We start from the raw sequence: 461,373 nt of genomic DNA, 5'->3' as shown, positions 1-461,373 counted from the left end.
TAATCGCAGCTCGCTACGCGACATCGCCGACCTGATGCAGGACAGCCCGGCACTGGCCTTGAGCATCATCCGTGAGGCGAATCGTCACACCCACGGCACCATGGCCGCTGCAGCGGAAAATCTCGAGGTGGCGATCAACCGTCTCGGCCTGGCGCGGACCGAAGAATTGCTCGCGCGCATGCCCGCCGAGCCGCAGATGCAAATTCCCAAAGCACTGCGCCAGTTGCAGATGATCAGCCAGCACGCCACGCAACAGGCCAACGGTTTTTTCGCCAGTCGCCTGGCGCGGCTGTGGCAGGACATTCATTGGGGCAGCCTGCTGTTTCTGTCGCCGCTGTGGCCACTGGCGCTGACGTATCCGCAATTGCTCGAAGAATGGGAGCTGCGGGTTATCCACAAGGGTGAGTCGGCGCGGGTGGTCGAGAAGCAATTGTTCGGCGTACGCCTGCTGAAAATCGCAGAAGCACTGGTGCAAGCCTGGCATCTGCCGATCTGGGTGCAGCAGGGTTATAAATTGCTGCTCAGTGAACAGCGCGAACTGGTGAAAGTGCTGCGTATCGCCCGCGACAGCGAGCATCCGCTGCGCCAGCAGAATCGCCTCGACGATGACCCGACGCTGCGCCGCTGGCTCAATCAGCCGGCCAACACCGTACTGCTGGCCAACGGTCTGGCGCTGTCGGCGCAACAGGCCTGGGACAGTCCGCACAGCGAACGCTGGCAGTACCTGACCAGCCTTTATCTGCAAATCTCGATGGACGAAGTGCAGCAACAGTTGCACCAACAAGCCGCCAACAGCGCCCGTCAACACGCGATGCCGGATCTGTGGCACCCGGCCGTTTCGCTGCTGTGGCCGTGGGGCACCCGTCGTTTACCCGCCGGAATGTTGCCAGCCGCCGCGCCCTCCGCTGAAGACCTGGGCCAATGGCGCAAGCAATGCGCCGAATTGCTGGCAGAACCGAGTCGCTTCACCAATGCCATGAGCCTGACCGTCGCCGCTCGCGACGCATTGGTCGCCAGCGGCATGCGCCGTGTCATGATCCTGATGGCCGACCGCACGCAGTCCAATCTGCGCGTGAATCAAACTGCCGGCCTGCCGAAAGAAGCGGCGGCGCTGAATTTTGTCGTCGGTCAGAGCAAGGTCCTGCAACGGCTGCTTGCGCAACAGGCGCAGGTACGCATCACTCCAGAGAACGATGCGCAATTCTCCGCCCTGCTGCCAGCGAGCCTGCGCACGCTGTTTCGCGGCGAACATCTGTTCCTGCGTTCCCTGATCAATAACGGTCGGGTCATCATGATTGTGGTGGCCGATCAGGGCGGCGGACCGTTCGCCGACATCACCGTACAAGCCTTTGGCAAAACCGCGCAGTGCATCGAAAAAGCCCTGCACAGCTTTAGCAGCCGTGGCCGATGAGGCTGCGCTACAATCCTCCCCTTTGTGCTCTGGAGACCTCACATGTCTGACTTCTCTGGCTTGCCGCTCGTCATCGAACCGAGCGACTTGCTCCCGCGTATCGAGTCGGGCGAACTGATTCTGGTGGACCTGACCAGCCCTGCCCGTTACAACGAGGGCCATATCCCCGGCGCACGCTTTGTCGACCCGAAACGCACCCAGCTCGGCCAGCCGCCGGCGCCAGGCCTGCTGCCGGCCAAAGCCGATCTGGAAGCCCTGTTCGGTGAACTGGGCCACCGCAAAGACGCGGTCTACGTGGTGTATGACGACGAAGGCGGCGGCTGGGCCGGGCGCTTCATCTGGCTGCTCGACGTGATCGGTCACGACAAATACCACTATATAGACGGTGGTCTGCCGGCTTGGCTGGCAGATGGCATGCCGATGTCGATCCAGGTGCCAGCAGCCGTCGGTGGCCCGCTGCCGTTGACCTTGCACGACGAGCCGACTGCCACGCGCGAATATCTGCAAAGCCGTCTCGGTGCTGCCGATCTTGCGATCTGGGATGCACGCGGGCCGCTGGAGTATTCCGGCGAGAAAGTCCTGGCCGCCAAGGGCGGACATATTCCCGGCGCCGTCAATTTCGAATGGACGGCGGGCATGGACAAGGCCCGTCAGCTGCGTATTCGCACCGACATGCCGCAGATCCTCGAAGACCTCGGGATCACCAAGGACAAAGAAATCATTACCCACTGCCAGACCCATCACCGGTCGGGCTTCACTTATCTGGTGGCCAAGTCCCTCGGTTATCCGCGGGTCAAGGGCTACGCCGGTTCCTGGGGCGAATGGGGCAACCACCCTGACACGCCCGTCGAGATTTAAGGTTTTTAAGGACAACTAATGAAAGAGCGTCTGTTTATCCTCAGTCAGTACCTGCTGCCTCATCACCTGCTGTCGCGCCTGGCCGGCTGCGTTGCCGAGTGCCGCGTGCGCTGGTTCAAGAATGCTTTCACCCAGTGGTTCGCCAAGCGCTATCAGGTGGACATGTCGCAAGCGCTGGTCGAAGACCTGACCGCTTATGAGCACTTCAACGCCTTCTTCACCCGCGCCCTGAAAGACGGCGCGCGTCCGCTGGACGAAACCCCGGGCGCGATCCTCAGCCCGGCCGACGGTGCGGTCAGCCAGCTCGGCCCGATCGAGCACGGTCGCGTGTTCCAGGCCAAGGGCCACAGCTTCAGCGTGCTGGAACTGCTCGGCGGTGATGCGGCCAATGCGGCGCCGTTCATGGGCGGCGACTTCGCCACCATTTACCTGTCGCCGAAAGACTACCACCGCGTGCACATGCCGCTGGCCGGCACCCTGCGCGAAATGGTCTACATTCCGGGCCGCATCTTCTCGGTCAACCAGACCACGGCCGAAAACGTGCCGGAGCTGTTCGCCCGTAACGAGCGTGTGGCGTGTATCTTCGACACCGAACGCGGGCCGATGGCCGTGGTGCTGGTTGGCGCGATGATCGTCGCTTCGATCGAAACCGTCTGGGCCGGCCTGGTCACCCCACCGAAGCGTGAACTGAAAACCTTCCGCTACGACGAAGCTGCGCGTGCGCCGATCCATCTGGAAAAAGGCGCGGAACTTGGTCGCTTCAAGCTGGGTTCGACCGCGATCGTGCTGTTCGGGCCGGATCAGGTGAAATGGGCTGAAGAGCTGGCGGCAGGTTCGCCAGTGCAGATGGGCCAAGGCCTGGCACTGCCAAAAGCCTGATTCTCGAAACACACGATCTTTGTAGGAGCTGCCGAAGGCTGCGATCTTTTGATCCAGGTTTTAAATCAAAATCAAAAGATCGCAGCCTGCGGCAGCTCCTACAGATTTCGTCATACCGACGAATCGCGAATTTTGCTGCTATGGTTTTTGGCATGAGCCAGACCATCTCCCCCCCACAACTGCGCGCGCCGACTCCGACTCAGTCGCGCCTGTCGCTCTGCGAAGCCACCCCGCGCGACCTCAAGCGCTGGATTGCCGACCTGCCCAAGGCCAACATCGGCGAAACCGCCCGCCAGTTGTATCAAGGGCTGGGCGAACTCAACCAATTGCTCACTCCCAGCGACAATCGCCTGCAATTGCTCGAATTGCTGCGACCCGAGGTGTATTTCGTCTGCCAGCATCTGGAGCGAAACTTCCTGCATCAGGCGATCATGCTCGACGATCGCTCGCGCAAGATCAGCAATCTTTGTCAGGCGCTGCAAAGTCACTTGGCGATCGGTTACAAACAGATCGTGCTGCGGATTGCGCCGAAGTACAGCAAGGATCGCGCAGCGCTGGTCAGCACGGCCCTGCAACGGGCGGCGCATGCGTTGAAGGGGCAACTGGTTCGCGCCACCCAGCTGTACAGTTCGCCGCCGGAGCATCTGTGGTTTGAATTGCATCAGCTCTATCGCACAGCGTGTGAGTTGCAGCTGCAACAGCGCCGCGTGCATGACGATCTGGCCAGCCTGACCACGGAGCTGAGCCTCGAACAGATCTACATCGCCGCCCTGCTCCTCGGCAGCGCCCGCTGCAATCAACTGCGCCAGAACCAGATCGCCCGGCTCGCCGAAGTGCTTGAACCGTGGAGCGCCCTGCTCAAATTGCACCCCGGCAGTCTCGACAACGGCTTGTTTGCGATCAGCGCCGAACTTGATGTCGGGCCGCGCTACCGCAGCATGTTTCGCAGCGAGCAGCGCGCCGGTTTGCTTGGCTTCGATCCGCAACCACTGGTAAACACCCTCGAAGCGCACTTGCTGCATCAGGACACCTCCAAGCCTCTGCCCGTCCCGACCGGCCTGAGTTTCGACACGCTGCAACATTTACACGCGACGTGGGGCGAAGCGGCCGAACGCAGTTTTCAGCGCACCGTCGGCCAGGGCAATCTGACCGTGTGCGTGGGCATGAGCGCCCTGCACTTCTACCTCGGCGGCGAACGCAGCTTCAGCGACATGCTCAAACATCCCGGCGCCCGCGCAGCGAATTTCAGCACCGCCGTGGCCAAAGGTGAAAAGGACAGCTGGAGTCAGGCCTTCGACGCGGCACCGCAAAACAATGAGCAGTTTCTGCCCTACGAAGAAATCCAGTACGACCACCTCGTCGAAGACGAAAGCAGCGCCGACGCTGCGCCGCACTATCCGACTTACGTGTTGCCAGTGGTCAACCACAGCCCTGGCGGTTACTGCCTGGGCTGGCCAAAGGAAGTGCCCGCCGAATTGCAGGCCGGAGAAATGCTCGGGATTCAAGACAGCGCCAGTCTGGGCTGGAGCATCGCAGTGATTCGCTGGATTCGTCAGCTAGGCGGTGGTGGCACACAAATGGGCATTGAACTGGTGGCGCCGCACGCCCAGCCTTGCGGCCTGCAACTGGTGCGCTCGCGGGACGATCACAGTCAGTATTTGCGCGGATTACTGTTGCCGGAGATCAGCGCGATCGATGTGCCCGCGACGCTACTGGCGCCACGTCTGCCGTTTCAGGAGGGCAGCAAGGTACTGATCAATACCCAGGGCGAAGAACACCGCGCCGGGCTGGATCGGCGGGTGGCGAGTACGCACAGCTTCAATCAGTTTGCCTATCGCTCGCTGGAGGCCGAGCAAAATGGCGGGAGCGAGGAGGACTTTGATTCGTTGTGGAAATCGCTTTAAGTGCCCGCCGATGGATCGGCGGCGCTACCTTCGCGAGCAGGCTCGCTCCCACATTGGAATGCATTTCAACTGTGGGAGCGAGCCTGCTCGCGAAGAGGCCAAGTCAGGCGATAGAGATCTCAGAGCTGCCCGTCGCGATCGCGGAAGCCCAGCAGATACAGAACGCCATCCAGACCCAACGTCGAAATCGCCTGCTTCGCCGACTGCTTGACCAGCGGCTTGGCGCGGAACGCCACGCCCAGTCCGGCAATCGCCAGCATCGGCAGGTCATTGGCGCCATCGCCAACCGCGATGGTCTGCTCCAGACGCAAACCTTCCTTGTGCGCCAGCTCTTTCAACAGATCGGCCTTGCGCTGCGCATCGACAATCGGCTCGATCGCCACGCCGGTGCATTTGCCATCGACCACTTCCAGTTCGTTGGCAAACACATAGTCGATGCCAAGCTTGGCCTGCAATTGCTTGGCGAAATAGGTGAAACCGCCGGACAGGATTGCGGTCTTGTAGCCCAGACGCTTGAGTTCGGCGAACAGCGTCTCGGCGCCCTCGGTCAGACGCAGCGAAGCGCCGATCGAGTCCAGCACGCTGACATCCAGGCCTTTGAGCAAGGCCAGACGCTCTTTGAAGCTGGCGCGGAAATCAAGTTCGCCGGCCATCGCCCGCTCAGTGATTTCCGACACTTGCTCACCAACGCCGGCAGCCTTGGCCAATTCGTCGATGACCTCGGCTTCGATCAGTGTCGAGTCCATGTCGAACACCGCCAGACGACGGTTGCGACGGAACAGCGAATCTTCCTGGAAGGCGATGTCGACGTTCAGCTCCTGAGCCACGCTGAGAAATTCGGCACGCAGCGCCTGCGGATCGGCCGCTTCGCCACGCACGGAAAACTCGATGCAGCCCTTGCCTTTGTCGGCCGGCGTGTCCAGCGGCATACGACCCGACAGACGGTCGATGTGATCGATGTTCAAGCCATATTTGGCGGTGATCGAGCTGACCGCCTGCAATTGGCCGGCGGTCACTTTGCGGGTCAGCAGGGTGACGATGTGGCGCTTTTTGCCCTGATTGCCCACCCATTGCTGGTAATCCTCTTCGGACACCGGGGTGAAGCGCACCTGCTGATCGAGCTCGTAGCCCTTGAACAGGATGTCCTTGAGCACGGATTTACCCTGCTCGGAATCGGGGATCTCAACCAGGATGCCGAACGACAGAGTGTCGTGGATCACCGCCTGACCAATGTCGAGAATGTTCACACCACCTTGTGCCAGAACGCCGGTAATGGCCGCAGTCAGACCCGGACGGTCGACTCCTGTGATGTTAATCAGGACGATTTCGCGCAACGCGCACCCCCGCAACTGGAAAAAAACCGCATTCTACCCACTTTCAGTGACCATCGGGCACCGCGAGCGCTTTGCCGGTCTAGGGCCTGTCGCTATACTGCGCGTCAACTTCACGGACAAAAGAGCCGAGCTCAGTGAACCGGCCCACGCCAGTTAAAACCGATAACTTCTTCCTGCTGATCTTCCGTGCACTGCGCCACCGCCGTGTACCGATTGCATTGCGCATTGCCAGCCATAACGTGATCCTGGTCGCTCTGGCCCTGGTGATCTATGCCGGCGTGATGGGTTTGCAATTCAAGCAGGCCATGCACCAGCAGGCCGATGCGCTGGGCGAAAGCCTGACCACGCAGACCGCGACCTCTGCTACGGAGCTGTTGGTGTCCAACGACATCCTCAGCCTCAACGTGCTGCTCAACAACCTGACCAAGAACAAACTGGTGGCCCATGCGGCGATCTACAGCGTGGATAACCGCATCCTCGCCGAGTCCGGTCAGCGGCCCAAGCACAGCCTGCTGGGCGAAGCCGAAGGCATGTACGAGAGCAAGATCACTTTCCAGGACGTGACTGCCGGGCAACTGCGCATCAGCCTGGACATGGATCAGTTCCAGCAGCCGATGACCATCAGCCTGCAAAGCATGGGCATTCTCAGCGGGATCCTGTTGGCGCTGTCGCTGGCCCTGAGCCTGCGTATGGGCCGCTACCTGTCGACGCCGCTGCTGCAATTGCGCGTCTGGCTGCGCCGCATCGACGAACACACGCCAGGCATTGATCGTCAGGATGAAATCGGCGACCTGGCGCGTCAGCTGCACGCCAATTACGCGCCGGAGCCTGCACCTGAGCCGGAACCTGAGTTCGAGGACGAAGAAGACGAGCCGGAATTCGAGGTGCGCAACTTGCGTGATCCGAGTTTCGACGAAACCCGTCCGATGGCCGCGCAGAAGCCGGCGCCGCGACATCTGGTCAGCACCGTCGAAGACGATGATGACGATGACGCATTCGCCGACCTGCGCGACGAATCGCTCAATGGCGCGCCACAACCCGTCGTCCGCCAACCGTCGCCAAGCGTGCCGCAGCACACTGCCGTGCTGGCCGTGCAACTGGGCTCGCAGGAACAACTGCGTCGCTTGCCCCGGGCACGTCTGGAAGAATTGCAGGAACGTTATCGCGACTGTCTCGATCAGGCCGCTTCGCTGTATCAGGGCGAAATCGAAACCCTGAACGATGGCAGCACGCTGATGCTGTTCCACACCGAAGACAGCGGTGATGATTACCTGACCAACGCCATTTGCTGTGGCGAGTTGCTGCGGGCGCTGGGCCACCAGTTGCAGATTGAGGTCGCGGACAGCGGCATCACCCTGCAATTGCAGCTGGGCCTGACCCTGGGGGATGAGCTGTTCGGGTTGAGCCAGATTGATTTGCTGCTGACTGATTCGGCGCAGGATGCCTTGGCCTTGTCGCAGCACAGCCGTAATCTGCTGCTGGTTGAGCGCAAGATCAGTGACGATGCACTGATCCGTCAGCGTGCGCGGATCCGCCCGATTGCCAGCCCTGAGGGGGCTTGCTGCGTGGAGCGGTTGATGGAGCCTTATCCGTCGATGCTGGAACGGCAACTGGCGCGGATGCATGAGCGTCGGGCGTAAGCTCCAGGCCTGAAACACAGAAGCCCGCAGACAAGCGATTGTCTGCGGGCTTCTTTGTGGTCGGCGTTATCGAGATTGCAAGCACACTGAAAAGCCCCTCACCCTAGCCCTCTCCCACAGGGAGAGGGAACCGATCCGGGAATATTGAAGACCTACAGCGACTTGAACGCCCAGCTGTGAATCCATAACCGCCACGCGCTTGCAGGTCGATGTATAGCGCCAGACACCTCGGTCAGTCCCCTTTCCTTCCGGGAGAGGGGACTGACCCGGGGATATTCCAGAGCCACACCGACCTGCCCCTGCCCTACGGAACCCATAATCGCCAAGCTCTTTCAGGTCGATGTATAGCGCCAGACACCTCGGTCGGCTCCCTCTCCCTCGGGGAGAGGGCTGGGGAGAGGGGCTTTTGATCTTTCACGCAGAACCCCAGACACAACAAAGCCCGCACAAGGCGGGCTCTGTTCTGACTCGATCCAGGTTAGAAGCGGAACACTTCCATGTCCGTCCGAATCGGCGAAGCCATCGGAATCTTCGGCTGCTTTTCAGCTTCCGCCGCTGGCGCGGCCGGTTTCGGTGCCGATTTACGCGGCGCCTCGGCCACCGGAGGCTGATTGGCCAGCGGTTTCAACGCCACCGACAACTGCTCGGCCAGACGCTGCAGCAAAATCCCCTGTGCCTGCACCTGGGAAGCCGTGCTGCCGGCATGCAGCTCTTGCAGATGCACGATGCGGTTATCGCGCACCTGACCACGACGGTCGATCAAACGCCATTGCGCATCGAGGATCGCCGGTTGTTTCTGGCCAGAGTCCAGACGCGTGATGGTCAACAACACCTGCACATCCGGAGTGAACCCGGTTGTGGCCGGTGCCAGCACCACACGCTGGCTGTCCAGATGGCCAGCGACCTGACGCATCAGCAACTGATCGATATCCGACGAAAGGCTGCCAGCCCAACGACCGTCGGTCGCCGCTTGCAGACTGCCGTCCGGTTGACGTTGCAGCAATGTCTCACGTTGCAGGTAATCAGCTACGACTACCGGACCCAACAAAACCGCCATGCCTGCGCTTTGCGCAGGCTGAACCGGACTTCCGCTGTCCAGTTGATACAGCGACACCGGCTGGTGAACGCTGCAACCCGCCAGGCCCAAAACGCCGGCGAGCAGGAAAATAAGGGGGCGCAGAGCTGTCATCATCCCGTCCAGGTGGCCGCCACAAGGCTGACCACAGTGAAAATACTCAATAAATATGAAGAACGCTCGGCCACGCCGGCGCTTGGAAAGGCCATATCATCCGTGAATATGCGTTCCGACTCCAGCGCCAAAGCGTCGATCTACGCGTTAAATCGTGGATCGACGCCTCTAGGACGCCTAATTGAGGTTTTCGACGAGCAGCGCATCCACTCTCTGGAAGCCCCTTGGAAGCTTGTTGCCACGACGTCCACGCTCACCTTTATAGTGTTCGAGGTCGTCGGCCTTCAGCGACAGGGTGCGTTTTCCGGCCTGCAGCACCAGAGTGGCGCCTTCCGGAAGTACGGCGATGTCCGTGACATATTCTTCGCGACTGGCCACACGCTCACCGGAAATACCGATGATCTTGTTGCCTTTGCCCTTACCTAATTGTGGCAGATCGCTGATTTTGAAGATCAGCAGGCGACCTTCGGTCGTGACCGAGGCCAGCCAGTTGTGATCACGATCGGCCACCGGACGCGGCGCGATGACTTTGGCGTTGTTCGGCAGGCTCAACAGGGCTTTACCGGCCTTGTTCTTGGCTTGCAGGTCTTCGCCTTTGACCACGAAACCGTAACCGGCGTCGGAGGCGATCACGTACAACGCATCGTCTTCCGGCATCAGCACACACTCGAACGAGGCGCCCGGCGGCGGCGTCAGGCGACCGGTCAACGGTTCGCCCTGACCACGGGCCGACGGCAAGGTGTGCGCGGCGACCGAATAGCTGCGGCCGGTGGAGTCAATAACCACCGCTGACTGGTTGGAACGCCCCGCCGCCGAGGTCTTGAAGCCGTCGCCAGCCTTGTACGACAGGCCGGTGGCGTCGATGTCATGACCTTTGGCCGAACGGATCCAGCCTTTTTCCGAGAGGACGACGGTGACTTTCTCGTTCGGCAGCAGATCGTGCTCGGTCAACGCTTTGGCTTCGGTACGCTCAACGATTGGCGAACGACGATCGTCGCCATAGGTTTCGGCATCCTTGATCAGCTCGGTACGCACCAGTTTTTTCAGCTTGGCTTCGCTGCCCAGCAGCGCTTGCAGCTTGGCTTGTTCCTTGAGCAGTTCATCCTGTTCGTCGCGCAGCTTCATCTCCTCCAGTCGCGCCAACTGACGCAGACGGGTGTCGAGGATGTAGTCGGCCTGAATTTCGCTGAGGGCGAAACGCTCGATCAGCTTGGCTTTCGGGTGTTCCTCGGTGCGGATGATGTGGATCACTTCATCGAGGTTGAGGTAGGCAATCAACAAACCGTCCAACAGGTGCAGGCGACGCTCGACCTTGTCGAGGCGGAATTGCAGGCGGCGACGCACGGTCAGCACGCGGAATTCCAGCCATTCGACCAGCAACGCACGCAGGTTTTTCAGCTGTGGTTTGCCGTCCAGACCGATGATGTTGACGTTGACCCGGTAGGTCGACTCCAGCTCGGTGCTGGCGAACAAGTGTTGCATCAGCGCGTCGTGATCGACACGGCTGTTGACCGGAATGATCACGATGCGGCACGGGTTTTCGTGGTCGGACTCGTCGCGCAGGTCAGCGATCTGCGGGGCTTTTGATGGTTTCGCCTGCATCAGCGCGGCGATCTGCTCCAACACTTTGGCACCTGACACCTGGTGCGGCAGCGCGGTGACGATGATGTCGCCGTCCTCGACGTGGTACACGGCGCGCATGCGCACCGAGCCCTTGCCGGTTTCGTACATCTTCAGCAGGTCGGCGCGCGGCGTGATGATTTCCGCTTCGGTCGGATAGTCCGGGCCCTGAATGTGTTCGCAGAGCTGCTCGACCGTGGCTTTCGGCTCATCCAGCAGACGCACACACGCGGTGGCGACTTCGCGCAGGTTGTGTGGCGGCACGTCGGTGGCCATGCCCACGGCGATGCCGGTGGTGCCGTTGAGCAGAATGTTCGGCAGGCGCGCCGGCAGCACCAGCGGCTCCTGCAGAGTGCCGTCGAAGTTCGGGCCCCAGTCGGCAGTGCCTTGGCCCAGTTCGCTGAGCAGAACTTCGGAATAACGCGACAAGCGCGCTTCGGTGTAACGCATGGCGGCAAAGGACTTCGGATCGTCCGGCGCACCCCAGTTACCCTGGCCGTCGACCAGCGTGTAGCGATAGCTGAACGGCTGGGCCATCAGCACCATCGCTTCGTAGCACGCCGAGTCGCCGTGCGGATGGAACTTGCCGAGCACGTCACCGACGGTACGCGCCGATTTCTTGTGCTTGGAGTCGGCGTCCAGGCCCAACTCGCTCATGGCGTAGACGATACGCCGCTGTACCGGTTTCAGGCCGTCGCCGATATGCGGCAAGGCACGGTCCATGATCACGTACATGGAGTAGTTGAGGTAGGCACTTTCGGTGAAGTCAGCCAGCGAGCGGCGTTCTACACCGTCCAGGCTGAGATCAAGGGGATTGCTCATGCAGGCCTCATCGGTTCGTTGTCTGGCGCAGCAGCATGGTGCCACCGCGCTGAGTAAATTCAAGTTTGTTCAGGGCGCTCATGCCGAGCAACACCTGATCGCCATGCAGCCCCGGCGCCACCAGTGCGCGGACGTCGCGCAGCATGATGTCGCCCAGTTGCAGGCGGTCGATTTTGGTCCGGTAGCCCTGGCTCAGGCCATTAGCCGTGCTCAGGGTCACTCCGAAACCTTCTTCCAGCTTCAAACGTTTGGCCAGATCCGCCGGGATCGCCACATCGGTCGCACCGGTGTCGAGCATGAACTCCACCGGCTCACCGTTGATCTGACCACTGGCGACAAAATGCCCTTGGGCATTGCCGGCCAGTTTCACCTCGATAAACCCTTCACCCTGCTCCGAGCTGACTACCACGTTCGGATTCTGCTGGCGTTGCTCCCACTGGCCAAAGAACCGCGTCGCGAGGAACAGCGCCGCGCACCACGCCAGAATCATCAGCACCCGACCGGCGCGCTTGCCCGGCGGTTGCTGGCTCATGGCTTGGCGTTCCAGCCACCGTCAGGCGCGGCGAAGCGCCAGACGATCGGGCGAACCTCACCATCGGCCCGCGGGCCAAAATTATTGTCGACGCCTACCCATGCACCATCAGCGTCAACGATCAGCGCCTCTTCCAACCCGAAGTTCTGCGAGTAACGGCGGTTGGCCTGCAACAGTTCAGCGGCGTACGACCAGCAGCGCTCGACCTTGGCGGTCTGCGCATCGCGCCGGCAAATCTGGAAGGCGTTGCGCTCAAGGGTAAACAGTTTGCCGTTGAACAACGAAAGGTCAGAAAAGTCCCGATGAACAGCTTTGGCCCTGGGGAACTGCGACGGCTGCATCTCCTTGCCACCCTCACTGAGCAGCACGCAACGACCGTCGCAATCCCACACCGTCTGCTGGCGCTTGATCAGCAGCAAGCCACGGCTTTGTCGCTCGGCGGCCAGCCACATCTGATCGCCCGCCGGGCTGATCGCCAGGCCTTCGAAGATCGCATTGAAATGCAGGAGCATGCCGCTGGCCCGCGCTTCGCGAACCATCATCGGCGAGATCTTCAGCCAGTTGACCGGGCCGCTGACGGGCACCTGCAAGACTGCCGCATGTCCCTCGCTGACAATGTAGCGATTGCCGGCGCTGTCGCAGCTGATGCCCTCGAAATCCAGATCGCCACCGCGCACGAACGACGCGGCCCAATTGCGCGAGCGCAACCCCCACGGCAAACCGGTCTCAGGCACCAGGGGTACGTCTATGTGCAAGGCTTCGGCCTGCCAGACCTGATCGGCGGTATTGAGCCGATAGATCTGATCGTCATCGCGGTCCGACACCGTCCACAACTCGCTGCCACACATGGCCAGCCCCGACAGGTTACCGCCGCGCATGCCCTCGACCGGGTGCCCGGAGAGCACGCGCAACTCCTGCAACGGCTCGGCCGACACATTCATTGCACTCAGCAGCAACGCACCCGCCAAGGCCCAGCCAAACCGCATCAGGCCAGCACCTCGGCGAGGTTGCCTTTGGATTCGAGCCAGGTCTTGCGGTCACCGGCGCGTTTCTTCGCCAGCAGCATGTCCATCATTTCCGAGGTTTCGGCAAAATCTTCGCCCAGCGTCAGTTGCACCAGGCGCCGCGTGTTCGGGTCCATGGTAGTTTCACGCAGCTGCGGCGGGTTCATTTCACCCAGACCTTTGAATCGGGTGACCTGTGGTTTGCCGCGTTTCTTCTCGGCGACCAGACGGTCGAGAATGCCGTCACGTTCGGCTTCGTCGAGGGCGTAGTAGATCTCTTTGCCCAAGTCGATGCGGTACAGCGGCGGCATCGCCACGTAAACGTGACCGGCATCCACCAGCGGGCGGAAATGCTGGACGAACAATGCGCAGAGCAAGGTCGCGATGTGCAGACCGTCGGAGTCGGCGTCGGCGAGGATGCAGATCTTGCCGTAGCGCAGCTGGCTCATGTCCGCCGCGCCCGGATCGACACCGATGGCCACGGCAATGTTGTGCACTTCCTGACTGGCCAGCACTTCGCTGCCATCGACCTCCCAAGTGTTGAGGATCTTGCCGCGCAACGGCAGGATCGCCTGGAATTCCTTGTCCCGCGCTTGCTTGGCGGAACCGCCGGCGGAATCACCTTCGACCAGGAACAGTTCGGAACGCATCGGGTCCTGACCGGCGCAATCCGCCAGTTTGCCCGGCAATGCCGGGCCTTGGGTCACGCGTTTGCGCTCGACCTTTTTGCTCGCCTTGAGACGACGGCCGGCGTTGTTGATCGCCAGTTCCGCCAGCGCCAGACCGGTTTCCGGGTTGGCGTTGAGCCACAGGCTGAACGCATCCTTGACCACACCGGAAACGAACGCCGCCGCTTCACGGGACGACAGACGCTCTTTGGTCTGGCCAGAGAATTGCGGCTCCTGCATTTTCATCGACAGGACGAACGCGATGCGCTCCCAGACGTCTTCCGGCGCCAGCTTGACGCCGCGCGGCAACAGGCTGCGGAATTCGCAGAATTCACGCATGGCATCGAGCAGGCCCTGACGCAAACCGTTGACGTGGGTACCGCCCTGCGCGGTCGGGATCAGGTTGACGTAGCTTTCCTGTACTGCGTCGCCACCTTCTGGCAGCCACAGCAGCGCCCAGTCAACCGCTTCTTTATTACCAGCGAAAGCGCCGCAGAACGGCTCGTCCGGCAGGCGTTCGAACTCGCTGACGGCGTCGACCAGATAGGAGCGCAGGCCGTCTTCGTAATGCCACTCGACTTTCTCGCCGGTGCCTTTGTCTTCAAAGCTGACCAGCAGCCCCGGGCACAAAACGGCCTTGGCCTTGAGCACGTGCTTGAGGCGGCTGATGGAGAATTTTGGTGAGTCGAAGTATTTCGGATCCGGCGCGAAGTACACGCTGGTACCAGTGTTGCGCTTGCCGACGGAGCCAACGATTTCCAGTTCCGAGGCTTTGAAGCCGTCGTTGAAAGTCATCTGGTATTCGTTGCCGTCACGCTTGACGCGCACGCGCACTTCCGTCGACAAGGCGTTGACCACGGAAATACCCACGCCGTGCAGACCGCCGGAGAACTGGTAGTTCTTGTTGGAAAACTTGCCGCCTGCGTGGAGCTTGGTGAGGATCAGCTCAACGCCCGAAACGCCCTCTTCCGGGTGAATGTCGACCGGCATGCCACGGCCGTCGTCGCTGACTTCCAGCGAATGGTCGGCGTGGAGGATGACCTGCACCGATCTGGCGTGGCCGGCCAGGGCTTCGTCGACGCTGTTGTCGATGACTTCCTGGGCGAGGTGGTTCGGCCGACTGGTGTCGGTGTACATGCCGGGGCGTTTGCGCACCGGGTCGAGGCCCGAGAGGACTTCGATGGCGTCGGCGTTATAAGAGCTAGCGCTGGGAGTGGCCATAGGGTCTCGTCGTCAGTCATTCATGAAATAGGGGCAAGACTTCACAGTGCGGTGAAATCGATTGCCTGATACACATCGGCGCCAATGCCGGCAAAACTCAGCAACGCCGGCAATTGCCCGGCAAAACCCTGAAAACTGTGATCGCCGCCGGCCTGAATGCGCAAGGCACAGGCGCGGTAATACTGCTGGGCGAGGCGATAATCCAGTGTTTCATCGCCGGTCTGCAACCACACCTGATAGCGCTGCGCATCCTGAGGCGCCGACACTTCCAGTTCGGCCAGAGCGGTGACGTGGTCGTGGGTCAATTCCCAGGTTTCATCGGTATACAGGTTTTTCTGTGTGCCCAGATAGCCGTCGAACATCCGGTGCGGGCTGACCGCCGGGTTCACCAGCAGGGCTTTCAGGCCATGGCGCTCGGCCAAGTGAGTCGCATAGTAGCCGCCGAGTGAGCTTCCCACCAGCAGCGGGCTGCCCAGCTCGGCGATTGCTTGCTCCAACTGACCGATGGCTTCGCGCGGATGGTGATGCAGCGCCGGAACACGCAGTTTGTCGCTCAAGCCCAGCCGCTCCATCACCGCGACCAGCTGACAGGCCTTTTTCGAGGCCGGGGCGCTGTTGAAACCGTGGATATAGAGGATCGAACCGGACATTTGAGCTCCCTGGGTGTCGGTTTGGGTTTGCGGAGTTTACAGGGAGAGAAGAGCGGATTGGGGGTGGTTTCGAGAAATTGGTCATTCAACAGGGGCGGCCCTCACCCTAGCCCTCTCCCAAAGGGAGAGGGGACTGAATGGGGAATATTCAAGAACTACACCGACCTGAAAGTGATTGGGCGAATCCATAATCGACTCGGTATTTCAGGTCGGCGCATGACGCAATACACCTCGGTCGGCTCCCTCTCCCTCCGGGAGAGGGCTGGGCGGGCGGCGTTCCGATGAGGGGCTTTTTGATTGGCAATCAGTAACCGTCAGAGCCGTAATCGACTGTGAACTCGAATCCAGTCACGCGCTCAACCCCCGTTTCCAACCGCCCATCCGGCAACAACCGCAACCAGCGATACCCCGGCGCCTGCTCCCCCACCTTGAAGTCCTCACTCCCCGGCTCAAACTGAATGCACGTCGAGGGCGAAGCCATCAAGCGCACGCCGTTACGCTCGCGATCAATCTCTTGATGCACATGCCCCCACAACACCGCGCGTGCCTGTGGAAAGCGATCCAGCACCTCGAAAAACGCCTCGGGATTGCGCAAGCCAATCGGTTCCATCCACGCGCAACCGATCGACACCGGATGATGGTGAAAGCACACCAGATGATGACGCTCCGGCGCTTCGCTCAGCGAGCGGGCCAGCAGTTGCAGTTGATCGTCCTGCAAATACCCCGGCACCGAACCCGGCACCGCCGAATCCAGCAGCGTCACGCGCCAGTTACCGATATCGACTACCGACTCCAGCAACGCGCTCTGCACGGCGGCCTGGGCCATGATCATCGGTTCGTCGTGATTGCCGGGAATCCACCGCGCCGGGGCAGCGATCTGCGCGCTCATCTGGCGGAACTGCTGATACGACTCCAGCGTGCCATCCTGGGAGATATCACCGGTGGCCAGAATCAGGTCGATCTGCGGCTGCTGCCCCAGCACCAACTCGATGACCTTTTGCAGGCTATCGCGGGTGTTCATGCCCAACAGCGTGCCATCCGCTTCAGCGAATAAATGGCTGTCGGACAACTGCACCAGCAACGCCGGATCGGCGGGGGTCAACGTGGATACGCTCGGCAAGGCGTTCTCCCAAGGCAAAAGCACGGAATCGATCAAGTGCCGCAATTATGCTGGGGGATCAGTGAAAGAGGAAACCGCCGAACCGGACGCAGTTCACAACTAGCGTACGACTTCGTACTCGTGCCCCAACGCCAGGCAATGACTCAGCCATTCCCCCAGGAACAGATTGAGCTGAGCCTTTTCATCCGGCTGATGCATCGCGGCGTTCGGGTAAGGATAGATGCCGCGAAAGCGTCGTGCATGTTCGGCGCTGACTACCTCAGCCATGCGTGCATCGTGATAGACCTGCACTTCCAGTTGCGGCACCGGCAGCCATGGCAGGCTGTGTTCCTGGCGCACCTGCAAAGTAGTGGTGTACGGACAGGTTTGCAGTACTTCGAGGGCAAGCACGCCGAGCATCTGCTCGCCCTGGGTCACGGCGATGCGCCGCGCCTCGGGCTCGTTGCGCATGTCCGGGACCAGTCGCATCAGGCGCGCGTAGTTGGCCTCGCAGGCGGCTTGCAGCCCTACGAGGTCGACTCGATAGCGATCGCGCAACTTGTTTACGACCATAACCCCCTCACTTCGGCGCGGTTCAGCGCCAGCCACTGCAAAGCGATGATGCTCGCCGCGTTGGCAATGCGTCCGTCACGGACGGCCTGCAAGGCATCTTCAAAAGCCCAGACCGTGACGCGGATATCTTCTGCCTCTTCTTCCAGGCCATGCAGGCCGCCAACGCCGTCAGTGCTGCAACGCCCCAGATACAAATGCACGAACTCGTTGCTGCCGCCCGGCGACGGGAAATATTTGGTCATCGGCCACAAGGCCTTGATGTCCAGCCCAGCTTCCTCCTGCGCCTCGCGGTGAGCAACTTCTTCCGGTTGCTCATCCTTGTCGATCAGACCAGCGACCAGTTCGACCAGCCAAGGATTGTCGGTCTTGCCCATGGCACCGACGCGGAATTGCTCGATCAGCACCACTTCATCGCGCTGCGGATCGTACGGCAGCACACACACGGCATCATGGCGGACAAACACTTCACGGTTGATCTCGCGACTCATGCCACCGGCGAACAGTTCATGGCGCAGGTGCACACGATCGAGCTTGTAAAAGCCCTCGTAGCATTTTTCGCGCCGCACGATATCGACAGCGGTCGGAATGGCGTTGGCAAAATCAGTCATGAGCATCCTCTTTACTGCAGATCCATTACGAGTTGCCGCTTGTTACTGGCAACCTCGACTTCGCGCCATCCTAACGCGCCCGTACCGTTTGATGCAGCCCCTTTACCGTCAGCGGGATGGACGGTGGAGGCGAAACCCACTCTAATTAGCTTAGTGGCGAACTGACTGCTTCTGCGAGAGTCGAAGCGGATATCTTTTTGCCTTCCCCTGCTTTCGAAAGGACGCCCATGTCGCTTTTCAAAATTGCCTCCGTGGCCGCCATCGCCCTGACTCTGGGCGCGTGCGCCAGCCTGTTCCAGCCCAACTACCGCACGCCGCTGGAAACCACCCGCGATGCATCGGAACAACTGAAACCGGGCTGTTCCAACCCGGATTGCCCGCTGGTGAACATCGACACCCTGCGCTTCCCGGCCGAACCTGCGCTGGACGGCATCATCGAAAAACGCCTGCTGCAAATGACCCGCACCGAGAAAAACGCCCCGGTGGCGCCGACTCTGGCGGCCTATCGCGATCAGTTCCTCGCCAGTGCCGGCCCGCGCAACAGCAGCTACCTGCAAGCGAAAGTACGCGAGCAGCATGACGGCTTGGTGATCATCGAGGTGTCGAGCTACCTCGACACTGGCGGCGCGCATGGCACACCGGGTCGCGGTTTCATCAACTATTCGCGCCAGCAGCACAAGGTGCTGAACCTGTCCGACATGTTGCTGCCGGGTCAGGAAGAGGCGTTCTGGAAGGCGGCGCAGGTTGCGCACAACAGCTGGTTGATCAGCACCAAACTCGATCAGGAGCCGGAGTTCGTGGCGAACTGGCCGTTCGTGAAAACCCCGAACGTGGCGCTGACCTATGGTGGCGTGATCCTCAAGTACGACGTGACCACCATCGCGCCTTACGCGCTGGGCCACGTCGAACTGAAGATTCCTTATCCGCGCCTGAATGGCATTCTCAAGCCTGAGCTGTTTCCCGGCCGTAACTGAAAGCCCGGCCCAGCACTAATTGCAGCAGCCCTGCCAGTACCAGCGCCGGCAGGGTTGCGCCGACATCCGGATACAGATTTGCCAGCAAGTGGTAGGTGCTCACGCCACCCAGCCACGCCAACAACGCCGGCCAGCGCAACGCGGCTGACGCGACCTGAGCACTGCGCTTGCGCAGGATGAAGTGATCGACCAGCACCACGCCGAACAGCGGCGCAAACACCGAACCGATCAGCAGCAGGAAATTCTGGTACTGCGCCAACGGCGCCAGCAATGCGATCAGCGTGCAGATCACGCCGATGGACAAGGCCAGATGCTCGACTTTCAGGCGCAACAGAATCCCGCTGGAAACCGCCGCCGAGTGAATATCGGCGAAGGCGTTTTCCGACTCATCCAGCAGAATCAGCAACAGCGGAATGCCCAGACCTGCACCGGCCAGTGCCAGCAGCAACGCGTTGACTTCACCGCTCGGCGCGAACGCAAGCGTGTAAGCGACGCCAAGGCTCATCAGCCAGAAGTTGCCGATAAAGAAACCGACCGCAGTGCCACCAAAAACATTCTTTGCACGCTTGCCGAATCGCGAGTAATCAGCGATCAGCGGCAGCCACGACAGCGGCATTGCAATAGCGATGTCGAAGCCCACGGCGAACGGCATCGAACCGTCACCGGCACGCGACCAGAGATCGGCCAGATCAGCTTTGGCGAACAGGTTCCAGGTCAGCCAGAGGCACGCAGCGAGCAGCAGCCAGATACCCCACTTGCGCAGGATCTGCCGCACGAAAGTCAGCGGCCCGCTGACCGCGAGCAAGGTCGCCAGAGCACCGAAAAACAGCGTCCACAACAGCGGGTTCGACCACAGCGAACCTTCGCTGAACGCGCGGGTGCCGAGCAGGCTGGCCGCATCACGCATGACGATGATTTCGAAAGAGCCCCAACCAATCAGTTGCAGCAGGTTGAGCAGCGCCGGCAGGCTCGCGCCTTTGCTGCCGAGGCTGAGTTTCAGCGCGGCCATCGACGAAAGGCCCGTGTCGCTGCCGATCACGCCGACGGCGGCCAGCAACAGTACGCCGACCAGCGTGCCGAGGAAAATCGCCAGCAGTGAACCGGACAGGCCCAGACCAGGTGCGAGCAATGCGCCGGTCTGCAAAACCATCAGGCCGATGCCGAGGGAGAACCACAGGGAGAATAGATCACGACCGCCGAACACACGCTTGTCGGCGGGTACGGCTAGGTCGGGAGAATAGGTGCTGGGTTGAATGCTCAAGGGTGTTATCTCAGAGGGACATTTGTTGTTGTGTTGATCGCATTCGCGAGCAGGCTCGCTCCCACACTTGAATGCATTCCAAAGTGGGAGCGAGCCTGCTCGCGAAGGGGCCCTTGCAGGCCCACCCTTTCAGGTCAGATCAAACCTTTTTGTACAGCTGACTGCCTTCCTTCTTGAACCGCTCGGCCTGTTCCGCCAGGCCCTGGGCGACGTCCACGTCGACCGCGTCGATGCGCTGATTGGCCGCGTATTCGCGGACTTCCTGCGTGATCTTCATCGAGCAGAACTTCGGCCCGCACATCGAACAGAAGTGCGCGACCTTCGCCGAATCCTTCGGCAGGGTTTCATCGTGATAGGAACGCGCGGTGTCCGGGTCCAGGCCGAGGTTGAACTGGTCTTCCCAACGGAATTCGAAACGCGCCTTGCTCAAGGCGTTGTCGCGAATCTGTGCACCTGGATGCCCTTTGGCCAAGTCCGCAGCGTGGGCGGCGATCTTGTAAGTGATGATCCCGGTTTTCACGTCATCCTTGTTCGGCAGGCCCAGGTGTTCCTTCGGCGTCACGTAGCAAAGCATCGCGCAACCGAACCAGCCGATCATCGCCGCACCGATACCCGAGGTGATGTGGTCGTAACCCGGCGCGATGTCGGTGGTCAGCGGGCCGAGGGTGTAGAACGGCGCCTCGTCGCAGCACTCGAGCTGCTTGTCCATGTTCTCTTTGATCAACTGCATCGGCACGTGGCCCGGGCCTTCGATCATGCACTGCACGTCGTGCTTCCAGGCGATCTTGGTCAGCTCGCCGAGGGTTTCCAGTTCACCGAATTGCGCTTCGTCGTTGGCGTCGGCAATCGAGCCCGGACGCAGACCATCGCCCAGCGAGAAGCTGACGTCGTAGGCCTTCATGATTTCGCAGATTTCGTCGAAGTGGGTGTAGAGGAAGTTCTCTTTGTGGTGCGCCAGGCACCACTTGGCCATGATCGAACCGCCACGGGACACGATGCCGGTCACGCGTTTGGCGGTCAGCGGCACGTAGCGCAGCAATACGCCGGCGTGGATAGTGAAGTAATCGACGCCCTGCTCGGCCTGCTCGATCAGCGTGTCGCGAAACAGCTCCCAGGTCAGGTCTTCAGCGACGCCATTCACTTTTTCCAGCGCCTGATAAATCGGCACTGTGCCGATCGGCACGGGCGAGTTGCGGATGATCCACTCGCGGGTTTCGTGAATGTGTTTGCCGGTGGACAAGTCCATCACGGTGTCCGAACCCCAGCGAATGCCCCAGGTGAGTTTCGCCACTTCTTCTTCGATCGAAGAACCCAGCGCGCTGTTGCCGATATTGCCGTTGATCTTCACCAGGAAGTTACGGCCGATGATCATCGGTTCCAGTTCGACGTGGTTGATGTTGGCCGGGATGATCGCGCGGCCACGGGCAATTTCTTCGCGGACGAACTCAGCGGTGATCTCTTTCGGAATGCTCGCGCCGAAACTGTGGCCGGCGTGTTGTTGCTGCAACAGGCCAGCCGCGCGGGCCTCTTGCAGTTTCATGTTTTCCCGGATGGCAACGTATTCCATCTCGGCGGTGATGATGCCTTTACGTGCGTAATGCATCTGGCTGACGTTGGCCCCGGCCTTGGCGCGGCGCGGATTGTTGACGTGAGCGAAACGCAGTTTGGTCAGCTCGGCATCGGCCAGGCGCTGCTGACCGAAGTTCGAACTCAGACCCGACAGACGCTCGGTGTCGCCACGATCGTCGATCCATGCCGAGCGCACATCGGCCAAGCCTTTGCGCACGTCGATCACGACGTTCGGATCGGTGTACGGACCCGAAGTGTCGTAGACGGTCACCGGCGCGTTGATTTCGCCGCCGAAGTCGGTCGGCGTCACGTCAAGGGTAATTTCGCGCATCGGCACGCGGATGTCCGGGCGCGAGCCCTGAACGTAGACTTTTTGCGAACGGGTGAACGGCTTGACCGATTGCTCGTCGACCTTGGCCGAGTCACTCAGGTTGATCGCGTTTTTTGATTTTGTAGTCATCACGGGCTCTCCAGACAGCATCCAGGCAGTGGATTGTCGGAGCAGAACCTGAAAGGCACGGACGCACCAGGACCGGTGCTGTGCATCGTCGTCGAGCGTTCGATTGTCGAACAATTTCCCGGACGAAGCACAAGAGGACTCGCCGGGTGACGAGAAATCTTGTTCCCTACGCAGGCGCTAACCTGATCAGGTTCAACGGGATCCGAAATTATTCGATCTCAGCCTCATAGCAAGGCACCCCGACAAGAACCCGGCCAGTCTAGACACAACCGGCAAAGAACGCCAATACCGCAGCAAACACCATGATGAATGGCGCAAATACACCGGTTGGGCCGATTGTTGTGAGGCAAATGCGCAACTACACTCGCTTTGCCCCGCCACGCCTTGACGCTGCGGGGCCTGCGCCTTACCTTTGGCGCCCGGATTACTTCCATAATATTAATGCTAGGGATCGCCTCATGCTGCGCAAACTCTCACTGGCTGTTGCCGTGTCTTGTGCGTCCAACGCAATGGCCTGGGCAGCAGAAGCGCCCTTGTCGACCAAAACCGATCTGGTCAGCGTCTATCAGGAGGCGGTCGACAACAACGCCGATCTGGCCGCCGCCCGCGCTCAGTACGGTGCGCAGAAAGAAGTGGTGCCGCAGGCCCGCGCCGGGTTGTTGCCGAACCTGTCGGGCGGCGCCGAAGTGGCCAATGTGCGGACGTCGATCGATCAACCCTCGGCCACTGCCAATCGCAGCGCACACTCGTATCAGGCGACCCTGGCCCAGCCATTGTTCCGCGCCGATCGCTGGTTCCAGTACCAGGCCGCGAAGGACGTCAACGAGCAAGCCGCGCTGCAACTGTCGGCGACTGAGCAGAACCTGATCCTGCAATCGGCGGAAAGCTATTTCAACGTGCTGCGCAGCCAGGACAACCTGGCCTCGACCAAGGCTGAAGAAGCCGCATTCAAGCGCCAGCTCGACCAGTCCAACGAGCGCTTCGATGTCGGCCTGTCGGACAAGACCGACGTGCTGCAATCGCAAGCCAGCTACGATACAGCACGGGCCAACCGCATCGTTGCCCAGCGTCAGGTCGATGATGCGTTCGAAGCGCTGATCACTCTGACCAACCGCCAGTACAACTCGATTCAGGGCATCGTCCATACGCTGCCGATCCTGCCGCCAGCACCAAACGATGCGAAGTCCTGGGTCGACACGGCGGCGCGGCAGAACCTCAATCTGCTCGCCAGCAACTACGCGGTCAGCTCCGCCGAGCAGACCCTCAAGCAGCGCAAGGCCGGCCACTTGCCGACCCTCGATGCCGTGGCCAAATACGAAAAGGGTGACAACGACGCCCTCGGTTTTTCCAACCCGAACGCTTTCGGTGTGCCATACCGCGACAACGTCGAGCAGAGCACAGTCGGCTTGCAACTGAACATCCCGATCTACAGCGGCGGGCTGACCAGCTCGCAAGTGCGCCAGTCGTATGAGCAACTGAATCAGAGCGAACAACAGCGCGAATCCCTGCGCCGGCAGATCGTCGAGAACACCCGCAACTTGCACCGCGCGGTGAACACCGACGTCGAGCAGGTGCAGGCGCGTCGCCAGTCGATCATCTCCAACCAGAGCGCAGTGGAAGCCACAGAAATCGGTTATCAGGTCGGTACGCGCAACATCGTTGACGTGCTCGATGCGCAGCGTCAGCTGTACACCTCGGTGCGCAACTACAACAACACGCGCTACGACTACATTCTCGACAACCTGCGCTTGAAGCAGGCGGCGGGGACACTGAACCCGGGTGACCTGGAAGATCTGCGGCGGTATCTGAAGGCTGATTACAACCCGGACAAGGATTTCCTGCCGCCGGATCTGGCCAAGGCTGCCGAGGCGCAACTCAAGGCCCGGCCTTAAGCCTTAAAAACAAAAGATCGCAGCGTTCCGCAGCTCCTACATTGGAATACGTTTCCCTGTAGGAGCTGCGGCACGCTGCGATCTTTTTGCTTTACTTGATCAGTCGGCCCAAACCATCCAGCAAACGCTGCAACGCGCCCTGGTTGCGGCGCATCACCGCCAGCCCGGCCTCGGCCATACGCTGCGCATCACGCGGCAACTCGAACAAGCGTTGCACCGCCACCGCCAGCCCTTCGGCATCATCCACTTCCGCCAACGCCCCGGCTTCACGCAATTGCGCGGCGATGTCGAGGAAGTTGAACAGGTGCGGGCCGCTGATCACCGGTTTGGCCAAGGCTGCCGGCTCCAGCAGATTGTGCCCACCATTGGCCACCAGACTGCCGCCGACAAACGCGCTGTCCGCCAGTGCATAGAGAAACAGCAACTCACCCATGGTGTCGCCGAGCAGTACGCTCGTCTGCGCATCGACATTGACGCCGGTCGAACGCCGCACCGTGGTAAAGCCTTCGCGCTGGCACAGTTCGAACACCGAATTGAAGCGTTCCGGGTGACGCGGCACCAGAATCAGCAACGCATCCGGGTGATTGGTCAGCAAGCGACGATGGGCATCGAGCACCACTTCGTCTTCGCCTTCGTGGGTGCTGGCGGCGATCCACACCGGACGCTCCAGCGCCTGCCATTGGCCGCGCAGTTCGGCGGCGCGTTGCAGCAGTTGCGGGTCAATGGTCAGGTCGAATTTGATCGATCCGGTGACCTCGACCGTCTCCGGACGGGCGCCGAGATTACGGAAGCGCTGGGCTTCAGCTTCGGTCTGTACGGCGAAAAAGCTCATTTCGGCAAGCATCGGCGCGGTCAGTTTGCTGAATCGGCCATAACCACGGGCCGAACGCTCGGATAAGCGTCCATTGGCCAGCGCCACCGGTATCCCGCGCTTGGCGCACTGATGAATATGGTTGGGCCACAGCTCGGTTTCCATGATCACCGCAAGCTTGGGCTGAGCGCGATCAAGAAACCGCGCCGCCGCACACGGTAAGTCGTAGGGCAGATAGCAATGCTGGATGCGCGGTTCATTGGCGAACAGCGCCTGAATCCGCTCCGAACCGGTCGGGGTCATGCAGGTCACGGTGATTGGCAGCTGTGGATAACGTTGCAGCAAGGCGCGGATCATCGGCGCCGCAGCAATGCTTTCGCCGACCGACACCGCGTGTACCCAGATGCCGCCGGGTTGCAGCGTCGGCATGCCGTAGGAGAAACGTTCGCCAATCCGCTTGGCGTACGCTGGCGCCTTGCGTGCGCGAAGCCACAGCCGAATCGCCACCAATGGCAGCCCCAGGTAAAACAGCGCGGTGTAGAGAGTTCTATTCATGGCGGCGGAGTTTATCGGCTTTTGCCGCTGATCGCCCGCAAGTGCACGGCAAAACGTTCGGCCAGCCAGCGCGCGGCCGGGCCGAGTGGCTCGTCGCGGCGCCAGACCAGCTCCACCACCAATGCCGGCGGGGTCCATTCGCTGTCGAGTTCGACCATCAAGCCCTGATACGCCGAGTACTGCACCACATGACGCGGCAACCAGGCCCAGCCGAGATCGCGCACCAGCCATTCGGACATGACGTAGAAACTGTCGGCACGCCATACCTGCGGGCTGGCCGGCTCGTTGCCGGGATAGACACTGGTTTGCGTCGACATCAACAATTGCCGGTGTTGGGCCAGTTGCTGGCAGGTCACGTATGACTGCTTCGCCAACGGATGATTGATCCCGCAAACGGTGACCATTTCGACGCTGCCGAGCACGCGGCGCTCCAGCGCTTCAGGGATTTCGTCGTGATAGAACAGCAGACCGAGATCGGCACGGCGTTCCACCAGTTTGTGCGCGACCTCGCCTTGCGCGGCGCTGGTCAGTTGCACTTCAAGGCTGGGGAATTGCTCAGCCAGTTCACCGAAACTTTCCACCAGCGCCTGGTACGGCATCGCCTCATCCTGGGCCACGCGCAGTTGCGCTTCCTGACCGCGCATCATCGCCATCGCCCGACCATTCAGACGCTCACATTGGCGCAAGACTTCACGCGCCTCTTCCAGCAACGCCTCGCCCGCTTCCGTGAGGGTTGGCTGGCGGCCGCTGCTTCGCTCGAACAGGCTGACGCCCAAATCATCTTCGAGCATGGCAATCGCGCTACTGATCGCCGACTGCGCTTTGCGCTGCTGGCGTGCCACGGCGGAAAACGAGCGATATTCGGCGACGTCGACAAACACCCGAAGTTGATCAAGATTCCACTGCATGCTGATTCGCCAACCCATCTCCAGAACAGATAGGTAATGACTTTACCCCATCTAGTGAATCACTAGAATGCCGCCTCAGCAAGCAACGTTTTACATTGAGGATTTGCACCATGAACGCCTACGTCTACCTGGCCATTGCCATCTGCGCCGAAGTAATTGCCACCGTGTCGATGAAAGCCGTCAAAGGCATCAGCACGCCGCTGCCGTTGGTGCTGGTTATCGTCGGCTATGCGATTGCGTTCTGGATGCTGACGCTGGTGGTACGCACCGTACCGGTCGGCGTGGCCTATGCGGTCTGGGCGGGCATGGGCATTGTGATGGTCAGCGTGGCGGCGCTGTTTATCTACGGGCAGAAACTGGATATTCCGGCGATGCTGGGGATGGCGTTGATCGTGCTCGGAGTGGTGGTGATTCAACTGTTCTCGAAAACCGCCGGCCATTAACCGCCAGACACAATCCCCTGTGGGAGCGAGCCTGCTCGCGAATGCGGTATACCAGTCAACACATATGTCGACTGGCATTCCCTCTTCGCGAGCAGGCTCGCTCCCACATTGGCCCACATGTTCGGCATGTTGATCATCGACAAATCCCGCGCTTTCCCGAGTCTGTATACTGCGCCCTCGTCTTGAACACTGAGGTCGCTGCATGCCATCCGTTATTTCCACCGACGTTCTGATTGTCGGCGCTGGTGTCGCCGGCCTCTGGCTGAATGCGCGCCTGCGTCGTCAGGGTTTTTCGACCGTGCTGGTGGAAAGTGCCAGCCTCGGCGGCGGGCAGAGTGTGAAGTCCCAGGGCATCATCCACGGCGGCGCCAAATACGCGCTGCACGGCGCGCTGACCGGTGCCTCGGAAGCCATCGCCGACATGCCACGTCGCTGGCGTGAAGCACTGGCCGGTACCGGCGAGCTGGATCTGTCCGGCGTACGTCTGCTGTCCGAGGCCCATTATCTGTGGTCGCCGGGCACCCTCGCCGGCAACCTCACCAGTTTCTTCGCCAGCAAAGCCGTGCGTGGTCGGGTCGATCAGGTCAAGGGCGAGCAATTACCGCCAGCCCTGCAAGACAAACGCTTCAAGGGCAAGGTCTACCGCCTCGCCGAACTAGTTGTTGATGTGCCGAGCCTGGTACAGCGTCTGGCCGATCTGGCCGGCGATGGCCTGCTCGCCGGGCAAACCATCGAGCCACTGCTGGAAGCGGGCGTGCTGGTCGGCCTGAAAGTCGACGGCCGCGAGATCCGCGCGCAGCGCATCGTCCTCAGCGCCGGCGCCGGCACGGCTCAACTACTTGAAGACCTCGGCTTGAGCCAACCGGCCATGCAACGCCGACCGCTGCACATGATCATCGCCAAAGGCCCGGGCCTGAAACCGCTGTACGCTCACTGCCTCGGTGGTGGCACCAAACCGCGCATCACCGTGACCACGCATCCGGCCGCTGACGGCCAGTGGGTCTGGTACATGGGCGGTGACATCGCCGAAAGTGAAGGCGTTAACCGCGAGCCGGCCGAGCAGATAGCCACCGCGCAAAAGGAAATCGCCCAGTTGTTGCCGTGGATCGACCTCAGCACTACGCAGTGGGCGACCCTGCGGGTTGACCGTGCCGAGCCGCTGCAAACCGGGCTGACACGCCCGGACAATGCTTTCCTCGCCGAACAGGGCCGCTTGCTGGTCGGCTGGCCGACCAAACTGGCGCTGGCGCCGGACTTTGCTGACCGGGTCATCGCCTCTCTGGAGCGCGACGGCATTCAGCCGCAAGCCAGCGAACAGTTGCCCGCACTGCCCAAACCACCGATGGGCGTCCCCGCCTGGGAGCAACTGCTGCCATGACTATCGCCACCCTGCACGACCTTCATCGCCCATTGGGCAGCACCGGCCTGACGGTTTCGCCACTGGGCCTGGGTACGGTCAAACTCGGCCGCGACCAAGGGGTGAAATATCCCAACGGTTTTCAGATTCCCGGCGACGATGAAGCGCGGATGCTGCTGCGGCAGGCACGCGATCTGGGCATCAACCTGATCGACACCGCCCCGGCCTATGGTCGCAGCGAAGAACGCCTCGGCCCGCTGCTACGGGGTCAGCGTCAAGACTGGGTAATCGTCAGCAAGGTCGGCGAAGAGTTCGCCGAAGGTCTCTCGCATCACGACTTCAGCGCAGCGCACACGCGGATGTCGGTGGAACGCAGCCTGCAACGTCTTGAAACCGATTTTATTGACCTGGTGCTGGTGCATTCCGACGGCAACGACATGGCGATCCTTGAGCACGAAGAGGTGTACGCCACCCTCGCGGCGCTCAAGGCTGAAGGCAAGATTCGCGGCTTCGGTTTTTCCGGCAAAACCGTCGAAGGTGGCTTGAAAGCACTGGAGCAAGGCGACTGCGCGATGGTCACCTACAATCTGAACGATCAAAACGAGAAAGCTGTCATTGACTATGCTGCTGCCCACGGCAAAGCCATTCTGGTGAAAAAAGCCTTGGCCAGCGGTCATGTTTGCCTGAGTCCGGGCGTGGATCCGGTGCGCGCCAGCTTCCAATTGCTGTTCGCGCAACCTGGCGTGGCCAGTGCTATTGTCGGAACGATCAATCCGCTGCACCTCGCCCACAACGTTGCGACCGTTGCCCAGGTCCTACGTGGTCACTGACGCCGCCTCGCGGCCTTAAGCAGGAGCCGATATGCCGCGCACGCTCATCAGAAAGAACCCGAGCAACTTCAAGACCCTGCCGCTGTTCGTCGAAGCCACCCCCGAAGGCCTGACCTATCAGAGCGTCGGCATGCCGCTGAACTTCGCGCAGACCCTGCAGCGGCGCAAACCGGTGAACGTGGCCGATGCCGAGCGTTTCTCGCTGGAATTGGCCAATCTCGGCGTTTCGGTACGCCTCACCCTGCATTGGCAGAATCGCGATTATTGGGTACTGGTGCGGCAGCGCCGACAGGATCGCGGCGACGTGGTGCTTAAATTGATTTCCGGTTACGTGCCGGCGCATGAACTGAATATTCCGCTGCACACGGCCATTCAGGAAATTGCCGAAGAATGTTTGCTGGAGACGCCCGAAGGCTGGCTCGGCGGACGCTTCAACGACACCTGGCTGCCGGCGCCCTACTCGGCGGCGCTGCATTATCGCGAGGCCCTGCCGTTTCGCCTGACCCCGTTATCCGGCTCGGCGCGGCCAATCCGATGCGCCAATCTGCAATTGCTCGAACGGCCTCGGGCTTACGTGCACCTGCCGACCGCATCATTGCAATTGATCTACGATTTGCGCCTGGATGTGCCCAAGGAAGCCAAGTCCTTGAGCCTGTTCCACGTTGACGAGCGTCTTGAAGGTGATCAACTGGTGGCCCGACTCGACCGCAAGCGCCCCGACTTGTACTTGATGCCACTCAAGGACGGCGCGCCACTGGCCGAGTTGTACACGCTCAAGCGCGACAAACTTTTGCCGGCCAGTACTCGCGGACTTTATCTGGCCGAGAGTTTCGCGACCCAGAAGGGCTGGGTCGTGCGCGACGAGCGGATTCGCTGGAAGGACTGGGTCGTACAACAAGGCCTGCAACCGGCAAAGCCTCCTCGCGCAGGCCTCAAGCAATTGAGTCTGAAGGCATTGCGCCTGGTGGGGATCGGCAAGAAACGCGCGAGCAAATAGCCCGCTGACATCTTTTATTTCGGGCGAAACAGCTTTTGCCACCAACGACGAGGTTGCAGGGGCACCACGCTAACGTCTGAAGCCTGAAGCCAGTTGCGCTCATAATCCCAGGCATGACCACCCCACAGTTTTCCTGCTTCGTTGGAAAACCCCAGGGTCATGAGCTGATAGGTAAAACCGGCATAGCCGCGCAACCAGTCGAACAGCACCAGTGTGCTGAACCCCGTTGAAGGTCCAGCGTAGAGCTTGCCTGAGGGTCGAGTGACCGGATAGTTCAACAGCGGCGGCAAGGGAATACGATCCATGTACATGGCCACCCCCGGCATCGCAGACATCGGCGTTATAGACCCCAACAAGAGCGTGAAACAACGCTCGCTCGCTTGATCCAACAGCCGCTGCACATCAGGTCCGCAGGGCAACCCGAAAAAGTACGCATCCGGCGCATTGCATCCGTGCACGAAAATATTCACGCTTTGCGAATTGAGCAGTGGTGCCTTGATGCAGGTATTGAAACTGACGACGACGTCATTGGCGCCAATGTTCAGCGCCTGAAAATCCGCCGCCGTGATCGCTGGATTGTTCGCGATCAGTACGACCCGGTCCGCACGACTCAGACACTCACGCAATGCCTCAGGCAACGCGTCCACAATAGACTGGTCACCGCCGGTTAATGCACCCGGCGCCCTGTGCTCGTTTTTCATTCAGTCCAGTACCTTCATGCCGTAACGCAACTTGACCCAGAACCGCGTGAACGCCGAGGGCGGTTGCCATGGACGCATTTCGCGCTGGATTTCAGTAGCGAGGGCCTTGCCGACACGGGCGAAAGAATAGCGACTTTCTGCGAATGCCTGACCATTGCTGGCGATACGCTGCGCCAGTTGCGGGTCATCCTGCAGCAGTTTGATCTTTTCCACCGCCTCTTCTTCGCTACGATAAAACACGGTGTTGTGCATGTCTTCGAAACCGAGCAACCGGTCTTCTTCGCCCTGACTCCAGGCCAGCAGTACACAACCGCAGGCCATGGCTTCGAAGTTCTTGATCATGAACTCGTTCATGCCGATGTCGGCACTGACGAAAATCTTGATGCGATTGAGCGTTTGCAGGTATTCCGCGCCGGACTTGGTGCGAGTCACCAGCATCCCGGTACGCTGCGAAAGCGACTCAAGCATGGCTTTGCGCTCGGCATATTCGGTACTTTTCAGGCTGCCAAGAAAGCCGATCGGTATGTCCCGCTCAACACCGGTGTTGTGCAGCATCTGCTCGTCATAGCCTTTGGAGACGAACACTGTGTCGATGCCTTCAGCCAGCATCTTGCGCGCGACCACAGCCCCGGACACCAGCGCCCGACAACTCGGCAGGCGGCGGTAAAGCCGTGAATACACGCCACGGTACTTACTCGCCGGCATATAGTTCTGGTAGGCGTCGTGCTCGAGGAAGACCAGCCCGGGAATGCATTTAAGCACCTGCAGTTGCGTGGCCAAACGCTTGACCCGGGAAAAAATCACCACGCGATCGAAGGTCTGGTAATCGACCGAGGCGAGAAACGACCCCAGATTCAACTGCTGCTGTTTGCTCAAACGAAAGATGAAACATTCATCACAGTTCTGCTGCACGATGTCGTAGAGCCGGTCGAGAATGACCCGCTGCTCGTCCATCACCAGGAGCATGACTTTCATAAGTTAATTGACCACGCGACGTAGGCAGGCAAGCGCATCGGATTCAAAGCTGCCTACATCAACGGAAACGGTAAAATCCCCAAGGCAAAATCCGTTCACACGCAGTACACAACGGTAAAAATTCATCTGATCAACGACTGCGGATCTTCTCGACAATCGCAGTTGTCGAGCTGTTTTCCACAAGCCCCAAGACCTTCACGGTGCCGCCATAAGCGCTGACGATATCGGCGCCAACCACCTGATCGATGCCGTAATCGCCGCCCTTGACCAGCACGTCCGGTTTGACCTCGCGCAGCAGGTTTTCCGGGGTGCCTTCAGGGAAACTGATCACCCAGTCCACCGCGCCTAGGCCGGCGAGAACCGCCATGCGTCGATCAACGCTGTTGATCGGACGGCCCGGGCCTTTGAGGCGGCTGACCGAAGCATCATCGTTGACCGCAACAATCAGGCGGTCGCCCTGTGCCCGCGCCTGTTCCAGGTAGGTGACATGCCCGGCATGCAGGATGTCGAAGCAGCCGTTGGTGAAGACGATCCTTTCGTTGTGCGCGCGGGCATCGGCCACGGCGAGCAGCAACTGCTCCAGACCCAGCACTCCACGCTCGGAGCCTTCTTCACGCTGAATGGCGCGACGCAGTTCCGGAGCACTGATGGCCGCCGTACCGAGTTTGCCAACCACAATGCCTGCGGCCAGATTGGCCAGCGCAACGGCGTGGGGCAGGTCTTCACCGGCAGCAATCGCTGCGGCCAGGGTAGAAATCACCGTGTCACCGGCACCGGTGACGTCGAACACTTCACGGGCACGCGCCGGCAGGTGCAGCGCCGGCTGATCCGGGCGCAGCAGGGTCATGCCATGCTCGCCGCGCGTTACCAGCAGCGCGCCGAGTTCGAGGTCGTGCATCAACGCTGCGCCCTTGCTCACCAGCTCATGCTCATCGACGCAACCGCCGACGATGGCTTCGAATTCGCTGAGGTTCGGGGTGATCAGGCTGGCGCCACGGTAGATCGAGAAATCCTTGCCTTTGGGATCGGCCAGCACCGGGATGTTTTTCGCCCGCGCCGCCTGAATCAGCGCCTGATGATTTTTCAGCGCGCCTTTGCCGTAGTCGGACAACACCAGCACCTTGATGCCTTCGAGCAAGTCGTCGACCTGCGAACCGAGGGCCAGCGCATCGGTGGCGAACGGTTCTTCAAAGTCGATACGCAGCAGTTGCTGGTGCCGGCTCATGACCCGCAGCTTGACGATGGTTGGCTGATGCGCGATGCGCTGGAACAGGGCTCGTACGCCCGCGCCTTTGAGACTGTTGCTCAGGCTGTCGGCGGCTTCGTCGTCGCCGGTCACACCGACCAGCGACGCCGGCGCACCCAGCGCGGCAATGTTCAAGGCAACGTTCGCGGCGCCACCCGGACGGTCTTCGATCTGCTCGACCTTAACCACCGGCACCGGCGCCTCAGGGGAAATCCGTGAGGTTCCGCCATGCCAGTAACGGTCGAGCATGACATCGCCGACTACCAAGACCGGGGCTTGATCGAAACGCGGCATGGACAACTTCATGGAGCAACCCACATACAAAATGAACAGGGGCGCGATATTAACACAGGGTAAAGCGCCGTCCGCCTCAATCTGAAAGGTCGCGCACCCAGAACAATTCGTGGCGCCGGACAGCCTTGCGGAAAAACTCGTTACTGCCTGTAACAGGCCAGCGACGACCGGCCAGACCCTGCTGGATCCAGCGGCGCAATTGCCGTTTGAACGCCTGCCCGCCCTGCAGATCGTGCTCCATGGCCAGCGCCATGGCTTTGTCCAGTTGCACGTCCGCTGACAACAGCGGACTCCACAAGCGATCCGCCGGCAATGCTTCGATGGCTGGCGGCAGCGCGATCCCCGCACCGGCAGGCCCCATCGGCCAGCGGTCGTTGTCATGCAGGTGATTGGCGTACAGCAGCAGAGTTGTCGGCTTCCAACTGCTCAGGCCAACGGCCTCAAGCAGCGCTTGGGTGGACGCGACATGATCACTGTGTGGATCCAGCTCGGGATGCGGTGTCACCACGACCTCTGGACGGTAATGCTCCAGAAGCGCCGTCAGGTCACCGACCAGATTCTGCCAGGTCGGCTGCCCGTCGACGTCGGCGGGCAAGGTCAGCGGATTGTGTCGACGCACACTGCGCACATCGCTTTCCTGCGACTCGCGGGAGCCAAATGGGGTGGCTGGCTCTGCAGCCATCGAAGGCAACTGCAGGCAGTAATAACCCAGTTGCACACAACGCTCGGCGGGCACGCCGCCCCACAGCGGAATCGTCAGACTGTCCCAACTGCGCAAACGCCCCTTCAACCGCGCGGCGGCCGCCTGATCCAGGCCCAGGCGCTGGAAATCTTCAGCTTCGATCTCGCCTTGGGTCAGGGTGACGATGCTGACGTCTTCGCTACGGCTGTAAAGGCCGAATGCCGCAAGCTCGGCATCATCGGCATGGGGGGCGATGACCATGACGCGCTGGCGGCTGTAGTCAGGGTTCGCCATGATCCACAACGTGCCCATGGCACCCACCGCGCAATATCGGCCGCGCAGGGTCAGCGTGCCCTGCTCAAGTGCCTCGGCCTGCCCGGAAAGATTGATGAAACGCCGCCCCTTCACCCCGCGCTCGAAGTCTTGGCGATCATCCCCCACCGCAATGTAGGGATCGAGCCAGCGCCCCAGCCAGCCGGCCTTCAATTCAAGCTCGAGAATGAGCGTTTCGCCCGCTGCCAACGGCCCGTTCAGGCGCACCACGCCGCCGTCCAGGTTGACTGCTTGGCGTGCCGTACCTACAGGAAAATCGTATTGGTAGTCGTCGGATGGCCGGTAAAACAAGTGATCGGCAAACCACGCTTCGTGGGCAACCCAGGCCAGCACCAGCAACAGTGGCACCAGCCACCAGCCGACCAGAAACCCGATCAGCAACAACGCCACCAGAAAGCCGATGAGGAACAGACGCTTGCTGCGCCGGTGGGCCTTGAGAAGCTGTTGCTTGCGAGCACTCATCAGTTCAGACCCTGTAGACCGGCACCGTGTGGCACCAGCGATCCTTGTACTCACGGTCGGCACGACCGAATGAATAACGCAACGGCTTGCCCAGCGCCTGCGCGTCGGCCCAGGCCTGCTGGGTATTGACGAAACTCAACACGCTACCGGGGCTGAACTCGCGGCTCTGCGGGTCGACGCCGCCATTGATGTATTCCAGCGAAACCCACTGCGGCGCCTCGACGCGGTACAAAACCTGAATGGCCACAGGCGCCGATTCGAGCATGGCCACGGAACCGGTCATGAATTCACGCAACAGCGTGAAGACTTCGGCGAGGCCAGCCTTGCCTGGCACCTCGAAGCCCCAGCGGCGCTCAAACAGATCACCGTAAGCCTGCGCCTGCTCGGCCGGAGAAAACTCGGACATCGGCACCAGCGAACCACCCGCCTCTTCGAGCAGGCGCTGTTCGCGGCGCTGGTTGTAGCGAAACTTCTTCGAATACTCTTCCGGCAACCGCGCCAGAGCCAAGCCCTCGGGCTGCACTTTCAAGGTGCTGATCTGCTCGGCATTGAGTTGGGAGACATAAGCCATACGCTGGCGCACCGGTACGACGACACCGGGGGCAATCGGCAGGATGATCTCCGCGTTACCCATGTCCAGCAATCCGCGCTTGCCCTCACGCTTGAGTACTTCCTTGGACAAGGCAACATGACGGCCCCAGCAAGGAATGGCGGCCACTACTTCACCGCCAACGACCCAGCCCAGATAACGCAGTTCGATACCCACGAACGCCGACAGTCGCTCAACCACCTTGGGGTGCGTGGCGAAGCTGCCGCCAAAACGCTGCCAGGCCCGGGCGTAGGCATCGCGGTCGATTTCAGTCCAGCCACGCTCACGAAAGCTGCGAAACATCGTCAGCATACGTTGGTCGCGTGGGCCGGCAGAGGTTCGTCGCCCTCTTCAAACTCTTTGGCGTGCAGGCGGGAATAGTAGCCGTTCTGCTGCAGCAGTTGCGCGTGGGTACCGCGCTCGACGATCCGGCCTTCGTCCATGACCAGAATCAGGTCAGCCTTCTCAATGGTGCTCAAGCGGTGAGCGATCACCAGGGTCGTGCGGTTTTGCACCACATGATCCAGCGCCGCCTGAATATGGCGCTCCGACTCGGTATCGAGGGCGGAAGTAGCCTCGTCGAGAATCAGCAGCGGCGCATCCTTGAGCAATGCCCGAGCGATGGCGATGCGCTGGCGTTGGCCGCCAGACAGCAACACGCCGTTTTCACCGACCAGGGTTTCGTAACCTTCCGGCATCTTCACGATGAACTCATCGGCATAGGCCTCGGAAGCGGCCCGCTTGACCTCCTCGAACGGCGCACCCGCCAGATCGCCATAAGCGATGTTGTTGGTCACCGTATCGTTGAACAGCGTGACCTGCTGGGTCACCAGCGCAATCTGGCGACGCAGACTGTGCAAGGTGAAGTCCTGCACGCGCACGCCGTCGAGCAGAATCTCGCCCTGTTCATGCTGATAGAAACGCGGAATAAGCCCGGCAAGGGTCGACTTGCCGCTGCCCGAACGCCCCACCAGCGCGACCATTTGCCCCGGTTCAACGACAAAACTGATGTCATTGAGCACCTGTTTGTCAGTATCCGGGTACTGGAAACTGAGATTGCGCACTTCCAGACGGCCCTCAAGGCGATCGCGCTCGACCGTGCCCTGATCCACTTCAGCCGGCTCATCCAGTTGCTCGAAAATACTTTCGGCACCGGCGACGCCCTTCTGAATGGTCGAGCTGACTTCCGAGAGCTGGCGAATCGGTTTTGGCAACAAACCGGCCATGGTGATGTAAGCCACCAGATCGCCCGGCGATGCGTCACCGCGAAGGTACAGCACGAGGAACATGACCACGGCCATGGCGCTGTAAGTCACCAGTTGCAACATCGGCGTGTAAACGGCGCCGGTCTTGGTCATCGTCAACTGCTTGTCGGTGTTGCTCTGGCTGGCATCGCGAAAGCGATCCTTTTCGTACTGCTCGCCGCCAAAACTGCGCACAACGCGGTAGCCATGAATGGTCTCGGACGCGACGTGGGTGACGTTACCCATCGAGACCTGGATCTTCTTGCTTTGCTTGCGAAATTTTTTGCTGGTGCTGCTCACCATCAAGCCGATCAACGGCAGTATGGCGACCATCACCAGCGTAAGCTTCCAGTTCATCCACAACAGCGTGCAGAACAGGAAAATCACGGTCATGCCTTCACGAATGACCACCTTGATCGCGTCGGTTGCCGCGCCGGTGACCATCGTCACGTTGAAGGTGATGCGGGAAATCAGGTGGCCGGAATTGTTCTTGTCGAAGAAGCGATTGGGCAACTCCAGCAATTTGTTGAACAGCACCACCCGCAGGTCATGCACCAACCCAAGGGAAACCCGGGCCAGGAAGAAGTTGCCAAGGTACGAACCCACGCCCTGCAACAGCGCGATGAGCACGATCATCAGCGGCACGGTTTCGAGCAACTGCAATTTGCCCAGATAAGGGTTGCCCGGAAACAGGCTGGCTTCAGGATTGGCCAGGCCATCGACGAAATACTTGAGGATGTAAGCGAGCATCGGTTGAGTCGATGCGAAGATCAGAAACCCGACGATACTGAGAAGGAAGAGACCGGCATAAGGCCGCACGTAAGCCAAAAGGCGGAAATAGATCGCCAGCGTTGACTGGGCTTTCGGTTCAGGACTGCTCATGGTGATCCGCGCAATTCAGTGAGGCGCCGATGATATCACACGCGTTTTTGCCCCGATAAACATGACTTCAAGCCAGCCTTCGACCAAGTCGGTTAAGATACCCCGCTAATGATGGGGAGCCCGATATGCAATCGATTGATCAAAGCACTTACGAGGCACTGCGCAAGGGTGCACACGTACTGGAGGCCGACGGCTCCGGCGACAAAGTGCTCAGATTGGCCGATGGACGCATGCTCAAGCTGTTCCGCCGCAAGCGGCTGCTCAGTTCGGCGCTGTTCTACCCTTATGCACAACGCTTTGCCGACAATACCCGCGCACTCGAACAGCGCGGCATCCTCTGCCCGAAAGTCATCGCGGTCTATCGCATCCCGAGCATCGAGCGTGACTGCGTGTATTACAGCCCACTGGCGGGCAACACCGTGCGCCAGTTGCAGGGCACCAGCGAAGGGACTGACTCACTGAGACTTCAACTGGGCGCGTATTTCGCTCAATTGCACGAGAAAGGTGTGTACTTCCGGTCGCTACACTTCGGCAACGTCGTCCTGACACCCGACAACCATCTGGGCCTGATCGATATCGCCGACCTGCGCTGCCAGAAACGCGCACTCAGTGACGGCAAGCGCCTGCGCAACTTCGCCCACTTGCTGCGCTACAAGGAAGACCGGCAGTGGTTGCTGGGCGAGGACGCTGGCGATACGTTTATCGAAGGTTACCGCCAAGGGTTGCCGAGCAACCGGCAGGCGCCACTGATCTCGCGCCTGCGTCCGCTGCTGGGTTGAGCCTCAGCGGCCGATGACCACCACCGTGGCGCCTTTGCGATTGGCGAAGTGTTCGATGATGCGCAGCTTGTGCGCGACCAGCCACTCGTTCAGCCACGGCTCGCTACCCTTCGCCTCGATGACGAAATAGCGGTAGTCGTCGGCATGGGCTGCCGACATCGCTTCTGCCTGAGTCAAACCTGGCATGACGTAGCCGCGACCGGCGTAATAGCTGATCCGCCCGTCCTCGAAATAAGTCGGCGCGTCCCGTTCGACATGACTGGAGACCCAGCGCCCCGCCTCGACATAGTGGGTTTTGCCGGCCCCGGTGGAAATGACGTTCGACAGCATCACCAGCAGACTCAGCACCACCAGCCATTTGCCGCAACGCGGGAATTCGCGCACAAACGCCGCAAGCCCCATCGCCAGCACAGGCACAAACAACAGATTCAGGAAACTCAGATAGCGCGTATTCATGAACTGCAGCTTGATGAAAAACAGCACCAGCACCACCAGGTAAAGCAACGCCGCCCAGGCGAAAGGACGATAGTCACGCCAGTAGATGCCTAATACACCCCAGTTGCGGCGCAGGATGAACGGTACGGCGAAAGGCCCCATCAGCTTCACGAAACTGATCGCCATGCTCGCCAGAATGCCGAAGAAAATGATCCGCCCGGCTTCGTCCTGGGAGTACTTGTTGATCAGTGAGTTAGCAAACTGGTCGCACAACATCTGGAAGGAGGCGAACACACTGTGTGGCGCAATCATGTCCAGAAACAGCATCACGCGCGCCGACATGAACACACCGGACACCGAAACGGCCAGCACCCCCAAAACCGGTAGCAGCGAGAACTGCGCGAATTGCATCCGTCGGCCCGACGACCACAGATTGGGCAACTGCCACAGCCCCAACGCAGCAACCAGCAGCAAGGCTTCCAGCCGAAACAGGACTGCCCCGACGATAGCCAGATGAATGAAAGCCGCTCGCAGCCAGCCGCCACGGGCCTGCCAGCGCATCGCGAGCCATAGCGTCAGCGTGCAGAAAAACCAGAAACCGCACTCACGGATGATGTCATTGCGAAACGCATTGACCGCCGGCATTGCCAGCACCACGAGGCAAGCCCAGCGGGCGACCTCGGGAGAACGCTGGCGGACGCAATCGACCATCAACGCGCTGGTGCCGGCAAAGAACAGACCGCACCAGAGATAGGCACTCAGTTCCAACGGCAAACGCAGGACGGTATGCGTACCGGCCAGCAGGAAGGAAAACCACGGCCAATCGAACGATGCCCAGGCCACGTTGGGGCCTTGCTCGGTGACTTGCTGCGCGATATCGATGTACAGCGCCGCATCTCGCCCGACGGTTGCAGTGCCCATGACCGCAATCAGCGAGAGCAGAACACTGCCCAAAAATGCCAGCCATACCGGGTGTTCGTCGATGATTCTGGAGACTCGAGTTACCACTTCACTGCCCGTACCTTTCACCCAACCACCTCATCGACACTCGTTACAAGGTACGCGCCTGTTCACCGCGAACCATTTACCGAAATAGCAACCGCAAAGCCTTGCGAGTGTATGACCAGCGCGAGAACGTGCGCCAGTCTGCACGTAATGCCTGAAGGTAGAAGCCCTTGGCCAAGGCATATTCACCGTGGGAGTAACAGTCGCGAAACAGCGACAGGCAGCGCTGCGCCAGAAAGGCCTGACGCAGGTCATGCATCTCTTCAGGCATGCGTTGACTGGAAAATACCTCGTTCACGACCTGATCCGTGCCGGCAGCAAGGCTCTGGCGCAAATCATGGCGCATGCTGTCGGCGTGCTTGTATATAAGGGCCAGGGGTTTGTCCAGAACAGTGCAGGGGTAACGCGCCAATACTTGCGCAAACACCGGCAGATCCTCGACGTTGCGCAACTGTTCAGGATAAGTACCGGGAACGAACGCCTCACGATGCATCGCGCAGGCGCCGTTGGAGATCGATACGGTTTTATCCAGCAGATAGCCCTGCAAACGGTGACGAGCCGTCAACGGCAAGGGCTTGACTGACTGCAAGCTGCGTTTGCCGTCGGCAAAGACCGACCAGTGGGCACCGATGATCATTCGGCTTTGAGGGTTGCTGGCAATGTGTTGCGTGAGCGCAGCCAGTGCACCGGGCGCCATTTCGTCATCGGAATCGAGAAAAATCAGGTATTGCCCGGTCGTTTCTTCAATCCCGCGGTTGCGCACGCTAGACAATCCGCCATTGCTTTTGCGCAGCGCGCGAAAACGCCTGCCATGCTTGAGCAGGAGTTTTTCCACCACCTCTGGCGTATCGTCCGTCGACCCATCGTCGATGACCAACAGATCCGCCGTCGCCTCATCCAGCTGCGCCAACACCGACTCCACTGCTCGTGGCAGGGTTCGTGCGTAGTTGTAAACCGGAATGACGACGCTGATCAGTGTTTCAGTCAAGTTCGTATCCTTTTACACCCTCTTTTACGACCAGAATATCTTCCATGATCAGGTATTCCAGGTCAGAGCCGAAAAACATGTTCAACGCGTCGGTCGGCGAGCAGATCATCGGTTCGCCACGACGGTTGAGCGAGGTGTTCAGCGATACGCCATTACCGGTCAGATTTTCCAGAGCCTTCATCATGTCATAGTAGCGCGGGTTGTATTCGCGCTTGAGCACCTGGGCGCGAGAGGTGCCATCCTCGTGGACAACTTCCGGCACGCGGGTCTTCCACTCTTCAGCCACTTCAAAGGTGAAGGTCATGAACGGTGCCGGGTGATCGATCTTGATCATCTGTGGCGCGACGGTGTCGAGCATAGACGGGCAGAAAGGCCTCCAGCGCTCGCGGAACTTGATCTGGTGGTTGATCCGGTCAGCCACGCCGGCAACGCTCGGGCAACCGATGATCGAACGACCACCCAATGCACGCGGACCGAACTCCATACGCCCCTGGAACCAGGCCACCGGATTACCATCGACCATGATTTTGGCAATCTGTTCCGGCATGTTGTCGAGCTTGCGCCAGGTCGGCTTGCTCGCGTGACGCGCGCAGGCGGCGATCACATCTTCGTTACTGTACGAGGGGCCGAGGTAGACGTGCTCCATCTTCTCGACCGGTACGCCACGGGCATGCGAAACGTAGGCGGCGGCGCCCACCGCAGTGCCGGCATCGCCGGACGCCGGCTGGACGAACAGCTCTTTGATGTCGTCGCGGGCGATGATTTTCTGGTTCAGCTTGACGTTCAATGCACAGCCGCCGGCGAAGGCCAGCTTGCCGGTTTCCTTGAGCACGTCGCCCAGGTAGTAGTCGATCATCTGCAACGCCAGTTTCTCGAACAGCGCTTGCATGCTCGCGGCGTAGTGAATGTACGGTTCGTCAGCGATGTCACCTTCGCGCTTCGGACCCAGCCATTCGATCAGCTTTGGCGAGAAGTAGAAGCCTTTGCCCTTCTCTTTGTAGCGACGCAGACCGATCACGTTGGCGTAGTCGGTGTTGATCACCAGCTCACCGTTCTCGAACGAGGCCAGACGCGAGAAATCGTATTTGCTGGCGTCGCCGTACGGCGCCATGCCCATGACCTTGAACTCACCGTCGAGCATCTCGAAACCGAGGAACTCAGTGATCGCGCCGTACAGGCCGCCGAGAGAGTCAGGATCGAAGAATTCCTTGATCTTGTGGATCTTGCCGTTTTCGCCGTAGCCGAAGAAGGTCGTGGCGTACTCGCCCTTGCCGTCGATACCAAGGATCGCGGTTTTTTCTTTGAAACCGGAGCAGTGGTAAGCGCTGGAAGCGTGAGCCAGGTGGTGTTCGACCGGCTCGATCTTGATCTTTTTCGGATCGAAACCCAGTTGTTCCAGGCACCAGACAATCTTGTTGCGATAACGCTTGTAGCGGCGGTTGCCCATCAGGATTGCATCGAGGGCGCGATCCGGCGCGTACCAGTAACGCTTGGCGTAGTGCCAGCGCGCCTTGCCGAACAGGCTGATCGGAGCAAATGGAATCGCTACCACGTCAACGTCGGACGGCTTGATGCCGGCCTGTTCAAGACAGAACTTCGCCGATTCGTAGGGCATGCGGTTCTTTGCATGCTTATCGCGTACGAAGCGCTCTTCTTCAGCCGCCGCCACCAGCTTGCCGTCGATGTACAAGGCTGCTGAAGGGTCATGGCTAAGGGCGCCGGACAGGCCAAGAATCGTCAATGCCACAGGGGTCTAGCCTCTTTAGTCTGCGTGCAGGCGCGATGCGCCTTGAAAATTGATGTGCCCTCGCACAGGGCGAGTGACAGCTAAAGGGCGGGATTATAGCGTAAACGAGAGGGGAATTACCCTGTGCGATTGCCCCAGGGCAAATGGTTTGGAGAAACCCTGCCCTGCAGCTCAATAACCACCCTTGCGCCAGTAAATACCAAGATTGCCGTCGGTGACCTGACGATAAACCGTATAGGGCAGCGCTACCGTGTCGAATACACCGGATAATGGCAGATCCAGCAGCACGAACGGCACCAGAAATCCGCTGGGATCGGGGGGCGCGTTCAATACGCAGAAGTCGAAGGCCAGACCGCTGTAAATCCGCGGAATGGATTGGCAATAGGTGTTTTGTCGGCGCATGTCCCGAGCGACGTCGGCATCGTCCTGCAGTACGCTCAGGACGCTGCCGCAACCCGCTAAAAGCCATGAAAAAATACCCAGCGTTACAGCCAGTTTGATGGTCAAGATTTGCCCTCCAAGATCGTCGGGCAAATTAGCATCGGCGCCGTGCAGGGCACAGTTCATGGTTTCTGTAGAAGCCGTAGGACAAGTCGTTAAATCTTGTCCTCCGGAGTTTGATTCAGGCCGCGCCGGAAATGTCTTTCGGCAAACGCTGATCAATAACTCGATACAGCGCGCTGCTTTCCGGCCAGTTACGCATGAATCGCGCACGGTCACGGGCGTAGGCCGGCGCAAAACTGCCGGCGGATCCATGCTGACACATCGAGTCCAGATCAATTACCGCCCAGCGGTCCTGGTGCCAGAACAGGTTATGCCCCTTGAAGTCGCCATGGCTGATGCGCTCGTCAATCAAGCGCGCGAACAGTCGGTCCAGCGCCTGCAGCTCCACTTCTGGTGCGTCACCATTTTCAACGTACGGCGCAAAACGCTCGATGATGTCCGGCCCGGGGAGGAACTCGGTCACCAGATACGCCCGACTGCGCAGCCAGAAAAAGCGCTTCTCCAGCACCGCCAGCGGTTTCGGTGTGGCGATCCCGAGGAACGCCAGGCGATTACCTTCGCGCCACGAGTGCCAGGCCCGACTCGGACGCCAGAAACGCTTGAGCCAATGGGCAAAGCCCTTGATGTTGTAGCGCTTGATCACCAGCGTACGCGCACCGGCCTGAACCTTGCCAACGCTCGCCGCCCCACCGGTCTTGTACAGATGGCCCTGATCGAGCAAGGCATCGGCCTGCTCCAGAACCGGCAACATGGCCGGTTCTTCTTCGCGACGGATCGCACGCAAACCGAACGCGCCACGCTGCACACTGAACAGCGTGCATTCACGACCGACCTTGAGCAGAAAGTCCTTCAGACGCCAGCGGCGCACTTTGTCGATCTGCTTCTGCAGGGCTTCCAGTGGCAACGCGTGCTCGCTGTTGCTCAACAAGTAATACACCAGCAGCTCTTCGGTGAATGGCTCCAGCGCTTTGGGCAACTGGGCGAAAAACACCCCGAGGTTTTCCAGGACTTTTTGTCGCGATAGCGGCTGGCCGGCGGTCTCGGCACAAATACCGGCACCATCAATCAAGTACAACTGGCCGCCGTGACGTAGCAGATTGTCCAGATGCAGGTCTTCCTGCCAGAGCCCCTTGCCGTGCAACTGGCCAATGGCACCCAGCGCCTCGGCCAACACCGCCGATTGTTCATCGGCCAGCACCGGCAGCGACTCGACTTTCGCCCAGGCATCGCCAAGACTTTCGGCACCTTCAAGGAAGTCGAACAGCAGCCAGCCACCTTCGCCATTTTTCAAACCATCGGCCAGCAGCAACGGTGTCGTCATACCTTGCGCAGCCAGCAAGCGCACGCCTTCCAGCTCACGCTGGAAATGCCGGGCGGCCTTGCCGCCGACCAGCAATTTGGCCAACACCGGACGCCCGCGCCAAACGCCCGCACCGACGTAACGCTGCCCCGGCAATACCCGCAACAGACTCAGCAATTGCAGATCCGCACTACCGGCGGCATCAGCCAGGGTCACCGTCAGCGGCAGTTGCGGGGTTCGCCCGACACCGGCCAGCTCGGACAATTGCATCAGCGCGTCTCCTTGTGACTGCGGCGCGCGGTCAGCCGGACGAGCCAGCTGTCGAGCAGCGAACTATCGGTGGGCTGATCGAGATAAGCCGCGAGCAATTCACGCAGCTGCGCCTCGCTCCATTCCGGCGCGCGGCGCTGCAGCGGCTCCAGATCCTTGATCCGGTCGCGCATGCCGAACAACAAGGGACGGGTCTTTTCCAGGTCGATCAATTGCGCCTGATACCCATCACCTGTGGCTCGCAGAAAAATATGTTTGGGATAGAAGCAGCCGTGCACCTGACGCACACCGTGCAGATGTCGAGCCAGCAAGCCACAAGCCTTGAGGATGGCTGAATGCTGTGCAGCACTGAGTTGCGCCCAACGCTGCAACAGCGATTCCAGATCGCTCCAGCCATCGAGTGCTCGGGTCAGCAGAATCGCGCGGACTTCGCCGTCAACCTTGCGCTCACCGAAAAACGCCGCTTGCAGCGCCGGAATACCGAGCTTGCGATAGCGACTGATATTGCGAAACTCGCGGGCAAAACTGGGCTCACCGAAAGGCGCATGCAAGGTACGCGTCAGGTAGTTGCTCTGGCGCTTGAGGTAATAACCCTGCCCCTCCAGGTCCAGACGAAAGACACTGCTCCAACCGCCACGGGCGGTATTGGGTTCGTCCACAGCCTCAAGCTGCTTCGCCCAAAGCGCGTCGAAAGTGCCGAGACCATGGCGCTCGAGCAGTGCGCGGTCTTCAGCGGCGAGAAAATCAGTCATTCGCGTCCCTCGAAAAATCTCACCACGTGCCGAATCCGTTTCTTGTCGGCGCTATCAAGCCGATCGCACTGGCGGTATTGCTTATAGAAGCGCAGGCGTTGGGTATTGGACAGGTGGTATTTGGCGAGTTTATCGAGACAGGCCAGATCCTTGGTGATCCGATACTTGAGCCAGAAGCCGCGCCAGAACTCGCCGTTAGGGCAATCGATCAGAAATATGCGGGCCTGATCATCGATCAACAGGTTGCGCCATTTCAAATCGTTATGGGTAAATCGGTGATCATGCATCGTCCGGGTATAACCGGCCAATTGCCGGCTGACGCCGTCGACCCAGGCGCGATCCTTGAGTTTCGGATCCTTGCGCTCGGCGAGCGCCGACAGGTCTTCGGTGCTGGGCAATTCCCGCGTGATCATTGCGCCGCGATCATAGGCTGCACCACGTCGTTCCAGACCCCAGGCGACCACCTCTGCGGTGGGAATGCCCCACTTGGCGAAGCGCTTGAGGTTCTGCCATTCCATCTTTACTCGTGGCTTGCCGAGGTAGCGGCGCAAGCCTTTACCTGCGCCGACATAGCGTTTGACGTAATAGTTGACGCCATTGCGCTGTACACGAATCACTTCCGACAGCGGATCACGGGTCAAGCGTTCACCTTGCAACGCAAACACCGCTGCGAGGCTGCCAAAATCCGCCGCGAGCTCGCTGTATTGCGGCTCAAGAGTCCAACCCGCCATCAGAGCGCATCCCCGTAACGCTGTTTGCGCGCGTAGAGCTTGCTGGCCTTGCCTTCCAGCCAGTTCAGCAGCGGCGCTTCTTGCGCCAGAATCAGGCGCAGCGGCTGCTGGAAATAGCCCTTGAGGAAACGCAGTTTGTCGCGGCGGGTCAGGCCAATGTCCAGCGCGGAGAAATACAGCGCGGCCAGATCCTTGTTGCGCCAGCGCTGAGTGATCTTCGCACGGGTCTGGGCACGGTGCAGGTCAATCACCGAGAGCTTGAAATCTTCCGGCGTCACCGGTTTATCGGTGTGCAGCAGAAAATGGCAGATATAACAGTCGCGGTGATTGACGCCGGCGCGGTGCATCATCCCGGTCATGCGGGCGACTTCGGCGATCAGTGCGCGCTTGAGCTTTGGCTCGGGCGGCTGCTTGATCCAGTCGATGCTGAAGTCTTCAAGGCTGATGGTCGGCGCCAGCTCTTCGGTGACGATGAACGAGTGCTGATCCGCCGGATTGCTACCCTTCTCGCCGTACGCAACGGCAGTCATGGTCGGCACGCCGACTTCCTGCAAACGCCGGATAGCCTTCCATTCTTGCCCCGCGCCGAGTACCGGCAGCTTGGCGGTCAGCAGGTTTTTGAAGATTTCGCCCCAGCCGATGCCACGGTGGATCTTGACGAAAAATCCGTTGCCGTCGACTTCCGTGCGCAGTGTCCGGCGTGCTTCCAGCTCGCGGTATACCTCGCCCTGCAAGCCTTCGACTTCGGCGAACGGGTCGCGTCCGGCCCAAAGGCTCTTGAACGGTTCAGCCAGCATCAACTTCATTAAGCGTGCTCCGCCAGAATCACATCAGCCGCGCGCTGCGGCATGCTGTAGAGGTCGGCCGTCTCGGCGAAGGCCAGACCATTGCGGCTCCAGGCCGCGCGTGCGGCGTCGTCTTTCAACATTTCAGTCAGGTATTGCGCCAACTGCGCTTGATCGAACGGCTCGTCCAGCACTCGCCCGGCGTCGGCCTCGGCGATGTAATGGGCGTAACCGCAGACCGCGCTGACCAGCACCGGTAAACCGGCGACCAGCGCTTCCAGCAACACGGTACCGGTGTTTTCGTTGTACGCCGGGTGAATCAACAGGTCGGCACCGAGCAGGAAACGCGGGATATCGCTGCGCCCCTTGAGGAACGTGACGTTATCGCCCAAACCCAATGTCGCGCTCTGCATCTGGAATAATTTGGGGTCATCCTGACCGATTACAAACAATCGAGCGCGTTTCTTCAGCTCAGCGGGCAATGCCGCCAGCGCTTTCAGGCTGCGATCAACGCCTTTGGTCTTGAAGCCGGAGCCGATCTGCACCAGCAGCAGTTCGTCATCCTTGAGATTGAATTCAGCGCGAAAACCGGCGCGGATTTCATCAGCATCCGCCGGACGTCGACGATCCTGAGCGATGCCCGGTGGCAGCAGGTGAAAGCGCTCCAGCGGTGTGTCGTAGTGCTTGATGAACAGCGGCTGCTGCACTTCGGAAATCATCAGCACTTCGGTCTTTGCATCTTTGGCGAACACCGCGCGCTCGTATTCGGCGAAGTGGCGATAACGGCCCCAGCGGCGGTACAGCGAGTTGCGCAGGTTTTGCGCCTTGTCTTCGAAGCAGCCGTCGGCGGCGTAGTAGACGTCCAGACCCGGCATCTTGTTGAAACCGATCAAGCGATCGACCGGGCGCTTGGCCAGATCCGCTTCCATCCACGCGCTGAGTTTTTCGTTGCGACGGTGGTTGAAGAACGCCTTGACCGGCGCCACCAGCACTTCGAAGCCGGGCGGCACGTCGCCTTCCCAGATCAGCGTGTAGACGCGAATCTGGTGACCGCGCTTCTGGCATTCGAGAGCGATGCGCATGAAGTCACGCTGCAAGCCGCCGAACGGGAAATATTTGTACAGGACGAATGCCAATTGCATCAGCGCAGCTCCTCAGCCATTAACAACGTGCTCAGTCGGCTGGCGACACGCTCTGGGTTCAGTCGCGTGAAGCACAATGGCTGTTCACGCTTCAGGTCAAACTGACGGGCATCCTGCGCGGTCGGTTGGTAGGTACATTTCTTTTGCAGGCAAGGTGCGCACGGGAAGTCGCTGGCCAGGTGAATCTGCAGTTTGCCGTAAGCGCCGGTCAGGCCCGGGTTGGTCGGGCCGAACAGCGAGATGGTCGGCACGTCCAGTGCGGCGGCCAAGTGGCCAAGACCGGTGTCCACCGCCACGCACGCTTGCGCGCCGGCGAGGACTTTGCCGACGCCGGCCAGATTGAGTTTCGGCAGTACTTCGGCGTGCTTGAAACCGGCAGCGATGCGTTCGGCGCGAGCCTTTTCCTGCGGGTTGCCCCACGGCAGTTTGACGCCGACGCCAAGATAGCCGACGCGCTCGGTCAGCTCACGCCAGTAGGCTTCCGGCCAGTGCTTGGTGTCCCAAGTGGTGCCATGCAGGAACACTACAAATGCATTTTTGCGCGGCAGCTCGACCAGACGCTCGACGTTGAGGCCGTAATCGCCAAGGCCTTTGGGCAGATCGTAACCGAGGGCGATGGCGAACAACTGCCGTACACGCTCGACAGCGTGCTGACCACGGGCGACGGCCAGTTTGCGATCGTAGAACCGCGCCGCCATCGGTTCACGGGCCGAACCTTTGTCGAGACCAGCTACCGGCGCTTTGACGTAGCGGGTCAGCCAGGCGCTTTTCAGCAGGCCTTGAGCATCTATCACCAAATCGTATTTGTTGGCGCGCACGCTTTGCTTGAAGCGCTTCCACTCGCCGCTGGTGATGGTCTTCCAGATATTTTTGCGCCAGCGGCGGATCGCCACCGGAATCACTTTGCCAACGGCCGGGTGCCAGGTGGGGATCTCGGCAAAGCCCTCTTCCACGACCCAGTCGAACTTGATCCCGGGAATGGCCCGGGCGGCGTCGGTCAGCGCCGGCAACGCATGAATCACGTCGCCCAGCGATGAAGTCTTGATCAGCAGTACCCGCAACTTAATGAACCTCGACCACAGAGCCCTGCAATTTCTGCAAGGCATCGTTGACCGCGTCGGGCATCAGCTGGCGCAGACAGTTGTAATGGCCGAAGCGGCAGGTACGGTCGAAGCACGGGCTGCAATCGAGACCAAGGCGAACGATTTCGACGTGCTCGGCCAGCGGCGGGGTGAAACCCGGCGAAGTCGAGCCGTAGACGGCGACCAGTGGGCGGTTCAGCGCAGCGGCAACGTGCATCAGGCCGGAATCGTTGGAGACCACCGCGTCGGCGCAGGACAGCAGATCGATGGCTTCAGCCAGCGAGGTGCCACCGCTGAGGTTGACCGATTCTTCACGCAGGCCAGGAATCAAACGTGCGCGGATGTCTTCGCCGACCGAGTGATCGTTTTTCGAACCGAACAACCAGACCTGCCAGCCTTCGCGGATACGCACTTCGGCGACTTTGGCGTAATGCTCGGACGGCCAGCGCTTGGACTCGCCGAACTCGGCGCCGGGGCACAGGGCCAACACCGGGCGATCGAGGCTCAGGCCGAATTTGGCCAGCGCCGCTTCGCGGGTGACCGGATCGATTTGCAGGCTCGGGCGCGGATACGGCTTCGGCAGCTCGGCATTGGCTTCATAGGCCAAGGCCATGAAGCGCTCGATCATCAGCGGATAGCGTTCTTTATCGAGGGTGCGCACATCATTGAGCAGACCGTAGCGGAACTCGCCGCGCCAGCCGGTGCGTTTCGGGATGCCGGCAAAAAACGGCACCAGCGCCGATTTCAGCGAGTTGGGCAGCAGGATCGCCTGATCGTACTGGCCACGCAGGGACTTGCCGATGCGCCGACGCGTCGCCAGTTCCAGCGCGCCGTGGCCGAGCGGAAAGCTCAAGGCTTTGCGTACTTCGGGCATGCGCTCAAGGATCGGCCGGCTCCACTCCGGGGCCAGCACGTCGATTTCGCATTGCGGGTGGCGCTGTTTGAGGCACTGAAACAGTGTCTGCGCCATCACCATGTCACCGACCCAACTGGGCCCAACGATCAAAATATTCATGTGGTTTCCAAAAACGAACCGGGGAGGCATTTACGCCTCCCCGCCTCGAGAATCACTGAGGGAGCGGCACTGCTTGCGATGGGTCATTACCTTCAACATGACTGTCGACTGTTACTCCGCTATCGCGAGCAGGCTCGCTCCCACATGGTTTGCATCTGTTCACCCATCTGCGACTCACCGCAGATCACTGTGGGAGCGAGCCTGCTCGCGAAGGGGTCGGCACATTCAACATCAATGTTGACTGACACTACGCATTCGCGAGCAGGCTCGCTCCCACCTCTTGAATCTCATTGCCTTCATTGGCTTGTTTCAGCTTAGCCCCATCTCTTTCCATATCCGCAAAACCTGTCGCCGCTCTTCGGCAAACTGGTCGCCCGGTATTACTCCGGCATCCTTCTGCAAGGCCTGCCGGTGGGCGGCGGAGCGGTAGGCTTTGTAGGCCTCGCGCAACAGGCTGGCGTCTTCGGCAGGCATCAGCCCTTCGTGTTCCAGCTCTTCCAGAATGCGAATGTTATCGGTCCAGCGCAGCAGTGGCGGGTGGCTGTGCGACCACGCCAGAGCCGCGTATTGCACCATAAATTCAATATCGACGATACCTCCGGCGTCCTGCTTGAGGTCGAACGGCGCGGTGGCGTCGAAGGCATTTGCCGCCGTACCGGCTGCGGTGCTCTTGGTGCCAAGGTTATCGCGCATCTTCGCGCGCATCTCGCTGACCTCCTGTTGCAGCCTGGCCAGATCACGTGCTTTGCCCAAAACCTGTGCGCGGACTTTCTCGAACGCTTGGCCGACATCCTGACTGCCGACCAGCACCCGCGCGCGCACCAATGCCTGATGTTCCCACGTCCAGGCTTCATTTTCCTGATAGCGGGCAAACGCACCGAGCGAACTGACCAACAGCCCCGAGGCGCCCGATGGCCGCAGACGCATGTCCACTTCATAGAGCTGACCGGAATTGGTCTGCGCCGTCAGCAAGTGAATGATGCGCTGCCCCAGTCGCGTGAAGAACTGCGCGCCATCAATCGACTTCGGCCCGTCGGTTTCCGCCTGCGGATCGCCGTCGTGGATAAACACCAGGTCCAGATCCGAACCATGCCCCAGTTCCAGACCGCCGACTTTGCCATAACCGACAATGATGAAGCCGGGATCGCACAAGGTGCCGTCGGTGCGCAGTGGCGTGCCGTACTTGGCCACGGTCTGGCGCCAGGCCAGGGCCAGCACTTGCTCGAGAATCGCCTCGGCTAGCCAGGTCAGGTAATCGCTGACTTTCATCAGCGGCAGGCTGCCGGCAATTTCCGAAGCGGCGACGCGCAAGCGGTGCGCCAGTTTGAAATGGCGCAGGGCTTCCATCTGCTGTTCGAGATCATCTTCGGGAATCCGCGTCAGGCGCTCACGCAATTCAGCCGCCAGTTCCGGGGCCAATGGCGGCTTGAACAGACGACCTTCGTTCAGCAATTCGTCGAGCAACAGCGGGAAGCGGGTGATCTGCTCAGCGATCCATGGGCTCGCCGCGCACAACGTCAACAAACGTCGCAAGGCGCTGGGGTTCTCCGTCAGCAAGACCAGATAAGCCGAACGCCGGGCCACCGCTTCAACCAGCGGCAGCACGCGTTCAAGCACCAGATCCGGATTGGCGTGCTCCACCGCCTGCGCAAGCAGACGCGGAATAAAGGCATCGAGACGCTCACGCCCCAATCGCTGCATCGCCCGCAATTGCGGACTGCTGCGCAATCCGGCCAACGCTTTCAGGGCTTTGCTGGCATCGGCAAAACCGCCCTCCTCCAACTGCCGGCACGCCGCCTCTTCGTCCTGCGCCTCTTCCCACAGCGGCAGCCATTCACCGCCGACCACTACTTCGCTTTCGGCGCCTTCATCTTCATCGGGATCGGCAATCACCTGGGCGAAGTGCCAAGCCACGCGACCGCGCCAGAACATCAGTTTTTCGTGGAACGCGTTCCAATCGGCAAAACCGAGCATAAAGGCAATCCGCGCTTGATCCTGCGGGCCATCCGGCAGCATCTGGGTCTGGCGGTCGGCGATCGCTTGAATCGCGTGTTCGGTGTAACGGAGAAATTCGTAACCCTCGCGCAACTCACTGATCACCGCCGGCGGTAGATAACCCTGCCCTTCCAGCGTACTCAGCACCTTTAATAGAGGACGCTGTTGCAGGCTCAAGTCGCGACCGCCGTGGATCAGTTGAAAGGCCTGAGCGATGAACTCGACCTCGCGGATGCCACCCGAGCCAAGTTTGATGTTGTCGGCCATGCCCTTGCGCCGCACTTCCTGCTGGATCAACTGCTTCATGGTGCGCAGCGCTTCGATCGCAGAAAAGTCGAGGTAACGTCGATAAACGAACGGTCGCAACATGTCGAGCAACTGCGCGCCTGCGACCTGATCGCCGGCCACCACCCGCGCCTTGATCATCGCGTAGCGTTCCCAGTCACGGCCCTGATCCTGGTAATACTGCTCCAGCGCATTGAAACTCAGCACCAGCGCGCCGGACGAGCCGTAAGGGCGCAGGCGCATGTCGACGCGGAACACAAAGCCGTCGACGGTCATCGGGTCCAGTGCCTTGATCAGGCGCTGGCCGAGGCGAATGAAGAATTCCTGATTATCCAGCGAGCGCTTCACGCCGACCGTTTCGCCGCCCTCGGGGTAGGCGAAGATCAGATCGATATCCGAAGACAGGTTCAACTCGACAGCGCCGAGCTTGCCCATGCCGAGGATGACCATCTGCTGCGGCTCACCGCTGCGGCGGCCGGTCGGCGTGCCGAACTGTTCGCAATGGCGGCTGTACAACCATTGATAAGCCTGATCGATGGTAGCGTCGGCCATGTCCGAGAGATCGCGGCAGGTCTGCACCAGATCGGCCTGACGAGTGAGATCACGCCAGATGATCCGCACTTGATGGCGGGCGCGCTGGCGACGCAGAGCGCGACCGAGTTCCTCTTCGGTTTGCGCGGCATTCACCGCGGCAGCAATCTGCGCACACAATTCGCCCGGCGCGAAGGCCCGGTCGAGTTCGCCGGACTGCACCAGCGTGAGCAACATCAAAGGGTCACGAACGCTCTGTTCAATGACGAATTCGCTGGCGGCGGTGACGCGGGCAAACTGCGCCCAGCGCTCTGGCGTCCAGTTCGCGAAGCCGTGATCGTCTTCCAGCGCGGCGACGGCCGTACGGAACGACTGCTCGGATCGAGTGACCAACGGCAGGAGAATGGCGGGCAGTTCGGCAAGCACGGGCAGGGTCATGGTCTATCCTTGATCGGCGTGTAAATGGCCGCTTGTAGTGATTGGTGAAAACCCGCTACCCGGAGGACTGTCGAACAAAAGTTAGAAATAGCTGAAATTTCTTTCTCTTTGGCAGCGAACATCAAAGTTTCACCTTTTTCGGATGGCAAAAGACCAACCTTAACGATTATTCTCACAACGCAGCCGGAGGCCACAAGCCATTCTTCTGTAGTTTTACTACTCGTCTATACATTCGAAAGGCTGAAATGCCGGAAGATTTGTAGTAAAACTACACGCCGCCGGAACAACCTATCGGCAATCCAAGAATTTTAAATCGTCTGCCCACAAGGCCAGTCGCAAACTCAGGCAACCGATTCTGGAAGCCTTTCCGCCCTGGAGCAAGCCATGCAAGACCTCGATCCCGTCGAAACCCAGGAATGGCTGGACGCCCTGGAATCGGTTCTCGACAAAGAAGGCGAAGACCGTGCTCACTATCTGATGACCCGTATGGGCGAACTCGCGACCCGCAGCGGCTCGCAGCTCCCTTACGCCATCACCACGCCTTACCGCAACACCATCCCGGTAACCCACGAAGCACGCATGCCTGGCGACCTGTTCATGGAACGCCGCATTCGCTCGCTGGTACGCTGGAACGCGATGGCCATGGTAATGCGTACGAACCTGAAAGATTCTGACCTGGGTGGTCACATCTCCAGCTTCGCTTCCAGTGCGACCCTGTATGACATCGGCTTCAACTACTTCTTCCAGGCCCCGACCGACGAACACGGCGGCGACCTGATCTACTTCCAGGGCCACACCTCGCCAGGCGTTTACGCCCGCGCATTCATGGAAGGCCGCATCACCGAAGACCAGATGAACAACTTCCGCCAGGAAGTCGACGGTCAGGGCCTGTCGTCCTACCCGCACCCTTGGCTGATGCCTGACTTCTGGCAGTTCCCGACCGTATCCATGGGTCTGGGTCCGATCCAGGCGATCTACCAGGCACGCTTCATGAAGTACCTGGAGCACCGCGGTTTCATCCAGCCGGGCAAACAGAAAGTCTGGTGCTTCCTGGGCGACGGCGAGTGCGACGAGCCGGAATCCCTGGGCGCCATCTCCCTGGCCGGCCGCGAGAAGCTGGACAACCTGATCTTCGTCATCAACTGCAACCTGCAGCGCCTCGACGGCCCGGTTCGCGGCAACGGCAAGATCATCCAGGAACTCGAAGGCGTGTTCCGCGGTGCTCAGTGGAACGTGACCAAAGTCATCTGGGGCCGTTTCTGGGACCCTCTGCTGGCCAAAGACGTCGACGGCATCCTGCAACGTCGCATGGACGAAGTCATCGACGGCGAGTACCAGAACTACAAAGCCAAAGACGGCGCGTTCGTCCGTGAACACTTCTTCAACACGCCAGAACTCAAGGCGATGGTTGCTGATCTGTCCGACGACGAGATCTGGAAACTCAACCGTGGCGGCCACGACCCGTACAAGGTCTATGCGGCGTACCACGAAGCGGTCAACCACAAAGAACAGCCAACCGTCATCCTCGCCAAGACCATCAAGGGTTATGGCACCGGTGCCGGCGAAGCGAAAAACACTGCGCACAACACCAAGAAAGTCGACGTCGACAGCCTGAAGTTGTTCCGCGATCGTTTCGACATCCCGGTCAAGGACGAAGAGCTGGAGCACCTGCCGTTCTTCAAGCCAGAGCCAAACAGCGCCGAAGCCCGCTACCTCAGCGAGCGTCGCACTGCACTGGGCGGTTTCGTGCCTCAGCGCCGCGCGCAAAGCTTCAGCGTGCCGACGCCAGATCTGGACACCCTCAAGGCGATCCTTGACGGCTCCGGCGACCGTGAAATTTCCACCACCATGGCGTTCGTGCGGATCCTCGCGCAACTGGTCAAGGACAAGGAAATCGGCCCGCGCATCGTTCCGATCATCCCGGACGAAGCCCGTACCTTCGGTATGGAAGGCATGTTCCGTCAGCTCGGCATCTACTCGTCCGTCGGCCAGCTCTACGAGCCAGTCGATAAAGACCAGGTGATGTTCTACAAGGAAGACCAGAAAGGTCAGATCCTTGAAGAAGGCATCAACGAAGCAGGCGCCATGAGTTCCTTCATCGCGGCCGGTACTTCGTACTCCAGCCACAACCAGCCGATGCTGCCGTTCTACATCTTCTACTCGATGTTCGGCTTCCAGCGTATTGGCGACCTGGCCTGGGCCGCTGGCGACAGCCGTACCCGTGGCTTCCTGATCGGCGGCACCGCCGGCCGGACCACCCTGAACGGTGAGGGTCTGCAACACGAAGACGGTCACAGCCACCTGTTGGCCGCGACCATCCCGAACTGCCGCACCTACGATCCAACCTACGGCTACGAGCTGGCGGTGATCATTCAGGACGGCATGAAGAAGATGACCGAAGAGCAACAGGACATCTTCTACTACATCACCGTGATGAACGAGTCGTACCAGCAGCCAGCCATGCCGGCCGGTGCCGAAGAAGGCATCAAGAAAGGCATGTACCTGCTCGAAGAAGACACCCGCGATGCGGCGCACCACGTACAGCTGATGGGCTCCGGCACCATCCTGCGTGAAGTCCGTGAAGCGGCGAAGATTCTGCGTGAAGAGTTCAACGTTGGCGCCGACGTCTGGAGCGTTACCAGCTTCAACGAACTGCGTCGCGACGGCCTCGCTGTCGAGCGCAGCAACCGTCTGAAGCCGGGCCAGAAGCCTAAGCTGAGCTACGTCGAAGAGTGCCTGAACGGCCGTAAAGGTCCGGTCATCGCCTCTACCGACTACATGAAGCTGTTCGCAGAGCAGATCCGTCAGTGGGTACCGTCCAAGGAATTCAAAGTCCTCGGCACCGACGGTTTCGGCCGCAGCGACAGCCGCAAGAAACTGCGTCATTTCTTCGAAGTCGACCGTCATTTCGTGGTGTTGGCAGCCCTGGAAGCACTGGCTGACCGTGGTGATATCGAACCTAAAGTCGTGGCTGAGGCCATCGTCAAGTTCGGCATCGACCCGGAAAAACGCAACCCACTGGACTGCTGAGGAGACATTTTGTGAGCGAACTCATTCGCGTACCTGACATCGGCAGCGGTGAAGGTGAAGTAATTGAACTGTTTGTGAAGGTCGGCGACCGTATCGAAGCCGACCAGAGCATCCTGACCCTGGAATCGGACAAGGCCAGCATGGAAGTGCCGGCCCCGAAAGCCGGCGTCATCAAGAGCCTGAAAGTGAAGCTGGGCGACCGTCTGAAAGAAGGCGACGAACTGCTTGAGCTGGAAGTCGAGGGCGCCGCTGAAGCGGCCCCTGCTCCTGCTGCTGCACCGGCTAAAAAGGCTGAAGAAAAACCGGCCGCCGCCGCTCCTGCTGCCGCCGCGCCTGCCGCTGCCCCTGCTGCCGCTTCGGTTCAGCAAGTGCACGTGCCGGACATCGGTTCGTCGGGCAAAGCGCAGATCATCGAGATTCAGGTCAAGGTCGGCGACACCGTCGAGGCTGATCAATCGCTGATCACCCTGGAATCCGACAAGGCGAGCATGGAAATCCCGTCGCCTGCCGCTGGCGTGGTCAAGGCCATCAGTGTCAAGCTCAACGACGAAGTCGGCACTGGCGACCTGATTCTGGATCTGGAAGTAGCAGGCGCTGCGGCCCCTGCGGCTGCCGCTCCGGCCCAGGCTGCTGCCCCGGCCGCTGCCGCTGCGCCTGCTCCGGCAGCCGCGCCAGCAGCACCGGTTGCCGACAGCGTTCAGGACATCCACGTTCCCGACATCGGTTCGGCCGGCAAAGCCAAGATCATCGAAGTGCTGGTCAAGGCTGGCGACAGCGTTGAAGCCGACCAGTCGCTGATCACTCTGGAATCCGACAAGGCGAGCATGGAAATCCCGTCGCCTGCCGCCGGCGTGGTGGAAAGCGTTTCCATCAAGCTGGATGACGAAGTCGGTACCGGCGACCTGATTCTGAAGCTGAAAGTCAAAGGCGCGGCGCCTGCTGCTGCCCCGGCTCCAGCTGCCGCTGCTGCACCAAGTGCTCCAGCCGCTGCTGCTCCGGCTGCCGCTGCACCTGCACCTGCTGCCGCTCCAGCCGCCGCACCGGCCAAGCCGGGCGCGAAAGTTCACGCCGGCCCTGCCGTGCGTCAACTGGCCCGCGAGTTCGGCGTCGAGCTGAACGCTGTCGGTGCCAGCGGCCCGCACGGTCGTATCTTGAAAGAAGACGTGCAGGTTTACGTCAAAGCGATGATGCAGAAGGCCAAGGAAGCACCGGCCGCTGCTGCTGGCGCAACCGGTGGCGCGGGCATCCCGCCGATTCCGGTCGTTGATTTCAGCCGTTTCGGCGAAATCGAAGAAGTGCCGATGACTCGCCTGATGCAGATCGGTGCGTCGAGCCTGCACCGCAGCTGGCTGAACATCCCGCACGTGACTCAGTTCGATTCGGCTGATATCACCGAGCTGGAAGCGTTCCGCGTCGCGCAGAAAGCCGTTGCAGAGAAGGCTGGCGTCAAGCTGACCATCCTGCCGCTGCTGCTCAAATCCTGCGCGCACATGCTCAAGGAGCTGCCGGACTTCAACAGTTCGCTGGCACCAAGCGGCAAAGCGATCATCCGCAAGAAATACGTGAACATCGGCTTCGCCGTCGACACCCCGGATGGCCTGCTGGTACCGGTCATCAAGAACGTCGACCAGAAGAGCCTGCTGCAACTGGCAGCCGAAGCCGCTGCGCTGGCCGCCAAAGCCCGCGACAAGAAGCTCACCGCTGACGACATGCAAGGCGCCTGCTTCACCATTTCCAGCCTCGGCCACATTGGCGGCACCGGCTTCACGCCGATCGTCAACGCGCCGGAAGTGGCGATCCTCGGTGTTTCCAAGGCAACCATCCAGCCAGTCTGGGACGGCAAAGCCTTCCAGCCGAAACTGATGCTGCCGCTGTCGCTGTCCTACGATCACCGTGTGATCAACGGCGCCGCTGCCGCACGCTTCACCCAGCGTCTGGGCAGCCTGCTGGCGGACATCCGCACGATCCTGCTGTAACTCGATCGGCCCTCCGGCAACGGAGGGCCGATTGCTGCACCCTTTCGAGCGCCACACGCTCGTACCTCAACCCCGTCAGTTTGGCGGGGCTTTTTTTTGCCTGAAAAAACCTTCTGGTCTTTTTTCCCACATGTTGCGCTGATATCGGCCACAAGTCTGGTCGACTTGGCGCCGATCTTTTTTATTCGACAGACAACTAATCTAGGCGCAGCCAATTTAACTAAGCAAACTTCGTAAAACTCATATTTATTCAAATTCATTCGAATGGATTCGACATGTTAAAACCAACTATTGGCCCGATCGTCGGCCACGTTACAACTAATCACGCACGCATATTCATGCGTGGCGACCGGCACAACAATGCATTGGTATTTTCCGGGATACGTTATCGTGCATCCGGCACACAACAATGGTCGAAAGGTAACTTCGCGCGCCTGAGCGAATTACGCGACATGTCGCAAGTATTCGCCCTCAACAACTTGAGTAGCGACACCGAATATGAATATCAGGCCGGCTGGTTCAGCCCGATGAGTCCTGTACACACGCCTGACAGCGTCGCCGAACTGCCACTGCAATGGCCGCGAGAGATCTATCGCCTGCGCACCCGCTCCAGCAAAGCCATGCAGCCTAGAGCTTATATCGTCGGCTCCTGCCGTTATCTGCGCATGACCGCCGGCATCGCCTCCCTGCCGCAATTGGGCGACCGCATCTTTGCATCCATCAATCAGGTGATCGAAGGCATACAACCACCGATCAGCGCGGTATTGATGACTGGCGATCAAATCTACGTCGACGACTTGAATCTGCTTGCACCGGATCGCGAATACAAAGACATTCTGAACAAGTACCGCGCGGCATTTTCCCAACCCAATATAAAACGACTGATGTCTGGCACTTCGACTTACATGATTCTCGACGACCACGAAATCGAAGACAACTGGCCTGTCAATGCCAGCAAGTCCGACGGTGACTTATACCGTAATGCCATGACCGCCTATGAGTTATATCAGGCCAGTCACAGCCCGGTTCATCCGCTGACAACTAATGGAGAAGTAGATCACGCAACACTCGAGCATTACTGGTATCAATTCAGCGATGGCGATATCGAATGGTTTGTCACCGATAGTCGCACCCGTCGCAACTTGTCCGCCGATGACCGACGCATCCTCGACGAGGCACAGGAACAGGCCCTGCTCAAATGGCTGAACAACAGCACGGCGCGGGTCAAGTTCGTGGTCACCAGCGTGATGTTCTATCCGGATCGCAAGGTCCACGGCGATGACGCCTGGAAAGCCTTTCCCGAGCAGCGCCTGCGCCTGCTGGAGACCATCCGCACCCGACGCATCAAGAATGTCGTGTTCATCTCCGGAGACGTACATGGCTCGCTAACCGCTCGCTTGACCCACAGCGAAGACCCGGACTTCGAAGTCCACACCGTGGTCTCCTCGCCGCTGTGCAACAGCAAACTGCTGCCTTACGCCAAGGCGTCGACGTTCATTCTGGATCAGCCGCTGGTGCGCACGGCGGCGGGCGATTACCAGCATGAGCTGACCAGTACGGTGGTCAGTGAAGACAATTTCGCCCATATGGTGGTCGATGCCGGGCAAATTCAGGTCAATTACCACGACCGCGATGGCAAACGCATCCAATCGATCACCATTCCTCTGCGTTGAGTTTCCAGCCAAAGAACGCCGTTGGGGGGCACGAACCGCTCTGGAACGGCGTTCTTTCAATTCAACAGGATTACTTTTCAGCGCACACTGGAGAAATGTTCAGTGCAGCCGACATATTCTTATAGCACTTGGCCTTCATCTCTCTTGTCAGTCGGTGCCGCAATGATGCAACCTTGCCGCAGGCAACAGTAAAGAGGGCGAGAGCCCGGCGCGTTCAGCATATTTCCAAGCGAGTTCCCTTCATGAAGAGCCAGCCCGATGCCGCCAGCCGTATGGCGGCCGAGGTAGTGACGCAGTTGCCTGTGCCCTCGCGGCTCGGCATGCTGCGTTTCGAGCGCTTGAATGAAGCCAGTTGGGCCATGCTGTTTCTCGATCCCAACTGTGAACGCCAGTTCGGCCAGCCGGCCGTCGAGCTTTGCGCGCTGGTCGGCTCGCCCTACGCCAGCCTGATGGAACCCGAAGCGCGCTATCAACTGCACGATGCGATCCAGCAACAGCTGACCGTCAGCCCGCATTATCTGGTGCGTTACACCCTGCACACGGCAGCCGGTGCGCTGAGCATCCTGGAACTGGGCGAAGCCTACAAACAACACAATCGTCATCTGCTGCGCGGCTATTTGCTGGCGGTCGATCACGTCTTCGACGAAGCGCCGCCACTGCCCTCCGTTGACCTCGAAACCCAGAACTCCCGCCTGCAGATTGCCCTTGAACTCAACCAACGGGCGCAGCAGGAACAACTGCAGCATCTGGAACGCGTACGCGCCCAGCAGGATTTGATTCTGCTGCTCGCACGTCAGCGTTACAGCACGCACAACTCGCTGCAGGAAGCCGCCGAACTGATCACCCGCTGCGCCTGCGATATCTATGAAATCGACTGCGCCAGCCTGTGGAACCTCGAAGGCCAACAACTGGTGCCGATCTCCGCGTACCACCGCGCGACCCAGGAATACATCCTCCCGGACGTGATCGACATCAGCAGTTTCCCCGACTACATGGAAGCGCTGCACAGCAGCCGCGCCATCGACGCACACAATGCAATGCGCGATCCGCGCACTCGCGAGATGGCCGAAGCCCTGCGCCCGCGCGACGTCAACGCGATGCTCGACGCCAGTATTCGCGTCGATGGCCAAGTGGTCGGTGTGCTGTGCCTGGAACAGACCGGCGTTACCCGCGCCTGGCAGTCCGATGAAATCGCTTTTGCCGGCGAGCTGGCCGATCAGTTCGCGCAAGTGATCAACAACCACAACCGCCGCACCGCCACCAGCGCCCTGCACCTGTTCCAGCGTGCGGTCGAGCAAAGCGCCAACGCCTTTTTGCTGGTCAATTGCGACGGCGTGGTCGAGTACGTCAACCCGAGCTTCACCGCGATCACCCAGTACACCACCGAAGAAGTCCACGGCCAGCGCCTGTCAGAGCTGCCGGCACTGGAGAATCTCAGTGAACTGTTGTTCGACGCGCCGTCGGCGCTGGCCAAGAGCAACAGCTGGCAGGGCGAATTCAAGAGTCGCCGGAAAAACCTCGAACCGTACTGGGGCCAATTGTCGATCTCCAAGGTTTACGGCGACAACCGTGAGCTGACGCACTACATCGGCATTTACGAAGACATCACCCAGACCAAACTGGCGCAGCAACGCATCGAGCGTCTGGCCTACACCGACAACCTGACCAACCTCGGCAACCGCCCGGCGTTTATCCGCAATCTGGACGAACGCTTTGCCCGCGACAGCGATACGCCGATCAGCCTGTTGCTGGTGGACATCGACAACTTCAAGCGGATCAACGACAGCCTCGGTCACCAGACCGGCGATAAACTGTTGATCAGCCTGGCCCGGCGTCTGCGCAATAGCCTGAGCCCGAGCGGCAGCCTCGCGCGGTTCGCCAGTAACGAATTTGCCGTGTTGCTCGACGACACCGACCTTGCCACCGGCCAGCAGATCGCCAACCAGTTGTTGGCGACGCTGGATAAACCGATGTTCGTCGACAACCAGTTGATCAGTGTCACCGGCTCGGTCGGCCTGGCGTGCGCGCCGCTGCACGGTCGCGACCCGCAAACCCTGATGCGTAACGCCGGCCTGGCGCTGCACAAGGCCAAGGCCAACGGCAAACATCAGGTACAAGTCTTCACCGAAGCGCTGAATGCCGAGGCCAGTTACAAACTGTTCGTCGAGAACAACCTGCGCCGCGCTCTGACCCAGAATGAGCTGGACGTGTTCTACCAGCCCAAGCTGTGCCTGCGCAGCGGGCGTCTGCTGGGCATGGAAGCGCTGCTGCGCTGGAACCACCCGGAACGCGGCATGATTCGCCCGGACCAGTTCATCAGCGTCGCCGAAGAGACTGGCCTGATCATTCCGATCGGCAAGTGGATTGCGCGCCAGGCCTGCCGCATGAGCAAAGCGCTGACCGCCGCCGGCATGGGTAATCTGCAAGTGGCGATCAACCTGTCGCCCAAGCAGTTCTCCGATCCGGATCTGGTCGCCTCCATCGCCAACATCCTCAAGGAAGAAGCGCTGCCGGCCTATCTGCTCGAACTGGAACTGACCGAAGGCCTGCTGCTGGAAGCCACCGAAGACACGCACTTGCAGCTCGACCAGCTCAAGCGCCTCGGGTTGACGCTGGCCATGGACGACTTTGGCACTGGTTATTCGTCGCTGAGCTATTTGAAGAAATTCCCGATCGACATCATCAAGATCGATCGCAGTTTCATCCACGAAATCCCCGACAACCAGGACGACATGGAAATCACCTCGGCGGTGATCGCCATGGCGCACAACCTGAAACTCAAGGTTGTGGCCGAGGGTATTGAGACCGCCGAGCAATTGGCGTTCCTCCGTCGGCATCGTTGCGATGTTGGCCAGGGCTACCTGTTCGACCGGCCGATCCCCGGTGGCGAACTGATCCAGGCCCTCAAGCGCTACCCGCGCGGGCCGCTCTGCCTCTAAAAACACCGCAAACTCCCCCTATGGATGAATTCCCCCTGTGGGAGCGAGCTTGCTCGCGAAAGCGGTGGGTCAGTCACTGCAAATATTGAATGCTACAGCGCTTTCGCGAGCAGGCTCGCTCCCACATTTGGATAGTGCGAAGTCGGGCATCATTGGGCACACTGGCGGTCTGACTTTTCACATCCAACTGACTGAGAGGAACGATCATGGTTCTGCGCTCGGAAATTCTGGTGAACAAAAACGTGCTCCCGACTAAAGAACAAGCTCTGCCCGGCCGCGAAACCGCGATGACCCTGCCTGAAAAGCACTTCGTCTTCAAAGAAACCCCGCTGCTTGGCCCGTTTTTCCAGGACGTCGACTTTGCGATTTTCGGTCTGGGCTGCTTCTGGGGCGCCGAGCGCCGCTTCTGGCAGCGTGAAGGCGTGGTCAGCACCGTCGTCGGTTATGCCGGCGGTTTCACGCCGAACCCGACCTACGAAGAAGTCTGCTCGGGCCTGACCGGCCACGCTGAAGTGGTGCTGGTGGTGTATGACAAGGCTGAAGTCAGCTACGAAGAGCTGCTGGCGATGTTCTGGGAGCTGCACAACCCGACGCAGGGCATGCGTCAGGGCAACGACATCGGCACGCAGTACCGCTCGGTGATCTATGCGACCTCACCTGAGCATTTGGACGCAGCGCTGAAGAGTAAGGCGACCTATCAGGCTGAACTGTCGAAGGCGGGTCTGGGCGAGATCAGCACCGAGATCGAACAGGCACCGACCGTGTACTTCGCCGAGACGTATCACCAGCAGTATCTGGCGAAGAATCCTGAAGGCTATTGCGGGATTGGCGGCACCGGCGTGTGCATGCCAGCGAGCCTGGCGGGTAACTAAATCCTGAAAGCAAAAGATCGCAGCCTTCGGCAGCTCCTACACGAGATCAGTGATCGCCCGCACATTTGTGGACGACACTAACCTCTGTAGGAGCTGCCGCAGGCTGCGATCTTTTGATCTTGCCGTTGATCAGCTCTCGGCAATCAGCCAATCCATCTGCCACCCGCCCTGTGTCTGCCCAAGTTTCTTCGACAACCACGGCAGCAGCTCACGCAACTCCTCTTCCAGCCCCCACGGCGGATTGGCAATCGCCATGCCCGAACCGTTCAGGCTATTCGGCGTATCCAGCGGATGCACCAGCAGCTCCACACGCAGCAACTTCGGCGCACCGGTGCCGGCCAGATCCTGATAGAAACGCCGCAACGCACGCTGATCCTTCACCGGATACCAGATCGCCGCCACGGTTTGGCGCATCCGGCCAATCGCCTCTTTCAATGACGCCGCGCAACGCTGCATCTCGTCGAGCTGCTCGAACGGCGGATCAATCAGCATTACCGCACGCTTCTCCTGCACCGGCAACATCGCTCGTGCAACGTGCCAGCCCTCGCCGAGATGAACTTTGACCCGACGATCACCGGCCATGTTGTCCTTGAGCAGCACGCCGTCTTCCGGGTGTTTCTCGTTGAGCATCACCCGATCCTGCGGGCGGGTCAGACGCCGCGCCAGCTCCGGCGAACCCGGGTAGTAGCGCAGCTGGCCGTCCGGGTTCATCTCGTGCAGCACCTTCATATAGTCGGCGGTCAGCGCCGGCAGGTCCGGCTGATCCCACAAGCGCGCGATGCCTTCCAGGTACTCACCGGTACGATTGGCCTGATCGCCCTGCAAGTCATACAGACCGATGCCGGCGTGCGTGTCGAGATAGGCAAACGGCTGCTCCTTGCGCGACATCAGGGCGATGAGGCGGGTCAAGGTCAGGTGTTTGAACACATCGGCGTGATTGCCGGCATGGAAGGCGTGACGATAATTCATGGCTGCTCCTGCGAAGGGCGCAAAGTTTACCTTTTACCGGGCGGCAAGTCAGGGGTTGGCGGCTGAGCGGACAAAAGCCTTTCCCTCACCCTAGCCCTCTCCCGGAGGGAGAGGGGACTGACGGTGGTGATCTTGCGAGTTACATCGACCTGAAAGATCAGCGTGATCTCAGGCTTGGCCAAGCGAAGATCAGCGCGGAAGTCGCAAGTCGGCGTACATTCCCCATACACCTCGGACAGTCCCCCCGAAACAACAACGCATATCCAAGCTTGGCCAAGCCAAGTCCACCACTGAAGTCGCAAGTCGGCGCACATCACCCATACAACTCGGTCAGTCCCCCGAAAGAACACCACCATCCAAGCTTGACCAAGCCAAGTTCACCGCTGAAGTCGCAGGTCGGCGTACATCCCCCAGACAACTCGGTCAGTCCCCCGAAACAACAACTCATATCCAAGCTTGACCAAGCCAAGTTCACCGCTGAAGTCGCAGGTCGGCATACATCCCCCAGACAACTCGGTCAGTCCCCTCTCCCTCTGGGAGAGGGTTAGGGTGAGGGGCTTTGCTTTTATGGCGTTAAACTGGCTAACCATGAACGACAGGAAGTCAAAAACTCATGCGATATCTGATCATCTGCTTACTCAGCCTGCTTGGCCCATACCTCGCCCGTGCCGCCGAAACCCACATTGAACAGGCACGCCAGACACTCAAGAACTACGGCCTGAGCCACTGCATCCTAAAGCCATTCAACGAACGCTCCGCGCTGGAAAAAGACATCGCACTGTCCGCCAATGCCTATTCCTTCATGGGCAAAGGCATGCATACCATTCTGCAAAATGAAGACACGCTGCAGGTGCTGCACGATCCCTACAAAGAAACCCGAAACTACGTGTTGGCGGCTTACGAGCAGACACCTTCAAACAGCAAATACTCGAATGAAAAAGTAGTGTTTTTCGGGTGTATGAAGATCTACAACTCCGAGGCCTTCAACAGCTTTATCAAAACCCAGGATGCGTACATTTCCGACTGGCGCTCCGATCGCCATCAACATCAAAAGATCGCAGCCTTCGGCAGCTCCTACAGAGTGAACGTTATTGCGGTGTAGGAGCTGCCGCAGGCTGCGATCTTTTGATCTTTTTCAGGCAGGCATGCTGCGCAGGCGCCTGCCGATGACATCAAGCACATCACAGCCGTCGCGTAAGGGGATCACGCAGAGCTGGGCGAAGTCGCTGAGGATGACGGAGTCGCATTCGACCGAGCCGCGCATGCACATGTTTTCCAGCACCTGGATCACGGCGCGCAAACGGTGGTTGGCGGCGTCCATGAGGATGTCGAGGGGCACGTGGGTGTCGATGAACAGAGTCGGCATGTCGCTGCAATTGCCGGTCAGGGCCATGAAGCGGTTGTCGGGATGGGGGATGATTTTTTCGTAGGGTGGATCGGGGTGCAAAGTCGTCATTTGTTTTCTCCATGATTGATAAACGTGAGCCGCCAACGAACCTTCCTACAGGTTTGGGTGGCAGCTGTGCGCAAGAGTAGGAACCGAGCAATCATGGACCTCGGTCACGCCGAAGCGTGTCCCGCGCACAGCCGCCGCGAACGACTTTACGGACTTGAATCAAGTGCCGCAAAAAGCCAACGAACTGTAACGCCATGAAAGCGAGGGCTCCTACACCCTGTCACCGCTCTCGCAGTGACAACGAAAAGACTATCCCTGCAATCCACCGCCCACCAGTTCATGAAAACCGCCGCAACTCGAAGGAATCGTCCGAGACCTTCGCCCCGAAAGCTCACTCTGACTCTGCCAGCAAAAACGCCAGCAACGCCGATTGCGACGAATCTTCCGACATTGAAACCTGAAAAAACCGCCTCACCTTGCAACGCAAAACCGCCTCCGGAAAGGCCTCGAAAAGTGTCGGATGTTCTTCGCTCAACCACTGCAACGCATTGGCTGTTCGAACGTCATTGCCCTGCTGCGCCAGCACCGATTCCGGCACCTGCCACCAAGGAAATATCCGCCCCGAAACCTGCGCCCTGCCACCAATTTCCAGCGCCTGACCATTGATCAAGCAACGCCCGATCAGCGGAAACAGTTGTGCCGCATCCACCTCATCGGCCTGAAGAATCGGCAACAGAAACCGCCCGTCCCAGAAACGGAAAAACACCGTTTTGCCGCCCGGCATCAGTACTTGGGTGAGGCTGCGAAAGTGCGCCACTACCTCTTCAAGACTCGCCGAAGACACCGCCAGCCAACCCCAATCCCGCGACTCGGTGGTGGCGACCCAATGCAGAAACTCACTTTCGGCGGCGACAATTCCCACGCAAGGCATCACCGCCTCCCACTCGGCATAAATCGTCTCGGCCCAGATCGGGTTCGCCGTGTCTCGCCAAGCGGCAGGCGGTTTTGCCTCACTGGCATTACTGAAAACCGCAAACAACTGCTCGGAAGTTTTCAACGGTTCACGCGCCAACCATTCGGCAGGCAAAAGAAAATCAGGCTGCACAGAGACCATCCTTGCAACGTTCACACTCTTCGCAGAATGGCGCGTCACCCTTGAAGCTCATGATTTGTGCGGCGGTGAGTATGGCTGCCGGCGCGGCGGCGAGTTTCTCCGGCAATCCCGGTACAACCGGTGTGGCACTCATCGCCGCCATCGGCGCACCACCCACAACAATCGGCACACTGCTGAAAATCCCGCCCGGGCCGATGTTGATCCACTGCCCGCCGGCCTGAATCGTCGCACTCGCCCCGCCATCAATGACCACTTGCTGGCCGGCGCTGACGTGGAATTGTCCACTGGCGCTGATCGCCTGATTGCTCACGCGAATATGCCGGTCGCCGATCACGCTCAGATGATCGTCCTGTTTCACTTCAGTCTGGCGCTGGCCGTGCGTGATGCGTTGCTCATCAGCCTTCAACTCATGCCGAGCAGTCCCGGTGACGACGATGCTGCGCTGGTTATCCACCTGCACCTGTTGATCATTCAACACATGCTGCGTCCAGTTGCGCTGGGCGCGCAGGTAGATTTCTTCGGCGCCCTTGCGATCCTCGATGCGCAGTTCGTTGTAGCCGCCACCGCCGGGGCTGCTCTGACTGCGGAAAATGCTGCGGGTCTTGTCTGCTGGCAGATCCAGGGGGATCGGCGTCGCGGCGTTGGGCAGGCAGCCGACGACCAGGGGTTTGTCGGCGTCGGCATCAATGAAGCCGACCAGTACTTCCATGCCGACTCGCGGGATCAACACGCTGCCGTAACGGTCGTGCGCCCAGTTAGTGGCAACGCGTAGCCAGCAGCTCGAGTGTTCGTTCAATTCACCGTCGCGATCCCAAGCCAGTTGCACCTTGACCCGGCCGTACTCGTCACAGTGGATTTCGGTGTCTTTCGGCCCGGTCACAACCGCCGATTGATAGCCAAGCATGCGCGGTTTTTCCGGCCCCAGCGTCGGGCGGAAAAACACGTCCCACGGCGTGGCGAGAAAAGTATTACGGTAGCCTTGGAATCCTTCCCCATCACTGGTCACCGATTCCTCCAGCACTTGCGGCTGTCGGCCATGATGTTCGACGGCAGTCAGCAGCCACAGGTCGTTCCAGTCGTTACGCGGATGGTCGATCAGTTGCAGAAAGTGTCCGCAAACCAATGCGGACTCGTCGCTGATGCCCTCGGCCTGACGGTAATCGGCGACATGTCGCTCAAGTGCACGCTGGGCGAGGTGCTTACCGGTTTCACGATCGTTGAATTGGCCAGGGAAGTGATAGTCCTCCAGCACCGGGTGCTGCTCAGCGTCGATACGACTTTCCAACTGCAGTCGCGGCTTGATGAAATTGTAATCACGCCGGGTGACCACGCTGGTGCGGGTTTCCACGCGCACGTTGAAACGCTGAATTGCCGGCGCTCCGCCTGCCATGCCGCTGCCCGGCAGATACACCGTCGACTCAGCCAGACGTGGAAACACCGTCTGGTCGTCGCCAAACACCAATACATGGCCTTCAGGACTGTGCTGGAAGTGGTAGTGAATGCCGACCTCAGCACACAACCGCTGAACGAATGCCAGATCACTTTCGGCGTACTGCACGCAGTATTCACGCAACGGGTATTCGCTGCCGAGGCGAAATTCGAAAGCGTCACGCAAGATCGAATGATCCTTGAGCACTCCCGCGATAATTTGTGGAACCGTCAGATGCTGGAAGATCCGCTGATTGATCCGCTGCGCGAGGTAGGTCAGACGCGGGACGAGGCTTATGTGATAGCGCGTCAGACGTTTCCCGGAGTCACCCTGCCCGACCTGATAAATCTGACCGTGAATGCCAGAGCCCTGAGCATCAAAGCTCAGAAACGCCTGACAGTGCAGCAGGCTTTCGAGGTCCAGATCCGGTCGCTCACTGACCAGTTCCAGCTCGAAACGAAAGGGTTGGCTGATGGCTTCCTTGCCCGTGAACTCAAGGACTTTGAGGTCATTTTGGGCGCCTTCGAGGGTCAACGTGAAACGCGGTTGATTGGCAGGCGCGAACATCCGATGTCTCTCTGCAGAATGAAGGGCGGGCGATTCTGCATGAGGGGCAAGTGGTGATGAATGGGTGACGAGAAAATCAGATTTGCCCTACCTTCATTGACGAAAAACCCTGCAAAAATCGGCGCCTTCAACTACAGACAAATCCTCCGATAGAGCCTACATCCCATGTGGGAGCGAGCTTGCTCTCGAAAGCGGCCTATCAGTCAACATCCCATCGACTGAAGCGACGCCTTCGCGAGCAAGCTCGCTCCCACATGGGATCTTCAGCGTTGGTAAGAAATCACAGGCACAAAAAAACGGCCCGTCTCCTGTAGGAAACGGGCCGTTTTCGGATGAGCCTAAGCTCAGAACAATTACTTGTTCAGGTGGAAATCTTTTTCCGCCGCTTCGAAGCGCTGCACCATGCCAGCGGTCGGCGCGCCGAGCTTGCTGACGATGAAGATGGCGATGCTTGCGAAGATAAAGCCCGGAATGATTTCGTACAGACCCAACAGCTCGAAATGCTTCCAGACCACCACGGTGATCGCGCCGACCAGAATACCGGCCAGTGCGCCGTCGCGAGTCATGCCTTTCCAGATCACCGAGATCAGTACAACCGGACCGAACGCAGCACCGAAACCGGCCCAGGCGTAGGACACCAGACCCAGTACGCGGTTTTCCGGGTTGGCAGCCATCGCGATCGCGATCAGTGCAACCAACAGCACCATGGCGCGGCCGACCCAGACCAGTTCAACCTGAGAAGCGGATTTACGCAGGAAGGTTTTGTAGAAGTCTTCGGTCAGGGCGCTCGAGCACACCAGCAATTGGCAGCTCAGGGTGCTCATCACCGCAGCCAGAATGGCCGACAGCAGCACACCGGCAATCCATGGGTTGAAGAGGATTTTGGCCAGTTCGATGAATACACGCTCGTGGTTTTCGGTCACGGGACCAGCCACTTCCGGGTGCGCCGAGAAGTACGCGATACCGAAGAAGCCTACGGCCACGGTGCCGCCCAGGCACAGGATCATCCAGGTCATGGAGATGCGACGGGCGTTGGCAATCGATTTCACCGAATCCGCGGCCATGAAACGCGCGAGGATGTGCGGCTGACCGAAGTAGCCCAGGCCCCAGCCCATCAGCGAGATGATGCCGATGAAAGTGGTGCCTTTGAGCATGTCGAAGTTGCTTGGATCATTGGCTTCGATGGCCAGGAACGTGGTGTCGACGCCGCCAGTGGCCAGCAGGACGATGATCGGCGTAAGGATCAGCGCGAAAATCATCAGCGTGGCTTGTACGGTGTCGGTCCAGCTCACGGCGAGGAAACCGCCAACGAAGGTGTAGGCAATCGTCGCCGCAGCACCGGCCCACAGCGCTGTCTCGTAGGACATGCCGAAGGTGCTTTCAAACAGACGGGCGCCAGCCACGATGCCGGAAGCGCAATAAATGGTGAAGAACACCAGGATCACGATCGCCGAAATAATGCGCAGCAGGCCGCTTTTGTCTTCGAAACGGCTGGAGAAGTAGTCCGGCAGGGTCAGGGCATCGCCGTTGTGCTCGGTCTGCACACGCAGACGGCCGGCTACGAACAGCCAGTTAAGGTAGGCACCGACGATCAGGCCGATGGCGATCCAGCTTTCGGACAGACCGGACATGTAGATGGCGCCCGGCAGGCCCATCAACAACCAGCCGCTCATGTCGGAAGCACCGGCAGACAGAGCCGTCACGACGCTGCCCAGGCTACGGCCGCCAAGAATATAGTCAGAAAGGTTGTTGGTGGAGCGATAGGCCATGAAGCCGATCAGCACCATTGCTGCGATGTAGATCACGAACGTGATCAGTGTTGGATTGCTTACGCTCATTAAGTTACGCCCTGGCTTTGTTTTTATGTAGCAGCGGTGATGAACCCCGCGCAAACGACGACGTTTGGCAGACGATTCGGGATCCCGCGCATTTAGGACTGATGTTTCCCCAGGAAAGCCACCAGCCGATGCACCGGGTTATCCCGGTTGCACCTAGGGCGCGAATGCTATGCAACAAAGTAAAAAAGGTGCAACCAGTTTCGCGAGAATTAGTTGCACCTAGTCGGATATTCCGAGAAACAGGCGGTTTTTGCTCCCTTTTAGCGCAGTCAGAGCGCGTTGCTAGAAGCAAAAGCACCAAGCAAGTGCGGCACTTGCGTACCAGAAAATAATTCCTGACGAAGCGTTTATTTTTCCGACAAAAAAAGGGTTGCACCCGGTTGCACCTCATTCGGCGCACGGCTAATCTTGCCGCCAGCTGATGCCACGCAACTGTGGCAACCATGAGGATAAAAATATGGCTACCACCACCCTTGGGGTCAAACTCGATGACCCGACCCGCGAGCGCCTGAAGGCGGCCGCGACCTCGATTGATCGCACACCGCACTGGCTGATCAAGCAGGCAATTTTCAATTACCTGGAAAAACTCGAGGGTGGTGCAACCCTGACCGAGCTGAACGGTTTGACCGCCAAGGACGTCGACGACGCGGGCGAAGTCCATACCGATCACGCCCACCAATGCTTCCTCGAATTCGCCGAAAGCATCCTGCCGCAGTCGGTACTGCGTGCTTCGATCACCGCCGCTTACCGCCGCCCTGAGCCGGAAGTGGTGCCGATGCTGATCGAGCAGGCGCGTCTGCCGGCACCGATGGCCGAAGCCACCAACAAGCTCGCTGCGACCATCGCGGAAAAACTGCGTAACCAGAAAAGTGCCGGCGGTCGTGCAGGCATTGTTCAGGGCCTGCTGCAGGAATTTTCCCTGTCGTCACAGGAAGGCGTGGCGCTGATGTGCCTCGCCGAAGCGCTGCTGCGTATCCCGGACAAGGGCACTCGCGATGCGCTGATCCGCGACAAGATCAGCACCGGTAACTGGCATCCGCACTTGGGCAACAGCCCATCGCTGTTCGTCAACGCCGCCACTTGGGGCCTGCTGCTGACCGGCAAACTGGTCTCGACCCACAACGAAGCCGGCCTGACATCGTCGCTGAGCCGCATCATCGGCAAGAGCGGCGAGCCGATGATCCGTAAGGGCGTCGACATGGCCATGCGCCTGATGGGCGAGCAGTTCGTCACCGGCGAAACCATCGCCGAAGCCTTGGCCAACGCGAGCAAGTTCGAAGCCAAGGGCTTCCGCTATTCCTACGACATGCTCGGTGAAGCGGCACTGACCGAGCACGACGCGCAGAAGTACCTGGCGTCGTACGAACAAGCCATCCACTCGATCGGCAAAGCCTCCCACGGTCGTGGGATTTATGAAGGCCCGGGCATCTCGATCAAGCTGTCGGCCCTGCACCCGCGTTACAGCCGTGCGCAGTACGAACGTGTGATGGACGAGCTGTATCCGCGCCTGCTGTCGCTGACTCTGCTGGCCAAGCAATACGACATCGGCCTGAACATCGACGCCGAAGAAGCCGACCGTCTCGAACTGTCGCTGGATCTGCTCGAGCGCCTGTGCTTCGAGCCGCAACTGACTGGCTGGAACGGCATCGGTTTCGTCATCCAGGCTTACCAGAAGCGTTGCCCGTACGTGATCGACTACGTGATCGATCTGGCCCGTCGCAGCCGTCATCGCCTGATGATCCGTCTGGTGAAAGGCGCGTACTGGGACAGCGAAATCAAGCGCGCCCAGGTCGAAGGCCTGGAAGGCTATCCGGTCTACACCCGCAAGGTGTACACCGACGTTTCCTACATCGCTTGCGCACGAAAACTGCTGTCGGTGCCGGAAGTCATCTACCCGCAGTTCGCCACGCACAACGCCCACACCCTGTCGGCGATTTACCACATCGCCGGTCAGAACTATTACCCGGGCCAGTACGAATTCCAGTGCCTGCACGGCATGGGCGAACCGCTCTACGAGCAGGTTGTAGGCAAAGTTTCCGAAGGCAAGCTGAACCGTCCGTGCCGCGTGTATGCACCGGTCGGCACTCACGAAACCCTGTTGGCGTATCTGGTACGTCGGCTGCTGGAAAACGGCGCGAACACTTCGTTCGTCAACCGCATCGCCGACCAGTCGATTTCGATTCAGGAGCTGGTGGCCGATCCGGTGGCGCAGATTGAGCAGATGGCTACCGTGGAAGGTGGTTTCGGCCTGCCGCACCCGCGCATTCCGCTGCCGCGTGATCTGTATGGTTCCGAACGCGCCAACTCCAGCGGCATCGACATGGCCAACGAACATCGTCTGGCCTCGTTGTCCTGCGCATTGCTGGCCACTGCGCACAACGACTGGAAAGCTGCACCGATGCTTGGTTGCGTTTCCAGCACCGAAACTCCGGCAGCCGTGCTGAACCCGGCGGATCACCGCGATGTGGTCGGTCACGTGCAGGAAGCCACCGTCGAAGACGTCGACAACGCCATTCAATGCGCGCTGAACGCTGCACCGATCTGGCAAGCCACCCCGCCGGCCGAACGCGCGGCGATTCTGGAACGTGCCGCTGACTTGATGGAAGGCGAGATCCAGCCGCTGATGGGCCTGTTGGCTCGCGAAGCCGGCAAGACCTTCGCCAACGCCATCGCAGAAGTCCGCGAAGCGGTCGACTTCCTGCGTTACTACGCAGTGCAGGCGCGCAACGATTTCAGCAATGACGCCCATCGCCCACTGGGTCCGGTGGTGTGCATCAGCCCGTGGAACTTCCCATTGGCGATTTTCAGCGGCCAAGTCGCTGCCGCATTGGCTGCCGGTAACCCGGTATTGGCCAAACCTGCAGAGCAAACTCCACTGGTGGCGGCTCAAGCCGTGCGCTTGCTGCTCGAAGCCGGCATCCCGGAAGGCGTGCTGCAACTGCTGCCGGGTCGCGGTGAAACCGTCGGCGCCGGTCTGGTCGGTGATGAGCGCGTCAAAGGCGTGATGTTCACCGGTTCCACCGAAGTCGCGCGCCTGCTGCAACGCAACATCGCTGGCCGTCTCGACAGCCAGGGCCGTCCGATTCCGCTGATCGCCGAAACCGGTGGCCAGAACGCAATGATCGTCGACTCCTCGGCACTGACCGAACAAGTCGTCATCGACGTAGTGTCGTCGGCGTTCGACAGCGCCGGTCAGCGTTGCTCGGCGCTGCGCGTACTGTGCCTGCAGGAAGATTCCGCTGATCGTGTCATCGAAATGCTCAAAGGGGCCATGGCGGAAAGCCGTCTCGGCAATCCTGAGCGCCTGTCCGTGGACATCGGCCCGGTGATCGACGCCGAAGCCAAGGCTGGCATCGACAAGCACATCCAGGGCATGCGCGACAAAGGTCGCAACGTCTACCAAGTGGCGATCGCCGACACCGAAGAAGTCAAACGCGGCACCTTCGTCATGCCAACCCTGATCGAACTGGAAAGCTTCGACGAGCTGCAACGTGAAATCTTCGGTCCGGTGCTGCACGTGGTGCGCTACAAGCGTAAAGAGATCGATCAACTGATCGGCCAGATCAACGCTTCCGGTTATGGCCTGACGCTGGGCGTGCACACGCGCATCGATGAGACCATCGCCAAGGTGATCGACAACGTCAACGCCGGTAACGTCTACGTCAACCGCAACATCGTCGGCGCTGTGGTCGGCGTGCAGCCATTCGGCGGCGAAGGCCTGTCGGGTACTGGCCCGAAAGCCGGTGGCCCGCTGTACCTGTACCGTTTGCTGGCGACACGCCCTACCGACGCCATCGAACAATCCTTCGCTCGCGGTGATGCCGTTATCGCCCCGGACGTTCGTTTGCGCGACGCCATGAGCAAACCGCTGAACGCTCTAAAAGCCTGGGCTGAGAGCAACAAATACGCTGACCTGAGCACCCTGTGCGTGCAGTACGCTGCGCAATCGCAGAGCGGCATCACCCGCGTACTGGCCGGCCCGACCGGTGAGAAGAACAGCTACGCGATCCTGCCGCGTGAGCACGTGCTGTGCCTGGCGGAGGTTGAAGGTGATCTGCTGACGCAACTGGCGGCGGTGCTGGCGGTAGGCGGTTCGGCGGTATGGCCAGAGTCCGACATCAGCAAGGCCTTGTTCGCACGCCTGCCGAAGGAGATTCAGGCGCGGATCAAACTGGTTTCTGACTGGAATAAAGACGACGTGGTGTTCGATGCGGTTCTGCATCACGGCCATTCCGACCAGTTGCGCGGCGTTTGCCAGCAAATTGCCAAGCGTGCCGGCGCGATCGTTGGGGTTCAGGGCTTGTCCCAGGGCGAGACCAACATTGCCCTGGAGCGTCTGGTGATTGAGCGGGCGTTGAGTGTTAACACCGCTGCGGCGGGTGGTAATGCCAGCTTGATGACTATCGGCTAATACTGATAAACCGGGCACCTGCACAGGTGCCCGGCATAGCAACAATCCCTGTGGGAGCGAGCTTGCTCGCGAAAGCGGTTTGCCAGTCAACTCATCTGTTGAATGTGCCGACCTCTTCGCGAGCAAGCTCGCTCCCACAGTGGTTTGTGGTGTTTGCAAAGTTGCTGCGCGGCTCCAACATCACGCTTATCAATCATCCTGTTCAGCCTTTATCAGCACGCCTAGACTCGGCCCAACCCCAATTTCAGGTAGGCCGCCATGTCCGAGACGCTGCTCAGTTCCCGCAATCTGGCTTTCGAGCTGTATGAAGTCCTCGATGCCGAGGGCCTGACCCGGCGTGAGCGCTTTGCCGAGCACAACCGCGAGACCTTCGACGCCGCCATCGGCACCGCGCGCAACATCGCCGAAAAGTACTTCGCGCCGCACAACCGCAAGGGCGACGAGAACGAACCGCGCTACGAAGACGGTAAGGCGATTCTGATTCCTGAGGTGAAACCGGCGGTGGATGCCTTCCTTGAAGCCGGATTCCTCAACGCCGCGAGAAGTTTCGACGCCGGCGGTATGCAACTACCGACATTGCTCTCGCAAGCCTGTTTCGCACATTTCCAGTCAGCCAACGCGGCGTCGACGTCCTACCCGTTCCTGACCATGGGCGCGGCGAACCTGATCGAGAGCTTTGGCACGGACGAGCAGAAACAACGCTTCCTGCAACCGATGATCGATGGCCGCTTCTTCGGCACTATGGCCCTGACCGAACCCCATGCCGGTTCGTCCCTGTCGGATATTCGTACGCGCGCCGAGCCTGCGTCCGACGGCACCTATCGCCTGAAGGGCAACAAGATTTTCATTTCCGGCGGCGATCACCCGTTGTCGGAAAATATCGTGCACATGGTTTTGGCCAAGCTGCCGGATGCCCCACCGGGGGTAAAAGGCATTTCGCTGTTTATCGTGCCGAAGTTTCTGGTCAACGATGACGGCAGCCTCGGCCCTCGCAATGACGTGCTGCTGGCCGGGCTGTTTCACAAGATGGGCTGGCGCGGCACCACCTCCACAGCGCTGAATTTCGGCGATAACGGCGAGTGCATCGGCTATCTGGTGGGCAAGCCGCATCACGGTTTGAGCTATATGTTCCAAATGATGAACGAGGCACGGATCGGCGTCGGCATGGGCGCGGTGATGCTCGGTTACGCCGGTTATCTGTACTCGCTGGAGTACGCCCGCGAGCGGCCACAGGGTCGTGTGCCGGACAGCAAGGATCCGACGACGGCGCCGGTGGCGATCATTCAGCACGCCGATGTCAGACGTATGCTGCTGACGCAAAAGTCGTACGTCGAAGGTGCATTTGACCTCGGCCTGTACGCCGCTCGCCTGTTCGATGACACCACGACGCTTGAGTCTGAAGCCGAGCGCAAACAGGCGCATGAATTGCTGGATCTGCTGACGCCGATCGTCAAATCCTGGCCGTCGGAGTTTTGCCTGAAGGCAAATGAACTGGCGATCCAGATCCTTGGTGGCCACGGTTATACCCGCGAGTATCCGGTAGAGCAGTATTACCGCGACAACCGCTTGAATCCGATTCACGAAGGCACCCACGGCATTCAGTCGCTGGATTTGCTCGGGCGCAAACTGGCGCAGAACGGCGGCGCGGGACTGAAGCAACTGATTCGACTGATAGCCAATACCGCTGAGCGTGCGACGGCGTATGAATCGCTGACCGCACTGCGTGAACCACTGGAAAAACTGGTGGCACGCCTGCAAACGGTGACCATTGGTTTGTTGACCGATCTGGCGCAGGGCAAGGTCAATAGCAGTCTGGCGAACTCGGCGTTGTACCTTAAGGTGTTCGGCCACACGGTAATTGGCTGGCGCTGGCTGGAACAGGCGATTCGTGCCGAGGAAGGATTGGCCAAGGATAATGCGGCGGATGCTGGCTTCTATAAAGGCAAGTTACAGGCCGCGCGGTACTTTCTGACGTGGGAAGTGCCGGGTTGCCACCATGAGCTGGCGTTGCTGGAGGCGCGGGATGATACGTGTCTGTCGATGGAGGATGCGTGGTTCTGAAACGCTACCCTCACCCCAGCCCTCTCCCGGAGGGAGAGGGGGCCGACCGAGGTGTCTGGCGCTATACATCGACCTGAAAAACCGCGTCGATTATGGATTCGGTACTGCACTTCCAAGTCGGCGAATTACTCAAGCATCCCACATTCAGTCCCCTCTCCCTCTGGGAGAGGGTTAGGGTGAGGGGCTTTTCAGGTTTAACACTCAGCTCAACTTGAACCCACCCATCTGCCGCGCCAGATCATCCGCCAGTTTCTGCAACATCTGGCAGTCTTCACGACAGGCCCGAACCTCCCCCGCCGTCGCCCGCGCCAGATCAGAAATCCCCTGCACGTTACGGTTGATCTCCTCCGTCACCGCCGACTGCTCTTCCGTCGCCGTCGCGACCTGATGGTTCATATCGCTGATGCGCTCGACCTGACCGGTAATCGCCGTCAACGATGCCCCGGTGCGCTGGCTCGACTCAACCCCAGTGCCGGTTGCCGCTTGCCCGGTACGCATCGACGACACTGCGTTTTCCGCACCTTGCTTGAGGCTGCCAATCATCTGCTGGATTTCGTCGGTGGACGCCTGCGTCCTGCGCGCCAAAGTACGCACTTCATCAGCAACAACCGCAAAGCCGCGTCCCATATCACCGGCGCGCGCCGCCTCGATAGCGGCATTAAGTGCCAGCAGGTTGGTCTGCTCGGATACCCCGCGAATCACCGCCAGCACCGAGTCGATCGACGCCACCTGATGTGCCAGCTCACCGACCGCACCCGCCGCGACGCCAATCTCATCGGACATGCTTTCAATATGCCGGATCGAGCCACCGACCACTTCCCGCGCCTGCATCGCCTCATCCCGCGCGGTTTGCGAGGCCAGCGCCGCATTACCGGCGTTCTGCGCAATTTCCTGCACCGTCAGTCCCATCTCGTGAACGGCGGTCGCGACCATGTCGGTCATTTCCTGCTGGCGGCCCGAGCGTTCGGCGGTATTTTCCACCACTTTCGCCACCTGCCCCACGGCCGTGCGCAGGCGCTCGCTGGTGGTCAGCACTTCACCGATCATCCCGCGCTGGCTATCGAGGAAACGGTTAAAGCCGCGAGCGAGGTCACCCAGCTCATCAGCGCGGCTGGAATCTAACCGATGGGTCAAATCTCCACCACCGCTACCGATTGCTACCAGCGCGGCTGTTACTTGGCGAATCGGCCGCACCAAACCTTGCGCCAGCCACACCACCAGAGCGAGGCACACCAATGCCACCGCCAGACCAATGCCGCCACTCATCCACATCGCTTTACGGGCTTCGGCGTAGATCTGCGACTGCGGCACTTCGGCCACCAAGGTCCAACCTAAATCACGCAAAGGCAGGCTGAAGGCGAGGAAGTCTTCGCCATCCCTCTGGAAGCTGCTGCTGATCGCCGTTTTCTGGCCCATGACGGCCTGCGCCGCATTGGCGCCAATCTGCTCGCTCAAGGTGCGTTTGCCGCTGAACTGCGCCTCGGGATGCACTTGGATCAAACCGTCGGAACGCACGAGATAGACCTTGCCACGCTCACCAAAGCTGAAGTTGTGGATCAGCTCCGACAGTTCTTTCATGCTCAAACCAAGCCCGGCCACACCGACCACTTTACCGGCCTGCTCGACCTTCAAATCGATGAACAACGCCAATTCTCCGGTCGCCCCGTCATTATCGATATTCAGAGTGCGCGGTTGATTGCTGTCGAGGAAAGAATAGAACCAGGCGTCGGCCGGTTTGGCGCGACTGAGGGTGCGATCCAAGCCTTTTTCGGTGATGTAATGATTGGATTCGGTGCCGATGATCAAAGCGGTGAAAGCTTTATGTTCGGCGCGGATGCCTTCCAGATACTGCGCGAAGCCAGCGGTTTTGCTGCTGTCTTCGCCTGAGGCGAGCCAGTCACGGACCATCGTATTGCTGGCGATGTCTTTGGCCGCCGTCAGCGGTTGCACGAGGATGCGTTCGATATCGTTGCGCGTCGCTTCAATGCTCGACGGCAGCGCTTGCTCGACCAGATAGCTCTGGGCGAGGCGGTTGACCACCAGGGTATAAATGCCAACCACGATCAGGATACTGACCAGCAGGGCGGTGCCCATGCTGAGAATCAGCTGCCATTGAATACTGCGTCGCCACAACTGCATGGAGCACCCCCAAAGAATAAGAGGCTGAAACACTGCAACTGTCGCGCCAGATGTATACAAAAATCACGCAAAAAAGAGACAAACCTTAAAGCAGTGATCTTCGAACAGCAAGAAGCGGGCCGATTTCATGGGGAGAGCACTGTCAACTCTGACAGGTTACAGGTCGCATCGCGTGGCATAGATTGCAGTTTCCCTGTCTGTGCCCAAGCATTCGCTTCACAGACTCACGCTGTACTAGCAGGAGAAAGATCATGGCTGATACAAGTCCAGCTGAAAGCTTTGTACAGACAATGTCTGACAACGATACGTTTGTGAAATCAGCGCAGGTCGGCGACTTTGTCGACGGATCCAGCATGCTATCGATGATCACCCGAAAACACTTCACCGAAGTCATGGTTTTCCCCGTAATCCATTACAAAGCTACGATCACTACATTCTCAGGCGCGACGTTCAGTACAACTCAGCCGATCGCAGGATCAGAATATATAAACCTGCTTTCGCGCGGAGATGAAGTGACGATCGACGAGACGACCTACAGGGTCTCCCACGGAGAGTTCAAGAAGCAAACCAACGGAGAGTGGTTGAGGAAGATCTACTGGCAACCAGTGACTAAAACTCAATAAACATAGAGCCGTTCATATATGAGCGCCTCGAAGTACCGAGGCGCTGCAAAAACGCGCTTCAACCCTGATTGATGGTCTTGGCAATAGTGTCGACCGTGGCGCTGACTTGCTCTTGATACCGGTCGAGTTCTTCTTTGTGCTGCTTCTTCATTTCAATCTGCTGCGAGCACAGATTCATCGCCGCCAGCACCAGCAAGCGGTCACCGATCAGTGTCGGGTATTTGCGCTTGGTATCGTCCAGCGCTGCCTTGAGCATCATGGCCGCGTCCAGCAGGGTCTGTTCTTCCCCGGCCGGTGCCTTGATCGAATAGTCCTCCCCGAGAATGGAGACGACTTTTACCCCTGCTGTGTGGTGGTTCATGCGCTGACCGGACCTGCGTTGACGCGATCAACCAGGGCTTGAATGCGGGCGGCGGTGGCGCCGTGCTTTTCTTCCTGCTCCATCAGGTTCAGTTGCAGGCTTTCGTTTTCATCCTTGGCCTGGGCCAGTTCCATGGACAGGGTCTGGTTGGTTTGCGCGAGGGTCTGGTTCTGTTGCACCAGGTCGCTGACGAGCTGTTCCAATTGGCTGAGGGATGCTTCCAACATTTTGATCTTCCAAGCGTTTTTCAAAGGGCGCGTACGATAAAGAAAAGTCATCACGGATGCCAGGGTTAAACCGGCGCAAAGCCTTGATTTTCCTGGCGGCCGACCGTTCTCGCGAGCTTTAAAGACTGTGATCTGCCGATCTGGTTCCTGCACTTCGTCGCTCAAGCGCTTCTGCGACAAATACGCACACCACCTCAAGACTTTAGTCGCATGACCGATAAGTCATCCATACAGCAGTCTCAGCCCGCATGGATGCGGCCCTCTCTTGGTATCCGCCCATGTCCCTCCGCAATATGAATATCGCCCCACGGGCGTTTACCGGCTTCGCCCTGATCGGCGGCCTGATGCTGATTCTCGGCGTGTTCGCGCTGAATCAGATGAGCAAAATCCGCGCAGCAGGCGAAGACATCGCTACTGCCAGCGTGCCTTCGATCAAGGCCCTCGACGAATTCACCCAACTGACCCTGCGTTTGCGCGTTTTGTCGTATCGGTTGCTGATCAACCGTGAACCGGACGTTCAACAAAAAACTATCGAACTGTTCGAGCTGCGCAACAAGCAGATCGCCGACGCCCAGCGCGCCTACGAACCGTTGATCGACGGCCCGCAAGAACGTGCGGCTTATGATCAATACGTGCAGTTGCTCGCGCAGTACCGCCAACTTGAAGAGCGGATGAAAACCCTGTCGCGCAACAATCAGATCGATGAACTGCGGCAGATGCTCAACTCGGACTTGCTGAGCAACTCGGAAGCGGTGAACACCGCCCTGGCGCGCCTGCTGGAGATCAACACCCAGCAAATCGCCGACACGGATAAGGGCGCGAGCGATCAGTTTTCGATGTCTTTCAACCTTGTGGTCACGTTGTTGGTGATCGCCACTGGCCTGACGTTCCTCTTCGCCTGGCTGCTGACCGTGAGCATCACCAAGCCGATCTCCAAAGCATTGGAAGCTGCGGAAACCATCGCCGAAGGCAACCTGACCCAGCCGATCCACGTTGACGGTGAAGACGAGGCAGGACGTCTACTCGCAGCCATGGCCAAGATGCAATCGAAGCTGCGTGACACCTTGCAACGGATTTCCGGTTCGGCCACACAGCTGGCTTCGGCCGCCGAAGAACTGAACAGCGTCACCGACGAAAGCGCGCGCGGCCTGACTCAGCAGAACAATGAAATCGAACAGGCGGCCACTGCGGTCAACGAGATGACCAGCGCTGTGGAAGAAGTTGCGCGCAACGCCGTGAGCACTTCGGAAGCGTCGAAAAACGCCACCACGTCCGCTGGTGACGGTCGTGATCTGGTGCAGGAAACCGTCAGCGCGATCGAACGCATGAGCGCTGATGTGCAAAGCACTGCGTCGCTGATCGGCGATCTGGCCAATGAATCCCGCGACATCGGCAAGGTGCTCGACGTGATTCGTGGCTTGGCCGATCAGACCAACCTGCTGGCACTGAACGCAGCGATTGAAGCGGCGCGTGCCGGTGAAGCCGGTCGCGGTTTTGCTGTGGTGGCGGATGAAGTCCGTGCCTTGGCGCACCGTACCCAGCAGTCGACCAGTGAAATCGAGCGGATGATCGGCAGCATTCAGAGCGGCACCGAACACGCCGTGGATTCGATGCGCAACAGCACCGAGCGTGCCGAGTCGACCCTGAACATCGCTCGTGGTGCCGGCATGTCGCTGGACACCATCAACACCGCCATCGTCGAGATCAACGAGCGCAACCTGGTGATCGCCAGCGCCGCCGAAGAGCAGGCGCAAGTGGCGCGGGAAGTCGATCGTAATCTGGTGAATATTCGTGATTTGTCGGTGCAATCGGCGACTGGTGCGAATCAGACCAGTGCGGCGAGTAATGAACTGTCGCGGTTGGCGCTGGATTTGAACAACATGGTTGGGCGGTTTAGCCTGTAATTCAGTAAATCAAGATCAAGATCAAAAGCACCCTCACCCCAGCCCTCTCCCAGAGGGAGAGGGGGAAAGGGGGCAGATCGGGGGCTTTTCAAAACCTGAGTTCGGCGCGATATTTCAGGTCGCTGTAACTTGAACCAATACCGCGATCAGCCGGAAAGGGAGCAGATCTTCGTGTTTTTCAAAACCTGAGTTCGACTCAGAATTTTCAGGTCGATGTACCTCGCACAAACACCTCGATCAGTTCCCTCTCCCTCCGGGAGAGGGCTAGGGTGAGGGCTGCAATCTTCAGCCGAACCAAAATCCCGAACACGCCAGCGTAAAAACCTTTTTGACAGCATCACATTTCAACAGGTTAGAATCGCTGGCACGCAGACTGCATGGTCAGTTTGTGCCCGTATTTACGCTTCTGGAGTACTGCCTTTGAATGCGACGACCATCAACAGCCTGTTCTTGATCGGCGCGTTGCTGGTAGGCGCAAGCATTCTCGTCAGCTCCCTCTCCTCCCGTCTCGGCATCCCGATTCTGGTCATCATCCTCGCTGTCGGCATGGCCGCCGGGGTCGATGGCGGCGGGATCATTTTCGATAACTACCCCACGGCCTATCTGGTCGGCAACCTCGCACTGGCCGTGATCCTCCTCGACGGTGGCTTGCGCACGCGAGTGTCGAGTTTCCGCGTGGCGTTATGGCCGGCGCTATCGCTGGCCACGGTCGGGGTGTTGATCACCACCGGGCTGACCGGCATGGCCGCTGCCTGGTTGTTCGACCTCAATCTGATTCAAGGCCTGCTGATCGGCGCCATCGTCGGCTCAACCGACGCCGCGGCGGTGTTCTCGCTGCTGGGCGGCAAAGGCCTGAATGAACGGGTGACGGCCAGCCTGGAAATTGAATCCGGCAGCAACGACCCGATGGCGGTGTTTCTCACCGTGACCCTGATCGACATGCTCGCCAGCGGCCAGACCGGCCTGCACTGGAGCCTGTTGACCCATCTGATTCGCGAGTTCGGCATCGGCGGCGTGATCGGTCTCGGTGGTGGCTGGCTGATGTTGCAACTGGTCAACCGCATTAACCTCGCAGCGGGGCTCTATCCGATTCTGGTGATTGCCGGCGGTCTGGTGGTATTCGCCCTTACCAACGCCCTGCATGGCAGCGGCTTCCTCGCCGTTTATCTGTGCGGTCTGGTGATCGGCAACCGCCCGGTGCGCAGCCGTCACGGCATTCTGCACATGCTCGACGGCATGGCGTGGCTGGCGCAGATCGGCATGTTCCTTGTGCTGGGTTTGCTGGTAACGCCGCACGATTTGCTGCCGATCGCCCTGCCCGCTCTGGGTCTGGCGCTGTGGATGATTCTGTTTGCGCGACCGCTGTCGGTGATGGTCGGCCTGCTGCCGTTCAAAGCGTTTCATGGCCGCGAGAAAGCCTTTATCTCCTGGGTTGGCCTGCGCGGTGCGGTACCGATCATTCTCGCGGTGTTCCCGCTGATGGCCGGGCTGCCGAATGCGCAGCTGTACTTCAACCTCGCGTTCTTCATCGTGCTGGTGTCGCTGCTGGTGCAGGGCACGAGCCTGCCGTGGGTCGCCAAGCTGCTGAAAGTGACGGTACCGCCGGAGCCTGCGCCGATTTCCCGGGCAGCGCTGGAAGTCCACGTCACCAGCGAGTGGGAGCTGTTCGTTTACAAGCTTGGCGCGGAGAAATGGTGCATCGGTTCGCCCCTGCGCGAGCTGAAAATGCCCGAAGGTACGCGTATCGCGGCACTGTTTCGTGGCCAGCAACTGCTCCATCCGTCGGGTAGTACGGTGCTGGAAGTCGATGATTTACTGTGTGTTATCGGCCATGAACACAACCTCGGCGCCCTCGGAAAACTGTTCAGCCAGGCACCGCAACGCGGCCTCGATCTGCGTTTCTTCGGCGATTTCGTACTCGAAGGAGACGCCCAGCTTAAAGCGGTTGCCGCGCTCTACGGGTTGCCGGCCGAGGGCATCGATCCAGACATGACCTTGGGCGCCTTCATCGCGCAGAAAGTCGGTGGTGCGCCCATCGTCGGTGACCAGGTGGAGTGGAACAACACCCACTGGACGGTTGCGGTCATGGACGGGAACAAGATCGGCAAAGTCGGCGTCAGATTCCCCGAAGGAAGTCGCCCGGGCCCCGGACTCTTCCTCTAAACTGCGTCCACTCTCACTTGCTTGACCGGTCTCTATGCCTACCCTGCGCTCCTTTTTCGCCGCGGCCCTGCTGGGCCTGAGTCTTACTGTCGGCCCGCTGTACGCCGCCGAACCACCTTCCAGCGATGCCGTGCAGGCCAGTCTCGACAAACTGGCCGACAGCAAACTGCCGGATGCCGACAAGAAGGCCCTGCAGACCGTCCTGCAGAACACGCTCAATCAGCTGAACAATCAGCGTGATTACGAGCAGAAGCTGATCGATCTCAAGCAACAACTGGCAACTGCACCCAAGCAGACCATTGAAAACACCCGCGAATTGACGCGCCTCAAGGCCACGCCCGTGGTCCCGGTGGCGCAGCGTTTTCCCAAAGAGTCGATTCAGCAACTGGAGCAGATCCTCACCGATCGCTCGACCCAGCAAAGCGATCTGCAAAAAGCCCTCGCCGACGCCAACAGCCTGATCATCACCGCACAGACTCGTCCCGAGCGCGCGCAAGCGGAGATTTCCGCCAGCCAGACGCGCATCCAGCAGATCAACAACATTCTCAAGTCCGGCAAGGACGCGGGTAAAACCGTCACCGCCGAGCAGCGTGACCAGTTGAACGCCGAACTGGCGGCGCTGAATGCGCTGATCCCGCTGCGTCGTCAGGAGCTGGCCGGCAACAGCCAGTTGCAGGATCTGGGCAATGCTCAGCATGACTTGCTCTCGGAAAAGTCCGAGCGTCTCGACCGCGAGATCCAGGAACTGCAAACCCTGATCAACCAGAAACGTCTGGCGCAGTCGCAAGAGACCGTGACGCAGCAATCGATCGAAGCGCAAAAGGCCGGCAGCAGCAGTCTGCTGGCCATCGAAAGCACGGCCAACCTCAAGCTATCCGACTATCTGCTCAAAAGCACTGACCGCCTCAACGAAGTCACCCAACAGAATCTGCAGACCAAACAACAGCTCGACAGCCTGACCCAAAGCGATTCAGCGCTGGACGAGCAGATCAGCGTACTCAAGGGCAGCCTGTTGCTGTCGAAGATTCTCTATAAGCAGAAACAAGCCCTGCCGCGGCTCAAGGTCGACCGCGATCTGGCGGATCAGATCGCCGACATTCGCCTGTGGCAATTCGACGTCAGCCAGCAGCGTGAGCAACTGAGTAATCCAGCCGCCTATGTCGACAACCTGCTGGCCACTCAGCCGCCGGAGCAGGTTACCCCGCAATTGCGCAAAAACCTGCTGGAACTGGCCAACACCCGCGCCGACCTGCTGGAACGGCTGAATCGCGAACTGAGCGCCATGCTCAATGAGTCGATCACCCTGCAGCTCAACCAGAAACAACTGCTGAGCACCGCGCAGGGTCTGCGTGCGACGCTCGATGAGCAGATGTTCTGGATTCCCAGCAACAAGCCGCTGGATCTGGAATGGATGCGCGCTGTGCCGGAGCGCCTGAAACGCCAGGTCGACACCCTGCCGTGGGCCTCCAGCCTCAGCGAGCTGACCGACGGCCTGACCCAGCGTCCGCTGCTGTTCCTGCCGCTGGCGCTGCTGATCGGTGCACTGCTGTGGCGGCGCAAGAATCTGTACGCGCGGTTAAACAAGGTTCACCAGGACATCGGCCACTTCAAACGTGACAGCCAGTGGCACACGCCGCAGGCGATCCTGATCAATATCCTGCTGGCGATGCCGGTCGCGTTGGGCCTGGCGCTGTGCGGTCTGGCGTTGCAGATCGACGCTCGCGGGCAGAACACCAATATGGGCGCAGCGCTGCTGCAAATGGGTCAGGCCTGGCTGGTGTTCTACACCGCTTACCGGATTCTCGCCCCGGGTGGCGTAGCGGAATTGCACTTCCGTTGGGAAAAACCGCAGGTCGAATTCCTCCAGGGCTGGATCCGCCGCCTCGGTCTGGTGGTCATGGCGCTGGTGACTATTGTCGCCGTCGCCGAACTGCAACCGGCCGCACTGGCCGACGACGTGCTCGGCATGCCGGTGGTACTGACCTGCTACGCCTTGATGGCATGGCTGCTCAGCCGTTTGCTGATCGCCAGCCCGACTCACGAAAACACTTCGCTGTTCCGCAAAGCCGTCGGTGTGCTGTTCACCTTGCTGCCGATCGCCTTGTTCGTTGCAGTGTGCTTCGGCTACTACTACACCGCGCTGAAGCTCAGCGACCGCCTGATCAACACCCTGTACCTGCTGATGTTCTGGCTGGTGATCGAAGCCACCTTTGTTCGTGGTCTGAGCGTTGCCGCACGGCGTCTGGCTTACCAGCGCGCCCTGGCCAAACGTCAGGCGGCGAAAGAAGCCGGCGACGGCGAAGCGGTGATTGAAGAACCGACCCTGGACATCGAAAAGGTTAACGAACAGTCCCTGCGCCTGATCCGTCTGGCCCTGCTCGGCGGTTTCATCGCCGCGCTGTACTGGGTCTGGTCAGACCTGATTTCGGTGTTCTCGTACCTCGACAACATCACCCTCTACGAATACACCAGCGGCACCGGCGCCAACATGAGCATGGTGCCGATCAGCATCGGCGACATGCTCGGCGCACTGATCATCATTGGCATCACCTTCGCCCTCGCGCGCAACTTGCCCGGCCTGCTGGAAGTGTTTGTGCTGTCCAAGCTCAATCTGGCGCAGGGCAGTGCCTACGCGACCACGACGTTGCTGTCGTACGTGATCGCCGGCGTCGGTTTCGTCTCCACCCTGTCGACCCTCGGCGTCAGCTGGGACAAGTTGCAATGGCTGGTGGCGGCGCTGTCGGTCGGCCTCGGTTTCGGTATGCAGGAGATCTTTGCGAACTTCATCTCCGGCATCATGATCCTCTTCGAACGTCCGGTACGGATCGGTGACACCATCACCATCGGTAACCTGTCGGGCACGGTGAGCAAGATCCGCATCCGCGCCACGACCATTACCGACTTCGACCGCAAGGACATCATTGTCCCGAACAAGACGTTCATCACTGGGCAACTGATCAACTGGTCACTCACCGACACCATCACCCGCGTGACGCTGAAGCTCGGCGTCGACTACGGTTCGGATCTGGATCTGGTCAAGGAACTGCTGCTCAAGGCTGCCCGGGAAAACCCGCGAGTGCTCAAGGAGCCTGAGCCGCACGTGTACTTCCTCAACTTCGGCGAAAGCACCCTCGACCACGAATTGCGCATGCACGTGCGCGACCTCGGTGACCGTAACCCGGTGCTCGATGAGGTCAACCGCTTCATCAACCGCGAGTTCAAGAAGCAGCACATCAACATCTCGTTCCGCCAGATGGAGGTTTACCTGAAGAACCTTCACGGTCAGGAATACAAGATGGTGCCGATCGAACCGGAAACGAAAACCATCGTGCCGATCGCCGACGATCAGAAACCGCTGCAAGAGCCGCCGCCGGCCAAACTCGACTAACCGGTCTAATCCCAGCAGAATGCTCGGACATTCTGCTGGAGCCGGCCCTTGAAAGCCCTCGACGAACTGACCTTCGACAATCGCTTCGCCCGCTTGGGCGATGCGTTCTCCGCCCACGTGCTGCCCGAGCCGATCGACAATCCGCGTCTGGTCGTAGCGAGTCCGGCGGCGCTGGCCTTGCTGGATCTCGACCCGGCCACCGCTGAAACCCAGGAATTTGCCGAACTGTTCGGCGGCCACAAGCTGTGGGCCGATGCCGAACCGCGGGCGATGGTCTATTCCGGGCATCAGTTCGGCGGCTACACGCCGCAACTTGGTGACGGTCGGGGCTTGCTGCTCGGCGAGGTCTACAACACTGCCGGCGAGCATTGGGACTTGCACCTCAAGGGCGCCGGGCAGACGCCGTTTTCGCGTATGGGTGATGGCCGTGCGGTGCTGCGTTCGTCGATCCGCGAATTCCTTGCTTCCGAAGCGTTGTACGCGTTGAACATTCCTTCGTCACGCGCGGCTTGTGTGATCGGCTCCGACACCCCGGTCTGGCGTGAAAAGCAGGAACGCGCAGCGATGGTGCTGCGTCTGGCGCCGAGCCACATCCGCTTCGGCCACTTCGAATACTTCTATTACACCAAGCGCCCCGAGCAGCAAAAACAGCTCGGCGAGCACGTGCTGGCGATGCATTTCCCCGAATGCCTGGAGCAACCGGAACCGTATCTGGCGATGTTCCGCGAGATCGTCGAGCGCAACGCCGAGTTGATCGCCAAGTGGCAGGCCTATGGCTTCTGTCACGGCGTGATGAACACCGACAACATGTCGATCCTCGGCATCACCTTCGACTTCGGCCCGTTCGCTTTTCTCGATGATTTCGACGCCAACTTCATCTGTAACCATTCCGATGATCAGGGGCGCTACTCGTTCAGCAATCAGGTGCCGGTTGGCCAGTGGAACCTCAGCGCGCTGGCCCAGGCTTTGACGCCGTTCATCAGCGTCGAAGCCCTGCGCGAAACCCTCGGCTTGTATTTGCCACTGTTCCAGGCGCACTACCTCGACCTGATGCGCCGGCGCTTGGGTTTCACCACGGCCGAGGACGACGACCAGAAGCTGCTGGAAGACCTGCTGCAACTGATGCAGAACAGCGGCGTTGATTACACGCTGTTCTTCCGCCGTCTCGGTGAAGAATCCGCCGAACAGGCCGTGGCCCGGTTGCGTGATGACTTCGTCGACATCAAGGGTTTCGACGCTTGGGGCGAACGCTACGTCGCCCGGGTTGCCCGCGATGGTGCTGCTGATCAGGAACAGCGCCGCACCCGCATGCATGCAGTCAATCCGCTGTACATCCTGCGCAATTACCTGGCGCAAAAGGCTATCGATGCGGCAGAGCAAGGGGATTACTCGGAGGTACGCCGACTGCATGCGGTATTGAGCAAACCGTTTGAGCAGCAGTCGGGAATGGAGGCTTATGCCGAGCGGCCGCCGGAGTGGGGCAAGCATTTGGAGATCAGTTGTTCTTCCTGAGGCGTTTCAGCTTAGCGGATCGATTGCACTGATTACACGGTCGACAATGTCAGACATTGTCACGTCATCCAGTCGCTCGATGAATTTGGCCGTGCCGTCTCGTACCCGTTGTTCGATGTCAAAACTGCGAACCTGATTACACACCGCTACACCATTGGTTTCGTGGCCAGTAATGGCCACCGCCAAACCCAAATTCCGGCTGAAATTCCCACCGCTAGTAACAGGCACCGTCATGCTCACGCCCAATGCGTTGATCTCTCTGGGCGTAATCACCACAAAGCGATGTCTGTTCATCATCTCCCGCCCCGCAACCGGGTTTGGATCAATCCAGTAAACGTCACCCCGCTGAGGGGGCTGTCGGCGCACCATCAACCCAGCTCCCGGCCGACAGAATCACCTTCAAGAGTCTCGCTAGTCTGGGCGTTAAGTTTCTGCAGTTCTTCTGCGCCTTCGAGTAGCTCTGACAAGCTATAACGCTTACGCGTAGCGGCTACGGCTGGACGAGCAATCAGTTCGCCATCGACCACATTCAGCTCTAGCTGTGCGCCAACCTCCAGATGCAACAATTTTAAAAGCGTGGGCGGAATCGTAATGACGGCAGCGCCGCCTTGGCGGCGTATCTTGGAAGTTACGGACATTATGTCGCTCCGATTTGATGCATAGGAATCATCGATTCCTGGATTAGTGCAACAAAAGTAGCACGCAGATAAAGACAAAGCGATCTCCTCACGACAAGCGTAAAACGCCGAATTGGTCTTCAGACTAGCCATCGATCCCGGAACGGTTTTGAGAAAAATGTGAGCAGTTGCGACATTGATAAGTTGGCAGATCGACTCCAAATCAGTTCTATAGACTGCCTACCAGAGAACCAATCATGACCACCCCACTCCTCATCCCCTGCCCCTCCTGCAACGGCCTCAACCGCATCCCCGCCGAGCGCCTCGCGGACCAGCCCAAGTGCGGGCGCTGCAAATCCGCCGTGTTGCTGAGCAAACCGTTCGAACTCAAGCAAGGCGATTACGCCAGCCAGATCAAGGGTGATTTGCCGTTGCTGGTGGATGTCTGGGCGGAGTGGTGTGGGCCGTGCAAGTCGTTTGCGCCGGTGTTCGAGCAAGCGGCGGCGCAGTTGGCGGGCAAATGCCGCTTGGCCAAGCTTGATAGCGAGGCCAATCAGCAGTTGTCGGCGCAGTTGGGAATTCGCTCGATTCCGAGTCTGATTCTGTTCAAGAACGGCAAGGAAGTGGCACGGCAGAGTGGTGCGTTGCCGTTGCCGCAGTTGATGGCGTGGCTGCGTAGCCAGGGGATCTGACACACCCCAATCCCCCCTGTGGGAGCGAGCTTGCTCGCGAAAGCGGTGGATCAGCTAACGAAGATGTCGACTGAACTGACGCATTCGCGAGCAAGCTCGCTCCCACAGGTGTTCATGGATAGCTCAAGAGATCAGTGATCTTCAAGCAAGTTGTGCAGCTCGACGAACTGCTGGGTCAGCTTGTGCCGGGGATCGAGGTGGATCAGCGGCATGCTGGCTTGGTGCGATTCGCGCATGCGAACTGAACTGGTCAGGTACACCGGCAGTACCGGCAAACCTTCGGCAATCAGCTCATCGAGGATCTGCTGTGGCAGGCTCGCCCGGGCCTGGAACTGGTTGACCACAATGCCTTCTACTTCCAGGCCTTCGTTGTGGTCGTCCTTCAACTCTTCGATTTCGGCAATCAGGCCGTACAGGGCCTGACGGGAGAAGCTGTCGCAATCAAAAGGAATCAGCACGCGATCAGCGGCAATCAGCGCCGAGACCGCATAGAAATTCAGCGCTGGCGGCGTATCCAGATAGATCCGGTCGTAGTCCTCGGACAACTCATCAAGCAACTTACGCAGCTTGTTGATCTTGTGCTTGGCCTCAAGCTTGGGCTGCAAGTCGGCCAGCTCGGCGGTGGCGGTGATGATGTGGAGGTTGTCGAACGGGGTTTCGTAAATGTCTGCCTGGTTCTTTTTCGAGAAAGGCCCCGAGGACAGCGTCTGCTTGAAGAAGTCGGCAATACCCATCGGGATGTCGTCGCCGGTGAGCCCGGTCAGATACTGAGTGGAATTGGCCTGGGCATCGAGGTCCACCAACAGCGTGCGATAACCCTCACTGGCGCTGACCGCCGCCAGATTGCAGGCAATGCTGGACTTGCCTACGCCACCTTTCTGATTGAACACCACGCGCCGCATGACCAAACCTCCGTGTATCAAAGAATGACCGAGTGTAGATGCGCTCGACCTCGCTTCGCTACCTTCACGGACACGGACTACAAAGTCAGGTGCAAATATCTGCGGACAGATAGCGCAATCGCCGCCATTGATCGCCGAGATTCCCGACAGACAAGCCGCTCACGATCTGGATAATGGCCAAGTGACAGTTTCCTTGCGAACCACTCGGTACATTTCATTGCACAAAATGTAACCAGCATTTGCTACACACTCGTCGCACCGGGATAATGCGCGCCACCCGGCGCCAAGCGCCACGTCAAGTCTGCTGCGGCTTTGGCCACTCAACGCGTCAACGAAAGCCCGCAGGGGCGGGATGAATGTCCGTGATCAACTTCAACATCGCCCAATGGCGCGCGTGGGCCCCTGGCCTCGACAGCGTGGACGCCTGGCAGGCCTGGAGCCGACAACCGGTCGTGCTCCAGAGCAGTGATGCCGCGCCCGATGTGTCGTTTTTGCCGGCCATGCAGCGCCGCCGCCTCAGCCGACTGGCGCGCATGGCGTTCAGCGTGGGCTGGCCCCTGGCCGACGGACGGGACAATCTGCCGCTGGTGTTTGTTTCGCGTCACGGCGAAACCCCACGCACTTACGAGATCCTCAGCGATCTGGCCAACGAATCGCCGCTGTCACCGACGCAGTTCAGCCTGTCGGTGCACAACGCGATCATCGGCCTGTGGTCGATCATGCGTGGCGAAACCAGCGAAATGACCGCCCTCGCCGCTGCCGGCGACGGCCTTGAGCATGGCATGCTCGAAGCCGCGGCCCTGCTCGATGAAGGCGCTCCGGCGGTGCTGTTGATCATTACCGAAGAACAACCACCCGAAGCGTATTCAGCGTGGATCGACGATGTGCCGTTTCCCTACGCACTCGGTCTTTTGCTGACCCCCGGTACCGACTGGCGGCTGACCCTGAACAGCACCACGGAAACACGGTCAAAAGCGCACTGGCCTCACGCGCTCGATCTGCTGCGAACCCTGCTCGGCCAGCAACCCCATTGCCAACATGCCTGGAAAAATCGTGTATGGACCTGGCAACGCAACCCGTGACCGAAAAAAAACGCGATGCCTATTACTGGCGACTGCTGGCCACCGCCGCAAGCTTCGTCCTGTTCGGGTTGGGTGGGCTATGCCTGCGGGTGCTGGTATTTCCTCTGCTGGGTTGCCTGCCCGGTGACGCCGTTGCGCATCGCCAACGCGCGCGGCAGACCGTCAGTCGGCTGTTCTGGTTCTTCGTGCGGTTCATGGCTCGCAGCGGCGTGCTGACCTATGACATTCAGGGCGCCGAACGTCTGGGTCGGCCGGGGCAGATGATCATCGCCAACCACCCTTCATTGATCGATGTGGTGTTCCTCATCGGTCTGGTGCGCCAGGCCAATTGCGTGGTGAAGAAAAGCCTGTGGGAAAACCCCTTCACCCGTGGCCCGTTGCGCCGCACCGAATACATCAGCAATGACGGCAGCATGGACATGCTCGATGCCGCCGCGCAATCTCTGCAAAACGGCCAGACCCTGATCATCTTTCCCGAAGGCACGCGCACCCAACCGGGTCAGGCGCCGGCCTTTCATCGGGGCGCCGCGGCGATTGCCCTGCGCGGTGCGAAAATTCTCACGCCGGTGATCATCAAGGTCAGCCCGACTACTCTGACCAAAGCCGAACCCTGGTATCGGATACCCAGCCGCCGCGTGCACTTCAGTTTTTGCGTCGGGGCCGATATAGACCCACAAGCCTTCGCCGCGCAGGGCCCCGCACCGCAGGCTTCGCGCAAGCTCAACGATTATTTGCACACCTACTTCATTAAGGAGCTCGCCGAAGATGAGCGAACTGAACACCGCTAGCCTGGTGCGTGACATCAAACTGCTGATCATCGACGCCCTCGGCCTCGAAGACATCGATGTCGACGACATCGGTGACGAGCAGACACTGTTTGGCGAAGGCCTGGGCCTGGATTCCGTCGACGCGCTGGAACTGGGTCTGGCCATCCAGAAGAAATACGGCATCAAGATCGACGCCGACGCCAAAGACACCCGTAACCATTTCACCAACGTGGCGAGCCTTGCGGCGTTCGTCACGGCAAAACAGGCAGCTTGAGACCGGACCATGCAAACTCGTGACGATATTTTCAACACCCTGCGCGCTGCCTTGGTCGAGCTGTTCGAACTGGATCCGGCCCGTGTGAGCCTGGAATCCAACCTCTATCAGGATCTGGAAATCGACAGCATCGATGCGGTCGATCTGATCGATCACATCAAACGCCAGACCGGCAAGAAAATCGCCGCCGAAGAATTCAAATCGGTGCGCACGGTCGGTGACGTGGTCGAGGCGGTCTACCGCCTGGTTCAACCGGCCGCATGAGCCGAATGATCGGCCTCGGCCTGCTGCTGGCCGGTCTGCTGTATCCCTTCGCGGTGTATTTCGGCATGGAGCATTTTGCCCCGTGGCAGTTCGGTCTGCTGCTGGGCAGCCTGTGGCTGGCGCGAGCGCTGACCGGTGAACGTAAACCCGGCAGCCTGTGGATGGCTGGCGTGGCCATTGTGTTCTGCCTGCTGCTGGCGCTGTTCGACAGCCCGTTGTTGCTGCGCTGGTACCCGGTGCTGATCAGCGGCTTCATGCTGGTGCTGTTCAGCCTGAGCCTGAAATTCGGGCCGCCGATGGTCGAGCGACTGGCGCGCTTGCGTGAGCCAGAACTGCCGGACATCGCGATTCGCTATACGCGCAAGGTCACGGTGGCCTGGAGCGTGTTTTTCTTCTGCAACGGTTTGTGCGCCGCCCTCCTGACCCTGTGGGCGCCGCTGAATTGGTGGATGTTGTACACCGGCCTGATTTCCTACGGATTGATCGGCCTGATGTTTGCCATTGAATGGCTGATACGACAACGGGTAAGAGGCCGTACATGAACTGGATAAAACTTGAGCAGCTGTTGCTCAAGCCTGTGTCGGCGCGGGCAATCAGCCACGCACCGGCCCTCGAACACACGCAACTGTGCGAACAGGCCCTGAGCGTTGCCGCCGGGCTGCAAGCGCAAGGCGTGAAACGCCTGGCTGTGCATCTGGAAGATGCCGCCGAACTGGCCGTCGCTCTATTGGGTGCATGGCGTGCCGGCGTGAGTGTTCTGCTGCCCTCGGATCTGCAAGCACAAACCCGCCAGCGCTGGTCGGGCGAAGTCGACCTCTGGCTGACGGATCAGGCCGATGACGCGCAACTGAGCGACTTTAAACATCCGCCGTTACCCGGCGCCGAACTGAATCTCGACCAATGCCGTCTGAGCCTGTGCACATCCGGCTCCAGCGGCGAACCCAAGCGCATCGACAAGACCCTGCGCCAGCTGGCCAATGAAGTCCAAGCGCTGGAGCAACTGTGGGGCGCGGATCTCGGTGAGGCCTGCATCATCGGCAGCGTCGCCACGCAACATATCTACGGTTTGCTGTTTCGCGTGCTGTGGCCGCTGTGCGCCGGACGCTCGTTCGTGCGCAGGCAACTGGCCTTTCCAGAAGACTTGCAGCGTGCCAGCCGCGAACATCCCGCCTTCGCCTGGATAGCCAGCCCGGCACTGCTCAAACGCATGGGCGACAACCTTGACTGGCCTGCCCTGAGCGCCGTGCGCCGGGTGTTTTCCTCCGGCGGCGCGTTACCGCTCGAAGCGGCGCAGAGTCTGCAACAACGCTTGCAGCAATGGCCGACGGAAATCCTCGGCAGCTCGGAAACCGGTGGTATCGCCTGGCGTCAGGGCGAACAACTGTGGCAACCGTTTGCCGGCGTTGAATTGAGCCAGGACAGCGAAGGCGCCCTGCTGATCGTTTCACCTTACCTGCCTGCCGGGCATGTTGAGCACACCGCTGATGCCGCGCGCATCGCCGCCGATGGACGCTTCGAACTGCTCGGACGGCTGGACCGGATCGTCAAACTGGAAGAAAAACGCATCTCTCTGCCCATGCTCGAACAAGCGCTGGTGACCCATGATTGGGTCGCCGAAGCACGTCTGGGCGTGGTCCAGGAAAACCGCGCCTCCCTCGGTGCACTGCTGGTGCTCAGCGAGGCAGGCTTGTTTGCCTTGCGTGAACACGGCCGTCGCAACCTGACCGAAACCCTGCGCCAGCATTTGCGCCAACACTGCGAAGCGCTGGCCCTGCCCCGACGCTGGCGGCTGGTGCGGCAATTGCCGTTGAACAGCCAAGGCAAGCTGCCGCAGACAGATATCGAAGCGCTGCTGATCGCCCCGCGACCGAAAGCGCCGGAAGTGCTCGAGCAGCTTGAAACTGAAGGTGAATGGAGTCTGCAGTTGAGCGTGCCGCCGGATCTGGCTTATTTCAGTGGTCACTTCCCGAAAGCCCCGGTATTGCCCGGCGTGGTGCAGGTTGAATGGGCGCTGAGCCTCAGTCGCCAATTGCTTAACCTGACTGGCGCATTTGCCGGCATGGAAGTCCTGAAATTCCAGCAACTGGTGCGCCCCGGCGATGAAATCCAGTTGCACCTGCGGTTTGATCCTGAGCGCCGCAAATTGTATTTCGCTTATCGCAATGACACGGCGACGTGCTCCAGTGGGCGGATTCTTCTGGGTGTAGAGCATGATTGACCTTGGTGAGTGCTGCGCACTCAATCGCGAGCAGGCTCACTCCTACAGGGATCGCCGGTATGCATAATCCCTGTGCCGTGATCCCCGTTTACAACCACGAAACTGCCATCGGCACCGTGGTCGATGCTCTGCTCGCGCAAAATCTGCCGTGCATTCTGGTGGATGACGCCAGCACCCAGTCCTGCGCCAAGGTGCTCGACGGTTTGGCGGAACGCGACAACGTGCACCTGGTGCGCCTGACCGCCAATCAGGGCAAGGGTGGGGCCGTGATGACCGGCCTGCGAGAGGCCTCGTTACTGGGTTTCAGCCATGCGCTGCAGGTCGATGCCGACGGTCAGCACGACTTGCACGACGTGGCGCGTTTCGTCGAGGAATCCCGCGCCCATCCCGAAGCGATGATCTGCGGTTATCCGCTGTTCGACGAGAGCGTGCCGAAAGGCCGTTTGTACGCACGCTACCTGACCCACGTGATGGTCTGGATCAACACGCTGTCGTTGCAGATCCGCGATTCGATGTGCGGCTTTCGTGTCTATCCGCTGGCGCCGACGCTGGCGGTGATCGATACGGCGAAAGTCGGCAAGCGCATGGATTTCGACTCGGACATTCTTGTGCGCCTGTCGTGGCGCAATCAGCCGATGCGCTGGCTGCAGACCAGCGTGCACTACCCGCTGGACGGTGTCTCGCACTTCCGTCTGTTCCACGACAACGCGCTGATTTCCAGCATGCATACACGGCTGTTTCTCGGCATGTTGCTGCGCTTCCCGGTGATCCTCTGGCGGCGGTTTCGAGCATGACCAGCGAGACCGACAAAAAGCACTGGGCTGACCGCGAAGAGCGCGGCAGCTTTCTGTTGATGAAATTCACCGCATTCGCCGCCAAGGTCCTCGGCCGACGCCTGCTCAGCCCGTTGTTGTACGGCATCGTCCTGTACTTTTTCCTGTTCGGCCGCACCGCTCGGCGCAGTGCCTGGCAATACCAGCAGCGCCTGGCCGCGTGGAGTCAGCGCGAGGAATTGCGTCCCACCCATTGGCGCGTGTTCGGCCAGTTCATGGCGTTTGCCGATTCGATGCTCGACAAGCTCGACGTGTGGAACGGCAAGCTGCGCATCGAACAGATCGAAATCATCGACCCGGCACTGTTGCGCAATCAATTGCGCGGCAGTCGCGGGCAACTGCTGGTCGGTGCACATCTGGGCAATCTCGAAGTCTGCCGCGCACTGGCGGAGATCGGCGAAAAGGTCACCATGAACGTGCTGGTGCACACCAAGCACGCCGAACAATTCAACCGTTTGCTGGGTGAAGCAGGGGCGACCAATCTGCGCCTGATTCAGGTCAGCGAACTGGACCCGGTGATCATGCTGCAACTGCACGAACGCCTGGAACGCGGCGAGTGGCTGGCGATTGCCGGCGACCGCGTGCCGCTGCATGGCGGGCGTAGCGTCACCGTCGATTTTCTCGGCCATCCGGCGCCATTCCCGCAAGGCCCGTGGCTGCTCGCCGGCCTGCTGAAATGCCCGGTCAATCTGCTGATGTGCCTCAAGCAGCCGGACGGTCACTATCGCCTGACCCTCGAGCCCTTCGCCGACGCCGTGGTATGGAAGCGCAGTGAGCGCGAGCAGGTCATTCATCAGTGGGCCACCCGCTATGCGCAGCGCCTGAGTCACTATTGCCTCGAAGCGCCGCAACAATGGTTCAACTTTTACCCTTTCTGGAAGACCGATGACGACGCCAACCCATGAGCCGGTAACCTTCGGCGAACGCCCATTGCGCATCGAAGACGTGCTGGCCCTGGCCAATCGTCAGGCGCCCGTGCAGTTGCAGAGCGACGCCGACTACCGCGAGCGCATCGCCAAAGGCGCGCGGTTCCTTGATTCGCTGCTGGACAAGGAAGGCGTGATCTACGGCGTCACCACCGGTTACGGCGATTCCTGCGTGGTCGCGGTGCCGTTGCATCACGTTGAAGCGTTGCCGCGTCACCTCTATACCTTCCACGGTTGCGGGCTGGGCAAACTGCTCGACGCGCAAGCCACCCGTGCAGTGCTGTCGGCGCGCTTGCAGTCGCTGTGCCACGGCGTCTCCGGCGTGCGCGTCGAGTTGCTGGAGCGTCTGCACGCCTTCCTCGAATACGACATTCTGCCGCTGATTCCCGAAGAAGGCTCGGTCGGCGCCAGCGGCGATCTGACACCGCTGTCCTACGTCGCCGCGACACTCTCCGGCGAGCGCGAAGTAATGTTCCGAGGTGAACGTCGCCAGTCCGCCGATGTGCATCGCGAACTCGGCTGGACGCCGCTGGTGCTGCGCCCGAAAGAAGCGCTGGCGCTGATGAACGGCACCGCGGTGATGACCGGCCTCGCCTGCCTCGCCTTCGCCCGTGCCGACTATCTGCTGCAACTGGCCACGCGCATCACCGCGCTCAACGTGGTCGCGCTGCAAGGCAATCCGGAGCACTTCGACGAGCGCCTGTTCGCCGCCAAACCGCATCCCGGGCAAATGCAGGTCGCCGCGTGGCTGCGCAAGGATCTGGCGATCGACGCACCGACCGCGCCGCTACATCGCCTGCAGGATCGCTATTCGCTGCGTTGCGCCCCGCACGTGCTCGGGGTGTTGGCCGACAGCCTGAACTGGCTGCGCTCGTTCATCGAAACCGAACTGAACAGCGCCAACGACAACCCGATCATCGACGCCGAAGCCGAGCGCGTTTTGCACGGCGGGCACTTCTATGGTGGCCACATCGCGTTCGCCATGGACAGCCTGAAAAACCTCGTGGCCAACGTCGCTGACCTGCTGGATCGGCAGCTCGCCTTGTTGGTCGACGAACGTTACAACCACGGTTTGCCGAGCAACCTCTCCGGTGCTCCGGCGGATCGCGCCATGATCAACCACGGTTTCAAAGCCGTGCAGATCGGCACCAGCGCCTGGACCGCAGAAGCGCTGAAAAACACCATGCCGGCCAGCGTGTTCTCGCGCTCCACCGAGTGCCACAACCAAGACAAAGTGAGCATGGGCACCATCGCCGCCCGCGATGCAATCCGTGTGCTGGAACTAACCGAACAGGTCGCCGCCGCGACATTGCTCGCCGCCAACCAGGGCGTGTGGCTGCGTGCTCAAGCCGAAGATGCGCGACCGCTGCCGCCGTCGCTGGCGGCGATGCACGAAGAATTGGCCAAGGATTTCCCGCCGGTCATCGAGGATCGCGCACTGGAAGGCGAATTGCGCCTGTGCCTGCAACGCATCGCCACGCGACACTGGAGGCTGCATGCGTAGCGCCGGAGTGCTTCACGCTGACACGGAAATCCTCGTGCCGTTTTTCGACGTCGATACCATGCACGTCGTCTGGCATGGCCATTACGTCAAATACCTCGAAGTGGCGCGTTGCGCGCTGCTGGACAAGATCGGCCACAACTACACGCAGATGGTCGAGTCCGGCTACGCCTGGCCGATCATCGATCTGCAACTGCGCTATGTGCGTGGCGCGGTATTCGGTCAGCGTCTGAATGTGCGCGCCAGCCTGGTCGAGTGGGAAAACCGTCTGAAGATCAATTACCTGATCACCGACCTGCACAGCGGCGAACGCCTGACCCGTGCCAGCTCGGTGCAAGTCGCCGTCGAAGTCAGCAGTCGCGAGATGCAGCTGGCTTCGCCGAAAGTCTTCACCGATGCCGTGGAAAGGATGCTGCGATGAATGTTTTGGTTAAAAGCCTGAGCGTATTGGCGCTGCTGACGCTGTCAGCGCTGGCCAACGCCTTCGATCTGCAACAGCTCAGCGAGCAACTGGCGAAACCGGACGTGATCCACGGCCAGTTCATTCAGGAAAAACACCTGCGCGACCTGCCGCAGCCGCTGATCAGCAAGGGCAACTTCGTCCTGGCGAAAAATCACGGCCTGCTCTGGCTGCTGAAAACCCCGCTGCAACAGGACTACCGCATCACAGCCAAAGGCATCGCCCGGCGTGACGGCAATGGCTGGCAGTTGCTGCCGAACAAGAGTGCCGGTGCCGAGCAGAACCGCTTGTTCCTCGCCGTATTGCAAGGCGACAGCAGCGGCCTGCAACGTGACTTCGAACTGGCGCTGAGCGGTGATGCGCAGCAGTGGAAGCTGACCCTGACCCCACGCTCGCTGCTGCTCAAGCAAGTGTTCAACCAGATCAACATCGACGGCGGCGCGCTGGTGCAGACCATCGAGCTGCTGGAAACCCAAGGCGACAGCACCGTGTTGCGCATGCAGGACAGCACCGCCGGGCAACCGTTGAGTGACACGGAGCAACATGACTTTGCCGAGTGAACGCAGGCTGCCCTGGCTGTTTCTGATCCTGCTGCTGGCGGTCGTCGCACTGGCCGGTTGGCAATGGCGCGACGGTGCGCCGCTGTCGGCAAACTTGATGGAGCTGGTGCCGGGCACCAATCCTGACGCCCTTGAACTGCGCGCCGAGCAGCGTATGCAGGAGCCGCTCAACCGCGAAATGCTGGTGCTGGTCGGCCATGCCGATCGTCAGCAAGCAGTGGCGATGGCGCAGACGCTGGGCGAGCAATGGCAGGCCAGCGGTCTGTTCGAAAAAGTGCAGTGGAACCTGCAAGCGGATCTCCCCGCCCTGCGCACGCAATTGCTGCAAGGACGATTGGCGATGCTCTCGGCGGATGATCGGCAACTGCTGATCGAACACCCCGACGCATTCATTCAGCAACGCGTACAAGCCCTGTTCGACCCGTTCAGCGGTTTCAGTCTGGTGCCGAGTCAGGATGACTGGCTGGGCTTGACCGGGCGCATTCAGAACAGCCAGCCGCAGCACGGTTCGGTGCAACTGGACATCGGCAGCGGCGCATTAATTGCCGACGCCGACGGCAAGAGCTGGGTGCTGGTGCGCGCACGCACCACCGGCAACGCTTTCGATATGAACCTGCCGCTGCAAGTCGCCGCACTGCTGGAAGCCAGTCGTGAGCAGGCGGCTAAATCCGACGTGCAATTGCTGGCCGCCAGCGGTTTGCTGTACGCGGCCAACGGCCAGCAGCAAGCCACACGCGAAATGACCTGGGTCGGCGGCGGTGCCACGATCGGTATTCTGTTGCTGCTGTTGCTCGCTTTCCGTCGCTGGCGCGTGCTACTGGCGTTCGTGCCAGTGCTGGTCGGCATGTTGTTCGGGGCGGTGGCTTGTGTCGCGCTGTTCGGCCATATGCATGTGATGACATTGGTGCTCGGTTCCAGCCTGATCGGCGTGGCCGTGGATTACCCGCTGCACTATTTGTCGAAGAGCTGGAGCCTGAAGCCGTGGCGCAGTTGGCCGGCGTTGCGTTTGACGCTTTCCGGGCTGACCCTGAGCCTGATCACCAGTGCCATCGGTTACCTGGCGCTGGCGTGGACGCCGTTCCCGGCGCTGACGCAAATCGCGGTGTTCTCCGCCGCCGGCCTGCTCGGCGCGTATCTGTCGGCCGTTTGTCTGTTGCCGGCATTGCTGAAAAATGTCGAGTTGCGGCCCGCGCAATGGCCGCTGCATCTGGCCGAGCGCATGGTCAATCTGCGCGAAAAGCTCCTCGAACGCGTGCGCACACCGGTGCTGTTAGCGCTGCTGATCGCGTTTTGTGTGGGCGGTCTGGTGCAGCTGCAAAGCAAGAATGACATCCGCCAATGGGTCGGCGCACCGCAACAGCTGACCGACGAAGCGCAGACCATCGCGCGCATCACCGGCTATCAGCCGACCAGCCAGTTTTTCCTCGTGCGCGCCGACAATCAGCAGCAATTACTTGAGCGTCAGGCCGCGCTGAGCGAGCGTCTGGAGCAACTGGTCAACCTCGACAAACTGCAAGGTTATCTGGCCCTCGACCAATTGGTCAGCCCGCCGAACCAGCAGGAGCAGGTACGCCAGGCACTGAACAAACTGCCGCAATACTGGCAGCCACTGCTCGACCTCGGCGTGCCGCTCGCGGCGCTGCAAAGCGAACTGCAGCAGCTGCAAACCGTGCCCGCTGAAGACATCGACGCGGCACTGGCCGGCCCGCTCGGCGAGCCGTATCGCACGCTGTGGCTCGGCCCGAGCGAAGACGGCGTGGCGGCGATGACCAGCCTGCAAGGTTTGAACAACCCAGCGCTGTTGCGGGTGCAGGCGCGGGATTTGCCGGGGGTGACACTGGTCGATCGTCTCGGTGAATTGAATGAAGTGTTTGCGGCGACGCAAATCAGCGCTGCTGAACTGAAACTCGCCTCCTGCGTGTTGATCGTGCTGGTGCTGATGCTGCCGTTCGGTCTCGGCGGCGCGCTGCGCATTGTCGCCCTGCCGCTGCTCGCTGCGCTGTGCAGTCTGGCCAGCCTTGGCTGGCTCGGCCAGCCGTTGACCCTGTTCAGCCTGTTCGGCCTGCTGCTGGTGACGGCGATCAGCGTCGACTACGCGATTCTTATGCGTGAGCAAGTCGGTGGTGCGGCGGTGAGCCTGCTCGGCACCTTGCTGGCCGCTGTGACGACGTGGTTGTCGTTTGGTTTGCTGGCGGTTTCCAGCACACCGGCGGTGAGCAATTTCGGTCTGTCGGTGAGCCTCGGTCTGGCCTTTAGCTTCATGCTCGCACCGTGGGCCGGACGTCACGAACATACCGCCGCCGTTGCGGAGCCGGCAGCGTGATGGTCGTCGGCTTCTGGCTACTGGCGCTGGCGTTGTTCGCCGTGGCTACTCGCATTGGGCGCCACTTCGGCCTGATCCCGATCGTCAGCCAGTTGTTGCTGGCGAGCTTCGGTTTGCCGCTGCTGATGTACTTCTGGATCGAGCCGGGCTGGCAGCTCAGCGGCGCCGAACTGATCGCGCCGGACTGGCTGAAAAACCTCTACAGCCTGAGCTTTGCCCTGCTGCTCGGGCATATCCTCAGTGATGTGATCGATCTGAAACTCGATCGCCAGAGCGTGAAAATCGCCGTGCCGAGTTTCCTCGTGCCGTTCGCCTGTGGTCTTGCCGCTGCGTATTGGCTACTGCCGACGCAACCGTGGCTCAACTCGCTGGCCATCGGTCTGGTGTTCGCGATTACCGCAATCCCGGTGCTGTACCTGTACCTGCGCCATATCGATTACCCGCCCGCCGCCACGCGCCGACTAGTGCAGACCGCGATCCTCATTGACCTGACCTGCTGGACATTGTTCGGGCTCGCCCAAGGCAGTCTGCACCTGAGCAGTCTGTTGCTGCCGCTGGGCCTCGCCTGTGTGCCGCTGTTGTTGCGCGTCATCGGCGTACGCCGACCACTGACCTACAGCCTCGGTTTTTTCGCGTTGCTGGTGATGGCCGAGCATTACAAACTCAACGCGCTGATCTTCGGCATCGGTTATCTGCAGTGCATGGCCGCGCTGAAAGTGCCACTGGTGCTACCGTTGCCGGCGCGCTGGATGAGCCGCTTGCAAACGTGGCTGGCGATTCCGCTGATCCTCACGTTCGGCATCGTGCAAATCGACGTGCACAGCGCCCTCTCCAGCCTTGGACCGCTGCAATGGGCGGCGCTGCTGCTGTTGCCGATTGCCAGTAAACTGCTCGGCAACTGGCTCGGTCTCGGCTGGGCCGGCGCTTCGTTCGAAGGCGCCAGCCGCTGGCGCGAAAGTGTGCTGCTGAATATTCGTGGCCTCAGCGAAATCGTCTTTCTCAATCTGCTCTTGCAACAACAACTCATCACCCCGGCGCTGTACTTCGCGCTGATGCTGATGGGACTGATCGCGACGCTGCTACCGGCCCTGATCGGCCTGCATCGCGCACCTTTGAATCTGCAACATCCTCTGCCCCGGAGCTCACGTGCCAATCGTTGAAATGGAATCCCGTCAGGTCGTGATCATCGGCGCCGGCCCGTCCGGCGCTATCGCTGCGGCCTTGCTCAAGCGTAAGGGCCACGATGTGCTGGTGATCGAGCGCCAGCACTTTCCGCGCTTTTCGATCGGTGAAAGCCTGCTCAGCCATTGCCTGGACTTCGTCGAAGAGGCCGGCATGCTCGACGCCGTCAATGCCGCTGGCTTCCAGCGCAAGACCGGCGCCGCATTCGCCTGGGGCGAGCGTTACAGTGCCTTTGATTTCGGCGATACCTTTACCGGTGGCAAGCCGACCACGTTTCAGGTGCAACGCGCCGACTTCGACAAACTGCTGGCCGATCAAGCAGCGCTGCAAGGCGCGGAAATCCGCTATGGCGATGCCATCGTCAGCGTCGATTTCGAGCGGACGAAACCGCAGCTGGATGTGCGTCGCGAGGACGGCAGCGAGTATCGCGTCGAAGCGGATTTCGTCCTCGATGCCAGCGGTTACGGTCGCGTGTTGTCGCGGCTGCTGGACCTGGAAGCACCGTCGAATTTCCCGGTGCGTCAGGCAGTGTTCACCCACGTCGAAGATCACATCGACAACCCGGCGTTCGACCGCGAAAAAATTCTCGTCACCACGCATCCGGAACATCGCGATGTCTGGTTCTGGACGATCCCGTTCAGCAATGGTCGTTGCTCGGTCGGCGTGGTCGCCGCTGAAGAACATTTCAAGGATCGCGACAGCGATCTGGATGCCTGCCTGCGCAGCTTTATCGCCGAATCGCCGAGCCTTGCCGGCGTGCTGAACAACGCTGTGTGGGACACCCCGGCACGCACCCTCGGCGGCTACGCGGCCAATGTGAAAACGTTGCACGGGCCGGGCTTCGCACTGCTCGGCAACGCGGCGGAATTTCTCGACCCGGTGTTCTCCTCCGGCGTGACCATCGCCATGCGCTCGGCGAGCATGGCCGCGGCCGTGCTGCATCGTCAGTTGCAGGGTGAAACGGTCGACTGGCAAAGCGAGTTCGCCGAGCCACTCAAGCGCGGCGTCGACACTTTCCGCTGCTACGTCGAGGGCTGGTACGCCGGCACCTTTCAGGACGTGATTTTCTATGAAGACAGCCAGGCGGAAATCCGTCGGATGATCTGCTCGATCCTCGCCGGTTATGCATGGGACGAACGCAACCCGTTTGTCAGCGAAGCGCGTCGCCGCTTGAAGATGATTTCCGAACTCTGTGCAAAGGACGCCACATGAATTACTTGAGCGACAGCTACGTCGAGGAAACCCGCTTCGGTTTCTGGTTCCTGCGCAGCCACACCTGGCAGCACCATGTATTGCGGGTGGCGATCAATGATTTGCGCGGTTTGTTCAGTGAAGCGCTGCCGCCAAACCCGGTGTTGCTGGACGCCGGTTGCGGACAGGGCAAGTCGTTCGGTCATCTGCGCCAGACCTTCGCGCCACAGCGTTTGATCGGTGTTGACGCCGATCCGCACAGCCTGGGGTTGAGCGCTGAAGAAGCAGCGCGCCTAGGCCTCGATGTAGAGCTGATCGGCAGCGACTGCGCAACGCTCAAGGTGCCGGACGCCAGCGTTGATCTGTTGTTCTGCCATCAGACTTTTCATCATCTGGTCGAACAGGAAAAAGCCCTGGCCGAGTTCTATCGCGTGTTGAAACCGGGCGGCTATCTGCTGTTCGCCGAATCCACCGAGGCTTACATTGATACGTGGGTGATCCGCTGGCTGTTCCGTCATCCGATGCAGGTGCAGAAGAGTGCGGCGCAGTATCTGCAGATGATTCGCGAGCAGGGTTTCGAGTTTGGCGAACGCAATGTTTCCTACCCGTATCTGTGGTGGAGCCGGTCGAAGGATTTCGGTTTGCTGGAGCGGTTTGGCTTGCGTAAGCCGAAGCCATTTGGTGAGCGCGAAGAGACGTTGGTGAACGTTGTCGCGCGTAAACCGCTTGAAGGTGATCGTTGATGCGACACATAACCTGTGGGAGCGAGCCTGCTCGCGAAAGCGGTGGGTCAGCCAGCCTCTTTGTTGAATGTGCCGGCATCTTCGCGAGCAGGCTCGCTCCCACAGTGTCCGCGGTGTGGCGACTTTTTGTGGTCGGTTTGATGCTTTTGTTAAGTGCCTGTGCCAGCCAGGCGCCGCTACCGGCGAGCAACCCGACATTGCCGCTGCCGCTGCAATTGCACATCGAACGCCAGCAAGCCGGGCAACGCCAGGACTGGCTGCTGGTGATCCAGCGCGAAGGCCCGGGCATCCGCTGGTCGATGATGGACCCGCTGGGCATTCCCCAGGCGCGGCAGCAACTGATTGACGGACATTGGCAGGCCGATGGGCTGCTGCCGCCGAACCCGGAAGCCCGGGAATTGTTTGCCGCGCTGTTGTTCGCTCTGACCCCGTCCGGCGAACTGCTGCGCAATTACCCCGCCGCGCAACAACAGGGACAGCAACGTTCTCTGCCGGCGCGTTGGGATATCCACTATTCACAACCGTTGAGCTTCGAATTGAACCTGCCTCAAGGCCCGCACTACCGCGTTTCTCCGCTGGGTAAACCGACGCCATGACCGCTTATCTGAATGCCCTCGGCGTGATCTGCGCCCTTGGCCGCGACAAGCAAACCGTCGCGCGCAAACTGTTCGCCGGCGACTGCTCGGGCATGCGCCGCGAGTCCGGTTGGGTGCCGGAGCGTGAGCTGCCGGTGGCCGCCGTCCACGGCGAACTGGCGCCGATCCCGGCAGAACTCGCCGATCAGCGCAGCCGCAATAATCAGCTGTTGCTGGAAGCGGCGTTGCAGATTCGCGATGACATTGATCAAGCCATCCAGCGGTTCGGTCGCGAGCGCATCGGCGTGGTGCTCGGCACCAGCACCTCGGGTATCGACGAGGCCAGCCGTAGTCTGGCGCATTATATTCGCGAGCAGCGGTTCCCCGCCGAGTACGACTATCGGCAACAGGAACTCGGCGCCCCGGCCAATTTCCTCGCCGATTGGCTGCAACTGAGCGGCCCGGCGTATGTGATTTCCACGGCATGCACCTCCAGCGCCCGTGCACTGATGAGCGCTCAGCGTTTGCTCGACCTGGGCGTGTGCGATGCGGTGCTGTGCGGCGGCGTCGACAGTTTGTGCAAACTGACCCTCAACGGTTTCTCGTCACTCGAAGCGATGTCCGACGAGCGCTGCAATCCATTCTCGGCCAACCGCAGCGGTATCAATATCGGCGAAGCGGCGGTGCTGTTCGTGATGAGCAAACAACAGGGCGACGGCCCGGCCATTGCCTTGCTCGGCGCCGGCGCCAGTTCCGACGCCCATCATATTTCCGCCCCTGAGCCGACCGGGCGCGGCGCCCTGCAAGCCATGCAGAAAGCCTTGAACCGCGCGCACCTGCAAGCGGCGCAGATCAACTACCTGAACCTGCACGGCACTGCTACTCAGCATAACGACGCCATGGAAAGCTTCGCGGTTGCCACGCTGTTTCCCGCAGGCGTGGCTTGCTCGTCGAGCAAACCGATGACCGGCCACACCCTCGGCGCGGCCGGCGCGCTGGAAGCGGCGTTCTGCTGGTTGAGCCTGAGCGCCGACAACCCCGCTCACGCCTTGCCGCCGCACGTCTGGGACGCTCAAGCCGATCCCGCGTTGCCGCCGTTGCGCTGGGTGACCGCGAACGAGCGCCTGACGTCCATTGCACCCCGCTACCTGATGAGCAACTCGTTTGCCTTCGGCGGCAACAACGTCAGCCTGATTATCGGAGACGCCCCATGACTGATTGGCCGCTCGCCGAACTGCTGCCCCATGCGGGCGACATGATTCTGATCGACAGCATCACAAGCTTTGACGACGAGCAGATTTACACCCGGCTCACGGTCAAGCCTGATGGCCTGTTCAACCTGCCCGACGGCAGCCTCCCAGCCTGGGTCGGCATTGAGCTGATGGCGCAAAGCGTTGCCGCGTTTGCCGGTTGCCACGCGCGCCAGAAAGGCAACCCGGTGGAGCTGGGCTTTCTGCTCGGCACACGCAAGTTCGAGTGCAACGTCGAAGCCTTTCCCGCCGGCAGCGAACTGACCATCCATGGTCTGCGCTCGCTGGAAGACGACAACGGCATGGGCGTCTTCGAATGCCATATCAACGGCGCTGGCATCCACGCCAGCGCGCGGCTGAACGTGTTCCGTCCGCCCCAGGTTACTCAATATCTGCAACAGACACAGGAGTCGAACCATGACTGAATCCGTACTGGTCACCGGCTCCAGCCGTGGCATCGGCCGCGCCATTGCTTTGCGCCTGGCCCAAGCCGGGCATGACATCGTCCTGCATTGCCGCAGCGGCGTGGCCGACGCACAAGCCGTTCAGGCTGAAATCGAAGCACTGGAGCGCAAGGCGCGCATCCTGCAATTCGACGTCGCCGACCGCGAAACCTGCAAAACCATTCTGGAAGCCGACGTCGAAAGCCATGGCGCCTATTACGGCGTGGTGCTCAATGCCGGGCTGACCCGCGACGGCGCGTTTCCGGCGCTGAGCGATGACGATTGGGATGTGGTGCTGCGTACCAACCTCGACGGGTTCTACAACGTGCTGCACCCGGTGATGATGCCGATGATCCGCCGTCGCGCCGCGGGTCGCATTGTCTGCATCACCTCGGTGTCGGGGCTGATCGGCAACCGTGGCCAGGTCAACTACAGCGCTTCCAAGGCTGGCGTGATCGGCGCGGCAAAAGCGTTGGCGATCGAGCTGGGCAAGCGCAAAATCACGGTTAACTGCGTCGCACCGGGCCTGATCGACACGGCGATGCTGGATGAAAACGTGCCGGTGGAAGAATTGATGAAAATGATCCCCGCGCAACGCATGGGTACCCCGGAAGAGGTCGCCAGTGCGGTGAATTTCCTGATGTCGGCGGAAGCCTCGTACATCACCCGTCAGGTTCTGGCGGTCAACGGAGGCTTGTGCTGATGAAGCGCGTCGTCGTCACCGGCATGGCCGGCATTACCTCGCTGGGCAGCGACTGGCAGACCATCGCCGGCAACTTCGCGGCTAACCGCAGCGGCATTCGCCGGATGGACGAGTGGGATCGTTTCAGCGAACTCAACACGCGCCTGGCCGGGCCGATCGATGATTTTGCAGTGCCCGCGCACTGGACGCGCAAGCAATTGCGCAGCATGGGCCGAGTGTCGCGGCTGGCGGTCGGTGCGGCGGAAAAAGCCCTGGCGGACGCCGGTTTGCTCGGTGACGAGTCGATCAAGGACGGCCGCATGGGCGTCGCGTGCGGCTCGTCCACTGGCAGCACCGATGAGATCAAAGCGTTCGGCAACATGCTGCTCAACTCGGTCGCCGAAGGCCTAAACGCCAACTCCTACGTGCGGATGATGCCGCACACCACCGCCGCCAACATCAGCATCTTCTTTGGCCTCACCGGTCGTTTGATCCCGACGTCCAGCGCCTGCACCAGCGGCAGCCAAGGCATCGGTTACGCCTACGAGGCGATCAAGTTCGGCCGCCTGCCGTTGATGCTCGCCGGTGGCGCCGAAGAGCTGTGCCCGACCGAGGCCATGGTCTTCGACGCGCTCTACGCCACCAGCCTGAAAAACGATGCGCCGCAGACCAGCCCGCGCCCATACGACAAGGGCCGCGATGGCCTGGTGATCGGTGAAGGTGGCGGCATGCTCGTCCTTGAAGAGCTGGAACATGCTCTGGCGCGCGGTGCGCACATCCACGCCGAGATTGTCGGTTTCGGCAGTAACGCCGACGGCCAGCACACCACGCGTCCGGAGCAAGTGACCATGCGCCGCGCCATGGAACTGGCGCTGGAAGACGCCGGCCTGACGCCGGATGCCATCGGTTATGTAAATGGCCACGGCACCGCTACAGAACAGGGCGACATTGCCGAAACACTGGCGACCAGCAGTTTGTTTGGCGAACGCATGCCGATCAGCTCGCAGAAGAGTTTCCTCGGCCATACCCTCGGGGCCTGCGGCGCGCTGGAGTCGTGGTTCAGCATCGAGATGATGAACCGCGACCTGTACGTGCACACGTTCAACCTCGACGAGGTCGATCCGCACTGCGGCAAACTCGATTACCTGCGCGGCGAATTCCGCCAGATGCATCACGACTACGTGATGAACAACAATTTCGCTTTTGGTGGCGTCAACACCTCGTTGATTTTCCGCCGCTGGCACTGACCGCAACACCTTTGGAGTGAAGGGAATGACTCAGTTTCACCGCATCGCCGCTCTGTTGGCACTGGCTTTTGTGCTCGGCGGTTGCACCAGCAAACCGGTTTACAACGCCAAGGAAGAGTTCTCGCCCAACCTCGGTTTCACCCAGCAACAGATGAGCCGCGCCATCGTCACTGCGCTGAATGATCGCCAGTGGGTCGTGCAGTCGGTACGTCCGGGGATGATCAAAGCGGCGATCACCGTACGCGGTCGCCATCACGCCGAAGTCGATATTCCGTTCACCCCGACTTCGTTTGAAATCGACTACCGCAGCAGCTACGGCCTCGACGCCAAGGACGGCAAGATCCACGGCAACTACAACCGCTGGGTCAACCGCCTGCGCGATAACGTGCTCAAGGAGCTGTCGATCAACCCGGACATCGAAGCAGTCAACAACCTCGGCATCATCAAACAGGGCGCCGACGAGCCGACCTACCTGAGCTTCCGTGAAGGCGTCAAACGCGCCACCGACGCCGGCCTGCTCGACGGCAGCGTGAAGTTCTACCTGGCCGGCGAAACCCTGCCGAAACAGGTGCGCAAACTCGACACCGTGAGCAGCAGCCGCAAAACCAACGGCTCGAACAAATCCGACGAAGACGCGTGCTTCTGGGCCCTGCAATCGGCGCTGGCGACCCTGCAGAACGCCGCGAAGAACGCCGACGCCAACGCGGTGATCAACATCGCCAGCGTCGACCAGCGTGACCTGTACAAGGACACTGAGAAATTCCAGTGCCGTGCCGGGCTGGTGGTGTCGAGCGTGGCGCTGCGCGGTGATTTGGCGCATGTGGATTGATGGGATTGTAGAAACGACAAAGGGCGCCATTCGGCGCCCTTTCACAAGCAGGTTGGCTTGTCATCGCCGATCACCTGTCTGGCTCTGCGATGGCTGGTCGCCCAGGATCCTCAGAGTCTCACAAGCCCCTTGCGGGAATATTTTGGGGCGTTGCCCAACATCCTGAGGCGGGCACGGGCAATCGTCCCATGCACTTTGGCGATGAACCGAAGATCTCCCCCCTGCTTCATCCAGGCAAATCTCAAGATAGGTCACCAAGTCCTCTTCAGTTTTCAAATAATCGATTGAGTCCCAGTTCGTGAATTTTTCGATCATGTTTTTTCTTGATGATTTCTGGCGTTAAGAAAACTAACGTCCTTAGGTTATTCACACAAGGCACTCACTTCTGAAGTTTTCGTAGGGAATGCACTGACCTTGTGTAGTCCAGATCGCAATCACCTCAAATCCGCGATCAAGCGAAGATAAATTTTCTCGCCACAAGGGCACCATTCGGCGCCCTGCTCATTTCAGCTCTACACTCGTCCGGACAGGCCGTCGCACCGCGCCTGATGGAACGGCGAGCCTATCAGCCCTGCACTCGCGGTTCTCTTTCACCGTCAAGGAGATGACCATGCAAGTGAAAGCCCTGATCGCCGCTGCGCTTTTCGCGCTACTGCCCAGCGCCAGCCACGCAACCAACCTGATGTACATGCCCTTCGAAACCGTGCTGTCGGACGCGATTCGTGCCGGGCGGCTGGATGGCAGTGTGAAGTTCTATCTGCTCGGCAATGGGCCGCAGGGGACACAGCAGTTGTTGCGCCGAGGGGTGGTCAGCGATTTGAAGACCAATGGATTCAACAAGAGTGACCACAACTCCTGCGAGTGGGTGTTGCAGTCGAATCTGATCAAGTTGCAGGCCGATGCCAAACGGGTCGGGGCGAATGCGGTGGTGAATATCGTCAGTTACTACGACCAGCATGTGCGCAAGGATTTGAATACATACGAGTGCCGGGCGGGGATTTTTGTCACGCGGGTGGCGTTGAAGGGGGATTTGGTGCGGTTGCCCTGAATTGAATGGTGTTTGAGCGGACGTCTTCGCGAGCAGGCTCGCTCCCACAGGGGAACGCATTCCAAGGTGGGAGCGAGCCTGCTCGCGATTTGATTGCGCAGCAATCACGCCTTTGAAGGTTCGACCTTGCGCGTAAGCAAATCTACGAAAGCCTTGGCCATCGGTGACTTCTGATCCTTGCGCTGCACCAGCCACACCGCCGACACCGCCTCCGGATCGAGCAACGGGCGATAGACCACGCCGTCGATGCGCATCCGCTGATAGGACGCCGGCAGCACCGAAACTCCAAGCCCCGCTGCGACCAGACCGATGATGGTCATGGCCTCACCCGCCTCTTGGGCGAAGTGCGGGCTGAACCCGGCATCGCGCGCCAGACCCAGCAATTGCGCATATAGCCCGCTGCCGTAGCTGCGCGGAAAGAACACGAAAGGCTCCAGCGCCAGCGCCGAGAGGAACAGCCCTTCTTCACTGCCCTGTGCCAATGGGTGCTTGGAACCGAGCACGGCGACCAGCGGCTCACGCATCAACTCCACCACACTCAGCGAATCCGGCAAACCCAGCGGGCGCATGATGCCGACCTCGATCGACTCATCCACGAGACCTTCGGCAACTTGTGTGCTGCTCATCTCACGCAGGTTGAGGTGCACCGCCGGAAAGCGCTGACGAAAGGAAAAGATTGCCTGCGGAATCGTTGAGTTGAACGGCGCCGACGAGGTGAAACCAATCTTCAACTCGCCCAATTCACCGAGTTGCGCACGCCGGGCGACGTCCGCCGCCTTATCGACCTGCGCCAGGACCAGCCGCGCCTCCTCCAGAAACAACCGCCCGGCCTCACTCAGCTCGACCCGACGATTGGTGCGCTCGAACAACCGCGCGCCAACCTCTTGCTCCAGCGCCTGAATCTGTTGGCTCAGCGGTGGCTGCGAGATGCCCAGCACCTGTGCCGCGCGGCCGAAGTGCAGTTCCTCGGCGACGGCGATGAAGTAGCGCAGATGACGCAATTCCATGGAAACCCCATTAGGTCGTTAAAGCTATCAAACAGGTCGAACAATATATTGGATAGAAACATTAGCCAGCTATATGATTTTTTCATTGCCTGCCTGGCCGTGCCCTCCGAGGTCTGAAGTGAAAACTGCTGTCGCGCCCCTAGCCCATGAAGTCCCGCCTGCCGCAGCGGACGATGTCGTCGCCGAGCTGCAAGAGATCTACATCGAAAAAGGCACGCCGATGTTCATGCGCACGGTGCTGGCGCTGTTCAGCGGCGGTTTCGCGACGTTTGCCCTGCTGTATTGCGTGCAGCCGATGATGCCGCTGCTATCCCACGAGTACGGAATCAACGCGGCGCAGAGCAGCCTGATCCTCTCGGTGGCCACCGGCATGCTCGCCATCGGCCTGCTGATTACCGGGCCGATTTCCGATCGGGTCGGACGCAAACCGGTGATGGTGACCGCGCTGTTCGCGGCAGCGCTGTGCACCATGGCCAGTGCAATGATGCCGAGTTGGCAAGGCGTGCTGATCATGCGAGCACTGATCGGGTTATCGCTGAGCGGTTTGGCGGCGGTGGCAATGACTTATCTGAGCGAAGAGATCCATCCGCAACACATTGGCCTGGCAATGGGCTTGTACATCGGCGGCAACGCGATTGGCGGGATGAGCGGACGCTTGATCACCGGCGTGTTGATCGACTTCGTCAGCTGGCACACGGCGATGCTGGTGATCGGTGGTCTGGCGATGATTGCCGCGGCGGTGTTCTGGAAAATCCTTCCCGAATCGCGCAACTTCCGCTCGCGCTCACTGCACCCGCGCAGCTTGCTTGACGGCTTCACCATGCATTTTCGCGATGCCGGTCTGCCGTTGCTGTTTCTTGAAGCGTTTCTGTTGATGGGCGCGTTCGTCACGCTGTTCAACTACATCGGTTATCGCTTGCTGGCCGCGCCGTACAACCTCGATCAGGTGTTCGTGGGTTTGCTATCGGTGGTGTATCTGTCGGGGATCTACAGTTCGGCGAAGATTGGTTCGCTGGCGGACAAACTGGGGCGACGCAAAGTGCTGTGGGCGACCATTGCACTGATGTTTGCGGGTCTTGCATTGACGATATTTACGCCGCTGCCGCTGGTGATTGTCGGCATGTTGATCTTCACGTTCGGCTTCTTCGGCGCGCACTCGGTGGCGAGCAGCTGGATCGGTCGGCGCGCGACCAAGGCCAAGGGGCAGGCGTCGTCGTTGTATCTGTTCAGTTATTACGCCGGGTCGAGCATTGCCGGGACGGCGGGCGGGGTGTTCTGGCATTTGGGCGGGTGGAACGGGATTGGCTTGTTTATCGGAGCGTTGTTGCTGATCGCGCTGTTGGTGGCGTTGAAGCTGGCGAAGTTGCCGCCGTTGCAGGGTGTCAAAGCCTGACACAAAACCCCTGTAGGAGTGAGCCTGCTCGCGATAGCGGTAAGTCAGTCGCTGAATGTACTGGCTGACACACCGCTATCGCGAGCAGGCTCACTTCTACAATTGGTCCGCGGCCGACATTGAATCGTGGAAATAAAAACGCCCGGCATTTAGCCGGGCGTTTTTTATGGTATGGCGATCACTCGTGATACTGCGCCGACAATTCATGCACCGCACGCAAGAACGCACCGGCATGCTCCGGATCAACCTCAGGCGTGATGCCATGGCCAAGGTTGAACACATGTCCACTGCCCTTGCCGTAGCTGGCCAGAATACGCCCGACTTCGGTGCGGATCGCTTCCGGTTTGGCGTAGAGCACGGTCGGGTCCATGTTGCCTTGCAGCGCAACCTTGTCGCCAACGCGGGCGCGGGCGTTACCGATGTCGCAGGTCCAGTCCAGACCCAGTGCGTCGGCGCCAGCTTCAGCGATGCTTTCCAGCCACAGGCCACCGTTTTTGGTGAAGAGGATCACCGGCACTTTGCGACCGTCGTGTTCGCGGATCAGGCCGCTGACAATTTTCTTCATGTAAGCCAGCGAGAACTCCTGATACGCCGCCGCCGACAGGTTGCCGCCCCAGGTATCGAAGATCTGCACCGCTTGCGCGCCAGCCATGATCTGGCCGTTGAGGTACGAGGTCACCGACTGCGCGAGTTTATCCAGCAACAGGTGCATGGCTTGCGGGTTGTCGTAGAGCATCGCTTTGGTCTTGCGGAAGTCTTTCGACGAGCCGCCTTCGACCATGTAGGTCGCGAGGGTCCACGGGCTGCCGGAGAAACCGATCAACGGCACACGGCCGTTCAGCTCGCGACGGATGGTGCTGACCGCGTCCATCACGTAACCAAGATCCTTGTGCGGGTCCGGGATCGGCAGGGCTTCGATATCGGCCAGGGTGCTGACGACTTTCTTGAAGCGCGGACCTTCACCGGTCTCGAAGTACAGGCCTTGGCCCATGGCATCGGGGATGGTGAGGATGTCGGAAAACAGGATCGCCGCGTCCAGTTGTGGATAGCGGTCGAGCGGTTGCATCGTGACTTCGCAGGCGAATTCCGGATTCATGCACAGGCTCATGAAATCACCGGCGTGGGCACGGCTGGCGCGGTATTCCGGCAGGTAGCGGCCGGCCTGGCGCATCATCCACACCGGGGTGACGTCAACGGGTTGCTTGAGCAGGGCGCGGAGGAAACGGTCGTTCTTCAGGGCAGTCATGTCGGCATCCGGAAAAAAAGTGCGGGCATTTTCTCAGAGCGCGACGCAAAAGGCACGGATGCAGGTCAGCCTTTTGTCTATCGGGTCAATTTACTGCGTTGGAATGCATTATCAGCAACCCTGAAAAACAACTGTGGGAGCGAGCTTGCTCGCGAAGAGGTCGGCACATCCAACATTTAAGTTGGCTGACAGACCGCTATCGCGAGCAGGCTCGCTCCCACATTTTTGATCGCATTTCAGATTGAAATGTAATCAGACGCCCAGGTAGTCGAGGATCCCTTCGGCGGCATTGCGGCCTTCGAAGATCGCCGTCACCACCAGGTCGGAACCGCGTACCATGTCGCCACCGGCGAAGATTTTCGGGTTGCTGGTCTGGTGCTTGTACTGACCTTGCTCGGGCGCAACAACGCGGCCCTGGCTGTCGGTCTGGATTTCGAACTGTTCGAACCACGGCGCCGGGCTCGGGCGGAAGCCGAAGGCGATGACCACGGCGTCGGCCGGGATGATCTCTTCGGAACCCGGGATTGGCTCAGGGCTGCGACGGCCACGGGCGTCCGGCTCGCCGAGACGGGTCTCGACCACTTTCACGCCTTCGACCTTGTCTTCACCGACGATAGCGATCGGCTGGCGGTTGTAGAGGAATTTCACGCCTTCTTCCTTGGCGTTCTTCACCTCTTTGCGCGAGCCGGGCATGTTCGCTTCGTCACGACGATAAGCACAGGTCACCGACTTGGCGCCCTGACGGATCGACGTGCGGTTGCAGTCCATCGCCGTGTCGCCACCGCCGAGTACCACGACCTTTTTGCCTTTCATGTCGACGAAATCTTCCGGCGACTTTTCAAAGCCCAGGTTGCGATTGACGTTGGCGATGAGGAAGTCCAGCGCGTCATACACGCCCGGCAGATCCTCACCGGCAAAACCGCCCTTCATGTAGGTGTAAGTGCCCATGCCCATGAACACCGCATCGTATTCGGCGAGCAGTTGCTCCATGGTCACGTCTTTGCCGACTTCGGTATTCAGACGGAACTCGATACCCATGCCGGTGAAGACTTCGCGACGATTGCTCAGCACGGTCTTTTCCAGCTTGAACTCGGGGATGCCGAAGGTCAGCAGACCGCCGATTTCCGGGTTCTTGTCGAACACCACCGGAGTCACGCCGCCGCGTACCAGCACGTCGGCACAACCCAGACCCGCCGGGCCCGCGCCAATGATCGCGACACGTTTGCCGGTCGGTTTGACCTTGGACATGTCCGGGCGCCAGCCCATGGCGAACGCGGTGTCGGTGATGTACTTCTCGACCGAACCGATGGTCACCGCGCCGAAGCCATCGTTAAGGGTGCAGGCACCCTCGCACAGACGATCCTGCGGGCACACCCGGCCGCAGACTTCCGGCAGGGTGTTGGTCTGGTGCGACAGCTCGGCGGCCTGAAGGATGTTGCCCTCGGCCACCAGCTTCAACCAGTTGGGAATGAAGTTGTGCACCGGGCACTTCCATTCGCAATACGGGTTGCCGCAACCCAGGCAGCGGTGGGCCTGATCGGCCGACTGCTGGGGTTTGAACGGTTCGTAGATTTCGACGAACTCTTTCTTGCGTTGACGCAACAGTTTCTTCTTCGGATCTTTGCGCCCGACATCGATGAACTGGAAGTCGTTATTCAGACGTTCAGCCATTGTTAAAACCTCATCAAACTCTTCAGGCGCATATCACTGCGGGTTGGCACGAGTGCTGGAAAGCAACGATTTCAGGTTGGCAGCCTTAGGCTTGACCAGCCAGAAACGGCGCAGGTAGTCATCGAGGTTTTCGGCGAGTTCACGACCCCACTCGCTGTCGGTTTCCGCGACGTACTCGTTCAGCACGTTTTGCAGGTGGCTGCGATAGGCTTCCATCGCCTCGCCGCTGATCCGCTGGATTTCCACCAGTTCGTGGTTGACCCGGTCAACGAAGGTGTTGTCCTGATCGAGCACGTAGGCGAAACCACCGGTCATGCCAGAGCCGAAGTTGTAACCGGTCTTGCCCAGAACGCAGACAAAACCACCGGTCATGTACTCACAGCAGTGATCGCCAGTGCCTTCCACAACCGTGTGGGCACCGGAGTTACGCACGGCGAAACGCTCGCCTGCGGTGCCGGCGGCGAACAGCTTGCCGCCGGTCGCGCCGTACAGGCAGGTGTTGCCGATGATGGCGCTTTCCTGAGTTTTGTAAACGCTGCCCTTCGGCGGCACGATGGTCAGCTTGCCACCGGTCATGCCTTTGCCGACGTAGTCGTTGGCGTCGCCTTCAAGGTACATGTTCAGACCGCCGGCGTTCCACACGCCGAAGCTCTGACCGGCAGTGCCTTTGAAGCGGAAGGTGATCGGCGCTTTCGCCATCCCTTGGTTGCCGTGCTTGCGCGCGATTTCGCCGGAGATCCGCGCGCCGATCGAACGGTCGCAGTTGCAGATGTCCAGGTCGAACTCGGCGCCGCTCATGTCGTTGATCGCCGACGAAGCCATCTCGACCATTTTCTCGGCCAACAGGCCTTGGTCGAACGGCGGGTTGCGCTCAACACCGCAGAACTGTGGCTTGTCCGCCGGGATGTGATCACTGCCCAACAGCGGCGTCAGGTCCAGGTGGTTTTGCTTGGCGGTCTGGCCTTCGAGGATTTCCAGCAGATCGGTGCGACCGATCAGCTCTTCGAGGGAGCGCACACCGAGCTTGGCCAGCCACTCACGGGTTTCTTCGGCAACGTAGGTGAAGAAATTCACCACCATGTCGACGGTACCGATGTAGTGATCCTTGCGCAGCTTCTCGTTCTGCGTCGCAACGCCGGTGGCGCAGTTGTTCAGGTGGCAGATACGCAGGTATTTGCAGCCCAGCGCGATCATCGGCGCAGTACCGAAACCGAAGCTTTCAGCGCCGAGAATTGCAGCCTTGATCACGTCGAGGCCGGTTTTCAGGCCGCCGTCGGTCTGCACCCGGACTTTACCGCGCAGGTCGTTGCCGCGCAGGGTCTGGTGGGTTTCAGCGAGGCCGAGTTCCCACGGTGCGCCGGCGTATTTGATCGAAGTCAGCGGCGAAGCACCGGTGCCACCATCGTAGCCGGAGATGGTGATCAAGTCCGCATAGGCCTTGGCCACACCGGCGGCGATGGTGCCGACGCCCGCTTCAGCTACCAGCTTCACCGAAACCAATGCTTTCGGGTTGACTTGCTTCAGGTCGAAAATCAGTTGCGACAAATCTTCGATCGAATAGATGTCGTGGTGCGGCGGTGGCGAAATCAGCGTTACGCCCGGCACTGCGTAACGCAGCTTGGCGATCAAACCGTTGACCTTGCCGCCCGGCAGTTGCCCGCCCTCGCCCGGTTTGGCGCCTTGCGCGACCTTGATCTGCAAGACTTCGGCGTTGACCAGGTATTCCGGGGTCACGCCGAAACGGCCAGTGGCGACCTGCTTGATTTTCGAGCTCTTGATAGTGCCGTAACGCGCCGGGTCTTCACCACCTTCGCCGGAGTTCGAACGCGCACCGAGGCGGTTCATGGCTTCAGCCAGGGCTTCGTGCGCTTCCGGCGACAGTGCGCCCAGCGAGATACCGGCGGAGTCGAAGCGCTTGAGCACCGATTCCAGCGGTTCGATTTCACTGATGTCCAGCGGCGTGTCGAGGGTCTTGACCTTGAACAGGTCGCGGATCATCGACACCGGACGGTTGTCCACCAGCGAGGTGTATTCCTTGAACTTGGCGTAGTCGCCCTGCTGCACGGCGGCTTGCAAGGTGTTGACCACGTCCGGGTTGTAGGCGTGATATTCGCCACCGTGGACGAACTTCAGCAAACCGCCCTGCTGGATAGGCTTGCGCGGACTCCAGGCTTCGCTGGCGAGTGCTTTCTGCTCGGCTTCGATGTCGACGAAACGCGCACCCTTGATGCGGCTCGGCACGCCACGGAAGCTCAGGTCGCAGACTTCTTCGGACAGACCGATGGCTTCGAACAACTGAGCGCCACGGTACGAAGCGATGGTCGAGATGCCCATCTTCGAGAGGATCTTCAGCAGACCTTTGGTGATGCCTTTGCGGTAGTTCTTGAACACCTCGTAGAGGTCGCCCAGCACTTCACCGGTACGGATCAGGTCGCCCAGCACTTCGTAGGCCAGGAACGGATAGACCGCCGAGGCGCCGAAACCGATCAGCACCGCAAAGTGATGCGGGTCACGGGCGGTTGCAGTTTCAACGAGGATGTTGGAATCGCAACGCAGGCCTTTTTCGGTCAGGCGGTGGTGCACTGCACCGGTCGCCAGCGAGGCGTGGATCGGCAGCTTGCCCGGGGCGATATGACGGTCGCTCAGAACGATCTGGGTACGACCGGCGCGCACGGCTTCTTCAGCCTGATCGGCAACGTTGCGGATCGCCGCTTCGAGGCCGACGCTTTCGTCGTAGTTGAGGTCGATGATCTGCCGCTCGAAACCCGGGCGGTCGAGGTTCATCAGCGAGCGCCACTTGGCCGGCGAGATCACCGGCGAGCTGAGGATCACGCGCGAGGCGTGTTCCGGCGACTCCTGGAAAATATTGCGCTCGGCACCGAGGCAGATTTCCAGCGACATCACGATCGCTTCACGCAGCGGGTCGATCGGCGGGTTGGTGACCTGCGCGAACTGCTGGCGGAAATAGTCGTACGGCGTACGCACACGCTGGGACAGCACGGCCATCGGCGTGTCGTCGCCCATCGAACCGACGGCTTCGTAGCCTTGTTCGCCGAGCGGACGCAGGACCTGATCACGCTCTTCGAACGTGACCTGATACATCTTCATGTATTGCTTGAGCTGATCGACGTCGTAAAACGCCGAACCATGGTCGTTGTCTTCCATGGTCGCCTGGATGCGCAGGGCATTCTTGCGCAGCCATTGCTTGTACGGATGACGGGATTTCAGACGGTTGTCGATCGCATCGGTATCGAGGATCTGCCCGGTTTCGGTGTCCACCGCGAAGATCTGGCCAGGGCCGACACGGCCTTTGGCGAGCACGTCTTCCGGCTGGTAGTTCCACACGCCGATTTCCGAGGCGAGGGTGATGAAACCGTTTTTGGTGGTCACCCAGCGCGCCGGACGCAGACCGTTACGGTCGAGCAGGCACACCGCGTAGCGACCGTCGGTCATTACGACGCCGGCCGGGCCGTCCCACGGCTCCATGTGCATCGAGTTGTACTCGTAGAACGCACGCAGATCCGGGTCCATGGTTTCGACGTTCTGCCACGCCGGCGGAATGATCATCCGCACGCCACGGAACAGGTCGATGCCACCGGTGACCATCAGTTCGAGCATGTTGTCCATGCTCGATGAGTCAGAGCCGACACGGTTGACCAGCGGGCCGAGTTCTTCCAGATCCATCAGATCATTGCTGAACTTGGTCCGACGGGCCTGTGCCCAGTTGCGGTTACCGGTAATGGTGTTGATCTCGCCGTTGTGGGCGAGGAAGCGGAATGGCTGCGCCAGCGGCCATTTCGGCAGGGTGTTGGTGGAGAAGCGCTGGTGAAACACACAGATTGCGGTTTGCAGGCGCTCGTCGCTCAGGTCCGGATAAAACGCGGCCAGGTCGGCCGGCATCATCAGGCCTTTATAGATGATGGTCTTGTGCGAAAAGCTGCAGATGTAGTGGTCGGAGTCGACGGCGTTGGCCACCGACGAACGACGACGAGCACTGAACAGCTTCACGGCCATGTCCTGATCGCTCAGGCCTTCGCCGCCGATGTACACCTGCTCGATCTGTGGCAGGCGCTCAAGGGCCAGCCGACCGAGGACGCTGGTGTCGATTGGCACTTTGCGCCAGCCGATCAATTGCAGGCCTTCAGCAAGGATCTCGCGGTTCATGTTCTCGCGAGCGGCTTCGGCCTTGGCCGGATCCTGGTTGAAGAACACCATGCCCACGGCATATTGCTTGGGCAGTTCGACGCTGAAGGTTTCCTGGGCAATCGCGCGCAGAAATGCATCAGGCTTCTGAATCAGCAGACCGCAACCGTCACCGGTCTTGCCGTCGGCATTAATCCCACCGCGGTGGGTCATGCAGGTCAGGGCCTCAATGGCCGTTGTCAAAAGGGTATGACTGGGTTCGCCCTGCATATGAGCTATCAGGCCGAAACCGCAGTTATCCTTGAATTCATCTGGTTGGTACAGACCTGCTTTCATAGACACTTTCTCACCAGGCTGCCTCTTATCGAAGCAAATTTCTTTTCAATTCAACCACTTGCAACCCGCGCCGAACGTACGCCGGCTTAGCAGGGGCAAAAGGGTGGTCATTGTACACAGCGACACAGAGGCTCACAAATTTGACGACGAACTGTCGCAAATTCATGTCGCATTTGTGAAAGGTTTAAAACGATCTGCTGTGCTAGTCAAAACTTTTTTAAATTCTGACCGCAACGACTCAAAGACTACTGTGACGCAGACACCACAAGGCACGCGGCCGCAGGGACGGTTGGCGCTTGCTGGCGAACCGCGTTGCACGCCAACGTGTGCGAGGCAAGGCGCGGGATGCTGCCAATGGTTGTTCCCTTGGCAAATCCCGCAACGCAGCCTCGCACACGTTGGCGCGCAACCCGAAGGGACGCGCCCCATTTTTCGCTGGGCAGCGTTGCTCGGAACTTATTTGGAAAAACCAAACTGCGTTCCTCGCGCCTTGCCCAGCAAAAAAAGGGGCGGCGTCGCGGTCGTCAGCAAGCGCCAACCGTCCCTGGAGGCGGCGCGCACTCGTAGAAATTTTGAGGTGCTTGGAGAGGCGGCCTGGGTAAGGCCGCCGAATCTTCAGCGAGTTGTTGCCAGTTCCTGTTGGACGCTGGCGACAGTGCGAGGCCAAGGTTTACCAGCCTGAACCTTCGCTGGCAAGGCCTTGATGGCAGAAACGGCCGCATCACGATTGGCAAAGTTGCCGTAGGTGATCACGTAAAGCGGCTTGCCGTTGAGGACTTTCTTGAAATAACGGTACTCGCCGCCCTGCTCTTTGACGAAGTTTTGCGCGGCGGATTCCGAACTGGTGCCAAGGATCTGCACCACGTAGTTGCCTGTCGGCTGACCGGCATACCAGCTGCCACCGGCGGCCTTGGCGACGGTAACCGGCTTCTCGGCCGGTTTGGCGGCAACCACAGGTTTGGCCGGCGCTGGCGCCGGTTTGGCCACTGGCGCTGCCGGTGCAGGCTTGGCGGTAGCCACTTGCGTCGGCGCTGGAGTCGGCTTGGCCGCTGGCAACGGAACCGGTGTCGGCGCAGGGCCGGCCGGAACGCCCGCAGGCGGCGCAGAAGTGGTAACGGTTGGCGGGGTGTCGCTGGAACCTTCCAGCGGCACGCCATCGTCGCCTTCGGTAATGCCACCGGCCGCTTCGGCCAACGGACCGCGCATCACCGGTTGCGAGTTGCCGACCAGCGGCAACGGCATCGGCTGCGTATTACCGGCGAACTCGACGTTCGGCGCGCCGCCATTGGCTGCGCCCTGGCCCAATGGCAACTGTGCCTGTTCATTGGCCGGTGCACCGGTGGTCGGCGCCTTGCTGCGACCCGGCATCAGCCAGGCGGCGGCGACCGCGACCACAACGACGGCGGAAATCGCCAATACGTGTTTCTTCGGCATGTTGAACCCCATACTTGGACGCTTGACCGCAGAGCGGCTGGCAATCATGACTTCGATCAGAGCATCGCGAGCGACCTGGTTGATGTTGCCCGGCCAGCCCTCGGCACTTTCGTGAATATCAGAGATCTGATCCGCAGTGAAAAGTTCGACACCCCGGCCGGCACCTTCGAGCCGTTGGTCGAGATATTCGCGAGTCTCTTCTTCGGTGTAAGGCTGCAGTTCGATGACGTGGAAGCGCTCTTCCTCAAGGTGCAACGCCTCGAGCTGAGCGATCAGCGACGACTCACCGAACAGGAACACGTGCGGGCGACCTTCCGGTGCGCCGGCACCCAGCGCCATCAGCGCTTCGAGGGCGGATTCATCAAGCTGCTCGGCGTCGTCCACCAACAGATAGACTTCCTGGCCGGTCAGTGCGAGTTGCACCACTTGATCCAGAATCGCGCCAACTTCGGCCTGAGCGACGTTCAGCGCCTGCGCAACCTGGCGCAGCACGCCAGCGGCATCACCGGCACCACGGGCGGAAACCACCACGCTCTGCACCGACTGCTTGTTGGTGCTGGCGACCAGCGCCTGACGCAGCAAAGTCTTGCCACTGCCTTGCGGCCCGGTGACCACCAGCAACAACTGGCTGTAACGCGCCAGATGATGCAGTTGACCCAGCACCGGCTTGCGCTGAGCCGGGAAGAACTTGAAGCCCGGCACACGCGGCGCGAACGGGTCGTGGCTTAACTGAAAATGGCCGAGGAACGCCTCGTCGGCATGCAAACTAGTCATCGGAATCTTATTAACCTTTAAGCTGAGCCAGGGCGCGGTAATCCGCTCCCAGCGTGGCCTGTAGAACCTCTTTCGGATAATCGTCGGTCACTACCGCTTCGCCCATCCGGCGCAGCAGCACCAGGCGCAGACGACCGTCGATCACTTTTTTGTCGATTGCCATATGTTGAAGAAAATCGGCTTCGGTCATTTCAGTCGGTGGCACCACCGGCAGACCGGCGCGCTGGAACAGCCGAATGCCGCGATCACGCTCCGCGTCACTGATCCAGCCGAGACGCGCAGACATCTCCAGCGCCATTACGGTGCCAGCCGCGACCGCTTCCCCGTGTAACCAGACACCATAGCCCATGTGGGTCTCGATGGCGTGGCCAAAGGTGTGGCCGAGGTTGAGCGTGGCGCGCACACCGGTTTCCTTCTCATCGGCGCCGACCACCGCAGCCTTGGCTGCGCAGGAGCGCTCGATGGCATAAGTCAGGGCTTTCTGATCCAGCGCACGCAGGGCATCGACGTTGTCTTCAAGCCAGGTCAGGAATGGCTCGTCACAGATCAGACCGTACTTGATGACCTCGGCCAGACCGGCGGACAGCTCACGCTCTGGCAGGGTTTTCAGGGACGCCGTATCGATCAGCACCACGTTCGGCTGGTAGAACGCGCCGACCATGTTTTTGCCCAGCGGATGGTTGATACCGGTCTTGCCGCCCACCGACGAATCGACCTGGGACAGCAATGTCGTAGGGATCTGGATGAAGTCGACGCCGCGCTGGTAGCAGGCAGCGGCGAAACCGGCCATGTCGCCGATCACGCCGCCGCCGAGGGCGATCACGGTGGTGCGGCGGTCATGACGGGCGGTCAGCAGGCCGTCGAAGATCAGTTGCAGGGTTTCCCAGTTCTTGAAGGCTTCGCCGTCCGGCAAAACCACCGAGATAACCGAGAACTGCGCCAGGCTACGGGTCAGACGTTCAAGATAGAGCGGCGCAACGGTCTCGTTGGAGATGATTGCCACTTGCCGCCCATGGATATGCGGAGCCAGCAGTTCGGGCTGATCCAACAAACCTTCGCCAATATGAATCGGGTAGCTGCGCTCGCCTAGATCGACCTTGAGTGTCTGCATGTGTCCCCACAGTGAAGATGGAAGCAGGCGTCCTGCCCTGAATTATTGGTTGTCTGCGGCCTGTAACGGGTATGACGCCGCTCGCACGCCATCCGCCACAACCTCGGCGGGCTGTGACAGGACGCCGAGGATAGCGCATTTCGAGCGATGCTTTAACGGGGAGGAAGTTGCGCCAGACGATCGAGAATGTCGAGCACCACCATGCGTGGCGGCCGTTCGTCGGTTTCCACCACCAGATCGGCGATTTCCCGATAGAGCGGATCGCGGATCGCCAGCAGGTCGCGCAGGGTTTTCTCCGGATTGGCGGTGCGCAGCAGCGGCCGATTGCGATCGCGCGCCGTGCGGCCGACTTGCTGTTCGACGGAGGCGTGCAGATACACCACGCGCCCGCCCTCGAACAGGGCCTTGCGATTGGCATCGCGCATGACTGCGCCACCGCCGGTCGCCAACACCACGCCATCGAACGCGCACAGCTCGGCAATCATCGCCTGCTCACGGTCGCGAAAGCCGGGTTCGCCTTCCTTGTCGAAGATCCACGGGATATTGGCGCCCGTGCGCAGTTCAATTTCCTTGTCGGAATCTTTGAACGGCAGGCGCAGCTCTTTGGCCAGCAACCGGCCGATGGTGCTTTTGCCAGCGCCCATCGGTCCTACAAGAATCAAATTTCGCACAGAATCAACGACTCACAGCAATCGCCTGGTTATTCATGATACGCGGAGTGAGAAATACCAGCAGCTCGGATTTTTTCTCCGAAACCACATCACGCCGGAAAAGGCGGCCAAGATACGGCACATCGCCAAGAAATGGCACCTTATCTACGACCTTGCTTTGAGTATTTGAGAAAACACCACCAATCACGATGGTTTCGCCGTCGTTGACCAGCACCTTGGCGTTGACTTCGTTTTTCTTGATCGGCGGCACATCCTGCACTTTGTTCAGGTAATCCGGTTCGTCCTTGGTGACCTTGACCTCCATGATGATGCGATTGTCGGGGGTGATCTGCGGGGTGACCTCCAGTGACAACGAGGCTTCCTTGAACGACACCGAGGTTGCACCGCTGGAGCTGGCTTCCTGATAGGGAATCTCGGTGCCTTTGAGGATTTTTGCGGTTTCCTTGTCGGAGGTCACCACTTTCGGCTGCGAGACGATTTCACCGTTGCCGGTTTTCTCCATCGCTGTCAGCTCAAGATCGAGCAAGACATTGTCAGTGATGAAGGCAATGCCGATCCCCGAAGTATTGCCCACGGTCCCCATATCGACAAACGGAGAGTTGGTGCTGGTGCTGCCTGGCGTACCGATGGTGGTCGATGTGCCATTGCTGACGCCAGAGGTGTTCCAGTTGCCCTTGTTCTGGATCGAGCCGCCCCAGCGCACGCCCAGACTTTTGTCGTAATCGACGTTGGCCTCGACAATTCGCGCCTCGATCATCACCTGACGCACCGGAATATCCAGCTGCGCCACGATCCGCCGCAGTTCGTCGAGGCGATCCTGAGTCTGGTAGGCAATAATGTTGTTGGTTCGCTCATCGACGGTGATCGAACCACGCTCATCGATTTTTGCTTCGGCACTGGTCACCGACTGGAACAACTTGGCGATGTCTGCCGCCTTCGCGTAGTTCACTTGCAGCAGCTCACGACGCAACGGCGCCAGCTCGGCAATCTGCTTCTGCGATTCCAGTTCCTGACGCTCGCGGGCAGCGATTTCATCGGCGGGAGCCACCAGCAGCACGTTGCCGATCTTGCGTTTATCCAGCCCTTTGGTCTTAAGCACCAGATCCAGCGCTTGATCCCACGGCACGTTTTGCAGGCGCAAGGTGATGCCGCCCTGCACCGTATCGCTGGCGACCAGATTGAGATTGGTGAAGTCGGCGATCAGTTGCAGCACCGAGCGCACATCAATGTCCTGGAAATTCAGCGAGAGCTTTTCGCCGACGTACGCCTGACGGTCGGCATTACGTTTCTGCAGGTCATCGACGGTCATCGGGCGGATGCTGACGGTCAGTTTGTTGTCGGTCTGGAAGGTGGAGTACTCGTAGGTGCCACTGGGTTCGACAGTAATAACCGTGCGATCACCGCTCACCCCGGCATTGACGAACTGTACCGGAGTAGCAAAATCCTTGACGTCGAGGCGCACCCGCAACTTGTCTGGCAACTGCGTGCGGGCGAAGCTGAGGATAATCTTGCCGTCATGTTCCTGGATATCCGGAGCGATGGTCGGATCGGACAGGTCGATGACGACATTGCCTTCGCCTGCCGTACCGCGCTGAAAATCCACGCCGCGAATGGCGCGATTTTTCGGCACGAACGCCTTGGCAGGCACGGCTGCCGCCATGGTCGGGCGCGGCGCCACGGCTGCTGGTCGCGGCGCGGAAGCAGGTGAGCCCTGACCGACCACCACAAACAGATTATTGCCCTCGACCCGCGTGTTATAAGGCGCCAGTTGCGTAAGGCTGACAATCAACCGCGTCCGGTCCTTGGCTTCGACCACCGTGGCCGTACGGGCATTGCCGCTGCCCAGATCAAGGTTTTTGCTGGTCAACTGGCTGGCAACACCAGGCAGATCCAGGGCAATCCGCGCCGGAGATTCGGTGGTGTAGCCCTTGGGTTGCGGCGGCGGGCCGTCGAACGACAACTTCAGCTCGACGCGATCACCCGGCAACGCCGCCACGTCGAGCGTCTTCAGATTGGCCGCGAGTACCATCGGCGACATCAGCGCTATCCATAGCGAAAAACCGAGGGTGGAGAAAATCCTGTTCATTGTTCGACTTCCACTATGAGTGCTCTTTCAAAGGAATGGTGCGCGGACGCTCCAGCCAGGCGCCTTCGCCGTCGGGGACGATTTCGACGACATCGACCTGGGTGGCGCTGATGGCGACGATGCGACCGTCATTGCGCCCCAGGTAATCGCCGACTTTCAGCCGATGCACCCCGCCCGCCCCGCGCAACAGCGCAAAGGAGCCGGAAACATTGGAGATCGTGCCGACCATCTCGAACTGCTCGATATTGAAACCTTCGAGGTATTGCTTGACCCGGTTGGGGTCGGGTTTGACGTTGCGCGAGCCATGTTTCTGCCCGGCCAGATCGACGCGCACCTGACGCGAAAACGGACTGCGCAGGTTGGCAGCGCTATAGGTGAATGTTGGGTAAGACCGAAATGTCGGGGTTGGTTCAATCTTGCCTGGCGGGCGCAGGCGCACTTCATTCATGTAGGCGTCGAGGTCACTGAAGTCTTCGCTGCCACCACAACCGTTCAACGCGAGCAGCGTCATCGACAACGCGATACAACGAATCGGGCTCATTTCTGCAGCCCCTTGTCGTTATAGCGGTAGGTCTTGGCCAGGATGCTCATGCGCAATTTCGGCCCGCCCTCCGGGTTGGCCGGGGCGAGTTCGAAATCATGCAGGGTAACGATGCGCGGCAGCCCGGCTACTCCGCTGACGAAGGTCGCGAGATCGTGATAGGCGCCAGTGACAGTGATCTGAATCGGCAGTTCTATGTAGAACTGCTGGGTGACCTCCGGCAGCAGTTTGATCTCTTCGAACTCCAGACCACTGCCCAGACCGGTGCGGGTGATGTCCTCAAGCAGGCCCGGCACTTCGGTGTCACTGGGCAATTGGCGCAATAGCACACCAAAGGTGTTTTCCATCTCCTTCATTTGCTGGGTATACAGCTCAAGGTTGGCCGAAAGGCGCGCCTTGCTGGCGAACTGCTCCTTGAGCGTGGCCTCTTCTTCGCGCTTGGCCTCCAGCTGGTTTTCCATATCACTGATGAAAAAGTTATAGCCAAGCGCCAATACCAGCACCATCAACAGCGCCCCGGCGATGGCTTTCACCGCAGCCGGCCACGAGCCGATGTTGCTGGTGTCGAGGTCGTTGAAATCGATGTCGCGCAGGCTTTCCAGCCATTCGGACGGCTTCATTGATCGTCCTCCACAGCTTGCGGCCGGGTCTGCCGTACGGTCAGTTCAAATGTGTTGGCCTGCTCCACTTGGCCGGCGGTTGTTGCTTTGACTTCGTTGAGACTCGGCGCATCGAACCAGTCCGACGCCTCCAGATTGCGCATCAGGTCCGAGACGCGATTATTGGATTCTGCGGCGCCACTGATCGACAGGGTTTTGCCGGTCATTTTCACTTCAGTGAAATACACGCCGTCCGGCAGCGTACGCGCCAGTTGATCGAAGATTCGCCCGCTGATCTGCCGGTTGCCCTGCAGGTCCTGGATGATGCGCATGCGCTCGACCAATTGCTGGCGGTGGGCTTTGAGTTCGCTGATCTGCTTGATCCGCTCGTCGACCACCGCAATCTGTTTGCCGATGTAATCATTGCGCGCAACTTGCCGCGTAATGGCCGCACTGATGATCTGATCGGCAATGAACACCGCACCGACCGAACCTACCACTATGCCGGTCAACACCAGCAGAAAGCGTTTGCGCCGTTCTTCGCGGCGCTCCTCGCGCCAAGGTAAAAGGTTGATCCGCGCCATCAGTCGAAACTCCTGAGCGCGAGCCCGCAGGCAATCATCAGGGCCGGCGCGTCGCTGGCCAGTGCACCGGCATTGACCTTGCTGCTCAAGGCCATATTGGAAAACGGATTGGCCACTTGCGTCGGCGTGTTCAGGCGCTGCTCGATCAACCGGTCCAGCCCGGGCACCGACGCCGTACCACCGGCGAGCAGAATGTGGTCGACCGTGTTGTATTGCCCGGAGGCGAAGAAGAACTGCAACGAGCGTGAAACCTGCTGGACCAGTGCCTCACGAAACGGCTGCAGGACCTCGCTGATGTAATCGTCGGGCAGACCGCCCTGCTTTTTCGCCAGCCCTGCCTGCTCGAGGGTCAGGCCATAACGACGCTGGATTTCTTCGGTCAATTGCCGACCACCGAACAATTGCTCGCGGGTGTAGATGATCTTGCCGTTGTGCAGGACGCTGAGGGTGGTCATGGTCGCGCCGATGTCGACCACCGCCACGGTCAGGCGCTCCTGAGAGGCCGCCAGTTGCGTTGCCAGCAAGCCGAACGAACGCTCCAGCGCATAAGCCTCGACATCAACCACCCGCGCGGTCAGCCCGGCCAGAGCCAGCGCCGCCTCGCGGACTTCGACGTTTTCCTTGCGACAGGCGGCGAGCAGCACGTTGACCCGATCGGGGTTGCGCGGCGACACGCCCTGGACTTCGAAGTCGATGGCAACTTCGTCCAGCGGATAGGGAATGTATTGGTCGGCTTCGAGCTTGAGCTGGTTTTCCAGTTCATCGTCGGACAGCCCGGCGTCCATTTCGATGACTTTGGTGATCACAGCGGAACCGGCCACTGCCACCGCCACGCTCTTGAGCCCGGTGCGCGCCTTGACCAGCACGCGGCTCAGCGCCTGACCGACGCCTTCAAGCTCGGCGATGTTCTTTTCGACCACGGCGTTGACCGGCAATGGCTCTACCGCATACGCCTCGACCCGGTAGCGGTCACCCTGACGGCTCAGCTCCAGCAGCTTCACTGACGTGGAGCTGATGTCGATCCCCAGTAACGTTTTGGCCTTTTTATTGAAGAGTCCCAGCACTACCAATTCCCTATGACTTTCCGTGAGTTACGGACTCTGTAATACGCATTGCGTTCCTTCACCCCGTCTTGACAGAAGCGCAAATGACGCCCCCAACAGAAAAGTGCTTATAATGCCCAGCGTTTTTTTCTGCTTTTTACTGCAAGCGCGGGCTGTTCTGTGTGTAGCCGCAACCCCGTCGCCAAATTCATTCTTTGCCCTGGATGTCCAAACGCCTTGATTCGTCTGCTGAAATTTTTCGGTTGGTCCATCGTCGCCGTTTTCTGCGGACTGCTTTTAGGTCTCAGCGGCGCGTTTCTTTACCTTAGTCCGGGTTTGCCGTCTGTGGAGGCTCTGCGAAGCATTCAGTTGCAGATTCCATTGCGGGTCTACTCCAGCGACAACAAGTTGATCGCAGAATTTGGCGAAATGCGCCGCACACCGATCCGTTTCGCCGACATTCCCCCCAATTTCATTAATGCGTTACTAAGTGCTGAAGACGACAATTTCGCCAACCACTACGGCGTCGATCCGAGCAGCCTGATGCGCGCCGCGACCCAACTGGTCAAAAGCGGACACATTCAGTCCGGCGGCAGCACCATCACCATGCAGGTGGCGAAGAATTTCTTCCTGACCAGCGAACGCAGCTTCTCGCGCAAAACCACCGAAATTCTTCTGGCCCTGCAGATCGAGCGGCAGTTGACCAAGGATGAAATCCTTGAGCTGTACGTGAACAAGATCTATCTGGGCAACCGCGCCTACGGCATCGAGGCGGCGGCGCAGGTGTATTACGGCAAGTCGATCCGCGATGTCAGCCTGGCGCAGATGGCGATGATCGCCGGCCTGCCGAAAGCGCCGTCGCGCTTCAACCCGCTCGCCAACCCGGCGCGCAGTAAAGAACGCCGCGACTGGATCCTCGGGCGCATGTACAAGCTCGGCAAGATCAGCGAAGCGGATTACACCGCGGCGATCAACGAACCACTGAACGCCAGCTATCACGTGCCGACCCCGGAAGTGAACGCACCGTACATCGCCGAAATGGCGCGCGCCGAGATGGTCGGCCGCTATGGCAGCGACGCTTACACCGAAGGTTTCCGCGTCACCACCACAGTGCCGAGCAACCTGCAGGAAATGGCCAACACCGCGCTGCACGAAGGTTTGATGACCTACGACCAGCGTCACGGCTACCGTGGCCCCGAGTCGCGCCTGCCGGGCAAGACCCGCGAAGCGTGGGCCAGCGAACTGACCAAGCAGCGCACGATCAGCAGCCTCGAGCCGGCCATCGTCACTCAGGTCGATAAAAACGGCCTGCAAGTGCTGACCCGCACCGGCGAAGAGCACGTTGCCTGGGACACCATGAAATGGGCGCGGCCGTTCCTCAACACCAACAGCATGGGCGCCAATCCGCGTCAGCCATCGGATGTCGCGCAGATCGGTGATCTGGTTCGCGTGCAGCGTCAGAAAGACAATTCGCTGAAGTTCAGCCAGATCCCCCAGGCGCAAGGTGCGCTGGTGTCGCTGGATCCGCAGAACGGCGCAATTCGCTCGCTGGTCGGCGGCTTCGCCTTCGAACAGAGCAACTACAACCGCGCGATGCAGGCCAAGCGTCAGCCGGGCTCGAGCTTCAAACCGTTCGTCTACAGCGCCGCGCTGGATAGCGGCTATACCGCTGCCACGCTGGTCAACGACGCGCCAATCGTGTTCGTCGACGAGTACCTGGACAAGGTCTGGCGTCCAAAGAACGACACCAACACCTTCCTCGGCCCGATCCGCTTGCGTGAGGCGCTGTACAAGTCGCGTAACCTCGTGTCGATCCGTTTGCTGCAGGCGATGGGCGTGGGCAAGACGATCGACTACATCACTCGCTTCGGCTTCAACAAGCAGGATCTGCCGCCAAACCTGTCGCTGGCGCTGGGCACAGCAACGCTGACGCCGATGGAGATTGCCACCGGTTGGAGTACGTTCGCCAACGGCGGCTACAAGATCACCCCGTACATCATCGACAAGATCGAAAGCCGTAACGGCGACACGCTGTTCGTCGCCAACCCGCCGACCGTGCCTCAGGGTGGTTCGGCGACGGACGGTATCGCTGCGCCGCAGACCGATTCGTTTACGGTCAATGCAACACCGGTCGCAGGTGAAGTACCGGGCAACGCAGCCATGCCGCAAACGCCGGCAGTGGCTGAGCGGATTGTCGACGGTCGCACCACGTACATCCTCAACAGCATGTTGCAGGATGTGATCAAGCTTGGCACCGGTCGCCGCGCGTTGGCCATGGGTCGCAGCGATATCGCCGGTAAAACCGGTACCACCAACGAATCGAAAGATGCCTGGTTCTCCGGCTACAACGCCGATTACGTGACCACGGTGTGGACCGGTTTCGACCAGCCGGAAAGCCTCGGTCGTCGCGAGTTCGGTGGCACCGTGGCGTTGCCGATCTGGATGAACTACATGTCGGCTGCACTGAAGGACAAGCCGCCGCATGTGCAGCCTGAGCCGGAAGGTCTGTTGAGCCTGCGCGTGGATCCGGTCAGTGGCCGTGCAGCTACGCCAAGCACGCCGGGCGCATACTTCGAGCTGTTCAAGTCTGAGGATACGCCGCCGTCGGTGAACGAGCTGGGCAACGGTACTGCGCCGGGCAGTCCGCTGCCGGCGGATGAGCAGGCGCCGATCGATTTGTTCTGATCCGCTGACACTGAAAAGCCCCGCCTTCGATTGAAGTGCGGGGCTTTTTATTGCCTGAAGATCAAGGGCCCCTCACCCTAGCCCTCTCCCGGGGGGAGAGGGGACTGACCGTGGAAAATTCGCGAGATACACCGACCTGAAAGTGCATCAGCGCCTATGGATTCAACACGATACGTTCAGGTCGGTGTAACTCTCAAGCATCCCCCAATCAGTCCCCTCTCCCCTTGGGAGAGGGTTAGGGTGAGGGCCCTTGTTGATATGAAATGCGATCCTGAGAATTCCCGAAAACAAAAAAGCCCCGACTCTCACGAGCCGGGGCTTTCGGTTGAAGCGCTACAACGACTTAGCCGTTGAACACGTCATCCACGCTTTTCAGCGGGTAGTTCTTTGGATACGGCAGGGTCGCCACACCGGTCTCGATTGCGGCTTTGGCCACAGCGTCGGAGATCAGGGTGATCAGGCGCTTGTCCATTGGCTTCGGAATGATGTACTCACGACCAAATTCCAGCGGCGCGCCACCGTAGGCATCGCACACGTCCTGAGGTACAGGCAGCTTGGCCAGTTCACGCAGGGCGTTGGCCGCAGCCACTTTCATTTCTTCGTTGATGCGCTTGGCGCGAACGTCCAGGGCACCACGGAAAATGAACGGGAAGCCCAGTACGTTGTTGACCTGGTTCGGGTAGTCCGAACGGCCGGTGGCCATGATCACGTCGCTACGGGTGGCGTGCGCCAGTTCCGGGGAGATTTCCGGATCCGGGTTCGAGCAGGCGAACACGATCGGGTTGGCCGCCATCGACAGCAGGCCTTCAGCGCTCAGCAGGTTCGGGCCGGACAGACCAACGAACACGTCAGCGCCTGCCAGTGCGTCAGCCAGAGTGCGCTTGTCAGTGGCGTGAGCGAATACTGCTTTGTACTGGTTCAGGTCGTCACGGCCGGAGTGGATCACGCCGGTACGGTCAACCATGAAGATGTTTTCGATGCGTGCGCCCATGCTCACCAGCAATTTCATGCAGGAGATGGCGGCAGCACCGGCGCCCAGGCAGACAATCTTCGCTTCCGGCAGGGTTTTGCCAGCGATTTCCAGGGCGTTGATCATGCCCGCAGCGGTCACGATCGCAGTACCGTGCTGGTCATCGTGGAATACCGGAATGTCGCACTGCTCGATCAGAGCACGTTCGATCTCAAAGCATTCTGGCGCCTTGATGTCTTCCAGGTTGATACCACCAAAGGTGATGGAGATGCGTTTTACGGTGTCGATGAAGGCTTGCGGGCTTTCCGAGTCGACTTCGATGTCGAACACGTCGATGCCGGCGAAGCGCTTGAACAGTACGCCTTTACCTTCCATCACTGGCTTGGAAGCCAATGGGCCGAGGTTGCCCAGGCCGAGAATCGCGGTGCCATCGGAAATGACTGCAACCAGGTTGCCCTTGCCGGTGTATTTGTAGGCCAGTTCAGGATCGCGAGCGATCTCACGCACTGGTTCAGCTACGCCGGGGCTGTAGGCCAGCGACAAGTCGCGAGCGGTAGCAGTGGCCTTGGTGAGCTCGACACTCAGCTTCCCTGGACGAGGATTGGCATGATATTCGAGAGCGGCAGTTTTCAGATCAGACATTTTGGCATTCCGCTTTTTACTGTTGGACAGACTGGTCAGCGAGGATACGCGCCTCGCAAAGTCCCCACAAGACTGAGCGGTCACCCCTGTCAAGCGCCCTGCCCTACGACTTTGGGCCAAGAGCCACGGCGCACAAGGGCTGGACTGTTCACAATCGACAGAAAAAATGTCTACAATTTTCTTCAGCGCGGTACTTGCAACATCGAAGGATCGGTCAACGGCAGCAACCACCGTGACTGACCGGATTGCAGTCCTCCGCGTCGCGAACGATCGACGATCCAGCCGCGAGCCTCGACCTGCTTGCCTTTCAGGACCTGCAAACGGGCATTGTCGAATTGTCCGACCAGATTGGGTGCAACGCGCAACACAAGCTTGTCCTGCAACTCGATCCAGATTCCGCCACGATTGCGCTGAACCTTGCTCACACGCCCACTGACCACAGCAAAACCCGAGCGCTGGATCTGCTCCGCTTTCAGTACAGGCGACTGCCGCCAGAGGCCACGGCCTGCCTTGCGCGCACTGCGTTCGGCGGCTTGCTGGCAGGCAACAAGATCGACATTCGGCGCCACCGCGACCTGGAAACCGAGGCCATCGGCGAGCATTTGCGCTTCGAGACTGGCACCGCTGGCGCTGTAAACATGCGCGAGCGTACGCCCGTAATGGTCTTTGGCTTGCTTGCCGGCGCGCAAACCGACACGTCCGCCGCTGGCATCGACCAGCGCTTGCAGGCGCTTGCGTGCCGCCACCGCAAACGGTTCGTCGCTGCGGCCCTGCTTGCCCAGTTCAGGTGTGTTCAGGCCTATCATCCGGACGCTGCGACCATCGCTCAGGCGCAGCGTGTCGCCATCGACCACGCGCTGCACCGTGACGCTGGCCAGTCCCGAAGGCGCCGGGCAAAAGGCTTGCGCGCCGGACAGCCAAATCGCAGACACAAAAAAGGCGCCCGCGAGGGACGCCTTTTTCAGCAACGAGGAAAAGCCCACCGGGCCCTTCAACCTTACTCTGCAGCAGCAGGTTTCTTGCCGAAAGCACCGAAACGGTCTGCGAAGCGCTGAACGCGGCCGCCAGTGTCCAGAGTCTTCTGCTTACCGGTGTAGAACGGGTGGCATTCGTTGCAAACGTCGATTGGCAGAGCTTTGCCGAAAGTCGAACGAGTTTCGAACTTGTTGCCACAGCTGCAGGTAACAGCGATGACTGGGTAATTCGGGTGAATATCAGCTTTCATGGTGTCTTCCTCAGCTAGCGTGCCGCCACCCAACACTATTGTTGAATACCGCACGTAATTAGGCCGCGGATTCTACCAGACCTTTTCAAACACGCAAGCTGTCACCGAGACCGACCGTCTGCTAGGCTCCCGGCCCAATACGCGATCCCCTGTAGGAGCGAGCCTGCTCGCGATAGCGGTCTGCCATTCAACATTGATGTCGTCTGATACACCGCTATCGCGAGCAGGCTCACTCCTACATTAGGTATGTGCCATGCCCTTGTTCTGCTTATAGAGATCCCCCCGCGTGCCCGACGCCATTCTGCGCCTCGCCCTGCCTTCACCCTTGCGCCGCCTGTTCGACTACCGGGCGCCGGCCGGTGTGCTGCGTGAGCAATTGCAGCCGGGCATGCGCCTGCGGGTACCGTTCGGTCGGCGCGAGATGATCGGGATTCTGGTCGAGGTTACCGACACCAGCGAAGTGCCGGTGGAAAAACTCAAACCGGCGCTGGCTCTGCTGGATGCCACGCCGCCGCTGCCACCGGCGCTGTTCAAGTTGTGCCTGTGGACGTCGCAGTATTATCAGCACAGCCTCGGCGACACCTTGAGCTGGGCGTTGCCGGTGCTACTGCGTCAGGGCGAACTGGCCGAGGCTCGGCAAGAGCGCTTCTGGTCAGCCGTCCCCGGCGCCAGCCTTGATGACCCGCGCATTGCCCGCGCGCCGCGCCAGCGCGAAGCACTCGCGACGCTGGCCCAGCACCCGCACGGCGTCGCCCATCAGTTGCTGAGCAAACTGATGTTGAGCAAAGACAGTCTCGATCTGCTGCTGGCCAAAGGTCTGGTGCAAGTGGAAATCCGCCGCCACGCACCCGGCGCGCGTCATGAGCACTGGCTGGCGCAACCGGAATTACCGCTCAACACCGAACAGCGCGCCGCATACGAGGCGATCCGCGCCGGGTTCGACAATTATCACGCCTTTCTCCTCGCTGGGGTTACCGGCAGCGGCAAGACCGAAGTCTATTTGCAACTGATCCGCGAAACCCTCGAAGCCGGCAAGCAGGCCTTGGTACTGATCCCGGAGATCAACCTCGGCCCGCAGACCCTGGCGCGCTTCGAGCAGCGTTTCAATGCGCGGATCGCTCTGCTGCACTCGGCGGTCAATGATCGCGAGCGCCTCGATGCCTGGCTCGCGGCGCGCGATGGCGAGGCCGACATCATTATCGGTACCCGCTCGGCGCTGTTCACGCCGATGAAAAACCCCGGGCTGATCATCATCGACGAAGAGCACGACGGTTCTTATAAACAGCAGGAAGGCCTGCGTTACCACGCCCGTGATCTGGCGCTGGTGCGTGCGCGGCAGGAAAACATCCCGATCGTCCTCGGCTCCGCCACTCCGTCACTGGAAAGCCTGCACAACGCCTACACCGGACGTTACGGTCTCCTGCGCCTGAATGAACGTGCCGGCGGTGCCAAGCAACCACGCTTCCTACGCCTCGATGTAAAAAGTCGTCCACTCGACAGCGGTATTTCCGGGCCGATGCAGCAGGCCATCGGTCAGACGCTGGCGAATGGGCAACAGGTGTTGGTGTTCCTCAACCGCCGCGGCTTTGCCCCGACGCTGCTTTGTCATGATTGCGGCTGGATGTCCGAGTGCTCGCGCTGCGATGCGCGAATGACCGTGCACCAGCGATATGGAGAGTTGCGCTGCCACCACTGCGGCTACGTCGAGCGCACGCCGCGTCAATGCCCGAAGTGCAACAAGGTCGATCTGCGCCCGGTCGGCGCGGGCACTGAACGTGCTGAAGAACGGCTGGCGATTCTGTTCCCCGATTACCCGGTGCTGCGCGTCGACCGCGACAGCACCTCGCGCAAGGACGCGATGAATCAGCTGTTCGCGACGATTCAGAAGGGCCAGCCGTGCATTCTGGTCGGCACGCAAATGTTGGCCAAGGGTCACCATTTTCCAAGGGTGACGCTGGTATCGATCCTCGACGCTGACGGCGGTTTGTTTTCCGGCGACTTCCGCGCCAGCGAGCGCATGGCGCAGTTGATCGTGCAAGTCGCTGGTCGTGCCGGGCGAGCAGAAGAGCCGGGTAAGGTGATCATCCAGACTCACCTCGCCGACCATCCTTTATTGGTGCAACTCACCGAGCAGGGTTATTTCGCCTTCGCCGAACAGGCCTTGAGCGAGCGCCGCGCCGCCGGGTTGCCGCCGTTTGCGCATCTGGCGTTGTTGCGTGCCGAAGCGCACAAACCGGGGCAAGCGGAAGGCTTTCTCGATGAGGCGTGTAGCGAAGCCGAGCGTTTGCTGGCCGAACAGAATTTGAGCGGAATCGAATTGCTCGGACCGGTGCCGGCCCCGATGGAGCGCCGCGCGGGGCGTTATCGCGCGCAACTTCTGTTGCAGGCGACGGCACGTGCGCCGCTGCATCGGTTGCTGGCGAGTTGGTTGCTGGTGCTGGAGCAGATGCCGAGTGGGCGGGCGGTGCGCTGGTCGCTGGATGTCGATCCCGTCGATTTGTATTGAAGATCAAAAGATCGCAGCCTGCGGCAGCTCCTACAGGAAAATGCGTATCGCCGTGTAGGAGCTGCCGCAGGCTGCGATCTTTTGATCTGAATGTCACCACATATCCATAAGCTGCCTGCTAAGGTTGGCAAGCCCGTCTTCGCAACGGATAATGCCCAGTTTTTCCACCCGCGCATCGATGCGCCCGCCGCGCTTGCGGTCGAAAGAGAAGACCATGAAAGACACCATTCGCCAGCTGATCCAACAAGCCCTCACCCAACTCGTCAACGAAGGTGTGTTGCCTGAAGGCCTGTCGCCGGCGATCCAGGTGGAGAACGCCCGTGACAAGACCCACGGCGACTTCGCCAGCAACATCGCGATGATGCTGGCCAAGCCTGCGGGCATGAAGCCGCGCGATCTGGCGGAAAAAATCATCGCCGCACTGCCGGCTGACGAGAACGTCACCAAGGCCGAAATCGCCGGCCCGGGCTTCATCAATTTCTTCCAGAACACTCAGGCGCTGGCTTCGCGCCTCGACGCTGCATTGGCTGATGCCCATGTTGGCGTACGCAAGGCCGGCCCGGCGCAACGCACCGTGGTCGACCTGTCGGCGCCGAACCTGGCCAAAGAGATGCACGTCGGCCACTTGCGCTCGACCATCATCGGCGACGGTGTAGCCCGCGTACTCGAATTCCTCGGCGATGAAGTCATCCGTCAGAACCACGTCGGCGACTGGGGCACCCAGTTCGGCATGCTGATGGCCTATCTGCAGGAAAACCCGATCACCAGCGACGAGCTGTCTGACCTGGAAAACTTCTACCGCGCGGCCAAGCAGCGTTTCGACGAGTCCGCAGAGTTTGCCGACCGCGCCCGTGGCCTGGTGGTCAAGCTGCAGGCCGGCGATGCCGAGTGCCTGGCGCTGTGGACCAAGTTCAAGGACATCTCGCTGTCGCACTGCCAGAAGATCTACGAACTGCTCAACGTCAAACTGACCATGGCCGACGTGATGGGCGAAAGCGCCTACAACGACGACCTGATCAACGTGGTCAACGATCTGAAAGCCGCCGGCATGCTGGTCGAAAGCAACGGCGCGCAGTGCGTGTTCCTCGACGAGTTCAAGAACGCCGACGGCGACCCGCTGCCAGTGATCATCGTCAAGGCTGACGGCGGCTACCTCTATGCCACCACTGACCTGGCGGCCGTGCGCTACCGCAGCGGCAAGCTGAAAGCCGATCGCGCGCTGTACTTCGTCGACCAGCGTCAGGCCCTGCACTTCCAGCAAGTGTTTGCCGTGGCGCGCAAGGCCGGCTTCGTCACCCATCCGATGGAGATGGAACACATGGGCTTCGGCACTATGAACGGCGCCGATGGCCGTCCGTTCAAGACCCGTGATGGCGGCACTGTGAAGCTGATTGACCTGCTCACCGAAGCGCAGGAACGTGCCTACACCCTGGTGAAAGAGAAGAACCCGGAGCTGGCCGAAGACGAACTGCGCAACATCGCCAAAGTCGTCGGCATCGGCGCGGTGAAATACGCCGACCTGTCGAAGCACCGCACCAGCGACTACAGCTTCAACTTCGACCTGATGCTGAACTTCGAAGGCAATACCGCGCCATACCTGCTGTACGCCTACACCCGCGTCGCCGGTGTGTTCCGCAAACTGGGCAAGGATTTCAGCGAAGTCGATGGCCAGATCGTTCTCGAAGCGGCGCACGAACAAGAACTGGCGGCGAAACTGGCGCAGTTCGGCGAAGTGCTGAACAACGTGTCCGACAAAGGCACGCCGCACATTCTCTGCACTTACCTGTACGACGTTGCCGGCCTGTTCTCCAGCTTCTACGAGAACTGCCCGATCCTCGCCGCCGAGACCCCGGCCCAGATGCAGAGCCGTCTGCGCCTGGCCGCGCTGACCGGTCGCACCCTCAAGCAAGGCCTGGAGCTGTTGGGTCTGGAAACTCTGGAGCGTATGTAAGTTGGCTGCCAAGAAAAAACCTGCACCCAAGCGTGGCGCCAGCCGTTACCAAGCTCCTGCGAAGCAACCGATTCCGGGCTGGCTGTGGATGGCCATCGGCCTCACGGTCGGCGCGTTCATCGTGTTCCTGATGAAGCTGGAGCCGGGCAAGGGCAGCGACACAGTCAAGCGTGAGAAGGTCGAACAGGCGCAACAGCAGAAAGCGTCGAAGATCGCCGAGGCCAACAAGACCCCGCCGAGCCCGACGCAACCGGTGAAGCCGAAGTACGACTTCTACACCCTGCTGCCCGAATCGGAAGTGATCGTGCCGCCGGACGCGGTGCCGGAGAAGACCCTGCCGACGCCACAAGTGCCGGCCATCCCGACCACACCGGTGACCCCGGCAGAAGCGGCGAAGATCGACACCGCGCGCGCTCAGGCAGCTCTGGCCGGGATTACCCCGCCGCCAGCGCCACCGGTGAGCAAAGCGGCGCCAGTAACCAAGTTCTTCTTGCAGGCCGGTTCGTTCCGCAAGGAAACCGATGCCGACAAGGTCCGCGCGCAGATCATTCTGCTCGGTCAGGCGGTCGCGGTTGAGTCCGGCACGGTGAAGGATGAAACCTGGTATCGCGTGTTGGTCGGCCCGTTCAGCAACCGCGAACAACTGACCACGGCACAGAAACAACTGGCCGGCGCCGGCTTCAGCAACCTGTTGTTACAACAACGCCAGAGCCGCTGACCCACCAGAAATAACGCGTCATCGTTCTTCGCGAGCAAGCTCGCTCCCACAGGGTCTGCGCTAATCCTGTGGGAGCGAGCTTGCTCGCGAAAGCGTCATTTCCAACGCCACATAGCCCGAACCTATCACCCGCCGTTCGTCCCTCCGCACCCTCCCCGGTTGAAATCCTCTCCAGCACCCCCATATGAATGGGCATAAGGCACTTTCGCCCCGCTGTGTGGAGACTCTTCCCTTGACCACCATCGTTTCAGTCCGCCGTCACGGCAAAGTCGTCATGGGCGGCGACGGCCAGGTTTCTCTCGGCAATACCGTGATGAAAGGCAACGCGAAAAAAGTCCGTCGCCTGTACCACGGCCAGGTCATCGCCGGTTTTGCCGGTGCCACCGCCGACGCCTTTACCCTCTTCGAACGTTTCGAAGGCCAGCTCGAGAAACACCAGGGCCACCTGGTACGCGCCGCTGTCGAACTCGCCAAAGAATGGCGCACCGACCGTTCACTGAGCCGCCTCGAAGCCATGCTCGCGGTCGCCAACAAAGACGCTTCCTTGATCATCACTGGCAACGGTGACGTGGTCGAACCTGAAGATGGCCTGATCGCCATGGGTTCCGGCGGCGCCTATGCGCAAGCCGCGGCCAGCGCGCTGCTGAAAAAAACCGACCTGTCGGCCCGCGAAATCGTCGAAACCGCGCTCGGTATCGCCGGCGACATCTGTGTATTCACCAACCACACTCAGACCATTGAGGAGCAGGATCTCGCTGAATAAGCCTGACGCGGCCCTGTGCCACGGCTTGTTTCTGCTTGAGGACCGTCAATTACTATGTCCATGACTCCCCGCGAAATCGTCCACGAACTCAACCGCCACATCATCGGCCAGGACGATGCCAAGCGCGCCGTCGCGATTGCCCTGCGCAACCGCTGGCGCCGCATGCAGCTGCCTGAAGAGCTGCGTGTTGAAGTGACCCCGAAGAACATCCTGATGATCGGCCCGACCGGTGTCGGTAAAACCGAAATCGCCCGTCGTCTGGCGAAACTGGCCAACGCGCCGTTCATCAAGGTCGAAGCGACCAAGTTCACCGAAGTCGGCTACGTCGGCCGTGACGTCGAATCGATCATCCGTGATCTGGCCGACGCGGCGATCAAGATGCTCCGCGAGCAGGAAATGACCCGCGTACGCCACCGCGCCGAAGACGCTGCCGAGGATCGTATCCTCGACGCACTGCTGCCGCCGGCCCGCATGGGCTTCAGCAATGAAGAAGCGCCAAGCAGCGATTCCAACACCCGTCAGCTGTTCCGCAAGCGCCTGCGCGAAGGTCAGCTGGATGACAAGGAAATCGAAATCGAAGTCGCCGAGGTTGCCGGCATCGAAATCGCCACGCCGCCCGGCATGGAAGAGATGACCAACCAGTTGCAGTCGCTGTTCGCCAACATGGGCAAGGGCAAAAAGAAAGCGCGCAAACTCAAGGTCAAAGAAGCGCTGAAACTGGTGCGCGACGAAGAAGCCGGCCGCCTGGTCAATGAAGAAGAGCTGAAAGCCAAAGCGCTGGAAGCGGTTGAACAGCACGGCATCGTGTTCATCGACGAGATCGACAAAGTCGCCAAGCGCGGCAATGTCGGCGGCGCCGATGTGTCCCGTGAAGGCGTACAGCGCGACCTGCTGCCGCTGATCGAAGGCTGCACCGTCAACACCAAGCTGGGCATGGTCAAGACCGACCACATCCTGTTCATCGCGTCCGGTGCGTTCCACCTGAGCAAGCCGAGCGATCTGGTGCCTGAGTTGCAAGGTCGCCTGCCGATCCGCGTTGAGCTCAAAGCGCTGAGCCCGTCGGACTTCGAGCGCATCCTCAGCGAACCGCATGCCTCGCTTACCGAGCAATACTGCGCGTTGCTGAAAACCGAAGGCCTGAACATCCAGTTCCAGCCCGAAGGCATCAAGCGTCTGGCGGAGATCGCCTGGCAGGTCAACGAGAAGACCGAGAACATCGGTGCCCGTCGTCTGCACACGCTGCTTGAGCGTCTGCTGGAAGAGGTGTCGTTCAGCGCTGGCGATCTGGCCAGTACCCACGATGAGCAGCCGATCCTGATCGACGCGGAATACGTCAACAGCCACCTCGGCGAATTGGCGAAGAACGAAGACCTGTCCCGTTATATCCTGTAAGCCATACTTACAGCAGTAGCGGACCCTGTGGGAGCGAGCTTGCTCGCGAAGAGGCCACGTCAGTCGACATCATCGTTGTCTGACACACCGCTTTCGCGAGCAAGCTCGCTCCCACATTTGCTCAAGGGTCGCCCACACATCGGACGCCAGCCCATGACTCAAATCCCCACTGACATCAAACTGCACAAAGCCTCGAAAACCCTGACGCTCACCTACACGTCCGGCGAGGAATACACCCTGCCCGCCGAATTCCTGCGCGTGCATTCCCCTTCCGCCGAGGTCCAGGGCCACGGCAAACCGATCCTGCAATTCGGCAAGATCAACGTCGGCCTGAGCAAGCTGGAACCGGCCGGTCACTACGCACTGAAACTGACCTTCGACGATGGTCACGACAGCGGCTTGTTCACCTGGGACTATCTCTACGAACTCGGCAAACGCCAGAACGAACTCTGGGACGATTATCTGGCCGAGCTGCGCGCCGCCGGAAAATCCCGCGACCCGAACGAGTCGTTCGTCAAGCTGATGCTCTAGTCCGTGGCTCTTGCTCTTTAGAGGGCATTTTCTAGATTCATCTGTTTGAATGCTCTGCTGTGTGGCCGAGGATCGGCCTGCTTGCGAAAAAAATTAAACTCGGGTAACCAATGGAGCTGGCAAGTTCCCTGCAGTGCTCTACGACTGTAAAGCAGCTATGCAGAATTAACGGTCACCCGAGCAGTAGTACCTGGCATTGGCTGTGGAACTGCACAGCAGAAAACCGGGTACTCGTCTCAGGACAATGGAGCGTCGTAGATGAGTAACAAGAATAACGATGACCTGAAGTACCAAGCCTCGGAAAACACCCTGGGGCTTAATCCCGTCGTTGGGCTACGCGGAAAGGATCTGCTGGCCTCTGCTCGTATGGTGCTGAAACAGGCCATCAGACAACCGATCCATAGCGTCAAGCACGTCACCCATTTCGGCCTCGAACTGAAGAACGTGTTGTTTGGCAAATCCGAACTGCAACCGGCTGGCGATGACCGTCGCTTCGCCGATCCTGCGTGGAGCCAGAACCCGCTCTACAAACGTTATCTGCAAACTTATCTGGCGTGGCGCAAGGAACTCCATGCCTGGATCGACGACAGCAGCCTGTCACCCAAAGACATCGCGCGCGGCCACTTCGTCATCAACCTGATGACCGAAGCCATGGCCCCGACCAACACCGCCGCCAACCCGGCCGCGGTGAAACGCTTCTTCGAAACCGGCGGCAAGAGCCTGCTCGATGGCCTCTCGCATCTGGCCAAGGATCTGGTACACAACGGCGGCATGCCGAGCCAGGTCAACATGGGCGCGTTCGAGGTCGGCAAGAGTCTCGGCGTGACGGAAGGCGCGGTGGTGTTTCGCAACGACGTGCTGGAGCTGATCCAGTACAAGCCGATCACCGAGCAAGTCCATGAGCGCCCACTGCTGGTGGTGCCGCCGCAGATCAACAAGTTCTACGTATTCGATTTGAGCCCGGACAAGAGTCTGGCGCGCTTCTGCCTGCGCAATAACGTGCAGACGTTTATCGTCAGCTGGCGCAACCCGACCAAAGCGCAGCGCGAGTGGGGCCTTTCGACCTACATCGATGCGCTGAAAGAAGCCGTCGACGTGGTTACCGCAATCACCGGCAGCAAAGATGTGAACATGCTCGGCGCCTGCTCCGGCGGCATCACCTGCACCGCCCTGCTCGGCCACTACGCAGCGATCGGCGAGAAGAAGGTCAATGCCCTCACGCTGCTGGTCAGCGTGCTCGACACGACGCTGGACAGCGACGTCGCCCTGTTCGTCGACGAGCAGACCCTGGAGACCGCCAAGCGCCACTCGTACCAGGCCGGCGTGCTCGAAGGCAAAGACATGGCCAAGGTCTTCGCGTGGATGCGTCCCAACGATCTGATCTGGAACTACTGGGTCAACAACTACCTGCTCGGCAACGAGCCGCCGGTGTTCGACATCCTGTTCTGGAACAACGACACCACACGCTTGCCCGCCGCGTTCCACGGCGACCTGATCGAGATGTTCAAAAACAACCCACTGATCCGCCCGAATGCACTGGAAGTGTGCGGCACGCCGATCGACCTCAAGCAGGTCACGGCCGACATCTTCTCGCTGGCCGGCACCAACGACCACATCACCCCGTGGAAGTCCTGCTACAAGTCGGCGCAGTTGTTTGGCGGCAAGGTCGAATTTGTGCTGTCGAGCAGCGGGCATATCCAGAGCATTCTCAACCCGCCGGGCAACCCGAAATCGCGTTACATGACCGGCGAAGAGATGGCGGCCAATGCCGATGAGTGGCAAGAGAACTCGACCAAACACACTGATTCCTGGTGGCTGTACTGGCAGGCGTGGCAGGCCGAGCGCTCGGGCAACCTGAAAAAGGCCCCGCTGAAACTGGGCAACAAGGCGTATCCGGCGGGTGAAGCATCGCCGGGCACTTATGTTCACGAGCGGTAACTGACACCACCCCTTCCCTGTAGGAGCTGCCGAAGGCTGCGATCTTTTGACTTTTGATTTTTTAAAAACAAGATCAAAAGATCGCAGCCTTCGGCAGCTCCTACACGGGGCGTGGTGAATTTAAATCCACAGGGCCTGAAGCATGCCGCAACCGTTCATATTCCGTACCGTCGATCTGGATGGCCAGACCCTCCGCACGGCGGTACGCCCCGGCAAGCCTCACTTGACGCCCTTGCTGATTTTCAACGGCATCGGCGCCAACCTGGAGCTGGTGTTTCCGTTTGTCGCGGCGCTGGACCCGGATCTGGAAGTGATCGCCTTCGACGTGCCCGGTGTCGGCGGTTCTTCGACGCCGAACCGGCCGTATCGCTTTCCCGGGCTGGCCAAGCTGACGTCGAGGATGCTCGATTACCTCGACTACGGTCAGGTTAACGTCATCGGCGTGTCATGGGGCGGCGCCCTCGCGCAGCAGTTCGCTTACGATTACCCCGAGCGCTGCAAGAAACTGGTGCTGGCGGCGACTGCTGCCGGTGCGGTGATGGTGCCGGGCAAACCGAAAGTGCTGTGGATGATGGCCAGTCCGCGGCGCTACATCCAGCCTTCGCACGTGATTCGGATCGCGCCGCTGATCTACGGCGGCTCGTTCCGCCGCGACCCGACGCTGGCCGCCAGCCACGCGGCAAAAGTGCGTTCCGCCGGCAAGCTCGGTTACTACTGGCAACTGTTCGCCGGCCTCGGCTGGACCAGCATTCACTGGCTGCACAAGATCCATCAGCCAACGCTGGTGCTGGCCGGCGACGACGATCCGCTGATCCCGCTGATCAACATGCGCATGCTCGCCTGGCGCATTCCCAACGCCCAACTGCACATCATCGACGACGGTCATCTGTTCCTGATTACCCGTGCCGAAGCGGTGGCGCCGATCATCATGAAATTTCTCCAGGAGGAACGTCAGCGCGCGGTGATGCACCCGCATCCGACTCCGCTCGGCGGTTAATCCCGACGGCAGGCTTTATGCAGTGCTTTAACAAAGAGTGCGCGGCAGGACGCCGCGCAGGCAGCAACCCGCAACAGCGTCTATGGTGTTCTGGTTCGGTGAGTTTGTTTTTGGCCTGAAGACGAAGGAGTGTTGAGTCATGCGCGACAAACCAGCGACGGGCGTGGTGCCCAGCCCCGCCGTGTTTATCAATGCACAAAGTGCGATCACCGGTTTGCGTGGGCGGGATTTGATTTCCACCTTGCGCAGTGTCGCCGCCCACGGTCTGCGCAATCCGATCCACAGTGCGAAGCATGCCTTGAAACTTGGCGGCCAATTGGGCCGCGTGCTGCTTGGCGAAACCCTGCACCCGACCAATCCGAACGACAGCCGTTTCGCCGATCCGGCTTGGAGCCTGAACCCGTTTTACCGGCGCAGCCTGCAGGCCTATCTGGCCTGGCAAAAACAGGTCAAAAGCTGGATCGATGAAAGCAACATGAGCGATGACGATCGCGCCCGCGCGCACTTCGCTTTTACCTTGCTCAACGACGCGGTGGCGCCGTCGAACACCTTGCTCAACCCGCTGGCGGTCAAGGAACTGTTCAACTCTGGCGGGCACAGCCTGGTCCGCGGCCTCAGTCATCTGTTCGATGACTTGCTGCACAACGACGGCCTGCCACGTCAGGTGACCAAACAAGCCTTTGAGGTCGGCAAGACCGTTGCCACCACCACCGGCTCGGTGGTGTTTCGCAACGAGATGCTGGAGCTGATCCAGTACCGACCGATGAGCGAAAAGCAGTACGCCAAGCCGCTGCTGGTGGTGCCGCCGCAAATCAACAAGTACTACATTTTCGACCTGAGCCCGCACAACAGCTTCGTCCAGTACGCACTGAAGAATGGCCTGCAAACGTTCATGATCAGTTGGCGCAACCCCGATGTGCGCCATCGCGAATGGGGCCTGTCGACCTACGTCGAAGCCGTGGAAGAAGCGATGAACATCTGCCGGGCGATCACTGGCGCCCGCGAAGTCAATCTGATGGGCGCTTGCGCTGGCGGGCTGACCATCGCCGCCCTGCAAGGCCATTTGCAGGCCAAGCGGCAACTGCGCCGCGTCTCCAGCGCGACCTATCTGGTCAGCCTGCTCGACAGCCAGATCGAAACCCCGGCCACGCTGTTCGCCGATGAACAGACCCTCGAAGCCGCCAAGCGTCGTTCCTATCAGAAAGGCGTGCTCGACGGTCGCGACATGGCCAGGATCTTCGCCTGGATGCGCCCCAATGATCTGATCTGGAGCTATTTCGTCAATAACTACCTGTTGGGCAAAGAGCCGCCGGCCTTCGACATCCTCTACTGGAACAATGACAACACGCGCCTGCCCGCCGCGTTTCACGGGGACTTGCTGGACTTCTTCAAGCACAACCCGCTGACCCATCCGGGCGGGCTGGAAGTGTGCGGCACGCCGATCGATTTGCAGAAAGTCACCGTCGACAGCTTCAGCGTGGCTGGCATGAACGACCACATCACCCCATGGGATGCGGTGTATCGCTCGACCCTGCTGCTCGGCGGGGAGCGACGTTTCGTGCTGTCCAACAGCGGCCATGTGCAGAGCATCCTTAACCCGCCGAGCAACCCGAAAGCCGCCTACGTCGAGAACGCCAAGATGAGCAGCGACCCGCGCGCCTGGTATTACGACGGCAAGCACGTAGATGGCAGTTGGTGGCCGCAGTGGCTGGAGTGGATTCAACAGCGTTCCGGGGCGCAGCACGAAACCTCGTTCACCTTGGGCAACCCGAACTACCCACCGATGGAGGCAGCGCCCGGTACTTACGTGCGTGTGCGCTGACGCTTAACCGAACTTTTCTAAGAAGACTGGATGAAAACCCGCGACCGGATTCTCGAATGTGCTTTGCAACTGTTCAACGAAAAGGGCGAGCCGAACGTCTCCACCATGGAGGTGGCCAACGAAATGGGGATCAGCCCGGGCAACCTCTACTACCACTTCCACGGCAAGGAACCGCTGATTCTCGGGTTGTTCGAACGCTTCCAGAATGAGCTGGCGCCACTGCTCGATCCGCCGCCGGATGTGGAACTGGCGCCGGAAGATTACTGGCTGTTCTTGCATTTGATTGTGGAGCGGCTGGCGCAGTATCGGTTTCTGTTTCAGGACCTGTCGAACCTGGCCGGGCGGTTGCCGAAGCTGGCCAAGGGGATTCGACATCTGCTCAATGCGCTGAAGCGTACGCTGGCGTCGCTGTTGGCGCGGTTGAAGGCTTCGGGGCAGTTGGTCAGTGATACGCAGGCGTTGGGGCAGTTGGTTGAGCAGATCACCATGACGCTGCTGTTTTCGCTGGATTATCAGCGGATTCTGGATCGTGAGGGTGAGGTCAGGCTGGTTGTTTACCAGATCATGATGCTGGTAGCGCCGCACTTGCTGCCGCCGGTTAAGGTCGCCACCGAACGCATGGCCCTGCAGTACCTTGAAGATCACGACTGAAATCAAAAGCCCCTCACCCTAGCCCTCTCCCAGAGGGAGAGGGGACTGACCTTATCGTCTTGCGCTACACGGTGACCTTAAAAATCGAGTCGATTATGGATTCAATACGACACGTTCAGGTCGGTGTAAGGCTGAAGCATCCCCCAATCGGTCCCCTCTCCCTCTGGGAGAGGGCTAGGGTGAGGGGCTGTTGGAATTCAGATACAAAAACGCCCGACCTTCACAGGCCGGGCGTTTTGTTTTGCCCTGAAGAATCAGGACTGACTGGTTGGCGTCGACGGCGTCGATGCAACAGTCGGGGTAGCCACCGGAGTCGGTGCCGCGGCGGAGTTCGACGCGCTTACCGGAGCTGCCGGAGTGGCCGGCTTGGCGGCAGCAGGTGCTGCTGGCTTCGGCGCAGCGGCTTTCGGCGCGGCCGGTTTTTTCACCGCTGGTTTCTTCGCCGCAGCGGGTTTCGCCGCAGACTTTGCAGCCGGTTTGGCGGCCGCGGTTTTCGCGGCTGGCTTGGCGGCTGGTTTCGCTGCCGTTTTGGCCGCAGGTTTTGCTGCCGGTTTCGCAGCGGCTTTGGCAGCAACCGGTTTGGCTGCAGCTTTAGCAGCTGGCTTGGCCGCTGCGGTTTTGGCTGCAGGCTTGGCCGCGGCTTTTGCCGCAGGTTTAGCGGCAGCTTTGGCCAGTGGCTTGGCAGCGGATTTTGCCGCTGGTTTGGCCGCTGCGGTTTTCGCCGCCGGTTTGGCTGCTGCGGTTTTCGCCGCCACAGGTTGAGCCTTCAGACCGGTGAGCTTCTCGATCTGTTTGGTCAGTGTGTCGACCTTGCTATTGAGCGCTTTGACTTCATTGCGGCTCGGTACACCGAGGCGCGAGATCGCGCTGTTCAGGCGCTTGTCGAAAGCCCCTTCCAGCTCGTCCCACTTGCCCAGTGCGCGATCTTTCACGCCGCTGATGCGCGACTTGGCCGAGGAAGCGGAGTCCTTCGCCGCATCGACTTTTTTGCCGACTGCGGACTTGGTGAGCTTCTCGGCTTTCTCGCCGTCTTTGACCAATGTATCGAAGAGCTTGCTGCCGTCAGTGTCGATCTTCGAGTACACGCCTAAACCAGCCAGCCAGATTTTGCGGGAGTAGTCTTCGACTTTCCCGATCCACGAGCTGCCTTCTTTATCGGTGTTCTTTTTACCAGCCATCCCGTTCTCCTTAAGATTTACGCGCGACGCGTTCGAGCAATGCCGTCAGCTCATCGAGCTTAGCAGAGAGTGTCTCAACGTCATGTTTAGACGGAATGCCGATACGATTCAAGGCGCTTGCAACACGGGTGTCGAAAGCCTTCTCGACCTTGTCGAGCTGAACTTCGACACGACCTTTGAAAGAACTCACTTCGCTCTTGGCTTCATCGATCTCGGCGTTGGCCGCTTCGAGTTTTTCGGTAACGGCTTTTTTGCCTTTCTTTTCAACAGTTTGACCAGCCTTGATCAACTCTTGAAAGTAGTCGCTGCCCTCTTGGCCGACCTTGGCGTAGGCACCCAGGCCTGCCAGCCAGATCTTGCGGGCATAGGATTTGACGTCGCTCAGAGCGGTTGTCGAAGCGTCGATTTTTTTCTTCAAAATAACTTTGGCCATGGTGCACCTCACGCGCAGAAGGTTTGAGGAACTGCCCGGGAAAGTGTCGGGCTCAGGCACAAAGTAGGTAGAAAAATTAGAAACGGCACCCTAACAACTGACATAAAAGCTAGGGAACGCTACAAAATAAATGTAGGAGTGAGCCTGCTCGCGATAGCGGTGTATCAGTCAAAAAATGATGTCGACTGACGGACCGCTATCGCGAGCAGGCTCACTCCTACAGGGGATCGTGTTTCAGACCAGGGCTTTGTCGAGGGCTTTCTCGATCTCGGCTTTGATCATGCCGCTCATGGCCGACATCATGATGCCCAGTTCCACGTCGACCTTGATCGAATCGTCCGCCACATGCACCGCGCCTTTCACGCCCGAGCGCTTGAGGTTCAGCGTGTCGCCCGACCATTGCGGCTCCAGGCCATATTGCTCGGAGAGTTTTTGCGCCAGCTTGTCGGCCTTCTCGCGGGCGGCTTCCTTACCCAGGTTGTGGGCACGCTCAACACTGATTTTGGCCATTGAATGACTCCTGCTTTATGAATGGATCTCAGTAAATCTTGACCGCTGCTGCGGCAAATCGTCCCGAAGGTTGCCCATCTTACCTTTAGCCATTCCAAGACAAAGCATGGCTTGGGGATTAGAATGTCGCGCATTCTCTTTTGGTGACAGCGATATGACTGATCAGCGCAAAGGCAGCGATGCCGAACCCACCACTCACTTCGGCTTCAAAAACGTTCCGGAAAGCCAGAAAGCGGAAAAAGTCGCTGAGGTTTTCCACTCGGTGGCCGCCAAGTACGACCTGATGAATGACCTTCTGTCGGGCGGCATGCACCGTCTGTGGAAGCGTTTCGCGATCGAACTGTCGGGCGTGCGCAGCGGTAACCGCGTGCTGGACATCGCCGGCGGTACCGGTGACCTGACCAAAAAATTCTCGCACCTGGTCGGCCCGACCGGTCAGGTGGTCTTGGCCGACATCAACGAATCGATGCTCAAGGTCGGTCGTGACCGCCTGCTGGATCTGGGTGTCGCCGGCAACGTCGAATTCGTTCAGGCAGACGCGGAAAAACTGCCGTTCCCGGACAACCATTTCGATTGCGTGACCATCGCCTTCGGCCTGCGCAACGTGACGCATAAAGAAGACGCCCTGCGTTCGATGCTGCGCGTGCTCAAGCCCGGCGGACGCCTGCTGGTGCTGGAATTCTCCAAGCCGACCAACGCGCTGATGTCGAAAGCCTACGACGCTTACTCGTTCGCCTTCATGCCGCTGATGGGCAAGCTGATCACCAACGACTCGGAAAGTTATCGCTACCTGGCCGAATCGATCCGCATGCATCCGAATCAGGAAACCCTGAAGTCGATGATGGTCGACGCCGGTTTTGACCGCGTGACCTATCACAACATGACCGCAGGCATCGTCGCCCTGCACCGTGGCATCAAGCCCTGATGTTGCTCACCGGGCTGCTCGCCAGCGTTGAACTCGGCCTCAACCGGGTGCTGCGTCTCGACAGCACGGCGTTGCCGCGGTTGGCGCATTTGACCGGCAAGGTGATTGCCGTCGACTGCCGCAGCCCGGCGCTGCAACTGTTCATTCTGCCGAGCGACGAAGGTTTGATGCTGGCCTCGCACTGGGAAACCGCTGTCGACTGCACCCTGCGCGCGCCGGCCTCCAGCCTGATCAAACTGGCCGTGAGCAAAGACAAGACCGCGGTGCTGCACGCCCCGGAAGTCGAGCTCGATGGCGACAGTGGCGTGCTGCTGGAGCTGGCCGGTGTGCTGCAAGACCTAGAGCTGGACTGGGAGTACGAACTCTCGCGCTGGCTCGGCCCGGTCGCCACGCAGCTGATTGGCGGCCACCTGCGCAGCCGCGCGCGCTGGTATCAACAAGGATTTGCCAGCCTCAACCAGAACCTCGCCGAATACCTCGCCGAAGAATCGCGCACCCTCGTCGGGCAGCGCGAAGCCGAAGCGCGGTTCAGCGAACTGGACCGGATCAAACTTGATCTGGAACGTCTCGAGGCGCGTTTCGAGCGCCTTTCCCGATCCCTCGACCCAAGCGATAACGCATGAAGCTGCTCGCCGTCCGCCGTCTGCTGCGCATCCAGTCTGTCGTGATCCGCTACCGCCTCGATGACCTGCTGTTCGATCTGCCTCTGCCCTGGTTCCTCCTGGCGCTGCGCTATGTGCTGCCGTGGCGCTGGTTCCCGCGCAAGCCGCTGGAGCTGAACCGGGGCGCGCGTCTGCGTCTGGCGTTGCAGGATCTCGGGCCGATTTTCATCAAGTTCGGGCAGATCCTTTCGACCCGCCGCGACCTGCTGCCGGAAGACATCGCCGATGAGCTGATGCTGCTGCAGGACCGCGTGCCGCCGTTCGATTCGCAGCTGTCGATCAAACTGATCGAAGAACAGCTGGGCAAAAAAATCAGCGACGTGTTCAGCCGTTTCGACGTTGAGCCGCTGGCTTCGGCATCGGTGGCGCAGGTACATGCCGCGCAGCTGAAAACCGGCGAAGAAGTCGTGGTCAAGGTGATCCGTCCGGGTCTGAAGCCGATCATCGCGCAGGATCTGGCGTGGCTGTTCATCCTCGCCCGCGCCGCTGAAAAACTTTCGGCCGACGCGCGTCTGCTGCACCCGGTCGACGTGGTGCAGGACTACGAAAAAACCATCTACGACGAACTCGATTTGCTGCGCGAGGCGGCCAACGCCAGCCAGTTGAAGCGCAACTTCGAAGGTTCGCCGCTGCTGTATGTGCCGCAAGTCTATTGGGACTGGTGCCGGCCGAAAGTGCTGGTGATGGAGCGCATCTACGGGATTCAGGTCACCGATCTGGCGACCCTCGCCGACCAGCGCACCGACATGAAAATGCTCGCCGAACGCGGTGTCGAGATTTTCTTCACCCAAGTGTTCCGCGACAGTTTCTTCCACGCCGACATGCACCCGGGCAACATCTTCGTCAGCACCGTCAATCCGTGGAGCCCGCAGTACATCGCGATCGACTGCGGCATCGTCGGCAGCCTGACCCCGGAAGACCAGGACTATCTGGCGCGCAACCTGTTCGCCTTCTTCAAGCGTGACTACCGTCGTGTGGCGCAACTGCACATCGATTCGGGCTGGGTGCCGGCGGAAACCAAACTCAACGAATTCGAAGCGGCGATCCGCACCGTGTGCGAACCGATCTTCGAAAAACCGTTAAAAGATATTTCATTTGGCCAGGTGCTGATGCGCCTGTTCCAGACCGCACGACGCTTCAACATGGAAGTGCAGCCGCAACTGGTGCTGCTGCAAAAGACCCTGCTGAACATCGAAGGCCTTGGCCGTCAGTTGTATCCGGATCTGGATCTGTGGAACACCGCGCAGCCGTTCCTCGAACGCTGGATGCGCGAGCGCGTCAGCCCGAAAGCCTTGATCGGCAACGTGCAGAGCCAGTTCGAACAACTGCCGCACCTAGCGAATATGGCACGCGATCTGCTCGAGCGCATGTCGCAACCGCACGCCTATGACCCGCCGCCACCGTGGCACAAACGCAAGGACGACTGGTTCCTGCGCCTGCTCGGTTGCGCGCATCTGGCCGGCGGGGTGATCCTCGCCATCGGTGGCCCGCTGCACGAATTGGGGCATTGGCCGGCGGGAATCATGGTGGCAGTCGGCTTGTATCTGGTCGTTCGCCGATAGCCAGTTTCGTGATCGGCTGGCACACTGTTTCAATGCCTGAACCCGACTATTGAAGTGTGGGGTTCGCTGTCGGAGTCGAAAATGAACAACTGGCTGGACGAGATCAAGTGGGACGCTGATGGCCTGGTGCCGGCGATTGCCCAGGATCACAAGACCGGACGCGTGCTGATGATGGCCTGGATGAACCGCGAAGCGCTCGAACTGACCGCTGCGGAAAACCGTGCAATCTACTGGTCACGTTCCCGTGGCAAGCTGTGGCGCAAGGGCGAAGAGTCCGGCCATGTGCAGACCCTGCATGAGATGCGTCTGGACTGTGACGCCGACGTGATCATCCTGATGGTTGAACAGATCGGCGACATCGCTTGCCATACCGGCCGTCAAAGCTGCTTTTACCGTGTCTTCGAAAACGGCGACTGGAAAACCGTCGACCCGGTCCTGAAAGACCCGCACGCCATCTATTCCGCAGGACACAAACATGAGTGACACCCTGACCCGCCTCGCTCAGGTACTTGAAGAGCGCAAAGGCGCAGCCGCCGACAGCTCCTATGTGGCTAGTCTGTATCACAAGGGTTTGAACAAGATTCTGGAGAAAGTCGGCGAAGAGTCGGTCGAAACCATTATTGCCGCCAAGGACGCCGCCATCAGCGGTGACTGCAGCGACGTGATCTACGAAACCGCCGACCTGTGGTTCCATAGCATGGTCATGCTCGCCCAACTGGGGCAGCATCCGCAGGCCGTGCTGGATGAACTGGATCGTCGCTTCGGCCTGTCCGGACACGTCGAGAAAGCCTCGCGTCCGTCCGCTTGAACAATTTTTAGAGAGGAACAGCAACATGGGCATTTTTGACTGGAAACACTGGATCGTCATTCTGGTTGTCGTGGTGCTGGTGTTCGGCACCAAGAAACTGAAAAACCTCGGCACCGACGTCGGTGAGTCGATCAAGGGCTTCCGCAAAGCCATGAACGACGACGAGAAGCCGGCCGCTGATCCAACCGTAACGCCTGCGCAGCCAGTGCCACCGGTTCAGCCGCAAGCCACCGCTCAGGCCAACCCGCCGCACACCATTGACGTGCAGGCGCAGAAAGTCGAAGAGCCGATCCGCAAAGACGTGTGAGCACTGACTAATGTTTGGTATCAGCTTCTCTGAACTGCTGCTCGTCGGCCTCGTCGCCCTGCTGGTGCTGGGCCCCGAGCGTCTGCCGGGCGCTGCGCGCACCGCTGGCCTGTGGGTCGGACGGCTGAAGCGCAGCTTCAACGCGATCAAACAGGAAGTTGAACGTGAAATCGGTGCCGACGAGATTCGTCGGCAACTGCACAACGAGCACATTCTGTCGCTGGAGCAAGAGGCGCGGAAGATTTTCAATCCGGTTCAACAGGAACCGACGCCGGTTGAGCATGTGGGTCAGCAGACGATTCATGCGCCTGCTCCAACACCAGAACCTGCTGCCGTTGTAGCGCCGACAGAACCAGTGCCCGCTGCTGACACTTCAGTTGAACATGTAGCTCCAACTGCCGCGCCGATCACACCAGCGCCCCAAGACCCTACTCTGCCGCCGCGAGCCCCATGAGCGATCTCCCCGAAAACGACCAGCACATGCCGCTGGTTTCGCACCTCACTGAGTTGCGCACCCGCCTGCTGCGTTGTGTGGCGGCGATCTTCATCATCTTCGCCGGGCTGTTCGCCTTCACCCAGCAGATCTACACCTTCGTCTCGACGCCGCTGCGCCAGTACCTGCCGGTCGGCGCGACGATGATCGCCACCGACGTGTCGTCACCGTTCCTGACGCCGCTGAAGCTGACGATGATGGTCTCGCTGTTCCTCGCGATCCCGGTAATCCTGCATCAGATCTGGGGCTTTATCGCGCCGGGCCTGTACAAGCATGAAAAGCGCATCGCAGTGCCGCTGCTGGTTTCCAGCATCTTACTGTTCTATACCGGCATGGCGTTCGCCTATTACTTCGTGTTCCCGCTGATCTTCAAATTCTTCGCTGCGGCCACCCCGGCCGGAGTGGAAATGATGACCGACATCGCCAGCTACCTTGATTTCGTCATGACGCTGTTCTTTGCCTTCGGCGTGGCGTTCGAGATCCCGGTCGCCGTGGTGCTGCTGGTGTGGATCGGCGTGGTCGACGTGGCCTATCTGAAGAAGATCCGCCCGTACGTGATCATCGGCTGCTTCGTGGTCGGCATGATCCTGACGCCGCCGGACATCTTCTCGCAGACCCTGCTGGCCGTGCCGATGTGGATGCTGTTTGAAATCGGCATTCTGTTCGGTGGCCTGATCAGCAAGCGCGAACGCCCGGACGAGAACCCGGCCGACGACCACAACGACCAGCCGCCAGCGACCCAGGCATGAACCTGCTGTTGCTCGAAGAGGCCGACTTTATCGCGGCCGACCGCGTGGTGCTGCGCGATCGACGCCTGACGCATATGCAGGAAGTTCACCGTTCGGAAGTCGGTGACAGCCTGCGCGTTGGCCGGATCAATGGGCTGATGGGTTCGGCCGAGTTGCTGCGCCTCGAAGCGGGTGAAGCCGAGCTGCGCGTCAGCCTCGATCAGCCGCCACCGGCCAAATTGCCGTTGACCCTCGTGCTTGCGCTGCCGCGGCCGAAGATGCTCCGTCGTGTGTTCCAGACCGTGGCGACCATGGGCGTGCCAAAGTTGATTCTGGTCAACAGCTATCGGGTCGAGAAGAGTTTCTGGCAGACGCCGTTTCTTGAGCCTGAGGCGATTCGTGAGCAACTGATACTCGGCCTCGAACAGGCGCGCGACACCGTGCTGCCGGAAATCATCATCGAAAAGCGCTTCAAGCCTTTCGTTGAAGACCGGCTGCCGGCGATAACCGATGGCACCCTCGGCCTGGTCGGCCATCCCGGCGACTTCCCACCCTGCCCGCGCGCGCTCAGCGAACCGGTGACGCTGGCCATCGGCCCTGAAGGTGGCTGGATCCCCTACGAAATAGATTTGCTGGCCAAGTCCGGCCTGCAACCGGTGCAACTCGGCGAACGCATCCTGCGCGTCGAAACCGCCGTCACCGCCCTCCTCGCCCGGCTCTTCTAACCAAACACAGCTCCCCTGTAGGAGCTGCCGCAGGCTGCGATCTTTTGATGTTGTTTTTAGAAGCAAGATCAAAAGATCGCAGCCTGCGGCAGCTCCTACATTGATACCGTGCGGGTCCGGTGGATAAATGGCGTTACAGATTGCCATCATCCGGCCGATACCTTCTCCATAAGTCCAATTAGTGGTCCGAAGGGAGTGGTCGCATGTACCGTTGGTTAGCCGAGAGTCTTGGAAACGTCAGCGTTAAACGCAAGCTGGGCATCGGTTTCGGCCTGGTGCTGTTGCTGACACTGTTGATCACTTTCACCGGCTGGACCGGCATGAGCGGCATCATCAGCCGCGGTGACAAACTCGGCTTTATCTCCAGCCTCAATGAGCTGACCAAGGACCTGCGCCTGGCGCGCATGGACTACGACATGCGTCGCGGCGAGCAGGGACCGGGCACGGTCAACGAATTCCTGAGCAAACTCGAAAGTGGCCTGCAATCGGCACGCGGCATGATTGAGCAGCCGTCTGATGTGGCGATGGTCGATCAACAATTGGCTGCCGTGGCCGAATACAAGCGTGCCTTCGGCGAAATGACCCAGGCCACCGTGCAGCGTGAAGACGCACGCAGCAAGCTAGGCGCCAATGCCGACAATGCCGTAGCCAAGGTCGGCGAGGTCGAGAGCGCGCTGCTGCAAGGCGACAGCGTCGCGCAATACAACGCGGTGATCGAACTGAGCAAACTGCTGCAGCAAGCGCGATATCAGGTGCGCGGTTACACCTACAGCGGCAAGGCCGATGCCGAGCAACCCGCCCTGATCGCGATCGACAATGCCCTGAAAAACCTCGAAAGTCTGCCGTCCCGCGTCCCAGATCAGCATATCGCCAACCTGCAGCAAGCCACCGACTCGCTCAAGGCTTACCGTGCGGCCGTGGCTCAATTCCGTGATTCTCAAGTAAAAAACGCTGCAGCACTGGTCAACATGTCTGCTCAGGGCGACATTTTGATCGCCGTCAGCAAGAAACTGACTGAATCGCAGACTGTGGTTCGGGACACTGACGCCGCACGTGCCAAAAACCTGCTGCTGATCGCCACCGCTCTGGCCGTGGCCTTCGGCCTGCTGGCCGCCTGGGCAATCACCCGCCAGATCATCATCCCGCTGAACCAGACCCTGAAAGTCGCCGAGCGCGTGGCCGCTGGCGACTTGACCCACAACCTGGTGTCCCTGCGCCGTGACGAACTCGGCCAACTGCAACGCTCGATGCAGAGCATGACTCAGGGCCTGCGTGAACTGGTGGGCGGCATCAGCGATGGCGTCACTCAGATTGCCAGCGCGGCCGAAGAACTCTCGGCCGTGACCGAACAGACCAGCGCCGGGGTCAACAATCAGAAAATCGAGACCGATCAGGTCGCCACCGCCATGAACGAAATGGCCGCCACCGTGCAGGAAGTTGCGCGTAACGCCGAGGAGGCTTCCGAAGCCGCCGTCGCCGCTGACCAACAAGCCCGTGAAGGCGACAAAGTTGTCGGCGAAGCGATCGCGCAGATCGAGCGTCTGGCGGTTGAGGTTGGTCATTCCACCGAGGCCATGGGCGAGCTGAAGCGCGAAAGCGACAAGATCGGCAGCGTCCTCGACGTGATCAAATCCGTGGCCCAACAAACCAACCTGCTGGCCCTCAACGCCGCCATCGAGGCTGCGCGTGCCGGTGAAGCCGGGCGTGGTTTCGCCGTGGTGGCAGACGAAGTGCGCAGCCTCGCGCAGCGCACGCAGAAGTCCACCGAAGAGATCGAAGAGCTGATCGTCGGCCTGCAGAACGGCACCCAGCAAGTCGCAACGATCATGGACAACAGCCGCACCCTCACCGACAGCAGTGTTGAGTTGACCCGTCGCGCCGGTGGTTCGCTGGAAAGCATCACTCGTACCGTGTCGGCGATTCAGGCGATGAACCAGCAGATTGCCGCGGCGGCCGAGCAGCAAAGCGCGGTAGCTGAAGAGATCAACCGTAGCGTGCTGAATGTGCGGGATGTATCGGATCAGACCTCGGCGGCGAGTGAAGAGACCGCGGCTTCCAGCGTTGAGCTGGCGCGCCTTGGCAACCACCTGCAGATGCTGGTGGGCCGATTCAAGGTTTGAAGTGATTCATCCACCTCGGTTCGCCCTGAACCGAGGTGATGCTATTCGCGAGCAGGCTCGCTCCCACATTGGACAACTCGGTCAACTGTGGGAGCGAGCCTGCTCGCGAAGGCGTCCTGAGAGACGCTGAAATTACAGGACCTGGCGCAAGAAAGCCTGAGCGCGCGGATCCTTCGGCGCATCGAAGAACGCTGCCGGCGCGGCATCTTCCAGCAACTTGCCGTGATCAAAGAACAACACCCGATCCGCCACTTCCCGGGCAAAGCCCATCTCGTGGGTCACACAAACCATGGTCATGCCTTCCACGGCCAGGTTCTTCATCACGTCCAGCACCTCACCGACCATTTCCGGGTCGAGGGCCGAGGTCGGCTCATCGAACAACATCACCTTCGGCTCCATCGCCAGCGCCCGGGCGATTGCCACGCGCTGTTGCTGACCGCCGGACAGGCGTGACGGAAACTCGTTGGCCTTCTGTGCAATACCGACCTTTTTCAGCAACTCCATCGCCTTGGCTTCGCGCTCTTTCTTGCCGCGCTTGCGCACGACTTTCTGCGCCAGACAGAGGTTTTCCAGCACGGTCATGTGCGGGAACAGGTTGAAATGCTGAAAGACCATGCCGACTTCGCGACGGTAGGCGTTGACGTCGGTTTTCGGGTCGGCCAGTTGCAGGCCGTCGATGCTTACCGAGCCAGAATCGAATTCTTCCAGGCCATTGAGACAGCGCAGGAAGGTCGATTTTCCGGAACCGGACGGACCGATCACCACCAGCACTTCGCCCTTGGCCACCGTGGTGCTGACGTTATCCACCGCGCGCACTACTTGCCCGCGGGTGTCGAAGACTTTTACCAGATCGCGGACTTCAATCACTTTGCGCGAGCCTCCGCTCAAGCCGGCTGGCGATTTTCGACAGCGGCAGGTTGATCAACAGGTACAGTCCGGCGACGCAGAACAGAATCTCGAACGGCGAGAACGACGTGGTGATGACTTCACGGCCGCTTTTCAGCAGCTCGGTAATGGCGATCACCGACACCAGCGAGGTGTCCTTGACCAGACTGATGAACTGCCCGGCCAATGGCGGCAGCACGCGTTTGAACGCTTGCGGCAGCACCACGTGGCGCATCGACTGGCCCGCGCTCAAGCCGAGCGAGCGCGCTGCTTCGTTCTGGCCACGGGCGATCGATTGCACGCCGGAACGGATGATCTCAGCCACGTAGGCGCCAGTGAACAGCGACAGCGCGGCGATCCCGGCAAATTCGCGGGACAGGTTCATCACCGTGCCGATAAAGAAATAGAAAATGAAGATCTGCACCAGCAGTGGTGTGCCGCGTACCAGTTCGACGTAGATCGTCGAGAGGTCGCGCAAGGTCGGGTTGCTCGACAGACGGCACAGGCCGGTGACCAGACCAATCAACAGACCGAGTACACCAGAGACCACTGACAGCCAAAGCGTCGTCCACAGGCCCCACAACAGCGGTCCTGCCGCCCAATGCCGGGTCACGCCCACGACATCACCTTCGGCCACATCGTCGCCCTGAGCGAATTGCAGGCTGTTCTCGTCGACGGTCAGGTGCTGCTCGTCACCGGCGTCGTTGCGCAGGGTGACTTGCGCGCTGCTGCCCTTGCGCACGAGTTCGGTGACGGTGGAGATGTCAGTGGCGCGCTGGGTTTCTTCGGCCTGATAGGCGAAGTACTGCGGCACGCGGTTCCAGCGCCATTCGTAGGACATCAGCGACGTCGCGTAATACAACGCGCCCGCGAGGCCGACCAGCACCAGCACGGTGAGGACGTGCCAGGGCCATTGGGCTTTTTTCTGTTTCATTGCAGGTTCCGGAATTGGTGTTGCTTACAAGGCCCTCTTCGCGAGCAGGCTCGCTCCCACATTGGAATGCATTTCAAATGTGGGAGCGAGCCTGCTCGCGAAAGGGGCGACGCGGTCTGGCAGACCGGCGTTATTCCATGTCCTTGAGCCACTCGGTGCTCTTGAACCACTTGTCATGGATGCGATCGTAAGTGCCGTCTTCGTGGATCTGGTGCAGGAAGTTGTTGATGAAGTTGAGGCTGTCGTAGTCACCCTTCTTCAGACCGAAGGCCAAAGGCTCGTAGGTGAACGGCTTGTCGAGGAACACCAGTTTGCCGGCGCCGACCTTGGTCACCGCGACAACGTTGTACGGCGCGTCGTAGATAAAGGCGTCAGCCTTGCCGTTGACCACGTCGAGCACGGCTTCCTGCTCGTTGTCGTAGCCGTGGTACTTGGCTTTGGAGATCAGCTTCTTGGCGACCATCTCACCGGTGGTGCCGAGCTTGGAGGTGATGCGGTAGTCGGCGGTGTTCAGGTCTTTGTACGACTTGATGGTGCCTTCCAGCTCTTTGCGGATCAGCAGGGTCTGGCCGACCACGATGAACGGTTCGCTGAAGTTCAGGCGCAGGTTGCGTTCCTGAGTCAGGGTCATGCCGCTGCCGATCATGTCGAACTTGTCGGTCATCAGCGCCGGAATGATGCCGTCGTAACCGGTGGAAACCAGCTCCAGCTTGACGCCCATGGCCTTGGACATGGCTTTGAGGATGTCGACTTCGAAACCGATGATTTCGCCGCGCTTGTTGGTCATTTCGAACGGCATGTAGGTCGGATCCATACCGACTTTCAACGTGCCGCGCTTGACCGCGTCATCGATTGCGCCAGCCTGCGCCGCATTGACTGCAACCAGTGCCGTGACGCCGACCAGCAGCATCGACAGATACTTCTTCATCTTCAAGTCCCCAAAACCATTGCGTGTGCGGCGCGAAAACCAACAGAGACAGGCAAAAAAGCCCGGGTGCGCCAATTCGGGGACGGATGCTAACGCACTCGTTTTTTTGCACAAGGTTTAATGGACGATTTGTTTAACAATCAAGAGCTACCCCCTCACCCCAACCCTCTCCCCCAAGGGGGCGAGGGGGAAAGGGAGCAGATCGGGGAATATTCAAAACTTGAGTTCGACTCGATATCTCAGGTCGGTGTAACTCGAACATCCAACTCGGTCAGTCCCCTCTCCCTCCGGGAGAGGGCTAGGGTGAGGGCTTTTCAGCAGGTCAAAAAAAACCCCGCAACATCGCGGGGTTTCTTTATCAGGCCGGTTGCGCCTGCAGGCTCACCGGTCGCAGCGGCAGCAACGGTGCATGCGGATCGGCCTTCACCGACGCCCGCCACGCATCCAGCCACTCGGCGTGACCTTCGGCCCAAACCTGCTCATGCAGACGCGCCAGCGCCACAGGGTCGCTCAGCAGTTGCAAGCGATCATGATTATTCAGCCCGGCCGGGCCAACCTTGATCGCGTGACGCACACGTTCCTGACGCAGCCACTCGATCGGCTCGGCCTGACCGTGACGCGAGGTCGCCAGCGAGCACGCCAAAGCGTTCTGCTGTGGGTCGACCACCGCGCGGACAAAGCCGTCGTTGAGGGCGTGGTAACGATTTTCGTGGGTGTACTGGTCAGTCGCCAGCAGCGCCTGTGGCGGATTGTATTCCTCAGGAATGAGGAACAGGCTCTCGTCACGAGACTTCAGGCCCAGACCAACGCGGCTGGAAATCACCGACACCGGAATCGACAGCATCAGCGAACCGACGATCGGCACCAGCCACCAGAGGAAGCTCGGGTTCAGCCAGATCACCAGCAGCGCCCAGCAGAAACCCAGCAGGGTCTGCGGACCGTGGCGTTTGACCGCCTCGCTCCAAGGCGTCGAGTCGTCGTCACGCTGCGGCGAGTTCCAGGTCGCGGCCCAGCCAAGGAATGCAGCGAGGACGAAACGGGTGTGGAAAATCATCCGCACCGGCGCCAGCAGCATGGAGAACAGCATCTCCAGCAACATCGACAGGGTCACCTTGAACTTGCCACCGAACTCTTTCGCGCCCTTGGCCCAGATCAGGATGATGCTCAACAGCTTCGGCAGGAACAGCAGCACGATGGTCGTCGAGAACAGCGCGATTGCCTTGTCCGGGTGCCATTGCGGCCACAGCGGATAGAGCTGACGCGGTTCAAGGAAGTACTGCGGCTCCATCAGCGTGTTCACCGCCAGCAGCGCGGTCGACAACACCAGAAAGAAGAACCACAACGGCGCCGACAGGTACGACATCACGCCGGTGAGGAACACCGCACGGTGCACCGGGTGCATGCCTTTGACCAGGAACAGACGGAAGTTCATCAGGTTGCCGTGGCACCAGCGACGGTCACGCTTGAGTTCGTCGAGCAGGTTCGGCGGCAATTCTTCGTAGCTGCCCGGCAAGTCATAGGCAATCCACACGCCCCAACCGGCACGGCGCATCAGCGCGGCTTCAACGAAGTCGTGAGACAGAATCGCACCGGAGAAAGCACCTTTACCCGGCAACGGCGCCAAGGCGCAGTGGTCGATAAACGGCTTCATGCGGATGATCGCGTTGTGCCCCCAGTAGTGGGATTCACCCAACTGCCAGAAGTGCAGACCGGCGGTAAACAGCGGGCCGTAAACACGGGTCGCAAACTGCTGCATACGCGCATACAGCGTATCCATACCCGACGCACGCGGCGCGGTCTGGATAATCCCGGCGTCCGGCGTGGCTTCCATCAAGCGCACCAGACTGGTCAGGCACTCGCCGCTCATCACCGAGTCGGCGTCGAGCACGACCATGTACTTGTAGTCACCGCCCCAACGACGGCAGAAGTCGTCGAGGTTGCCGCTCTTGCGTTTCACCCGACGACGACGGCGGCGGTAGAAGATCTTGCCGAAGCCTTTGGCTTCGCGGCAGACGTCCAGCCAGGCCTGTTGCTCGGCCACACAGATGTCGGTGTCGTTACTGTCGCTGAGAACGAAGAAGTCGAAACGATCCAGATCACCGGTGGCAGCCACCGACTCGAACGTAGCGCGCAAACCGGCGAACACGCGCGGCACGTCTTCGTTGCAGATCGGCATGACCAGCGCGGTACGCGCGTCTTTGGCAATCGGCTCGTTGCCGGCGCTTTTGCCGGAGATACGGTATTTATCATGACCGGTGAGCAACTCGAGAAAGCCCATCAACGCGGTCCAGAAACCGGCCGATACCCAGCAGAACAAAATTCCGAACAGAATCAGGATGCTGGTTTGCAGCGCATACGGCAGCACTTGCGTGGCGGTTTGCAGCAGCGGCTGGTGCAGGACTTCTTCCAGATCAACGAACGACCAGCCCTGGTACGGCATGATGCCTTTCATGTACCAGCCGGCGACGATGGTCTGGCCGAGCATCAGCAGCAACAGAATGTAGCGACGAATCGAACCAACGGTGCGCCAGCGCGCGGCCGGCAAGACATTTTCGTCTTTCGGCGGTTGCGGCGGGTTGGTGCGGCCGGTCATACGGCGCCAGCCGCGCACCAGAATATTGGTGCGCCACGGCTCCGGCACGACCTTGGTCCGACGGATCGGCGGCGTCGCCTTCATGCTGACGCGACCACTGGCGTCGAGCACCAGCATCTCCGCGTCTTCAAGTTCTTCGGCGGTGCTCAGAGTCAGGCGCTTGCCCACCGAAGCCTGGGCGGCTTCGGCAGGGGCGTCGAACGTCGAGGACGACAGGCGTTCATGCAGCTCGCTGAACGACTGGCAGCCCGCGAGTTCCGCGCGCTGCTCGTCGGTCATCGGCAGATGCGCCAGATACTCGGACAAAGTCTCTGGCTGTACTTGAGAGTTACTCATCGGCAGGCAACTGATAGCTCCAGGTCTCGGTCAGGACTTCTTCAGTCGGCGCCGATTCCGGTGTGGCTGGGGCCGCGTCGGCAGCAACTGGCTGCTTGGCGTCTTTGTTGGCCTTGTCCTTGGCATCTGCAGCTGGCTTGGCGTCGGCCTGTTTGGCCTCGGCTGCCTTGGCTTCCTTGTCGATTTTCTCTTGTTGCTTGGCGGCAACCTTGTCGGCCTTGGCAACGGACGAGTTGGACGCCGGCACCGAAGACTTGGCCAGATCAGCCGTGACGACTGGCTGCACCAGAGCGGCACGCATCTCGGTCGACTTGCTCGCGTCCTTGATCTTCATCCGCAGGGTCAAGCGCCAGCCTTTGGTTTCCGGGTTGTAGCGCACGCTGTTCTCAACCAGTTCGGCGTTGTCGCCGACACTGACCTGACTGCGCACGTCGGCATCCGGTGCCAGGGCGGCCAGCGATGGACCTTCGAAGTCGACCAGATAAGCAACGCTGCCATCCGGCTGACGGATCAGGTTCGATTGCTTGACGTCACCGGTCGAACGCAGAGTCTGCGAAACCCAGGCGCTGTCCGGCGCGTGAATCGCCGCTTCGTCCATGGTCCAGTGCATGCGGTAAGCGAAGTCCAGCGGCTGACCCGGCTCCGGCATTTTTTCCGGGCTCCAGAACGCAACGATGTTGTCGTTGGTTTCATCGGCAGTCGGAATCTCTACCAGATCAACGGTGCCCTTGCCCCACTCGCCCTTCGGCTCGATCCAGGCGCTTGGGCGCTTGTCGTAGCGGTCGTCGAGGTCTTCGTAGTGGCTGAAGTCGCGGCCACGTTGCAGCAGACCGAAACCACGCGGGTTCTCGACGCTGAAGTTGCTCACGGCCAAGTGTTTCGGGTTGTTCAGTGGACGCCAGATCCACTCGCCGTTGCCGGCATGGATCGACAGCCCGCTGGAGTCATGCAGTTCACGACGGTAGTTGAGGACTTTCGACGGCTGGTTGGCGCCGAACAGGAACATGCTGGTCAGCGGCGCGATGCCCAGTTTGCCAACCTTGTCACGCAGGAACATCTGCGCTTTGACGTCGACAATGGTGTCGCTGCCCGGACGCAGGATCAGACGGTAGGCACCGGTAGCACGCGGCGAATCCAGCAGGGCGAAGATCACCAGGTGCTTGTCGCCCGGCTTCGGCTGTTGAATCCAGAACTCGCGGAAACGCGGGAATTCTTCACCCGACGGCAGCGCGGTATCAATCGCCAGACCACGGGCCGAGAGGCCGTAGGTGTGGCCCTTGCCGACAACGCGGAAGTAACTCGCGCCGAGCATGGTCATGATTTCGTCTTGCTTGTCGGCCTTGTTGATCGGGTAAAGCACACGGAAACCGGCATAACCCAGTTGTTCGGTGGCTTTCGGATCGAATTTCAGATCGCCGAAATCGAAGCGAGTCGGATCGTATTTGATCTCTTCGACGGTGTTCGCCGTGATTTCGTTGATTTTCACCGGCGTATCGAAGTGCATACCCTGGTGATAGAAAGACAATTTGAACGGGGTCTTCTGATCAGCCCACTCAGCCTTTTCGGTGAGGAAGCGGATTTTCTGATAATCCGCGAACTTCATGTCGCGGAATTCGTTCGGCAGGTTGCTGCGCGGGGCTTCGAATTTCTGCCCGGCCAGTTCTTTAGCCTTCGCCGATACATCGTCAAGATTGAACGCCCAAAGCTGGCCGGCGCTGAGCAGGCACAGGAGCGCCGAACCCGCTACCAGGGCACTTCGCATGCGTTTGGCAGACATTTTTGCTGCATTACAGGGACTAACAATCACGAGCAACCCTCGCCGAAAACAGATCAAAAAACCAACGGCCAGATGAAGTGCCTGTGAGGCTTTCGGCAGTGAAAAACCGACCTTCCAGAGCACCCTTGCCAAGTTGGCGAGCATTGTTCCGACTCCGCAAGGGCAAAATGATTCCCCAATCGGATCCGGACAAGTCTCTACCTAAGTGAAAATGGATCAGCGAACGCTGATCCCAGTGCGCGCGATTATCTAGTAGCCCGCATGACAACGCATCAGGGGTAACAAAGTATTTATCGCGAAAACACCCTAAAAACAGTCGAAATTTCCCAAAAAGGTGTTTCAAGCGCTTTCAGGTCTGTAACAAAAAGGTAACCGGGCCATCGTTGACCAAATGCACCTGCATATCGGCGCCGAATCTACCTGATGCCACAGTGCCATGCACCTGTTTCGCACTGCTTAATAGATAGTCGAACAATTCCTCGCCCAAGGCCGGAGGCGCCGCCGTCGAAAAGCTCGGGCGCAACCCGCTTTTGGTGTCGGCAGCGAGGGTAAACTGAGAGACCAGCAGCAACCCACCGCCCACATCGGCGAGGGACAAGTTCATCTTGCCCTCCGCATCACTGAATACCCGATAGTTAAGCAGCTTATGCAGAAGTTTGTCGGCGCTGGTACGCGTGTCGTCGGGTTCGACCGCCACCAGCACCAGCAAACCGTGATCTACCGCGCCAACTACTTCGCCAGCCACTTCAACCCGCGCACCGCGAACGCGCTGTAAAAGCCCCTTCATGCTTCTTCTGGCGGCAGGTCGAGCAGGCGCCGGGCCATGTTGCCCGCGGCGCGCACCAGTGCATCGGTGATGCCCGGTTCAGAGGCCGCGTGGCCGGCATCGCGGATCACCTGCAGTTCGCTGTTCGGCCAGGCCTGATGCAATTCCCAAGCGTTGTCGAGCGGGCAGATCACGTCATAACGGCCGTGAATGATCACCCCCGGCAGATGAGCGATCTTGCCCATGTCGCGAATCAGCTGGTTCGGCTCAAGGAAAGCATTGTTGGTGAAGTAGTGGCATTCGATCCGCGCAATCGACAGCGCGCGCTGCGGCTCGGAGAAGCGATCGACCACCAGAGGATTCGGCCGCAGGGTCGCGGTGCGCCCTTCCCAGGTCGACCAGGCTTTGGCCGCGTGCATCTGCGCAATCTGGTCGTTGCCGGTCAGGCGTTTGTGGAAAGCGCTGAGCAGGTCGTCGCGCTCGTCCAGCGGAATCGGCGCGATGTAGTCCTGCCAGTAATCAGGAAACAGACGGCTGGCGCCGGCCTGATAGAACCACTCGATTTCCTGCGGACGGCAGAGAAAGATCCCTCGCAAGATCAAGCCGTGAACACGCTCCGGGTGGGTTTGCGCGTAAGCCAGCGCCAGGGTCGAACCCCACGAGCCGCCAAACAGCACCCATTTGTCGATGCCCAAGTGTTTGCGGATGCGCTCAAGGTCGGCGACCAGATCCCAGGTGGTGTTGTTTTCCAGGCTGGCGTGCGGCGTGGAGCGCCCGCAACCGCGCTGGTCAAAGGTGACAATGCGATACAGGTTCGGATCGAAATAGCGACGGCTCTGTGCGTCGCAACCGGCGCCGGGGCCGCCATGAATGAACACAACCGGCAAACCCTCCGGTGAACCGCTTTCGTCGACGTACAGCGTATGGGTGTCATCGACAGCCAGATCGTGCCGGGCGTGAGGTTTGATCTGCGGAAACAAAGTCTGCATTGCGCGCTCCGTAAGGGGTCGAGGTCATCCCTGGGGGGACTTCTATTATTCTGCCGTTGGGCATCATAAACCCGATTTACGTCAATGAGCATGCCTGTGCGCTGTCGCAATTTTTCTGCTGCATACAAAACTTGTGGGAGCGAGCTTGCTCGCGAAAGCGGCGGATCAGTCGAATTTGATGTCGACTGACACGACGTCTTCGCGAGCAAGCTCGTTCCCACCGGGGACTGCGTAATTATTTGCGGTAGTGTTTTTGACCCCAGGCCAGATAGCCCTGCAGCAATTGCTTGAGCACCACGCGCGTTGGCTCGGCGAGGTCGGCGCGATAGCGGAACGGTTCGAACTCTTCCATGTAGGTGCACTGGCCCAGTTCCAGTTGCACGGCGTGGATGTTTTCGACCGGGTTGCCGTAATGACGGGTGATGTGGCCGCCCTTGAAGCGTCCATTGAGCACGTGGGTGTATTTGTCGTGGCGCGCGCAGATCGCCTCCAGTTGCGTGGCCAATTGCGGATCACAACTGGCGCCATTGAAGGTGCCGAGGTTGAAATCCGGCAGTTTGCCGTCGAACAGGTGCGGGATGATCGAGCGGATCGAATGCGCATCGAACAGCAGTGCGTAACCGAACTCGGCTTTCAGCCGCGCCAGCTCTTCCTGAAGCGTGCGGTGATACGGCGTCCAGATCTGCTCCAGATAAGTCGCGCGTTCTTCTTTCGACGGCTCCAACCCTTCCTTGAACAAAGGAATGCCATCGAACAACGTCGCCGGATACAGCCCGGTGGTTGCACCGGCGTACAACGGTTTGTCGTCGGACGGCCGGTTCAAATCGATGACAAACCGTGAGTACTCTGCGGCCAACGTGCTGGCGCCCAGTTCTTCGGCGAAATCGTACAGCTGGGGGATATGCCAGTCGGTGTCCGGCAGGCTTTTCGCGTCGGGGATCAACCCGGCTTCCACCGCCGGGGTCAGGCGCACACCGGCATGCGGCATGCTGATCAGCAGCGGCACGCGACCTCGTTTGAAGCTCAGAACCTTATCCACAACCGTTCTCCTACAGACTTGATTCGACGCCGTGACGCACGACGCGCTTGTCCAGATCACCGCCGAGCCAATAGGCCAGATCCGCCGGGCGATCGATGTGCCAGGCAACAAAATCCGCGACCTTGCCGACTTCCAGCGAACCGTGGGTATCCGCCATGCCCAGCGCTTGCGCAGCGTGAATCGTCGCGCCGGCCAAGGCTTCTTCCGGGGTCATGCGGAAGCAGGTGCAGGCCATGTTCAACATCAGGCGCAATGACAGAGCCGGCGAAGTGCCGGGGTTGAGGTCGCTGGCGATGGCGATTTTCACCTTGTGCTTGCGCAGGGCGTCCATTGGCGGCAATTGGGTCTCACGCAGGAAGTAGAACGCGCCCGGCAGCAGCACGGCGACAGTGTCGGACTCAGCCATGGCGATAGCGTCGGCCTCGTCCATGAATTCCAAGTGATCGGCGGACAACGCCTTATAGCGCGCGGCGAGGCTGGAGCCATGCAGCGACGACAGTTGTTCGGCATGCAGCTTCACTGGCAGACCGAGTTTTTGCGCGGCGATGAACACGCGCTCGACTTGCTCTGGCGAGAACGCCAGGTATTCGCAAAAGGCATCCACGGCATCGACCAGTCCTTCGGCAGCCAGCGCGGGAAGCATCTCGCTGCAGACCAAATCGATGTAGTCGTCGGCGCGATCTTTGTATTCCGGCGGTAATGCATGGGCGGCCAGGCAGGTGCTGCGCACGCTGATCGGCAGCTCTTTTTCCAAGCGACGGATGACGCGGAGGATTTTGCGTTCGTTGACCAGATCGAGGCCGTAACCGGACTTCATTTCAACCGTGGTCACGCCGTCGCGCATCAGGCTTTTCAAGCGTTTGGCGGCGCTGGCGAACAGCTCGTCTTCAGTGGCCTCGCGCGTCGCGCGCACGGTGCTGGCGATGCCGCCGCCGGATGATGCGATTTCCGCATAGCTGACGCCTTGCAGACGCTTTTCGAATTCGCCGCTGCGGTTGCCGCCGAACACGGTGTGGGTGTGGCAGTCGATCAGGCCGGGGGTGACCCATGCGCCTTGCAGGTCGTTGACCGCCGGGTATTCGCCAGAGGGCAATTGATTGCGCGGGCCGATCCACTCGATGAGCGCACCGGACGTCACGATGGCCGCATCCTCGATGATCGAGTAGACGCCCTGCGCCATGGTTGCGACGTGGCAGTGTTGCCAGAGGGTTTTCACTGTTGGCCTCCGTTGGGGTTGGTTTGGTGGGTGACCTCTGAAAAGCCCCTCACCCTAGCCCTCTCCCGGCGGGAGAGGGGACTGACCGGGTTGTTCTGTCGAGTTACACCGACCTGAAAGGTTTGAGCCGAACTCAGGTTCTGAAACCATAAAGAGCTGCTCCCTTCCCTCTATCACTCCTGAGAGAAGCAGACTGACCGGGTTGTTCTGTCCAGTACATCGACCTGAAAGTCTTGAGCCGAACTCAGGCTTCGAAAACGATGAAGATCGACTCCCTTCCCCCTCTCCCCCTTGGGGGAGAGGGCTGGGGTGAGGGGGATCGATGTCCTGAACAACAAATATCCCCCAGACAGTCCACTTACAAACTAGGCAAAAGCTTCGCCGAAACCAGCTCGGTCAGGCAGCGCGAAGCCAACAATTCAGTCGCCGCATTGATGTCCGGCGCAAAGAAGCGGTCCTTCTCATAGAACGGCACTTCCTTACGCAGAATCGCCCGCGCCTGTTCCAGCTTCGCCGAGGTCTTCAGACCGTTGCGAAGATCCAGGCCCTGCACCGCCGCCAGCCATTCCACCGCGAGAATCCCGCGGGTGTTTTCAGCCATTTCCCACAGACGCTTGCCGGCCGCCGGGGCCATCGACACGTGATCTTCCTGGTTGGCCGACGTCGGCAGGCTGTCGACCGAATGCGGATGCGACAGCGCCTTGTTTTCGCTGGCCAAAGCAGCAGCGGTCACTTGGGCGATCATGAAACCGGAGTTGACTCCGCCGTTGGCGACGAGGAACGGCGGCAGTTGCGACATGTGCTTGTCCATCATCAGCGAAATGCGGCGTTCGCTCAGCGAGCCGATCTCGGCGATGGCCAGCGCCATGTTGTCTGCGGCCATGGCCACGGGTTCGGCGTGGAAGTTACCGCCAGAAATCACGTCACCTTCAGCGGCGAAGACCAACGGGTTGTCGGACACGGCGTTGGCTTCAACGGCCAGCACTTCAGCGGCCTGACGGAACTGGGTCAGACAAGCGCCCATGACTTGCGGCTGGCAACGCAGCGAATACGGATCCTGGACCTTTTCGCAGTTCTGGTGCGAGTCGGAGACTTCGCTGCGCTCACCGAGCAGATCGCGGTAAGCGGCAGCAGCGTCGATCTGACCTTTCTGGCCGCGAGCCGCATGAATGCGTGCATCGAACGGCGAGCGCGAACCCAATACCGCTTCAACCGTCAGACCGCCCAGCGCGAGCGCGCCGGCAAACAGGTCCTCACCTTCGAACAAACCACGCAGAGCAAACGCGGTAGAAACCTGAGTCCCGTTGAGCAGCGCCAGACCTTCTTTAGCCGCTAAAGTCAGCGGCGTCAGGCCAGCAACTTTCAGCGCTTCAACGGCTTCCATCCACTCGCCCTTGTAACGCGCCTTGCCTTCGCCCAGCAGCACCAGCGACATGTGCGCTAAGGGTGCCAAATCGCCCGAAGCGCCGACCGAACCTTTCAATGGAATGTGCGGGTAGACCTCGGCATTGATCAGCGCAATCAGTGCATCAATCACCACGCGACGAATGCCGGAAAAACCACGGCTGAGGCTGTTGACCTTGAGCACCATGATCAGCCGCACCAGCTCATCGCTGATCGGCTGACCCACGCCCGCAGCGTGGGACAACACCAGCGAGCGCTGCAGGTTTTCCAGGTCTTCGCTGGCAATGCGGGTCGAGGCCAGCAGGCCGAAACCGGTATTGATGCCGTAGGCAGTGCGATTCTCGGCGAGGATCTGCTCGACGCAGGCGACGCTGGCTTCGATCTGCTCGGAGGCACTGTTGTCGAGGCTCAGCTTGACCGGGTTCTGGTAGACGTCACGCAGTTGGGCCAGGCTCAGTTGGCCGGGAATCAGGTTCAGCGCAGTCATTTAAATGCTCCTTTTGAGAGTTTGTTATTAACTTGCCATTCGCTCCGGAGCATTCCGTTATCCGTCGCTTTCAGCCTTGTGGGCATCCGGCGCCTTGGCACGCTGGCAGGGTAGTTTTTCAGTGCAAATTCGATAGAACGTTGTCCAGCAGATTCGGATTTTTCAAAACGTTTGCGGCGGCGGCGATATCCGGCGCCAGCCAGCGATCCTGATCGTAGGCCGGAACCGTTTCGCGCAGCAGTCGCCACGCACGGTCAGTGCCCACGCCAAAGCGCTGTTCCTTGAGGAATTCAAATGCCTGCGCCGCCAGCAGATACTCGATGGCGAGGATCTGCGTGCAGTTTTCCAACGCGCGATGCAGCTTCAGCGCAGCGTTGGTACCCATGCTCAAATGGTCTTCCTGCAGGCCCGAGGTGATGTAGTTGTCGAGCACCGCCGGTTGCGCCAATTGGCGGTTTTCCGCACACAGCGATGCGGCGACGTATTGCACGATCATCATCCCGGAGTTCACCCCCGGATTGGCCACCAGAAACGCCGGCAGACCGCTGACGTGCGGGTTCACCAAACGGTCAAGGCGACGCTCGGCAATCGAGCCGATTTCGGCCATGGCAATCGCCAGCAGATCGGCTGCCATTGCCACCGACTGACCGTGCGGGTTGGCTTGCGACATGACGCGGAAATTGTCCGGTGTGCCGAGCAACAGTGGGTTGTCGGTGCAGCCGTTGAGCTCGGCCTCGACCTGCTTGATCGCATGCTCCAGTTGATCGCGCGCGGCGCCATGCACCTGCGGAATCGAACGAATGCTCAGCGCATCCTGAGTACGAATGCCTTTGCTCGAGGCGATCACTTCGCTGCCATCGAGCAACGCACGCAAATTGATCCCGACTTGCTGCATTCCCGGGTGTGGTTTCAGCGCGATGATCTCGGCATCGAACGCGTCGATCTGGCCGCGCTGCGCTTCGAAACTCATGGCGCCGATGACGTCGGCCCACTGCACCAGCCGCGTCGCGTCGGCAATCGCCAGACAGCTGAGGCCGGTCATGCACGGCGTGCCGTTGACCAGACACAAACCGTCCTTCGCGCCGAGTTGCACTGGCTCAAGACCTTCCTCGGCCAACGCCTGTTGAGCCGAAATAACCTGCCCGCGATAACTGACATTGCCGACGCCGAGCAACGCGATGCCGATGTGCGCCATGTGCGTCAGGTAGCCGACCGAACCTTGCGACGGCACCTGCGGGGTGATGCCGCGATTGAGCAGCGCCAGCAGCGCTTCGACGACACGGCGATGAATGCCGGATTTGCCGTGGCTGTAGTTGTGGATCGCCGCGCAGATGATCGCGCGGGTCTGCTCGTCGGCGAGCACCGGGCCGACGCCGCAGGCATGGCTGAGCAAGGTGTTGCGCGAGAGCTGGCTGAGTTGTTCGTCTTGCAGCGAGACGTTGGACAAACCGCCCAGACCAGTGTTGACGCCATAGGCACGTTCGCCGCTTTCGACGATGCGCTGGACGATGCCTTGGGCGTTTTCGATGCGCGCCCAAGTGTCGCTGGACAACTCGAGAAGCGCACCGTGACGGGCGACGGCGACCACGTCCTGCCAACGCAGAGGGGCGTCGGTGATAACGATTTTTTCAGCCTGGGACATCTAAAACCTCAACCGTAATATTGATGCAGCTCTGCCGGCCCCTTCGCGAGCAAGCTCGCTCCCACAGGAGACCGCATTCCAATGTGGGAGCGAGCTTGCTCGCGAAGGGGCCGGCAGCCTCACCGCAAGTCTGTTAAACCACCGCCGCACGCCGCTGCACGAACCGGTCAACATACTCATCCGCCGGCGAATGCAGAATCTCGCGTGGCGTGCCGACCTGAATCAACTTCCCATCCTTGAGAATCGCAATGCGGTTACCAATACGCACCGCCTCATCAAGGTCGTGGGTGATAAACACGATGGTCTTGTGCAGGGTCTTTTGCAGCTCCAGCAACTGGTCCTGCATCTCCGCGCGGATCAGCGGATCCAGCGCACTGAACGCTTCGTCCATGAGGATGATGTCGGTGTCCGCCGCCAAGGCGCGGGCCAGGCCGACACGCTGGCGCATGCCGCCGGAGAGCTGGTGCGGGTATTTGTTTTCGTAGCCCTTCAGGCCCACGGTATTGATCCAGTGCAACGCGCGTTCCGAGCACATCTGCTTGCTCTCGCCACGGACTTTCAAGCCGTAGGCGACATTGTCGAGCACAGTCTTGTGCGGCAACAGGCCGAAGCTCTGGAACACCATGCTGATCTTGTGCCGGCGAAATTCGCGCAGGGCATCCATGTCGTATTGCAGGATGTCGACGCCATCGACGAGGATCGCGCCGCTGGTCGGGTCGATCAGCCGGTTGAAGTGGCGCACCAGCGTCGATTTGCCCGAGCCCGACAGGCCCATGATCACGAAGATCTCGCCAGTGCCGATGCTCAGAGACAGGTCGTTAACGCCGACCACACAACCGGTCTCACTCAGCACCTGATCCTTGGTCTTGCCCTGGCCGACCATGGCCAGGGCATCTTTGGCACGGTTGCCGAAAATCTTGAAGACGTTTTTGACTTCGATCTTGCTCACGGTTGCGTTGCTCATTTGCTCACCTCATGCCGTGGCCGACCGTACGCCTGAGTAATGCGGTCGATGACCACTGCGAGAATCACGATCGCCAGACCAGCCTCGAGGCCACGTCCGACGTTGAGGGTCTGAATCCCCACCAGCACATCTTCACCAAGCCCCCGGGCGCCGATCATCGAGGCGATCACCACCATCGACAGGGCCATCATGGTGGTCTGGTTGATCCCGGCCATGATGCTCGGCAGGGCCAGCGGCAGTTGCACGCCGAACAGCTGCTGCCAGCGATTGGCGCCGAACGCATTGATGGCTTCCATCACTTCGCCGTCGACCTGGCGGATACCCAGATCGGTCAGACGAATCAGCGGCGGCGCGGCATAGATAACGGTAGCGAAAATCGCCGGCACCTTGCCCAGACCGAACAGCATCAGCACCGGGATCAGGTACACGAAACTCGGCATGGTCTGCATGATGTCGAGCAGCGGCATCAGCACCGAACGCAGGCGATTGCTGCGCGCCGAGAGAATCCCCAGCGGAATGCCGATCAGCACCGAAATGATCGTCGCAACCATCATCAGCGCCAGCGTCTGCATAAGCTTGTCCCACAGGCCAACGGCGCCGACGAGGAACAGCAGACCGACGATGACTGCCGTGGTCACGACTTTACGCGTGGCGTGCCAGGCAACCACACCAACGATCGCCAGCATCAACCACCACGGCGCCGCACGCAGCAGGCCTTCTAGGTTGACGATGGCCCACAACAGGGTGTCGGAGATGTGGCGGAACACATCACCGTAGTTGGTAACCAGCGAATCGACCCAACCGTTGACCCAGTCGGCGATGGAAAAGGTAAAGCTTTCGGGAAACATAAGCGGCTCTCAATCAGCAATCTCAATCAAGCGTTTACGGCATATCTCCCGGCCAGCCTCACGGTTGACCGGGAGGTATCGACCTACAGCGCCGCGTCGATTTTCCTGGCTGCGTCTGCACTGACCCACGCATGCCAGACTTCAGGATGTTCCTTGAGGAAGATTTTCGCCAGTTTTGGCGACTCGATACGTTCCTTGGCCATGCGGCCCAGGTTTTGGTTCAGCAAGTCGATCGGCAGGTTGACCTTTTCCAGCACGGCGACCAGTTCCGGGGCTTCGTCGTGGAAGGTTTTCGACAGGCCGACCTTGATGCTCACCGACTTGTCGACGCCCGGCTTTTCTTCGAGTTTGACCAGATCCACCTGGCCCATCAGCGGGGTTGGCGACCAGTAGTAGAACAGGATCGGCTCACCACGCTTGTAGCTCGACAGCACTGCCGCATCCAGCGCAGGACCGGTGCCCGGGCGGAAGTTGGTGTAGCTGCTTTCCAGGCCGTAGCTTTTCAGCATTTCGCTGTTGTCGAGTTCGCAGGTCCAGCCGGCCGGGCAGTTGTAAAAACGGCCCTTGGACGGCTCTTCGGCGTCCTTGAACACGGCGGCGTATTTGCCTAGGTCAGCGATGTTTTTCAGGTCAGGCGCTTTCGGCTCAAGCTTGCGCTTGGCGTCGCCTTCGATCACGTAGCGCGGCACGTACCAGCCTTCCACCGCGCCGACGACCGGAGCGCCGACACCGACGACCTTGCCGGCCTTCTCGGCCTTGTTCCAGACCTCGCTGCGCCCCACCCACTCCTCGGCGAACACTTGAATATCGTTGCTGCTCAGGGCGTTTTCCATGGTGATGGAGTTGCCCGGCAGGCTGTCGGTTTTGCAGTCGTAACCTTTCTCGAGCACCACTTGCAGGACGTCGGTCAGCAGCATGCCGCTTTCCCAGTTCAGCCCGGCGAACTTCACCGGTTTGCCTGATTCACACCAGCCGGCGGCTTGGGTTGCACTGGCACTGGCCAACAGGCCCATGGACAGCAATGTGGTCAGCAGGGTCTTGTTCGATTTCATTGTTGTGACGCTCCTAATCATGAATTGGCTTACGGCAGTCAAGAGGCATCCAGCCCTGTCCACGTCCAAATCAGGCCTGCGCCGCAGCGCGACCGGCCCCGCTTGTTTTAGGTTGTACAACGCTGTTCTGCTCGACCGGCAGAATCAGTTGATCGGGCACCGCGCTGTGCCATTTTTTTGCGCACACGTAGTAGACGGCAGCTGGCAACACCAGGCCGATGATCCAGGAAATATCCACGTCACCGAGGGCAGCCACCAGCGGGCCGGTGTAGAACTTGGTGGAGATGAACGGCAGCTGCACCAGCACGCCGAACACATAAACGCTGATGCCAAGCAGGTTCCAGCGACCGTAGCGACCGTTCGGATTGGCCAGCGCCGGCACGTCATAACGCTCGCGGGTGATGCAGTAGTAATCCACTAGGTTGATCGCGCTCCACGGTGTGAAAAACGCGAGCAGGAACAGGATGAAAGACTTGAACGCGCCGAGGAACGAGTGCTGACCGAGCAACGCAATCAGAGTAGCGGCGCCGACGATCACCAGCACGAACACCAGACGCTGCATCCGGGTCACCGTCAGATGGCCTTTGAAACCACTGATGATGGTCGCGATGCACATGAAGCTGCCGTAGGAGTTCAGCGTCGAGATGGTCACCTTGCCAAACGCGATACTGAAGTACAGCAGCGCGGCGGTGGCACCGGTGCCGCCCAGGCCGACGATGTAGGCAACTTCGTGACCGGCGAATTGGCCGTTGGCAGAAGCCGCAGCAAAGACGCCGAGGATCATCGCCACTTGCGCGCCGACTACCGAACCGGCACCGGCGGCGAAGAAGGTTTTCACCGCCGAGGTGTTGCTCGGCAGGTAACGGGAGTAGTCAGCCACGTAGGGGCCGAAAGCGATCTGCCAGGAGGCCGCGAGCGACACCGCGAGGAGGAAGCTGCTCCAGCTGAAATGACGGATTTGCAGAAGTGCACCGACATCGGTCTGGCTCATCAGACGCCAGAACAGGAACACGAAAGCGATCACGCCAATGACACTGGCGACACGGCCAATCCAGTGGATCACCCGATAGCCGAGCACCGTGACCAGCACAATGACGCTAGCGAAAATCAGGATGCCGACGCTGTCGCTGACGTTAAACAACTGACCCAGCGCCTGACCGGAAAGTACCGTGCCCGTCGCGGTGAAACCGAGGTACATCAGGCACACCAGCACGATCGGGATCGCCGCACCATACACGCCAAACTGCACGCGGCTGGAAATCATCTGCGGCAAGCCAAGCTTCGGCCCTTGAGCCGCATGCAGCGCCATCACCCCGCCGCCGAGCAATTGACCGATCAACAGACCGATCAGCGACCAGAACACATCACCGCCGAGCACCACGGCCAAGGCCCCGGTGACAATCGCGGTGATTTGCAGGTTGGCGCCCATCCACAGGGTGAACTGGCTAAACAGACGACCGTGTCTTTCCGCTTCCGGGATGTAGTCGATCGAACGTCTTTCGATCAACGGTTTGTTGCCTGCACGATCGGTGTTAACAGCCATGATTCAACCTCTGTGGATTGTTTTAATAGTTCACTGAGCTTCGGTAGGGCTGCTTTTCTGTGGGAGCGAGCTTGCTCGCGAATTGGCCAGTACATTCAACATCTGTGCTGGCTGACAGATTGCTTTCGCGAGCAAGCTCGCTCCCACATAAAGCCAAAACGTGTTACTTGCCGCCGGTAATCATCGGCAGGTTCAGCCCCTGCTCCTTGGCGCAGTCGATGGCGATCTGGTAACCGGCATCGGCGTGACGCATGACACCGGTGGCCGGGTCGTTGTGCAGCACGCGCGCAATGCGCTCGGCCGCTTCGTCAGTACCGTCGCAAACAATCACCATGCCCGAGTGCTGGGAGAAGCCCATGCCGACGCCGCCGCCATGGTGCAGGGAAACCCAGGTCGCGCCGCTCGCGGTGTTGAGCAGTGCGTTGAGCAATGGCCAGTCGGATACGGCGTCGGAACCGTCCTGCATCGATTCGGTTTCACGGTTCGGGCTGGCGACCGAGCCGGAGTCGAGGTGGTCACGACCGATCACGATCGGCGCCGACAACTCGCCGCTACGAACCATTTCGTTGAAGGCCAGGCCGAGCTTGGCGCGCAGGCCCAGGCCGACCCAGCAGATACGTGCCGGCAGACCCTGGAAGCTGATGCGCTCGCGGGCCATGTCCAGCCAGTTGTGCAGATGGGCGTCGTCCGGAATCAGCTCTTTGACCTTGGCGTCGGTTTTGTAGATGTCTTGCGGATCGCCCGACAGCGCCGCCCAACGGAACGGGCCGATGCCACGGCAGAACAGTGGACGGATGTAGGCGGGTACGAAGCCCGGGAAATCGAACGCGTTTTCGACGCCTTCTTCCTGCGCCATCTGACGGATGTTGTTGCCGTAGTCGAAGGTCGGAATGCCTTGCTTCTGGAATTCCAGCATGGCTTTGACGTGCACGGCCATCGACTGCTTGGCGGCTTTGATCACAGCGGCCGGTTCGGTCTTGGCGCGAGCGCGGTATTCGTCCCAGGTCCAGCCGGCCGGCAGGTAGCCGTTGAGCGGGTCGTGGGCGCTGGTCTGGTCGGTGACCATGTCCGGACGCACGCCACGCTTGACCAGTTCCGGCAGAATTTCTGCGGCGTTACCCAGCAGGGCGATGGAGATCGCTTTGCCTTCCTTGGTGTATTTGTCGATGCGCGCCAGGGCGTCGTCGAGGTCTTTGGCTTGCTCGTCGACGTAACGGCTTTTCAGGCGGAAATCGATGCTCACTTGTTGGCATTCGATGTTCAGCGAGCAAGCGCCGGCCAGGGTTGCCGCCAGAGGTTGTGCGCCGCCCATGCCACCGAGGCCAGCGGTCAACACCCACTTGCCGGTGAGGTTGTCGTTGTAGTGCTGGCGACCGGCTTCGACGAAGGTTTCGTAAGTACCTTGGACGATGCCTTGACTGCCGATGTAAATCCAGCTGCCGGCGGTCATCTGGCCGTACATGGCCAGGCCTTTGGCGTCGAGTTCGTTGAAGTGTTCCCAGCTCGCCCAGTGCGGTACGAGGTTGGAGTTGGCGATCAGTACACGCGGGGCATTGCTGTGAGTCTTGAACACGCCGACCGGCTTGCCGGATTGCACCAGCAGGGTCTCGTCGTCGTTCAGATTGGTCAGGCTCTCGACGATCTTGTCGTAGCACTCCCAGTTACGCGCAGCGCGACCGATACCACCGTAAACCACCAGCTCTTTCGGGTTCTCGGCGACTTCCGGGTCGAGGTTGTTCATCAGCATGCGCAGTGGCGCTTCGGTCAGCCAGCTCTTGGCGGTCAGCTTGTTGCCGCGGGCGGCGCGGATCTCAACGTTGCGAAACTTTGTAGGCTTATTGTCAGTCACGAAAAAGACTCCTCAGCGATCAATTCAAACCAACCCTGGCAGTGGGCAAGCAGCCTGTGCGCTTCGATGCGCGACAAGCGAATCAGTGGACGCTGCGGAGAGTCTCGAGCGACTCATACGCATACGTCTTTACTTGTACATACAAGCATATGCAATCAAGCGGCCAACTTGCTGGAGAGGTGTTCAAGAAAAATTGCCTGCAGGGCTGGAGAGCACCTGAATCAAGGGTTCGGGCGTGGATGAAATTTTTCGTGGGTCTTTAGGAAGGGGGTTAGAGAATGTTACGAAGGCATGGTTTTGCGCCACGCTGGGGCGTTCGGTAACAAGTTGGTGCGTAAAGGGAAACAGGATGCCGATCGTTCCCACGCTCTGCGTGGTAACGCCGCCACGAACGCTCCGCGTTCGCTTGTGACGCAGAGCGTCACGAGTTGCATTCCCACGCAGAGCGTGGGAACGATCAGTGGGGAGGATTAACTAGCGCGCAGTCAGTTCGATCACGCAGCAACCCGCATTGACGGAGACTTCGACCAACCCGGCGTTACCGTCCAGTTGCAGGCAATCATGGCGACCGAGTTGCGATGCAGTGTCACCGACCCGAACGTCCAGCAGCTCACTGACACTGAACACCAACACCGTCCCCGCCGAACTGAAGAGCCGCTGCTCACCGTCCAGCCACTGCAACCGCGCGCTGTAACGCTGCGGGGCGTAAATCAGATTGAAATCGCGAATCGCGCCGCCGAGCAGCGTGCACGACACCTGGCTTTCCCCGCTGAAAGCAAACGGGTCGAGCGGTAACAGCGGCCGAGTATCGTCACCGTCGACGCACAAGGTCATGCCGTCACCCTGCAACACGGTGATCACCCGCTGGTAACCGGCGAAGGTAGAGAATCCGCCCGACTCGGCAATGTCGGCAATCGACAGGCGCCAGCCAAACCCTTCCAGACCGGCACCCGCATCACGGGTGATTTCTTCAGTGCTGCCACCGCCGTTTTTCCACGGCATGCGCGGGTAGCCTTCGGCGCGTAAAACCTTAAGTGCATTCATTTATGGAACCGCCCTTCCAGACGATGACGAGAACCCGGGTGAATCAATCGTGCCGCGGTCACCGGCTGACGCCCCGACCACGTGCGGCGACGAATCAGCAGGCACGGCTCGCCCTTTTCGATCTGCAGCAACTTGCATTCGGACGGCTCGGCAAGGATCGCTTCAACCACGTGCTCACCTTCGGTCAGCGGCGCGACCTGATTGAGATAGGCGTAAGGCGTTTGCAGGGTGAAATCTTGCTTAAGGTATTCCGGAGCAACCAGTGCGTTGACGAAACGGTCTTCGATTTGCACCGGAATGTCGTTTTCGTAATGCACGATCAGCGAGTGGAACACCTTCTGCCCTTCGCGCATGTCCAGTGCCAGCGCACGTTCGGAACCGGCGGCCTCTTCTTCGAGGGTTATCACCTGGCAGGTGTGGCGATGGCCACGGGAGGCGATTTCGTCAGCGATGTTGTGCACTTCGAACAGCGCGGACTGGCTCTTCGGTTCGGCGACAAACGTGCCGACGCCTTGCATGCGCACCAACAGACCGTCAGCGGTCATCTCGCGCAGGGCGCGGTTGATGGTCATGCGGCTGAAACCGAGTTGATTGACCAACTCGCTTTCAGACGGCACGCGGTAGTGCGGCGGCCAGTTTCCGCTGTCGATCTGCTGGGTGATCATCTGTTTGACGCGGGCGTACAAGGGCGCCGGACTGTCGCCCATGTTCGCGGCCAACGGGGAGACTGGAGGCGGAGTCGGCACGGTTGATCCCTGTTCATTGGATGAAGGTTGCTAGCTTGCCGGAGTTTACCGGGCAGGCAAACGTCTGTATATGTATATACAAATAACACACGATGGGGTGCTGAACCATGTCCGCCTTCTTTGCCGAACGCGCGCTGCTGCCTAACGGATGGGCCAACAATGTACGTCTTGAGGTCAGCGCCGATGGCCTGCTGACCCACATCCAGGCCGATTCCACTGCAGATGGCGCCGAACGACTAAGCGGGCCGTTGCTGCCGGGCATGCCGAATCTGCACTCCCACGCATTCCAGCGAGCGATGGCAGGTCTGGCCGAAGTAGCCGGCAACCCGAACGACAGTTTCTGGACCTGGCGCGATCTGATGTATCGGCTCGTCGGAAAAATCAGCCCCGATCAGCTCGGCGTTATCGCCCGTCAGCTGTACATCGAAATGCTCAAGGCTGGTTACACATCGGTCGCCGAATTTCACTATGTGCACCACGACAGCAATGGTCAGCCTTACGCCGATCCGGCGGAACTGGCGTTGCGCATCAGTCAGGCGGCGAGTGAAAGCGGCATTGGTTTGACCTTGTTGCCGGTGCTCTACAGCCACTCCGGTTTCGGTGGCCAGACACCCAACGATGGCCAGCGCCGTTTTATCAACAGCACCGAAAACTACCTGAATCTGCAATCGCGTTTGCAGCCAATGTTGGCGCAGCAAAAAGCGCAATCGCTGGGTCTGTGCTTTCACTCATTGCGTGCGGTAACGCCGCAGCAGATCAGCGAAGTGTTGGCGGCCAGCGACAAGCAATGCCCAATCCACATCCACATCGCCGAACAGCAGAAGGAAGTCGACGACTGCCTGAACTGGAGCGGACGGCGCCCCTTGCAATGGCTGTACGAAAACACTGAAGTCGATGAGCGCTGGTGCCTGGTGCACGCGACCCATGCCAATCCCGAAGAAGTCACGCTGATGGCCAAGAGTCGTGCCATTGCCGGCCTGTGTCTGACCACCGAGGCAAACCTGGGCGACGGGATTTTCCCGGCGGTGGATTTCCTCGCGCAGGGCGGACGCATGGGCATTGGCTCCGACAGCCATGTCTCGCTCAGTGTGGTGGAGGAATTGCGTTGGCTGGAATACGGTCAGCGGCTGCGCGATCAGCGGCGTAATCGCTTGTATGGTGCGGATCAGCCGATGGTCGGGCGCACGCTGTATGACGCGGCGCTGGATGGCGGTGCGCAGGCGCTGGGGCAGCCGATTGGTGCGCTGGAGGTTGGCAAGCGGGCGGACTGGATTGTGCTCGATGGCAACGATCCGTATCTGGCGACGGCCAGTGGCGACGGGATTTTGAATCGCTGGTTGTTTGCCGGTGGCGATCGTCAGGTGCGCGATGTATTGGTCAATGGCCAGTGGGTGGTGCGCGATGGGCGGCATGCTGGCGAAGAGGACAGTGCACGCGCCTTCACCCAGGTCCTGCGCGATCTTTTAGGCTGACACAAAACAAAAATGTGGGAGCGAGCCTGCTCGCGAAAGCGGTGTATCAGCAACATTTTCGTTAACTGAAACCCCTCTTCGCGAGCAGGCTCGCTCCCACATTTGATTTGTGGTGTTCTTTAGTTTGAAGTCTTGGCCATCTGCCGATCCGACGCGCGCCAGATCAAGCGCGTGGTGTCATAGCCTTGCTGACGCGCCTTGCTCAGCAGTTCTTCGCGCACCACACCGTTGACGGTTGGTGTGCGCGACAGCAGCCACATGTACTTGCGACTCGGGTCGCCGACGATGGCGGTCTTGTAGTCATCGCTGACGTACAGCACCCAATATTCGCCTTTCGCCACACCCGGAATCAGGCGTGAGAACCAGGTATCGAATTCGACCCAGAGCTTGTCGGTCTTGCCCGGCACCTGTGGATAAGCCGTGCCTTTGGCCTCTTCCCACTGCCAGTCCGGGGTCAGGCAGCGATTGAGCACCGCGACATTGCCGTCAGGCTTGAGGGTGTAATGGGCTTCGGATTGCGCGCAATGGCGCTGGAAATACATCGGCAAGCGTGCCAGCTCGTACCACGTGCCCTGATAGCGCTTGAGATTGACGCTGTTGACGGTTTTCGGCGCCAACGGGTCGACGCCGGAAGTGGCGCAGCCGGCCAGTACCAGGCCGGCAAAAAGGATCAGCAATAACCGCTTCATTTTTCTTCTCCGTGGGCGCGAAGCCCCGGTTTACTTCAGGCCTTGGCCGGAAAACATCAGCACTTTGTCACCGGCGTACTGCACGCTGATAAAGCTGTTCTTGTCGCCCCAGGTGCAACTGGACATGCCGAGCGCGCCCGAGCAATCGGTGGGCTTGCCGAGCAGAGTCTCGACTTCGGCCTTGGCCATCCCGGCCGAGAGCTTCGAATAATTTTCCTGATTGACCTTGCTGCATGCGGCCAGCAGCACGCAAAACGTCAGAAGGGCGATAGATCGCAGCGACATGGTGTAACTCCTGGAACGAGGGGGGGATGGCATGGTGCCAACCAGAAGCTTAGAAGAGAAAACCCTCATCTGGTTCCGTGAGGGAATGGCTATTTATTAGCCCGCCCGTCTGGCATTTGCCGATAAATCAGCCACTTTGTAACGCTATTGAGCATTTCGTCGCATTTCGCCAAAGACGCCTAATCTTTGGCGCGACGCAGTCGACATAAAAGCAGCGCAAAGCCCCCAAGTGTGGCAAATTGCCGCCCTTTCTTGACCAGCCCCTTCGCGGTAGCTCATTCGATGACCAGAAACATGAAATTCAGCCACAAGATCTTGTTGGCTGCCGCCCTCGTGGTGGCCGTTGCGTTCGCCTGTTTCATTTTCTTCAACGACTACCGGCAGCGCGAAGCCCTGAGCAGCAGCACCGAAGCCTCGATGCAGGAACTGGGCAGCCTGACCACCAGCAACATCCAGACCTGGCTGGAAAGCCGCATCCAATTGCTGCAATCGTTGTCGCAGCAAGTCGCCGTCGACGGTAACGCTCCCGCCAGCCTGAAACGCATCATCGACCTGCCCGCCTACACCGGCAATTTCCAGCTCAGCTACTTCGGTGGTGCTGACGGCGTGATGTTCTCGGTACCGGCCGGCAACCGCGCGCCGGACTACGACCCACGCGCACGCGGTTGGTACAAAGCCGCCAACAGCGCACAGCAGACCATCGTCACCGAACCGTACATCGCCGCGTCGTCGGGCAAACTGGTGATCACCGTTGCCACGCCGGTACAGCGCCAAGGGCAGATGCTCGGCGTCGCCGGTGCTGACATCGATCTGACCAGTGTCAGCGCGATCATCAACTCGCTGAACTTCGGCGGCCATGGCCACGCGTTCATCGTCAGCGCCGATGGCAAGATCCTGATTCACCCGGACAGCAAACTGGTGCTCAAGACCCTCGCCGAGGCCTACCCGAATGGCGCGCCGAAAGTCAGCGCCGGCCTGAAAGAAGTCGAGTTCGACGGCAAGACTCAGTTGATCTCCTTCACCCGCGTCAACGGCGTGCCATCAGCCGACTGGTACGTGGCGCTGGTGCTCGATAAAGACACCGCGTTCGCAATGCTCAGCGAATTCCGCACCTCGGCGCTGATCGCCATGGTCATTGCCGTGGTGATCATCATCGCCCTGCTCGGCATGCTCATCCGCGTGCTGATGCAACCGCTGCTGACCATGGGCCGTGCGATGCACGACATCGCCGAAGGTGAAGGCGACCTGACCAAACGTCTGGTCATCCACGGCAACGACGAATTCGGCGCACTGGGCACCTCGTTCAACCGCTTCGTCGAGCGTATCCACACCTCGATACGCGAAGTGTCCTCGGCCACCGGCCAAGTCAACGAAGTCGCCCTGCGCGTGGTCGCGGCCTCGAACTCGTCGATGTACAACTCCGACCAGCAAGCCTCGCGCACCAACAGCGTGGCCGCCGCGATTAACCAGCTCGGCGCCGCCGCCCAGGAAATTGCCCAGAACGCTGCGCTAGCCTCGCAGCACTCCAGCGATGCGCGCAGCCTCGCGGTCGACGGTCAGCAGGTTGTCGATAAAACCATCCAGGCCATGCAGCAGCTGTCGGCGAAGATCAGCGATTCGTGCGGCAACATCGAAACCCTGAACAGCAACACGGTGAACATCGGCCAGATTCTCGAAGTGATCACCAGCATTTCCCAGCAGACCAACCTGCTCGCGCTCAACGCTGCGATCGAAGCAGCGCGGGCCGGTGAAGCCGGGCGTGGTTTCGCTGTGGTCGCTGACGAAGTGCGCAACCTCGCCCACCGCACCCAGGATTCGGCGCAGCAAGTGCAGAAGATGATCGAAGAGCTGCAAATCGGCGCGCGCCAGGCGGTCAGCATCATGACCGAGAGCCAGCGCGAGAGCGAAAGCAGCGTCGGCATCGCTAACCAGGCCGGCGAGCGGTTGGGCAGCGTGACTCAGCGTATTGGCGAGATCGACGGGATGAACCAGTCGGTAGCGACGGCGACTGAAGAGCAGACGGCGGTGGTCGAGTCGATCAATGTCGATATCAACGAGATCAACACGCTGAATCAGGAAGGTGTGGAGAACCTGCAGGCGACGTTGCGGGCTTGCTCGGATCTGGAGCAGCAGGCGGCGCGGTTGAAGCAATTGGTTGGCAGCTTCCGCATCTGAAGATCAAGAGCCTTACCCCCTCACCCCAGCCCTCCCGAAACGTCGGACCGCCCCCAGGGGGGCGAGGGGAAAAGGGAGCCGATCTTCATGCTGTTCAAACCTGAGTTCGACTCGATATTTCAGGTCGGCGTACCTCGCCCAACCACCTCGGTCAGTCCCCTCTCCCTCAGGGAGAGGGCTAGGGTGAGGGAAAGCTCTTAAAATCTAGACCCCGGCTCAGAAAGAAACACCAACTCCTCAGCCGTAGACTCCCGCCCCAACACCGCATTGCGATGCGGAAACCGGCCAAACCGCGCAATCACTTTCTGATGCCGCTCGGCATAATCCAGATTATCGGCAAACACCGCCCGCTCCGACTCCGGCTGTTCAGCCACCAGTTCGATAAATCGGGAAACCGCCTCATTCTGCACCGCGAGGTTTTCGCAGTGTTCGAACACCAGATAAATGAACACTCGCTGAATGGGTTTTAACTGCCGATCGAAATCCGCAGCAATGCCTTGGGCCACGAGTTTCTGCGCGCGCAGATCACCGGAGAAGGCTTTAGGCGTGTCGCGAAAGATCATTCGCGGCAGTTGATCGAGCAATAGCACCACGGCCAGCCAACCTTCGGGACGTTGCGTCCACTCGGTCAGTTCGCCGGCCAGGGCCTGATCGACAAAGACCCCGAAACGCGTCTGCGCTTCGAGGTCTTGGCTGTCTCGCTTGCCGAACCACAACTTGCCCTTGTCAGCCGCTATCTCGTCGGGGGATTCGGCTTGTCCGAACCACCAATCAAGCAACGGCTGCCAAGGCGCGGTCATGGTTTATTCCTTGTGGTAGGCCGTAGCGCGGGCGACTTCTTCTTTCGAACCGAGGAACACCGCTACGCGCTGGTGCAGGCCTTCCGGCTGAATGTCGAGAATGCGCTGGTGGCCGTCGGTGGACGCGCCGCCCGCTTGTTCCACGAGGAACGACATCGGGTTGGCTTCGTACATCAGACGCAGTTTGCCTGGCTTGGAAGGCTCACGGCTGTCGCGCGGGTACATGAACAGACCGCCACGGGTCAGAATGCGGTGTACGTCGGCAACCATCGCGGCGACCCAACGCATGTTGTAGTTCTTTTTCAGCGGACCTTCTTCACCGGCCAGCAGTTCGCCCACGTAGCGTTGTACCGGGGCTTCCCAGTGACGCTGGTTGGACATGTTGATGGCGAATTCCTGGGTTGATTCAGGAATGGTGATGTCTTCGTGGGTCAGCACGAAGCTGCCCATTTCACGGTCGAGGGTGAAGCCTTTGACGCCGTCGCCCAGGGTCAGTACCAGCATGGTTTGCGGGCCGTAGATTGCATAACCGGCGGCAACTTGCTGAGTGCCCGGCTGCAGGAACGCTTTCTCGTTCAGCGGCTCGTTCTGGCTCAGGTATTCGTTCGGGCAACGCAGTACCGAGAAGATGGTGCCGACCGGGGCGTTGATGTCGATGTTCGACGAGCCGTCCAGTGGGTCGAATACCAGCAGGTACGCGCCTTTCGGGTATTTACCCGGGATCTGGTAGGCATTGTCCATTTCTTCGGACGCCATGCCGGCCAGGTGACCGCCCCATTCGTTGGCTTCGAGCAGGATCTCGTTGGAGATCACGTCGAGCTTCTTCTGCACTTCGCCTTGGACGTTTTCAGTGCCCATGCTGCCCAGAACACCACCCAGGGCGCCTTTCGACACGGCGTGGCTGATTTCTTTGCAAGCACGCGCGACCACTTCGATCAGGAAACGCAGATCGGCAGGAGTGTTATTGCTGCGGGTCTGCTCAATCAAATAGCGACTCAGGGTAACGCGGGACATGGACGGCTCCGGTGGAATGGGGGGCTAAAAACCCGCGCAGTTTACAGGGAGTCTGAAAACGTAGCGAGCGAAGACGCCCGGTAACGTGCGTTGGGGTGTAATTGCCTGCATGAGACGTGAATGTGGGTGGAGAGTTCAGGTAGCGGGTTTAGCGTAGTTGGAAATCGGACGGGTGTGGCTGGGGGTTAATTGATCAGTTCGGAATATGCATTGGCTGACAAGCCGCTTTCGCGAGCAGGCTCGCTCCCACAGGGAATCGGAGTGACCGCTGAATTGGCGTCCATTGAAGATCCACTGTGGGAGCGAGCTTGCTCGCGAATGGCGCGCAGCGCCAGCCATTCTCAGGAATTGGCAGGCGGTTTACGCAACAAGCTAAACGCCATCGCCCCGAGGAACACCACACTCAGCAACAACACCGCCCACAAGCCAATCTTCTTCCAATTGGTCTCAGCCACCGCCGCCGTAGTCGCCGTAGAAGTCTGCGTAACAACCGCCTCACTCAGAACCGCAGCCTTACCCAACGCCGCCAGTTTCTCCGGTTTGAAATCCGGGATCAGCGTCGCCAACGGCAGATTCGCCGTCCTCACGCTCGGGTTGCCCAACGCCAGGCTGTAAGGGCCCTCTCCCCGCGCGAGGAAAATCACCTGCGTCGCCCGCACCGCATATTTCAGACTCGGCGCCTGCTCACCCAGACCGCCGCCGCGCTCATCGACCGTCAGCTTCAACTGCTGCACGGTCTGCCCGTAGAGCTGCAATTCGTTCTGCTGCACGTCCTGATTATTCTGAGTCAGGCGATAGAGCAAACCGCTGCTCAGCGTCTGCCACGGCAAACTGCTTTCACGGCGCCCTGCCAGCGTCACTGGCGCCAGGCTGTTCGGCTGTTTCAGCTCGACCTGCACACGTTCGACATTCAGCCCCATCGGCAACTGCCAGGTGTATTCTCCGGCCTTTGTGCTGCTGCCGGCCAATGTCTGCGACCAGACCAACGGCAGCGGAACGTTGCGCGGATCACTGCTTTTCAATTGAACCGCCGTCAGGATCGGCGCCGAATTCGGCGACTCCCACAACAGCCGCACATAACGCGCCGATTGCCCCGGCAATGTCACTTCATGCTGCTCGATGCGCTCATCGGAAAAGGTCAGCCGTGCCACCTGCCCTTCGCCCCACGCTTGCCAGTGTTGCAGGTCGTCGCTGGCTTCGATGCTGAAGCGCTGGAAGCCATCGCGCTCGCTGGTCCAGTCGAGGATCAGTTGCTGCAATGGCGCCTTGATCGCGCTGGCATCCAGCAGCCAGCCGCGCAGCACTTCTTCACCCGCCTCCAACTGACTGGACGGCTGCACTTCGACCAGCGTGCCGCTGGTGGTCGACTGCACGCGCACGTTCGGCGCGCGTTCGCTGGCGTCGGCGGCGTTGTACAGCGGGAACCATTTCACTTCATGCAACTGGCCGTCGTCACGGGTCTGCGCCGACTCACGGGCCAAGGCGTAGGCCTGCGGTTCGCCGGCCGCGTTGAACACCCGCAGATCACTGAGATCGGTCTGGCGCGCCTGCAATTGCACGCTCAACGGCAATTCGAGGCGATACCACGGGCCGTTGCCGCTGACCGCCAGCGGCACCTGCGTGGCGAAGTCCGCCGGTTTTTCCTGAGCGCCAGCCACCATCACCACGCCCAACGCCAACCAACCCAGATTTCGCATGCGACTCAAGATGAAACTCCTTCGGTGTCCGGGACCGGTTTGTCCGCCGCTGGCTCAGCTTCAACGCGTTTGGGCGGCAGCGGTGCGAAATAACCGACCACCAGCAGCAACACGCCAACGCCGATAAACGAGACGATCCGGGCGAGGCCGCCACGGTTGCTCAATTCAACAAAAATCAGTTTGGCCACCACCAGCGCAATCAGCGCCGCGCCGATCAGCCACACTTCGCGGCGATGACGCAGATGTCCACCGATCATCAGCCCGAGCGCCATCAGCGTCCAGACGATCGACAATCCGGCCTGCACCAGCATCGAGGCGAGCAGCGTATCCAGTTCGAAGGGGATGCCGGCCCAATGGTGCGCGGCGCGGGTGACCAGCGCAGTGCATAAGGCAAACAGCGAGACTCCGGCGATCAGTTGCGTCGCGTAATCGGCGTAGTCCTGACGGATCGACAACTGCGAAACCGCGCTGCGCGACCAGACGTAAACGCCGAACAATGCGAACAACAAACCCAGCTCCAATGGATTGAGCAGCGGCACATAAGGCAGCGGCTCGGCATTGCCATCGCTGACGCCATTGGCCAGCCAGAACCATGCGAGCATCAACACCGCCAACGGCGCAGCGGCGTACAAACGGTATTCGCGAGGGAATGCCGCCACCGGCCACGGCCAACTGCGCGGTGCAGCCGCCAGCAGCAGATAAAGGCTCGGCAGAATCGCCCAACCCAGCCAACGCCAGGCGTTGTATTGCTCGGACAACAGCAACAGGCCATAACGCAATTCCAGCGCCAGCACGCCAATCAGCAGCCAGCAGCCGAGCACATGCGCAGTGCTCAAGGCCCGCGCCGGTAGCATTGGCGCCAAGCGTCGAAGGCTGAAGAAATGCACGGCGAATACCGCCGCCCACGCCAGCCAACCGAAATCGGCCGCCGGGTGATAACGCGAATGCCAAGCCGCGAGCAACACCAGACCTGCCGTCGGAATCAGCAAGGTGCAGAGCAAGCCAAGCGTCGGCCATTTCAAACGTAGCGACAACACAGTCCACAACGCCACGCTTACAGCTGCAACCAACAGCAGCAACGTGCCTTGCAGATTCGGGGCAGCAAACCGCAACACTTCACTCACCCACGCCAGCGCCCACCAGCCCGCGCCCCACACCAGCAATACTTCGGACAAGCGCTGCAAACTCAACGCATCGAATGCCGAGGCATGATTACCCAGTTGCAGACGCCAGGCACCGATCATCGCCGCCAGCCCCAGCACCAGCGGCGTCCAGAATCCGCCATGGGCCAGCGGTTTCAAACCTTCGCTGGACAGTGGCCCGAGCAAATCCGGAGCGGCCAGCAAAAACGCTGCACCACCGATCACCTGCAACAACAAACCGAAAACAAAACTCACGCGCTGCTGGAGGTACAGGCTCAGCCAGATGATCAGCAAACCACTGGCCGCCCACACCGCGCTCGCCGTTTGCCACGGCAGCACAAACAACACCGCCAGATTGATCAGCACCAGGCCGGCCAGCAATACCACCGACAAACCACGCAATAGGCGCACATCGCTGCGCACCATTTCATCGCGAGCCGCCAACAGCATGCCGGCGATCAACGCCAGACCGATCAGCGAAGCACTGAGCAAGCCACTCCAGCCGGCGCTGAACACCGCTGCCGAATCCTCGCCCGCGCCTTGCAGACGCAACAGGAATAACGCACCGCCGAGCAACTGCACGGCAAATGCGCTGAACAGGAAGGTGCGCGACTGAATCCGCAGACCGACAAACAACGTCGCCAACCCGGCGAGCGCCCAACTGATCGCCGTGGCCTGCACGAAGAAAAACAGCGGCGCCAGCAGATAGAGGAAGGTCAGGCCCAGAGACGCCAACACCGGCAAGCCTTGACGCTCCCAAAGTGATGCCTGTTCCGGCGAGGCCTTGCGCAATTGATAGAAGCTGAACAGCAAGGCAATCCCGAGCATCAACGCGCCCAGCGGCGCACCGTCGAGCAGACTGCTTTCGCCAACGCGCAATTGGCTGAGGAAGGCCAACGCCGACCCCAGTTGCAGGAGCAAGGCAAACGCCCGGGCGAACGGTCGATGCTGACGCAGACCGAGCCAGAAAATCCCCGCGCCTTCCACCGCCCATGCCGCCGAGGTCCAGCGCGCATCGAGTCCCAGCGGGATCGCCAGACTGGCAAAAATCACCCCGAGCGCCAGGCAGGTTTCGCCCAGCAGCAACGCGCGGCCGCCCATCAACACCTTCGCCAGAGCCATATAGATCATGCCCAGTGCCAGCGCACTGAACGCCGCCGCAAACTCCAGATGCTGGACCAAGGCAAACTGCAAACCGAAGCCGATGATTGGCGGGCCGAACAGCATGCTGCCATCGACATAATCGCCCTTGCGCGCCGACCAGTGCAGCAACGCTTCGCGGTCGCCATCCGCCGGGGCATCTGGCATGTCGAGCAACTTGCGGCGGGCGAACAACAGGCCGATGGCGAGGTACATCAGGAAGAACAGAATCAGGAACGGCTCGGTGCTCCACAACAGCTCTGGCGCATAAGAGCGCAGGCCCCAGGCGAAACCGATGCCGAAGGTGCCGACGAAGCCAATCAGGTTGAGCAAACGCCAGGCCTTGAACCAGGCGATGGCGAGAATGCCGGCGTTGAGCAGCGCGAAATAACTGAACAGCGCAACGTGATTACCAGCGCCGGTGGAGGTCAGGATTGGCGCGGCGAAACCGCCCAATGCGGCGACGGCGGCCAACGCCAGCGAGTCTTGGGTGATCGCCAGAATCGCCGAGAACACCGTCACAGCGACCAGCAAGCCCAACGCGGCAGACGGATCGAGCAACGGATGCAGGCGCATCGCAGCAAACACCGTCAAGTACAGCACCGCAATCCCGGTGCCTTGCAGCATCAACGCGTAACTGCTGTTGCGCCGCCGCAACCACCAGCCGAGTGCGAGCAAACCCAGAGCCGCTGCCGCAACTCCGGCGTAACGCACTTCAATCGGCACGACCATGCCTTCAGTGGCGTAGCGCAGCAGAAACGCCAGACCGAAGAACAACAAGACCACACCAACGCGCAGCACGGTGTTGCCGCCGAACAGCCAGTTACGCGCAGCACTGATGCCACGTTCGATGAGGTTCGGGCCACGGGGTTCGGCAGGTTTTGACGGTTCGGGCGTGACGGCATCGAGGCGCCACACATCAGCAGGCAGCGGTTGACTGGTTTCACTGGCGACGGCGGAAATCGGTTCGAGTTCGGGCGGCAGCTCCCAGATCAGTTCGGATGCCGGCACTTCTTCGGCTGCTTTGACGGGTTCTACGACTGGCTCGGTGACGGGCGGCGTACTCGCTGGCGACGCGGCGCGAACCGGTGCACCTTCGAGCAGAAACAGGCGCTGTTCAACCCCTTGCAAAGCGACCTTCGCCTGCTCAAGTTGACGCTGCTGCTCCATCGCCTGCGTGCCAAGCCGCGCGATGCGGATCGTCTGCCCGATCACCAGCCCCAGCAACGCGCCCAACAGCGCATCACTGAGCGACTCGTCGAGCAGCCAGCCGAGCACCAGCCCGATCAACATGAACATCCATTGCATGGTCGATATCCCTAAGCGCGAAGGCTAATCCGGGAAGATTAGCGCAGCCTGACCCAAAAAGATCGCAGCCTGCGGCAGCTCCAGGGTTATGCGAACACCTGTGTAGGAGCTGCCGAAGGCTGCGATCTTTTCCGGCGCGCGATTATATCGAGCCGAGTGGAAAGTTACTCCAGCGCTTTCCAGATATCCGTGGCGTACTCACGAATCGTCCGGTCTGAGGAGAACCAGCCCATCCGCGCCGTATTGAGCACCGCCGAGCGCCACCAGTTGTTGGAATCGTGCCAGTGCGCTTCAACGCGCTTCTGCGCCTCCCAGTAAGAGTCAAAGTCGGCGCAGACCAGGAAGCGGTCGTAATCCACCAGCGAATCGATCAGCCCGGTGTAGCGCGAAGTGTCATCCGGCGAGAACACTCCGCTGCGAATCGCTTGCAGCACATCGTTCAAACGATGCGACGCGGCAATGTCCGGCAACGCGCTGAACTCGTGGTTCTGTTTACGCGCTTCAACCTGCTGCGCGCTGAGGCCGAAAATGAACATGTGCTCGGCACCGATGCGTTCGCACATTTCCACGTTGGCGCCGTCCAGCGTGCCGATGGTCAGTGCGCCGTTGAGGCCGAACTTCATGTTACTGGTGCCCGATGCTTCGAACCCGGCAGTGGAAATCTGCTCGGACAAGTCCGCCGCCGGAATGATGCTCTCCGCCAGGCTGACGTTGTAGTTGGGCAGGAACACCACTTTAAGCAAGCCGCGCACCGTCGGGTCGTTGTTCACCACCCGGGCGATGTCGTTGGTCAGCTTGATGATCAGTTTGGCCTGGTGATAACTCGCCGCCGCCTTGCCGGCGAAGATTTTCACCCGTGGCACCCAGTCGACTTCCGGCTCGGCGCGAATCGCCTGATACAGCGCCACGGTGTGCATCAGGTTGAGCAACTGGCGTTTGTATTCGTGAATCCGTTTAACCTGCACGTCGAACATCGCCGCCGGATTGACCGCGATCCCCAGCCGTTCGTGAATCAGATAGGCCAAGGCTTTCTTGCTGTGCAGGCGTTGCTCGGCGAAGGCCTTGCGGAACGCGGTTTTTTCGGCGAACGGCTCGAGATCGAGCAAACGCTCTTCGGGGTTATCCAATAGATCCGGGCCGAGCGCGTCGACCAGCATCGAGGTCAATTCGGAGTTGGCCTGATACAGCCAGCGGCGGAAGGTAATGCCGTTGGTTTTGTTGTTGATCCGCTCCGGATAGAGCTTGTGCAGTTCGGCGAACACGGTTTTGCGCATCAACTGCGTGTGCAGCCCGGACACGCCGTTGACGCTGTGCGAACCGAGAAACGCAAGGTTGCCCATGCGCACCCGGCGACCGTTGTCTTCTTCGATCAGCGACACCGCGCGCAGCACGTCGAAATCGTGAATGCCTTTGGCCCGCAGCGAGTCGATGTGCTGGGCGTTGATCAGGTAAATGATCTGCATGTGTCGCGGCAGCATGCGTTCCATCAAACCCACTGGCCAGGTTTCCAGCGCTTCCGGCAGCAACGTGTGGTTGGTATACGACAGCGTGTCGACGGTCACTTGCCACGCGGCATCCCACGCCACGTCATAGACGTCGACGAGTTGCCGCATCAGTTCGGCAACAGCGATTGAAGGATGGGTGTCGTTGAGCTGGATCGCCGCGTGATCGCCCAAGGTCAGCACCGAGGTGTGCATGTTGCGGTGACGACGCAGCAGATCCTGCAAGGAGGCCGCGACGAAGAAGTACTCCTGACGCAGGCGCAGCTCTTGGCCTGCTTCAGTGCTGTCCGCCGGGTAAAGCACGCGGGAGATACTTTCCGCCCGGGCCACTTCGGCGACCGCGCCCAAGTGGTCGCCGGCGTTGAAGCGCTCCAGGTGCAAATCTTCCATGGCGCGGGCACGCCACAGCCGCAAGGTGTTGACGCTCGCCCCGCGCCAGCCGACCACGGGCGTGTCGTAAGCAATGGCGCGCACGGTTTCTGCCGGCGACCAGACTTGTTTGGATTTGCCGCTGACATCGGTGACGGTTTCAACGCTGCCGCCGAAGCCGATGGTGTAAACCACTTCCGGCCGTTCGAATTCCCACGGGTTGCCGAAATCCAGCCAGTGCTCGGTCTGCTCCTGCTGCCAGCCGTCGACGATGGCCTGACGGAACAAGCCGTGTTCATAACGAATACCGTAGCCGTGACCGGCGATGCCGAGAGTCGACATGCTTTCCATGAAGCACGCCGCCAGACGCCCGAGGCCGCCGTTGCCGAGCGCCGCATCAGGCTCCAGCAAACGGATGCGCTCCAGATCGACACCGAGTTCAGTCAGCGCTTCACGGGCGACGTCGAGCAGACCAAGGTTGCTCAGGCTGTCATAGAGCAAACGGCCGATAAGAAATTCCAGTGAGAGGTAGTACACCCGTTTCTGACCTTTGCGGTAGATCTGCCGGGTGTGGTCCATCCAGTGCTCGACCATGTGATCACGCGCCGCGAGGGCGATGGCTTCGAACCAGTCATGGTCGAACGCGTGATCGGGGTCTTTACCCACCGCGTAGGTGAGCTTGGTCAGGACGGCGTCGCGGAATGCGGCCACCTCTGCTTCGCGAACTAGTGGTTCTTGAGTCATCAATAGGACCTCGAGCGAGCGGGAATTGTCTGAGCCTAGACGGTCTGACCGACGGTGAGGGCTCTGGTTCGGCAGTATTTCCTGAGACTGTGAGATAGCCCGGCATTACCTTGGCGAGTGAGCTAATGAATGCAGGGGCCGTGCCGAATTGTCCGGCAATGTGCCTGTATGCAGAAAAAATCTGGCGAAAGGTTGTTCAAAAATCCACCAGTCCCGGTATGATCGCGCGCCCTGATGCACACACGCCTGGTAACTCCCGATGATGAAGCCCAACCTGATTGCCGCCGCCGAGATCGATCGTCTCGATACGTGGGCAAAATACTCAGCCCCGATGTGCGGTTCCTGCGTGTCCAGCTGCTGCACGCTGCCGGTTGAGGTGAAGATCAAGGATCTGGTGCGCATCGGTGTGGTCGACGAATTCGAACTCGGTGATCCGCCGAAGAACATCGCCAAGCGTTTGCAAAAGGAAGGTCTGGTCGAGCGCTTCAACCAGAAGTCCGGCATCTTCACCTTGCAGCGCATGAGCAACAACGATTGCTACTACCTGGATCGTAAGAGCCGCCTGTGCACCATTTATGACAAGCGCCCGGATACCTGCCGCAATCACCCGAAGATCGGGCCGCGCCCGGGATATTGCGCTTATAAGCCGAAGGAAGTGGTGCGCGAGCAGAATTTTCGCGCGATCGAGAAGTTCTAAAAGCTTACCCTCACCCCAGCCCTCTCCCGGAGGGAGAGGGAGCCGACCGAGGTGTCTGGCGCCATACATCGACCTGAAACACCCAGGCGATTATGGATTCGGTTGAGCCCCACCAGGTCGACGCATTTCTAAAACATCCCCCAATCAGTCCCCTCTCCCTTCGGGAGAGGGCTAGGGTGAGGGGCTTTTGATCTTCAAGGCCCAACCTGCATTTCCCCCAGACAAACAAAAACGCCCCCGGTCTCGCGACCGGGGGCGTTTTTTCAAGCTCGGGCTAAATTACGCCTTGGCTTTCTTGGCAGCGCGGGTACGCTCGCTTTCGTCCAGGATCTTCTTGCGAAGACGGATGGACTTAGGAGTGACTTCGCACAGCTCGTCTTCCTGGATGTATTCCAGAGCCTGTTCCAGGGTGAAGCGAACAGGTGGAACCAGAGCGATGGTTTCGTCTTTACCCGAAGCACGCATGTTGTCGAGCTTCTTGCCTTTGGTTGGGTTCACACCCAGGTCGTTGTCACGGCTGTTCTGACCAACGATTTGACCGTTGTAGATCTCCTGGCCGTGTTCTACGAACAGCTTGCCACGAGCCTGCAGGGTTTCCAGCGAGTAGGTCAGCGCCTTACCGGTTTCAACCGAAACCAGAACGCCGTTCTGACGGCCGGACATGTGGCCCGACTTCACTGGAGCGTAACGGTCGAAGATCGAAGTCAGGATGCCAGCACCGTTGGTCAGGGTCAGGAACTGGTTACGGAAACCGATCAGACCGCGAGCAGGGATGTTGTATTCCAGACGAACACGGCCCTTGCCATCCGGCACCATGTTGCTCAGGTCGCCCTTACGCAGACCCATCTCTTCCATGACCTTGCCCTGCGATTCTTCAGGGATGTCGATGGTTACGTTTTCGAACGGTTCCTGCTTCACGCCGTCAACTTCACGGATGATCACTTCAGGGCGGCCCAGGGCCAGCTCGAAGCCTTCGCGACGCATGGTTTCGATCAGTACCGAGAGGTGCAGCTCACCACGGCCGGAAACCTTGAACTTGTCAGCCGAGTCGCCTTCTTCAACGCGCAGTGCAACGTTGTACAGCAGCTCTTTGTCCAGACGATCCTTGATGTTACGGGAGGTCACGAACTTGCCTTCTTTACCGCAGAATGGCGAGTCGTTTACCTGGAAGGTCATGGAAACGGTTGGCTCGTCAACGGTCAGCGGCTTCATCGCCTCGACGGTGTTGATATCGCACAGAGTGTCGGAGATGAACAGCTCGTCGAAGCCGCTGATGCAGACGATGTCGCCGGCTGCTGCTTCTTCAACGTCAATGCGGTGCAGACCGTGGTGACCCATCAGCTTCAGGATACGACCGTTGCGGCGCTTGCCGTCGGCGCTGATAGCGACAACCGGGGTGTTCGGCTTGACGCGACCACGAGCGATACGGCCAACACCGATAACACCCAGGAAGCTGTTGTAGTCCAGAGCGGAGATCTGCATCTGGAACGGACCGTCACGGTCAACGGCCGGAGGCGGAACGTGGTCGACGACCGCTTGGTACAGCGGGGTCATGTCTTCCGCCATGGCGGTGTGGTCCAGACCGGCAATACCGTTCAGGGCCGAAGCGTAAACAACCTGGAAGTCCAGTTGTTCTTCGGTAGCGCCGAGGTTGTCGAACAGGTCGAAGATCTGGTCCAGAACCCAGTCCGGACGCGCGCCTGGACGGTCAACCTTGTTGATCACCACGATTGGACGCAGGCCGGCTTCGAAAGCCTTCTTGGTCACGAAACGGGTTTGCGGCATAGGGCCGTCTTGAGCGTCAACCAGCAGCAGAACGGAGTCAACCATCGACATTACACGTTCAACTTCGCCGCCGAAGTCGGCGTGGCCCGGGGTATCCACGATGTTGATGTGGTAGCCGTTCCAGTTGATGGCGGTGTTTTTCGCCAGAATGGTAATACCGCGCTCTTTTTCCTGGTCGTTGGAGTCCATCACGCGCTCGTCGTTGAGCTCGTTGCGCTCCAGAGTGCCGGATTGACGCAGGAGTTTGTCTACCAGGGTGGTTTTACCATGGTCAACGTGGGCGATGATGGCGATGTTGCGTAGATTTTCGATCACTTGTGTATCTCGATCAGAGGATTCGGTTTGCTGACAAGTCTTGGCAGCGATTAGCAGTAGTGTCCGGCATGGCCGTTACAGCTTGACGGCGGTGTCGGGGGGCCGGTGACGCAGGCCACAGGCAAACAGCCCCGGGCACTTAGCTCGGTCGATAAACGCGCACATTGGCATGCCCCTCACTGAGCAAATGGTGAGCATGCAGGCGACTCATCACGCCTTTGTCGCAATACAGCAGGTACTGGCGAGTCGGATCCAGCTCCTTGAAACGAGCGTTCACTGCGTAGAACGGCATCGTCTGTACTTCTACGCCAGCGAGTTCCAGCGGCTCATCCTCGGCGGCATCCGGGTGACGGATGTCGATCACGATCTGGCCGGCCAGTGCTTCGCTGACTTCTTCAATCTGTACGTCCTGGCCCAACTCGTCGATCACCCGATCGATCGGCACCAGTTTGGCGTTTTCGAGCGCACGCTCGAGGACCGCCATGTCGAATTCTTTCTCTTCGTGTTCAACACGACCGCGTTTGGCGGCGGTCTTCGGATTGACCGAAATGACCCCGCAGTATTCCGGCATGTGCCGGGCGAAATCGGCGGTGCCGATCTCGTTGGCCGTGTCGATGATGTCCTGCTTGTGCGCCACGATCAGCGGACGCAGGACCAGTTTGTCGGTCACACAGTCGATCACCGACAGGTTCGGCAGTGTCTGGCTCGAAACCTGGGAGATCGCCTCGCCGGTAACCAATGCCTCGATGTGCAGGCGGTCGGCGATATTGGAAGCCGCGCGCAACATCATACGCTTCAATACGACGCCCATATGACTGTTATCGACTTTGCCGAGAATTTCGCCCAAGACTTCTTCGAACGGAACACTGACAAATAGCACGCGTTGCGAGCTGCCGTACTTCTTCCAGATGAAATGCGCGACTTCCATCACGCCCAATTCATGGGCACGACCGCCCAGATTGAAGAAGCAGAAGTGCGTCATCAGGCCGCGACGAATGATCTGGTAGGCCGCAACGGTCGAGTCAAAACCGCCGGACATCAATACCAGCGTCTGCTCCAACGCACCGAGCGGGTAGCCGCCGATGCCGTTGTGCTGGCTGTGGATCACAAACAACCGTTTGTCGCGAACTTCGATACGGACTTCGATTTCCGGCGCTTTCAGGTCGATACCGGCGGCACCGCACTCACGGCGCAGCTTGCTGCCGACGTATTTTTCGACGTCCATCGAGCTGAAGGTGTGCTTGCCGGCACGCTTGCAGCGCACCGAGAAAATCTTCCCGGCCAGCGCATCGCCGTAGTGCTGTTTGCACTTCTCGGTGATGTCGTCGAAGTCGCCCAGCGGGTACTCGTCGATCTGCAGGAAGTGCGCGATGCCCGGCATGCAGGTCAGGCGCTCGCCCATCTCTTTCAAGGCTTTGGGGTCGGTAACGCGGGTTTCCAGCTCGAGATTGTCCCACACACCGTTCACCACCACGGCCGGGTCCAGGTCGCGGAGCACGGTGCGGATGTTCTTGGCCAACTGGCGGATGAATTTCGTCCGGACAGGTCGGCTTTTGATGGTGATCTCGGGGAAGACTTTTACGATTAGTTTCATGAAAACAGCGCGCGAACGGCCAGCCGAAAAAGGGGGGCGCGGATTATAGCGGAAATTGCTCAAGGTTTAACCAGTTAATGTGTAGAAGGTTTTGCATGCACCAAAACGGGTCATTCTTGATTCGAGACGCTACATTAGAGGGCGAGATTTTCCGTATTCAGGCGCTTTGCACCTTTATAAGCGTGAATTTGGGGCAAAAAACCCATGCTGGGGCACTGGCATGCAATTTGCTCCCTTGTGAGGCAGGTTGCCTTGGCAGAGTATTCGCGCCGGCATCACCCAACTTTAAGGGCATCCACTACTAGCCCGAAGCCACCCGGAGGACATATGTCGAAGACGGTTCAACTCATCAAAGATCATGACGTCAAGTGGATTGATCTGCGCTTCACGGACACCAAAGGCACTCAGCACCACGTGACCATGCCGGCTCGCGATGCGCTGGATGAAGACTTCTTCGAAGTCGGCAAAATGTTCGACGGTTCCTCCATCGCTGGCTGGAAAGGCATCGAAGCCTCCGACATGATCCTGATGCCGGTTGACGAAACGGCCGTTCTCGACCCGTTCACCGAAGACGCCACCCTGATCCTGGTGTGCGACATCATCGAACCTTCGAGCATGCAAGGCTACGACCGCGACCCACGTGCGATCGCCAAGCGCGCCGAAGAACACCTGAAAGCCACCGGTATCGGTGACACCGTGTTCGCTGGTCCAGAGCCTGAGTTCTTCATCTTTGACTCGGTGAAATTCAAGTCGGACATCTCCGGCTCGATGTTCAAGATCTACTCCGAGCAAGGTTCGTGGATGTCCGACCAGGACATCGAAGGCGGCAACAAGGGTCACCGTCCAGGCGTCAAAGGTGGCTACTTCCCGGTTCCGCCGTTCGACCACGACCACGAAATCCGTACCTCCATGTGCAACGCACTGGAAGAAATGGGCCTGACCGTCGAAGTTCACCACCACGAAGTGGCAACTGCCGGCCAGAACGAAATCGGCGTCAAGTTCAACACCCTGGTGAAGAAAGCCGACGAAACCCAAACCCTGAAGTACGTTGTGCACAACGTTGCTGACGCATATGGCCGCACCGCGACCTTCATGCCGAAACCACTGTACGGCGACAACGGTTCGGGCATGCACGTGCACATGTCGATCTGGAAAGACGGCAAGAACACCTTCGCAGGTGAAGGCTATGCCGGCCTGTCCGATACCGCTCTGTACTTCATCGGCGGCATCATCAAGCACGGTAAGGCCCTGAACGGCTTTACCAACCCGGCGACCAACTCCTACAAGCGTCTGGTGCCAGGCTTCGAAGCGCCGGTGATGCTGGCCTACTCGGCTCGCAACCGTTCCGCTTCGATCCGTATTCCTTACGTGTCGAGCCCGAAAGCCCGCCGTATCGAAGCCCGCTTCCCGGATCCGGCTGCCAACCCGTACCTGGCCTTCGCAGCATTGCTGATGGCCGGTCTGGACGGTATCCAGAACAAGATCCACCCAGGCGACGCTGCCGACAAAAACCTGTACGACCTGCCGCCTGAAGAGGCGAAAGAGATCCCACAAGTTTGCGGCAGCCTGAAAGAAGCCCTGGAAGAGCTGGACAAGGGCCGCGCGTTCCTGACCAAGGGCGGCGTGTTCTCCGACGACTTCATCGACGCTTATATCGCGCTGAAATCGGAAGAAGAAATCAAGGTTCGCACCTTCGTACACCCACTGGAATATGAGCTGTACTACAGCTGCTGATCCGGTAGCGCCGCGTTACGTGGCGTGAGTGAAAGAGGCCTCCTTCGGGAGGCCTTTTTTATTGATAAAAAAACCCTCACCCTCCCGAAACGTCGGACCGCCCAGAGGGAGAGGGGACTGATCTCCATGCTTTTCAGAACCTGAGTTCACATGGCAATTTCAGGTCGGTGAAATTTGTGAGAGCAACCCGGTCAATCCCCTCTCCCTCTGGGAGAGGGTTAGGGTGAGGGCGTTACCAGATGTTTACCGAGTTGGGCCAACCGCCGCGTCTGGCCTATGCTGCACCCCATCGCTTTCAATCCCGGTCGATTTCATGGGTCGCATCTTTCTCTACATACTGCTGCTGATCGCCCTGCCCGCTGCCGCACAGATCTACAAGTACACTGACGCCAACGGCAACACGGTCTACAGCGATCATTCGCCCGATGGCGTGCAGGCGCAGCCAGTGGAGTTGCCGCCGCTTAACAGGGTCGAGCCGCAAACACCGAGCACACCGCCCGCATCCAGCACCGAAAACCGTGAACCTGCGCGCAATGCCTACGACATTCTTGAACTCGCCGGCGTGCCCAGCGAAGAAGCCCTGCGCGCCAACAACGGCACGTTCACTGTCAATGTGCTGATCAAACCGCGCCTGCAACCGCCACATCAATTACGGCTGGTCCTGGATGACGAGCCCTACGGCCAACCAAGCAACGTGCCGAGCCTGCAACTGGTGAACGTCGATCGCGGCGAACATCGCCTCGCTGTGCAGGTGATCGACGGACAGACGATCATCCAGCAGAGCCCGCCAGTTCCTCTCAGCGTACAGCGGGTGCACAAGCCATGATCCGCGCATGTTTGTTCGTCGTGCTGGCGCTGCTGACCCTGCCGGCCTCAGCAGAGGTCTTCACCTACACCGACGCACAAGGCAACCGCGTCTACACCGACCAACCGCGCGGCGACGCCAAGCGTGTGCCCATCGCGACCAGCAATCGCATGTCCACAAACCCAACGACCACCACGCCAATCACCACGACAAAAAAATCCCCGGAACAACCGCCGTTCCACTACGACATGCTACGCATTCTGGTGCCCGAACCCGATGCAACGATTCGCAGCAGTGCCGGCGAGATCATCGTCAGCGTCACCAGCGAACCTGGCCTGCAAACAGGCCACCGCTATCGCCTGCTGCTGGATGGCCAAGCCACCGGTGAACCCGGACTGAGTCCGGTGTTCCCGCTGAACAACATCGACCGTGGCAGTCACAACCTGTCCGTGGAAATCCTCGATGCCGAAGGCCGCACCGTCGAACGCACCGCCAACCAGCCTTTCCACATGCTGCGCATATCCCTCGCGCAGAAACGCCAGGTCAAACCCTGCGCCAAGGACGATTACGGCATCCGTCCGGAATGCCCACTGAAAGACAAACCGCCTGAGCCGAAAAACCCCTTCCTGCGTTTCTTCTAACCCCGCTCAGCTTTGCGCACTATATTGGTGCAATAGGTTGCACCGTACTCACAATCCAACCCATTTTGGTTCGAAACTTCCCGTTCGAGCTGGCACCCTGCCACTCAAACGAGCGTCAAACGCCTGTTTCAGGCGTTGAACGCTTCTTTTCAGAGCCTTGGTTTGGTTTTTGCATTTTCCGTTCACCGACGCTTGTTATTTGCGCACGCTCCGCCCCCAAAAGAGGCTCCGATGACTATTAGCGACGCAATCCACCGTTTGCTGCTCGACAACCTGACCACCGCCACCATCCTGCTCGACGCCGAATTGCGCCTCGAGTACATGAATCCGGCGGCGGAGATGCTGCTCGCCATCAGCGGGCAGCGTAGCCATGGGCAATTCATCAGTGAGCTGTTCACCGAATCCACCGAAGCGTTGAATTCCCTGCGCCAAGCCGTGGAACAGGCGCATCCGTTCACCAAACGCGAAGCGATGCTTACCGCCCTCACCGGCCAGACCTTGACCGTGGATTACGCGGTGACGCCGATCCTCAGCAACGGCGCGACCATGCTCCTGCTGGAGGTTCATCCGCGTGACCGTTTGCTGCGGATCACCAAGGAAGAAGCTCAGCTGTCCAAACAGGAAACCAGCAAGATGCTGGTGCGCGGTCTCGCCCACGAAATCAAGAATCCGCTCGGTGGCATCCGTGGCGCCGCGCAATTGCTGGCCCGCGAACTGCCGGAAGACAGCCTGCGCGATTACACCAACGTGATCATTGAAGAGGCCGACCGCCTGCGCAATCTGGTCGACCGCATGCTCGGCTCGAACAAACTGCCGTCGCTGGCGATGTGCAACGTCCACGAAGTGCTCGAACGCGTCTGCCAACTGGTCGAAGCGGAAAGCCAGGGCTGCATCACCTTGGTGCGCGATTACGACCCAAGCATTCCCGATGTATTGATCGACCGCGAGCAAATGATTCAGGCCGTGCTGAATATTGTGCGCAATGCGATGCAAGCGATCAGCAGCCAGAATGAGCTGCGCCTGGGCCGCATCAGCCTGCGCACCCGGACCATGCGCCAGTTCACCATCGGCCACGTCCGCCATCGCCTGGTAACCAAGATCGAGATCATCGACAACGGCCCGGGGATCCCGGCGGAACTTCAGGAAACCATCTTCTTTCCCATGGTCAGCGGACGTCCGGACGGTACCGGACTCGGTCTGGCCATTACCCAGAACATCATCAGCCAGCACCAGGGTCTGATCGAGTGTGACAGCCATCCAGGCCACACCACGTTCTCGATCTTTCTGCCACTGGAACAAGGAGCCACATCGACATGAGCCGTAGTGAAACCGTATGGATCGTCGATGACGACCGTTCTATCCGTTGGGTTCTGGAAAAGGCCTTGCAGCAGGAAGGCATGACCACCCAGAGCTTCGACAGCGCCGATGGCGTGATGAGTCGCCTGGCCCGTCAGCAGCCTGACGTGATCATTTCCGACATACGCATGCCGGGTGCCAGCGGTCTGGATCTTCTGGCGCGGATTCGCGAGCAGCATCCACGCTTGCCGGTCATCATCATGACCGCTCATTCCGATCTGGATAGCGCTGTTGCCTCGTATCAGGGTGGCGCTTTCGAATACTTGCCGAAGCCGTTCGACGTTGATGAAGCGGTATCGCTGGTCAAACGTGCGAACCAACACGCACAGGAACAACAAGGCCTGGAAGTCGTACCGGCACTGACCCGCACTCCGGAAATCATCGGTGAAGCGCCGGCGATGCAGGAAGTGTTTCGCGCCATCGGGCGCTTGAGCCACTCCAACATCACCGTGCTGATCAACGGCGAATCCGGCACCGGCAAAGAACTGGTCGCCCACGCCCTGCACCGCCACAGCCCACGCGCCACCTCGCCGTTCATCGCGCTGAACATGGCGGCGATCCCCAAGGATCTGATGGAGTCCGAGCTGTTCGGCCATGAGAAAGGCGCGTTCACCGGCGCGGCGAATCTGCGTCGCGGTCGCTTTGAACAGGCTGACGGCGGCACATTGTTTCTCGACGAAATCGGCGATATGCCGGCGGACACGCAAACACGCTTGCTCCGGGTTTTGGCCGATGGCGAGTTCTACCGCGTCGGTGGTCACGTGCCGGTCAAAGTCGATGTGCGCATCATTGCGGCGACACACCAGAATCTGGAAACCCTGGTCCACGCTGGAAAATTCCGTGAGGACTTGTTCCATCGCCTCAACGTGATCCGCATCCACATCCCGCGCCTGTCGGACCGTCGCGAAGACATCCCGACCCTGGCCAAGCATTTCCTCAGCCGCGCCGCGCAGGAGCTGGCGGTCGAGCCGAAGCTGCTGAAAAGCGAGACCGAGGAATACCTGAAGAATCTGCCGTGGGGCGGCAACGTGCGGCAGTTGGAGAACACTTGCCGCTGGATCACCGTGATGGCGTCCGGGCGCGAAGTGCACATCAGCGACCTGCCACCGGAACTGCTGAACCTGCCGCAGGACTCGGCGCCTGTGACCAACTGGGAGCAAGCGTTGCGTCAGTGGGCCGATCAGGCCTTGGCGCGTGGCCAGTCGAGTCTGCTCGACAGCGCGGTGCCGGCGTTTGAGCGGATCATGATCGAAACGGCTCTTAAGCACACCGCCGGGCGTCGGCGTGATGCCGCGGTTTTGCTCGGTTGGGGGCGTAATACCCTGACGCGCAAGATCAAGGAATTGGGCATGAAGGTTGATGGTGGGGATGATGACGAGGGGGATGAGGGTTAACGGTTTGTTCGCTTGAGGGTTGTTGTGAATTCAAAATCCAGCCCCTCATCGGAACGCCGCCCGCCCAGCCCTCTCCCAATGGGAGAGGGGAAAGGGAGCAGATCTCGGGTGTTTTCGAATCCCGAGTTCGGCGGGGTATTTCAGGTCGGCGTAACTTGACCGGGCGACCAGGTCAGTCCCCTCTCCCTCCGGGAGAGGGTTAGGGTGAGGGCCACTGTGCACCGCATCAATGCACGATGACCCGCGATTGAGCACAGTCGGATCCCCGCATCCGCTTGTGAAAACACTGAAAAATAAACTTTTCAAATGCACGAAAGCCCCGAATTCCGGGGCTTTCGTGTTTCCGGGCAGCTTTTTTTGTTTCAACAAATGAAAACCTGGCACGCCCCCTGCAATACCTCTCACAGGTGATTCGTTTCACCACCCGTTTCGGGGACCTTGGTACAGGCAGGCCGGGGATTCCCCTCTTTACACCGGGCTCATACCGCAACGCGACGAGCCCACCCTTTTGGGATCCTTGGTACAGGCAGGCCGGGGGTTCCCTCTTTACACCGGACCGACGCCAACAGCGACGTCCATCCTTTTGGGAACCCTGATACAGGCAGGTCAGGGATTCCCGCTTTTACACCATTCGCCGAGGCGTTCAGCCCGGTGTCAATCGAGCTTAGGCCGCTTGGGTAAATGATGCAGGGGCTGATTTTGCTGCCCCGAGTCATATTCCCGGATCTCGGCTTCCAGCCTGTCCAGCATTTTTCCGGGACTCCACTCTGTGAGAGCGATGTGGTTGAGCCGCGCCTGCTCGTCAAGGCCGCGCTCACTGTAGATCTTGAGGAACCACCAGACCCGCCGCTGCAAAAGCGGATGCTCGACATGAAATTCGGGTGTACGACTCAGTTTCCGGATCGCGTCCAGCAGGCTGGGCCGAGAACCGAAACTGTTCCAGAGCTGCAATTTTTCAGATAACTCTTTCCCCGGCGGCACATTTCGCAGCCAAAGATTTGCCGAGCGATCATTACTTTCAACTCCCAGCCAGATATCGGTACCTGTTTTGATACGTGCATGTATCAGCCGCCGGAGGGAAGCCGGATCTGTTATTGGATTGCCGATGAGATTGAAGCCGGCTCTGAGTTCAACGGATTCGGGAATCGACGTAATGCGGTTGTTCGCCAGGTTCAACACTTTCCCGGGAATCTCGCTGGTGATGCCTTCCGGAAAGCGGTCTAACCTTGCATTGGAAAGATCCAGCTCCTGCAGTGCGGTCATTCCTTTGAGTGACGGTGCGACGGAAAGCTCATTGTCACCAAGTCTCAAGACTTCCAGTTTTGACCGCCCGTTGTCGGCATCAAGCCCGCCAGGGAGGCGGTTTATTCCGATTCCTGTCAGATCCAACACACGCAATTCGGTCATCCTGGTAATGTCAGGTGCCACCAGCAAAAAATCATTCTGATGCAGATCAAGCACCTGTAAGCGCGAAGGACTAGGCAACTCAGCCATCACGCCAGCAAGATCTGTCATGCCATATGTGTTACCAAGCCTCAACACTTGCAATTCGGTCATACCGCTCACTGAAAACCGTGCAGGAAAGTTGCAATCCTGCAGGCTCAGCACGCGTAAACGGGATAGACCGTTCAACAATGTGGCAAAGCGCGGATTTATATCGAGTCTTGATTGAAGTATCTGAAACTGAGAATGCCCGGCGGCGTTATCCCAGACATGTAGCCCGGTGGCGAATCGCTCGCTTGTTACCGTCAGGCTTTCAATGTTGGGAAATTGCGCAAAAAACACCTCAGGATTCAGCCGCGCATTTCCTCTTAAAGAAAGCTCAACGACTGATTTGAATTTCAATGAATGCAGTCTGTCGACTGGCCATAGCATGAGATTCATATCCAGCTTGTAACCCGCTAGCTGCCCATCCTGCCCATCACGATAGACCCGCAGATCAGGCTGAGCTTGCCACTTGTACAACTGGCGTAACGTGTTCCACATTTCAGTCGCCGCCAGTTTTTCATTACCCCAGGTCTCGCGAGATGGAAAGTACGGGAAGCTGACGTGTTCGCTGCCCAGTTGCGCCAGCCCCAGCTGAATCCGCTTGAGCTCGAGCTCCGCTACGTCCTTGTCACCGAACCGGGCGATAAAATCATCCGCGTGTTGATCTGTCATATCCGGAAGATAACTTCGGACCTGAGCTCGGGTGGCTGGCTCAACGACCGTACGCGGGTACCAAAAACCGCTATCGGCATCACGCAGCATTACCGGACCGTGAAGCAAATCGCTTGGCCGCCGGGCTCGATGCAGCCCCGTCTCGGGATCCACGGCGACAAGCACAAATTCGCCATTGGCAACTTCAGCATAGGTGCGCTTCTTGAAAACCGTTAAACCTTCATTGTTGACTTCTGGAAGAATTGCCCGGGCGTTGATTACGTAGTGGTCCAGCGCCGACTGAGGTGTCGGCAAACGAGCTTCAACGGGGGCTGTCTGAACGACGACGGCAGGAGCCGGATGGATGACATCAATGTCTGTAGCACTGGCTAGCGACTGCGGGTTATCGGGGGTAAGACCTGATTCAACTCCTCTGCGCCCTGAGGGGCCGGGGAGCGAAGGGGCCGCCTCCACCGGCCGATTCGAACCGCCGGGAACATCTACGTGGGTACCGCCACCGCGCGGTGGTTTTACTGGCATGTTTTTTCATCCTTGAAAAAGTCGCCCCTGGCATTCAAGCAAAGGGACGATGGTTTTGGCATCCTGCCGGTTTAAAGGAGCAGCACACGATAGCGTGCACGGGTATTGAAGGAGATAGGAAAGGCAGACTGGCGAAGCGGGAAACAACGCCAAGAAACGTAGGAGAATCGGAGAGAGGCGACAGCTTTGCGATCAGTTTGCTTGCAAGCGGATCTCCAGCCGCCAACGGTCGTCGACCTTGCTGCCAGCCCAGTCGCCCTGCAATGGCCGCGCCGCCAGTACCGTCAACAGCAATCCGCCGTCACTTTTGCGCGTACGCCAGTTGACGTCTTTACCATCAAGCTTGAGCTGTCCCTTCTGCGCCCGGCCTTCAGCCTGAAACAACAGCGCCACCGTGCCGTCGATGATTTCGCCGTGCAGTTTGGGTTCGTTGTTGAACCACACCACCAGCCCTTGATCCGTCACCTCGACCTGTTGCAGCACGGTAGGATCCGGCGTGGTCAGGCGGCCGATCATCAAACCGATCATCACGCCGACAATCGCCAGCGAACCGATGACTCGCGGGAATAGTTTCGAACGGTTGTCCACAGGCGGCGTAGAATGCCGCTCATCTTTACCTTCGGAGCCGTGCATGTTTCACGTCATCCTTTTTCAACCAGAAATTCCGCCGAATACCGGCAACGTTATCAGGCTGTGCGCCAACAGCGGCTGCCACCTGCATTTGATCGAACCGCTGGGCTTCGAGATGGACGACAAACGCTTGCGTCGTGCCGGTCTCGATTACCACGAATATGCCACGCTGCAACGTCACGCGGACTTGGCCAGTTGCCTGGAAAGCCTGGGTAATCCACGGCTGTTCGCGTTCACCACCAAGGGTTCGCGACCGTTTCATGATGCCGCGTTTGTTCCTGGCGATGCGTTCATCTTCGGCCCGGAAAGCCGTGGCCTGCCGCCGGAAGTGCTCGACGCGCTGCCGCCGGAACAGCGCCTGCGCCTGCCGATGCGCGAAGGCTGCCGCAGCCTGAACCTGTCCAACACCGTGGCCGTCGCTGTATACGAAGCCTGGCGCCAGAACGACTTCAAGTAACACCACAAAACAAATGTGGGAGCTAGCCTGCTCGCGATTACGGCGTGTCAGTCAACTTTGATGTGTCTGACAGACCGCTATCGCGAGCAGGCTCGCTCCCACATGGGGTGTTGCTAAACCGTCTTATTGAACGGTTGGCGTCTCGCCGCTTTCCTGCATGCGCTGCAATTCTTGCGCGTACAGAGCGTCGAAGTTCACCGGGGCCAGCATCAGCGCCGGGAACGAACCACGGGTCACCAGGCTGTCCAGGGTTTCGCGCGCGTACGGGAACAGAATGTTCGGGCAGAACGCACCCAGGGTGTGGCTCATCGAAGCCGCATCCAGGTTCTTGATCAGGAAGATACCGGCCTGTTGCACTTCAGCGATGAAGGCGACTTCTTCACCGTTTTTCACGGTAACCGACAGGGTCAGCACGACTTCGTAGAAATCACCTTCCAGTGCTTTCTGGCGAGTGTTCAGATCCAGTGCGACCGCCGGATCCCACTGCTGGCGGAAGATCGCCGGGCTTTTCGGGGCTTCGAAGGACAGGTCGCGTACGTAGATGCGCTGCAAGGAGAATTGCGGTGCGGTTTCTTCTTCGCTGGCTGCAGTGTTCTGTTGGTCAGTCATCTCAGATCCTTATCGATCTTGGGTCTTTTAGGGAGTGCTGTACGTGGGTGCAGCCGTTCAGGCCTTGAGCAGCGCGTCGAGCTTGCCGGCGCGCTCCAGGGCATACAAATCATCACAACCGCCGATGTGCTTGCTGCCGATCCAGATCTGCGGCACGGACGTGCGTCCGGCTTTCTGGGTCATTTCGGCGCGCACCTGCGGCTTGCCATCGACCTTGATCTCTTCGAAGGCCACGCCTTTGTTCGCGAGCAACTGCTTGGCTCGCACGCAATAAGGGCAGTAATCGCTGGAGTAGACGATGACTTCACTCATATCACTTCACCAGCGGCAGGTTGTCGCCTTTCCAGCTGGAAATCCCGCCGGACAGCTTGGCGGCGGTGAAGCCGGATTTCATCAGTTCGCGGGCGTGGGTGCCAGCGGTCTGGCCCAGGGCGTCGACCAGAATGATGGTCTTGGCCTTGTGCTTTTCCAGCTCGGCGACGCGCGCAGCCAGCTTGTCCTGGGGAATGTTCACCGCGCCAACGATATGGCCGGCAGCGAAATCCTTGGCCGGACGGATGTCCACCACCACGCCTGCATCTTTGTTGACCAGTGCGGTCAGCTCGCCGGTGCTCAGGCTTTTACCGCCGCCCTGCATCGTGTGTGCCAGCAGCAGAGCCAGCAGTACGACGAAGATACCGACAAGAATGTAGTGGTTAGTGGCAAATTCAATCAGGTGAGCAACCATCGAAGGAGGTTCCAGGGCGTTAAAATGTCGGCCAGTATACACAGCCACTATGGTCGGCCAAACCCCGTCCGGCGGTGACGCGGTCGGAACTTAGCTTTAAACTCCAACTCCCTTTTCCATCGCCCTCTTCTTTATTAGCCACGAGTGGATTCCATGACGACTACGCCTAAACCTTTGGTCCTGATGATTCTCGACGGCTTCGGTCACAGCGACAGCCCCGAATCCAATGCCGTTTTTGCGGCGAAGAAGCCGGTTCTCGATCGCCTCTGGGCCAGCGTGCCGAACGGCTTGATCTCGGGCAGCGGCATGGACGTCGGCCTGCCGGACGGCCAGATGGGCAACTCCGAAGTCGGCCACATGAACCTTGGCGCCGGTCGCGTGGTGTATCAGGACTTCACCCGCGTGACCAAGTCGATCCGCGACGGCGAGTTCTTCGAGAACCCGACCATCTGCGCCGCTGTGGATAAAGCCGTGGCCGCCGGCAAAGCCGTGCATTTCATGGGTCTGCTCTCCGATGGCGGCGTGCACAGCCACCAGGATCACCTGATCGCCATGGCCGAACTGGCCTTCAAGCGCGGCGCCGAAAAAATCTACCTGCACGCCTTCCTCGATGGCCGCGACACGCCGCCGAAAAGCGCGGCATCGTCGATCGAGCTGCTCGATGCGACCTTCCAGGCACTGGGCAAGGGCCGTATCGCCAGCATTATCGGTCGCTACTTCGCCATGGACCGTGATAACCGCTGGGATCGCGTCGCTCAGGCGTACAACCTGATCGTCGACGGCAACAGCGAATTCAACGCTGCCACGGCGCAGGAAGGCCTTGAAGCCGCTTATGCCCGTGGCGAGAGCGACGAATTCGTCAAAGCCACGTCCATCGGTGAGCCGGTAAAAGTCGAAGACGGCGACGCCGTGGTGTTCATGAACTTCCGCGCCGACCGCGCCCGCGAGCTGACCCGCGTGTTCGTCGAAGACGATTTCAAGGATTTCGAACGTGCGCGCCAGCCGAAACTGGCCGGTTTCGTCATGCTGACCCAATACGCGGCCAGCATTCCTGCACCGTCGGCATTCGCCGCTGGCAGCCTGGAAAACGTGCTGGGCGACTATCTGGCGAAGAACGGCAAAACCCAGCTGCGCATCGCTGAAACCGAGAAATACGCCCACGTGACTTTCTTCTTCTCCGGCGGTCGTGAAGAACCGTTCCCGGGCGAAGAACGCATTCTGATCCCTTCGCCGAAAGTCGCCACCTACGACTTGCAGCCGGAAATGAGCGCACCCGAGGTCACCGACCGCATCGTCGACGCCATCGAAAACCAGCGTTACGACGTGATCGTAGTCAACTACGCCAACGGTGACATGGTTGGTCACAGCGGCGTGTTTGACGCGGCCGTGAAGGCGGTTGAATGCCTCGATACCTGCGTGGGTCGCATTGTCGATGCGCTGGAAAAAGTCGGTGGCGAAGCGCTGATCACTGCTGACCACGGCAACGTCGAGCAAATGGCGGACGAGTCCACTGGTCAAGCGCACACTGCGCACACCACCGAGCCGGTGCCGTTCATTTATGTCGGCAAGCGCGACCTGAAAGTGCGTGAAGGTGGCGTGCTGGCTGACGTGGCACCGACCATGCTGAAACTGCTGGGCCTGGAAAAACCGGCGGAAATGACCGGCACCTCGATTCTGATCTGACCCGAATCGCCAAAACACCGCAAAACCCTGTAGGAGTGAGCCTGCTCGCGATAGCCATCTGACAGTCGACTACTCTGTTGAATGTAAGTACGCCATCGCGAGCAGGCTTACTCCTACATTGGTTTGTGGTGTTTTTCCGGCCAGTTATCACACAGCCCCAATTGGGCGTTTTTTTTGCAGCCTCGGGCGGGCATACTAGGCCGTCCCTTACCCTGGTGCCGCCCGCCTCTATGCTCCGCGTCCTGATCGCCCTCGCTCTGACCTGCCTGCTCCAACCGGCCTTCGCTGATGAGCGCGCGCAAACCCAACAGCAGTTGGACGCCACGCGTCAGGACATTGCCGAGCTGAAAAAACTGCTGAGCAAAGTCCAGGAAGAAAAGTCCGGCGTACAGAAAGAGCTCAAGGGCACTGAAACCGAGCTGGGCAAGTTGCAGAAGCAGGTCGACGCGCTGCAGAAAGAACTGCAGAAAAGCGAATCCGAGCTGCAGCGACTCGATGCAGAGAAAAAAAAACTCCAGAGCGCGCGCACTGAACAGCAGCGACTGATCGCCATTCAGGCCCGTGCGGCCTATCAGAACGGTCGCCAGGAATACCTCAAGTTGCTGCTCAACCAGCAGAATCCCGAGAAATTCGCCCGCACCCTCACCTATTACGATTACCTGAGCCAGGCCCGCCTGGAACAGCTGAAAAACTTCAACGAAACCCTGCGTCAGCTGGCCAATGTCGAAAAAGACATTGCCGCCCAGCAGGCGCAATTGCTGGTGCAGAAAAGCACGCTCGATAGTCAGCGCGACGAACTGGAAAATGTTCGCAAGGAACGCCAGCAAGTCCTCGCCAAGCTCAACGATGACGTGAAGGCCCGCGATCAGAAACTCGCGGCCCGCGAGCAAGATCAGGCAGACCTGTCTAAAGTCCTTAAAACCATTGAAGAAACCCTGGCCCGCCAGGCTCGTGAGGCAGAAGAAGCGCGGCAGAAAGCGCTGATCGCCCAGCAGGAAGCGGAAAAAAAGCGTTTGCGTGAGGCGCAGGCTGAAACCAGCGACGCCCCACGAAAACCCGCCAGATCCACTCCCGGCGCGCTGGTTTCCAGCAGCGGTGAGACCTTCGGTGGCCCTTTTGCTGCAACCCGGGGAAAACTTCCTTGGCCGGTTGATGGTCGACTGCTGGCACGCTTCGGCGAAAGCCGTGGCGACGACGCCCGGACCAAGTGGGACGGCGTGATGATCAGCGCCTCCGCCGGCAGCCAGGTGCATGCCGTGCATGGCGGTCGCGTGGTCTTCGCCGACTGGTTGCGTGGCGCCGGACTGCTGGTGATCCTTGATCACGGCAATGGTTTTCTGAGTCTTTACGGTCATAACCAGACGCTGCTCAAGTCGGCTGGGGACGTGGTTAAAGCCGGTGAGTCGATCTCCACTGTCGGTAACAGTGGCGGTCAGGACACACCAGCGCTGTATTTCGCAATTCGTCAGCAGGGTCACCCGAGTGATCCGGCGCAATGGTGCCGTGCGCAAGGATAAGCGCACCGCCTAATTCAGGAGTTCGTTCGACATGCTGCATTTGTCCCGCCTTACCTCGCTGGCCCTGACGATCGCTCTGGTGATCGGCGCGCCTCTGGCGTTTGCCGCGCAACCAGCCCCGGCCGTCGCTCCGGCAGGTACAGCCGCGACCTCCAAGGCGCCGCTGCCGCTGGAAGAGTTGCGCACCTTTGCCGAGGTCATGGACCGGATCAAAGCCGCGTACGTCGAGCCAGTGGACGACAAGACCCTGCTGGAAAACGCAATCAAGGGCATGCTCAGCAACCTTGATCCGCACTCGGCCTACCTCGGCCCGGAAGATTTCACCGAGTTGCAGGAAAGCACCAGCGGTGAGTTCGGCGGCCTGGGCATTGAAGTCGGCGCCGAAGACGGTTTCATCAAAGTGGTCTCGCCAATCGATGACACCCCGGCGTCGAAGGCCGGTATTCAGGCCGGCGACTTCATCGTCAAGATCAACGGTGCGCCAACGCGCGGCCAGACCATGACCGAAGCCGTCGACAAGATGCGCGGCAAGATCGGCCAGAAAATCACCCTGACCCTGGTACGCGACGGCGGCACGCCATTCGACGTGACCCTCGCCCGCGCGGTGATTCAGGTGAAGAGCGTCAAGGCGCAACTGCTGGAATCGGGCTACGGCTACATTCGTATCACCCAGTTCCAGGTCAAGACCGGCGAAGAAGTTTCCAAAGCCCTGGCCAAGCTGCGCAAGGACAACGGCAAGAAGCTCAATGGCGTGATCCTCGACCTGCGCAACAACCCGGGCGGCGTATTGCAGGCGGCGGTGGAAGTGGTCGACCACTTCATCACCAAAGGCCTGATCGTCTACACCAAGGGCCGGATCGCCAACTCCGAACTGCGCTTCTCGGCCACCGGCAAAGACGAAAGCGAAGCGGTGCCGATGGTCGTGCTGATCAACGGTGGCAGCGCCTCGGCGTCGGAAATCGTCGCAGGGGCCCTGCAGGATCAAAAACGCGCCGTAGTCATGGGCACTACCAGCTTCGGCAAGGGCTCGGTACAAACCGTGTTGCCGCTGAACAACGACCGCGCATTGAAGATCACCACGGCGCTGTACTTCACGCCGAATGGCCGCTCGATTCAGGCTCAGGGCATTGTCCCGGACATCGAAGTACGCAAGGCCAAGATCACCAGCGAGGCCGATGGCGAGTACTTCAAGGAAGCCGACCTGCAAGGCCACTTGGGCAACGGCAACGGCGGCGCCGACAAACCGACCGGGTCTGGCAGCAAGGCCAAGGCCATGCCGCAGGATGACGATTATCAACTGGCCCAGGCCCTGAGCCTGCTCAAAGGCCTGAGCATCACGTCCGGCCGTTGAGGATGTCTTTGCGTTTCGTCTTCGTTCTGCTGTGCTGTCTGGCGGGTGCTGCTCACGCAGAACCCGTCAGCCCAAAGCCACACAAAGCCTACCTGACACTGATCATCGACGACCTGGGGCAGAACCTGCCCCGGGATCGCCGCGTGCTGGCCCTGCCCGGCCCGGTAACCACCGCGATCATGCCGGATACCCCCCACGCCACCGAGTTTGCCCGCGAAGCCCATCGCGCCGGCAAGATCGTCATCCTGCACATGCCGATGGACCCGGCCACCGGGCCGTACGCCTGGCACCCCGAATTGCCGATCGAAGAGCTGGAAAAACGCCTTAACGCCGCGTTCAAAATGGTCCCGTACACCGCTGGCATCAATAACCACATGGGCAGCCGCATGACTGCGCAACCGGTGGCGATGGCGTGGTTGATGGCTGAGTTGCAGCGCCGGCACAAGTTCTTCGTCGACAGCCGCACCAGTGCGCAGACCGTCGCCGCGCAACAGGCGCAGAAGATCGATCTGGCCAGCGTTTCGCGCGATGTGTTTCTCGATGACGAGCGTACGGAGGCGGCGATCTCCACGCAGTTGCAGACCGCGATCAGCCTGGCGCGCAAGCAAGGTTCGGCAGTGATGATCGGCCATCCATATCCGCAGACACTGGCGGTATTGGAGCGCGAATTGCCCAAGCTGAAGGCTCAGGGAATCGAGTGGATCGATATCAGGCAGATGATCAGCGTGCGCAGCAATCGCGCCATGCTCGGCCACGGTAAAGACGGGGTATATCGGTAATACCCTGTCACGCTGTTCAATACATAGTTACCGCCAGACACCTGAAACCTTTCCGGATAGTGAGACCTGCAACAGGTCGCGACTCCCTCGAGTCGCCTTTGAACTATCAGGAGTAACCATGACCACCAATACCCCGATCACCCCGCCTGCCGGGCGAATCGAACCCATCCGGATCGACAACCTGCTAATCAGCTTCACGACAGAGTTTCTCCGAGTCTGGGACACCGACGGTTTGCAGGCAAAAACGGCTTCCTTTTGGCACCCCACCCCTGCTCCCGATGTGTTGCCAGGCTATTTCCCCCTGGGCGACGTCGTCGCAAGAGGCCCCGGCAATATCAATGGCAAAAGAGTGGTGGCTGTCGTCTGCGAAGCTGCCAGCCCAAGCTCCGACCCCGCTAAAGGCAAGGCGCTGCGCCGCCCCGACGATTACGAGTTGATCTGGAAAGATTCTGGCTCAGGATCGAAAAGAGATCTGTCGATCTGGCGACCGATCCCCCCTGAAGGCTACGTAGCCTTGGGATCGGTGTGTTCGCACGACCACGAAAAACCCTCGTTCAACACTATCAGGTGCGTCCGGGAGGACCTGGTCATCGCATCGAATACCAGCGACCTGGTCTGGGACGACAAGGGCAGCGGCGCTCGCCAGCGTGTCAGCACCTGGAGTGCCGTTCCGCCAGTCGCCGCATCGGGTGAAATACATCTGGCATGCGGCAGCTTTGTCGGATTGAGCAACTACACCAAACCGGTGAATTTCCCGGTCTACTGCTTGCGCCTGAAGATCGCGCTTCAGATCAATCCGCGCCCAACGGCACCCGTGCTTTGCGCAGAAACACCGACGCCGCTGGTTGCTCCAGAGAACTCTTCTTATGTCGCCTCCCTGCCCTGGTTCGCGGTCAGAGATCCGCACTACTCTCGTATCGAGCAATTCAACCACTCGCCCTTCTACCTTCTGGAACGCACAGATCAGTATTTGCTCGTCGGCCATGCTAACAACACCGATAACCACAGCCAGATATTCAGGTGGAGCGCGCCCCGTGCACAGCGCGCAGGGAGCCTGCAGGCATTCACCCATACCACTTCTGTCGAGTTCGGAGCGCAATGGCAGACCAACCTGCACGACCCGCTGTTGTTTTCGGCGCGGCTGGGCCATGACTTCACCCAATGCGAAATACACTCGAACGAATGGCTCAACGCGGCAGCGATTGATGTGGTTGCTGTCGTAGACAAAAACAGGTCCGTGGCGGCTTACCTGATGCAGAGCGACTACCGCCTGCTGCGCGCCGATGGCACCTCCGTGACAGATGCTTTCAGCTACACCGATGGCAACAGCTTGCACATCAGCCAGTACGCGCCAATGGAGCCGGAGACCGTTGTCGTTGCTGCGCCGGAGCCCGCCGTGGAACCGATTGCGCAGGCGCCTGTGGCAATCGACGAAATCAGCGCAGCGCTTGCGGAGACGGAGTTGCCAGTGGCTACAGATACCGCCCCATGATCTCGTCGACCACACCTTCTTTGCGCAACTGATCCAGCGCGGCCTGAAGCTTGGCGACGACTTCGTCGGAGACGTCCTTGTTCAGCGCCAGATACAACTCTGCGCTGTTGAAGCGCAGCACGGTCTTGAGACCAGTGACACCATCCTGCCGTGCGAGATAGCGCCCGGCAGGATCACCGGTTGCCCAAAGGTCGATCTGACCATTGACCAGCTTCTTTGCGTTGTCCTGATCGCGCAGCACCACGATCGGCTTCAGGCCTTGTTTGGCCAATGTTTCGGCAATCGCATCGCCCTTATAGGCGCCGATCCTGTATTTGCGCGCTTCACTGAGGGTTTCGAGGGTGATCTTGCTGTCAGCCCTGGCCAGCATGATCCAGTCATCCGGACCGATCGGTCCGACCCATTTGAAGAGTTTTTCGCGGTCCGGCAGACGCGCCATTACAAAGGCGCCATAACCGGGATTTTCCAAAGCCAGTTTGTAGACTCGCTCCCAAGGAAAGCGCAGGGTCAAGCTGTAGGTGATGCCGGCACGCTGGAACATTTCACGGACGATGTCGGTGGCGATGCCGTTGATGTTCTCGCCCTGGGCGAAATTCTTGCCGTTCTTCGCCATGTTGTACGGCGGGAAGTTTTCGGTGAGGAGCACCAGATCGGTGTCGGGACTGGTTTCGGCGCGGGCAGTGTTGATGAGCAACATCGAGGCGCTGGCGAGAACAAGAAGCAGGCGTTTGATCATGTCGGGCTACCGGAATCCATGGCGTGCCCAAGAGTGCCTTGGGTGCGCCATGGTGTCCACTGGCCTGTACGGAATCAATGCATCACGGTCGAATAGCGAGCGTCGCCAGGACGACTTGTGCAGCTGGCTTTTTCAGTGACTGCAGCCAGTTTTAAATAGTGGACAACTTACATTTCGCTACAGCGCAACAGCCCCCACAAAGAAGAATTAAATTAAAGTCATCACGACCAACCAATATAACTTTCAACCTGGACCAAGGATCGGTCATGAACTACAGATCAAAGCTGACCAAAATTTTCGCCCTCCTGACGACCACCTTTACTTTGACGTCTTGCGCACACGCTTTTCCCGAAGCCGCAGAGCCAGTAGTTTTAAGTAACGCTAACGGGCAAAACAATCATTTAAATGGCGTCGGGCAGATCATCAAAGAAGACCGACGCTATTGCACCGCTTTTCTCATCGACACCCGCGATAATGACAATAAAGCAAACGGCGCAGCCTATATCCTGAGCGCCGGACATTGCGCTTCAATATGGATTGGGACAACTACCGACAAGGCTTATCAGGGCCAAATACAGTTCAACTATTTTCAAGACACACTGCTGGACGCCAAGCGTTACGATATTCAGACGGTCAAGTGGGCCAGCCTGGCCGGTACCGATGTTGCGGTCATGCAATTGAACACTTCGCTGCAAGCGGTGATCGACGATGGCATCAACCCACTCAAGATCGCTCACACGGCGCCTGACAAACCCGCCCAGGTCAACGTCATCGGCGCGCCATTGAGCGCTGCGGGCCTAAGGCTCTCGTCCTGTACGCAGGAGTCCGCCGATGCCACGCTAATCAAATCCCTGACCGTCCATACCGACTACCAAAAGCAGGATTGCAAAGGCATCGAACCGGGCTCATCCGGCTCTCCGGTCGTGGACAGCGCTACAGGGAAAGTCACCGGTGTCATGTCGGGAACCACCTACGGCATCGCCGCAGACGATCTGTGCTTCTGGCATGGACTTTGTGCAAACCCGCCCCGCCAATCCATATTGCCTGACCAGGCCAGTCAAAGTTTCTCTATCGATTACCTGATGTCCTGTTTCTCTGATGGCCACTTCAACATGGACGCACCTGCCTGTTCGCTGAAGCCCGACTTCAACTTCAGAGCCAGAAACAACGCAGACGTCACTCTTTATAAAACACCGGACAAAGGCCATGAAAATGGGCCAGTCTGGGACATCAGATTTTCAATGAGCACCGAGTTCTTTCGATTTAAAACTGTGCGCGATGCACATGCCTGTTACTTACCAGAACACTACAGCCAGCCAATTAATATCAGTACCGGCCTTATCAATAAAACGATCGGCAGTGAAGCTGGCTTATATTATCTGTGCCTGATGGGTGTCGACTCAGTCGATCAAGAACTTATCGAGGGAAGATTGCGCAATGCACAAATTCTGCCGGCACGACTGGTCAATCCGGGCGGAATTCGATTACCTGAACCCACCCCGCAGATCAAACCTGGTATTGAAGATCTGTTGATCGAATACCGTGAAACCACGGATCGCAATATCTGGACTCAGATATACGTTGGGGCCGCGGATTCAACGGACTGTGCCGCGATTGAATCCACAAGCTACAGCAAGATCGACGATAGCTTTCTGGTACCCAACGATGCCCTGCCACTGACGCTGTGCAGTTACACCATGGACCGCGATTTCAATACTTCGGCTGTGCGTACAGAGAGACTGCAAAAACCTTGAGCCTGTCATGCGTCAGCAAGCCGGGCGGTGAACCCTCATGGGGTTTCGCCCGGTAGCGCGCTGGTTCAACCCGATCAGCGCATCACGATACCGCGTTTGGCCATGTAGGCCTTGGCTTCCTGCACGGTGTATTCACCGAAGTGGAAAATACTCGCCGCCAGTACCGCACTGGCGTGGCCTTCGAGAATGCCGTCAGCCAAGTGCTGCAGGTTGCCAACGCCACCGGAAGCGATCACCGGAATGCCCAGCGCATCGCTGATCGCGCGGGTTACGCCAAGGTCGAAACCGTTTTTCATGCCGTCCTGATCCATGCTGGTCAGCAGGATCTCGCCAGCGCCGAGGCCTTCCATTTTCTTCGCCCACTCGACCGCGTCGAGGCCGGTCGGCTTGCGCCCGCCGTGGGTGAAGATTTCCCAGCGCGGGGTTTCGCCCGGGCCGGAAACTTTCTTGGCGTCGATGGCGACAACGATGCACTGCGAGCCGAAATGCTGCGCGGCTTCACCGACGAACTCCGGGTTGAACACGGCCGCGGTGTTGATCGACACCTTGTCCGCGCCGGCATTCAACAAGTTGCGAATGTCCTGCACGGTACGCACGCCACCGCCGACGGTCAGCGGGATAAACACCTGGCTGGCCATGCGCTCGACGGTATGCAACGTGGTGTCGCGGCCATCGACGCTGGCGGTGATGTCGAGAAAGGTAATCTCGTCGGCACCCTGCTCGTCATAACGACGGGCAATTTCCACCGGGTCACCGGCGTCACGAATGTTTTCGAACTTCACACCTTTGACGACCCGGCCGTTATCCACGTCCAGGCAAGGGATGATGCGTTTGGCCAGCGCCATGGTCAGTCCTCAGCCTTGGTACGAATCGCAGAAAGCTTGCGCTTCGGCGACGTCGAGGGTGCCTTCGTAGATCGCCCGGCCGGTGATGGCGCCGATGATGCCCGGCGCCTTGGCGTCGAGCAGCGACTTGATGTCACCCAGATTGTGGATGCCGCCGGAAGCGATCACCGGAATCTTGGTGGCAGCGGCCAGCGCAGCGGTGAACGGTACGTTGCAGCCCTGCATCATGCCGTCTTTGGCGATGTCGGTATAAACGATCGAGGAGACGCCGTCGGCTTCAAACTGTTTGGCCAGATCAATGACCTGCACGGTGCTGATTTCAGCCCAGCCATCGGTGGCGACAAAACCGTCTTTGGCATCCAGACCGACGATGATCTTGCCCGGGAACGCGCGGCAGGCCTCAGCGACGAAGGCCGGATCTTTAACGGCTTTGGTACCGATGATCACGTAGCTGACGCCAGCCTTGACGTAGTGCTCGATGGTTTCCAGCGAACGGATGCCGCCACCGATCTGGATCGGCAGGGTCGGATAGCGCTTGGCGATCGCGGTGACCACTTCGCCATTGACTGGCTGGCCTTCGAACGCGCCATTCAGATCGACCAGATGCAGACGGCGGCAACCGCCCTCCACCCACTTGGCAGCCATGCTCACCGGATCATCGGAGAACACTGTGGAATCTTCCATGCGGCCCTGGCGCAGACGTACGCAGGCACCGTCTTTAAGATCGATAGCGGGAATAATCAGCATCTGGCAAACCTTCAAATTTGAATGTTCAGCTTGGCTCGGAAATCAGTTTTTCTCGAGCGCCCACAGGTCGCTTTCGATGCTTTCAAACCGCTCTTTGAGGTGGGTCTGCACATCGAAAATCGCCCTGTTGTAATAGTGCGGAGCAATTTCGCGGGTAAACAGCTCAAGAATTTCCGTCGCTTCGAACGAACCCAGGTCCAGTTCGAAACGGTCTTCCATGAACCGCTGAATCTTGCGATTGGCCTCGTTCTCCTGTTCGGGAGTGAGGGTCAGGATCGGCGGTCTGGATTTCTTGGCAGCCATTTACCAGCGACCGTCCCACGCGGCGAAGTTCTGCAGCAATTGCAGGCCATGGGTATGGCTCTTCTCCGGGTGGAACTGCACAGCGAAACGCGAGCCGTCGGCCAGTGCCGCAGCGAAATCGACACCGTAATGACCGCCACCGACCACTTGCCGCGCGTTAGCGGCAGCGATGTAGTAGCTGTGCACGAAGTAGAAACGCGCCATGTCCGGAATGTCATGCCACAGCGGGTGGCTGACCTTCTGCTGCACTTCGTTCCAGCCCATGTGCGGGACTTTCAGGTGTTCGCCGTCTTCATGCAGGTCTTTGCCGAAGAACTTCACCGCGCCCGGAAACAGGCCGATGCAGTCGACGCCGTCGTTCTCTTCGCTGGTGTCGAGCAACGCTTGCATGCCGACACAGATGCCGAGGAACGGACGATCCTGACTGACTTCGCGCACCAACGAATCGAAACCGAGGCGACGGATCTCCGCCATGCAATCGCGAATCGCACCAACGCCCGGGAACACCACGCGGTCAGCTTCGCGAATCACGTTGGCATCGCTGGTGATCAACACCTTGCCGGCGCCGACGTGCTCGAGGGCCTTGGCCACCGAGTGCAGGTTACCCATGCCGTAATCGATAACTGCAACCGTCTGCATTACAGAACGCCTTTGGTCGATGGCATTTGCCCGGCCATGCGCTCATCCAGCTCGACGGCCATGCGCAGCGCGCGGCCGAAAGCCTTGAACACGGTTTCGATCTGGTGGTGGGTGTTGGTGCCACGCAGGTTGTCGATGTGCAGGCTGACCAGTGCGTGGTTGACGAAGCCCTGGAAGAATTCCTGGAACAGGTCAACGTCGAAGCCACCGACGGTGGCGCGGGTGTACGGCACGTGCATCTGCAGGCCTGGACGACCAGAGAAATCGATCACCACGCGCGACAGCGCTTCATCGAGCGGCACGTAGGCATGACCGTAACGACGGATGCCTTTTTTATCGCCGATGGCTTTGGCAAATGCCTGGCCGAGGGTGATACCGACGTCTTCCACCGTGTGGTGGTCGTCGATATGCAGATCGCCCTTGCATTCGATATCCAGGTCGATCAACCCGTGACGGGCAATCTGATCCAGCATGTGCTCAAGAAAAGGAACACCGATATCGAATCGGGCCTTTCCGGTGCCATCAAGGTTGATCGAGGCTTTGATCTGGGTTTCCAGAGTGTCGCGCTCGACAGACGCCTTACGTTCGGCCATCACCAGCTCCGCAAAATCATTGGGCGAAAAAGGCAGCCATTATAGGCACGCGGGGCCGAAACAGAAACACGAGAGGTGAGATGGCTGACGGATAGAACCCCCGGCTGTCGCGGGTAGACATGTCCATACAAGCCATTACAGGCAGCGCAAAAACGAATGTGGGAGCGAGCCTGCTCGCGAATGCGGGGGGGTCAGCCAACACTGATGTCGACTGAATCTCCGTCTTCGCGAGCAGGCTCGCTCCCACAGGTTCGGTGTTTATTCAGCTAACACCTTAGTGAAACAGTACCGCCGTCTTCTGCAGGGTCACCCACACCCCCCACGCCAACGGAATACCGACCACCAGCCACGCAGCGATTGCCAGCGGCTTGCTGCCCGGCGCGGCTTTCCACTCCAGAACGGTGCTGGCGTCAGCACCCTTGTCGTGGCCCAGCGCCTGTTCAGCAGCCAGTTCAGCGTCAGTCATGAAGTACTTGTCGGCCACCGGACGGACCATCAGGTTGCACAGGAAGCCCAGCACCAGCAGACCGGCAAGGATGTACAAGGTGATGTCGTAAGCGGCAGCGCGTTCAACGCCAATGCTCAGCTGATACTCACGCAGGTAGTTCACCAATACCGGGCCCAGCACGCCAGCGGCAGCCCAGGCCGTCAGCAAACGACCGTGGATCGCACCAACCATCTGCGTACCAAACAGGTCAGCCAGATACGCCGGAACCGTGGCAAAACCACCGCCGTACATCGACAGAATGATGCAGAACGCCGCCACGAACAGCGCAACGTTGCCCAGATGGCCCATGTTCGGAATCAGCGCGTACAGGGCAAAACCCAGGGCAAAGAACACGAAGTAGGTGTTTTTGCGGCCCAGGTAGTCCGAGAACGAAGCCCAGAAGAAACGACCACCGATGTTGAACAAGCTCAGCAGACCGGTGAAACCGGCAGCAATCGCCGCGATCGACGCCAGTTGCCCTGCATCGAGTTGGCCAAACGGCACATCGACACCCAGCAATTTGCCGCCGAACACTTCCTGCAGCAGTGGCGAAGCCATGCCGAGGATGCCGATACCGGCGGACACGTTCAGGCACAGCACCAGCCAGACCAGGCGGAATTGCGGAGTTTTCCACGCTACATTCACGTGCACGTGACGATTGGTGATCATCGCGTTTGCGGCTTTCTTCGCCGGCGCGGTCCAGCCTTCAGGTTTCCAGCCGGTAGGCGGCACGCGGTAAGCCAGAGCACCGCCGATCATGAACACGAAGTAGATCGCGGCCATGGCGACGAAACTCTGCCAGACGCCAACACCTTCAGCCGAGCCAAAGTGGCTCATCAGTGCAGTTGCCAGTGGTGCGCCGACCATCGCGCCGCCACCGAAGCCCATGATTGCCATGCCGGTGGCCATGCCGCGCTTGTCCGGGAACCACTTGATCAGGGTCGAAACCGGCGAGATATAGCCCAGACCCAGACCGATACCGCCGATCACGCCGGAGCCGATCCACATCAGCCAGATCTGATGGGTATAAATACCCAGCGCCGAGATCAGCAGACCACCGCACCAGCACAGTGCCGATACCACGCCAGCCTTGCGAGGGCCTGCGTGTTCGAGCCAGCCACCCCAGATTGCTGCCGAGCAGCCGAGGAAGATGAAGAACAGCGTGTAGATCCAGCCGAGCATGGAGATCGGCCAGTCGCATTGCGACGAGAACACTTGTGCGATGAAACTCATGTCCGGTGCGCAAGCCACCGGAGCAGTAACGCCCAGCGCCTTGGACAGCGGCAACCAGAACACCGAGAAGCCGTAGGCCATGCCGATGCACAGGTGGATGGCCAGAGCGGCCGGTGGAACCAGCCAGCGGTTGAAACCGGGCTTGGCGATGATGCGTTCCTTGGACAGGAACGCAGGCTGGTCGGCGCGAAGGCCGTCCGCCGTGATGCTCGTGCTCATTGTGTATCCCCCAATTATTAGTATGGTTCGCCAGCCACTGTTCACCCCCGGCCTTTATGCACGCAGGCATGACCGTTTTTTTGGGTGAAGCTCCTTGAAGGCGCGACGTTAAGTCGCAGAAGGACGGACGAACCGGCGAAGGTTACCATTTGCACGTGACAGAAAAACCAAACTGATATCACCTTTTTTCTGTCATCTGTTCTCGTACCACCAGGAAAACGCCATGCCGATCATTGTCCAAGCCTTGAAAGACGCCAGTTATCAGGATCAACAGGATCTGCAGAAGATCTATCGCGACGCCCCTGAATGGCTGTTCGCTCCGTTTTCCGGGGAGGCAGGGCTGATCGAAAGCGCCCTCGCGGACGGGAGTTTTATTGCCGGACGTTTCAACGACCGCCTGCTCGGTGCCGGCATTCTGCAAAGGCACCACGATGTCTGGTACTTGTCCCATTTATGCGTACGAAAAGTTACCCGTCGCCGTGGGGTTGCTGAACGGCTGGTGAACCAAGCGCAGAAAATGGCGTCGCAAGCGGAGGCCGAACTGCGTCTGCTGGCACCTGCCGGGCATCTGGAGGCTCAGGCACTCGCCGCTAGCTTGCAGGTACCGCTCGATGTCCTGCCAACATGACGTCACAGCGAACCGGGCGGTTGCGGCGCTATACTCCCCGGCTAAATTACGAATTCGACTAACTACAAGGACTCGCCCATGAAAGCGTTCGGCAAAATCCTGGGTCTGGTACTTCTCGGGTTGTTGCTGATCATTGTGGCGGCAGGTTTTGCCCTGACCCACCTCTTCGATCCCAACGACTACAAAGACGAGATCCGCCAGATAGCCCGTGACAAGGCCCACATCGAGCTGACGCTCAATGGCGATATCGGCTGGAGTCTGTTCCCGTGGCTCGGCCTGGAATTGCACGAAGCCAGCGTCGCCACCCTGATCAATCCGACCGAACCGTATGCCGATCTGCAGATGCTCGGCCTGTCCGTGCGCGTGCTACCGCTGTTGCGCCGTGAAGTGCAAATGAGCGATGTGCGCGTTGAAGGCCTGAACCTGCGCCTGAAACGCGACAAGAACGGCCACGGCAACTGGGAAGACATCGGCAAGGTGCCTGTCCCGGCGGGTGCAACGCCGCCAGCCGCTACGCCGGGCCAACCGGCCAGCGAACCCCCTGTTGCGGTGGAAAAACCGCCGCAGCCGATTCGCCTCGACATCGACAGCTTGACCGTTAACAACGCTCGCGTTGAATACAACGATGAGCTGACCGGCAAGCAATTCAGCGCCGAAAGCATTCAACTGAGCACCGGCCCGGTACACGACTCCACCAACATCCCGGTGAAAGCCACGGCATTCCTCGGCACCAACCAGCCCGTCCTGCGCGTGCGTACCGAGCTAACCGGCGAGCTGCGCATCGAGCGCGCACTGCAACGCTACAGGTTCGAAGACCTGAAACTGTCCGGCGAACTGGCCGGCGATCCGTTGCAAGGCAAAACCATGACATTCGCGGCTCAGGGCCAGCTATCCCTGGACAAAGCCGCGAACGTCGCTGAATGGACCGGCATCAAGATCTCCGCCAACCAGTTGCGCGCCTTGGGCGAACTGAAAGCCAACGACCTCGACAAAACTCCGCAGATCACCGGCGGCATCTCTATCGCCCAGTTCGATCTGGCGAAATTCGTCGACAGCATCGGTCAGAAACTGCCGGCCATGGCCGAAGGCAGCCTGAGCAAAGTCGAACTGGTAAGCCGCGTTGCCGCCACGCCAAGCAGCATCGCTTTCGACAATATCAATCTGAAACTGGACGACAGCAGCTTCAGTGGCCGCATCGCCGTCGAGGATTTCGCCAAGCAATCGCTGCGGGCGATCCTCAAGGCCGACACCTTCAATGTCGACCGCTACCTACCGCCGAAGTCGGCGCAAGCCAACAGCGCCACGCAAGTGCGTCAGGCCGAAGTCGCCAGCACCGAAGCCGATGCCATGGCCGGTGCCGGTTCCACGCCACTGCCGGACAAACCAAGCAAAACCGCCTGGAGTACCGAGCGCCTGTTGCCGGTTGAACGCCTGGCCAAACTCGACGTCGATGCCGACCTGACCTTTGGCCAGTTGACCCTCGACAAACTGCCAATTCAGAACGCCGCACTGAAAGCCACCGGCCAGGGCGGTCTGTTGACCCTGACCAACCTGAGCGGCGAGTTGTACAACGGCGGTTTCGCCGCCAATGGCACCCTCGATGTGCGCCCGAGCGCGCCTGTACTCAACCTGCAGACCAAACTCAATCGCGTGCCTGTAGAAAAAATCCTCGAGAGCCAAAGCAAGAACCCGCCAGTCAAAGGTCTGGTGACCCTCACCAGCAACGTGACCGGCAGTGGCAACAGCCAGCAGGCGCTGATCGACACGCTCAACGGCAACGCCAGTTTCGTGATCAACAACGGCGTGCTGCTCAACGCCAACCTTGAGCAGCAACTGTGCAAAGGCATCGCCACCCTCAACCGCAAAACCCTCAGCGGTGAGCCGCGGGGCAAGGACACGCCGTTCCAGGAACTCAAGGGCAACCTGACCTTCCGCAACGGCATCGCCAGCAACCCGGATCTGAAAGTGCGCATCCCTGGCATGACCGTCAATGGCGACGGTGATATCGACCTGCGCGTGCTCGGCATGGATTACCGCGTCGGCATCGTCGTCGAAGGCGACACCAGCTCCATGCCGGACCCGGCCTGTCAGGTCGGCGAGAAATTCGTCGGCATCGAATGGCCGCTGCGCTGCCGTGGCCCACTGGAATTGGGCGCCAAGGCCTGCCGCGTCGATAACGATCGCCTCGGTCAGGTCGCGAGTAAACTGGCTGGCGACAAGCTCAGTGAGAAGATCGACGAGAAGCTCGGTGACAAGGTCAGCCCGGAACTGAAGAACGCATTGAAGGGGCTGTTCAAGCGATGAGAGCGGAGCAATTTTCCACGGCGGTGCTGGATTGGTTCGACCGCCACGGCCGCCACGACCTGCCTTGGCAGCAGGACATCAACCCGTATCGGGTCTGGGTGTCGGAGATCATGCTGCAGCAAACCCAGGTCAGTACCGTGCTCAATTACTTCGACCGTTTCATGGCCGCGTTGCCAACGGTTGAAGCGCTGGCCCAAGCGCCGGAAGACGAAGTGCTGCACCTGTGGACCGGGCTCGGCTACTACACCCGTGCACGCAATCTGCAGAAGACCGCGAAGATCGTCGTCAGCCAGTACGGCGGCGAGTTTCCCCGTGACGTTGAAAAGCTTACGGATCTGCCGGGCATTGGCCTGTCCACCGCTGGCGCCATCGCCAGTATCAGTATGGGGCTGCGCGCGCCGATCCTCGACGGCAACGTCAAACGTGTGCTGGCGCGTTTTACCGCGCAGGAGGGCTACCCCGGCGAGCCGAAGGTCGCCAAACAGCTGTGGGCCAACGCTGAGCGCTTTACGCCGCACGATCGGGTCAACGCCTACACCCAGGCGATGATGGATCTCGGCGCCACGCTGTGTACGCGCAGCAAGCCGAGTTGCCTGCTGTGTCCGCTGGAGCGTGGCTGCGAGGCGCACATGCTCGGCCTTGAAACCCGCTACCCGATCCCCAAGCCGCGCAAAGCCATCCCGCAGAAGCGCACGCTGATGCCAATGCTCGCCAACGACGACGGCGCGATCTTGCTTTACCGTCGTCCCTCGAGCGGTTTGTGGGGGGGGCTGTGGAGCCTGCCGGAACTCGATGACCTCGACGACCTGCAACATCTTGCCGATCAGCACTCGCTGACCATGGGCGAGCAGCAGGCGCTGCCGAGCCTCGTCCACACGTTCAGCCATTTCCAGCTGTCCATCGAACCCTGGCTGGTTCAGGTGCAGGAGGCCGCCCATCACGTGGCCGAGGCCGACTGGCTCTGGTATAACCTCGCCACCCCGCCGCGCCTGGGCCTCGCCGCCCCGGTCAAAACCTTGCTCGAACGCGCGGCCGCCGTATTGAACGCAGGAGAGTCATCATGACCCGCACCATCATGTGCCGTAAGTACAAAGAAGAACTGCCCGCGCTGGAGCGCGCTCCTTTCCCGGGCGCCAAAGGTCAGGATATTTTTGACCACGTCTCGGCCAAGGCCTGGGCTGACTGGCAGAAACACCAGACCCTGCTGATCAACGAAAAGCGTCTGAACATGATGAACGCCGAAGACCGCAAATATCTTCAGGGCGAAATGGACAAGTACTTCTCCGGCGAGGAATACGCCAAGGCTGAAGGCTACGTTCCGCCTGCAGAGTAAACCCTGCAAAATCGGGGGTCGGATCGTAAGCGACGGAATTAATTTAAGAAATTTTAAAAAAGTCGTTGACGTAAATCCGAAAAACCCTTTTAATGCGCCCCGTTGCCCAGATAGCTCAGTCGGTAGAGCAGGGGATTGAAAATCCCCGTGTCGGCGGTTCGATTCCGTCTCTGGGCACCAAATACCGAAAACCCTGAATCGCAAGATTCAGGGTTTTTTTATGCCTGCGATTTGGTAAGCCGTACTTCATCCCCTCTTCCAATGCTTTTGCTGGCCATTATTTTGATGTTAGGCTCAGCCAGCTTTTTCCGGCAGGTCATTGCTGACTGTCGAAAATAATCGCCGGGCACTTCAGCCCGGATGACCAGCGTTTAACGCATTACCCGAATAACGCACTCCGCGCCCTGGAACCCTCGGAACCTACCGAGGCGATTGCTGGCAGCAGGAGAGTTGCGTCTGCGAGCAGGATCGCTCGCAGAACTAAGCCCCCTCATAAAGTTGTCATGGAGGACAAGACCTCAGCGCAGGTCATCTGCTGTTGTTTCAGCTGTCAGGCAAGCGACAGCAAACACCGACGAGGCATTCAACACTTGGTTTGAACTGTCGCGTCGCAGCGCCCTGTGCCCTCCCGAAAAAACCAGACCTGTATCAACTCGCCCACGTCCGGATCTGTGCGTGCGCTCGGCACGCATTGCATCATCGAAACAGCCAACAGCTCCCACAAAAAATATAACGGGAGCGGATACGACAGGGATGTAAACAATGACCGAAGCCCTACAACAAACCAATAAAACCGTTGAGTCTTTAGTTGAACAGGAAGTCAGAACTTTCAGTTTTGATACGCAACAAGCCAAGCTGCTGCACAAGTTCTCCGAAGAACTGGCAGGCATGGGCGGGCCACAAGCCGCAGGCGCAAAGTCCAAAGCCTCGCTAGCTGCGACTGAGTTGAAGTTTTCGTTTTCCAGGGATCAATCGGAACTGCTTGGCGCTTACTCCGACGGCCTGGTTTCCCTGATGATCTTTGAGGGGATGCAAGCATTCACCGACACTAGCCCTCCGGATGAACTGCCCGACCTGGTCGCTCTGGAGAATCGGCACGACGTACTGTGTCTGGCGGCACGCAATCAGATTCTGTTGAAACTGGTGGATAACAGCTCCTTTGCCTACGACATGGACAACGAAGGCAAACTGGTCCGACTCGTCGCCAACTTCAAGGGCGGCGGACTGACCAAAATCAATGACGAACCGGAAATCAAAGAGCTCAGCTCCCATTCCGGCCTCGCGCTCGGCCCGCACACCGAGGCGCCGTACTGGTGCGCCGTCAACGCGAAAGACGGGCACTCGCCCTCGCCTTCGTCGTTGATTCTATCGGCGCTGTGGAATCCAGGCCTGGAGCCAACCTCGGTGATTCCGTTGCCACCTCTGCTGGACGAAATCGGCGTCACCGGATGCCTCGCACTGACGACAGGCAGCTTTCAGTTCACCCGCAGCGACTCTTTCGTCAACGGCAAGGGCGAAGATGGCCGCAATGTTTCGATTCTGGAGTTCGATGACAACGTCGGATTCGCCGCGCGATTCAACTCGTACCGTTTTTCGGTCAACGACAACGCCTCGGACTTTGTAAAAGAGGCGTATTCCGCGCTTTGCCAAAGCGTGAGTAAGGCAACACCGGTGCAATACACGCTGACCCAAGAATCGGCCATGGTGATCAATAACGTCCGCGCCCTGCATTGTCGCGATGTCATCAAAGACAATCGACGTGTATTGGTGCGCATCTTCGGCCTGTCGAAGTTCTCGTCCCCGATTGTCATCTCAGACGATCCGCTGCTGATACAGGGTTGATATTCGCTGCACGCAAAGCTGTTGAATGGCCAGTCATGTGAATGGCTGGCCAATAACTACAAAAAGGGAAAATGTAATGGCTTGGGATGTAATTGGCATGTTGGCGCTCGTGGCTTTTTGCGCCGGTTTTTTTGATGCGATTGCCGGGGGGGGCGGATTGATTACTTTGCCTGCCTTGTTTCTGGCCGGTGTCGACCCGATCAGTGCGATTGCCACAAACAAGTTTCAGGCCGCGTCGGCCACTATTTCGGCCACGGTCACTTTTGCCCGCAAGGGCATGATTGAATGGCGCGAAGGACGCTTCCTGGTTATCTGCGCATTCCTGGGTGGTGCCAGCGGGGCACTGTTGGTCAGTTCGATTGATAAGCGCTATCTGGAAGTGTGCGTGCCCGTCATGCTTATTCTGGTGGCGATCTACTTTGCGCTCTCGCCGAAGCTGGCCAATGAGGATCGACGCAAACGAATCGGCATTCTGCTGTTCTCGTTCACTGTGGCGCCGATCCTGGGCTTCTACGACGGTATCTTCGGTCCGGGTGTAGGTTCGTTCTTTATCGTCGGCTTCGTGCTGCTTTGCGGGCTTGGCATGATGCGGGCCATGAGCTTCACCAAACTGGCCAACGCCTCCTGCAATCTGGGTTCGCTATCAGTCTTCATCACCAAAGGCGTGATCATCTGGCCGATTGCGATTGCCATGGCGCTGGCGGCCTTCCTCGGCGCACAACTGGGCGCAAGGGCCGCCGTCCGGGTCGGCCCGCGCTTGATCAAGCCCATGTTGATCGTGGTTTGCTGCGCCTTGGCGATCAAGCTTCTGAGCGTGGAGACCAATCCATTGCGCGTGGCAGTCCTGCACACCCTGGCAGCCTTGTGATCAATCGGTTGGCGCTGACCGGCGCGTCTCGACTTCGGTCTCGATTGCAGTTCGACGAGGCGCCAACCGGCCCTGAGTTTTTCTTTGCGCAGACCTTCACGGGCTACCAATTGGAAGGTCGCGTATTGGCCGGCTCCGCCGCGCAAGCGTCAATGCCGAAGGTGCTGGCCATTCACGGCGCTCGCTCTGACTATTCGCGACTCAACGCCATCCTGTACCCCTTGCAGGCGCAGGGAATTGCCAGCCTGAGCTTCAACCTTTCCGGCCACGGCCCCAGCGCCGATGTTGCCCTTGAAGACACTTCACTGGCGCAGAACCTTCAGGAGGCCTTGCAGTTTGCCGATCATCTTGGCGCCGAACTCAGCACAGTGATCGGTCACAGTCTGGGGGGCGCACTGGCGCTAAAGGTGGCGCAGGCGCATCGCGCTTCAGTCAGACGCATCGTGCTGTTCTGTCCGGCCCTGTACGCGGAGGCGGCCTGGCAGCAACCGTTTGGTCCACCGTTCAAACGTGCCATTTCTGTGCCTTACGGTTTTCTTGACTCGCCATCGCTGGATTTCCTGCGCACGTTCGACGGCGAGGTCTTGCTGGTGATCGGCGAATACGATGGCCTTCAGGCCACTGCTTTTGGCGGGATCGCCGGGACGTCTGCCGGAACGCAGCAAATGGGCGCGCGCGCGATCAACAGCGCGATTCCGTACGAAGTCATCGAGGCTGTTGAAAAGAGTCTGGCCCCTCATCAGTTCAGAAAAATCATGCTGCCGGGCTGCGACCATGCTGTATCGACATGGCTCAGGGAAAACCCGCTGCCCGCCGCAGAGTTGGCGAACGAGATAGCGCGGTTCATTAATGCCTGATCGCCACTTTACCGCCACAATGGAAAACAGGTCACAAGCGTCATGAACCAAAGGAAAACCCGCGTCCCCCTGCCCCACCCGCCGCCCTATCGCCCAAGTCGCGTGACTTACTGGCTGACTGTTCTCGCTGCTCTGCTGATTACTTTCGCCATTGGGTTGTCGATCTGGATGCTGGTCGACAGCTGGATCACCGGCTCTATCACCACCAATAATCGCGGCCCGCGCAGCACTTACACCCTGGCCCTGCAACCACGGCAGTTCTGGTTCGAGTTTGTCTGGCAGAGCGTTGGCACAGCTTTTCTACTGGCAGTGGGTGTGTTCGGCGTGTGGATCTATCGCATAGTGCAAGAGCCCGTGCACACGCCGAAGAGCAAGCGCCGCGCAAAAAAACCTAGAGCGTATTGATGTAATCGATCGGCAGCAGAACCGTATCCAGCGCGGCATCCACTGGCAGAGATACAACGGTGATGACCGGACAGACAATCATCATGTAACAGACGATCGCCGCCGGCATGCCATCGCTGCCGCCGCCACGCACGCCCAGCAGGTGAAGGTTGCCATCAACCCCTCGGTAATACTGGGCATCGGACAAACCGTCATTCAAACGCCCGATAAACGTTCCGCAGCCGGCCAACTGCAACACGAGGCCAGCAACACAAACAGCACGCAAAATCCCTTTCAAACCAGCGCTTCCCTACGTCACAAAGATGAGGCGCGGGATTGTACCCGCGCCTCGGCTTCGCAATCACATCCATCGCTATCCAGCGTCATTCCAGTGGAACACCAGATTTCGCGGAACGCCTGCACCAACGTCTGTCACGTCGTGCCGCGTTTCGCCTTTACGCGTCGCCACCACCGTGTACTTGCCGGGCGGCAACTGCACGTACACCAGCGGTCCTGTCTGGTTGAGCGTCAGTACGGTTTGCCCCGGCGACTTTTGAATCATCACATCGACATCAGCGGTGTACTCGTCTTGCGCGCCTACTGCGAACGTCATGTGCAGGTTGTAACCGCTGGTTTGTCGAATGGCCTTCGCTTCATCCTCGCCGATCCCGCCGGCCACATAAGTGACGCCGTTCTGTTGTTGCTGCTGAACTTGCACGCCCGCACTGTCGATGGGCTCAAGACTGGCTGCCTGCAACATCACCGGAAACAACAGTGCAGCGACAGCAGCGATGGGCAGCATGAATGAAAGAGCGCGTTTCATGATCACGACTCCCGGGTTCTTGTAGAACCCAACCGTTACTCCTTTTAGATTTTGCGTATCGGGGCGGGTTTTAGATTGTTTGGAACTTGGCACGTGTACGAAATGGACTACAGACCATTACTCTCTGAAGCATCTTTCAGCGGCAACGTCCTGCAACATCAATCCCTTCTTCCCTCCCATATCACCGGCTCGCCCGACATACCCGCACGGCGACCCTTGGCATGCTTTGAGGCCTGTTTCCAACGATGTGGAAGAGCCGATGAGCCCGTTAAAACCTGCTGATACGCAAGACCCGAAAATCGATTCGTTGCTAGGGGAGTTGGGCGAACTGATTCGCCAGGCGCGGCAAAAAGTGCTGCGTGCGGTAGATACGATTCAAGTGCAAACCTGCTGGCAGATCGGCAGGCATATTGTCGAGTTTGAACAGCAAGGCGCACAGCGCGCAGGCTATGGCAAACAGTTGCTGGCGTTTTTGGCGAAGGATCTGACGGCGCAGTTCGGGAAGGGGTTTGACGCTTCCAACCTGCGTTATATGCGCCTCTTTTATCAGGCGTTTCCAATTCGTGACGCACTGCGTCACGAATTGAGCTGGACCCACTATCGTCGACTTCTGGGCGTGACCAATGAAAAAGCCCGCCATTGGTACATGAACGAATGTGCCAGCCTGAACTGGTCAAGCCGCGCCCTCGACCGCCAGATCCTCACGCTCTACTACGAGCGGCTTCTCATGAGTCGCGACAAAGCCGATGTGATCGAAGAAGCCACCGCCAATATCGAAGCGCTGAAATGCAACCCGCGCGAGTTCATTCGCGACCCCGTCATGCTCGAATTTCTGGGTCTGCCCTCGGCAGGCAAGGTCAGGGAAAGCGGTCTCGAACAAGCTCTGATCGACCATCTGCAGGGCTTTCTGCTAGAGCTGGGCAAAGGCTTTTCCTTTGTCGCCCGCCAACAACGCATAAGTACCGACGGCGTCGATCTATACATCGATCTGGTGTTCTACAACTACCTGCTCAAATGCTTTGTGATCATCGATCTCAAACGCGGCAAGCTCAGCGCCCGCGATGTCGGGCAGATGGACATGTATGTGCGCATGTACGACGAACTCATGCGCAGCGAGGGTGACAAGCCGACAGTCGGGATTATTCTGTCTGCCGAGAGCAACGATTCGGTGGCGCGCTACTCAATGCTCAAGGGCAATGAGCAACTGTTTGCCAGCAGTTACAAGACGATCCTGCCGAGTGAAGACGAGTTACGCGCAGAACTCAATCGCGAACAGGCCTTGATCGAAGAGCGCATGCTCACTCAATCCACTGAGTAAAATTTGCGGATTGTTGCCGGGCGGCGGGGAGACTATCGTTGTCAGCTTATTCTTCTAGGTCGAGCGTCACGAGCTGTCAGGACACGCCCGCAAGGCAAGACATGCAGTCAAGGTCGCCGACCTTGACTGCCGAGCAAAGTGAGCCTTTCAAAGAAGCTGCCGCCGACGGCTTTGCAATTGGCGGTTTCATCTGGCGTCATTCCCTGCCCGATAGCCAGCGCCCAGTGGTCATCATCAACGCCGCCACTTCAGTGCGCTGCCGCCACTACTCGCGCTTCGCGGCTTACCTGTTCGCCAATGGTTTTGACGTGATGACCTACGACTACCGAGGCATCGGCGAATCGCGCTCCGTGTCGATCAAAGGCTTGAATGCTTCGTGGACAGATTGGGGCGCCGTGGATTTCGAAGCGATGCTCAAACGCGCGCAACGGGAGTTTCCCGGTCAACCCATTGACGTGGTCGGTCACAGTTTTGGCGGTTGCGCGGCAGGTCTGGGCGAGTCCGGGCGGGTTATCCGACGGTTGGTAACGGTCGGCGCGCAGTTCGCTTACTGGCGCGACTACGCGCCGGAACATCGCTGGCGGATGTTCGGCAAATGGCACGTCGTGATGCCGTTGCTGACGCTGTTCTGCGGCTTCTTCCCCGGCAAACGACTCGGCTGGCTGGAAGACACGCCGACGGGCGTAGTGCGCGACTGGAGCACGCCTGCCGCGCGTTACGAACGGCGCCCAAGTGGTCGCGCGCTGATGAAAAAGACCGGCGCCCTGCCCTTCGCCAATGTCCGCGCACAGACTCTGGCCATCAGCATCAGCGACGATCCCTACGGCACCATTCCAGCCATCGAACGCCTGCTCGGCTACTTCAGCAACGCGGAAAAAACCCACCTGCGCATCGAGCCGAAGGACATAGACGAACAACAAGTCGGACATTTCGCCTTTTTTCGCAGCGCATACCAAGCCACACTATGGCCCATCGCTCTGACCTGGCTGCAAACCGGCGCACTGGCCCCCGACACACCCGGGCGGCACGTCCCACGCAGCTGAGCCCCTCTCAACGCACGATGGAACACATCATGGCCTCCGCCAACAAGCAGCAAAAACGCGCCACCCGGGCTAAAGCCAAGGCCAAGCAGAACCGCACCAAGCGCGCCGAGGCGCCGGTCGAGCTGGACCCGAACGACGACCGCATTGATTTTGAATCGGTGGACCTGACCGAGCTGTTCAAGAAAATGATCGACGCCGAAAAGATCAGCCAGCAAGCGCTGTGCATCGCGTTCCTCGAAGACCCGCTACTGGAACTGGTCTACGAGCAGGAAGGCGAAGAAGGCGCAATGGATTTCATCCTTGCCGCGCTGATCGAGTATCGCCAGTGGTCGCAGGAAACCGACGAGGCTGGCGCGCTGGCGTGGATCGAATCCCCGGCCTTCCAGGCCGACTATGTGGCGGCGTCCGACGCGATCGCCGCGCAAACCCAACAGAAGAACTGAGTTCCCATGGCATCCCTGAACAAGCAACAGAAACGCGCCAAACGCGCCAAGGCCAAAGCCAAGCAAATCCGTATGGTCGGCCGCAAGCCGCTGGAACAGGACGAAGACCTCGACCACCTCGCCGAGCCGATTCCGGAATACACCCTGGCGATGTTCAGCAAAATGCGCGACGCCGAAGCCATCAGCCGCAACGAGATGCTGCTGACCCTGCTGCGCGAACTGGCGTTCGTCATCGTTGACCATCCAGAGCTGCTGGACATGGAAAACGCCGACAACGAAGGCATGGCCGCCACCCACCTGGCCGCCGACATGCTGATCGACTATCGCATGTGGGCCGAAGGCGTAACGATCGAAGAGGCCCAGGCCTGGCTGAGCGAGCCACAGTTCATCACCGATTTCGGGGTGGCGCTGGATGCTTATGGCAAGTCGGTAGAGGCACAGGAAGACAAGAGCGAATAAACCCCGCTCACAAACAAAAACGGCCGCTCGTCATCACTGACAGCGGCCGTTTTGCATTACGCGTTACGAATCAGTTCAACACCACCGCGCCACGTTTTTCCAGCTTGCGACGGCGTGCCACCAGCAAACCGGCAGCCACCACCATCAGGCTCAGCAGGCCAGTCGCGAGGATCTCCACACGATGCGCTTCCTGGAACAACATGATGGTCAGGGCCGCGACGATGAAGATGATCACCGCGTAGGTCAGGCCCGGGAACAACCACATGCTGAAAACGATTTTCTCGCCGCGCGCCATGCGTTGTTTACGCATACGCAGTTGCGAGAAGGCGATTACCAGGTACACCAGCAGCGCGATAGCACCGGAGCTGGCCAGCAGGAACTCGAACACTGCGGCCGGGGCCACGTAGTTGGCGAAGGTGCACAGGAACGCGGCGCCGGTGGACAGCATCACCGCCCAGTAAGGCGTACCGCTTTTGTTCACCCGCGTCGCCATGGCCGGTGCATCGCCACGCTTGCCGAGGGAGAAGAGCATGCGCGACGAGGTGTACAGCGCCGAGTTCAGGCAACTGGTCACCGCGACCAGCACCACTATGTCGACGATCATCTTGGCGTTCGGGATGCCCATGCGCTCAAGCACGGTCTGGTAGGAACCAAGATTGGCCAGCGTAGGATCGTTCCATGGCACCAGGGCCACAACGATGAAAATCGATACGAGGTAGAACAAACCAATCCGCCAGATCACCGAATTGGTAGCCTTGGAGATTTGCTTGCCCGGGTTCTTCGATTCCGCAGCCGCGATGGTTACGATCTCGGTACCCATGAAGGAGAACATGGTAGTCAGGATTGCGCCCAGCACCGCGCCCATACCGTTTGGCAAGAAGCCGCCACTGTCGAACAGGTGCGAAACGCCGCTGACCTGGCTGTTCGGCAGGAAGCCGAAGATCGCCGCCAGACCGAGCATGATGAAGCCGATGATCGCCAGCACTTTGATCAGCGCGAACCAGAATTCGAACTCGCCGTAATTCTTCACGCTGAACAGGTTGGTGATGGTCAGCAGCAGGGTGATGACCAGCGCGAAGGCCCAGATGCCGACGTCTGGGAACCATGCGTGCAGGATGGTCGCAGCGGCGTTGGCTTCCAGCGGAATCACCAACACCCAGAACCACCAGTACAACCAGCCAATGGTGAAACCAGCCCAATGCCCGATGGCACGGTCGGCGTAAGTCGAAAACGAACCGGTGTCCGGCGAGGCAACAGCCATTTCGCCGAGCATGCGCATCACCAACACTACCAGGGTACCAGCGGCAGCATAAGCCAGCAGCACGGCAGGGCCGGCAGCAGCGATGGCGTGGCCGGAGCCAACGAACAGACCGGCGCCGATCACACCGGCGATCGACAACATGGTCACATGACGCGGTTTGAGCCCCTGTTCGAGGCCATTGGAGCTTGGGGTACTGCTCATCGAAACTACCTTTGCGAGGAAAGCGATTCAGTCCGTCCTGTCTGGCGTGTTCTTTCTCGTAAAAAGAAACCAACAGGGCGTTCCGGATTCTGCACGCAATAAATGCGCCAAAATGTTTCAAAGTCTTCTGGCTCGGGGCTTTGCGCGCGACCGGACAGTCATCGCAAGTCCTTGAGATTAATGGCTATTCGCCAGAGCGTTACCCTGCGACTCACTTTCAGGACGATTTCGCGCACCAGAAACACACTGAAAAAGTGTGGGATGCACAATAAAAGGGCGAATCAGGAACGTTCGGCCGGATAGCGCTTCCAACACCCCGCCAAAGCTGGCAACATCGCGCCTTTTTTTACGCGACACCCACGGGTTTGCACGATCAAACACCCGTTCGGTTGTTGATGGGGCGACAGTCTGCTGTGCCGATGCGACAACCTGCCACATGCCACCCGTTAACCGCTCGTAGCGCTGTTGGCTGCCATTGAATCGCTATGCTAGCTTGGCCGCCTCGCCAGGAAGGCCATCCAACAGCAGGAGCGCAACATATATGAGGAACGCACATGGCTGAGGCCACGCCCGCGCTTGAAATCCGCAACTTGCATAAACGCTACGGACAGCTTGAGGTGCTCAAAGGTATCTCGCTGACCGCCCGCGACGGCGATGTGATCTCGATCCTCGGTTCCTCCGGTTCCGGCAAGTCCACGTTCCTGCGTTGCATCAACCTGCTGGAAAACCCGCACCAGGGCCAGATTCTGGTGGCCGGTGAAGAACTCAAGCTCAAAGCCGCCAAAAATGGCGAACTGGTTGCCGCCGACGGTAAGCAGATCAATCGCATGCGCTCCGAGATTGGTTTTGTATTTCAAAACTTTAATCTGTGGCCGCACATGAGCATCCTCGACAACATCATCGAAGCACCGCGTCGCGTGCTCGGCCAGAGCAAAGCCGAGGCGATCGAAGTCGCCGAAGCGCTGCTGGCCAAGGTCGGCATCGCCGACAAGCGCCACGCCTACCCGGCGCAATTGTCCGGCGGCCAGCAACAACGCGCGGCGATTGCCCGTACGCTGGCGATGCAACCGAAGGTGATCCTGTTCGACGAACCCACCTCGGCGCTTGACCCGGAAATGGTTCAGGAAGTACTTAGTGTCATCCGCGCATTGGCTGAAGAAGGCCGCACCATGCTGCTCGTGACCCACGAAATGGGCTTTGCCCGTCAGGTCTCCAGCGAAGTGGTGTTCCTTCACCAAGGCCTTATAGAAGAGCAAGGATCGCCTCAGCAGGTGTTCGAAAACCCGCTTTCGGCGCGCTGCAAACAATTCATGTCCAGCAACCGCTAACGGAGCAACATGCATGCAGAATTTCAAGAAGGTCTTCCTGGCCGCCGCCGTCACCCTCGCGTTCAGCGCCGGTGCCATGGCTGAAACCCTGAAGATGGGCATCGAAGCGGCCTACCCGCCGTTCAACAACAAAGACGCCAGCGGCAACGTGGTCGGCTTCGACAAAGACATCGGCGACGCCCTTTGCGCGAAGATGAAAGTCGAGTGCACCGTGGTCACTTCCGACTGGGACGGCATCATCCCGGCCCTGAACGCGAAGAAGTTCGACTTCCTGATCTCCTCGCTGTCGATCACCGAAGAGCGCAAAGGCGCGGTCGACTTCACCGACCCGTACTACTCGAACAAGCTGCAGTTCATCGCACCGAAAAACGTCGACTTCAAAACCGACAAGGACTCGCTCAAGGGCAAGACCATCGGGACCCAGCGTGCCACCCTGGCCGGCACCTGGCTGGAAGACAACTACGGCGATGACATCAAAGTCAGCCTCTACGACACCCAGGAAAACGCCTACCTCGACCTGACTTCCGGTCGCGTCGACGCGATCCTCGCCGACAAATACGCCAACTATGACTGGCTGAAAAGCGACGCCGGCAAGAACTACGAGTTCAAAGGCGACCCGGTCGAGGACAGCGACAAGATCGGCATTGCCGTGCGCAAGGGTGACAACGAACTGCGCAACAAGTTGAACGCCGCTCTGAAGGAAATCGTCGCCGACGGTACCTACAAGAAGATCAACGACAAGTACTTCCCGTTCAGCATCTACTGATCCTGACCTGTGGGACTGGCGCCGTGATGCAACGGCGCCGGCTCCCGACTTTGCCTGCCGCAATTTGAACAGAAACCCATGATTATCGACCTCTACGGATTCGGCCCGGCCCTCGCTGCCGGCGCGCTGATGACCGTCCAACTGGCCCTCACGGCCCTGTGCCTGGGCCTGGTGCTCGGCCTGCTCGGCGCCTTGGCCAAGACTTCCCCGTACAAGCCGCTGCAATGGCTTGGCGGCACTTATTCGACTCTGGTGCGTGGCGTCCCGGAATTGCTCTGGGTGCTGTTGATCTACTTCGGTACGGTCAACCTGATGCGCGCCCTCGGTGAGTTCTTCGGCAACCCCGACCTGCAGCTCAACGCCTTCGCCGCCGGCGTGATCGCCCTCGGCCTGTGCTTCGGCGCCTACGCCACGGAAGTGTTCCGTGGTGCGATCCTCGCCATTCCCAAAGGCCACCGTGAGGCCGGCCAGGCCCTGGGCCTGTCGAAATGGCGGATTTTCACCCGGCTGATCATGCCGCAAATGTGGCGCATCGCCCTGCCCGGCCTGGGCAATCTGTTCATGATCCTGATGAAAGACACCGCGCTGGTCTCGGTCATCGGTCTGGAAGAAATCATGCGTCACGCACAAATCGGCGTGACCGTGTCGAAACAACCGTTCACCTTCTATATGGTCGCCGCGATCATGTACCTGGGCCTTACCGTGCTTGCGATGACCGGCATGCACTTCCTGGAAAAACGCGCCGCTCGCGGCTTTGCGAGGAGCGCTTAATGAACTGGGAAGTCATCATCAAGTGGCTACCGAAACTGGCGCAGGGCGCGACCCTGACCCTAGAACTGGTGGCCATCGCCGTGATTGCCGGTCTGTTGCTGGCGATTCCACTGGGCATCGCCCGCTCTTCGAAGCTGTGGTACGTGCGCTCGCTGCCTTACGCCTATATCTTCTTTTTCCGTGGCACGCCGCTGCTGGTTCAGCTGTTCCTGGTTTATTACGGCCTGGCGCAGTTCGACGCAGTGCGTGAAAGCGCGTTGTGGCCGTACCTGCGCGATCCGTTCTGGTGTGCGACCGTGACCATGACGCTGCACACCGCTGCGTATATCGCTGAGATTCTGCGCGGTGCGATCCAGGCGATTCCGCCGGGTGAGATCGAAGCGGCGCGAGCGTTGGGTATGTCCAAGCCAAAAGCGATGTTCTACATCATCCTGCCGCGTGCCGCACGCATCGGCCTGCCGGCCTACAGCAACGAAGTGATCCTGATGCTCAAGGCCAGTGCGCTGGCCAGCACCGTGACTCTGTTGGAACTGACCGGGATGGCGCGTACGATCATTGCCCGCACTTATTTGCCGGTGGAGATTTTCTTCGCGGCGGGCGTGTTCTATCTACTGATGGCTTACGTGCTGGTACGCGGCTTCAAGCTGCTGGAGCGCTGGCTGCGCGTCGATGCCTGCCAAGGGCGCTGACATTTCCCACGTGCTGACGGGCGAGGACTTACTCGCCCGCTTCACGGCGCTGGATGCTTTTTTGATTGAGCATCAGGCGCTGTGGAAACCTCGACCGTTCACTCATCTTTCGCTTGATTGGGAAGCGTCCTACCCGGAGTTGGCTTTATGGCTACGGGGAAGGTCACTGGAAGACGCGGAAAACGCTCATAACTCCCCTGCTGATCTTGTCGATGCGCCGGAGCCGTTCGCTTCATTGGCGGCGTTGTCGGCTGAGTTGAGCGCGGTCGGCGAGTTGCCGGGACATGCGCTGGAAGCTGCGGGCCATCGACTGAATGTCGATGTGCCGGGGCGTAAGTGGCAGCAGATCGAGGCGTTTGCCAGTCGCTTGTCTTTTTCCTCGCAGCCGATCCACTGGCTGGACTGGTGTTCGGGCAAGGGGCACTTGGGTCGACGTTTGTTGAGTGAAGGGCAACAGCTAACTTGCGTTGAGTATGATCCGGCATTGGTCGCCAGCGGTCAGGCTTTAAGCCAGCGCCATCACCTGCACGCGCTGCATATCGAACAGGATGTGCTGGCAGCAGACGCCTCGACCGTTTTGAGCGCTCAACACACCCCGGTCGCCCTGCACGCCTGCGGTGATCTGCATGTGCGATTGATGCAACTGGCAAGCGCTGCCGGATGCAAGTTGATGGCCATCGCCCCGTGCTGCTACAACCGGATCAATAGCAACGAGTACCAGGCGTTGTCCTCCGTCGGTTTGCGATCCGTCCTTCAGCTCTCGCTCGAAGATCTGGCTCTACCCATGAGCGAAACCGTCACCGCCGGTGCACGGGTCCGACGTCAGCGTGACACCTCCATGGCCCGGCGCCTGGCTTTCGATTTGCTGCAACGGCAAGTACGTGGGATAGACGAATACCTGCCCACCCCGTCCCTGCCGAGCGCCTGGTTGGAGAAAACCTTCGCCGATTACTGCCGCGATCTGGCAGCGCTGAAAGAGTTATCCACAGTCGGCTCGCCAGATTGGTCGAAACTCGAAGCCACCGGCTGGCAGCGGTTGGCCGAAGTTCGTAACCTCGAATTGCTTCGCGGATTGTTCCGACGACCACTGGAGCTTTGGCTGAATCTGGATCGGGCACTTTTCCTCGTCGAACAGGGATACGTCGTACGTCTCGGCACCTTTTGCGACACCTCACTCACACCTCGTAATTTACTGCTGCTCGCCGAACGCGCTTAAAACCTTACAGCCTGTGGATAACTCTGTTGATGGATTTGTCGTGGATCCAATATCTGCGCCTGTTTCGTCACCTTAACGACGCTGGTCATTTTTTGTTCACATAACTAAAGAAACCGTAAAACAGGGATTTACGAACAAAATGAGAATGGGTTCACAAAACCTCGCCTAAGCCAGTCCTCGCGGCTCTCAGTTGTGCATAAGCTGCCATTCAAAAGGACATAACCGCCGAATAATGGGCTTACCGAGCGAATAATTGCGGCGCTCGAGAAAAGCCGAAATTCAACTGTGCACCCTGCAAAACAGCCCTATATTGCATAAGGCGCAAATCCTACGTTGCGCACTGCGCAGGGCTTAATTTGCCGCGATGCAAAAATAGTCTGAATTCAGGGGTTTACAGGATCTTCCCAATCGCTATAATCGTCGCCCACAACGCCGGTATAGCTCAGTTGGTAGAGCAACTGACTTGTAATCAGTAGGTCCCGGGTTCGACTCCTGGTGCCGGCACCATACAAGGTTCCAGAGAAGGCTTTCAAAATCTCTGGACCCCCCGAAAAACCCGCCTTCTGGCGGGTTTTTTCGTTTTGGCGTTCCATAGGTTTCCGTCAGAAATTGGTGGATTCCAACCGTTTTAGGGGTAGTGTTAGGGGTAAGGTAATTCGATAAAGGGGGAGTACCCTTATGTCGCGCACCACTGCTCCACTCTCCGATTCGGCTTGCCGCTCAGCCAAGCCCACCGACCGCGCTTACAAGCTTTTCGACGGCGACGGCCTCTACCTTCTAGTCCAACCCAATGGCCGTAAAGGCTGGCGTCTCAGGTATGTAAAACCTGATGGCCGCGAAGGACTGACCTCGTTCGGCAACTACCCCGTGGTCGGCCTCGCCGATGCTCGCAACAAGCGCCTGGAGGTCAAGCGGATGCTGGCGGAAGGTATCGACCCCATCGAGTCCAAACATCAAGCCAAGACGCAAGCCACAATCCGAGGCCGAACCTTTGAGGACGCAGCCTTGGACTGGCACAAAGCGATGTCTGCCAAATGGGCTCCGGGCCATGCCAAGACGGTCCTGAGCCGCCTTAAAACCCATGTCTTCCCGCTGATCGGCGCTCGCTCTATTGTCGATCTGGACACCCATGACCTGATGCAACCTCTGGAAGCGATCCAGAAGCGCGGCACGATTGACGTCGCTTTGAGGGTACAAAACTACCTGCAAAGCATCATGCGCGAGGCGAAACGTGCTCGACAGATCGCGGCAAACCCTGCCTCCGACCTTGAAGGTTTGATCAAAGCCCCGAGGGTGATTCACCGCCCTGCTTTACCCTTATCGCGTCTGCCTGAATTGCAGGAGCGTATCGACACCTACAGAGGCCGCGCACTTACCCGCCTGACGGTCATGCTCTCGCTGCATGTGTTCGTCCGCTCCAGCGAACTGCGCTTCGCCCGCTGGAGCGAGTTCGACCTCAAGCGCGGCACCTGGGAAATACCTGACACTCGTCCAGCGTTGGACGGAGTACCCTTTTCAACAAGGGGTACGAAGATAGCCGGGGACATCCACCTTGTACCCTTATCGCCGCAAGCCGTGGCCCTGCTTGAACAGATCCACGCCCTCACCGGCAAATTCGACCTGGTGTTTGCAGGCGATGCCAAGCCCTGGAAACCCATGTCCGAAAATACCGTGAACAACGCGCTACGGACGATGGGATACGACACCAAAACCGATATCTGCGGACATGGGTTTCGTTCGATGGCCTGCAGCGCACTGATCGAGTCAGGGCTGTGGTCGGAGACCGCCATTGAAAGGCAAATGAGCCACAAGGAGCGCAACAACGTCCGCGCCGCTTACATCCACAAGGCCGAGTTCATCGAGGAGCGCAGGCTGATCATGAACTGATGGAGCCGGTACCTGGAGGCCAACCGGCAGGAGCATGTTACTCCACACGAATTCGCCAACCAGATTGGAGATAACGTTACTCGGATAAAGGCGAAGCCTGGCATTGGCGCAGAGAGGAGGAATTGATATGGATATCTCAACCGCACAAAGCATCAAGCTCGCCATTGTGTCGGCAACCGGACTGTCAAAAGACGCGCTGCATATTTATTTGGGCATGGCGATCTATTTAACGTTGATCGTCGGCACCCGACGATTCAGGCCATACCTTGGCTGGCTGGTTGTTTTCATCATTGCGTGCGCTGGCGAGTGGGTAGATCGGCGAGACGATATTGGAAGCTTCGGATACTGGCGCTGGCAGGCAAGCGCTCACGACGTTCTCAACACGTTATTTTGGCCGACGGTGCTAACACTGCTTTGGCTTTTAAAGTGCCGCAGTAAAGTAAGCGTACATCCGTAAGACTCACAAAACGAAGCCCCTGCAGAAATGCAGGGGCTTTGTTGTTTCTGGGGTTTTTCCATCCCAAATGAAAAACCCCCGACAGCAATCGCTGTCGGGGGCTTTCTACAATCCTACGCAGCCTCAACCGAAAGCAAAATCCGACGCCCAAGCTGCAGCAAAGCACGCTCGACATTCTCGATCTTGGAGTGATGCAGGAAATCGACTAACCGATCTACCTGAGGCCGTTGTACACCCAAGCGTCGTGCCAGTTCAGCTTTGCTGACCCCAGACTCCAGAAGCGTATTCCACAACGCAACCTTTGCCGCAGTCAGTGCAGGCAGCCGCAACACCGCGTCACTTTCCTGCTCCCCCGCATCACCTGTTGGAATCAATCGACGATCATCAACGTAGATCGACAGAGCGGTCTCGATGGCATCGATAGCACTGTCGAGCGCCTGTTCAAGGGTGTCGCCAACGGCGTGCATCTCTGGAATTTCTGCGCAGGACAACCAGACACTGTCCGGCTCTTCATGAACTTCCAACGCATATTCGAACATCACGATTCCTCTCATGGGGTACAGCTGAGGAGAATTGGAGACAGACCACGTTCTTCAATTAATAGAGAGTTGCAACCTGAATTCTTTTTTACGATTTTGGTGCCGACGCCATACAAAACGAAGCCTCTGCAGAAATGCAGGGGCTTCGTTGTTTTCTGTAGCAGAAGTCTGCTCAAAGGTTTTAAGTGGTATCAAGCAGGATGCAGATCCCGCAAAGCTTCCGGATGCTGGCTGGCGACCCTAAGGAGAGTTTGAGCCGCACCCGTCGGCTGCCGGCGACCCTGCTCCCAATCCTGCAAAGTCCGCAGACTCACACCGATCAGTTTGGCAAACGCACTTTGAGAAACGCCCACTTTGGCACGCGCTTCTGCTGCCGCAGAGAGCGGCACTTGAGTCACGCGCGCAGCCTTTCCAGCCTTCATCTGACGTACAGATTCCAGCAAGTCCTGCTGGAATTGCTCCAGTTCATCGACCATCGCTGATTTCCTCCTTCAGTTGCTTAAGGAAGGCTAAGGGCAAATCGTCAAACTTTGCCTTGGTGTAGGCAATGAGCAACCAGATCGAGCCTTCAGAAAGCGTATTGTAATAATATGACCCGTGTGCCGCCTCGTTTACCCATGCCGCTACGAGTCCAGCGCACCTTGCGCATACCACCACTGCCAGGCACGACATCACCATCCAACGGATTTGCAGCAAGCCAATTTATGAACTCATCGCGCTCACCCTCATCCCATATGGCTTCGGCATAGCGCTTGAAAATATCCGTTTCGATAATTGTATACATAAATCGCACTATACGGCCATGCCGTATAAACAAACGATAAACGTTTTCCTGGAAAATGCGACGAAATATGTAGCGGGAAATGCGGAGAAATCTGCTGTAACGAGAAGCCCAGCAAAGCCACTACTGGCCACGATTGTGCATCGGCTCTTCCTCAAGCTACCGTCAAACCCGTCGCTGCCAATTCAGCGACCGGGCCTGATAACCCGGGTAAGATACAGGCGCACCAGCGCCCCAACTCACGTTTGCCGGCGCATTTTTTGCGTCTGCATTACCGTGCAATGGCGGCTGTGCGTGGGAGACCTTCGGGTCTGCCGGGTTCCTGTATCTCCGGTTTATCAGCCCGCGCATAGCTGCCACCCATTCGTCTGATAACGAAATGGCAGCTCTCATTTGATACAGGGAGTTCACAAATGAAAGCCATTGATCCGTCAGCACACCGGTCACTTCACGCCCGTCCATCTCGAAGGGAAGGTGAAGCGAAATGACCCATTCTCAAGATCTGAAAACCCTCGGCCTCACCCACTTTTCCTTCCACTCCAATCAAGCGATGTTCCGCACCAACCGTGGTGTGCCGGTAATCGCCGCCCTTTCCCACGCCTCACACTTGCTTCACATTTCACGACTGCTCACTGCGGACACTTCAGTCTCTCGCGACCCCGACCTTCACGCCTATGCCTCGCAGTATTTGCAGGAATTGAGCAAGGCGCTGATCGATGATGTGGTGAAAGTGATGGATGCGCCGCCGGACAAGCCGTTGATGTAAACGCCGGTTTAAGGCCCTCGTTGATGCGAGGGCTTTTGCGTTTCAGACCTGACTGATCTCAAACACAAACGAAATCTTCTGCTGACTCGCACTCCACACATAACGCAGATGCTTGCCCTGCTTCGGAATCGATACCGCTGGCGGCCGAAACGCGGCGACGCATTCATGGCCAGGCTGGCGAACGCTGTTGTAGAGCAGTCCCCACGACTCGGTTTCGCGCAGTTGTCGGGCGAAAACCTGAGACGGCCAATAAGCCTCAGGATCCGGATTGTGCAGCTCGGGGTGATCGTGGCGAACATCGTGCAACGGTTTAACCACCCGATTGACGTAAGTGCGCATGGTCAACTCAAGATCCGCTTCCTGGGTCGCCGCAAGAAATCGCTCCTGGTGATAACAAGTCTCAGCGATGGCCGCAGCCTGACTGCTCGCAGCGTAGTAAACGCCGAAGGTACCGTCGCAGAAGCGACTGCGTTTGCCGATGTGGGTAAACGCAGCCATTACCGGGGTCGAACCGGGCCCGGAGAGTCGATCTTCGGGGCGCACGCGGGCGAGAACCCCGGCCTGCTCTATCAGCCGATCATTGGTCAGCGCTTCAATCGCGTAGGCAACTTCCAGATCTTCGGGATCGAGCACGTCTTCGAACAGCTCAATCGGCGGGAAGCTGCTGTTGACGATCCGGTAGGCTCGCGGCCACGGCACATCAACCAAATCGGGCGCCTTCAACCGCGCACCCCATCGAGATAGCGACGCACATCGGCGATGTCGATCACTCTCCCCGCCAGCATGTAATCCAATGCAGTTTGCCCGTTGAACGGCGCCGCTGTGTTTGGACTGCTGACCCACGTATAGGCGCGCTCACGGTTATTGCTGAAGATGATGCTCAACGCCTTGTGAATGCCCATCAGGTAGGAGATGCGCTCAAGGGTGTCGTTAGGCAGACGTATGTTCGGCAGGTGTTTGTATTTGTAGAAAGTGGTGTTGCCGACGCCGCCCAGCAGCGTGCGTTGCTGCTCGGCGCTGCAACCCCAACGTTCCATGAGGTTGAAGAAGAACTTCAGCGCGACGCGGCCCGCTTCGGGGGCATCAAGTTGTTCACGTGGGATGAGGGCTGGGGATGAGGTAGTCATTGCGCCTCTCCTGATTTGATTTGCTTTCATACTAGTACAGATATGAACCAATTTATAAATCTGATTCGCAAGCGTAGAGACAATAATCCAAACCCAGATAGACAGCTTTACTCGCGATGCCGAGAATCGGCCCAAGAGCGCGAAACCGACTGCTATCAGGTGGCGATAGTCGGCGTTAGGAACCCCACTGATGACCTGAGGATCGGTGTCCGGGTGAGACCTCTTTCCCTATTTGGGAGTAAAAAAAGACCGACAGCGATGTCGGTTTTTTATTGCCTCAATTATTTGAGCATTTCGTCGACCGACTCAAACCGCTGCAGAATATTCAGTGCTTCCAACATCGCTTGAGCTGTCTTATCCGTAGGGATTCGTGCAACGGAAGGCCGCTCTCGAATCTCAATAACCTGGTGCTGCCGGGTGCCATTTGGGCAGTCCAGATCAACCGCTTCTTGTGATGCACTCAATTCGCTCACCTCATTCAGATCCGCAGCCATATAGGCTTGATGCCTTCCCACTGCTACTTCATCTGCTTTGACGAGTCGCCGCTATCAGCTCGGTCGCAAGTTAGCCTAAGACGCATCCACGTATTTCGCAGGCCAAAACCACTAACGTTGTCAGCCTTTTCCCCGTGAAAAATCGCCCCCACGCACCAAAACCACGCACTTTTTTTGACCCCCATCACCCCCACGTCACCAAAAACCCCGATCCTGTGTCAGCCTCGAGCCATCGGCGAGGACATCAATTCGCTACTAAACCCGCGACAACTATGCTCAGGTACAGGAATATAGCCAGCATATGGCGCCTGACCGGCAGTCTCGTAAACAACAATACCCAGCCCACTTCAGAGGGCATTACCCATGGATAGCAGAACCTTACGCAACCTCATGCGCATCGTGCAGACCGGCTCATTGTCGGCCGCAGCCGAGCATTCGTGCCTGACTGTGCAGGCGTTGGCCGCGCAGTTGAACAAGGTCGAAGAACAGTTCGGTTTCCGCTTGTTTCGACGTTCCAACAAAGGCCTGACGCTGACGCCGCAAGGCACTGAGCTGACGCCTTATATGGACAAAGTGCTGATTGCCACGCGACAGATGGAAGAGAAAGTCGAGGCATTAAAAGTGCCGGGCCAGCGCACGTTGAAGGTTGCGTTGAACAACACCTTGTCGCCTGACTTCAACCGGCGAATGATCGGACGCCTGATCGAGGTGTTTCCCGATTATCAGATGGAATTCAGCTACGCCGAGTCGATGGAAAACCTCAGCAAGCTGAAGAACGAAGACTTTGACCTGGCCGTGCTGATCGGCCCGCAACGGCCGGGTTTGCCGAGCATCGTCCTGCCCGATGTGCAGGTGCAAGTGGTCGGCGCGCACTGTGGTCAGGAAAACGATCCGCTGACATTACTGGGCAACAAGTTTCAGGTGCGTCCTGCGGAAGATTGTCCGTATTCCCACAGCTTTTTGCGTTTTCTCGACGCCGGGCTGGGCAATCACGAGAACGGCCAGCGCATGGTCTATTCGTGCAGCGAGACCCTGACTCTGTCGCTGATCACGCAGATGGACGCGGTCGGCATGGTGTCGCGTGAGGCCGCGCAGAAGAACGGCCTGACGATTTTCCCCGGTTTCGAGGATTTCCTCGAGGTGCGCCTGGCGGTGAACAATCCGGAGTTGTCGAGCCAGGCGCTCAGCGACGTCGTCGATTTGCCGTTACATGAACGAGCCGAGCGCAATGTACGCAGCCGTCCCAACCGCCACACTGAGAAAGAGGTTTTTGCTGAAATACGCACATAACAACGTCGGAATCGCGGCATAGAATTCCGGGCGATCGAGCTGTATGTGCTGATCCTTGATCAACAAGGGTGTCAGGCTGATCGCAGCGACGATCGCCACCGGCAAGTATTCCAGCGCCCGCGCAATAAACGGCGGCCAGTGCTCGGTGTTGACTTGCAGTGGCAAGGCGCGCGGCAGGAAGGTCACGGCCATCATCAGCGCCACTACCAGAATCAGGAACGTTTGGTCAGGCATACACCCACTCCGCAGCCCACGAACGTGGCGATAAACACATTGAACGGCGAGCTGCCGACCAGGCTCAGCGCGCCCATGCACACCACGGCAGCGGCGGCGGCGATCAGTTTGTTGCGCGTGTTGCACAGCGACACCAGGACGTAAAGCATCATCGCGGTCAGGGCGTAGTCGAGCTGATACTTGATCAGGTGCGCCGCGTACTGCGCGCAGACCGCGCCGAGCAAACCGCCAAGCACCCACGAGGTGTGGCAGAACAGGTTGAAACCGATCAGATAGCGCACGTTGACCGGCGCGCCAGTGCCGAGTTTGACGCTGTGGAACGCAAAGGATTCGTCAGTCAGGCCGCCGGCATAAGCCCAGCGTTCCATGCGGCTCAAACCGAGGGCGCGCAGGGCCTTGGCCATGTACACCGACATCAGCATGTGTCGCGCGTTGATCAGGAAAGTGGTCAGTACGATAGTAGTCAGCGAGGCGCCGCTGGAGATCAGCGCCAGCGCGGCGAATTGCGAAGCGCCGGCGTAGACGAATAAACACATCGCCACCGGCAGCCACATCGGCAGGCCGGCGTTGACGGCCATCAGTCCGAACACGAATGACACCGTGAAATAACCGGCGACCACCGGGCTGGCTTCGGCAAACGTGCGCGACTGCTGATGGTTGACCATCAACGGCGCACTGCCGGACGTTTCATTCATAGATCCCTCTCAAATGTTCGTTCGCCATGAGGCTCGCAAAAACCCTGGGCAGTCCAAAAACGCTTGCCCGCGAGGTTAGCATCGTCGACGAACAGAAACATCCGTAACACACCGACCCGTTTCATGTCGGACGACGCCGCTTCAACCAGTCGTTGACCGACGCCCTGGCTGCGATAGCGCGGGCTGACCGCCAGATGATTGATCGTGCCGCGACTGCCGAGCATGCCGCCGAGCACCGCGCCGACGATTTCGCCGGCGACGTCGAAGGCGAGATAGGCCGTGGTGGTTTTCTGGATCAACACGCCGCGCAGGCACTTGGCGTCCTGCCATTCGCAGAAGGACACTTCGTCGAACTGGCGGAAGAAGCGCTCCATGCGCTGCGCATCCTTGGCCGTGGCGCGTCGCAGCACCACCGGCGTCGAGCACTCGACGCCGTCGATTGGGGTGATCTGATTAGCGAACAATGTCGAAAGCGGTCCCGGGCCGCGAGAAGGAAATCGCCAGAATCTGCCGATACGCCATCGCATGAGTGTGCGGGTTGCGGGCCGGGGTCACGTAGTGGCGCATGTCGCGATCAAGGAAGTACGTGGTGTCGAGAATTTCCTGGTAAGTGGTCGACGCCAGTTGATGCTCGTGGATGTCGTACAGACGACTCTCCGCACCCTCGACGTTGTTGCGGCCCCAGAAATGCACACCGCTGAACGGATAACCGTCGCAGTGAATGCCTTCCGGAGTGATTTCCAGTTGTTTGCCGGGTTTGATTTCGATGCGGATCTGATGGATCTGGCACTGCCAGATTTCATCGTGCAGCTCTTCCGGGAGCACGCTTTTGTAAACTTCGAAATCGGTGTCGATCAGGCTGCGCATCACCGGTGAAGTAATCACTTCATCGGAGAAGTCCTGAAAGTGTCGCACCAGGCCGCCAACATAGGCGTTGTTTTCCTTGGATTGCACGTAAGCGCGATGCTCGAGTTGCTTCAGCTCACGCGTCTTCGGGTTGTACTCAAAGTCGCTGTAACGACGGTAACGCATGCCGGCTTCGGCCTGACCGTAGTAACTGTCAGGCTCCATGTTTTCCCAACTTTTGGTCAGTCTGACGAAGTCGGCAAAATGACCGTAGAGATTGAAGTCACCACCCTGGACGTTGACATATTTGTCGCGCCGTAGCGATTCGCCCACTTCTCTGTTCAAAACGATCATTACCAAATTCTCCGCTGCGTTGAGCGGCCTAATCTATTAGGTGGAGAATTTGCGTCCATGAGAAAGAATTTCAGGCATTTAAAGCGCTGTTTGAAACGGCGTTTGCAGCGACCTGAAAACAACTTTTTCATGACAAAAACACCGGTCTTTTCCGGTTTTCGTCGAAAAACCGTCGAAAAAAAACCCCGAACCAGTCGGGGTTTTTCTCACGTTTCTTACACTTGATCAGGCATCAGAAGATGTTGATCGGGTAGTCCACGAACACACGCAGTTCGTTGCCGCTGACGTTGTACTCACTGGATTTCTGCGACACGCGCAGGATCGAGCTGCGCAACTTCACGCTCAGGTCTTTGGCCGGGCCGCTTTGCACGACGTACTTGAACTGGTTGAAGATTTCCCGCTCGGTGCCGCCTTCGCTGGTGGACGTGGTGATGTTGTCGCCACGCACGTAGGCGAAGTTGTAGCTCAGGCCCGGCACGCCGAATGCGCCGAAGTCGAGGCCGTAGCCCAACTGCCAGCTGCGTTCGTCTTCAGCGTTAAAGTCGGACCAGTAGGAGTTGGCCAGGTAGATGGAGTTACCGCCGTCGCCGACACGACCCTGTTCTTTCTGGTAGCCGCCGTAGGCGTAGCCCAGGTTGCTGTCGCCAGTGGAGCGCTGGTGCGCCACGGTGAACGAGTGCGGGCCAGTGGCGAATGTCGCGGCCAGGCTCCAGATCTTGTTGTCGCGACCGGTCACGATGCTTTCGCCCGGAACGGTGTTTTCGCGCACGTACGAGCTGTCCAGCTTGGTGCGGTAACCGTTGAAGTCCAGGGTCAGCGACTGATCCTTGTTGAACGGCAACACGTAGTTGGCGTTCACGTATTGTTTCTTCAATACGTCTTCGACGTCGGAAGCGTACAACGCGCCTTTGAAGTTCTCGGTGAACTGGTAGCTACCGCCCAATACGTTGATCGACTTCAGACCACCGCTGTCACGGCCTTCAGCGCTCTTGCGCGATTCGGCGGTGAAACGACCAGCGTTCAGCTCCAGGCCTTTGATCTCTTTGGAAGTGATCATCGTACCGGTGTAGCTTTCCGGCAGCAGACGCACGTTGTCGTAGCTCAACACTGGCAGCGCCGGCATCTGGTCGCCGTAGGTCAGCACCGTATTGGAAATACGGAATTTGACGGCTGCACCGCCCTTGGACAGGTCATTGGCCGCTTTATCACTGCCGCCAGGCGCGTGATCAGCTTGCTTGAAAAAGTCGATACCTTGCGCGCCGGTGCGACCTTCACCACCGTCCAGACGCAGTGCGTACAGACCGAAAGCGTCGACACCGACACCCACGGTGCCTTGGGTGAAACCGGACGAGAACGTACCGATGGCCGCTTGGCCCCACTCGGCTTTGTCCGGACGACCATCTTTGTAATCACGATTGATGTAAGCATTGCGCAGCAGCACTTTGAGGCTGCTGTCTTCTACAAAACCCTTGGACTCGGCTTGGTCGTTAGCCATGGCCTGAGTGGCGCTCAACATCCCCAGTGCGATCAGACTGATTCGCTTGTTCAACATTTTGTTTTCCTTATTACGGGTTGAAACGCGCTGTGTCGAACGGCGGAAACGGCGCTTTTGCACTCTTTTATTCACCCCGAAACAAAAAGGCCCGCCCACGAGAACGTGATGGCGGGCCTGCTCCTTATTTTGAGTCATGGCGGTTGGCCACAGGCGTTGGGCCGAATCGTAGCCGCGCCCTGAACAATGTGTCAATTTCAAGAATCGTCTTTAAATAGGTAAAAATCGTCTAAGAAACGTAAATTTTGCGCTGACTCCTTGCTGGGAAACGCAAACAGCCAGTGAATCCAGTGTGTATCAAGCGCAGCCATCGATAGCACAAAGTGCAGAAGCTTTGCCTGGCTGGTCGAGGACGATGGCCGGTTTCAACCAGTCGACAAATGCCTGCGGCTTGCCCAACCAGGGGCTGATGTCGATCAATTGGAATGTGCCGTTCTGCTCCAGAGCAATCGTTGGAAAACCCTGGCCGCCCAATCGAGCCAAAAACTGGCGACTGGCTTTTATATGCCCCTCGCTATCAACGGACTCAAACGCAACGTGGAAATCTTCCTGCGCATAGCCCATCTGTGTCGCCAACTCCAACAGCACGACTGAATCGGCAATACGTCGCCCTTCCACGTAATGCGCAGTTTGCAACCGCCCCAGCAGGCGCAAACCGCCTCCGTCGATGGCTTCGGCCGCCATGACCGCTGCAATCGGTGGTGTCGAATCGAACACCGCTGAGTGATCACGCAGCAAACCCTCGAAATACGCCTCGCCAAAAGGCTGGCCGGTGTATTCGGCAATGCGTCGGTCGTGGGGCAAGACGTAATCGCGCAGTTGCGAGGAAACCGGCTGGCGGTTGGCGCCACTCATCATGCCTCCAGCATGGACAATCACCGGCAGCACCTGTTGCGCGGCTTCAACCAGCGGCTTGGCGCCATAACACCAGCCACACAACGGGTCGTAGATGTAATGAAGAATCATGGGAAAGCTCCGGCAGCAAGTCAGGAAAATCGATGGCGGCAGATTAGTCCTCGCAACCGTGCAGAAAAACGCCGGAATGGCTTTCAGTCTGTTTCGCGAATCGGTCGAATTGTCTGGTCGGGTCAGATTGTGTCGAACTGGACACAAATTGAAACAATCAGACTAGGGAACTTATAAGGAATAATTAACGAAAGCAAATGCAAAGCATTACCATTCGCGCGATCGAATTCCTCCACCCTTTCGGATGCGCTTTTCAATGCCTGCCCCGTTCCGTCTCACGCCCGTCACGCTTGGGCTTTCTGCTTTTCTGTCCAGTGGTTTTGCCTATTCGGCGACCGAACTTCCCGCCACCGCGATCAGCGCCGAAGCGCAAGCCGATGACCCTCGGGTGAAGCTCAGCAGCACCGCGACGCGCACCTCAACGCCGGTGCGTTATGTGCCGCAGGCGATTGATTCGGTCAAGACATCGAACGTTGCCAACTACGGCACCAACGATATTGCTGACGCGTTGAGCGGCATGCCCAACGTCAGCAGCAGCGCCGACACTCGCTTCGACAGCCTGCGCATTCGCGGCTTCGATGCCAGCAATGACTTCTATCTCGACGGCATCCGCGACGACAGCCAATACAAGCGCGACTTGCACAACATCGAACGCGTCGAAGTACTCAAAGGCCCAGCCGCTGTGCTGTACGGCCGTGGCAGTCAGGGCGGGATCATCAACCGCGTGAGCAAAATGCCCGAGTCCGGCCGCCGCTCGACCATCGAAGCCCAGGGTGGCAGCGAAGATTTGCGTAGTCTTTACGCCGACCTCAGCACCGATCCGAGCGAAAACATCAGCCTGCGCCTGAACATGGGCAACATGGATGAAAACAGCTTCCGCGACGGCGTCAGCGGTAATCGCCAACTGTTCGCGCCGTCGATGAGCTGGCAACTGACGCCGGATCTGAACTGGCTGGTGCAATACGAATACAGCCGCTACAACCGCACGCCGGATCGCGGCATTCCCGGCGTCAACGGGCGCCCGGCCGATGTCGGTCGCGACACGACCTACGGCAACGATCACGACTTCATCGATGACAAGTCTCAGTCCTTGCGCTCGAAACTCACCTACGAAATCAATGACAACTGGCAACTGCGCCAGACCCTCGGCGTGTTCAAGCTCGACAGTGATTTCGACAACACCTACCTCACCGGTTACACCCCTGCGACCAACAAGGTCACGCGCCAGCACTGGCAGCAGGATCTGACCACCCGCAACGTCTACAACAACCTCGAACTTGAAGGCGGCTTCGATACCTTTGGTCTTGAGCATCGCCTGCTCACTGGCGTCGAGATCGGCAGCCAGCGCCGCGATCCAAAGCTGTACAACGCCGCCACTGGCAGAACGCCCGGAGCGCAACCGGTACCGTCGCTTGACCTGTACAACCCCAACCGCGATCTGCGCCACACAGGAGCCATGCAGGTTTCCAGCAGCAGCCACACCGAGGTCGAAAGTCGCGCGGTGTACGTGCAGGACCAACTGCGCCTGAACGATCAATGGCAACTGCTGGGTGGTTTGCGTTACGACACCTTCGATATCGAATCGACCAACAAGCTGCGGAACATTTCTGAAGATCGCGACAGCCACAGCACCAGTCCGCGTGTCGGCCTGGTCTGGACGCCGTTGCAGAATCACTCGTTCTACGCCTCTTGGTCGAAGACGTTTTCGCCAGTGGGCGGTGGCTTGATCGGCATCACCCCGGGAGCGGCCGGCAACACCAATGACCTCAGCCCCGAGCTGACCAAGCAGAAAGAGATCGGCGTGAAGAGTGACTGGCTCGATGACCGTTTGAGCACCACGCTGGCGATCTATGACCTGGAACTCTACAACCGCCGCACCACCGACCCAAACGACCCGACCCTGACCGTAATGTCCGGTCTGCAGCGCTCGCGCGGGATCGAGTTGACGGCCACCGGCAACATCGTCGGCAACTGGTACATGCGCGGTGGCGTTGGTATGCAGGACGCGAAGATCGAGAAGGACAACAACGGCCTGGAAGGCAAACGCATCAACAACGTCGCCAAGCACAACGGCAGCCTGTTCCTGACCTGGAAACCGGAGATGGGCTGGTACGGGGAAACCGGTCTGGCCCTGGTTGGCCAACGTTATGCCGATAACGCCAACACCACTGTGTTGCCGGGTTATGGCCGCTGGGATGCGTTGGTCGGTTATCGCTTGAAAGATTGGGACTTACGCGCGGCACTGAACAACATCACCGATCGTGAGTACTACGCGTCGGCGACCAGCCAGTATCAAATCCAGCCAGGCGCACCACGCAGCGTCGTGATGACCGGTACCTACAGTTTCTGATTTCACACAAATGCCTGTGGGAGCGAGCCTGCTCGCGAAAGCGTCGGGTCAGTCGACATCGTCGTAACCTGATCCACCGCATTCGCGAGCAGGCTCGCTCCCACATTGAATGGGTGTTCCCAAAACAGTTGTGCATAAAAAAGCGCCGCCATCCCGGCAGCGCTTTGACCAATCCCTGTTGTTCTTCTTATCCTTTCATTACAGCCCACAATGCATCCAGTTCGGCCTCGCTGAACAGGTCAGCGGGGTAACGCTCGATCATCATCCGGCGCGGATCAGGTTCTCTGATCTGACGCGTTCCATTGGACTTCAACCAGTGCGCGACAATCTGGAGCGATTCGCCGTTAACGGCCATGGGATGCAACGTCCGCTCGCTGACTACGTTCACTTCGGCGTTCATTTCAGCGCTCTCTCCCCGTTCATGAGCGGCTACGTTATCCAAGGTTTATGACAGAACTGTTGAAGTTCTCCCCCCTCCCTAGTGCATGGGTGATGAATACAAGAGCTATGCCAAGGTTTCGCATTTGTCGACAAGCGGATACAAAGAAGCCCGCAATCCAACCGGGCTGCGGGCTTCTTTACATGCATAGCGAGCTATTCATTGCCCGGCTGATTTAGTAATCAACTCAAGCTGTTACGACTCAACTCACTCTTTGTGCGGCGCGGGTTGCTGTTGGGTAAGGCAGTGGATATTGCCGCCACCCAGTAACAGTTCGCGGCCCGGCACCATCACCACTTCGTGCTGCGGGAACAGCTTCTGCAGAATTTCCCTGGCCGGGGCATCCATCGGATCGTCGAAGCTCGGCGCGATGATGCCGCCGTTGACGATCAGGAAGTTCACGTAGGAACCGGCCAGGCGCACGGATGGATTGCGCTCCTGCGTGCCATCCACCGGATCAACACCGGCGCACTCTTCTTCGGTCGCATAGAGCGGCCCCGGAATCGGCATTTTGTGCACCGTGAACGGGCGACCTTTGGCGTCAGTGCTGCTTTGCAGCACGTTCATAGCGGCCTGGCAGCGCGGGTAGTTCGGATCCTGTGGATCGTCAGTCCACGCCAACAATACTTCGCCCGGACGCACGTAGCAGCAGAAGTTATCCACATGGCCGTCGGTTTCGTCATTGAACAAACCGTCCGGCAGCCAGATGATTTTATCCACAGACAGATTGGCGCTGAGCACCGCTTCGATTTCTTCGCGGCCCAGGTGCGGGTTGCGATTGCGGTTGAGCAGGCATTCTTCGGTGGTGATCAGCGTGCCTTCGCCGTCGACGTGAATCGAACCGCCTTCAAGCACGAAACCTTCTGTGCGGTAACGCGGGCTGCGCTCGATCTCGAGGATCTTGCCGCCAACCTGCGAATCGCGATTCCACGGCGAATACAGACCGCCGTCGAAACCGCCCCAGGCGTTGAAGTCCCAGTTCACACCGCGTACTTCGCCGTTGTTGTTGATGACGAAAGTCGGGCCGCTGTCGCGTACCCAGGCGTCATCGCTGGACATCTCGACCACACGGATATTCGGCACGTCGAGGCGCGCGCGGGCGTTTTCGTATTGCCCGGCGGACACGGCCACGGTCACCGGTTCAAAGCGCGCGATGGCCTTGGCCACCGCTGCGTGTGCGGCTTGCGCCGGTTTGCCGTCCAGACGCCAGTTGTCCGGGCGCTCGGGCCAGATCATCCAGGTCTGCGTTTGCGGCGCCCACTCGGCCGGCATGTGAAAGCCGTCGGCGCGCGGGGTACTTTTCAAGGTGGTCATCGGGATCAGGACTCCAGGGAACCGTCGAGGGTTTTCAACGCACCGTACAGGTTCGGACGGCGGTCACGGAATGAACCCCACGCGCTGCGAATGTGTTCGAGCTCGTCGAGGTTGAAAGTGTGCACAAGAATACCTTCTTCGGTTTTATTCAGCTCCTGCACTTTTTCGCCGAACTGGTTGGCGATGAACGAAGAGCCGTAGAACGTGATGTCGTAGCCGTCCTGTTCTTCATTGCCGATGCGGTTGCTGGCGATTAGCGGCATCAGGTTGGCGCCGGCATGGCCCTGCTGCACACGCTGCCAGTGGTCGCGCGACGAGATAGTCTTGTCGTGCGGCTCGCTGCCGATTGCGGTCGGGTAAAACAGAATTTCCGCACCTTGCAGCGCCATGCTGCGCGCGGCTTCCGGGAACCACTGATCCCAGCAGATGCCCACGCCGATTTTTGCGTAACGGGTGTTCCACACTTTGAAACCGGTGTCGCCCGGGTTGAAGTAATACTTCTCGTGGTAGCCCGGGCCGTCCGGGATATGGCTTTTACGATAAATCCCGAGGTTGCTGCCGTCGGCGTCGATGATCGCGATGCTGTTGAAACGCGCGCGGCCGGCCAGTTCGTAGAAGCTGATCGGCAGCACCACTTGCAGCTCTTTGGCGATTCTCTGGAAATGCTTGATCGCGACGTTCTCTTCAACCGTTGTCGCCAGTTGCAGGTAGTCCGGGTTTGGCTTCTGGCAGAAGTACGGCGCCTCGAACAGCTCCTGAATCAGGATGATCTGCGCGCCCTTGGCGGCGGCTTCGCGAACCAGTCTTTCAGCAATTTCGAGGTTGGCTTCCAGATCCCAGGAACAGGCCATCTGAGTGGCGGCAACGGTAACGATACGGCTCATGAATCATCTCCGGGCAAGTGCTTTGACGGTCGACAATTCGACCGAAAAGAAAAACGCGCGCACCGGACATGAGATCGCCATGCCGGAGCAATGGCGACTTTATAGCCGATAAATATCGGCTTTAGAAGCTAGTAAATTGCCTTTCGTCTAAATACACCGATAAAAAGCCGATACAAATCGAGTTAAAGACTGAAACCAACTGTGGGAGCGAGCATGCTCGCGAAAGCGGTTTCTCATTCAACAACAATGTTGATTGATCGATAGCTTTCGCGAGCAGGCTCGCTCCCACAGGGGTTCGGGTGAGGGCTTACAGGCCTTCTGCGAGGACTCGATCAAGCATATCGACAAAGAAATCCACACTCTGGCGCGATGTCACCATCGGCGGTTTGATCTTGAGAATGTTCAGATCATCACCCGTCGGCTGCATGAAAATCCCCAATTCACGCAAGCGATCGCACAGCAACGCGGTTTCCTCGCTCGCAGGCTCCAGCGTCTCGCGATTGCGGATCAGCTCCAGCCCCAGATAGAACCCGGAACCGTGCACCGCGCCTACCAGCGGATGTTTATCGATCAACGCTTCGAGCCGCGCCTTGAAGTGGCCACCGACTACTTGCGCGTTCTCCCAGAGCTTTTCTTCTTCCATGACATCGAGCACCGCCATGCCGATCTGGCAACTCACCGGACTGCCACCCGCCGAGGAGAAAAAGTAACCCTCGGCCTCCAGCGCCTCGGCAATTTCCCGCCGAGTGATGACCGCGCCCAGCGGCTGGCCGTTGCCCATGCCCTTGGCCATGCAGATGATATCCGGCACCACGCCCTGCTCTTCAAAACCCCAGAAGAAGTGGCCCATGCGCCCGTAACCGACCTGCACTTCGTCGGCGATGCACACGCCGCCCTGCGCGCGCACCAGCGCGTACACCTGTTTCAAATATCCCGGCGGCAGCGAGATACCACCAGCATTGCCATACACCGGTTCGCAGATAAATCCGGCCAATTGGCGCTTCTGTGCGGCAAGTTTTTCCAGGTGATGCTCAACGCTGCGCACGTAATCCGGCGCCGAATCGAGGCCACGGAACTCACCGCGATAAGTGTTTGGCGCAGGTACCGGATGCACCCAGTCCGGGCGGCTTTCCAGCGCTTTCGGGTTATCGGCGATCGAGGTCGATACCGCATCGGCGCCGACCGTCCAGCCGTGATAGGCCTCGAGCACACTGATCATGTCGCGCCCACCGCTGTAGGCCCACGCCAGACGAATCGCCAGGTCATTGGCCTCGCTGCCGCTGTTGACCAGAAACACTCGATCCATGCCTTCCGGTGCCAGTTTCAGCAAGCGCTCGGAAAACTCCGCCACCGCCGCATAGTTGAAGCGCGAGTTGGTGTTCAGTAACGACCACTGGCGAGCGGCGACCGCTGCCATACGCGGGTGACCGTGACCAAGCACCGCCACGTTGTTGAGCATGTCCAGATAGGAGCGGCCCTGCATGTCGATCAGATGATTGCGCCAGCCGCGCTCAATGCGCGGCGGGTCGACGTAGTAGTGTTTTTGCGTGCGGGCGAAACTGGCATCGCGGCGTGCGAGCAGGGTTTTCGCGTCAAGCTCCGGCTCGGCATCACAGGCCAGGCCCAGCAACGCTGCCGGCGAGGGACATAGCGCCTGCCACGCCGCTGCCTGCCCCGGGGTGCAAAACAACGGCGCATCGAGCTGCGCACCGCGGCACAACTGCACCCGCAACGGGCCGCTGACCGCGCCCAGCACCTGACCTTTGACCAGCGCCGCGCCGCTGTGCAGCGAAGGTGTCACGCCCCACAGGCGAACGCTGAGTTGCGGGCCATCCAGTTGCAGCACACCGTCAGCTGCCTGATGCACGACGCCAGCGAACGGCGCCTCCACGGCGGTACCATCGGGCACACGCAATTCCACGTGCAACGGGAAGGTGTCCGGTTCAACGGCACTGTCGGGACAAGTGCGCGACAAACGGTACTGACCATAACGGCTTGCCGCCAAACCATGGGCCGCCGCCGCTTCGTTCAACAGGTGCTGATCGATACCCTCCTGCTCCCAGTTGCCGGCCTCGAAATGCGGACTCAGGACACCGAGATCGATCAGCGCAAACTCGCGCCCGACCAGACCGGGCAGCAATGGCGCAAAACCTGCGCTGTCGATCGCCGGCAAGGCGTGGCCGACCGCCGTGAGGATCGCTGCTTCCATCAACGCCAAGGGCACCGAAGTCGCCACCCGAAAGATTTCCCACTCGTGGCTGAGGTTGTCGCGGCTGTAGGTATTCGCGGGGTCAATGCTGATCTGCTGCTCACCACTGAGCACCAGAACTGCAGCACGCGCCACAATCAAAGGCCACAGCGCTTGCAGCTCTTCATGTTGCAGCGGGTTGACCGCGTGGTAGGCCTGAACCGCCGGCAGGATGACAAACGGATCACCACCAGCGTGATGCAGCAACGCCGCACAGGTCACCGACAGATCGGTGATGCGCCACGTGCGCACCAGATCGCCAAAGTCGATCACGCCCTGCAATTGCCAGTGCCGCTGGGCATCGCGCGCCCAGACAGCGTTGTCATCGGTGATGTCCATATGGATCGCCTGCACCGGCAGCTTGTCCTGCAACGGCTGCAAACGGCGCTCGGCCTGTTCGGCGGCATCGGCGATCAATGCGCGTTGCTGCTCATCCTTGATCACCGGCAGCAAATGGCTGATCAGTGCACTGGCGTGGCGGGCATCCCACTGCAACGTGCGCTCAAGGCCCGGATGGTCGAACCCGGCCAGCGCCAGATCCATCTCACCGCAGAGCCGGCCAAACCCGGCCACCACGTCACGCCCCAGGTGATCGAGGTGCGTGAGCGGCTGGCCTTCGATGTAATCCAGCAGCCGCACATGAACCGCTTCGCCGCCGACCTCCAGTGACAGCAGATCCTCGCCATTATTGGCCGCGATCACCCTCGGCACCGTCACCGCAGAATGCTCGGCCAGGTACTTGAGACCGGCGTGCTGGGCTTGCAGCTCCACCAAAGCGTAATCGCCACGGCAGATTTTCAGCACAAACCGCCCGCGCGGGCTGTCGACGCGAAAATTCAGATCCTGCTGACTGCCAAGGGCCTGCAACGTGCCGCTGAGCCCGTAATGGTCCGCCAGCCATTGCCGGGCCTGCTCTGCAGAAACCTGCGGGCTGGGCAAACTGGCGCGATGAATCAACGTGGCGAGCGGCATGAAACGACCCCTGAAATTTTATTAGGCGCCTATATCGCCATTGCTGCGCGGTATCCGCAACCCCCAACCGCGTAAAGGCATCCGGGCTATTTGTCTTCCAGCACTCGCACCCTTCGGTACTTTGCGCAAGAATGTCGACCATTCACACCTGCCTAGGAAGCCCCCATGAATGTAATCACCACCGACCTGCCCGGTGTCCTGATCATCGAACCGAAGGTGTTTGGTGACGAGCGCGGTTTTTTCTACGAGAGCTTCAATGCCAAAGCGTTTCAGGACGCCACCGGTCTGGACACGCAGTTCGTCCAGGACAACCACTCGCGCTCGCAAAAAGGCGTGTTGCGCGGCCTGCACTACCAGTTGCAAAACACCCAAGGCAAACTGGTCCGCGTGACCGTCGGTGAAGTGCTGGATGTGGCCGTGGACATTCGCCGCAGCTCGCCGCATTTCGGCAAATCCGTAGCAGTACGTCTTTCTGCCGACAATCATCGTCAACTGTGGGTACCGGAAGGTTTCGCCCATGGTTTCGTGGTGCTGAGCGAGTTCGCCGAATTCCTCTACAAGACCACCAACTACTACGACCCATCGTCCGAGCGCAGCATTCGCTGGGATGACCCCGCTCTGGGCATCGACTGGCAGCTGGACGAAGCACCGCAGCTGTCCGCCAAGGATCAGGCCGCAGCACTGCTCAAGGACGCTGACGTCTTCGCCTGAGCCTAGGCATAATGCGCCTGTCACCTCAGGCGCATCAGCTCATGAAACCAACCCTTCCCCCCAGACCTCGCTGGCGCAGCCTCGCCCTGCTGGCCCTGTGTCTGGCGCCGCTGCTGTGGCCGCTGGAACATCTCGCCGAGCGCTATTACCGCAGCGAACTGGCCGGGCAGAACCGCCAGACCCTCGATCTGTACGTCGCCAACCTGCTGGGCACCCTGCACCGCTACGAAGTGTTGCCACAGATTCTCGGCGACCTGCCGGCCCTGCGCTCGGTACTCGGCGCGCCGGACGACGGCGTCACCCAAGGCAATGCCAACCGCCTGCTGAAGAACATCGCCGCGCAGACTGGCGCCGAAGTGATGTACCTGATGGACACCAGCGGCCAGACACTGGCGGCGTCGAACTGGGACAAGCACGACAGTTTTGTCGGCCGCAATTTTTCGTTCCGCCCCTACTTCAGCGAAGCCATGGCCGGACGTCTCGGGCGCTTCTTCGGCCTCGGCACCACCTCGGCCAAACGCGGATACTTCTTCGCCGCCGCCGTGCGCAACGGCGAAAAAATCATCGGCGTGCTGGTGATCAAGGTTGACCTCGACCACACCGAAAGCCTCTGGGGCAAAACCCCGGAACAACTGTTGGTCACTGACCACAACGGCGTGGTCATCCTCACCTCGCGCCCGGAATGGCGCTTCCGCTCGACCCGTGACTTGAGCGACAGCGAACGCTCAGCGATCGCCGCCATTCAGCCCTACCCGACCCGCGAACCGCGACCGCTGCACCTCAGCCCCAGCGCGTGGCTGATCCAGACCCACGACATCGCCGAAACCGGCTGGAGCGTGAGCATCCTCGCCCCGCGCACGCTGATCGACCGCCCGGTGCGCACGGTAGTGGCCATCGGCGGCGCCACACTGTTGGTGCTGATGTTGTTGCTCGGCCTGATGATGCAGCGCCGCCGCCATTATCTGGAACGTATTGCGTTCGAGGCCAAGGCACGCCGTGAACTGGAAGGTCGCGTGGCGGAACGCACCAGCGATCTCGAGGGCCTCAACCGGCGTTTGAAGGAAGAAGTTCTGGAGCGTGAGCAAGCCCAGCAAGAACTCGTGCGCGCCCAGGATGATCTGGTCCAGGCCGGCAAGCTGTCGGCGCTGGGGACGATGTCAGCGAGCATCAGCCACGAACTCAATCAGCCGCTGGCGGCGATCCGCAGCTACGCGGAAAACGCTGAAGTGCTGCTCGATCATCAGCGCACTGACGATGCGCGCGGTAACCTCAAACTGATCAGCGAACTGACCGGGCGCATGGCCTCGATCATCGCCCACTTGCGCGCCTTTGCCCGCCGCGATCGCCACGCCCCGGAAAGCGTTGCCCTGCAACCGGCACTCGACGATGCCTTGGCGCTGCTGGCCAAACGTCGCCGCAGCATGGAAGTCGAACTGATCCGCGACCTGCCCGCCGCTACCCTGTGGGTCGAGGCCGGCGAAACGCGCCTGCGTCAGGTGCTCGGCAATCTGCTGGCCAACGCGCTCGATGCCCTCACCGAAAAAGGCCCGCCACGCAAACTGTGGTTGAGTGCCGAATCCACCGCCGAAGGCGTCAATCTGTACATTCGCGACAACGGCCCGGGCTTTTGCATGGAAGCCCTCGGCCGCGCCAGCGAGCCCTTCTACACCACCAAGACCCGCACTCAGGGCTTGGGTCTGGGGCTGGCAATCTGTGAAACGCTGATGCGCGCCTTCGGCGGTGAACTGTCGTTCGCCAACCACAAGCAAGGTGGCGCCTTGATTACCCTGCGACTGCGCGCCGGTGCGCCCGGGGTCAGCCTGCAACCGTCCGAGGATCGAAGTGCATGACCATCGACAATCGCATTCAGGTGGTGTTGATCGACGACGATCCGCACCTGCGTCAGGCCCTCGGCCAGACCCTGGATCTGGCTGGTCTGAAAATTTTGCCGCTGTCCGAAGCCAAGGGCCTGGCCGCACAGCTTGAGCGTGACTGGCCGGGGGTGGTGGTCAGCGACATCCGCATGCCGGGCATGGACGGTCTGGAGTTGCTCAGCGAATTGCACGCGCAGGATCCAGAACTGCCGGTGTTGCTGATCACCGGCCACGGCGACGTGCCGCTAGCAGTGCAGGCCATGCGCGCCGGCGCCTATGACTTTCTCGAAAAACCTTTCGCCAGCGATGCGCTGCTCGACAGCGTGCGTCGCGCGCTGGCCCTGCGCCGACTGGTGCTGGACAACCGCAGCCTGCGCCTGGCCCTCAGCGACCGCAATGAACTGAGCGCGCGACTGGTTGGCCATTCGACGCCGATGCTGCGTCTGCGTGAACAGATCGGCGCGCTGGCCGCGACCAAGGCTGACGTGCTGATTCTCGGCGAAACCGGCGCTGGCAAAGAAGTCGTAGCCCGAGCGCTGCACGACCTATCGAGCCGCCGTAACGGCCCGTTCGTGGCGATCAACGCCGGTGCACTGGCCGAGTCGGTGGTGGAAAGCGAACTGTTCGGCCACGAACCCGGCGCGTTCACCGGTGCGCAAAAACGCCGGATCGGCAAATTCGAATTCGCCAATGGCGGCACGCTGTTTCTCGATGAAATCGAGAGCATGAGCATGGACGTGCAGGTGAAACTGCTGCGCATGCTGCAGGAGCGCGTGGTCGAACGGCTGGGCGGCAATCAACTGATCCCGCTGGACATCCGCGTGATCGCTGCGACCAAGGAAGACCTGCGCCAGGCCGCCGATCAGGGTCGCTTCCGCGCCGACTTGTATTACCGCCTCAACGTTGCGCCACTGCGCATTCCGCCACTGCGCGAACGCGGCGAAGATGCGCTGGTACTGTTCCAGCATTACGCCGATGAAGCCAGCGCCCGCCACGGCCTGCCGCCACACGAACTGCAACCGGCACAACGTGCCTTGCTGCTGCGCCACACCTGGCCGGGCAACGTGCGCGAACTGCAGAATGCCGCCGAACGTTTCGCCCTTGGCCTGGAACTGGCGCTGGATAACAGCGGCACTGAAGGCACTGGCAGCAGCACTGTCGAAGTCATCAACGGTGGCCTCAGCGAGCAAGTGGAAAATTTCGAGAAGTCGTTGATTGCCGCTGAACTGGCGCGCTCCCACAGTTCGGTGCGCAGCCTCGCCGAAGCCTTGGGCATTCCGCGCAAGACCCTGCATGACAAGTTGCGCAAGCATGGCCTCAACTTTGGCGACAGCAGCCATGGGGACGAGAACGAATGAGTACAGACAGTCGCTATCTGGAGTCGGTCCTGCATCACGACATTCCCTTGACTCGGGACATGGGGTTGAAGGTGCTCGACTGGCATGAACAGCAGTTGAGTCTGCATCTGCCACTCGAGCCGAACGTCAATCACAAGAGCACCATGTTCGGCGGCAGCCTTTACTGCGGCGCGGTGCTGGCCGGTTGGGGCTGGTTGCATTTGCGTCTGAAAGAAGAAGGCATTACCGATGGGCACATCGTGATTCAGGAGGGGCAGATCAGTTATCCGCTTCCTGTAACCGGCGATGCCGTGGCGATGTGTCCGGCGCCGGATGCGGCGGTGTGGAAGAAGTTTCTGGCGATGTATCGGCGTTATGGGCGGGCGCGGTTGACGCTCAATACACGGATCGTCAATGCGGGTAGCGATGAGGATGCCGTGAGGTTTACCGGGCAGTACGTTTTGCACCGCTGAAAAATCAAAAGCCCCTCACCCTAACCCTCTCCCAGAGGGAGAGGGGACTGACCGAGGTGTCTGGCGTTGTACATCGACCTGAAAGACCGCAGCGATTATGGTTACAGCAAACCTCGACCAGGTTGGCGCTAGTCTCCAATATCCCTCGTTCGGCTCCCTCTCCTGGGGGAGAGGGCTGGGGTGAGGGGATGCCGGATCAGTCGACTTAACCCCGAGCCAACTCCAACAATCTGGAACGCCACGCCGCCTTCGCCGGCAGCGCCAAAAAGAACTCATTGCGTAGCGATTCCCGCGCCGGATAACAGAACGCTTCCCCGCGCAGATCCAACACCTCACCGCCCGCACCTTCCAGCACGCCCTGCGCCGCCGCCGTGTCCCACTGCGAAGTCGGCGCCAGTCGCGGATAGCAATCCGCCACGCCTTCCGCCACCAGGCAAAATTTCAGCGAGCTGCCAATATTCGCCAATTGCAACTCGCCCAGGCTCGCATTCAGCCCGGCCAGCAGACGCTCCTGCTCGGGACTCGAATGACGACGGCTGGCGACCACGGTAAACGCCTCGCCCGGCCCCGGCACATCACGCACCTGAATCGCAACCGGCGTGCCGTCCTTGTCGCAGCGCCACGCACCAAGCCCGGCACCTCCGACGTAATAACGACCATTGGTCGGCATCGACACCACGCCAAACACCACGCGACCGTTTTCGATCAGCGCAATATTCACAGTGAACTCTTCGCTACCGCTGATGAACTCCTTGGTGCCATCCAGCGGATCCACCAACCACCAGCGCTGCCAGCCGGCGCGTACGCTCTGGGGGATGTTGGCGTCTTCTTCCGACAACACCGGAATGCTCGGATCCAGCGCCGTCAGCCCGGCGAGAATCAGGTGATGCGCGGCCAGATCCGCCGCCGTCACGGGCGAGTCATCGGATTTGGCAGTGACTTCAACGCCGGAACGCCAGAACGGCAAAATCGCCTCGCCGGCCTGCAATGCCAGCTCAACGACCGGCGCCATTAACGGGTGGGGAAATGTCATCGAAATCTCACTCATGCTGGAAAGAACCCGCGCTCGGTCAGCAGATCGCGGGTCAGATACAGTGCAGCCAATGCACGGCCTTCGGAAAACTGGGGATTGAGCGCCAGCGACGACAATTCGCGCAGGTTCACCTTATCGACGCGCATCGGCTCGGGCTCGTCGCCTTCCAGCCGCTCTTCGTACAAATCGGTAGCCAGAACGACCTGGATCTTCTGGCTCATGTAACCGGGCGACAGCGACAGCTCGGTCAGGTGCTCCAGTTGTCGCGCGCCAAATCCGGCCTCTTCCTTGAGTTCCCGCTCGGCAGCCGCCAACACATCTTCACCAGGCTCGATCAGGCCTTTGGGCAGGGACAACTCATATTCGTCGGTGCCGCCGCAATACTCTTCGACCAACACCGCGTGTTCGGCATCCAACATCGCCACGATCATCACCGCGCCGTAGCCCGCACCTTTGCCGACCAGACGCTCGTAAGTGCGTTCCACGCCATTGGAAAAGCGCAGCTTGAGTTCTTCGACGCAAAACAGACGGCTGGTGGCGACGATCTCGCGGGCAAGTACGGTGGGTTTCTGGCGCATGCAAAGCTCCTTGGCGTGAACGCGCTACTATAACGCGGCTTTCCCGATTGTTTATGTCGGATATCTTTCTACCGTTCGAGACGTTGCCATGCCTTCATTACCGTGGTCCGACATCGATACCGTTCTGCTGGACATGGACGGCACGCTGCTGGATCTGCACTTCGACAATCATTTCTGGCTGGAACATCTGCCGCAGCGCTACGCCGAACTGCACGGGGTCAGCCGGGCCATGGCCGAGATGGAATTGCAGCCGTTGTTCGAACGCCACGCTGGCCAGTTGCAGTGGTACTGCCTGGATTTCTGGAGTGCCGAACTGAAGTTATCGGTACGCGAACTGAAACTGGAAACCGCGCACCTGATCGCCTTGCGGCCGGATGCCGACACCTTTCTGGAAGCGATCAAACGCGCCGGTAAGCGGGTAATCATGATCACCAACGCGCACCGCGATTCACTGTCGCTGAAGCTTGAGCGGATTGAGCTGGCGCCGTACTTCGAGCGGCTGATCAGCTCTCACGATTACGGTTATCCCAAGGAGAACCCGCAGTTCTGGGATGCCTTGCAGGCGGACATCGGCTTTGATCCAGCGCGCAGTCTGTTTATCGACGATACCTTGCCGATTCTGCGCAGTGCGCGGGATTTTGGTGTGGCGCATTTGTTGGCGGTGAAAGAGCCGGACAGCCGCAAGGGGCCGAAGGACACGGCTGAGTTTGCGGCGGTTGAGGATTATCGGGATTTGATTGGCGGACTTTGATACCGAGTTGCCCCATTCGCGAGCAGGCTCGCTCCCACATTGGAATGCGATCCAATGTGGGAGCGAGCCTGCTCCGGGCGGCGTTCCGACGAAGGCGTTTTATCGGGTTACTCAGGAATACGCAGCGTCTGCCCCGGATAGATTTTGTTCACATCCTTGAGCATCGGTTTGTTGGCTTCGAAAATTTTCTGATACTTGTTGGCATCCCCATACACACGCAGAGAAATCGCGCTAAGGGTGTCACCAGACTTGACCACCACAAACTGCGCAGCCGTCACAACCGGGCCGGTCACGGTGATCTGATCATCCACGCTGCCAACACCGGCAATATTGCCCACAGCCAACAGAATTTTCTCTTTCTCCTCCTGACTCGCGACTTCACCGGTGACAGTCACTTTGTCGCCATCCACCGTCGCCTGCACATTCGGATTGCCCAGACCGACCTTGCTGATGTGTTCCTTCAACTGCTCACTGGCATTGGCGTTACCCGGGGTCAGAAGATCGAGCAGCTTTTCACCGGCTTCTTTCACAAAACTTAAAAGACTCATCGTGGTTCTCTCCATGGAATAAAGGATCAGTCGTCCAAGCCTAGACCACCTCAGACAAACCCGGTTCCAAGCCGACCAATGACCCTGCCACCGCGCAAGCGGTAGAATCCCCCACCCCTGCCAGCGCCCGGAGCGAAGATGGACATCAAGCAGCTGAAATTCCTCATCGCCCTCGACGAAACCCGCCACTTCGGCCAGGCCGCCGCGCGTTGCCATATCACCCAGCCAACGCTGTCGATGCGCCTGCGCAGTCTTGAAGAAGAACTCGACCTGCCACTGGTCAACCGTGGCCAGCGTTTCGAAGGTTTCACCGCGCCGGGCGAGCGCGTGCTGGCGTGGGCACGTTCGGTGATGGCGGCGTATGACGGTTTGCACGCGGAAGCGGCGGCGTGTCGCGGCAATCTGATCGGCACGCTGAGGCTGGGCGTGGTGCCGCTGTCGAGTTTCGATCCGCTGCCGTTGATGCAACGCCTGCACAGCGCCCACCCGAATTTGCGCTTTGAAATGTCGGCGCTGAGTTCCGAGCAGATCCTTGAACATTTGGCGAACAACCGCATCGATCTCGGCGTGTCCTATCTCGATCGTCTCGATAACGAGCGCTTCGAATCCCTGGCCTTCAGTGAAACGCGCATGGGCCTGCTCTACGATCAGCGCTCATTCACTTTTGGCGACGACCCGTTGAGTTGGCAGTCGCTGATTGAACTGCCGCTGGGCATGCTCACCAGCGGCATGCATTTTCGTCAGTCCATCGACCACAACTTCCACAGCCGCGGCCTGACTCCACAACCGTTGCTACAAACCGATGCCGTGCATCAATTGTTACAAGCCGTGCACGGCGGTTTTTGCTGCGCGATCATGCCGCTAGAGGGTGGCCTGGAAAAACTCACCGATCACCTGCGCCTGCAACCGATCGAAGACGCCCAGACCCTCGCTCCGCTGGGCTTGATCATGCGTCGCGGCGCCCCACGTTCCGCGCTGGCGGAAGCCTGTTTCGCGCTGTATCGGGAATCACCAACAGTCTCTTGATCGACGGCATCTATCGATAGATCGACACTAGCGATTAGACGCGACAACTTGCCGCGCCTAGTCTTAACGTTGATCAAACCGTCGGTGATGCCATGAACGCCAAGCGCCCAGCCTGCGCGGCGCCAGCACTCGAAACGCCCGCGCCAGCCGCCAGCCAGACCTACAGTTACAGCGATATACCCCGTGAGGAATCGGCCAGCACCGCGCTGGCCGAGGAAGTCGCGTTGGCGATCGCCTACAACGGCATCAGTCAGGCAGTGATGCTGGTGACGCCGACCGACCTTGAAGATTTCATCGTCGGCTTCAGCCTCGGCAGCGGCATCATCATCGATGCCACCGACATCTATGACCTGCAATTGACCGGCGCCGGCTCCGCGCAATATGCGCAAGTGACCATCGCCAATCGCGCCTTCTGGAATCTCAAGCAACAACGTCGACAAATGGCCGGCACCAGCGGTTGCGGATTGTGCGGTGTTGAAGCGGTGGAACAGGCGCTGCCTGATCTCAAAGTTCTGCCCGGGGCTCCGCTACCACCGATCGAATGGCTCGACGGTCTGCGTCAGCGCATCGGGGCTTTTCAGCCGCTCGGTCAACATTGCGGCGCGGTGCACGCGGCGGTGTTCATGAACGCCAGCGGCGAATTGCTGCTCGGCCGCGAAGACATCGGCCGGCATAACGCCCTCGACAAGCTGATCGGCGGACTGATCCGCCAGAATATAGCCACAGACGGCGGACTGGCGATTGTCACCAGCCGTTGCAGTCTCGAATTGATCCAGAAAGTCTTGCGTGCCGGCATCCAGACGCTGGTCAGCCTGTCCGCGCCCACGGGCCTTGCCGTGCAATGGGCCCGTCGACACAACCTCAATCTCATCCACCTGCCGCAGAAAAGTGCGCCGCGGGTGTACAGCCCCGCGATGGAGAATCAAGCGTGAGCCAACATCATCAAGCCGACCAGAAACCTGTCCCGCGCTATAAGCCTTACAAAGGTGCCGCCGGCGGCTGGGGTGCCCTGATCAGTGTGGCTCAGGCCTGGTTGACCAGCGACAACGCGCTGAAGAACCTGCGCATGATGCTCAAGACCAATCAGAACGGCGGCTTCGACTGCCCGGGTTGCGCGTGGGGCGACTCGCCGGAAAGCGGCATGGTCAAGTTCTGCGAGAACGGCGCAAAAGCGGTGAACTGGGAAGCGACCAAGCGCCGCGTGGACGCCAAGTTCTTCGCCAAACACAGCGTCACTTCGCTGCTGGAGCAGAGCGACTACTGGCTCGAGTATCAGGGTCGTCTGACCGAGCCGATGGTCTACGACGCCGAAACCGATCGCTACAAACCGATCAGTTGGGACGACGCTTACACGCTGATTGCCAAGCACCTGCAAAGCCTGCCGAGCCCGGATCTGGCCGAGTTCTATACCTCCGGTCGCGCCAGCAACGAGGCGGCGTACCTGTATCAGCTGTTCGTGCGCGCTTACGGCACCAACAATTTCCCTGACTGCTCGAACATGTGCCACGAGGCCAGCGGTGTGGCGTTGGCGCAAAGTGTCGGCGTCGGCAAAGGCACAGTGACCTTTGACGATTTCGAACACGCCGATGCGATTTTCGTCTGGGGCCAGAACCCGGGCACCAACCACCCGCGCATGCTCGAACCGTTGCGTGAAGCGGTGAAGCGCGGCGCCCAAGTGGTGTGCATTAACCCGTTGAAAGAGCGGGGCCTGGAACGCTTCCAGCACCCGCAACACCCGATCGAAATGCTCACCAACGGCGACAAACCGACCAACACTGCGTATTTCCGCCCGGCACTTGGCGGTGACATGGCGCTGCTGCGCGGCATGGCCAAGTTCCTCCTGCAGTGGGAGCGCGATGCGCAGAAGGCTGGCGAACCTGCTGTGTTCGATCACGACTTCCTCAACGCCCACAGCGCCAATGTGCTGGAGTACCTCGGTGTCGTCGACGACACGCCGTGGGAACAGATCGTCGAGCAATCCGGCCTGACCCTCGTAGAAATCGAGCAAGCGGCGCGCATGTACGCCAAAGGCAAGAACGTGATCATGTGCTGGGCGATGGGCATCACCCAGCATCGCCATTCAGTACCGACCATCCAGGAAATCGCCAACCTGATGCTGCTGCGCGGCAACATCGGTAAACCCGGTGCGGGTCTGTGTCCGGTGCGCGGCCACAGTAACGTGCAGGGCGACCGCACGATGGGCATCAACGAGCGTCCGCCGGTGGCGTTCCTTGATTCGCTGGAACGACGCTTCCAGTTCAAGGTGCCGCGTCATAACGGCCACAACGTGGTCGAGGCGATCCATGCGATGGCCGAGGGACGCGCCAAAGTCTTTATCGGTCTGGGCGGCAACTTCGCGCAAGCGACGCCAGACAGCCCGCGCACGTTCGCAGCACTGAGCAATTGCGACCTGACCGTGCAGATCAGCACCAAACTCAACCGCAGCCACCTCGCTCACGGTAAAGACGCGCTGATCCTGCCGTGCCTCGGTCGGACCGACATCGACATCCAGACCGAAGGCCCGCAAGCGGTCACCGTGGAAGACTCGTTCAGCATGGTTCACGCCTCCAACGGTCAGTTGCAGCCACTGTCGAACCAGATGCGCTCGGAGCCGTCGATCATCGCCGGCATCGCCGCCGCCACACTGGGCAGCAAACCTGTGGACTGGAACTGGCTGGTGGCCGACTACGGGCGCATCCGCGAACTGATCGCCGACACCATTCCCAACTTCAAAGAGTTCAACGAGAAGATCAAAAACCCGGGCGGTTTTTACCTCGGCAACAGCGCGGGCGCACGCAAGTGGAACACGCCGTCGGGCCGAGCCAACTTCCGCGCGAACATGTTGCCGAAAGATCTGGTGCACGAACGCACGCGCGCGACCGGACAGCTGCCGGATCTGATTCTGCAATCGATGCGCTCCCACGATCAGTACAACACCACGATTTATGGTCTCGACGATCGTTATCGCGGGGTCAAAGGCCAGCGTGATGTGCTGTTCGCCAACGAGGCGGACATCATTCGTCTGGGCTTCCGGCCGGGGCAGAAGGCTGACATTGTTTCGATATGGGACGATGGTCGTGAGCGTCGAGTGAAAGGCTTCACGCTGCTCGCGTTTGATATTCCGGCGGGGCAGGCAGCGGCTTATTACCCGGAAGTGAATCCGCTGGTGCCGCTGGAAAGCACTGGGGATGGTAGTCATACGCCGACGTCGAAGTTCATTGCGATTCGGCTGGAAGCGGCGAGTGAGACTGGGTTGATCATGGCCAAGTCTGCTTAACGCGGCGCTTGAATCGACCCCTTCGCGAGCAGGCTCGCTCCCACATTGGACGGCATTTCAAATGTGGGAGCGAGCCTGCTCGCGAAGACATTGGTTCAGACATTGCCTTTCTAAGATCAAACACTTTTCAAACGCCCACAAAAAAGGCCGCTTTTTCACAAAAGCGGCCTGTCCGAAGTAGCTAAAGACCGGCGAAAATCGGTTAAGTTCCGGTGAAAAAACAGCAACTTGCAAAATTGTATACAAGTCGTGTTATTCGTCGGATTTCGATTGTCACGCGTGTTACACAGCCTCAGGATCGGCGCCGTCATCCCTTTGAGGCTCCTCTATGAAGTTCTCCTCGATTCTCTTGTTGTCCCTTGGCCTGGTCAGTGGTTTCGCATCTGCAGGCGGCACTACCGAAGCAGGTGTGGGCGGCGCATTGGGCGGGGTTCTTGGCTCGGTCGTCGGTCAGTCCTTAGGCGGCAATACAGGTTCCACCATCGGCGCAGCCCTGGGCGGCGCGGGTGGTAGTGCGGTCGGCGCCGACAAACGCAGCCGTGGCGAAGCCGCCATCGGTGGTGCATTGGGCGCGGCAGGCGGTAACGTGGTTGGCCGCAGCATGGGCGGCACCACCGGCAGCCTGATCGGCTCCGCCGCAGGTGGCGGCGCCGGCGGCGCGCTGGGCAACTACATGGGCAACAAGAGCGATGACGACGATCGTCATTACGATCGCGGTCGTGATCGTGACCGTGGTTATTACCGCGACCGTCACCCGGGCCGCGGCCACGCTTACGGCCACCGCAAGCATCACAAGTACCATCGCGACTGAGGCCTCAAACACCTCGCTGGCCGGTAAAGCAAAATCGCAGCCCAAGGGCTGCGATTTTTTTTTGCCGTTACACCACCAGGTATTCCAGTGCCTGCCGCAGTTCGGCAGGAATCGGCACCGGCTGATTACTCGCCCGATCGACGAATACGTGAACGAAGCGCCCTGCCGCACAAGCCTCACTTTCCCCCACCTTGAACACCGCCAATTCGTACTGCACCGAACTGTTGCCCAACTTGCCGACCCGCAGACCGATCTCGATCAGGTCCGGAAAGGCGATTGAAGCGAAGTAATCACACGCCGAACTGACCACAAACCCCACCACCTCGCCGTCATGGATGTCCAGACCGCCCACCTGTATCAGGTAAGTGTTCACCGCCGTATCGAAGAAGCTGTAATAGGTGACGTTGTTGACGTGACCGTAGGCGTCGTTGTCGTGCCAGCGCGTGGTGATGGGCTGAAAGTGTGGGTAGTCGGTGCGTTGAGGGGTGGACATGGTTGTGCTGGTTCTCTTGTTTTTTCAGTGAGGGCGCTTGCCCTCACCCTAACCCTCTCACAGAGGTAGAGGGGACTGACCGAGGTGTTCTCTCGAAATACACCGACCTGAACTGCCGAGCCGTTTCGGGAGGGCTGGGGTGAGGGGGTAAGATTTTGACTTCAACACTAATCCTGAGCAAACCGCCGACCCTGCGCCGCCAACTCACCAATCAACCGCGCCGGTTTCCACTGATCGCCCTGCCGCGTCTCCAGCGCCAGCAAGCGCTGATGAATAGCCGCCAGCCCTTGCTGATCCGCCCAGGCCATCGGCCCACCCTTGTCCGCCGGGAAGCCATAGCCGTTCAGATACACCAGATCGATATCGTGCGCCGACTCGGCAATGCCCTCCTGCAAAATCTTCGCGCCTTCGTTAACCAGTGCCAGCAGACAACGCTCCAGAATCTCCTCCGGGCCGATCTCCCAGCGCTGGAAGCCCAGCCCTTCGCTGACCTGCAATACCAGCGCATCGACCTCAGGATCATGCTCAGCCTGACGACTGCCCGGCTCGTAATGGTAATAGCCATTGCCGGACTTCTGCCCAAACCGACCCAACTCGCATAACCGGTTATCCACCTGTACCTCCGGCGCCTCCTGACCCTTGCCGGCCAATTCGCGCGCACGCCACTCCAGATCGATGCCGACCACGTCGTACATGCGAAACGGCCCCATGGCAAAACCAAAACCTTGCAGCGCCGCGTCGACCTGCTGTGGATAAGCGCCTTCAAGCAACATCTTGCGCGCCTCCAGCACATACGGGTGCAACATGCGATTGCCGATAAACCCGTGGCAATTGCCCGACACCACGCTGACCTTGCCCATGCGTATGCCCAGCGCCAGCGCTGCTTCCAGAGCGGCCGGCGAAGTCTGCGCGCCGCGCACGATTTCCAGCAGTTTCATGATGTGCGCCGGGCTGAAGAAATGCAGACCCAGCACTTGCTCCGGGCGCCGGGTCGCCGCGGCAATGGCATCAATATCCAGCGCCGAGGTATTGCTCGCCAACAGCGCCTCAGGCTTGAGCAAACCATCTAGCTCACGAAAGATCTTCTGCTTCAGCTCAAGATTCTCGTACACCGCCTCGATCACCAGATCGACATTGCGAATCGCTGCATAATCCGCCGCCGCACTGACCCGAGCAATACGTGCATCCGCCTCGGCCTGATCAATTCGGCCTTGGCGCACGTTATGTGCATAAGTCTCGGCCACGGTGGCGAGCGCCTGCTCAAGCATCTGTGGATTGTTATCCACCCACTGCACGCTCACGCCGGCATTGGCCAGGCACATGACAATGCCACGGCCCATGGTGCCCGCACCGATCACGGCGGCCTGCTGAATATCGAAGGATGTCTGGCTCATGTTGTTCTCTTGTTGGCGATCCAAAGACAGACCTCAACCATAGTCAGCCAGCGACGGTTTTTGAAGTTTATTACCGTGATGATCGACATTCAGCGAATGGATACAGCCCTGCTTTTGTGGGAGCGAGCCTGCTCGCTCCCACAAGGGCTCTTGCTCAACCGAGCAAATGATCATCAGCCCAGCTGCGGACTTCGGCATAGGGATACTCTTCCAATGCCGCAAACCCCGGAACCGCTCGCGCCTTTAGCTTGGTGAACAACGGCACGCTGATCCCGCACAAAAACCGCGTCACCCGCTCCGCCGTCGGAATCACCCCGGTGTGCTGCTCATGCCTGTGGATAAAATCACCACACAGCGCCGCGAAGTTTTTATCCACAAGCGCTGGCAACTCCGGTGGTGCCGGCAACCGCGCAACCTGTCCGTGGCACACCGAACAATGCCCACACTGCTGAGGCGCATTGTGATCACCGAAATACTCGGCCAAGCGATAGCCCAGGCAGCGCTCGCTGGCGAACACCTCAAGCATCGCGTGGATACGCGCCACTTCGGCCTGCTCATGCCGGGTGAAATATTCGTGCAGTTCAGCGCTCAGAGCATCGCTGTCAAAGTCGCTTCTCAGCAGGCTGTAGACCTCGGTCATCTGCTTGCTCTCAAGCTCGACCCAACCCTTTTCCTGGAAGTAATCCAGCGCCTTCACTACCCGATTGCGCTCGGCGGAATACTGCGCGTACATCGCCTCGAAATTCACCGTGGCCCAGGTGCGCGCGCGAGCCGAGGTTTGAATGATCGCCGCGACGAAATCCCTGCGTTCACCTTCGAAACGCTCAAGCAGCGCTTCCGGTTCCAGCAGGTATTTGAAGCGGTATTCGGCGTAGTAAGCGTAGCGCGGCGCGATCAAACCGCGCAGTTCCAGCTGCACCAGCAACGTCTTCAGCGGCAGTGCGCGAATGTTGCTCTGATCCGCCAGTGGGCCAATCAGAAACTCCCACTGCCCTTCCGGCACCGAAGCTTTCAACTCGTCGAGCACATAGCGAATGCCGTCGCGCTCCGGCGTATCGCCGTAGACGAAGTTTTCCAGCACGTTGAGGCTGTCGCGATTGGCCAATACCAGACAGTCCGACGGCTGCCCGTCACGCCCGGCGCGGCCGATTTCCTGACTGTAGTTTTCGATGGATTTGGGCAGATCGAAGTGCACGACGTTGCGGATATCACTCTTGTCGATGCCCATGCCGAACGCGATGGTTGCGACGATGCAATTGGATTGACCGGCCATAAAGCGTTTCTGGATCGCTTCGCGTTTGTCGTGGGCTAAACCGGCGTGATACGCCTCGGCCTGAATGCCGTTGCGCTCAAGGTGTTCGGCGATGTGCTCAGCGGTTTTCTGCAAGGTCACGTAGACGATGCTCGGCTGCCCCGGACGCTCACTCATCCATTCCACCAGACGCCGCCGTTTGTCCTGACCGCGCACCGGTTCGACCAGCAGATTGAGGTTGGGCCGGTAGAAGCCGGTCGTCACCACATCGTCAGCGGCGATAGCGAATTTGGCCTGCATGTCGGCGATGACTTTCGGCGTCGCGGTAGCCGTCAGCAGTAGGGTTTGCGGGATGTTGAACTGGCGTTGGTAATCCGGCAGCTTGAGGTAATCAGGGCGGAAGTTGTGGCCCCATTCCGAGATGCAATGCGCCTCGTCCACCACCAGCAGCGAGATCGGCACCTGCTGCAAAAAATTGCGGAAACGCTCGTTCTTCAAGCGCTCCACCGAGATCATCAGAATCTTCAACTCGCCCGAACGGGCGCGGGCCATCACGTCATTGGCGTCATCGCGGCTCTGCGCCGAATCGATGCTGCCAGCCGAGATACCGTGTCGCTGCAAGAAGGCCAACTGATCCTGCATCAGCGCCAGCAACGGCGAGACTACCAGCGTCAGGTGCGGCAGCATTAGCGCCGGCAATTGATAACAAATTGACTTGCCGGAGCCTGTGGGAAAAATCGCCGCCGCCGAGCGCCCGGCCAGTACCGCGCTGATCGCGGTTTCTTGACCGGGTCGAAACTGTGGAAAACCAAAAACCTGTTCCAGGGTGTTGTGCATTCGCTGTCACTCCATTGACTGCTGCCATGCCAACAGCCTAGCGGGCGATCGCAGCGAGTCGAGAAAAGGTCGGGGCCAAATCGATTCGGAATGATACAGCGATTACTTGAACACCACGGTCCCTGTGGGAGCGAGCTTGCTCGCGAAGAGGCCGCTCAGAACAACGCAAAATCCTCAAATTCAGGGACGCAACACCGCCACCCGCAACTGCTCGTTCAGCATCTGCTCATGCACGCCTTGGCTCTTGCTCGCCCACAGCGCATGGGCCGGGCTGATGTCGCCAGTGAATGCCGCCGCCAACTGACGCAAATCAGTGACGCTGCGCACGCGCGGACAAAAAGGCTGTTCATCACAGTTCTGACTGGCATTGCGATAGGTGCTCAGCAACCCCTCCCAGAGGCCGTCGCGCACGTGGCGAATCGACTTCAGTTGCACGTGTGGCACACCGAGTCGCTGCTCAAGCCCCTCTTCATCCAGCGCTTCACTGGCCAAAAGTGCTTTGGCGAACATCAACACTTCACCGCGCGACGCCGTGTCCATGCTCGCCTGGCTGATCAGTGCCTCCGGCCAATATGTGCGATCGAGGCGATCCAGCACCCACGCATTGCCAACGTCCGAGGCCATGGCCAAACGGCAAGTGCCCAGCCCGAGCAATAAAATCGCGGCCATTCGTAGCCAGTGCATACCTAATTCCCTTTAAGCGCGTGTCAGACGTTTGGAAACGCCCTACAGATTCTGGCGCGCACGATACAGCGGTTTACCGCGAATCGCCTGACAATCACGTAGGAATTATTACGCCTAAGGGTTTTGGCCTGAAAAAGCTGCGAAAACACGTAGGGCATTTCCTCAAAACACGGAAAAACCCCTACGAATACTGTCCATTGCGGCTGTCTTGTCCCACAGAGAAACGCCCTTCTATAGTGACCGGCGCGGCTGCAAACACTCTGCCGGCCCGCCCCAGCGCCTTCGAACAGGACACGCCTCACCATGATCAACCGCTATCGCCCCCTCAAGACTTGCTACAGCGAAAAACCGGTACTGCTTATCGACAGCCACTCCAGCCAGACTGACCTGATCAATGCCGCCGATCAGCGTTTACGCGCGGCCGGTGATTTGCTGGAAACGCTCTATTGCCTATGTTTCAAACAAGCTGATGTGAAAGATATTCCCAACATCGTCAATGCGCTTTATCTGCTGGTGCAGGATGGTTGCGACTTGCTTGAAGTGGCCAAGCAGAGGCCAGCGCAGTCGGCGTACAACTAGATCACTCCAGGTCAGCGCTATATCTCCTTGGGCAGGAATCCAACAATGAATGTTACGAACGATCAGTTCGATCCACCGAGTGAAGAGGATGCCTACACGGCTTGGTTCATCCGACAGGTTCAAGCCAGCCTGGATGATCCTCGTCCCAGCATTCCCGATGAGATATCCAGAGCATTGATGGCTGATAAACGCGCTCGTTTAAAACAGAAGGTCGATCAGCGGCGATGACCTATCAAATCTACGTCCCGTTCCTACAAAGACAGACTCCTTGTCTTCTATCGGCTTCGTGTAGCTGATCTCTATAGTCGTGGCTGTCGCTGCCAATTCAGCGGCTCGGGCTTGGTCACCCGTATTAGATGTGCATTCACAGTCGTTGTATGCTGCTGGCGCTTTTTTGTGTCAGCACGCTTTATGGCGGCTGTGTTCGGGACGCCCTCGGGCGTGCCGGTTGTGAATGCCTCATCGGTTGACCAACCCGAACGCAGTCCGCCACCTATCGCTTGGTCACGGTTGGTGCGGATTCTCATGACGCAAAAAACGAGGCAAAAACAATGAAAACATGGAATCAATTCACCACCGATCGCTACCGCCCACTCGAATCCAATCTCACCGACACCAAGCCTCTGCTCATCGACACCGAGGTCAACCCGCAAGACATCCTCGAATGCGCCGTCCAGCGCCTGCGCGCTTCAAGCGACCTGCTACGCACCCTCTATTGCCTCAACTTCAAACAAGCCGACGTCGAAGACATCCCCCACATCACCCACGCCCTCTATCTGCTGACGCAGGATGGCTGTGACCTGCTGCAGGTTGCGCAGCAGCGAATGCCCAATTGGAAGGCACCAGCCTGAAAACAATCTCAGGCAGGTGCGCGCCCAAATAACTAGCGCCTGCCTGACCAAAGAACATGGATGCTGCACACCCGGCGTCCAGCACAGGAGTTGAATTTTGCAAACTATTATTGATTGCGTACGATGGGAGCCATTGTTCAACCAAGAGCTCGCCTTCATGACCACTGAAACCATTGATCACAGTACTCTCGCGCGATTGTTTGAGAATGGTTCGATCAGTAGCGCACATATCGTCGCCAAACCCGGTGGCTGGTCAATTCAGATTCAGCAAGGAAACAAAGAATATTCACTGGCAGCACAACGCAGTGGTCAGGTGCGACTGTTCAAGCGGTTCGAAACACTGGTGACCTACCTGCAAGGAGTAGGTCTCAATCACTTCGATGTGGACGCCTCCAGCTATGACCCCCTGCAGATAAAAACCTATGCCCGTCCTGATCGCGCCGAAGCGATGAAACAAGCTCATGAAGCTGCGGCATATGAAGAATGGGTCAAGCAACAGGTACAAATCAGCATTGATGACCCAAGACCCAGCGTCAGCGATGAAGACGCTCGCAGGATATTTGCCGCCAAGCGGGATGCCCTGCGTCAGCGAGTACGTTGATGAGGTTGGTCTGGCGCCAAGAGGCGCTGGATGACCGAGAAAACATCATGGAGCGTATCGGCCAGGAAAATCCCGCTGCAGCGATTAAGCTCGATGAGCTTTTCGAATCGAAGGGAGAAAGCGTCCGCCAGCAGCCTGCTTTATACAAAAGAGGTATCGCGCAAGGCACCCGCGAAATGGTTGTCACCCCAAACTACTACATCATCTACACAATCAAAGTTGATGCTGTGGAGATGCTGCGAGTACTGCATACCAGCGGCAATGGCTATGAAGGCTGAAGAGAAGAAGAACGGCGTTTTGAGTTCACGGCTACTTAAGTAGCATTATTCTGGCTGTTTAACGCGAACGCTGCGGGAATAATGGCAGTTGATCTGATAATGACACCCAACCCATCACCCACAAAAAAGCCGCCCTCAAAAGGCGGCTTTTTCATTCGCTACAAACCAATCTTACAACTTCGGCCCTGCAGCCTTGATCGCGTCGCTCACTTCGAACTTCTTGAAGTTCTCGATGAACAGACCCGCCAGTGCTTTCGCGGCCTCGTCGTACGCAGCCTTGTCAGCCCAAGTGTTGCGTGGGTTGAGCAGGTTGGTTTCAACGCCCGGTACGGCCAGTGGCACGTCGAGGTTGATGGTGTCAAGGTGCTCGGTGGCTGCACCGATCAGCGCGCCGCTCTGGATCGCTGCGATCACTGCGCGGGTGGTCGGGATGTTGAAGCGTTTGCCGACGCCGTAGCCGCCGCCGGTCCAGCCGGTGTTGACCAGGTAGACCTTGGAGCCGAAGCCGCGGATGCGCTTGATCAGCAGCTCGGCGTATTCGCCAGCCGGACGCGGGAAGAACGGTGCGCCGAAGCAGGTGGAGAAGGTCGACTTGATGCCGCTGCCCGAACCCATTTCAGTCGAGCCCACCAAAGCGGTGTAGCCGGACAGGAAGTGGTAGGCCGCTTGTTCTTCGTTGAGGATCGACACTGGCGGCAGTACGCCGGTCAGGTCGCAGGTCAGGAAGATTACAGCGTTTGGCTCGCCACCGAGGTTGTGCTCGGAACGCTTGGCAACGTGCTCCAGCGGGTATGCGGCGCGGCTGTTCTGGGTCAGGCTGACATCGGCGTAGTCGGCGTGTTTGGCGTCGTCGATCACGACGTTTTCCAGCACGGCGCCGTGCTTGATGGCTTTCCAGATCACCGGCTCGTTCTTCTCGGAGAGGTCGATGCACTTGGCATAGCAACCACCTTCGATGTTGAACACCACGCCTTCGCCCCAGCCGTGTTCGTCGTCACCGATCAGGTAACGGCTTTCGTCGGCCGACAGGGTGGTTTTACCGGTGCCCGACAGACCGAAGAACAGGGTCACGTCGCCTTCTTCGCCGATGTTGGCAGCGCAGTGCATTGGCAACACGTCAGCGGCCGGCAGCAGGAAGTTCTGCACGGAGAACATGGCTTTCTTCATCTCACCGGCGTAACGCATGCCAGCGATCAGCACTTTTTTCTGTGCGAAGTTGAGGATCACGCAACCGTCGGAGTTGGTGCCGTCACGCTCAGGCACGCACTCGAAGTTGGCCACGTTGAGCACTTGCCACTCTTCACGACCGGCCGGGTTGTACTGGGCCGGGTTGATGAACAGGCAACGACCGAACAGATTCTGCCAGGCAGTCTGGGTGGTCATTTTCACGGCCAGGTAGTGATCTTCCGCCGCGCCTACATGCACGTGGGACACAAAGTGCTCTTGCGCGTTGTTGAATGCTTCTACGCGAGCCCACAGCGCGTCGAACTTGTCGGCCGGGAACTTGCGGTTGATCGGGCCCCAGGCGATAGCGGCCTGGGTGGAAGGCTCTTCAACGATGAAACGGTCAACCGGCGAACGACCGGTGCGGTGACCAGTGCGAACAACCAGAGCGCCGGTATCGGCAAGCTCGCCCTCACCGCGGTTCAGGGCTTCTTTTACCAGATCATCAACACTCAGATCGGTGTACACGGCGTTATTGGCTTGCGTCATGAGGTTCCCCGTCGGCCAGTGGCCGAGTGTGCTCCAAACGTTTTGTAGTAGAAAGTCGTGCACTACTACCGCGAAAAAAGTGGGCCGGATTATGCCAGAAAAGCCCAAAAAGAGTAGGGTCCTCCCGTCGTAACGGCGATATTCCGTCGTTACGCAGTGAATTTACCTGCGCTGAACCGTTTTAGTGCCGGGTATCTGACGGCGTGTCGACGCCTGCGCCAGCGAACAATTGAGCAATATCGGCCGCATCGAACAGGTAACGCTCGTTGCAGAACTGGCAATCGATCTCGACGGTGCCACCCTGTTCGGCGACCAAGGCCTGCGCATCTTCCAGACCCAGACTGACCAGCGCATTGCCCGAGCGTTCCCGCGAGCAGCTGCAACGGAAGCGCAGGTTCTGCACATCGAACAAGCGAACCTGCTCTTCATGGTAGAGGCGATGCAACACGGTTTCGTTGTCCAGGCTCAACAACTCATCGGCGCTCAGGGTGCTGGCCAGCGCAGTGATGTGCTGCCAGCTGGCGGCGCGATCTTCTTCGTCTTTCAGGCGATCGGCCGGCAGTTGCTGCAACAGCAGACCACGGGCGCGACGGCCGTCGGCGAACAGCTTGAAACGCGTGCCGACCTGTTGCGACATGACGAAATAGTTGGTGAAGCAGTCGGACAGGGTTTCGCCGTCGAGATCGACGATGCCCTGATAACGCTGGCCGACAGTCGGGTCGACAGTCAGGGCCAGAACGCCATTCGGCATCAGGTCGGCGAGGGTCGCGTCCGCCGCGATCTGCTCGGCGTCGTAACGCGCCAGGCCACGGATTTCACGCTCGCTGGAGCACTCGATCATCAGCATCGGAATCGGCCCTTCGGAGCGCGCCTGCAGAATCAGCAAGCCGTCGAACTTCAGTGTGCCGACCAGCAACGAGGCCGCCGCCATCAGTTCGCCGAGCAATTGCGCGACCGGCTCCGGGTACGGGTGCTTGGCGAGGACTTCGGCGTAGCTGCGCTCAAGCGCCACCAATTCGCCGCGGGTGTCACTGTCATCGAAGATGAAACGTTGGGTGAAATCGGTATCCGCTAGGTCGGTCATAATTTTGGGTATCTGAATGTGGTGACAAAATGGTTACAAGACGTGAAAATTTGCGCTTCTTGGCACCCTTTTTGGTGCCGACAGCTCTGCCATGGGAGGCATTTTATGAACAATCCGGGTTTGTTCCAATCAAGGTGGAACCTCGGCCGGCTGGTTCTGTGCAACGTAGTGCCGTTGGCGCTACTGGCTTTCTGGTTATGGCCTACGGGCAACTCGCTGTGTGTGATTTTCGACGAGTGGCTGTTCCGCGCGCTCAATGCACCGCTGGCCAGCAACCCGATATGGCTCCACATCTGGGCAATTGCAAGTCTGCGACCCTTCGACATCGTCGTCGGCCTGATTCTGTTGACGCTGCTGATCAAGGGCGACTGGGTATTCAAGGCCATTGACGTGCGTCGCGCATTCTTCGGTTTTTTCTCGATCCTGCTGTTGATGGTGGTGATCCGCGCGCTGTTTTCCAAGTTCGCCGACCATATGGACTGGCAGCACAGCAGCCCGTCGATGGTGCTGGAAGGCGCGGTGCATATCAGCGATTACTTCCCGCACCTGGAGAAAACCTGGGAGCTGAAGGATCGCTCGAGCCAGAGTTTCCCCGGTGACCATGCTTCGGTGTTGCTGATCTGGGCATTGTTCATGGGTGTGTTCAGCCGCACGGTCGGCCAGTTTGTGACGATCTGGGGCCTGGCGCTGTTGTTCATGCTGCCGCGACTGGTAGCCGGTGCGCATTGGGGTCAGGACGATTACATCGGCGGCGTGTTGCTGGCGGTGTGGGCGTTGGGTTGGGGTTACTACACGCCGTTTGCGTATCACGCCTCGAACTTCTGGCTGAAGGTGACGACGCCGATCTTTGCGTTACTGGGCAAGTTGCCGCTGGTTTCACGGATGAGTGTGGTGCGTAGCGCCTGATTCCGAGCTGTCTTCGGCGAGGACTGCACCCTCGATTCGCAAGCAGGCTCGCTCCCACATTGGAATGCAATCTCCTGTGGGAGCGAGCCTGCTCGCGAAGAGGTCAGCACCAACAACGCGATTATTCGTCGTTACTGCCTCCACGAAACTTGAACAAATCCCGCCGCTGTTTTTTGCTCGGTTTGCCATCCGTGGTTACGCCCAGCGCGCCCGCCTTGCGCATCGCCGCAGCCGCTTCACGCTTGGCAATACTTGCCTCGGTCTCCGCGTACAACGTCTGCGCCTCCGGTGCGCCGCGTCGCACAATCGACAACGCCTCAACCTTCACCGTGCGCACTTCAAACCCGGTACGAATCTCGAACTCATCGCCGATGCGTGGCTCTTTGCCGGGCTTGCAGCGCTCACCGCGACAATGCACCTTGCCACTTTCGATGGCCGCTTTGGCGAGGGCACGGGTTTTGTAAAAACGCGCAGCCCACAGCCATTTGTCGAGACGAACCTTGTCGTCCTCTTCCTGTTTTTGCGCCATGTGAATTCCTCGTTCAGCCAGTAGTCGGAACTGTACTACCGTTTCTGTCGGGCGCAAGAACTCAGCCCTCCAGATAGACTGTGATCTTGGCCGGTGCATCGGCATGGAGTGATCGAGTGACTAAATTTCCATCTTCATTAACCTCGCCCAAGGCCGGTTGCCAAGGCTGCCAGCAAAGCGAACCACTGAGCTTCGATTTTTCCTTCGCCTACCAGCCCATCGTCGATCTGCGCGATCAGTCGGTTTTTGCCCATGAAGCGTTGGTCCGTGGTGTGGCCGGTGAAGGCGCATTCACGGTGTTGGATCAGGTTACAGAAGACAACCGCTACCGTTTCGACCAGCTCTGCCGGACGCGCGCCATCGAAGGCGCGGCCAATCTAAATATGCAGACACACTTGTCGATCAACTTCATGCCCAACGCGGTCTATCGTCCAGAGCTGTGCATTCGCAGTACGCTCGAGGCAGCAAAAAAACACCGTTTCCCTATCGACCGGCTGATTTTCGAAACCCTGGAAAGCGAGCACATAGATAACTATCGCCATTTGACCAATATTCTGCGTGAATACCGCGAATTCGGCTTCAAGACCGCCATCGACGATTTCGGTGCCGGTTATTCGGGGCTCAATCTGCTGGCTGATTTCCAACCGGACCTGATCAAACTCGACATGGCGCTGATCCGCGATGTCGATCAAGACCGTGTTCGTCAGGCGATCGTTCGGGGGATTGTCACAATCTGTGCGGAGTTGGACGTTACAGTCATTGCCGAAGGCATCGAGAGCGCCGGTGAACGGGACTTCCTGGCGGACTGTGGAATATTTCTGATGCAGGGCTTCTGGTTCGCCAAACCTGCATTCAAAGCGTTGGCCCAGGTTTCACCTGAGGCCTTTACGCGTTAATCGTTGGTTTTTTCTATTGAAGACATTTGACCATTTGACCGTTGTCGGTCTGCGCGAGTGGGTGGCGCTTCCGGATTTGGGAGTCGCCGGCCTGCGGGCGAAGATCGACACCGGCGCCAGCACCTCCAGCCTGCACGCCACCGACATCGAGCCGTTCGAACGCGATGGCGAGAAGTGGGTGCGCTTTACCGCGCACCTCGGCACGGTTGTGCAGTTGCGTCATCGGCGTTGTGAAGCACCGCTGGTGACGCGCAAAACCATTAAAAGCTCCAACGGCCATGCGCAGGTGCGCTACGTGATCAGCACCACCCTGGCCCTGGGCGATCGAGTGTGGCCGGTCGAGTTCACCCTCGCCTGCCGCAAGTCGATGCGCTACCGCCTGCTGCTCGGCTCCAAAGCCCTGATCGATGGCCAGTTGGTGGTCAATCCGGGCATCAAATATGTACAAGACAAGCCGGTGTTCCCGGTATCTACCTCCTCCACAGGTGTTGCATGAAGATCGCTGTGCTGTCGCGGAATCCGCGTCTGTATTCCACCCGCCGTCTGGTCGAAGCCGGAACCGAGCGCGGGCATGAAATGGTAGTGATCGACACCTTGCGCGCCTACATGAACATCGCCAGCCACAAGCCGCAGATCCACTATCGCGGCAAACCGCTGGAAGGCTTTGATGCGGTGATCCCGCGGATCGGTGCGTCGGTGACGTTCTACGGCTGCGCGGTGTTGCGCCAGTTCGAAATGATGGGGGTGTTCCCGCTCAATGAATCGGTGGCGATCGCCCGTTCGCGGGACAAGTTGCGCTCACTGCAACTGCTGTCGCGGCGCGGCATCGGTCTGCCGGTCACCGGGTTTGCGCACTCGCCGGATGACATTCCCGATCTGATCGACATGGTCAACGGCGCGCCGCTGGTGATCAAAGTGCTGGAAGGCACCCAAGGCATCGGCGTGGTGCTGTGCGAAACCGCCACGGCGGCAGAGTCGGTGATTGAGGCGTTCATGGGCCTGAAGCAGAACATCATGGTTCAGGAATACATCAAGGAAGCGGGCGGCGCGGATATTCGTTGCTTCGTGGTCGGTGACAAAGTCATCGCGGCAATGAAGCGCCAGGCCAAACCGGGTGAGTTCCGTTCCAACCTGCATCGTGGCGGCAGCGCCAGTCTGATCAAGATCACCCCGGAGGAACGCATGACCGCGTTGCGCGCGGCCAAGGTCATGGGCCTGGCGGTGGCGGGTGTGGATATCCTGCGCTCCAATCACGGGCCGCTGGTGATGGAAGTGAACTCGTCACCGGGCCTGGAGGGGATCGAAACCACCACCGGCAAGAATGTGGCGGGGATCATCATTGAGCATCTTGAGAAGAATGGCGGACCGAATATGACTCGCACCAAAGGCAAAGGCTAGAGCCAAGAGCAAAAGCCCCTCACCCTAACCCTCTCCCATAGGGAGAGGGGACAGATTGGGGGATATTGGAAAACTCCGCCGACATGATCGATCTTTACCGAATCCATAATCGACTCGGACTTTCAGGTCGATGTATAACGCCAGACACCTCGGTCAGCTCCCTCTCCCTCCGGGAGAGGGCTGGGGTGAGGGGCTTTTGACCTACACAGCATCTCGCGGCAGCATCAATCCCAAAGGCAACCTGACTCGCGCTTCCAATCCACCCCCGGACCGATTGCGCAGTTCAACATTGCCGCCATGCATCGAAGCAATCCGCTTCACAATCGCCAACCCCAAGCCAGTGCCCTTCCCGCCCCGTGCACGATCACCTCGGGTAAACGGGTTGAAAATCGCCTCAAGCTCCGACGGATCAATTCCCGCGCCACGGTCCATCACGCTCAGCACCACATACGGCGCACTGACGTCACCGGATACATAAGCCGCGACTTCCACACTGCCGCCGGCATGGTTCAAGGCGTTGCCGATCAGGTTGTTCAGCAAGCGTTTCATCGATACCCGACGCAGCGGAAACGGCTGGATCGGCTCCAGACGCAAACGCACCTTCTCTTCATTCTGGTTGTACGGCGCCGCGACCTCGCGCACCAGATCAGTAAGATCCACCTCCTCCACCGACTCGTCACGGCCATCACGAATAAACGCGAGGAACTGATCGAGAATCGCATCCATGTCTTCGATGTCGCGCACCATGTCGTCGGTCAGGTCATTGCGGTCGCCCATCAACTCCAGCGACAGCCGCAAGCGGGTCAGTGGTGTGCGCAAATCGTGGGACACGCCGGCCAACATCAACTCGCGCTCGCGTCCGGCCTGCTCGACGTCTTCGGCCATCTGGTTAAAAGCGCGATACACCTCGGTCATCTCGCTCGGCGTGTCGCTGATCGGCAACCGCACGCTGCGGCCCTGACCAAGCTGCCGGGCGGCATAGACCAAGCGTTTCAACGGCTGATTGAGCTGACTGACGAAAATCCATGCCGACGCCGTCGACAGCAAGCCGATGGCGAGGAACCAGCCGAGCACGTTCCAGATTTTCTGGCCGCGCAACGGGTGCGGATACAACGGCACCTTTAGCCAACCATCACCAAGGCTCGGCGCGCGCACCCACAGCGCCGGCGGCGAGTGCATGCGCAAGCGCACTTCGGTGTCAGCGCCCAGCTCCGCCTGCATCTGTCGCTGGTAGATTTCGCTGTACGGCCAGTGCTGTTCGCCTTCCGGCACACCGGCGCCGACCACCCGGATCAGAGTCGCGGCATCAGCGATCTTGGCGCGGTTTTCTTCATCGGCGGCCCAATAGGCACGCAGCGTCAGGGCGACGCCGTGGCTGTATTGGCGGTCCACCAGCACGTCCTCGTTCATCAACAGATAAACCAGGGTCAGCGCCTTGGAAAACAGCACGACGATCAGCACCAGCCAGAGGGTGCGGGAGAAAAAACTTTGGGGGAACCAGACGGGGGTCTTCATCTATAACCGCTACACACTTGCAGGAGCGAGCAATGCTCGCATATTGCGGATTGCGAGTCTGCGGGCATGGCCGTTCGACCAAAACCTGCAGACTCGCTCCTACAAATCACCGATCACTTGGTGGCGGCACCATCGGGTACAAACACGTAGCCTACGCCCCAGACGGTCTGGATATAGCGCGGCTTCGATGGATCCGGCTCGATCATGCGGCGCAGACGGGAAATCTGCACGTCGATGGAACGCTCGAGGGCATCCCACTCGCGGCCACGGGCCAGGTTCATCAGTTTGTCGCGGGTCAGCGGCTGACGCGCGTTCATCACCAAGGCCTTGAGTACCGCAAACTCACCGGTGGTAAGCATGTGCACTTCTTCGCCGCGTTTCAGTTCGCGGGTGGCCAGCGACAACACGTAATCACCGAAGGTGACGTTTTCGTCTTCACTGCCCGGCGCGCCCGGTACCGGTGCGGCCTGACGACGCAGGACCGCTTTGACCCGGGCCATCAATTCATCCGGGTTGAACGGCTTGGCCAGATAATCGTCGGCGCCCAGTTCCAGGCCCTTGATGCGGCTCAGCTCGTCGCCCTTGGCGGTGAGCATGATGATCGGAATCTGGTTGTTCGCGCCACGCAGGCGGCGGCAAGCGGTCAGACCGTCTTCGCCGGGCAGCATCAGGTCGAGGACGACCAGATTGAAAACTTCACGCGACAGCAGACGATCCATCTGCTCGGTGTTCGGTACGGTACGGGCACGGTAGCCCTTGCTGACGAAAAAACGTTCCAGCAGGCTGCTTAGGCCCGGATCGTCGTCAACGATGAGAATTTTTTCGCCTTCAGCAGTTTGTGCAGTGCTGCTCATTGGATGCTCCTTTTAGCTCGGCGCGCATTATGGCGTAGCTGCCGTTATACGCACCGTGTGCATTGTTAGCAGATTTTTCCTTCACTGCCAGAAAACCGGGGTTTATGCCTACAGACTGCGACGCCCCCGAATGACAGAACGCTGGTTATAATGCGCGGCGTTTTGTGCCAGGCAACGTCTGAATCGTTACCGCAGGTGGCAGGCTTTTTTCCTGCCGCGCGCAGTAATTGTTCGATTTCACGGGTCAATGGCCTGCCTTTTGACCCAGGCAGCGGCAATTTTCTAGCCGCTCAACCAGACTCCGGGCCTTTGTTTCCGTGCCTGCGAGCCTGCTTTCACAATATGTCAGGTGGTTTTATGGACAGCATCAACAGCCGCATTGCCGAGGAACTCGGTGTACGCCCACAACAGGTCGAAGCGGCCGTCGCGCTACTCGATGAAGGCTCTACCGTTCCCTTCATCGCCCGTTACCGGAAAGAAGTCACCGGCAGCCTCGATGACACCCAGTTGCGTCATCTGGAAGAGCGTCTGCGCTACCTGCGAGAACTCGACGAACGGCGCATCAGTATCCTCGCCAGCATCGAGGAGCAAGGCAAACTCACCCCTGCCCTCGAGCGCGACATCAAACTCGCCGACACCAAGACCCGCCTCGAAGACTTGTACCTGCCGTACAAGCAGAAGCGCCGCACCAAGGGCCAGATTGCCCTGGAAGCCGGCCTCGGCGACCTGGCCGACGGCCTGTTCAACGACCCGAATCTGACACCGGAAACCGAAGCTGCACGCTTCGTCGATGCCGAAAAAGGCGTGGCAGACGTGAAGGCTGCGCTGGAAGGCGCCAAGTACATCCTCATGGAGCGCTTCGCCGAAGACGCCAGCCTGCTGGAGAAACTGCGCAACTACCTCAAGCAGGAAGCGACCATCAGTGCCCGCGTTATCGCTGGCAAGGAAGAAGAAGGCGCCAAGTTCCGCGATTACTTCGAACACGACGAACCGCTGAAAAGCATGCCGTCGCACCGCGCACTGGCGATTTTCCGTGGCCGCAACGAAGGCATCCTCAGTTCCGCACTGAAAGTCGGCGACGAACTGCCGGGGACCATGCACCCGTGCGAAGGCATGATCGCTCAGCAATTCAACATCCAGAACCAGAACCGCCCGGCTGACAAATGGCTCGGCGAAGTGGTGCGCTGGACGTGGAAGGTCAAGCTCTACACGCACCTGGAAACCGACCTGCTCGGCGAGCTGCGTGACGGCGCCGAAACCGAAGCGATCAACGTGTTCGCGCACAACCTGCACGACCTGCTGCTGGCCGCACCGGCCGGTCCGCGTGCGACTCTGGGTCTCGACCCGGGCCTGCGTACCGGTTGCAAAGTGGCCGTGGTCGACTCGACTGGCAAACTGCTCGATCACGCCACGGTTTACCCGCACGTGCCGCACAACAAGTGGGATCAGACCATCGCCATTCTGGCCGCCCTGTGCGCCAAGCACTCGGTTGATCTGATCGCCATTGGCAACGGTACCGCCAGCCGCGAGACCGACAAACTGGCGATCGAACTGATCAAAAAATATCCAGCGATGAAGATGACCAAAGTCATGGTCTCCGAAGCCGGTGCATCGGTGTACTCGGCGTCGGAGCTGGCGGCCAAGGAATTCCCGGATCTCGACGTGTCGATTCGTGGCGCGGTGTCCATCGCCCGTCGTCTGCAGGATCCTCTCGCCGAACTGGTGAAAATCGATCCGAAATCCATCGGTGTCGGCCAGTACCAGCACGACGTGTCGCAGTTGAAACTGGCGCGTGGTCTGGACGCTGTAGTTGAGGACTGCGTGAACGCCGTCGGCGTAGATGTGAACACCGCTTCGGTGGCGCTGCTGGCGCGGATCTCCGGCCTCAACGCAACGCTGGCGCAAAACATCGTCGCGCACCGCGACGAGCACGGTGCGTTCAAAACCCGTGCAGCGCTGAAGAAAGTCGCACGTCTGGGCGAAAAAACCTTCGAACAGGCAGCCGGTTTCTTGCGCGTGATGAACGGCGACAACCCGCTGGATTCGTCGGCTGTTCACCCGGAAGCCTATCCGCTGGTGCAGCGCATTGCCGCTGAAACCGACCGTGATATCCGTTCGCTGATCGGCGACGCCAGTTTCCTCAAGCGTCTGGATCCGAAGAAATTCACCGACGAAACCTTCGGCCTGCCGACCGTGACCGACATCATCCAGGAACTGGAAAAACCGGGCCGCGACCCGCGTCCGGAGTTCAAGACTGCGGAATTCCAGGAAGGCGTCGAAGACCTGAAAGACCTGCAACTGGGGATGATCCTCGAAGGCGTGGTCACCAACGTGACTGCGTTCGGTGCATTCGTCGATATCGGCGTGCATCAGGATGGTCTGGTGCACATCTCGGCGCTGTCGGAGAAGTTCATCAAGGATCCGCGTGAGGCGGTGAAGGCTGGTGATGTGGTCAAGGTGAAGGTCATGGAAGTCGATATCCCGCGCAAACGCGTTGGCCTGTCGATGCGCATGGGCGACACCCCGGGCGAGAAGATCGACGGTGCCCGTGGCTCGCGTCCGGGTTCGGCCCAGCGCCAGCCTTCAAACAACGCGCCACGCAAGGAAACCGCGACCGCAGCGCCGGTGAACAATGCGATGGCCTCGCTGTTCGCCAATGCCAAGCAGTTGAAGAAACGCTGATGGAAATTCCAGCCGGGCTCGTCGAGAGCGCGTTTTTCAAGCTGTTGGGCTGCCGCCTGCACAGCCTGGAAACCGGGGTGGCGCAAGTCGCCCTGGTGCTGGAACCGGAACTGCGCAATCGCGGCGGCAAATTGCACGGTGGCGCGCTGTTCAGTCTGGTCGACATCGCCATGGGGCTGGCCTGTTCCAGCACCCACGGCTTCGATCAGCAGAGCGCCACCATCGAGTGCAAGATCAACTATATCCGCGCCGTTTCACACGGCGAGGTCATGTGCACGGCACGGGTCATCCACCCGGGCCGCCGCACTTTAGTGGTCGAAGCCGACGTGATGCAGGGCGACAAACTGGTCGCAAAAGCGCAAGGCACGTTCGCTGTCCTGTAGCTAGACGCCATCAATTTGAGTTAATTTCGGCGCAACGAACCTTGTGGGAGCGAGCTTGCTCGCGAAGGCGGTGTGTCACGCAACCGAAATGTTGGCTGATAAACCCTCTTCGCGAGCAAGCTCGCTCCCACAGGGATTGTGCAGTTCCTGACTGACCGGCAAATGGCCTGCCGCTACAAAACCAGGCGAAAACGCCAGTTTCAACTTCACCCTTGTAGACCGTCCTGCCCACCCCCATATTGGGGCGACTGACGCGTGAAGGAATCCAAATTGAGCGAACTTCTCAACCGCCGCCTGGCTCTGCTCGGCGAGCGCGCTAACCTCTCTCTGCTCGAGCAGTGCCTGCACGGTATCGAACGTGAATGCCTGCGCGTGACCAGCGAAGGTCGCCTGGCGCAAACGCCGCACCCCGAAGCCTTGGGTTCCGCGCTGACCAACGAACAGATCACCACCGACTACTCCGAGTCGCTGCTGGAATTCATCACGCCCGCCCTGCCGGATCCGGCCGACACACTGGCGAGCCTGGACAAGATTCACCGCTTTGCCTATAGCAAGCTCGGCAACGAGTACCTGTGGAGTCCATCGATGCCGTGCCCGTTGCCGGCCGAGGAAGACATCCCGATCGCTTATTACGGCACCTCCAACATCGGTCAGCTCAAGTACGTTTATCGCAAGGGCCTGGCCCTGCGGTATGGCAAGACCATGCAGTGCATCGCCGGGATTCACTACAACTTCTCCCTGCCGGAAAAACTCTGGCCGCTGCTGCGCGAAACCGAAGGTTTTGTCGGCACTGACCGCGATTACCAGTCGTTTTCCTACATCGCACTGATCCGTAATTTCCGTCGTTACAGCTGGCTGCTGATGTACCTGTTCGGTGCGTCGCCTGCGCTGGACGCCGGGTTCCTGCGCGGTCGTTCGCATCAGCTGGAACAGCTCGATCCGGACACCTTGTATCTGCCGTACGCCACCAGCCTGCGCATGAGCGACCTCGGTTACCAGAGCAACGCTCAGGCCGGTCTGACGCCGTGCTACAACGATCTGGCGAGCTACACCGACAGCCTGCGCAAAGCCGTGGCCACGCCGTACGCGCCGTACGTTGAAGTCGGCACGCACAAGGATGGCGAGTGGGTGCAGCTCAACACCAACATCCTGCAAATCGAAAACGAGTACTACTCCAACATTCGGCCGAAACGCGTGACGTACACCGGCGAGCGGCCGATTCAAGCGCTGGTCGCCCGTGGCATTCAGTACGTTGAAGTGCGTTGCCTGGACATCAACCCGTTCCTGCCGATGGGCATCGACCTGACCGAGTCGCGCTTCCTCGACGCGTTCCTGCTGTATTGCGCGCTAAACGACAGTCCGCTGCTGACCAACACTTCGTGCGGCAACGCCACGTCGAACTTCCTCAGCGTGGTCAAGGAAGGTCGTCGTCCGGGTCTGCAATTGCAGCGTGACGGTCAACCGGTCGAAATGAAGACCTGGGCGGCCGAACTGCTGGAGCAAATCGCTCCGCTGGCGGCGTTGCTGGATCAGAGCCATGGCGGCGATTCCCACAGCAAGGCACTGGATGCGCAACTGGCCAAGGTCAGCGATCCGTCTCTGACGCCTTCTGCGCAAGTGCTGGCGGCGATGGCTGAGCACAAGGAAAGCTTTGCGCAGTTCTCCCTGCGTCAGAGTCAGGCGCATGCCGAGTTTTTCCGTAGCGAGCCTTTGGCGGCGGATGAGCAGGCGAAGTTTGAGGAGTTGGCGCGTTCGTCGCTGGCAGCGCAGGCTGAGCTGGAGCAGAACGAAGTGGGGGATTTTGATGTGTTTGTCGGGTCGTATCAGGCGAGCATTCTCGCGATCAGCAACTGAGGAGCCCCTCACCCTAACCCTCTCCCGGAGGGAGAGGGGACTGATTCAGGTGCTCATCAAAGTTACGCCGACCTGAAATATCCAGCCGAACTCAGGCTTGAAATGCATAAAGATCGGCCCCCTTTCCCCCTCGCCCCCCTGGGGGAGAGGGCTGGGGTGAGGGGGCAAAGATCTAACGCCGAACGCAAGATCCGAAATATCCACAATCCCCCGAGCCTTAGATTTTTCCGCTCATAAGCTCATTCTAAAAAGTTATTTATTTACCGATTCTTAGATCATTTAGTCTCCTTTCACGCCGACGCTCGGTCGCCTGATATGGAGCTGTTCAATGAAACTGAATTTCCCGCTTCGCCTGCTCGCCGTAGCCTCTCTGGCTGCCGCGAGTTTCCTGGCCCAGGCCGCCGACCTCACCGTCGCCTACCAAACCACCGTTGACCCAGCGAAAGTCGCCCAGGCCGACGGCGCTTACGAAAAAGCCACCAAAGCCGATATCGCCTGGCGCAAGTTCGATAACGGCGCCGACATCATCGCCGCCATCGCTTCCGGTGACGTGCAGATCGGCTACCTTGGTTCGAGCCCGCTGACCGCTGCGATCACCCGCAAAGTCCCGGTCGAAACCTTCCTCATCGCCACCCAGATCGGCGCCGCCGAAGCACTCGTCGCGCGCGACGGTTCCGGCATCAAGACTCCGCAGGATCTGATCGGCAAGAAAATCGCCGTGCCGTTTGTATCGACCGGTCACTACAGCCTGCTCGCGGCGCTGAAGCACTGGAACATCGACCCTTCGAAAGTCACCGTGCTCAACCTCGCCCCGCCAGCGATCATCGCTGCGTGGAAACGCGGTGATATCGACGCCACCTACGTTTGGGATCCGGCACTCGGTGTGGCCAAGGAAAACGGCAAAGTGCTGATCACCTCCGGCGAACTGGCCAAGTTCGGCGCGCCGACTTTCGACGCGTGGATCGTGCGCAAAGACTTCGCCGAGAAGCACCCGGAAATCGTCACCGCGTTCGCCAAGGTCACCCTCGACGCTTACGCCGATTACCGCAAAGACCCGACAGCCTGGCTCGCCAATCAAGCCAACGTCGACAAACTGGTGAAACTCTCCGGCGCCAAGGCCAGCGATATTCCGCTGCTGCTGCAAGGCAACGTCTACCCGCTGGCGGCGGATCAGGTCGTCACCCTCGGCGCGCCGACCACCAAAGCCATCACCGACACCGCCGCGTTCCTCAAGGAGCAAGGCAAGGTCGAAGCGGTGCTGCCGGACTACGCGCCATACGTCAGCGCCAAATTCATCACCAACTGATCGGGAGTTAACTGCGATGGCCTTGCTACAGCTGGAGCGCATCAGCGCACAGTACCCGGGCAGCCCGGAACCGGTGCTGGCGGATATTTCTCTGACCCTGGGGCCTCAGCAATTGCTGGTCGCCCTCGGCCCGTCCGGCAGTGGCAAGACTTCGCTGTTGAACCTGATTGCCGGTTTCGTCGAACCGAGCGCCGGGCGCATCACCCTCGACGGCGTGCCGGTCAAAGGCCCGAGCGCTGAACGGGGCGTGGTGTTTCAGGACGACGCTTTGCTGCCTTGGCAGGATGTGTTGGCCAACGTCGCGTTCGGTCTGGAACTGGCCGGTGTCGCCAAAGACAAGCGCGAAAAAATCGCCCGTGAAATGCTCGTGCTGGTTGACCTTTCCGGTTTCGAAAGCCGTCGTATCTGGCAACTCTCCGGTGGCCAGAAACAGCGTGTCGGCCTCGCCCGCGCCCTCGCCGCCGACCCGCGCGTATTGCTGATGGACGAACCCTTCGGCGCCCTCGACGCATTCACCCGCGAACAGATGCAGGAGTTGTTGCTGCAAGTCTGGCAACGTACCGCCAAGCCGGTTTTTCTGATTACCCATGACATTGAAGAAGCGGTGTTCCTCGCCACTGACCTGATTCTGCTCGCGCCGAATCCGGGGCAAATCGTTGAGCGCCTGCACCTGGATTTCGGTCAGCGTTACGCCGCTGGTGAATCCGCCCGCGCGATCAAATCCGATCCGCGTTTTATCGAAACCCGCGAACACGTGCTGAGCAAAGTGTTCTCGCAACGCAGCGCCGGGCAACGGCAGGAGCGCGCATGAGCAGTTACGACGTTTCCTCGGCTGCGGTAAAACCGGTCAGCGCATCGGCTGCGATACCCGTACGCCGCAGCCTCAGCACGCGCTGGATCAGTCTGCTGACCTTATTTGCATTGTTGGCGATCTGGTGGGCCGTAACAGCCACCGGATTGATCGAACCGCTGTTCCTGCCGCCGCCGTCCGCCGTGCTGCAAAAAGGCTGGTTGCTGGCGACTACCGGTTACATGGATTCGACGTTGTGGCAGCACCTCGGCGCCAGCCTGAGCCGTATCGGTCTGGGTCTGGGTTTTGCGATTCTGACCGCTGTGCCGGTGGGCATCGCCATTGGCGCCAACCGCATCGCCCGTGGTGTGCTCGATCCGCTGATCGAGTTCTACCGCCCGATTCCACCTCTGGCCTATTTGCCGCTGATCGTGATCTGGTGCGGCATCGGCGAATTGTCGAAAGTGCTGCTGATTTATCTGGCGATTTTTGCGCCGATTGCCATCGCTACTGCCACCGGCGTGCGCACGGTTGATCCAGCGAAATTGCGCGCGGCGCAGTCGTTGGGCGCGACTCGCGTGCAACTGATTCGTCATGTGATTTTGCCGAGCGCGCTGCCGGACATTCTCACGGGCGTGCGGATTGGTCTGGGCGTTGGCTGGTCGACGCTGGTCGCGGCTGAACTGATCGCCGCCACCAGCGGTTTAGGCTTCATGGTGCAGTCGGCCGCGCAGTTTCTGGTCACAGATGTGGTGGTGCTGGGGATTCTGGTCATCGCCCTGATCGCCTTCGCCATGGAAATGGGCCTGCGCGCCCTGCAGCGAAAGCTGGTGCCATGGCACGGCCAGGCCCACTAAATCGCCTTGTGAAAATTCCCCTGTGGGAGCGAGCCTGCTCGCGAAAGCGTCAGATCAGTCACTGCACTGTCGCCTGACACTCCGCATTCGCGAGCAGGCTCGCTCCCACAAAAGCATGACACTCCGAATTCGAAGAGAAAGACCATGAGCAGCCTCAACATCACCCCCTTAAGCTCGGCCCTCGGCGCGCTGATCAGCGGCGTCGACATCAGCCAGTCGCTGAGCCTGGAACACCGCGACGCCATCGAACAAGCGCTGCTCAAATATCAAGTGTTGTTCTTCCGCAACCAGCCGATCGAACCGTCGCAACAGGCGCGCTTCGCCGCCTATTTCGGTGACCTGCACATTCACCCGATCTACCCGAACGTGCCGGAACAACCGGAAGTGCTGATCCTCGACACCGCCGTCACCGACGTGCGTGACAACGCGATCTGGCACACCGACGTGACCTTCCTGCCAACCCCGGCGATGGGCGCGGTGCTCAGCGCCAAGTTGCTGCCGGAGTTTGGCGGCGACACATTGTGGGCCAGCGGCATTGCCGCGTATGAAGCGCTGTCAGCGCCGATGAAGAGTTTGCTCGAAGGGCTGACCGCGACTCACGATTTCACTCGCTCGTTTCCGCTGGAGCGCTATGGCAACACGCCTGAAGCGCTGGCGCAGTGGGAAGAAGCTCGACGCAAGAATCCACCGCTGTCGCACCCGGTGATTCGTACACATCCGGTCAGCGGGCGGCGCTCGTTGTTCGTCAATGAAGGCTTCACCTCGAAGATCAATGAGCTGTCGGAAACCGAGAGCGAGGCGATTCTGAAGTTTCTGTTCGCCCACGCAACGCGGCCGGAATTCACCATTCGCTGGCGCTGGCAGCAGGACGATATTGCGTTCTGGGATAACCGCGTGACACAGCATTACGCGGTGGATGACTACCGGCCGGCGCGACGGGTAATGCAGCGGGCGACGGTGTTGGGGGATGTGCCGTTTTTTCGCTGAGACGTTTTAAAGCCAAAAGCCCCTCACCCTAACCCTCTCCCCGAGGGAGAGGGGACTGAATGGGGGATGCTTCAGAGGTTCGCCGACCTGATATTGCTATGCTGAATCCATAATCGACTCGGTATTTCAGGTCGATGTATGACGCAAGACAACTCGGTCGGCTCCCTCTCCCTCTGGGCGGTCCGACGTTTCGGGAGGGCTGGGGTGAGGGTCGCTTATTCTGCCGTCGAAGGCTTCTCCCACAGATTGATCCCGCCCTCCTGGGCAAACCGGTCAATCTCCGCCAGCTCTTCAGCACTGAAGCTCAAATTCTTCAACGCCCCGACGTTCTCGATAATCTGCTCCGGCCGACTCGCACCGATCAACGCCGAAGTCACCCGCGGATCGCGCAGCGTCCACGCCAGTGCCAGTTGCGCCAGGCTCTGACCACGACGCTTGGCAATTTCATTCAGCGCGCGCACGTGGGCAATGTTGGCCTCGGACAAGTGTGAAGCCTGCAACGAACCACCGCCCGGACGATTGACCCGCGCATCCGCCGGCACGCCATTGAGGTATTTGTCGGTGAGCAGACCTTGCGCCAACGGGGTGAAGGCGATCACGCCGGTACCGAGTTCATCGGTGGTATCCAGCAGGTCTTTTTCCACCCAGCGATTGAGCAGGTTGTACGCCGGTTGATGGATCAACAGCGGCACTTTCCACTCTTCGAGCAGCGCCGCCATCTCACGGGTTTTCACGCCCGAATACGACGAGATACCGATGTACAACGCCTTGCCCTGTTGCACGGCAGTAGCGAGGGCGCTGGCGGTTTCTTCCAGTGGAGTGTCCGGGTCGAAGCGGTGCGAATAGAAAATATCCACATAGTCGAGCCCCAGGCGTTGCAGGCTCTGGTCGAGGCTGGCCAAGACGTATTTGCGCGAACCACCGCCCTGACCGTAAGGGCCGGGCCACATGTCCCAACCGGCCTTGCTGGAGATGATCAGCTCGTCGCGGTACTGCTTGAAGTCTTCGCGCAGCAGGCGGCCGAAATTGATCTCGGCGCTGCCGTACGGCGGGCCGTAGTTGTTGGCCAGGTCGAAGTGGTTGATGCCTAGGTCGAACGCGGTGCGCAGCAAGGCGCGTTGGGTGTCGATCGGCGTGCTGTCGCCGAAGTTGTGCCACAGGCCCAACGACAGCGCCGGCAGCACCAGACCGCTGCGCCCGACGCGGCGGTAAGGGATGGAGTCGTAGCGGTTTTCGGCAGCGGTATAAGTCATCGAATCCTCTCTTGTCTGTCTTGAAATGGGTGTCGACTTCTTCGCGAGCAAGCTCGCTCCCACATTGGAATGCAGCCTCCTGTGGGAGCGAGCTTGCTCGCGAAGGGTGTTACACAAATCGATTGCCGGGTCGAGCGAGACCAAGGTTCTCGCGCAAGGTTCGACCCTCATACTCCGTTCTGAACAACCCGCGCCGTTGCAGTTCCGGCACCACGCCATTGGCGAAGTCCTCGAGACCGCCCGGCAGGTGCGGCACCAGCACGTTGAAACCATCCGCTGCGCCTTGTTCGAACCATTCCTGCAAGCGATCAGCGATCTGCTCAGCCGTACCGACCAGGCTGTAATGCCCTCGCCCGCCAGCAATCTTGCGACCGAGTTCGGCGAGGGTCAGCTTCTCCCGCCCGGCTAGTTCCGTAAGCAATTTCTGCCGGCTCTGCTGGCCGCTGTCAGTCAGCGGCAACTCGGGCAACGGCCCGTCCAGCGGGTACTTCGACAAATCGAAGTTGCCCAGCATACGCCCAAGCAAGGCGACGCCAACCTCGGGTTCGACTAATTGCTGAAACGTTTCACATTTTTCCTGCGCCTCGGCTTCGGTACGGCCGACCACGACAAAAACCCCGGGCATGATTTTCAGCGAATCAGCGCTGCGACCGTACTTGGGCAGACGTCCCTTGAGGTCGGCGTAGAACGCCTGGGCACCGGCCAACGAAGTCTGCGCGGTGAACACCACTTCAGCAGTCTGCGCCGCCAATTCGCGCCCGTTTTCCGAAGAGCCAGCCTGAACAATCACCGGTTGCCCTTGCGGCGAACGCGCAACGTTCAGCGGACCTTTGACCCTGAAGTGTTCACCGACGTGATCCAGCACATGCAGTTTCGAAGGGTCGTAATACGCCCCACTGGCCTTGTCGCGCGCAAACGCATCATCCTCCCAACTGTCCCAAAGCCCGGTCACTACCTGATGAAATTCGCGGGCTCGGCTGTAGCGTTCGGCGTGGCCGATATGCTCATCGCGGCCAAAATTCAGCGCCTCGGCGGCGTTGTCCGAGGTCACCAGATTCCACCCCGCGCGCCCACCGGAAAGGTGGTCGAGCGAAGCGAATTTGCGCGCCACGTGATACGGCTCGTTGTAGCTGGTGGTCGCTGTAGCGATCAGGCCAATGTGCTCGGTCACCGCACTGAGGGCCGAGAGCAAGGTCAGCGGCTCAAAGTGATCGGAACGCGCCATGCGACTGGCGATGTCCTGAGTTGGCGCGGCGACGCTGTCGGCGACAAACAACGCATCGAACTTCGCCGCCTCGGCAATTTGCGCCAGCCGCTTGTAATGGGCGAAATCCAGTCCCGCATTCGCCGGCACATCAGGATGACGCCAAGCCGCCACGTGGTGCCCGGTGGCCATGAGGAATGCACCGAGTTTCAACTGTCTGCTCATCGTCAGAAATCCTTGCGCAGTTGCACACCGAAGTAGCGCTCGTCATCCCGTGGCACAGCGCGATAGATGTAGTTGCCGCCGCTGGCGAGCAATGGCGAATAGGACTTGTCGGTGAGATTTTTGCCCAGCAGCGCCACGCGCCAGCCATTGCTGTAATCGGCCAGGGCGACACTGGCGTTCCACAGACCGTAGGCGCCCTGCTTGGTGTCGGCGTTCTGGCTGATGTCGTACTGCACTTCACTCTGCCAGCTATAGTCGGTGCCCAGTTCGATATCCAGACCGTTATCCAGCGGGATGCTGTAGTCGGCGCGCACGTAGCTTTTCCAGTCCGGACTGAACGGCAACGGTTTGCCATTGACGTTGCACGACGCCGCCGCGCCCGCCGGGCAGGCGAACTCGTCGATGCGTGCACGGGTGTAGGCGAGTGCGCCGGACAGTTTCAATTGCTGGGTCGCCTGCAAGGCGTAGTCGAGTTCGACACCTTCGGTGCTGACGCTGCCAGCGTTGATCAGTCGCGTCACCACTTGCCCGGCGACGGTATCGAAGAAGTTCGCCTGGTAGTTGTCGTAATCGCTGTGGAACACAGCGAGGTTGGTGGTCAGGCGATTGTTCCAGCTCGTCGCTTTGATCCCCGCTTCCCAGGTGTTGGAAGTTTCCGGTTTCAGCGCCTCGGTGTCGCGCGGCTGCATGTTGAAGAACACGTTGTAGGCCGGGCCCTTGTAGCCGCGCGAGTAGGTCAGGTAAGTAGTGACCGTATCGCTCAGGTCGTACTGCACGCCGAGGCGGCCGGACCAGCCATCTTCGTCCACTGAACCGGAACTGCTGGTGGCCGGTTGAATGCCGCTGACCGTAGTCGCCGAAGTCGAAACGCGGCGGTGATCGTATTCGAGATCATCGTGGGTGTAGCGCAGGCCGGCGATACCGCGAAAGTCCGAGGTGAAGTTCAGCGTAGCCTCGCCGAACACCGCGTAGCTGTCGCTGGTGGTGCTGTAATCAGCGACGCCGCGATCGGTGCGTGTGGTCGTTGTCAGCGTGCGCTGATACGTCTCGTCGTCCTTACCGTGCATGTAGAACAGACCGCCGACGTACTCGAGAAATTCACCCTTCGGCGAAGCCAGGCGTAGCTCTTGCGAGTATTGATCGAAGGCCAGGTCGCCCTTGTCCGCCGTTCCGGGAAACGCTGCGGTCACCGTGCCGAGACGGTCGCCATCCTGATACTGAGTATTGTCCCAACCGCGCCATGCGGTAATCGACGTCAGGGTGTAATCGCCCAGTTGCCAGTCGAGCTGACCGGACAGACCTTTGTTGGTGTCCTCAACGTGTGAGCGGGTGTCGGTGTTGATGTCGCGGTTGTGGCTGCTCGCATTGACCGGGCTCAGCGCATTGGCGAAGGCCGGGGTCAGCGACTTGCTGACAACGCCATTGGGACCGTCGTCGTGGGACTGCATGTAATCGGCGATCAAGGTAAAGGTGACGTCGTCATTCGGGGTGAATTCGAGTTTGCCGCGCACGCCGCGATGGTTGTAGCCGTTGACCTCCTGACCGTTGTGTTGGTTGTCGACGTTACCGTCGTAGGTGCCGAACAGCGTGCTGATCGAGCCTTTCAACGTGTCCGGTATCAGGCTGCCGCCGATGCCGAAACGGGTGCGGCTTTCGTTGCCGCTGTAGTACGACTGATCGATGTAACCGTGGGTTTCGGCGGTGGGTGCTTTGCTGGTGATGTTGAGCACACCGGCCGAGGCGTTTTTGCCAAACAGCGTGCCTTGCGGCCCGCGCAATACTTCGACGCGCTCCAGATCCAGCAAATCCAGCGTGGATTGACCCGGGCGCGCATACACCACGCCATCGATCACCGTCGCCACGGTCGGTTCGACACCCGGCGAGGTGGAAATCGTGCCGACGCCGCGCACGAACAACGAGGTGTCCTTGTTCGACGCGCCGGTACGGAAATTCAGCGACGGCACTTGCTGGACGATACTGGCCACGCCGTTGCGGTTTTCGCGCTCAAGCTGTTCGCCATCGATGACTGACACTGCGACCGGCACTTTTTGCAGCGACTCTTCGCGGCGCGTGGCAGTGACGGTCACGGATTTGAGGGTCGGCTCCTGATCACTGCTCTCGGCAGCGAATGCGTTGGGCAGCGGCAGTGCCGCCAACCCCGTGAATAACCAGCCGGCGGCGCGAATCGACTGCGCCAGTGTGAGTGTCGCCCCAGGAATGTTGTGCATGTTTGCCCGCTCGAAATTGGCCCTTAACCGCTGCCGTTCTGCGACGACAGCGCCTGAATCGGTGTCTTGGGCATTCGCTCGAGCGAGTAGCAGACAGCGCGCTTTGTTAGCGCTACCATCGACAGTATTGGCAAGCCGGACATAGAGCGTCCAATACTGAAAAATTACTTTTATATGCGATTTGGTTTTTAAGAAGGATCGAGCCTTGAGCGAAGAAAAACCCCGCAAACGTCGTGGTGCCGGCCGTGTGACCCTCAATGCCGTGGCGCGCCAAGCCGGGGTTTCAGCGATCACCGTGTCACGCTATTTCAACCAGCCTGAGCAGGTTTCGCCCGAGCGTCGCGAGCGGATTGCGGCAGTGGTGGCTGAGTTGGGTTACGTACCGAATCTGGTGGCCGGCGGATTGGCTTCGGCGCGGGGCAAAATCGTCGGCATGGTCATCCCGAACATCTCCGGGCCAATCTTCGCCAATACCATTCAAGGCTTCAGCGACACGCTCAGTCGCCATGGCTATCAGCTGTTGCTGGCGTCAAGTTACTTCAGCACCGAGCAGGAAGAAAATGCGGTGCGTGCGTTTCTCGGCTGGTCGCCGGCGGCGCTGGTGTTGACCAGTCACTTTCACAGTGCGGGTACGGAAAAGATGATCGCCGAGGCGGATGTTCCGGTGATCGAGACGTGGGATTACCAGCCGGAGCGTGAGCCGATGCAGATCGGTTTTTCGCACTTTGAAGTGGGCGTGGTGGCAGCGAAGTACCTGCTGGGCAAAGGCTATCGACGCATCGCCTTCGTGCAGAACAGTGCACCGGGCGACTTCAGCGCACTTGAACGCCGCGACGGTTACGCGGCGACCTTACAAGAGTCCGGCCTGGAACCGTGGGTCTTTGCTCCTGACGTTGATCGTGCGCCATTCGAGGCCGGCAAACAGGCGATGGATGCGCTGATGAATGCCTCATCACGCCCCGACGCGATCATCTTCGCCAACGACAACCTCGCCGCCGGCGGCTTGCTTGCCGGGCAACGCGCGGGTTTGAAAATCCCCGAAGACTGCGCCGTTCTCGGCTTCGGTGATTACCCTTTCGCCGAGATGCTCCTGCCCAGCCTGAGCACGATCAAACCACCGGCACTGGAGATTGGTGTACTCGCCGCAACACGCGTGCTGGAAAGCCTTGGCGTGTTGCCGAGCGACGAGGTGCAGCGGCTGAACCTGCTGCAGTGCCAAGTCATCGAACGGGAAAGTACCTGACTTCGCTATACCGACAGTTCGCGCAAGGCGGCCGCCGCGAGAAATCCGGAACGGGATCGATAGCGCTGGTCACGGCGGACTGTCTGGTCAATACGCTCAAGCAATTGCTCCGGCAGTGTGGCGTTAAAACGCACTGACTTGCCAAAATACGGGGTGATATCAAAATCGACCACGCCCCAGATCCCTCCCGCGTAATCCGGGTTATCAAGATGAGCATCAATGTCCCGCACTTGCGGTAACTGCGCGCTGTCGGCGACCAACCCCTCATAGTGAAGCGCCAATGCCTCCTGAGTATTTTCAAACGCCTCAGCGACCGTAGTGCCTGCGGAGAAACAACCCGGGACATCCGGGATGATCACTCCGTAGTCTGAGTCGGCATCCTTGTGCAGAACGACCGGGAATTTCATATGAGTGAGTCCTTCCTCTGACAGGCCCATAAAACGGCCTTCGTTTCCAATGACGGGCCTCATTTCAAGCCCGCCTGTTTCAAAATGCTGTTGATCGTGCCCTTGGGCAGATCCGAATCAGGGTGCTTGATCGTCACCCTTCCTGGCTTGTGCGGATGCTTGTATTGGTGGTGGCTGCCTTTCACCGCCACGAGATACCAACCATCGTCTTCGATCATCCTGATCATTTCCCGACTGCGCATTTCCTTTGCCCTGTTCGACAGCTAGAGCCATTTACTCTAGAGGGCGCAGGAGCCTTTGATACACACGATACACACTCAGATAAATATTAGCTCACTGAACAATCGCTCGGTTATGGGGCAGATCAACGGCAGGCTTGGGCCAGCAAAAAAAACACGTCGCCGGCCAAACTCTCTGTAAGGGTCGCAAAATATGTCCAATAGAGATGTGGCGGGACTGGCTATGCTCTAAAGAACACCGAGGTGACCCCTTCGCGAGCAGGCTCGCTCCCACAAGGATTTCCTGTGTACATGAAATTTATGTCCAGCCGGGATCCATGGCGGGAGCGAGCCTGCTCGCGAAAGCGATTATTCAGGCAATGCACCTTCACCAGGCAGAATTAACCATGCACACCGCCATCATCATTTTCTTCGGCCTGATCCTGCTCGCCCTGATGCTCTACATCGGCGAGCGCATCGGCTTCAGCCGCCAGACCATGGCCTACGGCTTCGCCGCCCTGTGGTTGGCGTTGACGGTGATCAATGGTGCGGTGGGGGTGGTGCATGCCGGCCAGTCCGTGGGATCGGAAATAGTGATTGGCAGTGCGGTATTCGGCGTGCCGATGGCGGCGATGGTGTTGTTCATGGTGCTGAGCGCCGAGTCCTGAGCAGACCCGGCGCCCAACCGCCGATCAACGCACCAGATGCAGGAACTGCATGTGCCGTTCGTACTGATCAAGGATGTCGTTAATGATCTGCTCTTTGGTGTAGCCGACCAGATCGTAGTCCTGACTGCCCTCGCTCAAGTGCACTTCGGCGCGGTAGTAGCGACGATTGTTGAGCTGCTTTGAACCCATGCCGCCACGCGCGAAGGACGGCGTGAAGTAGCCGCGCATCTGCACCTGATAGATGAACGGATGCGCATCACCATGGCCGATTTCGAGGCTGACGCTGTCATTCGCCGGATCCGGCTGGGTAACCACGTTCAGGCCTTTCTCGACGAACACTGCCGTCACCTCTTCAATCGCCGGGCGCACCGTGGTGTCCATGAAGCGATACACCTCGTCACGCGACGGGAAGTGCACAGCCTGGCTCAGACGCTGACGCCAGCCACCAGTGCCGCGCCGTGAACCGGATACCGGCGCCAGCGAATGCAGCTGCGCGATCTGCTTCTGCGACTCCAGATAGAACGCCTTGTGCAGGCCCCACATCATCAGCAACAGAATCAGCGAGAACGGCAGCGAGGTCAGCACCACCGCTGACTTCAGCGCATCGATGCTGCCGGAGAACAGCAACGCACTGGTGATCAGCGCGGTCATCGCGCCCCAGAACACCCGCAGCCATTTCGGCCCGTCTTCGTCCGGGTTGCCGCCCTTGGCCGACAGCGTCGAGAGCACCACGGTGCCCGAGTCGGCAGATGTTACGAAGAACACGAAGCTGATAAACACCGTCACGGCGATGACGGTTTTGCTCCACGGATAAGTTTCCAGCAGCAGATAAATGCTCATCGACGGGTTGTCGATGGCCGACATGCCCAGCGCGCTCATGCCGTGGTTGAGCACCTGATCGAGGGCGCTGTTACCGAAGATAGACATCCACGCCAAAGTGAAACCGAGCGGAATCAACAGCACGCCAAACACGAATTCGCGGATGGTGCGGCCACGGGAAATTCGTGCAATGAACAGGCCCACGAACGGCGACCATGCAATCCACCAGGCCCAGTAGAACACCGTCCAACCGCCGAGCCAGTCGCTCGGTTTGTCGTAGGCGTAGAGGTCGAAACTCTTCATCGGCAAGGCGCCGAGGTAGTCGCCAAGGTTCTGGATCAAGGTGTTGAGCAGGTGCTGAGTAGGCCCGGCGAACAACACGAACAGCAGCAGTGCACAGGCCAGCAGCATGTTGATGTCGGACATCACCCGCACGCCTTTATCGACGCCGGAAACCGCAACAATGATCGCCGCGCCCATCATCAGCGTGATCAGGCCGACCTGAATCCACTGGGTGTGAGCGATGCCGAACAGGTAGTCGAGACCGGAGTTGAGGTGCAGCACACCAAAACCCATGTCGGCACCCAGACCAAACACTGTGGCGATAATGCCGAAGCCGTCCACCGCGTAACCGATCGGACCGTTGATGCGTTTGCCAATCAGCGGATACAGCGCCGAACGCAGGGCCAGCGGCAGGTTGTGACGGTAAGCGAAATAGGCCAGCGCCATGCCGACAAAGGCGAACACGCCCCAGCCATGCAGGCCCCAGTGCAGAAACAGAATCTGCATGGCCTGGCGCGCCGCGTCCGCCGTGCCGGCCTCGCCTTGCGGCGGCTGGAGCATATGAGTCAGCGGTTCAGAGACGCAGAAGAAGAACAGCGTGATGCTGATCCCGGCGGCGAACAGCATGCCGGCCCAGGACAGGTAACTGAATTCGGGTTCGTCGTGGTCGGCACCGAGTTTTATCTTGCCGTAGCCGGATAAGGCGGTGACCACCACGAAGACCAGATACAGGGTCATCGCGAGCATGTAGTACCAGCCGACCGTATTGGCCGCCCAGTTTTGCGCTTCCAGCAGCCAGGCGCCGGCCTGTTCAGGAATGGCAATGACAACGAGACCAAACAGCAGAATGACCGTCGCGGCGAAGTAGAACACCGGCGGATTCATGCGTACCAGACCGCTGGCGGGGGTGGACGATGCACTCATGAAACGTGCACCTCGAGGGGTTGAAACATGGCTGAAATGATCGGACTCAGCAAAGGCAAGCCTCCTGTTGTGAGCGGGCAGCGAACCACCGGTTTAACTTGAATGAACGTTCAAGTTAAACATGGATGGGGTGGTAAGGACTAATCGTACGGCTAGGCGGTAGTTTTCCTACGCTAGCTCAAGGATGGGTATGACGCGGGTTTGAGGGTATTCGTTCACTGGAGAATTGGCTGATTGCCATTATCTAGATTTGGTCTGAAAACCATTCGCGAGCAGGCTCGCTCCCACATTTGAAACGCATTCCAGTGTGGGAGCGAGCCTGCTCGCGAAGAGGCCAGATGCCGCAGCGCAATTTCAGAGCCTACTTCTGCGTCCCGTCATCATGCTGCAGATTCGCCTGGGTCAAATTGCATCCCGCTGGCACGCTGCGTGTCAGCCACACATTGCCGCCAATGGTCGAACCCTTGCCAATGGTGATCCGTCCGAGAATCGTCGCCCCGGCATAAATCACCACGTCATCTTCAACGATCGGATGACGCGGATGGCCCTTCTGCAACTGCCCGTCCTCATCCGCCGGGAAGCGTTTGGCGCCCAACGTCACCGCCTGATAAATCCGCACGCGCTCACCAATGATCGCCGTCTCGCCGATCACCACACCCGTGCCGTGATCGATAAAGAAGCTCCGGCCAATCTGCGCACCCGGATGGATATCGATACCCGTCGCCGAATGAGCGATTTCCGCGCTGATCCGCGCCAGCAGCGGCAACCCGGCACGATACAAATGGTGCGCCAGACGATGGTGAATCACCGCCAGAATCCCCGGGTAGCACAGCAGGACTTCATCAACACTGCGCGCCGCCGGGTCACCGTGATAAGCGGCCAGCACATCGGTATCGAGCAGCGTGCGCAAGCCCGGTAATGCGAGGGCAAAATCCTGCACGATCCGGATTGCACGGGCTTCGACTTCGGTGTCGGCCTGCGCACTGTGGCGGGCGACGTAACGCAGCTCCAGGCGGGTCTGCGCCAACAAGGCATTCAGGGCGACATCAAGGGTGTGGCCGACGTAGAAGTCTTCACTCTCTTCGCGCAAATCCACCGGTCCCAGACGCATCGGGAACAACGCGCCGCACAACGCTTCAAGAATCTCCGCCATAGCTGCCCGCGACGGTAGCTCGCGACCACCCTGCTCGCCGGACGCCCGGCCGTTCTGTGCCCGCCACTGATCCCGCGCGCTGCGCAGTTGACTGACGATGGTCTGCAATTGCCAATGGCTGGAACGCTCGCTCACGGTAAAGACTCCTCACGGGCGGCCGGACTGTCTGGCCGCGTCAACGGCGACTACTTTACGGCATGGCTGCGAGGGCGAATTAAGAACCGATAGTGCTGGCCTAAGGTCATTTGGCTATAAGCGATTGGCGGTTGCCCCTGCAAAAGCACGTGCCTATAGTCCTTTCATCTTCCAAGCCAGTACGGACTCATGATCAAACAACAGCTGGACCGCTTTCATCGCCTCGACCTGCTCAGCCACCCGACACCACTGGAAAAACTCGAACGCTTGTCTACGTGGCTCGGTCGCGAGGTGTACATCAAACGCGATGACCTGACGCCGCTGGCCATGGGCGGCAACAAACTGCGCAAACTCGAATACCTCGCCGCCGATGCGCTGGCACAAGGCGCCGATACGCTGATCACCGCCGGCGCTTTGCAATCGAACCACGTCCGCCAGACCGCTGCACTGGCCGCCAAACTGGGCCTGGGTTGCGTTGCGCTGCTGGAAAATCCACTGGGCACCGACGACAGCAATTACACCGGCAACGGCAATCGCCTGCTGCTGGATCTGTTCGATACCAAGGTCGAACTGGTCGACAACCTCGACAACGCCGACGAACAACTGGCCGCCCTCGCCCTGCGTTTGCGCAGCAACGGCAAGAAGCCATATCTGGTGCCGGTCGGCGGCTCGAATGCTCTTGGTGCTTTGGGTTACGTGCGCGCCGGGTTTGAACTGGCCGAGCAGATCAAGGACACCGGGCTGGAATTCGCTGCGGTTGTTCTGGCCTCTGGCAGCGCTGGTACTCATAGCGGTCTGGCGCTGGCAATGAGCGAAGGACTGCCACAATTGCCGGTGATTGGCGTGACGGTTTCACGCAGCGAAGAGGATCAGCGACCGAAGGTTCAAGGGCTGGCTGAGAGTACGGCGGAACTGCTCGGCGTTGAGTTGCCGGAAACCTTCAAAGTCCAATTGTGGGATGAATATTTCGGCCCGCGTTATGGCGAGCCGAATGCCGGGACGTTGGCGGCAGTGAAGTTGCTGGCGAGTCAGGAAGCGGTGTTGCTTGATCCGGTGTACACCGGCAAGGCAATGGCGGGCTTGCTCGATGGCATCGGACGTCAGCGTTTTGATGAAGGCCCGATCATCTTCCTGCACACCGGCGGCGCGCCGGCATTGTTTGCCTACAAGGATTTCTTGTAACAGAAGATCAAAAGATCGCAGCCTTCGCCAGCTCCTACAAGTGATCTCATGTAGGAACTGCCGGAGGCTGAGATCTTTTTCCACAGACAATGCATATTCCAGCAAAGAATAACACTTCGAATATTAAGTATTTTCAAGTCTAACAAAGACATCTTATAGTCTCGCCGCAGGCGAATTTCGCGCAAGACGCATAAGCTGCTTTAAGGCAGGATAGCGCTGTCGTCGAAATCATAAATTCGCCAACTTTCCTTAAGCGTCTTCCATAAGAAAACACAGGGGCTCGTCATGAATTTTTCCGCACTACGTCGCAATCTGCTGGTGGGTTCGCTGGGCCTGGCGCTGAGCGCCGGTCTGATCGGCCAGGCAGTGGCCGGTGAGCAGCTGCAACAGATCAAGGACAAAGGCGTTATCAACGTCGGCCTGGAAGGCACTTATCCACCGTTCAGCTTCGTCGATGCCGACGGCAAACTTTCCGGTTTCGAAGTTGAACTCTCCGAAGCGCTGGCGCAAAAGCTTGGTGTAAAAGCCAAGGTTCAGCCGACCAAGTGGGACGGTATCCTCGCTGCGCTGGAGTCCAAGCGTCTGGACGTTGTCGTCAACCAGGTGACCATCTCCGACGAGCGCAAGAAGAAGTATGACTTCTCCGAGCCGTACACCGTTTCCGGGATTCAGGCGCTGGTGCTCAAGAGCAAAGAAGCGGCGCTGAACATCAAGACCGCCGCTGACCTGTCCGGCAAGAAAGTCGGTGTAGGCCTGGGCACCAACTACGAACAATGGGTCCGCGCCAACGTGCCGGGCGCCGACGTACGTACTTACGACGATGATCCAACCAAGTTCGCCGACCTGAACAATGGCCGTACCGACGCCATCCTAATCGACCGTCTGGCCGCACTTGAGTACGCCAAGAAAGCGCCGAAAACCGTCGCTGCCGGCGAAGCCTTCTCCCGCCAGGAAGCCGGAGTTGCCCTGCGTAAAGGCGAGCCTGAACTGCTGGCCGCCGTGAACAAGGCCCTCGACGAACTGCGTGCCGACGGCACCCTTGCGAAGCTGTCCACGAAGTACTTCAACGCTGACGTCACGAAATAATGGAAGCTGGATTTCAATTCGGATTCGGACTGGACTTCCCGCAATTGAGCCAGCAAATCGCCGAAACCACACAGCTGTTGGTGGACTCCGCGCCCTTCCTGCTTAAGGGCGCGTACTTCACGGTAGTCCTCAGCCTCGGTGGGATGTTCTTCGGCTTGCTGCTCGGCTTCGGCCTGGCGTTAATGCGACTTTCGCGATTCAAATCGGTGAGCTGGCTGGCGCGCGTCTACGTGTCGTTCTTTCGCGGTACGCCGTTACTGGTGCAGCTGTTCGTGATCTATTACGGCTTCCCGCAACTGGGAATCGAACTGGATCCGCTGCCAGCGGCGCTGATCGGCTTCTCGCTGAACATGGCCGCTTATGCCTGTGAAATTCTGCGCGCCGCGATCGGTTCGATCGAACGCGGCCAGTGGGAAGCCGCTGCGAGCATTGGCATGACCCGCGCGCAAACCCTGCGCCGGGCCATCCTGCCGCAAGCGATGCGCACGGCGTTGCCGCCGCTGGGTAACAGCTTCATTTCGCTGGTCAAGGACACAGCACTGGCCGCCACCATTCAGGTGCCGGAGCTGTTCCGTCAGGCACAGTTGATTACCGCCCGGACTTTCGAAGTCTTCACCATGTATCTTGCCGCCGCGCTGATCTACTGGATTCTGGCCACGGTGCTTTCGCACTTTCAGAACAAGTTGGAAGAGCGGGTCAATCGGCACGACCAGGAGTCCTGACGATGATTGTCGTGGAAAAACTGACCAAGCAATTCAAGGGTCAGGTCGTGCTCAACGGCATCGACCTCGAGGTCAAGGAAGGCGAAGTCGTCGCGATCATCGGCCCCAGCGGCTCGGGGAAAACGACGTTCCTGCGTTGCCTGAATTTCCTTGAACAACCCACCAGCGGCCGGATCAAGGTCGGCGATATCGAGATCGATACCAGCCGCCCGCTGAACCAGCAGCAAAGCCTGGTGCGCAACCTGCGCCAGCACGTGGGTTTCGTGTTCCAGAACTTCAATCTGTTCCCCCATCGCACCGCACTGGAAAACGTCATTGAAGGCCCGATCGTGGTCAAGAAGATGCCGCGCAACGAGGCGGTTGCCCTGGGCAAGAAACTGCTGGCCAAGGTCGGACTCGCCGGTAAAGAAGACGCTTATCCGCGTCGTCTCTCCGGTGGTCAGCAACAGCGCGTGGCGATAGCCCGGGCGCTGGCGATGGAGCCGGAAGTGATTCTGTTCGATGAACCGACTTCGGCCCTCGACCCGGAACTGGTCGGCGAAGTGCTGGCGACCATTCGTGGTCTCGCCGAGGAAAAGCGCACCATGGTCATCGTTACTCACGAAATGGGTTTTGCTCGTGACGTGGCCAACCGCGTGGTGTTTTTCGACAAAGGCGTGATCGTCGAGCAAGGTGAAGCGAAAGCGTTGTTTGCCAACCCGCAAGAAGAACGCACTAAACAGTTTCTCAGCAAGTTCCTGAATCACGCCTGAGAACTTTCATTGCGATTCCGGCAACTTCCATGGATGGAAGTTACCTTTATTAAAATTCCGGACCTTCCACCCCCCAGACAAAACATATCCGAAGCGGTACATATATATGTTCTGCAACAGATAGCGCCCGCCTCAACCCCGCTTTACCCGATATGAAAGCGTTCGAATAAATTTGCGCAAAAATCGCCAAAAAGCCCTGAGTTCCGTGGCTCATTTCGCCTGACCACCTAGGCACATGACCACAGCGGCGTAGGAAAATTCTGATTAATTCGTAATTCGAGGATTAACTAATATCGTCTATTGACACCCCATCCCGCACACTCTTATCTAGTCGGCAACTGGCCCCACTTAGTTTAATCAACCCGTATTCAACTTGAATAAAAGTTCAAAGTTTTATTGCCAGTTTATTCACGCCTTTTGTTCTTTCAGAAACGGACTTCGCTGCAAGGCTTCAAGGAGAGAAATCGATGACCCGCACTTCGCATACCCCCGAACTGGCAGCGCCGATCCTGGCGCCTGCGCAAAAAACCGGCATCAATCTGAGCGCCGCCGCACATTTTCTGGTCGAGGTCTCGCCCTACCCCGATATGGACAGCGGAGACCTGATCGAGCTGTTCTGGAACAAATGCTATGTCGCCTCCAGGGTCCTGACAGCCGATGACGTCGGCACGGCAGTGCGCCTGCGAGTGCCCGAGAGTTTCATCGCCAGCGGCACCGCGCGCATTCACTACCGTGTGATGCAGGTCGGCCAGGGTCCGGCGCTGTCGGCTGCGACGCGCGTGCAGGTCAAACTCGACTGCCCCGGAGGGCAACCCTCGACGCTGAGCGCAGATGAAAACCAGCAACTGGCCCCCGTAACCATCCCTGACACCATTCGCCGCCAGGGCGTGAATCCGAACCAGATCAAACGCGGCGTGCCGCTGACCATCGAGCCGTATCTGAACATGGCCGAGGACGACGCCATCACCTTGCGCTGGGGTGATGTACGCATGGATCTGGTGCCAATCACCGCTGCGGATATCGGGTTACCGATTCAGGTCTGGGTGCCTCCGTCGGTGATTGTCGAAGCGGGCGAGGATCTGCGGCTGGACGTGACTTACTGCGTCATCGACCGGGTTGGCAATAACTCCCGCTGGGCGCCGCCTCGTACCTTGAAGATCGGCTGTGTGAATCCTTATCTGAAAGTCCCTCTGAGACAGGAACTCAAGGCGGCCGAATCGCGCAAAGCCTGATGTGCTTTGGTGGTGATGGGGGTTGAAGCCCCCTCACCTGAAATTCTTAACCAGCCCGACCATCACCCCTTCTATACATATTCCTAAAAGTTAGTTTATTTAATATTTATACACGCTTAGGGTATATGAACCGGACCACCGGACATTCATTCGTTCGCCGCACTTTTGCGGCGTTTTTCATGAGATGTGAGGTAGGCAGTATGGTCCGGAACACAATCACCCCAGTGCAGATCGCCAGGGCATTGCGTGCAGCCAAGGAGCGGCACTGATGTCCAGTCTGGCAGATGCAAGCGTCCAGTCGGATCTGGACATCGCCCCATTGTTGTTGCCCGCGCAGGTCTTGCGCAACGACGCCCAAGCCATCAAGGCCGCCCATGAACTGGCGCAAGTCGCCCGTGTGCAGGCTGCCAAACGCGACCGTCAGCGTAAGCTGCCGTGGTCGGAAATCGAACAGTTCACCCGCAGCGGATTAGGCAGCATCGCCATCCCGCGCGAATACGGTGGTCCGCAGGTTTCATTCATCACTTTGGCCGAGGTGTTCGCGATCATTTCCGCCGCCGACCCGGCGCTGGGACAGATCCCGCAGAACCAGTTCGGCATCATCAATCTAGTGCTCGGCAGCGCCACCGAGGAGCAAAAGAAACAGCTGTTCCAGAGCGTTCTGGAAGGCTGGCGCATCGGCAATGCCGGCCCGGAACGCGGCACCAAAAACACCCTGGAACTGAAAGCGCGGATCACCGCCGACGGCGACGATTACGTGATCAACGGCCAGAAGTTCTATTCCACCGGTGCGCTGTTTGCGCACTGGGTTGCGGTCAAGGCACTCAACGATGACGGCAAGCAAGTGCTGGCCTTCGTTCGTCGCGGCACGCCGGGCCTGCGCATCGTTGATGACTGGTCGGGCTTCGGTCAGCGCACCACCGCCAGCGGCACGATTGTGCTGAACAACGTGCGCGTCGAGTCGAGCCTGGTGGTCGATAACTGGAAGATCAACGAGGTCCCGAATACTCAGGGCGCGGTGTCGCAGTTGATTCAAGCCGCCATCGACGCCGGAATTGCCCGTGGCGCTATCGACGACGCCATCGAGTTCGTCAAAACCCGTGCACGGCCATGGATTGATGCCAAGGTCGAACGCGCCAGCGATGACCTCTACGTGATCGCCGACATCGGCAAACTGAAAATCGAACTGCACGCCGCCGAAGCGCTGCTGCGCAAGGCCGGCAGAGTGCTCGATCAGGTGCACGCCGCGCCGCTCACGGCCGAATCCGCCGCACGCGCCTCGATTGCCGTGGCCGAGGCGAAAGTGCTGACCACCGAGATTTCTCTACTCGCCAGCGAAAAGCTGTTCGAACTGGCCGGCAGCCGCGCGACCCTCGCCGAATTCAATCTCGACCGCCACTGGCGCAACGCCCGCGTGCACACGCTGCACGACCCGGTGCGCTGGAAATATCACGCGGTCGGCGCCTATCGCCTCAACGGCACTCTGCCGGCTCGCCATTCCTGGATCTGACGACCAGACATCTGGAGAAACCTATGACTTTTTCCCATCACGTCGCGGTCATCACCAGCGATGAGCAAGCCCTGATCGTCGCCAGCGACCTGGCCGAAGATTTCAAACGCGACAGCGCCGTCCGTGACCGCGAACGCCGCCTGCCATTGCCGGAACTCGATGTATTTTCCCGCTCCGGTCTATGGGGCATCAGCGTGCCCAAGGAATACGGCGGCGCTGGCGTGTCCAACGTAACTTTGGCCAAAGTCATTGCGCTGATCGCTCAGGCTGACGGCTCGCTCGGGCAGATTCCGCAAAACCATTTTTATGCACTGGAAGTGCTGCGCGTAAACGGCAGCCACGCGCAGAAGCAACGGCTGTACGCCGAGGTTCTCGCCGGCCAACGCTTCGGCAATGCCTTGGCAGAACTGGGCACAAAAACCGCCCACGACCGCGTCACCAGCCTCAAGCGCGACGGTGATGGCTATCGCATCAATGGCCGCAAGTTCTATTCAACCGGTGCGATTTATGCCCAGCGCATTCCAACTTCCGTTGTCGATGAAAACGGTGTGCAGCAACTGGCCTTCGTCCCGCGTGACAGCAAAGGCATGACGGTGATCGACGACTGGAGCGGCTTTGGCCAACGCACCACCGGCAGCGGCTCTGTTGTGTTCGAAGACGTGTACGTTGCCGCTGAAGACGTGCTGCCGTTTCAAAGTGCCTTCGAACGTCCGACCACAGTTGGCCCGTTGGCGCAGATCCTTCACGCCGCCATCGACACCGGCATCGCCCGCGCCGCTTACGAAGATGCCTTGCACTTTGTGCGCAGCAAAACCCGGCCGTGGATCGATTCCGGCAATGACAAAGCCACGGAAGATCCGCTGACGCTGAAAAGCTTCGGGCACTTGAGCATTCGCCTGCACGCCACCGAAGCCTTGCTTGAACGGGCCGGCGAATTCCTTGATGCCGCGCAGGCTGAAACCAGCGCTGACACGGTTGCTGCGGCCTCGATTGCCGTCGCCGAAGCACGCGCGATCAGCACTGAAATCTCTTTGGCCGCCGGCAGCACGCTGTTCGAACTGGCGGGCAGCCAGGCGACCCTGATCGAACACGGCCTCGACCGTCACTGGCGCAACGCTCGCGTGCACACCCTGCACGACCCGGTGCGCTGGAAATATCACGCGGTGGGCAATTACTACCTCAACGATGAAAACCCTCCGTTGCGAGGGACGATCTGATGAGCGCGGCGAAAAAGAAGATCCTGCTCAACGCGTTCAACATGAACTGCATCGGCCACATCAACCATGGCCTGTGGACGCATCCGCGTGACACCTCGACGCGCTACAACACAATCGAATACTGGACCGAACTTGCACAGTTACTCGAACGCGGACTGTTCGACGGTTTGTTCATCGCCGACATCGTCGGCGTTTATGACGTCTACCAGAACTCGGTCGACGTAACGCTGAAAGAGTCGATCCAGCTACCGGTCAACGACCCGCTCCTGCTGGTTTCAGCCATGGCCGCCGTAACCAAAAACCTCGGCTTCGGCCTGACGGCAAACCTCACTTACGAGCCGCCATATCTGTTCGCCCGCCGCATGTCGACGCTCGATCATTTGAGTCGTGGTCGCGTCGGCTGGAACATCGTCACCGGTTACCTCGACAGCGCCGCCAAAGCCATGGGCCTGCGCGAGCAGGTCGAACATGACCGCCGCTATGACCAGGCCGACGAATACCTGGAAGTGCTCTACAAACTATGGGAAGGCAGCTGGGAAAACGGCGCGGTGCTCAATGACCGCGAGCAGCGGATCTACGCCAACCCGGAAAAAGTGCACAAGGTCGAGCACAAGGGCGAGTTCTATCAGGTCGAGGGTTATCACCTCTGCGAGCCGTCGCCGCAGCGCACGCCAGTGTTGTTTCAGGCCGGCAGCTCCGATCGCGGCTTGCTCTTCGCCGGGCGTCACGCCGAGTGTGTGTTCATCAGCGGTCAGAACAAACCGTCGACCAAGGTTCAAGTCGACAAGGTCCGCGCCAGTGCCGTCGAAGCCGGACGTAATCCTGAGGACATCAAGGTGTTCATGGGCCTTAACGTGATTGTCGGCACGACGGAAGAAGCCGCGTGGGCCAAGCACGCCGAGTACCTCAGCTACGCCAGCGCCGAAGCCGGCGTGGCGCATTTTTCCGCCTCCACCGGCATCGACTTTTCCCAGTACGAGATCGACGAACCGATCCAGTACGTGAAGAGCAACGCCATTCAGTCGGCCACCAAGAACCTGCAGAACAACGACTGGACCCGGCGCAAATTGCTCGACCAGCACGCCCTCGGTGGTCGCTACATCACTGTGGTCGGCTCCCCCGAGCAAGTGGCGGATGAGCTGGAATCGTGGATCGCCGAGACCGGCCTCGATGGTTTCAACCTGACGCGGATCGTTACGCCGGAGAGCTATGTCGATTTTATCGAGCTGGTGGTTCCGGAGCTGCAGCGGCGTGGGTCGTACAAGACCGCATATGACAGCGGCAGCTTGCGCGAGAAGCTGTTTCACGCTGAGGCGCAATTGCCCGTGCAACACACCGGCTCTTCGTACCGGCATTAAAAGCTTCGCGAGCAGGCTCGCTCCCACATTTGGAAGGCATTTCCCTGTTGGAGCGAGCCTGCTCGCGAAGAAGCCCGACCAGACACCACAAATCTATGCACTGACTGGAAAACTCATCATGACCAAAAAACGCCTGTCCCACCCAGTCAAAGCACTGGCCCTGGCCCTCGGCCTGTTCAGCTCGGCCGTGTTCGCCGCTGACGCACCGTTGAAAATCGGCACCACCGCCGCCTTCGCCATCCCGCTGGAAGCCGCTGTCGAAGAAGCCTCCAAGCAAGGTCTGAAAGTCGAACTGGTGGAGTTCACCGACTGGATCGCACCGAACGTCAGCCTCGCCGCCGGCGACATCGACGTGAACTACTTCCAGCACATCCCGTTCCTCGAAAACGCCAAAGCTGCGTCGGGTTTTGATCTGGTGCCGTTCGCGCCGGGGATCATCAACAACGTCGGCCTCTACTCGAAAAAATACAAAAGCTTCGATGAGCTTCCAGAAGGCGCCAGCGTCGCCATCGCCAACGACCCGATCAACAGCGGTCGCGGTTTGCAGTTGCTGGCCAAGGCTGGCTTGATCACCCTGAAACCGGGCGTTGGTTACAAGGCCACCGAAGACGACATCGTCGCTAATCCAAAAAAGATCAAGATTCTGCAAGTCGAAGCCGTGCAACTGGTGCGCGCCTATGACGATGCAGACCTGGTCCAGGGCTACCCGGCCTACATTCGTCTGGCGAAGACCTTCGATGCAGGTTCCGCGTTGCTGTTCGACGGCCTCGATCACAAGGAATACGTGATTCAGTTCGTCATCCAGCCGAAGAGTAAAACCGACCCGCGCCTGATCAAATTCGTCGATATCTACCAGCACTCGCCGGTCGTTCGCGCGGCACTGGATAAGGCCCACGGCAAGCTGTATCAAGCCGGTTGGGAAAGCTGAGCATGACGGCCGCGATCCAACGGCGACTGGAAATTCCAGAGCCACACAATGCTGAAAAAGCCGAGCTGCACCCCGAGCTGAATCGTGCCCACGTACGTTTTATCGGCCTGGGCAAAACCTACAACGGTCGACAAGGCCCGGTCGCTGCGTTGCAGGGCATCGATCTGGCGATTCAGCGCGGTGAAGTGTTCGGCATCATCGGCCGTAGCGGCGCCGGCAAGTCGTCGCTGATTCGCACGATCAATCGTCTGGAACAGCCAACGTCAGGGCGAGTGTTGATCGATCAGGTCGACATCGGCGAGTTCGATGAAGACCGCCTCGTCGCGCTGCGCCGGCGCATCGGCATGATCTTCCAGCACTTCAATCTGATGTCGGCCAAGACCGTTTGGCAGAACGTCGAACTGCCGCTGAAAGTGGCGGGCGTACCGAAGGAACAACGTGAGAAAAAGGTCCGCGAACTGCTTGAACTGGTTGGCCTGCAAGCCAAGCACAAGGCCTACCCGGCGCAGCTTTCCGGCGGGCAGAAGCAGCGTGTCGGCATCGCCCGCGCGTTGGTGCATGACCCGGATATTCTGCTCTGCGACGAAGCCACTTCGGCGCTCGATCCGGAGACCACCCAATCGATCCTCGGCCTGCTGCGTGAAATCAATAAACGCCTGGGTCTGACCATCGTTCTGATTACTCATGAGATGGCGGTGATCCGCGAAATCTGCGACCGCGTTGTCGTGCTTGAGCACGGTCGGGTTGTCGAACAAGGCCCGGTCTGGGAAGTGTTCGGCAATCCGCAGCATGAGGTCAGCCAGACCTTGCTCGCACCGCTGCAACACGCGTTGCCGGAAGAGCTGCAGAGTCGTTTGCAAGCCCAAGCGCCGTCCTCCAACGCCGCTGTGGTGCTGCGCTTGCAGTTCACCGGCAGCGCCAGTGATGAACCGGATCTGGCCGCGTTTTTCACAGCACTCGGCGGTCGGGTGAAGCTGCTTCAGGGCGGTGTCGAACGGATTCAGGGGCATGCGCTGGGGCAACTGTTGTTAGCCGTAAGCGGCTCATCGTTCAGCGCCGAGCAATTGCGCGAGCGCGCCATACCGTGGGCGCAACGAGTGGAGGTATTGGGTTATGTGGTTTGATCGCTTGTGGCAGGGGTTTATCGACACCTTCCTGATGGTTGGTGTGTCGTCGCTGATTGCGCTGCTGGTGGGGATTCCCATGGCGGTGATTCTGGTCACCAGCGACAAGGGCGGGATCTACGAAGCGCCGGTACTCAACCGTGCCTTGGGCGCCTTCGTGAACCTGTTCCGCTCGATCCCGTTTCTGATTCTGATGGTCGCGCTGATTCCGTTTACCCGATTGATTGTTGGCACCACTTACGGTGTGTGGGCAGCCGTGGTGCCACTGACGATTGCGGCTACGCCGTTCTTTGCGCGAATTGCTGAAGTGAGTCTGCGTGAGGTTGATCATGGTCTGATCGAGGCCGCGCAAGCAATGGGTTGCCGACGCTGGCACATCGTCTGGCATGTGCTGTTGCCGGAGGCGCTGCCGGGGATTGTCGGCGGTTTCACCATTACATTAGTGACGATGATCAACTCGTCGGCCATGGCCGGGGCGATTGGTGCGGGCGGGTTGGGGGATATCGCTTATCGCTACGGCTATCAGCGGTTCGATAGCCAGATCATGTTGACGGTGATCGTGTTGCTGGTGGCGTTGGTGGCGGTGATTCAGTTGGGTGGGGACCGGTTGGCGCGGGGTCTCAACAAGCGCTGAAAAAAAGAAGGGTTGGTTTTCGCGAATCGGGACACATCTGACCGACACTGCGGCGGCGCTATTTCTTCAATCAGAGCATCGACATCACTGCGGATCATCAGCGAACGTGGCTCAATGATCCGACAGTGGCGACGTCGTGGTGAACATTCATGGCCACAAGCGTCCTTTCTCACCTTGGGTGAAGAATGGGCGCTTTTGCAGTGCTCCGACTGTAAGAACTAACAGGTACACACTCAAAACAGCTGAATTGAAGCGGCGCCGGCCTTAATCTTCGACCAGGCTGTCCAGCCACGAATATTCGCTTTTGTTTTGATGCAGCACTTGCAGAGCTTTTGCCGCACAAATCAGGCTGTCAGCGTTGTTCACCGCCAACTGCGCACGCAACGGCGGACTGGCATTGAACGCGTCAACCGCCGCCTGAAGTTGCAGATCGTCGCCGATACCCAAGTAATCACTGACGGCAAACAGGAACGCATCGTGGTCGTCTGAAAACGCGTTCAGATAGTCGACCGTCAAACCGCCACGCATGATTATCTCGGAGACGCCGCGCTCGGGAACGTCGTACACGGCTAGCGAATCCCGGGCCAGCAAGCGGCCCAGTCGACCGTCCAGATAGAAATAGTCTGCGGCGTTGGGCCCGATGGCCTGGAATCGGTCGATTCTGTTGGTGTGCAACATTTCATGGCCCAACGACAGGCTCAATGTACCGCGCTGCATGTACTTGCGATTGATGAACAGCCGGCCGTGGAAATCGCTTTTGTACATCCACGCCGCGCTATTGCTGTGCGCATCGACGCCGAGGATTTTCTCGGCGCCCCAACCCCCCTGGTATTCCCTGGAAACCGCCAGACCGCGCTCGACAGAATCGGAGAATCGCTGCACAACATTGAGGTGCCCGGTGCCGAAGAAACTGTCGTAAACGGCATCCGCCTCCCGGTATTTCAGACCAATGGCGTGGCTGGCATCAGCGAAGATGTTTTCAACCGCTTTCAGTTCTGAGCGAATGATCGCCACCTGTTCCGGCGAGAACTGCTTCAAGCCGCGGGCGACCAGCGCGCCCTCCTGTGCCGCTGTGTACTCAAACGAGTCATCGCTACCGGTATGAACCCGGTTTTTTTGCGCATGCTCCCTTCTGACCTCGCCAATGAGCTCATCAATGTCGATGTCAATCACTTTGCCTGGATCGGTTAACGGTTGAGGCCGTTCGAGTGTCCAGATCTTGCTGCGCGGATCAAGAAACAAGGCCGGGCCCAACGCCGCCGATTCGGAGACCAGCGATGCCCGATATTCACCGAATGTGCCGGTTTCCCGAACCAGGACGATCTCGCCGGGGGCAATATCGACATATTTTCGGTTCTTGTACACGCGCAGGCCTTGAGCATTGGCGGCAGGCAAGTTGGCTGGCGCGCGCAAGCTGTAGCGTTCAAGGGTTTTGACTTGCGCAGACACCGGCCGGATCTGGGCAGAGTGCAACGGCGCAATCGTAACGGCGGGGAAATGCGCCCCCGCCTCCTGGTTTGCTGGATCCGTATCAGAACGGTAAATCTTCACGGGAGTCCCGTCGCCGGATGGCGAACTGCCGGATCTTTTCCGCAGTGGTGTGGCGTTCACCGGGTTACGGTTGGTTGGCGAGGTAGTGCCAGGTTTGCGAACAATGCTCATGAACATCCTTTTCCTGAGTGATTCCCCCCCGATAAAAAAACAGGGCAGACATCGCGACAGTGGTCTATCGCGCAGGCGTCATTACATCCCGCAGCGCGCTACTGCGTGCGGTACATATGTATTGCACAGGCGCCGGGGTTTTGTGCTTTCTGGAGAATGAAGATCCAAGGCCCGCAGGCTGCGATCTTTTAAAGCGCGAAAGCGCTTATAGTCTGCCCATCGTCCTTGCCACCACGAACCGACCATGAAGCAGACTCCGACCGACCTGGAACAGATCACCGCCACCACCCTTGCCCACTACAACTCAGTGGCCGAAGACTTCCGTGAGGGCACCCGCGATCACGATGTCAGCCAGAACATCGAGGCGCTGTTGCGGCACATCCAGGGCGTAGCGCCGTTAGCGATTCTTGATTTTGGCTGTGGGCCGGGACGGGATCTGCAGACGTTTACACGCATGGGGCACGTCGCGGTCGGTCTCGACGGCTCACCCGAGTTTGCGCGGATGGCCCGTGAGGACAGTGGCTGTGAAGTGTGGTGCCAGGATTTCCTCAAGCTTGATCTACCCGCCGAACGCTTCGACGGAATCTTCGCCAACGCGGTGCTGTTTCATGTGCCATTGCAGGAATTGCCACGGGTTTTGCAACAGCTGCGCGATACCTTGAAACCGGGCGGTGTGCTGTTCAGCTCTAACCCGCGCGGGGATAACCGCGAGGGCTGGAACGGGCCGCGCTATGGCTCGTATCACGATCTGGAGGCATGGCGCGGGCTGCTTGCCCGCGCCGGATTCGTCGAACTGGAGCACTACTTCCGCCCCGCAGGCCTGCCGCGCGAGCAGCAGCCGTGGTTGGCCAGCGTCTGGCGCAAAGGCTGAGTCAGGGGATTGCCTGTACCCGGTAGTGACTGACGGTACCTTCCGGCAGCAGCACCGTGATGCTCTCGCCGGGCAGGGTCCGGCCATCCACTTCACGCGGGGCTGAATCGAAGTTGGCCAGCAGCCGAGTGTCGTCTTCAAATGAAGTCTGCTGCACCTGCCGATCCTCGCTCAGCCATTGGAAACCGGTCAGCGCCTGCGTCGCCAGGCGTTCATGCAGCGGACGGAAGAATGCATCCTGGCGGGCCATCAGCGGCAATCGCTGCGCCAGCGTTGCCGCACTCAGGTGGTACAGCGGCGGCACGTTGTAGAGCAATTGCGTCAGCTCGTTTTCCACCCTTGCGTTGCTCGGTTTAAGGCTGTCGAACAACCAGTGATGGCTGGTGATGAGCGAGCCGTGGAACACCGCTTGATACAGCGGCAAACGGCTGGCCGGGTCAAAGTGGATGCGCCGCAACGATTCCTTTATTGGCACGGGTTTGAAGAACCGGGCCGGCTGCTCCGGCGGAAACCACTTGCCGACAAAGTATTCGGAATCCGGGTTTTTACTCATGTCGGTATCGCCCCAACCGATCACCGGTGTCTGCATGCCATGAGCGAACAGCACGCCTTGAGCTGTCGTCGCATTGCCATCCTCTGAGCCGCTGGGCAATTGCAGCGTTTCGTTGATCCAGCGCGACGCCGCGACGTTGCCTTCGGCGTTCTGCGCCTGCGTCATGGGGGCGTCCGCGCGGTAGCTGTCGAACAACATACCTGTGGCGTAGGCATCGAGAAACCAGCTGTTGAATCCAGCGGCGACGCTGATCGCTTTGACTCGTTTTTCCAGCAAAGGGCGCACGCAACGCGGGTCGGTGTAGTGACCTGATTGTTGAAAGCCGCTTTTCATCGCGCGGTTTTCCAGCACGATGGCGCACTCACGGTAAGCCATGTCACCCAGATGCGCGGTGGTCCAGTCAGGGTTCTCATCGCGACTCAGCGCCGTCTCGTAAGAATCATAAGGCGCAAGCAGATACCCGGCCTGCACGCCTGCTCGAACCGCCTCGGGATGCCAGAGTCCGCCCTCCCACCCCTCGCCAAGACCCAGCCACAAGCGCGACAGCCCGGCGTTTTGCAATTGCTCAATGGTAGCCAGCGACAGGGTGTCGCCCCAGTGCTCGGGCCTGGCTGTCACGGCACCGGCGAATTCGCGGGCCAGTTGCTCACGCAGGGCGGCGTAACCGTTGACCAGTGCCTGCATGTCCGGCACCGCGCGGGCTTGCCAGGTTTTGCGCGCCTGAGTGTTCAGCGCCCGATTGAGGCTGCGCAGCAACATGCCTTGCTGATAACGATTGAGCACGGTCTGCGTGGCGAGCAGTTGCAAGGCTTCACTGTCCATCCCGCCGCGCAACGCACCGGCAAGGTAAGTCTGGCCGCGTAACTTGCCAAGCAAAGCCGGCCAGTTACGCACATCCTTTTGCCCCAGCAGATCGTTACCCCACAGGTAGACATGACTGGCGCCCAACAGCTTTCGCGATGCCGGTGTTTTCTCAAGCTTGCTGCTCAAGCTTTCGTAACGGCCGGTGTCGATCAGCCATTGTCGGTAGCGCTTAGCGCCGGCCAGCGGCTCGGCGTCACCCAGAAACAGGTTGAATGTCAGCGGTGTCGACGGCTTGAGTGATGTGAATTGATGCCGCACCGACAAAGCGAGCGTATCGCCCTCAGCGCTGAACTGCAGTTGATTGTTGTAGGGGTTGGTCAGCAACCAGCTGAGGCTGAATCCCTCATGCTCGACGCCCCAGACCGGCAGACTCATATCCTGAGTAGCATTGAGCGCTCCTTGACTCACCAGAAACGCCTGCCACACCGGATCGCCGCGCGGCACATAATGCCCCTCGGCCAAGGGCCAGATCAGGCCCTTGCCCATGGCATCGCCGGGCTGACGCAAGAACTCAAGTTCAGACGGGCCGCGTGCGGTGATCGAGAAGCTCAGGTCGCGTTGAGCGAGATCAACGCTGACTGACCAGGCGCCATCGTCCCACTGCCAGTCGACGCGATTGTCGCGCTGCACCAGGTTGCTGACCTTATGCGCGGCGACACCCGTCGATGCCTGCACAGTCGCGCCGTTGGCCGGGATGACTCGCACGGCGAGGGTCGCGGGGTCGAGCTGTACGCGCCACAACGGGTTCGCCAAAAGGATGTCGGCCAGCGATGAGGGCGACAGGCACAGACCAGCCACTAATAGCAGTTGGCGCAGCCAGCAAGTGACCGTCGACATCAGGCGTCCCTCCTCTAAATGGAGGAAGGACGGTAACGCAAGGCATCACCGTTGTAAGTCAGACCGTTCCCAAAGGTGTAACAAACGCACTCAGTGGGTCGATGACGAAGCGTCTTTCTTCGGCTCGCGGATCTTGTACCAGGCCACATACAGCGCCGGCAGGAACAGTAGCGTCAGCAACGTCGCCACCACAATCCCGCCAATCATCGCGTACGCCATCGGCCCCCAGAACACTTCCCGGGCAATCGGGATCATGCCCATGCTCGCCGCCGCCGCGGTCAAAAGGATCGGTCGGCGCCGGTGCTCGGTGGCCTCGACTACCGCATCCCACGGCGCATAGCCTTTCTGCTCGAACTCATCGATCTGCGTCACCAGAATCACCGAGTTACGAATGATGATGCCGATCAACGCCAGGATCCCCAGAATCGCCACGAACCCCATCGGCGTGCCGGTCGGCACCAGCGCCAGCACTACACCGATCAGCCCCAGCGGCGCGACACTCGCGACGAGGAACATCTTCTGCACGCTGTGCAACTGGATCATCAGGAACGTCGCCATCAAGAACAGCATCAATGGCAGAACCTTGGCGATCGGCCCCTGCGCCTTGCCGCTTTCCTCGACCGTACCGCCGGTGGCGACTTTGTAGCCGACCGGCAGTTTGGCGGCGAAGGCATCGATCGACGGCTTGAGAATTTTCACCAGGTCAGTCGGCTGGATCTCGTCGCGCACCGAAGCCTTGATGGTGATGGTCGGCAAGCGATCACGACGCCACACCAGTGGCTGCTCCAACTCATAACGAACGGTGGCGAACGCCAGCAGCGGAATCGACGTACCGCTCGGCGTAACGATCTGCAGGTTCTGCAGGGTTTCCGGCGTGCCACGTTCGGAATCCACCGCGCGCCCGACCACATTGACCAGGTAGATATCGTCATCGACCTGAGTCAACGGCGAGCCACTGACAATGCTGTTCATCAGGTTCGCCACGTCTTCGGACGACAGCCCGAGCTGGCGCGCCTTGTCTTGAGCAATGTCGATGCGCAGCACTTTGCCCGGCTCGTTCCAGTCGTAAATGATCTCGCCGATGTGCGAGTTCTTGTCCAGTTCGGTGGCCAGGTCGATGGCGTGCTTGCGCACCTGATCGATGTCCTTGCCGCTGACCCGGTACTGAATCGGACGCCCCACCGGCGGGCCCATTTCCAGCGCCTGCACGTAACTGCCGATGCCGACGAAGTCTTTGTGCAAGCGCTCGCGCAGGCGTTGGCTCAACGCCTCACGGGCCTCGAAATCCTTACTGACGATCACCAGTTGCGCGTAATAAGGGTTCTGTAATTGCTGATCGAGGGGCAGGTAGAAACGGATCGCGCCCTGCCCGATGTAAGTGCTCCAGCGCACGATGTCCGGATCGCCCTTGAGCGTCGCTTCAAGCTTGTCGACAGCTTTACGGGTTTCGTCGATCGAAGCGTTTTGCGGCAGGTTGAGGTCGACGAGAATTTCCGGACGGTCCGAGGACGGAAAGAACTGGTTTTGCACAAAACGCATGCAAAACACCGCCAGCACGAACAACAGCACGGTGATACCGATCGCCCACCAGCGGTTGCGCATGGCCCACAGCAGACCACCATTGAACGCGCGCCCGATGCGGCCCGGTTCGGCCTCATGGGGTTTCACGTTGGCACTGAGGATATGGACACCGATCACCGGCGCGAAGAACACCGCCACCACCCACGACACCAGCATCGCCACGGCGATCACCGCGAACAGGGTGAAGGTGTACTCACCGGCGGAGCTGGCATTGAGGCCAATGGGCACGAAACCGGCCACGGTTACCAGCGTACCGGTGAGCATTGGGAACGCCGTCGAGGTGTAAGCGAATGTCGCTGCCTGCTCGCGGGTTTCACCCATTTCAAGGCGCGTGACCATCATCTCTACCGTGATCATCGCGTCGTCGACCAACAGGCCGAGGGCAATGATCAGGGCGCCGAGGGAAATCCGCTGCATGGTGATGCCGCTGTATTCCATGAACACAAAGACCATCGCCAGCACCAGCGGAATCGAGCACGCCACCACCAGACCGGCGCGCACGCCGAGGCTGATAAAACTCACCACCAGCACGATGATCACCGCTTCGAACAGCGCGCTGGTGAAGCCGCCAACGGCCTCTTCCACCACCACAGCCTGATCGGAAACGGTGTGCACGCCAACGCCAACCGGCAAGTCCGCCGTCAATTCATCGATGCGTTTGTGCAGGGCCTTGCCGAACTCCTGAACGTTGCCGCCCTTTTGCATGGCAATGGCCAGACCGATCGCCGGTTTGCCGTCGAAGCGGAATTCCGGGGTAGCCGGGTCGACGTAACCACGGCTGATCTCGGCGATGTCGGCCAGACGATAGAAGCGGTCATTGAGCTTGAGATTGACCTCGGCCAGATCCTTCTCCGAGGCGAACTGCCCCGAGGTGCGCACGGAAATCCGCTCGGGACCCGCCTCGATCACACCCGCCGGGGTCACGGCGTTCTGCGATTGCAGACTGTCCACCACCTGGCGCTGGTCGATGCCCAGCGCAGCCAGTTTGCGTGTGGAAAAGTTCAGGTAAATCACTTCGTCCTGCTGGCCGACCATTTCGATCTTGCCCAGCCCCGGCACATTACGGATCTCGGCGCGGGCCTGTTCGACGTAGTCGCGCAGCTGGCGCATCGTCAGGCCGTCAGCAGTGAAGGCGTAGACCGAACCGTACACATCGCCGAACTCGTCGTTAAATCCCGGGCCTTGAATGCCTTGGGGAAACTGCCCGCGAATGTCATCGATCTTTTTGCGCACCTGATACCAGATTTCCGGGATGTCCTTGGCACTGGTGGTGTCGCGCAGGTACACGTACACCGTCGATTCGCCGGGGCGGGTGTAGCTTTTCACGTAGTCGAGGGAGTCGAGTTCTTCGAGTTTTTTCTCGATGCGGTCGGTGACCTGCTTGAGGGTTTCCTCTTGGGTCGCGCCCGGCCATTTGGTCTGGATCACCATGGTCTTGATGGTGAACGACGGGTCTTCTTCGCGCCCCAGATTGAAGTACGAGAACACGCCCATCAGCAATGCGACGAACATCAGGTACCAGACGAAAGACTGATGCTTGAGGGCCCATTCGGAGAGGTTGAAAGAGCCTTTCATTGACTGTCCTCATCAAGTTTCACGGGTTGCCCGGGTTTGAGACTGTTGACGCCGGCGCTGACCACACGCTCGCCGTTCTTCACGCCGCCGGCGAGTACCACGCTGCTGTCAGTGCGGCTGATCACACTGACGTCACGGGGGCTGACGGTTTTGTTTTGCGTGTCGATCACCCAGATGCGCGATTTGCCATCGACCTCCTGGAGTGCGGTGACAGGCAATTCGATGCGCGGTTTGATTGCCGAACTGAGGGTCACGCTGATCGCCGTGCCGAGGCGGAAACCGTCCGGCGTATCGGCCAGGGTCAGGCGGGCCCGTCGGGTGCGCGTAGCGCTTTGCGCCTGTGGTTCGATCTCGCGGATGATCGCTGTTGTGTTGATGCTCGGGTCAAGTTGCGCGGCCACCGAAAACACCACGTCGCTGGGAATCTGATCGACCAATGTATCCGGCAGATCAATCACCGCTTCCTTGATATCCGGCTGCGCTAGCGTCACCACTTGCTGGCCAGCGGTGACGACCTGCCCGGCTTCGGCGTTCCACGCCGTGACGACGGCTTTATGGTCGGAACGCAACTCTGTGTAGCCGAGTTGGTCCTTGCTTTGGTTGACTGCCGCGCGAGCCTGATCCAGCGAGGCTTGCGTGGTTTTCAGGTCGGTGGTGGCAACGTCCAGTTGTGCCTGCGCACCGACGCCACGATCAAACAGCGCCTGCTGACGGCGCGCGTTGGCTTGCGCGTTGATCAGTTGTGCCTGGACTTTTGCCAGGTCGCCCTGGGCCGAGCGCAACTGGTTCTGCTGGTCGGACGGGTCGAGAGTGGCGAGCAGCGTGCCCTTCTCCACTTCGGTACCGACATCGACGTTGCGGCTGGCGATGCGTCCACCGACGCGAAAACCGGTGTTGCTCTCGTAGCGCGCCTGAATACTGCCGGCGAAACGCCCGAGGTTTTCCTCGCTCAACGCTTCGACCTTGACCGACAGCACCGGACGTACCGGCTCGGGCGGCGGCTCTTTCTTCGAGCACGCGGCCAACAACACAGCCATGGGTAACAGCCACAGACGCTTCATGGCTGTGCTCCCGGTTGCAGATCCTTGTAGGTGTTTTCGGCAATCTCGACTTTCATCCCCGGGTGCAACAACTGTCCACCGGCGACGATGACTTTCTCGCCAGCCTTGAGGCCTTCGCTGATGATGACTTTGCCGGTCAGGTAACGGCCTACCGTGACGGTGTGCAATTGCGCTTCGCCATTGTCGTCGACCATCCACACCGCGGTATCGCTGATGTTTTTCGTCAATGCTGACCACGGCAGCTCGACTGCCGATTTGCCCGAACCTTTCGCCGTAGCGCTGACCACCGAGCCGAGCTGCATGCCCGGCGGCAGTTTGTCGAGGGTGACTTTGACCTGCACGGTACCGGATTGCGCCGACACCGCCGGGGTGACTTCGCGCACGGTGCCGGTGGTTTTGATCTCGGGGTTGTCGAGCAGGCTGACAGTGATCTTGTTGTCCGTGGGACGCTCGGCGAGCAGTGATTCGTACACGTTGAACACCGCATCGCGATCACCATCGCGGGCCAGGCTGAAAATCGGCGCGGTGGCCTGGACCACTTGGCCGACTTCGGCCTGGCGCTCAGTGATCACGCCCGGCGCATCGGCGATCAGCGCGGTGTAACTGAGTTGATCCTTGGCGTTGGCCAATTGCGCCTGCGCCGCGCTCAAGGCGCTCTGGCTGCTGCGCAACGCGGCTTGGGCGGAATCGTATTCGCTCTGGCTGGTATAACCCTTGGGCAGGAGTTTTTGCTGGCGCACGAACGCCGCGGCGCTCTGTTTGACCCGGGCTTGTTCGGCGACTACCTGGGCCTGGGCGGAGTCGACGTTGGTCTGCAAATCCTTGGGATCGAGTTTGGCCAGCACCTGTTTGGCGGTGACCCGGTCGCCGACGTCGACCATGCGCTGAATGATCTTGCCGCCGACGCGGAACGACAATTCGGTCTGCACGCGCGCCTGCACGTCACCTGTGAGCGTCACCGACGCCGCATAATCCGTGGGCTTCACTTCCTGAACAAAGACCCTTGGCAGGTATTCCTCAGGGGCTTTTTTCTCGCCGCATGCGGTCAACAAGGTGAACAGACTCAGCATGACCGCTGTTTTCAAACCGGGACTCGCCATGCAGACTCCTTCCTGTGTACGAACGTGCAAGTGACGATACGACTGTGAGCTTAGAACAGGGTTCAACGTTCGCCCGTTCGTCCCTCATATTTCCTGCAGGAGCTACCGTAGGCTGCGATCTTTTGATCTTTTAAAAACAGCGGCCCGAGCCTTCGGCAGCTCCTGCAATGGGCGTCTAAAGAGAAGGAATTCCATGCTCAATACTCTCGCGGTGGCCAATTACCGTTCGATCAACAAATTGGTGATCCCGCTGGGCCGGCTTAACCTGATCACTGGCCCCAACGGCAGCGGCAAGTCCAACCTCTACCGCGCCTTGCGCCTGTTGGCGGAAACCGCGCAGGGCGGTGTGGTCAATGCGCTGGCGCGGGAGGGTGGACTGGATTCGACCTTCTGGGCCGGACCGGAAACCATCAGCCGGCGCATGCGTAACGGTGAAGTACCGATCCAGTCGACCGTACGCCAAGGCGTGAAGCGCCTGCGCCTGGGGTTCGCCGGGGAAGATTTCAGTTACTCGATCAGCCTCGGCCTGCCCGACTCCAACGGGCATTTCATGCTGCCCGAGCACTCTCGGCCGATTCCCTCGCGCTTCAGCCTCGACCCGCAGATCAAGCGCGAATGCATCTGGGCCGGCCCGCATTACCGTCCTGCCAGCCTGCTGGTTGATCGCGATGGTCCGATGATCCGCGCTCGCGCCGAGCGCAAATGGGATGTGCTGGCGCAACACACGCCAAACTTCGACAGTCTGTTCGATCAGGTCGGCAGCCTGCGTAGCTCGCCGGAGGTGTTTCAGATGCGCGAGTTCATCCGTCGCTGGCGTTTTTATGATCACTTTCGCAGCGATGCCGATGCGCCGGTGCGCCAACCGCAATTGGGCACGCGCACTCCGGTGCTGCATCACGATGGGCGGGATTTGGCGGCGGCTTTGCAGACCATCATCGAGATTGGTGACGGCGACGCCATGCGTGCGGCGATTACTGATGCGTTTCCGGGCGCACGGGTGCATATCGAAGCGCAGGCCGGTGGCAGGTTTGCCATCGAGTTTTATCAGGAAGGCTTGTTGCGGCCGTTATCGGCGGCGGAGCTGTCGGACGGGACGTTGCGCTATCTGCTACTGGTCGCAGCGCTGCTGACGCCGCGACCGCCGTCGCTGATGGTGCTGAACGAACCGGAAACCAGTTTGCACCCGGATCTGTTGCCAGCGTTGGCGCGATTGATTATTCACGCTTCGGAGCAGTGTCAGGTGTGGGTGGTGTCCCATGCGCGGCGGCTGATTTCGGCGTTGCAGGAAGATCCCGAGTGCAATTGCATCGTGCTGGAGAAGACACTGGGGCAGACCGGGATTGTCGGGCAGCGGATGCTGGATGAGCCGGCGTGGCATTGGCCGGATTGAGCGTTCCAGCCAAAAGCCCCTCACCCTAACCCTCTCCCAGAGGGAGAGGGGACTGATTGGGGGATGCTCAAGAGTGACGCCGACCTGAAAATGACTCTGTGAATCCATAATCGACTCGGTTTGTCAGGTCGATGTCCGATGCAAGACAACTCGGTCGGCTCCCTCTCCCTCGGGAGAGGGCTGGAGTGGGGGACTGATTGATGGATGCTCAAGAGTGGCGCCGACCTGAAAATGACTCTGTGAATCCATAATCGATTCGGTTTGTCAGGTCGATGTCCGATGCAGGACAACTCGGTCGGCTCCCTCTCCCTCGGGAGAGGGCTGGAGTGAGGGACTGATTGAAGGATGCTCAAGAGTGACGCCGACCTGAAAATGACTCTGTGAATCCATAATCGATTCGGTTTGTCAGGTCGATGTCCGATGCAGGACAACTCGGTCGGCTCCCTCTCCCTCGGGAGAGGGCTGGAGTGGGGGACTGATTGATGGATGCTCAAGAGTGGCGCCGACCTGAAAATGACTCTGTGAATCCATAATCGATTCGGTTTGTCAGGTCGATGTCCGATGCAGGACAACTCGGTCGGCTCCCTCTCCCTCGGGAGAGGGCTGGAGTGAGGGACTGATTGAAGGATGCTCAAGAGTGACGCCGACCTGAAAATGACTCTGTGAATCCATAATCGACTCGGTTTGTCAGGTCGATGTCCGATGCAGGACAACTCGGTCGGCTCCCTCTCCCTCGGGAGAGGGCTGGAGTGAGGGACTGATTGAAGGATGCTCAAGAGTGACGCCGACCTGAAAATGACTCTGTGAATCCATAATCGACTCGGTTTGTCAGGTCGATGTCCGATGCAAGACAACTCGGTCGGCTCCCTCTCCCTCGGGAGAGGGCTGGAGTGGGGGACTGATTGATGGATGCTCAAGAGTGGCGCCGACCTGAAAATGACTCTGTGAATCCATAATCGATTCGGTTTGTCAGGTCGATGTCCGATGCAGGACAACTCGGTCGGCTCCCTCTCCCTCGGGAGAGGGCTGGGGTGAGGGGCAGGCCTCACCACCGACCTGACAGGCAATCACCCCTGCCACTTGCCGCCCTCGACAATCACACTCTCAGGCTTGGTGTCATCGCTCAGCTCTTTACGCACATATTGGTCATACAGCTTGAGCAAATACTTCTCCTCACCCAGCTTGGCCAGCTCTGTATTCACCCAGTCACGCAGCTCGATATTGCCCTTCTTCACCGCCGGCGCAATCGGCGCTTCTGCTCCCAATTTGTCATCCAGGACGCGATAACCCGGGTTCTGCTTGGCCCAGCTGAACAGCACCAGATTGTCCTGCGCATAGGCATCACCACGACCGTTGGCCAAGGCTTGCAGCGACTCGGAGTTTTTCTCGAACTTCAGCAGTTTCCAGTCCGGGTGATTCTTGGTCAGCCAGATATCGGCAGTGGTGCCGGTGGTGACGATGGTGGTGCGGGTCGCCAGATCATCAAGGTTTTTCACCGAGCTGCTTTGCGGCACCAGCGCCTGCACCGCAACCTTGAGGTTCGGGTTGGTGAATTCCACCGCTTCCTTGCGCTCCGGGGTCACGGTCATGTTGGCGAGAATCAGGTCGACCTTGTCGCTTTGCAGGAACGGGATACGGCTTGCCGGCTCGACGGCGACGAACTCGACCTTGTTTTCATCACCGAGCAGATCCTTGGCGAAACGGCGGCCAATGTCGGTATCGAAGCCGACGTAGCGCCCAGCCTCATCGACAAACCCAAATGGCGGCTTGTCGGTAAAGACGCCGACGATCAGTTTGTCGCGAGCCTTGATCTTGTCCAGGTAACCGGCCGGCGCGGAGCGTTCGCTGGCGACTTTCGGCTTTGGCGGTTCTTCGGTTTTGCTGCAACCGGCGAGCAAGGCGAGGCTGAGCAGGGGCAGTAAAAAAGCGGCAGTTTTCATAACAGTTCCAGTTCCTTTGTCGGACTCGTTTTTGGCAGTGTTGCCACGAAGGAGAACTTCTCCAGAAACTGCTGCGCGCGTGCGGTTTGCGGGTTCGTAAAGAAAATCTCGGGCGGGTTCTGTTCAAGGATGCGCCCGGCATCCATGAACACAATGCGGTCGGCCACCGCGCGGGCGAAGGCCATTTCATGGGTGACGATCAACAGGGTCATGCCTTCGCGGGCCAGGCCCTGAATGACCTGCAAAACCTCCTTGACCATCTCCGGGTCGAGGGCGGCAGTGACTTCGTCGAAGAGCATCACCCGTGGGTTCATGCACAGAGAACGAACGATGGCGATGCGTTGCTGCTGCCCGCCGGAGAGCTGACGCGGGAAGGCATCGCGCTTGTCCAGAAGTCCCACGCGTTCGAGCAGCGCTTCGGCTTGCTGCTGCGCTTCGCGGCGCTGACGCTTCTGCACCTTGAGCGGGCCGAGCAGCAGATTGTCGAGCACGCTCATGTGCGGGAACAGGTGATAACTCTGGAACACCATGCCGATTTGCTGACGGATTTCACGCCAGTCGATGGCCTTGTCCAGCAGCTCACGGCCGACAAATTTCAGGCTGCCGCTGTGCGCCTCTTCCAGGCCATTGAGGCAACGCAATAAGGTACTTTTGCCGCAGCCGCTGGGGCCGAGGATGACGATCACTTCGCCGCTCTGCACTTGCAGGTCGATGCCGTTGAGCACTTGCTGCTCGCCATAGAATTTGTTGAAGCCGTGAAACTCGATCAGTGCGCTCATGCTTGCGTCCAGCGTCGCTCCAGCACGCGCGAGGCGGCCGAAAGCGGGTAGCAGATGAAAAAGAAAAACAGGAACAACGCGCCGTAGATCAGCACCGATTCGTAGGTGCGTTCGATGATCTGCTGGCCGACCTTGATCACATCGACAACACCGATCAGCACCGCCAGCGAACTGGTCTTGATGATCCGCGTGTAGACGTTGATGGTCGGTGGCGTCATGCGCTTCAGCGCTTGTGGCAGCAGCACGTAGCCGTAGAGTTGCGCGGCGTTCAGGCCAATCGACAGGCCTGCTTCACGCTGTCCGCGCGGCAACGAATGCAAAGCACCACGCGCCACTTCGCCCACCTCGCTGGCGCCCCACAACGACAGCACCAGCACAGCGCACCAGAAGCTCGGAATGCTCAGACCGAAGAAAATCGGCAAGCCGAAGAACAACAGGTACAACCAGACCAGCACCGGAATCGCCCGGAACAGCTCCAGATACACCCGCAGGATCGCGTTCAGCCACGTCACGTTGAGCGTGCGCAACACGCCGTAAAGCACGCCGCCGACAGTGCTGATGGCAATGCTCAGAAACGAGATCGACAGGGTTTGCCCAGCGCCTTTCGCCAGTTGCGGCAAGGACACCCAGAGTAGTTCAAGACCCGAACTGGCCATGCTGGAGCCTCCTTTCCAGACGGCTGAGCAACAGCGACAGCGGCAGGAATAGCAGCACGCAGATCAATGTCAGCACGGCGAGCATTTCGTAGGTTTTGTAATAGAGCGCGATGTAGCTCTTGGTGGTGTAGAGAATTTCCGGCACCGCCACCGCCGAGACCACGGTGGTTTCCTTGAGCAGGAAAATGAAATTGGCGAACAGCGACGGCAGGCTGAGGATCCCCGCTTGCGGCAGGATCACGTAGCGCAGCAATTGGCCGTGGGACAGGCCAATCGACCGCCCCGATTCCAGTTGCGCCTGCGGCACTGCATCGACGCCGGCGCGCAGCACTTCAGTGAGGTAGGCGCCGCCGAGGAAGGTCATGGTGATGATCGCGGCGGTGAAACCGGAAACCTGGATCCCCACGGCCGGCAAGGCGAAGTAGACGAAAAACAACTGAATCAGCAGTGGTGTGTTGCGCGCCAGTTCCACATACAGGCCGACCAGTTTTTGCAGGTATGGCGTGCGGAACACCAGAATCGTCGCGTTGATCAGCGCCACCAGCAACGAGGTGCCAATGGCGATAAAACCCACCTGCAGCGTCACGCCCACGGCTTTGAGAAACGCCGGCAGGGTGCTGAGGATAAATGCGTAATCGAAAGTCATGAAACGTCCTGGACGCCGCTCGGTAAGCGACGGTGGTGCAGTCCGTGGACAGCGGATGGCTGTCCGGCAAGTACCGACTTTATAGGTATAAAAACAAGAATTTAAATACCGTTAAAGCATATTGATATCACCCAAAAAACTATCCTGTGGGTTTGCCGGGAAGGAATAAGAAGGCTATTTTCCTTTGCGCTGTAGGACGGATCTTTTTTTCACGAAAGCCCTCCAAGGATGAACAGCTTTTGGCCAGACTCCCCCGGCCAAACCCATAACAAGGAAGAGAACATGGACGTAAAAGTGCCGCAGCGACTGGATCCGCAGGAGATTGTGAAATTGTTGGTGGCGTTGCGAAGGGCGTTGAAGGCCCAAGTGGCCTGAGATCAGGATCAACAGCACCCTCACCCCAGCCCTCTCCCGGAGGGAGAGGGGGCCGACCGAGGTGTATGGCGATTTACATCGACCTGAAAGATCGAGTCGATTATGGATTCGGCAGAGATCTTTCACGTCGGCATACCTCTACAGCATCCCCCGATCAGTCCCCTTTCCCTCTGGGAGAGGGGGCGACCGAGGTGTCTTTCGTCATACATCGACCTGACAGACCGTGTCGATTATGGATTCGGCAGAGATCTTTCACGACGGCGTACTTCTACAGCATCCCCCGATCAGTCCCCTCTCCCTTTGGGCGGTCCGACGTTTGATCTGGTCAAACGATACTGGACAAAGTTATAGGGTTTAGGTCATTTCTCATGCTGCCAAGGCTTCCATTGCTACCGGAGTCCGATATCCGTTGTAACTGTGCAGCCTGATCCGATTGTAATAATGGGTCAGGTAGCGCAACACATCGGTACTGGCCTCATCTTCGTTTCGGTAGCCAGCCTTGGGTATCCATTCAGATTTCAAACTGCCAAAGAAACGCTCCATCGGGGCGTTATCCCAGCAGTTTCCTCGTCGACTCATGCTTTGTTTTATGCGCATGTCCGCCAGCGTTTCACGAAACATTTTACTGCTGTAATGACAGCCCTGATCCGAATGGAACATTAGGTTTTCAGGGCGTCCTCGCGACTCGAAAGCCATCTTTAACGCTCGACAGGTCAGAGCTGAATCCGGACTTCTGGACATCGCCCAGCCGACGATGCGGCGGGCATGCAGATCAAGTACAGCAGCCAGATAAACCCAGTAAGTACCGGCCCAAATGTAAGTCACGTCGCCACACCACACTCGATTGGGGGCCTCGACATTGAATTTACGCTCCAGATGATTGGGGGCGTATTGAGCCTCCGCGCCGCTAGGTTTGTAACGATGCCTGCGCCGTTGCTGGCTCTTCAAACCGAGCTCGCGCATCAGGCTACGAGCCATGTAACGACCTACCGACTCTTTTTCGTTACACAGCGCTTTTGACAGGCTGCGCGCGCCCATTGAGCCGCGACTTTGCTCATGTAATTCAGCAGCCTTGATCTTTAGGCGATCGCGCTCGACATCCACTTTCGCCCGCTGTTTCAGACGCTCGTAATAACTGCTGCGGCTGATTCCAAATACGACGCACAACTCGGATCTTGGATATTGCTCGCTTAACTCCTCGACCAGCCTTACCGATCGAGGGAATCCGACATCAAGAGAGCTGTAGCCTTTTTTAAAATTTCCTTTTCGCGCTCAATCCGTCGGATTGTTGTTTCCAGCTCCTGAATGCGTTGTTGGTCAACGGTCATGGCCTTGGACTTCTCAGGCGTCTTGCCGCTGCGCTCCGCACGCAGTTGCTCAACCCAGCGGCGCAGAGCTGTAGGGCCCACGCCCATTGCTTCACAGGCTTCGCTCACCGAATAGTCTTTATCCAAAACCAGGCAAGCCGCGTCCCGTTTGAAATCTGTCGAAAAATAGCGTCTGGTCAAATCACACCTCGTCGTTGGGCGTAGATTACCGCCCTTTAGGGGTGTCCAGAATCATTAAGCCAGATCAGTTTCGGGAGGGTTAGGGTGAGGGGCTTTTCCAACGCACACACAAAAACGCCGATGCCCATCACTGGCCATCGGCGTTTTCACACCTTGAAGGGGTTCATTCAAGCGTCAGATCAGAACGCCGGCAGTACCGCGCCGTTGTACTTCTTCTCGATGAACGCTTTGACTTCCGGGCTGGTCAGGGCTTTGGCCAGTTTCTGGATCGCGTCGCTGTTCTTGTTGTCCTCACGGGCCACCAGGAAGTTCACGTACGGCGAGTCAGCGCCTTCAATCACCAGCGCATCTTTCTGCGGGTTCAGTTTGGCTTCCAGCGCGTAGTTGGTGTTGATCATGTCCAGATCAACTTCTTTCAGAACGCGTGGCAGCAAGGCCGATTCCAGTTCCTTGAACTTGAAGTTGTGCGGGTTCTTAGCGATGTCTTTCGGCGTTGCCAGAGCGTTTTTCGGATCTTTGAGCTCGATCAGGCCAGCCTTCTGCAGCAGGATCAGCGCACGGCCGCTGTTGCTGCCTTCGTTCGGGATCGCGATGGTCGCGCCGTCCGGCAGTTCAGCCAGGGTCTTGTACTTGCTCGAGTAACCACCGAACGGTTCAACGTGCACGCCCTGCACGGTCACCAGGTACTTGGACTTGTCGTCCTTGTATTTGCCCTGGTTGAAGCTGTTCAGGTACGGCAGGGTCTGGAAGTAGTTGGCGTCCAGACGCTTCTCGCCGACCTGTACGTTCGGCTGAACGTAGTCGGTGAAGACTTTGATTTCCAGATCCACGCCTTCTTTGGCGAGGGTCGGTTTGATCAGCTCAAGGATTTCAGCGTGCGGCACCGGAGTCGCAGCAACCACCAGTTTCTCGCCGGCATTGGCCAGAGAAGCAGTCAGAGCAGCCGCCAATGCGGTAAACAACAGAACCTTTTTCATGCAGTGTCCTTATCGAAAATCACGGTCGTCATCGACGACGGCATTAATACGTGTGCCAGTGAAGTGATATCGCTGGCGTGGGTCGGACAATACCGGGATTTTTTATTCCCGGACAATAACGTTTATTCAGCTTCATATTCCATTTTGTTCATGTTGAACGAATCGGTTACAAAGCCTCGCTCAGATTAATCAGTAAATCTTTCAACGCCTTACGCTCATTGACGCTGCCGCCAATGTTGATTTGCGCTACAAGCCGTTCGATCTGAAGTTGCGGCCCAGACACCTCGGGCAGGTTCAGGTGCTCTGGCAGAATCTCGTCACCGGTACTCACCAACAAGGCAAAGTGAATGACGTTTTCCAGCTCGCGAGTGTTGCCCGGCCAGCTGTGTTGTTCGAGCACGTGTTGTGCCGCCTCGCTGATCAGCGGCACAGGCAGGTCGAGGCGTTGGCTATAGATGCCAAGGAAGTACTCGGCCAGCGAGAGGATATCGCCAATGCGCGCGCGCAAGGCGGGCAGTTCCAGTTGCCCTTCGCTGAGGTAGTGATAGAGCCGCTCGTGGAATTTCCCCGCGTCCACCGCTTGCGCCAGATCGATGCTGGTTGCTGCCACCAGGCGCACATCCACCGGACTCGGCTGATGCGCACCGACACGGGTGACTTCGTGGTTCTCCAGCGCCGCCAGCAATTTGATCTGGATCGGCAGCGGCAAGTCGCCGATTTCATCCAGATACAAGGTGCCGCCATTGGCTGAACCGAACCAGCCTGCACGGCTGCTGGCCGAACCGCTGTAACTGCCGGCGGCGTAGCCGAACAGCTCGGCGTCGGCGTAAGTCGGGCTGATTGCACCGCAATTGACCGAAACGAACAAACCGCTGCGATCACTGGCGCGATGGATGTGCCGGGCGAGCAACTCTTTACCCGTGCCGGTCTCGCCACGGATCAATACCGAGGTCGAGCGCGGCGCCAATTGCTCCAGCTCCTCGCGCAACTGGCGCGAACGCGGATCGACGAACACCAGCGCCTTGGCGCGAATGCTCAGGGGGCTTTTTTCCGCATCGGGAAAGGTCAGCAACGGCTGACCGAATGTTTCGAAACTCATGGCAGACTCCCGCCCAAAACCGCCGGGAGACGGGGGCGTTGAAAGATAAAAAATCAGGCGCGACGGCGAGCGTGGTGTTCCATGCGGTTTTGCAGGCGATAGAGATAAGCAAAACCCTGCTCCCAACGCTGATGCCCGGATTTGACGTTGATGTGTCCGGCACCGGCGAGAATCCCCGCCTCGGCGCCCCAGTTGCGCGCCAGCTCCAGAGCGCGTGGTGCGCTGACGGCGGCATCGTTGTCGGAGCTGACGACCTGGCTCGGGAACGGCAGCAGATCAGTCGGAATCGGTGCAAAGTTGCGCAGGGCTGGCGCGCAGGCCGGGCGCTCGACATCCGCTGGCGCGACCAGCAAGGCGCCGCGTACCTGACGCAGATATTGCAGCGGTGCAGTGGCCGCCCAATGGGCTACGGTGATGCAGCCGAGGCTGTGGGCGATAAGGATGACCGGCGTGCTGTCGGCAGCAATCGCCTCGGCCAGTGCCGCCACCCAGTCTTCACGACGCGGCGTCAGCCAATCGGCCTGCTCGACCCGCGCGCTATTCGGCAAGCTGTTTTGCCAGTGGCTTTGCCAATGATCTTCCGGCGATCCTTGCCAGCCCGGCACAATCAGGTAGCGGATTGATTCGTTGCGCATGGGGAGCTCTCCTGCGTCGTGTCTGTTCCTGAACGAGTATAGGGAGGGGATTTATATTCGTTAAGGAATAAGAAGCTATTTATTAAGATCTGAAATGAATATGCGATGTGTGCATGGCTTGAAATCTTTTCCCCCTCACCCCAACCCTCTCCCCCAAGGGGGCGAGGGGGAAGGGAGCCGATCACCTGGCCTTTCAAATCCGGAGTTCGACTGGGTATTTCAGGTCGGCGTATAGCGGCCAAACAACGCGGTCAGTCCCCTCTCCCTCTGGGCGGTCCGACGTTTCGGGAGGGCTAGGGTGAGGGGCTTTTCTCCCTGCCAGAAATAAAAAAAGGGCCGCACCCTGCCAAGGAGACGGCCCCGGAAAAACGTAAATCCTGTCACCGCGCGGTAATCACCGACAACTTGGTAATTCCTGCCCGTTCAATCGAAGCCATCGCCCGCGCCACTTCGCCGTAGTTCACCCCGTCATCGGCCTGCAATTGCACGCGCACTTCCGGGTCCTTGGCCTTGGCCGACTTGAGGTTAAATTCCAGCAAGTCAGGCTGAATCTCGTCCTTGTTGATAAACAGCTTGCCGGCGCCATCGATGCTCACCACCAGCGGATCCTTCTGCTCGACCGGCGCCACCGCCTCAGTCTTCGGCAGGTTGATCGGTATCGCATTGGTCAGCAGTGGTGCGGTGACGATAAACACCACCAGTAGCACCAGCATCACGTCCACCAGCGGGGTCACGTTGATCTCGCTGAGTACCTCGTCACTGTCTTGCGTGGAGAAGGCCATATCAGGACGCCTCCTTCACTTTTGCCGCGTTGCCCGGGGCTGCAACCTTGTGCGCGGTCGGGTGGATCAATACGCGGAACGAGCTCTTTTGCGCCAGGCTGTAGAAGTCGTGGGCGAAGTCATCCAGGTCCGCCGCCGTCAGTTTCAGACGACGCAAAAAGTAGTTGTAAACCAGCACCGCCGGCACCGCGACGGCGATCCCCACACCCGTTGCAACGAGGGCCGCACCGATCGGCCCGGCCACCGTTTCCAGGCTCGCCGAACCGGCCGCGCTGATGCCTTTCAACGCTTCCATGATTCCCCACACCGTGCCGAACAAACCAATGAACGGCGACGTACTGCCAATACTGGCGACCACTGCCAGGCCTGTTTCCAGCGAACGGCGTTCGCGGACAATTTGCTGACGCAGGGCCCGTTCGAGGCGATCCTGATGGTTGATCGCCTGGCTCAAATCATTCGCCTGTGGCGCCTCGCCTACCTGAATCGCCGCGTAACCGGCTTGTGCCACCCGCGCTGCCGCGCCGGGTTGGGTCTCGCTCAATTCAGCGGCTGAATCCAGACTCGACGCCGCCCAGAAGCGTTTATGAAAACGCCGGTCCTGTGCCTTCAGACGCCCGAACTGCACAGCCTTGAGCAATGCCAGGCCCCAGGTGGCGACGGAAAAAACCACCAGCAGCCAGATCACCGCGCTTTCGATGGATTCCAGTGGAGATGCCAGTAACGTCATGATGTATTCCCTCGTGTAAACGTTTCGCGCGAATTTGGTTTCGGTTTAATGAATCTTGAAATCGATGGGCACGCTGACCCAGCCGTCCTGGGCGACATCACCCTGCTTGGCCGGAACAAAACTCCAACGCTTCACGGCATTCAGCGCCGCGTCGTCGAGCTGTTGCCGACCACTGCTTTTTGCTATCTGGATCTCACCCGGTTTGCCACTGGCCAACACATGCACGCGCAGCAACACCGTGCCTTCCCAACCGCGACGCTGAGCCAGCGACGGGTATTCCGGTGCCGGGTTTTTCAGGTACGCGGCGTTGGCTGAGGCCGGGGTTACCGGTGCCGGCGCGGGTGGCGCAGGTGGCGCTGGCGCCGCAACCGGGGCTGCCGGTTGTGGCGGCGCGGGTGGTTGTTCGACGGCTTTTGGTGCTGGTTTGGGTGCCTGTTTAACCACCGGTTTGGGTTTCGGAACCGGTTTTGGCGGCGGTGGTTTTACCGCCAGTTCGTCTTCTACCGGCGGCGGTGGCTCAACCACAGGCGCAGGTGGTGGCGGCTCGACAACCGGTGGCGCTGGCGGCGCCGGGCGCGAGAATTCGATAGTCATCGGTGGAATTTCCGGCGGCACAATCGGCAGCACCGGTGTCGGTTTTTGGCTGATCCAGTAGATCACCGCGCCATGCACCACCAGCGCCAGCACGCCAAGCAGAAGGGTTTCGCGTCGGCTCAGAATGCCTTTGGGTGCACGCTGCAAACGCAACTGCTCCAAGGGCACACGATGCGGCCGGCCGAGATCGACCAATTCGCCACCTGGCGTCTGACGCCACAGCAATTCCTCTGCGCTGGCGGCGGTCTGGACATTGCCCATTGATTCACTCCCTGCGGTCTTTTTGCGTTCTTTACAAAAACTGCCGATCGACCGTTTGTTGAATCCCCCACGGCAGATCGATGGGTGAATCATTGGGCTTGATGCTTATCTCCGAAAGTAATCTTTAACGTTATACATAGGTCTTTATGGAATATAAGAATTGATCAATTCCACCAAACCCACGTGCCACGCGGGCTGCAGCGATGCATGAAAAAACGCATGCTTTTCAGGCATTGAAAGTATTCATGCAACGCATCAAATTCGCCTGACCCGGTTTTGCCGGACAACTAATACCAAGTAGATAGTTGATTATTATTTTCCAAAAATAAAAAAGGCCGGGCACTTTCGTGCGCCGGCCTTTTTGTTTAATCAGCTTTTATTGCTTGACGAACTCCCCTGCCACGCCAACAACATCACCGTCAAAGTTTGTGCGCGAACCAACCGCACGAACTTTTGAATAATTGTGATCCGGCGAGAACAATGTCCAGGACTGATAACCAGTGCCGTCATTCAGAGCCGTGAACGTGATGATCGTAGGCTGCCCGGTGCTGTTCTGGAAATGGTAGTGCCCGTAAGCAATGTCGTAATTCACGCCGTTCTGACTGAATTTACCGCTGAAGGTGCCGTTGGAATCGTTGCCATCGGTAATCGTCAGTTTGGCGCCAGCGTTAGCGTTTACATAATTGCCATTAATGCTCGACATAACGAGATTTCCTTTTTCGTTGGATAAGTGTCTTCCGATGAGAGCAAGTTTCCTCCTGGAAACTCACGACAGTCAGGATGGTCGGACATTCAACTATTGTCCACGCGAGTTACCAACCAAATTGCAATAAGCACTATTCATCCCGTTCATAACTTATCGCCGTTCGCTCGAGCATTAATTCCAATTCAACTAACGACTGGCATTGGTTTGCTGCACGCTGACAACCGGTGCATTAACCGCCGTCTCGGAGCGTGGCGTACCCGTTGGCACCCAGTCATAACTCACAGGCAGCGCCCGATACACCCAGTTGCTGATCGCGTCGCTGCCCGGCGCTTTGCCGAGGTAGGGGCTGACGTATTCCCAGACGTTTTCACCGTTGGCCGTCACCTGGAAAAACCGACCGTTCATGCCTTCGTCGATCAACGTGTTGCCATTGGGCAAGCGTCGCGCACTGCTGATGAACGAGCTGTAGAACGCCCACCCCGGTTGCTTGGAATTGGCTGCGCTGTACTGCCAGACGATCTGGTTTTTCACCGGGTCGATTTCCAACACCCGCGAACCGGAAATCAGCCCAAGGGTGACGTTCGGATAACCCGCCGAACCCTGGTTATCGAACACCAGCACGTTACCGGCACCGGGTAATCCGGCCGGAATGATGTGCGCATCATGCTGGCCGACAAACTGATCCACCGGGCGCGGCAATTTCTGCGCGGCTTTCGGGTTGATCAGCGGCAGGTTCGGGCCGAGACGCCAGACCACTTTGCCGCTGCTCTTGTCGATGATCGCGATGAAGTTGGCGTTGCGTGAATCGATCAGCAGGTTGTCCGGATTGAAGCGCTTGTCACCGGCATCGAACCACTTGTTCGGCCCCACCAGACTAAGATTGTTGATGTGCAAGTAGTCCGGATTTTCGCTGGCGCGCACTAGCTTCAACTGCTCGGCGGTGAAGCCGAATTCATTGAGATGCTCCGAGGCCAACCACTGCCATTTCACCGCGCCTTCGGGGCTGACTTCATAGATAGCATCGTCGATCACCTCGGGCACTTTGAAGCCTTTGACCTTGTGCACCTTGTTCGCCAGAACGACAGTGTTGCCGTTGCTTAAACGTCGCTGATCGTGATGTTGTTGCGCCGCGCCACCGGGTGCCTTATCGCCCCACTGCCAGACGACTTTGCCATTCCAGTCCAGCTCGCCGACGCTCTGATTGCCCAGACCATTGCCGGCCGAACCGAGTTTGCCGGGATCCTTTTCACTCAGTTGCAGCAGCACATGGCCGCGTTCGCCGCCAACCAGTTTCGGGTCGATGATCGCTGACGGAAAGCCTGCTTGTGGCCAGGTTTTCACCTCGTTGCCGTTCATGTCGATCAGGTGCGTCTGTTTGTCCGCGCCGCTGAAAATCACGTACTGATTGAAGGCCTTGTTCGGGTCATAACGGGTCACGCCGGTCGGGTAAACACTCGGTGCGGCGAAGGCGCCGGCACTGAGCACTGCGCCAGACAGCAACACCGGCAAAGCCGTTTTGATACGTAACATGATGCAGCTCCTTGAGTGACGAATCAGAAGTCGTAGCGACCGGTGACGCCGAGGGTGCGCGGTGTACCGAGCAGGCCTTCATAGCCGCCGTTGCCGCCCGTCCACAGGGTCGTGTAATAGGTTTTGTCGAAGGCGTTTTTCAGCCACAGCGACACGTCCCACTGGCCCTGATTGAAATCGCCGCGCAGGCCGGTGGAGAAGTTGACCACGGCGTAACTCGGGATCTGCCCGTAGTCGGAGTCCTCGACCGTACCGACGGCTTTTGAGCGGAACGCATAGCTCGCGGTGACGTAAGGTTCAAAACCGTTATCCAGATTCCATTTGTATTCGCCGTTGGCGTTACCGATCCACTTCGAAGCGCCGACCACTTGATGGCCGCTGAGGTCGCAAGACGCTGGAGCGCCCGGCGCTTGGCTGACTTCCGGTGGGCACGGGGCATCTTTGTACGAGAGATAGCTGACGTCGTTGTAGGAGCCGTTGATGTTCAGGGTCAGGCCGCGCAGCGGGATCACCGTGCTTTCGAACTCAACCCCGCGCGAGCGCACGGAACCGGCGTTGGTCAGGTACTGCACGCGATTTTCCGCGTCGTAGGCGTTGGTCTGGTAAGCGTTGACTTGGGTCCAGAAGACGTTGGCGTTGAGTTGCAGACGGTGATCCCACAGCGTGCTTTTGAAGCCGAGTTCGGCGTTGTTGGCGCGCTCGGTGCCGATCAGCAGTGAATCGGCGCCGGCCACCGGAGCTGACCCGACAGCCAGGTTAACCCCGCCGGATTTCTCGCCGTGGGACAGCGTGGCGTAACCAAGCACGTCATCGGTGACGCGATAGCTGAGGTTGAGCAGCCCGGAAGGACTCGAGCTGTACTGGTTCAAATCACCGGAATCATAAGCGCCGGCCCGACCGCGTCGCGCCGTGGCCGCAGCGCCAGTCACGACGGCGCCACCGACCGGCGCATTACGCGTGACCCAAGCGGATTTTTCTTCATAAGTGCCACGCACCCCGGCGGTGAAATCCAGCCGCTCGGTGAGGTGCCAGGTGCCTTGGGCGAACAGCGCAAAGCTGTCGGTCTTGATATGGCCGTTGCCAACACTGGTGACGTTGGCCAGCGCACCGGCCGGCGTGCCATTCCAGATATCGGCTTGCGGGCCGTAATAGGCAAAGGATTTATTGTCCAGATCCGAGCCGAAGTAGTAGGCGCCGACGACGTAATCGAAGAACTCACCCTTGGGCGAGGCCAGGCGAAATTCCTGCGAATACTGTTTGTCCTCCACCGACACCCCGGCGTTGTAACTCGCCGGCACGTTGAGGCCGTCGTCGTTGCGCGGGGTGAAATTCCAGAAGCGATAGGAGCTGATCGAGGTCAGCGTGAAGTCGCTCGGCAGCGTCCAGTTGGCCTCCACCGAGGTGCCACCCTGATGCACAGTGACGTGCTGGTCGTTGTCGAGATTGACCTTGCGGTGCGAACCGTTGACCAGTGTTGCGCCAGCCGCATTGGCCCGCGACTGGTACAGATTGACGCCATTGATGGTCGGCCCGGTGTTGTAGAGCACGCGGGTGCCGGCGCTGGAATCCTCCTCGTTGTAGTCACCGATCCAGCGCAGATTGAAATCTTCATTGGGCTTGAACAGCAGTTGCGCGCGGAAGCCCTCGCGCGAGCCGCCATTCAAATCATGGCCGTCGTATTCGTTTTTGATGTCGCCGTCGCTACGGGTGCGATAGGCCGAGAAGCGTCCAGCGAGTTGATCATTGAGCGGGCCGGAAATGGTGCCCTTGGTCTGGAAATAACCGTCCTCGCCGACCGAGGTTTCGATGCTGCGCTCAGGGGTGAAGGTTGGCGCGCGGGTGCTGATGTTGATCACCCCGGCGGTGGTGTTTTTGCCGAACAGCGTGCCCTGCGGCCCACGCAAGACTTCGAGCTGTTCGATGTCCATCAAGTCAAACACCGCCATCCCCGGACGCCCGAGATACACGTTATCGATGTACAAGCCGACGCTGCCTTCCAGGCCATCGCTGGCCGGGTTATTACCCAGACCACGGATCGACACGCTGGACTGCCGCGCATGCATATAGGCGACGTTGACGCTGGGCACCAGTTGCTGCAAATCCTGAATCCGGTAGACCCGCTGCGTCTCCAGATTCTGCCCGCTGACCACGCTCATGGGCGTCGGTACATCTTGCGAACTTTCTTCGCGGCGGCGGGTGGTGACGGTCACGGTTTCCAGTTGCGAACTGTTGGCGGCAGGCTTGCCGGTCGGCACCGGCGCCGGGGTTTCAGCATCGGCGGCGTAGCCGTGAGTCCAGCTCGCGCTCCCTGCCAGCAACAGGGCCAGAGGCAGGCGTTTGAGCCGTCGTGGCGTTAAGTGTGACGCAAGGTTCAACGGACTCATGGCGCGGCTCCTGGTCAAAAAACACACAGACATCTTCAGTGCTGCATATTCTTTTCAGTTATTTATTTATGGATTTACAAATATTTACTGCATAAGAGATTGCCTTTATAAGGAGTCGACCTAATGCATATCCAATGCATTTCCCGGATATTTTTTATGTGAAAAATGCATATCGACTTGCGCCAACTTCGTCACTTCATCGCCTTGGCTGAACAACGCAGCTTCGTCGCCGGCGCGCAGGCGGTGAACCTGTCGCAGTCGGCGTTCAGCCGCAGCATTCAGGCGCTCGAGCACAGCGTCGGTTGTCAGTTGGTCGACCGGGGGCGCAAGGAATTGCCGCCGACCAAACAGGGTCAGGTGCTGCTCGAACACGCGCGGCGGCTGGTCAGTGGTGCGCAGCAGATGGCCAACGAGATCAGCCAGTTCAATGGGCTGGAGGCGGGGGAATTGCGCTTCGGATGTGGGCCGGCGCCGGCGGCAGGTTTGATTCCTCGGGCGATTGGCAGCTTTATCGGGCGCTACCCGAAAGCGCGGGTGCAGTTTCAGGTCGATGACTGGCAGAGTTTGAGCAAGCGACTGATGAGCGAGGAGTTCGAATTCTTTGTCGCTGACACACGCTACTTCGAGGCGGATCCGGATTATCTGACGCACCGGTTACGGCCGCGTAAATGGCATTTCTGTTGCCGTGCGGGGCATCCGCTGGCGGGTTTCGATCGGGTCAGTGCCGAGCAATTGATGAGCTATCCGCTGGCGGTAAGCATTCGTCCGCCGAACTTGCGAAAAGTCATTGTCGATCTCAGTGGGCGGCCGGATTTCACGCCGAATGTGGAGTGTGAAAACAGCTCGAGTCTGCTCAGTGTGGTGCTACGTTCGGATGCGATCGGGATTGTCGGGGCGTATTCCGATGCGCTGCATCAGGCGAAGGGTGAACTGGTGTGTTTGCGCATTGAAGGGTTGGCCGATGATCTTGAGGAGCTGTATACGCGTTATGGGATTGTCAGTCGTGCGGGGTATCGGTTGTCGCCGTTGGCCGAGGCGATGATTGAGCAGATCAAGGCGATTGATCAGCAGGATGAGGAGGTGTGTTCGCTGCAGAATCTCGCCGTCTGATCGGACCTCTTCGCGAGCAAGCTCGCTCCCACAGGGGAACGCTGGCTAAATGTGGGAGCGAGCTTGCTCGCGAAGGGGCCAGTACAGTCTCCGATGCACTGCCTGCATAAAACCCATTCCCCAAATGCACTTGCCGAACACCCTCACGCCTAGCGAAATACCTCGCCTGTCCCATTGACCGGTGAACCCCATGCCCACCCCGCCAAACCCCGTGCGCAACGTGCTGTACATCATGTGCGATCAACTGCGCCGCGATTACCTGTCCTGCTATGGCCACCCGCACCTGCACACACCGAACATCGATCGCCTGGCCGCTGCCGGCGTGCGTTTCAGCCGCGCCTACACCCAAGGCACGATCTGCGGGCCGTCGCGGATGTCGGCCTACACCGGACGTTATGTCAGCAGTCATCAAGTGGCGTGGAACGCCGTGCCGTTGCCGCTGGAAGAACTGACCATCGGCGATTACCTGCGCCCCCACGGCATTCGTACCGCACTCGTCGGCAAGACCCACGCCACCGCGAATGTCGACGCGCTGCAACGCTTGGCAATCAATCCGCAAAGCGAGCAAGCCGAAATCCTCAACGAAGTCGGCTTCGAACCCTACATGCGCCATGACGGCATCTATCCCGACGACCCGCTGTTCGATGACAAGCGCGAATCTGCACCCTACACGCACTACCTGCGCGAGCAGGGTTTCGACGGCAAAAACCCCTGGCACGACTGGGCCAACGCCGCCGAAGGCGCGAACGGTGAAATCCTCAGTGGCTGGCAAATGCGTCATTCGAATTTGCCAGCACGAATTCCCGAGCAACACTCAGAGACTGTCTACACTACAAATCGAGCCATCGACTTCATTACCGAGCAGGGCGAGAAATCGTGGTGTTTACACCTTTCGTACATCAAACCGCACTGGCCCTATATCGTACCAGCACCGTACCACGCATTGTACAGTACGAAATCGATTCTCGAAGCGGTCCGCGCGACGCCCTTTGAAGCCAGCAAACACCCCGTATACGCTGCCTTTCGCCAGCATGAGGAAAGCCTCAACTTTTCCCGTGATTCAGTACGATTGACCGTAATCCCGACCTACATGGGCTTGGTCAAGCAAGTGGATGATCAACTCGGGCGGCTGTTCGACTTTCTGCAGAGCAGTGGTCGTTGGGAGGACACGTTGATCGTGTTCACCAGCGATCACGGCGACTTTCTCGGTGATCACTGGCTCGGCGAGAAGGAGTTTTTGCTGGAGCAGGCGGTGGGCGTGCCGTTGATCGTGCGCGACCCTCGGGCGGCGGCGGATATCACGCGCGGAACGGTTGATGATCGACTGGCGGAAACCATCGATGCGTTGCCGACGTTTCTGCAGGCATTGGGATTGCCGGGGGCAGAGCATCGGCTTGAAGGGCGTTCGTTGATCCCGCTACTGCACGGTGAAAATCCTTACTGGCGCCGCTATGCAATCAGCGAATACGACTACGCCTTTCAGGCGCCGGCGCGGGAGCGTCTGGGTCAGCCGATCGACCGTTGCCGCATGACCATGGTGCGCAGCGAGCGCTGGAAATTCCTGGCGTACGACGGCTTTCGGCCGCAGTTGTTTGATCTGCTGGATGATCCGCAGGAGTTGCGTGACCTGGGGGATGACCCGGCGTATGCGGCGGTGCGCGAGGAGCATGCGGGGTATTTGTTTGAGTGGGTGCGCGGGTTGAAGCGGCGGACCACGATAAGTCATCAGGAGATAGATTTGCGCGGGCAGCGGTTTCGTTATGGTGAGCCGGAAGCCGAGAAGGTTGTTCAGATTGGTGTTTGGTAGCTCGAAGAGCCCCTCACCCTAACCCTCTCCCGGAGGGAGAGGGGACTGATTGGGAGATATTTCAGAGGTACACCGACCTGATCCAGTTTCACCGAATCCATAATCGATAAAGACCTTTCAGGTCGATGCGTAACGCGAGACAGCTCGGTCGGCTCCCTCTCCCTCTGGGAGAGGGGACTGAATGCGGGATATTGCAGAGATACACCGTCCTGATCGTGCTTCATCGAATCCATAATCGATAATGACCTTCACGTCGATGCATAACGCGAGACAACTCAGTCGGCTCCCTCTCCCTTTGGGAGAGGGCTGGGGTGAGGGCTGTTGATCTTCAGTCACGACCCTTGATGGTCTGGCTACGCTGCCCGCTCACCCCCACCGGCACTTCCCCCTTGAGCGTCACCCGACGCACCACGCGATCCTGCGTGCCGTAATCATCAATCGCGTAATGCTGCGTCGAGCGGTTATCCCAGATCGCCACATCACCAGCCTGCCAGCGCCAGCGCACGGTGTTTTCCTGGCGGATCACATGGCTCTGCAACAGCCCGAACAGATGCGCCGAATCCGCCTGCGAATAACCCTTGATACGTTTGACGAAATGCCCCAGCAACAAGCTCTTCTCGCCGCTGATCGGGTGCACCCGCACCACCGGGTGCTCGGTCTCGTAAACGGTCGAGGTGAAGACCTTGCGATAGCGCTCAAGCTTCTCGGCCGAGACGTCCGGCTTGGCGCTGGCGTAGTCGTATTCGTTGCTGTGCACGGCGACCAGTTTGTCGGCCAATTCACGCAGCTCGGTTGGCAAGCCGTTGTACGCCGTCGCGGTGTTGGCCCACAGCGTGTCGCCACCGAATGCCGGTGCCACCACGGAGCGCAGGATCGAGGCTTTCGGGTAGGCGTCGACGAAGGTCACGTCGGTGTGCCAGGAGTTGGCGCGCTGGCCTTCAGCGCCGTCCAGCTCGAGCAGATAACGCGTACCTTCGCGGGACGGCACGGTCGGGTGCGCGACAGGCTCGCCGAGCAGATGGGCGAAGGCTTCCTGACGCTGATCATCAAGCTGGGTCTGCTCACGGAAGAACACGACTTTGTATTGAACCAGCGCCTGTTGAATCGCTTCGACGGTGGCGGCGTCCAGCTCACCGGACAAATGCACGCCACGAATCTCGGCGCCGAGACGACCGGCCACCGGATGAATCTCCAGTGCGTGGACAGCGGGTTTTACTGCGAGTGCGGCATTGCTCATGGGTAGACCCTCATCGACTGCTAACGGTTGGACGGCAGCGAAACAACGCTCTATCTATATTCCATTTACATCTAATAGATATTCACATGCTTCGTTGACGGAATAAGAGCTTGCATTTAAAACCTCTAGCAACCCTCGTCGCAAATGCCTTCGAGCTATTTTTAGGATGCCGGAAAAGCATATGGATCTTCGCCAGTTGCGTTACTTCATCGCCCTCAACGAACACCGCAGTTTTGTCCGTGCGGCGGACGCGATGGGCATCACTCAACCAGCGTTCAGCCGCAGTATTCAAGGGCTCGAGCAGGAGTTCGGCTGCGTGTTGGTGGATCGCGGCAACAAGGATCTGCGCCCCACGCCCGAAGGCCAGGTGGTGCTGCAACACGCCCTGAGCCTGGTACAGGGCGCCGCACTGCTCAGCGCCGAAGTGACGCAGATGACCAAGCTCGATGCCGGCGAGGTGCACTTCGGTTGCGGCCCGGCGCCGGCGGTGAAACTGGTTCCGGACGCCGTGGCGCAATTCATCAATGCGCACCCGAAAGTGCGCACCTGTTTTCAGGTGGATAACTGGGAAAAACTCAGTCGCGCGCTGAGCCGTGAAGAGATCGAGTTCTTTATCGCCGACATCCGTCACTTCGAGTCCGACCCGAACTTCCAGACCCAGGCACTGACGCCCAAACGCGGGGTGTTTTTCTGCCGGCCGGGGCATCCGTTGCTCGCCAAGGAAAGCCTGTCGACCAACGACATGTTCGACTACCCGCTGGCGACCACACTGATCCCGCCGGGCATTCGCAAACTGCTGGCGAATCTCAGCGGACGCATCGATTTTTCCCCGACCATCGAGACCGAGCACTTTCCGGCGCTGGTCAAAGTGGTGCTGCAGTCCAATGCAATTGGTGTGGGCACGGAAGAGGCATTTGTCGAGGACATTGCCAAGGGTTCGCTGGTGTTGCTGCACTGGCGCAATCTGCCGCAGAACCTCGAGAGCATGAATGCACGGTGCGGAATTGTCAGTCGTACCGGGTTTCGGCTGTCGCCGGCGGCACGGGCGATGATTGAGACGTTGGTGGCGGTGGATCGGCAGGAGATCAGCGTCGCCGTTTAGGACGCTATCGCGAGCAGGCTCGCTCCCACAGTGGTTCGGTGGTGAATGCAGAATTTGTGTTCACCCAAGAACCCTGTGGGAGCGAGCCTGCTCGCGAAGAGGCCAGAGCAGGCGCTAAAGATTCAGAGCTTGGCCGCTGCCAACTCAGGCGCCACCCAATCACTCACCTTGAACGGCTTGCGAATCAGCCTCTGCTGCGCTGCCAGATCCACCTTGTCCTGCAAGCTGCCGAGGAATACCGGATCCAGCGTCGACGGGAACACTTCGCTCAATTTCTGATCCTGCAGATCCTGGGTCAGGATCACCGGCGGATAACTGGCCAGACCCGAGACCAGTTGCACGTAAGCGGCTTTGTTACTGTCCTGGGTCAGCCATTCCACCGCCTGCTGTTGCGCCTTGAGCAATTTCGCCACCGCCTCCGGATGCGCATCGACGAACTTGCCGGTGCCGACCAGCACCGACTGCACACTACCCGCGCCGCCGAGATCCTTGGTATTGAGCGGTAATTCGGCCAGACCTTTGGCCTGCAATGCCGTCAACCCGGAACTACCCCACGACGCATCGATCTGCCTGGCCGCCAGCGCTGCAACCGCTGCGTTGAAATCCAGATTGATCACTTTCAGATCCTTCTCGCTCAAGCCCTGACTGGCCAGCGCCGCGTCAAACGACAACTGGGTTGCTGTGCCGCGGAAGATCGCCACGCGCTTGCCTTTCAAATCCTGCAGGGTCTTGATTCCGGAGCCCGGTACCACGCCCAGATACTGCTTCACCCCACGGGCACTGGCGCTGAGCAAACGCGTATCCAACCCGTTGGACTTGCCGATGATCGCCGCCAGATCGCCGAGATACGCCAGATCAACCTGACCGTTGGCAAACGCCTCATTGATCACCGGTCCCGCACCTTTGAAGAAACTCCACTGAATCTTGATGCCCTGATCGGCGAAGGCCTTCTCGAAGATCTGCTGATCGCGCAGCACATCAACCACGCCACCACCGCTGTGCTGAGTGCCGGCGCTAAGGTCTGGGACGGCGATTCTGATTTCCTTGAGTTCATCGGCTTGCGCGGTGAACGCCAGCAGGCCCGCCAGAGCTGGAACGGCAAACAGACTGAAAACGCGTTTGAAGGGAAAGTTCATGGGTGCAGCTCCTTGATCACGACGGGCGTTGAGGAGCCGAAAGTAGGCCGAATGCATACCTTCGCTTAAATACTATAAATGCACATTTTTATAGCTTTTAACGCTAAGCAAGCAATAACGGGCCTTGCAGCGGCGTATGCATTAACAGCATGGAAAATATTCTTCGAATGCATTGGATGCGTGTGGGCTGGAAGCCTTAAATGGCGCTGCTTATCTCTAAAAACAACTTATTAAAGATTATTTATAACTATTAGCTCTTAGTTAATACCGCTAAAGATCGCAGCCTTCCGCAGCTCCTACGGGGTAATTCAAGGATGCATTCCCCCGCAGGAGCTGCCGAAGGCTGCGATCTTTTGATCTTGAGCCAACCCGACAACGGAGGTCACCCATGGCCCGCCAATCCTTGCTCAGTCTCCCCCTGCCCGCGCCGCCGCTGAAAAGCCGCCGTACCTGGCCCAGCCTGAACCAACGCCTGTTGCCGTGGCTGCTGCCCCTCGGCCTCTTAGCGCTGTGGTGGCTGGCAGCACGCAATGAATGGATGAGCGAACAGATCCTCCCCGCGCCGTCGCTGGTGTGGAACAGCGCCGTCGAGTTGTCACAGGGCGAGTTGTGGAGCCATTTGTGGATCAGCCTGCAACGCTTGTTCTGGGGTTTGCTCGCCGGGATTTCGGCGGGTGCGGTTCTCGGCGCTACGCTGGGTTTCAGCCGACGTCTGGAACGCCTGATCTTCCCGACCTTCGCCGGCCTGTCGCAAGTGCCGACACTGGCGTGGATTCCACTGTTCATGGTGTTTTTCGGCATCGGCGAGTTGCTGAAACTGGTTGTGCTGATCAAAGCGGTCGTGGTGCCGGTGACCCTGCACACACTGGTCGGCGTAAGAGATGCACAACCAAAACTGCGCGAAGCTGCCGCTGTTTTACGCTTGCCGCCACACCTTTTGATTCGTCGACTGGTATTACCCGCCGCCCTCCCCGCGTTCATGGCTGGCGTGCGTCTGGCGCTGGCCGCTGGCTGGACTTCGTTGCTGGCCGTCGAATTGCTGGCCTCCAGTGAAGGCATCGGCTACCTGATGGTCTGGGCGCGACAACTGTTCATGCTCGACATCGTTTTCGTGTGCATCGTGGTGATCGGTTTGATCGGTGTGGCAATGGATCGTGGCATCGGCCTGCTGGACAAGAAACTGGTGCACTGGCCGCATCCGGCCACCGCCGAAATTCGTCGCGGCCCGCGCTATGCAGGCTGGCAGCGTCTGCAACCGTGGCTGCTGCCGCTCGGCGTGTTGGCACTGTGGCAATTGGCAAGTGATCAGCAGTGGGTCGACGCCAATATTCTGGTCAGCCCGTTAGCCGTTTTGAGCACTGCATGGGACGGTCTTGTCGACGGCACGTTGATCGGCGGCATGGCTCTCAGTCTTGGCCGCACGCTGGGTGGCCTAATGCTCGGCGGTGGCCTCGGATTTGCCTTGGGCCTGCTGCTGGGTCTGTCGAACATCAGCGAACGCCTGCTTGGCCCGACCCTTGCGGCCATCCGCCAGATCGCCATTTTTGCCTGGGTGCCGCTGCTCACCGCATGGTTCGGTCTCGGCGAATTGGCCAAGTGGGTGTTCGTCGCCCTTGCTGCGTTCTTCCCGCTGTTCATCGCCACGCAACGCAGCGTCGCCAACCTCTCGCCGCAACTCAACGAAGCCGCGCAAGTGCTGCGCCTGAACCTCGGCCAGCGCCTGCGCCGACTGGTACTGCCGGGCGCCGCGCCGGGGATTTTTGCAGGCCTCAGGCTGAGCCTGATCTACGCCTGGCTCGGCACCATCGGTGCGGAATATTTCATGCCGTCCAATGGCGGCATCGGCAGCCAGATGATCGGCGCACAGCAACTGCTGCGCATGGACCTGATCATGGCCGGCATGCTTTTCGTCGGTCTCACCGGCGCCCTGCTCAACCTCATTGGCCAACGCCTGGAAATTCGCGCGACCCGCTGGAGACACGCATGAACGCACCGATTGTCAGCTTTAATCACGTAGGCAAATCCTTCGACGTCGACGGTTTCGAACTGGAGGCGATTCGCGAATTCAACCTCGACATCGCCGAGGGCGAATTCGTCGCCATTGTCGGTTCCAGCGGCTGCGGCAAATCGACGTTGCTGCGTTTGCTGGTGGGCCTCGATACGCAGTTCCGCGGGCAGATTACCGTGGACGGCAAAGCCGTCAGCGGCATCGGCGGCGAACGCGGCATTGTCTTTCAGGAACACCGCTTGTTTCCGTGGCTGACCGTCGCCGACAACATCGGTCTGGGTCTGGTCAACGAGCCCCTGAGCGCGGCGCAAAAGCAACAGCGGATCAACGATTTCATCGATCTGGTCGGCCTGCGCGACTTCACCCGCGCCTATCCGCACCAGCTCTCCGGCGGCATGGCCCAGCGTGTGGCGATTGCCCGCGGCCTCGTCGCCAGCCCGCGCATTCTGCTACTCGACGAACCCTTCGGCGCCCTCGATGCGCTGACCCGCCAGCAGATGCAGGAGGAGCTGTTGGCCATTCGCGAGCGCGCAAAAATCACCACGATCCTCGTCACCCATGACGTCGAGGAAGCGATCTTCCTCGCCGACCGCGTGGTGGTGATGGAGCCGCGCCCGGGCCGCATCAAGCAAGTGGTCGACATCGCCCTGCCGCATCCACGCCAGCGCAGCAGTTTCGACTTCCATCAGTTGCGTGAAGAGCTGCTGCACGAACTGACCAGTGACGACCATTACCAACCGAGCGTGCCGGTGCAGATCCGTGATCTGCCGCTGACGTTCATTGCCTGCTGAACAGGAGTTTTGCGATGCCGCAACGTCCCAACTTTCTGGTGATTCTGGCCGACGATCTAGGCTTCTCCGACATCGGCGCGTTCGGCGGCGAAATCGCCACGCCGCACCTCGACGCTTTGGCCAACAACGGCCTGCGCCTCACCGATTTTCATACTGCACCGACATGCTCGCCAACCCGCTCGATGTTGCTGACCGGCACTGACCACCACATCGCCGGCATCGGCACCATGGCCGAAGCGCTGACCCCAGAGCTGATCGGCAAACCGGGTTACGAGGGCTACCTCAACGACCGCGTTGTCGCCCTGCCGGAGCTGCTGCGCGAGGCCGGTTATCAAACGTTGATGAGTGGCAAATGGCACCTCGGTTTGAAGGCTGAATTGGCACCCCATGCACGGGGTTTCGAGCGCTCGTTCTCGCTGCTGCCGGGCGCGGCCAACCATTACGGTTTCGAGCCAACCTACGATGAGCAAACACCCGGCCTGCTGAAATCCACGCCGGCGCTGTACATCGAGGACGACACGTTTCTCGACGAATTGCCGAAGGACTTTTATTCCTCCGATGCCTTCGGCGACAAGTTGCTGCAGTACCTCAAGGAGCGTGACCAGACCCGGCCGTTCTTCGCCTATTTGCCGTTCTCCGCACCGCACTGGCCGTTGCAGGCACCGGCCGAGATCGTCGAGAAATACCGTGGGCGCTATGACGCCGGCCCTGAAGTGCTGCGCCTGGAACGCCTGGAAAAACTCAAAGCCCTCGGCCTGATTGAACCGGACGTCGAGCCGCATCCGCTGATTCAACTGACCAAACAGTGGGACGCGTTAAGCGACGAGCAAAAACAGATTTCCGCGCGGGCGATGGAGGTCTACGCGGCGATGGTCGAGCGCATGGACTGGAACATCGGCCGGGTCGTCGATTACCTGCGCCTGCAGGGGCAGCTCGACAACACCTTCATCCTGTTCATGTCCGACAACGGTGCCGAAGGTGCGCTACTGGAAGCGTTCCCCAAGTTCGGCCCGGAACTGGTGACTTACCTCAGCCAGCACTACGACAACAGCCTCGACAACATTGGCCGGGCCAACTCTTACGTCTGGTACGGGCCGAACTGGGCGCAGGTGGCGACTGCGCCGTCGCGGCTGTTCAAGGCGTTCACCACCGAGGGCGGGATTCGCGTGCCGGCGCTGTTGCACTATCCGCAATTGGCGATCAAAGGACAGATCAGCCACGGTTTCGGCACGGTGATGGACATCACCCCGACGATTCTCGATCTGGCCGGCGTGCGTCATCCGGGCAAGCTCTGGCACGGCAAACCGGTGGCGCCGTTGCGTGGTAAATCGTGGTTGGGATTCTTGTCCGGCGAGACTGCGCAGGTGCATGACGAGCACACGGTGACGGGGTGGGAATTGTTCGGGCGGCGGGCGATTCGCCAAGGCTCGTGGAAAGCGGTATGGATTCCCGGTCCGGTCGGGCCGGCAACCTGGCAGCTGTATGATTTGAGCAGTGATCCGGGGGAGATTCATGATCTGGCGTTGAGTCGGCCGGAGAAGCTCAGCGCGTTGATCGGGCATTGGCAGCAATATGTCGAGGAGACTGGGGTGATTCTCAGCGAGTCGCCGTTTCAGCCGGATTGAGGGGAAGATCAAGAACACCCTCACCCCAGCTCTCTCCCGGAGGGAGAGGGAGCTGACCGAGGTGTCTTCTGTTAAATATCGACCTGTGAAAACGAGTCGATTATGGATTCAACGAAGCACTTTCACGTCGGTGTAACTCTTCAATATCCCCCGATCGGTCCCCTCTCCCTCTGGGAGAGGGTTAGGGTGAGGGCCGCTTGTCAGGCCTCCACCGCCTCCCCAGACACCGCAACTTCATCCCGACGAACAAACCGGTTCGCCCGCCCAAACGTGCCGAAATCATTAAACCGCACGCCCATCTCACGCATCACCTTATGCGCCACCGGCACGGTCATCTGGCGAATGTAAAACGGCTCCTTCACGACAAAATGATGGATCCCGTGACTGCTGCCAAAATTGAAGCAGAACGCCTGCAACGGCCACAGCCACCAAGGGTTCAACACCTGACACTGTTGCAGAACATTGCCCAGCTCGACATCACCGTAGTAATGCATGTTCGAGCTAATGAAGTGCAGGCAAAATGTGCGCAACACATTCGGGCCGATAATCACCACAGCGGCGATATCGATCACCTGCATCACCGCCAGCGTGGCCGCTGACCATTCAATCGGCGAGCCCAGCAGATAGGCGATGCCATTGGCCGCATGAAAACCGAGAAACACATACCACGCGCCCCAATGCACCAGCGCCAGCGGCGCATACACCTTCAGTGTGCGTTTGATGATGCTGAATTTATGCGCCCAGGTCTTGGCCCGCAGCATGCGGATAAACGCCGACATCACGTTGTCGCCGACCATCAGCAAGCGCGCAAAACCCCACGGCTCGCCGTTGGTGATCGCGCGTTCTTCCATGTCGGTTTCAGTGCCGGAAACCTTGTGGTGATTAAGGTGCAGATGCCGACGAATCCACGGATTGATCGTGCTCGGCCGCGCCAGCCACACCAAACCCATCATCAAGTTGTGCGGCACGCGTTGCTTGCGGAAATACATGCTGTGAATCAGGTCGTGCTCAAGCTCATGGGTCAGCGAAGCAAAAAACGCGTTGAGCAACAGGCACATCCACCACGCCATGTGGCCGGTGATGTACAGCGTCGCCGAGCCAATCATCCCGATCAGGGCAAACGCCAGAATCCCCGCGCCCAGGGCATCCTGATGCTTGAGAATCGGGTAGCGCTCGCGCAGTTCGACGCCTTTGGCCAGCACCACTTGGCGAATATGCGCTGATCGCTGGGCCGCATTGTGGCGCTGGGGACTTGCAGAAGTACCGTCCATGCTTCCATCCTCTGTTTATGGATGTTCGCATCGTGCCTCGCGAAGGCCTGGATTGCGGTAGCCGAGAACGCCAACCTGTTGACCGGAAGCGCCAATCAGCATGAAGGAACCGACCTCCCTCGCCAGCTGGACCCGTGCCTTGCGCAAGCAACTCGATGCGCTGGGGCTGGACAGCATTGCCCTGTGCCAACAGGCCGGGCTCGACCCGAATTTGATGGACGACCCCAACGCGCGCTATCCGCTGTCCGGCACCACGCGACTGTGGGAAATCGCCGTGCAGGTCAGCGGCGACCCGGCGATTGGCTTGCGTGTGTCACGCTTTGTCAGCCCGACCACGTTCCATGCCTTGGGTTATGCGCTGGTCGCCAGCGGCAGTTTGCGCGAGGTGTTCGAACGCATCGTGCGCTATCACCCGGTGGTCAGCGATGCGCTGGAACTGGAACTGAGCCGCAGCGATGATCGCTACCAATTTCGTCTGAAAATTCCGTCAGGCAATCCCGCACCGGCCTTCGAAGCCATCGACGCGTTCACCGCGATCTACGTGCGCACCTGCCGCAATCGCCTCGGCCGCGATTACGCGCCGCTGGCCGTGTACCTGCGCCGCCCGGAACCGAGCGATGCGCAGCAATGGCACAAAGTTTTCCGCGCCCCGGTGCATTTTGGCTGTGCCGAGGATCGCCTGGAATTCGCCCTCGCCGACTTCGACAGCCACCTCGACGACGCCAACCCGGAACTCGCCGAACACAACGAAACGGTGCTCAAACGCACCATGGCCCAGCTCAAGCCGTTGACCTGGGAGCGCAAGGTGCGCGATGCCATTGAAGAGCAACTACCGGAAGGTGAGCCAAGTGCCGAACGCATTGCCCAGGCGTTGCATTTGAGTTTGCGCAGTTTGCAAAGGCATCTGGCGGATGAAGGTTGTCGCTTTGATACGTTGCTCAACGAAAGCCGTGAGAATCTGGCGTTGCTGCATCTGCGCGATCCGCAGTGTTCGTTGAGTGAGGTGAGTTATTTGCTCGGGTTCGCTGATACCAGCAGCTTCAGTCGCGCGTTCAAGCGCTGGACGGGGATGACACCGGGGCAGTTTCGCGATGGTTTGCGCTGACTGATCCCAGGGTTGGGTCTTCAGCTCCCACGCCTTCGCGAGCAGGCTCGCTCCCACATGTGAAACGCATTCCAAATGTGGGAGCGAGCCTGCTCGCGAAGACGTCCTTCAATTCACCACAAAACCCAGCTCAAACACCGTACCCGCCGCATCACTGTTCACCCGCACCTGCCCTCCATGCAACTGCATGATCGATTGCACGATCGCCAATCCCAACCCACCGGAATCCCCAGGCTCTGCCCGTGAAGGGTCGACACGGTAGAACCGGTCAAACAGTTTGCCCAGATGCTCCGGCGCAATGGCCGGGCCGTGGTTGTGCACCTGCAACCAGCACCAACCCGCCTCATCGCGACGATGCAAGCTGATCAAGGTTCCGGAGTCAGCGTGGCGCACGGCATTGGCCAGCAAGTTGCCCAGCGCCCGCTGCAGCAGTTGCTGATCGGCAAGCAGTTCGCCATGCAATTGATTCTCCAGCCGTAGATTGCGGTCATCGGCCAAGGCTTCAAAGTAATCACACAACTCACTGCCGACACCCTGCAAATCCAGCGTTTGCAGATTGAGCGCGCGCTCGGCCTGTTCGGCACGGGCGAGGAACATCAGGTTTTCCGCCATGCGCTTGAGCCGTTCGAACTCTTCCATGTTCGAAGCCAGCACTTCCTGATACTCCTCGGTGCTGCGCGGATGATTCAGCGCCTGCCCGTTGCTCGCCAACAAGGTGTGCAGCGGCGTGCGAATCTCGTGGGCGAGGTCAGCGGAGAACTGCGACAGGCGCTGCACGCTGTCGTCCAGCCGCGTCAGCATGCCGTTGAGCGCCTGCACCGGCTCGAGCAGTTCGGTGGGTGTGCCAGCGGCGGGTAGGCGCTGATCGAGGCTGCGCAGATCGATGCCGCGCACTGCTTCGCTCAACTGACGCAACGGTTGCAGGCCTCGGCGCAGCAACAGCAAGCCCAGGGCGAAGGCGAGCAACGCACCCAGTCCAACGGACAGGTAGAGGCGTAAGCGGTAACTGGCGAGCATCTGTTCGCGCTCGCTCAGCACCTTGCCGGCAATGACCGTCAGCGGCTCGCCGTTCGGCCCTTGCGCTTCGCCGGACAGCAGGGCCAACTCAGCACCGTCCGATGCTTGCCAGGTCAACACATCACGGCGCTGCGGCGTTTGCTCGCGGGGGATTGCGTTGAGCGTCGGGAGATCGCGTTGACGTGGGTTGATGGCAATCACACTGGCGCCATCGGCGCGGCGCACCAATAACAGGCTGTCGAGATTACCGAGCATGTTCTGATACAGCCGCGGCCGTGCCTGCAAGGCGTCGAGGCTGTCGCTGTCGGCAAGCAAGGCGCGTACTTGCTCAAGTCGTCCGAGCAGCGCGAGATCGTCGCGCCAAGCGATTTCCGAGGCCAGCGAGCGGTAGAGAAATACGCCGATAGCACTCAACACCAAGGCGCAGACCAATGCGAACGCCAGCGCCAGGCGCCAGGCGATCGACCTAGAGCGCATCGTCAGGCGCTTCCAGTTGATAACCGACACCGCGCACGGTGTGGATCAGTTTCGGCATGTACGGATCATCGACTTTGGAGCGCAAACGGCGCACGGCAACCTCGACCATGTTGGTGTCGCTGTCGAAATTCAGGTTCCACACCTGCGAGGCGATCAGCGTGCGCGACAGCACTTCGCCCTGGCGGCTGGCGAGCAATTGCAACAAGGCGAACTCCTTGTTGGTCAGGGCGATGCGCTGACCACCACGGCTGACACGACGGCGCAGCACATCGATTTCCAGGTCGGCGATGGTGTACGACTCGTCTTCGCGCATCGGCCCGCGCCGTAGCAACGTGCGTACCCGCGCGAGCAGTTCGGCGAAGGCGAAGGGTTTGAGCAAGTAATCGTCGGCGCCCAGTTCGAGACCGCGCACACGGTCTTCAATGGCGTCCTTGGCGGTCAGGAACAATACCGGCGTGGCGCCGCGCTGACGGATCAGTTGCAACAATTGCCAGCCATTGAGGCCGGGGAGCATCACGTCGAGGATGATCAGGTCATATTCCTGCTGCTCGATAAAGTAGCGACCATCGAGGCCATTGAGCGCCACGTCCACGGCAAAACCCGACTCGCCCAAGCCTTTGGCGAGGAAATTCGCGGTTTTGGCTTCATCTTCTACGACCAGCAAACGCATGGCACACCTCGATTGATCAGGCACACAGGCTAGGCGCCTTTGGCGGCGTTGCCCATTACAAACTTGTAATCAGACTGACGAGGTTCTGACGAAGACCGGCGATTAAGGTGGCGACCTTCGCTTTTGGAGCCTGTCCATGACCGTCAAATACTTTGTAGCCAGCCTGGCCCTCGGCCTCAGCGCCAGCGTGTTCGCAGGCCCGGAGCTGCCGCGTCACGCTGACCTCGACCTGAAAACCGCACGTCTGCTCGCCGACACGGCGCTGAGCAACTGCACCGGCACGGTGTCGGTGCTCGACCGTGGCGGCAACCTGCTGGTGACCCTGCGCGGCGACGGCGTTGGTCCGCACAACACTGCTGCCAGCCAACGCAAAGCCTACACCGCACTGTCGACCAAGACCGCGACACGATTATTCGCCGAGCGCGCCCGTAGTAATCCGGAAACTGCCAACCTCAACACCCTCGACGAGTTGCTGTTGCTCGGCGGCGGCATTCCGTTGTTCGCCGCTGATGAGCTGGTTGGCGCCATGGGCGTGGCTGGTTCCGGCGGCGGTGAGCAAGACGAAACCTGTGCGATCAAGGCCGCCGGGAAAACCGGTCTGGCCACTACCCGTTCCCAATAAGGAGATGCATCCATGAGCACTTTGCGCATGACCTTCGCCGCGCTCGGCCTGAGCGCTTTTTCCAGCCTGGCCCTGGCTGCCGGCAACCCGCTGAGCGTGCATGTACTTAACCTGGAAAACGGCTTGCCGTCGCCGGGCATTAACGTGACCCTGGAAAAACACGTCGGCGAGAACTGGCAGCCACTGGCCCAGGGTACGACCAATGAACAGGGGCGAATTGCCGAACTGTTCCCGGCCAAGCAGCCTTTCGAAGCAGGTGAATACCGGGTGGTGTTCAAGACCGGCGAGTACTTCAAGAAGGTCAAGCACGACACGTTCTTCCCGGAAATCCCGGTGATTTTCGAAGTGAAGCAGACCGATCAGCATTACCACATCCCGCTGCTGCTCAGCCCGTACGGTTTCTCGACCTATCGCGGTTCCTGAGTCAACACTGCCCCCTGTGGGAGCGAGCTTGCTCGCGAAGGCGGTGTGTCAGTCAGCAATCATGTTGAATGTTAAATCGCATTCGCGAGCAAGCTCGCTCCCACAAGGGCCTGGGTGCATTGTCAGATCGTGGCCAGGGCACGCAATCGTGCGGCGTCGAGGATTTCGATCTCGCCGTACCCGAGCCCGATAATCCCCTGCCCCTGCAAGTCCTTGAGGATCTGATTGGTGGTCTGCCGCGACAGCGACAGCATTGATGCCAACTGCTCCTGCGGCAGTTGCAACACCCGGCGTGGCGCGTCGAGTTCGCCGTAGCCTTCGGCGATCATCAGCAAGCGATGGGCCAAGCGCGCCGGGGCTGGCAGCAGGCTCAGTTGTTCGAGGTTGATGAAGGCCAGGCGCAGTTTGTGGCTCATCAGCAGCGCCAGGTGTCGCCAATACAGCGGCTGTTCTTCGAGCAGTTTCAGCATCGTTGCCTGCGGGATATTCAGCAGCGTGCACGGCCCGACTGCGTAGGCGTCATGAGTACGCGGCTGGCCATCGAACAGGCAGATTTCACCGAACCAGTGCGGTGCCTCGACCAGACTCAACAACGCCTCCTTGCCCTGCTCGCTCACCGCACCGATGCGCACCGCGCCATTGAGCACCGCGTACAAACCGCACGGCGCATCGCCGCGCTGGAACAAGCGTTGCCCTGCCGTCAGCCGCCGCTCCCGGGCTGCCGCCAACAGGCTATCCTGAAAGGACGCAGGCAGATGACTGAACCACTGGCCGCTCATCAGCCGTGAACGTATTTGCATAAACACTCCTGGATTGTCGCCTGCCTGACAGAGCGAACCCTGATCCCGAGGGATGATGCGATCAACCCTACCGGAGGAACAACAATGAAAAGCCTCGTCGACCATCTCAGTCAATACGCCGCCTACCACCGTGATCCGCGCAATATCGCCAGCCACTTTATCGGCATTCCGCTGATTGTGGTGGCCGTCGCGGTGTTGTTGTCGCGTCCGGAATGGTCGCTGGGCGGCTTGTGGATATCTCCAGCCGTTATCGTGGCGCTGGCCTCGGCGTGGTTTTATCTGCGCCTGGAAGTGAAGCTTGGGGTGTTGATGACGGTGCTGATGGGCTTGTCGGTATGGGCCGGGCATGTGTTGGCGCAGCAGAGCACCATGGTCTGGCTTAGCAGTGGTCTGGCGATGTTTGTGATCGGTTGGGTGATCCAGTTTGTCGGCCATCACTATGAAGGGCGCAAACCAGCGTTTGTCGATGACGTGTCGGGGCTGATTGTCGGGCCGTTGTTTGTCGTGGCCGAGTTGGCGTTCATGCTGGGGATGCGGCATGAATTGAAAGAGCAGATCGAGGCGCGGGCGGGGGTAGTGCGGGTCAATCCAAATCGCAAAGCGGCGGCTTAGGCCGCTTTCGCGAGCAAGCTCGCTCCCACAGTGGCCTGGTGCTGAACACAAACTTCATGTCTGACCGAATTCCCTGTGGGAGCGAGCTTGCTCGCGAAGCTTTTGACTTTAAAGATTGGCGACTTTCTGCCAGACCTTCGGTTTGAAGAACAGGGTTTCACCCTTGGCCAAGCCGATCAGGCTGTCATGGTCTTTCACCACTTCGGCCTCGATCAAATCCGCCTGCCCTTCGACTTTCAGCGTCACCCGCGTGGTCGCGCCCAACGGGCGGATATCACGCACCTCAGCCGCATGGTGATCCTCCAGCTCATGCCTGGACAACGACACTTCATGCGGGCGGAACAGCACGTGGTTGTCGTCGCTCAACAGCAAACGGTTCGAATCGCCGAGGAAGTGATAAACGAAATCGCTGGCCGGATTTTCGTAAACGTCGCCCGGTGAGCCGATCTGCTCGATCACACCCTTGTTCATCACCACGATACGGTCGGCGACTTCCATCGCTTCTTCCTGGTCGTGGGTCACGAACACCGAGGTCAGGTTGATATCTTCGTGCAGACGCGCCAACCAGCGACGCAGCTCTTTCCGCACCTTGGCATCGAGCGCGCCGAACGGCTCATCCAGCAGCAACACTTTCGGCTCGACCGCCAAAGCGCGTGCCAGAGCAATACGCTGACGCTGACCACCGGACAACTGCTCCGGATAACGATCCGACAGCCAGTCCAGCTGCACCATGTTCAGCAATTCGTGAACCTTGGTTGCGATCTGGCTTTCGCTCGGACGCTGGTTTTTCGGTTTCATGCGCAGACCGAACGCGACGTTATCGAACACGGTCATATGGCGGAACAAAGCGTAGTGCTGGAACACGAAACCGACGTTGCGATCACGCACGTCGTGGCCGGAGACGTCTTCGCCGTGGAAGACGATGTTGCCGTTATCCGGAGTTTCCAGACCGGCAATAATGCGCAGCAAAGTGGTCTTGCCGCAGCCCGACGGGCCGAGCAACGCCACCAGCTCACCGCTGTGGATATCCAGACTGATGTTGTCCAGCGCCTTGAACGCATTGAAATTCTTGCTGACGTTACGCACTTCGATCGACATGAATTATTCCTCCGCGGCGCTGGCGCGCAGGCGGTTGATACGGTTTTCGCTCCACTGCTTGAGCAGCAGGATGAAGAGCGCCAGGATCAGCAACAGGCTCGCCACAGCGAACGCGGCGACGTGGTTGTATTCGTTGTAGAGGATCTCGACGTGCAGCGGCAAGGTGTTGGTCACCCCGCGAATGTGCCCGGAGACCACCGACACCGCACCGAATTCACCCATGGCCCGCGCGGTACACAGCACCACGCCGTAGATCAGGCCCCACTTGATGTTGGGCACGGTGACATGCCAGAACATCTGCCAGCCATTGGCGCCGAGCAGGCGCGCGGCCTCCTCTTCCTGCGTGCCTTGTTCCTGCATCAGCGGGATCAGCTCACGGGCCACAAACGGCACGGTGACGAAGATCGTCGCCAACACGATGCCCGGCAGGGCGAAGACGATCTGGATGTCGTGATCCTGCAGCCACGGCCCGAACAGGCCCTGCGCGCCGAACATCAGCACATAGACCAGACCGGCGATCACCGGCGACACCGAGAACGGCAGGTCGATCAGCGTCACCAGCATGCTCTTGCCACGGAACGAGTATTTGCTCACGCACCACGCGGCGCTGACGCCGAACACCAGGTTCAACGGCACCGAAATCAGCACGGCGAACACGGTGAGTTTCAGTGCCGAAAGCGCGTCCGGCTCAAAGATCGCGGTGAAAAATGCGCCGAGGCCATTCTTCAAGCCCTGCGATACGACGATGAACAACGGCAGCAGCAGAAACAGGAAAAAGATCAGCCAGCCAAGACCGATCAGGATTCTGCGCGAAGTGGCGCTGCCACGGCGCGCAGCATTGGCCGAAGAGGCGGCCGCAATAGACGATTGGGACATTGTTCGCGCCTCCTTATGGGGTTTCGATGCGCCGCTGCAGCAAGTTGATCAGCAGCAACAGGACGAAGGAAACCACCAGCATCAGCACGCCGATGGCGGTAGCGCCGGTGTAATCGTATTGGTCGAGTTTGACCATGATCAGCAACGGCAGAATCTCGGTTTTCATCGGCATGTTGCCGGCGATAAAAATCACTGAACCGTACTCACCGACGCCACGGGCGAAGGCCAGGGCAAAACCGGTCAGCCAGGCGGGCAACAATGCGGGGACGAGGATGTGGCGGAACACCTGCAAGGGTTTCGCCCCGAGGCACGCGGCGGCTTCTTCGACTTCACGGGGAATGTCGGCCAGCACCGGCTGCACGGTACGCACCACAAACGGCAGAGTGACGAAGGTCAGCGCCAACGTGATACCGAGTGGGGTGTAAGCGATTTTGAAACCGAGGTCAGCGGCGAACTGCCCGACCAGACCGGTCGGGGTGTACAGCGCGGTCAGGGCAATACCGGCCACGGCTGTCGGCAGGGCGAACGGCAGATCGATCATCGCGTCGATCACCTTGCGCCCGGGGAAGGTGTAGCGCACCAGCACCCACGCCAGCAGCGTGCCGATGATGCCGTTGATGATCGCCGCACACAGCGCGGTGCCGAAGCTCAGCTTCAACGCGGCCAGCACCCGTGGTGCGGAAATGATCGTCCAGAACTGATCCCAGGTGAGTTGGGCGGCGTGGACGAACATCGCCGCCAGCGGGATAAGCACAATCAGGCTGAGGTACACCAAGGTGTAGCCCAGCGTCAGCCCGAAGCCGGGTATGACGGGGGAGATACGACGCGACATAAAAGTCCTTGGTTAAAAAGCGATCCGCTGAACGCACCAATGTGGGAGCGAGCTTGCTCGCGAAGAGGGAGTATCAGTCAACTCTACGTCGTCTGACACCCCGCTTTCGCGAGCAAGCTCGCTCCCACATTTTCCGCGCCTGGCTTCAGGCTTGATGTGTGGCTGAAGTCAGATTACTGCGCCTGATAAATCTGGTCGAACACGCCACCGTCGTTGAAGAATTTCGGCTGCGCGGTTTTCCAGCCGCCGAAGTCCTTGTCGATGGTCACCAGATCCAGTTTCGGGAACTGCTGGGCGTACTTGGCGGCAACGTCCTTGTCACGCGGACGGTAGAAGTTCTTCGCAGCGATTTCCTGACCGGCCGGGCTGTACAGGTGCTTCAGATAGGCCTCGGCGATCTGCTCATTACCCTTCTTCTCGGCGTTCTTGTCGACCACCGCCACTGGCGGCTCGGCGAGGATCGACAGCGAAGGCACGACGATGTCGAACTTGTCGGCGCCGCCATCTTCTTTCAGCGCCAGGAACGCTTCGTTTTCCCAGGCCAGCAACACGTCACCCTGACCGTTGTTGACGAAAGTAATGGTCGAACCGCGTGCACCGGTGTCCAGCACTGGCACGTGCTTGAACAGAGTCTGTACGTATTCTTTGGCTTTGGCTTCGTCACCGCCGTTGGCTTTCAGGCCGTAAGCCCACGCGGCGAGGAAGTTCCAGCGTGCGCCGCCGGAAGTTTTCGGGTTCGGAGTGATCACCGAGACGTCGTTCTTGACCAGATCGCCCCAGTCCTTGATGCCTTTCGGGTTGCCCTTGCGCACCAGGAAGACGATGGTCGAGGTGTACGGCGTGCTGGCTTCAGGCAGACGCTTCTGCCAGTCGGCCGGCAGGGTCTTGCCGAGTTTGGCGATTTCGTCGATGTCGCCAGCCAGCGCCAGAGTCACGACGTCAGCGCGCAGACCATCGATCACCGCACGGCCCTGCTTGCCCGAACCACCATGGGATTGCTGGATTTTCACGGTGTCGCCAGCATGATCTTTCTGCCAGAACTTGATGAATTCAGCGTTGTAGTCCTGATACAGCTCGCGCGTCGGGTCATATGACACGTTGAGCAGTTCGTAATCCTTGGCAACCGCGGAACCGGCAAACACAGCGCTGGCCAGGGCGGCCAAAGCGTAACGGCGAATCGACGACATGGTGAAAGCTCCTGGAATTCTTGGTGGTGGCTTTTTCTTATGTATTTCGGAAATCGTGTTGCCGGTTCAAAGATCGCAGCCTGCGGCAGCTCCTACACACAGCCCCCCGTACGAGCTGCCGCAGGCTGCGATCTTTCAGCCCGGTTGCTTGCCCGGTTGCTGCAAACGGAATTTCTCTTTGCGTTCGATCTGCACGACCTGCGCGTTGTGCACAGTGATCTCCACCGCGCCGAAACGCAGATCGCGCAGGGCGCTCTGGATTTCACGCAAGATGGTGCTTTCGTCCTGACCGTCAACGCTGCGAAGGGATGCGCTCATGGTGCTGCTCCTTTGAATGGGATTTGCCTGGCAGTGGGCGGCACTGCGTTCGGCGTAGGAGCAATATAAGAGAGACGCGGATATTCTTAAAAAGACTATTTAAGAATGTTTATATAACTGAAAAACATTATGTGGCGGGGCAAGGGTTTGCGCGTTGGTGGAGCAAAAGATCGCAGCCTTCGGCAGCTCCTACAGGGATCGGTGTAGGAGCTGCCGAAGGCTGCGATCTTTTGATTTTTTAACCAATCACCGGTGTTCTTGCCCAATCAATCTCCTGCGCTTGAACCGGCCGCCCAAACCAATATCCCTGCCCCAGATCACATTCCTGTCCCAACAGAAACGCCGCCTGCTCAACCTGTTCAATACCCTCGGCATGCACCTGCATGCCCATGCTCCGGGCCAGCGCGATGATCACCCGGACAATCGCCGCGTCATCCTCATCCCACGGCAAGCCGGCAACGAAACCCTGATCGATCTTCAGTTTCTGCACCGGCAAGCGCTTGAGCCGCAACAGCGACGAGTAACCGGTGCCGAAATCATCGATGGCCAGGCGAATGCCAAGCTCACGCAGACGATGCATCTGCTCCAGCGCCACTTCCGGATCGTCCATCACCGCGCTTTCGGTGACTTCCAGTTCGAGATACGCCGGATCCAGCCCGGTGTCGTGCAGCACCTGCGCCACCTGCTGGTACAACTCGCGCCGGGCGAACAACCGCGACGAAACATTGACCGCGACAAACGACAGCACCACCCCGGCCTGATGCCACTCACACATCTGCCGACACGCCTGCTGCATCACCCACGCGTCGATGTCGGCGATCAGCCCAGTGCGCTCGGCTATCGGAATGAATTCCGCTGGCGACACCAGGCCACGCTGCGGATGCTGCCAGCGCACCAGCGCTTCAACGCCAATCAAGCGACTGGTTTTCAAATCATGCACGGGTTGGTAGTAAACCCGCAGTTCCTGCTGCTCCAGCGCCCGGCGCAGTTCGAAAGCGATTTCCACCCGTTGCTGGGCGTGGGCGGTGAGTTCTTCGGTGTACAAGGCGTACCCGTTGCGGCCGCTGCTCTTGGCCTTGAACAGCGCCGCGTCGGCATTGCGCAACAGTTGCTCGGCGCTCAACGCATCGCTGGGAAACAGGCTGATGCCGAGGCTGGCGTTGATGAACAGTTCATTGCCATCGATGCAGAACGGCTGCTTGAACGCGTCGAGAATGCGTTGCGCCAGCGCAGCTGCCTGCACCGGCTGTGGACAACTTTCCGCCAGCACCGCGAACTCGTCGCCGCCCAGGCGCGCCAGGGTAATACCGGGGCCAAACAGTGCTTGCAAACGCGCCGCTACTGCCTTGAGCAAGCGATCGCCGATGTTATGTCCGAGGCTGTCGTTGATCATTTTGAAGTGATCGAGATCCAGCATCAGCAATGCACAGCCGCGCTTGTGATTTTGCGCGGAGGCCAACGCCTGTTCGGCGCGGTCGCTGAACAGCAAACGATTGGGCAGATCAGTCAGCGGGTCGTGGTGCGCGAGGTGTTTGAGTTCATGCTCGGAATCCTTGATCGCGCTGATGTCGGAAAACACCGCGACGTAATGGCTGATCCGGCCCTGATCATCGTGAATGACCCGAATGGTCTGCCACTGTGGATAAATCTCGCCGCTTTTTCGGCGGTTCCAGATTTCACCGCTCCATTCGCCCTGCGACTCAAGGGTGGCAAACATTGCCTGATAGAAACCTGGCGGATGATGGCCGGATTTGAACAGGCTCGGCTGCTGCCCAATGACTTCTTCACGCTGATAACCGGTGATCTCCATGAACGCGCGATTGACGTGCACGATCAGCCCATGATGGTTGGTCACCAACACGCCTTCGCGGGTGCAATCGAATACCGCCGCGGCCTGACGCAGGCGTTCGCGATCGACGTGGCGCTCGCGCAACCGTGCACCGATCCCGAGAAACGTGCACAAACGCGCTCGCGCCAGGAAAATCAGCCCCGCGCTGACGGCTGCAAACAGGTAACCGTTGATCAGTTGCCATCGGGCAAGATCGACGGAGTTATCGAAGAAATTGTTTAATAAATGATCAGTGCCCTGCAGCCAGACAGCGGCAAGCACGAGATAGAGCAGCGCTGCACGCAAAGCATCGCGGTAAGTGGCAGGCATTCGACTGTCCATGTCCCTACAAAAAGGTTGGAATTATAGGTCAAGAAACATCCAGCGACTCTTATCTGAAAGGGCGACTGGTTTTATCTGTGTGCTTGGTGATAATGCAACGGCTGTTTTTATCTTTATCGAGGGCCCTATAGCCTATGTGGTACGAAGGTTTTCTTGGCTTGTCGGCCTGGTCTCTGGTCGCAGTCACCCTGCTGATGACCCACGTGACAATTGTCGCCGTCACGGTCTATCTGCACCGCTACTCGGCCCATCGCTCGCTTGAGCTGAATGCCGGTCTGAAGCACTTTTTCCGTTTCTGGCTGTGGCTGACCACGGCGCAGAACACCCGCGAGTGGACCGCCATCCACCGTAAGCATCACGCCAAGTGCGAAACCGAAGATGACCCGCACAGCCCGGTCATCAAAGGCCTTTCCACCGTATTGCGCACCGGTGCCGAGCTGTACCGCGCCGAAGCGCAGAACCCGGAAACCCTGCGCATCTACGGCAAAAACTGCCCCGAAGACTGGATCGAACGCAACGTCTACAGCCGCTACCCGCTGTTGGGCGTGGCGATCATGGGCGTTATCGACCTGCTGCTGTTCGGCACCATCGGCATCACTATCTGGGCGATCCAGATGATGTGGATCCCGGTGTGGGCCGCTGGCGTGATCAATGGCCTGGGCCATGCCGTCGGCTATCGCAACTTCGAATGCCGCGACGCGGCGACCAATCTGGTGCCTTGGGGCATCCTGATCGGCGGCGAAGAACTGCACAACAACCATCACACCTACCCTAATTCGGCCAAGCTGTCGGTGAAAAAGTGGGAGTTCGACCTCGGCTGGGCATGGATCAAAGTCTTCTGCTTCCTGCGTCTGGCCAAGGTTCAGCGTGTCGCGCCGATCGCCCACCGGGTCGAAGGCAAGGGCAATCTGGACATGGACACCGCGATGGCCATCCTCAACAACCGCTTCCAGATCATGGCCCAGTACCGCAAATTGGTGATCGGCCCGCTGGTCAAGCAAGAGCTGGCCAAGGTCGATCATTCGGTGCGTCACCAGTTCCACCGCGCCAAACGTCTACTGTCGCGGGAAACCAGCCTGCTGGAAGATCGTCACCACTTGCGCATCCAGACCATGCTCGAGCACAGCCAGGCGCTGAAGGTAATTTACGAAAAACGCCTGGCCCTGCAGCAGATCTGGGTCAAGACCAGCGCAAATGGCCACGACATGCTCGCGGCCATCAAAGAGTGGATTCACGAGGCCGAAGCCAGCGGCATCCAGTCCCTGCGCGAGTTTGCTGATCAGTTGAAAACCTACTCGCTGCGTCCTGCGGCGGTCTGAGACCGTTGATCGGTGCACCCGGCTCCCGGGTGCACCCTTCGGAACTTCGCTAAAAATCGCCTATCTCAAAGACACTTCGCCATCCCGGCGGGCTGTATTGTGGCCGTTGTCGAAATGCGGCACGCCTTTGAGATCTGTGCCGATGGTCAACAACAATCAAAAAGACTCATCTTTCCCGCAGTGGCCCGAGGCCGCGCAAACCCTGATGGCGTTGATGCACGCCCAAGGCGAGGTCGCCCGCTTGAGCGAACGCGAACAGCTGTTCAGCTCCTTGCTGGTCAGCGTCAACGCCGTGCTTTGGGCCTTCAACTGGGAAACCCGCCAGGTGCTCTATGTCAGCCCCGCCTACGAACGGATTTTCGGCCGCTCTGCCGGCCTGCTGCTGGCCGACTACAACCAGTGGCGCGACAGCATCTACCCCGACGACCTCGACTATGCCGAACGCAGCCTCGCCGAAGTCCTGCACAAAGGCGCGGTGGAAGATCGCGAATACCGGATCATTGCCTCCGACGGACAGGTGCGCTGGCTCAGCGACAAGTGCTTCATCAACCGTCAGGACGAACCCGGTCAGCCGGTGATCATCGTCGGCATTGCCGAAGACATCACTGACAAGAAGCAGATGGAAACCGAACTGCACCGCTTGGCGACCACCGACGTACTGACGCAAAGCAGCAACCGCCGGCACTTCTTCGAATGTGCCAATCGCGAGTTCGAAGAAGCGCGGGTGCAGGGAGCGCCAATGGCCTTTCTGCTGCTGGATATCGATGACTTCAAAATGATCAACGACACCTACGGCCATCCGGAGGGCGACAACGTGCTGCAGCGGATTGCCGAATGTGGACGCGGGTCGTTACGTCGAGGGGATCTGTTCGGACGCATTGGCGGGGAAGAATTTGCAGCGGTGTTTCCCGGCTGCGCGCCGGACATGGCCATGCAGGTCGCCGAGCGGCTGCAGCAGGAGATTCAGCGTTTGAGCTTCAGCCATGAAGGCCAGTCGTTCGGTATCACAGTCAGCCAGGGGCTGACCAGCCTCACCGGGGAAGACGAAAACCTCGACAGCCTGTTCGCCCGGGCGGATGCGGCGATGTATGAAGCCAAACGGCAAGGCAAGAATCGCATCATTTCTGCCTGATCACCGCGCTCCGCCCAACTCAAAACACTGTGGGAGCGAGCTTGCTCGCGAAGGCGTCTGATCATTCAACTTATCGCTGAATGGCACACCGCTTTCGCGAGCAAGCTCGCTCCCACAAGATCAGAGTTGAATCGGGTTATTTGCGCATCCGCATCAATTCCGGCAAGCCGATCTTCAGCAACCGCGCCGTGCGACTCTTCGCCAGTTCCTCAACGCCCTCATGCTCAGTCAGATGCGCCATCTGCGCCGCCATGTTCATCACCAGCGCCTCGCGGGAATACACGCCGCCACCGAGCTGGTAGACCGACGCAATCAGCTCACGCAGCTCCAATGGCAAGCGCCAGCGGGTGCGCAGGGCCGAACCATAAGCCGCACCAAATTCCGCCAACGCCTCGCCGACTTCCTCCAGCTCATCCAGCGCACCGCCGGCCTGCTGCCATTCCTGCAAGCAGCGCAGCAGCGCCAGATCACCCAACCGATGGAGCATACCCGCGCAGTAACAGCGCTCCTGATCGAGATCGAGCAAGCGCGCCAGGGTGCGCGCGTATTCAGCGGTGTGCAGCGACAGCCCCCAGTAACGTTCGGCATAGTCCGCCAGACACGGATCACTGAGTCTGGCGCTGCGCTTGAGCGCCAGCCCCAGAATCAGGTTCATGCTCTGTCCGGTGCCCAAGCGATGCAGGGCTTGAGCCAGTGTTTGAACCGGTGCGCCGTGGTGCTGCGCCGCACTGTTGGCCGCAGCGATCAACACCGCCGTGATCTGCGGATCGGTTTTGATCTCATCTTCCAGCAGCTTCAGATCGAGGCCATTGGGATTGAGGCTGCGCTTCACCGCCACCTGCACATCGGTCATTAATGGCGCGCCGTCAGCCTGCTCGCGGCGCCGCTCGAGAAACACTGACAAGGTCATGCCCGGCGCCAATGCCGGCACCTCACAGAACACTTCTTCACCGGCATTGAGCAGTAAACCCTGCAAACGCTCGGTCAGGCTTTCCATATTCAGCGGCTTGGTCAGATAGGCCGTTGGTGCCAGCGGAATCGCCTCGCGCACACTGGCGCTGTCGTTGCGGCTGCTCATCAGAATGAACGGCAGCGGTGGGTTACGTTTGCGCTGGCGCACGCTGCGCAGCACATTCAATCCATCGACACCCGGCAGCTCCCAATCAACGATAGCGAGGTCATACGGCACCTCACTGAGCATCGACATCGCTTCCTGACCATCGGCACACAGATCCAGCCGTGCGTCGCAACGTACGTTCAGCAAGACTTGTTTGAGCAGGTCGCGAGACCACGGATCGGCCTCGGCAATCAACACTCGCGGTACAGCGGGTAATTCAACGGCAGTCATGCGCGCGCTCCCTTGCAATGCCTGAACCTTAGCCAATGCCGGCCATTCGATACAGCGCTAAAGCGCTCGATGTGTTTCAAGGGGCGTAAAAAAACCCGCCGAAGCGGGTTTTTTTGTCGATCAGGTCACACGGGGCGATCAGAGCTCCGAGAAGCACTCTTCGATGATCGCCAGACCTTTGTCCAGTTGCTCGTCCGGTGAGGTCAGCGGTACGAGGACGCGCAGAACGTTGCCGTAGGTGCCGCAGGACAGCAGGATCAGACCCTTGTCGCGGGCCTTGGCCACAACCGACGCTACAGCGGCAGCGTTCGGCTTGTGGCTGTCGCCGTCTTCGAACAGCTCAACCGCGATCATCGCGCCCAGGGCACGGACTTCGCCGATCACCGGGTACTTGGCCTGGATAGCTTTCAGGCCAGTGACCAGACGCTCGCCAACAGCCTTGCAGCGATCCAGCAGTTGTTCTTCTTCGAACACTTCCATCACTGCCAGCGCAGCGGCGCAAGCGATCGGGCTACCCGCGTAGGTGCCGCCCAGGCCGCCTGGAGCAATGGCGTCCATGTATTCGGCCTTGCCGCACACGCCGGCCAGCGGGAAGCCGCCAGCGATGGATTTGGCGAACGTGGTCAGGTCGGCAGCAACGCCCATCTGCTCCATGGCGAAGAAAGTGCCGGTACGGCCAGCGCCGGTTTGTACTTCGTCAGCGATCAGCAGGATGCCGTGTTGGTCGCACAGCGCACGCAGACGTTTCATGAACTCCTTCGGCGCGACGTAGAAACCACCTTCACCCTGTACAGGCTCGATGATGATCGCGGCGATGTCTTTCGGCTCGGCGTCATTCTTGAAGATGCGCTCGATGGAGGCGATCGAGTCGTCAATGCTCACGCCGTGCAGTTCGTTCGGGTACAGCGCGCGGAAGATGCCGCCAGGCATCAGGCCCATGCCGGCCGAGTACGGCACGACTTTACCGGTCAGGCCCAGGGTCATCATGGTGCGACCGTGGTAAGCGCCGGTGAACGCGATCACGCCAGCACGGCCAGTGGCGGCACGGGCGATTTTCACGGCGTTTTCCACGGCTTCGGAACCGGTGGTGACCAGCAGGGTTTTCTTGGCGAAATCACCTGGCACCTTGGCGTTGATTTTTTCGCACAGCTCAACGTACGGCTCGTAAGCCAGCACTTGGAAGCAAGTGTGGGTCAGCTTGTTCAGCTGTTCGGTCACGGCGGCGATGATTTTCGGGTGCACGTGGCCGGTGTTCAGTACCGCGATACCGCCGGCGAAGTCGATGAACTCACGACCTTCAACGTCAGTCACGGTGGCGTTCTTCGCCGATTCGGCGAAGATCGGGTGAATCTGGCCAACACCACGTGGAACAGCAGCGGTACGACGGGCCATCAGTTCAGCGTTAGTCTTGCTCATTACAGTCCTCATTCACCGCTCATCGGGCGGCGTGGTTCAAGGATTAAGCGGGAGAAATCGACGGTGGCAGCATGCGATGATCGACTGCCACGGCGTTCCTGGCCGCAGAGAAAATTCCGGTTTGAAACGACGCAAAGGGACAGCGCTCTCGTGCCCTTTGCGTTTGCAGCGATCCTTGTCCGAGCTTAGATGCCCAGGCAGAGGTATTTGATTTCCAGGTAATCTTCGATGCCGTACTTGGAGCCTTCACGGCCCAGGCCCGAGGCCTTGATGCCGCCAAACGGCGCGACTTCGTTGGAGATCAGCCCGGTATTGACGCCGACCATGCCGTATTCCAGCGCTTCCGCGACACGGAACACTCGGCCCAGATCACGAGCGTAGAAGTACGAAGCCAGACCGAACTCGGTGTCGTTGGACATCGCGATGACTTCGGCTTCGTCTTTGAAACGGAACAGCGGCGCCAGTGGACCGAAGGTTTCTTCCTTGGCCACGGCGGCGTTTTTCGGCACGTTGGTGAGGATGGTCGGCTCGAAGAAGTTGCCTTCCATCGCCTTGCCGCCAGCCAGCACAGTAGCGCCTTTGGCTACAGCGTCAGCGATGTGTTCTTGCACCTTGGCCACGGCTTTTTCGTCGATCAGCGGGCCCGTGGTGGTGCCATCTTCCAGACCGTTGCCGATCTTCAGTTTGGCCACAGCCACTTTCAGCTTCTCGGCGAACGCATCGTAGACCGAATCCTGAATGTACAGACGGTTGGCGCAGACGCAGGTCTGGCCGTTGTTGCGGTACTTGGAAATGATCGCGCCTTCGACGGCCTTATCCAGGTCCGCGTCGTCGAACACGATGAACGGCGCATTGCCGCCCAGTTCCAGCGAGACTTTCTTGATGTCCTTGGCACATTCCGACATCAGTTGACGACCAATTTCGGTCGAACCGGTGAAGGACAGCTTGCGCACGATCGGGTTGCTGGTCAGCTCGCTGCCGATGTCGCCGGCGCTGCCCGACACCACGCTGAACACGCCCGCAGGAATGCCCGCGCGCTGAGCCAGTTCGGCCAAGGCGAAAGCGGAGAATGGAGTTTGCGAAGCAGGCTTGAGCACCATGGTGCAACCGGCAGCGAGCGCTGGACCGGCCTTGCGGGTGATCATCGCCGCCGGGAAGTTCCACGGGGTGATCGCGGCAGTCACGCCGATTGGCTGCTTGATCACGATCAGGCGCTTGTCTGGCTGGTGGCCCGGAATCACGTCGCCGTAAATACGCTTGGCTTCTTCGGCGAACCACTCGATGAACGACGCGGCGTAAACGATTTCGCCCTTGGCTTCGGCCAGCGGCTTGCCCTGTTCGAGGGTCATCAGTCGCGCGAGGTCGTCCTGGTTCTCGATCATCAATTCGAACCAGCGACGCAGCTTGCCGGCACGCTCTTTGGCGGTCAGTGCACGCCAGGCCGGCAGCGCCTTGTCAGCGGCTTCGATGGCACGGCGGGTTTCGGCAGCGCCCATTTTTGGCACGGTACCGAGGATTTCACCGGTGGCCGGGTTGTTGACCTTGATCGTCTGACCGTTGTCCGCATCGACCCAAGCGCCATCAATGAAGGCTTGCTGGCGGAACAACAGGGTGTCTTTAAGCTGCATGTCGGCTTTCCTTAACAGCACCGCGGCCTGCGCGGAGCAAATTATGATTGTAGAAAGGCGCCTCGCAAGGCTGCCGTCAGGGAAATCAGTGACCGGGCGTGGCGCATCGACAGTGCACGATTCGAAACACCGGCGCTTCAACGCCCGGTCAACGAGCGTTTGAAATCTCAAACGGATCGTAGGATCAAAGGGGTTAAAGGACAATAGGTCGTTCGAAAAAAAGAACAAAAACGGCGTGTTTGTGGAATTTTTCAGATCAACGAGCCAAAAGCCCCCGCCGCAGGAAAACCTTAGATCAACCACGCCAAAGCGCCAAGCGAGGGTTTTGCAGGACGTTACAGCTTTATGGAATGCAGCGATTTGCGCCGACACGCGCACTGACAATCCGCGCCAAAACCCAGCATGGACGCCCCGAGTCGACCTAGGTATGATGTCGCCCGCTGCACCAGTAGCTCAGCTGGATAGAGTACTGCCCTCCGAAGGCAGGGGTCGTGGGTTCGAATCCCGCCTGGTGCACCATTGATTTAAACGAGAAAGCCCCGGACTGTGATGGTCCGGGGCTTTTTTGTAGGCAATGCAAAGAGACTGAAACGACGTTACTCCGTCGTCCAATCGAATTCGTCGTAATCATCGTCGCCCTCTTCCTCCCCAACCTCCTCCTCAAAAACATCGTCTTCATCAACGACATCTTCTTCCGGCTGGTTCAGCAGAAATTCCTTACGCGCTTCAGTAATCGCTCGCCGCATCTCTTCGCCCTTCTCCGGGCAGTTGAGCAGTTGGGCGATGCGGTCAATTTTTGCTGCCACGTTGTCCTCCAGCGTATTGGCAATGCCCCGATAGTGCGCGTTTTTGCAGGGCAATGCCAAATGGCTGGGGGATCAGGCGGTCATTTTTTCTGCATCTGTTGGAGTCGAGCGTCGAGATCGGCGTTCGGGTAGCGTTTGCGCAGGTTGTTGAACAGGCTGTCAGCGGCTTGCGACTGGCCAGATTCGCGCAGGCGCAAGAGTTCGCGCAGTTGTGCGTCGAGGCCGTTGGCCGGGGTGGCGGCACGCTTGCTGAGTTTGGCTTCACCGGCGCTGATAGTTTGATCTTGCATCGGCGCGGCCATTTCCATCATCGGCACTGGTGCAGGCATGGCGCCAGCCGGGGCGGATAGTCGGTGCAGTTGCGCTGAGTCCGTTTCGGTCATGGGTACGGCAAGTTCGGGGGCTGGGGCGTAGTCGTACTGGCGCAGCGGTTCAGGGGCGCGCTGTACCAGCGACAGCATCAAAGCCACGCCGACGAGACTGGCGAACGCAACTTGCCAGCGTGGTTTGCGACATAAATCCGCCCAGCGTTGCCACAGGCTTGGTTTCGGCGCAGGGATTTGACGCTGCGCAGCGTTGAGGATGAACGCATCGAGATGCGCTGGCGGCTCAGCGTTGTGCTGTTCGCGCACATGCTTGATCAGCGGATCTTCAGGTGTCTGGCGGGCGTCAGTCATGTCAGTACCTCCTCGGCCAGCAGCCGACGCAGTTTTTGCTGGGCGTAGCGCAAGCGGCTTTTGACGGTTTCCAGCGGCGTTTCGGTAAGGCTGGCGATTTGTGCCAGGTCGAGGTCGCCGTGGGCCCGCAGCAGGAACACTTCGCGCTGGTCCGCGGGCAGGGTTTGCAGGGCACTTTCCAGACGCTGGCTGTCACGGCTGAGAGTGAGCAGTTGTTCAGGATCATTCGCCTCATCGCTGACCGCGTGATTGTGCTCGTCGTAGCTGTCGTGCAGCGGTTGCCGGGCGCCGTGTTTGCGCCAGTGGTCGATCAGGCGATTGCGGGCAATCTGGAACAGCCACGTGCGAAAAGTCGCCCGCCCTTGTGGCTGACTGGTGCTGCGGATCAGGCTCAGCCAAGTCTCCTGAAACACTTCGTCGGCCAGTTCCGGTTTGCCGCTCAATCCCAGTAAAAATCGGTACAAGCCTTGGCGATGGCGGGCGTACAAGACCTCGAACGCCGCGCCGTCGCCCTCGCGATAACGCGCCAGCAGCGATTCGTCGCTGCTGGCGGTTGAGCTGTCTGCCGAGGCAAACAGCTGGCTGATAAAGCCTTTCAGACGACTCACTTATTCAATCCGTTGTTCAGTGGGCTGTGCATTCGCTGCCGTTGAAGTGCGCAAGCTCTGCGTCAGCTCAACCAGTTGCACGAACTCGTTGCGCAAGCCGAAGCGATCATCGCCACGAGCGCCACGGGCCAGTGCTTCTGTGTCTTTCAGGCTGAAGTCGCCGGTATAACGACCGTCCTTGAGCTGCTGGGAGAACGCTGCAACGGCAGCGGCAAAGCGCAAGTCTTCGCTGGCCGGTGCAACCTGATTGGTAATCGGCCGTTCGATCAGCAGACTTTTCCCACCTTCGGGACGTTGATAACGCACACGCAGCATTGCCAATTCTCCGCTCTTTGTCGAAACAGCGACGTCAGATTTGCCGTAGCGCAGCGGTTCCAGCCAGCCCTTCTCGCCCGCCGGAACAATTTCATACAACGCGGTCACCGTGTGTCCTGCGCCGATTTCACCGGCATCGACTTTGTCATTGCTGAAATCCTCACGCTGCAAAGCACGGTTTTCGTAACCAAGCAGGCGATATTCACTGACTTGTGCCGGGTTGAATTCCACCTGCAGTTTGACGTTTTGCGCCACCACGGCGAGGGTCGAACTCAACTGATCCACCAACACTTTGCGCGCCTCACGCAGAGTGTCGATGTAGGCGTAGTTACCGTCGCCAGCGTCGGCCAGTTGTTCCATCAAGTGTTCATTGTAGTTATCCACACCGAAACCCAGGGTGGTCAGCGAGATGCCGCTTTTGCGTTTATCCACAGCCATTTGCTTGAGGCTGTCGAAGTCGCTGACGCCGACGTTGAAGTCACCATCGGTCGCCAAGAGGATGCGGTTGATGCCTTTGGAAATGAAGGCCTGTTGCGCCATTTGGTAAGCCAGCTCGATACCGGAGGCACCAGCGGTCGAACCGCCGGCAGTCAATTGCTCAATGGCTGTACGAATTTTCGCTTTTTCGCGTCCGGAAGTTGGCTCAAGCACCACTCTGGATTCGCCGGCATACACCACCAGTGACACGCGATCCTGATCGCGCAATTGATCGACCAGCAGTTTCAGCGTGCTTTTGACCATCGGCAGGCCTTCGCGGCGATCCATCGAGCCGGACACGTCGACCAGAAATACCAGATTGGCCGGCGCCAACTCCGCAACGGCACGGTCGGAGGCCTTGATGCCGATGCGCAGCAGGCGGGTGTGCGGGTTCCACGGTGACGCAGCCAATTCTGTGGTCACGCCGAACGGCGAGCCATCGCTGGGCAGCGCGTAGTCGTAGGGGAAATAATTGACCATTTCCTCCAGCCGCACCGCGCCTTCCGGTGGCAGTCGGCCTTGATTGAGCAAGCGGCGGACGTTGGCATAAGCGCCCGTGTCGACGTCGGCACTGAAAGTAGAAACCGGCGTCTCGGCGACGCTGTGGATCGGGTTATCGGCCAACGTCTGATAGTGTTCGCGCTGCTCGTCGCGATAGCCCTGTGGATAACTTTCCCTCAACGGCATCGGCGCGCTGCCCGCGTTGGGCATCTTGTACAGCGCGCGTTTGGCCATTGAGGTGTCAGCCATCACGGCTTCCTGCTGAACCAGCACCTCAGGCTGCGTCGGCGCTGGCACAGCAGCGGAATCGGGCGTGGACGAAGCACCGCAACCGGCGAGCGCCAGCAGCACAGCAACCGCAACAGGACGCAAAAGAGCAAGAGACATGGGGGCTGACCTCGGGATGAAATTGATCATTCATCCACTGAGACGGGCAGCCCTTTCAGTTCGGGTTAAACGTCGCTAAAAAATTTCAGCGGTGATAACGCCGCACCGCACTGCTGTTACGCAGGACATGGCCTTTGATTTTTTCCATCAGTTCGGCGCGGGTCAAACCGGCCGGCAAGGCATCCGGCGCCAGATCCAGTGCGTAGATCTGAATGATGTAGTGGTGCGCACTGTCGCCCACTGGCGGGCACGGCCCCATGTAATGGGTGTTGCCCTTGCTATTGGTGCCGCCGACACCTTCGAACGCGGATTTGGCGCCGACGCCCGCCGCGATCTGCCGCGTAGTGGATTTGATGCCGTAGTGAATCCAGTGATCGACGCCCAGGCCTTTCTGGCCGTCCGGATCGTGCATGACAATCGCGTAGCTCTGGGTGCCGGCAGGCCCCGCGTTCCAGCTCAGCGCCGGCGACTGGTTCTTGCCACCGCAACCGGGTGCATCACTGGCCGCGGCGGAGGTGAACAGACGGTTATCGGAGACACCCGGGATGCTCAGGGTGAAACGCTCCTGGGCCTGCGCCGGAAACTGCACGCAAAGGGTGACGGCGAGGGCCGCCAGCCAGGGGTTGAGAGAGGTCAATCGGGTCATTCCGGGAGCACCTTGTGCAGTGGGGCCGTCGTCGGCCTGCAAACTATAGCTGTACCGTTCGTGCCGTGGCAGTAGCAAATGGCTGAACCTCGCACTACGACGCAAACTCACAAGAGAAATGCTTGCGAGGAAGTCGATCATGTCCCTGCACCGCGTCGCCCGTTTCGCCGATGTCCCTGAAGACCGTGGCCTGCAGGTTGAAATCGGTGACTGCAAGATTGTGCTGTTGCGCATCGGTGAGCAGCTACGTGCCTTTCAGGGCGAATGCCCACATGCCGGCGCGCCGTTGGCTGACGGTGCGTTGTGTCACGGTCGCCTGATCTGCCCGTGGCACAAGGCTGCGTATCGCGCTGAGGATGGTGCGTTGTGCGAGCCTCCGGCGCTCGACAGTCTCAAGCGCTACCCGCTGGAGCTGCGCGGCGACGAGGTTTGGGTTGATGATCAACCACTGACAGATGCGCATACGCCTCCGGCCGATGATTCGCGCACATTCGTGATCGTCGGTGCCGGAGCGGCAGGTACGGCATGCGCGGCGGCGTTGCGGGAAAAGGGCTTCGGTGGCCGGATTGTGATGATCGATCGTGAGCCGGAAGCGGGTTACGACCGCACTGTGCTGAGCAAATTTGTTCTCGTCGGGGAAATGCCCCCACAAGAAATACCGTCGCTGCGTGAAGATGACTTCTATAAAGAACAGCGCATTGAACGCCAACGAGGCGAAATCAGCTCAATCGACGCACCGAACAAAATCCTTCACCTTAGCGATGGCCAGACACTGCGCTATGACGCGGCGGTGCTCGCCACCGGCGGCGAGCCCAACCCGCTAGAACTGCCCGGCGCCGACTTGCCGCAGGTATTCGTGCTGCGCGCAAAAGCCCAGGCAGAACAAATAATGAATGCGGCCAGACCGGAGCAACGTGCCGTCATCATCGGCGACAGCTTCATCGCCCTCGAGTGCGCCTCGGCCCTGCGCCAGCACGGCCTCGACGTCACAGTACTCGCGCGCCACGCCATACCTTTCGCCGCACAATTCGGCGAGGCCGTGGGCAAGGCGATCCGCACGCTGCACGAACAGCACGGAGTGAAATTCATCACCGAGCACGAAGCGACAGAGATCATCGGCGACGGCAAAGTCGAAGCCGTGCTGCTGGACAATGGCCTGCGGCTTTCTGCCGATCTGGTGCTGGCAGGGATCGGCGTACATCCGGCCACCGAGGCGTTCGCGTCACTGCCGAAAGAAAAAGATCAGTCATTTCGCGTCGATGACGGCATGCGCGTTACCGAAGGACTGTGGGCGATCGGCGACATCGCTACTTTCCCGCTGCACGGCCAGCCGCAACGCATCGAACACTGGCGCCTGGCTCAGCAACACGCACGCATCGCCGCTGCCAACATGCTCGGTGGCGACGAACATTACCTCGACGTGCCGTTCTTCTGGACCTGGCATTTTGGCAAGAATTACGACTACCTCGGCCACGCCGAGCACTGGGATGAGGTGGAGTTTCTTGGCGAACCGGAAAATCCGCCCTTCATCGGTCTGTTCGGCAGAAACGGTGTACTGGTGGCTGCCGTTGCCTGCGAAAAAGAACGCGCCATGGCGCTGTTGGCCGAACGAATGAAGCAACCGCTGGCAATGGAAGAGGCCTGGACACTGATCCGTGATTACGCTTGATCGTTCCCACGCTCCTGTGTGGGAATGCAGCCCGTGACGCTCCGCGTCACTGGACGCGGAGCGTCCCAAGAGGCATTCCCACGCAGAGCGTGGGAACGATCAATTAACGGGGAAGGGGTTCGCGATTATCGTCATCCTCGGCATGCAGAAAGATCACCCGCGGGTGCTCCAGCGGTGCCAGCGGCGGTGGCAGCTCCTGCGGCTGGACCGGCCAGAAATGCGTCACCACATGGCTGATATCGCCTTCCTGATCGTTGTGAATGGTCATCACCCCGGGCGTGCGCAGCTTCTGAAAGCGGTCATCGCAAAGCTTGAAACTCTTGCTCAGCCCCGCATCGTCGATCACCGGCGATGGCAGGCGACGCTGGGCGAAGCTGCGGCTTTTGCGCTGCTGATAACGCGCCCAACCGATCAGAATCACCGCGTTGACCAACGCCACCCACAAATAAATCTGCAAAGTACCCAGAGCCTCGAACGCAGAGTTGTCGATGCGTGGCCCTCCGGCGTGAGTTTCAATCAACGGCCAGAGTCCGCGTATCAGCAAGAACAGCAGCCCCACCCACGCGACCACGGTAAGAATCACATCGACCACGACCAGGAACGGCCGCTGGCGAGTCCGGATGATTTTCATTTGATGACCTCCTCTTCGTCGTCGCCGATCGGTTTGATGCCGCGGTCAGGGCTGACCCACCGCGCACGTTTTTGATGTTGGCCGAACAAGACTTTCGGGAAGCTGACCAGTGTGGTCAGCAAACTGACAAACCAGAACGCGATCGGGTACCAGACCACCCAGAACATGGTTTTGCCCAACCCCGGCTCGTAGCGGCGGTCGATGATGATGCTGACCGCGAACTGCACCAGGCAGACAAATGCCAGCAGCAACCCGGTGAACGCCGGCGGCATCAGGTGATCCACCGCGACGGCCTCGGGCATGACCACGAACTTGCCCACACCCCAGAAAATCACCGATAGCAGGAAGGTGAACGCCCAACCGGTCGACAGGCAGTATTCGAACAGCAGCGGCCACAGATAACGGTGGCGGTACTGCCAGATGCCACGGATGTTTTTGAACAGCACTTCGGCGCCGCCCTGAGCCCAGCGCAAACGCTGCTTCCACAAACCACCGAGGGTTTCCGGCATGAGGATCCAGCACAACGCACGCGGCTCGTAGAAGATGCTCCAGTGATCGAGTTGCAGCTTCCAGCTGATATCGATGTCTTCGGTGATCATGTCCGGGCTCCAGTAACCAACCCGGTTCAGCGCGCTACGGCGGAACGCAACAATCACACCGGAGACGGTGAAAATCCGCCCGAACACCCGTTGCGTACGCTTAATGAGCCCGATGATCGAGGAGAACTCGCCGACCTGCACCCGCCCGACCAGCGTCGAGCGTGTGCGAATCCGTGGGTTGCCGGTCACCGCGCCGAGGCGTGCGTTATCCAGCATCGGTGCGACCAGATACGCTGCCGTGTTCGGCGCCAGCAGCGCGTCACCGTCGATGCACACCAGATACTCACTGCGCGCAGCGATCGCCCCCATACGCAGGGCCACAGCTTTGCCCTGGTTTTCCGCCAGATGCAGCACGCGCAGACGCGGGTCTTCCTTGGCCAGCGCATCGAGCACTTCGGCGGTGTTGTCCTTGGAGCCGTCGTTGATCGCGATGACTTCGATGTTCGGGTAATGCTGGGCCAGCGCCGCGTGGATGGTGTCGGCGGCGTTGTCACCTTCGTTGTAGCAAGGGATCAGAATCGAGATCAGCGGTTCGCCTTCCAATGGCGGCGGTAGCGTGTCGTCTTTCCACGGCCAGTGGCGCTCCCAGTGCAGCCAGAAATACAGCCCGCCGGCAATCCACAACCCGGACATGAACAGCGGGTAGAAGAACACGAAGTCCATCAGGAACTGCCCGGTGACCAGGAAGATCAGGCCCAGCGGCACGCCGAGGACGAGCGCCAGAACAAGCAGGGCTAACAGTCTATCCAGCATGTTATGGATTCCATTTGTTGGAGAGTGCAGGCCTTACGGTTTTCAGGTCTGGCAGGTTGTCGAGGAAGTTGTCCGGGTAGTAGCCGAAACTGGTCGCGCCCTGGCGCTTGAGGCGGCTCATCCAGTCCGCCAGATGCGCGCCATCGATGTCGGCCTGATCCTTCTTGGTCCAGTCCCGCGCCTGCAATTCGAACACCGTACGATCCAGCGCGCCGGGGCGTTTCTTGACCGTGGCCACCAACGCTTCCAGCCAAGGGCCAGACTCTGCCTGGGTCTGTTTTTCCATCAGCGGCATGGCCATCGGCGCCGTCCAGTCGTAGGTCGCGAGGAAGTCATCGAGGTTCTGTGCGTACCACTCTTCGCTGTGTGGATTGAGCATCGGCTCGGCGAAAATATTGCGTGCGGTCTGCACCTGCGGGCCACGGATGGCGCGGACTTTAGCGGTCAGCTCGTTGGTGAAACCGATGAGGTATTTGCTCTTGAAGCGCGTCCAGCGCTGCATCGCTGCCGGATCATCGCGCAGCGCGGCAATCGAACCCGGCAAACCTTGCGCGACGTAGGCTTTCAAGGCTTCAGGGCTGGCGTCTTCGAAATCCGAAAGCAGCGCATCGTCGTGATAGAGGATGCCGTCGACCGAGGTCAGGCGCGCCACGTCCTCGTAGATTTCACCGATGATCCGCCGCACCTCGGGATCGAACGGCGACAGGCGCTGATACTGATTCGGGTCCACTGCGGTGATACCGGTATTCGGGTCCCAGCGAGTCACCCGTGGCAGTTTCGAATCGAGGCCGAAACTCAGCACCGGCATCCACGCAAACACCTTCACATGGGCACGGGTGCGCAGTTGCCAGGCAACCCGGTCGAAGATATCGGCGCGCACCGGCAGGTGACGGTTGGGAAAGTACAGCGAGTGCACCAGACCATCACCTTTCGGATCAGCGAAGGCCTGCAGGAATACCGTGTTGGCGCCCATGTCCGCCATGCGCTGCACCAGTTTGCCGAGGTTGATGTCCTGTTGCGCCGGGTCCGGGTCGTAGACGTTGTCCAGATCGACATGCACCACGCGCATGGCGAAATCCGACTGCACGCCGACGATGCTGTTGGCGAAATGCTGACCATCAGGGTCAGAGGCGACGAGGAAACGTGGGCTGCTCATCAGGTTGTCGAGGGCGTCGAGACCGTCGTCCAGGGTCAGGGCCATTTCATAGCCCTGCTCACCGACCACGGTCAGCGAATTGCCGTCCGCGGCGCCGTATGGCCAGACCCAGACGCGTGGTTTCTTGCCGGTGACCTTGCCGATTTTCTCCGAGATATTGTTTACATCGACACGAATCCGCGCCTGGAAATCGGCCTCGGACTCGTAGCGTTTAGTCACCGGATCGTAACGCCGGGTCGCGGCAGCAGGCTGCAGGTTGCCCTGCGGGTTGGCCAGAATACCTTTGTGGTTGGCGTCGGTGTGCGCGGCGATTTCCACCAGACCGGATTGCGAGATCTCGCGCACCTGATCCCAGGTCAGGAAATCGGAACGTGCGCGCGGGGCACCGGCGAAGTCCACCGGTTGATTGAGCGGCGTATCGATCCAGCTGCCGACCGGCGCCAGCAACGCGTGCCAGTTATAGGCGCGCAGTACCGGCAGCACACGGGTGTAGAAGCTCGAATAACCGTCGTCGAAGCTGAGCAGAATCGCTTTCGCCGGCAGCTCCGGGCCACCCTTGCGCGCAGCCATGACCTGGTCGACTGTCACCGGTTTGTAGCCGTTCTCGCGCAACCAGGCGAGCTGCTCGATCATGCGTTCAGTACGCACCGCTACCACGGCCTGATCGGGGTCACGGTCTTCGACGTCGTGATAGGCAATGCCGAGCACGTGATTTTTCGGCCAGGGTTTTTCGCTGGCCGCCAGCGGACGCTCGGACGGCGGCGCAAAGGCCGGTGCTTGCTGGGCGCAGGCGCTGACCAGCAGCGCTCCCAGCAGAAGGATGAAACGCGAAATCAAAGGCATCTTCAAACTCTTCTAGAAGCGGAAAGTGAGGTCGACGAGCAGACGCAGATCGGTCTCCCGATCACCGTCGTAAGGCCGGTTGATCACACTGAACAGACCGCCCACCTCGAACACGTCGTTCCAGGCATAACGCTGGCCGTAACCAAGCAACGCCATGCCGCCAGTGCCGTGATCACGCTGGCTGTACGTCCCCGCGCCGGCCTGGAATTGTTGGCTCCATGCGGTTTCGTAGCGGTGATAGAGCACGTGATTGACGTTGACCAGCGGCATCACGCTGAAGTCGGATTTGGGGTTGAAGTACGGCACATCATCGGACTTGGAGTTGTGGCTGGTGCCGACTTCCAGACCGGCATCGACCTGCAGGTTCGGCGCGCTGTAAACGCCCTCGCGGCCGGTAAGCAAGGCTTCGACGCGGTTGTTGCCGTCGCTGAAGTGCGACGGGCTGACCGAGAGACGCCACTCACGGCTTTCGTTGCCGCGCCAGCGGATGAAACCGCTGCCACCATTGGCTTTGATGTCGCTGTTAAGTGCACGCAACGGCGTCTCGGCCGACAGGTATTCGAGGCTGCCGCCGTACTGCCAGTGATCGTTGATGTCGCGAGCGATCGCCAGACGCGCGCCCTGCTTGTCGCCAAAACCGTAATCGTGATTGGACACTTCCGCTTCGAGGGTCATGTCGCGGGTGCGCCGCTCCAGGCCAACGCGCTGGAAGCGGTGGTGACCGGTGCCTTCGGCGAAGTCGCCGGTGGCATAACCGGCCCCGGCGAAGACGCGCCAGTCTTCATCGATCGGCGGGCTGTACAGAGTGGTCTGGATGCCGAAATCGCGGCTGCCGCTGACGGCTCCGGCATCGCCGCTGCCGCCACCGTTGGCCTTGCCGCCGTAGGCTTCGACGCGCAGCTCGGACATGTCATGCACTTCGCGTTCACGGGCCAGACGCTGAACCTGGCGGTTATCCGGATAACGGGCGACGACGTCGTCGGTCAGCGCATCCATTTGCCGCCATTCCTGCAGTTCCATGGCGGTGTGGGCCTGGCCAATTTCCAGGCCCATGTCGCGCGGCACCATGCTCTCGGTTTCCTTGAGCTGCATTTCCGCGCGGCGCGGCCATTGTCGGGCCAGATACAGATCAGCCTGAGCCAGACGCAGACCAATGTTGCCGGGGGCCTGATCGACCAGAGTCTGCAAGCGCTCCTCGCCGTGCGGCAGGTCGGAACCGTAGGTGCCGGCCTGCGCCGCGAGTTGCTGGGCGTCCATCCACTCATCGTTGGGGTTGCCGATGGGCAGCCCTTTGAGTTCGACACGCGGACGCTGAGACTTGGCGGCGTCCTCGGCGACTTTGCGTGCCTCATCAGCGCGGTCGCTTTCCAGCAACGCGTAGTACAGCGCAGTGGTGTCTTCGAGGCGATCACCGACATCGGCGTCCGGCGCCGCCAGCACCTGGCGATAAAGGTCGGTGGCGATTTCCGGTTTACGCTGATCCAGATAGGACGCCGCCACCCAGCGCAGGGCGTAGGTCGGAATCTTCACGCCTTCGGTTTGCAGCTTCTGATACTCAGCGATGACGTCAGCGGTGCGCGCCCGGGCCTTGAGCGCGCCCATGCGGTCGATGCGCCAGCGGGTCACGTCATCCTGAGCGCTGGCGTCCGGCGTCCAGGTGGCGAGCAGTTTGTCGTAATCAGCCAGCGCGCGATCGGCGATGACGTAGCGTTCTTTTTCACTGCGGGTGGCGAGTTCGGCGAGGCGCACGCGCTCGGCGGCCAGATCGCCTTCGAGGCGGCGCGACGTGACCGGATCGATCAGGCCCGGACGCTGGTTGGCCAGGCGCAACGCCGGTTCCGGCAGACGCGCCTTTTGCAGAGCGACCACGTACTCACGGGCGACTTCCGCTTTGTTGCCGGCGCGTTTGAAGGCCTGATCGTATTCGAACAGGGCGTCGTACTGTTTGCCGGCGCGGGTCAACGCGTAGCCCAGCGCCAGACGGCGGGAAGGATCATCAGGTTTGGCCGCCACCAGTGCTTTGGCGCGGGTCACCGCTTCGTCGGGTTTGCCAGCATCCGCCTGAGTCAGGGCCAGGCCCAGTTGCAGATCGGCGTTATCCGGCTCCAGCGCCAAAGCCTTGTTATAAACCTGAGTGGCTTGATCCCATCGTTTGAGGTTGCGGTAGGCGCGCGCAGTGGCGGTCAGCGCCTGAACCGGCAGCACGCGGTCGCGGCCCTGGGTTTCATAGACCTGCACTACTTCAGCGTCGAGCCCGGCCCAACTGGCGATTTGCAGGTGATCGCTGATCTGCCCGGTGGTCGACTGGCCGGGTGGCACCTGACGCAAAACCGTCAGCGCGGGCGTGTACTGCCCGGCACGGGCATCACGCACCATCTGATCGTAGGGTGTATCGGCAAACGCCAGTGCCGGCCAGAGCAACTGGCTGCACAGCGCGACTCGAAACAAAGGGCGTAAACCACGATGTAATACGGGAACATCAATCCGCGGCATTCGTCAGCATCCTTACATGGCCAGCCGGGTCGCAATGCCCTCCTTGCCCTTTCGTAACGGTGGCCGCCAACGCACATCCAACGGCCAAGCTTAGTCAGGCAGTCTTGCATGCAAGCGTAGACCAATCTTCAGAACACAATAATTGTTCAGAATCGTGCTGACGGTTCAGTCAAAAACCCGAACGCCAGACAGCAAAACGCCCGGCGTCTGTGCGATACAGAGGCCGGGCGCTGCTATTAAGAACGCAGAATTACTGCACTTGCGTGACGCCTGCGAACTTGTTCATCAGGAAGCCGACGAACTGCTCAACGGTCATCTTCTGGCCGTTGAATTCGACCTGATTGGCGGCGTAATGCAGCTTGGTCACCACGTTGGTGCCCTCCACGGTTGCCAATTGCGAACCGACCGCCATGCCGGAGAACATGTCCGCCGTACCGCTGGCCTGATCGACGATGGCTTTGGCGTCAGTCTGACCGTCGAGCTGCGCCTGTACGCTGAGCAGATCGACCAGCATCGGCTTGGATACAATCACATTGAGGTCCAGCAGCGCGATCAGTTGCTTGCCCAGTTGGTCCGGTGGCAGATCCATCGATTGCGGTTTGGTCAGGTCGATCACCAGATTGGCCCGGCTTTCACCGTTGGCGGTCTTCAGCGACAGATTTTCCAGTGCCACTTGCGGGCCAGCGGCCAGCAGTTTCTGCAGGTCAGCCTTGACCTGGGCCGATTCGGCTTCGGTCAGGTTCAGCTCCGGTGCCGGCAGGCCAGCGGCGGCAGCTTCAGCAGCGGCTTTCTCGTAAGGCTGCAATTTGGTCTGGTAGATCTGCATCAGCGACAGGGTCGACGGAATGTCGAGGTTCTTCAGGCTCATGGCCATGTTCGCCGAGCCGATTTTCTTGTCGTTGAGACTGACTTCGCCAATCTTGTAGTCCGCACGACCGGACGCATTGCTGCCATTCTCTTCCGTGAAGTGCTTCATTTCGAAGTTCTTCACGCCGAGCACCGACTGTTTGGTGCCGAAGGTACTTTTGCTGCTGGTCAGCTCCAGGGTGTTTTCGCCGGTGTAGTAGCCGTAGCTGCTTTTGGCGAGGTTGCTGGCCAGGGTCAGGCCGTTGAGTTCGAGCTGCAACGGCGCCTGGTTTTCAGCCACGGTGACCAGTTTGAGGCTGTCCATGTAGCCGTCAATCTTTACCTTCTGAGCCTGGGCGCTGCCAGAGATGTTCAGGGTCAGGCCGGAGAATTTCAAACTCGACTGCTCATCCAGCGCAGTTTCCAGCGGCAACAGGTCGATGGTGTTGGTGGTGGATTCGTCGTAGCCAATGTTGGTCACGCCTTTGAGCGGTGCCACGCCCTTGGCGGCGGCGAACCATTTTTCCGTGGCCGGACTCTTTTCCAGCTCGTAGTTGCTGGTAGCCATGACCGGCAGCCACTTCAGCGACACCAGACGCGAGAATGGCAGCGGACCGTGCTCGATATGGTCGACGAACAGCAGCTCGACCGGCGCATCACCGAACATCTCGCCTTCGCCCTTGAAGCGATAGTGCGCGGTACTGGTAAACGTGTGGCGATCGAGCGACACCAGTTCCACCGACGCAGTGCCTTTAGCGCCGTTCATCGCGGTTTGCAGCTCTTTATTGGCGTTGGCGATGGCGTTGTTCAGTACGCCCTCGATCTTGGTCCCGGTGTACCAGGCCCCGCCTGCGCTGATCGCGCCGATGGCAACAACAATTCCGAGGAGCACGCCTGCTGATTTATTCATGAATGACCTGATCGATTTCCGTGGCTGTGAGTGTGGTCGTCTTCCCTGAACCCGTGACCGGGTCGCGGCTCGACTGCGCTAAAGTGCTGAAAGGGTAGCATTCGTTACCCGGGCAGGTTCGCTTTTTAACCTGCCGTAATTGCTTGATGTTGTCATACCGAAACCTGAGTCGGCTTTCCCCCCAAAAGGAGCCGCAAGTCCTTCATGCTGTCCTGAATCATCACTGATGCCGCCTCTCCGTCATAACGGATGCTCGATTCGTAATAGCTGTAACCGCTCGAAGGCTGGCGCACCGAAGACAGCCAGTTGAACGATCCCACGGCCAGCCAGGCATCGTCCACCAAGAGCATTTTCGCATGTACGCTGCGCACCTGAGTATTTCTGAATTTTGCTCCGGCCTCTTCGAGCAGCCGCACACATTCATTAAATATCGCCACCTTTTTAGGGTCGACGCGGCATAGTTCAAGGCTACTGATGACCACGACGCTGACTCCACGAGTGCAAGCCTCTCGGATCAGTGTCTGGATGCCATCTTGTTCAATCGCGTCTTTCGTCAGATAGGGCGACACAACGATCAGGCGCTTCTGCGCATTCTCGAATGCTGATCGCAGTGTTTTCCTGTGACCTTCGAGATCGCTGATTTGCTCCGTGAAATAGGGGTTATACGCCGGCACCAACCATTCCAGGGGAATGCCCTTGAGCTCGTTGCGCTCATCCCTGAACAAGTGTTTGCCTAATATCGCGGAAGGGTTGGTTCCAACGGGATTGAACAGGTTCATGTTGCCGAACACCAGAAAAGCATCCTGCGCCCGGGAGATCGCCACGTTCAAAAGAGAACCTGCGTCCTTGTCGAAAAATGGCGAACCTGGCTCGGTGTCCAGGCCATACGTCGGTGAAAAGATAACCACCCTGCGTTCGGCGCCCTGCAGACTGTGGACAGTGCCTACCGTAATGCCGTGATCCGCACCGAGACTACGATCCAGCGCCTGACGAATTGCCGAGGTTTGTGCCGCGAAAGGCGTTACCACCGCGACCAGATCCTTGAACGGCTTTTTGTCTTCGGCGAACGAAGATTCGATTTCAGCACGATGCTCTTGCAACCAATGGGCGATCACTTGCGCCTCGGTCTGATTGCACCGGCTTTTGCCGACACGTTGATCAAGACCCGTCAGGTGTACATAACCCAGACTCGGACTCAAGCGGCGTGGGCCTTCCTCACGGCAGGGCTTCAACAATTGCTTGTAGACCAGTTCGTTACAGACCTGGATGATTTCGCGCCAGCAACGACGATGCTCACTGAGAAACATACCCCGGCCGCGCTTGGCATGTTTGGTGTAAGGCGTAGCCTGCTGGGCGACCTGCATCAGATTGCCGCTCGATGCAGACTTGCCTGATTCGCAAAACGCATCCCAGCCCTTGTCCATCAAGCCAAAATGCTGCGCGTTCGACTGATCGATCGAGCGCGGCAAACCATGCACCGGCGCAATCTGATCAACATCACCGACCACCATCGCCCGTTTGGCCAGCGCGAAGGCCGGAATTCCAATCTGCGAGGCGACCTGACCAGCCTCATCGACAATCAGTAGATCAATGCAATTGAGCAGCGGTTGGTACTGGCCACTCCAGCCGCTGAACCGGTTGGGCAATGAGTAAAGCGTGACGACCGAACAAGGGAACAGTTTGGCCAGACGACGATACTGGCGTTCGATTCGCTCTGGTGACAGGGTGTCTTCCACCTTGGAAAAACGTACGAGGGTTTCCTCGACTTCCAGTAGATAACGCGCCTCCCAGTAGTGCGTGGCCCATTTGAATGCATCGAAACGCGGCCCCATATCCAGCGCATTTTGAATGGCCGCGGTTTCAAGCGGCCCATTGGCACCACTGAATTTTTCCAGACGAGAAACGATTTCGTTCAGCGTTGCGAGGGATTTACGCGTCGTGCTCAATTGCTTTTGAAGCAGTTCCTCGCTTTTCGATAGCGCCGTCTCGTGCTCTGTTATCAGTGCCTCAAATGCTTCGCGGCTATTGACCTGATTGACCTTGCGACTCAGTGACTCGCCATGATCAATGGCAACCTGAGCAAAGAATATTTCGTCGCGCCGGGTCCTTGGAGAGGTCAGTCCGCACCAGACCAAAAACGTCAGGAACATGTTTTCCTGGCCAACATGAAGCTTCCAGGCGAGTTTCAGTTTCTGAATCTCGAGCAGCTTGTCGGCGGTATTTTCAAGGTCGCTCTTGCACGCGTCGATCGAGACCTGAAGGGCCAATCTCGCCTCGCCAACCATTTCCTGAGAAACGGTTGCAGCCCCAAACAGGGTGTTGAGCACGATCAGGTCGTTTGTCACGCTTTCGATAAAACCACAGCAGGTTTCGAGTCGAGCATGCAGCTGCGCCATCGCGGCCTCGAGCGTCTGCTCGCGCAATCGTCCCAACGCGTTCTGCGCACATCCAAGAAAATAGTCGCGAGCCAGCTCAAAACCCTCTGGTTTTTCTGTGAGCTGGAAGTCGTGCACGGATTTTTTACCCATGCCTTTCAAGGCATGAACCCTGAATCCCTGCTTGTCGTTTTCCCGAGTTTTGGCAGGCAAATAGAGGCCGTAACTTTCAAGATCCTTGATCCAGCGGCCAGCCAGAGGCCCCTCTCGTTCCTTCACCTTGGCAAATGCTTCGAGAATGTTGAGAACGGCTTGATTGTTGGTCGATGAAGCCACAATCAGCGGTGGCTCCTGTTGCGCCCGAGCATGCTTGATCCACAGAGAAGCAATAACACTCAACAACAATGTCGTTTTACCGGTACCCGGCGGGCCGTCTACGGCTGTCACGGCATCCGGCAATGAAAAAAAGTGCACCAGTGATTCACGCTGCGACGGGGAAAGTCCGTAGCGGCACTCCATTTGCCCTGAATGCTCGATCGACCCGGCCAGTTGCTGCTCAGCGGTGAGCAGGGGTTTCTCTTCGGCGGGGGTGATAAGTGTTTCGAGCAAGCCCAGCGCGGTATCGCTGTCGTGGCGCAAATGATCCAACAAGGTTTGAATGTTCTGCGTCGCGCCCTTGGTGGACGTAGCGAGCATGATCAGTGGGTGACTGAGCCTTTCGTACTGATCCGCTTCGAGGGTTTCCCAATCGTGCCCGCAGACGTCGAGACAAAAGCTTCTGGCGTTCTGAATGAGGCCGTTCCAGTCCGTGGGGCGAGGCAGCCGGGCATACACTAAATCGACTTCTTGCACCGTACCGACCGTGACCTGGGAGGCGCTTGGCTCAAGAAAATCCCGTGGCGTGACGGGCAGCAGATTATCCGGATCAATGCTGAGCTTGCCCGTACGCTCCAACAGCCCGAAAAAGAACAGCGGAGTGATGAATTCAGGCAAGAGCTTGCTCGGACGCCCGTGCTCCGGTCGCAGGCCAAAAAGAAGTGGACACACGATGACGCGCAGCGGCCAGCCCTCGTCGGCGTCCACCTTGCGCCCAGTCTCGGCAGTTTTCGGCTTGGGACGTTGCGCATACAGCGCTTTGCAACAGTGGCTGGATAGCTGACCGTTGGTGATTTCGTCCAGAGTCAGGGCGCGCGACGCGTTATCCAGCTCCGGCATCAGATTGCAGGCATCTGCCAACGCGGCGCTCAAATATCCGAGATGAACCTTTACATTCCCTTGCATCAGTTTGTGCAGCCGTCATAAAAAGTCTGACGCCATTATGCCAGCATGGCGGCAAAACCCCATCCCGGGTTCCTCAGGAATACTGAACCTCGATCTCATCGAGTTGATGATCAAAGCTTTTCAGCCGCGCCGTCCACGTGTACACCAGCACTTCAAAATCCCGATCAATCACCGCCCCGCCCGGCCCGTCGGCACGCGGATCGCAGAAATCCAGCTGATAACGCTCACGGGCCATGGCCGTGGCGACATCCGACAATTCGCGGGCGTTGTTCAACCAATGCCAGCCCTCGCCATCAATCTGCTTGTCGAGTTCCAGGCACTGCTTTTTCAGCGCTTCGAGACTTTTTTCCAGCGGCGTGCCGGTGAGTTCGCCCATGACTTCAGCGAAGGTCCGTCCCGGTTGCCAGTAACTGCCCCAGAAGTACCGGTCGAACACGGTTTCAACCCGGCGCAGAGCGACTTTGGTGTCCCAGATCAGAACGAGGGTCTTGCCCTGTTCAAGCTGACGTTTTTTGACGCGCTGCACCTGAACCGACGCCCAAGCCACGACGACGATTGCCATGACCGCAATCAGCGCGACGGCGCTGTCGAGGAAAACCATGGCCTTGTCGATCTGGTGAGCCAGCATGATGCCGTAGAAATAGGTGGCCGAGAGCAGCACCAGCGCTACGAGGGCGCACCAGAAGCCGAGAGCGTAAGGGTTTTTCATTATTGGTTTCCCCTAGACCAGCGCTAGCAATGTGCGCTGAAGGAGCGCTTTGCACGGGGCGCCCCTTCAACACTTCAAAGCATAGCAACGGCCTCAGGGTTTGCTGGCGGTTGTCGCGTGCGTTCGTCCGCTTTCCCAGCCGCCACCCAAGGCGAGGAACAAATCGATCTGGCTCATCGCAACCTGGGTGTTGGCGGCGGCCAGTTGCGCGGTGACATCGGTGTAGGTGCGCGTTGCTTGCAGGTCGGCGAGGAACGACTCGCGGCCGGCCTGGAAGAAGCGGTGGGTCTGGTCTGCAGCGAGTTTCGCCGACTGCTCGGCATCGGCCAGCGCATCACGGCGTTGCAACAGCGCGCTGTACTGAGCCAGGCCGGTCTGGGTTTCGCGAATGGCGTTGAGCACCACACCGTCGAAGTGCGCCAGCGCGCCTTGAGTCGTCGCTTCAGCTTCACGAATGCGCGCACGGGCGCCGTTGGTCGGCACCTTCCAGCTCAACGACGGGCCGAAGCCCCAGCGGTTGGTCGAGGGATCACCCAAGTCGTCTATCAGACCGACAGTACCGATCGTCGCGCCAATGCTTATGTCCGGATACAACTCGCCGGTGGCGACACCGATCCCGGCAGTCGCGGCAGCCAGCCGCCGTTCGGCCTGACGGATATCGGGGCGACGCTTGAGCAGTGCGGCACCATCACCGACGGGTACCAATTGGGCGATTTTCGGCAGCTCGGCGCAAGTTGCGGTGCCCGTCGGCAATTGATCGACCGGTTTCGCCAAGAGCATCGACAGACGGAACAGCCCGGCCTGACGCGCGGCTTCATAACGCGGCAAATCTGCGCGCAGGGATTTGAACTGGGTTTGCGAGCGGGTTACCTGAGTTTCATCGCCACGTCCGGCGTCGCGCAAACGCTGGATCAGCGTGGTGCTTTGCGATTGCAGGTCCAGGGAATGCTCGGCGATTTCCCGTTCTTCGTTGGCCGCGCAGACTTGGGTGTAGGCACGGACGACGTCCGCCACCAAAGTGATCCGCGCCGTGTCTGCCGCGGCTTGGGTCGCGTCGGCATTGGCCTTGGCGCCTTCGATACCACGCTGCAAGGTGCCCCACAGATCGAACTGATAAGAAGCGCTGATGCCGATGTCGCCGACGTTATCGACCGGGACTTTTTCCGGCAGCAAGAACGCCTGACCAGACTCTTGCAAACGCTGCGCGCCCATCTTCACACCTGCGCTCCAGCCGCCCGCTGCTTCGGCCTCATCGACCTGAGCTCGAGCCCGTTGCAGGTTCGCCGCCGCGACGCGCAAATCGGTGTTGGAGGCCATGGCCTGCTGCACCAGTTGATCCAGCCGCGCATCCTTATAAAGACGCCACCAATCCGCCGGCACCGGTGCCGAGACTACCGGTTTTCCGGCGACGGCCAGTTCACCCTGAAAATCCTTGCGCTGCACCGCTGCATCCTCAGGCACCTGATAGTCCGGCCCGACCATCTGACAGGCCGAGAGCATCACGCCCAACCCGGCGATCATCAGCGCCCGGTTCATTGCCCGGGCTCCTGCTTTTTATCGTCGACCTTTGAGTCTTCGATGATCGAGACCGTAGCAGTGCGACCGGCAATCATGCGGAAATCTGCCGGCACATCATCAAAGGCAATCCGCACCGGAATCCGCTGCGCCAGCCGCACCCAGCTGAATGCCGGGTTGACGTTCGGCAACAGGTTGCTGCCACTGGTCCGGTCGCGGTCTTCGATACCGGCGACGATGCTTTCGACATGCCCGCGCAGCTTGGCGCGATCACCGATCACACGGATATCCACAGACTGGCCAACATGAATGCCGTCGAGTTTGGTCTCTTCGAAATAGCCGTCGATGTGGAACGAGTTGCTGTCGACCACCGACAACACCGGACGCCCGGCGGTGACGAACTCTTGCGGACGCGGCGCACGGTCGTTGACGTAGCCGTCCACCGGGCTGCGGATTACCGAACGGTCGAGGTTGAGCTGAGCGCTGTCCACGGTGACCATGGCTTCGGCCAGCGCTGATTGTGCACGGGCGACCTTCGATTGGCTTTCTTCAAGCTGCTCGGCGGGCACCAGGTTGCCGAGGCCACGGTTACGTTTCGCTTCACGCTGAGCCTGGGCAAGGGTTTCTTCGCGATCAGCGACGGCGGCTTTGGCCTGACGCAGAGCCAGTCTGAAACGGTCCTGGTCGATGCTGAACAGCACCTGACCGCGCTTGATCAACTGGTTGTCTTTCACTTCAACCTGCTGGATCAGCCCGGAAACGTCCGGGGCGATCTGGATGATGTCGGCGCGAATGTGGCCGTCGCGGGTCCATGGCGCAAACATGTAATACATCACCATGCGCCAGACGAGGACAACGGCAAAAGTCACGATCAGCAGGGTCAGTACCACGCGACCGATGGTCAAAAACGGTTTTTTCATGTCATCAGGTATCGACTGAGTGAGTCCACGCCGTACAGCAGTACCGCGTAGAGGGCCACGTTGAACAATGCCCGGTGCCAGACCAGACGGTAAAAGTGCACGCGTGTGAGCACGGCATGCACCAGCAAAAACAGCACATAAGTGATGCCCATCAACACCAGCAGGGTCGGCAGGAAAATGCCGCTGATGTCCAGATCACCGATCATAGGGGCGCTCCATCGGGCAGCGGTTCTTCGGCGTCGGCACTGGAGACGAATTCGACGCCGGGCAACAGCGCCAGACGCAAACCGCTCAAGGCGTGCAACAGGTTCAGACGGGTTTCATCGTCGCCGTGGCCATTAAGCGCGCGGCGAGTGCGATCGAGGGTCATCAGCAACGGCGCTGGCGCCGGCAAGCGTTCGCCAGCCTTGAGGCAAGCGCGGAAATACTCGCCGACCTCGCTGACCACTTGCTGCAACAGCGCGTTCGGCGCGCCGGTCACCCGTGGGGTGTAGGCGAGCAAATCGAGCAGGTTCAGGCCCACCCGCACTTCGCGCATGGCAATGCCGGTGTCCTGGCCGGTGAGGGCCAGACGCGGCAAGTGCTGCATCAGTCGATCAAGCAACTGCACGCCCAATTTGCGGTGTTCGGCAAGGTTGGCCGGCTCGGTCATGTGAACGATGTCTTTCCAGCTGAAGCGGGTCAGGCGTTTGGCCGCCAGTTCGGCGCCGAACGGGCGTGCAACCAGCGTCCAGATAAACGCGAACAACAGCCCTAACGGACCCGCCAGGTTGGAGTTCACGAAGGCAAAAAAGTCCGCGTCATAAGCCCCTTGGATACTGATGAACGAGGAGGTGTTGACCAGCGTCAGCAGCATGCCGAGGAAGAACCGCGGCTGTACCGTCAACGTGCCGACGCAGATGAACGGAATGGAAAACGCCAGCACCAGCATCGGGAAGTCATGCAGGTTGGGCAGAATCAAAAACAGATAAAGGCTGGCGAACAGCACCGACATGCCGGTCCAGAAAAAGAACCGGTAAATCTGCGGTGCCGGATCGTCCATCGAGGCGAAAAAGCTACAGGCCACTGCGGCGAGAATCACCGCGCTGCCGCCGTCCGGCCAGCCGAGCAGAATCCACAGCACCGAGGCGGTGATGATCGCCAGAACGGTCGAGGCCGCCGAGTAGAGCATCAGCCCACGATCAATGAACGGCGTCAGACGACCGAGGCGCCAGTGACGGTAGACCGCGCGCCAGCCGTCCTGGCGCTCGCAGAGAATCGCGTCCTGCAGACTGCGGCAGTCCTGCCATAAATCGATGAATTCGCCGAGGCGATAAATCGAGTTGGAGAACAGCAGTTGTTTGCGGTCCTGCAGTGCTTCGGCACTCGGTTGCAGGGCTTCGAGCTGATCTTTCAGCGCTTGCCAACGGTCGAGATCGGCGTCCGGGTGACCGAGCCATTCGCGGGTTGCGGCCAGCAGCGGTGCGAATTTTTCCACCAGTTCCGGCGTGCGTCGTTCGAGGGCGTAGAGCGAATCTTCCAGCGCATCGATCACAGGCAACAGATGAATCATCCGCCCGCGCAATTCTTTGGTGTTGCGCACGGTTTGCGGTAGTGCGCCTTCGTGGGGTAACTGGCCGATCATCAATTCGAGGCTGTTGAAGTTGGCAACCATGGCCATGCGCAGCGCAGTGACTTCTTCGGGCTGCACGTCGCGGCTGAGGAATTTCAGGCTATAGGTCGTTGCGTCGGCGAACCACTTGCTCACGGCGTCGTTGAACACCGGAGCCAGCCGGCGCGGCCAGAACATCGCACCGACCACCGCAGCCACGGCGATGCCGAGGAAAATCTCTTCGGTGCGCGCCTCTGCTACGTCCCACACCGCCAGCGGGTTATCCACCACCGGCAAGGCAATCAGCGGCAGGGTGTAACCGGCGAGCATCAATGCGTAGTTGTTGGCCGTGCGCAGTTGCAGGGACAGGAACAACAAAATGCCCGTCCACAACGCGATGACCACCACCAGCACAAACGGACTCTGCACGAACATCGGCACGAAAAAAACCGCCGCCGCGGCACCGAGAAAAGTCCCGATGGCGCGGTACAAGGCCTTGGAGCTGGTCGGACCAAGAAATGGGCTGGAGACGATATACACCGTGGCCATCGCCCAATACGGACGTGGCATTTGCATGAGCAAGGCGATGTACAGCGCGATCATCGACGCTGCAAACGTACGGACTCCGTAGAACCAGTCGCGGGCCGGCGGAATGCCGGAGAAAAAACCGTTCAAGAATTGACCACCACAGGCGGATTGGCCGCCTCAAAAGCTCTGAGTACCCGAAGCGTAGCTTCCAGATCGCTTTGCTCGATGCCTTCGAGCACCTCGTGACGCAAGCGCACCAGTTCGATCTCCACCGCTTGCACCAGTTCACGACCGGTGTCGGTCAGGCTCAGGCATTTGGCCCGGCGATCCTGGGCATCTTCGGTGCGGCAGACGTAGCCGGAATGGCACAACTGATCGAGCAGACGCACCAGCGACGGACTCTCCATCCCAGCCGCCTGCGCCACTTGCACCTGGCGCACGCCCTCGCCCAGACGCCCGATCATTAGCAGCGGGACGGCGCAGGCTTCAGAGATTCCATAGTTGACCAGCGTGGTCTGGCAGATCTTCCGCCAATGCCTGGCGGCCACCACCATGGCACTGCTGATGTTCATCTGGAGAGCGTCGAGTTCGTTCGGCAAGGGAAAATGCACACTGTTAGTTTGCTAACTATCAATATCGCATTGGAGGGGAATTTCAGTCAAGTTTTGAAACAAATTGCCTGCTGGGGCGAAGAGAGCCGCCGCGGAGAGATGAATCAGCGCTTTTTTGCATTCTCATAAACGCTACTGCGCTCACGTTTACCGACCGCTACGACTGAAACGACGACCCTCTCGTCAATGACCTGATAAACCAGACGATAGCCTGAAGCCTTCAATTTGATTTTGTAGCAATCAGGCATTCCATGAAGTGCGTCAGCGGAGACTCTGGGCAGCTTCAATCTCTCACCCAGCTTTTTTTGAATTGTTCTCGTAGTGTATGACCCAACTTGTTCCACTCTTTGTGAGCGGATGGCAAAAATTCGAGCTTATAGGTCATCCAGGCTTACCGAAATTGGCGTCTCATGGCTGCGGGCGCGAACGATTTCAGCAAGCTCCAAATCATCAAGTCGCTCCATCATTGCTTCGTACACATCCGCTGGCACCATATAGCCCATAACGCGATTGTGGTTAAGAACAGCCACGGCACCGCCGTGTGCACCGCTCAGCACAGCGGAAGGGTTTTTCTTTAATTCTGAGACACTGACAGCCATATCGGCCAGAACGCTTTGCATAATAAAAGACCTCAATTGAGGTCGTGATTTTGGTCTATTTTTTGATCCTCAACAACCGTTCCACTCAATTGAATGACAAGAGGGTGGCTTTCAGTCAGCCCTCACGCCCCTTTCGCAACAACACATTCAACTGATCCACCACCTCCGCCCAATCGGCATCATCCAGAATATCGTCACGCAAAAACTGCGACTGGCTCTCCGTCCAGAAAAACGCATCAGCCAAATGCAGGTCGGGTTTGAGCGGGGAATGGGTGGCGATGAATTGGTCAATGCTGGTCGGGTCGTCGTCCAGGCCGAGTTGTTTGAACAGGGATGGGAGAGTGTGGGTTGGTTGCTCCATTGCTGAGTTCCTTCAAAAACGGGGTGTTTGGAAGATTATTCGCGAGCAGGCTCGCTCCCACAGGGGAATGCGATCAACCTGCTCGCGAAGGCGTCGGTGCCGGTACCACAAAACCTAATCACTCAACTCCCGCACCTCGGCATGCGGCACCATTTTCAAAAACTCCGGCATGCTCATGTGCAGCAGGTAATTGTGGTTGCCCGCCTCCAGATAAATATCCTTCTGCCGCGTCAGCAACGGGTCGATGACCATGTCCAGGCCGTAGGAGCCACCCAGCGGCGGCACCGCGCCGCGTTCGCAGTCGTCGAAGATATGCGCCAGATTGCTTTCGCGGGTCAGTTGCCATTCGCCGCTGGTGCGCACCTTGCTCAGATCCAGGTGACGGCTGGCCGGCAGCACGGCCATCAGGTAGTGCCCGTGGTGGTCGTCGAGGATGATCGATTTGGCCACACGCTCGGCGGGGACTCCGGCGACCCGTGCGGTTTCCAGGCTGCTCGATGAATGCCGGTGAGCGACGATGTCGTATTCGCAGTGCGCCCGGTTCAGGCTGCTCTGCACCTTTCTTGCCATACGCATGATGCACCTCGGTGTTGCGCTGAACGGTGGTTGCCGTGTCTTTGAGTCTAGTTCGGCGAAAGGGTGGCGCAGGGAATTCCGCCCACTGGACACATCCGCATATTGATCAAAATTCAACCAGCGCAACCCTCAACTAGACTGTAAGAACCAGACATGACGCTCGGGAGGGTCACGTGAACAGCCGATGTTGTGCGCTTGCCTTGATCCTGCTGATCAGCGGCTCAGCCCTCGCCGCTGATACCCCGTTGCCGCCGATGAATCCGGCCGGTTTATGGCTGATCACCTTGGGAATCGTGTTCCTGATCGCCGAAGCGGCGCTGCCCAATTACGGCGTTATCGGTCTGGGCGGCATCATCATGTTCATCATCGGTGCGCTGATTCTGAGCAACGCCGAGTTGCCAGTGCCAATGATGATCGGCCTCGGTCTGATCAGTGCCCTGCTGTTGCTCGCGCTGCTGATTCGCGCCCTTAAAACCCGCCCCCGCCACGCCGTGAGTGGCGACGCCGGCCTGCTCGGCAGCGTGACCGCGATCACCACCGTACAACCGGGCGATGCGCGTAACGGCTGGGTGCAACTGCAAGGTGAACGCTGGCAAGTGCTCAGCGCCACGCCGCTGCACACCGGGCAATCGGTGCGCGTGATGGGTCGCAAGGGATTGTTGCTGCAAGTGGCCGCGACTGACGCGGCACCGCTCGGAGAGTGATCATGGGTCTGCAAATCGGTTTTGTTGCGCTGCTGCTGTTGGTGATTGTTCTCGCCGGCTCGACGTTCCGCATCCTGCGCGAATACGAACGCGGCGTGGTGTTCCAGCTCGGACGTTTCTGGCAAGTCAAAGGCCCGGGGCTGATTCTGCTGATTCCGGTGGTGCAGCAAATGGTTCGGGTCGACCTGCGCACCGTGGTGCTCGACGTGCCGCCGCAGGACGTGATCACCCGCGACAACGTCTCGGTCAAGGTCAATGCCGTGCTGTACTTCCGCGTACTGGATCCGCAGAAGGCGATTATTCAGGTCGAGGATTTTCTCTCGGCCACCAGTCAACTGGCGCAGACCACGTTGCGTGCCGTGCTCGGCAAGCACGAACTCGATGAGTTATTGGCCGAGCGCGAGCAATTGAACATCGATATCCAGCAAGTGCTCGATGCGCAGACCGATGCCTGGGGCATCAAGGTCGCCAACGTCGAGATCAAACATGTCGACCTCAACGAATCGATGGTGCGCGCCATCGCCAAACAGGCCGAAGCCGAGCGCGAGCGGCGAGCCAAGGTGATCCACGCCGAAGGCGAATTGCAGGCCTCGGAAAAACTCATGCAAGCGGCGGAAATGCTCGGTCGTCAGCCTGGCGCAATGCAATTGCGCTATATGCAGACGTTGAGTTCGATTGCCGGGGACAAGAGTTCGACGATTGTCTTTCCGTTGCCGATTGAATTGCTCAAGGGCATGGCGGATTTGTCCGGCAAGTCCTGACCCGCTTATCCACCCGCTGACTTGACCACAAACAAGCGTGCCTGCATCCCGCCCGCGTGGACTTCAACGCTGGCCTGCCAGGCTGCGGGCAGCGGTGAAAACTCTTGCGACTCGTCAACGGTTCCGACCAGCCAGACCCGGCCTCCGGCGGGCAACTCCGTCAGGCTGTCCAGATAGACATCGGGCGTCACCAGCGTGCCGAACCCGTATTCATTTGGCCGCGTTGATTGGCCATCGGCTTTCGGCGGGGTAAAGAGCCGCACCAGCGCACCGGTGCGATCGTAGTAGACGTAGCTCAGATACCAGAGCATGTCGCTGGTGACGATGCGATCACCCGGCAGGAAATGCTGGTTGACGTACTTCACGACCGTGTCGAGCTGACCATGAGTGTCGACCGTGGCGTTGTTGTTCACGCCGACCAGTTCCACAGCGATCAGCGACAGCAGCACCGCCAATGCCAACATCCGCACGCGGCTGTACAACCGGTCGATGGCCAACGCCGTCAGCATCGGCAGGCCGAGGGCGTAAGCCGTCAGATAACGTTCGATGAACACTGGCGTAATGAACGACACCAGATACACCAGCAGCAGCGGCAGCCCGGTGTACAGCGCCAGCAGAATGCTGCCGCGCGACACGCTGCGATCGCGCATCACAGCAATGACTGCCAGCCCCAGCATCGCCAGCGGCAACGCCGCGAAAATCAGCCACGGCAAACTTTCACCGTCATCCTGAATCAGCCATGACCAGATCATCGACGGCAGCGAACTCAACGTAACGGCAGGCTCCCAACCGACATCGCCACCTGCCTCGAGCTGCTGCATGTGCTGCATCAAATCAAGCAGGTTGGGCAGCCAAGGCAGATACAAAGCAACGATGGCCAGATTCGCCAGCCACCAGTTCCAGCGCTGGATGTGCCGGAACCGGTAACCACGCTGTACGCGGATCGCGATCAGATAAAGCCAGTGACACAGCGCCGCGAGCACGGCGAAATAGTGGGTGTAGAGCGCCGCGCTCATCAGCAGCAGGTAATACACCAGATAACGCTGGCGTTGCGGGCGGCGGATCCAGTAGACCAGCGCCAGGCTCGCGGCGAGCAGCAGCGCCCCGAGCAGCGCGTACATGCGCACTTCCTGGCTGTAGCGCACCGCCGTCGGCAACAGCGCCAGCAACACACCGGCGATGAACGCTGCGCGACGGGTGGCCAGGCGATCCACCAGCCACACGCCCAGCCCGACCACCGCAATGCCGGCCAGCGCACTGAGAGAGCGGACCGCCAGAATGCCGTCCCCGAACAGTTCGACCCAGCCATGCAGCAGCATGAAGTACAGCGGTGGATGCACATCGAATGCCGCGTGCTGCCAGATTTCACTCAGCGAATAGCGCGCCAGCAGCAGACTGGAACCTTCATCGCCCCAGATCGCTGCCGCAGTCAGATCATAAAAACGCACGAACGCCGCCAGCGCCAGGATCGGCCATAGCCAGTGATTTTTTATCCAGCGCACCCAGCGCAGGCTGCCGAACCAGGAGCCGGGCGCGGCAAACGGATCTTGCGTGTCGCCCATTGGCGTGACTCTGTTGACCGCCATCGCTTCCTCTTGCCGCGCCGCAGCGCCACGAGAATATGACGCGCCAACCTGCCCATCACTTTAGGTCAGCCACGGCAGAACCGTCGATGTCGGTTTGTGCTTTCACGACGCCCGGCGCCATTGCCGCCATTTGCCCTTCCGGGTAAACCGACTGCCATCCCCCGCCCAATGCCTTGTACAACCCGACCATCGCCAGCGAAACGCCGGTGGAACTCTCCACCCACTGTTCCTGCGTTGCCAGCAGCGCACTTTGCACGGTGAGGACGTTGACGAAATCGACCACGCCTTCGACGTATTGCTGTTGCGCCGTACGCAGGGCGATCTGGTTCTGGCGGACGGCTTCGGCGAGGCTATCGCGACGACGCTGGCTGGCGTTGTAGGCGGTCAACTGATCGTCGATTTCGTGCCAGGCGCGCAGTACGGTTTGCTGATAAGCAACGGCGGCTTCCTGTTGTTGCGCTTCACGCAGTTGCAGCATGCCGCGCAAGCGTCCGCCGTCGAACAGCGGCAGGCTGAATTGCGGGCCGATGCCGAAGGCGCGTGAGCCCCACGAGCCAAAGTCGCTGAGTTGCATGGCTTGCGAGCCGAGGTTGCCGGACAAGGTGATGCGCGGATAGAAATCGCCCTTGGCCACGCCGATGTTGGCGGTGGCCGCATGCAGGCGCGCTTCGGCCTGGCGGATGTCCGGTCGGCGTTCGGCCAGTTGTGACGGTAGGCCGATGGCGACTTGCAACGGCGACTGCGGCACGGCGGCGTCTGTGGATAACTCTTTGGCCAATGCCTGTGGCGGTTCGCCCATCAGCAGGCTTATCGCGTTGATCAACTGCGATTGACGTTGTTCCAGCGCCGGCAGGCGCGATTCGATGGCCGCGACTTGCGCGGCGGCTTCGGCGACGTCGAGGTCAGTCGCCACGCCATCGGCCAGGCGCAGTTGCGAGAGCTTCAGGCTGTGCCGCGCAACGTCGAGGTTCTGCTCGGTGACGGCACGGGTGTTCTGCACACCGCGTAGCTGGATGTAGTTTTGTGCGGTGTCGGCGAGCACGGCCAGCAGCACCCCGCGACGGTCGTTTTCGGCGACTTCGAGGTTGGCGTCGGCGGCTTCGGTTTCGCGGCGCACGCGGCCCCAGAAATCCAGTTCCCATGAAGCGGAGAAACCGGCGTCCCACAGGTTGAAGGCGGAATCGCCGTTGTGGCCGGACGGATCGTTCAGGCCCTCGCCGCTGTTGCGTTTGCGCGCGTAACTGCCCGTGGCGGCGGTGTTCGGATAACGGTCAGCGGTGATCACCTGGCGAGCGGCGCGGCTTTGTTGCAGGCGGCTGCTGGCCAGTTGCAGGTCGAGGTTGCTCTTCACCGCACGTTGGGTGAGCGCGGAGAGTTGTGGGTCGTGAAAGACCTCCCACCAGCGTTCGTTCAGGGGTTCGCTGACGGCTTGGCTGGGGGCGGACTTGACGGGTTTGGACCAGTCGGCGATTTGTGTGGCTGCGGGCTTCTGGAAGTCTGGGCCTACGGTGCAGGCGGTGAGGCTTACTGTGAGCAAGGCACTCAAGATGACGCGCTGCCATTGGCCTCTTCGCGAGCAAGCTCGCTCCCACAGGAGGTTTGTGGTGTTGCCGAAATCCAATGTGGGAGCGAGCTTGCTCGCGAAGGCGTCAGCCGATTCAACACGGCTCATCGCTGAGTCACCTCACGCACCGACGTCGCCGAACTGGCGGTATCAATACTCGCCTCCACCGACATGCCCACGCGCAAGCGCTCGGCCAACGGCTGACCCGGTTCGAGCATGATCTTCACCGGAATCCGCTGCACCACCTTGGTGAAGTTGCCGGTGGCGTTATCCGGTTTGACTGCTGCGAAGGTCACTCCCGTGGCCGGCGCAATGCTCTCGACACGACCGGTCAGCGCTTCACCACCCAGGCTGTCGACGCGTACTTGCACCTCTTGCCCTGGCTGCACGTCGGTCAGTTGTGTTTCCTGAAAATTCGCCACGACATACGCCTGCTGCAACGGCACCACCGCCAGCAGTTTGCTGCCCGGCGTTACATAGGCGCCGACGCGCACCGCACGCTCGCCAATCATTCCATCCTGCGGTGCGGTGATGCGCGTGTAGGAGAGTTCGAAGCTGGCGATTTCCAGTGCCGCTTGTGCGTGCTTCAGACTGCCTTCGGCGGCGTCACGTTGAGCGGTGAGGATGTCGATTTGCTTGCGCTCTGCCGCCAGTTTCGCGGTGGCGGTGTCGAGATGCGCAGTGGCCTGATCGATGCGCGTGCGCGCCTGTTGCGCGTTTTGCACGGTGCCGGCGCCAACGCCCGCCAAATGGTTGTAGCGATTCAATTCCTGCTGAGCGAAAGCCATTTCCGCCTTGGCCGACACCACCGAGGCCTGCGCCTGGGCGATCACCGAAGTCTGGCGCTCCAGCGTCGCCTTGGCGTTCTGCAACTGCGCCCGCGCCACCAGGGTTTGCGCGTCCGCCGCTTCAGCCGACGCACGCAAGTCGCGATCATCGATCAGCGCCAGCAATTGCCCGGCCTTGACTTGCTGGTTGTCCTCCACCAGCACTTCCTTGATAAACCCAGCCACGCGTGGCACGACGAGCGTGTAGTCAGCGGAAACAAACGCGTCGTTGGTGTTTTGCTGGGTGCGTTTGCCAAATACACCGGGCATCGCCAGGTACACCAGCACGCCGACAGCCAGCGCGGCCGCCACGGCCACGGCGAGTTTTTGCTTTGCTTGAGTCGTCATAAAAACCTTCATTGTTCAGTGCAGCAATCAGGTCGGCGCGCGCGGCGGAAAGATCCGCGTCGGCAGCCAGAAAATCAGCAGGATCAACGCCACTGCGACGCCAGCCATGCACACGTAGAGATCGGAAGAAGTCAGCACCACGGCTTGTTCGTGGAGGCGATGGGCGAGGCCCGGATCGCTGCGATCGGCCAGCGGCGAATTGCCGAGGCTGTCGACCAACATGGTCGAGTGGAAATGCAGACGCGAAGTCGTCAGCGCCTCGATCACACCGGTGGCGACCACCGCCGACAGGCCCTTTACCGTGTTGAACCACGCCGAGGCGAACGGGCCATCCATAGGCGTGATGCTGCCCGTCGAGAGCATTAGCAGCGGCAGCACCGCCATCGGTTGGCCGAAAATCTGCAGCCATTGCAGGACGTAGAAGTCGTCGCGAATCCACTGCGAGGTCAGCTGTGATCCGCCCAGACACGACAGCGCCAACATGCTCAGACCGATGCCGAGCACCCAGCGGCAATCGACCCAGCGCAGATTGCACAGCGCCGCCACCAGCGGCAGCGCGATCAATTGCGGCAACGCAGCAATCAGCATGATCGGCGCGGTTTGCACCGGGCGATAACCTTGCACCTGAGCCAGATAACTCGACGGAATCAACACCACCGCCAACAACACCACCAAAACGCCGGCCAGCGTCATCAGTGCGAACGAAAGGTTGCGGATACCAAGCATCTGCAATTTGAAAAACGGAATCGGCTGCGACCACTCGTTGATCAAAAACGCCACCAGCAACAACGAGCCGGCGCCGAGTAATCCGCAGATCAGGCTCGACTCGAACCAGTCCAGCCGATTGCCCTGCAGCAAACCGATCACCAACATGCAGATCGCCGGAAAGCCCAGCAGCAGGCCTTTCCAGTTGAACGACCTGAGGCGTTCCAAACGGAGCGGGTCCTGCGGAATACCCCACGCGACCATCGCCATGGCGATCAGACAAGGCACGATGATTTGCCAGAACGTCCACTGCCAACCGACGTATTCCGTCCACAAACCGGCCAGCGGCGTGCCGAGACCCGGGCCGAATGTCGCCGTCAGTGCATAGCCGGCCAAACCGTAGAGCTTGATGTTGGCCGGCAGAAATCGCAGCGCGACGGTCATCAGCATTGGCGGCAACGCGCCACCGGCCAGACCTTGCAGGACGCGCATCAGCAGCAGACTTTCGTAATTGGGCGCGAACGGGCAGAGCACGCCCAGCAAGGTGAACAGGCCAATGGCGCAGAGGGTAAAGCGGCGCAGCGAGAAGGTCACCGAACACCACGGCGCGAAGGCCATGGCAGCGACCGAGGTAGCGGTGTAACTGGCCACCAGCCAGGTGCCTTCGTCGTAACCGATGTGCAGCGCACCGCGAATATCGGCGAGGGCGACCTTGGTCACCATCTCGTTGAGACCCGACACCAGCACTGCCAGCAGCACGCCGACCAGGCCGATAATGATCCGCGCCCCGAACACCGGTGGCGCGGCCGCCGTCGCCGGGTTGGCCGCAGCGATGGGCGCTGCCGCCGTCAGGGATGTCATGAATGCAAACTCCGGAGGGAAAAATACCGGAGCATCTTAGTCGGGCTTGGCAATGACGAAAATTGACTTATTGGCAGGTTATAAGTGCGCCAGACACAACAATGAACATCCCTTGTGGGAGCGAGCCTGCTCGCGAAGGCGTCGGGCCAGTCAATATCATTGGTGACTGATCCAGCGCTTTCGCGAGCAGGCTCGCTCCCGCAGGGTTTTGTGTTTTCTCGGGGATTAAGGCTGGGCCGCCAGCCACGTTTCGTCGCAACAGGCCTTAAGCGTTTCGCGCAGCCAGCGGTGTGCCGGATCCTTGTCGAAGCGCGGATGCCAGGCCTGGGTCAGCATCAACGTCGGCAAAGGGATTGGCAGGTCGAACGAACGCAGTTTCAAACCCAGCCGGCGCACACTCAGCAGCGCTTCCTTGGGCACCGGCAGGATCAGGTCGGAATCAGGCAAGGCAAACATCGCCGCATGGAAACTCGGTGCGATTACCGCGACGCGCCGCTCCAGCCCCAAGGCATTCAGCGCGGTATCAATAGGGCCGCGAGCGATGCCGCGGCGCGACATGCTGATGTGGGAAAACCCGGCGTAGCGCTCGGCAGTGATTTCGCCGTCGAGCAAGGGGTGGTCTTCACGCACCAAGCCAACGAAGTGCGTGGAAAACAGGTTCTGTACTTTGACTTCAGGGGTGACGGGGCGAGTGTTGCTGACACTGAGGTCGATGCGCCCCTCACGCAGGGCTTCATCATCGCCGTCGCCCTCGGGAACGAAGCGTATCTCGCAATGGGGGGCCTGCTGGTCAAGGGTGTCGAACAGCTTGCCGCCATAAACACCGACGAAAAAATCGTTGGCGCGGATGCTGAAACGCCGACGCAGTGTGCCCAGCTCCACGCTGTCCGCGGAGCGGAACAGCAGCGCGGCCTGCTCGACCACATCGCGTACCTGCTCGCGCAACTCCAGCGCTTTGGGGGTTGGCACCAAGCCACGTCCCGCACGCACGAGGATCGGATCACCGATAGCTTCGCGGATTCGCGTCAGGGTGCGGCTCATGGCCGCCGGACTGAGGTTCATCCGCCGCGCGGCGCCGACCACACTGCCCTCGTCGAGCAAGGCGTCGAGGGCGACCAGAAGGTTCATGTCCGGAAGTTGCATGCTGAGCACTCTTGGCCGATCAGGATTGATCTGGGCGCAATGCTAGCAAACATCTTTCAGAGTAGGCGTTGATCTTACTGACGCTTTCGCGAGCAAGCTCGCTCCCACATTTGGAATGCATTCTCCTGTGGGAGCGAGCCTGCTCGCGAAGGGGCCAGCCGCAACGCCGCAGAGTTACCGCTGCATGACCCACCGCTTAACGGTCACCCGCTCCAGCGTATCGAACACCAGATTCTCCACCAGCAAGCCAATCAAGATCACCACCGCCAACCCGGCAAACACCTTGTCGGTATACAGCTCATTGCGGTTCTGAAAGATGTACCAGCCCAACCCACCCTTGCCACTGGTCGCGCCAAACACCAGCTCAGCGGCGATCAACGTACGCCAGGCAAACGCCCAGCCGATCTTCAACCCGGCGAGAATCGACGGCAGCGCCGCCGGGATCAGGATGAACAGCACCAGTCGCAAGCCTTTCAAACCATAATTGCGCCCAGCCATGCGCAGGGTTTCCGAAACCCCGAGAAACCCGGCATAGGTATTCAACGCCAGCGCCCACAACACCGAATGCACCAACACAAAAATCAGGCTGTTCTGCCCCAGGCCAAACCACAGCAGCGCCAACGGCAACAGAGCAATCGCCGGCAGCGGGTTGAACATCGAGGTCATCGTGCTCAGCAGATCACGGCCCAACTGCGTCGATACCGCCAACGTGGTCAGGGCAAACGCCAGCACAATACCGATCAGGTAACCCTTGATCAGCACCACCAGCGAGATCCATACCTTGGCCAGCAACTCACCACTGAGCAGACCCTCGAACAGCGCGTGGCTGGTCTGCAGGAAACTCGGCAGCATCAAATCATTGTTCTGAATCCGCGCGACCACTTCCCACAGCACCGCCAGCACAATCAGGATCAGGCCTTTACGCAACCAGCCCTGTTGCCACAGCCGCGTGCCGAGCGACAACTCCCGCTCGACCGGCACTTCAGTCAGCGGCTCCAGGACAATTTCGAACTCTTCACGCACAGATGATGAATGGCTCATCGGGTAGTCCTCCTGGCCGCTCAATAGGCGATGCGAATGTCGTTGAAGTCGTGGTCACGCTCGGTTTCCGGCGACTGGCCTTCGTCGAACAGCAGACGATGAATGCGCCGCGCCGACTCCTGAAACGCCACGCCACCCAAGCTGTGCAAGTCGTATTGATGGCTGTGCACTTCGGCGCGCACTCGGCCGGGATGCGGCGACAGCAGCAGGATGCGATTACCGACCACCAACGCCTCTTCAATCGAGTGGGTAACGAACAACAGGGTGAAGCGCACCTCTTCCCAAAGCAGCAGCAACTCTTCCTGCATCTTGCGCCGGGTCAGCGCATCGAGCGCGGCGAACGGTTCGTCCATCAACAGGATTTTCGGCTGCATCGCCAACGCCCGGGCAATCGCCACCCGCGCTTTCATGCCGCCGGACAAAGTGTGCGGATAAGCATCGGCGAACGCTGCCAGCCCGACCTTTTCCAGATAATGCAGCGCGCGCTCTTCAGCCTCTTTTTTCTTTAGGGTGCGCGAGGCCAGCAGCGGAAACATCACGTTCTGTTTGACGGTTTTCCACGGTGGCAGCTGATCGAATTCCTGAAACACCACGATCCGGTCTGGTCCTGGCGCATCGACGCGCTGGCCTTGCAGGCGGATCTCGCCTTCGCACGGCTGAATGAACCCGGCGACCGCTTTGAGCAGGGTGGATTTGCCGCAACCGGACGGGCCAAGCAGCACGTAACGATCGGCCGGGTCGATTTCGAAACTGACCTGGTGGGTGGCGCGCACCACACGTTGCGGCGTGCGGTATTCGAGGCTGACATGATCGACCGCCAGCAGCGCTTCGCTGCGAGCGATCGGGTTGCTGGCCGCGTGGCCTTGCAAGGGAGCGTTCATTATTTGATCAATCTCCGGCGAATCAGAAAGGCGCATCGCCCTGAATGGTCGTGCGATACAGCTTGCGGCGCAGGTGCGCCGGGCAGCCGGCGGCGAGATGGATCAGCGAACGGTTGTCCCAGAACACCAGATCGTGGGGCTGCCACTGATGGCGGTAGATGTTCTGCGGCAGCACGCTGTGGGCGTAGAGCTCGCTCAGCAGTTGCTGGCTCTCATCGTCGGGCAGGCCGACGATGCGTGTGGTGAAGCCTTCGCTGACGAACAGCGCCTTGCGGCCGTTTTCCGGGTGCGTACGCACCACCGGGTGCACCACTTCCGCGACCTGAGCCAGTTGCTCCGGGGTCAGGGTCGGGCGCCAGTTGCCTTCGAATTTGGTTTCGCTGTAGCGCGCCGTGTAGGAATGCGCAGCGCTGCGACCTTCGACCGCTTTGCGCAACGCTTCTGGCAGGTTGTCCCAGGCCTTGTGCATGTCGGCGAACAGGGTGTCGCCGCCCTCCTCTGGCAATTCTTGTGCGTGGAGCATCGACCCGAGGCTCGGCAGCTCTTTATAGGAGAGGTCGGAGTGCCAGAACTTGCCGGCATCGCCGAGACCGATGTTCTGGCCGTTTTCGATGATGTTGGAAACGATGAGGATTTCCGGGTGGTTGGGCAGCAAGAACTGTTTGAGCACATGAATCTGCAACACGCCGAAACGGCGGCTGAAATCGATCTGTTGCTGCGCAGTGATTTGCTGGTCGCGGAACACCACAACGTGGTGATCCAGGTGCGCGCGATGGATGCGCGTGAAATCTTGATCATTGATCGGTCGAGTGAGGTCGAGGCCGATGATTTCGGCGCCGACGGCACCGCTGAACGGGCGGATCTCAAAGGATTGCGGCGCGGCTATCGCGGCGCTTGGGGAAGCAGTAGCTGCGGACATCTTTTCATCTCCCACGCACGGCACGCTCACGGGCGCGCTCGTCGATCAGACACTCACGCTGGATTGCGTGTTGGTTCAGGTCGTGCGGCGCGCCGATTGGTCGGCAGGTACGCAGGGGGATGACTTTATAGCTATAAGAATTGGAAATTAAATACCGTTAATGAATAACGATATGGCGATTGGTGAGGAATGGACTGGATGGTGAGTGACGGTTTTTGTCACTTACTGACAGATGCAGCGTCCGACTGACGCCTTCGCGAGCAAGCTCGCTCCCACAGAGATCTGGGCTGGAACACGATTACGCGTTCAACACAAAACACTGTGGGAGCGAGCTTGCTCCGGGCGGCGATCCGACGAAGAGGCCGGTGGCAGCGCTGAAGATCTAGCGCTCGTGCAACGCCTCGGCCCGCGCACGAATGATCGGTTTGAGCAGATAGCTCAACACCGATTTCTTGCCGGTAATAATGTCCACCGAAGCAACCATCCCCGGGATGATCAGCAACGGCTTTTCATCGGTGCCCAAGTGGCTACGCTCAGTGCGCACCTTGATGATGTAGTACGTGGTTTTCTTGTCTTCGTCGGTGATGGTGTCGGCACCGATCTGCTCAAGCTTGGCCTTCAACCCACCGTAAATGGTGTAGTCGTAGGCAGTGAATTTGACGATCGCCTCCTGACCCGGATGCAGGAACGCAATGTCCTGCGGACGGATCTTCGCTTCGACCAGCAAGGTGTCATCCAGCGGGACGATTTCGACCATGTCGCTGCCCGGCTGGATCACCCCGCCGATGGTGTTGACCAGCAACTTGTTGACGATGCCGCGTACCGGCGATGTCACCAGCGTGCGGCTGACGCGGTCTTCCAGCGCCTTGCCGGTCGCGCTGGCCTTGTTCAGGTCGGTGCGTGCTTCATTGAGTTGGGTCAGCGCTTCGCTGCGGAATTTGCCGCGGGTTTCGTCGATCTTGCGCTGCACTTCCTTGATCGCCGATTCGGCACGGGGAATCGCCAGCGTCGTTGCATCCAGCTGACCACGGGTTTCCACCTCGGCACGCTTCAGACGCAAGACCTCCACCGGGGACACCGCGCCCTGCGCCACCAGCGGCTCGGACATGTTGATTTCCTGGCGCTGCAAGCCGAGCTGCTGACGATACTGCGCTTGCTTGGAGGCGAATTCGCGCAGCTCTTGCTGACGCTGGATCAACTGCTCCTGCAAACCACCAATTTCGTCGTGCAGCTGCTGACGGCGGCTGATGTACAGCGACTCTTCACTCTTGGCCTGACCGGGCACGGCTTTGAGCACGTCCTCGGGGAAATTCAGCGGACGGTCATCGACCTCGGCGCTCAGGCGCTCGACACGCAGCAACATCGACAGGCGATCAGCTTCGGTTTCGCCGACGTTGGAAGCAAATCGCGTGTCGTCGAGGCGAATCAGCGGTGCACCGGCTTCGACAATCTGGCCTTCCTTGACGAACAGTTCGGAGATGATCCCGCCCTCAAGGTTCTGGATTTTCTGGATCTTCGACGACGGAATCGCCTTGCCGTCGCCCTTGGTCACCTCGTCGATGACGGCGAAGTTGGCCCACAGCAGCAGAAACACGAAGAAGCCGATGATCGCCCAGATGGTCAGGCGCACGACGCGCGGGGCATCTTCGATCAGCGCTTTGTTGACCTCCGGCAGCGGCTGGCCCTGCAGCGATGCCGAGCCTTTGAAGTAGCGACGGATCGAATCCTTGAAACCCGACTTAAGCAACACTGATCTGCCCCTTCTTCAACGCTTCCATCACGGCGGCTTTCGGGCCATCGGCGAGAATCTGCCCACGGTCGACCACCAGCAGGCGATCCACCAGCGAAAGCAGCGACGCCCGGTGCGTCACCAGCACCACGGTCTTGTTTTCAATCACTGCGGCGAGGCGTTGCTTGAGGCGTTCTTCACCGGTGTTGTCCATCGCACTGGTTGGCTCGTCCATCAACAGGATCGGCGGATTGAGCAACAGCGCCCGGGCCAGTGCGACGTTCTGCCGTTGGCCACCGGAGAGGTTCTGCCCGCGCTCGCCGACTTGCAGCTCGTAACCTTGCGGGTGCAGACGCGCAAATTCGTGGACGCCGGCCAGTTCGGCCGCCTGCAGGACCAGTTCGTCTTCGACATAACGCGCGCCGGAGACGAGGTTGTCACGCAGGGTGCCGGCCAGCAGTTGAATGTCTTGCGGCACGTAGCCGATGTTGTAGCGCAGTTCGCTGACGTCGATCTGGCGGATATCCACACCGTCGACCAGCAACGCACCGTCGTCCGGCTGATACAGGCCGACCAGCAGTTTCGCCAGCGAACTCTTGCCCGAGCCGCTGCGGCCGATGATGCCGATCTTCTCGCCGGGACGGATCACCAGGTTGATGTTCTTCAGCGCCGGGTTCTGTTGTTCCGGGTAGGTAAAGCTGAGCTGGCGGCACTCGATCGCACCTTGCAGAACCTTGCGGCTCAGCGGGCGTTCTTCAAAGTTGCGCTCTTGCGGCAACTCCATCATCTGGTCGACCGAGGTCATGGTCACCCGCGCCTGCTGATAACGGGTCAACAGACCCGACAGCGAGGCCAATGGGCTGAGGGCGCGGCCGCTGAGCATGTAGCAGGCAATCAGACCGCCCATGCTCAGGTTGCCGGCGATGATCTGGTAGACGCCGAAGACGATCATGATCACCCCGGCCAGTTGCTGGATCAGCAGGGTGATGTTCATCGCCAGGCCGGAGAGCATTTTCACCCGCAGCTCAAGGCGGCTGAGGGTGCCGATGGTCTGTTCCCACTGGTATTGGCGTTCGCTTTCGGCGTTGTTGACCTTCACCGCGTCGAGGCCGGCGAGGGTTTCGATCAGGCTCGACTGGCGTTCGGCACCGAGGGCCATGGTGCGCTCCATTGTCGCCACCAGCGGCTTCTGCAAGGCATAGCCGATCAACAGGGCAATCGGGAACGCCAACACAGGAATCCACACCAGATGCCCGCCGAGAATGGCGATGACAATAAAGATCAGGATGGTAAATGGCAGATCGATCAGGCTGGTCAGGGTCAGCGAGGCGAGGAAGTCGCGTAGGCTCTGAAACTCATGGATGTTCTGCGCAAAGCTGCCAACCCGAGCCGGGCGGTATTTCATCGCCATGCCGACGATGCGTTCGAACAGCGTCGCGGAGATGATCAGGTCGGTTTTCTTCCCGGCCAGATCCAGGCACAAACTACGCAGGCTCTTGAGGATCAGGTCGAAAATGTAGGCGCCGGTGATACCCAGCGCCAGCACCCACAGGGTGGCTTCGGCCTGGTTCGGCACCACGCGATCGTAGACGTTCATCACGAACAGCGGCGCGGCCATGGCGATGATGTTGATCAGGAAACTCGCGGCGATCGCATCGGCATACAGCCAGCGCGAACGCTTGAGGGTGTCGCGGAACCACGAGCGCGCACGCGGAATCAGCGTGCCGTGGTTGACGTCGAATTTGTGTTGCGGCTGGGCGAAGAAGACTTTGCCGGTGTAATCGTCAGCGAGCAATTCGCGGCTGACAATGGACTCGCCGCCATCGCTCTCGCTGAGCAGCACCCGCGCTTCGTTATCTCCTTGCCAGCCGAGCAGGACGGCGCTGCGACCATCCTTGAGCAGCAACAACGCCGGCATGGCGATCGCCGGAATTTCTTCCAGTTTGCGCTGTAGCACCCGACCTTGCAGGCCGGCGCGAGCCGCCGCGCGGGGCAGCAACTCAACACTCAGGCGTTGTTTGGGCAGCGGCAGGCCGGTGGTCAGCATTGCCGCGCTGGCGGGCTTCTGGTGCAGCATGCAAAGGGCGAGCAGACCGTCCAGTAAAGGATCGTCGTGCAACGCGCGTGGATCATGACTGAGTTGAACTCGACTGACTTCTGATTCCACGCTCGACACTCTTTGACAGTTGAAAAGGGATAACTCAATTCATCCCAGGCAGCTGGACCTTGGGCTTCACGTCGTTTTGCACAACGGATGCCAACGGTGCGACCACTCCTTGGCTTCTGAGCAACTCGCCCATGGTCGCCTTGATTCGGTACTGAGTAAATAACTGAATGTTTTTGATTTCAGCCAGACGCCGCGAAGCGGTGAACAACTCGTTTTCGCTGTCGAGCAAATCGAGCAGGGTGCGCTCGCCGAGACTGAACTGACGCTGGTAGGCAGTGCGCACCGAGGTGCTGTGATCGACGTATTGCTGCGCGATCGGCACCTGCGCGTTAGCGTTGTTTAGAGCGTTCCAGGCCAGACCGAGCTCTTCGTTCAACTGACGCAAAGCGTTGTTGCGGATGTCCAGCGCCTGGTTCGACAGGTACGACTTGGATTCCAGATCGGCCTTGTTGCTGCCACCGGAATAGAGGTTGAAGCGCATGCGCAACATCGCCTGCCATTCGTTGTTGTGGCCGTTCTGGCCGTCGAGATCGTTGTCGGCAGTGCGGCCCAGTTCGGCGTCGAAACGTGGGTAGAAGGTCGACTTGGCGGTTTCGTATTGCTTCTCGGCGGCGGCGATGTCGGACTCGGCCGAACGCAGGATCGGGCTGTTTTCCAGCATCTGCTGGCGCGCTTCATTGAGGTTGGCCGGCATCATCGCCATGAACGGCGCCGGACGCTCGAGTTGATCGGGCATCTGGCCGACGGCGCTGAGGAAATTGGTTTCCGAGTCAGCGAGGTTGGTCTGCTCGGTGATCAGGTTGTTGCGGGCCTGGGCCATTCGCGCTTCAGCCTGATCGAGGTCGGCACCGCTGCCGACGCCGCGTTGGGTGCGCAACTGAATCTGGTCGTAGATGCGCTGGTGGCTCTTGAGATTTTCTTCGGCCAGACGCACGAATTCGCGGCGGGTCAGCACGTCCAGATAGACTTGGGCGACGGTCAGCGCGGTGCGCTCGGAAGTGCCCAGCAAGGAGTAAGCGCGAGAGTTAACGGTGGCTTGTTGACGCCCGACTTCGCTGGACGTCGCAAAACCGTCAAAAACCATTTGCGAGAGACGTAAACTTGACTCGCTGCGGTTCAGGGTTTCGTAGTGGTTACCGGAATTGGCACGGGTGGTGACGCTGTCGGTGCCCTCACGACCATAACCGCCGAGCAGATCGACCTTCGGCAGGTATCCACCTTTCGCCGCTCTTAATTGATAATCCGCCGCCAAACGACTGTTGACCCCTGCCTGAATCTCCGGATGGACATCCAGTGCCTGCTGCATGGCTTCTGGTAAGGATTGTGCTTGTACAAAAGAGGCGGCGAGAGCGAAGGGTACGGCGAAAAGCAGGGGCGAACGCATGGTAGGAATTTCCCAGAACTTCTTGTCTTGAATCACAGCAAAACGTGGCGCTGCGTCGGATGATGGCAACCAGATTGACCGTATGTCGGAAAGTTCAAAACAGGAACTGGATCACACGCTGAAGGACAGGTCGCCGCGGAAATATCAATGTGACATTAGTGGGGCGATTGTTTAGGATGGCACCCAGAAGGTCAATAGTTTGGCATAAAGTTAATAGCGAAAGAATCTAGCCAAATTATTGACGATTAGCTGCGTCAAACTTGATTCGCAAATTTTAAAAGTACGTCCAGACTGAGTCGGCGCCAAAAGCCATCAGGTCTATGGAAGTCAACTGAACGTGACACCCCGGAGAGTCTTCAATGAGCAGTGTTGTTGCCATCGTCAAAAGCATTGTCGGTCAGGTATTTGTAGTCTCCCCCGAGGGTGTACGTCGCGTACTCGTTGAAGGCGATCGCCTGTTCGTGGGTGACCAGATCGACACCGGCCTCTCCGGCGCCGTGTCGCTGGAATTGGCTGATGGCCGCACGCTGGATCTGGGCCGAGAAACCCAGTGGAGCGCCAACGCGCCCGACTCCAGCACTGACCTGGCCGAGGCCACCGCGCAGGCTGCGCCGTCGGTAGCCGAACTGCAGCAAGCCATCGCCGCCGGCGTCGACCCGACCACCGCCCTTGATGCCACCGCTGCCGGCCCGAGCGCCGCAGGCACGGGCGGTGCTGCTGGTGGCGGTCACAGCTTCGTCATGCTCGACGCCACCGCTGGCCGCGTTGACCCGACCATTGGCTTCCCGACCGCCGGCATCAACGCTGCCGGTCAAGCTGCGCAGAACATCACCGGCGGCCAGACCACCGATACCACCACCAACGCCCTGCGTGATTCGACCCTGAGCCTCAGCGCCACGCCGTCCATCACCGAAGCCGGCGGCGTGCTGGTGTACACCGCGACCCTGACCCAAGCGCCATTGACCGACCTGACCATCACTCTGTCCAACGGCGCGGTGATTGTGATTCCGGCAGGTGCAACCAGCGGTACGGTCAACGTGCCGCTGGCGCCGAACGACACCGTCTATAACGACCCGACCCAGATCGACGTGACCGTCACCGGCACCACCGGCGGCAACGGCATCACCGTGACGACGCCGACCAACCCGGCCACGACCCAGGTCACCGACACGATCGACACCACCACCGTCACCCTGACGGCGGGGCCGAGTGTCACCGAAGGCGGCCAGATCACCTACACCGCGACGCTGACCAACCCGGCGCAAACCCCGGTGACCGTCACCCTGTCGAATGGCTCGACGATCACCATCGGCGCCGGCCAGACCACCGGCACTGTAAACGTGCCGACCCCGGCCAACGACGTCTATAACAACGGCAGCACTGTCACCACCACCATCACCGGTGCCAGCGGCGGCAACTTCGAAAACCTGGTGCCGAACCCGACGCCAGCGGTGACCACCATCACCGATTCGATCGACACCACCAATCTGACCCTGACCGCCACCGGCACAGTGGTCGAGGGTGGCCAGATCACCTACACCGCGACCCTGACCAACCCGGCGCAAACCCCGGTGACCGTCACCCTGTCGAACGGTTCGACCATTACCATTGAAGCCGGCCAGACCACCGGCACCGTCAACGTGCCGACCGCGGCCAATGACGTCTACAACAATGGCGGCACCGTCAGCACCACCATTACCGGCGCTTCCGGCGGCAACTTTGAAAGCCTGGTGCCAAACACCACACCAGCCACCACCACGATTACCGATTCGATCGACACTACCAGCGTCAGCCTCACCGCCACCGGTACGATCGTCGAGGGCGGCCAGATCACCTACACCGCGACGCTGACCAACGCCGCGCAAACCCCGGTGACAATCACCCTGTCGAACGGCTCGACCATCACCATTGACGCTGGCAAGACCACGGGCTCGGTCAACGTGCCGACTGCGGCCAACGACGTTTACAACAATGGCAGCACCGTCAGCACCACGATTACCGGTGCTAGCGGCGGCAACTTCGAAAATCTGGTGCCGAACACGACGCCAGCGACCACCACCATTACCGACTCGATCGACGACACCAACCTGTCGCTGACAGCCACCGGCACCGTGGCTGAAGGGGGTTCGATCGTTTACACCGCGACCCTGACCAACCCGGCTGGCACACCGGTGACCGTGACCCTGAGCAACGGCTCGGTGATCACCATCGAGGCGGGCAAAACCACTGGCACCGTGACCGTTCCGGCGCCGGCCGATGATGTCTATAAAGACTCAGGCAAAGTCGAAGTCACCATCAAGGATGCGACTGGCGGCAACTTCGAGAATCTGGTGCCGAGCACTGTCCCGGCCGTGACCGAAGTGACCGACACCATCGACACCTCGACCGTGAAACTGACGGCTGATACCTCGGTTGCTGAAGGTGGCACCGTCACTTACACCGCCACCGTCGGTGCGCCGGTCACCGGTTCGCCGGTTGTCGTGACTTTGGCTAACGGCCAAAACATCACCATCGCCGTCGGCCAAACCACTGGCACCGTCACCACCACCGCGCCGAACGACGCGCTGGCCGGCAACGCGCCGCTGAGCAACTCGATTACCAATGTCAGCGGTGGCAATTACGAAAATCTGGTCGCCGACAAAACCCCGGTTTCTACCAACGTCACAGACGTCGCCGACACCACCAACCTGTCGCTCAGCGCCACCGGTTCCGTGGCTGAGGGCGGTTCGATTGTTTACACCGCCACCCTGACCAACGCAGCAGGTTCGCCCGTCACTGTGACCCTGAGCAACGGCTCGGTGATCACCATTGAAGCGGGTAAAACTACAGGCACCGTGACCGTGCCAGCGCCAACCGATGACGTCTATAAGGACGCCGGCAAAGTCGAAGTGACCATCAAGGATGCGTCCGGCGGCAATTTCGAGAATCTGGTGCCGAGCACCACGCCAGCCGTGACCGAAGTCACGGACACCATCGACACCTCGACCGTGAAACTGACGGCTGACACCTCGGTCGCTGAAGGCGGCACCGTTACTTACACCGCCACTGTCGGCGAACCGGTGACAGGTTCGCCTGTGGTCGTGACCCTGGCCAATGGTCAGAACATCACCATCGAAGTCGGCAAAACCACCGGCACCGTGACCACTACGGCACCGAATGACGTGCTGAACGGACACGCGCCGATCACCAACGCGATCACGGGCGTGAGCGGCGGCAATTACGAAGACCTCGTCGCCGACAAAACCCCGGTCAGCACCACCGTGACTGACACCACTGACACCACCGACCTGACGCTGAGCGCGACAGGGACCGTGGCCGAAGGCGGCCAGATCACGTACACCGCGACCCTGACCAACGCCGCTGGCTCGCCAGTCACCGTGACCCTGTCGAACGGTTCGGTGATCACCATCGAAGCGGGTAAAACCACTGGCACCGTGACCGTTGCGGCGCCTGCCGATGACGTTTACAAAGACGCCGGCAAAGTCGAAGTCACCATCAAGGACGCCACTGGCGGCAACTTCGAGAACCTGGTACCAAGCACCGTTCCAGCCGTCACCGACGTCACTGACACCATCGATACCTCGACGGTCAAATTGACCGCCACCGAGACTGCTGCTGAAGGTGGCACCGTCACCTACACCGCTACCGTGGGTGCGCCGGTCACCGGTTCGCCTGTTGTCGTGACTTTGGCCAATGGCCAGAACATCACCATCGAAGTCGGCAAAACCACCGGCACCGTAACCACCACCGCACCGAACGATGCGCTGAACGGCCACGCGCCGCTGACCAACTCAATCACCAACATCAGCGGCGGCAACTACGAAAACCTCGTAGCCGACAAGACGCCAGTCAGCACCACCTTGACTGACACCACCGACACCACCAACCTGACGCTCAGCGCCACCGGCACTGTGGCGGAAGGCGGCTCGATCGTTTACACCGCGACCCTGACCAACCCGGCTGGCACCCCGGTAACCGTGACCCTGTCGAACGGTTCGGTGATCACCATCGAAGCGGGCAAGACCACCGGCACCGTGACCGTTGCCGCTCCTGCCGATGACGTCTACAAAGACGCCGGCAAAGTAGAAGTGACCATCAAGGACGCCACCGGCGGCAACTTCGAGAACTTGGTGACGAGCACCGTCCCGGCCGTAACCGATGTGACCGACACCATCGATACTTCGACGGTGAAACTGACGGCCACCGAGACTGCAGCTGAAGGCGGCACCGTCACCTACACCGCCACTGTTGGCGCGCCAGTGACCGGTTCGCCTGTGATCGTGACATTGGCCAACGGCCAGAACATCACCATCGAAGTCGGCAAAACCACCGGCACCGTGACCACCACCGCACCGAACGATGTATTGGCCGGCCATGCCCCGCTGACCAATGCAATCACCAACGTCAGCGGCGGTAACTACGAAAACCTGGTCGCCGACAAAACCCCGGTCAGCACCACCGTGACCGACACCGTCGACACCACCACCGTTTCGCTGACCGCCACCGGCAACGTCAACGAAGGCGGTTCGATCGTCTACACCGCGACGCTGACCAACCCGGCCGGCACGCCAGTGACCGTGACCCTGAGCAACGGTTCGACCATCACCATCGACGCCGGCAAGACCACCGGCACCGTGACCGTCCCAGCACCGGCCGATGACGTCTACAAAGACGCCGGCAAAGTCGACGCGAGCATCACCAAAACCACCGGCGGCAACTTCGAGAACCTGGTGGTCGACAAGACCCCGGCGGTCACCGACGTGACCGACACCATCGATAACAGCACTGTTTCGCTGACCGCCACCGCCAGCACCGTTGAAGGCGGCGTGGTGGTTTACACCGCGTCCGTGACCGCGCCTGTGACTGGTTCGCCAGTTGTGGTGACCCTGTCCAACGGCCAGACCATCACCATCCCGGTGGGCGCCAGCAGCGGCAGCGTCAACTTCACCGCACCGAACGATGCACTGGCCGGCGGCAACACACTGAGCGTGAAAATCGACGGCGCCAACGGCGGCAATTACGAAAACCTTGTGGCCGACAAAACTCCGGCCGTGACCTCGGTAACCGACACCGTCGACACCACCAACCTGTCGCTGAGCGCGACCGGCACGGTGGCTGAAGGTGGTTCGATTGTTTACACCGCAACCCTGACCAACCCGGCTGGCACGCCAGTCACCGTGACATTGAGCAACGGCTCGGTGATCACCATCGATGCCGGTAAAACTACCGGTACCGTGACCGTCGCAGCGCCTGCCGATGACGTCTACAAGGACGCCGGCAAAGTCGAAGTCACCATCAAGGATGCAACAGGCGGCAACTTCGAGAACCTGGTGCCAAGCACCACGCCAGCCGTTACCGATGTGACTGACACCATCGACACCTCGACCGTGAAACTGACGGCCGACACCACTGTGGCTGAGGGCGGCACTGTTACTTACACCGCCACAGTCGGCGCGCCGGTCACCGGTTCGCCTGTCGTCGTGACCTTGGCCAACGGCCAAAGCATCACCATTGAAGTTGGCAAGACCACAGGCACCGTGACCACCACCGCGCCGAATGACGCATTGAACGGTCAGGCGTCGCTGGGCAACTCGATCACCAACGTGTCCGGCGGCAACTACGAAAACCTTGTGGCCGACAAGACTCCGGTTTCGACCACGGTCACTGACACCGTCGACACCACTGACCTGTCGCTCAGCGCCACCAACTCGGTCGCCGAGGGCGGTTCGATCATCTACACCGCGACGCTGACCAACCCGGCTGGCTCGCCGGTGACTGTGACCCTGTCGAACGGCTCGGTGATCACCATCGATGCCGGTAAAACTACCGGTACCGTGACCGTCGCAGCGCCTGCCGATGACGTCTACAAGGACGCCGGCAAAGTCGAAGTCACCATCAAGGATGCAACAGGCGGCAACTTCGAGAACCTGGTGCCAAGCACTGTTCCGGCCGTGACCGAAGTCACTGATACCATCGATACCTCGACCGTCAAACTGACTGCGACCGAGACTGCGGCTGAAGGTGGCACCGTCACCTACACCGCCACTGTCGGCGCGCCAGTGACCGGTTCGCCGGTCGTCGTGACCCTGGCGAACGGCCAGAACATCACCATCGAAGTCGGCAAAACCATCGGCACCGTGACCACCACCGCGCCGAACGATGCGTTGAACGGCCACACCCCGCTGACCAATGCGATCACTGATGTGAGCGGCGGTAACTACGAGAATCTGGTGGCCGACAAGACCCCGGTTTCAACCACCGTTACTGACACTGTCGACACCACCAACCTGTCGCTCAGCGCGACCGACACCGTGGCGGAAGGCGGCTCGATCGTTTACACCGCAACCCTGACCAACCCGGCTGGCACGCCAGTGACCGTGACGTTGAGCAACGGTTCGGTGATCACCATCGAAGCCGGCAAAACCACGGGTACCGTGACCGTCGCTGCTCCAGCCGATGACGTCTATAAAGACGCCGGCAAAGTCGAAGTGACCATCAAGGATGCTACCGGCGGCAACTTCGAGAACATGGTTCCGAGCACCACGCCTGCAGTTACCGAAGTGACCGACACCATCGACACCTCGACCGTGAAACTAACGGCCGACGCCTCCGTGGCTGAAGGCGGCACCGTCACTTACACCGCAACCGTCGGCGCGCCAGTCACCGGCTCGCCTGTCGTGGTGACCCTGGCCAACGGTCAGAACATCACCATCGAAGTGGGTCAAACCACCGGCACCGTCACTACCACCGCGCCGAACGATGCGCTGACCGGCCATGCGCCGCTGACCAACTCGATCACTGGAGTTTCCGGCGGCAATTACGAAAACCTCGTGGCCGACAAAACCCCGGTCAGCACCACCGTCACCGACACTGTCGACACCACCAACCTGTCGCTGACCGCCACCGGTTCGGTCAATGAAGGCGCTCAGATCACCTACACCGCGACCCTGACCAACGCCGCTGGTTCGCCGGTCACCGTGACTCTGTCGAACGGTGCCGTGATCACCATCGACGCCGGCAAAACCACCGGCACCGTCACGGTCGACGCGCCGAAAGATGACGTCTACAAAGACGCCGGCACCGTTGAAGCGACCATCAAAGGCGCAACCGGTGGCGACTTCGAAAACCTGGTCACCAGCACTGCCCCGGCCGTCACCACCGTCAATGACACCATCGACACCTCCACCGTGTCGCTGACTGCCACGGCGAACGTCGCCGAAGGCGAAACCGTGGTGTACACCGCGACCGTGACCGCGCCAGTGACCGGCTCGCCGGTGGTCGTGAACCTGTCGAACGGCCAGACCATCACCATCGCCGTCGGTGAAACCAGCGGCAGCGTTAACTTCGTTGCACCAAACAGCCCACTGGCTGGCGGCAGTTCGCTGAGCGTGACCATCGATGGCGCCACCGGCGGCAATTACGAAAAACTCGCGGTCGACGGCAAATCCGCCGACACCGCGGTTTCGGACACCACCGACACCACCAACCTGAACCTGACCGCAACCGATTCGGTGGCTGAAGGCGGTTCGATCGTCTACACCGCGACGCTGACCAACCCGGCCGGTACCCCGGTGACCGTGACCCTGTCGAACGGTTCGGTGATCACTATCGAAGCCGGCAAAACCACCGGCACCGTAACCGTTCCAGCGCCTGCCGATGACGTCTACAAAGACGCCGGCAAGGTCGAAGTGACGATCAAGGATGCAACGGGCGGTAACTTCGAGAACCTGGTGCCAAGCACCGTGCCAGCCGTGACCAACGTCACCGACACCATCGACACCACCACCGTCAAACTCACCGCGACCGAGTCGGCGGCTGAGGGCGGCAGCGTGACTTACACCGCGACCGTTGGCGCGCCAGTCACTGGTTCGCCTGTGGTCGTGACCCTGGCTAACGGTCAGACCATCACCATTGGTGTTGGCCAGACCACCGGCACCGCGACCACCACCACGCCGAATGACGCACTGACCGGCCACGCGCCGATCACCAATGCGATCACCGAGGTGAGCGGCGGCAACTTCGAAAATCTGGTGGCGGACAAGACCCCGGTTTCGACCAGTGTCACCGACACTGTCGACACCACTAACCTGTCGCTGACTGCAACCGGCACCGTTGCGGAAGGTGGTTCGATCATCTACACCGCAACGCTGACCAACGCGGCTGGCTCGCCAGTCACCGTGACCCTGTCGAACGGCGCCGTGATCACCATCGAAGCGGGCAAGACTTCCGGCACAGTCACCGTTCCAGCTCCGGCCGATGACGTCTACAAAGACGCTGGCAAAGTCGAAGCGACGATCTCCACCGCTACCGGTGGCAACTTCGAAAACCTGGTGCCGAGCACTGTTCCAGCCGTCACCGAAGTGACTGACACCATCGACACCTCGACCGTGAAACTGACGGCGACCGAGACCGCCGCTGAAGGTGGCACCGTCACCTACACCGCTACAGTCGGTGCGCCAGTGACCGGCTCGCCTGTCGTCGTGACGCTGGCCAACGGTCAGAACATCACCATCGAAGTCGGCAAAACCACTGGCACCGTAACCTTCACCGCACCGAATGATGCGCTGACCGGCCACGCGCCGATCACCAACTCGATCACCGGTGTCACTGGCGGCAACTACGAAAACCTCGTGGCCGACAAGACACCGGTCAGCACCACCGTGACCGACACCGTCGACACCACCAACCTGTCGCTCAGCGCGACCGGTTCTGTGGCTGAGGGCGGCTCGATCATCTACACCGCGACATTGACCAATGCAGCTGGCTCGCCAGTCACCGTGACCCTGTCGAACGGTGCGGTGATTACCATCGAAGCCGGCAAAACCACTGGCACCGTGTCCGTTCCAGCGCCAACCGATGATGTCTACAAAGACGCGGGCAAAGTCGAAGCGACGATCTCGACGGCGACGGGCGGCAACTTCGAAAATCTGGTGCCGAGCACTGTTCCGGCTGTGACCGAAGTCACCGACACCATCGACACCTCGACCGTCAAACTGACGGCCGATACCTCCGTGGCTGAAGGTGGCACCGTTACTTACACCGCCACTGTGGGCGCTACAGTAACCGGTTCGCCGGTCACCGTGACCTTGGCCAACGGCCAGAACATCACCATCGAAGTCGGTAAAACCACCGGCACCGTGACCTTCACCGCGCCGAACGATGCGCTGACCGGTCAGGCGCCACTGACCAACTCGATCACTGGCGTTACCGGCGGCAATTACGAAAACCTGGTGGCCGACAAGACCCCGGTTTCGACCACGGTCACCGATACCGTTGACACCACCAACCTGTCGCTGAGCGCGACGGGTTCGGTTGCTGAAGGTGGCTCGATCATCTACACCGCAACCTTGACCAACGCCGCTGGCTCGCCAGTCACCGTGACTCTGTCGAACGGCGCAGTGATCACCATCGATGCCGGTAAAACCACTGGCACCGTCACCGTCGCTGCGCCGGCGGATGACGTTTACAAAGATGCAGGCAAAGTCGAAGCAACCATTTCGACCGCGACCGGTGGCAACTTCGAGAATCTGGTGCCAAGCACAGTGCCCGCCGTGACTAACGTCACCGACACCATCGACACCACCACCGTCAAACTGACAGCGACAGAGTCGACAGCTGAGGGGGGCAACGTCACCTACACCGCGACTGTCGGCGCGCCAGTCACCGGCTCGCCGGTTGTCGTAACCCTGGCAAACGGTCAGACGATCACCATCGGCGTCGGCCAGACCACCGGTACCGCAACCACCACGGCACCAAACGACTCATTGACTGGCCACGCTCCGCTGACCAACGCGATCACTGACGTAACAGGTGGCAACTTCGAGAACCTGGTGGCCGACAAGACCCCGGTATCGACCAATGTCACCGACACCGTCGACACCACCAATCTGTCGCTCAGCGCTACCAATTCGGTCGCTGAAGGTGGCTCGATCGTTTACACCGCGACCCTGACCAACGCCGCTGGCTCGCCAGTGACCGTAACCCTGTCGAACGGCGCCGTGATCACCATCGACGCCGGCAAAACCAGCGGCACCGTGACCGTTCCAGCGCCAGCCGATGACGTCTACAAAGACGCCGGTACCGTGCAGGCGACGATCAGCACCGCCACCGGTGGCAACTTCGAAAACCTCGTGCCGAGCACGACTCCGGCCGTGACCAGCGTCACCGACACGATCGACACCACCACCGTAAAACTCACTGCAACCACAACTGCAGCCGAGGGCGGCAACGTTGTCTACACCGCAACTGTCGGCGCGCCAGTCACCGGTTCGCCGGTTGTCGTGACCCTGGCCAACGGTCAGACCATCACCATTGGCGTCGGCCAGACCACCGGCACCGCGACCACCACCGCACCGAACGATGCGTTGACCGGTCATGCGCAGCTGACCAACTCGATCACCAACGTCACTGGCGGCAACTACGAAAATCTCGTAGCCGACAAGACACCGGTTTCGACCAACGTCACTGACACCGTCGACACCACCAATCTGTCGCTGTCCGCGACCGGCTCCGTAACCGAGGGCGGTTCGATCGTTTACACCGCAACCTTGACCAACGCCGCTGGCTCGCCAGTGACCGTCACCCTGTCGAACGGCGCCGTGATCACCATCGACGCCGGCAAAACCACTGGCACCGTAACCGTTCCAGCACCGGCCGACGATGTCTACAAAGACGCCGGCACCGTGCAGGCGACGATCAGCACCGCTACCGGTGGCAACTTCGAAAACCTGGTACCGAGCACGACGCCGGCCATCACCAGCGTCACCGATACCATCGACACCACCACCGTGAAGCTGACGGCAACGGCCACTGCGGCAGAGGGCGGCAACGTCGTCTACACCGCGACCGTCGGCGCGCCGGTGACGGGCTCGCCAGTCGTGGTCACCCTGTCGAACGGTCAGACCATCACCATCGGCGTTGGCCAGACCACCGGCACCGTAACCACCACGGCGCCAAACGACGCAGTGACTGGTCATGCACCGCTGACCAACTCGATCACCAACGTCACGGGCGGCAACTACGAGAACCTGGTCGCCGACAAGACTCCGGTCAGCACCACTGTGACCGACACCGTCGACACCACCAACCTGTCGCTGTCCGCGACCGGCACCGTGGCCGAAGGTGGCCAGATCACTTACACCGCGACCCTGACCAACGCCGCTGGCTCGCCAGTCACCGTAACCCTGAGCAACGGCTCGGTGATCACCATCGACGCCGGCAAGACCACCGGCACCGTGACCGTCCCAGCGCCAGCCGATGACGTCTACAAAGACGCCGGTAACGTCCAGGCCACGATCAAAACCGCCACCGGTGGCAGCTTCGAAAACCTGGTCACCAGCACGACGCCAGCCGTGACCAGCGTTACCGACACCATCGACACCACCACCGTGAAACTGACCGCCACCGGTACAACGGCTGAAGGCGGCAACGTCGTCTACACCGCCACGGTTGGCGCACCGGTAACCGGTTCGCCAGTCGTCGTGACCCTGGCCAACGGTCAGACCATCACCATCGGTGTCGGCCAGACCACCGGCACCGCGACCACTACCGCGCCTAACGACGCATTGACCGGTCACGCGCCGCTGACCAACTCGATTACCAACGTCACGGGCGGCAACTACGAAAACCTCGTGGCCGACAAAACCCCGGTCAGCACCACCGTGACCGACACCGTCGACACCACCAACTTGTCGCTGACTGCGACCGGCACCGTGGCTGAAGGTGGCCAGATCACTTACACCGCGACCCTGACCAACGCCGCTGGCTCGCCAGTGACCGTGACCCTCAGCAACGGCTCGGTAATCACCATCGACGCTGGCAAAACCACCGGCACCGTGACCGTCCCGGCTCCGGCTGACGACGTCTACAAAGACGCCGGCACCGTGCAGGCCACCATCACTGGCACCAGCGGCGGCGGCTTCGAAAATCTGGTGACCAGCACAGCTCCGGCCGTGACCAGCGTCACCGACACCATCGACACCACCACCGTCAGCATCACCGGCAGCAGCTCAGTGACCGAAGGCCAGACCGCCAGCTACACGGTCAGCCTGAACCACCCGGCGCAAACCGAAGTGACCCTGAAAATCGTCTACAGCGGCACCGCCGCCGACGGTTCCGACTTCACCGGTGTTTATACCGTGAAGATTCCGGCAGGTGCGAGCAGCGCGCAGTTCAACGTCGCCACCCTCGATGACAAGATCACCGAAGGCACCGAGAACTTCGTGGTCAAGATCGATTCGGCCACCGGCGGCAACTTCGAAAACCTCGCGGTCAGCAGCACCAACGGCAGCGTCAGCACCTCGATCATCGACAACGATGCGCCGCCGGTGCTCGACCTGGATGCCAACAACTCCAGCGGCGCCACCGGTGCCGACTACAAGGTGACCTTCACCGAAAACACCCCGGGCGCGGGTGTGTCGATTGCCGATACCGATATCAAGATTACCGACCCGGACAGCACCATGCTGACCGGCGCCACCGTGGTTCTGACCAACCGTCAGGACGGCGATGCGCTGAACCTGGGCAACAGCGTCAACGGCATCACCATCAATGCCAACAGCACCAACGGCACCGTGACCCTGACGCTGTCGGGCAACGCGACACTGGCCGACTACATGCAGGCCATCAAGAACATCAGCTTCACCAACGGCAGCGAAAACCCGAGCACCGTACCGCGGATCATCACCGTGACCGTGACCGATGGCGGCAACTACTCCAACACCGCGACCACAACGGTCAACGTGGTGGCGGTCAACGACGCACCGGTCGCTGCACCGAGCAATGTCACCGGCACCGAAGACACCCCGCTAGTGCTCGGCTGGTCGACTTTCGGTGTGACCGACGTCGACAGCCCGGCCAGCAGCCTCGGCATCAAAATCACCCAGTTGCCGGGCGAAGGCAAACTGCAGTATCTGGACGGTTCGACCTGGAAAGACGTCGCCAACAACCAGACCTTCAGCAAGGCTGACATCGACGCGGGCAAGCTGCGCTTCCTGCCGGATGCCAACGAGTCGGGCGTCAACGGTTACGGCGGCACAGGTCTGGGCAACAACCAGGCTGACTACGCGCAGATCAAGTTCCAGCCAACCGACGGCCAACTGCTGGGCAATACCGGCACCGTGAAGATCGACATCACGCCAGTGGCGGATGCGCCGACCGTGAGCGTCGCCGACAACAGCGTGAAGTCCACCGGGCTGATCAAGGAAGTCTGGACCGGCCTGGCGGGCCTGGGCACCAACGGCAATGGCGCGGATTCGACCACGTTGAAAAACGTTATCGACGGCGCCGGTACCCCGAACTCCAGCACTAACGTGAACAACGTACAGTCCGACGGCAGCGTGACCGCCGGTACGGCGTCGAAAACCTCCGGTCTGATCTATCTGGAAGCCGGCAAGACCTACACCTTCAGCGGTATCGGCGATGACAGCCTGCTGGTCACCATCGGTGGCAAGAACGTGGCCTCGACCACGTGGGGCGTGGGCGGCAACCTCAACGGTTCGTTCACCCCGACTACCAGCGGCTACTACACCCTGGACATCTACCACCACAACCAGAGCGGCCCGGGCAGCTACGACGTCAACCTGTCGGTCAACGGCAGCACGCCGATCGACCTGAGCAGCGCCGGTGTGCCGATCTACACCGGCGTACAGGATCTGGTGAACTCGGGCGTGACCGTCTCCGATCTGCACGGCACTAACGGCGAAGGCTATTACGACGGCTACAAACTCAACACCGGCGCCGAAGGCACCACCGTGAAGCTGTCGGCGATCACCACCGCACTGACTGACACCGACGGCTCGGAAACCCTGAGCGTGAAGATCAGCGGCGCACCGGTCGGCTCGGTGCTCAGCGATGGCGCGGGTCACACCTTCACCGTCACCGCCAGCAGCGGCGACGCCAACGTCACTGGCTGGAACCTCGGCAGCATCACCGTAACGCCACCGCCGTACTACAACGGCCAGTTCAACCTGACCGTGACCTCGACCTCCACCGAGATGGTCGGCGGCTCGGCCAGCAGCACCGCGACCATTCCGGTCACCGTGGTGCCGGCCGTCTACAACGCGGTCGTGGCGACCTCGGGCGACGACACCTTCAGCGGCACCGATGGCAACGACATCATGGTCGCCGACATCGGTGGCCTGACCGTGGTGCCGGGCACCAACTACAACATCGCGTTCATGGTCGACAGCTCCGGTAGCATGAGCAGTTCGTCGCTCAACGCGGCCAAAGACTCCCTGACCTCGGTGTTCAACAGCCTCAAGCAGAGCTTGGGCGGCAGCAATTCCGGCACGGTGAATATTTTCCTCGTCGACTTCGATACCCAGGTCAACAAGTCGGTGTCGGTGAACCTCAATGACCCGAACGCGCTGACGCAACTCAAAGCGGTACTGGACTCGATGGCGTCCGGCGGCGGCACCAACTACGAGGACGTGTTCAAGACCACGGCCAACTGGTTCCAGAGCGCTGACGCTGTGGCCAACACCGGCGCGAAGAACCTTACGTACTTCATCACCGACGGCCAGCCGACCTATTACCAGAGCGGCGAGCAGACCAACCCGACGCTGTACGGCAACGTGAAGCTCGACGATGTGGTGAAAACCAGCAACTACAAGCCGGGCGACACCTTCAGCACCTACATCGACAATACCCACGCGTTGACGATCAACAGCGCCGGCACCGTCACCCTGCAAACCTACAATTCGTGGTGGGGCTGGAGCAGCTCTAATCTGGGCACCATCCACGCACAGGGCGACGGCACCTATGAGCTGTCGAACCTGGCGGGTACTGGTAACAGCACCAACTCGTCAACGACCAGCAACTCGACCAGTGGTTTTGCCTTGCTCAACGGTCTGTCGAACGTCGAGGCTATCGGACTGAACAACGATGTCAGCCTCAACGATCTGAAGCCTTACGACTCGGACAAAACGCCGCAGACCAACATCGATCCGAAGGACCTGGCCAACTCGATCATCGGCCACACCGAAGCGACGATGCCGGGCAACGACACCGTCAGCGGTGGCGACGGCAACGACATCCTGTTCGGCGACCTGGTGAGCTTCAACGGCATTGCCGGTGAGGGTTATCAGGCGATGCAGGCGTTCGTTGCCAAGGAAACCGGGGTCGACGTCAGCAAAGTCACCACCAGCAACGTGCACCAGTACATCACCGAGCACTATCAGGCGTTCGATGTGTCCGGCGCGCATGACGGTAACGACACGCTGTTGGGTGGCGCGGGCAATGACATCCTCTTCGGCTCGGGCGGCAACGACTGGCTCGACGGCGGCAAAGGCAATGACATCCTGCTCGGCGGCACTGGCAACGACACGCTGATCGGCGGTCAGGGCAACGACATCCTCATTGGTGGTTCGGGTGCCGACACCTTCGTCTGGAAGGCGGGCGACACCGGCAACGACGTGATCAAGGACTTCAAGGCCAGCGAAGGTGACCGCATCGACCTGCGTGATTTGTTGCAGGGCGAGACCGGCAGCACCATCGATAACTTCCTGAAGATCACCACGGTCGACGGCACGTCGTCGCTGCAAGTCAGCTCGGCGGGCAAGTTCAATTCGGGCGACGCCGCTGCGGCAACCCCGGACGTGACGATCAAACTGGAAGGCAACAACTGGTCGAGTGCCAACATTCATAACCTGATTGCCGGCAGCGATCCGACCATCAAGGTCGACCACAACAACAGCTGATGCGTGAGCAAAACGGCCGCCCTGATGGGGCGGCCGTCACGTTTGTGCGGTCCGGACCGGTGACGATTACGTCGCCGCACCGCATACTCGCGCGCAGTTGGCTATGCTGCTGACAGCATGACGCTGGTTCATTTCCGAGGGATGCTCAATGTTTTACGTGCAACGCGATGCGCAAGGTCTGTTGATTCGCGTGGAAGCCGCGGCCTACGCCGAGGCCACGGAAACGCTGCCGGCCGACAGCCATGAAATCCAGGCCTGGTTCGCCAACGAAGTGGTGGAAACCAGCCTGAAACAGCTCAAGCAGAGCGACTTTGAAATGATTCGGGTACTCGACGACTTGATTCAGGTGCTGACCCAGAAAGGTGTGATTCGCGTCACCGACCTGCCACCGGCGGCCCAGGCCAAACTGATGGACCGGACACAGGCGCGTGAGGCGTTGGGTGGGTTGAGCCAGTTGATCGATGAGGATGAGGGCGGGTTGATCTGATCCACCGTAATCAAAAGCCTGCCCTCACCCCAGCCCTCTCCCGGAGGGAGAGGGAGCCGACCGAGGTATCTGGCGTTATACATCGACCTGAAAAACCGGGTCGATTATGGATTCAGCGGAGCTCTTTCACTTAGGCGTATCTCTCGGAGGGAGGGGGCCGACCGAGGTGTCTGGCGTATTACATCGACCTGAAAAGCCGGGTCGATTATGGATTCATCGGAGCTCTTTCACTTAGGCGTATCTCTCGGAGGGAGGGGGCCGACCGAGGTATCTGGCGTTATACATCGACCTGAAAAACCGGGTCGATTATGGATTCAGCGGAGCTCTTTCACGTCGGCGTATTACATAAATATCGCACGGTCAGTCCCCTCTCCCTCTGGGAGAGGGCTAGGGTGAGGGAATTTCAATGACTCACCGCCAAGGCTTCGGCTCACCAAACAGCTGCCCCTGAACCCCATACAAACCCATCTCGCGAATCACCGCCAACTCCCCTTGCGTCTCGACCCGCTCGGCAATCAGCGGCAGATCAATGCTATGCGCCGCGCGCTGGATCGCCTCGATGAACAGACGCTTGTCGCTCTCCTGATCAATCGCACGAATGTAACTGCCATCGATCTTCAAGTACGCCAGCCCCAGCCGCGCCAGATTACCGATCATGCTGAAACGACCACCAAAGCGCTGCAGACTCAGGGAGAACCCGAGTTCACGCAGGCGCCGGGTCAACTGCTCCAGCACCGCCTGCTCCGGCAACTGCTCCTCGCCGATCTCAAGGGTCAGACGCGCGCCAAGGTTGGAATGCGCGCGCAAAATCTCGAAGACTTTGTTCAGCGCCTGCGGATCAGCCAGAGTCGCCGAAGACAGGTTCAGCGCCAGCGAATCTTCATGTTCTTTCATCTGCTCCAGCACGCGCTCAAGCATCAGCCGATCCAGCCGCGCGGTCCAGCCGAAGCGCTCCAGCCATGGCAGAAAACGCCCGGCCGGGATGGTCTGGCCCTGATCATCGAGCAAGCGTGAGAGCACTTTGTAATGCAACACCAGTTGCGTGTCGGCGGCGGCGACCACCGGTTGGAAATACAGCTCGAAACGCTGCTGACTCAAGGCCTGATCAAGCAAGCAATGCCAAGCGTGGTGATCGTCGCCGACATCCGCCGTCAGACTCTGATCGATGCATGCCCAGTTCTGCTCGCCTTGCCCTTCGGCCTGCGCCAGCGCCTGATCGCCGAGGGTCAGCACCTGTTGCGGCGAATCGCCGTGAGTGAACGGCGCCAGGCCGATCGACGCCACGGCAGCGACGTCGGTCGCGCCGGTGGCGTGCAGACTGCTCAAGGCATTGTCGAGGTTCTGCGCCAGTTGCAGCGCCTCTTCTCGGACCAGCCCCGGTGCCAGCACGGCAAATTCACCGCCACGAATACGCGTGACGAGGTTCTGGGTTTCCGGGTACTTGGCGCATTCGCGGGACAATTGCTCGCCCACCGCTTTCAACAATTCATCGGTGCGCTGACCGCCCAGACGCTGGTTGAGCCCGGCCAGATCCTTGACCCGCAACAGCAGCAAGTAACCCGAACTGGCCTGCTCCGGGTTGCTCACGCGATTGTTCAACTGCATCTCGAAATAGCGGCGGTTGGCCAACCCCGTCAGGTTGTCCTGATAAGACTCGGCCCGCAGTTTTTCACTGCGCTCGGCCTGCTCCTGAAACAGCGCCTTGAGCTTCTCGACCATCTGGTTCATCGCCTGCACCACCCGGCGCAACTCAGGTGTACGCGGCAATTCCGGCAGGCTGAGGAATTCGCGACGGGCGATGGCGTGGGACTGCTTGACCATGTAATCCAGCGGCTTCAATTGCCGGCGCAGCAGCAGCGCACCGAGCACGGCACTGATCGCACCGCAGATCAGCAGCCAGCCAAGGCTGCCCAATGCGCTCTGCCACAGCTTGGCCACGGCAAACATCGGATGGCTGACCACCTCGACCCGCGCCGCCTGTTCCCAGCCACGGCTGACCAGTGCATCGCCACCGGCCGGTTCCAGGCCGATCAGTTTGACGAACCAGTCCGGCACATTGCTGACCGCCGGAATGCCATTGCGCTCGACGATGGTCTGATCGGTCTTCAGATCGACTACGCGGATACTCGCATAGTAGCCACTGTCGAAAATCGAGCTGACCAGCAACTCGACCATCGCCGGGTCGTCGATATTCGGCGTCAGCGACAAGGCCAGAGCCGTCGCGGCGTCCTGCGCGTGGGAGCGCAACTGGTTGACGTACTGGGTGCGCGAGCTCTCCAGACTGACCATGAAGCTGCCGGTGAAGGCGACAACCAGGAACAGACAGATAGCGATCAACAGCTGTTTGAACAAAGACATCTGAGCGCGTGCTCCTAGTTAGTCGTCTCGACCGGGAAACCTTCGGCCTGCATTTTCTTCAAGACATCCTGCCAGCGTGACAGGCGTTTGGTATCGCCGACCTTTTTGTTGCCCTTGGCGCCCGGCAAATACAGACCTTCAGCATTGAAAGAGTAGACCGGCAGCAAATCGGTTCGCTGCGATGCCGGCTGGATCGGATCGATGAGGCTGTCGAGCACCAGTGGCATGGCATCGGGCGTGGCATAGTAAGTCAGGACCATGTGCGCGCGGTTCTGGCGCAACGCTTTGACATAGGTGATGCGCAGCTTGTCACTGGAAACCCCGAGGTGGCGCAGGCTGAAATACTTGGCAATCGCATAGTCTTCGCAGTCGCCAGCGCCCTTCCACAGCGCCTCGATCGGCGTTTCCCAATAGTCGACCTCGTGCCACAGATCGATGTCTTCGACGTAGCGCACCTGTTTGTTGAAAAACAGGTTCACCACTTTGAGCTTTTCCATCTCGCTGACTTGCTTCTGCGTGGCCAGCAGATTCTGCCAGGCATCGATGCGCTGCTGCCCGGCACCCAGCGGCCCGTAGAGCGCCGTGGCTTTGCGGCTGATCGTGGAAAAATCCCAATCTGCATGCAGGCCGCCCAGCATGACGCCGGCCAGCAGCAGTGCGCAGCCTAGCCAGCGCAGCGTCCGGGGGATCGCGAAACGTACCGCCACAGCAGGATTCCGGGGGCAGGAAGGAAAGCGTTTGATGGTGAAGCTTAGCCGGCAAAAAAACAATGGCACCATGAGATCATCGCCGCCGCGCTAAACTTCAGTTAACAGCGCAGTGTTTTACAAGGTTTGACAACCTGTAGAGCAATCACTAGTGTCATTTGGATCCAAATCAGGCCGACATACAGGGTGCGTAGTCGTGACACAGAAGCCCAAACCGCTGCACAGCATTAAAGTCGATGGACCGATTCCTGCGCATCTGGCCCGGTCGGTGATCGAAGAAACCCTGCGCTCGGCGATCCTCGATGGTCGTCTGCCCTGCGGCACGGCGCTGCGCCAGCAGGATCTGGCCGACCTGTTCGGCGTCAGTCGCATGCCGGTGCGCGAAGCCTTGCGCCAGCTCGAAGCCCAAGAACTGCTCAGCGTTACTGCGCATAAAGGTGCAGTGGTTGCGCCGTTGATTCAAGGCGATGCCACTGAAACCTACGAGCTGCGCATCCTCCTCGAATCCGAAGCCATGCGCCAGTCGATTCCTCTGTTGACCGCTGCCGATCACGCACATGCAGCCGCTTACATCGAAGAGCTTGAAGCACAACACGACTACACGGAAATCGGCCGGCTCAACCGTTTGTTCCACATGGCCCTGTACAGCAAGGCGCCCAATAAACGCCTGCTGCGCCTGGTCGAAGACGGCCTCAACGAAGAAGAGCGCTTTCTGCGTTTCAACCTTGAGGCCATGGGCCTGGGCAAATTGTCCCAGGACGATCACCGGGCGATGCTGCAAGCCGTCCGTGAGCGTGATATTGAACTGTCGATCAACCTCCTCGAGCAGCACCTCAATCGGGGCGTTGAGGTGATTACCCGCTATCTCGCTACCCCCGCCGCGCAAAGCCGCCAAGCCGCGCGCTGAGCGCGCGCCGCCCACGAATCACCCGCTTACAAATCCCCAAGCGATCTGCCCGCCATCGGGTGGGCGGATCCGCCTGCCCGCTCTAACCTCCCTGCGCTGTTCAGCCCGAAATTTGCACCTCGCGGTGGATGAATCGGTAATAGCCGTGGCGCTCATTTACCCGCACTCTTGAACGGCCAACCCCATAAAGAACGGGCGACGCGCCGCACCGACGGCGCAGTCCCCGCACCAGGAACCTACGGAAGGAGCCTTGCCACGGGAAAAAGGAAGTCATGGCGCGGGGTCACGGCCAACTTCCGCCCCTTTTAAATCATTCAACTCTTATTACTGGAAAGTTGCTTCGAGTGAGGCATTCACTCTTGTCGATCAATTTTGGCCATTATTCGCCGAAAGGAGTAACTACGCCCAAATAAAACTTTACCCAAAAGTTTTATCGAGCCTCCTCAACTTCAAAAAACAGCAAACTTAAAATAATTAAAAATGTACTTGTTAAATACTTTGTCGGTGTATTAGTTTTTCTTCGCCAAGTTTGAACTTCGCCTTTCACTTCGGCACCCGCCCAATGCCTGCGGCACATCAGCAGCGCCTTATGGGCAGACATGAAGCCATGTCACAGATATATCCGGTCCGCACTTACCTATCAGGAAGGAAGGCTGTCGTCCGCCGACAGAAAACAAGTAAGTCGTAGTTTCACAGATTGCGCAGTTACCCGAGCAGTTCCATTACATATCAACGATAAAGGACATCATGATGCCCACCAAGAACCAACTCGCCCTGAAGAAAGCCGAACTTAGCATTCACCCGATCTTTTCCGAGATTACTTCGCTATCGGTATTGCAACGCTTCATGGAAACCCATGTGTTTGCCGTGTGGGATTTCATGTCGCTGACCAAACGCCTGCAGCAGGAACTGACCTGCACCCGCTTGCCGTGGTTACCGCCGCGTGATCCTCACGCCGCCCGGTTGATCAACGAGATCGTTCTGGGTGAAGAATCGGATGATCGCCTGACGGATGGTCATTACAGCCATTTCGAGTTGTACCTGGATGCGATGCGCGAAATCGGCGCGAGTACCACGGCGGTGGAGCGCTTTGTCGCCCTGCAACAGGAAGGCGTGAGCTATGACGTTGCGCTGCAAAGCGTCGAGGTTGATCCGGCCGCCGCGCAGTTTGTCCGTGACACCTTGCGCACCGCACTGCACGCGCCGGGACACAGTGTGGCGGCGGCATTTCTGCATGGTCGCGAGAGCGTGATCCCGACCATGTTCCAGCGCATTCTTGACGACTGGGGCATCGGCATCGAACAGGCGCCGACCTTCCGCTATTACCTGAAACGGCACATCGAGGTCGACTCCGAAGACCACGGCCCGGCAGCAGAACACCTGCTTGAGCGTCTGGTCGACGGTGATCCGCAGCGCGAGGCCGAGGTCTACGCCAGCGCCATCGCCGCCGTGGAGAGTCGCATCGCCCTGTGGGACGGCCTGCGCCTGAGCATGCGCGAACCGTTGGCGGAGGTGGCCCAATGAACGCCGCCGACTATCAATCCTTTGCCGACGCCTGGGAGAACCGCGCCACCATCCGCACTCGCCCGCGGCGCGTGCTCGAAGACGATGAGCGCTTGATCTATCCGCTCAGCCGCCAGCCGCTGGTGCTCAGTGAAACCTTCTTGCGCGAGTGCCCGCAACAACGTGATTTCGCCTTGGTGCAGACGCTGTACAAATTCATCAACGACGTGGTGATTTTCGAGACCGAGATCGTCGACAAGACCGCGCGCAGCATCGCCAAGAATCGCTTCGCCGTGGCCTTCCCGTTTGCCTGTCGTTACGACGCGATGACCGTGGTGGTCGATGAGGATTACCACGCGCTGGTGGCGATGGATTTCATGCAACAAACGGTGGCGATGACCGGCATCGAGCCGATTCAGTTGCCCGATGAAATCGAGTTGAGCCGGGCGATTCCTGCGGCTGTAGCGCTGGCACCGGAACATCTGCGCAGCGCAGTGGAATTGATCTGCGTGGCCATCGCTGAAAACACCGTGACCGGCGATGTCGCGGCGTTCGCCCGGGACGACACGGTCAAGCCGTCGATCAAAGGTCTGATGGCCGATCACTTGCTCGATGAGGGTCGCCATTCGAGTTTCTGGGCGCGGATGGTGCGCATCTATTGGCACACCGCTAACGCGGCGGATCGCGAAACCATCGCGCAGATTCTGCCGGTGTTCATCGGCCATTACCTGACCAACGACATCCAGAAAGCCTTCGACCTGCGCCTGATCGACGCACTGCCGGTCAGCGAGGCCACGCGCCGTTCGCTCAGGGATGAAATGGCCGGGCTGGCCTTTCCAATCAATCGCCACCATCCGCTGGTGGGCAACATCGTCAAGTTCTTCCACAACAGCTCGCTGCTCGACACACCCTGCGTGCAGCTCGCCCTGCGCGATTACCTGGTTTGACAAGGAGGCCGACATGAAACGTCTCGACATTTTGCTGATTGGCGCCAGCCAGGCCATGACCGACCTGGCGCAGGAACTGGAACAACACGGTCACTCCTTGCAGCGCAGCGGTGCTGCGGCATCGACGGTGGATTTGATCATCGACGATGGCTTCATTGGCGCTGGCGACTTCTGCGCGATCCCGCATCTGCATCTGCGTTTGGGTGTTGGCGTGCAGAGCCTTGGCGGTTTGCCGTCACTCGATTTGCTGTGCTTCCTTGGTTCGTCACTGATCAGCCGCGTGCCGATTGCCGATGAGCCATCGGGAAACGGTCAGGCATTGCGACAGCGGGTGCTGACCCAGGTGGTGGACGAAGTGGCGTTGCTGGTCAGCCGCTTCTCCCGTGACGCTGAGTATCTTCAGCAGGCCGAATCTGTGCCGGCGCCGGATTTCGAGCGGATGGAAAACCTGCTGTTTCTCGACAATCTGGCTTACGTCCATCAGCGCAACGACACCGCGAATGTGGCGCTGCTGAAACAGGCGCAGGTGCCAGTGATCGAGCGTCTGCAACAGAGCCTGATTCGCCACGCCGAACGCCCGGCGCTGCACCTTGGCGAACAGTCGCTCAGCTACAGCCAGTTGCACGACCACAGTCGCGCGATTCAACAGCAATTGCTGCCTTTGCTCGAGCAACATCCGCAACCTTGGGTGGTCGGCATCTGCCTGCCGAAAAGCCCGGCGTTGTTCGCCTCTATTCTAGCGGTCCTCGGCAGCGGCGCGGTGTACCTGCCGCTGGAACCGAGCCATCCGGTGCAGCGTCAGCAATACATTCTGCAAAACGCTGGTGCGTTGCTGTTGCTGCATGACGGCGAGCATCCACTCAGCCAAACCATGGCTGGACTAAACGTCAGCGACATCGACAGCGCTGATGCCGATTTCAGCCAACCGCTGATGCGTCGACGTCCCGAGCTGGAAGCGCCGTGTATGGCGCTCTACACCTCGGGCACTACCGGGCATCCGAAGGGTGTGCTGCTCAGTCAGGCCAACCTTGCACACTTCACCGCGTGGTACGCCGATTACGTGCAGTTGCAGGCAGAAAGTCGAGTCTTGCAGTTCTCGTCGCTGAGCTTCGATTCGTCGCTGATTGACATCTTTCCGACCCTGCTCGAAGGCGCCGAACTGGTAGTGCCCGACGACACCCAACGGCGCGATCCGCTGCAACTGATCGCGCTGATCCGCCGATGGCAACTGACCCACGCATTCCTGCCGCCAGCGCTGTTGAGCATCCTGCCGCTGGAGCAGTTGGAGGGTGTGCAAGTGATGACCGGCGGCGATGTCTGCGAGCCATTCGTCATCGAGCAACTGACCCGTCAGGGCACGCTGCACAACCTTTACGGACCGACCGAAGCCACCGTGCTGATCACCGCACGCCAGCTCACACCGGGTGACAGCAACCGCAGCCTCGGTGCGCCGATCGCCAACAGTCAGGTGCTGATTCTCGATGATGATTTGCAACCGGTGCCGGAGAACACCGTCGGCGAATTGTTCATCATTGGTCCCGGTGTCTGCCTCGGTTATCTCAACAATCCTCAGCAGACTGCCGAACGTTATCTAACCTTGGATCTGCCGGACGGCCAAACGCTGCGCGCCTACCGCAGCGGCGACATGGCCAGGTGGGGCGAGCACGGTATCGAGCTGTGTGGGCGGCGCGATAACCAGGTGAAGATTCGTGGCTTCCGGGTCGAGCCGGAAGAAATAGAACGCTGCCTGCGCGAGAGCCAGCTGTACCGACAAGTGGCGGTGGTGATCGACCCTCAGCGGCGCATTCTGGCCTTCCTCGCCCAGCCGCAATCGGACACCGCGCGCGCAGCATTGAAGGCCCACGCCCGGCAGTTTTTGCCGGACTACATGCAACCCGTGGCGTGGACTGAACTGCCAAGCATGCCGTTCGCCAGCAACGGCAAGGTCGACCGCAAAGCGCTGCTGGAACTGCCGGTGAATGTGCAGGATAGCGGGCCAAAATGTCTGCCGGCGAATGCCGATGAAGCACTGTTGCTGGAAATCTGGGCGGAATTGCTGGAGTTGCCGACCAGCGACATTTCCACCGACGAAAGCTTCTTCAATCTCGGTGGCCATTCGATCCTGCTGTCGCGCATGTTGCTGCGTTTGCGTGAGGAGTTCGGCCGCAGCATCTCGATCAATCGCTTCATCGAACTGCCGACCATCATCAAACTGGCAACGCTGGTGCGCGGCACTGATGACAGCGCCGTACTCAGCGCTCAGGCCATGGCCGACGCCGAGCGTGCGCTGCAAATCGATCCACTGCCGATCAGCCGCATGGGCGATGTGCACAAGGTCATCGTCACCGGCGCCAATAGCTTTGTCGGCGTGCACATCGTCGAGGCGCTACTCGGTTGGGGCGCCAGCGAAGTGGCGTGCCTGGTGCGCGATGGCGGCGGGCAAACGGCGGCGCAACGCTTTGCCGAGTCACTGCGGGAAAACCGTCTTGAGCACCTGGATCTGAGTCGCGTGCGGGTTTACGCGGCGGATATAACGCGTCCGCAGTTGGGCCTGGATGACGACGATTATCAGCGCCTCGATCGTGAGTTCGGCGCACTGGTGCACAACGCTGCCAACGTTAACCACGTACTCGATTACGAGTCGCTGGCGGCGGACAACGTCGAGCCGATTTTCGCGCTGCTGCGCTTGTGCGAAGGGCAGAGCAAAAAGGTTTTCAATTTCGTCTCGACACTGTCGGCCTCAAGCACGGTCGACGACGCGGGACGGGTGCTGGAACTGCCCGCCGCGCCGACGCCACCGATCTACATCCGCAACGGTTACAACCTGTCGAAATGGGTCGGCGAGCGCATCCTCGAACGGGCGCGGGAGCGCGGTGTGCGGGTCAATCTGTACCGCCCCGGCAACATCAGTTTCAACAGTTTGAGCGGCGTTTGTCAGCCACACAAAAATCGTTTGATGCTGATGCTCAAAGGCTCGATTCAGCTCGGCCAGGTACCGGCGTTCGCGCTGAATTTCGACCTGATGCCAGTGGACTTTCTCGCCCGCTTCATCGCCTTCCACACCAGCCGTTATTCACCCGACCGCGCGGTGTTCAACCTGCACAACCCCGAGCCTTTGAGCTGGGACGCCTACGTCGCTTCGTTCCGCGAAACCGGCAGCGAGTTCGCGTTGGTCAGCGTCACCGACTGGCAGCAGCAACTGGGCCGCGTCGATGCCGACAACGCGCTGTTCGGCGTGCTCGGTTTCTACCTCAACGGCTTTGAAGAAGACATCGGCGACATCTCCCTGATCGGCCACGCCAACGCTGAAGCCGGCGTGCAGCAGATGGGCGCGCACTACCCGCAGAAATCCCCGGCGCTGCTGCGTCGCGGCTGCGACTACCTGAAAGAAATCAACTTCATCTGATCCAACAAAAGGAGCAACACCATGAGCACTCTGCAACCCGATACCCTGATCAAAAACCCGCATGGCTGCCACGTAGTGTCGTCGGTTGAACTGCCAGCGGACGCGACGCAGGTCTGGGCGGTGGTCGGCGATTTCGGCGGATTCGACCGTTTCATACCGGCGCTGTCGCACATCGAAACAATCGGCGAGGGCGTGTCTTCGCTGCGCAAAAAATGCTTCAAGGATGGCAATGTGGTGGTCGAGCAACTCAACTCCCGCGATGAACACGCGCGGAGCATGACCTGGACAACGATTTACAACACGTTGGGAGTGGCGAATCTGTGGGCGGCGATGAATGTCGAATCGCAGGGTGAAGGCAAGTCTCGGGCGACGTGGACGATCATTGCCGAGCCGGCTTCGGGCGGTGAGGAGGCGTTGCCGGGCTTCAAGGAGTTTGTGCAGGGGTTTGCGGATGATGCGATGGGGAATGTGCTGAAGCTGTTTGTTTAAGGCTTCGGCTTTGCGGTGAATGCACCACCGCTTTCGCGAGCAGACTCGCTCCCACAGGGTATTGGGTGTTCACACATGTCGTGTTCAACCAAAAATCCTGTGGGAGCGAGCCTGCTCGCGAAGAACGATAACGCGGTCTGCAATCTGAAAAATCAGATCTTGAAGCTGTCGACCAATTGCTTCAGGCGATTGGCTTGCTGCGACAACGCATCACAATCCTTCAACGTTTCATTGAGGTTCGCGACGCTCTGCTGGTTCAGCAGGTTGATCTGGTTAACGTCGACATTGAGGGTTTCCACCACGGCGGTCTGCTCTTCGGTCGCCGCGGCCACCGACTGGTTCATGCCGTCGATTTCACCGATGCGCTGGGTCACGCTGACCAGACGCAAACCGGCCTGGTTGGCCACTTCAACGCTCTGCTCGCTGGACGCCTGACTGGCGTTCATGGTGGTCACCGCTTCGCGCGAACCGATCTGCAGCGAGGTGATCATTTTGTGGATCTCTTCGGCCGATTCCTGGGTGCGGTGCGCGAGGTTTCGCACTTCGTCCGCCACCACCGCAAAACCACGTCCGGCTTCACCGGCACGGGCGGCTTCGATCGCGGCGTTGAGCGCCAACAGGTTGGTCTGCTGCGAGATGCCTTTGATCACATCAAGGATGTGGCCGATGTTGTCGGTGCTGGCGTTCAGGGTTTCGATCTGCGTGCACGACAGGCTGATCTTCTGCGACAGCTCGGTCATCGCCAGAATGGTTTGCTCGACCACCTGACGACCGTCATCAGCCTGCTCGCTCGCGCCGCTGGCATGTTGCGAAGCATCGGCGGCGTTGCGGGCGATTTCCTGAGTGGCGGCGCCCAACTCGTTGATCGCGGCAGCCACGCTGTTGGTGCGCGCGCTTTGTTCATCGGAGCCGACGATCGAGGCGTTGGACGAAGCCATCACGCGTTGCGACAAATCATGTACGTGGCGGGTTGCCGACGACACTTCGGAAATCGACGCGTGAATCCGTTCAACGAACTGGTTGAATGCGCTGCCCAATTCACCGAATTCGTCTTTGCTCTCAACCACCAGACGACGGGTCAGATCGCCTTCACCCTGAGCGATGTCCTGCATCGCGCGGCCCATGGTGGTCAGCGGACGCATCAACACGTTGATCAACAGGCTCAGCAGCAAGGCAATCGCAGCCACGGCAACGAACATCGCGATCAGCGCCGAGGTGCGGAATTGGCTGAGTGCGGCGTAGGCCTTGTCGCGATCGATCGACAGACCGATATACCACTGCGCATTCGGCAGGTCGCTGACCGGGGTGAATGACAGGATTCGTTCCTGGCCATTGAGCACGACGTTCTGGTTGCCCTTCTCGATGCGTACGCTGGTGTTCGGGTAGATGTCTTTCAGGTTTTTCATCACCTGATCTTTGTCCGGGCTGACGATCACCTGACCGTCGGCACTGACCAGAAACGCATGGCCGAGGCCACCAAAGTCCACCGAGTTGATGATCTTCACCAGGGTTTCCAGGCTCAGGTCACCACCGACCACACCGAGCAGCTCGCCGTTCTTTTTCACCGGCATGGCGATGGTCACCACCAGCCCGCCAACGGCAGCCATGTACGGCGGCGTCAGCATGGTTTTGTCAGCAACCACGGCTTGTTTGTACCAAGGACGCTGACGCGGGTCGTAGCCGTCCGGCATCTTCGCGTCAGGGCGCTGGGTGAACACACCGTTGGCCTGACCGACATAGGTGAACTGGAAGTTCGAGGTGAAGGCCGGCTGATCGACCAGGCCCGGAAAATCGGCATCCTTACCCTGATGGGCGACGTTTTGCGCGAGGTTTTCCAGCACCAGAATCCGCCCGCTCATCCAGTTCTGCACGCTGCTGGCGGTCAGATCACCGGCCTGCTGCACGGAGGACTGAAGGTTCTGGCGAATGGTGTTTCGCTGCAGGTAGTCGTTGTAGAGGGTGAACAGCGCGAACGCCAGGACCACGACGCCCGAGGCGGCCAACAGGATTTTATGGCTGAACTTGAGATTCATTTCATGGGACTTCTTATGCCAAAAGTGGGGATGCGTTCCGGATGCAACATTCCATGTACAGCGCAGGCAGCGTTCTTCTGGCCGCTCTACTTTGGTGCACGCATGTCTCACCAGTCTGTCGGCACGTGTCGGAGGAATCTTAGGGTTGTGCGGGAAATGGATGGCATTTCTGGTGGATTCCCGCCGAACGGCGTGCCAGAGCGCTCGCTGTGAGGTTTTTCAGGAGCAATGTTCGAGCGGCAGTTGCAAATTCTGCAACCCTTACCGACAATGCGACTAATTATCATTTGTGACGTTCGCGTTCATGTCCTCACCTGAGTTCGCTGTACAGGCGCTTTACAGTAGTCATCACGGCTGGCTCAACGCTTGGCTGCGCGCGCGGCTGGGTAATGCGGCGGATGCAGCGGATCTGGCTCAGGACACCTTCGTCCGCCTGCTGCAACGCACCGAACGCCTCGAACTCAAAGCACCTCGCGCCTTTCTGCGCACCATCGCGCGTGGTCTGGTGATTGATCATTGGCGTCGCGAGGAAATCGAACGCGCCTATCTGGAAACCATCGCCCATTTGCCCGAAGCCGAAACACCGAGTGCCGAAGCCCGGGCGCTGGTGATCGAACTGCTGGAGAGCATTGCGCGGATGCTTGAAGGACTGAAGCCGAAAGTGCGTCAGGCATTTCTGCTGGCGCAGTGCGAAGGGTTGACCCACAAGCAGATCGCCGAGCAGATGGGCCTGTCATTGCGCTCGGTTGAGCGTTACGTCGCCGATGCGCTGTATCACTGCTATCTGTTGCGGTACGAAAGCTGATGCCTGTGGATAACGCCGCACTCGGGCGCCGTTCAGAGCCACAGCAACAAGTGGTCAAACAAGCCATCCATTGGCTGCTGCGCTTGCGTAACAACCATGGCAATTCACGTTTGAATCACCAGTGCGAACAGTGGCGCGCCGAACACCATGAGCACGAACTGGCCTGGCAGCGGGTGCAGTCGCTGCAAGCCGAGTTGAGCAATAACCTGCGTGCGGTGCCCGGTGCGCAAGTGGCGTTCAACACCCTGGAAAACAGTGCGCAGGGTTTAGGTCGGCGACAGGCTTTGAAGCTATTGTCTGGCGCCTTGCTGATGGGCTCCGCCGCCTGGCTGGCCAAGGACACTGCCGCATGGCAGCAATGGAGTGCCGATTACGCCACCGAGACGGGCGAGCGGCGCGGCTTCCAGTTGCCGGACGGTACCCGGATCGAGTTGAACACTGCCAGTGCAGTGGATCTCGATTACACGGCGCAACAGCGCCTGATCAAGCTGACTCGCGGTGAAATCATCGTCACGTGTGGTGGCTCCGACGAGGGCGCGCCGTCTGATCGGCCGCTGCGGGTACAAAACCGTCACGGCACTTATGAGCCGGTCCATGCCCGATTCATCCTGCGTCAGGACAATGATTGCACACGGCTCAGCGTCACCCATGGCCAGGTTGCCATCCACGCCGGCGGCACTTTGGTAGAGGCACTCGCCGGGCAGAGTTATCTGATCGACCACCACCAGGTACGCCCGGCCCCGACGCTGGATATGGATGCCGGCGCCTGGGTCGATGGCTTGATCGTCACGCGCAACATGCGTCTGGGGGACTTTATCGCCGAAGTCGCGCGTTATCGTCAGGGCTTTCTGAACTGTGCGCCGGAAGTGGCGGAGTTACGACTGTCCGGCGTATTCCGTCTGGAAGACACCGACAAACTGTTGGCGATTCTGCCGCAGACGTTGCCGGTGCAATTGCGCTATCGCACCCGCTGGTGGGTGACCCTGGAGCGTGCGGTCTGAAATTTTTTTTGGCGGGTTTTTGCAGCCAGTCCGGCTTGGTCAGTAAGCACTTCAACTCAGCCTTCGCGACTGCCTACGGAAACCTACAATGACTGTCCGCGCCACCTGTAAGAACTCTCTGAATTTCACTGCCGAATCGGGACTGCTGCGCCACGCCATTCGCGCTGCGCTGTTTTCGACTGCATTGGGCGTTGGTGTGATGCCTTCCTGGAGCATGGCGGCTACTCCCGCTGGCGGTGAAGTCAGCCATCGCTACACTGTTGCTGCGGGCCCTCTCGGTGAGGCGCTGAATCAATTTGCTCGTCAGGCTGGCATCACGTTGTCGATGACCCCGCAGCAAACTCAGGGTCGGCAATCGCCGGGCGTTCAAGGTGAGTACTCAACTGATCAGGCGCTAAGCCATTTGCTCGGTGGTTCCGGCCTGGAAGCGGTCAGCCAGGATGGCAGCAGCTACGTCCTGCGTCCGCTCGCTGAAACCGAAGCGCTGGCCCTGCCGACCACCGACATCAAAGGCTTCGCCCTCGGCAATGCTTTGGGCAGCATGGACGGCTACAACGCCACCCACAGCCAGATCGCCACCAAGACCAGTACCGCGTTGCTGGAAACTTCGCAGAGCGTGTCCGTGGTCACTCGCGAGCAAATGGACGACCAGGGTTCGCAGACTGTCTCACAAACAATGCGCTACACCCCCGGCGTGCTGACCAATCCCTACGGCGCCACTCACCGTTACGACTATGTGGCCATGCGCGGTTTCAACGACGGCTCGGTGGACAATATTTACCTCGACGGCCTCAAGTCGATGGGCGACAGCGGCACTTACAGCACCATGCAGGTCGATCCGTATTTCCTTGAGCGCGTGGACATTCTCAAGGGCCCGTCGTCGGTGCTGTACGGCCGCAGTTCGCCAGGCGGCCTGGTGGCACTGACGAGCAAAAAACCGCTGTACGAGGCTTACCATCAGGTGCAAGCCACAGTCGGTACGCAGGGTCAGCGCGGGGTCGGGTTTGACTTCAGCGGTCCGGTCGATGACGACAAGCGTATTGCCTATCGTCTGATCGGGTTGACGGATCAGTCCGACACGCAATTCGACCACAACAAGGAAAAGCGCTTCGCCCTCGCACCCACCTTGAGCATCGATTTCAGTGAAGACACTTCGCTGACACTGCAGGCTTACCTGCAACACGATCCGGATGGCGGCTACCACGGCGGTGTGCCGGCCGACGGCACGATTCATCAGCGTAACGGCAACCGTATCTCGCCACACTTCTTCGAAGGGGAGCCGGGCGTCGATGGTTATTCGCGTGATCAGCAATCGTTCGGTTATCAATTTGAACATCGCTTCAACGATGTCTTCACCGCACGCCAGAACTTCCGTTACCTCGACTCCAAAGTGAACATGGATCAGGTCTACGCCTATGGCTGGACCTCGCCGACCAGCAACGAACTGAACCGCTACTACACCGGTGGTGACGAGCGTCTGCATGCGTTCATCGTCGACAACATGCTCCAGGCCGAATTTTTTACCGGTGCGACCAAACACACCGTGCTGATGGGCGCTGACTATCAGCGGCGCAAAACTGTGGTCGACTGGACCAGTGGCGGTCTCGCACCGATCGATGCGTTCAACCCGGTGTACGGCAACTCGGCCATCGATATGTACGGCGAGACCAGTTACCTGCGACGTCTGGAGCAGACCGGGATTTATCTGCAAGACCTGATCGAGATGGACAAGTGGCGCTTCTCGCTGGGCCTGCGTCAGGACTGGGTCGAGACTTCGGACGAAAACCGTATCGCTGAAGCCGGACGTCCGGTTGGCACAGAGATCAATGATCGCCGCACCAAACTCACTGGCCGTGCGGGTGCGCTGTACCTGTTCGATAACGGACTCGCGCCGTATATCAGCTACTCCGAATCGTTTAATCCGAACTCTTATGCCGACAGCGCCGGCAATCCTTTGGCGCCTACCGACGGCACACAGTGGGAAGCCGGTTTGAAGTATCAACCGCCAGGGACCGACAACTTGTTCACCGCGTCGCTGTTCCGCATTGATCAGAAGAACCTGGCAACCAAACTGCCGCAGGAAAACTTCTATCGCGCGGTAGGCGCCGTGCGCTCTCAGGGCCTGGAACTGGAAGCGCACATGCAATTGACCGACAACCTCAAAGTCCTCGGCAGCTACACCTTCACCGACATCGAATACTCGAAGTCGATGGTCAGTACGTTGAGCACGCCGACCGATGTGATCGAGAACAAAGGCAACTCACCAACGCAGGCGCCGCGGCATATGGCGTCATTGTGGGCGGACTACAAGTTCGACAGTGCGGCGCTCGATGGCCTGCGTCTGGGCGGCGGCGTGCGGTATGTCGGCTATAGCTGGGCAGATGCTGAAAACACGATGAAGGTGCCTTCCTACACGTTGTTTGATGCCTCGATTGGCTACGACTTGGGCAAGGTCGGTTTAAAGGGCGTTGATGTGCGTCTGAATGCGAACAACCTGACCAATGAGTCCTACGTCGCCTCCTGCGCCAGCCTGAACTTCTGCTACATGGGCGAAGAGCGCAACGTCGCGGCAACGGTCAGCTACCAGTTCTAAGCCTTTGTCCGGTGCATAAAAAAGCCAGCCCCTGATGTTTCAGGGGCTGGCTTTGTCGTTTCTGTGGAGAAATTCCAATGCGTGCGTTTTTGGTGTTGTTGCATCGTTATATCGGCTTGGCCACCGCGGTTTTTCTGCTGCTTGCCGGGGTCACGGGAAGCATTCTGGCGTTCAATCATGAGCTGGATGAATGGTTGAATCCGCAGTTTTATGCGGCGTCTGCAGTGGGTGAGCGACTGCCGCCCGGTGATTTGGTTGATGCCGTGCAGAGTGCCCATCCAAAGTTGCAGGTCTGGTACATGGAGTACCCGAATGAGGCGGGCCACACCGCGTTGCTTGCGATGGTCCCGCGTAACGATCCGGGGACCGGCCAGCCATTCGCTGAACGTAATCAGGCGTTCTATCTGGATCCGGTGAGTGCTGAACAAAAGGGCCAGAGGTATTGGGGGGAGTGCTGTTTTCAGCGGGAGAATTTTGTCCCGTTCATTCTTGAATTCCACTACAACCTGACGTTGCCGGGTAATTGGGGATTGTTGTTGATGGGCTTGGTTGCGATTGCCTGGGTGATCGATTGCTTCGTTGCGCTGTGGCTGACATTGCCGCGAGGAAAGCCATTCTGGAAGAAGTGGTCGACCGCCTGGAAGGTGAAGGGTGGGCATGCCTATCGGCTCAACTTCGATCTACATCGCGCCGGGGGGTTGTGGCTGTGGTTGTTGCTCCTGCCGATCGCTGTCAGCAGCGTCGCCATGAACTTGCCGAGCCAGGTATTCAAGCCTGCGGTTTCGTTGTTTTCACCGATTGAGCCGAGCGTCTATGAGGCTCGAGGGCGAATGCCTCCTTCAGAGCTGGGGATGACGCAATTGAGTTATCAACAGGCGTACGAGAGGGCATTACAGGAGGGGAAAAGGTTAGGACTGACAGCGGCGATCGGGGAGTTGTATTACAGCTTTGAGTACAACTTCTACGGCGCAGGGTTTGGACAGCATGACACCGAAGCACATGGCAAATCCTGGTTGTTCTTTCATGGTACGGATGGGCGATTGTTAGGGCAGGAAATTGCAGGGCAGGGAACGTTGGGAGAACGGTTTTATCGGTTGCAGTTGCCGATACATGGCGGACGGATCATTGGTGTTACCGGGCAAGTGATGATCGCGGCGTTAGGTATTCTGATAGCGGGCTTATCGGGGACTGGCGTCTACATCTGGTGGCGCAAATGGCAGGCTCGACGTATCAGCAAGGCACGTAAAGCCGTTTGATCAAAGATTTGGTGAACCCTGAAATGACAAAACCCCTGTCTGCGTTAGCAGACAGGGGCTTCGGAATTTAATCTTGACGATGACCTACTCTCACATGGGGAAACCCCACACTACCATCGGCGATGCATCGTTTCACTTCTGAGTTCGGGATGGGATCAGGTGGTTCCAACGCTCTATGGTCGTCAAGAAATTCTGTATCTGGCTCGTCAACACGGTAACAAGCCAGCAAAAACGGTTGCTTCTACTAAAACAAAACCCCAACTGCTTTCGCAATTGGGGTTTCGGAATTTAATCTTGACGATGACCTACTCTCACATGGGGAAACCCCACACTACCATCGGCGATGCATCGTTTCACTGCTGAGTTCGGGATGGGATCAGGTGGTTCCAACGCTCTATGGTCGTCAAGAAATTCGGGTACCGAGTCGTGGCCAGATGGCCTCGCTTCAGCAAATTGGGTATGTGACAGCTGGTGCTTTGTGAGTCTTTCGAACTTTCGGTTCATTTCGTCTTCACACACCGCAATCTGGTGCTCTCTCGCTTTTCAGCTTGAAGCATGCAAATTGCTTGGGTGTTATATGGTCAAGCCTCACGGGCAATTAGTATTGGTTAGCTCAACGCCTCACAGCGCTTACACACCCAACCTATCAACGTCGTAGTCTTCGACGGCCCTTCAGGGAACTCAAGGTTCCAGTGAGATCTCATCTTGAGGCAAGTTTCCCGCTTAGATGCTTTCAGCGGTTATCTTTCCCGAACATAGCTACCCGGCAATGCCACTGGCGTGACAACCGGAACACCAGAGGTTCGTCCACTCCGGTCCTCTCGTACTAGGAGCAGCCCCTCTCAAATCTCAAACGTCCACGGCAGATAGGGACCGAACTGTCTCACGACGTTCTAAACCCAGCTCGCGTACCACTTTAAATGGCGAACAGCCATACCCTTGGGACCGGCTTCAGCCCCAGGATGTGATGAGCCGACATCGAGGTGCCAAACACCGCCGTCGATATGAACTCTTGGGCGGTATCAGCCTGTTATCCCCGGAGTACCTTTTAT

General features: G+C 59.7%; 378 protein-coding genes, 3 tRNA genes, 3 rRNA genes, 6 pseudogenes and 1 riboswitch (2 of these 391 only partly in view). Of the genes and pseudogenes, 179 read left to right on the top strand and 211 right to left on the bottom strand.

Annotation, left to right across the window (positions count from 1 at the left end):
* The 4 genes from ACRRSD_RS17955 to ACRRSD_RS17940 all read left to right on the top strand — a co-directional run.
* Positions 1-1,411, top strand: partial view of an HDOD domain-containing protein gene (locus ACRRSD_RS17955; protein ID WP_435034503.1) — the 3' portion only. Its footprint begins 128 nt before the window's first position; the window shows 1,411 of its 1,539 coding nt (coding positions 129-1,539); its start codon lies beyond the left edge, outside the window; its stop codon occupies positions 1,409-1,411.
* Between the two features lie 42 nt (positions 1,412-1,453).
* Positions 1,454-2,269, top strand: a complete 816-nt coding sequence (gene rhdA, locus ACRRSD_RS17950) for a thiosulfate sulfurtransferase (protein WP_435034501.1) — start codon at positions 1,454-1,456, stop codon at positions 2,267-2,269.
* 18 nt (positions 2,270-2,287) lie between these two features.
* Positions 2,288-3,148, top strand: coding sequence for an archaetidylserine decarboxylase (gene asd, locus ACRRSD_RS17945; RefSeq protein WP_007915786.1), 861 nt, complete (start codon positions 2,288-2,290; stop codon positions 3,146-3,148).
* Positions 3,149-3,300: 152 nt separating this feature from the next.
* Positions 3,301-5,052: a molecular chaperone gene (locus tag ACRRSD_RS17940; protein WP_435034499.1), complete on the top strand. Its 1,752-nt coding sequence runs from the start codon at positions 3,301-3,303 to the stop codon at positions 5,050-5,052.
* A gap of 119 nt (positions 5,053-5,171) precedes the next feature.
* Here ACRRSD_RS17940 and serB read toward each other — a convergent pair whose 3' ends face one another.
* The gene (serB, locus tag ACRRSD_RS17935) at positions 5,172-6,386 is read right to left on the bottom strand and encodes a phosphoserine phosphatase SerB (RefSeq protein WP_008079219.1); all 1,215 of its coding nucleotides are present in this window, start codon (positions 6,384-6,386) and stop codon (positions 5,172-5,174) included.
* 134 nt (positions 6,387-6,520) lie between these two features.
* Here serB and ACRRSD_RS17930 point away from each other — a divergent pair, with 134 nt between their 5' ends.
* Positions 6,521-8,026 (top strand): AhpA/YtjB family protein, encoded by a 1,506-nt coding sequence (locus tag ACRRSD_RS17930; RefSeq protein WP_007915782.1) that lies wholly within the window; start codon positions 6,521-6,523, stop codon positions 8,024-8,026.
* Between the two features lie 478 nt (positions 8,027-8,504).
* On the opposite strand, the gene ACRRSD_RS17925 is transcribed toward ACRRSD_RS17930, so the two are convergent.
* The 9 genes from ACRRSD_RS17925 to ACRRSD_RS17885 form a co-directional block, all read right to left on the bottom strand.
* On the bottom strand, positions 8,505-9,215 hold the full coding sequence (locus ACRRSD_RS17925; protein WP_007915780.1) for a PqiC family protein: 711 nt from the start codon (positions 9,213-9,215) through the stop codon (positions 8,505-8,507).
* Between the two features lie 177 nt (positions 9,216-9,392).
* On the bottom strand, positions 9,393-11,657 hold the full coding sequence (gene parC, locus ACRRSD_RS17920; protein ID WP_435034498.1) for a DNA topoisomerase IV subunit A: 2,265 nt from the start codon (positions 11,655-11,657) through the stop codon (positions 9,393-9,395).
* Between the two features lie 7 nt (positions 11,658-11,664).
* Entirely contained in the window at positions 11,665-12,189 is a 525-nt protein-coding gene (locus ACRRSD_RS17915) for a retropepsin-like aspartic protease family protein (protein WP_435034497.1), read from the bottom strand.
* A complete protein-coding gene (locus ACRRSD_RS17910; protein ID WP_435034496.1) occupies positions 12,186-13,175 on the bottom strand; it encodes an esterase-like activity of phytase family protein in 990 nt (329 codons plus the stop codon). Before ACRRSD_RS17910 ends, ACRRSD_RS17915 begins: the two co-directional genes overlap by 4 nt.
* Positions 13,175-15,082 (bottom strand): DNA topoisomerase IV subunit B, encoded by a 1,908-nt coding sequence (parE, locus tag ACRRSD_RS17905; protein WP_435034495.1) that lies wholly within the window; start codon positions 15,080-15,082, stop codon positions 13,175-13,177. The genes ACRRSD_RS17910 and parE overlap by 1 nt, the downstream gene beginning before the upstream one ends.
* A gap of 41 nt (positions 15,083-15,123) precedes the next feature.
* Positions 15,124-15,732, bottom strand: coding sequence for a YqiA/YcfP family alpha/beta fold hydrolase (locus ACRRSD_RS17900; RefSeq protein ID WP_435034493.1), 609 nt, complete (start codon positions 15,730-15,732; stop codon positions 15,124-15,126).
* 304 nt (positions 15,733-16,036) lie between these two features.
* Positions 16,037-16,852: a 3',5'-cyclic-AMP phosphodiesterase gene (gene cpdA / locus ACRRSD_RS17895; RefSeq protein WP_435034492.1), complete on the bottom strand. Its 816-nt coding sequence runs from the start codon at positions 16,850-16,852 to the stop codon at positions 16,037-16,039.
* A gap of 99 nt (positions 16,853-16,951) precedes the next feature.
* Positions 16,952-17,404 (bottom strand): DUF1249 domain-containing protein, encoded by a 453-nt coding sequence (locus ACRRSD_RS17890; protein ID WP_034151669.1) that lies wholly within the window; start codon positions 17,402-17,404, stop codon positions 16,952-16,954.
* Complete coding sequence (locus tag ACRRSD_RS17885; RefSeq protein WP_435034490.1) at positions 17,395-18,012, bottom strand: NUDIX domain-containing protein; 618 nt, start codon at positions 18,010-18,012, stop codon at positions 17,395-17,397. The genes ACRRSD_RS17890 and ACRRSD_RS17885 overlap by 10 nt, the downstream gene beginning before the upstream one ends.
* 227 nt (positions 18,013-18,239) lie before the next feature.
* Here ACRRSD_RS17885 and ACRRSD_RS17880 point away from each other — a divergent pair, with 227 nt between their 5' ends.
* Positions 18,240-18,986 carry an RsiV family protein gene (locus ACRRSD_RS17880; RefSeq protein WP_435034489.1) on the top strand — a complete coding sequence of 249 codons (747 nt, stop codon included), beginning with the start codon at positions 18,240-18,242 and terminating at the stop codon, positions 18,984-18,986.
* On the opposite strand, the gene cytX is transcribed toward ACRRSD_RS17880, so the two are convergent.
* Positions 18,955-20,247 (bottom strand): putative hydroxymethylpyrimidine transporter CytX, encoded by a 1,293-nt coding sequence (gene cytX, locus ACRRSD_RS17875; protein WP_435034488.1) that lies wholly within the window; start codon positions 20,245-20,247, stop codon positions 18,955-18,957. The genes ACRRSD_RS17880 and cytX overlap by 32 nt on opposite strands.
* 139 nt (positions 20,248-20,386) lie before the next feature.
* Positions 20,387-22,276: a phosphomethylpyrimidine synthase ThiC gene (gene thiC, locus ACRRSD_RS17870; RefSeq protein ID WP_435034487.1), complete on the bottom strand. Its 1,890-nt coding sequence runs from the start codon at positions 22,274-22,276 to the stop codon at positions 20,387-20,389.
* 146 nt (positions 22,277-22,422) lie between these two features.
* Positions 22,423-22,528, bottom strand: a riboswitch (TPP riboswitch).
* Between the two features lie 206 nt (positions 22,529-22,734).
* Here thiC and ACRRSD_RS17865 point away from each other — a divergent pair.
* Positions 22,735-24,168, top strand: coding sequence for a TolC family outer membrane protein (locus ACRRSD_RS17865; protein WP_038360286.1), 1,434 nt, complete (start codon positions 22,735-22,737; stop codon positions 24,166-24,168).
* Positions 24,169-24,259: 91 nt separating this feature from the next.
* Here ACRRSD_RS17865 and waaA read toward each other — a convergent pair whose 3' ends face one another.
* Complete coding sequence (gene waaA, locus ACRRSD_RS17860) at positions 24,260-25,534, bottom strand: lipid IV(A) 3-deoxy-D-manno-octulosonic acid transferase (protein ID WP_435034486.1); 1,275 nt, start codon at positions 25,532-25,534, stop codon at positions 24,260-24,262.
* An 11-nt stretch (positions 25,535-25,545) separates the two neighbouring features.
* On the bottom strand, positions 25,546-26,442 hold the full coding sequence (locus ACRRSD_RS17855; RefSeq protein ID WP_435034485.1) for a LysR family transcriptional regulator: 897 nt from the start codon (positions 26,440-26,442) through the stop codon (positions 25,546-25,548).
* 110 nt (positions 26,443-26,552) lie between these two features.
* Here ACRRSD_RS17855 and ACRRSD_RS17850 point away from each other — a divergent pair, with 110 nt between their 5' ends.
* The 4 genes from ACRRSD_RS17850 to ACRRSD_RS17835 all read left to right on the top strand — a co-directional run bounded on the left by ACRRSD_RS17850 (position 26,553) and on the right by ACRRSD_RS17835 (position 30,069).
* Positions 26,553-26,885: a DMT family transporter gene (locus ACRRSD_RS17850; RefSeq protein ID WP_435034484.1), complete on the top strand. Its 333-nt coding sequence runs from the start codon at positions 26,553-26,555 to the stop codon at positions 26,883-26,885.
* 202 nt (positions 26,886-27,087) lie between these two features.
* A complete protein-coding gene (locus ACRRSD_RS17845) occupies positions 27,088-28,263 on the top strand; it encodes an NAD(P)/FAD-dependent oxidoreductase (RefSeq protein ID WP_435034482.1) in 1,176 nt (391 codons plus the stop codon).
* Complete coding sequence (locus tag ACRRSD_RS17840; RefSeq protein ID WP_435034481.1) at positions 28,260-29,072, top strand: aldo/keto reductase; 813 nt, start codon at positions 28,260-28,262, stop codon at positions 29,070-29,072. The genes ACRRSD_RS17845 and ACRRSD_RS17840 overlap by 4 nt, the downstream gene beginning before the upstream one ends.
* Before the next feature lie 31 nt (positions 29,073-29,103).
* Positions 29,104-30,069 (top strand): metal ABC transporter ATPase, encoded by a 966-nt coding sequence (locus ACRRSD_RS17835; protein WP_435034480.1) that lies wholly within the window; start codon positions 29,104-29,106, stop codon positions 30,067-30,069.
* A gap of 14 nt (positions 30,070-30,083) precedes the next feature.
* Here ACRRSD_RS17835 and ACRRSD_RS17830 read toward each other — a convergent pair whose 3' ends face one another.
* The 6 genes from ACRRSD_RS17830 to msbA form a co-directional block, all read right to left on the bottom strand.
* Positions 30,084-30,770, bottom strand: coding sequence for a hypothetical protein (locus ACRRSD_RS17830; protein WP_435034478.1), 687 nt, complete (start codon positions 30,768-30,770; stop codon positions 30,084-30,086).
* Entirely contained in the window at positions 30,771-31,745 is a 975-nt protein-coding gene (locus ACRRSD_RS17825; protein ID WP_122842983.1) for a glycosyltransferase, read from the bottom strand.
* Between the two features lie 130 nt (positions 31,746-31,875).
* Complete coding sequence (hldE, locus tag ACRRSD_RS17820) at positions 31,876-33,297, bottom strand: bifunctional D-glycero-beta-D-manno-heptose-7-phosphate kinase/D-glycero-beta-D-manno-heptose 1-phosphate adenylyltransferase HldE (protein ID WP_038360264.1); 1,422 nt, start codon at positions 33,295-33,297, stop codon at positions 31,876-31,878.
* 64 nt (positions 33,298-33,361) lie between these two features.
* Positions 33,362-34,762 (bottom strand): PIG-L deacetylase family protein, encoded by a 1,401-nt coding sequence (locus tag ACRRSD_RS17815; protein WP_435034477.1) that lies wholly within the window; start codon positions 34,760-34,762, stop codon positions 33,362-33,364.
* Positions 34,763-34,766: 4 nt separating this feature from the next.
* Positions 34,767-35,663, bottom strand: a complete 897-nt coding sequence (locus ACRRSD_RS17810; RefSeq protein ID WP_435034476.1) for a GNAT family N-acetyltransferase — start codon at positions 35,661-35,663, stop codon at positions 34,767-34,769.
* A complete protein-coding gene (gene msbA / locus ACRRSD_RS17805) occupies positions 35,657-37,477 on the bottom strand; it encodes a lipid A export permease/ATP-binding protein MsbA (RefSeq protein WP_122609412.1) in 1,821 nt (606 codons plus the stop codon). Before msbA ends, ACRRSD_RS17810 begins: the two co-directional genes overlap by 7 nt.
* Before the next feature lie 125 nt (positions 37,478-37,602).
* Here msbA and ACRRSD_RS17800 point away from each other — a divergent pair, with 125 nt between their 5' ends.
* Positions 37,603-38,256: a toluene tolerance protein gene (locus tag ACRRSD_RS17800; RefSeq protein ID WP_435034475.1), complete on the top strand. Its 654-nt coding sequence runs from the start codon at positions 37,603-37,605 to the stop codon at positions 38,254-38,256.
* A 3-nt stretch (positions 38,257-38,259) separates the two neighbouring features.
* Here ACRRSD_RS17800 and ACRRSD_RS17795 read toward each other — a convergent pair whose 3' ends face one another.
* The 12 genes from ACRRSD_RS17795 to glnE form a co-directional block, all read right to left on the bottom strand.
* Positions 38,260-39,720 (bottom strand): hypothetical protein, encoded by a 1,461-nt coding sequence (locus ACRRSD_RS17795; protein WP_435034474.1) that lies wholly within the window; start codon positions 39,718-39,720, stop codon positions 38,260-38,262.
* Positions 39,721-39,775: 55 nt separating this feature from the next.
* Complete coding sequence (locus ACRRSD_RS17790) at positions 39,776-40,684, bottom strand: glycosyltransferase family 2 protein (protein WP_435034472.1); 909 nt, start codon at positions 40,682-40,684, stop codon at positions 39,776-39,778.
* Positions 40,677-42,431: a carbamoyltransferase family protein gene (locus ACRRSD_RS17785; RefSeq protein WP_435034471.1), complete on the bottom strand. Its 1,755-nt coding sequence runs from the start codon at positions 42,429-42,431 to the stop codon at positions 40,677-40,679. The genes ACRRSD_RS17790 and ACRRSD_RS17785 overlap by 8 nt, the downstream gene beginning before the upstream one ends.
* A gap of 171 nt (positions 42,432-42,602) precedes the next feature.
* Positions 42,603-42,938 carry a YceK/YidQ family lipoprotein gene (locus ACRRSD_RS17780; RefSeq protein WP_435034470.1) on the bottom strand — a complete coding sequence of 112 codons (336 nt, stop codon included), beginning with the start codon at positions 42,936-42,938 and terminating at the stop codon, positions 42,603-42,605.
* Positions 42,939-43,053: 115 nt separating this feature from the next.
* The gene (locus ACRRSD_RS17775; protein WP_435034469.1) at positions 43,054-44,505 is read right to left on the bottom strand and encodes a lipopolysaccharide kinase InaA family protein; all 1,452 of its coding nucleotides are present in this window, start codon (positions 44,503-44,505) and stop codon (positions 43,054-43,056) included.
* Positions 44,505-45,257 (bottom strand): lipopolysaccharide kinase InaA family protein, encoded by a 753-nt coding sequence (locus ACRRSD_RS17770; RefSeq protein WP_435034468.1) that lies wholly within the window; start codon positions 45,255-45,257, stop codon positions 44,505-44,507. The genes ACRRSD_RS17775 and ACRRSD_RS17770 overlap by 1 nt, the downstream gene beginning before the upstream one ends.
* Positions 45,254-45,988: a lipopolysaccharide kinase InaA family protein gene (locus tag ACRRSD_RS17765; protein WP_435034466.1), complete on the bottom strand. Its 735-nt coding sequence runs from the start codon at positions 45,986-45,988 to the stop codon at positions 45,254-45,256. Before ACRRSD_RS17765 ends, ACRRSD_RS17770 begins: the two co-directional genes overlap by 4 nt.
* A complete protein-coding gene (rfaP, locus tag ACRRSD_RS17760; protein WP_435034464.1) occupies positions 45,988-46,794 on the bottom strand; it encodes a lipopolysaccharide core heptose(I) kinase RfaP in 807 nt (268 codons plus the stop codon). Before rfaP ends, ACRRSD_RS17765 begins: the two co-directional genes overlap by 1 nt.
* Complete coding sequence (locus ACRRSD_RS17755) at positions 46,794-47,915, bottom strand: glycosyltransferase family 4 protein (RefSeq protein ID WP_435034463.1); 1,122 nt, start codon at positions 47,913-47,915, stop codon at positions 46,794-46,796. Before ACRRSD_RS17755 ends, rfaP begins: the two co-directional genes overlap by 1 nt.
* A complete protein-coding gene (gene waaC / locus ACRRSD_RS17750; RefSeq protein WP_435034462.1) occupies positions 47,915-48,976 on the bottom strand; it encodes a lipopolysaccharide heptosyltransferase I in 1,062 nt (353 codons plus the stop codon). The genes ACRRSD_RS17755 and waaC overlap by 1 nt, the downstream gene beginning before the upstream one ends.
* A 1-nt stretch (position 48,977) precedes the next feature.
* On the bottom strand, positions 48,978-50,012 hold the full coding sequence (waaF, locus tag ACRRSD_RS17745) for a lipopolysaccharide heptosyltransferase II (RefSeq protein WP_435034461.1): 1,035 nt from the start codon (positions 50,010-50,012) through the stop codon (positions 48,978-48,980).
* A 309-nt stretch (positions 50,013-50,321) separates the two neighbouring features.
* Positions 50,322-53,261, bottom strand: a complete 2,940-nt coding sequence (gene glnE / locus ACRRSD_RS17740; protein ID WP_435034459.1) for a bifunctional [glutamate--ammonia ligase]-adenylyl-L-tyrosine phosphorylase/[glutamate--ammonia-ligase] adenylyltransferase — start codon at positions 53,259-53,261, stop codon at positions 50,322-50,324.
* Between the two features lie 384 nt (positions 53,262-53,645).
* Between glnE and aceE the strand changes: the two genes are divergently transcribed.
* The 5 genes from aceE to msrA all read left to right on the top strand — a co-directional run bounded on the left by aceE (position 53,646) and on the right by msrA (position 63,751).
* Positions 53,646-56,291 (top strand): pyruvate dehydrogenase (acetyl-transferring), homodimeric type, encoded by a 2,646-nt coding sequence (gene aceE / locus ACRRSD_RS17735; RefSeq protein WP_435034458.1) that lies wholly within the window; start codon positions 53,646-53,648, stop codon positions 56,289-56,291.
* An 11-nt stretch (positions 56,292-56,302) separates the two neighbouring features.
* Complete coding sequence (gene aceF / locus ACRRSD_RS17730) at positions 56,303-58,267, top strand: dihydrolipoyllysine-residue acetyltransferase (RefSeq protein ID WP_435034457.1); 1,965 nt, start codon at positions 56,303-56,305, stop codon at positions 58,265-58,267.
* Between the two features lie 275 nt (positions 58,268-58,542).
* Positions 58,543-59,940: an alkaline phosphatase D family protein gene (locus ACRRSD_RS17725; RefSeq protein ID WP_435034456.1), complete on the top strand. Its 1,398-nt coding sequence runs from the start codon at positions 58,543-58,545 to the stop codon at positions 59,938-59,940.
* A gap of 242 nt (positions 59,941-60,182) precedes the next feature.
* The gene (locus tag ACRRSD_RS17720; protein ID WP_435034455.1) at positions 60,183-62,879 is read left to right on the top strand and encodes a putative bifunctional diguanylate cyclase/phosphodiesterase; all 2,697 of its coding nucleotides are present in this window, start codon (positions 60,183-60,185) and stop codon (positions 62,877-62,879) included.
* 206 nt (positions 62,880-63,085) lie between these two features.
* Positions 63,086-63,751 carry a peptide-methionine (S)-S-oxide reductase MsrA gene (gene msrA / locus ACRRSD_RS17715; RefSeq protein ID WP_435034454.1) on the top strand — a complete coding sequence of 222 codons (666 nt, stop codon included), beginning with the start codon at positions 63,086-63,088 and terminating at the stop codon, positions 63,749-63,751.
* A gap of 129 nt (positions 63,752-63,880) precedes the next feature.
* On the opposite strand, the gene ACRRSD_RS17710 is transcribed toward msrA, so the two are convergent.
* The gene (locus tag ACRRSD_RS17710) at positions 63,881-64,720 is read right to left on the bottom strand and encodes a 23S rRNA (adenine(2030)-N(6))-methyltransferase RlmJ (RefSeq protein ID WP_007915674.1); all 840 of its coding nucleotides are present in this window, start codon (positions 64,718-64,720) and stop codon (positions 63,881-63,883) included.
* 613 nt (positions 64,721-65,333) lie between these two features.
* Between ACRRSD_RS17710 and ACRRSD_RS17705 the strand changes: the two genes are divergently transcribed.
* The gene (locus tag ACRRSD_RS17705; RefSeq protein ID WP_435034453.1) at positions 65,334-65,822 is read left to right on the top strand and encodes a hypothetical protein; all 489 of its coding nucleotides are present in this window, start codon (positions 65,334-65,336) and stop codon (positions 65,820-65,822) included.
* Between the two features lie 33 nt (positions 65,823-65,855).
* On the opposite strand, the gene ACRRSD_RS17700 is transcribed toward ACRRSD_RS17705, so the two are convergent.
* The 4 genes from ACRRSD_RS17700 to putP all read right to left on the bottom strand — a co-directional run bounded on the left by ACRRSD_RS17700 (position 65,856) and on the right by putP (position 71,064).
* Positions 65,856-66,176: a hypothetical protein gene (locus ACRRSD_RS17700; RefSeq protein WP_194935857.1), complete on the bottom strand. Its 321-nt coding sequence runs from the start codon at positions 66,174-66,176 to the stop codon at positions 65,856-65,858.
* Positions 66,177-66,507: 331 nt separating this feature from the next.
* Positions 66,508-67,221, bottom strand: a complete 714-nt coding sequence (locus ACRRSD_RS17695) for a DUF4123 domain-containing protein (RefSeq protein WP_435034452.1) — start codon at positions 67,219-67,221, stop codon at positions 66,508-66,510.
* The gene (locus ACRRSD_RS17690) at positions 67,211-69,226 is read right to left on the bottom strand and encodes a type VI secretion system tip protein VgrG (protein ID WP_435034451.1); all 2,016 of its coding nucleotides are present in this window, start codon (positions 69,224-69,226) and stop codon (positions 67,211-67,213) included. Before ACRRSD_RS17690 ends, ACRRSD_RS17695 begins: the two co-directional genes overlap by 11 nt.
* A gap of 353 nt (positions 69,227-69,579) precedes the next feature.
* Entirely contained in the window at positions 69,580-71,064 is a 1,485-nt protein-coding gene (gene putP / locus ACRRSD_RS17685) for a sodium/proline symporter PutP (protein WP_435034450.1), read from the bottom strand.
* 457 nt (positions 71,065-71,521) lie between these two features.
* On the opposite strand from putP, the gene putA reads away from it, so the two are divergent.
* Together putA and ACRRSD_RS17675 are read left to right on the top strand one after the other, a co-directional pair.
* Positions 71,522-75,475, top strand: coding sequence for a trifunctional transcriptional regulator/proline dehydrogenase/L-glutamate gamma-semialdehyde dehydrogenase (putA, locus tag ACRRSD_RS17680; RefSeq protein ID WP_435034449.1), 3,954 nt, complete (start codon positions 71,522-71,524; stop codon positions 75,473-75,475).
* 258 nt (positions 75,476-75,733) lie between these two features.
* A complete protein-coding gene (locus ACRRSD_RS17675; RefSeq protein WP_435034448.1) occupies positions 75,734-77,536 on the top strand; it encodes an acyl-CoA dehydrogenase in 1,803 nt (600 codons plus the stop codon).
* A gap of 201 nt (positions 77,537-77,737) precedes the next feature.
* Here the strand turns inward: ACRRSD_RS17675 and ACRRSD_RS17670 are convergent, their stop codons facing one another.
* Positions 77,738-79,675: a methyl-accepting chemotaxis protein gene (locus tag ACRRSD_RS17670; protein ID WP_435034447.1), complete on the bottom strand. Its 1,938-nt coding sequence runs from the start codon at positions 79,673-79,675 to the stop codon at positions 77,738-77,740.
* A gap of 251 nt (positions 79,676-79,926) precedes the next feature.
* On the opposite strand from ACRRSD_RS17670, the gene ACRRSD_RS17665 reads away from it, so the two are divergent.
* On the top strand, positions 79,927-80,298 hold the full coding sequence (locus tag ACRRSD_RS17665; RefSeq protein WP_099757801.1) for a hypothetical protein: 372 nt from the start codon (positions 79,927-79,929) through the stop codon (positions 80,296-80,298).
* A 58-nt stretch (positions 80,299-80,356) separates the two neighbouring features.
* On the opposite strand, the gene ACRRSD_RS17660 is transcribed toward ACRRSD_RS17665, so the two are convergent.
* Positions 80,357-80,659, bottom strand: a complete 303-nt coding sequence (locus ACRRSD_RS17660) for a cell division protein ZapA (RefSeq protein WP_064117128.1) — start codon at positions 80,657-80,659, stop codon at positions 80,357-80,359.
* Positions 80,656-80,886 (bottom strand): hypothetical protein, encoded by a 231-nt coding sequence (locus ACRRSD_RS17655; protein ID WP_194935848.1) that lies wholly within the window; start codon positions 80,884-80,886, stop codon positions 80,656-80,658. The genes ACRRSD_RS17660 and ACRRSD_RS17655 overlap by 4 nt, the downstream gene beginning before the upstream one ends.
* Before the next feature lie 248 nt (positions 80,887-81,134).
* On the opposite strand from ACRRSD_RS17655, the pseudogene ACRRSD_RS17650 reads away from it, so the two are divergent.
* The 5 genes and pseudogenes from ACRRSD_RS17650 to selO all read left to right on the top strand — a co-directional run.
* Positions 81,135-81,887 (top strand): annotated as a pseudogene (locus ACRRSD_RS17650) (MCP four helix bundle domain-containing protein); the annotation flags it as partial.
* 30 nt (positions 81,888-81,917) lie between these two features.
* A complete protein-coding gene (locus ACRRSD_RS17645; RefSeq protein WP_371042268.1) occupies positions 81,918-82,790 on the top strand; it encodes a methyl-accepting chemotaxis protein in 873 nt (290 codons plus the stop codon).
* A gap of 420 nt (positions 82,791-83,210) precedes the next feature.
* A complete protein-coding gene (locus ACRRSD_RS17640; RefSeq protein WP_016983888.1) occupies positions 83,211-84,953 on the top strand; it encodes a potassium/proton antiporter in 1,743 nt (580 codons plus the stop codon).
* 34 nt (positions 84,954-84,987) lie between these two features.
* Positions 84,988-88,341 (top strand): mechanosensitive channel MscK, encoded by a 3,354-nt coding sequence (gene mscK, locus ACRRSD_RS17635; protein WP_435034446.1) that lies wholly within the window; start codon positions 84,988-84,990, stop codon positions 88,339-88,341.
* Positions 88,342-88,389: 48 nt separating this feature from the next.
* On the top strand, positions 88,390-89,853 hold the full coding sequence (gene selO, locus ACRRSD_RS17630; protein ID WP_435034445.1) for a protein adenylyltransferase SelO: 1,464 nt from the start codon (positions 88,390-88,392) through the stop codon (positions 89,851-89,853).
* 6 nt (positions 89,854-89,859) lie between these two features.
* Here selO and ACRRSD_RS17625 read toward each other — a convergent pair whose 3' ends face one another.
* A complete protein-coding gene (locus ACRRSD_RS17625) occupies positions 89,860-90,222 on the bottom strand; it encodes a type II toxin-antitoxin system PemK/MazF family toxin (protein ID WP_077570482.1) in 363 nt (120 codons plus the stop codon).
* A complete protein-coding gene (locus ACRRSD_RS17620) occupies positions 90,222-90,491 on the bottom strand; it encodes an AbrB/MazE/SpoVT family DNA-binding domain-containing protein (protein WP_008077592.1) in 270 nt (89 codons plus the stop codon). Before ACRRSD_RS17620 ends, ACRRSD_RS17625 begins: the two co-directional genes overlap by 1 nt.
* A gap of 236 nt (positions 90,492-90,727) precedes the next feature.
* Here ACRRSD_RS17620 and trxC point away from each other — a divergent pair, with 236 nt between their 5' ends.
* Complete coding sequence (gene trxC, locus ACRRSD_RS17615; RefSeq protein WP_435034444.1) at positions 90,728-91,162, top strand: thioredoxin TrxC; 435 nt, start codon at positions 90,728-90,730, stop codon at positions 91,160-91,162.
* 131 nt (positions 91,163-91,293) lie between these two features.
* Here the strand turns inward: trxC and ACRRSD_RS17610 are convergent, their stop codons facing one another.
* Complete coding sequence (locus tag ACRRSD_RS17610; protein WP_034152927.1) at positions 91,294-92,064, bottom strand: ParA family protein; 771 nt, start codon at positions 92,062-92,064, stop codon at positions 91,294-91,296.
* Positions 92,065-92,420: 356 nt separating this feature from the next.
* Here ACRRSD_RS17610 and ACRRSD_RS17605 point away from each other — a divergent pair, with 356 nt between their 5' ends.
* The 22 genes from ACRRSD_RS17605 (at position 92,421) to ACRRSD_RS17500 (ending at position 112,462) form a co-directional block, all read left to right on the top strand.
* Positions 92,421-93,146: a beta-ketoacyl synthase chain length factor gene (locus tag ACRRSD_RS17605; protein ID WP_435034443.1), complete on the top strand. Its 726-nt coding sequence runs from the start codon at positions 92,421-92,423 to the stop codon at positions 93,144-93,146.
* Entirely contained in the window at positions 93,122-93,934 is an 813-nt protein-coding gene (locus ACRRSD_RS17600; RefSeq protein WP_435034442.1) for a lysophospholipid acyltransferase family protein, read from the top strand. Before ACRRSD_RS17605 ends, ACRRSD_RS17600 begins: the two co-directional genes overlap by 25 nt.
* Positions 93,912-94,187 carry a phosphopantetheine-binding protein gene (locus ACRRSD_RS17595; protein WP_435034441.1) on the top strand — a complete coding sequence of 92 codons (276 nt, stop codon included), beginning with the start codon at positions 93,912-93,914 and terminating at the stop codon, positions 94,185-94,187. Before ACRRSD_RS17600 ends, ACRRSD_RS17595 begins: the two co-directional genes overlap by 23 nt.
* Before the next feature lie 9 nt (positions 94,188-94,196).
* On the top strand, positions 94,197-94,451 hold the full coding sequence (locus tag ACRRSD_RS17590) for an acyl carrier protein (protein WP_435034440.1): 255 nt from the start codon (positions 94,197-94,199) through the stop codon (positions 94,449-94,451).
* Complete coding sequence (locus tag ACRRSD_RS17585) at positions 94,448-94,993, top strand: hypothetical protein (protein WP_435034439.1); 546 nt, start codon at positions 94,448-94,450, stop codon at positions 94,991-94,993. The genes ACRRSD_RS17590 and ACRRSD_RS17585 overlap by 4 nt, the downstream gene beginning before the upstream one ends.
* Positions 94,990-96,669, top strand: a complete 1,680-nt coding sequence (locus ACRRSD_RS17580) for an AMP-binding protein (RefSeq protein WP_435034438.1) — start codon at positions 94,990-94,992, stop codon at positions 96,667-96,669. The genes ACRRSD_RS17585 and ACRRSD_RS17580 overlap by 4 nt, the downstream gene beginning before the upstream one ends.
* Before the next feature lie 59 nt (positions 96,670-96,728).
* Positions 96,729-97,463, top strand: coding sequence for a glycosyltransferase family 2 protein (locus ACRRSD_RS17575; protein WP_435034437.1), 735 nt, complete (start codon positions 96,729-96,731; stop codon positions 97,461-97,463).
* Positions 97,460-98,407 carry a glycosyl transferase gene (locus ACRRSD_RS17570; protein ID WP_435034436.1) on the top strand — a complete coding sequence of 316 codons (948 nt, stop codon included), beginning with the start codon at positions 97,460-97,462 and terminating at the stop codon, positions 98,405-98,407. Before ACRRSD_RS17575 ends, ACRRSD_RS17570 begins: the two co-directional genes overlap by 4 nt.
* Complete coding sequence (locus ACRRSD_RS17565; protein ID WP_435034435.1) at positions 98,388-99,932, top strand: HAL/PAL/TAL family ammonia-lyase; 1,545 nt, start codon at positions 98,388-98,390, stop codon at positions 99,930-99,932. Before ACRRSD_RS17570 ends, ACRRSD_RS17565 begins: the two co-directional genes overlap by 20 nt.
* Complete coding sequence (locus tag ACRRSD_RS17560) at positions 99,925-100,350, top strand: acyl-CoA thioesterase (protein WP_007909482.1); 426 nt, start codon at positions 99,925-99,927, stop codon at positions 100,348-100,350. Before ACRRSD_RS17565 ends, ACRRSD_RS17560 begins: the two co-directional genes overlap by 8 nt.
* The gene (locus ACRRSD_RS17555) at positions 100,347-100,949 is read left to right on the top strand and encodes an outer membrane lipoprotein carrier protein LolA (RefSeq protein WP_435034434.1); all 603 of its coding nucleotides are present in this window, start codon (positions 100,347-100,349) and stop codon (positions 100,947-100,949) included. Before ACRRSD_RS17560 ends, ACRRSD_RS17555 begins: the two co-directional genes overlap by 4 nt.
* Complete coding sequence (locus tag ACRRSD_RS17550; protein ID WP_435034433.1) at positions 100,933-103,272, top strand: MMPL family transporter; 2,340 nt, start codon at positions 100,933-100,935, stop codon at positions 103,270-103,272. Before ACRRSD_RS17555 ends, ACRRSD_RS17550 begins: the two co-directional genes overlap by 17 nt.
* Entirely contained in the window at positions 103,269-104,432 is a 1,164-nt protein-coding gene (locus tag ACRRSD_RS17545; RefSeq protein WP_435034432.1) for a sodium:proton antiporter, read from the top strand. Before ACRRSD_RS17550 ends, ACRRSD_RS17545 begins: the two co-directional genes overlap by 4 nt.
* Positions 104,419-105,666, top strand: coding sequence for an NAD(P)/FAD-dependent oxidoreductase (locus tag ACRRSD_RS17540; protein ID WP_435034431.1), 1,248 nt, complete (start codon positions 104,419-104,421; stop codon positions 105,664-105,666). Before ACRRSD_RS17545 ends, ACRRSD_RS17540 begins: the two co-directional genes overlap by 14 nt.
* Positions 105,663-106,388: a class I SAM-dependent methyltransferase gene (locus ACRRSD_RS17535; protein WP_435034430.1), complete on the top strand. Its 726-nt coding sequence runs from the start codon at positions 105,663-105,665 to the stop codon at positions 106,386-106,388. Before ACRRSD_RS17540 ends, ACRRSD_RS17535 begins: the two co-directional genes overlap by 4 nt.
* Before the next feature lie 140 nt (positions 106,389-106,528).
* Entirely contained in the window at positions 106,529-106,984 is a 456-nt protein-coding gene (locus tag ACRRSD_RS17530) for a hypothetical protein (protein WP_435034429.1), read from the top strand.
* A complete protein-coding gene (locus tag ACRRSD_RS17525) occupies positions 106,981-108,177 on the top strand; it encodes a beta-ketoacyl-[acyl-carrier-protein] synthase family protein (RefSeq protein ID WP_435034428.1) in 1,197 nt (398 codons plus the stop codon). Before ACRRSD_RS17530 ends, ACRRSD_RS17525 begins: the two co-directional genes overlap by 4 nt.
* Positions 108,174-108,638, top strand: a complete 465-nt coding sequence (locus ACRRSD_RS17520) for a hotdog family protein (RefSeq protein WP_435034427.1) — start codon at positions 108,174-108,176, stop codon at positions 108,636-108,638. Before ACRRSD_RS17525 ends, ACRRSD_RS17520 begins: the two co-directional genes overlap by 4 nt.
* Entirely contained in the window at positions 108,631-109,359 is a 729-nt protein-coding gene (gene fabG, locus ACRRSD_RS17515) for a 3-oxoacyl-ACP reductase FabG (RefSeq protein WP_435034426.1), read from the top strand. Before ACRRSD_RS17520 ends, fabG begins: the two co-directional genes overlap by 8 nt.
* Positions 109,359-110,585 (top strand): beta-ketoacyl-ACP synthase, encoded by a 1,227-nt coding sequence (locus tag ACRRSD_RS17510; protein WP_160055129.1) that lies wholly within the window; start codon positions 109,359-109,361, stop codon positions 110,583-110,585. The genes fabG and ACRRSD_RS17510 overlap by 1 nt, the downstream gene beginning before the upstream one ends.
* 25 nt (positions 110,586-110,610) lie before the next feature.
* The gene (locus ACRRSD_RS17505; RefSeq protein WP_435034425.1) at positions 110,611-111,414 is read left to right on the top strand and encodes a hypothetical protein; all 804 of its coding nucleotides are present in this window, start codon (positions 110,611-110,613) and stop codon (positions 111,412-111,414) included.
* Between the two features lie 610 nt (positions 111,415-112,024).
* Complete coding sequence (locus tag ACRRSD_RS17500) at positions 112,025-112,462, top strand: excinuclease (RefSeq protein ID WP_095120715.1); 438 nt, start codon at positions 112,025-112,027, stop codon at positions 112,460-112,462.
* Positions 112,463-112,566: 104 nt separating this feature from the next.
* On the opposite strand, the gene ACRRSD_RS17495 is transcribed toward ACRRSD_RS17500, so the two are convergent.
* A complete protein-coding gene (locus ACRRSD_RS17495) occupies positions 112,567-113,469 on the bottom strand; it encodes a LysR substrate-binding domain-containing protein (protein WP_435034424.1) in 903 nt (300 codons plus the stop codon).
* A gap of 118 nt (positions 113,470-113,587) precedes the next feature.
* Between ACRRSD_RS17495 and ACRRSD_RS17490 the strand changes: the two genes are divergently transcribed.
* The gene (locus ACRRSD_RS17490; protein ID WP_435034423.1) at positions 113,588-114,862 is read left to right on the top strand and encodes an MFS transporter; all 1,275 of its coding nucleotides are present in this window, start codon (positions 113,588-113,590) and stop codon (positions 114,860-114,862) included.
* Positions 114,863-115,040: 178 nt separating this feature from the next.
* Here ACRRSD_RS17490 and hemE read toward each other — a convergent pair whose 3' ends face one another.
* The 11 genes from hemE to ACRRSD_RS17435 form a co-directional block, all read right to left on the bottom strand.
* On the bottom strand, positions 115,041-116,108 hold the full coding sequence (hemE, locus tag ACRRSD_RS17485) for a uroporphyrinogen decarboxylase (RefSeq protein WP_100846503.1): 1,068 nt from the start codon (positions 116,106-116,108) through the stop codon (positions 115,041-115,043).
* Between the two features lie 252 nt (positions 116,109-116,360).
* Positions 116,361-117,779: an FAD-dependent oxidoreductase gene (locus ACRRSD_RS17480; RefSeq protein ID WP_007909438.1), complete on the bottom strand. Its 1,419-nt coding sequence runs from the start codon at positions 117,777-117,779 to the stop codon at positions 116,361-116,363.
* Between the two features lie 33 nt (positions 117,780-117,812).
* Positions 117,813-122,258, bottom strand: coding sequence for a glutamate synthase large subunit (gltB, locus tag ACRRSD_RS17475; protein ID WP_435034422.1), 4,446 nt, complete (start codon positions 122,256-122,258; stop codon positions 117,813-117,815).
* A gap of 615 nt (positions 122,259-122,873) precedes the next feature.
* Entirely contained in the window at positions 122,874-124,466 is a 1,593-nt protein-coding gene (locus ACRRSD_RS17470; RefSeq protein ID WP_435034421.1) for an AAA family ATPase, read from the bottom strand.
* Between the two features lie 10 nt (positions 124,467-124,476).
* A complete protein-coding gene (gene aroB, locus ACRRSD_RS17465) occupies positions 124,477-125,577 on the bottom strand; it encodes a 3-dehydroquinate synthase (RefSeq protein WP_127925531.1) in 1,101 nt (366 codons plus the stop codon).
* 152 nt (positions 125,578-125,729) lie between these two features.
* Positions 125,730-126,248: a shikimate kinase AroK gene (gene aroK / locus ACRRSD_RS17460; RefSeq protein ID WP_122609103.1), complete on the bottom strand. Its 519-nt coding sequence runs from the start codon at positions 126,246-126,248 to the stop codon at positions 125,730-125,732.
* A 4-nt stretch (positions 126,249-126,252) separates the two neighbouring features.
* On the bottom strand, positions 126,253-128,334 hold the full coding sequence (pilQ, locus tag ACRRSD_RS17455) for a type IV pilus secretin PilQ (protein ID WP_435034420.1): 2,082 nt from the start codon (positions 128,332-128,334) through the stop codon (positions 126,253-126,255).
* Positions 128,335-128,347: 13 nt separating this feature from the next.
* Entirely contained in the window at positions 128,348-128,875 is a 528-nt protein-coding gene (locus tag ACRRSD_RS17450; protein ID WP_435034419.1) for a pilus assembly protein PilP, read from the bottom strand.
* Complete coding sequence (pilO, locus tag ACRRSD_RS17445) at positions 128,872-129,495, bottom strand: type 4a pilus biogenesis protein PilO (protein ID WP_435034418.1); 624 nt, start codon at positions 129,493-129,495, stop codon at positions 128,872-128,874. The genes ACRRSD_RS17450 and pilO overlap by 4 nt, the downstream gene beginning before the upstream one ends.
* Positions 129,492-130,058 (bottom strand): PilN domain-containing protein, encoded by a 567-nt coding sequence (locus ACRRSD_RS17440; protein WP_435034417.1) that lies wholly within the window; start codon positions 130,056-130,058, stop codon positions 129,492-129,494. Before ACRRSD_RS17440 ends, pilO begins: the two co-directional genes overlap by 4 nt.
* Entirely contained in the window at positions 130,058-131,122 is a 1,065-nt protein-coding gene (locus ACRRSD_RS17435) for a pilus assembly protein PilM (protein ID WP_435034416.1), read from the bottom strand. Before ACRRSD_RS17435 ends, ACRRSD_RS17440 begins: the two co-directional genes overlap by 1 nt.
* A 216-nt stretch (positions 131,123-131,338) precedes the next feature.
* Here ACRRSD_RS17435 and ACRRSD_RS17430 point away from each other — a divergent pair, with 216 nt between their 5' ends.
* On the top strand, positions 131,339-133,786 hold the full coding sequence (locus ACRRSD_RS17430) for a penicillin-binding protein 1A (protein ID WP_435034415.1): 2,448 nt from the start codon (positions 131,339-131,341) through the stop codon (positions 133,784-133,786).
* A 343-nt stretch (positions 133,787-134,129) separates the two neighbouring features.
* Here ACRRSD_RS17430 and ACRRSD_RS17425 read toward each other — a convergent pair whose 3' ends face one another.
* The 3 genes from ACRRSD_RS17425 to rpmE all read right to left on the bottom strand — a co-directional run bounded on the left by ACRRSD_RS17425 (position 134,130) and on the right by rpmE (position 136,623).
* Complete coding sequence (locus ACRRSD_RS17425; RefSeq protein ID WP_129998265.1) at positions 134,130-135,398, bottom strand: malic enzyme-like NAD(P)-binding protein; 1,269 nt, start codon at positions 135,396-135,398, stop codon at positions 134,130-134,132.
* Positions 135,399-135,580: 182 nt separating this feature from the next.
* Entirely contained in the window at positions 135,581-136,381 is an 801-nt protein-coding gene (locus tag ACRRSD_RS17420) for a thermonuclease family protein (protein WP_435034414.1), read from the bottom strand.
* 14 nt (positions 136,382-136,395) lie between these two features.
* Positions 136,396-136,623, bottom strand: coding sequence for a 50S ribosomal protein L31 (rpmE, locus tag ACRRSD_RS17415; RefSeq protein WP_016984589.1), 228 nt, complete (start codon positions 136,621-136,623; stop codon positions 136,396-136,398).
* A 286-nt stretch (positions 136,624-136,909) separates the two neighbouring features.
* On the opposite strand from rpmE, the gene ACRRSD_RS17410 reads away from it, so the two are divergent.
* On the top strand, positions 136,910-139,129 hold the full coding sequence (locus ACRRSD_RS17410; RefSeq protein WP_435034413.1) for a primosomal protein N': 2,220 nt from the start codon (positions 136,910-136,912) through the stop codon (positions 139,127-139,129).
* A 93-nt stretch (positions 139,130-139,222) separates the two neighbouring features.
* Here the strand turns inward: ACRRSD_RS17410 and ACRRSD_RS17405 are convergent, their stop codons facing one another.
* A complete protein-coding gene (locus ACRRSD_RS17405) occupies positions 139,223-139,345 on the bottom strand; it encodes a hypothetical protein (RefSeq protein WP_256579857.1) in 123 nt (40 codons plus the stop codon).
* Between ACRRSD_RS17405 and argS the strand changes: the two genes are divergently transcribed.
* From argS to ACRRSD_RS17360, 9 genes are all read left to right on the top strand, one after another.
* A complete protein-coding gene (gene argS / locus ACRRSD_RS17400) occupies positions 139,344-141,080 on the top strand; it encodes an arginine--tRNA ligase (RefSeq protein WP_435034412.1) in 1,737 nt (578 codons plus the stop codon). The genes ACRRSD_RS17405 and argS overlap by 2 nt on opposite strands.
* 1 nt (position 141,081) lies before the next feature.
* Entirely contained in the window at positions 141,082-141,798 is a 717-nt protein-coding gene (locus ACRRSD_RS17395) for an SPOR domain-containing protein (RefSeq protein ID WP_007909385.1), read from the top strand.
* A gap of 232 nt (positions 141,799-142,030) precedes the next feature.
* A complete protein-coding gene (gene hslV / locus ACRRSD_RS17390; protein WP_003186641.1) occupies positions 142,031-142,561 on the top strand; it encodes an ATP-dependent protease subunit HslV in 531 nt (176 codons plus the stop codon).
* Positions 142,562-142,615: 54 nt separating this feature from the next.
* Positions 142,616-143,953 (top strand): ATP-dependent protease ATPase subunit HslU, encoded by a 1,338-nt coding sequence (hslU, locus tag ACRRSD_RS17385; RefSeq protein ID WP_435034411.1) that lies wholly within the window; start codon positions 142,616-142,618, stop codon positions 143,951-143,953.
* A gap of 153 nt (positions 143,954-144,106) precedes the next feature.
* Complete coding sequence (locus ACRRSD_RS17380; RefSeq protein ID WP_435034410.1) at positions 144,107-144,484, top strand: gamma-butyrobetaine hydroxylase-like domain-containing protein; 378 nt, start codon at positions 144,107-144,109, stop codon at positions 144,482-144,484.
* Positions 144,485-144,742: 258 nt separating this feature from the next.
* Complete coding sequence (gene phaC, locus ACRRSD_RS17375; RefSeq protein ID WP_110719502.1) at positions 144,743-146,422, top strand: class II poly(R)-hydroxyalkanoic acid synthase; 1,680 nt, start codon at positions 144,743-144,745, stop codon at positions 146,420-146,422.
* Between the two features lie 142 nt (positions 146,423-146,564).
* Positions 146,565-147,419 carry a poly(3-hydroxyalkanoate) depolymerase gene (phaZ, locus tag ACRRSD_RS17370; protein ID WP_034152967.1) on the top strand — a complete coding sequence of 285 codons (855 nt, stop codon included), beginning with the start codon at positions 146,565-146,567 and terminating at the stop codon, positions 147,417-147,419.
* A 139-nt stretch (positions 147,420-147,558) separates the two neighbouring features.
* A complete protein-coding gene (gene phaC / locus ACRRSD_RS17365) occupies positions 147,559-149,241 on the top strand; it encodes a class II poly(R)-hydroxyalkanoic acid synthase (RefSeq protein WP_435034409.1) in 1,683 nt (560 codons plus the stop codon).
* A gap of 30 nt (positions 149,242-149,271) precedes the next feature.
* A complete protein-coding gene (locus tag ACRRSD_RS17360) occupies positions 149,272-149,892 on the top strand; it encodes a TetR/AcrR family transcriptional regulator (protein WP_150650011.1) in 621 nt (206 codons plus the stop codon).
* A 254-nt stretch (positions 149,893-150,146) separates the two neighbouring features.
* On the opposite strand, the gene ACRRSD_RS17355 is transcribed toward ACRRSD_RS17360, so the two are convergent.
* The 3 genes from ACRRSD_RS17355 to ACRRSD_RS17345 all read right to left on the bottom strand — a co-directional run bounded on the left by ACRRSD_RS17355 (position 150,147) and on the right by ACRRSD_RS17345 (position 152,013).
* The gene (locus ACRRSD_RS17355; protein ID WP_435034408.1) at positions 150,147-151,070 is read right to left on the bottom strand and encodes a phasin family protein; all 924 of its coding nucleotides are present in this window, start codon (positions 151,068-151,070) and stop codon (positions 150,147-150,149) included.
* 10 nt (positions 151,071-151,080) lie between these two features.
* Complete coding sequence (locus ACRRSD_RS17350; protein ID WP_435034407.1) at positions 151,081-151,503, bottom strand: phasin family protein; 423 nt, start codon at positions 151,501-151,503, stop codon at positions 151,081-151,083.
* Between the two features lie 234 nt (positions 151,504-151,737).
* Positions 151,738-152,013 carry a polyhydroxyalkanoic acid system family protein gene (locus tag ACRRSD_RS17345; RefSeq protein WP_122599417.1) on the bottom strand — a complete coding sequence of 92 codons (276 nt, stop codon included), beginning with the start codon at positions 152,011-152,013 and terminating at the stop codon, positions 151,738-151,740.
* 154 nt (positions 152,014-152,167) lie between these two features.
* Here ACRRSD_RS17345 and ubiE point away from each other — a divergent pair, with 154 nt between their 5' ends.
* The 11 genes and pseudogenes from ubiE to ACRRSD_RS17290 all read left to right on the top strand — a co-directional run bounded on the left by ubiE (position 152,168) and on the right by ACRRSD_RS17290 (position 160,343).
* Entirely contained in the window at positions 152,168-152,938 is a 771-nt protein-coding gene (ubiE, locus tag ACRRSD_RS17340) for a bifunctional demethylmenaquinone methyltransferase/2-methoxy-6-polyprenyl-1,4-benzoquinol methylase UbiE (RefSeq protein WP_008080626.1), read from the top strand.
* Positions 152,938-153,561: a ubiquinone biosynthesis accessory factor UbiJ gene (locus ACRRSD_RS17335; RefSeq protein WP_123592979.1), complete on the top strand. Its 624-nt coding sequence runs from the start codon at positions 152,938-152,940 to the stop codon at positions 153,559-153,561. The genes ubiE and ACRRSD_RS17335 overlap by 1 nt, the downstream gene beginning before the upstream one ends.
* Positions 153,558-155,162 (top strand): ubiquinone biosynthesis regulatory protein kinase UbiB, encoded by a 1,605-nt coding sequence (ubiB, locus tag ACRRSD_RS17330; protein ID WP_435034406.1) that lies wholly within the window; start codon positions 153,558-153,560, stop codon positions 155,160-155,162. Before ACRRSD_RS17335 ends, ubiB begins: the two co-directional genes overlap by 4 nt.
* Before the next feature lie 81 nt (positions 155,163-155,243).
* Complete coding sequence (hisI, locus tag ACRRSD_RS17325) at positions 155,244-155,645, top strand: phosphoribosyl-AMP cyclohydrolase (RefSeq protein ID WP_064117075.1); 402 nt, start codon at positions 155,244-155,246, stop codon at positions 155,643-155,645.
* Positions 155,638-155,970 carry a phosphoribosyl-ATP diphosphatase gene (locus ACRRSD_RS17320; RefSeq protein ID WP_003220849.1) on the top strand — a complete coding sequence of 111 codons (333 nt, stop codon included), beginning with the start codon at positions 155,638-155,640 and terminating at the stop codon, positions 155,968-155,970. Before hisI ends, ACRRSD_RS17320 begins: the two co-directional genes overlap by 8 nt.
* 25 nt (positions 155,971-155,995) lie before the next feature.
* A complete protein-coding gene (locus ACRRSD_RS17315) occupies positions 155,996-156,277 on the top strand; it encodes a twin-arginine translocase TatA/TatE family subunit (RefSeq protein WP_003220847.1) in 282 nt (93 codons plus the stop codon).
* A gap of 10 nt (positions 156,278-156,287) precedes the next feature.
* A complete protein-coding gene (gene tatB / locus ACRRSD_RS17310; RefSeq protein WP_435034405.1) occupies positions 156,288-156,731 on the top strand; it encodes a Sec-independent protein translocase protein TatB in 444 nt (147 codons plus the stop codon).
* Positions 156,728-157,519, top strand: coding sequence for a twin-arginine translocase subunit TatC (gene tatC / locus ACRRSD_RS17305; protein ID WP_007909342.1), 792 nt, complete (start codon positions 156,728-156,730; stop codon positions 157,517-157,519). The genes tatB and tatC overlap by 4 nt, the downstream gene beginning before the upstream one ends.
* Entirely contained in the window at positions 157,516-158,223 is a 708-nt protein-coding gene (locus tag ACRRSD_RS17300; protein ID WP_435034404.1) for a 16S rRNA (uracil(1498)-N(3))-methyltransferase, read from the top strand. Before tatC ends, ACRRSD_RS17300 begins: the two co-directional genes overlap by 4 nt.
* A 203-nt stretch (positions 158,224-158,426) precedes the next feature.
* Positions 158,427-159,488, top strand: a pseudogene (locus ACRRSD_RS17295) (methyl-accepting chemotaxis protein); the annotation flags it as partial.
* Positions 159,471-160,343: a methyl-accepting chemotaxis protein gene (locus ACRRSD_RS17290; RefSeq protein ID WP_435038515.1), complete on the top strand. Its 873-nt coding sequence runs from the start codon at positions 159,471-159,473 to the stop codon at positions 160,341-160,343. The pseudogene ACRRSD_RS17295 and the gene ACRRSD_RS17290, both read left to right, overlap by 18 nt.
* A gap of 132 nt (positions 160,344-160,475) precedes the next feature.
* Here ACRRSD_RS17290 and ACRRSD_RS17285 read toward each other — a convergent pair whose 3' ends face one another.
* The 18 genes from ACRRSD_RS17285 to hutC form a co-directional block, all read right to left on the bottom strand.
* A complete protein-coding gene (locus ACRRSD_RS17285; RefSeq protein ID WP_016984608.1) occupies positions 160,476-161,210 on the bottom strand; it encodes an ATP-binding cassette domain-containing protein in 735 nt (244 codons plus the stop codon).
* Entirely contained in the window at positions 161,203-162,162 is a 960-nt protein-coding gene (locus tag ACRRSD_RS17280; protein WP_134178401.1) for an amino acid ABC transporter permease, read from the bottom strand. Before ACRRSD_RS17280 ends, ACRRSD_RS17285 begins: the two co-directional genes overlap by 8 nt.
* Positions 162,163-162,292: 130 nt before the next feature.
* Entirely contained in the window at positions 162,293-163,090 is a 798-nt protein-coding gene (locus ACRRSD_RS17275) for a transporter substrate-binding domain-containing protein (RefSeq protein ID WP_034152980.1), read from the bottom strand.
* A 358-nt stretch (positions 163,091-163,448) separates the two neighbouring features.
* The gene (gene mdoH, locus ACRRSD_RS17270) at positions 163,449-166,019 is read right to left on the bottom strand and encodes a glucans biosynthesis glucosyltransferase MdoH (protein ID WP_095120741.1); all 2,571 of its coding nucleotides are present in this window, start codon (positions 166,017-166,019) and stop codon (positions 163,449-163,451) included.
* Positions 166,012-167,796, bottom strand: a complete 1,785-nt coding sequence (locus tag ACRRSD_RS17265) for a glucan biosynthesis protein G (protein ID WP_435034403.1) — start codon at positions 167,794-167,796, stop codon at positions 166,012-166,014. The genes mdoH and ACRRSD_RS17265 overlap by 8 nt, the downstream gene beginning before the upstream one ends.
* A 349-nt stretch (positions 167,797-168,145) precedes the next feature.
* On the bottom strand, positions 168,146-168,583 hold the full coding sequence (dtd, locus tag ACRRSD_RS17260) for a D-aminoacyl-tRNA deacylase (protein WP_007909321.1): 438 nt from the start codon (positions 168,581-168,583) through the stop codon (positions 168,146-168,148).
* Positions 168,580-169,551 carry a prolyl aminopeptidase gene (gene pip, locus ACRRSD_RS17255; RefSeq protein WP_008080611.1) on the bottom strand — a complete coding sequence of 324 codons (972 nt, stop codon included), beginning with the start codon at positions 169,549-169,551 and terminating at the stop codon, positions 168,580-168,582. The genes dtd and pip overlap by 4 nt, the downstream gene beginning before the upstream one ends.
* A 235-nt stretch (positions 169,552-169,786) precedes the next feature.
* On the bottom strand, positions 169,787-170,590 hold the full coding sequence (hutG, locus tag ACRRSD_RS17250; RefSeq protein ID WP_435034402.1) for an N-formylglutamate deformylase: 804 nt from the start codon (positions 170,588-170,590) through the stop codon (positions 169,787-169,789).
* Between the two features lie 10 nt (positions 170,591-170,600).
* Positions 170,601-171,806: an imidazolonepropionase gene (hutI, locus tag ACRRSD_RS17245; protein ID WP_435034401.1), complete on the bottom strand. Its 1,206-nt coding sequence runs from the start codon at positions 171,804-171,806 to the stop codon at positions 170,601-170,603.
* A 358-nt stretch (positions 171,807-172,164) separates the two neighbouring features.
* Positions 172,165-173,697, bottom strand: a complete 1,533-nt coding sequence (gene hutH, locus ACRRSD_RS17240; protein WP_435034400.1) for a histidine ammonia-lyase — start codon at positions 173,695-173,697, stop codon at positions 172,165-172,167.
* Positions 173,698-173,815: 118 nt separating this feature from the next.
* Complete coding sequence (hutH, locus tag ACRRSD_RS17235) at positions 173,816-175,339, bottom strand: histidine ammonia-lyase (protein ID WP_435034399.1); 1,524 nt, start codon at positions 175,337-175,339, stop codon at positions 173,816-173,818.
* A gap of 133 nt (positions 175,340-175,472) precedes the next feature.
* Positions 175,473-176,303 carry a quaternary amine ABC transporter ATP-binding protein gene (locus ACRRSD_RS17230; RefSeq protein WP_077570367.1) on the bottom strand — a complete coding sequence of 277 codons (831 nt, stop codon included), beginning with the start codon at positions 176,301-176,303 and terminating at the stop codon, positions 175,473-175,475.
* Positions 176,300-177,151 (bottom strand): ABC transporter permease, encoded by an 852-nt coding sequence (locus ACRRSD_RS17225; protein WP_007949591.1) that lies wholly within the window; start codon positions 177,149-177,151, stop codon positions 176,300-176,302. The genes ACRRSD_RS17230 and ACRRSD_RS17225 overlap by 4 nt, the downstream gene beginning before the upstream one ends.
* An 83-nt stretch (positions 177,152-177,234) precedes the next feature.
* Positions 177,235-178,203 carry an ABC transporter substrate-binding protein gene (locus ACRRSD_RS17220; RefSeq protein ID WP_435034398.1) on the bottom strand — a complete coding sequence of 323 codons (969 nt, stop codon included), beginning with the start codon at positions 178,201-178,203 and terminating at the stop codon, positions 177,235-177,237.
* Between the two features lie 70 nt (positions 178,204-178,273).
* Entirely contained in the window at positions 178,274-179,746 is a 1,473-nt protein-coding gene (locus ACRRSD_RS17215; RefSeq protein WP_435034397.1) for a purine-cytosine permease family protein, read from the bottom strand.
* Positions 179,747-179,909: 163 nt separating this feature from the next.
* Positions 179,910-181,595, bottom strand: a complete 1,686-nt coding sequence (hutU, locus tag ACRRSD_RS17210) for a urocanate hydratase (protein WP_093430052.1) — start codon at positions 181,593-181,595, stop codon at positions 179,910-179,912.
* 474 nt (positions 181,596-182,069) lie between these two features.
* Positions 182,070-182,639, bottom strand: a complete 570-nt coding sequence (locus tag ACRRSD_RS17205) for a HutD/Ves family protein (RefSeq protein WP_435034396.1) — start codon at positions 182,637-182,639, stop codon at positions 182,070-182,072.
* Complete coding sequence (gene hutC / locus ACRRSD_RS17200; protein ID WP_163013658.1) at positions 182,636-183,346, bottom strand: histidine utilization repressor; 711 nt, start codon at positions 183,344-183,346, stop codon at positions 182,636-182,638. The genes ACRRSD_RS17205 and hutC overlap by 4 nt, the downstream gene beginning before the upstream one ends.
* A 146-nt stretch (positions 183,347-183,492) precedes the next feature.
* Here hutC and ACRRSD_RS17195 point away from each other — a divergent pair, with 146 nt between their 5' ends.
* Positions 183,493-184,857, top strand: a complete 1,365-nt coding sequence (locus ACRRSD_RS17195; RefSeq protein WP_435034395.1) for a formimidoylglutamate deiminase — start codon at positions 183,493-183,495, stop codon at positions 184,855-184,857.
* Positions 184,858-184,976: 119 nt separating this feature from the next.
* Here ACRRSD_RS17195 and ACRRSD_RS17190 read toward each other — a convergent pair whose 3' ends face one another.
* Entirely contained in the window at positions 184,977-185,546 is a 570-nt protein-coding gene (locus ACRRSD_RS17190; RefSeq protein ID WP_122609145.1) for a lipocalin family protein, read from the bottom strand.
* 30 nt (positions 185,547-185,576) lie between these two features.
* The gene (locus ACRRSD_RS17185) at positions 185,577-185,831 is read right to left on the bottom strand and encodes a hypothetical protein (protein WP_003220802.1); all 255 of its coding nucleotides are present in this window, start codon (positions 185,829-185,831) and stop codon (positions 185,577-185,579) included.
* A 282-nt stretch (positions 185,832-186,113) separates the two neighbouring features.
* On the opposite strand from ACRRSD_RS17185, the pseudogene ACRRSD_RS17180 reads away from it, so the two are divergent.
* Positions 186,114-187,148 (top strand): annotated as a pseudogene (locus ACRRSD_RS17180) (HAMP domain-containing protein); the annotation flags it as partial.
* Positions 187,149-187,241: 93 nt separating this feature from the next.
* Entirely contained in the window at positions 187,242-188,006 is a 765-nt protein-coding gene (locus ACRRSD_RS17175; protein ID WP_435038514.1) for a methyl-accepting chemotaxis protein, read from the top strand.
* Between the two features lie 197 nt (positions 188,007-188,203).
* Here the strand turns inward: ACRRSD_RS17175 and ACRRSD_RS17170 are convergent, their stop codons facing one another.
* The 5 genes from ACRRSD_RS17170 to ACRRSD_RS17150 form a co-directional block, all read right to left on the bottom strand.
* Positions 188,204-188,806, bottom strand: coding sequence for a DUF924 family protein (locus tag ACRRSD_RS17170; RefSeq protein WP_435034394.1), 603 nt, complete (start codon positions 188,804-188,806; stop codon positions 188,204-188,206).
* Between the two features lie 3 nt (positions 188,807-188,809).
* Positions 188,810-189,820: a class 1 fructose-bisphosphatase gene (locus tag ACRRSD_RS17165; protein ID WP_007909265.1), complete on the bottom strand. Its 1,011-nt coding sequence runs from the start codon at positions 189,818-189,820 to the stop codon at positions 188,810-188,812.
* Positions 189,821-190,161: 341 nt separating this feature from the next.
* Entirely contained in the window at positions 190,162-191,526 is a 1,365-nt protein-coding gene (locus ACRRSD_RS17160) for a DUF3999 domain-containing protein (protein WP_435034393.1), read from the bottom strand.
* Positions 191,523-195,107, bottom strand: coding sequence for a DUF2339 domain-containing protein (locus ACRRSD_RS17155; RefSeq protein WP_435034392.1), 3,585 nt, complete (start codon positions 195,105-195,107; stop codon positions 191,523-191,525). The genes ACRRSD_RS17160 and ACRRSD_RS17155 overlap by 4 nt, the downstream gene beginning before the upstream one ends.
* Positions 195,108-195,271: 164 nt before the next feature.
* Positions 195,272-197,722, bottom strand: a complete 2,451-nt coding sequence (locus ACRRSD_RS17150) for a glycogen/starch/alpha-glucan phosphorylase (RefSeq protein ID WP_150750172.1) — start codon at positions 197,720-197,722, stop codon at positions 195,272-195,274.
* Between the two features lie 259 nt (positions 197,723-197,981).
* Between ACRRSD_RS17150 and ACRRSD_RS17145 the strand changes: the two genes are divergently transcribed.
* Positions 197,982-198,419, top strand: a complete 438-nt coding sequence (locus ACRRSD_RS17145; RefSeq protein ID WP_038359983.1) for a YkgJ family cysteine cluster protein — start codon at positions 197,982-197,984, stop codon at positions 198,417-198,419.
* Between the two features lie 279 nt (positions 198,420-198,698).
* Here ACRRSD_RS17145 and typA read toward each other — a convergent pair whose 3' ends face one another.
* Entirely contained in the window at positions 198,699-200,519 is a 1,821-nt protein-coding gene (gene typA / locus ACRRSD_RS17140) for a translational GTPase TypA (protein ID WP_003220792.1), read from the bottom strand.
* 139 nt (positions 200,520-200,658) lie between these two features.
* On the bottom strand, positions 200,659-202,113 hold the full coding sequence (gene thiI, locus ACRRSD_RS17135; protein ID WP_095047172.1) for a tRNA uracil 4-sulfurtransferase ThiI: 1,455 nt from the start codon (positions 202,111-202,113) through the stop codon (positions 200,659-200,661).
* Between the two features lie 327 nt (positions 202,114-202,440).
* Between thiI and glnA the strand changes: the two genes are divergently transcribed.
* From glnA to ntrC, 5 genes are all read left to right on the top strand, one after another.
* A complete protein-coding gene (glnA, locus tag ACRRSD_RS17130) occupies positions 202,441-203,847 on the top strand; it encodes a type I glutamate--ammonia ligase (RefSeq protein WP_007909254.1) in 1,407 nt (468 codons plus the stop codon).
* Between the two features lie 313 nt (positions 203,848-204,160).
* The gene (locus ACRRSD_RS17125) at positions 204,161-204,673 is read left to right on the top strand and encodes a DUF4124 domain-containing protein (protein WP_435034391.1); all 513 of its coding nucleotides are present in this window, start codon (positions 204,161-204,163) and stop codon (positions 204,671-204,673) included.
* Positions 204,670-205,293 (top strand): DUF4124 domain-containing protein, encoded by a 624-nt coding sequence (locus ACRRSD_RS17120; RefSeq protein ID WP_435034390.1) that lies wholly within the window; start codon positions 204,670-204,672, stop codon positions 205,291-205,293. The genes ACRRSD_RS17125 and ACRRSD_RS17120 overlap by 4 nt, the downstream gene beginning before the upstream one ends.
* Before the next feature lie 231 nt (positions 205,294-205,524).
* The gene (gene glnL, locus ACRRSD_RS17115; RefSeq protein ID WP_007909240.1) at positions 205,525-206,610 is read left to right on the top strand and encodes a nitrogen regulation protein NR(II); all 1,086 of its coding nucleotides are present in this window, start codon (positions 205,525-205,527) and stop codon (positions 206,608-206,610) included.
* Positions 206,607-208,043, top strand: coding sequence for a nitrogen regulation protein NR(I) (ntrC, locus tag ACRRSD_RS17110; RefSeq protein ID WP_435034389.1), 1,437 nt, complete (start codon positions 206,607-206,609; stop codon positions 208,041-208,043). Before glnL ends, ntrC begins: the two co-directional genes overlap by 4 nt.
* Positions 208,044-208,697: 654 nt before the next feature.
* Here ntrC and ACRRSD_RS17105 read toward each other — a convergent pair.
* Together ACRRSD_RS17105 and ACRRSD_RS17100 are read right to left on the bottom strand one after the other, a co-directional pair.
* On the bottom strand, positions 208,698-210,722 hold the full coding sequence (locus tag ACRRSD_RS17105; protein ID WP_435034388.1) for a leucine-rich repeat domain-containing protein: 2,025 nt from the start codon (positions 210,720-210,722) through the stop codon (positions 208,698-208,700).
* Positions 210,723-210,914: 192 nt separating this feature from the next.
* A complete protein-coding gene (locus ACRRSD_RS17100) occupies positions 210,915-211,355 on the bottom strand; it encodes a hypothetical protein (RefSeq protein WP_435034387.1) in 441 nt (146 codons plus the stop codon).
* Between ACRRSD_RS17100 and ACRRSD_RS17095 the strand changes: the two genes are divergently transcribed.
* A complete protein-coding gene (locus tag ACRRSD_RS17095) occupies positions 211,354-211,809 on the top strand; it encodes a tRNA (cytidine(34)-2'-O)-methyltransferase (protein ID WP_007909235.1) in 456 nt (151 codons plus the stop codon). The genes ACRRSD_RS17100 and ACRRSD_RS17095 overlap by 2 nt on opposite strands.
* 123 nt (positions 211,810-211,932) lie before the next feature.
* On the opposite strand, the gene secB is transcribed toward ACRRSD_RS17095, so the two are convergent.
* Genes secB through ACRRSD_RS17080 form a run of 3 tightly spaced genes read right to left on the bottom strand, consistent with a single transcriptional unit; the run spans position 211,933 to position 213,145 of the window.
* On the bottom strand, positions 211,933-212,418 hold the full coding sequence (secB, locus tag ACRRSD_RS17090; RefSeq protein ID WP_007909233.1) for a protein-export chaperone SecB: 486 nt from the start codon (positions 212,416-212,418) through the stop codon (positions 211,933-211,935).
* 57 nt (positions 212,419-212,475) lie between these two features.
* The gene (gene grxC, locus ACRRSD_RS17085) at positions 212,476-212,730 is read right to left on the bottom strand and encodes a glutaredoxin 3 (protein WP_435034386.1); all 255 of its coding nucleotides are present in this window, start codon (positions 212,728-212,730) and stop codon (positions 212,476-212,478) included.
* Position 212,731: 1 nt separating this feature from the next.
* Positions 212,732-213,145 (bottom strand): rhodanese-like domain-containing protein, encoded by a 414-nt coding sequence (locus ACRRSD_RS17080; RefSeq protein ID WP_016986346.1) that lies wholly within the window; start codon positions 213,143-213,145, stop codon positions 212,732-212,734.
* A gap of 153 nt (positions 213,146-213,298) precedes the next feature.
* Between ACRRSD_RS17080 and gpmI the strand changes: the two genes are divergently transcribed.
* The 5 genes from gpmI to ACRRSD_RS17055 all read left to right on the top strand — a co-directional run bounded on the left by gpmI (position 213,299) and on the right by ACRRSD_RS17055 (position 219,967).
* Complete coding sequence (gpmI, locus tag ACRRSD_RS17075) at positions 213,299-214,828, top strand: 2,3-bisphosphoglycerate-independent phosphoglycerate mutase (protein ID WP_435034385.1); 1,530 nt, start codon at positions 213,299-213,301, stop codon at positions 214,826-214,828.
* Between the two features lie 230 nt (positions 214,829-215,058).
* Positions 215,059-216,345, top strand: coding sequence for a murein hydrolase activator EnvC family protein (locus ACRRSD_RS17070; RefSeq protein ID WP_435034384.1), 1,287 nt, complete (start codon positions 215,059-215,061; stop codon positions 216,343-216,345).
* A gap of 31 nt (positions 216,346-216,376) precedes the next feature.
* Positions 216,377-217,696: a S41 family peptidase gene (locus tag ACRRSD_RS17065; RefSeq protein WP_435034383.1), complete on the top strand. Its 1,320-nt coding sequence runs from the start codon at positions 216,377-216,379 to the stop codon at positions 217,694-217,696.
* Between the two features lie 2 nt (positions 217,697-217,698).
* A complete protein-coding gene (locus ACRRSD_RS17060; protein ID WP_038359962.1) occupies positions 217,699-218,475 on the top strand; it encodes a divergent polysaccharide deacetylase family protein in 777 nt (258 codons plus the stop codon).
* A gap of 118 nt (positions 218,476-218,593) precedes the next feature.
* Positions 218,594-219,967 carry a Vps62-related protein gene (locus ACRRSD_RS17055; protein WP_435034382.1) on the top strand — a complete coding sequence of 458 codons (1,374 nt, stop codon included), beginning with the start codon at positions 218,594-218,596 and terminating at the stop codon, positions 219,965-219,967.
* Here ACRRSD_RS17055 and ACRRSD_RS17050 read toward each other — a convergent pair.
* Entirely contained in the window at positions 219,948-220,703 is a 756-nt protein-coding gene (locus ACRRSD_RS17050) for a substrate-binding periplasmic protein (protein ID WP_435034381.1), read from the bottom strand. The two genes, ACRRSD_RS17055 and ACRRSD_RS17050, sit on opposite strands and share 20 nt — an antisense overlap.
* Positions 220,704-220,969: 266 nt before the next feature.
* Between ACRRSD_RS17050 and ACRRSD_RS17045 the strand changes: the two genes are divergently transcribed.
* On the top strand, positions 220,970-222,457 hold the full coding sequence (locus tag ACRRSD_RS17045; protein ID WP_435034380.1) for a trypsin-like serine peptidase: 1,488 nt from the start codon (positions 220,970-220,972) through the stop codon (positions 222,455-222,457).
* A gap of 74 nt (positions 222,458-222,531) precedes the next feature.
* Here ACRRSD_RS17045 and hisF read toward each other — a convergent pair whose 3' ends face one another.
* From hisF to ACRRSD_RS17015, 6 genes are all read right to left on the bottom strand, one after another.
* Positions 222,532-223,302, bottom strand: coding sequence for an imidazole glycerol phosphate synthase subunit HisF (gene hisF, locus ACRRSD_RS17040; RefSeq protein ID WP_007909211.1), 771 nt, complete (start codon positions 223,300-223,302; stop codon positions 222,532-222,534).
* Positions 223,303-223,311: 9 nt separating this feature from the next.
* The gene (hisA, locus tag ACRRSD_RS17035; protein WP_003220753.1) at positions 223,312-224,049 is read right to left on the bottom strand and encodes a 1-(5-phosphoribosyl)-5-[(5-phosphoribosylamino)methylideneamino]imidazole-4-carboxamide isomerase; all 738 of its coding nucleotides are present in this window, start codon (positions 224,047-224,049) and stop codon (positions 223,312-223,314) included.
* Positions 224,050-224,091: 42 nt separating this feature from the next.
* Positions 224,092-224,352: a DUF2164 domain-containing protein gene (locus tag ACRRSD_RS17030; RefSeq protein ID WP_435034379.1), complete on the bottom strand. Its 261-nt coding sequence runs from the start codon at positions 224,350-224,352 to the stop codon at positions 224,092-224,094.
* The gene (hisH, locus tag ACRRSD_RS17025; RefSeq protein WP_075947168.1) at positions 224,353-224,991 is read right to left on the bottom strand and encodes an imidazole glycerol phosphate synthase subunit HisH; all 639 of its coding nucleotides are present in this window, start codon (positions 224,989-224,991) and stop codon (positions 224,353-224,355) included. It abuts the gene before it with no gap.
* On the bottom strand, positions 224,991-225,584 hold the full coding sequence (hisB, locus tag ACRRSD_RS17020; RefSeq protein ID WP_007909204.1) for an imidazoleglycerol-phosphate dehydratase HisB: 594 nt from the start codon (positions 225,582-225,584) through the stop codon (positions 224,991-224,993). Before hisB ends, hisH begins: the two co-directional genes overlap by 1 nt.
* 274 nt (positions 225,585-225,858) lie before the next feature.
* Positions 225,859-227,523, bottom strand: a complete 1,665-nt coding sequence (locus ACRRSD_RS17015) for an OFA family MFS transporter (RefSeq protein WP_038359954.1) — start codon at positions 227,521-227,523, stop codon at positions 225,859-225,861.
* Positions 227,524-227,746: 223 nt separating this feature from the next.
* Between ACRRSD_RS17015 and ACRRSD_RS17010 the strand changes: the two genes are divergently transcribed.
* The 9 genes from ACRRSD_RS17010 to ACRRSD_RS16970 all read left to right on the top strand — a co-directional run bounded on the left by ACRRSD_RS17010 (position 227,747) and on the right by ACRRSD_RS16970 (position 235,760).
* Positions 227,747-228,151 carry an acetyl-CoA sensor PanZ family protein gene (locus tag ACRRSD_RS17010; RefSeq protein ID WP_435034378.1) on the top strand — a complete coding sequence of 135 codons (405 nt, stop codon included), beginning with the start codon at positions 227,747-227,749 and terminating at the stop codon, positions 228,149-228,151.
* Positions 228,152-228,229: 78 nt separating this feature from the next.
* On the top strand, positions 228,230-230,455 hold the full coding sequence (locus ACRRSD_RS17005) for an AsmA family protein (protein WP_435034377.1): 2,226 nt from the start codon (positions 228,230-228,232) through the stop codon (positions 230,453-230,455).
* Positions 230,452-231,519: an A/G-specific adenine glycosylase gene (gene mutY, locus ACRRSD_RS17000; RefSeq protein WP_435034376.1), complete on the top strand. Its 1,068-nt coding sequence runs from the start codon at positions 230,452-230,454 to the stop codon at positions 231,517-231,519. The genes ACRRSD_RS17005 and mutY overlap by 4 nt, the downstream gene beginning before the upstream one ends.
* Positions 231,516-231,788, top strand: a complete 273-nt coding sequence (locus ACRRSD_RS16995; RefSeq protein ID WP_008024947.1) for an oxidative damage protection protein — start codon at positions 231,516-231,518, stop codon at positions 231,786-231,788. The genes mutY and ACRRSD_RS16995 overlap by 4 nt, the downstream gene beginning before the upstream one ends.
* Before the next feature lie 104 nt (positions 231,789-231,892).
* Positions 231,893-231,968 (top strand) — tRNA-Phe (locus tag ACRRSD_RS16990).
* A 582-nt stretch (positions 231,969-232,550) separates the two neighbouring features.
* On the top strand, positions 232,551-233,630 hold the full coding sequence (locus tag ACRRSD_RS16985) for a hypothetical protein (protein ID WP_435034375.1): 1,080 nt from the start codon (positions 232,551-232,553) through the stop codon (positions 233,628-233,630).
* A 76-nt stretch (positions 233,631-233,706) separates the two neighbouring features.
* On the top strand, positions 233,707-234,498 hold the full coding sequence (locus tag ACRRSD_RS16980; protein ID WP_007909181.1) for a TSUP family transporter: 792 nt from the start codon (positions 233,707-233,709) through the stop codon (positions 234,496-234,498).
* Positions 234,495-235,355: an alpha/beta hydrolase gene (locus ACRRSD_RS16975; protein WP_435034374.1), complete on the top strand. Its 861-nt coding sequence runs from the start codon at positions 234,495-234,497 to the stop codon at positions 235,353-235,355. The genes ACRRSD_RS16980 and ACRRSD_RS16975 overlap by 4 nt, the downstream gene beginning before the upstream one ends.
* 42 nt (positions 235,356-235,397) lie before the next feature.
* A complete protein-coding gene (locus tag ACRRSD_RS16970; RefSeq protein WP_435034373.1) occupies positions 235,398-235,760 on the top strand; it encodes a hypothetical protein in 363 nt (120 codons plus the stop codon).
* On the opposite strand, the gene ACRRSD_RS16965 is transcribed toward ACRRSD_RS16970, so the two are convergent.
* Together ACRRSD_RS16965 and ACRRSD_RS16960 are read right to left on the bottom strand one after the other, a co-directional pair.
* Positions 235,747-236,037, bottom strand: coding sequence for a YceK/YidQ family lipoprotein (locus ACRRSD_RS16965; protein ID WP_435034372.1), 291 nt, complete (start codon positions 236,035-236,037; stop codon positions 235,747-235,749). The two genes, ACRRSD_RS16970 and ACRRSD_RS16965, sit on opposite strands and share 14 nt — an antisense overlap.
* A 75-nt stretch (positions 236,038-236,112) precedes the next feature.
* Positions 236,113-236,562, bottom strand: coding sequence for a carboxypeptidase regulatory-like domain-containing protein (locus ACRRSD_RS16960; protein WP_435034371.1), 450 nt, complete (start codon positions 236,560-236,562; stop codon positions 236,113-236,115).
* A gap of 259 nt (positions 236,563-236,821) precedes the next feature.
* On the opposite strand from ACRRSD_RS16960, the gene ACRRSD_RS16955 reads away from it, so the two are divergent.
* The 4 genes from ACRRSD_RS16955 to ACRRSD_RS16940 all read left to right on the top strand — a co-directional run bounded on the left by ACRRSD_RS16955 (position 236,822) and on the right by ACRRSD_RS16940 (position 239,825).
* Positions 236,822-237,880 (top strand): PDDEXK nuclease domain-containing protein, encoded by a 1,059-nt coding sequence (locus ACRRSD_RS16955; protein WP_435034370.1) that lies wholly within the window; start codon positions 236,822-236,824, stop codon positions 237,878-237,880.
* A gap of 101 nt (positions 237,881-237,981) precedes the next feature.
* Entirely contained in the window at positions 237,982-238,923 is a 942-nt protein-coding gene (locus ACRRSD_RS16950; protein ID WP_435034369.1) for an alpha/beta hydrolase family protein, read from the top strand.
* A gap of 29 nt (positions 238,924-238,952) precedes the next feature.
* Positions 238,953-239,366, top strand: coding sequence for a hypothetical protein (locus tag ACRRSD_RS16945; RefSeq protein ID WP_435034368.1), 414 nt, complete (start codon positions 238,953-238,955; stop codon positions 239,364-239,366).
* Positions 239,367-239,372: 6 nt separating this feature from the next.
* Positions 239,373-239,825, top strand: coding sequence for a hypothetical protein (locus tag ACRRSD_RS16940; protein WP_064117023.1), 453 nt, complete (start codon positions 239,373-239,375; stop codon positions 239,823-239,825).
* A 70-nt stretch (positions 239,826-239,895) separates the two neighbouring features.
* On the opposite strand, the gene gabP is transcribed toward ACRRSD_RS16940, so the two are convergent.
* A complete protein-coding gene (gene gabP / locus ACRRSD_RS16935) occupies positions 239,896-241,287 on the bottom strand; it encodes a GABA permease (protein ID WP_435034367.1) in 1,392 nt (463 codons plus the stop codon).
* Between the two features lie 554 nt (positions 241,288-241,841).
* Here gabP and ACRRSD_RS16930 point away from each other — a divergent pair.
* The 8 genes and pseudogenes from ACRRSD_RS16930 to ACRRSD_RS16895 all read left to right on the top strand — a co-directional run bounded on the left by ACRRSD_RS16930 (position 241,842) and on the right by ACRRSD_RS16895 (position 248,401).
* A complete protein-coding gene (locus ACRRSD_RS16930; RefSeq protein ID WP_401042926.1) occupies positions 241,842-242,615 on the top strand; it encodes an ABC transporter ATP-binding protein in 774 nt (257 codons plus the stop codon).
* A gap of 13 nt (positions 242,616-242,628) precedes the next feature.
* Positions 242,629-243,381, top strand: coding sequence for an ABC transporter substrate-binding protein (locus ACRRSD_RS16925; protein ID WP_435034366.1), 753 nt, complete (start codon positions 242,629-242,631; stop codon positions 243,379-243,381).
* 78 nt (positions 243,382-243,459) lie between these two features.
* The gene (locus ACRRSD_RS16920) at positions 243,460-244,152 is read left to right on the top strand and encodes an ABC transporter permease (protein ID WP_007909165.1); all 693 of its coding nucleotides are present in this window, start codon (positions 243,460-243,462) and stop codon (positions 244,150-244,152) included.
* On the top strand, positions 244,152-244,841 hold the full coding sequence (locus tag ACRRSD_RS16915; RefSeq protein WP_007909164.1) for an ABC transporter permease: 690 nt from the start codon (positions 244,152-244,154) through the stop codon (positions 244,839-244,841). The genes ACRRSD_RS16920 and ACRRSD_RS16915 overlap by 1 nt, the downstream gene beginning before the upstream one ends.
* A complete protein-coding gene (locus tag ACRRSD_RS16910; RefSeq protein WP_435034365.1) occupies positions 244,822-246,057 on the top strand; it encodes a methyltransferase in 1,236 nt (411 codons plus the stop codon). Before ACRRSD_RS16915 ends, ACRRSD_RS16910 begins: the two co-directional genes overlap by 20 nt.
* A gap of 431 nt (positions 246,058-246,488) precedes the next feature.
* Positions 246,489-246,564 (top strand) — tRNA-Thr (locus ACRRSD_RS16905).
* A gap of 171 nt (positions 246,565-246,735) precedes the next feature.
* A pseudogene (locus ACRRSD_RS16900) lies at positions 246,736-248,070 on the top strand (tyrosine-type recombinase/integrase).
* Between the two features lies 1 nt (position 248,071).
* Positions 248,072-248,401, top strand: coding sequence for a hypothetical protein (locus ACRRSD_RS16895; protein WP_072434748.1), 330 nt, complete (start codon positions 248,072-248,074; stop codon positions 248,399-248,401).
* A 113-nt stretch (positions 248,402-248,514) separates the two neighbouring features.
* On the opposite strand, the gene ACRRSD_RS16890 is transcribed toward ACRRSD_RS16895, so the two are convergent.
* The 3 genes and pseudogenes from ACRRSD_RS16890 to ACRRSD_RS16880 all read right to left on the bottom strand — a co-directional run bounded on the left by ACRRSD_RS16890 (position 248,515) and on the right by ACRRSD_RS16880 (position 249,724).
* Positions 248,515-248,940 carry a type II toxin-antitoxin system HicB family antitoxin gene (locus tag ACRRSD_RS16890; protein ID WP_435034364.1) on the bottom strand — a complete coding sequence of 142 codons (426 nt, stop codon included), beginning with the start codon at positions 248,938-248,940 and terminating at the stop codon, positions 248,515-248,517.
* A gap of 191 nt (positions 248,941-249,131) precedes the next feature.
* A complete protein-coding gene (locus tag ACRRSD_RS16885; protein ID WP_016986316.1) occupies positions 249,132-249,416 on the bottom strand; it encodes a helix-turn-helix domain-containing protein in 285 nt (94 codons plus the stop codon).
* Positions 249,406-249,724, bottom strand: a pseudogene (locus ACRRSD_RS16880) (transcriptional regulator). Before ACRRSD_RS16880 ends, ACRRSD_RS16885 begins: the two are co-directional and overlap by 11 nt.
* Positions 249,725-250,205: 481 nt before the next feature.
* On the opposite strand from ACRRSD_RS16880, the gene ACRRSD_RS16875 reads away from it, so the two are divergent.
* Positions 250,206-250,487 carry a DUF3077 domain-containing protein gene (locus ACRRSD_RS16875; protein ID WP_064388945.1) on the top strand — a complete coding sequence of 94 codons (282 nt, stop codon included), beginning with the start codon at positions 250,206-250,208 and terminating at the stop codon, positions 250,485-250,487.
* A 42-nt stretch (positions 250,488-250,529) separates the two neighbouring features.
* Here the strand turns inward: ACRRSD_RS16875 and ACRRSD_RS16870 are convergent, their stop codons facing one another.
* From ACRRSD_RS16870 to ACRRSD_RS16860, 3 genes are all read right to left on the bottom strand, one after another.
* The gene (locus ACRRSD_RS16870) at positions 250,530-251,195 is read right to left on the bottom strand and encodes an RES family NAD+ phosphorylase (protein ID WP_435038513.1); all 666 of its coding nucleotides are present in this window, start codon (positions 251,193-251,195) and stop codon (positions 250,530-250,532) included.
* An 11-nt stretch (positions 251,196-251,206) separates the two neighbouring features.
* Positions 251,207-251,614 carry an MbcA/ParS/Xre antitoxin family protein gene (locus ACRRSD_RS16865; protein WP_435034363.1) on the bottom strand — a complete coding sequence of 136 codons (408 nt, stop codon included), beginning with the start codon at positions 251,612-251,614 and terminating at the stop codon, positions 251,207-251,209.
* A 281-nt stretch (positions 251,615-251,895) separates the two neighbouring features.
* Positions 251,896-252,108 carry a hypothetical protein gene (locus ACRRSD_RS16860; RefSeq protein WP_435034362.1) on the bottom strand — a complete coding sequence of 71 codons (213 nt, stop codon included), beginning with the start codon at positions 252,106-252,108 and terminating at the stop codon, positions 251,896-251,898.
* A gap of 363 nt (positions 252,109-252,471) precedes the next feature.
* Here ACRRSD_RS16860 and ACRRSD_RS16855 point away from each other — a divergent pair, with 363 nt between their 5' ends.
* Positions 252,472-253,398: a LysR family transcriptional regulator gene (locus ACRRSD_RS16855; RefSeq protein WP_008080520.1), complete on the top strand. Its 927-nt coding sequence runs from the start codon at positions 252,472-252,474 to the stop codon at positions 253,396-253,398.
* Here ACRRSD_RS16855 and ACRRSD_RS16850 read toward each other — a convergent pair.
* The 6 genes from ACRRSD_RS16850 to ACRRSD_RS16825 form a co-directional block, all read right to left on the bottom strand.
* Positions 253,315-253,632 (bottom strand): AzlD domain-containing protein, encoded by a 318-nt coding sequence (locus tag ACRRSD_RS16850; protein ID WP_007909127.1) that lies wholly within the window; start codon positions 253,630-253,632, stop codon positions 253,315-253,317. The genes ACRRSD_RS16855 and ACRRSD_RS16850 overlap by 84 nt on opposite strands.
* The gene (locus tag ACRRSD_RS16845; RefSeq protein ID WP_435034361.1) at positions 253,611-254,327 is read right to left on the bottom strand and encodes an AzlC family ABC transporter permease; all 717 of its coding nucleotides are present in this window, start codon (positions 254,325-254,327) and stop codon (positions 253,611-253,613) included. Before ACRRSD_RS16845 ends, ACRRSD_RS16850 begins: the two co-directional genes overlap by 22 nt.
* A complete protein-coding gene (locus ACRRSD_RS16840; protein ID WP_008080517.1) occupies positions 254,324-254,701 on the bottom strand; it encodes a GNAT family N-acetyltransferase in 378 nt (125 codons plus the stop codon). Before ACRRSD_RS16840 ends, ACRRSD_RS16845 begins: the two co-directional genes overlap by 4 nt.
* A 79-nt stretch (positions 254,702-254,780) precedes the next feature.
* Positions 254,781-255,527: a 2OG-Fe dioxygenase family protein gene (locus tag ACRRSD_RS16835; RefSeq protein WP_007909122.1), complete on the bottom strand. Its 747-nt coding sequence runs from the start codon at positions 255,525-255,527 to the stop codon at positions 254,781-254,783.
* 232 nt (positions 255,528-255,759) lie between these two features.
* Positions 255,760-257,079 carry an OprD family porin gene (locus tag ACRRSD_RS16830; protein ID WP_435034360.1) on the bottom strand — a complete coding sequence of 440 codons (1,320 nt, stop codon included), beginning with the start codon at positions 257,077-257,079 and terminating at the stop codon, positions 255,760-255,762.
* 297 nt (positions 257,080-257,376) lie between these two features.
* On the bottom strand, positions 257,377-258,045 hold the full coding sequence (locus ACRRSD_RS16825) for a DsbA family protein (RefSeq protein ID WP_435034359.1): 669 nt from the start codon (positions 258,043-258,045) through the stop codon (positions 257,377-257,379).
* A 256-nt stretch (positions 258,046-258,301) separates the two neighbouring features.
* On the opposite strand from ACRRSD_RS16825, the gene ACRRSD_RS16820 reads away from it, so the two are divergent.
* A complete protein-coding gene (locus tag ACRRSD_RS16820; RefSeq protein WP_435034358.1) occupies positions 258,302-260,395 on the top strand; it encodes a TonB-dependent receptor in 2,094 nt (697 codons plus the stop codon).
* A 187-nt stretch (positions 260,396-260,582) separates the two neighbouring features.
* On the opposite strand, the gene ACRRSD_RS16815 is transcribed toward ACRRSD_RS16820, so the two are convergent.
* The 4 genes from ACRRSD_RS16815 to ACRRSD_RS16800 all read right to left on the bottom strand — a co-directional run bounded on the left by ACRRSD_RS16815 (position 260,583) and on the right by ACRRSD_RS16800 (position 266,252).
* Positions 260,583-260,795 carry a hypothetical protein gene (locus tag ACRRSD_RS16815; protein WP_435034357.1) on the bottom strand — a complete coding sequence of 71 codons (213 nt, stop codon included), beginning with the start codon at positions 260,793-260,795 and terminating at the stop codon, positions 260,583-260,585.
* A 246-nt stretch (positions 260,796-261,041) separates the two neighbouring features.
* Positions 261,042-262,148, bottom strand: coding sequence for an agmatine deiminase (gene aguA / locus ACRRSD_RS16810; protein ID WP_435034356.1), 1,107 nt, complete (start codon positions 262,146-262,148; stop codon positions 261,042-261,044).
* A 5-nt stretch (positions 262,149-262,153) separates the two neighbouring features.
* A complete protein-coding gene (gene aguB, locus ACRRSD_RS16805) occupies positions 262,154-263,032 on the bottom strand; it encodes an N-carbamoylputrescine amidase (protein ID WP_435034355.1) in 879 nt (292 codons plus the stop codon).
* Positions 263,033-263,339: 307 nt separating this feature from the next.
* Entirely contained in the window at positions 263,340-266,252 is a 2,913-nt protein-coding gene (locus ACRRSD_RS16800; RefSeq protein ID WP_435034354.1) for an aminotransferase, read from the bottom strand.
* A gap of 165 nt (positions 266,253-266,417) precedes the next feature.
* Here ACRRSD_RS16800 and rfbC point away from each other — a divergent pair, with 165 nt between their 5' ends.
* The 4 genes from rfbC to ACRRSD_RS16780 are packed head-to-tail and all read left to right on the top strand — an operon-like array spanning position 266,418 to position 270,647.
* On the top strand, positions 266,418-266,963 hold the full coding sequence (gene rfbC, locus ACRRSD_RS16795; RefSeq protein WP_435034353.1) for a dTDP-4-dehydrorhamnose 3,5-epimerase: 546 nt from the start codon (positions 266,418-266,420) through the stop codon (positions 266,961-266,963).
* A gap of 41 nt (positions 266,964-267,004) precedes the next feature.
* On the top strand, positions 267,005-268,813 hold the full coding sequence (locus ACRRSD_RS16790) for a sensor histidine kinase (RefSeq protein WP_435034352.1): 1,809 nt from the start codon (positions 267,005-267,007) through the stop codon (positions 268,811-268,813).
* On the top strand, positions 268,810-270,195 hold the full coding sequence (locus ACRRSD_RS16785) for a sigma-54-dependent transcriptional regulator (protein WP_435034351.1): 1,386 nt from the start codon (positions 268,810-268,812) through the stop codon (positions 270,193-270,195). Before ACRRSD_RS16790 ends, ACRRSD_RS16785 begins: the two co-directional genes overlap by 4 nt.
* Positions 270,192-270,647, top strand: coding sequence for a YiiD C-terminal domain-containing protein (locus ACRRSD_RS16780; protein WP_435034350.1), 456 nt, complete (start codon positions 270,192-270,194; stop codon positions 270,645-270,647). The genes ACRRSD_RS16785 and ACRRSD_RS16780 overlap by 4 nt, the downstream gene beginning before the upstream one ends.
* A 205-nt stretch (positions 270,648-270,852) precedes the next feature.
* Here the strand turns inward: ACRRSD_RS16780 and cysQ are convergent, their stop codons facing one another.
* Positions 270,853-271,680 (bottom strand): 3'(2'),5'-bisphosphate nucleotidase CysQ, encoded by an 828-nt coding sequence (gene cysQ / locus ACRRSD_RS16775; protein WP_435034349.1) that lies wholly within the window; start codon positions 271,678-271,680, stop codon positions 270,853-270,855.
* A gap of 11 nt (positions 271,681-271,691) precedes the next feature.
* Positions 271,692-272,258 carry an ADP compounds hydrolase NudE gene (nudE, locus tag ACRRSD_RS16770; protein ID WP_034151897.1) on the bottom strand — a complete coding sequence of 189 codons (567 nt, stop codon included), beginning with the start codon at positions 272,256-272,258 and terminating at the stop codon, positions 271,692-271,694.
* A gap of 88 nt (positions 272,259-272,346) precedes the next feature.
* Here nudE and yrfG point away from each other — a divergent pair, with 88 nt between their 5' ends.
* Positions 272,347-273,009: a GMP/IMP nucleotidase gene (gene yrfG / locus ACRRSD_RS16765; RefSeq protein WP_397480802.1), complete on the top strand. Its 663-nt coding sequence runs from the start codon at positions 272,347-272,349 to the stop codon at positions 273,007-273,009.
* 107 nt (positions 273,010-273,116) lie between these two features.
* Here yrfG and lysM read toward each other — a convergent pair whose 3' ends face one another.
* Positions 273,117-273,557 carry a peptidoglycan-binding protein LysM gene (lysM, locus tag ACRRSD_RS16760; RefSeq protein ID WP_435034348.1) on the bottom strand — a complete coding sequence of 147 codons (441 nt, stop codon included), beginning with the start codon at positions 273,555-273,557 and terminating at the stop codon, positions 273,117-273,119.
* A gap of 138 nt (positions 273,558-273,695) precedes the next feature.
* Between lysM and ACRRSD_RS16755 the strand changes: the two genes are divergently transcribed.
* The 4 genes from ACRRSD_RS16755 to ACRRSD_RS16740 all read left to right on the top strand — a co-directional run bounded on the left by ACRRSD_RS16755 (position 273,696) and on the right by ACRRSD_RS16740 (position 278,671).
* A complete protein-coding gene (locus tag ACRRSD_RS16755; RefSeq protein WP_435034347.1) occupies positions 273,696-274,583 on the top strand; it encodes a LysR family transcriptional regulator in 888 nt (295 codons plus the stop codon).
* A 92-nt stretch (positions 274,584-274,675) separates the two neighbouring features.
* Positions 274,676-275,515: a formate dehydrogenase accessory sulfurtransferase FdhD gene (gene fdhD, locus ACRRSD_RS16750; RefSeq protein ID WP_435034346.1), complete on the top strand. Its 840-nt coding sequence runs from the start codon at positions 274,676-274,678 to the stop codon at positions 275,513-275,515.
* A complete protein-coding gene (locus ACRRSD_RS16745) occupies positions 275,512-277,860 on the top strand; it encodes an FdhF/YdeP family oxidoreductase (RefSeq protein WP_095120807.1) in 2,349 nt (782 codons plus the stop codon). Before fdhD ends, ACRRSD_RS16745 begins: the two co-directional genes overlap by 4 nt.
* Positions 277,861-278,188: 328 nt before the next feature.
* On the top strand, positions 278,189-278,671 hold the full coding sequence (locus tag ACRRSD_RS16740) for a glycine zipper domain-containing protein (protein ID WP_095120808.1): 483 nt from the start codon (positions 278,189-278,191) through the stop codon (positions 278,669-278,671).
* Between the two features lie 67 nt (positions 278,672-278,738).
* Here ACRRSD_RS16740 and ACRRSD_RS16735 read toward each other — a convergent pair whose 3' ends face one another.
* The 4 genes from ACRRSD_RS16735 to ACRRSD_RS16720 all read right to left on the bottom strand — a co-directional run bounded on the left by ACRRSD_RS16735 (position 278,739) and on the right by ACRRSD_RS16720 (position 283,331).
* Positions 278,739-279,164, bottom strand: coding sequence for an acyl-CoA thioesterase (locus ACRRSD_RS16735; protein ID WP_093429993.1), 426 nt, complete (start codon positions 279,162-279,164; stop codon positions 278,739-278,741).
* A gap of 167 nt (positions 279,165-279,331) precedes the next feature.
* Positions 279,332-280,558 (bottom strand): 3-hydroxyacyl-CoA dehydrogenase NAD-binding domain-containing protein, encoded by a 1,227-nt coding sequence (locus tag ACRRSD_RS16730; RefSeq protein ID WP_435034345.1) that lies wholly within the window; start codon positions 280,556-280,558, stop codon positions 279,332-279,334.
* A gap of 154 nt (positions 280,559-280,712) precedes the next feature.
* Positions 280,713-282,647: a RecQ family ATP-dependent DNA helicase gene (locus ACRRSD_RS16725; protein ID WP_435034344.1), complete on the bottom strand. Its 1,935-nt coding sequence runs from the start codon at positions 282,645-282,647 to the stop codon at positions 280,713-280,715.
* A 180-nt stretch (positions 282,648-282,827) separates the two neighbouring features.
* Positions 282,828-283,331: a polysaccharide deacetylase gene (locus tag ACRRSD_RS16720; protein WP_435034343.1), complete on the bottom strand. Its 504-nt coding sequence runs from the start codon at positions 283,329-283,331 to the stop codon at positions 282,828-282,830.
* Between the two features lie 303 nt (positions 283,332-283,634).
* On the opposite strand from ACRRSD_RS16720, the gene ACRRSD_RS16715 reads away from it, so the two are divergent.
* From ACRRSD_RS16715 to ACRRSD_RS16695, 5 genes are all read left to right on the top strand, one after another.
* The gene (locus ACRRSD_RS16715; protein ID WP_435034342.1) at positions 283,635-283,910 is read left to right on the top strand and encodes a hypothetical protein; all 276 of its coding nucleotides are present in this window, start codon (positions 283,635-283,637) and stop codon (positions 283,908-283,910) included.
* 45 nt (positions 283,911-283,955) lie between these two features.
* Positions 283,956-284,138, top strand: a complete 183-nt coding sequence (locus ACRRSD_RS16710; protein ID WP_435034341.1) for a hypothetical protein — start codon at positions 283,956-283,958, stop codon at positions 284,136-284,138.
* A 323-nt stretch (positions 284,139-284,461) separates the two neighbouring features.
* Positions 284,462-284,761: a hypothetical protein gene (locus ACRRSD_RS16705; protein ID WP_435034340.1), complete on the top strand. Its 300-nt coding sequence runs from the start codon at positions 284,462-284,464 to the stop codon at positions 284,759-284,761.
* A 157-nt stretch (positions 284,762-284,918) separates the two neighbouring features.
* Positions 284,919-285,362 (top strand): hypothetical protein, encoded by a 444-nt coding sequence (locus ACRRSD_RS16700; RefSeq protein ID WP_242209880.1) that lies wholly within the window; start codon positions 284,919-284,921, stop codon positions 285,360-285,362.
* Positions 285,362-285,640, top strand: coding sequence for a type II toxin-antitoxin system RelE/ParE family toxin (locus ACRRSD_RS16695; RefSeq protein ID WP_435034339.1), 279 nt, complete (start codon positions 285,362-285,364; stop codon positions 285,638-285,640). Before ACRRSD_RS16700 ends, ACRRSD_RS16695 begins: the two co-directional genes overlap by 1 nt.
* A gap of 171 nt (positions 285,641-285,811) precedes the next feature.
* Here ACRRSD_RS16695 and ACRRSD_RS16690 read toward each other — a convergent pair whose 3' ends face one another.
* Complete coding sequence (locus ACRRSD_RS16690) at positions 285,812-287,353, bottom strand: phosphoenolpyruvate carboxykinase (RefSeq protein ID WP_007917942.1); 1,542 nt, start codon at positions 287,351-287,353, stop codon at positions 285,812-285,814.
* Between the two features lie 181 nt (positions 287,354-287,534).
* The gene (gene hslO, locus ACRRSD_RS16685; protein ID WP_038359831.1) at positions 287,535-288,437 is read right to left on the bottom strand and encodes an Hsp33 family molecular chaperone HslO; all 903 of its coding nucleotides are present in this window, start codon (positions 288,435-288,437) and stop codon (positions 287,535-287,537) included.
* Positions 288,438-288,542: 105 nt separating this feature from the next.
* Between hslO and ACRRSD_RS16680 the strand changes: the two genes are divergently transcribed.
* Complete coding sequence (locus ACRRSD_RS16680; RefSeq protein WP_435034338.1) at positions 288,543-289,343, top strand: phosphatase PAP2 family protein; 801 nt, start codon at positions 288,543-288,545, stop codon at positions 289,341-289,343.
* 121 nt (positions 289,344-289,464) lie between these two features.
* On the opposite strand, the gene ACRRSD_RS16675 is transcribed toward ACRRSD_RS16680, so the two are convergent.
* Positions 289,465-289,872, bottom strand: coding sequence for an RNA-binding S4 domain-containing protein (locus ACRRSD_RS16675; protein WP_077570222.1), 408 nt, complete (start codon positions 289,870-289,872; stop codon positions 289,465-289,467).
* A 116-nt stretch (positions 289,873-289,988) separates the two neighbouring features.
* Between ACRRSD_RS16675 and ACRRSD_RS16670 the strand changes: the two genes are divergently transcribed.
* Genes ACRRSD_RS16670 through rimK form a run of 3 tightly spaced genes read left to right on the top strand, consistent with a single transcriptional unit; the run spans position 289,989 to position 292,166 of the window.
* The gene (locus tag ACRRSD_RS16670; RefSeq protein ID WP_435038512.1) at positions 289,989-290,768 is read left to right on the top strand and encodes an EAL domain-containing protein; all 780 of its coding nucleotides are present in this window, start codon (positions 289,989-289,991) and stop codon (positions 290,766-290,768) included.
* A 34-nt stretch (positions 290,769-290,802) separates the two neighbouring features.
* Positions 290,803-291,264 (top strand): ATP-dependent zinc protease family protein, encoded by a 462-nt coding sequence (locus tag ACRRSD_RS16665; RefSeq protein ID WP_171057267.1) that lies wholly within the window; start codon positions 290,803-290,805, stop codon positions 291,262-291,264.
* A complete protein-coding gene (gene rimK / locus ACRRSD_RS16660; RefSeq protein ID WP_007949201.1) occupies positions 291,261-292,166 on the top strand; it encodes a 30S ribosomal protein S6--L-glutamate ligase in 906 nt (301 codons plus the stop codon). The genes ACRRSD_RS16665 and rimK overlap by 4 nt, the downstream gene beginning before the upstream one ends.
* Positions 292,167-292,367: 201 nt before the next feature.
* On the opposite strand, the gene ACRRSD_RS16655 is transcribed toward rimK, so the two are convergent.
* Together ACRRSD_RS16655 and ompR are read right to left on the bottom strand one after the other, a co-directional pair.
* Positions 292,368-293,681 carry an ATP-binding protein gene (locus tag ACRRSD_RS16655; RefSeq protein WP_016986270.1) on the bottom strand — a complete coding sequence of 438 codons (1,314 nt, stop codon included), beginning with the start codon at positions 293,679-293,681 and terminating at the stop codon, positions 292,368-292,370.
* Positions 293,682-293,794: 113 nt separating this feature from the next.
* Entirely contained in the window at positions 293,795-294,535 is a 741-nt protein-coding gene (ompR, locus tag ACRRSD_RS16650; RefSeq protein ID WP_034151877.1) for an osmolarity response regulator transcription factor OmpR, read from the bottom strand.
* A 357-nt stretch (positions 294,536-294,892) separates the two neighbouring features.
* On the opposite strand from ompR, the gene ACRRSD_RS16645 reads away from it, so the two are divergent.
* The 7 genes from ACRRSD_RS16645 to tauD all read left to right on the top strand — a co-directional run bounded on the left by ACRRSD_RS16645 (position 294,893) and on the right by tauD (position 303,394).
* Positions 294,893-297,217 carry a Tex family protein gene (locus ACRRSD_RS16645; RefSeq protein WP_435034337.1) on the top strand — a complete coding sequence of 775 codons (2,325 nt, stop codon included), beginning with the start codon at positions 294,893-294,895 and terminating at the stop codon, positions 297,215-297,217.
* Entirely contained in the window at positions 297,217-297,600 is a 384-nt protein-coding gene (locus tag ACRRSD_RS16640; protein ID WP_435034336.1) for a PaaI family thioesterase, read from the top strand. Before ACRRSD_RS16645 ends, ACRRSD_RS16640 begins: the two co-directional genes overlap by 1 nt.
* A gap of 270 nt (positions 297,601-297,870) precedes the next feature.
* Positions 297,871-299,454 (top strand): glutamate--cysteine ligase, encoded by a 1,584-nt coding sequence (gene gshA / locus ACRRSD_RS16635; protein WP_435034335.1) that lies wholly within the window; start codon positions 297,871-297,873, stop codon positions 299,452-299,454.
* A 328-nt stretch (positions 299,455-299,782) separates the two neighbouring features.
* Positions 299,783-300,760, top strand: coding sequence for a taurine ABC transporter substrate-binding protein (gene tauA, locus ACRRSD_RS16630; RefSeq protein WP_435034334.1), 978 nt, complete (start codon positions 299,783-299,785; stop codon positions 300,758-300,760).
* Between the two features lie 16 nt (positions 300,761-300,776).
* The gene (gene tauB / locus ACRRSD_RS16625) at positions 300,777-301,571 is read left to right on the top strand and encodes a taurine ABC transporter ATP-binding subunit (protein ID WP_435034333.1); all 795 of its coding nucleotides are present in this window, start codon (positions 300,777-300,779) and stop codon (positions 301,569-301,571) included.
* Positions 301,568-302,407 carry a taurine ABC transporter permease TauC gene (gene tauC, locus ACRRSD_RS16620; protein WP_102899603.1) on the top strand — a complete coding sequence of 280 codons (840 nt, stop codon included), beginning with the start codon at positions 301,568-301,570 and terminating at the stop codon, positions 302,405-302,407. Before tauB ends, tauC begins: the two co-directional genes overlap by 4 nt.
* Positions 302,408-302,551: 144 nt before the next feature.
* A complete protein-coding gene (gene tauD / locus ACRRSD_RS16615) occupies positions 302,552-303,394 on the top strand; it encodes a taurine dioxygenase (RefSeq protein ID WP_435034332.1) in 843 nt (280 codons plus the stop codon).
* Between the two features lie 215 nt (positions 303,395-303,609).
* Here the strand turns inward: tauD and mgrA are convergent, their stop codons facing one another.
* The 3 genes from mgrA to ACRRSD_RS16600 form a co-directional block, all read right to left on the bottom strand.
* A complete protein-coding gene (gene mgrA / locus ACRRSD_RS16610; protein WP_435034331.1) occupies positions 303,610-304,647 on the bottom strand; it encodes an L-glyceraldehyde 3-phosphate reductase in 1,038 nt (345 codons plus the stop codon).
* A gap of 109 nt (positions 304,648-304,756) precedes the next feature.
* Positions 304,757-306,076, bottom strand: coding sequence for an LLM class flavin-dependent oxidoreductase (locus ACRRSD_RS16605; protein WP_435034330.1), 1,320 nt, complete (start codon positions 306,074-306,076; stop codon positions 304,757-304,759).
* Between the two features lie 2 nt (positions 306,077-306,078).
* The gene (locus ACRRSD_RS16600) at positions 306,079-308,304 is read right to left on the bottom strand and encodes a TonB-dependent receptor (RefSeq protein WP_435034329.1); all 2,226 of its coding nucleotides are present in this window, start codon (positions 308,302-308,304) and stop codon (positions 306,079-306,081) included.
* Positions 308,305-308,509: 205 nt separating this feature from the next.
* On the opposite strand from ACRRSD_RS16600, the gene ACRRSD_RS16595 reads away from it, so the two are divergent.
* Positions 308,510-309,547 (top strand): LacI family DNA-binding transcriptional regulator, encoded by a 1,038-nt coding sequence (locus tag ACRRSD_RS16595; RefSeq protein ID WP_435034328.1) that lies wholly within the window; start codon positions 308,510-308,512, stop codon positions 309,545-309,547.
* A gap of 5 nt (positions 309,548-309,552) precedes the next feature.
* Here the strand turns inward: ACRRSD_RS16595 and ACRRSD_RS16590 are convergent, their stop codons facing one another.
* Positions 309,553-310,017 carry a type II toxin-antitoxin system HicB family antitoxin gene (locus ACRRSD_RS16590; protein WP_435034327.1) on the bottom strand — a complete coding sequence of 155 codons (465 nt, stop codon included), beginning with the start codon at positions 310,015-310,017 and terminating at the stop codon, positions 309,553-309,555.
* Positions 310,014-310,196 (bottom strand): type II toxin-antitoxin system HicA family toxin, encoded by a 183-nt coding sequence (locus tag ACRRSD_RS16585; RefSeq protein ID WP_026000492.1) that lies wholly within the window; start codon positions 310,194-310,196, stop codon positions 310,014-310,016. The genes ACRRSD_RS16590 and ACRRSD_RS16585 overlap by 4 nt, the downstream gene beginning before the upstream one ends.
* 383 nt (positions 310,197-310,579) lie before the next feature.
* Between ACRRSD_RS16585 and ACRRSD_RS16580 the strand changes: the two genes are divergently transcribed.
* A complete protein-coding gene (locus ACRRSD_RS16580) occupies positions 310,580-310,840 on the top strand; it encodes a hypothetical protein (protein WP_435034326.1) in 261 nt (86 codons plus the stop codon).
* Positions 310,841-310,864: 24 nt separating this feature from the next.
* On the opposite strand, the gene betT is transcribed toward ACRRSD_RS16580, so the two are convergent.
* Positions 310,865-312,826 carry a choline transporter BetT gene (betT, locus tag ACRRSD_RS16575; RefSeq protein ID WP_435038511.1) on the bottom strand — a complete coding sequence of 654 codons (1,962 nt, stop codon included), beginning with the start codon at positions 312,824-312,826 and terminating at the stop codon, positions 310,865-310,867.
* A gap of 400 nt (positions 312,827-313,226) precedes the next feature.
* Positions 313,227-314,153, bottom strand: a complete 927-nt coding sequence (gene epsC, locus ACRRSD_RS16570) for a serine O-acetyltransferase EpsC (RefSeq protein WP_122597751.1) — start codon at positions 314,151-314,153, stop codon at positions 313,227-313,229.
* 189 nt (positions 314,154-314,342) lie between these two features.
* Between epsC and ACRRSD_RS16565 the strand changes: the two genes are divergently transcribed.
* The 11 genes from ACRRSD_RS16565 to ACRRSD_RS16515 all read left to right on the top strand — a co-directional run bounded on the left by ACRRSD_RS16565 (position 314,343) and on the right by ACRRSD_RS16515 (position 325,898).
* Entirely contained in the window at positions 314,343-315,335 is a 993-nt protein-coding gene (locus ACRRSD_RS16565) for a D-cysteine desulfhydrase (protein WP_435034325.1), read from the top strand.
* A 285-nt stretch (positions 315,336-315,620) separates the two neighbouring features.
* Entirely contained in the window at positions 315,621-316,421 is an 801-nt protein-coding gene (tcyJ, locus tag ACRRSD_RS16560) for a cystine ABC transporter substrate-binding protein (RefSeq protein WP_435034324.1), read from the top strand.
* 56 nt (positions 316,422-316,477) lie between these two features.
* Complete coding sequence (gene tcyL, locus ACRRSD_RS16555) at positions 316,478-317,143, top strand: cystine ABC transporter permease (RefSeq protein ID WP_038360743.1); 666 nt, start codon at positions 316,478-316,480, stop codon at positions 317,141-317,143.
* A gap of 2 nt (positions 317,144-317,145) precedes the next feature.
* Positions 317,146-317,895: an L-cystine ABC transporter ATP-binding protein TcyN gene (tcyN, locus tag ACRRSD_RS16550; RefSeq protein WP_435034323.1), complete on the top strand. Its 750-nt coding sequence runs from the start codon at positions 317,146-317,148 to the stop codon at positions 317,893-317,895.
* 467 nt (positions 317,896-318,362) lie between these two features.
* Positions 318,363-319,127 (top strand): hypothetical protein, encoded by a 765-nt coding sequence (locus ACRRSD_RS16545; RefSeq protein WP_435034322.1) that lies wholly within the window; start codon positions 318,363-318,365, stop codon positions 319,125-319,127.
* A 268-nt stretch (positions 319,128-319,395) separates the two neighbouring features.
* Positions 319,396-320,637: an SfnB family sulfur acquisition oxidoreductase gene (locus ACRRSD_RS16540; RefSeq protein WP_435034321.1), complete on the top strand. Its 1,242-nt coding sequence runs from the start codon at positions 319,396-319,398 to the stop codon at positions 320,635-320,637.
* Between the two features lie 23 nt (positions 320,638-320,660).
* Entirely contained in the window at positions 320,661-321,854 is a 1,194-nt protein-coding gene (locus ACRRSD_RS16535; protein WP_435034320.1) for an SfnB family sulfur acquisition oxidoreductase, read from the top strand.
* Complete coding sequence (locus ACRRSD_RS16530; RefSeq protein WP_435034319.1) at positions 321,854-323,212, top strand: LLM class flavin-dependent oxidoreductase; 1,359 nt, start codon at positions 321,854-321,856, stop codon at positions 323,210-323,212. Before ACRRSD_RS16535 ends, ACRRSD_RS16530 begins: the two co-directional genes overlap by 1 nt.
* A gap of 118 nt (positions 323,213-323,330) precedes the next feature.
* Complete coding sequence (locus ACRRSD_RS16525; RefSeq protein WP_007918730.1) at positions 323,331-324,140, top strand: MetQ/NlpA family ABC transporter substrate-binding protein; 810 nt, start codon at positions 323,331-323,333, stop codon at positions 324,138-324,140.
* A gap of 2 nt (positions 324,141-324,142) precedes the next feature.
* The gene (locus ACRRSD_RS16520) at positions 324,143-325,264 is read left to right on the top strand and encodes a methionine ABC transporter ATP-binding protein (RefSeq protein WP_435034318.1); all 1,122 of its coding nucleotides are present in this window, start codon (positions 324,143-324,145) and stop codon (positions 325,262-325,264) included.
* Entirely contained in the window at positions 325,254-325,898 is a 645-nt protein-coding gene (locus ACRRSD_RS16515; protein WP_401042959.1) for a methionine ABC transporter permease, read from the top strand. Before ACRRSD_RS16520 ends, ACRRSD_RS16515 begins: the two co-directional genes overlap by 11 nt.
* 264 nt (positions 325,899-326,162) lie before the next feature.
* Here ACRRSD_RS16515 and ACRRSD_RS16510 read toward each other — a convergent pair whose 3' ends face one another.
* A complete protein-coding gene (locus tag ACRRSD_RS16510) occupies positions 326,163-327,509 on the bottom strand; it encodes a hypothetical protein (protein WP_435034317.1) in 1,347 nt (448 codons plus the stop codon).
* 295 nt (positions 327,510-327,804) lie between these two features.
* On the opposite strand from ACRRSD_RS16510, the gene ACRRSD_RS16505 reads away from it, so the two are divergent.
* A complete protein-coding gene (locus ACRRSD_RS16505; RefSeq protein WP_150794211.1) occupies positions 327,805-328,431 on the top strand; it encodes a class I SAM-dependent methyltransferase in 627 nt (208 codons plus the stop codon).
* A 1-nt stretch (position 328,432) separates the two neighbouring features.
* On the opposite strand, the gene ACRRSD_RS16500 is transcribed toward ACRRSD_RS16505, so the two are convergent.
* The 4 genes from ACRRSD_RS16500 to ACRRSD_RS16485 all read right to left on the bottom strand — a co-directional run bounded on the left by ACRRSD_RS16500 (position 328,433) and on the right by ACRRSD_RS16485 (position 336,002).
* Positions 328,433-330,685, bottom strand: a complete 2,253-nt coding sequence (locus ACRRSD_RS16500) for a glycoside hydrolase (protein WP_435034316.1) — start codon at positions 330,683-330,685, stop codon at positions 328,433-328,435.
* A 90-nt stretch (positions 330,686-330,775) separates the two neighbouring features.
* Positions 330,776-333,841 carry an efflux RND transporter permease subunit gene (locus tag ACRRSD_RS16495; RefSeq protein ID WP_435034315.1) on the bottom strand — a complete coding sequence of 1,022 codons (3,066 nt, stop codon included), beginning with the start codon at positions 333,839-333,841 and terminating at the stop codon, positions 330,776-330,778.
* Positions 333,838-334,902: an efflux RND transporter periplasmic adaptor subunit gene (locus ACRRSD_RS16490; RefSeq protein ID WP_435034314.1), complete on the bottom strand. Its 1,065-nt coding sequence runs from the start codon at positions 334,900-334,902 to the stop codon at positions 333,838-333,840. The genes ACRRSD_RS16495 and ACRRSD_RS16490 overlap by 4 nt, the downstream gene beginning before the upstream one ends.
* Entirely contained in the window at positions 334,899-336,002 is a 1,104-nt protein-coding gene (locus ACRRSD_RS16485) for an efflux RND transporter periplasmic adaptor subunit (RefSeq protein ID WP_435034313.1), read from the bottom strand. The genes ACRRSD_RS16490 and ACRRSD_RS16485 overlap by 4 nt, the downstream gene beginning before the upstream one ends.
* Before the next feature lie 193 nt (positions 336,003-336,195).
* Here ACRRSD_RS16485 and ACRRSD_RS16480 point away from each other — a divergent pair, with 193 nt between their 5' ends.
* Positions 336,196-337,392 carry an AAA family ATPase gene (locus tag ACRRSD_RS16480; protein ID WP_435034312.1) on the top strand — a complete coding sequence of 399 codons (1,197 nt, stop codon included), beginning with the start codon at positions 336,196-336,198 and terminating at the stop codon, positions 337,390-337,392.
* Positions 337,393-338,459: 1,067 nt separating this feature from the next.
* Here ACRRSD_RS16480 and ACRRSD_RS16475 read toward each other — a convergent pair.
* The 14 genes from ACRRSD_RS16475 to ACRRSD_RS16410 form a co-directional block, all read right to left on the bottom strand.
* A complete protein-coding gene (locus ACRRSD_RS16475) occupies positions 338,460-339,332 on the bottom strand; it encodes a transporter substrate-binding domain-containing protein (RefSeq protein ID WP_435034311.1) in 873 nt (290 codons plus the stop codon).
* Positions 339,329-340,111 carry an amino acid ABC transporter ATP-binding protein gene (locus ACRRSD_RS16470; RefSeq protein ID WP_435034310.1) on the bottom strand — a complete coding sequence of 261 codons (783 nt, stop codon included), beginning with the start codon at positions 340,109-340,111 and terminating at the stop codon, positions 339,329-339,331. Before ACRRSD_RS16470 ends, ACRRSD_RS16475 begins: the two co-directional genes overlap by 4 nt.
* Entirely contained in the window at positions 340,108-340,767 is a 660-nt protein-coding gene (locus ACRRSD_RS16465) for an amino acid ABC transporter permease (RefSeq protein WP_007918714.1), read from the bottom strand. Before ACRRSD_RS16465 ends, ACRRSD_RS16470 begins: the two co-directional genes overlap by 4 nt.
* Positions 340,748-341,413 carry an amino acid ABC transporter permease gene (locus tag ACRRSD_RS16460; RefSeq protein ID WP_064389013.1) on the bottom strand — a complete coding sequence of 222 codons (666 nt, stop codon included), beginning with the start codon at positions 341,411-341,413 and terminating at the stop codon, positions 340,748-340,750. The genes ACRRSD_RS16465 and ACRRSD_RS16460 overlap by 20 nt, the downstream gene beginning before the upstream one ends.
* A gap of 741 nt (positions 341,414-342,154) precedes the next feature.
* Positions 342,155-343,296, bottom strand: a protein-coding gene (locus ACRRSD_RS16455; protein WP_435034309.1) for an IS3 family transposase whose coding sequence is annotated in 2 segments (ribosomal slippage) — positions 342,155-343,035 and positions 343,035-343,296 — 1,143 coding nt in all. Because the reading frame shifts where the segments join, the coding sequence is not laid out codon by codon here.
* Positions 343,297-343,475: 179 nt separating this feature from the next.
* A complete protein-coding gene (locus ACRRSD_RS16450; RefSeq protein WP_007918708.1) occupies positions 343,476-344,273 on the bottom strand; it encodes a MetQ/NlpA family ABC transporter substrate-binding protein in 798 nt (265 codons plus the stop codon).
* Between the two features lie 166 nt (positions 344,274-344,439).
* Positions 344,440-345,372, bottom strand: coding sequence for a sigma 54-interacting transcriptional regulator (locus tag ACRRSD_RS16445; RefSeq protein ID WP_435034308.1), 933 nt, complete (start codon positions 345,370-345,372; stop codon positions 344,440-344,442).
* Positions 345,373-345,425: 53 nt separating this feature from the next.
* Positions 345,426-346,007 (bottom strand): alpha/beta hydrolase, encoded by a 582-nt coding sequence (locus tag ACRRSD_RS16440; protein WP_095047070.1) that lies wholly within the window; start codon positions 346,005-346,007, stop codon positions 345,426-345,428.
* Positions 346,008-346,387: 380 nt separating this feature from the next.
* Positions 346,388-346,789 (bottom strand): ExbD/TolR family protein, encoded by a 402-nt coding sequence (locus tag ACRRSD_RS16435; RefSeq protein WP_003220570.1) that lies wholly within the window; start codon positions 346,787-346,789, stop codon positions 346,388-346,390.
* 1 nt (position 346,790) lies between these two features.
* Positions 346,791-347,516, bottom strand: coding sequence for a MotA/TolQ/ExbB proton channel family protein (locus tag ACRRSD_RS16430; RefSeq protein WP_435034307.1), 726 nt, complete (start codon positions 347,514-347,516; stop codon positions 346,791-346,793).
* Between the two features lie 45 nt (positions 347,517-347,561).
* Positions 347,562-348,371, bottom strand: coding sequence for an energy transducer TonB (locus ACRRSD_RS16425; RefSeq protein ID WP_435034306.1), 810 nt, complete (start codon positions 348,369-348,371; stop codon positions 347,562-347,564).
* A 376-nt stretch (positions 348,372-348,747) separates the two neighbouring features.
* Positions 348,748-349,074 carry a hypothetical protein gene (locus tag ACRRSD_RS16420; protein WP_034151843.1) on the bottom strand — a complete coding sequence of 109 codons (327 nt, stop codon included), beginning with the start codon at positions 349,072-349,074 and terminating at the stop codon, positions 348,748-348,750.
* A gap of 189 nt (positions 349,075-349,263) precedes the next feature.
* Complete coding sequence (locus ACRRSD_RS16415; RefSeq protein WP_435034305.1) at positions 349,264-350,607, bottom strand: aryl-sulfate sulfotransferase; 1,344 nt, start codon at positions 350,605-350,607, stop codon at positions 349,264-349,266.
* 23 nt (positions 350,608-350,630) lie between these two features.
* Positions 350,631-352,991 carry a TonB-dependent receptor gene (locus tag ACRRSD_RS16410; protein ID WP_435034304.1) on the bottom strand — a complete coding sequence of 787 codons (2,361 nt, stop codon included), beginning with the start codon at positions 352,989-352,991 and terminating at the stop codon, positions 350,631-350,633.
* Positions 352,992-353,156: 165 nt separating this feature from the next.
* On the opposite strand from ACRRSD_RS16410, the gene ACRRSD_RS16405 reads away from it, so the two are divergent.
* Together ACRRSD_RS16405 and ACRRSD_RS16400 are read left to right on the top strand one after the other, a co-directional pair.
* Complete coding sequence (locus tag ACRRSD_RS16405) at positions 353,157-354,101, top strand: LysR family transcriptional regulator (protein WP_435034303.1); 945 nt, start codon at positions 353,157-353,159, stop codon at positions 354,099-354,101.
* A 190-nt stretch (positions 354,102-354,291) separates the two neighbouring features.
* Positions 354,292-355,908, top strand: coding sequence for an alkaline phosphatase family protein (locus tag ACRRSD_RS16400; RefSeq protein ID WP_435034302.1), 1,617 nt, complete (start codon positions 354,292-354,294; stop codon positions 355,906-355,908).
* A gap of 328 nt (positions 355,909-356,236) precedes the next feature.
* Here ACRRSD_RS16400 and ACRRSD_RS16395 read toward each other — a convergent pair whose 3' ends face one another.
* Positions 356,237-357,145 (bottom strand): TauD/TfdA dioxygenase family protein, encoded by a 909-nt coding sequence (locus tag ACRRSD_RS16395; protein ID WP_435034301.1) that lies wholly within the window; start codon positions 357,143-357,145, stop codon positions 356,237-356,239.
* Positions 357,146-357,326: 181 nt separating this feature from the next.
* Here ACRRSD_RS16395 and ACRRSD_RS16390 point away from each other — a divergent pair, with 181 nt between their 5' ends.
* Positions 357,327-358,247, top strand: a complete 921-nt coding sequence (locus ACRRSD_RS16390; protein WP_093440454.1) for a LysR family transcriptional regulator — start codon at positions 357,327-357,329, stop codon at positions 358,245-358,247.
* A gap of 122 nt (positions 358,248-358,369) precedes the next feature.
* Here the strand turns inward: ACRRSD_RS16390 and ACRRSD_RS16385 are convergent, their stop codons facing one another.
* Positions 358,370-359,383, bottom strand: coding sequence for an ABC transporter substrate-binding protein (locus ACRRSD_RS16385; RefSeq protein ID WP_435034300.1), 1,014 nt, complete (start codon positions 359,381-359,383; stop codon positions 358,370-358,372).
* A gap of 388 nt (positions 359,384-359,771) precedes the next feature.
* Here ACRRSD_RS16385 and ACRRSD_RS16380 point away from each other — a divergent pair, with 388 nt between their 5' ends.
* From ACRRSD_RS16380 to ACRRSD_RS16370, 3 genes are read left to right on the top strand one after another with little or no spacing between them, the layout of a single operon-like run.
* On the top strand, positions 359,772-361,370 hold the full coding sequence (locus tag ACRRSD_RS16380; RefSeq protein WP_435034299.1) for an ABC transporter permease: 1,599 nt from the start codon (positions 359,772-359,774) through the stop codon (positions 361,368-361,370).
* Positions 361,367-362,182 (top strand): ABC transporter ATP-binding protein, encoded by an 816-nt coding sequence (locus ACRRSD_RS16375; RefSeq protein ID WP_435034298.1) that lies wholly within the window; start codon positions 361,367-361,369, stop codon positions 362,180-362,182. Before ACRRSD_RS16380 ends, ACRRSD_RS16375 begins: the two co-directional genes overlap by 4 nt.
* Positions 362,183-362,196: 14 nt before the next feature.
* A complete protein-coding gene (locus tag ACRRSD_RS16370) occupies positions 362,197-363,807 on the top strand; it encodes an arylsulfatase (protein WP_435034297.1) in 1,611 nt (536 codons plus the stop codon).
* A gap of 200 nt (positions 363,808-364,007) precedes the next feature.
* Here ACRRSD_RS16370 and ACRRSD_RS16365 read toward each other — a convergent pair whose 3' ends face one another.
* Positions 364,008-365,078 carry a fatty acid desaturase gene (locus ACRRSD_RS16365; protein ID WP_435034296.1) on the bottom strand — a complete coding sequence of 357 codons (1,071 nt, stop codon included), beginning with the start codon at positions 365,076-365,078 and terminating at the stop codon, positions 364,008-364,010.
* A 100-nt stretch (positions 365,079-365,178) separates the two neighbouring features.
* Here ACRRSD_RS16365 and ACRRSD_RS16360 point away from each other — a divergent pair, with 100 nt between their 5' ends.
* Entirely contained in the window at positions 365,179-366,183 is a 1,005-nt protein-coding gene (locus tag ACRRSD_RS16360; RefSeq protein ID WP_435034295.1) for an AraC family transcriptional regulator, read from the top strand.
* 108 nt (positions 366,184-366,291) lie between these two features.
* On the opposite strand, the gene ACRRSD_RS16355 is transcribed toward ACRRSD_RS16360, so the two are convergent.
* Both ACRRSD_RS16355 and ACRRSD_RS16350 read right to left on the bottom strand, forming a co-directional pair.
* Positions 366,292-367,677 (bottom strand): heavy metal sensor histidine kinase, encoded by a 1,386-nt coding sequence (locus ACRRSD_RS16355; RefSeq protein ID WP_435034294.1) that lies wholly within the window; start codon positions 367,675-367,677, stop codon positions 366,292-366,294.
* Positions 367,667-368,347, bottom strand: a complete 681-nt coding sequence (locus ACRRSD_RS16350; RefSeq protein WP_435034293.1) for a heavy metal response regulator transcription factor — start codon at positions 368,345-368,347, stop codon at positions 367,667-367,669. Before ACRRSD_RS16350 ends, ACRRSD_RS16355 begins: the two co-directional genes overlap by 11 nt.
* Before the next feature lie 136 nt (positions 368,348-368,483).
* Between ACRRSD_RS16350 and ACRRSD_RS16345 the strand changes: the two genes are divergently transcribed.
* Positions 368,484-368,969 (top strand): GlcG/HbpS family heme-binding protein, encoded by a 486-nt coding sequence (locus tag ACRRSD_RS16345; RefSeq protein ID WP_435034292.1) that lies wholly within the window; start codon positions 368,484-368,486, stop codon positions 368,967-368,969.
* A gap of 12 nt (positions 368,970-368,981) precedes the next feature.
* Positions 368,982-369,392, top strand: a complete 411-nt coding sequence (gene uraH, locus ACRRSD_RS16340; protein ID WP_038367220.1) for a hydroxyisourate hydrolase — start codon at positions 368,982-368,984, stop codon at positions 369,390-369,392.
* A gap of 122 nt (positions 369,393-369,514) precedes the next feature.
* Here uraH and ACRRSD_RS16335 read toward each other — a convergent pair whose 3' ends face one another.
* A complete protein-coding gene (locus ACRRSD_RS16335; protein ID WP_435034291.1) occupies positions 369,515-370,192 on the bottom strand; it encodes a Crp/Fnr family transcriptional regulator in 678 nt (225 codons plus the stop codon).
* 84 nt (positions 370,193-370,276) lie between these two features.
* Between ACRRSD_RS16335 and ACRRSD_RS16330 the strand changes: the two genes are divergently transcribed.
* Entirely contained in the window at positions 370,277-370,804 is a 528-nt protein-coding gene (locus ACRRSD_RS16330) for a DUF962 domain-containing protein (protein WP_435034290.1), read from the top strand.
* Between the two features lie 108 nt (positions 370,805-370,912).
* Here the strand turns inward: ACRRSD_RS16330 and ACRRSD_RS16325 are convergent, their stop codons facing one another.
* The 6 genes from ACRRSD_RS16325 to dibA all read right to left on the bottom strand — a co-directional run bounded on the left by ACRRSD_RS16325 (position 370,913) and on the right by dibA (position 377,273).
* Positions 370,913-371,902: a sulfate/molybdate ABC transporter ATP-binding protein gene (locus tag ACRRSD_RS16325; protein ID WP_435034289.1), complete on the bottom strand. Its 990-nt coding sequence runs from the start codon at positions 371,900-371,902 to the stop codon at positions 370,913-370,915.
* A 3-nt stretch (positions 371,903-371,905) separates the two neighbouring features.
* Positions 371,906-372,778, bottom strand: a complete 873-nt coding sequence (gene cysW / locus ACRRSD_RS16320; RefSeq protein ID WP_007917679.1) for a sulfate ABC transporter permease subunit CysW — start codon at positions 372,776-372,778, stop codon at positions 371,906-371,908.
* Positions 372,779-372,791: 13 nt separating this feature from the next.
* Entirely contained in the window at positions 372,792-373,610 is an 819-nt protein-coding gene (cysT, locus tag ACRRSD_RS16315) for a sulfate ABC transporter permease subunit CysT (protein ID WP_103306517.1), read from the bottom strand.
* Positions 373,611-373,783: 173 nt separating this feature from the next.
* Positions 373,784-374,797, bottom strand: a complete 1,014-nt coding sequence (locus ACRRSD_RS16310; protein ID WP_007917681.1) for a sulfate ABC transporter substrate-binding protein — start codon at positions 374,795-374,797, stop codon at positions 373,784-373,786.
* 135 nt (positions 374,798-374,932) lie between these two features.
* Complete coding sequence (gene oscA / locus ACRRSD_RS16305; protein WP_007917682.1) at positions 374,933-375,115, bottom strand: sulfur starvation response protein OscA; 183 nt, start codon at positions 375,113-375,115, stop codon at positions 374,933-374,935.
* A 238-nt stretch (positions 375,116-375,353) separates the two neighbouring features.
* Positions 375,354-377,273 (bottom strand): phosphodiesterase DibA, encoded by a 1,920-nt coding sequence (gene dibA / locus ACRRSD_RS16300; RefSeq protein WP_435034288.1) that lies wholly within the window; start codon positions 377,271-377,273, stop codon positions 375,354-375,356.
* Between the two features lie 146 nt (positions 377,274-377,419).
* On the opposite strand from dibA, the gene desA reads away from it, so the two are divergent.
* Together desA and ACRRSD_RS16290 are read left to right on the top strand one after the other, a co-directional pair.
* A complete protein-coding gene (desA, locus tag ACRRSD_RS16295; RefSeq protein ID WP_034151820.1) occupies positions 377,420-378,604 on the top strand; it encodes a delta-9 fatty acid desaturase DesA in 1,185 nt (394 codons plus the stop codon).
* A gap of 142 nt (positions 378,605-378,746) precedes the next feature.
* The gene (locus tag ACRRSD_RS16290; RefSeq protein WP_435034287.1) at positions 378,747-379,736 is read left to right on the top strand and encodes a GGDEF domain-containing protein; all 990 of its coding nucleotides are present in this window, start codon (positions 378,747-378,749) and stop codon (positions 379,734-379,736) included.
* 136 nt (positions 379,737-379,872) lie between these two features.
* Here the strand turns inward: ACRRSD_RS16290 and ACRRSD_RS16285 are convergent, their stop codons facing one another.
* From ACRRSD_RS16285 to gabD, 3 genes are all read right to left on the bottom strand, one after another.
* Positions 379,873-381,084 carry an HDOD domain-containing protein gene (locus ACRRSD_RS16285; RefSeq protein ID WP_435034286.1) on the bottom strand — a complete coding sequence of 404 codons (1,212 nt, stop codon included), beginning with the start codon at positions 381,082-381,084 and terminating at the stop codon, positions 379,873-379,875.
* Between the two features lie 138 nt (positions 381,085-381,222).
* On the bottom strand, positions 381,223-382,500 hold the full coding sequence (gabT, locus tag ACRRSD_RS16280) for a 4-aminobutyrate--2-oxoglutarate transaminase (protein ID WP_435034285.1): 1,278 nt from the start codon (positions 382,498-382,500) through the stop codon (positions 381,223-381,225).
* 185 nt (positions 382,501-382,685) lie between these two features.
* Positions 382,686-384,128: an NADP-dependent succinate-semialdehyde dehydrogenase gene (gene gabD / locus ACRRSD_RS16275; protein ID WP_007917688.1), complete on the bottom strand. Its 1,443-nt coding sequence runs from the start codon at positions 384,126-384,128 to the stop codon at positions 382,686-382,688.
* A gap of 442 nt (positions 384,129-384,570) precedes the next feature.
* Between gabD and ACRRSD_RS16270 the strand changes: the two genes are divergently transcribed.
* Positions 384,571-384,647: transfer RNA gene (locus ACRRSD_RS16270), tRNA-Arg, on the top strand.
* Positions 384,648-384,724: 77 nt separating this feature from the next.
* Here the strand turns inward: ACRRSD_RS16270 and ACRRSD_RS16265 are convergent.
* The 5 genes from ACRRSD_RS16265 to ACRRSD_RS16245 all read right to left on the bottom strand — a co-directional run bounded on the left by ACRRSD_RS16265 (position 384,725) and on the right by ACRRSD_RS16245 (position 388,545).
* The gene (locus tag ACRRSD_RS16265; RefSeq protein WP_435034284.1) at positions 384,725-384,994 is read right to left on the bottom strand and encodes a hypothetical protein; all 270 of its coding nucleotides are present in this window, start codon (positions 384,992-384,994) and stop codon (positions 384,725-384,727) included.
* A gap of 20 nt (positions 384,995-385,014) precedes the next feature.
* On the bottom strand, positions 385,015-385,611 hold the full coding sequence (locus ACRRSD_RS16260; protein ID WP_435034283.1) for a hypothetical protein: 597 nt from the start codon (positions 385,609-385,611) through the stop codon (positions 385,015-385,017).
* Entirely contained in the window at positions 385,608-386,189 is a 582-nt protein-coding gene (locus ACRRSD_RS16255) for an RNA polymerase sigma factor (RefSeq protein ID WP_435038510.1), read from the bottom strand. The genes ACRRSD_RS16260 and ACRRSD_RS16255 overlap by 4 nt, the downstream gene beginning before the upstream one ends.
* Positions 386,190-386,219: 30 nt before the next feature.
* A complete protein-coding gene (locus ACRRSD_RS16250; RefSeq protein WP_435034282.1) occupies positions 386,220-387,899 on the bottom strand; it encodes a vWA domain-containing protein in 1,680 nt (559 codons plus the stop codon).
* Between the two features lie 85 nt (positions 387,900-387,984).
* Entirely contained in the window at positions 387,985-388,545 is a 561-nt protein-coding gene (locus ACRRSD_RS16245; protein ID WP_095047045.1) for a YbhB/YbcL family Raf kinase inhibitor-like protein, read from the bottom strand.
* A gap of 139 nt (positions 388,546-388,684) precedes the next feature.
* Here ACRRSD_RS16245 and ACRRSD_RS16240 point away from each other — a divergent pair, with 139 nt between their 5' ends.
* Positions 388,685-390,214, top strand: coding sequence for an FAD-dependent oxidoreductase (locus tag ACRRSD_RS16240; protein WP_435034281.1), 1,530 nt, complete (start codon positions 388,685-388,687; stop codon positions 390,212-390,214).
* A gap of 103 nt (positions 390,215-390,317) precedes the next feature.
* On the opposite strand, the gene pgaD is transcribed toward ACRRSD_RS16240, so the two are convergent.
* The 16 genes and pseudogenes from pgaD to ACRRSD_RS16160 all read right to left on the bottom strand — a co-directional run bounded on the left by pgaD (position 390,318) and on the right by ACRRSD_RS16160 (position 409,511).
* Entirely contained in the window at positions 390,318-390,845 is a 528-nt protein-coding gene (pgaD, locus tag ACRRSD_RS16235; protein WP_435034280.1) for a poly-beta-1,6-N-acetyl-D-glucosamine biosynthesis protein PgaD, read from the bottom strand.
* Positions 390,842-392,197: a poly-beta-1,6-N-acetyl-D-glucosamine synthase gene (gene pgaC, locus ACRRSD_RS16230; RefSeq protein WP_435034279.1), complete on the bottom strand. Its 1,356-nt coding sequence runs from the start codon at positions 392,195-392,197 to the stop codon at positions 390,842-390,844. The genes pgaD and pgaC overlap by 4 nt, the downstream gene beginning before the upstream one ends.
* Position 392,198: 1 nt before the next feature.
* Positions 392,199-394,196 (bottom strand): poly-beta-1,6-N-acetyl-D-glucosamine N-deacetylase PgaB, encoded by a 1,998-nt coding sequence (gene pgaB / locus ACRRSD_RS16225; RefSeq protein WP_435034278.1) that lies wholly within the window; start codon positions 394,194-394,196, stop codon positions 392,199-392,201.
* Positions 394,197-394,208: 12 nt separating this feature from the next.
* Positions 394,209-396,689, bottom strand: coding sequence for a poly-beta-1,6 N-acetyl-D-glucosamine export porin PgaA (gene pgaA / locus ACRRSD_RS16220; RefSeq protein WP_435034277.1), 2,481 nt, complete (start codon positions 396,687-396,689; stop codon positions 394,209-394,211).
* Positions 396,690-396,939: 250 nt separating this feature from the next.
* The gene (locus tag ACRRSD_RS16215) at positions 396,940-398,445 is read right to left on the bottom strand and encodes a YdgA family protein (protein ID WP_435034276.1); all 1,506 of its coding nucleotides are present in this window, start codon (positions 398,443-398,445) and stop codon (positions 396,940-396,942) included.
* Between the two features lie 152 nt (positions 398,446-398,597).
* Entirely contained in the window at positions 398,598-402,101 is a 3,504-nt protein-coding gene (locus ACRRSD_RS16210) for an AAA domain-containing protein (RefSeq protein ID WP_435034275.1), read from the bottom strand.
* Between the two features lie 73 nt (positions 402,102-402,174).
* Complete coding sequence (locus ACRRSD_RS16205) at positions 402,175-402,810, bottom strand: NADH:ubiquinone oxidoreductase subunit N (RefSeq protein ID WP_095113887.1); 636 nt, start codon at positions 402,808-402,810, stop codon at positions 402,175-402,177.
* A gap of 93 nt (positions 402,811-402,903) precedes the next feature.
* Entirely contained in the window at positions 402,904-404,346 is a 1,443-nt protein-coding gene (locus ACRRSD_RS16200) for an efflux transporter outer membrane subunit (protein WP_435034274.1), read from the bottom strand.
* Positions 404,343-405,245, bottom strand: coding sequence for an efflux RND transporter periplasmic adaptor subunit (locus ACRRSD_RS16195; RefSeq protein WP_435034273.1), 903 nt, complete (start codon positions 405,243-405,245; stop codon positions 404,343-404,345). The genes ACRRSD_RS16200 and ACRRSD_RS16195 overlap by 4 nt, the downstream gene beginning before the upstream one ends.
* On the bottom strand, positions 405,242-405,451 hold the full coding sequence (locus ACRRSD_RS16190; RefSeq protein ID WP_007917703.1) for a DUF1656 domain-containing protein: 210 nt from the start codon (positions 405,449-405,451) through the stop codon (positions 405,242-405,244). Before ACRRSD_RS16190 ends, ACRRSD_RS16195 begins: the two co-directional genes overlap by 4 nt.
* Positions 405,448-407,511: an FUSC family protein gene (locus ACRRSD_RS16185; RefSeq protein WP_435034272.1), complete on the bottom strand. Its 2,064-nt coding sequence runs from the start codon at positions 407,509-407,511 to the stop codon at positions 405,448-405,450. The genes ACRRSD_RS16190 and ACRRSD_RS16185 overlap by 4 nt, the downstream gene beginning before the upstream one ends.
* Entirely contained in the window at positions 407,508-407,936 is a 429-nt protein-coding gene (locus ACRRSD_RS16180) for a MarR family winged helix-turn-helix transcriptional regulator (RefSeq protein WP_331693402.1), read from the bottom strand. Before ACRRSD_RS16180 ends, ACRRSD_RS16185 begins: the two co-directional genes overlap by 4 nt.
* A 143-nt stretch (positions 407,937-408,079) precedes the next feature.
* A pseudogene (locus ACRRSD_RS16175) lies at positions 408,080-408,360 on the bottom strand (type II toxin-antitoxin system RelE family toxin).
* On the bottom strand, positions 408,350-408,595 hold the full coding sequence (locus ACRRSD_RS16170; protein WP_095122322.1) for a type II toxin-antitoxin system Phd/YefM family antitoxin: 246 nt from the start codon (positions 408,593-408,595) through the stop codon (positions 408,350-408,352). The pseudogene ACRRSD_RS16175 and the gene ACRRSD_RS16170 overlap by 11 nt, the downstream one beginning before the upstream one ends.
* Before the next feature lie 94 nt (positions 408,596-408,689).
* Positions 408,690-408,935, bottom strand: coding sequence for a DUF2789 domain-containing protein (locus tag ACRRSD_RS16165; protein WP_435034271.1), 246 nt, complete (start codon positions 408,933-408,935; stop codon positions 408,690-408,692).
* Between the two features lie 114 nt (positions 408,936-409,049).
* Entirely contained in the window at positions 409,050-409,511 is a 462-nt protein-coding gene (locus ACRRSD_RS16160) for an aminoacyl-tRNA deacylase (RefSeq protein ID WP_007917709.1), read from the bottom strand.
* 173 nt (positions 409,512-409,684) lie between these two features.
* Between ACRRSD_RS16160 and ACRRSD_RS16155 the strand changes: the two genes are divergently transcribed.
* Both ACRRSD_RS16155 and ACRRSD_RS16150 read left to right on the top strand, forming a co-directional pair.
* Entirely contained in the window at positions 409,685-410,215 is a 531-nt protein-coding gene (locus tag ACRRSD_RS16155; RefSeq protein ID WP_435034270.1) for an NfeD family protein, read from the top strand.
* A gap of 2 nt (positions 410,216-410,217) precedes the next feature.
* On the top strand, positions 410,218-410,976 hold the full coding sequence (locus ACRRSD_RS16150; protein WP_150603973.1) for a slipin family protein: 759 nt from the start codon (positions 410,218-410,220) through the stop codon (positions 410,974-410,976).
* A gap of 5 nt (positions 410,977-410,981) precedes the next feature.
* Here the strand turns inward: ACRRSD_RS16150 and ACRRSD_RS16145 are convergent, their stop codons facing one another.
* From ACRRSD_RS16145 to ACRRSD_RS16095, 11 genes are all read right to left on the bottom strand, one after another.
* Complete coding sequence (locus tag ACRRSD_RS16145; protein WP_435034269.1) at positions 410,982-412,562, bottom strand: glycosyltransferase family 39 protein; 1,581 nt, start codon at positions 412,560-412,562, stop codon at positions 410,982-410,984.
* Positions 412,563-412,617: 55 nt separating this feature from the next.
* On the bottom strand, positions 412,618-414,234 hold the full coding sequence (locus ACRRSD_RS16140) for an efflux transporter outer membrane subunit (RefSeq protein WP_435034268.1): 1,617 nt from the start codon (positions 414,232-414,234) through the stop codon (positions 412,618-412,620).
* Positions 414,231-415,301: an HlyD family secretion protein gene (locus ACRRSD_RS16135; RefSeq protein ID WP_435034267.1), complete on the bottom strand. Its 1,071-nt coding sequence runs from the start codon at positions 415,299-415,301 to the stop codon at positions 414,231-414,233. The genes ACRRSD_RS16140 and ACRRSD_RS16135 overlap by 4 nt, the downstream gene beginning before the upstream one ends.
* Before the next feature lie 27 nt (positions 415,302-415,328).
* Complete coding sequence (locus ACRRSD_RS16130) at positions 415,329-416,867, bottom strand: MFS transporter (RefSeq protein ID WP_435034266.1); 1,539 nt, start codon at positions 416,865-416,867, stop codon at positions 415,329-415,331.
* Between the two features lie 225 nt (positions 416,868-417,092).
* A complete protein-coding gene (locus ACRRSD_RS16125) occupies positions 417,093-418,010 on the bottom strand; it encodes a LysR family transcriptional regulator (RefSeq protein ID WP_435034265.1) in 918 nt (305 codons plus the stop codon).
* Positions 418,011-418,184: 174 nt separating this feature from the next.
* Positions 418,185-419,051 carry an ABC transporter permease gene (locus tag ACRRSD_RS16120; RefSeq protein ID WP_435034264.1) on the bottom strand — a complete coding sequence of 289 codons (867 nt, stop codon included), beginning with the start codon at positions 419,049-419,051 and terminating at the stop codon, positions 418,185-418,187.
* Positions 419,052-419,071: 20 nt separating this feature from the next.
* Positions 419,072-419,932 (bottom strand): ABC transporter ATP-binding protein, encoded by an 861-nt coding sequence (locus tag ACRRSD_RS16115; RefSeq protein WP_116029366.1) that lies wholly within the window; start codon positions 419,930-419,932, stop codon positions 419,072-419,074.
* A 22-nt stretch (positions 419,933-419,954) separates the two neighbouring features.
* Positions 419,955-420,851: a TauD/TfdA dioxygenase family protein gene (locus ACRRSD_RS16110; RefSeq protein WP_435034263.1), complete on the bottom strand. Its 897-nt coding sequence runs from the start codon at positions 420,849-420,851 to the stop codon at positions 419,955-419,957.
* Positions 420,852-421,233: 382 nt separating this feature from the next.
* Entirely contained in the window at positions 421,234-422,601 is a 1,368-nt protein-coding gene (locus ACRRSD_RS16105; RefSeq protein WP_077570056.1) for an HlyD family type I secretion periplasmic adaptor subunit, read from the bottom strand.
* On the bottom strand, positions 422,591-424,747 hold the full coding sequence (locus tag ACRRSD_RS16100; RefSeq protein ID WP_435034262.1) for a type I secretion system permease/ATPase: 2,157 nt from the start codon (positions 424,745-424,747) through the stop codon (positions 422,591-422,593). The genes ACRRSD_RS16105 and ACRRSD_RS16100 overlap by 11 nt, the downstream gene beginning before the upstream one ends.
* Positions 424,748-424,781: 34 nt before the next feature.
* Positions 424,782-426,131, bottom strand: coding sequence for a TolC family outer membrane protein (locus ACRRSD_RS16095; protein WP_007918308.1), 1,350 nt, complete (start codon positions 426,129-426,131; stop codon positions 424,782-424,784).
* 359 nt (positions 426,132-426,490) lie between these two features.
* Between ACRRSD_RS16095 and ACRRSD_RS16090 the strand changes: the two genes are divergently transcribed.
* Positions 426,491-441,829, top strand: a complete 15,339-nt coding sequence (locus ACRRSD_RS16090; protein WP_435034261.1) for a LapA family giant adhesin — start codon at positions 426,491-426,493, stop codon at positions 441,827-441,829.
* 148 nt (positions 441,830-441,977) lie between these two features.
* Positions 441,978-442,316, top strand: coding sequence for a hypothetical protein (locus ACRRSD_RS16085; protein ID WP_007918987.1), 339 nt, complete (start codon positions 441,978-441,980; stop codon positions 442,314-442,316).
* A 411-nt stretch (positions 442,317-442,727) separates the two neighbouring features.
* Here ACRRSD_RS16085 and lapD read toward each other — a convergent pair whose 3' ends face one another.
* Both lapD and lapG read right to left on the bottom strand, forming a co-directional pair.
* A complete protein-coding gene (gene lapD / locus ACRRSD_RS16080) occupies positions 442,728-444,674 on the bottom strand; it encodes a cyclic di-GMP receptor LapD (protein ID WP_435034260.1) in 1,947 nt (648 codons plus the stop codon).
* A 14-nt stretch (positions 444,675-444,688) separates the two neighbouring features.
* Entirely contained in the window at positions 444,689-445,381 is a 693-nt protein-coding gene (lapG, locus tag ACRRSD_RS16075; protein ID WP_095113878.1) for a cysteine protease LapG, read from the bottom strand.
* A 196-nt stretch (positions 445,382-445,577) separates the two neighbouring features.
* Here lapG and ACRRSD_RS16070 point away from each other — a divergent pair, with 196 nt between their 5' ends.
* From ACRRSD_RS16070 to ACRRSD_RS16050, 5 genes are all read left to right on the top strand, one after another.
* Entirely contained in the window at positions 445,578-446,288 is a 711-nt protein-coding gene (locus ACRRSD_RS16070) for a GntR family transcriptional regulator (protein ID WP_435034259.1), read from the top strand.
* 747 nt (positions 446,289-447,035) lie between these two features.
* A complete protein-coding gene (locus ACRRSD_RS16065) occupies positions 447,036-447,812 on the top strand; it encodes a DUF3050 domain-containing protein (protein WP_435034258.1) in 777 nt (258 codons plus the stop codon).
* Positions 447,809-448,738, top strand: coding sequence for a diiron oxygenase (locus tag ACRRSD_RS16060; protein WP_414893959.1), 930 nt, complete (start codon positions 447,809-447,811; stop codon positions 448,736-448,738). Before ACRRSD_RS16065 ends, ACRRSD_RS16060 begins: the two co-directional genes overlap by 4 nt.
* Before the next feature lie 13 nt (positions 448,739-448,751).
* Positions 448,752-452,144, top strand: a complete 3,393-nt coding sequence (locus ACRRSD_RS16055; RefSeq protein WP_435034257.1) for an amino acid adenylation domain-containing protein — start codon at positions 448,752-448,754, stop codon at positions 452,142-452,144.
* Positions 452,145-452,165: 21 nt separating this feature from the next.
* On the top strand, positions 452,166-452,633 hold the full coding sequence (locus ACRRSD_RS16050) for an SRPBCC family protein (RefSeq protein WP_435034256.1): 468 nt from the start codon (positions 452,166-452,168) through the stop codon (positions 452,631-452,633).
* Between the two features lie 152 nt (positions 452,634-452,785).
* On the opposite strand, the gene ACRRSD_RS16045 is transcribed toward ACRRSD_RS16050, so the two are convergent.
* On the bottom strand, positions 452,786-454,666 hold the full coding sequence (locus ACRRSD_RS16045) for a methyl-accepting chemotaxis protein (RefSeq protein WP_077570036.1): 1,881 nt from the start codon (positions 454,664-454,666) through the stop codon (positions 452,786-452,788).
* A gap of 304 nt (positions 454,667-454,970) precedes the next feature.
* On the opposite strand from ACRRSD_RS16045, the gene ACRRSD_RS16040 reads away from it, so the two are divergent.
* The 4 genes from ACRRSD_RS16040 (at position 454,971) to ACRRSD_RS16025 (ending at position 460,321) form a co-directional block, all read left to right on the top strand.
* Positions 454,971-455,471 (top strand): sigma-70 family RNA polymerase sigma factor, encoded by a 501-nt coding sequence (locus tag ACRRSD_RS16040; RefSeq protein WP_435034255.1) that lies wholly within the window; start codon positions 454,971-454,973, stop codon positions 455,469-455,471.
* Positions 455,471-456,472 (top strand): FecR domain-containing protein, encoded by a 1,002-nt coding sequence (locus ACRRSD_RS16035; protein ID WP_435034254.1) that lies wholly within the window; start codon positions 455,471-455,473, stop codon positions 456,470-456,472. Before ACRRSD_RS16040 ends, ACRRSD_RS16035 begins: the two co-directional genes overlap by 1 nt.
* Positions 456,473-456,560: 88 nt before the next feature.
* Entirely contained in the window at positions 456,561-459,065 is a 2,505-nt protein-coding gene (locus tag ACRRSD_RS16030; protein WP_435034253.1) for a TonB-dependent siderophore receptor, read from the top strand.
* Positions 459,066-459,142: 77 nt separating this feature from the next.
* On the top strand, positions 459,143-460,321 hold the full coding sequence (locus ACRRSD_RS16025) for a PepSY-associated TM helix domain-containing protein (RefSeq protein ID WP_435034252.1): 1,179 nt from the start codon (positions 459,143-459,145) through the stop codon (positions 460,319-460,321).
* 71 nt (positions 460,322-460,392) lie between these two features.
* Here ACRRSD_RS16025 and rrf (ACRRSD_RS16020) read toward each other — a convergent pair.
* The 3 genes from rrf (ACRRSD_RS16020) to ACRRSD_RS16010 all read right to left on the bottom strand — a co-directional run.
* Positions 460,393-460,508 (bottom strand): 5S ribosomal RNA (rrf, locus tag ACRRSD_RS16020).
* A gap of 105 nt (positions 460,509-460,613) precedes the next feature.
* Positions 460,614-460,729 (bottom strand): 5S ribosomal RNA (rrf, locus tag ACRRSD_RS16015).
* A 169-nt stretch (positions 460,730-460,898) separates the two neighbouring features.
* Positions 460,899-461,373: ribosomal RNA gene (locus ACRRSD_RS16010) — 23S ribosomal RNA — on the bottom strand (it continues 2,419 nt past the right edge of the window).

The sequence above is a fragment of the Pseudomonas neuropathica genome (assembly GCF_051174785.1).
GTDB classification, from domain to species: Bacteria; Pseudomonadota; Gammaproteobacteria; order Pseudomonadales; family Pseudomonadaceae; genus Aquipseudomonas; species Aquipseudomonas neuropathica_A.
This window is presented reverse-complemented; position numbering and strand designations above follow the sequence as displayed.

What these genes read in the sequence shown, in the direction of transcription:
- ACRRSD_RS17850 (WP_435034484.1), top strand. Translation starts at nt 26,553, where the DNA reads ATGAACGCCTACGTCTACCTGGCCATTGCCATCTGCGCCGAAGTAATT.
- oscA (WP_007917682.1), bottom strand. Translation starts at nt 375,115, where the DNA reads ATGAGCGCATCCCTTCGCAGCGTTGACGGTCAGGACGAAAGCACCATC.
- ACRRSD_RS17215 (WP_435034397.1), bottom strand. Translation starts at nt 179,746, where the DNA reads ATGGCTGTTAACACCGATCGTGCAGGCAACAAACCGTTGATCGAAAGA.
- hisH (WP_075947168.1), bottom strand. Translation starts at nt 224,991, where the DNA reads ATGCAGACGGTTGCAGTTATCGATTACGGCATGGGTAACCTGCACTCG.
- glnA (WP_007909254.1), top strand. Translation starts at nt 202,441, where the DNA reads ATGTCGAAGACGGTTCAACTCATCAAAGATCATGACGTCAAGTGGATT.
- ACRRSD_RS17175 (WP_435038514.1), top strand. Translation starts at nt 187,242, where the DNA reads ATGTACAACTCCGACCAGCAAGCCTCGCGCACCAACAGCGTGGCCGCC.
- ACRRSD_RS16695 (WP_435034339.1), top strand. Translation starts at nt 285,362, where the DNA reads ATGAGGTTGGTCTGGCGCCAAGAGGCGCTGGATGACCGAGAAAACATC.
- ACRRSD_RS16930 (WP_401042926.1), top strand. Translation starts at nt 241,842, where the DNA reads ATGGCTGAGGCCACGCCCGCGCTTGAAATCCGCAACTTGCATAAACGC.
- ACRRSD_RS16740 (WP_095120808.1), top strand. Translation starts at nt 278,189, where the DNA reads ATGAAGTTCTCCTCGATTCTCTTGTTGTCCCTTGGCCTGGTCAGTGGT.
- pgaA (WP_435034277.1), bottom strand. Translation starts at nt 396,689, where the DNA reads ATGCCGCGGATTGATGTTCCCGTATTACATCGTGGTTTACGCCCTTTG.
- ACRRSD_RS17665 (WP_099757801.1), top strand. Translation starts at nt 79,927, where the DNA reads ATGGCTGATACAAGTCCAGCTGAAAGCTTTGTACAGACAATGTCTGAC.
- ACRRSD_RS16860 (WP_435034362.1), bottom strand. Translation starts at nt 252,108, where the DNA reads ATGGCTGCGGATCTGAATGAGGTGAGCGAATTGAGTGCATCACAAGAA.
- ACRRSD_RS16680 (WP_435034338.1), top strand. Translation starts at nt 288,543, where the DNA reads ATGAACAATCCGGGTTTGTTCCAATCAAGGTGGAACCTCGGCCGGCTG.
- ACRRSD_RS17450 (WP_435034419.1), bottom strand. Translation starts at nt 128,875, where the DNA reads ATGAGCCCGATTCGTTGTATCGCGTTGTCGATGACGCTGCTCGCGTTG.
- tatB (WP_435034405.1), top strand. Translation starts at nt 156,288, where the DNA reads ATGTTTGGTATCAGCTTCTCTGAACTGCTGCTCGTCGGCCTCGTCGCC.
- dtd (WP_007909321.1), bottom strand. Translation starts at nt 168,583, where the DNA reads ATGAAGGGGCTTTTACAGCGCGTTCGCGGTGCGCGGGTTGAAGTGGCT.
- ACRRSD_RS17725 (WP_435034456.1), top strand. Translation starts at nt 58,543, where the DNA reads ATGTTAAAACCAACTATTGGCCCGATCGTCGGCCACGTTACAACTAAT.
- ACRRSD_RS17910 (WP_435034496.1), bottom strand. Translation starts at nt 13,175, where the DNA reads ATGCGGTTTGGCTGGGCCTTGGCGGGTGCGTTGCTGCTGAGTGCAATG.
- ACRRSD_RS17230 (WP_077570367.1), bottom strand. Translation starts at nt 176,303, where the DNA reads ATGAGCAACGCAACCGTGAGCAAGATCGAAGTCAAAAACGTCTTCAAG.
- phaC (WP_435034409.1), top strand. Translation starts at nt 147,559, where the DNA reads ATGCGCGACAAACCAGCGACGGGCGTGGTGCCCAGCCCCGCCGTGTTT.
- lysM (WP_435034348.1), bottom strand. Translation starts at nt 273,557, where the DNA reads ATGAGTCTTTTAAGTTTTGTGAAAGAAGCCGGTGAAAAGCTGCTCGAT.
- ACRRSD_RS17690 (WP_435034451.1), bottom strand. Translation starts at nt 69,226, where the DNA reads ATGTTCGCGCCTGCCAATCAACCGCGTTTCACGTTGACCCTCGAAGGC.
- cysQ (WP_435034349.1), bottom strand. Translation starts at nt 271,680, where the DNA reads ATGACATTTCCCCACCCGTTAATGGCGCCGGTCGTTGAGCTGGCATTG.
- ACRRSD_RS16055 (WP_435034257.1), top strand. Translation starts at nt 448,752, where the DNA reads ATGAAACGTCTCGACATTTTGCTGATTGGCGCCAGCCAGGCCATGACC.
- ACRRSD_RS17205 (WP_435034396.1), bottom strand. Translation starts at nt 182,639, where the DNA reads ATGAATGCACTTAAGGTTTTACGCGCCGAAGGCTACCCGCGCATGCCG.
- asd (WP_007915786.1), top strand. Translation starts at nt 2,288, where the DNA reads ATGAAAGAGCGTCTGTTTATCCTCAGTCAGTACCTGCTGCCTCATCAC.
- ACRRSD_RS16425 (WP_435034306.1), bottom strand. Translation starts at nt 348,371, where the DNA reads ATGGGCAATGTCCAGACCGCCGCCAGCGCAGAGGAATTGCTGTGGCGT.
- ACRRSD_RS16180 (WP_331693402.1), bottom strand. Translation starts at nt 407,936, where the DNA reads ATGAACATCAGCAGTGCCATGGTGGTGGCCGCCAGGCATTGGCGGAAG.
- aguA (WP_435034356.1), bottom strand. Translation starts at nt 262,148, where the DNA reads ATGACCACCTTGAAAAGTACCCCGCGCGCCGACGGCTTTCACATGCCG.
- ACRRSD_RS16655 (WP_016986270.1), bottom strand. Translation starts at nt 293,681, where the DNA reads ATGAAGACCCCCGTCTGGTTCCCCCAAAGTTTTTTCTCCCGCACCCTC.
- cysT (WP_103306517.1), bottom strand. Translation starts at nt 373,610, where the DNA reads ATGTCGCGTCGTATCTCCCCCGTCATACCCGGCTTCGGGCTGACGCTG.
- ACRRSD_RS16690 (WP_007917942.1), bottom strand. Translation starts at nt 287,353, where the DNA reads ATGACGCAAGCCAATAACGCCGTGTACACCGATCTGAGTGTTGATGAT.
- ACRRSD_RS17185 (WP_003220802.1), bottom strand. Translation starts at nt 185,831, where the DNA reads ATGTCGCTGCGATCTATCGCCCTTCTGACGTTTTGCGTGCTGCTGGCC.
- dibA (WP_435034288.1), bottom strand. Translation starts at nt 377,273, where the DNA reads ATGCCTGCCACTTACCGCGATGCTTTGCGTGCAGCGCTGCTCTATCTC.
- pilQ (WP_435034420.1), bottom strand. Translation starts at nt 128,334, where the DNA reads ATGAACAGGATTTTCTCCACCCTCGGTTTTTCGCTATGGATAGCGCTG.
- ompR (WP_034151877.1), bottom strand. Translation starts at nt 294,535, where the DNA reads ATGAGCAGCACTGCACAAACTGCTGAAGGCGAAAAAATTCTCATCGTT.
- ACRRSD_RS16170 (WP_095122322.1), bottom strand. Translation starts at nt 408,595, where the DNA reads ATGCAAAGCGTTCTGGCCGATATGGCTGTCAGTGTCTCAGAATTAAAG.
- ACRRSD_RS17320 (WP_003220849.1), top strand. Translation starts at nt 155,638, where the DNA reads ATGAGTGACACCCTGACCCGCCTCGCTCAGGTACTTGAAGAGCGCAAA.
- aceE (WP_435034458.1), top strand. Translation starts at nt 53,646, where the DNA reads ATGCAAGACCTCGATCCCGTCGAAACCCAGGAATGGCTGGACGCCCTG.
- ACRRSD_RS17500 (WP_095120715.1), top strand. Translation starts at nt 112,025, where the DNA reads ATGCAAGTGAAAGCCCTGATCGCCGCTGCGCTTTTCGCGCTACTGCCC.
- ACRRSD_RS17530 (WP_435034429.1), top strand. Translation starts at nt 106,529, where the DNA reads ATGCTTTTGTTAAGTGCCTGTGCCAGCCAGGCGCCGCTACCGGCGAGC.
- ACRRSD_RS17620 (WP_008077592.1), bottom strand. Translation starts at nt 90,491, where the DNA reads ATGTCCGTAACTTCCAAGATACGCCGCCAAGGCGGCGCTGCCGTCATT.
- ACRRSD_RS16460 (WP_064389013.1), bottom strand. Translation starts at nt 341,413, where the DNA reads ATGACTTTCGATTACGCATTTATCCTCAGCACCCTGCCGGCGTTTCTC.
- ACRRSD_RS16205 (WP_095113887.1), bottom strand. Translation starts at nt 402,810, where the DNA reads ATGAAAAACCCTTACGCTCTCGGCTTCTGGTGCGCCCTCGTAGCGCTG.
- ACRRSD_RS16035 (WP_435034254.1), top strand. Translation starts at nt 455,471, where the DNA reads ATGCCTGTGGATAACGCCGCACTCGGGCGCCGTTCAGAGCCACAGCAA.
- ACRRSD_RS17265 (WP_435034403.1), bottom strand. Translation starts at nt 167,796, where the DNA reads ATGTCTGCCAAACGCATGCGAAGTGCCCTGGTAGCGGGTTCGGCGCTC.
- ACRRSD_RS16350 (WP_435034293.1), bottom strand. Translation starts at nt 368,347, where the DNA reads ATGCGTTTGCTGGTCGTAGAAGATGAAGCCAAAACCGCGAATTTCCTC.
- ACRRSD_RS17925 (WP_007915780.1), bottom strand. Translation starts at nt 9,215, where the DNA reads ATGACAGCTCTGCGCCCCCTTATTTTCCTGCTCGCCGGCGTTTTGGGC.
- ACRRSD_RS16840 (WP_008080517.1), bottom strand. Translation starts at nt 254,701, where the DNA reads ATGGAGCGCTTCTTCCGCCAGTTCGACGAAGTGTCCTTCTGCGAATGG.
- ACRRSD_RS17470 (WP_435034421.1), bottom strand. Translation starts at nt 124,466, where the DNA reads ATGACTAGTTTGCATGCCGACGAGGCGTTCCTCGGCCATTTTCAGTTA.
- ACRRSD_RS16755 (WP_435034347.1), top strand. Translation starts at nt 273,696, where the DNA reads ATGGACATCAAGCAGCTGAAATTCCTCATCGCCCTCGACGAAACCCGC.
- putA (WP_435034449.1), top strand. Translation starts at nt 71,522, where the DNA reads ATGGCTACCACCACCCTTGGGGTCAAACTCGATGACCCGACCCGCGAG.
- ACRRSD_RS16050 (WP_435034256.1), top strand. Translation starts at nt 452,166, where the DNA reads ATGAGCACTCTGCAACCCGATACCCTGATCAAAAACCCGCATGGCTGC.
- glnL (WP_007909240.1), top strand. Translation starts at nt 205,525, where the DNA reads ATGACTATTAGCGACGCAATCCACCGTTTGCTGCTCGACAACCTGACC.
- ACRRSD_RS17125 (WP_435034391.1), top strand. Translation starts at nt 204,161, where the DNA reads ATGGGTCGCATCTTTCTCTACATACTGCTGCTGATCGCCCTGCCCGCT.
- ACRRSD_RS16600 (WP_435034329.1), bottom strand. Translation starts at nt 308,304, where the DNA reads ATGCACAACATTCCTGGGGCGACACTCACACTGGCGCAGTCGATTCGC.
- rfbC (WP_435034353.1), top strand. Translation starts at nt 266,418, where the DNA reads ATGAATGTAATCACCACCGACCTGCCCGGTGTCCTGATCATCGAACCG.
- ACRRSD_RS16380 (WP_435034299.1), top strand. Translation starts at nt 359,772, where the DNA reads ATGGCCCGCCAATCCTTGCTCAGTCTCCCCCTGCCCGCGCCGCCGCTG.
- ACRRSD_RS17045 (WP_435034380.1), top strand. Translation starts at nt 220,970, where the DNA reads ATGAACTACAGATCAAAGCTGACCAAAATTTTCGCCCTCCTGACGACC.
- ubiB (WP_435034406.1), top strand. Translation starts at nt 153,558, where the DNA reads ATGAAGCTGCTCGCCGTCCGCCGTCTGCTGCGCATCCAGTCTGTCGTG.
- ACRRSD_RS17055 (WP_435034382.1), top strand. Translation starts at nt 218,594, where the DNA reads ATGACCACCAATACCCCGATCACCCCGCCTGCCGGGCGAATCGAACCC.
- ACRRSD_RS17350 (WP_435034407.1), bottom strand. Translation starts at nt 151,503, where the DNA reads ATGGCCAAAGTTATTTTGAAGAAAAAAATCGACGCTTCGACAACCGCT.
- ACRRSD_RS17555 (WP_435034434.1), top strand. Translation starts at nt 100,347, where the DNA reads ATGAATGTTTTGGTTAAAAGCCTGAGCGTATTGGCGCTGCTGACGCTG.
- ACRRSD_RS17095 (WP_007909235.1), top strand. Translation starts at nt 211,354, where the DNA reads ATGTTTCACGTCATCCTTTTTCAACCAGAAATTCCGCCGAATACCGGC.
- ACRRSD_RS17840 (WP_435034481.1), top strand. Translation starts at nt 28,260, where the DNA reads ATGACTATCGCCACCCTGCACGACCTTCATCGCCCATTGGGCAGCACC.
- ACRRSD_RS17765 (WP_435034466.1), bottom strand. Translation starts at nt 45,988, where the DNA reads ATGGCGGGTTGGACTCTTGAGCCGCAATACAGCGAGCTCGCGGCGGAT.
- ACRRSD_RS16135 (WP_435034267.1), bottom strand. Translation starts at nt 415,301, where the DNA reads ATGACGACTCAAGCAAAGCAAAAACTCGCCGTGGCCGTGGCGGCCGCG.
- ACRRSD_RS17770 (WP_435034468.1), bottom strand. Translation starts at nt 45,257, where the DNA reads ATGACTGATTTTCTCGCCGCTGAAGACCGCGCACTGCTCGAGCGCCAT.
- ACRRSD_RS16545 (WP_435034322.1), top strand. Translation starts at nt 318,363, where the DNA reads ATGACCCGCACTTCGCATACCCCCGAACTGGCAGCGCCGATCCTGGCG.
- hldE (WP_038360264.1), bottom strand. Translation starts at nt 33,297, where the DNA reads ATGAAGTTGTCCATGCCGCGTTTCGATCAAGCCCCGGTCTTGGTAGTC.
- ACRRSD_RS17815 (WP_435034477.1), bottom strand. Translation starts at nt 34,762, where the DNA reads ATGAGTGCTCGCAAGCAACAGCTTCTCAAGGCCCACCGGCGCAGCAAG.
- pgaB (WP_435034278.1), bottom strand. Translation starts at nt 394,196, where the DNA reads ATGCCTTTGATTTCGCGTTTCATCCTTCTGCTGGGAGCGCTGCTGGTC.
- ACRRSD_RS16530 (WP_435034319.1), top strand. Translation starts at nt 321,854, where the DNA reads ATGAGCGCGGCGAAAAAGAAGATCCTGCTCAACGCGTTCAACATGAAC.
- ACRRSD_RS16375 (WP_435034298.1), top strand. Translation starts at nt 361,367, where the DNA reads ATGAACGCACCGATTGTCAGCTTTAATCACGTAGGCAAATCCTTCGAC.
- tauB (WP_435034333.1), top strand. Translation starts at nt 300,777, where the DNA reads ATGGCCTTGCTACAGCTGGAGCGCATCAGCGCACAGTACCCGGGCAGC.
- ACRRSD_RS16385 (WP_435034300.1), bottom strand. Translation starts at nt 359,383, where the DNA reads ATGAACTTTCCCTTCAAACGCGTTTTCAGTCTGTTTGCCGTTCCAGCT.
- ACRRSD_RS17120 (WP_435034390.1), top strand. Translation starts at nt 204,670, where the DNA reads ATGATCCGCGCATGTTTGTTCGTCGTGCTGGCGCTGCTGACCCTGCCG.
- ACRRSD_RS17050 (WP_435034381.1), bottom strand. Translation starts at nt 220,703, where the DNA reads ATGATCAAACGCCTGCTTCTTGTTCTCGCCAGCGCCTCGATGTTGCTC.
- ACRRSD_RS16285 (WP_435034286.1), bottom strand. Translation starts at nt 381,084, where the DNA reads ATGACTGCCGTTGAATTACCCGCTGTACCGCGAGTGTTGATTGCCGAG.
- hisB (WP_007909204.1), bottom strand. Translation starts at nt 225,584, where the DNA reads ATGGCCGAACGTAAGGCGTCTGTCGAGCGCGACACTCTGGAAACCCAG.
- ACRRSD_RS16720 (WP_435034343.1), bottom strand. Translation starts at nt 283,331, where the DNA reads ATGCACTGGCTACGAATGGCCGCGATTTTATTGCTCGGGCTGGGCACT.
- ACRRSD_RS17565 (WP_435034435.1), top strand. Translation starts at nt 98,388, where the DNA reads ATGACGACGCCAACCCATGAGCCGGTAACCTTCGGCGAACGCCCATTG.
- ACRRSD_RS17900 (WP_435034493.1), bottom strand. Translation starts at nt 15,732, where the DNA reads ATGTCCGGTTCGATCCTCTATATCCACGGTTTCAACAGCGCCCCGGCC.
- ACRRSD_RS16360 (WP_435034295.1), top strand. Translation starts at nt 365,179, where the DNA reads ATGAAGGAACCGACCTCCCTCGCCAGCTGGACCCGTGCCTTGCGCAAG.
- rpmE (WP_016984589.1), bottom strand. Translation starts at nt 136,623, where the DNA reads ATGAAAGCTGATATTCACCCGAATTACCCAGTCATCGCTGTTACCTGC.
- ACRRSD_RS16125 (WP_435034265.1), bottom strand. Translation starts at nt 418,010, where the DNA reads ATGCAACTTCCGGACATGAACCTTCTGGTCGCCCTCGACGCCTTGCTC.
- ACRRSD_RS16645 (WP_435034337.1), top strand. Translation starts at nt 294,893, where the DNA reads ATGGACAGCATCAACAGCCGCATTGCCGAGGAACTCGGTGTACGCCCA.
- yrfG (WP_397480802.1), top strand. Translation starts at nt 272,347, where the DNA reads ATGCCTTCATTACCGTGGTCCGACATCGATACCGTTCTGCTGGACATG.
- secB (WP_007909233.1), bottom strand. Translation starts at nt 212,418, where the DNA reads ATGACTGACCAACAGAACACTGCAGCCAGCGAAGAAGAAACCGCACCG.
- ACRRSD_RS17610 (WP_034152927.1), bottom strand. Translation starts at nt 92,064, where the DNA reads ATGCGGCGCGTGGTGTTCAATCAGAAAGGTGGCGTAGGCAAGTCCAGC.
- ACRRSD_RS17220 (WP_435034398.1), bottom strand. Translation starts at nt 178,203, where the DNA reads ATGAAATCGAACAAGACCCTGCTGACCACATTGCTGTCCATGGGCCTG.
- ACRRSD_RS17345 (WP_122599417.1), bottom strand. Translation starts at nt 152,013, where the DNA reads ATGGCCAAAATCAGTGTTGAGCGTGCCCACAACCTGGGTAAGGAAGCC.
- ACRRSD_RS16970 (WP_435034373.1), top strand. Translation starts at nt 235,398, where the DNA reads ATGAACCAAAGGAAAACCCGCGTCCCCCTGCCCCACCCGCCGCCCTAT.
- ACRRSD_RS16920 (WP_007909165.1), top strand. Translation starts at nt 243,460, where the DNA reads ATGATTATCGACCTCTACGGATTCGGCCCGGCCCTCGCTGCCGGCGCG.
- ACRRSD_RS16815 (WP_435034357.1), bottom strand. Translation starts at nt 260,795, where the DNA reads ATGAACGCCGAAGTGAACGTAGTCAGCGAGCGGACGTTGCATCCCATG.
- parE (WP_435034495.1), bottom strand. Translation starts at nt 15,082, where the DNA reads ATGGCCACTCCCAGCGCTAGCTCTTATAACGCCGACGCCATCGAAGTC.
- mgrA (WP_435034331.1), bottom strand. Translation starts at nt 304,647, where the DNA reads ATGACTTATACCGCTGCCGAAAACCGCTACGACTCCATCCCTTACCGC.
- tauA (WP_435034334.1), top strand. Translation starts at nt 299,783, where the DNA reads ATGAAACTGAATTTCCCGCTTCGCCTGCTCGCCGTAGCCTCTCTGGCT.
- ACRRSD_RS17290 (WP_435038515.1), top strand. Translation starts at nt 159,471, where the DNA reads ATGCAGAGCATGACTCAGGGCCTGCGTGAACTGGTGGGCGGCATCAGC.
- ACRRSD_RS16025 (WP_435034252.1), top strand. Translation starts at nt 459,143, where the DNA reads ATGCGTGCGTTTTTGGTGTTGTTGCATCGTTATATCGGCTTGGCCACC.
- ACRRSD_RS16450 (WP_007918708.1), bottom strand. Translation starts at nt 344,273, where the DNA reads ATGAAAAAGGTTCTGTTGTTTACCGCATTGGCGGCTGCTCTGACTGCT.
- ACRRSD_RS16085 (WP_007918987.1), top strand. Translation starts at nt 441,978, where the DNA reads ATGTTTTACGTGCAACGCGATGCGCAAGGTCTGTTGATTCGCGTGGAA.
- ACRRSD_RS17590 (WP_435034440.1), top strand. Translation starts at nt 94,197, where the DNA reads ATGCAAACTCGTGACGATATTTTCAACACCCTGCGCGCTGCCTTGGTC.
- glnE (WP_435034459.1), bottom strand. Translation starts at nt 53,261, where the DNA reads ATGACCCTGCCCGTGCTTGCCGAACTGCCCGCCATTCTCCTGCCGTTG.
- ACRRSD_RS17660 (WP_064117128.1), bottom strand. Translation starts at nt 80,659, where the DNA reads ATGAACCACCACACAGCAGGGGTAAAAGTCGTCTCCATTCTCGGGGAG.
- ACRRSD_RS17070 (WP_435034384.1), top strand. Translation starts at nt 215,059, where the DNA reads ATGCTCCGCGTCCTGATCGCCCTCGCTCTGACCTGCCTGCTCCAACCG.
- ACRRSD_RS17065 (WP_435034383.1), top strand. Translation starts at nt 216,377, where the DNA reads ATGCTGCATTTGTCCCGCCTTACCTCGCTGGCCCTGACGATCGCTCTG.
- ACRRSD_RS16040 (WP_435034255.1), top strand. Translation starts at nt 454,971, where the DNA reads ATGTCCTCACCTGAGTTCGCTGTACAGGCGCTTTACAGTAGTCATCAC.
- ACRRSD_RS16715 (WP_435034342.1), top strand. Translation starts at nt 283,635, where the DNA reads ATGATCAACCGCTATCGCCCCCTCAAGACTTGCTACAGCGAAAAACCG.
- pip (WP_008080611.1), bottom strand. Translation starts at nt 169,551, where the DNA reads ATGCAGACTTTGTTTCCGCAGATCAAACCTCACGCCCGGCACGATCTG.
- ACRRSD_RS17845 (WP_435034482.1), top strand. Translation starts at nt 27,088, where the DNA reads ATGCCATCCGTTATTTCCACCGACGTTCTGATTGTCGGCGCTGGTGTC.
- ACRRSD_RS16730 (WP_435034345.1), bottom strand. Translation starts at nt 280,558, where the DNA reads ATGAGCCAGACATCCTTCGATATTCAGCAGGCCGCCGTGATCGGTGCG.
- ACRRSD_RS16980 (WP_007909181.1), top strand. Translation starts at nt 233,707, where the DNA reads ATGGCTTGGGATGTAATTGGCATGTTGGCGCTCGTGGCTTTTTGCGCC.
- ACRRSD_RS16440 (WP_095047070.1), bottom strand. Translation starts at nt 346,007, where the DNA reads ATGCGCAACGAATCAATCCGCTACCTGATTGTGCCGGGCTGGCAAGGA.
- hutH (WP_435034400.1), bottom strand. Translation starts at nt 173,697, where the DNA reads ATGACTGCGCTGAACCTGATTCCCGGCCAACTGAGCCTGGCCCAACTG.
- ACRRSD_RS16845 (WP_435034361.1), bottom strand. Translation starts at nt 254,327, where the DNA reads ATGAATGAAACGTCCGGCAGTGCGCCGTTGATGGTCAACCATCAGCAG.
- ACRRSD_RS17440 (WP_435034417.1), bottom strand. Translation starts at nt 130,058, where the DNA reads ATGGCGCGGATCAACCTTTTACCTTGGCGCGAGGAGCGCCGCGAAGAA.
- ACRRSD_RS17885 (WP_435034490.1), bottom strand. Translation starts at nt 18,012, where the DNA reads ATGACTGATTTTGCCAACGCCATTCCGACCGCTGTCGATATCGTGCGG.
- ACRRSD_RS16210 (WP_435034275.1), bottom strand. Translation starts at nt 402,101, where the DNA reads ATGCAAGGGAATGTAAAGGTTCATCTCGGATATTTGAGCGCCGCGTTG.
- ACRRSD_RS16415 (WP_435034305.1), bottom strand. Translation starts at nt 350,607, where the DNA reads ATGTTACGTATCAAAACGGCTTTGCCGGTGTTGCTGTCTGGCGCAGTG.
- ACRRSD_RS16825 (WP_435034359.1), bottom strand. Translation starts at nt 258,045, where the DNA reads ATGATTCTTCATTACATCTACGACCCGTTGTGTGGCTGGTGTTATGGC.
- ACRRSD_RS16445 (WP_435034308.1), bottom strand. Translation starts at nt 345,372, where the DNA reads ATGAGTTTCGAAACATTCGGTCAGCCGTTGCTGACCTTTCCCGATGCG.
- ACRRSD_RS16335 (WP_435034291.1), bottom strand. Translation starts at nt 370,192, where the DNA reads ATGCAAATACGTTCACGGCTGATGAGCGGCCAGTGGTTCAGTCATCTG.
- ACRRSD_RS16885 (WP_016986316.1), bottom strand. Translation starts at nt 249,416, where the DNA reads ATGGTCGATGAACTGGAGCAATTCCAGCAGGACTTGCTGGAATCTGTA.
- ACRRSD_RS16540 (WP_435034321.1), top strand. Translation starts at nt 319,396, where the DNA reads ATGTCCAGTCTGGCAGATGCAAGCGTCCAGTCGGATCTGGACATCGCC.
- ACRRSD_RS16200 (WP_435034274.1), bottom strand. Translation starts at nt 404,346, where the DNA reads ATGAACCGGGCGCTGATGATCGCCGGGTTGGGCGTGATGCTCTCGGCC.
- tauD (WP_435034332.1), top strand. Translation starts at nt 302,552, where the DNA reads ATGAGCAGCCTCAACATCACCCCCTTAAGCTCGGCCCTCGGCGCGCTG.
- ACRRSD_RS16195 (WP_435034273.1), bottom strand. Translation starts at nt 405,245, where the DNA reads ATGAAAAAACCGTTTTTGACCATCGGTCGCGTGGTACTGACCCTGCTG.
- ACRRSD_RS16735 (WP_093429993.1), bottom strand. Translation starts at nt 279,164, where the DNA reads ATGTCCACCCCTCAACGCACCGACTACCCACACTTTCAGCCCATCACC.
- ACRRSD_RS16260 (WP_435034283.1), bottom strand. Translation starts at nt 385,611, where the DNA reads ATGACTGACGCCCGCCAGACACCTGAAGATCCGCTGATCAAGCATGTG.
- ACRRSD_RS17170 (WP_435034394.1), bottom strand. Translation starts at nt 188,806, where the DNA reads ATGACCGCGCCTTGGCAGCCGTTGCTTGATTGGTGGTTCGGACAAGCC.
- ACRRSD_RS17315 (WP_003220847.1), top strand. Translation starts at nt 155,996, where the DNA reads ATGGGCATTTTTGACTGGAAACACTGGATCGTCATTCTGGTTGTCGTG.
- ACRRSD_RS17030 (WP_435034379.1), bottom strand. Translation starts at nt 224,352, where the DNA reads ATGGCTGCCAAGAAATCCAGACCGCCGATCCTGACCCTCACTCCCGAA.
- ACRRSD_RS17720 (WP_435034455.1), top strand. Translation starts at nt 60,183, where the DNA reads ATGAAGAGCCAGCCCGATGCCGCCAGCCGTATGGCGGCCGAGGTAGTG.
- phaZ (WP_034152967.1), top strand. Translation starts at nt 146,565, where the DNA reads ATGCCGCAACCGTTCATATTCCGTACCGTCGATCTGGATGGCCAGACC.
- ACRRSD_RS17335 (WP_123592979.1), top strand. Translation starts at nt 152,938, where the DNA reads ATGTTGCTCACCGGGCTGCTCGCCAGCGTTGAACTCGGCCTCAACCGG.
- ACRRSD_RS16780 (WP_435034350.1), top strand. Translation starts at nt 270,192, where the DNA reads ATGAGTACAGACAGTCGCTATCTGGAGTCGGTCCTGCATCACGACATT.
- ACRRSD_RS16945 (WP_435034368.1), top strand. Translation starts at nt 238,953, where the DNA reads ATGGCCTCCGCCAACAAGCAGCAAAAACGCGCCACCCGGGCTAAAGCC.
- ACRRSD_RS17625 (WP_077570482.1), bottom strand. Translation starts at nt 90,222, where the DNA reads ATGGTGCGCCGACAGCCCCCTCAGCGGGGTGACGTTTACTGGATTGAT.
- tcyJ (WP_435034324.1), top strand. Translation starts at nt 315,621, where the DNA reads ATGAATTTTTCCGCACTACGTCGCAATCTGCTGGTGGGTTCGCTGGGC.
- ACRRSD_RS16875 (WP_064388945.1), top strand. Translation starts at nt 250,206, where the DNA reads ATGACCCATTCTCAAGATCTGAAAACCCTCGGCCTCACCCACTTTTCC.
- ACRRSD_RS16800 (WP_435034354.1), bottom strand. Translation starts at nt 266,252, where the DNA reads ATGCCGCTCGCCACGTTGATTCATCGCGCCAGTTTGCCCAGCCCGCAG.
- ACRRSD_RS17600 (WP_435034442.1), top strand. Translation starts at nt 93,122, where the DNA reads ATGGACCTGGCAACGCAACCCGTGACCGAAAAAAAACGCGATGCCTAT.
- ACRRSD_RS16395 (WP_435034301.1), bottom strand. Translation starts at nt 357,145, where the DNA reads ATGAGCAATGCCGCACTCGCAGTAAAACCCGCTGTCCACGCACTGGAG.
- ACRRSD_RS16420 (WP_034151843.1), bottom strand. Translation starts at nt 349,074, where the DNA reads ATGTCGAGCATTAATGGCAATTATGTAAACGCTAACGCTGGCGCCAAA.
- argS (WP_435034412.1), top strand. Translation starts at nt 139,344, where the DNA reads ATGAAAGACACCATTCGCCAGCTGATCCAACAAGCCCTCACCCAACTC.
- hisI (WP_064117075.1), top strand. Translation starts at nt 155,244, where the DNA reads ATGAACAACTGGCTGGACGAGATCAAGTGGGACGCTGATGGCCTGGTG.
- ACRRSD_RS17825 (WP_122842983.1), bottom strand. Translation starts at nt 31,745, where the DNA reads ATGAAAGTCATGCTCCTGGTGATGGACGAGCAGCGGGTCATTCTCGAC.
- thiI (WP_095047172.1), bottom strand. Translation starts at nt 202,113, where the DNA reads ATGAAACTAATCGTAAAAGTCTTCCCCGAGATCACCATCAAAAGCCGA.
- ACRRSD_RS17380 (WP_435034410.1), top strand. Translation starts at nt 144,107, where the DNA reads ATGACTCAAATCCCCACTGACATCAAACTGCACAAAGCCTCGAAAACC.
- ACRRSD_RS16120 (WP_435034264.1), bottom strand. Translation starts at nt 419,051, where the DNA reads ATGAGCCATTCATCATCTGTGCGTGAAGAGTTCGAAATTGTCCTGGAG.
- ACRRSD_RS16565 (WP_435034325.1), top strand. Translation starts at nt 314,343, where the DNA reads ATGATCAAACAACAGCTGGACCGCTTTCATCGCCTCGACCTGCTCAGC.
- ACRRSD_RS16475 (WP_435034311.1), bottom strand. Translation starts at nt 339,332, where the DNA reads ATGAAAACTGCCGCTTTTTTACTGCCCCTGCTCAGCCTCGCCTTGCTC.
- ACRRSD_RS17855 (WP_435034485.1), bottom strand. Translation starts at nt 26,442, where the DNA reads ATGCAGTGGAATCTTGATCAACTTCGGGTGTTTGTCGACGTCGCCGAA.
- ACRRSD_RS17880 (WP_435034489.1), top strand. Translation starts at nt 18,240, where the DNA reads ATGTCGCTTTTCAAAATTGCCTCCGTGGCCGCCATCGCCCTGACTCTG.
- ACRRSD_RS16430 (WP_435034307.1), bottom strand. Translation starts at nt 347,516, where the DNA reads ATGACGTTACTGGCATCTCCACTGGAATCCATCGAAAGCGCGGTGATC.
- ACRRSD_RS16485 (WP_435034313.1), bottom strand. Translation starts at nt 336,002, where the DNA reads ATGGCGAGTCCCGGTTTGAAAACAGCGGTCATGCTGAGTCTGTTCACC.
- ACRRSD_RS17355 (WP_435034408.1), bottom strand. Translation starts at nt 151,070, where the DNA reads ATGGCTGGTAAAAAGAACACCGATAAAGAAGGCAGCTCGTGGATCGGG.
- ACRRSD_RS16525 (WP_007918730.1), top strand. Translation starts at nt 323,331, where the DNA reads ATGACCAAAAAACGCCTGTCCCACCCAGTCAAAGCACTGGCCCTGGCC.
- mscK (WP_435034446.1), top strand. Translation starts at nt 84,988, where the DNA reads ATGCCTACCCTGCGCTCCTTTTTCGCCGCGGCCCTGCTGGGCCTGAGT.
- ACRRSD_RS17700 (WP_194935857.1), bottom strand. Translation starts at nt 66,176, where the DNA reads ATGACGACTTTGCACCCCGATCCACCCTACGAAAAAATCATCCCCCAT.
- ACRRSD_RS16895 (WP_072434748.1), top strand. Translation starts at nt 248,072, where the DNA reads ATGGATATCTCAACCGCACAAAGCATCAAGCTCGCCATTGTGTCGGCA.
- mdoH (WP_095120741.1), bottom strand. Translation starts at nt 166,019, where the DNA reads ATGAGTAACTCTCAAGTACAGCCAGAGACTTTGTCCGAGTATCTGGCG.
- waaA (WP_435034486.1), bottom strand. Translation starts at nt 25,534, where the DNA reads ATGAATAGAACTCTCTACACCGCGCTGTTTTACCTGGGGCTGCCATTG.
- ACRRSD_RS16960 (WP_435034371.1), bottom strand. Translation starts at nt 236,562, where the DNA reads ATGAAACGCGCTCTTTCATTCATGCTGCCCATCGCTGCTGTCGCTGCA.
- ACRRSD_RS17010 (WP_435034378.1), top strand. Translation starts at nt 227,747, where the DNA reads ATGCCGATCATTGTCCAAGCCTTGAAAGACGCCAGTTATCAGGATCAA.
- ACRRSD_RS17225 (WP_007949591.1), bottom strand. Translation starts at nt 177,151, where the DNA reads ATGTTTCCCGAAAGCTTTACCTTTTCCATCGCCGACTGGGTCAACGGT.
- ACRRSD_RS16030 (WP_435034253.1), top strand. Translation starts at nt 456,561, where the DNA reads ATGACTGTCCGCGCCACCTGTAAGAACTCTCTGAATTTCACTGCCGAA.
- gabT (WP_435034285.1), bottom strand. Translation starts at nt 382,500, where the DNA reads ATGAGCAAGACTAACGCTGAACTGATGGCCCGTCGTACCGCTGCTGTT.
- ACRRSD_RS16310 (WP_007917681.1), bottom strand. Translation starts at nt 374,797, where the DNA reads ATGTCGTCGATTCGCCGTTACGCTTTGGCCGCCCTGGCCAGCGCTGTG.
- hslU (WP_435034411.1), top strand. Translation starts at nt 142,616, where the DNA reads ATGTCCATGACTCCCCGCGAAATCGTCCACGAACTCAACCGCCACATC.
- ACRRSD_RS17275 (WP_034152980.1), bottom strand. Translation starts at nt 163,090, where the DNA reads ATGAAGAAGTATCTGTCGATGCTGCTGGTCGGCGTCACGGCACTGGTT.
- ACRRSD_RS17405 (WP_256579857.1), bottom strand. Translation starts at nt 139,345, where the DNA reads ATGGTCTTCTCTTTCGACCGCAAGCGCGGCGGGCGCATCGATGCGCGG.
- ACRRSD_RS16090 (WP_435034261.1), top strand. Translation starts at nt 426,491, where the DNA reads ATGAGCAGTGTTGTTGCCATCGTCAAAAGCATTGTCGGTCAGGTATTT.
- tauC (WP_102899603.1), top strand. Translation starts at nt 301,568, where the DNA reads ATGAGCAGTTACGACGTTTCCTCGGCTGCGGTAAAACCGGTCAGCGCA.
- ACRRSD_RS16215 (WP_435034276.1), bottom strand. Translation starts at nt 398,445, where the DNA reads ATGAATAAATCAGCAGGCGTGCTCCTCGGAATTGTTGTTGCCATCGGC.
- ACRRSD_RS16250 (WP_435034282.1), bottom strand. Translation starts at nt 387,899, where the DNA reads ATGTCTCTTGCTCTTTTGCGTCCTGTTGCGGTTGCTGTGCTGCTGGCG.
- putP (WP_435034450.1), bottom strand. Translation starts at nt 71,064, where the DNA reads ATGAGCGTAAGCAATCCAACACTGATCACGTTCGTGATCTACATCGCA.
- ACRRSD_RS16480 (WP_435034312.1), top strand. Translation starts at nt 336,196, where the DNA reads ATGCTCAATACTCTCGCGGTGGCCAATTACCGTTCGATCAACAAATTG.
- ACRRSD_RS16505 (WP_150794211.1), top strand. Translation starts at nt 327,805, where the DNA reads ATGAAGCAGACTCCGACCGACCTGGAACAGATCACCGCCACCACCCTT.
- ACRRSD_RS16140 (WP_435034268.1), bottom strand. Translation starts at nt 414,234, where the DNA reads ATGAGCCGTGTTGAATCGGCTGACGCCTTCGCGAGCAAGCTCGCTCCC.
- ACRRSD_RS17510 (WP_160055129.1), top strand. Translation starts at nt 109,359, where the DNA reads ATGAAGCGCGTCGTCGTCACCGGCATGGCCGGCATTACCTCGCTGGGC.
- ACRRSD_RS17570 (WP_435034436.1), top strand. Translation starts at nt 97,460, where the DNA reads ATGACCAGCGAGACCGACAAAAAGCACTGGGCTGACCGCGAAGAGCGC.
- ACRRSD_RS16390 (WP_093440454.1), top strand. Translation starts at nt 357,327, where the DNA reads ATGGATCTTCGCCAGTTGCGTTACTTCATCGCCCTCAACGAACACCGC.
- ACRRSD_RS16410 (WP_435034304.1), bottom strand. Translation starts at nt 352,991, where the DNA reads ATGAGTCCGTTGAACCTTGCGTCACACTTAACGCCACGACGGCTCAAA.
- ACRRSD_RS16130 (WP_435034266.1), bottom strand. Translation starts at nt 416,867, where the DNA reads ATGACATCCCTGACGGCGGCAGCGCCCATCGCTGCGGCCAACCCGGCG.
- grxC (WP_435034386.1), bottom strand. Translation starts at nt 212,730, where the DNA reads ATGAGTGAAGTCATCGTCTACTCCAGCGATTACTGCCCTTATTGCGTG.
- ACRRSD_RS17575 (WP_435034437.1), top strand. Translation starts at nt 96,729, where the DNA reads ATGCATAATCCCTGTGCCGTGATCCCCGTTTACAACCACGAAACTGCC.
- ACRRSD_RS17495 (WP_435034424.1), bottom strand. Translation starts at nt 113,469, where the DNA reads ATGGAATTGCGTCATCTGCGCTACTTCATCGCCGTCGCCGAGGAACTG.
- ntrC (WP_435034389.1), top strand. Translation starts at nt 206,607, where the DNA reads ATGAGCCGTAGTGAAACCGTATGGATCGTCGATGACGACCGTTCTATC.
- ACRRSD_RS17060 (WP_038359962.1), top strand. Translation starts at nt 217,699, where the DNA reads ATGTCTTTGCGTTTCGTCTTCGTTCTGCTGTGCTGTCTGGCGGGTGCT.
- msbA (WP_122609412.1), bottom strand. Translation starts at nt 37,477, where the DNA reads ATGAGCAGTCCTGAACCGAAAGCCCAGTCAACGCTGGCGATCTATTTC.
- ACRRSD_RS16355 (WP_435034294.1), bottom strand. Translation starts at nt 367,677, where the DNA reads ATGCGCTCTAGGTCGATCGCCTGGCGCCTGGCGCTGGCGTTCGCATTG.
- ACRRSD_RS16785 (WP_435034351.1), top strand. Translation starts at nt 268,810, where the DNA reads ATGACCATCGACAATCGCATTCAGGTGGTGTTGATCGACGACGATCCG.
- ACRRSD_RS17080 (WP_016986346.1), bottom strand. Translation starts at nt 213,145, where the DNA reads ATGGTTGCTCACCTGATTGAATTTGCCACTAACCACTACATTCTTGTC.
- hslO (WP_038359831.1), bottom strand. Translation starts at nt 288,437, where the DNA reads ATGACCGACCTAGCGGATACCGATTTCACCCAACGTTTCATCTTCGAT.
- ACRRSD_RS17710 (WP_007915674.1), bottom strand. Translation starts at nt 64,720, where the DNA reads ATGAATTATCGTCACGCCTTCCATGCCGGCAATCACGCCGATGTGTTC.
- ACRRSD_RS16925 (WP_435034366.1), top strand. Translation starts at nt 242,629, where the DNA reads ATGCAGAATTTCAAGAAGGTCTTCCTGGCCGCCGCCGTCACCCTCGCG.
- waaF (WP_435034461.1), bottom strand. Translation starts at nt 50,012, where the DNA reads ATGAATATTTTGATCGTTGGGCCCAGTTGGGTCGGTGACATGGTGATG.
- ACRRSD_RS16160 (WP_007917709.1), bottom strand. Translation starts at nt 409,511, where the DNA reads ATGCGTATGGCAAGAAAGGTGCAGAGCAGCCTGAACCGGGCGCACTGC.
- ACRRSD_RS16710 (WP_435034341.1), top strand. Translation starts at nt 283,956, where the DNA reads ATGAATGTTACGAACGATCAGTTCGATCCACCGAGTGAAGAGGATGCC.
- ACRRSD_RS16605 (WP_435034330.1), bottom strand. Translation starts at nt 306,076, where the DNA reads ATGAGCAGACAGTTGAAACTCGGTGCATTCCTCATGGCCACCGGGCAC.
- ACRRSD_RS16725 (WP_435034344.1), bottom strand. Translation starts at nt 282,647, where the DNA reads ATGCACAACACCCTGGAACAGGTTTTTGGTTTTCCACAGTTTCGACCC.
- ACRRSD_RS17890 (WP_034151669.1), bottom strand. Translation starts at nt 17,404, where the DNA reads ATGGTCGTAAACAAGTTGCGCGATCGCTATCGAGTCGACCTCGTAGGG.
- ACRRSD_RS17595 (WP_435034441.1), top strand. Translation starts at nt 93,912, where the DNA reads ATGAGCGAACTGAACACCGCTAGCCTGGTGCGTGACATCAAACTGCTG.
- ACRRSD_RS16465 (WP_007918714.1), bottom strand. Translation starts at nt 340,767, where the DNA reads ATGGCCAGTTCGGGTCTTGAACTACTCTGGGTGTCCTTGCCGCAACTG.
- ACRRSD_RS17360 (WP_150650011.1), top strand. Translation starts at nt 149,272, where the DNA reads ATGAAAACCCGCGACCGGATTCTCGAATGTGCTTTGCAACTGTTCAAC.
- thiC (WP_435034487.1), bottom strand. Translation starts at nt 22,276, where the DNA reads ATGACTACAAAATCAAAAAACGCGATCAACCTGAGTGACTCGGCCAAG.
- ACRRSD_RS17675 (WP_435034448.1), top strand. Translation starts at nt 75,734, where the DNA reads ATGTCCGAGACGCTGCTCAGTTCCCGCAATCTGGCTTTCGAGCTGTAT.
- ACRRSD_RS16995 (WP_008024947.1), top strand. Translation starts at nt 231,516, where the DNA reads ATGACCCGCACCATCATGTGCCGTAAGTACAAAGAAGAACTGCCCGCG.
- hemE (WP_100846503.1), bottom strand. Translation starts at nt 116,108, where the DNA reads ATGACTGCCCTGAAGAACGACCGTTTCCTCCGCGCCCTGCTCAAGCAA.
- ACRRSD_RS16325 (WP_435034289.1), bottom strand. Translation starts at nt 371,902, where the DNA reads ATGTCGATCGAAGTGCGTAACGTCAGCAAGAATTTCAATGCGTTCAAG.
- ACRRSD_RS16890 (WP_435034364.1), bottom strand. Translation starts at nt 248,940, where the DNA reads ATGTTCGAATATGCGTTGGAAGTTCATGAAGAGCCGGACAGTGTCTGG.
- desA (WP_034151820.1), top strand. Translation starts at nt 377,420, where the DNA reads ATGTGGTACGAAGGTTTTCTTGGCTTGTCGGCCTGGTCTCTGGTCGCA.
- hutC (WP_163013658.1), bottom strand. Translation starts at nt 183,346, where the DNA reads ATGGGCGACAGTCCGGCGCCCTTGTACGCCCGCGTCAAACAGATGATC.
- ACRRSD_RS16915 (WP_007909164.1), top strand. Translation starts at nt 244,152, where the DNA reads ATGAACTGGGAAGTCATCATCAAGTGGCTACCGAAACTGGCGCAGGGC.
- hutH (WP_435034399.1), bottom strand. Translation starts at nt 175,339, where the DNA reads ATGTCCCAGGCTGAAAAAATCGTTATCACCGACGCCCCTCTGCGTTGG.
- ACRRSD_RS16985 (WP_435034375.1), top strand. Translation starts at nt 232,551, where the DNA reads ATGACCGAAGCCCTACAACAAACCAATAAAACCGTTGAGTCTTTAGTT.
- ACRRSD_RS16150 (WP_150603973.1), top strand. Translation starts at nt 410,218, where the DNA reads ATGGGTCTGCAAATCGGTTTTGTTGCGCTGCTGCTGTTGGTGATTGTT.
- ACRRSD_RS17865 (WP_038360286.1), top strand. Translation starts at nt 22,735, where the DNA reads ATGCTGCGCAAACTCTCACTGGCTGTTGCCGTGTCTTGTGCGTCCAAC.
- gpmI (WP_435034385.1), top strand. Translation starts at nt 213,299, where the DNA reads ATGACGACTACGCCTAAACCTTTGGTCCTGATGATTCTCGACGGCTTC.
- aroB (WP_127925531.1), bottom strand. Translation starts at nt 125,577, where the DNA reads ATGCAGACACTCAAGGTCGATCTAGGCGAGCGCAGCTACCCGATTCAT.
- tatC (WP_007909342.1), top strand. Translation starts at nt 156,728, where the DNA reads ATGAGCGATCTCCCCGAAAACGACCAGCACATGCCGCTGGTTTCGCAC.
- ACRRSD_RS17195 (WP_435034395.1), top strand. Translation starts at nt 183,493, where the DNA reads ATGTCCGCCTTCTTTGCCGAACGCGCGCTGCTGCCTAACGGATGGGCC.
- ACRRSD_RS17915 (WP_435034497.1), bottom strand. Translation starts at nt 12,189, where the DNA reads ATGAGCCAGCAACCGCCGGGCAAGCGCGCCGGTCGGGTGCTGATGATT.
- phaC (WP_110719502.1), top strand. Translation starts at nt 144,743, where the DNA reads ATGAGTAACAAGAATAACGATGACCTGAAGTACCAAGCCTCGGAAAAC.
- ACRRSD_RS16520 (WP_435034318.1), top strand. Translation starts at nt 324,143, where the DNA reads ATGACGGCCGCGATCCAACGGCGACTGGAAATTCCAGAGCCACACAAT.
- gabD (WP_007917688.1), bottom strand. Translation starts at nt 384,128, where the DNA reads ATGCAGCTTAAAGACACCCTGTTGTTCCGCCAGCAAGCCTTCATTGAT.
- ACRRSD_RS17015 (WP_038359954.1), bottom strand. Translation starts at nt 227,523, where the DNA reads ATGAGCACGAGCATCACGGCGGACGGCCTTCGCGCCGACCAGCCTGCG.
- ACRRSD_RS17830 (WP_435034478.1), bottom strand. Translation starts at nt 30,770, where the DNA reads ATGAAAAACGAGCACAGGGCGCCGGGTGCATTAACCGGCGGTGACCAG.
- ACRRSD_RS16820 (WP_435034358.1), top strand. Translation starts at nt 258,302, where the DNA reads ATGCCTGCCCCGTTCCGTCTCACGCCCGTCACGCTTGGGCTTTCTGCT.
- rimK (WP_007949201.1), top strand. Translation starts at nt 291,261, where the DNA reads ATGAAGATCGCTGTGCTGTCGCGGAATCCGCGTCTGTATTCCACCCGC.
- aguB (WP_435034355.1), bottom strand. Translation starts at nt 263,032, where the DNA reads ATGAGCCGTATCGTTACCGTTGCCGCCACTCAGATGGCCTGTTCCTGG.
- ACRRSD_RS16365 (WP_435034296.1), bottom strand. Translation starts at nt 365,078, where the DNA reads ATGGACGGTACTTCTGCAAGTCCCCAGCGCCACAATGCGGCCCAGCGA.
- ACRRSD_RS16585 (WP_026000492.1), bottom strand. Translation starts at nt 310,196, where the DNA reads ATGCGCAGTCGGGAAATGATCAGGATGATCGAAGACGATGGTTGGTAT.
- nudE (WP_034151897.1), bottom strand. Translation starts at nt 272,258, where the DNA reads ATGCGCCAGAAACCCACCGTACTTGCCCGCGAGATCGTCGCCACCAGC.
- betT (WP_435038511.1), bottom strand. Translation starts at nt 312,826, where the DNA reads ATGAATCCGCCGGTGTTCTACTTCGCCGCGACGGTCATTCTGCTGTTT.
- ACRRSD_RS17005 (WP_435034377.1), top strand. Translation starts at nt 228,230, where the DNA reads ATGAAAGCGTTCGGCAAAATCCTGGGTCTGGTACTTCTCGGGTTGTTG.
- pgaD (WP_435034280.1), bottom strand. Translation starts at nt 390,845, where the DNA reads ATGAAAATCATCCGGACTCGCCAGCGGCCGTTCCTGGTCGTGGTCGAT.
- ACRRSD_RS17100 (WP_435034387.1), bottom strand. Translation starts at nt 211,355, where the DNA reads ATGCACGGCTCCGAAGGTAAAGATGAGCGGCATTCTACGCCGCCTGTG.
- ACRRSD_RS17835 (WP_435034480.1), top strand. Translation starts at nt 29,104, where the DNA reads ATGCCGCGCACGCTCATCAGAAAGAACCCGAGCAACTTCAAGACCCTG.
- ACRRSD_RS16370 (WP_435034297.1), top strand. Translation starts at nt 362,197, where the DNA reads ATGCCGCAACGTCCCAACTTTCTGGTGATTCTGGCCGACGATCTAGGC.
- ACRRSD_RS16095 (WP_007918308.1), bottom strand. Translation starts at nt 426,131, where the DNA reads ATGCGTTCGCCCCTGCTTTTCGCCGTACCCTTCGCTCTCGCCGCCTCT.
- ACRRSD_RS16830 (WP_435034360.1), bottom strand. Translation starts at nt 257,079, where the DNA reads ATGTTGAACAAGCGAATCAGTCTGATCGCACTGGGGATGTTGAGCGCC.
- ACRRSD_RS17670 (WP_435034447.1), bottom strand. Translation starts at nt 79,675, where the DNA reads ATGCAGTTGTGGCGACGCAGTATTCAATGGCAGCTGATTCTCAGCATG.
- ACRRSD_RS16940 (WP_064117023.1), top strand. Translation starts at nt 239,373, where the DNA reads ATGGCATCCCTGAACAAGCAACAGAAACGCGCCAAACGCGCCAAGGCC.
- ACRRSD_RS16110 (WP_435034263.1), bottom strand. Translation starts at nt 420,851, where the DNA reads ATGTCCGCAGCTACTGCTTCCCCAAGCGCCGCGATAGCCGCGCCGCAA.
- fabG (WP_435034426.1), top strand. Translation starts at nt 108,631, where the DNA reads ATGACTGAATCCGTACTGGTCACCGGCTCCAGCCGTGGCATCGGCCGC.
- ACRRSD_RS16145 (WP_435034269.1), bottom strand. Translation starts at nt 412,562, where the DNA reads ATGGCGGTCAACAGAGTCACGCCAATGGGCGACACGCAAGATCCGTTT.
- rfaP (WP_435034464.1), bottom strand. Translation starts at nt 46,794, where the DNA reads ATGAAGTTGATGCTGGCTGAACCGTTCAAGAGCCTTTGGGCCGGACGC.
- ACRRSD_RS16190 (WP_007917703.1), bottom strand. Translation starts at nt 405,451, where the DNA reads ATGATCGGTGATCTGGACATCAGCGGCATTTTCCTGCCGACCCTGCTG.
- ACRRSD_RS16790 (WP_435034352.1), top strand. Translation starts at nt 267,005, where the DNA reads ATGAAACCAACCCTTCCCCCCAGACCTCGCTGGCGCAGCCTCGCCCTG.
- ACRRSD_RS17800 (WP_435034475.1), top strand. Translation starts at nt 37,603, where the DNA reads ATGCAATCGATTGATCAAAGCACTTACGAGGCACTGCGCAAGGGTGCA.
- fdhD (WP_435034346.1), top strand. Translation starts at nt 274,676, where the DNA reads ATGAACGCCAAGCGCCCAGCCTGCGCGGCGCCAGCACTCGAAACGCCC.
- ACRRSD_RS16490 (WP_435034314.1), bottom strand. Translation starts at nt 334,902, where the DNA reads ATGAAGCGTCTGTGGCTGTTACCCATGGCTGTGTTGTTGGCCGCGTGC.
- hisA (WP_003220753.1), bottom strand. Translation starts at nt 224,049, where the DNA reads ATGCTGATTATTCCCGCTATCGATCTTAAAGACGGTGCCTGCGTACGT.
- ACRRSD_RS17165 (WP_007909265.1), bottom strand. Translation starts at nt 189,820, where the DNA reads ATGTCCCGCGTTACCCTGAGTCGCTATTTGATTGAGCAGACCCGCAGC.
- ACRRSD_RS16045 (WP_077570036.1), bottom strand. Translation starts at nt 454,666, where the DNA reads ATGAATCTCAAGTTCAGCCATAAAATCCTGTTGGCCGCCTCGGGCGTC.
- ACRRSD_RS16855 (WP_008080520.1), top strand. Translation starts at nt 252,472, where the DNA reads ATGGATAGCAGAACCTTACGCAACCTCATGCGCATCGTGCAGACCGGC.
- ACRRSD_RS16470 (WP_435034310.1), bottom strand. Translation starts at nt 340,111, where the DNA reads ATGAGCGCACTGATCGAGTTTCACGGCTTCAACAAATTCTATGGCGAG.
- ACRRSD_RS16515 (WP_401042959.1), top strand. Translation starts at nt 325,254, where the DNA reads ATGTGGTTTGATCGCTTGTGGCAGGGGTTTATCGACACCTTCCTGATG.
- gabP (WP_435034367.1), bottom strand. Translation starts at nt 241,287, where the DNA reads ATGAGCAGTACCCCAAGCTCCAATGGCCTCGAACAGGGGCTCAAACCG.
- ACRRSD_RS16850 (WP_007909127.1), bottom strand. Translation starts at nt 253,632, where the DNA reads ATGCCTGACCAAACGTTCCTGATTCTGGTAGTGGCGCTGATGATGGCC.
- ACRRSD_RS16330 (WP_435034290.1), top strand. Translation starts at nt 370,277, where the DNA reads ATGAAAAGCCTCGTCGACCATCTCAGTCAATACGCCGCCTACCACCGT.
- gltB (WP_435034422.1), bottom strand. Translation starts at nt 122,258, where the DNA reads ATGAAAGCAGGTCTGTACCAACCAGATGAATTCAAGGATAACTGCGGT.
- pilO (WP_435034418.1), bottom strand. Translation starts at nt 129,495, where the DNA reads ATGAAGCCGTCCGAATGGCTGGAAAGCCTGCGCGACATCGATTTCAAC.
- ACRRSD_RS17280 (WP_134178401.1), bottom strand. Translation starts at nt 162,162, where the DNA reads ATGAAACAGAAAAAAGCCCAATGGCCCTGGCACGTCCTCACCGTGCTG.
- rhdA (WP_435034501.1), top strand. Translation starts at nt 1,454, where the DNA reads ATGTCTGACTTCTCTGGCTTGCCGCTCGTCATCGAACCGAGCGACTTG.
- ACRRSD_RS17775 (WP_435034469.1), bottom strand. Translation starts at nt 44,505, where the DNA reads ATGCAATTGTCCGAGCTGGCCGGTGTCGGGCGAACCCCGCAACTGCCG.
- ACRRSD_RS17655 (WP_194935848.1), bottom strand. Translation starts at nt 80,886, where the DNA reads ATGTTGGAAGCATCCCTCAGCCAATTGGAACAGCTCGTCAGCGACCTG.
- ACRRSD_RS17810 (WP_435034476.1), bottom strand. Translation starts at nt 35,663, where the DNA reads ATGCTGACGATGTTTCGCAGCTTTCGTGAGCGTGGCTGGACTGAAATC.
- ACRRSD_RS16675 (WP_077570222.1), bottom strand. Translation starts at nt 289,872, where the DNA reads ATGGCGCAAAAACAGGAAGAGGACGACAAGGTTCGTCTCGACAAATGG.
- ACRRSD_RS17535 (WP_435034430.1), top strand. Translation starts at nt 105,663, where the DNA reads ATGAATTACTTGAGCGACAGCTACGTCGAGGAAACCCGCTTCGGTTTC.
- ACRRSD_RS17580 (WP_435034438.1), top strand. Translation starts at nt 94,990, where the DNA reads ATGAACTGGATAAAACTTGAGCAGCTGTTGCTCAAGCCTGTGTCGGCG.
- ACRRSD_RS17145 (WP_038359983.1), top strand. Translation starts at nt 197,982, where the DNA reads ATGATGAAGCCCAACCTGATTGCCGCCGCCGAGATCGATCGTCTCGAT.
- mutY (WP_435034376.1), top strand. Translation starts at nt 230,452, where the DNA reads ATGAGAGCGGAGCAATTTTCCACGGCGGTGCTGGATTGGTTCGACCGC.
- ACRRSD_RS17585 (WP_435034439.1), top strand. Translation starts at nt 94,448, where the DNA reads ATGAGCCGAATGATCGGCCTCGGCCTGCTGCTGGCCGGTCTGCTGTAT.
- ACRRSD_RS17480 (WP_007909438.1), bottom strand. Translation starts at nt 117,779, where the DNA reads ATGGCTGAACGTCTGAATAACGACTTCCAGTTCATCGATGTCGGGCGC.
- ACRRSD_RS17520 (WP_435034427.1), top strand. Translation starts at nt 108,174, where the DNA reads ATGACTGATTGGCCGCTCGCCGAACTGCTGCCCCATGCGGGCGACATG.
- ACRRSD_RS16290 (WP_435034287.1), top strand. Translation starts at nt 378,747, where the DNA reads ATGGTCAACAACAATCAAAAAGACTCATCTTTCCCGCAGTGGCCCGAG.
- ACRRSD_RS17190 (WP_122609145.1), bottom strand. Translation starts at nt 185,546, where the DNA reads ATGAAGCGGTTATTGCTGATCCTTTTTGCCGGCCTGGTACTGGCCGGC.
- ACRRSD_RS17645 (WP_371042268.1), top strand. Translation starts at nt 81,918, where the DNA reads ATGGCCAAGATGCAATCGAAGCTGCGTGACACCTTGCAACGGATTTCC.
- tcyN (WP_435034323.1), top strand. Translation starts at nt 317,146, where the DNA reads ATGATTGTCGTGGAAAAACTGACCAAGCAATTCAAGGGTCAGGTCGTG.
- ACRRSD_RS16240 (WP_435034281.1), top strand. Translation starts at nt 388,685, where the DNA reads ATGTCCCTGCACCGCGTCGCCCGTTTCGCCGATGTCCCTGAAGACCGT.
- ACRRSD_RS16500 (WP_435034316.1), bottom strand. Translation starts at nt 330,685, where the DNA reads ATGTCGACGGTCACTTGCTGGCTGCGCCAACTGCTATTAGTGGCTGGT.
- ACRRSD_RS17940 (WP_435034499.1), top strand. Translation starts at nt 3,301, where the DNA reads ATGAGCCAGACCATCTCCCCCCCACAACTGCGCGCGCCGACTCCGACT.
- ACRRSD_RS17425 (WP_129998265.1), bottom strand. Translation starts at nt 135,398, where the DNA reads ATGTCTGATCTGAAAACTGCCGCTCTCGAATATCATGCCAATCCTCGT.
- trxC (WP_435034444.1), top strand. Translation starts at nt 90,728, where the DNA reads ATGACCACCCCACTCCTCATCCCCTGCCCCTCCTGCAACGGCCTCAAC.
- ACRRSD_RS17155 (WP_435034392.1), bottom strand. Translation starts at nt 195,107, where the DNA reads ATGCAATGGATGTTCATGTTGATCGGGCTGGTGCTCGGCTGGCTGCTC.
- ACRRSD_RS16700 (WP_242209880.1), top strand. Translation starts at nt 284,919, where the DNA reads ATGACCACTGAAACCATTGATCACAGTACTCTCGCGCGATTGTTTGAG.
- ACRRSD_RS17550 (WP_435034433.1), top strand. Translation starts at nt 100,933, where the DNA reads ATGACTTTGCCGAGTGAACGCAGGCTGCCCTGGCTGTTTCTGATCCTG.
- ACRRSD_RS16115 (WP_116029366.1), bottom strand. Translation starts at nt 419,932, where the DNA reads ATGAACGCTCCCTTGCAAGGCCACGCGGCCAGCAACCCGATCGCTCGC.
- parC (WP_435034498.1), bottom strand. Translation starts at nt 11,657, where the DNA reads ATGAGCAATCCCCTTGATCTCAGCCTGGACGGTGTAGAACGCCGCTCG.
- ACRRSD_RS16580 (WP_435034326.1), top strand. Translation starts at nt 310,580, where the DNA reads ATGCACACCGCCATCATCATTTTCTTCGGCCTGATCCTGCTCGCCCTG.
- ACRRSD_RS16495 (WP_435034315.1), bottom strand. Translation starts at nt 333,841, where the DNA reads ATGAAAGGCTCTTTCAACCTCTCCGAATGGGCCCTCAAGCATCAGTCT.
- ACRRSD_RS16590 (WP_435034327.1), bottom strand. Translation starts at nt 310,017, where the DNA reads ATGAGGCCCGTCATTGGAAACGAAGGCCGTTTTATGGGCCTGTCAGAG.
- ACRRSD_RS16955 (WP_435034370.1), top strand. Translation starts at nt 236,822, where the DNA reads ATGAGCCCGTTAAAACCTGCTGATACGCAAGACCCGAAAATCGATTCG.
- ACRRSD_RS16435 (WP_003220570.1), bottom strand. Translation starts at nt 346,789, where the DNA reads ATGGCCTTCTCCACGCAAGACAGTGACGAGGTACTCAGCGAGATCAAC.
- ACRRSD_RS17560 (WP_007909482.1), top strand. Translation starts at nt 99,925, where the DNA reads ATGCGTAGCGCCGGAGTGCTTCACGCTGACACGGAAATCCTCGTGCCG.
- ACRRSD_RS17150 (WP_150750172.1), bottom strand. Translation starts at nt 197,722, where the DNA reads ATGACTCAAGAACCACTAGTTCGCGAAGCAGAGGTGGCCGCATTCCGC.
- ACRRSD_RS16400 (WP_435034302.1), top strand. Translation starts at nt 354,292, where the DNA reads ATGCCCACCCCGCCAAACCCCGTGCGCAACGTGCTGTACATCATGTGC.
- ACRRSD_RS16245 (WP_095047045.1), bottom strand. Translation starts at nt 388,545, where the DNA reads ATGACCCGATTGACCTCTCTCAACCCCTGGCTGGCGGCCCTCGCCGTC.
- pgaC (WP_435034279.1), bottom strand. Translation starts at nt 392,197, where the DNA reads ATGCTGGATAGACTGTTAGCCCTGCTTGTTCTGGCGCTCGTCCTCGGC.
- ACRRSD_RS16060 (WP_414893959.1), top strand. Translation starts at nt 447,809, where the DNA reads ATGAACGCCGCCGACTATCAATCCTTTGCCGACGCCTGGGAGAACCGC.
- hisF (WP_007909211.1), bottom strand. Translation starts at nt 223,302, where the DNA reads ATGGCGCTGGCCAAACGCATCATCCCTTGCCTGGACGTGGATAACGGC.
- ACRRSD_RS16405 (WP_435034303.1), top strand. Translation starts at nt 353,157, where the DNA reads ATGCATATCGACTTGCGCCAACTTCGTCACTTCATCGCCTTGGCTGAA.
- ACRRSD_RS16910 (WP_435034365.1), top strand. Translation starts at nt 244,822, where the DNA reads ATGCCTGCCAAGGGCGCTGACATTTCCCACGTGCTGACGGGCGAGGAC.
- cysW (WP_007917679.1), bottom strand. Translation starts at nt 372,778, where the DNA reads ATGTCCCAATCGTCTATTGCGGCCGCCTCTTCGGCCAATGCTGCGCGC.
- ACRRSD_RS17505 (WP_435034425.1), top strand. Translation starts at nt 110,611, where the DNA reads ATGACTCAGTTTCACCGCATCGCCGCTCTGTTGGCACTGGCTTTTGTG.
- uraH (WP_038367220.1), top strand. Translation starts at nt 368,982, where the DNA reads ATGAGCACTTTGCGCATGACCTTCGCCGCGCTCGGCCTGAGCGCTTTT.
- ubiE (WP_008080626.1), top strand. Translation starts at nt 152,168, where the DNA reads ATGACTGATCAGCGCAAAGGCAGCGATGCCGAACCCACCACTCACTTC.
- ACRRSD_RS17705 (WP_435034453.1), top strand. Translation starts at nt 65,334, where the DNA reads ATGCGATATCTGATCATCTGCTTACTCAGCCTGCTTGGCCCATACCTC.
- lapD (WP_435034260.1), bottom strand. Translation starts at nt 444,674, where the DNA reads ATGTCTTTGTTCAAACAGCTGTTGATCGCTATCTGTCTGTTCCTGGTT.
- ACRRSD_RS17605 (WP_435034443.1), top strand. Translation starts at nt 92,421, where the DNA reads ATGTCCGTGATCAACTTCAACATCGCCCAATGGCGCGCGTGGGCCCCT.
- ACRRSD_RS16345 (WP_435034292.1), top strand. Translation starts at nt 368,484, where the DNA reads ATGACCGTCAAATACTTTGTAGCCAGCCTGGCCCTCGGCCTCAGCGCC.
- ACRRSD_RS16165 (WP_435034271.1), bottom strand. Translation starts at nt 408,935, where the DNA reads ATGGAGCAACCAACCCACACTCTCCCATCCCTGTTCAAACAACTCGGC.
- ACRRSD_RS16640 (WP_435034336.1), top strand. Translation starts at nt 297,217, where the DNA reads ATGGAAATTCCAGCCGGGCTCGTCGAGAGCGCGTTTTTCAAGCTGTTG.
- msrA (WP_435034454.1), top strand. Translation starts at nt 63,086, where the DNA reads ATGGTTCTGCGCTCGGAAATTCTGGTGAACAAAAACGTGCTCCCGACT.
- ACRRSD_RS17105 (WP_435034388.1), bottom strand. Translation starts at nt 210,722, where the DNA reads ATGCCAGTAAAACCACCGCGCGGTGGCGGTACCCACGTAGATGTTCCC.
- ACRRSD_RS16065 (WP_435034258.1), top strand. Translation starts at nt 447,036, where the DNA reads ATGATGCCCACCAAGAACCAACTCGCCCTGAAGAAAGCCGAACTTAGC.
- ACRRSD_RS16835 (WP_007909122.1), bottom strand. Translation starts at nt 255,527, where the DNA reads ATGATCGTTTTGAACAGAGAAGTGGGCGAATCGCTACGGCGCGACAAA.
- ACRRSD_RS17755 (WP_435034463.1), bottom strand. Translation starts at nt 47,915, where the DNA reads ATGCAATTGGCATTCGTCCTGTACAAATATTTCCCGTTCGGCGGCTTG.
- ACRRSD_RS16950 (WP_435034369.1), top strand. Translation starts at nt 237,982, where the DNA reads ATGCAGTCAAGGTCGCCGACCTTGACTGCCGAGCAAAGTGAGCCTTTC.
- ACRRSD_RS16705 (WP_435034340.1), top strand. Translation starts at nt 284,462, where the DNA reads ATGAAAACATGGAATCAATTCACCACCGATCGCTACCGCCCACTCGAA.
- ACRRSD_RS17525 (WP_435034428.1), top strand. Translation starts at nt 106,981, where the DNA reads ATGACCGCTTATCTGAATGCCCTCGGCGTGATCTGCGCCCTTGGCCGC.
- ACRRSD_RS16865 (WP_435034363.1), bottom strand. Translation starts at nt 251,614, where the DNA reads ATGACTACCTCATCCCCAGCCCTCATCCCACGTGAACAACTTGATGCC.
- ACRRSD_RS16535 (WP_435034320.1), top strand. Translation starts at nt 320,661, where the DNA reads ATGACTTTTTCCCATCACGTCGCGGTCATCACCAGCGATGAGCAAGCC.
- ACRRSD_RS17300 (WP_435034404.1), top strand. Translation starts at nt 157,516, where the DNA reads ATGAACCTGCTGTTGCTCGAAGAGGCCGACTTTATCGCGGCCGACCGC.